At 67.4% G+C, this 461,373-nt stretch carries 398 protein-coding genes, 13 tRNA genes, 3 rRNA genes, 1 other RNA gene, 4 pseudogenes and 1 riboswitch (2 of these 420 cut by a window edge); of the genes and pseudogenes, 245 read left to right on the top strand and 174 right to left on the bottom strand.

Translation table 11 applies throughout. The annotated features are described in order from the left end of the window. Positions 1-664, top strand: partial view of an ABC-F family ATP-binding cassette domain-containing protein gene (locus tag JSQ98_RS05240; RefSeq protein ID WP_211648659.1) — the final stretch only. It extends 1,169 nt beyond the left edge of the window; 664 of the gene's 1,833 nt are visible here — the last part of the coding sequence; its start codon lies off the left edge, out of view; it ends in the stop codon at positions 662-664. A gap of 11 nt (positions 665-675) precedes the next feature. Then, positions 676-1,716 carry a phosphotransferase gene (locus tag JSQ98_RS05235; protein ID WP_211648658.1) on the top strand — a complete coding sequence of 347 codons (1,041 nt, stop codon included), beginning with the start codon at positions 676-678 and terminating at the stop codon, positions 1,714-1,716. Between the two features lie 15 nt (positions 1,717-1,731). Here JSQ98_RS05235 and JSQ98_RS05230 read toward each other — a convergent pair whose 3' ends face one another. After that, positions 1,732-3,054: an aspartate aminotransferase family protein gene (locus JSQ98_RS05230; RefSeq protein WP_211648657.1), complete on the bottom strand. Its 1,323-nt coding sequence runs from the start codon at positions 3,052-3,054 to the stop codon at positions 1,732-1,734. A 108-nt stretch (positions 3,055-3,162) separates the two neighbouring features. On the opposite strand from JSQ98_RS05230, the gene JSQ98_RS05225 reads away from it, so the two are divergent. The 6 genes from JSQ98_RS05225 (at position 3,163) to JSQ98_RS05200 (ending at position 9,604) form a co-directional block, all read left to right on the top strand. Continuing rightward, the gene (locus JSQ98_RS05225) at positions 3,163-4,260 is read left to right on the top strand and encodes an RsbRD N-terminal domain-containing protein (protein WP_090150297.1); all 1,098 of its coding nucleotides are present in this window, start codon (positions 3,163-3,165) and stop codon (positions 4,258-4,260) included. 159 nt (positions 4,261-4,419) lie between these two features. Beyond that, positions 4,420-5,703, top strand: coding sequence for an ArgE/DapE family deacylase (locus JSQ98_RS05220; RefSeq protein WP_211648655.1), 1,284 nt, complete (start codon positions 4,420-4,422; stop codon positions 5,701-5,703). A gap of 106 nt (positions 5,704-5,809) precedes the next feature. Then, complete coding sequence (locus JSQ98_RS05215; RefSeq protein WP_211648654.1) at positions 5,810-6,895, top strand: S-(hydroxymethyl)mycothiol dehydrogenase; 1,086 nt, start codon at positions 5,810-5,812, stop codon at positions 6,893-6,895. Continuing rightward, a complete protein-coding gene (locus tag JSQ98_RS05210; protein ID WP_211648653.1) occupies positions 6,895-7,521 on the top strand; it encodes an MBL fold metallo-hydrolase in 627 nt (208 codons plus the stop codon). Before JSQ98_RS05215 ends, JSQ98_RS05210 begins: the two co-directional genes overlap by 1 nt. A 99-nt stretch (positions 7,522-7,620) precedes the next feature. After that, entirely contained in the window at positions 7,621-8,268 is a 648-nt protein-coding gene (locus JSQ98_RS05205) for a VOC family protein (RefSeq protein WP_211648652.1), read from the top strand. A 1-nt stretch (position 8,269) separates the two neighbouring features. Continuing rightward, on the top strand, positions 8,270-9,604 hold the full coding sequence (locus JSQ98_RS05200; protein WP_211648651.1) for an amidohydrolase: 1,335 nt from the start codon (positions 8,270-8,272) through the stop codon (positions 9,602-9,604). 61 nt (positions 9,605-9,665) lie between these two features. Here JSQ98_RS05200 and JSQ98_RS05195 read toward each other — a convergent pair whose 3' ends face one another. Further along, positions 9,666-10,340, bottom strand: coding sequence for a TetR/AcrR family transcriptional regulator (locus JSQ98_RS05195; RefSeq protein ID WP_211648650.1), 675 nt, complete (start codon positions 10,338-10,340; stop codon positions 9,666-9,668). 171 nt (positions 10,341-10,511) lie between these two features. On the opposite strand from JSQ98_RS05195, the gene JSQ98_RS05190 reads away from it, so the two are divergent. Next, positions 10,512-11,735, top strand: coding sequence for an acyl-CoA dehydrogenase family protein (locus JSQ98_RS05190; RefSeq protein ID WP_211648649.1), 1,224 nt, complete (start codon positions 10,512-10,514; stop codon positions 11,733-11,735). A 2-nt stretch (positions 11,736-11,737) separates the two neighbouring features. Here the strand turns inward: JSQ98_RS05190 and JSQ98_RS05185 are convergent, their stop codons facing one another. Next, on the bottom strand, positions 11,738-13,360 hold the full coding sequence (locus tag JSQ98_RS05185) for a PucR family transcriptional regulator (RefSeq protein ID WP_211648647.1): 1,623 nt from the start codon (positions 13,358-13,360) through the stop codon (positions 11,738-11,740). Between the two features lie 140 nt (positions 13,361-13,500). Between JSQ98_RS05185 and JSQ98_RS05180 the strand changes: the two genes are divergently transcribed. Together JSQ98_RS05180 and JSQ98_RS05175 are read left to right on the top strand one after the other, a co-directional pair. Continuing rightward, positions 13,501-14,388, top strand: coding sequence for an arginase family protein (locus tag JSQ98_RS05180; RefSeq protein ID WP_211648645.1), 888 nt, complete (start codon positions 13,501-13,503; stop codon positions 14,386-14,388). 62 nt (positions 14,389-14,450) lie between these two features. After that, positions 14,451-15,887: an MFS transporter gene (locus JSQ98_RS05175; protein WP_211648644.1), complete on the top strand. Its 1,437-nt coding sequence runs from the start codon at positions 14,451-14,453 to the stop codon at positions 15,885-15,887. A gap of 20 nt (positions 15,888-15,907) precedes the next feature. Here the strand turns inward: JSQ98_RS05175 and JSQ98_RS05170 are convergent, their stop codons facing one another. The 4 genes from JSQ98_RS05170 to JSQ98_RS05155 form a co-directional block, all read right to left on the bottom strand. Continuing rightward, positions 15,908-16,459 (bottom strand): MarR family winged helix-turn-helix transcriptional regulator, encoded by a 552-nt coding sequence (locus JSQ98_RS05170; protein WP_249290966.1) that lies wholly within the window; start codon positions 16,457-16,459, stop codon positions 15,908-15,910. Further along, positions 16,459-17,106 carry a GTP cyclohydrolase II gene (locus tag JSQ98_RS05165; RefSeq protein ID WP_346728719.1) on the bottom strand — a complete coding sequence of 216 codons (648 nt, stop codon included), beginning with the start codon at positions 17,104-17,106 and terminating at the stop codon, positions 16,459-16,461. Before JSQ98_RS05165 ends, JSQ98_RS05170 begins: the two co-directional genes overlap by 1 nt. Positions 17,107-17,236: 130 nt before the next feature. After that, on the bottom strand, positions 17,237-18,709 hold the full coding sequence (locus JSQ98_RS05160) for an amino acid permease (RefSeq protein WP_211648641.1): 1,473 nt from the start codon (positions 18,707-18,709) through the stop codon (positions 17,237-17,239). Between the two features lie 67 nt (positions 18,710-18,776). Then, on the bottom strand, positions 18,777-20,291 hold the full coding sequence (locus tag JSQ98_RS05155) for an aminotransferase class I/II-fold pyridoxal phosphate-dependent enzyme (protein ID WP_200331671.1): 1,515 nt from the start codon (positions 20,289-20,291) through the stop codon (positions 18,777-18,779). Between the two features lie 74 nt (positions 20,292-20,365). On the opposite strand from JSQ98_RS05155, the gene JSQ98_RS05150 reads away from it, so the two are divergent. Then, positions 20,366-21,265, top strand: coding sequence for a LysR family transcriptional regulator (locus JSQ98_RS05150; RefSeq protein WP_176698347.1), 900 nt, complete (start codon positions 20,366-20,368; stop codon positions 21,263-21,265). Between the two features lie 33 nt (positions 21,266-21,298). Here JSQ98_RS05150 and JSQ98_RS05145 read toward each other — a convergent pair whose 3' ends face one another. After that, on the bottom strand, positions 21,299-21,862 hold the full coding sequence (locus tag JSQ98_RS05145; RefSeq protein ID WP_211648640.1) for a TetR/AcrR family transcriptional regulator: 564 nt from the start codon (positions 21,860-21,862) through the stop codon (positions 21,299-21,301). A gap of 129 nt (positions 21,863-21,991) precedes the next feature. Between JSQ98_RS05145 and JSQ98_RS05140 the strand changes: the two genes are divergently transcribed. Continuing rightward, positions 21,992-23,689: an amidase gene (locus JSQ98_RS05140; protein ID WP_211648639.1), complete on the top strand. Its 1,698-nt coding sequence runs from the start codon at positions 21,992-21,994 to the stop codon at positions 23,687-23,689. A 23-nt stretch (positions 23,690-23,712) separates the two neighbouring features. Here the strand turns inward: JSQ98_RS05140 and JSQ98_RS05135 are convergent, their stop codons facing one another. Beyond that, complete coding sequence (locus JSQ98_RS05135) at positions 23,713-24,255, bottom strand: MarR family winged helix-turn-helix transcriptional regulator (protein ID WP_200331675.1); 543 nt, start codon at positions 24,253-24,255, stop codon at positions 23,713-23,715. A 100-nt stretch (positions 24,256-24,355) separates the two neighbouring features. On the opposite strand from JSQ98_RS05135, the gene JSQ98_RS05130 reads away from it, so the two are divergent. The 4 genes from JSQ98_RS05130 to JSQ98_RS05115 all read left to right on the top strand — a co-directional run bounded on the left by JSQ98_RS05130 (position 24,356) and on the right by JSQ98_RS05115 (position 27,676). Next, positions 24,356-24,427: transfer RNA gene (locus JSQ98_RS05130), tRNA-Gln, on the top strand. A 237-nt stretch (positions 24,428-24,664) separates the two neighbouring features. Beyond that, the gene (glmU, locus tag JSQ98_RS05125) at positions 24,665-26,095 is read left to right on the top strand and encodes a bifunctional UDP-N-acetylglucosamine diphosphorylase/glucosamine-1-phosphate N-acetyltransferase GlmU (RefSeq protein WP_211648638.1); all 1,431 of its coding nucleotides are present in this window, start codon (positions 24,665-24,667) and stop codon (positions 26,093-26,095) included. 45 nt (positions 26,096-26,140) lie between these two features. Continuing rightward, entirely contained in the window at positions 26,141-27,118 is a 978-nt protein-coding gene (locus JSQ98_RS05120) for a ribose-phosphate diphosphokinase (protein ID WP_200331679.1), read from the top strand. Between the two features lie 228 nt (positions 27,119-27,346). Continuing rightward, on the top strand, positions 27,347-27,676 hold the full coding sequence (locus tag JSQ98_RS05115; RefSeq protein WP_211648637.1) for a YciI family protein: 330 nt from the start codon (positions 27,347-27,349) through the stop codon (positions 27,674-27,676). A gap of 72 nt (positions 27,677-27,748) precedes the next feature. Here JSQ98_RS05115 and JSQ98_RS05110 read toward each other — a convergent pair whose 3' ends face one another. The 7 genes from JSQ98_RS05110 to JSQ98_RS05080 form a co-directional block, all read right to left on the bottom strand. Beyond that, on the bottom strand, positions 27,749-29,296 hold the full coding sequence (locus JSQ98_RS05110) for an APC family permease (protein ID WP_211648636.1): 1,548 nt from the start codon (positions 29,294-29,296) through the stop codon (positions 27,749-27,751). A gap of 230 nt (positions 29,297-29,526) precedes the next feature. Continuing rightward, positions 29,527-30,669, bottom strand: coding sequence for a 3,4-dihydroxyphenylacetate 2,3-dioxygenase (gene hpaD, locus JSQ98_RS05105; protein ID WP_090150243.1), 1,143 nt, complete (start codon positions 30,667-30,669; stop codon positions 29,527-29,529). A 36-nt stretch (positions 30,670-30,705) separates the two neighbouring features. After that, a complete protein-coding gene (hpaE, locus tag JSQ98_RS05100; protein WP_211648635.1) occupies positions 30,706-32,205 on the bottom strand; it encodes a 5-carboxymethyl-2-hydroxymuconate semialdehyde dehydrogenase in 1,500 nt (499 codons plus the stop codon). A gap of 25 nt (positions 32,206-32,230) precedes the next feature. Beyond that, the gene (locus JSQ98_RS05095) at positions 32,231-32,908 is read right to left on the bottom strand and encodes a GntR family transcriptional regulator (protein ID WP_090150238.1); all 678 of its coding nucleotides are present in this window, start codon (positions 32,906-32,908) and stop codon (positions 32,231-32,233) included. A 3-nt stretch (positions 32,909-32,911) separates the two neighbouring features. Next, positions 32,912-34,447 (bottom strand): fumarylacetoacetate hydrolase family protein, encoded by a 1,536-nt coding sequence (locus tag JSQ98_RS05090; protein WP_211648633.1) that lies wholly within the window; start codon positions 34,445-34,447, stop codon positions 32,912-32,914. 100 nt (positions 34,448-34,547) lie between these two features. Continuing rightward, positions 34,548-35,354, bottom strand: coding sequence for an HpcH/HpaI aldolase family protein (locus tag JSQ98_RS05085; protein ID WP_211648631.1), 807 nt, complete (start codon positions 35,352-35,354; stop codon positions 34,548-34,550). Continuing rightward, positions 35,339-36,124 (bottom strand): fumarylacetoacetate hydrolase family protein, encoded by a 786-nt coding sequence (locus JSQ98_RS05080; RefSeq protein WP_090150230.1) that lies wholly within the window; start codon positions 36,122-36,124, stop codon positions 35,339-35,341. Before JSQ98_RS05080 ends, JSQ98_RS05085 begins: the two co-directional genes overlap by 16 nt. 206 nt (positions 36,125-36,330) lie before the next feature. Between JSQ98_RS05080 and JSQ98_RS05075 the strand changes: the two genes are divergently transcribed. After that, complete coding sequence (locus JSQ98_RS05075) at positions 36,331-38,223, top strand: DEAD/DEAH box helicase (protein WP_211648629.1); 1,893 nt, start codon at positions 36,331-36,333, stop codon at positions 38,221-38,223. A 105-nt stretch (positions 38,224-38,328) separates the two neighbouring features. Here the strand turns inward: JSQ98_RS05075 and JSQ98_RS05070 are convergent, their stop codons facing one another. Next, positions 38,329-39,741, bottom strand: a complete 1,413-nt coding sequence (locus JSQ98_RS05070) for an aldehyde dehydrogenase family protein (RefSeq protein WP_211648627.1) — start codon at positions 39,739-39,741, stop codon at positions 38,329-38,331. A 189-nt stretch (positions 39,742-39,930) separates the two neighbouring features. On the opposite strand from JSQ98_RS05070, the gene JSQ98_RS05065 reads away from it, so the two are divergent. After that, a complete protein-coding gene (locus JSQ98_RS05065; RefSeq protein ID WP_211648626.1) occupies positions 39,931-41,517 on the top strand; it encodes a GMC family oxidoreductase in 1,587 nt (528 codons plus the stop codon). A 57-nt stretch (positions 41,518-41,574) separates the two neighbouring features. Here the strand turns inward: JSQ98_RS05065 and JSQ98_RS05060 are convergent, their stop codons facing one another. Together JSQ98_RS05060 and JSQ98_RS05055 are read right to left on the bottom strand one after the other, a co-directional pair. After that, on the bottom strand, positions 41,575-41,880 hold the full coding sequence (locus JSQ98_RS05060) for an EthD family reductase (protein WP_090150200.1): 306 nt from the start codon (positions 41,878-41,880) through the stop codon (positions 41,575-41,577). A 19-nt stretch (positions 41,881-41,899) separates the two neighbouring features. After that, positions 41,900-43,558, bottom strand: coding sequence for an amidohydrolase (locus tag JSQ98_RS05055; RefSeq protein ID WP_211648625.1), 1,659 nt, complete (start codon positions 43,556-43,558; stop codon positions 41,900-41,902). A 223-nt stretch (positions 43,559-43,781) separates the two neighbouring features. Between JSQ98_RS05055 and JSQ98_RS05050 the strand changes: the two genes are divergently transcribed. Continuing rightward, the gene (locus JSQ98_RS05050; RefSeq protein ID WP_211648624.1) at positions 43,782-44,609 is read left to right on the top strand and encodes an SDR family NAD(P)-dependent oxidoreductase; all 828 of its coding nucleotides are present in this window, start codon (positions 43,782-43,784) and stop codon (positions 44,607-44,609) included. A gap of 63 nt (positions 44,610-44,672) precedes the next feature. Here JSQ98_RS05050 and JSQ98_RS05045 read toward each other — a convergent pair whose 3' ends face one another. From JSQ98_RS05045 to JSQ98_RS05010, 8 genes are all read right to left on the bottom strand, one after another. After that, positions 44,673-45,368 carry an ABC transporter ATP-binding protein gene (locus JSQ98_RS05045; protein ID WP_211648623.1) on the bottom strand — a complete coding sequence of 232 codons (696 nt, stop codon included), beginning with the start codon at positions 45,366-45,368 and terminating at the stop codon, positions 44,673-44,675. Then, positions 45,365-47,134, bottom strand: coding sequence for a branched-chain amino acid ABC transporter ATP-binding protein/permease (locus tag JSQ98_RS05040; RefSeq protein ID WP_211648622.1), 1,770 nt, complete (start codon positions 47,132-47,134; stop codon positions 45,365-45,367). The genes JSQ98_RS05045 and JSQ98_RS05040 overlap by 4 nt, the downstream gene beginning before the upstream one ends. Then, the gene (locus JSQ98_RS05035) at positions 47,121-47,996 is read right to left on the bottom strand and encodes a branched-chain amino acid ABC transporter permease (protein ID WP_200331702.1); all 876 of its coding nucleotides are present in this window, start codon (positions 47,994-47,996) and stop codon (positions 47,121-47,123) included. The genes JSQ98_RS05040 and JSQ98_RS05035 overlap by 14 nt, the downstream gene beginning before the upstream one ends. A gap of 164 nt (positions 47,997-48,160) precedes the next feature. Next, positions 48,161-49,342, bottom strand: coding sequence for an ABC transporter substrate-binding protein (locus JSQ98_RS05030; protein ID WP_211648621.1), 1,182 nt, complete (start codon positions 49,340-49,342; stop codon positions 48,161-48,163). Between the two features lie 68 nt (positions 49,343-49,410). Beyond that, a complete protein-coding gene (locus JSQ98_RS05025) occupies positions 49,411-50,217 on the bottom strand; it encodes a MoaF C-terminal domain-containing protein (protein ID WP_090150195.1) in 807 nt (268 codons plus the stop codon). A 221-nt stretch (positions 50,218-50,438) separates the two neighbouring features. Further along, positions 50,439-51,401 (bottom strand): AraC-like ligand-binding domain-containing protein, encoded by a 963-nt coding sequence (locus JSQ98_RS05020; protein WP_211648620.1) that lies wholly within the window; start codon positions 51,399-51,401, stop codon positions 50,439-50,441. Positions 51,402-51,513: 112 nt separating this feature from the next. Further along, complete coding sequence (locus JSQ98_RS05015) at positions 51,514-52,788, bottom strand: aspartate aminotransferase family protein (RefSeq protein ID WP_211648619.1); 1,275 nt, start codon at positions 52,786-52,788, stop codon at positions 51,514-51,516. A gap of 47 nt (positions 52,789-52,835) precedes the next feature. Next, on the bottom strand, positions 52,836-53,837 hold the full coding sequence (locus JSQ98_RS05010; protein ID WP_211648617.1) for a phosphotransferase enzyme family protein: 1,002 nt from the start codon (positions 53,835-53,837) through the stop codon (positions 52,836-52,838). A 117-nt stretch (positions 53,838-53,954) separates the two neighbouring features. Here JSQ98_RS05010 and JSQ98_RS05005 point away from each other — a divergent pair, with 117 nt between their 5' ends. After that, a complete protein-coding gene (locus JSQ98_RS05005) occupies positions 53,955-54,590 on the top strand; it encodes a TetR family transcriptional regulator (protein ID WP_090150117.1) in 636 nt (211 codons plus the stop codon). 144 nt (positions 54,591-54,734) lie between these two features. On the opposite strand, the gene JSQ98_RS05000 is transcribed toward JSQ98_RS05005, so the two are convergent. Further along, positions 54,735-56,576, bottom strand: coding sequence for a thiamine pyrophosphate-binding protein (locus JSQ98_RS05000; RefSeq protein ID WP_211648615.1), 1,842 nt, complete (start codon positions 56,574-56,576; stop codon positions 54,735-54,737). Between the two features lie 160 nt (positions 56,577-56,736). Next, entirely contained in the window at positions 56,737-57,453 is a 717-nt protein-coding gene (locus JSQ98_RS04995; RefSeq protein ID WP_090150084.1) for an IclR family transcriptional regulator, read from the bottom strand. 143 nt (positions 57,454-57,596) lie between these two features. On the opposite strand from JSQ98_RS04995, the gene JSQ98_RS04990 reads away from it, so the two are divergent. Continuing rightward, positions 57,597-59,504: an FAD-dependent monooxygenase gene (locus JSQ98_RS04990; RefSeq protein ID WP_211648614.1), complete on the top strand. Its 1,908-nt coding sequence runs from the start codon at positions 57,597-57,599 to the stop codon at positions 59,502-59,504. Here the strand turns inward: JSQ98_RS04990 and JSQ98_RS04985 are convergent. Continuing rightward, positions 59,495-60,949: an APC family permease gene (locus JSQ98_RS04985; protein ID WP_211648613.1), complete on the bottom strand. Its 1,455-nt coding sequence runs from the start codon at positions 60,947-60,949 to the stop codon at positions 59,495-59,497. The two genes, JSQ98_RS04990 and JSQ98_RS04985, sit on opposite strands and share 10 nt — an antisense overlap. Before the next feature lie 194 nt (positions 60,950-61,143). Further along, entirely contained in the window at positions 61,144-62,502 is a 1,359-nt protein-coding gene (locus JSQ98_RS04980) for an NAD-dependent succinate-semialdehyde dehydrogenase (RefSeq protein ID WP_090150074.1), read from the bottom strand. A gap of 255 nt (positions 62,503-62,757) precedes the next feature. On the opposite strand from JSQ98_RS04980, the gene JSQ98_RS04975 reads away from it, so the two are divergent. The 3 genes from JSQ98_RS04975 to JSQ98_RS04965 all read left to right on the top strand — a co-directional run bounded on the left by JSQ98_RS04975 (position 62,758) and on the right by JSQ98_RS04965 (position 66,110). Then, positions 62,758-64,278, top strand: coding sequence for an APC family permease (locus tag JSQ98_RS04975; RefSeq protein WP_090150070.1), 1,521 nt, complete (start codon positions 62,758-62,760; stop codon positions 64,276-64,278). An 81-nt stretch (positions 64,279-64,359) separates the two neighbouring features. Then, complete coding sequence (locus JSQ98_RS04970) at positions 64,360-64,794, top strand: putative antibiotic biosynthesis monooxygenase (RefSeq protein WP_090150067.1); 435 nt, start codon at positions 64,360-64,362, stop codon at positions 64,792-64,794. Further along, a complete protein-coding gene (locus JSQ98_RS04965) occupies positions 64,746-66,110 on the top strand; it encodes a flavin monoamine oxidase family protein (RefSeq protein ID WP_211648612.1) in 1,365 nt (454 codons plus the stop codon). Before JSQ98_RS04970 ends, JSQ98_RS04965 begins: the two co-directional genes overlap by 49 nt. Before the next feature lie 14 nt (positions 66,111-66,124). Here the strand turns inward: JSQ98_RS04965 and JSQ98_RS15225 are convergent, their stop codons facing one another. The 4 genes from JSQ98_RS15225 to JSQ98_RS04945 all read right to left on the bottom strand — a co-directional run bounded on the left by JSQ98_RS15225 (position 66,125) and on the right by JSQ98_RS04945 (position 71,570). Next, positions 66,125-66,475 carry a DUF4349 domain-containing protein gene (locus JSQ98_RS15225; RefSeq protein WP_211648611.1) on the bottom strand — a complete coding sequence of 117 codons (351 nt, stop codon included), beginning with the start codon at positions 66,473-66,475 and terminating at the stop codon, positions 66,125-66,127. Positions 66,476-66,552: 77 nt separating this feature from the next. Beyond that, positions 66,553-67,776 (bottom strand): MFS transporter, encoded by a 1,224-nt coding sequence (locus JSQ98_RS04955; RefSeq protein ID WP_090150058.1) that lies wholly within the window; start codon positions 67,774-67,776, stop codon positions 66,553-66,555. 214 nt (positions 67,777-67,990) lie between these two features. After that, a complete protein-coding gene (locus JSQ98_RS04950) occupies positions 67,991-69,607 on the bottom strand; it encodes a DEAD/DEAH box helicase (RefSeq protein WP_211648610.1) in 1,617 nt (538 codons plus the stop codon). Between the two features lie 223 nt (positions 69,608-69,830). Next, entirely contained in the window at positions 69,831-71,570 is a 1,740-nt protein-coding gene (locus JSQ98_RS04945) for a PucR family transcriptional regulator (protein ID WP_211648609.1), read from the bottom strand. Between the two features lie 113 nt (positions 71,571-71,683). Here JSQ98_RS04945 and JSQ98_RS04940 point away from each other — a divergent pair, with 113 nt between their 5' ends. From JSQ98_RS04940 to JSQ98_RS04910, 7 genes are all read left to right on the top strand, one after another. After that, positions 71,684-72,592: a transporter substrate-binding domain-containing protein gene (locus JSQ98_RS04940; RefSeq protein ID WP_211648606.1), complete on the top strand. Its 909-nt coding sequence runs from the start codon at positions 71,684-71,686 to the stop codon at positions 72,590-72,592. A 14-nt stretch (positions 72,593-72,606) separates the two neighbouring features. Beyond that, complete coding sequence (locus tag JSQ98_RS04935) at positions 72,607-73,548, top strand: amino acid ABC transporter permease (RefSeq protein ID WP_200331736.1); 942 nt, start codon at positions 72,607-72,609, stop codon at positions 73,546-73,548. After that, positions 73,545-74,312 carry an amino acid ABC transporter ATP-binding protein gene (locus tag JSQ98_RS04930; protein ID WP_283242015.1) on the top strand — a complete coding sequence of 256 codons (768 nt, stop codon included), beginning with the start codon at positions 73,545-73,547 and terminating at the stop codon, positions 74,310-74,312. The genes JSQ98_RS04935 and JSQ98_RS04930 overlap by 4 nt, the downstream gene beginning before the upstream one ends. 37 nt (positions 74,313-74,349) lie before the next feature. Continuing rightward, positions 74,350-75,528, top strand: a complete 1,179-nt coding sequence (locus JSQ98_RS04925) for an alpha-hydroxy acid oxidase (RefSeq protein ID WP_211648605.1) — start codon at positions 74,350-74,352, stop codon at positions 75,526-75,528. Positions 75,529-75,617: 89 nt separating this feature from the next. Continuing rightward, the gene (locus JSQ98_RS04920; RefSeq protein ID WP_211648604.1) at positions 75,618-76,919 is read left to right on the top strand and encodes an ATP-binding protein; all 1,302 of its coding nucleotides are present in this window, start codon (positions 75,618-75,620) and stop codon (positions 76,917-76,919) included. A gap of 125 nt (positions 76,920-77,044) precedes the next feature. Next, the gene (locus JSQ98_RS04915) at positions 77,045-80,728 is read left to right on the top strand and encodes a TM0106 family RecB-like putative nuclease (protein ID WP_211648603.1); all 3,684 of its coding nucleotides are present in this window, start codon (positions 77,045-77,047) and stop codon (positions 80,726-80,728) included. After that, positions 80,722-81,984 carry a pyridoxal phosphate-dependent aminotransferase gene (locus JSQ98_RS04910; RefSeq protein WP_200331741.1) on the top strand — a complete coding sequence of 421 codons (1,263 nt, stop codon included), beginning with the start codon at positions 80,722-80,724 and terminating at the stop codon, positions 81,982-81,984. The genes JSQ98_RS04915 and JSQ98_RS04910 overlap by 7 nt, the downstream gene beginning before the upstream one ends. A gap of 24 nt (positions 81,985-82,008) precedes the next feature. Here the strand turns inward: JSQ98_RS04910 and JSQ98_RS04905 are convergent, their stop codons facing one another. After that, positions 82,009-82,467: a hypothetical protein gene (locus JSQ98_RS04905; protein WP_211648602.1), complete on the bottom strand. Its 459-nt coding sequence runs from the start codon at positions 82,465-82,467 to the stop codon at positions 82,009-82,011. A 59-nt stretch (positions 82,468-82,526) separates the two neighbouring features. Then, positions 82,527-83,651: an alanine dehydrogenase gene (gene ald, locus JSQ98_RS04900; protein ID WP_211648601.1), complete on the bottom strand. Its 1,125-nt coding sequence runs from the start codon at positions 83,649-83,651 to the stop codon at positions 82,527-82,529. Positions 83,652-83,838: 187 nt separating this feature from the next. Here ald and JSQ98_RS04895 point away from each other — a divergent pair, with 187 nt between their 5' ends. Further along, positions 83,839-84,330 (top strand): Lrp/AsnC family transcriptional regulator, encoded by a 492-nt coding sequence (locus JSQ98_RS04895; protein ID WP_090150038.1) that lies wholly within the window; start codon positions 83,839-83,841, stop codon positions 84,328-84,330. A 50-nt stretch (positions 84,331-84,380) separates the two neighbouring features. Here JSQ98_RS04895 and JSQ98_RS04890 read toward each other — a convergent pair whose 3' ends face one another. From JSQ98_RS04890 to JSQ98_RS04880, 3 genes are read right to left on the bottom strand one after another with little or no spacing between them, the layout of a single operon-like run. After that, a complete protein-coding gene (locus JSQ98_RS04890; RefSeq protein ID WP_211648600.1) occupies positions 84,381-86,111 on the bottom strand; it encodes a cation:proton antiporter in 1,731 nt (576 codons plus the stop codon). Positions 86,112-86,139: 28 nt separating this feature from the next. After that, positions 86,140-87,333, bottom strand: a complete 1,194-nt coding sequence (locus JSQ98_RS04885; protein WP_211648599.1) for a winged helix DNA-binding domain-containing protein — start codon at positions 87,331-87,333, stop codon at positions 86,140-86,142. Beyond that, complete coding sequence (locus JSQ98_RS04880; protein ID WP_211648598.1) at positions 87,330-88,184, bottom strand: hypothetical protein; 855 nt, start codon at positions 88,182-88,184, stop codon at positions 87,330-87,332. The genes JSQ98_RS04885 and JSQ98_RS04880 overlap by 4 nt, the downstream gene beginning before the upstream one ends. Positions 88,185-88,291: 107 nt before the next feature. On the opposite strand from JSQ98_RS04880, the gene JSQ98_RS04875 reads away from it, so the two are divergent. Then, on the top strand, positions 88,292-89,110 hold the full coding sequence (locus JSQ98_RS04875) for an SDR family NAD(P)-dependent oxidoreductase (protein ID WP_211648597.1): 819 nt from the start codon (positions 88,292-88,294) through the stop codon (positions 89,108-89,110). Between the two features lie 99 nt (positions 89,111-89,209). Here the strand turns inward: JSQ98_RS04875 and JSQ98_RS04870 are convergent, their stop codons facing one another. Then, positions 89,210-90,295 carry an NADH:flavin oxidoreductase/NADH oxidase gene (locus JSQ98_RS04870; RefSeq protein WP_211648596.1) on the bottom strand — a complete coding sequence of 362 codons (1,086 nt, stop codon included), beginning with the start codon at positions 90,293-90,295 and terminating at the stop codon, positions 89,210-89,212. Between the two features lie 104 nt (positions 90,296-90,399). Here JSQ98_RS04870 and JSQ98_RS04865 point away from each other — a divergent pair, with 104 nt between their 5' ends. From JSQ98_RS04865 to JSQ98_RS04855, 3 genes are all read left to right on the top strand, one after another. Continuing rightward, a complete protein-coding gene (locus tag JSQ98_RS04865; protein WP_211648595.1) occupies positions 90,400-92,265 on the top strand; it encodes an ABC transporter ATP-binding protein in 1,866 nt (621 codons plus the stop codon). A 106-nt stretch (positions 92,266-92,371) separates the two neighbouring features. Further along, complete coding sequence (locus JSQ98_RS04860; protein WP_211648594.1) at positions 92,372-93,805, top strand: DUF2130 domain-containing protein; 1,434 nt, start codon at positions 92,372-92,374, stop codon at positions 93,803-93,805. Beyond that, on the top strand, positions 93,802-96,393 hold the full coding sequence (locus tag JSQ98_RS04855; RefSeq protein WP_211648593.1) for a DEAD/DEAH box helicase: 2,592 nt from the start codon (positions 93,802-93,804) through the stop codon (positions 96,391-96,393). Before JSQ98_RS04860 ends, JSQ98_RS04855 begins: the two co-directional genes overlap by 4 nt. A gap of 60 nt (positions 96,394-96,453) precedes the next feature. Here JSQ98_RS04855 and JSQ98_RS04850 read toward each other — a convergent pair whose 3' ends face one another. Next, positions 96,454-98,082, bottom strand: a complete 1,629-nt coding sequence (locus JSQ98_RS04850; protein ID WP_090150016.1) for a chitinase — start codon at positions 98,080-98,082, stop codon at positions 96,454-96,456. A gap of 289 nt (positions 98,083-98,371) precedes the next feature. On the opposite strand from JSQ98_RS04850, the gene JSQ98_RS04845 reads away from it, so the two are divergent. Then, entirely contained in the window at positions 98,372-100,741 is a 2,370-nt protein-coding gene (locus JSQ98_RS04845) for a glycosyltransferase family 2 protein (protein WP_211648592.1), read from the top strand. A 39-nt stretch (positions 100,742-100,780) separates the two neighbouring features. Here the strand turns inward: JSQ98_RS04845 and JSQ98_RS04840 are convergent, their stop codons facing one another. Next, positions 100,781-101,170 carry a GntR family transcriptional regulator gene (locus tag JSQ98_RS04840; protein ID WP_211648591.1) on the bottom strand — a complete coding sequence of 130 codons (390 nt, stop codon included), beginning with the start codon at positions 101,168-101,170 and terminating at the stop codon, positions 100,781-100,783. Between the two features lie 133 nt (positions 101,171-101,303). Here JSQ98_RS04840 and JSQ98_RS04835 point away from each other — a divergent pair, with 133 nt between their 5' ends. The 5 genes from JSQ98_RS04835 (at position 101,304) to JSQ98_RS04815 (ending at position 106,321) form a co-directional block, all read left to right on the top strand. Next, a complete protein-coding gene (locus JSQ98_RS04835) occupies positions 101,304-102,752 on the top strand; it encodes a glycosyltransferase family 2 protein (protein ID WP_346728718.1) in 1,449 nt (482 codons plus the stop codon). Further along, positions 102,749-102,958: a hypothetical protein gene (locus JSQ98_RS04830; protein WP_211648589.1), complete on the top strand. Its 210-nt coding sequence runs from the start codon at positions 102,749-102,751 to the stop codon at positions 102,956-102,958. The genes JSQ98_RS04835 and JSQ98_RS04830 overlap by 4 nt, the downstream gene beginning before the upstream one ends. Positions 102,959-102,980: 22 nt before the next feature. Beyond that, positions 102,981-103,940: a Ppx/GppA phosphatase family protein gene (locus JSQ98_RS04825; protein ID WP_211648587.1), complete on the top strand. Its 960-nt coding sequence runs from the start codon at positions 102,981-102,983 to the stop codon at positions 103,938-103,940. Positions 103,941-104,114: 174 nt separating this feature from the next. Continuing rightward, positions 104,115-104,744, top strand: a complete 630-nt coding sequence (locus JSQ98_RS04820; protein ID WP_211648586.1) for an ABC transporter ATP-binding protein — start codon at positions 104,115-104,117, stop codon at positions 104,742-104,744. Continuing rightward, on the top strand, positions 104,741-106,321 hold the full coding sequence (locus JSQ98_RS04815; protein ID WP_211648585.1) for a hypothetical protein: 1,581 nt from the start codon (positions 104,741-104,743) through the stop codon (positions 106,319-106,321). The genes JSQ98_RS04820 and JSQ98_RS04815 overlap by 4 nt, the downstream gene beginning before the upstream one ends. Positions 106,322-106,381: 60 nt before the next feature. Here the strand turns inward: JSQ98_RS04815 and JSQ98_RS04810 are convergent, their stop codons facing one another. Continuing rightward, a complete protein-coding gene (locus JSQ98_RS04810; RefSeq protein ID WP_211648584.1) occupies positions 106,382-107,092 on the bottom strand; it encodes a hypothetical protein in 711 nt (236 codons plus the stop codon). After that, positions 107,089-107,577, bottom strand: coding sequence for a MarR family winged helix-turn-helix transcriptional regulator (locus tag JSQ98_RS04805; RefSeq protein ID WP_249290741.1), 489 nt, complete (start codon positions 107,575-107,577; stop codon positions 107,089-107,091). Before JSQ98_RS04805 ends, JSQ98_RS04810 begins: the two co-directional genes overlap by 4 nt. A 262-nt stretch (positions 107,578-107,839) precedes the next feature. Here JSQ98_RS04805 and JSQ98_RS04800 point away from each other — a divergent pair, with 262 nt between their 5' ends. Further along, entirely contained in the window at positions 107,840-108,907 is a 1,068-nt protein-coding gene (locus JSQ98_RS04800; RefSeq protein ID WP_211648583.1) for a TerC family protein, read from the top strand. A 251-nt stretch (positions 108,908-109,158) separates the two neighbouring features. On the opposite strand, the gene JSQ98_RS04795 is transcribed toward JSQ98_RS04800, so the two are convergent. After that, positions 109,159-110,094 (bottom strand): LysR family transcriptional regulator, encoded by a 936-nt coding sequence (locus tag JSQ98_RS04795; protein ID WP_090149987.1) that lies wholly within the window; start codon positions 110,092-110,094, stop codon positions 109,159-109,161. Positions 110,095-110,228: 134 nt separating this feature from the next. Between JSQ98_RS04795 and JSQ98_RS04790 the strand changes: the two genes are divergently transcribed. The 4 genes from JSQ98_RS04790 to JSQ98_RS04775 all read left to right on the top strand — a co-directional run bounded on the left by JSQ98_RS04790 (position 110,229) and on the right by JSQ98_RS04775 (position 115,378). Beyond that, a complete protein-coding gene (locus JSQ98_RS04790; protein ID WP_430413596.1) occupies positions 110,229-111,854 on the top strand; it encodes an aminotransferase class I/II-fold pyridoxal phosphate-dependent enzyme in 1,626 nt (541 codons plus the stop codon). Positions 111,855-112,022: 168 nt separating this feature from the next. Beyond that, positions 112,023-113,543 carry an APC family permease gene (locus JSQ98_RS04785; RefSeq protein ID WP_211648582.1) on the top strand — a complete coding sequence of 507 codons (1,521 nt, stop codon included), beginning with the start codon at positions 112,023-112,025 and terminating at the stop codon, positions 113,541-113,543. A 286-nt stretch (positions 113,544-113,829) separates the two neighbouring features. Continuing rightward, on the top strand, positions 113,830-115,164 hold the full coding sequence (gene lysA, locus JSQ98_RS04780) for a diaminopimelate decarboxylase (protein WP_211648581.1): 1,335 nt from the start codon (positions 113,830-113,832) through the stop codon (positions 115,162-115,164). 139 nt (positions 115,165-115,303) lie between these two features. Further along, positions 115,304-115,378, top strand: a tRNA-Gln gene (locus JSQ98_RS04775). 121 nt (positions 115,379-115,499) lie between these two features. Here JSQ98_RS04775 and JSQ98_RS04770 read toward each other — a convergent pair. Continuing rightward, positions 115,500-116,459: a DUF4031 domain-containing protein gene (locus tag JSQ98_RS04770; protein ID WP_211648579.1), complete on the bottom strand. Its 960-nt coding sequence runs from the start codon at positions 116,457-116,459 to the stop codon at positions 115,500-115,502. A 134-nt stretch (positions 116,460-116,593) separates the two neighbouring features. Between JSQ98_RS04770 and JSQ98_RS04765 the strand changes: the two genes are divergently transcribed. The 9 genes from JSQ98_RS04765 (at position 116,594) to JSQ98_RS04725 (ending at position 124,835) form a co-directional block, all read left to right on the top strand. Further along, positions 116,594-117,952: a cytochrome P450 gene (locus JSQ98_RS04765; RefSeq protein ID WP_211648578.1), complete on the top strand. Its 1,359-nt coding sequence runs from the start codon at positions 116,594-116,596 to the stop codon at positions 117,950-117,952. A 37-nt stretch (positions 117,953-117,989) separates the two neighbouring features. After that, positions 117,990-118,790, top strand: a complete 801-nt coding sequence (locus JSQ98_RS04760) for a glycerophosphodiester phosphodiesterase family protein (protein ID WP_211648577.1) — start codon at positions 117,990-117,992, stop codon at positions 118,788-118,790. A 111-nt stretch (positions 118,791-118,901) separates the two neighbouring features. Beyond that, positions 118,902-119,558, top strand: a complete 657-nt coding sequence (locus tag JSQ98_RS04755) for an amino acid deaminase (protein WP_211648576.1) — start codon at positions 118,902-118,904, stop codon at positions 119,556-119,558. An 83-nt stretch (positions 119,559-119,641) separates the two neighbouring features. Continuing rightward, entirely contained in the window at positions 119,642-120,349 is a 708-nt protein-coding gene (locus JSQ98_RS04750) for an HAD family hydrolase (protein WP_211648575.1), read from the top strand. An 8-nt stretch (positions 120,350-120,357) separates the two neighbouring features. Further along, the gene (phnD, locus tag JSQ98_RS04745; protein ID WP_211648574.1) at positions 120,358-121,371 is read left to right on the top strand and encodes a phosphate/phosphite/phosphonate ABC transporter substrate-binding protein; all 1,014 of its coding nucleotides are present in this window, start codon (positions 120,358-120,360) and stop codon (positions 121,369-121,371) included. Between the two features lie 14 nt (positions 121,372-121,385). Continuing rightward, entirely contained in the window at positions 121,386-122,222 is an 837-nt protein-coding gene (gene phnC, locus JSQ98_RS04740) for a phosphonate ABC transporter ATP-binding protein (RefSeq protein ID WP_211648572.1), read from the top strand. Then, the gene (gene phnE, locus JSQ98_RS04735; RefSeq protein WP_211648571.1) at positions 122,219-123,028 is read left to right on the top strand and encodes a phosphonate ABC transporter, permease protein PhnE; all 810 of its coding nucleotides are present in this window, start codon (positions 122,219-122,221) and stop codon (positions 123,026-123,028) included. The genes phnC and phnE (JSQ98_RS04735) overlap by 4 nt, the downstream gene beginning before the upstream one ends. Further along, positions 123,025-123,870 (top strand): phosphonate ABC transporter, permease protein PhnE, encoded by an 846-nt coding sequence (phnE, locus tag JSQ98_RS04730; protein WP_211648570.1) that lies wholly within the window; start codon positions 123,025-123,027, stop codon positions 123,868-123,870. Before phnE (JSQ98_RS04735) ends, phnE (JSQ98_RS04730) begins: the two co-directional genes overlap by 4 nt. Continuing rightward, positions 123,867-124,835, top strand: coding sequence for a MurR/RpiR family transcriptional regulator (locus tag JSQ98_RS04725; protein ID WP_211648569.1), 969 nt, complete (start codon positions 123,867-123,869; stop codon positions 124,833-124,835). Before phnE (JSQ98_RS04730) ends, JSQ98_RS04725 begins: the two co-directional genes overlap by 4 nt. A 41-nt stretch (positions 124,836-124,876) precedes the next feature. Here JSQ98_RS04725 and JSQ98_RS04720 read toward each other — a convergent pair whose 3' ends face one another. Beyond that, a complete protein-coding gene (locus JSQ98_RS04720; protein ID WP_249290739.1) occupies positions 124,877-126,184 on the bottom strand; it encodes an NtaA/DmoA family FMN-dependent monooxygenase in 1,308 nt (435 codons plus the stop codon). Continuing rightward, positions 126,181-126,882, bottom strand: coding sequence for a YkoF family thiamine/hydroxymethylpyrimidine-binding protein (locus JSQ98_RS15360; RefSeq protein WP_211648568.1), 702 nt, complete (start codon positions 126,880-126,882; stop codon positions 126,181-126,183). Before JSQ98_RS15360 ends, JSQ98_RS04720 begins: the two co-directional genes overlap by 4 nt. A 60-nt stretch (positions 126,883-126,942) precedes the next feature. Continuing rightward, positions 126,943-127,052, top strand: a riboswitch (TPP riboswitch). Positions 127,053-127,082: 30 nt separating this feature from the next. Between JSQ98_RS15360 and JSQ98_RS04710 the strand changes: the two genes are divergently transcribed. The 3 genes from JSQ98_RS04710 to JSQ98_RS04700 are packed head-to-tail and all read left to right on the top strand — an operon-like array spanning position 127,083 to position 129,735. Continuing rightward, positions 127,083-128,147 (top strand): ABC transporter substrate-binding protein, encoded by a 1,065-nt coding sequence (locus JSQ98_RS04710; protein ID WP_211648567.1) that lies wholly within the window; start codon positions 127,083-127,085, stop codon positions 128,145-128,147. Between the two features lie 8 nt (positions 128,148-128,155). Beyond that, entirely contained in the window at positions 128,156-128,992 is an 837-nt protein-coding gene (locus JSQ98_RS04705; protein WP_211648566.1) for an ABC transporter permease, read from the top strand. Further along, positions 128,989-129,735, top strand: a complete 747-nt coding sequence (locus JSQ98_RS04700) for an ATP-binding cassette domain-containing protein (RefSeq protein WP_200331821.1) — start codon at positions 128,989-128,991, stop codon at positions 129,733-129,735. Before JSQ98_RS04705 ends, JSQ98_RS04700 begins: the two co-directional genes overlap by 4 nt. Here JSQ98_RS04700 and JSQ98_RS04695 read toward each other — a convergent pair. The 3 genes from JSQ98_RS04695 to JSQ98_RS04685 are packed head-to-tail and all read right to left on the bottom strand — an operon-like array spanning position 129,732 to position 132,989. Continuing rightward, complete coding sequence (locus JSQ98_RS04695; RefSeq protein ID WP_211648565.1) at positions 129,732-130,970, bottom strand: FAD-dependent oxidoreductase; 1,239 nt, start codon at positions 130,968-130,970, stop codon at positions 129,732-129,734. The two genes, JSQ98_RS04700 and JSQ98_RS04695, sit on opposite strands and share 4 nt — an antisense overlap. Beyond that, positions 130,967-131,740 carry a methyltransferase domain-containing protein gene (locus JSQ98_RS04690; protein ID WP_346728717.1) on the bottom strand — a complete coding sequence of 258 codons (774 nt, stop codon included), beginning with the start codon at positions 131,738-131,740 and terminating at the stop codon, positions 130,967-130,969. Before JSQ98_RS04690 ends, JSQ98_RS04695 begins: the two co-directional genes overlap by 4 nt. 7 nt (positions 131,741-131,747) lie before the next feature. Continuing rightward, positions 131,748-132,989, bottom strand: coding sequence for a type III polyketide synthase (locus JSQ98_RS04685; protein WP_211648563.1), 1,242 nt, complete (start codon positions 132,987-132,989; stop codon positions 131,748-131,750). A gap of 231 nt (positions 132,990-133,220) precedes the next feature. On the opposite strand from JSQ98_RS04685, the gene JSQ98_RS04680 reads away from it, so the two are divergent. The 4 genes from JSQ98_RS04680 (at position 133,221) to JSQ98_RS04665 (ending at position 135,034) form a co-directional block, all read left to right on the top strand. After that, positions 133,221-133,637, top strand: coding sequence for a DUF4383 domain-containing protein (locus JSQ98_RS04680; RefSeq protein ID WP_090149936.1), 417 nt, complete (start codon positions 133,221-133,223; stop codon positions 133,635-133,637). A 15-nt stretch (positions 133,638-133,652) separates the two neighbouring features. Next, positions 133,653-134,156, top strand: a complete 504-nt coding sequence (locus JSQ98_RS04675) for a hypothetical protein (protein ID WP_211648561.1) — start codon at positions 133,653-133,655, stop codon at positions 134,154-134,156. Between the two features lie 93 nt (positions 134,157-134,249). After that, complete coding sequence (locus tag JSQ98_RS04670) at positions 134,250-134,447, top strand: hypothetical protein (RefSeq protein ID WP_211648559.1); 198 nt, start codon at positions 134,250-134,252, stop codon at positions 134,445-134,447. Positions 134,448-134,521: 74 nt separating this feature from the next. Further along, positions 134,522-135,034: a mycothiol transferase gene (locus JSQ98_RS04665; RefSeq protein ID WP_211648557.1), complete on the top strand. Its 513-nt coding sequence runs from the start codon at positions 134,522-134,524 to the stop codon at positions 135,032-135,034. Here the strand turns inward: JSQ98_RS04665 and JSQ98_RS04660 are convergent. Next, positions 134,998-136,137: a DNA alkylation repair protein gene (locus JSQ98_RS04660; RefSeq protein ID WP_211648555.1), complete on the bottom strand. Its 1,140-nt coding sequence runs from the start codon at positions 136,135-136,137 to the stop codon at positions 134,998-135,000. The genes JSQ98_RS04665 and JSQ98_RS04660 overlap by 37 nt on opposite strands. Before the next feature lie 162 nt (positions 136,138-136,299). Between JSQ98_RS04660 and JSQ98_RS04655 the strand changes: the two genes are divergently transcribed. Then, complete coding sequence (locus tag JSQ98_RS04655) at positions 136,300-137,409, top strand: YihY/virulence factor BrkB family protein (RefSeq protein WP_211648554.1); 1,110 nt, start codon at positions 136,300-136,302, stop codon at positions 137,407-137,409. 92 nt (positions 137,410-137,501) lie between these two features. Then, on the top strand, positions 137,502-138,908 hold the full coding sequence (locus tag JSQ98_RS04650) for a dipeptidase (protein ID WP_346728716.1): 1,407 nt from the start codon (positions 137,502-137,504) through the stop codon (positions 138,906-138,908). A 46-nt stretch (positions 138,909-138,954) separates the two neighbouring features. Here JSQ98_RS04650 and mscL read toward each other — a convergent pair whose 3' ends face one another. Next, positions 138,955-139,440: a large conductance mechanosensitive channel protein MscL gene (mscL, locus tag JSQ98_RS04645; protein WP_249290738.1), complete on the bottom strand. Its 486-nt coding sequence runs from the start codon at positions 139,438-139,440 to the stop codon at positions 138,955-138,957. Between the two features lie 108 nt (positions 139,441-139,548). Next, positions 139,549-140,526: a DUF4190 domain-containing protein gene (locus JSQ98_RS04640; RefSeq protein ID WP_211648552.1), complete on the bottom strand. Its 978-nt coding sequence runs from the start codon at positions 140,524-140,526 to the stop codon at positions 139,549-139,551. A gap of 198 nt (positions 140,527-140,724) precedes the next feature. Between JSQ98_RS04640 and guaB1 the strand changes: the two genes are divergently transcribed. The 12 genes from guaB1 (at position 140,725) to rlmN (ending at position 154,495) form a co-directional block, all read left to right on the top strand. Then, positions 140,725-142,245 (top strand): GMP reductase, encoded by a 1,521-nt coding sequence (guaB1, locus tag JSQ98_RS04635; RefSeq protein WP_211648551.1) that lies wholly within the window; start codon positions 140,725-140,727, stop codon positions 142,243-142,245. 109 nt (positions 142,246-142,354) lie between these two features. Beyond that, positions 142,355-143,785, top strand: a complete 1,431-nt coding sequence (gene thrC / locus JSQ98_RS04630) for a threonine synthase (protein WP_211648550.1) — start codon at positions 142,355-142,357, stop codon at positions 143,783-143,785. A gap of 64 nt (positions 143,786-143,849) precedes the next feature. Continuing rightward, positions 143,850-145,016, top strand: a complete 1,167-nt coding sequence (locus tag JSQ98_RS04625) for an AI-2E family transporter (RefSeq protein WP_211650414.1) — start codon at positions 143,850-143,852, stop codon at positions 145,014-145,016. A gap of 165 nt (positions 145,017-145,181) precedes the next feature. After that, positions 145,182-145,254: transfer RNA gene (locus JSQ98_RS04620), tRNA-Glu, on the top strand. Positions 145,255-145,380: 126 nt separating this feature from the next. After that, positions 145,381-146,445: a 3-isopropylmalate dehydrogenase gene (locus JSQ98_RS04615; RefSeq protein ID WP_211648548.1), complete on the top strand. Its 1,065-nt coding sequence runs from the start codon at positions 145,381-145,383 to the stop codon at positions 146,443-146,445. A gap of 32 nt (positions 146,446-146,477) precedes the next feature. Further along, entirely contained in the window at positions 146,478-147,587 is a 1,110-nt protein-coding gene (locus tag JSQ98_RS04610) for a branched-chain amino acid aminotransferase (RefSeq protein ID WP_211648546.1), read from the top strand. After that, positions 147,584-148,378, top strand: coding sequence for a fumarylacetoacetate hydrolase family protein (locus JSQ98_RS04605; RefSeq protein ID WP_090149904.1), 795 nt, complete (start codon positions 147,584-147,586; stop codon positions 148,376-148,378). Before JSQ98_RS04610 ends, JSQ98_RS04605 begins: the two co-directional genes overlap by 4 nt. Before the next feature lie 57 nt (positions 148,379-148,435). Beyond that, positions 148,436-149,536 carry a carboxylate-amine ligase gene (locus JSQ98_RS04600; RefSeq protein ID WP_211648545.1) on the top strand — a complete coding sequence of 367 codons (1,101 nt, stop codon included), beginning with the start codon at positions 148,436-148,438 and terminating at the stop codon, positions 149,534-149,536. Between the two features lie 85 nt (positions 149,537-149,621). After that, entirely contained in the window at positions 149,622-151,016 is a 1,395-nt protein-coding gene (locus tag JSQ98_RS04595; RefSeq protein ID WP_211648544.1) for a sigma-54-dependent transcriptional regulator family protein, read from the top strand. Between the two features lie 135 nt (positions 151,017-151,151). Next, positions 151,152-152,675 carry an acetaldehyde dehydrogenase ExaC gene (gene exaC / locus JSQ98_RS04590; protein WP_211648543.1) on the top strand — a complete coding sequence of 508 codons (1,524 nt, stop codon included), beginning with the start codon at positions 151,152-151,154 and terminating at the stop codon, positions 152,673-152,675. Between the two features lie 26 nt (positions 152,676-152,701). Continuing rightward, a complete protein-coding gene (locus tag JSQ98_RS04585) occupies positions 152,702-153,139 on the top strand; it encodes a DUF779 domain-containing protein (RefSeq protein ID WP_211648542.1) in 438 nt (145 codons plus the stop codon). A gap of 48 nt (positions 153,140-153,187) precedes the next feature. Next, entirely contained in the window at positions 153,188-154,495 is a 1,308-nt protein-coding gene (gene rlmN / locus JSQ98_RS04580) for a dual-specificity RNA methyltransferase RlmN (protein WP_211648541.1), read from the top strand. Positions 154,496-154,528: 33 nt separating this feature from the next. Here rlmN and JSQ98_RS04575 read toward each other — a convergent pair whose 3' ends face one another. Next, a complete protein-coding gene (locus tag JSQ98_RS04575; protein ID WP_211648540.1) occupies positions 154,529-155,581 on the bottom strand; it encodes an aminotransferase class V-fold PLP-dependent enzyme in 1,053 nt (350 codons plus the stop codon). Between the two features lie 93 nt (positions 155,582-155,674). On the opposite strand from JSQ98_RS04575, the gene JSQ98_RS04570 reads away from it, so the two are divergent. Genes JSQ98_RS04570 through JSQ98_RS04555 form a run of 4 tightly spaced genes read left to right on the top strand, consistent with a single transcriptional unit; the run spans position 155,675 to position 160,482 of the window. Further along, on the top strand, positions 155,675-156,634 hold the full coding sequence (locus JSQ98_RS04570) for a LysR family transcriptional regulator (RefSeq protein ID WP_090150148.1): 960 nt from the start codon (positions 155,675-155,677) through the stop codon (positions 156,632-156,634). A gap of 8 nt (positions 156,635-156,642) precedes the next feature. Beyond that, positions 156,643-157,944, top strand: a complete 1,302-nt coding sequence (locus tag JSQ98_RS04565) for an MFS transporter (RefSeq protein WP_211648538.1) — start codon at positions 156,643-156,645, stop codon at positions 157,942-157,944. 10 nt (positions 157,945-157,954) lie between these two features. Next, complete coding sequence (gltX, locus tag JSQ98_RS04560; RefSeq protein WP_200331854.1) at positions 157,955-159,475, top strand: glutamate--tRNA ligase; 1,521 nt, start codon at positions 157,955-157,957, stop codon at positions 159,473-159,475. A gap of 20 nt (positions 159,476-159,495) precedes the next feature. Further along, positions 159,496-160,482 (top strand): NAD(P)/FAD-dependent oxidoreductase, encoded by a 987-nt coding sequence (locus tag JSQ98_RS04555; RefSeq protein WP_211648536.1) that lies wholly within the window; start codon positions 159,496-159,498, stop codon positions 160,480-160,482. Positions 160,483-160,521: 39 nt separating this feature from the next. On the opposite strand, the gene tgt is transcribed toward JSQ98_RS04555, so the two are convergent. Beyond that, positions 160,522-161,856, bottom strand: a complete 1,335-nt coding sequence (tgt, locus tag JSQ98_RS04550) for a tRNA guanosine(34) transglycosylase Tgt (RefSeq protein WP_200331858.1) — start codon at positions 161,854-161,856, stop codon at positions 160,522-160,524. 534 nt (positions 161,857-162,390) lie between these two features. Here tgt and JSQ98_RS04545 point away from each other — a divergent pair. The 9 genes from JSQ98_RS04545 to mnhG all read left to right on the top strand — a co-directional run bounded on the left by JSQ98_RS04545 (position 162,391) and on the right by mnhG (position 174,337). Continuing rightward, positions 162,391-163,918: ribosomal RNA gene (locus JSQ98_RS04545) — 16S ribosomal RNA — on the top strand. Between the two features lie 490 nt (positions 163,919-164,408). Further along, positions 164,409-167,517: ribosomal RNA gene (locus tag JSQ98_RS04540) — 23S ribosomal RNA — on the top strand. Between the two features lie 131 nt (positions 167,518-167,648). Further along, a 5S ribosomal RNA gene (gene rrf, locus JSQ98_RS04535) occupies positions 167,649-167,765 on the top strand. Together the 16S, 23S and 5S rRNA genes form the textbook arrangement of a ribosomal RNA operon. 219 nt (positions 167,766-167,984) lie before the next feature. Further along, complete coding sequence (locus JSQ98_RS04530) at positions 167,985-170,876, top strand: Na+/H+ antiporter subunit A (protein ID WP_249290736.1); 2,892 nt, start codon at positions 167,985-167,987, stop codon at positions 170,874-170,876. Then, a complete protein-coding gene (locus tag JSQ98_RS04525; protein ID WP_090149479.1) occupies positions 170,873-171,382 on the top strand; it encodes a Na(+)/H(+) antiporter subunit C in 510 nt (169 codons plus the stop codon). Before JSQ98_RS04530 ends, JSQ98_RS04525 begins: the two co-directional genes overlap by 4 nt. Continuing rightward, positions 171,379-173,055 carry a Na+/H+ antiporter subunit D gene (locus JSQ98_RS04520; protein WP_090149475.1) on the top strand — a complete coding sequence of 559 codons (1,677 nt, stop codon included), beginning with the start codon at positions 171,379-171,381 and terminating at the stop codon, positions 173,053-173,055. Before JSQ98_RS04525 ends, JSQ98_RS04520 begins: the two co-directional genes overlap by 4 nt. Beyond that, entirely contained in the window at positions 173,048-173,626 is a 579-nt protein-coding gene (locus JSQ98_RS04515; protein ID WP_249290735.1) for a Na+/H+ antiporter subunit E, read from the top strand. Before JSQ98_RS04520 ends, JSQ98_RS04515 begins: the two co-directional genes overlap by 8 nt. Further along, positions 173,623-173,934 (top strand): MrpF/PhaF family protein, encoded by a 312-nt coding sequence (locus JSQ98_RS04510; protein WP_211648533.1) that lies wholly within the window; start codon positions 173,623-173,625, stop codon positions 173,932-173,934. The genes JSQ98_RS04515 and JSQ98_RS04510 overlap by 4 nt, the downstream gene beginning before the upstream one ends. After that, positions 173,927-174,337, top strand: a complete 411-nt coding sequence (gene mnhG, locus JSQ98_RS04505; RefSeq protein WP_090149461.1) for a monovalent cation/H(+) antiporter subunit G — start codon at positions 173,927-173,929, stop codon at positions 174,335-174,337. The genes JSQ98_RS04510 and mnhG overlap by 8 nt, the downstream gene beginning before the upstream one ends. A 79-nt stretch (positions 174,338-174,416) precedes the next feature. On the opposite strand, the gene aceB is transcribed toward mnhG, so the two are convergent. Both aceB and aceA read right to left on the bottom strand, forming a co-directional pair. Further along, positions 174,417-176,093, bottom strand: a complete 1,677-nt coding sequence (gene aceB / locus JSQ98_RS04500) for a malate synthase A (RefSeq protein WP_211648531.1) — start codon at positions 176,091-176,093, stop codon at positions 174,417-174,419. A 52-nt stretch (positions 176,094-176,145) separates the two neighbouring features. After that, a complete protein-coding gene (aceA, locus tag JSQ98_RS04495) occupies positions 176,146-177,450 on the bottom strand; it encodes an isocitrate lyase (RefSeq protein WP_090149453.1) in 1,305 nt (434 codons plus the stop codon). A 138-nt stretch (positions 177,451-177,588) separates the two neighbouring features. On the opposite strand from aceA, the gene JSQ98_RS04490 reads away from it, so the two are divergent. The 4 genes from JSQ98_RS04490 to JSQ98_RS04475 all read left to right on the top strand — a co-directional run bounded on the left by JSQ98_RS04490 (position 177,589) and on the right by JSQ98_RS04475 (position 181,151). Next, a complete protein-coding gene (locus JSQ98_RS04490; RefSeq protein WP_211648530.1) occupies positions 177,589-179,067 on the top strand; it encodes a helix-turn-helix transcriptional regulator in 1,479 nt (492 codons plus the stop codon). A 139-nt stretch (positions 179,068-179,206) separates the two neighbouring features. Beyond that, the gene (locus JSQ98_RS04485; protein ID WP_090149863.1) at positions 179,207-179,671 is read left to right on the top strand and encodes an FHA domain-containing protein; all 465 of its coding nucleotides are present in this window, start codon (positions 179,207-179,209) and stop codon (positions 179,669-179,671) included. A 1-nt stretch (position 179,672) separates the two neighbouring features. After that, the gene (gene ftsR, locus JSQ98_RS04480; protein ID WP_211648529.1) at positions 179,673-180,350 is read left to right on the top strand and encodes a transcriptional regulator FtsR; all 678 of its coding nucleotides are present in this window, start codon (positions 179,673-179,675) and stop codon (positions 180,348-180,350) included. A gap of 234 nt (positions 180,351-180,584) precedes the next feature. After that, the gene (locus JSQ98_RS04475) at positions 180,585-181,151 is read left to right on the top strand and encodes a MerR family transcriptional regulator (RefSeq protein ID WP_249290954.1); all 567 of its coding nucleotides are present in this window, start codon (positions 180,585-180,587) and stop codon (positions 181,149-181,151) included. Between the two features lie 155 nt (positions 181,152-181,306). On the opposite strand, the gene JSQ98_RS04470 is transcribed toward JSQ98_RS04475, so the two are convergent. Beyond that, positions 181,307-182,134: an AAA family ATPase gene (locus JSQ98_RS04470; protein ID WP_090149443.1), complete on the bottom strand. Its 828-nt coding sequence runs from the start codon at positions 182,132-182,134 to the stop codon at positions 181,307-181,309. A gap of 209 nt (positions 182,135-182,343) precedes the next feature. On the opposite strand from JSQ98_RS04470, the gene JSQ98_RS04465 reads away from it, so the two are divergent. Beyond that, a complete protein-coding gene (locus tag JSQ98_RS04465) occupies positions 182,344-185,751 on the top strand; it encodes a pyruvate carboxylase (protein ID WP_211648527.1) in 3,408 nt (1,135 codons plus the stop codon). A gap of 57 nt (positions 185,752-185,808) precedes the next feature. Continuing rightward, entirely contained in the window at positions 185,809-186,300 is a 492-nt protein-coding gene (gene def, locus JSQ98_RS04460) for a peptide deformylase (RefSeq protein WP_211648526.1), read from the top strand. A 48-nt stretch (positions 186,301-186,348) separates the two neighbouring features. Here the strand turns inward: def and JSQ98_RS04455 are convergent, their stop codons facing one another. Beyond that, positions 186,349-188,199, bottom strand: a complete 1,851-nt coding sequence (locus JSQ98_RS04455; RefSeq protein ID WP_249290731.1) for an AMP-dependent synthetase/ligase — start codon at positions 188,197-188,199, stop codon at positions 186,349-186,351. 119 nt (positions 188,200-188,318) lie between these two features. Between JSQ98_RS04455 and JSQ98_RS04450 the strand changes: the two genes are divergently transcribed. Both JSQ98_RS04450 and JSQ98_RS04445 read left to right on the top strand, forming a co-directional pair. Next, positions 188,319-188,990 carry a 1-acyl-sn-glycerol-3-phosphate acyltransferase gene (locus JSQ98_RS04450; protein WP_200328648.1) on the top strand — a complete coding sequence of 224 codons (672 nt, stop codon included), beginning with the start codon at positions 188,319-188,321 and terminating at the stop codon, positions 188,988-188,990. Positions 188,991-189,107: 117 nt separating this feature from the next. Continuing rightward, positions 189,108-190,475 (top strand): class II 3-deoxy-7-phosphoheptulonate synthase, encoded by a 1,368-nt coding sequence (locus JSQ98_RS04445; protein ID WP_090149426.1) that lies wholly within the window; start codon positions 189,108-189,110, stop codon positions 190,473-190,475. Between the two features lie 58 nt (positions 190,476-190,533). Here JSQ98_RS04445 and pknB read toward each other — a convergent pair whose 3' ends face one another. Further along, positions 190,534-192,489: a Stk1 family PASTA domain-containing Ser/Thr kinase gene (pknB, locus tag JSQ98_RS04440; RefSeq protein ID WP_200328650.1), complete on the bottom strand. Its 1,956-nt coding sequence runs from the start codon at positions 192,487-192,489 to the stop codon at positions 190,534-190,536. Between the two features lie 94 nt (positions 192,490-192,583). Between pknB and JSQ98_RS04435 the strand changes: the two genes are divergently transcribed. After that, entirely contained in the window at positions 192,584-192,949 is a 366-nt protein-coding gene (locus JSQ98_RS04435) for an Rv2175c family DNA-binding protein (protein ID WP_370567870.1), read from the top strand. A 51-nt stretch (positions 192,950-193,000) separates the two neighbouring features. Here the strand turns inward: JSQ98_RS04435 and JSQ98_RS04430 are convergent, their stop codons facing one another. Beyond that, positions 193,001-194,101, bottom strand: a complete 1,101-nt coding sequence (locus JSQ98_RS04430; protein WP_211648522.1) for a polyprenyl synthetase family protein — start codon at positions 194,099-194,101, stop codon at positions 193,001-193,003. A gap of 74 nt (positions 194,102-194,175) precedes the next feature. Here JSQ98_RS04430 and JSQ98_RS04425 point away from each other — a divergent pair, with 74 nt between their 5' ends. The 20 genes from JSQ98_RS04425 (at position 194,176) to JSQ98_RS04330 (ending at position 214,630) form a co-directional block, all read left to right on the top strand. Then, positions 194,176-194,559 (top strand): DUF3040 domain-containing protein, encoded by a 384-nt coding sequence (locus JSQ98_RS04425; RefSeq protein ID WP_200328656.1) that lies wholly within the window; start codon positions 194,176-194,178, stop codon positions 194,557-194,559. 475 nt (positions 194,560-195,034) lie between these two features. Further along, on the top strand, positions 195,035-195,466 hold the full coding sequence (mraZ, locus tag JSQ98_RS04420; protein WP_090149408.1) for a division/cell wall cluster transcriptional repressor MraZ: 432 nt from the start codon (positions 195,035-195,037) through the stop codon (positions 195,464-195,466). A gap of 12 nt (positions 195,467-195,478) precedes the next feature. Continuing rightward, positions 195,479-196,462, top strand: a complete 984-nt coding sequence (gene rsmH / locus JSQ98_RS04415) for a 16S rRNA (cytosine(1402)-N(4))-methyltransferase RsmH (protein ID WP_200328658.1) — start codon at positions 195,479-195,481, stop codon at positions 196,460-196,462. Further along, positions 196,459-197,067: a cell division protein FtsL gene (gene ftsL / locus JSQ98_RS04410; RefSeq protein ID WP_211648520.1), complete on the top strand. Its 609-nt coding sequence runs from the start codon at positions 196,459-196,461 to the stop codon at positions 197,065-197,067. The genes rsmH and ftsL overlap by 4 nt, the downstream gene beginning before the upstream one ends. A 28-nt stretch (positions 197,068-197,095) precedes the next feature. Next, the gene (locus JSQ98_RS04405) at positions 197,096-198,892 is read left to right on the top strand and encodes a peptidoglycan D,D-transpeptidase FtsI family protein (RefSeq protein WP_211648519.1); all 1,797 of its coding nucleotides are present in this window, start codon (positions 197,096-197,098) and stop codon (positions 198,890-198,892) included. A gap of 41 nt (positions 198,893-198,933) precedes the next feature. Further along, positions 198,934-200,472 carry a Mur ligase family protein gene (locus JSQ98_RS04400; protein WP_211648518.1) on the top strand — a complete coding sequence of 513 codons (1,539 nt, stop codon included), beginning with the start codon at positions 198,934-198,936 and terminating at the stop codon, positions 200,470-200,472. Next, complete coding sequence (locus JSQ98_RS04395; RefSeq protein ID WP_211648517.1) at positions 200,469-201,878, top strand: UDP-N-acetylmuramoyl-tripeptide--D-alanyl-D-alanine ligase; 1,410 nt, start codon at positions 200,469-200,471, stop codon at positions 201,876-201,878. The genes JSQ98_RS04400 and JSQ98_RS04395 overlap by 4 nt, the downstream gene beginning before the upstream one ends. Continuing rightward, on the top strand, positions 201,875-202,963 hold the full coding sequence (mraY, locus tag JSQ98_RS04390) for a phospho-N-acetylmuramoyl-pentapeptide-transferase (RefSeq protein WP_090149390.1): 1,089 nt from the start codon (positions 201,875-201,877) through the stop codon (positions 202,961-202,963). Before JSQ98_RS04395 ends, mraY begins: the two co-directional genes overlap by 4 nt. 11 nt (positions 202,964-202,974) lie before the next feature. After that, positions 202,975-204,483 (top strand): UDP-N-acetylmuramoyl-L-alanine--D-glutamate ligase, encoded by a 1,509-nt coding sequence (gene murD, locus JSQ98_RS04385; RefSeq protein ID WP_249290729.1) that lies wholly within the window; start codon positions 202,975-202,977, stop codon positions 204,481-204,483. Continuing rightward, complete coding sequence (ftsW, locus tag JSQ98_RS04380; RefSeq protein ID WP_211648516.1) at positions 204,483-205,679, top strand: putative lipid II flippase FtsW; 1,197 nt, start codon at positions 204,483-204,485, stop codon at positions 205,677-205,679. The genes murD and ftsW overlap by 1 nt, the downstream gene beginning before the upstream one ends. Next, the gene (locus tag JSQ98_RS04375; RefSeq protein WP_211648515.1) at positions 205,676-206,758 is read left to right on the top strand and encodes a UDP-N-acetylglucosamine--N-acetylmuramyl-(pentapeptide) pyrophosphoryl-undecaprenol N-acetylglucosamine transferase; all 1,083 of its coding nucleotides are present in this window, start codon (positions 205,676-205,678) and stop codon (positions 206,756-206,758) included. Before ftsW ends, JSQ98_RS04375 begins: the two co-directional genes overlap by 4 nt. Before the next feature lie 86 nt (positions 206,759-206,844). Beyond that, positions 206,845-208,266 carry a UDP-N-acetylmuramate--L-alanine ligase gene (gene murC, locus JSQ98_RS04370; RefSeq protein ID WP_090149377.1) on the top strand — a complete coding sequence of 474 codons (1,422 nt, stop codon included), beginning with the start codon at positions 206,845-206,847 and terminating at the stop codon, positions 208,264-208,266. A gap of 122 nt (positions 208,267-208,388) precedes the next feature. Then, on the top strand, positions 208,389-209,426 hold the full coding sequence (locus tag JSQ98_RS15355; RefSeq protein ID WP_211648514.1) for a cell division protein FtsQ/DivIB: 1,038 nt from the start codon (positions 208,389-208,391) through the stop codon (positions 209,424-209,426). A gap of 145 nt (positions 209,427-209,571) precedes the next feature. Then, a complete protein-coding gene (gene ftsZ / locus JSQ98_RS04360; RefSeq protein ID WP_211648512.1) occupies positions 209,572-210,804 on the top strand; it encodes a cell division protein FtsZ in 1,233 nt (410 codons plus the stop codon). 5 nt (positions 210,805-210,809) lie between these two features. After that, positions 210,810-211,505: a YggS family pyridoxal phosphate-dependent enzyme gene (locus tag JSQ98_RS04355; RefSeq protein ID WP_211648510.1), complete on the top strand. Its 696-nt coding sequence runs from the start codon at positions 210,810-210,812 to the stop codon at positions 211,503-211,505. A 30-nt stretch (positions 211,506-211,535) separates the two neighbouring features. Further along, a complete protein-coding gene (locus tag JSQ98_RS04350; RefSeq protein WP_211648508.1) occupies positions 211,536-212,033 on the top strand; it encodes a cell division protein SepF in 498 nt (165 codons plus the stop codon). A gap of 2 nt (positions 212,034-212,035) precedes the next feature. Then, complete coding sequence (locus JSQ98_RS04345) at positions 212,036-212,329, top strand: YggT family protein (RefSeq protein WP_200328679.1); 294 nt, start codon at positions 212,036-212,038, stop codon at positions 212,327-212,329. A 90-nt stretch (positions 212,330-212,419) separates the two neighbouring features. Then, complete coding sequence (locus JSQ98_RS04340) at positions 212,420-213,115, top strand: DivIVA domain-containing protein (RefSeq protein WP_211648506.1); 696 nt, start codon at positions 212,420-212,422, stop codon at positions 213,113-213,115. Positions 213,116-213,123: 8 nt separating this feature from the next. After that, the gene (gene lspA / locus JSQ98_RS04335) at positions 213,124-213,726 is read left to right on the top strand and encodes a signal peptidase II (protein ID WP_346728715.1); all 603 of its coding nucleotides are present in this window, start codon (positions 213,124-213,126) and stop codon (positions 213,724-213,726) included. Next, positions 213,713-214,630 (top strand): RluA family pseudouridine synthase, encoded by a 918-nt coding sequence (locus JSQ98_RS04330; protein WP_090149345.1) that lies wholly within the window; start codon positions 213,713-213,715, stop codon positions 214,628-214,630. Before lspA ends, JSQ98_RS04330 begins: the two co-directional genes overlap by 14 nt. An 11-nt stretch (positions 214,631-214,641) precedes the next feature. Here the strand turns inward: JSQ98_RS04330 and JSQ98_RS04325 are convergent, their stop codons facing one another. Beyond that, complete coding sequence (locus JSQ98_RS04325) at positions 214,642-216,168, bottom strand: glycosyltransferase family 2 protein (RefSeq protein ID WP_211648505.1); 1,527 nt, start codon at positions 216,166-216,168, stop codon at positions 214,642-214,644. Positions 216,169-216,357: 189 nt separating this feature from the next. On the opposite strand from JSQ98_RS04325, the gene JSQ98_RS04320 reads away from it, so the two are divergent. The 4 genes from JSQ98_RS04320 to msrA all read left to right on the top strand — a co-directional run bounded on the left by JSQ98_RS04320 (position 216,358) and on the right by msrA (position 222,529). Further along, positions 216,358-217,437 carry an acyltransferase gene (locus JSQ98_RS04320; RefSeq protein WP_211648504.1) on the top strand — a complete coding sequence of 360 codons (1,080 nt, stop codon included), beginning with the start codon at positions 216,358-216,360 and terminating at the stop codon, positions 217,435-217,437. Positions 217,438-217,607: 170 nt separating this feature from the next. Then, on the top strand, positions 217,608-221,114 hold the full coding sequence (dnaE, locus tag JSQ98_RS04315; protein ID WP_234037145.1) for a DNA polymerase III subunit alpha: 3,507 nt from the start codon (positions 217,608-217,610) through the stop codon (positions 221,112-221,114). 54 nt (positions 221,115-221,168) lie between these two features. Further along, positions 221,169-222,008 carry an NAD(+) synthase gene (gene nadE, locus JSQ98_RS04310; RefSeq protein ID WP_211648503.1) on the top strand — a complete coding sequence of 280 codons (840 nt, stop codon included), beginning with the start codon at positions 221,169-221,171 and terminating at the stop codon, positions 222,006-222,008. Continuing rightward, positions 222,005-222,529 (top strand): peptide-methionine (S)-S-oxide reductase MsrA, encoded by a 525-nt coding sequence (msrA, locus tag JSQ98_RS04305; RefSeq protein ID WP_200328685.1) that lies wholly within the window; start codon positions 222,005-222,007, stop codon positions 222,527-222,529. The genes nadE and msrA overlap by 4 nt, the downstream gene beginning before the upstream one ends. On the opposite strand, the gene ssb is transcribed toward msrA, so the two are convergent. Further along, on the bottom strand, positions 222,526-223,059 hold the full coding sequence (ssb, locus tag JSQ98_RS04300; protein ID WP_211648502.1) for a single-stranded DNA-binding protein: 534 nt from the start codon (positions 223,057-223,059) through the stop codon (positions 222,526-222,528). The genes msrA and ssb overlap by 4 nt on opposite strands. Before the next feature lie 270 nt (positions 223,060-223,329). Here ssb and JSQ98_RS04295 point away from each other — a divergent pair, with 270 nt between their 5' ends. The 3 genes from JSQ98_RS04295 to JSQ98_RS04285 all read left to right on the top strand — a co-directional run bounded on the left by JSQ98_RS04295 (position 223,330) and on the right by JSQ98_RS04285 (position 226,135). Continuing rightward, positions 223,330-223,818 carry a DUF6993 domain-containing protein gene (locus tag JSQ98_RS04295; RefSeq protein WP_346728714.1) on the top strand — a complete coding sequence of 163 codons (489 nt, stop codon included), beginning with the start codon at positions 223,330-223,332 and terminating at the stop codon, positions 223,816-223,818. 88 nt (positions 223,819-223,906) lie between these two features. Next, a complete protein-coding gene (gene ettA, locus JSQ98_RS04290; protein WP_090149327.1) occupies positions 223,907-225,589 on the top strand; it encodes an energy-dependent translational throttle protein EttA in 1,683 nt (560 codons plus the stop codon). 78 nt (positions 225,590-225,667) lie between these two features. Further along, positions 225,668-226,135 carry an acyl-CoA thioesterase gene (locus tag JSQ98_RS04285; RefSeq protein WP_090149322.1) on the top strand — a complete coding sequence of 156 codons (468 nt, stop codon included), beginning with the start codon at positions 225,668-225,670 and terminating at the stop codon, positions 226,133-226,135. Between the two features lie 22 nt (positions 226,136-226,157). On the opposite strand, the gene JSQ98_RS04280 is transcribed toward JSQ98_RS04285, so the two are convergent. Then, complete coding sequence (locus tag JSQ98_RS04280) at positions 226,158-227,027, bottom strand: acyl-CoA thioesterase (protein ID WP_211648501.1); 870 nt, start codon at positions 227,025-227,027, stop codon at positions 226,158-226,160. A gap of 103 nt (positions 227,028-227,130) precedes the next feature. On the opposite strand from JSQ98_RS04280, the gene JSQ98_RS04275 reads away from it, so the two are divergent. From JSQ98_RS04275 to JSQ98_RS04175, 21 genes are all read left to right on the top strand, one after another. Then, positions 227,131-227,778, top strand: coding sequence for a DUF8185 domain-containing protein (locus tag JSQ98_RS04275; protein ID WP_211648500.1), 648 nt, complete (start codon positions 227,131-227,133; stop codon positions 227,776-227,778). Between the two features lie 92 nt (positions 227,779-227,870). Further along, positions 227,871-228,158 carry a DNA-directed RNA polymerase subunit omega gene (gene rpoZ, locus JSQ98_RS04270; RefSeq protein WP_090149311.1) on the top strand — a complete coding sequence of 96 codons (288 nt, stop codon included), beginning with the start codon at positions 227,871-227,873 and terminating at the stop codon, positions 228,156-228,158. Positions 228,159-228,277: 119 nt separating this feature from the next. Continuing rightward, positions 228,278-229,474: a methionine adenosyltransferase gene (gene metK / locus JSQ98_RS04265; protein ID WP_200328691.1), complete on the top strand. Its 1,197-nt coding sequence runs from the start codon at positions 228,278-228,280 to the stop codon at positions 229,472-229,474. 9 nt (positions 229,475-229,483) lie between these two features. Beyond that, a complete protein-coding gene (locus tag JSQ98_RS04260; RefSeq protein WP_211648499.1) occupies positions 229,484-231,535 on the top strand; it encodes a primosomal protein N' family DNA-binding protein in 2,052 nt (683 codons plus the stop codon). 54 nt (positions 231,536-231,589) lie between these two features. Continuing rightward, complete coding sequence (locus JSQ98_RS04255) at positions 231,590-232,522, top strand: methionyl-tRNA formyltransferase (RefSeq protein WP_211648497.1); 933 nt, start codon at positions 231,590-231,592, stop codon at positions 232,520-232,522. Further along, positions 232,519-234,018 carry an RsmB/NOP family class I SAM-dependent RNA methyltransferase gene (locus tag JSQ98_RS04250; protein ID WP_211648496.1) on the top strand — a complete coding sequence of 500 codons (1,500 nt, stop codon included), beginning with the start codon at positions 232,519-232,521 and terminating at the stop codon, positions 234,016-234,018. Before JSQ98_RS04255 ends, JSQ98_RS04250 begins: the two co-directional genes overlap by 4 nt. Before the next feature lie 103 nt (positions 234,019-234,121). After that, positions 234,122-235,525: an MFS transporter gene (locus JSQ98_RS04245; RefSeq protein WP_211650406.1), complete on the top strand. Its 1,404-nt coding sequence runs from the start codon at positions 234,122-234,124 to the stop codon at positions 235,523-235,525. A 9-nt stretch (positions 235,526-235,534) separates the two neighbouring features. After that, positions 235,535-236,197 carry a ribulose-phosphate 3-epimerase gene (gene rpe / locus JSQ98_RS04240; RefSeq protein ID WP_090149299.1) on the top strand — a complete coding sequence of 221 codons (663 nt, stop codon included), beginning with the start codon at positions 235,535-235,537 and terminating at the stop codon, positions 236,195-236,197. Positions 236,198-236,252: 55 nt separating this feature from the next. Continuing rightward, a complete protein-coding gene (locus JSQ98_RS04235) occupies positions 236,253-236,516 on the top strand; it encodes a phosphoribosyl-ATP diphosphatase (protein ID WP_090149295.1) in 264 nt (87 codons plus the stop codon). A 93-nt stretch (positions 236,517-236,609) separates the two neighbouring features. Next, on the top strand, positions 236,610-237,452 hold the full coding sequence (gene hisG / locus JSQ98_RS04230; protein WP_090149288.1) for an ATP phosphoribosyltransferase: 843 nt from the start codon (positions 236,610-236,612) through the stop codon (positions 237,450-237,452). 11 nt (positions 237,453-237,463) lie between these two features. Continuing rightward, on the top strand, positions 237,464-238,246 hold the full coding sequence (hisF, locus tag JSQ98_RS04225) for an imidazole glycerol phosphate synthase subunit HisF (RefSeq protein WP_211648495.1): 783 nt from the start codon (positions 237,464-237,466) through the stop codon (positions 238,244-238,246). Then, positions 238,243-238,611, top strand: a complete 369-nt coding sequence (hisI, locus tag JSQ98_RS04220; RefSeq protein ID WP_370567871.1) for a phosphoribosyl-AMP cyclohydrolase — start codon at positions 238,243-238,245, stop codon at positions 238,609-238,611. Before hisF ends, hisI begins: the two co-directional genes overlap by 4 nt. 38 nt (positions 238,612-238,649) lie before the next feature. Beyond that, entirely contained in the window at positions 238,650-240,233 is a 1,584-nt protein-coding gene (locus JSQ98_RS04215) for an anthranilate synthase component I (RefSeq protein WP_211648494.1), read from the top strand. After that, the gene (locus JSQ98_RS04210) at positions 240,220-240,825 is read left to right on the top strand and encodes a Trp biosynthesis-associated membrane protein (protein WP_249290727.1); all 606 of its coding nucleotides are present in this window, start codon (positions 240,220-240,222) and stop codon (positions 240,823-240,825) included. The genes JSQ98_RS04215 and JSQ98_RS04210 overlap by 14 nt, the downstream gene beginning before the upstream one ends. A gap of 100 nt (positions 240,826-240,925) precedes the next feature. Then, entirely contained in the window at positions 240,926-241,159 is a 234-nt protein-coding gene (locus JSQ98_RS04205) for an HGxxPAAW family protein (protein WP_090149265.1), read from the top strand. Between the two features lies 1 nt (position 241,160). Next, entirely contained in the window at positions 241,161-241,931 is a 771-nt protein-coding gene (gene trpC, locus JSQ98_RS04200) for an indole-3-glycerol phosphate synthase TrpC (RefSeq protein ID WP_090149260.1), read from the top strand. A 104-nt stretch (positions 241,932-242,035) separates the two neighbouring features. After that, complete coding sequence (trpB, locus tag JSQ98_RS04195; protein WP_249290945.1) at positions 242,036-243,199, top strand: tryptophan synthase subunit beta; 1,164 nt, start codon at positions 242,036-242,038, stop codon at positions 243,197-243,199. Next, the gene (gene trpA, locus JSQ98_RS04190) at positions 243,196-243,990 is read left to right on the top strand and encodes a tryptophan synthase subunit alpha (protein WP_211648492.1); all 795 of its coding nucleotides are present in this window, start codon (positions 243,196-243,198) and stop codon (positions 243,988-243,990) included. Before trpB ends, trpA begins: the two co-directional genes overlap by 4 nt. A gap of 83 nt (positions 243,991-244,073) precedes the next feature. Continuing rightward, positions 244,074-245,075 (top strand): prolipoprotein diacylglyceryl transferase, encoded by a 1,002-nt coding sequence (gene lgt, locus JSQ98_RS04185; RefSeq protein ID WP_090149245.1) that lies wholly within the window; start codon positions 244,074-244,076, stop codon positions 245,073-245,075. 16 nt (positions 245,076-245,091) lie between these two features. Continuing rightward, positions 245,092-246,567 carry a pyruvate kinase gene (gene pyk, locus JSQ98_RS04180; RefSeq protein WP_211648491.1) on the top strand — a complete coding sequence of 492 codons (1,476 nt, stop codon included), beginning with the start codon at positions 245,092-245,094 and terminating at the stop codon, positions 246,565-246,567. An 83-nt stretch (positions 246,568-246,650) separates the two neighbouring features. Next, positions 246,651-246,732, top strand: a tRNA-Leu gene (locus tag JSQ98_RS04175). A gap of 144 nt (positions 246,733-246,876) precedes the next feature. Here the strand turns inward: JSQ98_RS04175 and JSQ98_RS04170 are convergent. Beyond that, complete coding sequence (locus JSQ98_RS04170) at positions 246,877-247,230, bottom strand: DUF7882 family protein (RefSeq protein WP_211648490.1); 354 nt, start codon at positions 247,228-247,230, stop codon at positions 246,877-246,879. A gap of 240 nt (positions 247,231-247,470) precedes the next feature. On the opposite strand from JSQ98_RS04170, the gene JSQ98_RS04165 reads away from it, so the two are divergent. Further along, entirely contained in the window at positions 247,471-247,638 is a 168-nt protein-coding gene (locus tag JSQ98_RS04165; protein WP_176698328.1) for a hypothetical protein, read from the top strand. A gap of 39 nt (positions 247,639-247,677) precedes the next feature. Beyond that, positions 247,678-248,286 carry an ANTAR domain-containing response regulator gene (locus tag JSQ98_RS04160; RefSeq protein ID WP_029608346.1) on the top strand — a complete coding sequence of 203 codons (609 nt, stop codon included), beginning with the start codon at positions 247,678-247,680 and terminating at the stop codon, positions 248,284-248,286. Positions 248,287-248,346: 60 nt separating this feature from the next. Here JSQ98_RS04160 and JSQ98_RS04155 read toward each other — a convergent pair whose 3' ends face one another. After that, a complete protein-coding gene (locus JSQ98_RS04155; protein WP_211648488.1) occupies positions 248,347-248,799 on the bottom strand; it encodes a hotdog fold thioesterase in 453 nt (150 codons plus the stop codon). Between the two features lie 115 nt (positions 248,800-248,914). Between JSQ98_RS04155 and polA the strand changes: the two genes are divergently transcribed. Beyond that, the gene (gene polA / locus JSQ98_RS04150) at positions 248,915-251,542 is read left to right on the top strand and encodes a DNA polymerase I (RefSeq protein ID WP_211650402.1); all 2,628 of its coding nucleotides are present in this window, start codon (positions 248,915-248,917) and stop codon (positions 251,540-251,542) included. Between the two features lie 239 nt (positions 251,543-251,781). Next, complete coding sequence (gene rpsA / locus JSQ98_RS04145; protein WP_090149227.1) at positions 251,782-253,227, top strand: 30S ribosomal protein S1; 1,446 nt, start codon at positions 251,782-251,784, stop codon at positions 253,225-253,227. A 131-nt stretch (positions 253,228-253,358) separates the two neighbouring features. Here rpsA and JSQ98_RS04140 read toward each other — a convergent pair whose 3' ends face one another. Then, complete coding sequence (locus JSQ98_RS04140; RefSeq protein WP_090149223.1) at positions 253,359-253,949, bottom strand: DUF4126 domain-containing protein; 591 nt, start codon at positions 253,947-253,949, stop codon at positions 253,359-253,361. 49 nt (positions 253,950-253,998) lie between these two features. On the opposite strand from JSQ98_RS04140, the gene coaE reads away from it, so the two are divergent. Then, complete coding sequence (gene coaE, locus JSQ98_RS04135) at positions 253,999-254,604, top strand: dephospho-CoA kinase (protein ID WP_211648487.1); 606 nt, start codon at positions 253,999-254,001, stop codon at positions 254,602-254,604. On the opposite strand, the gene JSQ98_RS04130 is transcribed toward coaE, so the two are convergent. Then, on the bottom strand, positions 254,591-255,202 hold the full coding sequence (locus JSQ98_RS04130; RefSeq protein WP_211648486.1) for a vitamin K epoxide reductase family protein: 612 nt from the start codon (positions 255,200-255,202) through the stop codon (positions 254,591-254,593). The genes coaE and JSQ98_RS04130 overlap by 14 nt on opposite strands. 258 nt (positions 255,203-255,460) lie before the next feature. Here JSQ98_RS04130 and JSQ98_RS15490 point away from each other — a divergent pair, with 258 nt between their 5' ends. The 13 genes from JSQ98_RS15490 to JSQ98_RS04070 all read left to right on the top strand — a co-directional run bounded on the left by JSQ98_RS15490 (position 255,461) and on the right by JSQ98_RS04070 (position 267,036). Further along, positions 255,461-256,048, top strand: coding sequence for a hypothetical protein (locus JSQ98_RS15490; protein WP_430413595.1), 588 nt, complete (start codon positions 255,461-255,463; stop codon positions 256,046-256,048). Then, entirely contained in the window at positions 255,991-257,919 is a 1,929-nt protein-coding gene (locus tag JSQ98_RS04125; RefSeq protein WP_430413594.1) for an Rne/Rng family ribonuclease, read from the top strand. The genes JSQ98_RS15490 and JSQ98_RS04125 overlap by 58 nt, the downstream gene beginning before the upstream one ends. A gap of 146 nt (positions 257,920-258,065) precedes the next feature. Beyond that, positions 258,066-258,374: a 50S ribosomal protein L21 gene (gene rplU / locus JSQ98_RS04120; RefSeq protein ID WP_090149206.1), complete on the top strand. Its 309-nt coding sequence runs from the start codon at positions 258,066-258,068 to the stop codon at positions 258,372-258,374. A gap of 33 nt (positions 258,375-258,407) precedes the next feature. Beyond that, on the top strand, positions 258,408-258,662 hold the full coding sequence (rpmA, locus tag JSQ98_RS04115; RefSeq protein ID WP_010157307.1) for a 50S ribosomal protein L27: 255 nt from the start codon (positions 258,408-258,410) through the stop codon (positions 258,660-258,662). Between the two features lie 69 nt (positions 258,663-258,731). Beyond that, positions 258,732-260,237, top strand: coding sequence for a GTPase ObgE (obgE, locus tag JSQ98_RS04110; protein ID WP_200328721.1), 1,506 nt, complete (start codon positions 258,732-258,734; stop codon positions 260,235-260,237). Further along, a complete protein-coding gene (proB, locus tag JSQ98_RS04105; RefSeq protein ID WP_090149197.1) occupies positions 260,234-261,007 on the top strand; it encodes a glutamate 5-kinase in 774 nt (257 codons plus the stop codon). Before obgE ends, proB begins: the two co-directional genes overlap by 4 nt. An 81-nt stretch (positions 261,008-261,088) precedes the next feature. Next, on the top strand, positions 261,089-262,342 hold the full coding sequence (locus JSQ98_RS04100) for a glutamate-5-semialdehyde dehydrogenase (RefSeq protein WP_249290725.1): 1,254 nt from the start codon (positions 261,089-261,091) through the stop codon (positions 262,340-262,342). Between the two features lie 57 nt (positions 262,343-262,399). After that, a complete protein-coding gene (locus JSQ98_RS04095) occupies positions 262,400-262,612 on the top strand; it encodes a hypothetical protein (protein WP_211648485.1) in 213 nt (70 codons plus the stop codon). 15 nt (positions 262,613-262,627) lie between these two features. Next, positions 262,628-263,224: a nicotinate-nucleotide adenylyltransferase gene (gene nadD / locus JSQ98_RS04090; protein ID WP_336662089.1), complete on the top strand. Its 597-nt coding sequence runs from the start codon at positions 262,628-262,630 to the stop codon at positions 263,222-263,224. Next, positions 263,224-265,062, top strand: a complete 1,839-nt coding sequence (locus tag JSQ98_RS04085) for a hypothetical protein (RefSeq protein WP_211648484.1) — start codon at positions 263,224-263,226, stop codon at positions 265,060-265,062. The genes nadD and JSQ98_RS04085 overlap by 1 nt, the downstream gene beginning before the upstream one ends. Positions 265,063-265,127: 65 nt before the next feature. Further along, the gene (gene rsfS / locus JSQ98_RS04080; RefSeq protein WP_430413593.1) at positions 265,128-265,502 is read left to right on the top strand and encodes a ribosome silencing factor; all 375 of its coding nucleotides are present in this window, start codon (positions 265,128-265,130) and stop codon (positions 265,500-265,502) included. A 94-nt stretch (positions 265,503-265,596) separates the two neighbouring features. Then, positions 265,597-265,672 (top strand) — tRNA-Ala (locus JSQ98_RS04075). A gap of 101 nt (positions 265,673-265,773) precedes the next feature. Beyond that, positions 265,774-267,036 carry a glutaminase gene (locus JSQ98_RS04070; protein WP_211648483.1) on the top strand — a complete coding sequence of 421 codons (1,263 nt, stop codon included), beginning with the start codon at positions 265,774-265,776 and terminating at the stop codon, positions 267,034-267,036. On the opposite strand, the gene JSQ98_RS04065 is transcribed toward JSQ98_RS04070, so the two are convergent. The 3 genes from JSQ98_RS04065 to JSQ98_RS04055 are packed head-to-tail and all read right to left on the bottom strand — an operon-like array spanning position 267,031 to position 269,674. After that, positions 267,031-267,891, bottom strand: a complete 861-nt coding sequence (locus JSQ98_RS04065) for a metal ABC transporter permease (protein WP_211650398.1) — start codon at positions 267,889-267,891, stop codon at positions 267,031-267,033. The genes JSQ98_RS04070 and JSQ98_RS04065 overlap by 6 nt on opposite strands. Positions 267,892-267,932: 41 nt before the next feature. Then, positions 267,933-268,682, bottom strand: coding sequence for a metal ABC transporter ATP-binding protein (locus tag JSQ98_RS04060; protein WP_090149158.1), 750 nt, complete (start codon positions 268,680-268,682; stop codon positions 267,933-267,935). After that, positions 268,679-269,674, bottom strand: a complete 996-nt coding sequence (locus JSQ98_RS04055) for a metal ABC transporter substrate-binding protein (protein ID WP_211648481.1) — start codon at positions 269,672-269,674, stop codon at positions 268,679-268,681. The genes JSQ98_RS04060 and JSQ98_RS04055 overlap by 4 nt, the downstream gene beginning before the upstream one ends. Before the next feature lie 147 nt (positions 269,675-269,821). On the opposite strand from JSQ98_RS04055, the gene JSQ98_RS04050 reads away from it, so the two are divergent. Both JSQ98_RS04050 and crcB read left to right on the top strand, forming a co-directional pair. Continuing rightward, entirely contained in the window at positions 269,822-270,262 is a 441-nt protein-coding gene (locus JSQ98_RS04050; RefSeq protein ID WP_346728711.1) for a fluoride efflux transporter FluC, read from the top strand. Beyond that, positions 270,259-270,630, top strand: a complete 372-nt coding sequence (crcB, locus tag JSQ98_RS04045) for a fluoride efflux transporter CrcB (RefSeq protein ID WP_211648477.1) — start codon at positions 270,259-270,261, stop codon at positions 270,628-270,630. Before JSQ98_RS04050 ends, crcB begins: the two co-directional genes overlap by 4 nt. 60 nt (positions 270,631-270,690) lie before the next feature. On the opposite strand, the gene pdxY is transcribed toward crcB, so the two are convergent. From pdxY to JSQ98_RS04030, 3 genes are all read right to left on the bottom strand, one after another. Continuing rightward, the gene (gene pdxY, locus JSQ98_RS04040) at positions 270,691-271,542 is read right to left on the bottom strand and encodes a pyridoxal kinase PdxY (protein WP_211648475.1); all 852 of its coding nucleotides are present in this window, start codon (positions 271,540-271,542) and stop codon (positions 270,691-270,693) included. 107 nt (positions 271,543-271,649) lie between these two features. Then, entirely contained in the window at positions 271,650-272,135 is a 486-nt protein-coding gene (locus tag JSQ98_RS04035) for a pyridoxamine 5'-phosphate oxidase family protein (RefSeq protein ID WP_090149146.1), read from the bottom strand. 93 nt (positions 272,136-272,228) lie between these two features. Then, positions 272,229-273,599: an FAD-binding oxidoreductase gene (locus JSQ98_RS04030; RefSeq protein WP_211648473.1), complete on the bottom strand. Its 1,371-nt coding sequence runs from the start codon at positions 273,597-273,599 to the stop codon at positions 272,229-272,231. Between the two features lie 94 nt (positions 273,600-273,693). On the opposite strand from JSQ98_RS04030, the gene gluQRS reads away from it, so the two are divergent. Further along, the gene (gene gluQRS, locus JSQ98_RS04025; RefSeq protein ID WP_211648471.1) at positions 273,694-274,641 is read left to right on the top strand and encodes a tRNA glutamyl-Q(34) synthetase GluQRS; all 948 of its coding nucleotides are present in this window, start codon (positions 273,694-273,696) and stop codon (positions 274,639-274,641) included. Here gluQRS and JSQ98_RS04020 read toward each other — a convergent pair. Both JSQ98_RS04020 and JSQ98_RS04015 read right to left on the bottom strand, forming a co-directional pair. Continuing rightward, positions 274,631-274,975, bottom strand: coding sequence for a spore germination protein GerW family protein (locus tag JSQ98_RS04020; protein ID WP_090149140.1), 345 nt, complete (start codon positions 274,973-274,975; stop codon positions 274,631-274,633). The genes gluQRS and JSQ98_RS04020 overlap by 11 nt on opposite strands. Positions 274,976-274,998: 23 nt before the next feature. Beyond that, positions 274,999-275,826 (bottom strand): SGNH/GDSL hydrolase family protein, encoded by an 828-nt coding sequence (locus JSQ98_RS04015; RefSeq protein WP_090149137.1) that lies wholly within the window; start codon positions 275,824-275,826, stop codon positions 274,999-275,001. Between the two features lie 93 nt (positions 275,827-275,919). Between JSQ98_RS04015 and JSQ98_RS04010 the strand changes: the two genes are divergently transcribed. The 6 genes from JSQ98_RS04010 to mshC all read left to right on the top strand — a co-directional run bounded on the left by JSQ98_RS04010 (position 275,920) and on the right by mshC (position 281,964). Continuing rightward, a complete protein-coding gene (locus JSQ98_RS04010) occupies positions 275,920-277,731 on the top strand; it encodes a DEAD/DEAH box helicase family protein (protein WP_090149134.1) in 1,812 nt (603 codons plus the stop codon). A 129-nt stretch (positions 277,732-277,860) separates the two neighbouring features. Further along, positions 277,861-277,945, top strand: a tRNA-Leu gene (locus tag JSQ98_RS04005). Positions 277,946-278,011: 66 nt separating this feature from the next. Further along, positions 278,012-278,374 carry a hypothetical protein gene (locus JSQ98_RS04000; protein WP_211648469.1) on the top strand — a complete coding sequence of 121 codons (363 nt, stop codon included), beginning with the start codon at positions 278,012-278,014 and terminating at the stop codon, positions 278,372-278,374. A gap of 25 nt (positions 278,375-278,399) precedes the next feature. Continuing rightward, a complete protein-coding gene (locus JSQ98_RS03995; RefSeq protein WP_090149128.1) occupies positions 278,400-279,713 on the top strand; it encodes a M20/M25/M40 family metallo-hydrolase in 1,314 nt (437 codons plus the stop codon). Positions 279,714-279,829: 116 nt separating this feature from the next. Further along, positions 279,830-280,723: an undecaprenyl-diphosphate phosphatase gene (locus JSQ98_RS03990; protein WP_211648468.1), complete on the top strand. Its 894-nt coding sequence runs from the start codon at positions 279,830-279,832 to the stop codon at positions 280,721-280,723. Next, complete coding sequence (mshC, locus tag JSQ98_RS03985) at positions 280,720-281,964, top strand: cysteine--1-D-myo-inosityl 2-amino-2-deoxy-alpha-D-glucopyranoside ligase (protein ID WP_211648465.1); 1,245 nt, start codon at positions 280,720-280,722, stop codon at positions 281,962-281,964. Before JSQ98_RS03990 ends, mshC begins: the two co-directional genes overlap by 4 nt. 26 nt (positions 281,965-281,990) lie before the next feature. On the opposite strand, the gene JSQ98_RS03980 is transcribed toward mshC, so the two are convergent. Further along, positions 281,991-283,061 carry a PAC2 family protein gene (locus tag JSQ98_RS03980; protein WP_211648463.1) on the bottom strand — a complete coding sequence of 357 codons (1,071 nt, stop codon included), beginning with the start codon at positions 283,059-283,061 and terminating at the stop codon, positions 281,991-281,993. Between the two features lie 41 nt (positions 283,062-283,102). Between JSQ98_RS03980 and JSQ98_RS14985 the strand changes: the two are divergent. The 8 genes and pseudogenes from JSQ98_RS14985 to lnt all read left to right on the top strand — a co-directional run. Further along, positions 283,103-283,672: pseudogene (locus JSQ98_RS14985) on the top strand (HAD family hydrolase); the annotation flags it as partial. Positions 283,673-283,807: 135 nt separating this feature from the next. Further along, positions 283,808-284,863 carry a tRNA (adenine-N1)-methyltransferase gene (locus JSQ98_RS14980; RefSeq protein WP_346728810.1) on the top strand — a complete coding sequence of 352 codons (1,056 nt, stop codon included), beginning with the start codon at positions 283,808-283,810 and terminating at the stop codon, positions 284,861-284,863. Positions 284,864-284,998: 135 nt separating this feature from the next. Further along, a complete protein-coding gene (locus JSQ98_RS03970; protein WP_211648459.1) occupies positions 284,999-285,925 on the top strand; it encodes a peptidylprolyl isomerase in 927 nt (308 codons plus the stop codon). Positions 285,926-285,931: 6 nt separating this feature from the next. After that, positions 285,932-287,050, top strand: a complete 1,119-nt coding sequence (locus tag JSQ98_RS03965) for a helix-turn-helix transcriptional regulator (protein ID WP_200328763.1) — start codon at positions 285,932-285,934, stop codon at positions 287,048-287,050. Beyond that, positions 287,043-288,071, top strand: a complete 1,029-nt coding sequence (locus JSQ98_RS03960) for a helix-turn-helix transcriptional regulator (RefSeq protein WP_211648457.1) — start codon at positions 287,043-287,045, stop codon at positions 288,069-288,071. Before JSQ98_RS03965 ends, JSQ98_RS03960 begins: the two co-directional genes overlap by 8 nt. A 44-nt stretch (positions 288,072-288,115) precedes the next feature. Continuing rightward, positions 288,116-288,967, top strand: coding sequence for a twin-arginine translocase subunit TatC (tatC, locus tag JSQ98_RS03955; RefSeq protein WP_211648456.1), 852 nt, complete (start codon positions 288,116-288,118; stop codon positions 288,965-288,967). Next, positions 288,964-291,254 (top strand): annotated as a pseudogene (locus tag JSQ98_RS03950) (DEAD/DEAH box helicase). The gene tatC and the pseudogene JSQ98_RS03950 overlap by 4 nt, the downstream one beginning before the upstream one ends. Beyond that, positions 291,251-292,897 (top strand): apolipoprotein N-acyltransferase, encoded by a 1,647-nt coding sequence (lnt, locus tag JSQ98_RS03945; RefSeq protein ID WP_346728710.1) that lies wholly within the window; start codon positions 291,251-291,253, stop codon positions 292,895-292,897. Before JSQ98_RS03950 ends, lnt begins: the two are co-directional and overlap by 4 nt. A gap of 39 nt (positions 292,898-292,936) precedes the next feature. Here the strand turns inward: lnt and JSQ98_RS03940 are convergent, their stop codons facing one another. Then, positions 292,937-293,296 (bottom strand): RNA polymerase-binding protein RbpA, encoded by a 360-nt coding sequence (locus JSQ98_RS03940; protein WP_090149102.1) that lies wholly within the window; start codon positions 293,294-293,296, stop codon positions 292,937-292,939. 158 nt (positions 293,297-293,454) lie between these two features. Between JSQ98_RS03940 and JSQ98_RS03935 the strand changes: the two genes are divergently transcribed. The 7 genes from JSQ98_RS03935 to JSQ98_RS03905 all read left to right on the top strand — a co-directional run bounded on the left by JSQ98_RS03935 (position 293,455) and on the right by JSQ98_RS03905 (position 305,227). Beyond that, positions 293,455-294,222 carry an SDR family oxidoreductase gene (locus JSQ98_RS03935; protein WP_211648455.1) on the top strand — a complete coding sequence of 256 codons (768 nt, stop codon included), beginning with the start codon at positions 293,455-293,457 and terminating at the stop codon, positions 294,220-294,222. 356 nt (positions 294,223-294,578) lie between these two features. After that, entirely contained in the window at positions 294,579-299,231 is a 4,653-nt protein-coding gene (gene gltB, locus JSQ98_RS03930; RefSeq protein ID WP_211648454.1) for a glutamate synthase large subunit, read from the top strand. Next, the gene (locus JSQ98_RS03925) at positions 299,224-300,675 is read left to right on the top strand and encodes a glutamate synthase subunit beta (RefSeq protein WP_211648453.1); all 1,452 of its coding nucleotides are present in this window, start codon (positions 299,224-299,226) and stop codon (positions 300,673-300,675) included. Before gltB ends, JSQ98_RS03925 begins: the two co-directional genes overlap by 8 nt. 73 nt (positions 300,676-300,748) lie before the next feature. Next, positions 300,749-302,293, top strand: a complete 1,545-nt coding sequence (locus tag JSQ98_RS03920) for a class I SAM-dependent methyltransferase (protein WP_211648452.1) — start codon at positions 300,749-300,751, stop codon at positions 302,291-302,293. A 53-nt stretch (positions 302,294-302,346) separates the two neighbouring features. Next, the gene (hisD, locus tag JSQ98_RS03915) at positions 302,347-303,666 is read left to right on the top strand and encodes a histidinol dehydrogenase (protein ID WP_211650395.1); all 1,320 of its coding nucleotides are present in this window, start codon (positions 302,347-302,349) and stop codon (positions 303,664-303,666) included. Further along, complete coding sequence (nrdR, locus tag JSQ98_RS03910; protein ID WP_090149082.1) at positions 303,666-304,160, top strand: transcriptional regulator NrdR; 495 nt, start codon at positions 303,666-303,668, stop codon at positions 304,158-304,160. The genes hisD and nrdR overlap by 1 nt, the downstream gene beginning before the upstream one ends. Before the next feature lie 5 nt (positions 304,161-304,165). After that, complete coding sequence (locus JSQ98_RS03905) at positions 304,166-305,227, top strand: quinone-dependent dihydroorotate dehydrogenase (protein ID WP_211650394.1); 1,062 nt, start codon at positions 304,166-304,168, stop codon at positions 305,225-305,227. Here JSQ98_RS03905 and JSQ98_RS03900 read toward each other — a convergent pair. Then, on the bottom strand, positions 305,224-305,793 hold the full coding sequence (locus JSQ98_RS03900) for a DUF3043 domain-containing protein (protein ID WP_090149080.1): 570 nt from the start codon (positions 305,791-305,793) through the stop codon (positions 305,224-305,226). The genes JSQ98_RS03905 and JSQ98_RS03900 overlap by 4 nt on opposite strands. Positions 305,794-305,938: 145 nt before the next feature. Between JSQ98_RS03900 and JSQ98_RS03895 the strand changes: the two genes are divergently transcribed. From JSQ98_RS03895 to JSQ98_RS03865, 7 genes are all read left to right on the top strand, one after another. Further along, complete coding sequence (locus JSQ98_RS03895; RefSeq protein ID WP_090149077.1) at positions 305,939-306,316, top strand: HesB/IscA family protein; 378 nt, start codon at positions 305,939-305,941, stop codon at positions 306,314-306,316. Positions 306,317-306,477: 161 nt separating this feature from the next. Further along, on the top strand, positions 306,478-307,326 hold the full coding sequence (gene ctaC / locus JSQ98_RS03890) for an aa3-type cytochrome oxidase subunit II (RefSeq protein WP_090149074.1): 849 nt from the start codon (positions 306,478-306,480) through the stop codon (positions 307,324-307,326). A 17-nt stretch (positions 307,327-307,343) separates the two neighbouring features. After that, positions 307,344-308,987 carry an aa3-type cytochrome oxidase subunit I gene (gene ctaD, locus JSQ98_RS03885; RefSeq protein ID WP_090149070.1) on the top strand — a complete coding sequence of 548 codons (1,644 nt, stop codon included), beginning with the start codon at positions 307,344-307,346 and terminating at the stop codon, positions 308,985-308,987. Between the two features lie 18 nt (positions 308,988-309,005). Next, positions 309,006-309,428 (top strand): aa3-type cytochrome oxidase subunit IV, encoded by a 423-nt coding sequence (gene ctaF / locus JSQ98_RS03880; protein ID WP_090149067.1) that lies wholly within the window; start codon positions 309,006-309,008, stop codon positions 309,426-309,428. A gap of 12 nt (positions 309,429-309,440) precedes the next feature. Beyond that, on the top strand, positions 309,441-309,884 hold the full coding sequence (locus tag JSQ98_RS03875; protein ID WP_090149064.1) for a GNAT family N-acetyltransferase: 444 nt from the start codon (positions 309,441-309,443) through the stop codon (positions 309,882-309,884). A 2-nt stretch (positions 309,885-309,886) separates the two neighbouring features. Next, entirely contained in the window at positions 309,887-310,357 is a 471-nt protein-coding gene (locus tag JSQ98_RS03870) for a TetR family transcriptional regulator (protein WP_211648451.1), read from the top strand. A 17-nt stretch (positions 310,358-310,374) separates the two neighbouring features. Further along, complete coding sequence (locus tag JSQ98_RS03865) at positions 310,375-310,539, top strand: hypothetical protein (RefSeq protein ID WP_211648449.1); 165 nt, start codon at positions 310,375-310,377, stop codon at positions 310,537-310,539. Positions 310,540-310,986: 447 nt separating this feature from the next. On the opposite strand, the gene qcrB is transcribed toward JSQ98_RS03865, so the two are convergent. From qcrB to ctaE, 4 genes are read right to left on the bottom strand one after another with little or no spacing between them, the layout of a single operon-like run. Beyond that, a complete protein-coding gene (gene qcrB, locus JSQ98_RS03860; protein ID WP_211648447.1) occupies positions 310,987-312,615 on the bottom strand; it encodes a cytochrome bc1 complex cytochrome b subunit in 1,629 nt (542 codons plus the stop codon). Next, entirely contained in the window at positions 312,612-313,727 is a 1,116-nt protein-coding gene (qcrA, locus tag JSQ98_RS03855) for a cytochrome bc1 complex Rieske iron-sulfur subunit (protein ID WP_090149056.1), read from the bottom strand. The genes qcrB and qcrA overlap by 4 nt, the downstream gene beginning before the upstream one ends. Positions 313,728-313,773: 46 nt before the next feature. Further along, entirely contained in the window at positions 313,774-314,583 is an 810-nt protein-coding gene (gene qcrC, locus JSQ98_RS03850) for a cytochrome bc1 complex diheme cytochrome c subunit (RefSeq protein ID WP_090149053.1), read from the bottom strand. 20 nt (positions 314,584-314,603) lie between these two features. Continuing rightward, positions 314,604-315,218, bottom strand: a complete 615-nt coding sequence (gene ctaE / locus JSQ98_RS03845) for an aa3-type cytochrome oxidase subunit III (protein ID WP_090149051.1) — start codon at positions 315,216-315,218, stop codon at positions 314,604-314,606. Between the two features lie 195 nt (positions 315,219-315,413). Here ctaE and trpD point away from each other — a divergent pair, with 195 nt between their 5' ends. Further along, positions 315,414-316,478, top strand: a complete 1,065-nt coding sequence (trpD, locus tag JSQ98_RS03840; protein WP_090149049.1) for an anthranilate phosphoribosyltransferase — start codon at positions 315,414-315,416, stop codon at positions 316,476-316,478. Positions 316,479-316,518: 40 nt separating this feature from the next. Here the strand turns inward: trpD and JSQ98_RS03835 are convergent, their stop codons facing one another. The 5 genes from JSQ98_RS03835 to JSQ98_RS03815 form a co-directional block, all read right to left on the bottom strand. Continuing rightward, positions 316,519-317,358, bottom strand: a complete 840-nt coding sequence (locus tag JSQ98_RS03835; protein WP_249290721.1) for a M23 family metallopeptidase — start codon at positions 317,356-317,358, stop codon at positions 316,519-316,521. 119 nt (positions 317,359-317,477) lie between these two features. After that, the gene (locus JSQ98_RS03830; protein WP_211648445.1) at positions 317,478-318,776 is read right to left on the bottom strand and encodes a carboxypeptidase-like regulatory domain-containing protein; all 1,299 of its coding nucleotides are present in this window, start codon (positions 318,774-318,776) and stop codon (positions 317,478-317,480) included. A 38-nt stretch (positions 318,777-318,814) separates the two neighbouring features. Then, positions 318,815-321,820: a glycosyl hydrolase gene (locus tag JSQ98_RS03825; protein ID WP_211648444.1), complete on the bottom strand. Its 3,006-nt coding sequence runs from the start codon at positions 321,818-321,820 to the stop codon at positions 318,815-318,817. 231 nt (positions 321,821-322,051) lie between these two features. Next, positions 322,052-323,965, bottom strand: coding sequence for a BCCT family transporter (locus JSQ98_RS03820; protein ID WP_249290720.1), 1,914 nt, complete (start codon positions 323,963-323,965; stop codon positions 322,052-322,054). Further along, the gene (locus tag JSQ98_RS03815) at positions 323,958-324,620 is read right to left on the bottom strand and encodes a phosphoribosylanthranilate isomerase (protein WP_211648443.1); all 663 of its coding nucleotides are present in this window, start codon (positions 324,618-324,620) and stop codon (positions 323,958-323,960) included. The genes JSQ98_RS03820 and JSQ98_RS03815 overlap by 8 nt, the downstream gene beginning before the upstream one ends. A gap of 141 nt (positions 324,621-324,761) precedes the next feature. On the opposite strand from JSQ98_RS03815, the gene chrA reads away from it, so the two are divergent. Then, on the top strand, positions 324,762-325,988 hold the full coding sequence (gene chrA / locus JSQ98_RS03810; RefSeq protein ID WP_211648442.1) for a chromate efflux transporter: 1,227 nt from the start codon (positions 324,762-324,764) through the stop codon (positions 325,986-325,988). 482 nt (positions 325,989-326,470) lie between these two features. On the opposite strand, the gene JSQ98_RS15350 is transcribed toward chrA, so the two are convergent. From JSQ98_RS15350 to JSQ98_RS03795, 3 genes are read right to left on the bottom strand one after another with little or no spacing between them, the layout of a single operon-like run. Then, a complete protein-coding gene (locus JSQ98_RS15350; RefSeq protein WP_211648441.1) occupies positions 326,471-327,265 on the bottom strand; it encodes a phosphatase PAP2 family protein in 795 nt (264 codons plus the stop codon). After that, the gene (locus JSQ98_RS03800; RefSeq protein ID WP_090149028.1) at positions 327,262-328,116 is read right to left on the bottom strand and encodes a TrmH family RNA methyltransferase; all 855 of its coding nucleotides are present in this window, start codon (positions 328,114-328,116) and stop codon (positions 327,262-327,264) included. Before JSQ98_RS03800 ends, JSQ98_RS15350 begins: the two co-directional genes overlap by 4 nt. Then, complete coding sequence (locus tag JSQ98_RS03795) at positions 328,113-329,036, bottom strand: alpha/beta fold hydrolase (protein ID WP_211648439.1); 924 nt, start codon at positions 329,034-329,036, stop codon at positions 328,113-328,115. The genes JSQ98_RS03800 and JSQ98_RS03795 overlap by 4 nt, the downstream gene beginning before the upstream one ends. 125 nt (positions 329,037-329,161) lie before the next feature. Between JSQ98_RS03795 and JSQ98_RS03790 the strand changes: the two genes are divergently transcribed. Continuing rightward, positions 329,162-329,860, top strand: coding sequence for an exonuclease domain-containing protein (locus tag JSQ98_RS03790; RefSeq protein WP_090149022.1), 699 nt, complete (start codon positions 329,162-329,164; stop codon positions 329,858-329,860). A 75-nt stretch (positions 329,861-329,935) separates the two neighbouring features. On the opposite strand, the gene JSQ98_RS03785 is transcribed toward JSQ98_RS03790, so the two are convergent. Beyond that, positions 329,936-330,184 (bottom strand): type B 50S ribosomal protein L31, encoded by a 249-nt coding sequence (locus JSQ98_RS03785; RefSeq protein WP_090149019.1) that lies wholly within the window; start codon positions 330,182-330,184, stop codon positions 329,936-329,938. Between the two features lie 121 nt (positions 330,185-330,305). Next, on the bottom strand, positions 330,306-331,097 hold the full coding sequence (locus tag JSQ98_RS03780) for an ABC transporter ATP-binding protein (protein ID WP_090149017.1): 792 nt from the start codon (positions 331,095-331,097) through the stop codon (positions 330,306-330,308). 24 nt (positions 331,098-331,121) lie between these two features. Between JSQ98_RS03780 and serB the strand changes: the two genes are divergently transcribed. Further along, complete coding sequence (gene serB, locus JSQ98_RS03775; RefSeq protein ID WP_211648437.1) at positions 331,122-331,772, top strand: phosphoserine phosphatase SerB; 651 nt, start codon at positions 331,122-331,124, stop codon at positions 331,770-331,772. An 18-nt stretch (positions 331,773-331,790) separates the two neighbouring features. Here the strand turns inward: serB and JSQ98_RS03770 are convergent, their stop codons facing one another. Both JSQ98_RS03770 and fabG read right to left on the bottom strand, forming a co-directional pair. Further along, complete coding sequence (locus JSQ98_RS03770; protein ID WP_090149013.1) at positions 331,791-332,600, bottom strand: isocitrate lyase/PEP mutase family protein; 810 nt, start codon at positions 332,598-332,600, stop codon at positions 331,791-331,793. A gap of 64 nt (positions 332,601-332,664) precedes the next feature. Then, entirely contained in the window at positions 332,665-333,375 is a 711-nt protein-coding gene (gene fabG, locus JSQ98_RS03765; RefSeq protein WP_090149010.1) for a 3-oxoacyl-ACP reductase FabG, read from the bottom strand. Between the two features lie 131 nt (positions 333,376-333,506). Here fabG and JSQ98_RS03760 point away from each other — a divergent pair, with 131 nt between their 5' ends. From JSQ98_RS03760 to JSQ98_RS03745, 4 genes are read left to right on the top strand one after another with little or no spacing between them, the layout of a single operon-like run. Next, positions 333,507-333,881, top strand: coding sequence for a DUF3099 domain-containing protein (locus tag JSQ98_RS03760; protein ID WP_211648435.1), 375 nt, complete (start codon positions 333,507-333,509; stop codon positions 333,879-333,881). Further along, positions 333,878-334,123 carry a hypothetical protein gene (locus JSQ98_RS03755; protein WP_211648434.1) on the top strand — a complete coding sequence of 82 codons (246 nt, stop codon included), beginning with the start codon at positions 333,878-333,880 and terminating at the stop codon, positions 334,121-334,123. The genes JSQ98_RS03760 and JSQ98_RS03755 overlap by 4 nt, the downstream gene beginning before the upstream one ends. Then, positions 334,116-335,039 (top strand): SURF1 family cytochrome oxidase biogenesis protein, encoded by a 924-nt coding sequence (locus JSQ98_RS03750; protein WP_211648433.1) that lies wholly within the window; start codon positions 334,116-334,118, stop codon positions 335,037-335,039. Before JSQ98_RS03755 ends, JSQ98_RS03750 begins: the two co-directional genes overlap by 8 nt. Continuing rightward, entirely contained in the window at positions 335,032-335,937 is a 906-nt protein-coding gene (locus JSQ98_RS03745; protein ID WP_211648432.1) for a cutinase family protein, read from the top strand. Before JSQ98_RS03750 ends, JSQ98_RS03745 begins: the two co-directional genes overlap by 8 nt. On the opposite strand, the gene JSQ98_RS03740 is transcribed toward JSQ98_RS03745, so the two are convergent. The 10 genes from JSQ98_RS03740 to sufB form a co-directional block, all read right to left on the bottom strand. Then, entirely contained in the window at positions 335,934-337,532 is a 1,599-nt protein-coding gene (locus tag JSQ98_RS03740; protein ID WP_090148997.1) for an ABC-F family ATP-binding cassette domain-containing protein, read from the bottom strand. The genes JSQ98_RS03745 and JSQ98_RS03740 overlap by 4 nt on opposite strands. 88 nt (positions 337,533-337,620) lie before the next feature. Continuing rightward, positions 337,621-338,358, bottom strand: a complete 738-nt coding sequence (gene pgl / locus JSQ98_RS03735; RefSeq protein ID WP_249290718.1) for a 6-phosphogluconolactonase — start codon at positions 338,356-338,358, stop codon at positions 337,621-337,623. A 16-nt stretch (positions 338,359-338,374) separates the two neighbouring features. Then, on the bottom strand, positions 338,375-339,829 hold the full coding sequence (gndA, locus tag JSQ98_RS03730) for an NADP-dependent phosphogluconate dehydrogenase (protein WP_211648431.1): 1,455 nt from the start codon (positions 339,827-339,829) through the stop codon (positions 338,375-338,377). Next, on the bottom strand, positions 339,826-340,764 hold the full coding sequence (locus tag JSQ98_RS03725) for a glucose-6-phosphate dehydrogenase assembly protein OpcA (protein ID WP_211648430.1): 939 nt from the start codon (positions 340,762-340,764) through the stop codon (positions 339,826-339,828). Before JSQ98_RS03725 ends, gndA begins: the two co-directional genes overlap by 4 nt. Then, the gene (zwf, locus tag JSQ98_RS03720; RefSeq protein WP_090148990.1) at positions 340,761-342,296 is read right to left on the bottom strand and encodes a glucose-6-phosphate dehydrogenase; all 1,536 of its coding nucleotides are present in this window, start codon (positions 342,294-342,296) and stop codon (positions 340,761-340,763) included. Before zwf ends, JSQ98_RS03725 begins: the two co-directional genes overlap by 4 nt. A 218-nt stretch (positions 342,297-342,514) precedes the next feature. Further along, positions 342,515-342,865 carry a metal-sulfur cluster assembly factor gene (locus tag JSQ98_RS03715; protein WP_211648429.1) on the bottom strand — a complete coding sequence of 117 codons (351 nt, stop codon included), beginning with the start codon at positions 342,863-342,865 and terminating at the stop codon, positions 342,515-342,517. A 17-nt stretch (positions 342,866-342,882) separates the two neighbouring features. Beyond that, positions 342,883-343,641 (bottom strand): Fe-S cluster assembly ATPase SufC, encoded by a 759-nt coding sequence (gene sufC, locus JSQ98_RS03710; RefSeq protein WP_090148986.1) that lies wholly within the window; start codon positions 343,639-343,641, stop codon positions 342,883-342,885. 3 nt (positions 343,642-343,644) lie between these two features. Next, positions 343,645-343,971, bottom strand: a complete 327-nt coding sequence (locus JSQ98_RS03705) for a non-heme iron oxygenase ferredoxin subunit (RefSeq protein WP_090148983.1) — start codon at positions 343,969-343,971, stop codon at positions 343,645-343,647. After that, a complete protein-coding gene (sufD, locus tag JSQ98_RS03700; RefSeq protein WP_200328821.1) occupies positions 343,971-345,158 on the bottom strand; it encodes a Fe-S cluster assembly protein SufD in 1,188 nt (395 codons plus the stop codon). The genes JSQ98_RS03705 and sufD overlap by 1 nt, the downstream gene beginning before the upstream one ends. After that, positions 345,158-346,576 (bottom strand): Fe-S cluster assembly protein SufB, encoded by a 1,419-nt coding sequence (gene sufB, locus JSQ98_RS03695; RefSeq protein ID WP_090149813.1) that lies wholly within the window; start codon positions 346,574-346,576, stop codon positions 345,158-345,160. Before sufB ends, sufD begins: the two co-directional genes overlap by 1 nt. Before the next feature lie 284 nt (positions 346,577-346,860). Here sufB and JSQ98_RS03690 point away from each other — a divergent pair, with 284 nt between their 5' ends. After that, the gene (locus tag JSQ98_RS03690) at positions 346,861-347,811 is read left to right on the top strand and encodes a COX15/CtaA family protein (protein ID WP_249290716.1); all 951 of its coding nucleotides are present in this window, start codon (positions 346,861-346,863) and stop codon (positions 347,809-347,811) included. Positions 347,812-348,040: 229 nt separating this feature from the next. Here JSQ98_RS03690 and JSQ98_RS03685 read toward each other — a convergent pair whose 3' ends face one another. Together JSQ98_RS03685 and JSQ98_RS03680 are read right to left on the bottom strand one after the other, a co-directional pair. Next, positions 348,041-349,069 (bottom strand): hypothetical protein, encoded by a 1,029-nt coding sequence (locus tag JSQ98_RS03685; protein WP_211648428.1) that lies wholly within the window; start codon positions 349,067-349,069, stop codon positions 348,041-348,043. 489 nt (positions 349,070-349,558) lie between these two features. Beyond that, entirely contained in the window at positions 349,559-350,491 is a 933-nt protein-coding gene (locus JSQ98_RS03680; protein ID WP_211648426.1) for a heme o synthase, read from the bottom strand. A gap of 88 nt (positions 350,492-350,579) precedes the next feature. Between JSQ98_RS03680 and tkt the strand changes: the two genes are divergently transcribed. From tkt to JSQ98_RS03665, 3 genes are read left to right on the top strand one after another with little or no spacing between them, the layout of a single operon-like run. Further along, positions 350,580-352,667, top strand: coding sequence for a transketolase (gene tkt / locus JSQ98_RS03675; RefSeq protein WP_211648424.1), 2,088 nt, complete (start codon positions 350,580-350,582; stop codon positions 352,665-352,667). A gap of 29 nt (positions 352,668-352,696) precedes the next feature. Next, positions 352,697-353,806: a transaldolase gene (tal, locus tag JSQ98_RS03670; protein WP_211648421.1), complete on the top strand. Its 1,110-nt coding sequence runs from the start codon at positions 352,697-352,699 to the stop codon at positions 353,804-353,806. Between the two features lie 2 nt (positions 353,807-353,808). Continuing rightward, positions 353,809-355,437, top strand: coding sequence for a glucose-6-phosphate isomerase (locus JSQ98_RS03665; RefSeq protein WP_211648419.1), 1,629 nt, complete (start codon positions 353,809-353,811; stop codon positions 355,435-355,437). 68 nt (positions 355,438-355,505) lie between these two features. Here the strand turns inward: JSQ98_RS03665 and JSQ98_RS03660 are convergent, their stop codons facing one another. The 9 genes and pseudogenes from JSQ98_RS03660 to uvrA all read right to left on the bottom strand — a co-directional run bounded on the left by JSQ98_RS03660 (position 355,506) and on the right by uvrA (position 365,763). Next, complete coding sequence (locus JSQ98_RS03660; protein WP_090148964.1) at positions 355,506-355,871, bottom strand: RNA polymerase-binding protein RbpA; 366 nt, start codon at positions 355,869-355,871, stop codon at positions 355,506-355,508. A 39-nt stretch (positions 355,872-355,910) separates the two neighbouring features. Then, positions 355,911-356,159, bottom strand: coding sequence for a preprotein translocase subunit SecG (secG, locus tag JSQ98_RS03655; protein WP_090149806.1), 249 nt, complete (start codon positions 356,157-356,159; stop codon positions 355,911-355,913). Between the two features lie 62 nt (positions 356,160-356,221). Continuing rightward, positions 356,222-357,058, bottom strand: coding sequence for a triose-phosphate isomerase (tpiA, locus tag JSQ98_RS03650; RefSeq protein WP_211648417.1), 837 nt, complete (start codon positions 357,056-357,058; stop codon positions 356,222-356,224). Next, a complete protein-coding gene (locus tag JSQ98_RS03645; protein WP_430413592.1) occupies positions 357,055-358,257 on the bottom strand; it encodes a phosphoglycerate kinase in 1,203 nt (400 codons plus the stop codon). The genes tpiA and JSQ98_RS03645 overlap by 4 nt, the downstream gene beginning before the upstream one ends. 29 nt (positions 358,258-358,286) lie before the next feature. Then, positions 358,287-358,904: a superoxide dismutase gene (locus tag JSQ98_RS03640; protein WP_211648415.1), complete on the bottom strand. Its 618-nt coding sequence runs from the start codon at positions 358,902-358,904 to the stop codon at positions 358,287-358,289. Between the two features lie 115 nt (positions 358,905-359,019). Further along, a complete protein-coding gene (gene whiA, locus JSQ98_RS03635) occupies positions 359,020-360,000 on the bottom strand; it encodes a DNA-binding protein WhiA (RefSeq protein WP_090148955.1) in 981 nt (326 codons plus the stop codon). A gap of 57 nt (positions 360,001-360,057) precedes the next feature. After that, positions 360,058-360,936, bottom strand: a complete 879-nt coding sequence (gene rapZ, locus JSQ98_RS03630) for an RNase adapter RapZ (RefSeq protein ID WP_090148950.1) — start codon at positions 360,934-360,936, stop codon at positions 360,058-360,060. After that, positions 360,933-362,861 (bottom strand): excinuclease ABC subunit UvrC, encoded by a 1,929-nt coding sequence (uvrC, locus tag JSQ98_RS03625; protein ID WP_090148947.1) that lies wholly within the window; start codon positions 362,859-362,861, stop codon positions 360,933-360,935. The genes rapZ and uvrC overlap by 4 nt, the downstream gene beginning before the upstream one ends. Beyond that, positions 362,858-365,763: pseudogene (gene uvrA / locus JSQ98_RS03620) on the bottom strand (excinuclease ABC subunit UvrA). Before uvrA ends, uvrC begins: the two are co-directional and overlap by 4 nt. Before the next feature lie 120 nt (positions 365,764-365,883). On the opposite strand from uvrA, the gene JSQ98_RS03615 reads away from it, so the two are divergent. From JSQ98_RS03615 to JSQ98_RS03605, 3 genes are all read left to right on the top strand, one after another. Continuing rightward, positions 365,884-366,519, top strand: coding sequence for a hypothetical protein (locus JSQ98_RS03615; RefSeq protein ID WP_211648413.1), 636 nt, complete (start codon positions 365,884-365,886; stop codon positions 366,517-366,519). Next, positions 366,516-367,187 carry an RES domain-containing protein gene (locus tag JSQ98_RS03610; protein ID WP_211648411.1) on the top strand — a complete coding sequence of 224 codons (672 nt, stop codon included), beginning with the start codon at positions 366,516-366,518 and terminating at the stop codon, positions 367,185-367,187. The genes JSQ98_RS03615 and JSQ98_RS03610 overlap by 4 nt, the downstream gene beginning before the upstream one ends. Before the next feature lie 100 nt (positions 367,188-367,287). Continuing rightward, the gene (locus JSQ98_RS03605; RefSeq protein WP_211648409.1) at positions 367,288-367,713 is read left to right on the top strand and encodes a VOC family protein; all 426 of its coding nucleotides are present in this window, start codon (positions 367,288-367,290) and stop codon (positions 367,711-367,713) included. On the opposite strand, the gene JSQ98_RS03600 is transcribed toward JSQ98_RS03605, so the two are convergent. Together JSQ98_RS03600 and uvrB are read right to left on the bottom strand one after the other, a co-directional pair. Beyond that, entirely contained in the window at positions 367,665-368,456 is a 792-nt protein-coding gene (locus tag JSQ98_RS03600) for a helix-turn-helix domain-containing protein (protein WP_211648407.1), read from the bottom strand. The genes JSQ98_RS03605 and JSQ98_RS03600 overlap by 49 nt on opposite strands. A gap of 5 nt (positions 368,457-368,461) precedes the next feature. Next, positions 368,462-370,552, bottom strand: coding sequence for an excinuclease ABC subunit UvrB (gene uvrB / locus JSQ98_RS03595; protein WP_090148934.1), 2,091 nt, complete (start codon positions 370,550-370,552; stop codon positions 368,462-368,464). A gap of 101 nt (positions 370,553-370,653) precedes the next feature. On the opposite strand from uvrB, the gene JSQ98_RS03590 reads away from it, so the two are divergent. Continuing rightward, positions 370,654-371,790 (top strand): serine hydrolase domain-containing protein, encoded by a 1,137-nt coding sequence (locus tag JSQ98_RS03590; protein ID WP_211648404.1) that lies wholly within the window; start codon positions 370,654-370,656, stop codon positions 371,788-371,790. Here JSQ98_RS03590 and JSQ98_RS03585 read toward each other — a convergent pair whose 3' ends face one another. The 5 genes from JSQ98_RS03585 to ileS form a co-directional block, all read right to left on the bottom strand. Beyond that, entirely contained in the window at positions 371,791-372,984 is a 1,194-nt protein-coding gene (locus JSQ98_RS03585; RefSeq protein ID WP_211648402.1) for a winged helix-turn-helix domain-containing protein, read from the bottom strand. It lies immediately after the preceding gene. Positions 372,985-373,130: 146 nt separating this feature from the next. Then, on the bottom strand, positions 373,131-373,547 hold the full coding sequence (ndk, locus tag JSQ98_RS03580) for a nucleoside-diphosphate kinase (RefSeq protein WP_090148929.1): 417 nt from the start codon (positions 373,545-373,547) through the stop codon (positions 373,131-373,133). A 78-nt stretch (positions 373,548-373,625) separates the two neighbouring features. After that, positions 373,626-374,108 carry a DUF4233 domain-containing protein gene (locus JSQ98_RS03575; RefSeq protein ID WP_346728709.1) on the bottom strand — a complete coding sequence of 161 codons (483 nt, stop codon included), beginning with the start codon at positions 374,106-374,108 and terminating at the stop codon, positions 373,626-373,628. Then, positions 374,105-375,445: a bifunctional folylpolyglutamate synthase/dihydrofolate synthase gene (locus tag JSQ98_RS03570; protein ID WP_211648397.1), complete on the bottom strand. Its 1,341-nt coding sequence runs from the start codon at positions 375,443-375,445 to the stop codon at positions 374,105-374,107. The genes JSQ98_RS03575 and JSQ98_RS03570 overlap by 4 nt, the downstream gene beginning before the upstream one ends. Beyond that, the gene (gene ileS, locus JSQ98_RS03565) at positions 375,442-378,837 is read right to left on the bottom strand and encodes an isoleucine--tRNA ligase (RefSeq protein ID WP_211648395.1); all 3,396 of its coding nucleotides are present in this window, start codon (positions 378,835-378,837) and stop codon (positions 375,442-375,444) included. Before ileS ends, JSQ98_RS03570 begins: the two co-directional genes overlap by 4 nt. A gap of 681 nt (positions 378,838-379,518) precedes the next feature. Between ileS and JSQ98_RS03560 the strand changes: the two genes are divergently transcribed. The 9 genes from JSQ98_RS03560 to JSQ98_RS03520 all read left to right on the top strand — a co-directional run bounded on the left by JSQ98_RS03560 (position 379,519) and on the right by JSQ98_RS03520 (position 388,712). Next, complete coding sequence (locus JSQ98_RS03560; protein WP_430413591.1) at positions 379,519-380,895, top strand: quaternary amine ABC transporter ATP-binding protein; 1,377 nt, start codon at positions 379,519-379,521, stop codon at positions 380,893-380,895. Beyond that, complete coding sequence (locus tag JSQ98_RS03555; RefSeq protein ID WP_211648393.1) at positions 380,895-381,800, top strand: ABC transporter permease; 906 nt, start codon at positions 380,895-380,897, stop codon at positions 381,798-381,800. The genes JSQ98_RS03560 and JSQ98_RS03555 overlap by 1 nt, the downstream gene beginning before the upstream one ends. Before the next feature lie 74 nt (positions 381,801-381,874). Next, positions 381,875-382,786 (top strand): glycine betaine ABC transporter substrate-binding protein, encoded by a 912-nt coding sequence (locus tag JSQ98_RS03550; RefSeq protein ID WP_200328860.1) that lies wholly within the window; start codon positions 381,875-381,877, stop codon positions 382,784-382,786. Between the two features lie 125 nt (positions 382,787-382,911). Next, positions 382,912-383,802, top strand: coding sequence for a glycine betaine ABC transporter substrate-binding protein (locus tag JSQ98_RS03545; protein WP_090148912.1), 891 nt, complete (start codon positions 382,912-382,914; stop codon positions 383,800-383,802). 85 nt (positions 383,803-383,887) lie between these two features. Next, a complete protein-coding gene (locus JSQ98_RS03540) occupies positions 383,888-384,370 on the top strand; it encodes a GyrI-like domain-containing protein (protein ID WP_200328864.1) in 483 nt (160 codons plus the stop codon). Positions 384,371-384,500: 130 nt separating this feature from the next. Beyond that, a complete protein-coding gene (gene valS / locus JSQ98_RS03535; RefSeq protein WP_211648392.1) occupies positions 384,501-387,095 on the top strand; it encodes a valine--tRNA ligase in 2,595 nt (864 codons plus the stop codon). Between the two features lie 2 nt (positions 387,096-387,097). Beyond that, positions 387,098-387,394: a Fe-S oxidoreductase gene (locus tag JSQ98_RS03530; RefSeq protein ID WP_090148905.1), complete on the top strand. Its 297-nt coding sequence runs from the start codon at positions 387,098-387,100 to the stop codon at positions 387,392-387,394. An 8-nt stretch (positions 387,395-387,402) separates the two neighbouring features. Next, positions 387,403-388,050 carry a hypothetical protein gene (locus JSQ98_RS03525; protein WP_211648391.1) on the top strand — a complete coding sequence of 216 codons (648 nt, stop codon included), beginning with the start codon at positions 387,403-387,405 and terminating at the stop codon, positions 388,048-388,050. A gap of 2 nt (positions 388,051-388,052) precedes the next feature. Then, positions 388,053-388,712, top strand: a complete 660-nt coding sequence (locus JSQ98_RS03520; protein ID WP_346728708.1) for a histidine phosphatase family protein — start codon at positions 388,053-388,055, stop codon at positions 388,710-388,712. Here JSQ98_RS03520 and JSQ98_RS03515 read toward each other — a convergent pair. From JSQ98_RS03515 to JSQ98_RS03495, 5 genes are all read right to left on the bottom strand, one after another. Next, a complete protein-coding gene (locus tag JSQ98_RS03515) occupies positions 388,697-389,383 on the bottom strand; it encodes a nucleoside/nucleotide kinase family protein (protein ID WP_211648389.1) in 687 nt (228 codons plus the stop codon). The two genes, JSQ98_RS03520 and JSQ98_RS03515, sit on opposite strands and share 16 nt — an antisense overlap. Beyond that, on the bottom strand, positions 389,380-390,297 hold the full coding sequence (locus tag JSQ98_RS03510) for a PfkB family carbohydrate kinase (protein WP_211648388.1): 918 nt from the start codon (positions 390,295-390,297) through the stop codon (positions 389,380-389,382). The genes JSQ98_RS03515 and JSQ98_RS03510 overlap by 4 nt, the downstream gene beginning before the upstream one ends. Further along, positions 390,287-391,114 (bottom strand): ATP-binding cassette domain-containing protein, encoded by an 828-nt coding sequence (locus tag JSQ98_RS03505; RefSeq protein WP_211648387.1) that lies wholly within the window; start codon positions 391,112-391,114, stop codon positions 390,287-390,289. Before JSQ98_RS03505 ends, JSQ98_RS03510 begins: the two co-directional genes overlap by 11 nt. Before the next feature lie 12 nt (positions 391,115-391,126). Beyond that, entirely contained in the window at positions 391,127-392,131 is a 1,005-nt protein-coding gene (locus tag JSQ98_RS03500) for an ABC transporter permease (protein ID WP_211648386.1), read from the bottom strand. A gap of 84 nt (positions 392,132-392,215) precedes the next feature. Next, positions 392,216-393,247 carry a substrate-binding domain-containing protein gene (locus tag JSQ98_RS03495; RefSeq protein WP_211648384.1) on the bottom strand — a complete coding sequence of 344 codons (1,032 nt, stop codon included), beginning with the start codon at positions 393,245-393,247 and terminating at the stop codon, positions 392,216-392,218. Between the two features lie 158 nt (positions 393,248-393,405). Here JSQ98_RS03495 and JSQ98_RS03490 point away from each other — a divergent pair, with 158 nt between their 5' ends. Together JSQ98_RS03490 and fbaA are read left to right on the top strand one after the other, a co-directional pair. Beyond that, entirely contained in the window at positions 393,406-394,407 is a 1,002-nt protein-coding gene (locus JSQ98_RS03490; RefSeq protein WP_249290929.1) for a LacI family DNA-binding transcriptional regulator, read from the top strand. Positions 394,408-394,417: 10 nt separating this feature from the next. Next, on the top strand, positions 394,418-395,440 hold the full coding sequence (gene fbaA / locus JSQ98_RS03485; RefSeq protein WP_211648381.1) for a class II fructose-bisphosphate aldolase: 1,023 nt from the start codon (positions 394,418-394,420) through the stop codon (positions 395,438-395,440). 85 nt (positions 395,441-395,525) lie between these two features. On the opposite strand, the gene clpX is transcribed toward fbaA, so the two are convergent. From clpX to recO, 14 genes are all read right to left on the bottom strand, one after another. Then, the gene (gene clpX, locus JSQ98_RS03480; RefSeq protein WP_090148894.1) at positions 395,526-396,797 is read right to left on the bottom strand and encodes an ATP-dependent Clp protease ATP-binding subunit ClpX; all 1,272 of its coding nucleotides are present in this window, start codon (positions 396,795-396,797) and stop codon (positions 395,526-395,528) included. Between the two features lie 115 nt (positions 396,798-396,912). Further along, positions 396,913-397,584 (bottom strand): ATP-dependent Clp protease proteolytic subunit, encoded by a 672-nt coding sequence (locus JSQ98_RS03475; RefSeq protein ID WP_090148892.1) that lies wholly within the window; start codon positions 397,582-397,584, stop codon positions 396,913-396,915. A gap of 27 nt (positions 397,585-397,611) precedes the next feature. Then, positions 397,612-398,292 carry an ATP-dependent Clp protease proteolytic subunit gene (locus JSQ98_RS03470; protein WP_255536937.1) on the bottom strand — a complete coding sequence of 227 codons (681 nt, stop codon included), beginning with the start codon at positions 398,290-398,292 and terminating at the stop codon, positions 397,612-397,614. A 55-nt stretch (positions 398,293-398,347) separates the two neighbouring features. Continuing rightward, a complete protein-coding gene (gene tig / locus JSQ98_RS03465) occupies positions 398,348-399,877 on the bottom strand; it encodes a trigger factor (protein ID WP_211648380.1) in 1,530 nt (509 codons plus the stop codon). A gap of 56 nt (positions 399,878-399,933) precedes the next feature. Continuing rightward, positions 399,934-400,011: transfer RNA gene (locus tag JSQ98_RS03460), tRNA-Pro, on the bottom strand. Between the two features lie 177 nt (positions 400,012-400,188). Beyond that, positions 400,189-400,259, bottom strand: a tRNA-Gly gene (locus tag JSQ98_RS03455). Positions 400,260-400,331: 72 nt separating this feature from the next. Then, positions 400,332-400,889, bottom strand: coding sequence for a gamma carbonic anhydrase family protein (locus tag JSQ98_RS03450; RefSeq protein WP_211648379.1), 558 nt, complete (start codon positions 400,887-400,889; stop codon positions 400,332-400,334). A gap of 64 nt (positions 400,890-400,953) precedes the next feature. Continuing rightward, positions 400,954-401,026, bottom strand: a tRNA-Asn gene (locus JSQ98_RS03445). 90 nt (positions 401,027-401,116) lie between these two features. Beyond that, positions 401,117-401,965, bottom strand: a complete 849-nt coding sequence (locus JSQ98_RS03440) for an ABC transporter ATP-binding protein (protein WP_090148883.1) — start codon at positions 401,963-401,965, stop codon at positions 401,117-401,119. A gap of 94 nt (positions 401,966-402,059) precedes the next feature. Then, the gene (gene dnaG, locus JSQ98_RS03435) at positions 402,060-404,111 is read right to left on the bottom strand and encodes a DNA primase (RefSeq protein WP_211648378.1); all 2,052 of its coding nucleotides are present in this window, start codon (positions 404,109-404,111) and stop codon (positions 402,060-402,062) included. A gap of 84 nt (positions 404,112-404,195) precedes the next feature. After that, entirely contained in the window at positions 404,196-405,476 is a 1,281-nt protein-coding gene (locus tag JSQ98_RS03430) for a deoxyguanosinetriphosphate triphosphohydrolase (RefSeq protein WP_249290715.1), read from the bottom strand. Then, the gene (gene dusB, locus JSQ98_RS03425) at positions 405,448-406,635 is read right to left on the bottom strand and encodes a tRNA dihydrouridine synthase DusB (protein ID WP_211648377.1); all 1,188 of its coding nucleotides are present in this window, start codon (positions 406,633-406,635) and stop codon (positions 405,448-405,450) included. Before dusB ends, JSQ98_RS03430 begins: the two co-directional genes overlap by 29 nt. 20 nt (positions 406,636-406,655) lie before the next feature. After that, positions 406,656-407,441, bottom strand: a complete 786-nt coding sequence (locus JSQ98_RS03420; RefSeq protein WP_211648376.1) for an isoprenyl transferase — start codon at positions 407,439-407,441, stop codon at positions 406,656-406,658. A gap of 36 nt (positions 407,442-407,477) precedes the next feature. Further along, positions 407,478-408,200 carry a DNA repair protein RecO gene (gene recO, locus JSQ98_RS03415; RefSeq protein ID WP_211648374.1) on the bottom strand — a complete coding sequence of 241 codons (723 nt, stop codon included), beginning with the start codon at positions 408,198-408,200 and terminating at the stop codon, positions 407,478-407,480. A 107-nt stretch (positions 408,201-408,307) separates the two neighbouring features. Between recO and JSQ98_RS03410 the strand changes: the two genes are divergently transcribed. Then, positions 408,308-409,111 carry a trimeric intracellular cation channel family protein gene (locus tag JSQ98_RS03410; protein ID WP_346057893.1) on the top strand — a complete coding sequence of 268 codons (804 nt, stop codon included), beginning with the start codon at positions 408,308-408,310 and terminating at the stop codon, positions 409,109-409,111. 40 nt (positions 409,112-409,151) lie between these two features. Here the strand turns inward: JSQ98_RS03410 and ruvC are convergent. From ruvC to JSQ98_RS03375, 7 genes and pseudogenes are all read right to left on the bottom strand, one after another. Continuing rightward, positions 409,152-409,746: pseudogene (gene ruvC / locus JSQ98_RS03405) on the bottom strand (crossover junction endodeoxyribonuclease RuvC). A 28-nt stretch (positions 409,747-409,774) separates the two neighbouring features. After that, positions 409,775-410,539 carry a YebC/PmpR family DNA-binding transcriptional regulator gene (locus JSQ98_RS03400; protein ID WP_090148870.1) on the bottom strand — a complete coding sequence of 255 codons (765 nt, stop codon included), beginning with the start codon at positions 410,537-410,539 and terminating at the stop codon, positions 409,775-409,777. A gap of 96 nt (positions 410,540-410,635) precedes the next feature. Next, positions 410,636-411,199, bottom strand: a complete 564-nt coding sequence (locus JSQ98_RS03395) for an HIT family protein (RefSeq protein ID WP_249290713.1) — start codon at positions 411,197-411,199, stop codon at positions 410,636-410,638. Positions 411,200-411,234: 35 nt separating this feature from the next. Next, positions 411,235-413,202 (bottom strand): threonine--tRNA ligase, encoded by a 1,968-nt coding sequence (gene thrS / locus JSQ98_RS03390; protein ID WP_211648370.1) that lies wholly within the window; start codon positions 413,200-413,202, stop codon positions 411,235-411,237. A gap of 90 nt (positions 413,203-413,292) precedes the next feature. Continuing rightward, entirely contained in the window at positions 413,293-413,562 is a 270-nt protein-coding gene (locus JSQ98_RS03385; protein WP_211648369.1) for a hypothetical protein, read from the bottom strand. A 121-nt stretch (positions 413,563-413,683) separates the two neighbouring features. Beyond that, positions 413,684-413,756, bottom strand: a tRNA-Val gene (locus JSQ98_RS03380). Positions 413,757-413,872: 116 nt separating this feature from the next. Beyond that, positions 413,873-414,892 carry a hypothetical protein gene (locus JSQ98_RS03375; protein WP_211648368.1) on the bottom strand — a complete coding sequence of 340 codons (1,020 nt, stop codon included), beginning with the start codon at positions 414,890-414,892 and terminating at the stop codon, positions 413,873-413,875. 161 nt (positions 414,893-415,053) lie between these two features. Here JSQ98_RS03375 and JSQ98_RS03370 point away from each other — a divergent pair. From JSQ98_RS03370 to JSQ98_RS03350, 5 genes are all read left to right on the top strand, one after another. Then, positions 415,054-415,126 (top strand) — tRNA-Gly (locus JSQ98_RS03370). A gap of 43 nt (positions 415,127-415,169) precedes the next feature. After that, positions 415,170-415,240: transfer RNA gene (locus JSQ98_RS03365), tRNA-Cys, on the top strand. Between the two features lie 27 nt (positions 415,241-415,267). Further along, positions 415,268-415,339 (top strand) — tRNA-Val (locus JSQ98_RS03360). 190 nt (positions 415,340-415,529) lie between these two features. After that, entirely contained in the window at positions 415,530-416,135 is a 606-nt protein-coding gene (locus JSQ98_RS03355; protein ID WP_211648367.1) for a class I SAM-dependent DNA methyltransferase, read from the top strand. A 68-nt stretch (positions 416,136-416,203) separates the two neighbouring features. Beyond that, entirely contained in the window at positions 416,204-416,560 is a 357-nt protein-coding gene (locus JSQ98_RS03350; RefSeq protein ID WP_090149783.1) for a VOC family protein, read from the top strand. A gap of 61 nt (positions 416,561-416,621) precedes the next feature. On the opposite strand, the gene JSQ98_RS03345 is transcribed toward JSQ98_RS03350, so the two are convergent. Genes JSQ98_RS03345 through JSQ98_RS03335 form a run of 3 tightly spaced genes read right to left on the bottom strand, consistent with a single transcriptional unit; the run spans position 416,622 to position 419,435 of the window. After that, on the bottom strand, positions 416,622-417,146 hold the full coding sequence (locus tag JSQ98_RS03345; RefSeq protein ID WP_211648366.1) for a type II toxin-antitoxin system PemK/MazF family toxin: 525 nt from the start codon (positions 417,144-417,146) through the stop codon (positions 416,622-416,624). Positions 417,147-417,151: 5 nt separating this feature from the next. Beyond that, entirely contained in the window at positions 417,152-418,210 is a 1,059-nt protein-coding gene (zapE, locus tag JSQ98_RS03340; RefSeq protein WP_090148851.1) for a cell division protein ZapE, read from the bottom strand. A gap of 28 nt (positions 418,211-418,238) precedes the next feature. After that, positions 418,239-419,435: an alpha/beta hydrolase family protein gene (locus JSQ98_RS03335; protein ID WP_211648365.1), complete on the bottom strand. Its 1,197-nt coding sequence runs from the start codon at positions 419,433-419,435 to the stop codon at positions 418,239-418,241. Between the two features lie 80 nt (positions 419,436-419,515). On the opposite strand from JSQ98_RS03335, the gene JSQ98_RS03330 reads away from it, so the two are divergent. From JSQ98_RS03330 to JSQ98_RS03315, 4 genes are all read left to right on the top strand, one after another. Continuing rightward, complete coding sequence (locus JSQ98_RS03330; RefSeq protein ID WP_200328893.1) at positions 419,516-420,133, top strand: DUF3000 domain-containing protein; 618 nt, start codon at positions 419,516-419,518, stop codon at positions 420,131-420,133. A gap of 5 nt (positions 420,134-420,138) precedes the next feature. Continuing rightward, positions 420,139-421,329 carry a ribonuclease D gene (locus tag JSQ98_RS03325; RefSeq protein WP_211650387.1) on the top strand — a complete coding sequence of 397 codons (1,191 nt, stop codon included), beginning with the start codon at positions 420,139-420,141 and terminating at the stop codon, positions 421,327-421,329. 123 nt (positions 421,330-421,452) lie between these two features. Then, positions 421,453-422,646, top strand: a complete 1,194-nt coding sequence (locus JSQ98_RS03320) for a thiolase family protein (protein ID WP_249290926.1) — start codon at positions 421,453-421,455, stop codon at positions 422,644-422,646. Between the two features lie 3 nt (positions 422,647-422,649). Beyond that, positions 422,650-424,785, top strand: a complete 2,136-nt coding sequence (locus tag JSQ98_RS03315; RefSeq protein WP_211648364.1) for a 3-hydroxyacyl-CoA dehydrogenase NAD-binding domain-containing protein — start codon at positions 422,650-422,652, stop codon at positions 424,783-424,785. 108 nt (positions 424,786-424,893) lie between these two features. Here the strand turns inward: JSQ98_RS03315 and dxs are convergent, their stop codons facing one another. From dxs to dut, 5 genes are all read right to left on the bottom strand, one after another. Then, positions 424,894-426,846: a 1-deoxy-D-xylulose-5-phosphate synthase gene (dxs, locus tag JSQ98_RS03310; protein WP_211648362.1), complete on the bottom strand. Its 1,953-nt coding sequence runs from the start codon at positions 426,844-426,846 to the stop codon at positions 424,894-424,896. A 139-nt stretch (positions 426,847-426,985) separates the two neighbouring features. Then, positions 426,986-429,673 carry an aconitate hydratase AcnA gene (acnA, locus tag JSQ98_RS03305; RefSeq protein WP_211648360.1) on the bottom strand — a complete coding sequence of 896 codons (2,688 nt, stop codon included), beginning with the start codon at positions 429,671-429,673 and terminating at the stop codon, positions 426,986-426,988. A 63-nt stretch (positions 429,674-429,736) separates the two neighbouring features. Next, entirely contained in the window at positions 429,737-430,585 is an 849-nt protein-coding gene (locus tag JSQ98_RS03300; RefSeq protein WP_211648357.1) for a DUF3159 domain-containing protein, read from the bottom strand. Beyond that, on the bottom strand, positions 430,582-431,256 hold the full coding sequence (locus JSQ98_RS03295; RefSeq protein ID WP_090148829.1) for a DUF3710 domain-containing protein: 675 nt from the start codon (positions 431,254-431,256) through the stop codon (positions 430,582-430,584). The genes JSQ98_RS03300 and JSQ98_RS03295 overlap by 4 nt, the downstream gene beginning before the upstream one ends. Before the next feature lie 17 nt (positions 431,257-431,273). Beyond that, positions 431,274-431,765 (bottom strand): dUTP diphosphatase, encoded by a 492-nt coding sequence (dut, locus tag JSQ98_RS03290; RefSeq protein ID WP_211648355.1) that lies wholly within the window; start codon positions 431,763-431,765, stop codon positions 431,274-431,276. An 89-nt stretch (positions 431,766-431,854) separates the two neighbouring features. On the opposite strand from dut, the gene JSQ98_RS03285 reads away from it, so the two are divergent. After that, positions 431,855-432,328, top strand: coding sequence for a DUF3093 domain-containing protein (locus JSQ98_RS03285; RefSeq protein WP_234037040.1), 474 nt, complete (start codon positions 431,855-431,857; stop codon positions 432,326-432,328). A 145-nt stretch (positions 432,329-432,473) separates the two neighbouring features. On the opposite strand, the gene JSQ98_RS03280 is transcribed toward JSQ98_RS03285, so the two are convergent. Next, entirely contained in the window at positions 432,474-432,764 is a 291-nt protein-coding gene (locus tag JSQ98_RS03280; protein WP_090148821.1) for a DUF4193 domain-containing protein, read from the bottom strand. Between the two features lie 212 nt (positions 432,765-432,976). Here JSQ98_RS03280 and sepH point away from each other — a divergent pair, with 212 nt between their 5' ends. Further along, a complete protein-coding gene (gene sepH, locus JSQ98_RS03275; RefSeq protein ID WP_211648353.1) occupies positions 432,977-434,206 on the top strand; it encodes a septation protein SepH in 1,230 nt (409 codons plus the stop codon). Between the two features lie 44 nt (positions 434,207-434,250). Here the strand turns inward: sepH and JSQ98_RS03270 are convergent, their stop codons facing one another. Further along, complete coding sequence (locus JSQ98_RS03270) at positions 434,251-435,441, bottom strand: alkaline phosphatase family protein (protein WP_211648352.1); 1,191 nt, start codon at positions 435,439-435,441, stop codon at positions 434,251-434,253. Between the two features lie 10 nt (positions 435,442-435,451). Between JSQ98_RS03270 and JSQ98_RS03265 the strand changes: the two genes are divergently transcribed. After that, positions 435,452-437,923: a DNA gyrase/topoisomerase IV subunit A gene (locus JSQ98_RS03265; RefSeq protein WP_211648351.1), complete on the top strand. Its 2,472-nt coding sequence runs from the start codon at positions 435,452-435,454 to the stop codon at positions 437,921-437,923. Positions 437,924-438,077: 154 nt separating this feature from the next. Here the strand turns inward: JSQ98_RS03265 and JSQ98_RS03260 are convergent, their stop codons facing one another. Further along, entirely contained in the window at positions 438,078-440,171 is a 2,094-nt protein-coding gene (locus JSQ98_RS03260) for a DNA gyrase/topoisomerase IV subunit B (protein WP_211648350.1), read from the bottom strand. Positions 440,172-440,366: 195 nt separating this feature from the next. On the opposite strand from JSQ98_RS03260, the gene JSQ98_RS03255 reads away from it, so the two are divergent. Then, positions 440,367-440,588, top strand: coding sequence for a DUF7455 domain-containing protein (locus JSQ98_RS03255; RefSeq protein WP_090148810.1), 222 nt, complete (start codon positions 440,367-440,369; stop codon positions 440,586-440,588). Positions 440,589-440,655: 67 nt separating this feature from the next. Here JSQ98_RS03255 and JSQ98_RS03250 read toward each other — a convergent pair whose 3' ends face one another. Both JSQ98_RS03250 and JSQ98_RS03245 read right to left on the bottom strand, forming a co-directional pair. Continuing rightward, the gene (locus tag JSQ98_RS03250; protein ID WP_090148806.1) at positions 440,656-441,939 is read right to left on the bottom strand and encodes an RNA polymerase sigma factor; all 1,284 of its coding nucleotides are present in this window, start codon (positions 441,937-441,939) and stop codon (positions 440,656-440,658) included. A 220-nt stretch (positions 441,940-442,159) separates the two neighbouring features. After that, a complete protein-coding gene (locus JSQ98_RS03245) occupies positions 442,160-443,092 on the bottom strand; it encodes a PAC2 family protein (protein ID WP_090148803.1) in 933 nt (310 codons plus the stop codon). Between the two features lie 163 nt (positions 443,093-443,255). Between JSQ98_RS03245 and lpdA the strand changes: the two genes are divergently transcribed. Next, positions 443,256-444,629 carry a dihydrolipoyl dehydrogenase gene (gene lpdA, locus JSQ98_RS03240; RefSeq protein ID WP_211648349.1) on the top strand — a complete coding sequence of 458 codons (1,374 nt, stop codon included), beginning with the start codon at positions 443,256-443,258 and terminating at the stop codon, positions 444,627-444,629. A 40-nt stretch (positions 444,630-444,669) separates the two neighbouring features. Further along, positions 444,670-446,538, top strand: coding sequence for a 2-oxoglutarate dehydrogenase, E2 component, dihydrolipoamide succinyltransferase (gene sucB, locus JSQ98_RS03235; protein WP_211648348.1), 1,869 nt, complete (start codon positions 444,670-444,672; stop codon positions 446,536-446,538). Here the strand turns inward: sucB and JSQ98_RS03230 are convergent. Next, on the bottom strand, positions 446,535-447,122 hold the full coding sequence (locus JSQ98_RS03230; RefSeq protein WP_211648347.1) for a hypothetical protein: 588 nt from the start codon (positions 447,120-447,122) through the stop codon (positions 446,535-446,537). The two genes, sucB and JSQ98_RS03230, sit on opposite strands and share 4 nt — an antisense overlap. A 155-nt stretch (positions 447,123-447,277) precedes the next feature. Here JSQ98_RS03230 and JSQ98_RS03225 point away from each other — a divergent pair, with 155 nt between their 5' ends. The 3 genes from JSQ98_RS03225 to glnA (JSQ98_RS03215) all read left to right on the top strand — a co-directional run bounded on the left by JSQ98_RS03225 (position 447,278) and on the right by glnA (JSQ98_RS03215) (position 449,979). Continuing rightward, positions 447,278-447,967 carry a DUF4191 domain-containing protein gene (locus JSQ98_RS03225; RefSeq protein ID WP_090148789.1) on the top strand — a complete coding sequence of 230 codons (690 nt, stop codon included), beginning with the start codon at positions 447,278-447,280 and terminating at the stop codon, positions 447,965-447,967. A gap of 3 nt (positions 447,968-447,970) precedes the next feature. Beyond that, a complete protein-coding gene (locus tag JSQ98_RS03220) occupies positions 447,971-448,399 on the top strand; it encodes an RDD family protein (RefSeq protein ID WP_211648345.1) in 429 nt (142 codons plus the stop codon). Positions 448,400-448,554: 155 nt separating this feature from the next. Beyond that, a complete protein-coding gene (glnA, locus tag JSQ98_RS03215; protein WP_090148784.1) occupies positions 448,555-449,979 on the top strand; it encodes a type I glutamate--ammonia ligase in 1,425 nt (474 codons plus the stop codon). A gap of 347 nt (positions 449,980-450,326) precedes the next feature. Here the strand turns inward: glnA (JSQ98_RS03215) and JSQ98_RS03210 are convergent, their stop codons facing one another. The 3 genes from JSQ98_RS03210 to JSQ98_RS03200 all read right to left on the bottom strand — a co-directional run bounded on the left by JSQ98_RS03210 (position 450,327) and on the right by JSQ98_RS03200 (position 455,066). After that, positions 450,327-453,392 (bottom strand): bifunctional [glutamine synthetase] adenylyltransferase/[glutamine synthetase]-adenylyl-L-tyrosine phosphorylase, encoded by a 3,066-nt coding sequence (locus JSQ98_RS03210; protein WP_211648343.1) that lies wholly within the window; start codon positions 453,390-453,392, stop codon positions 450,327-450,329. A gap of 18 nt (positions 453,393-453,410) precedes the next feature. Further along, the gene (gene glnA, locus JSQ98_RS03205) at positions 453,411-454,748 is read right to left on the bottom strand and encodes a type I glutamate--ammonia ligase (RefSeq protein ID WP_090148778.1); all 1,338 of its coding nucleotides are present in this window, start codon (positions 454,746-454,748) and stop codon (positions 453,411-453,413) included. A 114-nt stretch (positions 454,749-454,862) separates the two neighbouring features. Next, positions 454,863-455,066: a methionine aminopeptidase gene (locus tag JSQ98_RS03200; protein ID WP_200328931.1), complete on the bottom strand. Its 204-nt coding sequence runs from the start codon at positions 455,064-455,066 to the stop codon at positions 454,863-454,865. Positions 455,067-455,146: 80 nt separating this feature from the next. Here JSQ98_RS03200 and map point away from each other — a divergent pair, with 80 nt between their 5' ends. Continuing rightward, on the top strand, positions 455,147-456,016 hold the full coding sequence (gene map, locus JSQ98_RS03195) for a type I methionyl aminopeptidase (RefSeq protein ID WP_211648341.1): 870 nt from the start codon (positions 455,147-455,149) through the stop codon (positions 456,014-456,016). A gap of 48 nt (positions 456,017-456,064) precedes the next feature. On the opposite strand, the gene rnpB is transcribed toward map, so the two are convergent. The 6 genes from rnpB to JSQ98_RS03165 form a co-directional block, all read right to left on the bottom strand. Beyond that, an RNA gene (gene rnpB / locus JSQ98_RS03190) (RNase P RNA component class A) lies at positions 456,065-456,448 on the bottom strand. A 28-nt stretch (positions 456,449-456,476) separates the two neighbouring features. After that, positions 456,477-457,205, bottom strand: a complete 729-nt coding sequence (locus JSQ98_RS03185; protein ID WP_200328935.1) for a zinc ribbon domain-containing protein — start codon at positions 457,203-457,205, stop codon at positions 456,477-456,479. A gap of 36 nt (positions 457,206-457,241) precedes the next feature. Beyond that, the gene (locus tag JSQ98_RS03180; protein ID WP_211648340.1) at positions 457,242-458,087 is read right to left on the bottom strand and encodes a Nif3-like dinuclear metal center hexameric protein; all 846 of its coding nucleotides are present in this window, start codon (positions 458,085-458,087) and stop codon (positions 457,242-457,244) included. Positions 458,088-458,091: 4 nt separating this feature from the next. Further along, positions 458,092-458,757 carry a methionine ABC transporter permease gene (locus JSQ98_RS03175; protein WP_090148763.1) on the bottom strand — a complete coding sequence of 222 codons (666 nt, stop codon included), beginning with the start codon at positions 458,755-458,757 and terminating at the stop codon, positions 458,092-458,094. Beyond that, positions 458,757-459,785, bottom strand: a complete 1,029-nt coding sequence (locus JSQ98_RS03170; protein WP_283242013.1) for a methionine ABC transporter ATP-binding protein — start codon at positions 459,783-459,785, stop codon at positions 458,757-458,759. Before JSQ98_RS03170 ends, JSQ98_RS03175 begins: the two co-directional genes overlap by 1 nt. Positions 459,786-459,866: 81 nt before the next feature. Next, positions 459,867-460,784, bottom strand: coding sequence for a MetQ/NlpA family ABC transporter substrate-binding protein (locus JSQ98_RS03165; RefSeq protein ID WP_090148757.1), 918 nt, complete (start codon positions 460,782-460,784; stop codon positions 459,867-459,869). Positions 460,785-461,010: 226 nt separating this feature from the next. Between JSQ98_RS03165 and JSQ98_RS03160 the strand changes: the two genes are divergently transcribed. Continuing rightward, positions 461,011-461,373 carry the beginning of a glyceraldehyde-3-phosphate dehydrogenase gene (locus tag JSQ98_RS03160; RefSeq protein ID WP_090148754.1) on the top strand. Its footprint extends 1,077 nt past the window's final position, so 363 of the gene's 1,440 nt are visible here — the first part of the coding sequence; the start codon lies at positions 461,011-461,013; its stop codon lies off the right edge, out of view.

Raw genomic sequence — 461,373 nt, 5'->3', positions numbered from 1 at the left:
TCTCACGCCGGGTCAGCTGCTCGAGCGCATGGGCTTCACGAGCGCGCAGCTGTCGACGCCCGTGAAGGATCTCTCCGGTGGGCAGAAGCGCCGACTGCAGCTCCTGCTGATCCTGCTCAACCAGCCCAACGTGCTGATCCTCGACGAGCCGACGAACGACCTCGACACCGACATGCTGGCCGCCATGGAGGATCTGCTCGACTCCTGGCCGGGCACCCTCATCGTGGTGTCGCACGACCGGTACTTCCTGGAGCGCGTCACCGATCAGCAGTACGCCATTCTCGACCGGCACCTTCGGCACCTGCCGGGCGGTGTCGACCAGTACCTCGAACTGCGCAGTCAGGAGCAGTCGGGGTCGACGGCGTCGTCGTCCGGATCGGCATCGCAATCGACGGGAAGCACCGCGTCGCAGGCAGCCGGAGCCGCACGCAAGCCGGCGCTCGGGGGCGCGGAGCGGCGTGCCGCAGAGAAGGAGTTGTCGGCCGTCGAGCGTAAGATGGAGCGGTTGCAGCGAGACGCCACGAAGGCGCGCACGGGCCTCGCGGCGATGGATCAGGGCGACTACACGAAGCTCAACGCCGAGATGACGAAGATCACCGCGATCGAAGACGAGGTCGCGGCCCTCGAGGAACGGTGGCTGGAGCTGTCGGGCGCGCTGGAGTAGGCGGCTCCTCGATGCACGTTCTCGATCCGCTCACCGCCGCTGACGAGCGCGCGCTCGCCGCAGTGCTCGATGAGCACTTCGACGTCGAGGCGGTGCACTGGCAGCGGCTCGGCGGCGAACTCGACATCAATTATCGAGCGACCCTTGCGGACGGGGGCGCCCGGTTCGTGCGCCTCTCACCCACGCCTCTCGACGAGGCGACCTTCGCGTGGCAGAACGCCGTGCTCGAACAGCTCGAGGAGCGCCCCCTCCCGGTCGCGACCCCGGTCTTGCAGCGCGCTGCAGACGGGTCGGTCGCGAAGCCGTTCGTCGCAAGGGACGGCCGCGCGCTTCGTGCGCGGGTGACGAGCTGGGTCGCCGGCACCAGCGTCGCCGAACTCGGCGGCACCGACGCGGCATACCGCCGGAGTCTCGGAGCGCTCGCCGCCGAGGTTCCGCGCAGTCTTCATCCGCTCGCCGAACGACACGACGGCCAGAATCTGCACCACTGGATGGCTGACCGCGCGGGCGATTCGATCAGAAGCACCTGGGATGCGGTCGTCGACCCGGCACGTCGGGCGCTGCTGGAGGAAGTCCTCCGCCGATTCGACGTCATCGAGCCGAAGCTCTCGACACTCCCGCGAGCCGTCGTGCACCAGGACCTCCACGACTTCAATCTGCTCGCGGAGCGGCGTCAGGACGGCGCCGTCAGCATCATGGGCATCGTCGACTTCAACGATGCCGTCGCGACCGTGCGGATCGCCGAGCTCGCCGTTGCAGCGGCCTATGCGGCGCTGCGCCAAGGCGACGCGTTCGCGGCCTTCGCCGATGTCGTGTCGGGCTACGTCGCGCACTGCTCGCTCACGGCTGATGAGATCGAGGTGCTGTACCCGCTCGCCGTCGCCCGACTCGCGGTGAACGCGAGCACGTGGACGCACCGGGGCCGTGAGGGCAACCGCGCCTACGCCGAGGCGCGCATGGCCGCCACCTGGCCGGCGCTCGAGCAGCTGCTCCGAGTCTCACCCGCGGAGGCCGCAGCGCGCTTCGCCGCAGAGCCCCTCCCGGAGCGCTGAGACGAGCGGGGCGGACTAGCGCGAGAGCGCGCCCGCGAGCGACTCCAGCAGCCGAGGGGCGTGCTCGTCGCCGAAGACGAGCGGAGGCCGAATCTTGAGCACGTTGGCCTGCGGCCCCGATGCGCTGATGAGCACGCGATCAGCGCGCATGCGATTGACCACGGCGGCTGCGAGAGTCGGATCCGCCACGCCCTCGTCGTCCACCACCTCGAGCGCGAAGAACAAGCCGGATCCGCGCACGGCGCCGATGCTGTCATTGGCCAGAGCGATCCCGCGCAGCTCTGAGAGCATGCGTGCGCCGAGCGTCGCCGCACGCGCGATCAGGTCTCGCTCGGTGATCTCGTCGAGCACGGCCTGGCCAGCGGCGACGCTCACGTGATTGCCGCCGAACGTGTTGAAGAACCGCATGTCGGCGCCGAAGCGGTCGAGGAGCTCGGGGCGGGAGAAGAGTGCGGCGATGGGCAGGCCGTTGCCCATGGGCTTGCCGGCGACGACGAGGTCGGGTGCGACCTCGTGCTGCGGAAAGCCCCACCAGGCGCCGGTGCGCCCGAACCCGGTCTGCACCTCGTCCGCGATGTAGAGGCCGCCCTGCGCGCGGATCTCCGTCGCCGCGCCGCGCAGCAATCCGGGCGCCGTTCCCTGCAGTCCGTCGCTCGAGAGAATCGAGTCGACGATGAGCCCGGCAGGCTCGTGGCCGCGCGATCGCAGCGCATCCGCCGCCTCGCGCACGCGCACGGCGAACGCGGCCGCAGCCCGGTCGGGGGACTCCCGGGCGAGATCGGGCGCTGCGATGAGTTCGACATCGTCGGGTATCGGATTGTTCGGGCCGAGGCTCGGTGAGATGGCCGCCGCCGCCGCGGTCGTGCCGTGATAGGCGTGCGCCGTCGCGATGATGCCCCGGCGGCCCGTGACGTGCCGGGCGACGCGCAGCGCGAGGTCGACGGCCTCGCTGCCGGTGCAGACGAAGACGGCCTGCTCGAGACCGTGCCCCAGGAGCCCGGTGAGGCGTTCGGCATAGGCGACGACCTCGTCGCCCAGATAGCGGGTGTGCGTGTTGAGTCTGCCGAGCTGCGCAGCCACGCGCTGCTGCACGATCGGGTTCGCGTGACCGACCACCGGCACGTTGTTGTACGCGTCGAGGAACGCGTTGCCCTCGGCGTCGTAGAGCCACACGCCCTCGCCACGCACGAAGTGCACCGGCCGGTCGTAGAAGAGCCGGTAGGCGGCGCCCATCGCGCGGGTTCGCCGCGCGATGAGCTGCGCGTCCGCTGGCGAGAGATCGGCCGCGCGTCCCGGGTCGAAGCTGTTGGCCATGTGCATTTCGCGTGCGACGCTCATCGTGTCCCTCCTCGCCGGCCGTCCGGCAGCGGCCCCCGCCCCACTGTATCCCGCGCCCGTGAACGATCCAGTACTCCGCAGCGCACCACTCTGCCGCACAATGGAGTCATGCACGATCCGCGTTGGCTCCAGCTCATCGATCGCGTGCGCGCGGACACGCCGAGGCTGCTCGACGACTTCTTGACGGAGCTGAGCACGCACGAGGGGTACGTCGGCGACGCGGTCGCGGCAGAGGATATCGAGCGCACCGCGCGGAACGCGTTCGCGCTGTTCGCCTCGCGCCTCGCCGCTGAGGCCGGGGCGGAGGCGCCGTCGGAGTTCGCCGAGGCGCTCGGGCGACGCCGCGCGCGGCAGGGGGTGCGCGTCGAGCGCTTCATGGAAGCGGTGCGCATCAACTTCCGAGTGCTCTGGCGAGGGCTCGAACGGGCGGCCCAGCCCGACCTCACCGACGCGCTGCTGGCCCACGGCGAGCTCGTGCTCGACGTCGTCGAACGCTACGCGACGGAGGTGCAGCGCTCGTTCCTCGAGGAATCGGACTCGATGACGCAGCAGCGGCGAACGGCGAAGGAACGGGCGCGATCGAGACTGTTCTCCGGGCAGGCCGACGGCGACGAACTGGTGGCGATCGCGCACCTGCTGCGACTCTCATCGTCGGTCGAATACGAGATGCTCGCCACGACGCGCGATGGGGACCGGTTGGCGAGGGAGGTGCTCGAGAGCGGCGGCCAGTACGTCGACGACGGGGGCACGACCGTACTGCTGCGTCCACGACGCGGGCCCATCGACTGGGTCGACGCCGATCCTGCCCTCTGCGGAGGCTACCTCTCGCGCGTGGGCGGTCTCGACCGCGTCGGGCGAGCGGCGACCATCGCGATCGACCTCGCCGAGCGCGCTGACGACGGAGCGGTCTTCCGACTGCGCGACGGCTTCGCCTCGATCGCTCGCGAGACGATGCTCGAGCGGGTCGACGGATTCATGCACGAACTGACCGGAGCCTTCGACTCGCTTCCCGATGCAGAGCGGGAGCGCCTCGCGGTGACGCTGCGCGCGTTCATCCGCACGGGTTCGATGCAGCGCACGGCTGAGGAGCTCTTCTTCCACCGCAACACCGTGCTCAAGCGGTTGCGCGTCTTCCAGGACCTCAGCGGCCTCGACGTCACCGTGCCGCGCGATGCCGCGATCGCGATGGTGATCCTCGACCTCTGAGGGGGTGAGGCGGGTGTCCGAATGCACACGAAGCGACGGCAAGCGGAGGCGATCCGACACGGATCGGCGGCGCTTCTGGCCATAGCCTCGGAGCATGCGGAATGACCCGCGGCCGGTGACCTGCGCGCCGCCGGCGAGCACACCGGACCCGGAGGCCCCATGATCTCGACCACGCAGACCCAGCGCATCCTCGACGCCGTCGACGCCGCATTCGATGAGCAGGTGCGCGCGACCGCCGACCTGGTCTCCGCGCCCTCGTTGCGCGCGGACGAGGAAGCCGCGCAAGACCTCATCGAGGGGCGCATGGCCGCGCTCGGCCTCGACATCGACCGCTGGACGATCGGTTCGCCCGAACTCGAATCGCATCCCGGGTATGGGCCGTCCACCGTCGACTACTCGGGGATGACGAACGTGGTCGGAACCTACACGCCGGCGCGAGAGGCTGGCCGATCGCTGATTCTGAACGGTCACATCGACGTCGTGCCGGAGGGGCCGGAAGCGCAGTGGTCGCGCTCGCCGTGGGACGCCGAGGTGCGCGACGGATGGATGTACGGTCGCGGCGCCGGTGACATGAAGGCCGGGCTCATCGCGAACCTGTTCGCGTTCGATGCGCTGCGCCGCGCCGGCCTTGCGCCGACTGCCCGTGTGCACCTGCAATCGGTCGTCGAGGAGGAGTGCACCGGCAACGGTTCGCTCGCCGCACTGCTGCGCGGCTACGAAGCCGACGCCGTCATCATCTCGGAACCCGAGGAGGACGCGCTCGTCCGCGCGAACGTCGGCGTCCTGTGGTGCACCATTCGGGTGAGCGGCGAGCCGACCCATCCGCGTGAGATGGCGAACGGCTTCAACGCCATCGACGCGGCCTACGAGGTGATCGAGGCGCTTCGCGGGCTGGAGCAGGAATGGAATGCCGAGCAGTCACAGCACCGGTACTTCGAGGATCTCGATCACCCGATCAACTTCAACATCGGCGGCATCCGAGGCGGAGACTGGCCGTCGAGCGTTCCGGCGTGGTGCGAACTGAGGCTTCGCGTGGCGCTGTACCCCGGCATGGCCGCCGCGGATGCGCACGCCGCGGTCGAGCAGTGCGTGCGCGCGGCCGCGTCGGGCGCCGAGGATCGCCGCCCGTTCGACGTCGAGGTGACGCCCGACGGGTTCTACGCTGAGGGCTACGTGCTCGAACCGGGCAGCGAGGCCGAGGCGGTGCTCGAGCGGACGCACCGGGCTGCGTTCGGGCGCGAGCTCACCAGTTTCACCACGCCGGGCTACCTCGATGGTCGCGTGTTCGTGAACTACGGCAACACGCCGACGCTCGTGTACGGGCCGGTATCCGAGAACATCCACGGGTTCGACGAGCGCGTCAGCATCGAGTCGATTCGCCGTTGCACGCAGTCGATGGCGCTCTTCATCGCCGAATGGTGCGGGGTCGAAGAAATCGATTGAGCCGGGAGGGGCGCGTGTCGACGGTACTCGATAGCCTGGATGCAGAGCCCGCACGTGCACCGAGCGCGCGGGCGCGCAAGCTGCAGAGATCCGTGAAAGGAACCCCATGGCGTATCGAGTGCAAGGCGTTGTCGTCCGAGAGAAGAACGCCCCGGTCACCATCGAAACGGTGATCGTGCCGGACCCGGGCCCGGGTGAGGCGGTCGTCGACATTCTCACGAGCGGCGTCTGCCACACCGACCTGCACTACAAGCTCGGCGGCATCAACGACGAGTTCCCGTTCCTCCTCGGCCACGAGGCGACGGGTCGCGTCGCGGCTGTCGGCGAGGGCGTGACCGAGGTCGCAGTGGGGGATCGCGTGATCCTCAACTGGCGCGCGGTCTGCGGGCAGTGCCGCGCCTGCGCGAAGGGGCAGCCGCAGTACTGCTTCGACACGCACAACGCGAAGCAGAAGATGACGCTCGAGGACGGCACGGAGCTCTCACCAGCACTCGGCATCGGAGCGTTCATCGAGAAGACCCTCGTCGCCGCCGGCCAGTGCACGAAGATCGACGAGGAATCGGATGCCGCCGCAGTCGGACTGCTCGGTTGCGGCGTCATGGCGGGCATCGGTGCGGCGATCAACACCGGCGGCGTGCAGCGCGGCGAGTCGGTCGCGGTCATCGGCTGCGGCGGCGTGGGCACTGCGGCGATCGCCGGCGCGCAGCTGGCGGGAGCGACCACGATCATCGCCGTCGACATCGACGACGCGAAGCTCGAGCAGGCGAGGCGCTTCGGGGCGACGCACACCGTGAATTCGCGCTCCGAGGATCCGGTCGAAGCGATTCGCGCGCTGACGGAGGGGTTCGGCGCCGACGTGGTGATCGATGCTGTGGGCCGCCCTGAGACGTACACGCAGGCGTTCTACGCTCGCGATCTCGCTGGCCGCGTCGTACTCGTCGGCGTACCGACGCCCGAGATGCAGCTGGAACTGCCGCTGCTCGACGTCTTCGGGCGGGGCGGATCGCTGAAGTCGTCGTGGTATGGCGACTGCCTGCCGAGCCGAGATTTCTCGATGCTCATCGATCAGTACAAGCTCGGGCGTCTCGATCTCGAAGGGTTCGTGACCGAGCGCATCGGCCTGGGCGACGTCGAGGCCGCATTCGACCGGATGCACGAGGGCACCGTGCTGCGCTCGGTGGTGGTGCTCTGATGGCCGCGCGTATCGAACGACTGGTCACGAGCGGCACGTTCTCGCTGGACGGCGGCACGTGGGACGTCGACAACAACGTCTGGATCGTCGGCGACGACTCCGAAGTGATCGTCATCGATCCCGCTCACAGCGCCGAAGCCGTGGCGGAGGCCGTCGGGGAGCGCCGCACCGTCGCGATCCTGCTCACCCACGGGCACGACGACCACATCCGTGCGGCACGCGAGACGGCCGATCGACTCCAGGCGCCGTTGCATCTGCATCCAGCCGACGCAATGCTGTGGGAGACCGTGTACGACTCGGCCCCCGATGCGAAGATCGCGGACGGCGATGTGTTCTCGGTGGCGGGCGTCGAGCTGACGGCGCTGCACACGCCCGGGCACTCGCCCGGCTCGACCTCGTTCACCGCGCCGCAGCTCGACGCGGTGTTCACCGGGGACACCTTGTTCCAGGGCGGACCCGGTGCGACCGGTCGCTCCTTCAGCGATTTCCCGTTGATCATCGAGTCGATCCGCGGAAAGCTGCTCACCCTTCCGGCTGAGACCGTGGTGCACACCGGACACGGAGACACGACGACGATCGGCGATGAGGCCCCGCACCTCGACGAGTGGATCGCGCGCGGGCACTAACAGCACGGCGAGCAGATCCGCGGACTCGCGATGCCGCGCGCGTGACGTCGTATGACGGCGGACGTCACGCGCGCGGCCGCGGTGTGATGAACTCTCGACATGAGCATCCCGCGTCTTCTCGACCACATCGTCATCGCCGGCCCCGATCTCGACGCACTCATCGAGTGGTTCGCTGACCGGACGGGGGTCACCGCCGAACGCGGAGGGGCGCACCCCACCGGCACCGCGAATGCCCTCGTTGCGCTCACGGTGGGAGAGCAACGAGGCCCGCAGTACATCGAACTCATCGGCCCTGATCCGGATCGCGAGACCGCTGCGCTCCCGACGACGTTCGCGATCGACACTCTCGACGAGCCTCGCGTGCAGGCCTACGCCGTGCACCCGCGCGACATCGACGCGACGGTCGCCGCTGCCCGGGCGAGCGGGTTCGATCCCGGTGACGTCTGGGAGCTCTCCCGGCGCACCCCCGCGGGAGAGCTGCTCGAATGGCGCCTCACCGGAGCGGCGATGCACCGCCTCGACGTGCCATTCCTGATCGATTGGGGAACGACGGCGCAGCCCGGAACGGGAGAGCTGCCGACGATCGAACTCGTCTCCTTCGTCCGTGAGGAGCCGGACCCTCTGGCGGTCGACACTGCGCTCGCGGCGCTCGGCCTGGGCGACGGTGCCGCCGAGACCATCACCGGACCTCGCCCGGGGTATCGACTCGAGCTGCAGCGCGCCGACGGCGCGCCCGTGACCTGCTGACATGCCCGCCCCCCGCAGCGGTGGCGCGAACCATGCGCAAGACGTGTACCTCGAGTACCAGCGACGTTCGAGAACCCCGCAGACGCCCCCGGGCGACGAGCCGTCGCGGTTCGCCGGAGCCGGAGCAGACGCTCACACGAAGCTGGGGCGATCCGTCGACGATCTGAGGCCTGCGCTCGAGACGCTCGCAACCCGCCTCTACGAAGCCCCCGAGATCGGCTTCGCAGAGCACGACTCGGTGCGGGAGCTCGCCGCTGTGCTCATCCAGCACGGCGTCGAGCCCGAAGTGGGGGCGTACGGCCTCGAAACGGCCCTCCGGGCGCAAGTGGGCACCGGGGACGGGCCGCACTTCGCGATACTCGCCGAGTACGACGCGCTCCCCGGGATCGGTCACGCCTGCGGGCACAACCTGATCGCGGGCATCGCCGTCGGCGCGTTTCTCGGCGCCGCTCCGATCGTGCGTGAACTCGGCGCGACCCTCTCGCTCATCGGGACTCCGGCGGAGGAGAACGGCGGCGGCAAAGAGCACATTCTGCGAGCCGGCGGGTTCGATGAGATTCATGCCGCGGCGATGGTGCATCCGGCGGCGGGTGCGAAAGCCTCCCCGATCTGGGGTGAGCGCACCACGGGCGTGCGCCGTATCGCGGTGACGTACCGGGGCCGCGCTGCCCATGCCGCTGGGGAGCCATGGCTCGGAATCAACGCGCTCGACGCCGTCGTATCCGCATACCAGTCGGTGGCCCAGCTGCGGCAGCACATCCTCCCCATCGACCGCGTGCACGGCATCATCACCGACGGCGGTGCCGCACCGAACGTCGTGCCGGAGCAGGCCTCAGCGCTCTTCTACGTGAGATCCGGCGAGATCGATACGTTGCGGGTGCTCACGGACCGCGTGGTTGATGCGCTGCGCGGGGCAGCGCTCGCCACCGGCACGACCGCGGAGATCGAAGTCGACCCCGTACCGCCGTATCTGCCGCTGGAGCCGAGCGTCGAGCTGATGCGCCGCTGGGCCGGAGCGCTCGGTGAGCGAGGACGAGAGACGCCGCCGTCACCCGCGGTCGCCGCGCAGGCCGGGCCGTCGACCGACATGGGAAACGTGACGCAGTTCATCCCCGCCATCCATCCGTCGATCGGGATCGGCGGTCCGGAGACGGTGCACCCCCACCACGCCGCGTTCGCCGATCAGACCGTGCAGCCATCCGCGTTCGCCGCGATGACCGATGCGGCCGCAGGACTCGGTGCAGTGGCGATCGACTACCTCGCCGATGGGGCGCTGCGGGCCGCCGTCGATGCTGAGTTCGCGGCGCGCGGCGGGCGGTATCGCTGGGAGTCGTGACTCCGGGAGTCGTGGCGCTGCTGCCGCGCGCGCGGCTGAGCGGCATCGAAAGCGCGGGTGGCTAGCGGCGAAGCTGCTCGGAGACTGCTGTCAGTACGGAATCGGGGGAACCGGTGGCGTCGTAGACCGCCACCAGTACGCGGCGCTCGCTGCTGTCGTGATCGGCCGTGAGCCAGCGCAGGTAGAGCGATGTGAGCTCGCGCAGATCCTCGGTCAGCGCGGCCGCGGCGTCCGTGGTGCGGCCGCGCAACCATGCGCGCAGTGCGGCGTTGTGGGCCGCAACGAGCGAGGCGCCGAGGGTCGACGCCACCCAGGCAGGCGCACCCGGCTGCTGCACCTCGCGGATGTAGCGGGTGAACACGCGTTCGTAGCGGTGGGTGATGACGAGCTCTCGGTCGCGGAGAGCGGGCGTGAGGCGCATGAGTTCGAACCGCAGCCGTGCGGCCTCTGGATCGCGGAGCAGGAGTCGCAGCACATCGGCTGTCGCAGAGACGAGAGCGTCCGCGGGGGCGAGGGCCGTGTCTTCGAGGGCGGCCTCGAGACGGGCGAGCGCGTGATCGTGGTCGGCGAAGATGACGTCGTCTTTGCTGCCGAAGCGTCGGAAGAAGGTGCTCCGGCTCATCCCGACCGCTGCGGCGAGAGCTTCAGCCGTCGTCGCTTCGTAGCCGCGTTCCGCGAGGTGGCGGATCGCCGCGGTCGAGCTCTCCGGCGTCATTCCGGCTCCGTGCGGTGGCATGTCAAGAAACTAGCACACCAGAGAGCATGTGAAACCGAGTTCCACTCGTGAAGGCGTTACGAGCGCGGGCCGGTCGGGGCTTCGCTGTGGGGAATGGACTTGACTTGACACCGAGTGTCAGGCATGCTCGACGGCGAACGCGTCGGCGCGCGCCGTCGCAGGGAGGAACCCATGCCGAACTCGAAGCCGGTCGTCAGCCAGGGTACCGCGGAGCCCGAATATGCGCTCTGGGAACCACTCGATCCCGATGTCGCCGGAGTCTTCCGCGGCGTCTCGAGCGAGGATCTGGCATACCGGGATCGGGCTCGCGCGTTCGTGCAGGATGAGGTGCGGCCCGTCATCGCAGGCATCTGGGATCGGGCCGAGTATCCGCTCGATCTCGCGCTTCGCCTCGGCGAACTCGACCTCATGCGCGACGGCATCGACGTTCCGGGTTATCCGGAGCAGAGCCTGCTGGCCGCGAGCCTCACCATGATGGAGCTCGCGCGCGGAGACGGGTCGATCGCGACGATCGTCGGCGTGCAGGGCGGTCTCGCGCTGCGCTCGATCGCGTACTGCGGCTCCGAAGCGCAGCGCGATCGTTGGTTCGAACCGCTCGCGAGGGGCACCGAGCTCGGAGCGTTCGCACTCACCGAGCCGACGCACGGTTCGGACTCCGTCAGCTTGGAGACGAGCGCCGAAGCGGACGGAGACGAGTACGTCATCACGGGGCACAAGAAGTGGATCGGGTCGGGCAGCGTCGGTCAGGTGTCGGTGGTCTGGGCCCGAGGCGATGACGGTCAGGTGCAGGGCTTCCTGGTGCCGCAAGACGCGGAAGGATATCGGGCGACGACGATCGAGGGGAAAGTCTCGTTGCGCGCCATCTGGCAGGCGCACATCGAGCTCGACGGTGTGCGGGTGCCGGCGAGCGCGAGGATGCCGGGCGCGAACAGCTTCAAGGACACGGCCCGCGTGCTGCAGGCGACGCGCCTCGGCGTCGCCTGGTCCGCGCTCGGGCACGCCGTCGCCGTCTACGAGTCGGCCGTGCACTACGCGAAGCAGCGCGTGCAGTTCGGAAGGCCGCTCGCCGCCTCGCAGATCGTCCAGTCCCGGCTCACCGAGATGCTGAGCGGCGTGACCTCGTTGCAGTCCCTCCTCATGCAGCTCACGCGCGCGGAGGAGCGGGGTGAGCTGTCGGGGCCCGGCGCCTCGCTCGGCAAGTACACCGCCACGCGCACGGCGCGGGATCTGGCGCGGAACGCTCGCGATCTGCTCGGCGGCAACGGCATTCTGCTCGAGAATCGGGTCGCTCGCCACTTCGCCGACATCGAAGCCCTGCACACGTACGAGGGCACGGAGACGGTGCAGGCGCTCATCATCGGTCGCGACATCACGGGAATCTCCGCATTCGCCTGAGTTCAGTCCTCGAGCGGCGCTGCAACCCCGCCTGATCCCCGGGGCCTCGCGGAACCGGTGGCCGGTGCGAGCGCTCCGGAGTCGAGTGCGAGCCAGAGGAGTGCGCGCTCGGTGGGGGCGTCGAGCCGCACGTCGAGATCGCGCTCGGCAGCGTGCAGGTGACTGCGCAGCGTCTGCCGGTGCACCGCGAGCTGAGCGGCCGCGCGTTCGATGGCTCCGTTGGCCGCGAGGTACGCGTGCAGTGCGACGCGCGTGCGCTCGGCGAGGGCGGGATCGAGCATCTCGAGGCGCCGTCGCCATTCCGCGAACACCGGGACGGTTCTGGAGGCGTCGATCGAGGCGCTCCAGGCCTCCCGACGGCTCAGCTCGGCGTACGACACCGCGACGACGTCGCGCTCCCGGGTGCCGAGGTGCGCCCGTGCCGCTTCGGCTCGCAAGTCGAGCAGCCCGCTCGCGGGCGCGGTGCGGCTGATACCGGCTCGCCAGCTCGCGAGGTTGCCGGTCTCGTTCGCGAGGAACTCAGTGACGAGCGGCTGCACCTCCTGATGATCGGCTCCCGGGATCACGATGATGAACTCCGATCCGACGGCGCACAGCAGCGGAACCACGGTGAACTCCGCCTGATTCCACGCATTCGCGAGATGAGCCTTGAGGAGCAGGCCGGCAGCCGGCTCCTTCATGCTGGGGAGCCCCGGGTCGGGCGAGGGGCCGAGGTGCACGACCGTGCAGCGCGTGCTCGATCCGAGCAGCAGCTCGAACAACCGCGCATCGCCTTCGAGTCGCCCGGTGAGAGCCTCGGTGAGCACGCGTTCGCGGAACGAGATCGCGGTGACGTCGCCCCGACTGCTCGTGCGCGCGTCATCGATGAAGAAGGCGATCGAGCCGATCATGCCCTGCTCCAGCGGAGAGTATCGGCGCATTCGAGTGACGGCGATCGGTGCGCCGGCGGTACTCGCGATGTGCACGAAGCGTGCGCCGAGGGAAACGCTCGTCGAGCGCCGTCCGGATGCCGCGTGCCGGGAGAGCTCGCCGGAGATGGCCCGCATTTCGCCGTCCCCCAGTACCCGTCCTGCGGAGGCGGGGTCCCCGGCGGCGTCCCGCCAGACGACCGTCGCCTCGAGCTCGGCCGCAAGGGTCTCGAGTGCTTCAGGGCGCAGTCCGGGGCCCGGCGCGGCGGCAAGGCGCTGCTGCAGGTCGAGGAGACGCTGCACCTGGCTCATCTGAGCTTCCGCGATACGAGCGGAAACGTGCTCGGCGATGGCGATGTAGGGGGTGGTGAGCGGGACGCGCAGAAGCGGAAGCTGATGCTTCACGGCTGCGCTGTGCCATTCCTGCGGGATCTCCTCCACGGTGAGCCCCACTCCGAACCCGACGCCGGCGACGCCGTGCTCGCGGAGACGCCGAAACAACTCGTCCAGCGACTCCGGCGTGCGCTCGATGAGGCCGGTGGTCAGCAGCAGCACCCCTCGCGTCAGCCACGGGCTGGGATCGGTGACTTCCGCGACGTGCACCCAGGTGACCGACCGGCTCAACCAGTCGTGGCCGACGACGCAGGTGAGTTCCAACTCTTTCGCGCGGGTGAGATCGGCGAGGGTGGGGTAGGGAGCCGGTCGCGGTGCTGGCATGTGTTCCTCCTGGTCCATGCGCAAGCGCGTTCACTGTATGAGGGAGTGTATCTGCTCATATTCACCCTCAGCGCGATTGCGGACGATGCAGTGGCCGACGATGCTGGAATCTCAGCGCATCACGACAACCAGGAGGGGTCATGCCAGCGACCGCACGTCAGTTCGAGATCATCGGAGCGCCCTTCGACGGAGCGGCCACGCTCGGGTATCCCGGGTCCCGCTACGCACCGGATCGTATTCGTCAGCAACTCGGCTGGATCACGCAGCGCGTGGAGTCTGGATCGGTGTTCTCGCTCGAGACTGGCGAGCTGCACGATGCTCCGCTGATCATCGACGGCGGCGACGCCGACATCGTGGCCCACGACGTGCTGACGACGCTCGAGCGCACGAGCGCGCGAATCGCGCGGAGCGTGCGGTCCGGGAACGTGCCCATTCTGCTCGGGGGCGACGACTGCTTCCTGTATGCGGGCACCAAGGGGCTTCATGATGCCACCGATGGAACGGTCGGCGTCATACACTTCGATGCGCACCTCGACGTGATGGACCGAAACGAGCAGCAGGGCACCCACAGCCAGTCCAGTGGGATGCGGAGATCGCTCGAACTCGATCGGGCGCGGACGGAGCACAGCATCCAGGTGGGGCTCCGGCACTTCAACTTCCCGTCTTCGCGTGCCTACCTGGAGAGCGCCGGCCTGGCGCGCATCACCGCGGCGGAATTCGATAGGAGCGGCACCGCAGCCGTCGTCGAACGAATTCTCGAACGCACCGCAGGCGCCGACCATGTGCATCTGAGCTTCGACATCGACGCGATCGATCCGGCGCACGCGCCGGGCGCGGGAGCCCTCGAGCCGGGTGGGATCACGTCACGGCAGGCGATCGACACGATCATGGCGCTTGCACCGCACTGCGATTCGTTCGCAGTGACCGAGGTCAACCCGATGACGGACCACCAGGACATGACCGCGACCCTCGCGGCCTATCTCTGCTATTACTTCGCCGTGTTCGGGCAACGACACAGCGACGACTGACCCGATCGAACGCGTCGATGGAGCGCGTTCGGTTTCGCATGATGAAGTGAGGGAGTGGGACGATGGCGGAACACCAAGAGCAGGTGAGCCCGGTGCTCGACACCGGGGCGGTGAACATCGTGCGCAAGCGCGAGCTGGGCCGCGCGGTGCGCGGAACGTTCGTCGGCAATGTCATGGAGTGGTACGACGTCGGAGTCTTCGGCTACCTCGTCGTCACCCTCGGCCCCGTATTCCTCCCCGAGGCGAACCCTGCGACGCAGGTCATCTTCATGCTCGGCACCTTCGCGAGCACGTACCTGTTCCGACCGCTCGGCGGTCTCTTCTTCGGCTGGCTCGGGGACAAGATCGGACGCAAGCGCGTGCTGTTCATCACCCTGACCACCGTGGCGCTGGCGACGTTCCTCATCGGTCTGCTTCCCGGCTATGCCTCCATCGGCATCGCAGCGGCTGTGCTGCTGATCGTGCTGAAGATCGTGCAGGGGTTCTCCGCCGGCGGAGAGTTCACGAGCGCCGTGACCTTCATCAGCGAGTCGGCGCCCGACAAGAAGCGGGGGTTCTACGCCGCCTTCCTCGACGCGGGCAGCTATCTCGGCTTCGTGTTGGGCGCAGCGATCGTCACGGTGCTGCAGATCGCGTTCGGTCAGGAGGCGATGGTCGATGGGCTCTGGCGCGTCCCGTTCCTCATCGCTGGCCCGCTCGGCTTCGTCGCGATCTACCTCCGCATGCGCGTCGAAGAATCGCCGCACTTCACGGCGCTGCTCGCCGAGGCGGCGCCGCTCGCACGTACGCGGGCGGATGGGCGCCCGACCCTGCGAGTGAATCCGGCGCGCGTGTTCATCGCCAACTGGAAGCCGATGCTGGTGGTCGTGCTGCTCGTCGCGGCTGCGAACTCGGCCGGTTACGCGTTCACCTCGTACATGCCGACGTATCTCTCGACGGTTCTCGAGCACGATGCTGTTCAGGGCAATCTCTTCTCCCTTCCGCTCATGCTGCTCATGGCGATCTGCATGCCGTTCGTTGGAATGCTTTCCGATCGCGTGGGCCGCAAGCCGGTGCTGTTCGCAGCGTCCCTGTGGGTGATCGTTCTCAGCGTGCCGGCGTTCCACCTCATCGGCGGTGCGCAGCCGGTGGGCATCGTCTGCGGCCTCGCGCTGATCGGGCTGCCGGTCGCGCTCTACATGGGAACCCTCGCCTCGACCTATCCGGCGCTCTTCACCACGCGCTCGCGCAACACGAGCCTGGGAGTCTCGTACAACGTGTCGATCGCGCTCTTCGGAGGCACGGCCCCACTCGTGATCGACTCGTTGATCCGCGTGACCAACGACCCTCTCGCCGCGGCCTACTATCTCATCGGCATGTCCGTCGTCGGTTTCATCACCGTCTGCTTCCTGCGTGAGAGCGCCGGGCAGCCGCTCGAAGGATCGGAGCCCAACGTCGAGACGGCGCTCGAGGCTCACCGCATCCATACGGCCCGAATCGCGCTGCTCGAGCGGCGCTGACGTTCAGCGGGGGCCGCGAGCTAGACGGAGGCCTCGATGCCCGGGAGCAGCTTGCCGAGGATCACGGCGAGCTGCTCCCGCTCCGCGGTGTCGAGCGGGGCGAGTACGAGCTCGCGAATCTGCGCGACATGGGCGGGAGCGGAGGCGCGAAGCGCGGCAAGACCGTCGTCGGTGAGCCGCGCCGTGCGCGTGCGGCCGTCGCCGCCGCATGCGGAGCGCGCGACCCAGCCGCGCGCGACGAGCGCGTCGATGGCGTGACTCAGACGCGATCGGCTCAGCCCTGCGAGGCGGGCGATCTCGGACATCGGCGGTTGCTCGTCTCCCGGGCGGGCGAGCATGACGAGAATCGCGTAATGGGCGTGGTTGATCCCCGCGCCGTCGCGCAACGTTCGGTCGAGCGCTTGGGGGAGGAGCTGGGCGAATCTGATGGCGGGGAGCCAGGTGCGCATCTCGTCGTCGCCGAGGCGGCGGTCGGGAGCGGGTCGAGCATCGTCGCGCCCGGCTCCCCGGCCCGTCGCATCCTCCGCAGTCGCCACCGCGCTCGCCGCCGGTTCTTCCGGCTCCGGCTCCATCACGCTGCCGAGAGATCGATCGTATGCGCCGTGTGGTCGCGCTTGGATTCGAGGTACTTCCGGTTGAAGCCGGAGAGGTGCACCGACGTCGCCACACGATCGACGACCTCGATGCCGAGGGCGCCGAGTTGCTCGGCCTTATCGGGATTGTTGCTCAACAGCCGGATTCGCTCAGCGGCGACTGCGCTCAGCATCTGGGCAGCGGCCGTGTAGTCGCGCTCATCCTCCCCGCGGCCCAGCGCGACGTTCGCAGCGTAGGTGTCGAGGCCGGCGTCTTGCAGCGCGTACGCGTCGAGCTTCGCGTAGAGCCCGATCCCTCGCCCTTCCTGCCGCAGGTAGAGCAGGAAGCCGCCTTCGGCCGCGATGCGTTCGACGGCTTCGCGGAGCTGCGGGCCGCAGTCGCAGCGCTCCGAGCCGAAGACGTCACCGGTGAGGCACTCGCTGTGCAATCGCACGAGCGGTGTCGACGGCGCGCTCGCCGCTCCGCTGACGGGCCCGGCGTCACCCGTCGGGAAGGCGCCCTGCCACTCTCCGAGGGCGAGGAGGAGGTGCTCCTTCCCGTCGACGAGCCCGTCGAAGGTGAACACGTCAGCTGCTGCGGTGTAGCCGTCGGGAAACCGGAGGGGGATGCGCACCTGTGTTCGCACCGTCGCAGCGGATGAGGCTCGATCGCCCTCGCGAGTGCGTGAAATTTCAACCATGTGGGATGCAACGCGAATGCCCGGGTCCTATTCCCGGGCATTCGCAGGCGCGCGGCGCAGGAGCCGCGCCGGCGACCTACTCGGCGTCGAGCGGGTGCGGCACCGTCGGAATGGCGCCCGTGAGCGGGCGGCCATCGCGAATCAAGCGGCGCTTCCGCAGCTGCCACAGCACTGCGAGGATCGCGAACCACACGGGCGCCGCCAGGATCGAGGGCCGGGTGTCGTCGCCGTACAGGAGCGTGCCCGCGATGAAGACGAAGAACGCGAGCACGAGCCACGGCGCGATGCGCGAGAACGGCATCTTGAAGCCGGAGGAGGCGTGCCGCTCCGGGTACCGCTTCCGGTACACGATGTAGCTCACGACGATGGAGCCCCATGTGAACAGAATGAGGGTCGCGCACATCGATGAGACGAAGGTGAAGGCCGCGATGACGCCGTCGCCCGCGAACAGCAGCGGGATCGCCGCGAAGAGGAAGACGCAGGTGAAGAAAACCGAGCGCTTCGGCACCCCTCGACTGTCGGTCATCGCAAATTTGGACGGTGCGTGCCCGTCCTTCGCGAGGCCGAACAGCATTCGCGTGCCGGAGTAGAGCCCTGAGTTGGCACTCGACGCGGCCGAGGTGAGCACGACCAGCTGGATCACCACCGCTGCGAGGCCGAATCCGGCGGTGGCGAGGGTCGCGACGAAGGGGCTCTTGTCAGGCGCGATCTCGTCCCACGGCGTGACCGCCATGATCACGGCAAGCGCACCGATGTAGAAGATCAGAATGCGAATGACGATCGAGTTGATCGCCTTCGGGAGCGTCTTCCGCGGATTCTGGGTCTCCGCAGCGGCCGTGCCCACCAGCTCGACGCCGATGAACGAGAAGATGCCCATCTGGAACCCGAGCACGAAGCCGCTGATGCCCATGGGGAACATTCCGCCGTGCGTCCAGAGATTCGTGATCGAAGCCGTCGTGCCGTCGGGGGACTGGAATTGCGTCGCCATGAGAATGATGCCGACGACGATGAGCCCGAGAATCGCGACGATCTTGATGATCGCGAACCAGAACTCGGTCTCGCCGAAGAACTTCACCGGTTGCAGATTCAGCAGCGTCAGCACCGCGGCGGTGATCAACGCCGGCACCCACGCGGGGACGTTCGGATTGAACCACTGCACGTACGCCGTGATCGCGACGATGTCGGCGACGCACGCGATCACCCAGGAGAACCAGTAATTCCAGGAGACGAAGAATCCGGCCCACGGGCCGAGCATGTCCTTCGCGATGTCGCCGAAGGTCTTGTAATGCAGGTTCGAGAGCAGCAGCTCGCCGAGAGCGCGCATGATGAAGAAGACGAAGAACCCGATCACCAGGTAGACGAAGATGATCGCGGGGCCTGAGACGCTGATGAGTTTGCCCGAACCGAGGAAGAGCCCGGTGCCGATCGAGCCGCCGATGGCGATGAGCTGCAGGTGACGGTTCTTCAGGCCGCGCTGCATGCCGCCGTCGGGCGCTTCAGGGGGGACCTCGTCTGGATGCTGCGAAGATGCGGTTTCGGTGCTGGTCATGACACTCCTGTGTGCAGTCCGCATTGAGATCCTCGATGCGGTGGGGTGGAAGCGGTCTGGATCGCCGTCAGGCTACGACGCGGAACGTGTCGAGCGCGGGATCGGCCGCGCCGCGCACGTACCCGGCCGGGCTGGCCGAGGTGGCGCGCAAGAAGGAAACGACCTCAGCAGAGAGTACCTCCCCTGGGAGCACGTTCGGCACACCGGGCGGATACGCCGCGAGCGCATCTGCGGAGACGCGGCCGACGGCATCCGTCGCCGAGACGACCTCGACGCCGCTGAAGAAGGCTTCGCCCAGACCCATGGCGCGCTCGCACTGCGACGGGAGGGCGATGGGCCGCTCCGGCTCAGCATCGGCCTCGGGAAGCGCTTGCAGCGCGGTGAGGAAGCGGTCGACGTCGATGGCAGACGTCGCTCCGACGAGTGCGAGCAGCGCTGAGGGGGTGGAGAGCTCGCAGTAGACGCGGTGGTCGCGCAACAGCAGATGCTGCGCATCCCCGCCCGTGATCCCGGCGCCGCGGGTGTCGATGGCGATCTTGAGCGGATCGTTCGCGATGGCGTCCGGTCGTGCAAGCACGTCCGGCGTCGCATCGCGGTAGCGGCGATCGGCGCGCACGGCCGCGCGGATCGCTTGCGCGGAGTCGATCGCGCGTCCGACGAGATCGGGGCGCGTGGCGATGTGCATGCGCGCCTCGTCGAGCGAGGCGAGCAGGAGCGCGCTGCTCGACGTCGACTGGAAGGAGCGGACGACGCGATCGACGAGCGATTCGAGCGCCTGCGCGTGCGGACCGTGGCCGAGGTGGAGCATCGCGGATTGCGTGAGCGATCCCGCCGCTTTGTGCGTGCTGGAGATCACGAGGTCGGCACCGAGGCGCGCGGCATTGGCCGGCAGATCGGGGTGCATGCCGAAGTGGGACCCCCACGCCTCGTCGACGATGAGCGGGACGCCGTGGTCGTGCGCGACGCGAGCGATGGCGGAGATGTCGGCGACGGCGCCGAAATAGCTCGGCGACACGATGTACACCGATGCGCTCTCCGGGTGCTCCGCGAGCGCCTCGGCGACCTGGTCCGCGGTGACGCCGTGCGAGGCGCCGAGCCCGGCGTCGACGGAACCCTGCACGAAGTGCGGGTCGAGCCCGACGTGCGTCGCGCCGTCGATGACGCTCGAGTGCACGCTCCGCTGCATGACGACCTCGACGCCCAAGCCGCGCGCCACCGTCGTCGCCACATGGTTGCCCCCGGATGCGCCGTTCGTGACGAACCACGTGCGGCTGGCTCCCCATGCCTCGGCGGCGAGCTGCTGAGCGCGCATCAGGGGGGTGACGCGGCCAGGGGTCGTGAGGTGCCAGGTCTCCTGATCGACACCGCTGAAGAGCACCGGGAAATCGATGCGCATGGCATCGGCGCCGACGAGCGCTGCGACACCGGGGGCGTTCTCCACGACCCCGTGGTGCGCCGGCACGTGCAGACGCTGCCAGTCCTGCTGGGCGAGGGAGCGGAGCGCGTCGACGTACGGCGTCTCCTGCTGGCGGGCGGCAGCGGCGGTGGGGGCCGCGTCAACGCGGCGGAGAGAATCGAGCACGCCCCTCACCATAGGCAACGCGGCACCCCTGCGGAATATCAAGTATTCGCACTGCGTGACATAGTCTGTATCAGATGATCACCCTGCAGCAGTTCCGAGTGCTCCTCGCCGTGCGCCAGCACGGGAGCCTGACGCGCGCCGCTGATGCACTGCGGTACGGCGTGCCGACGGTGACGCACCACCTGCGCGCGCTCGAGGCGCATCTCGGAGCGGATCTCGTCGTGCGCGACCGGAACGGTGCGCGGCTGACCGAGCTCGGCGAACTCTTCGCGGGCGAGGTCGCCCCGGTGCTCACCCGCATCGAGCGCGCCGAGCGCGCCGTGCACGAATTGCGTGACGCGGGCGCGGTGACCATCAGGGTCGGCACGTTCTCGTCGACCGGGTCGCGCCTCATCCCCGCGGCGATCGCCGAACTGCGACAGCGCAGCTCGGTGCGGGTCGAGGTGATCGAAGCGGAGCCCACGGAGGTCGTCGGCCTCGTGCGTGCGGGTGAGGTGCATGCCGGGCTCATCTACCACGTATCGACCGAGCCGGGATTCGTCGGCACCGACCTGGTGCAGCGCTCGCTGTTCTCCGAGCCGTACCGCGTGCTCGTCGCGAAGCGCAGCCCGCTCGCGGAACTCGACGCGCTCGACTTCGCTGATCTCGCCGAGGTCGCCTGGGTGTGCAGCCGCAGCGACGATGAAGCCTCCGACCGGGTGCTGCGACGCGTCTACCAATCGCTCGGCGTGCCCATGCGCGAGCTGATGCGCACGGACGACCTGTACATGATCCACGGACTCGTCGCCGAGGGGCTGGGCTGCGCCCTCACGACCCGGGCGGCCGTCGACGCCGACTTCGACGTCGTGCTGCGACCCGCGAAGCAGGACCTGGGGGAGCGACGTGTCTCCTTCGTCACGCGGCGCGGGCCGATGCCGGCGGCAGTCGGGTGGTTGGGGGAGATCCTCGAGCGGCTCACCGCCGCACGGCGCTAGCCGCACGAATCGCGCTCTCGGCTTCCCGGGGAGTCAGAGCCCCAGCCCCCGGATCGCCTCGCGCACGGAGACCTGAGCCTCCTCCGCCGTGACCTGACCGGTGAGCCACCGGCCGGAGAGCCCCTCGACGAGGGCGGTGAGGATCAGCGCTGCTGCGGCCGGGTCGAGGTCGCCTCCGCGATCCAGCACCGCTTCGGCGATGAGCTCGTGCACCGTGCGCTGCCAGGCCGCCGTCGAACGGGCCACGGCGGCTGCCTGGGCCGGTTCGAACACCGCGAGCGCCCGCAACTCGTTCCAGGCGATGGAGCCGGCGCGGATCTCGGGATCCCGGCCGAACTCCGAGCAGAGCAGGGCCGCGAGATGCGTCGCAGCGGTCGTCGCATCGGCGGAGTGGGTGGCGCGATCCGCTGCGCGTTCCGTGACGTGGTCGAGGGCCGCCTGCAGCAATCCGTCTCGGTCGCCGAAATGATAGGCCAGCAGGCCGATCGAGACCCCCGCGGTGCTCGCAACGTCCTGCATGCGGAAGCCGCGAATCCCTGCGCGGGCGATCGTCTGCTCGCACGCGGTGAGGATGCGCTCGCGCGCGTCGTTCGTCACGTCGACTCCCTCGGATCGCGCGTCCACTTGACAGGGGCGCTGCGGCAACTGAAACTGTTTTCAGGATAGGCGCTGCATGCGGCGCCGACAAGCGCGAGCTCCGCATTGCGGACGGAAACGAGGATGTTCATGGACGAAGCGACGACCCCCTTCGAGCTCATCGAGGCATCGATCTCGGACGTGCTCGACGCGCTCTCGCGCGGCGAGATCACGAGCACCTGGCTCACCGAGCGGTACCTGGCCCGGATCGAGGCCTATGATCGCGGGTCAGAGGGACTGAACTCGATCGTCGTGGCCAATCCGCATGCGTTGCGCGACGCCGCGGAGTCGGACCGTCGCTGGCGCGAGGGGCTCGCACGCCCGCTCGAGGGGGTGCCGTTCACGGTCAAGGACTCGTACATGGTCGAGGGGCTCAGCGTCGCAGCCGGGTCGCCGGCGTTCGAGCACCTCATCGCCCAGTGGGACGCCTTCACCGTGGCCCAGCTGCGGGAAGCCGGAGCGGTGCTGGTCGGCAAGACCAACATGCCTCCGATGGCGGACGGCGGAATGCAGCGCGGCGTCTACGGGAGGGCCGAGAGCCCCTACAACCCGGAGTACCTCGCAGCGGCGTACGCCTCAGGATCCTCGAACGGCTCCGGAGTGTCGACCGCAGCGAACCTCGCCGTGTTCGGCATGGGGGAGGAGACCGTCTCATCGGGCCGCAGCCCAGCATCGAACAACGGTCTCTGCGCGTACACCCCCTCATGGGGCGTGCTCAGCATTCGGGGCAACTGGCCGCTCTTCCCGGCGAGAGACGTCGTCGTGCCGCACACGCGCTCCATGCCCGACATGCTGCGCGTGCTCGACGTGCTCGTGCGCGACGATGCCAATACTCGCGGCGACTTCTGGCGCAACCAGCAGGTCGTCGACCTGCCGAGCGCGAGTGAGCACCGGCCGGCGAGCTACCTCGACTTGAACGACCGCGAAGCGCTGCGCGGCAAGCGTTTCGCGGTGCCGGCGATGTATCTCGGCGAGGATCCCCGCTTTCCGATCGAGGTGCGCCCGTCCGTGCTCGCGCGTTTCGCAGAGGCCCGCGAGCGGCTCGAAGCGCTCGGCGCCGAGATCGTGGTCACCGATTTCCCTCTCATCGAGCAGTACGAGGGCGACCGGCCGGGCCAGGAGAACGTCGGAGCGCTCGGCGTGCTGCCCGAGGGCTGGATGGACACGGAGTTCAACCACTTCCTCGCATTCGGGTGGGACGACTTCCTGAGAGCCAATGGCGATCCGAACATCCCGAACCTCGGCGCCGTGGACCCCGACACGATCTTCCCCCAGCCACCCGGCGCGCTTCCCGATCGATACGAAGAGGTCGAAGACTACGAGAACCGGTACCGCGCCACGGTGACGATGGCGCAGACGGGAATCTCCGATCCTCGAGACCGGGCCGATTTCGCCGACGGATTGCGCGCTCTCGTTCGCCTCCGCGAGCAGCTCTTCGAGTCGTGGCTCCGCGACCAACACTTCGACGGCGTGGTCTTCCCGGCGAACGCCGACGTGGGCGCGTGGAACGCCGATGTCGATCAGACGGCGGCGGATCGCGCATGGGCGAACGGCGTCTTCTTCTCGAACGGCAACTACGCGCTGCGGCACCTCGGCATTCCGACGGTGACGACGGCGATGGGCATGATGGACGACATCGGGATGCCGGTCGGCATCACCTTCGCCGGGCGTGCGTATTCGGATCCAGAACTGCTCAGGTACGCGGCGGCGTTCGAAGCGGGCGGCAGCGGCTCACTCCGGGTCGCGCCCGCGTCGACGCCGGCGCTTCCCGAGGACCGCCTCGGGTAGCGCCGGTCGCGCGGGGCGTCAGCTCAGACGACGTCGCTCTCGGCCTCGCCGAGGGGCTCGGAGAGCGGGACGTACCGGTCCACGCTCAGGGCGAGCCGTCGCAGCAGTACGCCGAGACGGTCTCGCTCGGATTTCGGGATCCCGCTCAGCAGGCGCTCCTCGGAGTCGGTGAGGCGTGTGATCGCGGCGTCGACGAGCGTGAGGCCCCTGGGCATCATCTCGACGAGCACTCCGCGGCCGTCGTTCGGGTCGGTGAGGCGACGCACGAGATCGCGCTCCGCCATGCGATCGATGCGGTTCGTCATGGTGCCGCTCGACACCATCGTCTGCTGCCCGAGCAGTTTGGGGCTCTGACGGAACGGTTCGCCGCTGCGCCGCAGCGCGGCGAGTACGTCGAACTCCCACGACATGAGGCCTGAACGCTCGAATGCCTGCGCGCGGGCGCGGTCGATGTGCTTCGTCACGCGCCACATGCGGGAGAAGATCGCGAGCGGAGCGAAATCGAGATCCGGGCGCGCTGATTCCCAGTCCGCAATGATCCGGTCGACCTCGTCTTCGTGCTTCATCCCTCCATTATCGAGCCAGGGAGGCGTTGTTCGCGACCTGGCGTGGTGCGATGGGGAGCGGAGCCGTGGCAGACTAGTACGCGTGCCGAAATCGGCGCGGTCCGCCTTGGTGTAATGGCAGCACGACAGCCTTTGGAGCTGTTAGGTCCAGGTTCGAGTCCTGGGGGCGGAGCGATGGAACGAAGCATCGCTTCGGGTCGTCGCTCCGCGCGGCGCTTACGAGCGCCGTCAATGTCGGGGTAGCGCAGCTACTCTGTGTGTGGGGAGCGATGGAACGAAGCATCGCTTCGGGTCGTCGCTCCGCGCGGCGCTTACGAGCGCCGTCAATGTCGGGGTAGCGCAGCTACTCTGTGTGTGGGGATTGATGGAACGAAGCATCGCTTCGGGTCGTCGCCGAAGAAAGGACACCATGGCAGAGCACCTCGCAGTCGTCATTCTCGCAGCGGGTCAGGGAACCCGCATGAAGTCGGCGTTGCCGAAGGTGCTGCACCGCATCGGGGGGCGCTCGCTGATCGCGCACGTTCTCGACGCCGCAGCTGGACTCAATCCCACGCAGGTGGTGGCCGTGGTGCGCCACGAGCGGGATCGCGTCTCGGCAGCCATCCTCGAGCACGCGCCTGACACGGTGATCGTCGATCAGGATGAGGTGCCGGGCACGGGCCGCGCCGTGGAGCAGGCGCTCGCCGCACTCCCCGATGACTTCGACGGCTCGGTCGTCGTGCTCTCGGGCGACGCCCCACTCATCGACACCCCGACGCTCGAGGGGCTCGTCAAGGGTCACCTCGGCGGCGGTCGCGCGATGACGCTCCTCTCCGCCGTGTTCGACAACCCGACCGGCTTGGGGCGGATCCTGCGCGACGACAACGGCGCGGTGCTGGGCATCGTCGAGGAGAAGGACGCCGACGACGATCAGCGTCGGATCACCGAGATCAACGGCGGCATCTACGTCTTCTCGCGTCGGTCGCTGCAGACCGCGCTTGCGAGCATCGATACGAACAACGCGCAGGGTGAGAAGTACCTCACCGATGCGGCGGCCCGCATCCTCGTCACGGGCGGAGACGTCGAGGCCGTGGCGACCGATGATCCCTGGACGATCGCCGGCGTGAACGATCGAGCGCAACTCGCTGAGGCGGGTCGCGAGCTCAACGCGCGTATCGTGCGCGCGCATCAGCGGGCGGGCGTGACGATTCAGGATCCGACGACGACCTGGATCGACGCCGACGTCTCCATCGAACCGGACGTCGAGATCCTCCCCGGGACCTTTCTGCAGGGTGCGACATCGATCGCCACGGGCGCCGTCATCGGGCCGGACTCGACGCTCGTCGACTGCGAAGTGGGCCCGGACGCCCGCATTCGCCGCAGTGAGGCAACGCTCGCGGTCTTCTCGGCCGGCGTGACCGTGGGGCCTTTCTCGTACATCCGCCCCGGCACGGAACTCGGTGCAGGCGGAAAGATCGGAGCGTTCGTCGAGACTAAGAACGCGAAGATCGGCGATGGCAGCAAGGTGCCTCACCTCAGTTACGTCGGCGATGCGACGATCGGCACCGACAGCAACATCGGCGCCGGCAGCATCTTCGCGAACTACGACGGCGTGCAGAAGCACCAGACCGTGGTGGGCGATGGTGCGCGGGTCGGCTCGAAGAATGTGCTGATCGCACCCGTTACGATTGAGGACGGCACGTACACGGCGGCCGGCACGGTCGTGCGCAAGAACGTTCCGGCCGGTTCGTTGGCGATGAACGTCTCCCCTCAGCGCAACATCGAGGGATGGGTCGCGCAGAATCGTCCCGGCACGAGCACCGCTGATGCGGCGCAGCGTGCTGCGGAGCAGGAGAAGTAACCGAGGTTTGTTGGGTATGTCAGCACCGATGAGGAGCACGCAGGGATGAGCACAATCGAGATGGCCGGGCAGAAGAAGCTCGTCCTGATCACGGGCCGGGCGTACCCCGAGCTCGCCGAGCAGGTCGCCGCGGAGCTCGGGGCCGAACTCGTGCCGACTGATTCGCGCACCTTCGCGAACGGGGAGCTCTACGCGCGCTTCGATGAGAGCGTGCGCGGGTCGGACGCATTCGTGCTGCAGTCGCACACGTTCCCCATCAACGAGTGGCTCATGGAGCAGCTCATCATGGTCGACGCGCTGAAGCGAGCCTCGGCGAAGCGCATCACCGTTGTGGCGCCCTTCTACCCGTATTCGCGTCAAGACAAGAAGGGGCGCGGTCGTGAGCCGATCTCCGCCCGCCTCGTCGCCGATCTCTTCAAGGCAGCCGGAGCCGACCGCATCATGTCGGTCGACCTCCACGCACCGCAGATTCAGGGTTTCTTCGACGGCCCCGTCGACCACCTCTTCGCGATGCCCGTGCTGCTCGAGCACTTCCGCAAGACGATCGCCCGCGACGATCTGACGGTCGTCTCTCCCGACATGGGGCGCGTGCGTGTCGCCGACGTGTGGAGCGACAAGCTCGATGCGCCCCTCGCGATCATTCACAAGCGGCGCGATCCGCTGGTGCCGAACCAGGTATCGGTGCACGAGATCGTCGGTACCGTGAAGGATCGCTGGTGCGTGGTCGTCGACGACATGATCGACACGGGTGGCACGATCGCGAAGGCAGCCGAGGCGCTGAAGGCGAATGGTGCTCGCGGTGTGACGATCGCCTGCACCCACGCCATCTTCTCCGGACGTGCGATCGAGCACCTGTCGCAGGAGTTCATCGACCAGGTCGTCGTGACCGACACGCTTCCGGTGCCTGCCGAGAAGCGCTTCGACAAGCTGACGGTGCTGTCGATCGCGCCGCTCCTCGCCAAGGCGATTCACGAGGTCTTCGAGGACGGCTCCGTCACCTCCATGTTTGAGGGCGCGGCCTAGCGAAAACGCATCGCGTTTTCGGTCGGCCGCGGCGACGCTACAGCGCCGGCCCACGGAGCGGAGCGCGGGGTGGCGGCCTAGCGAAAACGCATCGCGTTTTCGGTCGGCCGCGGTGGCGCTACAGCGCCGGCCCACGGAGCGGAGCGCGGGGCGCGGCTTGGCACAACGCATCGCGTTTTCGTGCGCGGAGTGGTGGAATGGGCGCATCACTGCACGGAGGAGGCCGCCATGTCCAAGTACCTGATCTCGTTTCCGAGCGACGCGATGGTGGTGTCAGACGCTGAGTTCCCGCAGGTCGTCGCCGACTCTCACGCGGTCGTGCGTGAGGCCAAATCGGCCGGTGTGTGGGTGTTCGGCGGAGGCATCGATGAAGCGGTCGCGCCTGTGAGCGTCGACGCAGACGGAACCGTGCTGCCGGGGGCCTCCCCCCTCACCGGAGGGTTCACCGTGATTGAGGCTCCGTCTCGCGAGGTCGCGCTCGAATGGGCGGCGCGTTTCGCTCGGGCGTGCCGATGCCAGCAGGAGGTCCGCCAGTTCGGCGACGACGCGGAGAGCTGAGACGGCGCCCACCGGCGCACCGACCCCCTACCGGAGCGCCGGTAGGGGGTCGGTGACGAGTAGCGGGTTGGCCTATTCCGGTACGACGTCCACGAGCTTCGTGCCGTACGCGCCCGGCTCGGTGCCGTGGCCGATCTGCGCGTACTGCTGCGGCGAACGCGAGCGCATGACGAGCGCCCAGACGATCCCGATGATGGCGGCGGCGAAGACGATGCCGGGCAGGAGGAACGTCGTCGCATCGGGCTCGGTCTGACCGAGCATCAGCGGGAAGTTCTGCAGGATCATGATGAAGACCCACAGCAGCGCTGCGCCTGACACCGCTGGCGCGATGACGGTGACCCAGATGCTGAGCCCGCGCCGATCACGGGCGAAGTAGCCGATCACCGCGATGGCGGTGATCGCCATGAGGAGCACTAGGCCCATGGCTCCCGTGTTCGTGAGCCAGGTGAACATGGTAAGCACGGGGAAGAGGAACGCGGAGTCTCCGAGTCCTGCGGCTCCTCCGAAGACCTCGCCGCCGAGGACGAACGCGATGACGACGATGACTGCGATGACGGTCTGCGCGACGGAGCCGGCCCAGGGTGCGCCGGCTCGCGAGGTGCGTGCGAACCAGACAGGCAGCACCCCTTCGCGGCCGAGCGAGAAGAAGTAGCGGGCGACCGCATTGTGGAAGGCCTGCAGTGAGGCGAAGAGGCTGGTCAGGAAGAGGAGCGTCATGATGTCGGAGACGATCACTCCGGTCTGATCCGTCATGAACACGAACATGAGGTCGGGGCCGAACTCCTGGGAAGAGCCGACGATCGCCGAGGGGCCGATCCCCACCGAGAAGGCCCACGCGCTGAACGCGTAGAAGATGCCGATGATGGCGATCGCCGCGTAGGTCGCGCGGGGCACGGTGCGCTTCGGATCCTTCGCCTCTTCACCGTAGATCGCCGCGCCCTCGAAGCCCATGAAGGCGGCGACGCCGAAGACCAGGATGATGCCGAGCGCCGGACCGAAGAGCGCGGTGGGGTCGAGCGCGGCTGCGGAGGCGCCCTCCGGGGCGGCCCCGAACGAGACGATGTCGAAGAGGATGACGACGAGGAACTCGAGCCCGACGAGCACGCCGAGCACCTTCGCGGAGAGATCGACGCGGTTCACGCCGAGCACGCCGACGACCACGATGCAGAGCAGGATCCACAGCCACCAGGGCGACGCGAAGCCGAACTTCGCCTCGAGGAACATGGAGAGCTGGAACCCGAAGAGGCCGTAGATGCCGACCTGCATGGCGTTGTACGAGACGAGCGCGATGAGGGAGGCGCCGACACCGAGCGGGCGCGCGAGACCCTGAGAGATGTACGCGTAGAAGGCGCCGGCGTTGGTGATGTGGCGTCCCATGGCGGTGTACCCCACGGCGAAGACGGTGAGAATCACGGCGATCAGCAGGAACCCGAGCGGCACTCCGAGCGACTCGGTAACCGCGAACGAGGTTGTGACGCCGCCGGCGATGACGGTGAGCGGCGCGGAGGCGGCGATGATCATGAGGGTGATCGCGGGGACGCCGAGTGTGCGGCGGCTCAGGCCTGGGTCGTGCTCGGCGGCGGTGGTCTCGGACCGGGGCGCGGTGCTCGGTGCGCTCATCGGGGTACTTCCTCTCACAAATGGCGGCGTTGCCGGTGCGGGGCGAGGTACGACAGCCCGCTGCGCTGACGAGTCTAAGAAGCGCGGGGCGAGAGGGGCTATGCGTGGAGCGCAGGGGACCTGGACATGCGCGCAAGGCTGTCCAGATGGATAGTCGATGAGATGTGCGGGAGCGGGAACGGCGACGGGCCGGGGCGCACTGCGCCCCGGCCCGGATCCTGCATCAGTACTCAGAGGGTGTTGCCGAGCTTGAAGCCCTTCTCGCCCTCACTGTCGCGGGTGTACGAGAACCCGTCGGCGCCAATGGTCACGGCCATCTCGGAGCTATCGGTACGCGCGACGACCGGCTGCGGATTGCCGTCGAGATCGAGCACGAGCGACCCGTCGGTGTACCACGACGGCACGACCGGGTTCCCCCACCAATCGCGGCGCTGATTGTCGTGCACATCCCAGGTGACGACGGGGTTGTCGGGATCCCCGGTGTAGTAGTCCTGGGTGTACACCTCGACCCGATGGCCGTCGGGGTCGCGCAGGTAGAGGTAGAACGCGTTCGAGACGCCGTGGCGGCCCGGGCCGCGCTCGATGCTGTCCGACTTGCGCAGCGCGCCGAGCTTGTCGCAGATCGCCAGGATGTTGTGCTTCTCGTGGGTCGCGAAGCAGACGTGGTGCATGCGCGGCCCGTCACCGCCCGTCATCGCCGTGTCGTGCACCGTCGGCTTGCGGCGCATCCATGCCGCGTAAACGGTGCCCTCGTTGTCCTGGATGTCCTCGGTGACGCGGAAGCCGAGATTCTGCATGAATCCCACCGCGCGCGGCACATCGGGCGTGATCTGGTTGAAGTGGTCGAGCCTCACGAGCTCGCCCGGCACGTGCAGGTCGTAGCGCCAGGACATGCGCTCCGTGTGCTCGGTCTGATGGAAGAACTCGTAGGGGAACCCGAGCGGATCCACCACGCGCACCGAGTCGCCGATGCCTCGTACGAAGCCGTTCGGGTTGCGACGCACCTCGCAGCCGAGCTCCTCGTAGAAGGCGACGGCCAGGTCCAGATCCTCAGGAGTGCGCACGCGGTAGGAGAACGCGGCGACCGCGGCGACCGGTCCCTTGCGCAGCACGAGGTTGTGGTGGATGAACTCCTCGGTGGAACGGAGGTAGATCGCCTCGTCGTCCTCGGTCGTCACGTAGAGCCCGAGAACATCGACGTAGAATTCGCGCGATGCGGCGAGGTCGGTGACGATGAGCTCCATGTACGCGCAGCGCAGGATGTCGGGTGCGGGTGACGTCGGGGCGGCGATCGGATCGTCCGAGATGATCGGGGCCTCCTTCGTCACCCAGAATCCCGCGGACTGCTTGTCTTCTTCATTCAGTTTTGCCATGGTGTGCCTCCTTGCGATTCCCTGACGACCGGCCGGTTACGGAGCGACGACGCCGAATTTGGGCGAGTGCGCTTCGTTGAGCGTGATGTGCACGGCCTGCTGATCGGTGTAGAAATCGATGGAGCGGTAGCCGCCCTCGTGCCCGAGACCCGAGGCCTTCACGCCGCCGAACGGGGTGCGCAGGTCGCGGACGTTGTTCGAGTTGAGCCACACCATTCCCGCGTCCACCGACTGCGAGAAGTTGTGCGCGCGCTTCAGGTTCGAGGTCCAGATGTACGCGGCGAGACCGTACTTCGTGTTGTTCGCGAGCTCGAGCGCCTCCTCGTCGGTGTCGAACGGCGTGATCGCGACGACGGGCCCGAAGATCTCCTCCTGGAAGATCCGCGCGTCGGGGGAGACGTCGGCGAACACCGTCGGCGCGACGTAATTGCCGGTGGGGAATCCCTCGGGGCGCCCGCCTCCGGCGACGAGCCGGGCCTCGCCCTTGCCGATCTCGACGTAGCTCATCACCTTGTCGTAGTGCTCGGGGTGGACGAGCGCTCCGACCTCGGTCGCGGGGTCGGACGGCAGGCCGACGACCACGTTCTTGGCGCGCTCGGCGTAGCGCTCCACGAACTCGTCGTAGATCTCCCGCTGCACGAGGATCCGGCTGCCAGCGGTGCAGCGCTCGCCGTTCAGGCTGAAGACGCCGAACACGGTGGCGTCGAGCGCGGCTTCGAGATCGGCGTCGGCGAAGACGACCGCTGGACTCTTCCCGCCGAGCTCCATGGAGAGGCCCTTGAGGAAGGGGGCTGCGTTGCCGAAGATCAGCGATCCCGTGCTGCTCTCTCCGGTGAAGGAGATGAGCGGGACATCGGGGTGCTTGACCAGCGCATCGCCGGCCTCCTCGCCGAGGCCGTTGACGAGGTTGAAGACGCCGTCGGGCACTCCGGCTTCGCGGAAGATCTCCGCCCAGAGCGATGCCGAGAGAGGCGTGAACTCGGCGGGCTTGAGGACCACGGTGTTCCCCGTCGCGAGCGCGGGGCCCAGCTTCCAGGATTCGAGCATGAACGGGGTGTTCCACGGCGTGATGAGTCCGGCGACGCCGATCGGCTTGCGGTTCACGTAGTTGATCTGGCGGCCGGGCACCTTGAAGGTGTCGTCGTGCTGAGCGACGATGAGGTCGGCGAAGAAGCGGAAGTTCTCGGCAGCGCGGCGCGCCTGGCCTTTCGCCTGCGTGATCGGCAGACCGGAGTCGAAGCTCTCGAGCTCGGCGAGCTGCGCGTCGCGGGATTCCACGATGTCGGCGATCTTGTGCAGAACGCGCGAGCGCTCCCGGGGCAGGAGCTTCGGCCAGGGGCCCTCCTGGAACGCGCGCTTCGCCGCGGCGACGGCACGGTCGACATCGGCCTGCTGGCCGGCGGCGGCCTGAATGTAGTTCTCGTTGGTGACGGGATCGAGCACGTCGAACGTCTCGCCTCCCACCGAGTCGACGAATTCGCCGTCGATGAAATGGCGGATGCGGTCTGGGAGCCCTGCGGGCTTCTGGTGCGTCATGCGATTTCCTCCAAGTGGGCCGCGGTCAGGCCGCGGGGTGCTGCTGGTGGTGATGTTCTTCGGTGTACGCGAGCACGGCGTCCAGCGTCGCCGTGCGGTGAGCGCGCGCTGCGAGTTCGATCTCGAGTGGTTCCGCTCGTCGCTCGATGAGGCGCAGGAGCTGCTCGTGCTCGTCGACGGATTCCGTTGCGCGGGCGGGAACGAAGCTGAACGACGAGTTGCGCAGTACGTTCATGCGGTTCCAGCCGCGGTGGACGAGGTCGAGGATGTGGGGGTTGGGGCACGCCTCGAAGAGCACGCTGTGGAACTCGAGATTGAGCGCGGTGAATCGCTGGGGATCGAACGCACCCGACAGCGACTCGCGCATGCGGTCGTTGATGGCGCGAGCGCGCGCGATCTGGTCGGCGGTGATGTCGGGAGCGGCGAGACCGGTCGCCGATCCTTCGACGAGCGCGAGTGTCTGCATGGTGTGCAGGTACTCCGTCTCCTTGATGAGCGCGACTTGCGCCCCCACGTTGCGCTCGAAGGTGACGAGCTGCTCGGCTTCCAGGCGCCGGATCGCCTCACGGACGGGCACCACTGACATCTCCAGCTCGGCGGCGATCGGTGCGAGCACCAGTCGGTACCCGGGCACGTACTGACCGCTGTCGATGCGCGAGCGGATCAGCCGGTACGCCTGCTCCGACTTCGATTCGACTCCCATGGGTCAGCGCTCCGCCTTCTGGGCGCGCGCGGCTTCGTACTTCGCGCGCCACTCGGCGTTCATGGGGAACAGCCCATCGACCGGGGCGCCGGCGGCGACCTGCTCGGCCACCCAGGCGTCGGCCTCCTCCTGGGCAGCGGCCTCGGCCGCGACCTCGGCGATCAGGGCCGGCGGGATCACGATGACACCGTCTCGGTCGCCCATGATGATGTCTCCCGGCTGCACCGCGGCGCCGCCGCAGCCGATGGTCACATCGACCTCCCAGGGCACATGCCTCCGGCCGAGCACGCTCGGGTGAGCGCCCTGCGAGAAGACGGGGATGTCGAACTGCTGCACCGCCGCGAAGTCGCGCACCCCGCCGTCGGTGACGATTCCGGCCGCCCCGCGCACCTGCGCGCGCAGTGCGAGCACATCTCCGACGGTGCCGGTCTCGGGCACGCCGCGAGCCTCGACGACCAGCACCTCACCCGGATTGACCGTGTCGAACGCGCGCTTCTGGGCATTGAACCCGCCCCCGTGCGCTGCGAAGAGGTCGGGGCGGAACGGGATGAAGCGGAGGGTCTTCGCGGTGCCGAGGATCGTGTCGCCCTCGTGGTTCGGGTGCACTCCGTCGATGAAGACGTCGACGTACCCGCGCTTGCGCAGGGCGGCCGAAACGGTGGCCACGGCGACGCCGTCGAGCTGGGCGCGAATGTCGTCGGTGAGAGGCGACTCCGGCCCGGACGCGTCGCCTTCGCTCTCGAGCGGAGCGGAGAGCGGTGTCGCTCGTCCGGCCTCGACGGCTGCAGCGTGCTCCTCCTCGCTGCCCCAGGCTTCGATGCGCTGCAAGTCGTCGACCTGAGGCTGCGAGCCGAAGTCTCCGAACGGGGTCGTGCCCTGGGTCACCGTGGTGACGAGTCGGCCGGTGCTCGGAGCGCCGGGAGCATTCGGGGCATCGACTTCGACCTCGACGACGTCGCCGGGCACGACGACCGAGGAGCCAGCGGGTGTGCCGGTCAGGATCACATCACCGGTTTCGAGCGTCAGGTGCTGGGAGAGATCGGCGACGAGCTGCCCGAACGGGAACGCCAGGGTTGCGCTCGAGTCGTCCTGCACGAGCTCGCCGTTGACCCAGGTGCGTACGCGCCAGGCGTCCGCACTGATTCCTTCAGTCGGAATGGCGCGCGGGCCGATCGGGGTGTAGCCGTCGCCGCCCTTGTTGCGCAGGTTCGAGCCCTTGTCGGCCGAGCGCAGATCGTAGAGACCGAGGTCGTTCGCAGCGGTGACGGCGGCGACGTGCTTCCAGCCGTCTTCGGGAGAGACGCGGCGTGCCGGCGCACCGATGACGAGCGCGATCTCGCCCTCGAACGCGAGCAGCTCGGTGCCGGCCGGGCGTTCGACGGTGCCGCCGGTCGGTGCCAGTGACGACGCCGGCTTCAGGAAGTACGACGGGTGCTTCGGCGTGCGGCCGCGCTGTGCGATCCGCGAGGGGTAGTTGAGGTGCACGGCGATGATTTTCCCGGGCGTCTGGATGCCCAGTTCTGCGATTCCGAATGTCATCGTGACCTCACTTCTCGGTTGTATCTGAAATCGTATACGATTCGTGCTGGCTTGCCAAGGGGCAGAGCCCTCGCCGGGGCCTGCGAGCTGCGCTTTCCATTCAGTAGGAGGCGCGCTTCGACTCGTCATCGCCTCTGAAGCGCGCGACGAGTGCCTCCGTCTGTCGCGCGAGGATGGCGACGTCGGCTCCGACGGCGACGAACGATGCGCCGGCCTCGACGTACCGCTCGGCGTCTTCGGGCACGAAGGCGTTGACGCCGGCCGGCTTGCCTGCCGCGATCGCCCGTCGGATCGTGCCGAGCACCGCCTCGACCACATCGGGATGATTCTGCTGTCCGAGCAGGCCCATGGACGCTGCGAGGTCCGACGGGCCGATGAAGATCGCATCCACGCCGTCGACCGCGAGAATCCGGTCTGCGTCGGCGACCGCCGCGGCGGATTCGATCTGTACGGTGAGGCTGATCGTCTCGTCTGCGCGCTGCAGATAGTCATCCACGCGGTTCCACCTCGCGGAGCGGGCGAGAGCCGACCCGACGCCGCGCACCCCGCGCGGCGGGTAGCGCACGGCGCGAACGATCTCCTCGGCCTGTGCCGCCGAGTCCACCATCGGAACGAGCAGGTTCTGCACGCCGAGGTCGAGGAACTGCTTGATCGTCACCGTGTCGCCGTACGGGACGCGCACGAGCGGTGCGACCGGATACGCCGCCATCGCGTGCAGCTGCGCGAGCACCGACTCGAGCCCGTTGGGGGAGTGCTCGGCGTCGAGGAGCACCCAGTCGCAACCGCTGCCGGCGACGATCTCGGCCGTCACCGGGCTGCTCGCCGACGCCCAGAGGCCGATCAGGGCGCGGTCCGATGCGGCGAGTCGGTCGCGGAGCGTCTCAGGGAGACTCAGATGAAGCGGCATGTCACCGACCCCAGCTCGTGGTAGTCGGCGTGCACGGTGTCCCCGCGCTCGACCCACATGGGCTTGGTGAACGACCCAGCGAGAATGATCTCGCCCGCGTCGAGCGTCTGGCCGTGCTGCGCGAGTTTGTTCGCAAGCCAGGCCACCCCGAGTGCCGGGTGCCCGAGTACGGCACCCGCGACCCCGGAATCCTCGATCGTCTCGTTGCGGTAGAGCAGTGCTTTCGCCCAGGTGAGGTCGACCTCGTCGACCTTCACCGGACGACCGCCGAGCACCATGGCTCCCATGGCGGCGTTGTCGCTGATCGTATCGACGATGGTGCGGCCCTCGAGTTCGAGATGGGAGTTGAGGATCTCAAGCGCCGGCACCACGTAGGCCGTCGCGTCGAGCACATCGAACAGGTTGACGTTCGGCCCAGTGAGGGGTTTCGCGAGTACGAATGCGAGTTCCACTTCGATGCGCACGTTCGAGAACCTGTCGAACTCGATGGCGGCCCCTGACTCGTGCACCATGTCGTCGTGGATGACTCCGTAGTCGGGCTCGCTGATGCCGGTGGCGACCTGCATCACCTTCGAGGTGAGGCCGATCTTGCGGCCGACGAGGCGGGCCCCGGCGGCGATGCGCCGATCCGACCACTCCTTCTGAATGGCGTACGAGTCCTCGATCACCATGTCGGGGTACCGGGTGGTCAGTCGGGGGAGGATCGCGCGATCCTTGTCCGCCTGCACCAGTTCGTCTGCAATGGCTGCAATCTGCGTCTGCTCGAGCACGTGACCTCCGTTGTCTGGCGTGTGGTGTAAATCGTATACGATCTTCCGGTGCGCGCGCCAGGGTTCGCGGCGGGGCCGTGCCGCGGTGGGGCGCAGCGGTGAGCGCCGGTGCGAATCGGGTGAATCGACGGTGGCGGTTCGGCGCCGGTTGCGTGTCGATCTGACGGCGTCACTCCAGCGACGAGGAAACGCGGTAGAATAGTATGATGACCTCTTCCGAAAACGCCGCCCCCACCGAATCCGAGGGCGAGCGCACGACCTTCGCCGACCTGGGCCTTGCGCCCGAGGTTCTCCGCGCAGTGACGGATGTGGGATACGAAACGCCCTCTGCAATCCAAGCCGCCACGATCCCCACGCTCCTCGAGGGAGCAGACGTGGTCGGCCTCGCGCAGACCGGCACCGGCAAGACCGCTGCCTTCGCACTTCCGATCCTCTCCCGTATCACCCCCGGCCAGGGCGTTCCCCAGGCCCTCGTACTCGCACCTACTCGTGAACTCGCGCTCCAGGTCTGCGAGGCGTTCGAAAGCTACGCCACGCACCTGCCCGAAGTCCACCTCCTCCCCGTCTACGGCGGCCAGGCCTACGGCCAGCAGCTCTCCGCGCTGCGTCGCGGCGTGGACATCGTCGTCGGCACCCCCGGCCGCATCATGGATCACCTCAAGCGCGGTTCGCTCGACCTGACGCAGATCAAGTACCTCGTGCTCGACGAGGCCGACGAGATGCTCAAGATGGGCTTCGCAGAGGACGTCGAGACGATTCTCGCCGACACCCCGAAGGAGAAGCAGGTCGCCCTCTTCTCGGCGACCATGCCCGCCGCCATCCGTCGCATCTCGCAGCAGTACCTGAACGACCCCCGCGAGATCAAGATCCAGGGCAAGACGCAGACGAGCTCCAGCATCACGCAGCGCTACAACGTCGTCTCGTACACGCAGAAGCTCGACGCGCTGACCCGCATTCTCGAGGTCGAGGACTTCGACGGCATGATCGTATTCACCCGCACGCGCGGTGACTCCGAGCAGGTCGCCGAGAAGCTGCGCGCTCGCGGCTACTCCGCCGCCGCCATCAACGGCGACATCCAGCAGGCGCAGCGCGAACGCACGGTGCAGGCGTTGAAGGACGGCAAGCTCGACATCCTCGTCGCCACCGACGTCGCCGCCCGCGGCCTCGACGTCGAGCGCATCAGCCACGTCATCAATTACGATCTGCCGATCGACACCGAGTCGTACGTGCACCGCATCGGCCGCACCGGCCGCGCCGGTCGCACCGGCGATGCGATCAGCTTCGTCACCCCTCGTGAACAGCGCCTGCTGAAGGCGATCGAGAAGGCGACCAAGCAGCCGCTCACGCAGATGCCGTTGCCGCAGATCGACGAGGTGAACGCAACGCGACTGTCTCGCTTCGACGACGCGATCACGTCGGCTCTCGGCGAAACCCGCCGAATCGATGCCTTCCGCGACATCATCTCCCACTACGTGCGCCACCACGACGTACCCGAGACCGACGTCGCAGCTGCGCTCGCGGTCGTCGCTCAGGGGAAGACCCCGCTGCTGCTGACCGAAGACGATGACCGCAAGTTCGAGCGCGACCGCAAGCAGGCCGCGAAGTTCCTCGAGGATTCGGGGAGCGGTCGAGGCGACCGTCCAGGCCGTGAGGATCGCGGACCGCGCGAGCGCCGCGACGACCTGCGCATGTACCGCATCGAGGTCGGGCGCCGCCAGAACGTGCAGCCCGGCCAGATCATCGGCGCGATCGCGAACGAGGGCGGGCTGACCCGCGATGACTTCGGACGCATCCAGGTGCGCGACGACTTCTCGCTCGTCGAGCTCCCGGCCAAGCTCTCCGCAGAAACGGTCGCGCGACTCGAAGACACGCAGATCGGCGGCAAGTCGATCCAGCTCCGCGAAGACAACGGCCCGGGCCCGCGCGGCAAGGGATTCGACGACCGCGGCGGTCGTGGAGGTCGCGATGATCGCGGCGGACGCTCGGGCGGCGGCTACGGTGGCAGCCGTGACGATCGCGGCGGACGCGATGGCGGGTACGGCGGAAGCCGTGACGGCGGCGCAGGCCGCGCCGACGGCAAGCGCAAGCCCCGCTGGTAACTGAGAAACCTGACGACAGCACCCCTGCCGCTCCATTGCACACGCGTTCTGCGCGTGCGCCGGAGCGGCAGGGGTGCTGTGCTATGACCGGGCGCGCAGCCGGCCTCAGCCGCTGATGACGTGCGGCTCGGCGACGGCTTTCAGGCCGGCGACGCCGAACTCGCGCCCGTACCCCGACTGCTTCGCACCACCGAACGGGATCATGGGATGCAGCCCGCCGTGCGAGTTGATCCACGTGGTGCCGGCCTGCATGCGTGCGGCGACCTCGAGCGCCCGTGCGCGATCCGACGACCACACCGATGAACCCAGACCGAACTCGAGCTCATTCGCCAGCTTCACGACCTCGTCGAGATCTGAGTATCGGATGATGGGAAGGGCCGGGCCGAACTGCTCCTCCACGACCAGGTCGTTGTGCGGATCGATGTCCGCGACGAGCGTGGTCGGATAGAAGTTGCCGACCGCGTCGCGATCCGGCTCCCCGCCGAGCACGACCCGAGCCCCCGACGCCTTCGCCGACTCGACCAGGCGGTCGACTTCGTCGAACTGCGCACGGTTCTGCAGCGGGCCGAGCACGTTCTGCTCGTCGAGCCCGACGCCCATGGGCACGTTCGCCGCGAACTTCGCGAGCTCGTCCACCACCGCGTCGTAAACGGAGTCGTGCACGTAGAGCCGCTTCAGTGCGGCGCACGTCTGGCCCGTGTTGATGAAGGCCCCCCAGAAGAGATCTTCTGCGATGGCAGCGGGATCCACGTCGGGCAGCACGATGCCCGCGTCGTTGCCGCCGAGCTCGAGCGTGAGGCGCGCGACATTCGCAGCGGAGGCTTCGATGATCCGCTTGCCCACCGGGGTCGAGCCGGTGAACATGATCTTGCTGATCTTCGGGCTCCGCGTGAGCGCGTCGCCCACGGTGCGCCCGGGGCCGGCCACAATATTCAGCACGCCCTCCGGCAGGACCTGATTCATGACCGCGACCAGTGCGAGCACCGAGAGCGACGTCGTCTCGGCAGGCTTGATGACCACCGTGTTGCCCATGCGCAGCGACGGGGCGATCTGCCAGATCGAGATCATCATCGGCCAGTTCCAGGGGGAGATGGCGCCGACGACACCGAGCGGCCGGTAGTGCATCTCGGCATAGCCGGACTCGTCGTCGATGATGACCTCGACGGGGAGCGGCGTATCCGCAGCGGCGCGCGTCCACGCAACGCAGCCGCCGACCTCGAACCGGGCATTCGGGCCGTTGAGCGGCTTGCCCTGTTCCCGCGAGAGCAGCTCGGCGAGCGCCTCGGAAGAGGCTTCGATGGCGTCGGCGGCACGGTGCAGGGTCGCCTGGCGCTCCGCATCGGGGAGCGCGGCCCAAGCGGGTTGCGCCGCTTCCGCGCGATCGATCGCCGCATGCAGGTCGTCGAGCCCCTCAACGGGAGCGGTGCCGATGCGTTCTCCCGTCGCCGGGTCGAAGACCTCGCGCGTCTCGCCGCCAGCAGGTGTGATGGCAGCAAGCAGGCTGTCGTAGGTGTTCATGGATCCTCCACTTCGAGTCCGGTCAGTGGCTCCAGGGTATGCGGGGGCGGGGGCCGCTGCTTGTCTGGCGAAGCAGTGCCGTTGACGATCGCGGCACACCGTCGCGCTCAAGCTCGACGCCGCGCCCCAGGGCTGGAACGCTCGAATCGTCGGTGCGGCAACGCCGCCGCGCCGTGAGAGGAGTGAACGATGTCGGCTCGGTCTACTGGAGGCGCACCGCCTCGCAGCGTCATCGTGGTGGGAGCCGGCTCCGCCGGGTCCGTAGTGGCGCGCCGTCTCGCAGACGCCGGTGTCTCGGTCACCGTGCTCGAAGCGGGCGGGGAAGACGGGAATCCAGCGATCCACGACCCCATGCGGATGGGCGAGCTCTGGCACAGCGCCGACGATTGGAACTACTACACGGTGCCGCAGCCCGGGGCGAACGGTCATCGCCTGCATCTGCCGCGCGGCAAGGTGCTCGGCGGGTCGCACTCGCTCAACGCGATGATCTGGGTGCGCTGCTCACCGCTCGACTTCGATCACTGGGCATCGCTCGGGAACGACGGATGGGCTTGGGAGGACGTGCTGCCGGTCTATCGCGCGATCGAGAACTTCCACGGCGCAGGTGACGGCTCCGACGGGCTGCGCGGCACCGACGGGCTGCTCGACGTGACCGACGCCTATGCGCTCGCGCCGATCCAGCAGGCCATCATCGACGCGTCGGTGCAGGAAGGGCTCCCGCACAATCCCGACTACAACGGGGCCTCGCTCGACGGGGTGTCGCAGCAGCAGATCACCGTGCGCGACGGAAGACGGTTCAACACGTACATGGCGTATCTCAAGCCGGTGCGGGATCGCGTGAACGTCGAAGTGGGATGCCACGTCCACGAGTTGCTCTTCGCGGACGACGACGCCGATGCGACCGGGGATCGGGCGGCGAGGCCCCGTGTCACCGGGGTCCGCTTCTCGCAGGGCGGCGAGCTGCGCGAGTTGCACGCAGACGAAGTGGTGCTCGCGGCGGGCGCGCTGGACTCGCCGCGCGTGCTGCTGCGCTCCGGAATCGGGCCCGCCGACGAGTTGGCCGAGGTCGGCATCGAGGCGCGCGTAGACCTCCCCGGAGTCGGGAAGAACCTGCACGATCATTACCTCGCACCCGTGATCTTCGAAACCGAGCAGCCCGTCGGACCCCCGGAGGCCGGCCGATCGGTCACGCAGACCCATATCTTCTGGAAGAGCCGTGCCGAGCTCGACCGACCCGACACGCAGCCGATCAATTTCTCAGTACCCATGTACGGAGACTTCCTCGAACCGCGCTCCGCCGACGGGTTCACGTTCATGGCAGGGCTCGTCACCCCGAAGTCCCGCGGTTCGCTCGCGCTGTCGGGGCCCGACCCCGAAGACCCGGTGATCATCGACCTGGGCGCGCTCTCCCACGACGATGACGTCGCCTCGCTCGTCGCCTCGGTGCAGCAGTGCCGACGCATCGGCCGGCAGCAGGCTCTGGCGGGGGAGTGGGGCGCCACGGAGGTCTATCCCGGGCCGGAGATCGGAGATGGGGACGACCTCGTCGACTACGTGCGCGACACGGTCGCGATGTATCACCACCAGGTCGGCACCTGCAAGATGGGGGTGGACGAGCTCGCCGTCGTCTCCCCCCGACTCGCAGTGCACGGCGTCGACGGGCTGCGCGTGATCGACGCATCGATCATGCCGCGGGTGACGACCGGCAACACGAATGCGCCGGCCGTGCTGATCGGCGAACTCGGTGCGCGGTTCCTGCTGAGCGGAGAGCGCTGAGTCAGCTAGTTGCGGTACCGATTGCAGTAGGAGGGGTGGCACAGGCCCGTGATCAGCTCACTCCAACGGGAACGGCTCTGCTGCGAAGGTGATCACGGTCGCGCCGCCGGTCGCGTACCGGGGCACGTCGGCGGCGACGGTCTGCCCCTCGGGCGATTCGAGCGCGGCCCGCAGGGCGTCGGCGTCGGCGAAGGTCGCTTCGAAGACCGCGAAATACGGCGATTCGGGGATCGCCAGCGAGAAGTCGATGCTGAGCACGCCGGGCAGCTGCGCACAGAGCGGCAGGTGGACGTCGCGGTAGTAGCGTTCGAATTCGGCTCGATCGGCCGGTTCGGGGTACAGCACGAGTAGTCGGTGCGTCATCATCTGCTCCAGTCCGCGGTCACGCTGCTGCGGGCCGGTGCTCGTAGACCCGACGGCCGGCGAACCATGTCTCGGTCACGGTGGTCTGGACGAGCGAGCGCGCGTCATGCGCGAACGGGTCGCGATCCAGCAGGACGAAGTCAGCTGACTTGCCCGGGGTCAGCGAGCCGGTCTCGTGCGCGAGCCCCATCGCCTCCGCCCCGTTGATCGTGAAGGCGGCGATCGCCTCCGCGAGCGAGATCGCCTGCTCGGGCCAGAGGGCACCGGGGTACGCGCCGCTCGGATCCTCGCGGGTGACGAGGCCGTGGATCCCCTCCCACGCGTTCGGAGACGGGGAGACCGGCCAGTCCGATCCGCCGGCGACGACCGCTCCCGCATCGATGAGCGCACGATTCGGTTGGATGCGATCGGCGCGGTCGCGGGGGAGCACCTCGCGAATCGCCTCCACGATGGGGCCGGGAACCCAGATGAACGGTGAGATGTCGGCGGACACACCGAGTGCCGCGAACCGCGGGATGTCGTCGGGATGCACGAACTGGCCGTGCGCGATCTGATACCGCGGCTCGGTGGTTCCCTCGCCGCGCAGCACTTCGACGGCATTGAGCACCTCGTGCACCGAGGCGTCGCCGGTGCAGTGGATCTTCGCGGAGAGCCCCGCTCGAGCGACCCGGCGCAGCCAGCCGGTGAGTTCGGCAGGGTCGAGGAGGGTTTCGCCGTGGAAGTGATCGCCGTGAGCATCGTCGGGCAAGTACGGCTCGAGGAACGCGCCCGTGCGGGTCGGCGGTACGCCGTCGAGGAAGATCTTGACGAAGTCCGGGCGATGGTGCTCGGTGCGGAAGCGCTCGCCGCCGAAGACGAGGTCGTCTCCCACTTCGGCGAAGCCGAAGATCTCATCGTTGATGAGCAGGGAGCTCACGACCCAGGCGTCGAGGTCGCCGGATGCGTCGAGCGAGCGGAGCGCCTCGAGGATATGGGTGGAGACGCCAGCGTCCTGAAATGCGGTGACGCCGTACGAGTTGAGGATCTCCACTCCGCGCTGAGCCGCAGCTCGCTCCTGCTCGGCGGTGAGAGCGCCCGCAGCGGCATGCGCTCGGGCCACGGGGAGCCCGGCAGCCTCGAGCAGCACGCCGGTCGCCCGATCGTCCGCGTTCGGGTCGGTGAGCACGCCTGCTGAGCCGGGCTCCACCCCCGCGAGTTCGAGCGCGCGAGACGATGCCCATCGGTTGTGATGCGAGTCGTCGGAGAGCATGACGGGGCGGCCGCCGGCCGCTGCATCGAGACGCTCCAGCGCCGCCGCCGTGTTCACGTCGCCGAGACGATCGCTCGCCCACGGTCCACCGACGATCCAGGCTCCGTCGGGCAGCGTTGCCGCGTGCGCGGCAACGGCTTCCAGAATGCCGTCGAGACTCGCGCCGATGGGAACGCGCAATTCGAAGAGCTCCTCTTTCCCCGCGAGGAAGTGGTGATTGTGCACATCGACCAGCCCGGGCATCACGAACGCCCCGGCGAGATCGCGGATCTCGGTGTCAGGGCCCGCCAGCGGAAGCAGATCGTCCGAGTCGCCGACCGCGACCAAGCGACCGCCCGCGACCGCGATGGCCTCGGCCCACGCCTGCTCGGGATCCACGGTGTAGACGCGGCCTCCGGTGAGAATGAGATCAGGGGGCGACAGGGTCATCGGCGACTCCGTTTCGTGAGCGTGCTGGGCCCGCAAGCCGGGGGCATCGGGCGGTCTGCCGTCAGTATCGCAGCCGTCGCCCTCACGCCGTTGACCCAGCGCGCGGCGCTCTTGACGGTGCGGGATCGATCGCCCCGGCGGTCACGATGCCGCAGCAGGATGGTCGGAAACGGGCAGCGGATCTTCCGCCGCCCAGCACTCATCGGCGACAGGGAGACCCCACATGAGCGACCAGGCACCAGCATCGCAGCGCGTCATCGTGATCACGGGCGGAGGCACCGGCATCGGAGCTGCGATCGCGAAGCGCTACGCGGACGAGGGAGCGGCGGTGGCGGTGGTCGGGCGACGCGCCGAACCGCTCGCAGAGGTCGCCACTGCCACCGGAGCGCTCCCAGTCGTGGCCGACGCCGCCGACCGAGTCTCGGCCAGAGCAGCGATCGCGCGGATCCTCGAGCGTTTCGGCCGTATCGATGTGCTCGTCGCCAATGCGGGGGGCCACGGCTTCGCCTCCGTGGGCGAGACGAGTGACGCGGACTGGAACGCTGCGCTCACGGCGAATCTCACCACAGCGTTCGTGATGGCGCGCGAGGCGCTGCCGGCACTGACCGAGAGCGCGGCGCGGCGCGGCGGGAGCGAGATCGTCGTCGTCTCGTCGCTCGCGGGCCTCTTCGCCGGCCCGTCGGTCGCCGGCTACACCGTCGGCAAGCACGCGCTGATCGGATTGACGCGCAGCCTGGCGCGCGATTACGGGCGGGTCGGCATTCGGGTGAACGCCGTCTGCCCTGGCTGGGTGCGCACACCCATGGCCGATGCCGAGATGGACGAGTTCGCCGCCCATGCCGCGCAGATCGCGGATCGTGACGCAGGCTACGCGGCGGTCACGCGCGACGTGCCGCTCGGACGGGCCGCCGAACCGTCCGAGATCGCGTCGATCGTGCGATTCCTGGGTTCTGAAGAGTCGTCGTACATGACCGGATCCGTGCTGGTCGCCGACGGGGGCGCGCACATCGTCGATCTGCCGACTGTCGCGTTCGAGCACGCCGGAATGTAGTAGCCACGCTGGAGCCGCGGGTCGGGCCGGGAACGCATAGCGCGCGACCGGCCCGTCCGTCGGTCAGCCCCCCAGGTACGCGGCGCGCAGGAGCCGCGGATCCTGCTCGAGCGTTGCCGCTGGCCCCTGTGCGTGGCTGACGCGACCACTGGCGATGACCATCGCCTCATCCGCGACGCCCAGTGCGAGGTGGGTGAACTGCTCGACGAGCAGCACACCGACACCCGATTCGGCGATCTGCTGGATCACGGGGAGCAGCCGCATGAAGACGACCGGCGCCAAACCGAGCGACATCTCGTCGATGAGCAGGAATCGCGGTTTCGCGGCGAAGGCGCGAGCCAGCACCACCATCTGCTGCTCGCCGCCGGAGAGCAGCACGGACTGCGCGTCGATGCGCTTCTCGAGCTCGGGGAACGACTGCAGCACCTCTGCGAGCGCTGTTTCCGTCTTCGCCGTGAGGAGGATGTTCTCGCGCACCGTCAGTGAGGGGAAGATCGCCCGCCCCTGCTCGATGTGCGCGATGCCCGCCCGGGCTCGCTGCACCCTGCTGCGCTTCGCGATCGAGCTCCCGTCGAGTGCGACGTCTCCGGCCGAGTGCGGAATCACGCCGGAGACGGATTCGAGGAGGCTCGACTTGCCGGCACCGTTCGGGCCGACGAGCGCGAGGATTTCTCCCGAGCGCACCACGAGGTCGACATCGGAGACGACCGGGCCGGCGCCGCGGCTCACGGTCACTCCGGAAAGTCGCAGTTCGGTCATGAGCTGATCTCCGCATCTCCCATATAGGCGGCTATGACGACGGGGGTGTCGAGCACCTCGGCAGTCGGGCCCTGCGCGATCACGCGCCCGAAGTCGAGCACGGTGAGTTCCGTGCAGACGGAGCGCACCAGATCGAGGTCGTGCTCGATCAACACGATCGCGGTGTCGAACCGCGAGGGGATCCGTGTGAGTCGGTGCCCGAACTGCACATGCTCGTCGTGCGACAGTCCCGCCGCGGGTTCATCGAGGATCAGCACGCGCGGCCCCGCCAGCACCGCGGCGGCGACCTCGACGAGGCGCCGCGTGCCGATGTCCACGGTGGTGAGGGGCGTTTCGGGGGAGGGGCATCCGAGAAAGGCGAGCGCATCGGCAAGCTCGTCGTGATCCAGTCGGCGGCGTCCCACGAAACGCACGTACGCCTCGACCGTCAGCTGCGGGGGAACGCGATCCTGCTGGAACGTGCGGCGGAGACCGCGCCGGGCGCGCTGCGTGGGCGACAACCGGCTGATGTCGGCCCCGTCGAGCAGGGTGAGCCCCGCGTGCTGGGGAAGGAAGCCGCTGACCGCGTCGACGAACGTCGACTTCCCCGCACCGTTCGGACCGATGAGGCCCATGATGGATCGCTGGCGCACGGTGACGGCGACGTCGTCGAGCGCTTTCAGTGCGCCGAACTGCACGCCGAGGCCCGAGACCTCGAGCACCGGAGGAGCATCCGCGGGGATCGGCTGGGCGGCTTCGGGGACGGCGAACACGTCGAGCACGCTCGTTCCGACCTCCGTGACGCTTGCATGCTCGGAGTCGCGTGCTGCTCCTCGTGCGGCCGAACGACGGCGGAGCAGCCCGCGAATCCCCTCGCCGAGATTCGAGCCGCTCGTGAGGGCCTGGATGCCGAGGAGTCCGAATACGACGAACCCCCAGTCCTGCGGCACGCCCCATCTCTTCAGCAACTCGGGGACCACGACCCAGAGGATGCCGCCGAAGATGGCCATATCGATGAGGTAGGCACCGCTCATCACCGCGAGGATGTAGAGCGCTAACGACTGGAGTGGGGCGAAGCTCGAGGCGAACGGCAGCTGGACCTGCCCTGCGAGCAACCCGCCGGAGATACCGGCCAGTGCGGCACTCACGGCGAATGCTGAGAGTTTCGCTGCAGACACGCTCTGGCCGACCGCAGCGGTGCCTCGCTCTGAGAACGCCACCGCCTTCCAGCCGCTCCCCATGCGGCTGCGCTGCAGCGCGGACACGATGAGCGCGCAGATCACCATGACGACGGCGGCGAAGAAGAAGTAGTCGCGATCGCTCGTGAACCCGTTCGGGCGGGCGACGGCGATGCCGTCAGATGCGCCGGGAAACTGGATCTGCACCAGCATCACATCGAACGCGGCCGCGAAGCCGAGGGTGACCACGGCGAGGTTGACGCCGCGCAGCCGCAGCGCCGGGAGGCCGATCACGATGCCGGCGACGGCGCCGGCGGCTCCGCCCGCGATGAGCCACACGATGAATCCGCCCGGGGCGTCGAGGGTGTTCAGCCAGGCGACGACCCACGCGCCGATCGCGGCGAATGTGAGCTGCGACAGTGCGATGATTCCGGCAGATCCGGTGACGACGCCGAGGCCGAGCACGGCGATGATCGCGGTGAGTGCACTGATGCCGAGGAACACGTAGTAGCCGGAGAGACCGACGCTGAGCGCCCAGGCGACGCCGACGCCGGCGACCGCGACGACGATGGGCAGGATCACGCGGAAGCGGTGGTTAGCGAGCCACATCCCACACCTCCTTCCGCTGCGACCACAGGAGCAGCACGACGATGAACAGGAACGGGATGAAATTGCGGACGAACGACACGGCTGGGACCTGCGCGACGATGCCGGAGATGATGCCGAGGAGCAACCCGCCCGCGACTGCGAAGTCGAGGCGTCGGAAGCCTCCGAGCAGGGCGGCGGCGGAGGCGGGGATGATCAGCATCGACAGGCTGATGGCATCGTTCGACTGGGAGGGTGCGATCACGAGGATGGTGACGGCGGAGATCGCCCCCGTCACCGCCCACACGCCGATCGAAAGCGGTTTCGCCGCGATGCCGATGAGCTCGGCCGTCGTCGGTCGCTCAGAGAGTGCTCGGAGTTGCGTGCCGATCGTGGTGCGGGTGAGGAGCAGCGCGCAGCCGGCAGCGACGACCACGGCGATGACGACCATCACGATCGTGACCCAGCTGACGACGACGCCCGCGACGGTGAACGCCGGACCGGAGAGGATCGGCTCGAACGGCTGCGGCTTGTTGCCGAAGATGATGAACGACAGTGAGATCAGCATGAGGAGCGGAGCGACGGTCATCGCAGAGCGGAGGGTGACGGTCGCCTCCGAGAGCCAGGTCGCGGCGATCCAGCCGATCGCGCCGTTCAATGCAGCGCCGACCAGGATGCCGACGAGCGTCGCCGCCCAGACCGGGAGGCCGAGCTCGGTGGCGAACCACACCGCCGAGAACGCGGCGAACATGCCGGTCGCGGCCTGTGCGAAGTTGACGACGCGGACCAGGCGGCTCATGAGCGTGAGGGTGACTGCGAGCACGGCGTAGAGTCCACCGGACGCGAGTCCGGCCAGGGCGCCCTGCACGAGCGCGCCGCTGTTCATGCGCCGACCCCGGCGCATGAAGTGTCGAGAGTGGGGTGACGCATGTGGCTCCTTCGCCGAAGTGCATTCGGAATGGTGGATCGGGAGCCCGGCGCACGAGCGGGTTCGCGCCGGACTCCCGTGGTGTGCGCCGGCCGGTCCGCCGTTCGGGGACCGGCCGGTCGTCAGTTCGCCGGGAGCAGCCAATCGTCGGCCGACTTCTCCCAGGCGCGGGTTCCCGATTCGAGTACGACCGGCCACCCGCCGGGCGTGTACTCCTGCTCCGCGATCTGATCGAACTGGTACGGGAAGGCGACCATCGGGTTCTCGATGGGCTCCATGTCGTGGAGCGCCGCGGAAACGGACTCGCGCGTGAACTCGCCGTCCATGTTCGAGAGCACCTCGACGAAGTTCATCGCCGCGAGATACCCGCCCTGGCTGAACGAGGTGAGTGCGATGTCGTTCTCCTCCATCAGCGACTTCCAGTCGGCGTTGATCTCGCTGTCCTCCGTGAACGGGTAGAACTCGGCTGGCACGTGCACGCCCTTGCCCGTCCAATCGAGCGCCGACGCGAAGTTCTCGCTGTACACGCTGGTCAGGAACAGGAAGGTGACGTCGTCCCAGCCCTGGGCCTGCGCGGCCTTGACCTGGCCGATCGCATCGGGCTCGATGCCGTTCACCGCGATCGCCGAGCAACCGGCATTCTTCGCCTTCACGATGTAGGGCGTGTAGTCCGAGCCGCCGTACGGCAGGCTGTCGTCGACGAGCAGGGGCTCCTTGCCGGTGATCTCGGTCCACTTCTCCACCCCGGCGAGATACGAGGGCTTCGTCGAACCCGCGATCTCGAGGAGCACGCAGATGTCGTCGAGACCGAGGTTCTCCGAGCCGTTGAGCAACGTGAGCGTCATGTCGTTGAACGGACCGAGATTCGCAGGCGCGATATTCGGGGAGTTGAAGCAGCCGGTGTCTACGCCGATGCCGGGCATGGACAAGACGCTCTCCTGCGCGTAGTAGTCCTGGTTCACCTCGCACTCGATGAGCGACGCGCCGCCGACGAGCGCCACGACCTCGTCACTGCCGACGAGTTCGCGTGCGGCGGCGGTCGCAGACGCCGGATCTCCCTTGTCGTCGACGGTGTTGTACTCGATCATGCGCCCGTCGATGCCGCCATCGGCGTTGACGCGATCGAAGACCGCCTGCGCCGCGGCGCTCGCCTCGGGGAAGGTCGCGGCGCCGCTGAGCGTGTTGACGGATCCGAGCCTGATCGGGGCGCCTTCGCCCCCGTCTCCTCCGCCTCCGGCGCAGCCGGAGAGCGCGAGAGCGGATGCCGCCGCGATGGCGGCGACACCGGTGATGCGTCTCTTCATGTCATGTCCTCTCGAATGGATCGTGATGCGGGAAGTGCGTGGGGGCTGGCGTCTGCTCTGCAGAGCGCTCAGACCGGTTGGACATCGGGATACGCGACGGACCCGATGGGGTAGATGTGGCCGCCGGCTCGGGAGTGCTCGGCGTCGCCGGTGCCCGTGAGCCCGAGGAAGACGCCCGTCGTGCGCAACTGATATCCGAGATCGTGCAGCCACACGCTGGCGACCGCGATCCGGAACTCGCGGAAGCAGAAGAGGTAGAGGCCGTCGGAGAACTTCCACACGGTCGAGAGATCCATGTCTCCGTGCCCGCGCTGCACCCCTTCGACGCACTGCCACGCGTACCGCTCGCTGGAGATGTAGACGTGCTCGTACAGGTGGTGCGGGCTGTAGCGGTACAGGTTGCGCTTTCCGATCAGATCGCGTGAGGGCCCGGGTGCTTCGCCCGACGGCTCGCCGCCGTCCGTGACCGCCGCCCAGAAGGTCTGGCCCACGCGCGGCTCTCCGGCGTGATCCTCCGAACCGATGGTGGAGCGCACCACGAGCGCCCGATGCGTCGATTCGGAGAAGATCACCGTGAGTGATTCCCGCTCGAGTGATTCGAGGGGGAGGTTCACGAACACGGTGTCGGAGCGCACCCGCACCGCGTCGTACGGGTCGCGGTGCTCGTCGCCGCCGGGGAGCGAACCGTCGGCCCACCACGTCACCTGCTCGGTGCCGAAGGACAGGCGAAGCGAGGATCCGTCATCGAGTGTCAGGGCGAGCGCCGTGCCCGCGAGGCTGGCATTCGGAAGCCGGAAGGCGTCGATGCCGGCGGCGAACTCGTCGTAGCTGCGCCACTCGTTCGGGTCTGCTGCGGTGATGTCGTGCGTGGTCATGGTGCCGTCACTCCTTCGTGCGCGGAGAGCGTCGAAGAGGCGGTCAGCAACGCCGAGGGCGGATGCCACCGGGCTTCGTCGCCCGTCAGGTGGCATTCACTGTACGCAGCGTCAGGGGCGTGCGGAGGCGGCTGCAGGCGGCTCGTCTGTCTCAGTCAACCGTCGTTCGCTGCGCGACAACAACGGTCACGAAACGGCCTCGAACCAGCCGGGAGTCCGGGCTAGGCGCGTCGCAGCTCGCTGGGCGAGGCGTTGAACGCCGCCTTGAACACGCGGCTGAAATGCGCGGCGTCGGTGAAGCCCCAGCGCGCGGCGATGGTCGAGACGGTCCGATCCTGCAGCACCGGATCCAGCAGATCGGCACGGCACCGTTCGAGTCGACGCTCGCGTATCCAGGTCGACACCGTGGTGTCGGCTTCGCGGAAGAGGGAATGGAGGTGTCGCGTCGAGATGTAGTGCGCGGCGGCGATCGTGCTGGGGGAGAGAGCGGTGTCGCCGAGATGCGACTCGATGTACGCCGTGATCTTCTGCAGGAGGAGCTGATGCGGATCGCGCTGCGCTGGGTCGGCGTCGAGAATGCTCGAGAACAGGGTTCCCATGAGATCGAGACTCGTGTGCGCGAGCTTGGCGCGCACGCGCCCGTCGAGGTTCGCGAGCTGCGCGGGGAACTGCGAGAGGAACGCTGTGACGACAGGCGCGAGACCGCTGTGCTCGCGTCCCAGCGACACCGCTGTGAGCTGCTCCGTGAACGGGATGGGGAGGTCGACGCGATCCTTCGGGAACATCATGATGAGGTTCCGGAACTCCTCGCCGAAGAGCAGCGAGTACGGGCGCGACGTGTCGTAGACGGAGAGGTCTCCGGGGCTCATGACGACCTCGCGCCCGTCCTGCACGAGAATGCTGCTCCCAGACAGCAGGAGGCTCACCTTGTAGTAGCCGCTTCCGCCATCAGCGATGGTCTCCGGCGTGCGCTCGACGAGGTGCGGGCGTGCGACGACTTCCGTGAAGACCACGTCATCGGCGTCGGCCGACACCATCCGTGCGGAGAAGCGCCCGGCGTACTCCGTGGACACGCGCAGTGGCACGAAGGACGACGCGACCATCTGCCGGAACGCTCCGAGGTCGTCGGCACGGGTGCGCTGGGCGTTCGCAAGGGCTTCGCTCTGCGTCATTGCAGTGTTCATTCCAGGATCCCTTCGGCATCGCTGACGTTCGTGCTCGGGTCGGCGCACCCGCACCGGAGGGGTCACTGCGATGCGCACCGCTCACGGCGTGTCACTTCGAGAGGATACACCTTCAGGCTCGAACGCTCGCGAGCGATGCGTCCAAGGCGTCGAGGAGGATCGGGAGCTCCGCTTCACCGAACGCGAGCGGTGGGCGCACCTTCAGAACGCTCTGGTCCCGGCCGATCCGCGAGATCAGCACCTTGCGCGCCTTCATCTCCTCGACGACCCGCGCCGCCAGTTCGGGTGCCGGCGCTCCGTCGACCGCGAAGTCGAGACCGAGGAACATGCCCGTGCCCTTCGCGGCTCGCACGAAGTCGTAGCTGTCAGCCACACCGTCCAAGTGGGCGCGTGCGGTGCGACCGAGGGATCGGGCCCTCGCCATCATCCCGTGCTCCTCCATTTCGAGCAGCACGGCCTCGCCCACCGCGGCCGAGACCGGGTTGCCGGCGAAGGTGTTGAAGAACTCGTTGCGCGAGCCGAAGGCGTCGAGCACCGGCTCGCTCGTGACCACGGCCGACATGGGGTGGCCGTTGCCCATCGGCTTCCCCATCGTGACGAGATCGGGGGAGAGGGCCGTGAGCTCGTGGCCCCACATGTGGGATCCGGTGCGGCCGAATCCGCTCTGCACCTCGTCCGCGATGACGAGTCCGCCGGCGACGCGCACGCGCGATGCGATCTCGGGCAGGAGACCCTCGGGCACGCGGGGCATGCCCTCCGTCGAGAAGAGCGGATCGAAGAGGCACGCCGCGACTCCGAACCCCGCCTCCTGCAGCGATGCGATCGCTGCGTCCACTTCGCTCAGGGTCGCGGCGAGCACATCGGCCTCCGGCCGGGAATCCCGATCGAGGTCGGGAATGCGGATCGCGCGCACGTGGGCTCCGAGCGGCTCGCGAGTCTCCAGGCCCGTCGTCATCTCGGCGAGTGCGATGGTCGTGCCGTGGTAGCTGTAATCGGAGACGATGACTCCGGTTGCGCCGGTGAGCTGGCGCGAGATGCGCAGCGCGAGTTCGTTCGCCTCCGAACCCGAGTTGCCGAAGAAGACGCGGTCCAGGTCGTCGGCGAAGGTTGCGAGCAGACGCTCGGAGTAGTCGATCACGCGGTCGTTGAGGTACCGGGTGTGCACGTTGAGCGTCGCGGCTTGATCCGCGAGCGCGCGGACCACCCGCTCGTTCGCGTGGCCGACGTGCGGCACGTTGTTGTAGCCGTCGAGGTACCGGTCGCCCGAGGCCTCGGTGAACCAGACGCCCTTGGCGGCGACGAATTGGAGCGGTTCGCGGTAGAAGAGCGGGGAGTAGGGGCCGATGGTGCGATTGCGGCGGGCGAGCAGGTCTGCGGTGGAGGACATGGGTTCCTGTCTGTGTGTGAGCGGCGGAGGCGATGCGGGTGCGGCCGTCAATCGGCGATGAGGTCCTCGGCGAGCCGCACCACGTGCGGCAGCACAGTGCGCGCGTGCCATTCGGCAGTCGGTTCGCCGCGACGATCCGCCGACCAGCCGAGGTAGGTGAGTCCGCGAGCGAGGAGGATCGCCGGGAACACCTCGTGGTCGGCCTCGTCGAGTGGACGCACGGCCTCGTAGCCGGCGAACAGCGCGGAACGGTAGTCGGCGGCGCGCGGGTGCGGCGTGTAGAAGTAGAGCGCGGTGGCGAGGTCGAACAGGTGCCAGCCGGCCGCGAAGTCGTCGAAGTCGATGACCACCAGACCAGTCTCCGTCCGCAGCACGTTCTCGGGGGTGAGGTCGGCGTGGATCGGGCCGAATCGATGCGGAGGGGTGCCGTAGGCGGTGATCTGCCCGCGTACGCGTTCGATCGCGCGAGAGACGGTCGCGCGCTCGTCTCCCACCAGCTCGGTGAGCCCGAGAGGATCGCCCCAGGCCGGTTCGCTGCCGATCAGGCCCTCGAGGTCCCAGTCGTCGCGAGACACGGCCATCGCGTAGCCGGAGCGCTCGGTGGCGGCGTGGAGCTCCCCGATCAGGCGTCCCAGTGCGGTGAAATCGGAGGGCTCGAGATCTGCGGTGCCGGCGACCGCGGTGCGCTCGTCGCCGAACATGCCCCGGTTCGGGATCAGGCGCTGCACGTCGACCTGATGCGGCCCCACTGCGCTCTCGGCGCCGACCACGACGAAGCCGCTCCCGTCTGGCGCGGCGATGAACTCGGGCACCGCGACGCCTTCAGCGTGCAATGCGCGGACGAAGTCGAGTTCGCACCCGAGCTCCGCGTCGGAGTGGTAGCCCTGCCGGTGCACGCGCACCACGTACGGCCGATGATCGGAGTCGAATCGGTAGACGAAGTTCTCACGGTTCTTCAAGAGCTCCAGGTGCGTGGCGGCGTCGAAACCCCAGACGGTGATGGCTTCGCGGGCGAGGCCCTCGGCGATCTCGAGCGTCACGGTGGTCATCGGGGTCCTCTCGTCCGGGCGGGCCGGAATCGACGGACCACCGCAATCTGTACTCCGAGTATAGAAACTGAACGCTGCGTCCACAAGACTCGCCGGCGCCTTTGTAGACTGGTCTCCGTGAGCACAGCACCATCCGCCTCGAACGCCCCTGAGCAGTCGCCTGATCGCCGCAGCCTTCGCGAGCGGAGACAGGAGCGCACCCGCCACGAGCTCGTCGATGCGGTACTCGAGATCATCGCCGAGGGCGGCCTCCCCGACGCTACGATCGAGCGGGTGTCAGAGGTGTCGGGCATCTCCAGGGGAACCGTGTACGCGCATTATCCCGGCGGGAGGGACGCGCTGCTCCGCGATGCCTACGCCAGGCTGGGGCGCGAGCTCGTGGAGCGGACGCGCGCCGCCGCCGCCGCTGCGAACGACTGGCGGGAGAGCCTCTTGGCGCACGCGAGCGCCATGTTCGATCTCGCCGCCGATGCGCGGCTCGGGCACTTCTACAACGTGTCCGGACCGACGCTCGTCGTCGATGGGGCCGAGCGCGGCATCGGCTCGGGTGCGAGCGCGGCGATGATCGGCGACACCCTCCTCGCGGCGCAGCGCGGCGGAGCCGTCAGCGCGGAGGTCGACGCGCGGGCGACGGCGGTACTGCTCGTCGGCGCCCTCCGGGAATCGGCGATCGGCATCGCGTCGACACCGTCGGGGTCGACGACGTACTTCGCCGCGTTCACGCGCCTCATCGACGGCCTGGCCGCCGGCTGACCCTCGCCCCTCGCTCCCGGTACCCACGTCGCGAGCACCGGCGTCGAACAGTGGATCCCCGTTCTGCAAGCGATCCGGGATCCGCAAGTTCATTCCCGTCTGGGTCGACTTGCAGAACGCGGATCGCTCGCACAATGCGCCTGACTATTCGGTCTCAGCCGGAACGTCGATGCCGTTCACGCGCTGAATCTCCCGCTGATACTCGGCGACGACGCTGCGCGAGACGCGGCAGTCGAGCAGGAGCGTTCCATAGGCGCCCGCTTCGGTCCACGTGCGCAGAGTGTCGAGGTCCGCCAGCGTGCGCACGCGCACCCCTGTCGCGCCGAGCGCGGAGGCGACACCCGCGAAGTCCACGTCGGAGATCAGCATCGGTTCCTGATCGAGGCCCAGCTCGCCGTAGAGATGCACCTCCGCTCCGTACGCGCCGTCGTTCCACACCACGATGATGCAGCTGGACGCCGTGCGGATCGCGGTTTCGAGATCGGCGAGGGCCATGAGCCCGCCGCCGTCGCCGGTGCTGAGCACGGTCGTCGTGCCGGGGACCGCCGCAGCGACGCCCGCGACCGTCGAGAAGCCGAGGCCGATGGTCTGATAGGCGGTGCCGACCATGATCATGCGCTCCGGAGCGGCGACCGGCCAGTACATGTTCGCCCAGCCGAGGAAGTGACCGCCGTCGGTGGTCACGTGACGCTCCGCCGGCAGCAGTGCGCCGATGCGCGCGGCGACGGCGCGAGGATCGAGCCTGCCGTCTGCGCACACACCGTCGACGACACCGGTGCTGCGCTCGCGCAGTGCGCCTCCCGGTTCGAGCCCCGCGACCGTCGTGCGCCAGCCGCCCGCCGAGCTCCCCGAAACGTCGCGCACCGCCGCGATTCCCGCGAGCAACCGGTCCAGGATGTCACGGGCATCGCCCTGCAGCAGCTGGTGCGAGATGGGACGATTCGTCCTCGGAGGGGCGACCTGCTCGGCATCGACGCGAATCACGGTGGTGCCGGCGCCGAACAGATCGCCGAACCGCATGGTGAACTGGTTCAGGCTCGCTCCGACGACGAGCACGACGTCTGCCGTCTCGACGACGCTCATGGCCCGCTGCTGGCCGAAACCGCCAGTGACGCCGAGGTCGAACGCCGTTTCGGGGAAGATGCCTCGGCCGAGCGCCGTCGTGGAGGTCAGTGCGCCGAGCGCCGACGCGATGCTCCCGAGCTCGGCTGAGGCTCCCGACACGTGCGCGCCGTGGCCCGCGATGACGAGGGGGCGCTCGGCTTCGAGGAGGGCGACCACCGCGAGTTCGATCTGATGGTCTGCGGGACGGGAGACGGGAGCCGGGGCGGGCGAGGGAGTGGCGGGCGCCGAAGCCAGGGAGCCGGTGCTCTGCGCAGACGGCTCCGCCCCGGACACGGAAGCGGATAGGGCGGCGAGCACCGCGGGATCGGCGAGGTCGATGCCCTGCGCTTCCGCTCCAGGCGCGGATGCCGCACTGGAATCGACCGCGCCGGCGACCTCCACACCGACGAGATCGTAGGGGATGGCGAGCACGACCGGGCGCCGAACGCGCAGCGCGTAGGTCACTGCGCGTTCCACCGTCCGCGCGATGTTGGTCACCGAGAGCGTGTGCGTGCGGATGCCGAGGGCCGCCGCCAGCATCTCCTGATCCACATCCCACGGGCGCGGCCCGGTGCTCGGTGCATCTCCGACGACGACGAGCATCGGCGTGCGAGCCTGAGCCGCCTCGGCGAGCGCGGTGAGCGCATTCGTGAAACCGGCGCCGTACGTGGTGGTGGCGATGGCCAGCTCCCCGCTGACGCGCGTGTACGCGTCAGCGGCGGCGACCGTGCCGGCTTCGTGGCGCACGGCGACGTACTTGAGGCCGAGTTCGCCGAGCTGTTCGATGAGGTGGGCGTTGCCGTTGCCCATCAAGCCGAACATCAGGCGGGAGTGGGGGGCGAGTGCGGTCGCGAGTGCGCGCACCAGGGTGGTGTGAGACATGACAGGTCCTTCGGGAGGGTACTCGAAATACAGGGAACCGTGTATGTCTCGCCGGGCGGCATCGCTCCGGCAGCAGCGCCCCTTTTTCGAGCGCCTTCCCCGGCAGGGCCGGCGGAAACCCGACCGAGCTGGACCTCTTCATCTTAGTGAGCGCTCCCGCTCACCGGTAGCTCTGCGCGATCCGCTCTGCCGCTTCCTGCAGGGCGTCGACGACCTCGCCGATCGTCTCGGGGACCTTGAAATGCACGACGGCGATCGCTGCAGGGGGCTCGCCGGCGATGCGCAGCGGCACGGCGATGCCGGTGACGTCGTCGATGACCTCTGCGCGGCTGAGCGCGTAGCCCTTGCGTCGCGCCTCGCTGCCGGCCCGGCTCATCTCGGGGTCGCCGAGGTACGCTTTCCGCTCAGCGCGGGTGAGCGACGATTCGATGGCGTGGCCGGGGGCGCCGCGATGCAGCGGGTGCCGCACACCCGGGTTTCGGGCGATGGTGGCGGCGACGTTCGACGGTTCGGCGGTCACGAGGGTCACCACCTCGTCCGCGTCGAGCACCGTGACGAACGTGGTCATGCCGAGCTCGTAGGCGAGCTCGGTGATCACCGGCATGGCGGCGGTGTGCAGCGCCGGGGCCACGCCGCGGGCGAGCACGGTGAGTTTCGGGCCGAGGCGGATCAGGCCGGCCTCGTCGCGCGCCACGAAGCGGTGCTGCTCGAGGGTGCGCAGGATCCGGTAGGCATTCGAGCGGTGCACCTCGAGACCTGCGGCGAGGTCGGCGATCGACATCGGGGATTCCGCCTCGGCGAGCAGTTCGAGCGCGCGCAGGCCGCGCGACAGTGTCTGGGAGCCGGCGGTCGTTCCGGCTTCGCTCGCGGAGGTCATGACTCCTATTCTGTCGGATTCTCCGGCGGGCACGTATTGCGCATGAGCGGAGACGCACATATTCTAAGTGTGCAGTATTCAGACTGAGTGTTCACTTAGTGAACACGTACCGCGGCGCTGGCTGCGGCGAGTGAGGAGAAACAGTGCAGTTCCATCACCACGGGTACGTCTCGACCGATCCGCGCATCCTTCCGGCCGCTGGCGTCGGCGTCGACCGTCCCGTCGACCTGCCCGAGCAGATCGATGTGCTGATCGTCGGCTCCGGCCCCGCCGGCATCGTCACGGCGGCCCAGCTGGCCCAGTTCCCGAACGTCGTGACGCGCGTCGTCGAGCGCCGCGACGGACGGCTCGTGCTCGGTCAGGCCGATGGCATCCAAGCGCGCAGCGTCGAGACGTTCCAGGCATTCGGCTTCGCCCAGCAGATCATCCAGGAGGCGTATCGCATCACTGAGACCGACTTCTGGAGTCCGGATCCCGAGAATCCCGAGAACATCGTGCGCAGCTCCATCACGCCCGACGATCCGAAGGGCATCAGCGAGTTCCCGCACCTCATCGTCAACCAGGCCCGGGTGATCGATTACTTCGCGGAGTACGCGCGGCGCGCGCCCGCCCGAGGCGACATCGACTACGGGTACGAGTTCGTCGACCTCGAGGTGACGGGAGACGGCGACTATCCCGTCACCGTGACGCTCCGGAAGATCTCCGGGTTCACCGGCGCGGGAATCAACGCCGCGAAGGAGGGCGACGACGAGGGGGAGACCCTGGTGGTCCACGCGAAGTACGTCGTCGGCGCGGACGGCGCCCGCTCCTCGGTGCGGCGCTCGATCGGCGGGTCACTCGCCGGATCCTCGTCGCTGCGCGCCTGGGGCGTCATGGACGTGCTCGCCGTGACCGACTTCCCCGACTTCCGCAAGAAGTGCATCATCCATTCGGCAGCCGGCAGCATTCTCCACATCCCGCGCGAGGGCAACCACCTGGCGCGCATCTATGTCGACCTCGGAGAGACCGATGAGCACGACGCCGGCAAGGTGCGCGGCACGTCGCTCGACGAGATCATCGCCAGGGCGAACGCGATCCTCCATCCGTACACGCTCGACGTGCGCGACGTGCCGTGGCACAGCGTGTACGAAGTGGCGCACCGCCTCACCGACCGGTTCGACGACGCTGCGACTTCGCCCGACGGCAAGGGACGCGTCTTCCTGATGGGCGATGCGTGCCACACGCACAGCGCGAAGGCCGGGCAGGGCATGAACGTCTCGATGCAGGACGGCTGGAATCTCGGGTGGAAGCTCGGGTACGTGCTCGAGGGGCGCAGCCCGGAGTCGCTGCTCAAGACCTACTCGGACGAGCGCTGGGTGACGTCGAAGAATCTCATCGACTTCGATCACCAGTGGTCGACCCTGATGGCGAAGAAGCCGGAGGAGTTCGCGTCCCCCGACGAAGTGGCCGAGTTTTACGTGCAGACCGCCGAGTTCCCTGCAGGCTTCATGACCCAGTACACCGACTCGATCCTCGTCGGGACCGATGCGCATCAGGAGCTCGCGAGCGGGTTCGCGATCGGCAAGCGTTTCAAGTCGGTGCTCACCACGCGGGTGGCCGACGCGGTCGACGTGCACCTCGGTCATCATCACCGGGCGGATGGGCGCTTCCGCATTTACGCATTCGCCGACGTCGACGGCACCAAGCTCGACGAGTGGGCGAAGTGGATGCTCGAAGCAGCCGAGTCGCCGCTCGCGCGCTTCACCCCGGAGGGTGCGGACCTCGACTCCGTGTTCGATGTGAAAGCGGTCTTCCAACAGCATCACCACGAGGTCGATATCGCGCGGGTCTCACGACTGTTCCTGCCCGCATCCGGTCCGTTCGGGCTGACGGACTACGAGAAGATCTACGCCGCCCATCCCGATGACGACATCTTCGAGGCACGGGGCGTCAGCCGTGACGGGGCCATCGTCGTCGTGCGACCCGATCAATACGTCTCGACGGTGCTGCCGCTCACCGCGACGGACGAGCTCGCGGAGTTCTTGAGCGGGACGTTCCTGCCTCAGCTCTGACGAGCCAGCTTCCGCCTCCGGCTGATGGTGGTACCCGCCCAGGTCAGCACCCAGAGCCCCACGCCGATCGCGAGGAGCAGACCGGCGATCTCGTACTGGATCCAGTCCTCGACACTCCTCGCCCAGGGGCCGACCAGGAAGAGCGACAGCGCGGCGCCGAGGATCGGGATCACCGTCGGCGCGCGGAAGCCGCCCTCGACCCTCGGTTCTCGACGCAGCACGAGGAGCGCGATGTTGACGACGGCGAAGACGCAGAGCAGCAGGAGACCGGTGGTGCCGCCGAGTGCGCCGACGATGCCGTCATCCGAGTTCAGGTTCACGTAGACGACCAGGCCCACGGCGAGCAGGGTGCTGAAGAGGATCGCGACCCAGGGCGAGCGACGCTTCGGCAGCACCTTGCTGAGCACCTTCGGCAGTACGTCCTGCTTCGCCATGCCGTAGAGCAGGCGACTCGCCATGAGCATGTTGATGAGTGCGGTGTTGACCACTGCGAACACGGTGAGGAACGGGAAGATGGCGTCGACGGGAATGCCCGGCGCCCCGATGCGGACCACGTCGAGGAGGATGCCGGCGTCGGGGTTCTTCGGGTTGAGCAGGTCTCCTGGCGGGATGACCATGATGACGGTCACCGCCACGAGCATGTAGACGATCGCGCAGATGCCGAGGCCCGTCAGCATGATCCTGGGGAAGTCGCGCTGGGGATCCTTGCACTCCTCGACGAGGTTCACCGAATCCTCGAATCCCACCATTGCGAAGAACGCGATCGCGGTCGCCATCGTCACAGCTGCGAACGCGCCGCGGTCCCCGGGGGTCTCGAAGACGACGAGACGCGAGACGTCGCCGTTGCCCTGCACGATCGCGATGATCCCGATGAGGATGATCACCGCCATGATCGCGATGGTCACCAGCGTGAGCACGAGATTGAACTTCACGCTCTCGCCGACGCCCCGCAGGTTGATGAGCGCGAGCACGAGGATGATGGCGATCGCCGCGAACATCGTCGCCGTGGCGTCTTGCGGTACGCCATCGAAGAACTGCCCCATGCCGATGAGGAGGTTCTTGCCCACCAGGGTGGCCGATGTCGCCGCGCTCGTGATTCCTGAGGACGCCACCGCGAAGGCGATGATGAAGGTGACGAAGTGCACTCGGAACGCCTTGTGCGCGTAGAGGGCAGCGCCCGCGGCCTGCGGGTACTTCGTGACGAGTTCGAGGTACGAGAACGCTGTGAGCGTCGCGATCACGAAGGCGAGGAGGAACGGGAGCCAGGCGACGCCCCCCACCTGACCGGCGACTCGGCCGGTGATGGCGAAGATGCCGGCGCCGATGATATCGCCGATGATGAGGAGCAGGAGCAGCTTCGGTCCGATGACCCGTTTGAGGCCGGTGCCGTGCTCTCTTGGATCGTCGCCGATCGAAGCGACGGCTTCAGTGTTCAACTGCGCCATGATGATTCCCGTCGTGCGTCGTGGTCGTGATGACGTGCAGTCGTTCGCCGGCGCCCGCGCCCCGGGAACGATGTGCGCCTACTGTACCGCGCAGGATCGATCGCGCGGGTGCTGGGCGCGATCGAGTGGCGCGGGCACGAACTGAGGCCCCGGAATCCAGCTGGATTCCGGGGCCTCAGTACGTCGAACGCGAGTTACTTCGCGGCGAAGCGGAAGAGCTTCTTGTTCGCGAATTCGAGCATGCCCACCTTGCCGAGCTCGCGGCCGTAGCCCGACTTCTTCACGCCGCCGAAGGGCACATCCGCGCCCTCGAGGCCGGCGCCGCCGATGAAGACCATGCCGACGTCGAGCTGGTTGCCCACCTGCTCGGCGCGCTCGAGGTCGTCGCAGATGATGACGGAACCCAGGCCGTACGGCGAGGAGTTCGCGAGATCGATCGCCTCCTGGTCGCTCGAGACCTTGTAGAGCTGCGCAACCGGGCCGAACAGCTCCTGGCTGTACACGTCCATCGACGGGGTGATGTTGGTGAGGATCGACGGGGTGTAGAGGTTGCCATCGGGCGTGTTGTCGCCGACGAGCACCTCAGCGCCCTGCTCGATCGCGCCCTGCACCTGCGAGGTGAGCGTCTTCGTCGCGCCCGCCGAGGAGAGCGGGCCGAAGTCGCCGGCCTCGTAGGACTGGCCGGCGATGGCCGCCTTGTACTTCTCGGCGAACTCGTCGAACAGCGAATCGATGACGACGATGCGCTTCGAGCCGTTGCACGCCTGACCCGTGTTCTCCATGCGCCCGCCGACCGCGTGCTCGACCGCGTGATCGAGATCATCCGTGTCGAGCACCAGGAACACATCGGAGCCGCCCAGCTCGAGCACGCACTTCTTCAGCGCGCGCCCGGCCTGCTCGGCCACGATCGCGCCTGCGCGCTCCGAGCCGGTCAGCGAGACGCCCTGAATGCGATCGTCGGCGATGATGTCCTCGATCTGCTCGTGCGTCGCGAAGACGTTGACGTAGGCGCCCTTGGGGAACCCGGCGTCGAGGAAGAGCTGCTCGAGCGCGAGTGCCGACTCGGGGCACTGCGCAGCGTGCTTCAGAATGACGGTGTTGCCGAGAATGAGGTTCGGCACCGCGAAGCGCGCGACCTGGTAGTAGGGGTAGTTCCACGGCATGATGCCGAGGATCACGCCCGTGCCCTGGAAGCGGAAGAAGCTCTTCAGCCCGTCCTCGACCTCGAGCTGCTCATCGGCGAGCCACTTCTCGGCGTTGGCGGCGAACGCTGCGCTGATGGCGCCCGAGAACTCGGCCTCGCCGATCGACTGATCGAGGGGCTTGCCCATCTCGCGGTTGATGATCGCGCCGAGCTCCTCCTTGCGCTCCTCGAACAGCTCCGCTGCGCGATGGGCGAGCGCTGCGCGCTCGGCGACGGTGGTCTTGCGCGACCAGTTCTGGTACGTCTCCTGCGCCGACGCGAGCGAGGCTTCGATCTCCTCGGTGGTCGCGTCGGGGTACTCGGCGACTGTCTCGCCCGTAGCCGGATTGATGACGGCGAACGTGCTCATAGGTGACTCACTCCTTAGTGATCGTCGGTGTTGTGCACGCCCAGTCTCCCACATCGGCGGTCGTGAGCACTACCGCCCGAGAGGATCGAATCATGCGAATTCACCGGGTACTCGCCGACGATTTCGGAAGTGGATCGGCGGCGGAGCTGCGGATTCCGTTGCGCTCGCGACCCGAGGCGCGATCCGTCTCAACGGGCCGCCGCACCTATAGGATGATCGCTGTCGCACCCCCGACCTCATAGAGGAGGATTCGCTTTGGCGAAACACACGCTCAGCAACGCCACCGACACCGGGCACATCCACGTCGGCAAAGGCCTGAACCAGAACGCGCTCGGAGTCGTCGGTTCGACGATCATCGGACTCGCCTCGACCGCGCCGCTCTACTCGCTGGCGGCGACGCTCGGATACGTGATTCTCGCCGTCGGCGCGCAAGCCCCGCTCGTGTTCGTCGTGGCCTGCATCCCGATGGTCTTCGCCGCGTTCGCCTATCAAGAGCTCAATCGCGAGATGCCGGACTGCGGCACGACCTTCGTCTGGGGCGCCAAGGCGTTCGGGCCGGTCACCGGATGGATCGGCGGCTGGGCCGTGGCGGTCTCCGCCGTCATGGTGCTCGCCAACGTCGGCGAGATCACCGGCAAGTACTTCTGGTTGCTGCTCGGGAACGAGGAATTCGCCGACAACCGGGTCATCGTGGTGGCGACTTCGGTGGTCTTCATGGCGCTCATGACCTTCATCAGCACGATCGGCGTGCAGATCGGCGAGAAGCTGCAGATGGTGCTCATGACCATCCAGATCGTCGCCATGCTGCTCTTCGGCGTGCTCGCCCTCGTGCACTCGCTCGACGGCAGCAACGCCGGATCCGTCGCGTTCGACTGGCAGTGGTTCAACCCGGCCGAACTCACCTCCTGGTCGGGGTTCATGGAAGCCGTGCTGCTCGCACTCTTCATCTACTGGGGCTGGGACACGTGCCTCGCGCTGAACGAGGAGACCAAGAACCCCCGTAAGACGCCGGGCCGCGCGGCGATCTCGACGATCGTCGTGCTCATCGTGCTCTACGTCGGCATCTCCGTCGCCGTCATGATGTTCGCCGGGTTCGGCGACACCGGCTTCGGTCTCACGAACGAGGCGAACCTCGACGATGTCTTCACCGTGCTCGGCGGCGCCCTCTTCGGGCCGTGGGGCTGGTTCCTGCTGCTCGGCGTCATGCTCTCGGCGGCGTCGTCGACCCAGACCACGATCCTTCCCACGGCTCGAGGCACCCTCTCGATGGCCGTCTACCGGGCGCTGCCGGCGAAGTTCGCGGATCTCCATCCGAAGTTCAAGACGCCGTGGTTCTCGACCACCGTCATGGGCGCTGCAGCCATCGTGTACTACGTCGGCATGTCCATCCTCTCGGAAGACATGCTCGCCGATTCGCTCACGTCGATGGGTCTCGCGGTCGCGCTCTACTACGCCATCACGTCGTTCGCGTGCGCCTGGTACTTCCGCGACACCCTCCGAGACAGCGCGCGCAACCTCTGGATGCGCGGCATCCTGCCCGTCCTCGGCGGGCTGATGCTCGCGTACGCCTTCGTGCAGTCGTGCATCGACATGATCAGCGTCGACTACAGCTACACCGTCATCTTCGGTATCGGCGGCGCCTTCGTCATCGGCGTCGGGGCCCTCTTGCTCGGATTCGTGCTGATGGGCATCTGGTCGCTGCGACCCGCGGCGAAGCCGTTCTTCCGCGGCGAGAGCCTGAATCGGGAGACGCCGATCCTCGTTCCGGACGAATAGCACCGGATCCGTTACGACGTCGTCACGAAGCTGCGCGACGCTCGTGACGACGTCGTAACGCGGATGGCGTGGAATACAGCCATGGGTGAGCGTCTGCAGTGGAAGAAGGTCCTGTCGATCTGGATCGGCATGTACCCGGTCAACGTCGCGACCTCGTGGGTGATCACGATGCTGCCGTGGTGGGGCGGCGTATCGCTGCCCGCACGCTCCGCGATCGTCGTCACCGTCGTCGCGCCGGTCATGTGCCTCATCATGATGCCGGCAGTGACGCGTCTGCTCGCGCCGTGGCTCCGTCGTCGTGCGGTGCACGTGCAGCGCGAGCGAGCGCTGTGCGCGCAGCTCGACGCCCTCTCCGCGGCACTCGGCGCCGACGATCCCGAGCGCTCGACGACGGCTCTCCGCTACGCTGAGAACGGCGCGCAGGGGTGGGGCGACCGGAGCCTCCGGGCGGGCCGCGGGAGGTCACCATGGAGCGTTTCGACACGATCGTCGTCGGAGCTGGAGTATCGGGTCTGACGGCAGCGCGATTCCTCGCGAGGCACGGCCAGCGAGTGGTCGTGCTCGAAGCGCGCGATCGGGTGGGCGGACGCACCTGGAGCGAGCACGCGGACGGCGTGATCACGGATATCGGAGCCTCTTGGATCCATGGGATCGATGACAATGCGCTCTACACACTGACCCGCGCCTGGAACATGCACGCGATCGAGTTCACCGTCGGCAGCTATCAGCCCGACGGTCGCCCGATCGCCACCTACGGACCGGAGGGGTCGCGGCTCGACGCCGAGACTGCTGCGAGGTTCGCCGACGATCTGCGCGCCGCAGACACGATGCTGGCCGCGATGATCGACGCAGCCCCGGATGGGTCAGCATACGCCGACGCCATCGATCGCGCTCTCGCTGAGCTCGACTGGGATGCGGAACGAGCGGCCCGCGTGCGCGAGTTCCTGCGTCACCGCTCGGAGGAGCAGTACGGCGTCGCCGCCGAGCGCCTGGACGCGCACGGCCTCGACGACGACCAGGTCGAGGGTGATGAGGTGGTGTTCCCGGGCGGATACGACGCGCTCGCACGCGGGCTCTCCGAGGATCTCGACGTGCGCCTGGAGCATGTGGTGCGGCGCGTCGAATGGTCGGACGCGGGTGCGTCCGTGGTGACCGGGCACGGTGAGTTCGCTGCGGATCACGTCGTGGTGACGGTACCCGTCGGCGTGCTCGCATCGGAGGACTTCGTCATCGATCCCGCGCTGCCAGAGCCGGTGGCGAAGGCCCTCGCCGGATTCGAGATGAATGACTTCGAGAAGATCTTCCTGCGGTTCTCCGAGCGCTTCTGGGATGAGGACGTCTACGCCATCCGCAGGCAGGGACCTGCCGCGCTGTGGTGGCACTCCTGGTACGACCTCACCGAGCTGCACGGGGTGCCGACCCTGCTCACCTTCGCCGCGGGCCCCAGCGCTCAGGCGACTCGTGAGTGGAACGACGACGAGATCGCGTCCTCGGTGCTCGCCTCGCTCCGCGAGATCTACGGCGTCGCCGTGACCGACCCCGAAACCGTCCGCGTCTCGCGGTGGCGGGACGACCCCTACTCGCGCGGTTCCTACGCTTATATGACGCCGGGTTCCCGCACCGAGCACCACGATGTGCTCGCCACGCCGATCGGCGGAGCAGAAGGATCCGGCGGCGTGCTGCACCTGGCCGGCGAAGCGACGTGGACGGAGGATCCCGCGACCGTCACCGCCGCGCTCTACTCCGGGCACCGGGCCGCTGAGCGCATCCTCGGCCGGGCGCTCGACTTCACGGCGCTGGCTCCGGAGGCCCCGACGACGACGGCCTCCTAGTTTCGGAGGCCGGTTCAGCGGTGAGCCGCGTGCGCCGCCGTCGAGTTCGCCTCACTGCGACGCTGCACCGACCGTTCGAGTGCCTCGACGCGCGCCTGCAGGTCGACGCGCTCGGCGGTGACGTCGACGGCCGAACGGCTCTGCGAGACGACCGACCCGACCCCCGCGAGTTCGGAGAACGCGTCATCGAGTCGCTGGGAGGGAACGCGCACCGTCATGCTCGCCTCGGCGTTCGCCCCGTCGCCTGAACGTTGCACATGCTCCGACTCGATCGTGCCGTCGAGGTCGGTCACGATGGCACGCACGCGATCCATCGCCCCGGAGGGGTCGGAGACCTCGATCAGCAGCTCGCCCGTGCGGATCACGGAGCGTTCGGTCGAGACATCCTGCCCGGATGCCTCATCGCTGGCTGCCCCTGGTTCCGACGATGCAGAACGCGGTGCTACGGAAGCGGAATGGAGAGCGTTCCGGTCTCTGCCGGGGGCTCGATCGAGCGGCCCTTGAGATCGGGCATCCAACGCAGGGTCGAGACGGCGATGATCGCGCAGATGACGAGCAGCCCAGCTGAGACCGCGATGGCACCGTGTGCGCCCGCGATGTCGATCGCGATGCCGGCGAAGGCCGATCCGGTTGCCACACCGACGAGGGTGCCGGTGCCGATCCATCCGTAGGCTTCGGCGGTTTCGGAGAAGCGGACGGTGGAGCTGACGATGTTCGAGATCGCGGCGAAGGTAGGCGCAGTTCCGAGACCGCCGATGAACAGGACGGCGCTCAGCCACCAGATGTTCAGGCTGAGCAGGCACGCAGAGGTTCCCGCGAGCACGAGGAGGATGCGGAGCGCCGGCGACCAGGGCCGCATCTCGCGGTGCCCGATGAGCAGACCGCCCACGAGCGAGCCTCCGGCGAAGATCGCGAGCACGATGCCCGATTCGATGCTGCCGTGCCCGCCGTTCGGCCCGACGAATGCGGCGACGATGCCCGCCTCGATCGCTGCGAACGAAGCGACGAAGAAGAAGCTGACAACAGTGCCGATGACCACCGTCGGGTACCGCAGCACGGCGCCCAGCCCGCGCTTCGAGGGCGGAAGCTTGACTTGCCCGAGCGCCGGGCTCGAGATGAACCAGGCGCCGCCGAGCAGCATGAAGCCCGCTGCAACGCAGAGGCCGGCAGCGGTGCTGAACTGCGAGGTGACGAAGACGGCGACGACCGGGCCGATCACCCAGATGATCTCCTGCGCGGCAGCGTCGAGCGAGAACAGCGCCTGCAACTGCTTGCCCGGCACGAGTTTCGGGTACATCGTGCGCACGGCGGGCGTGATGGGCGGCGTCGTCAGTCCGACCAGCAGGGCGATTCCCGTGACGATGGGCAGGGGGAGATGCACGACGGCGATGACCACGAGCAGCACCGAGCACGCGATCGATGTCACGGTGAGCACGGGGCGCATGCCCCACTTGCCCATGAGCCGGCTGCTCAGCGGACCGGAGACGGCCTGGCCGACGCTCTGCGACGCGAGCACGATGCCCGCGGAGGTGTAGTCGCCGTAGGCGAGCTGAATGTGGAGCAGCACGATGATCGACAGCATCCCGAAGGGGAAGCGCGCCATGAGCTGCGACCCGAGCACGCGGAAAACGCCGGGATTGCTCCCCAGATCACGATACAAGCCCATCAGACGAGTATACGCGTGGTATCGGCGATATTCGAGTGCTCAGGCCACTGATTCGCGCGTCGTTTCGATGAAGAGCGAGCGAATCCGAGGTGTCCGCGGCGCTCGACGAGACACGACCCCTTTCCGGCGCTGCATGTTCGGCAGACGAGACAGCACTGCCGGGCGGAGCGTCTCGATGATCGCTCCGCCCGGCAGTGCTGGAAGTCCGCTTCGGTCAGCGGCTGGTGCTGCTCGTCGAGTAGACCGTGCCACCCGAGCTCTGGGCGCGACGACCCGAGCGACGACGCCCGCCGTCGGATCCGGCGCCAGCGCCCTGGCCGCGCGACTGCCCGCGCTCGCCCTGCTGGCTCTGCCCGCCCTGACCGCCGCCCTGTCCGCCGCGGCGCTGTCCGCCGCCGCCCTGAGCGCCGGAGCCCTGGCCCGAAGACCGTCGCTGCTGGCCGTCGCCCGACTGACCCTGACCGGCGCTCGCCGATCCGGCACTGCGACCGCGACCGCCGCGCGAGCGCTTGCGCTTCGCGTTCGCTCCCGTGCTCGATCCTTCGCCCGCCGGGCTGTGGCCGGCGGCGCGCTGCTGTGCCGTCTGCGCCGCCGCGCGCTTGCGCTCGGTCTCGCGGGGGTCGACGCGGGGCGCGATCTCGCCGATGAGCGAGAGCACCTCAGGATCGATGTTCGCCGCGCTCGGGTTCACGGTACGGGGCGTGACGTGAATCTTGGCTGCACGCATGATCTGACGCATCTCGCCGCGCTGCTCCGGCAGCACCAGCGTGACGACATCGCCCTCGTTGCCTGCGCGGGCCGTACGACCCGAGCGGTGCAGGTACGCCTTGTGCTCGACGGGCGGGTCGATGTGCACGACGAGATCGACGCCGTCGACGTGCACGCCGCGCGCTGCGACGTCGGTCGCCACGAGAACCCGGGCTTCGCCGCTCACGAACTCGGCGAGGTTGCGGTCGCGCGCGTTCTGGGACAGGTTTCCCTGCAGTTCGACCGCGGGGATGCCGGCGGTGGTGAGCTGCTTCGCGAGCTTCTTGGCCTGATGCTTCATCCGGGTGAAGAAGATGCGGCGAGCGGTGCCCGACGCCAGCGCTTCGATGAGCGCATCCTTCTGATCCTTGCCCGCGACCTCGAAGACGTGGTGCGTGAGCTGCGGAACCGGTGACTCGGCAGAATCGACGGAGTGCCGGATCGGGTCGTGGAGGTACTTCTTCACCACGTTGTCCACGCCGTTGTCGAGGGTCGCGCTGAAGAGGAGACGCTGTCCCTGCTTCGGCGTCGCGTTCAGAATGCGCGTGACGACGGGCAGGAAGCCCATGTCGGCCATGTGGTCGGCCTCGTCGAGCACCGTGATCTCAACCGAGCTGAGATCGACGAGACGCTGCTTCATGAGGTCGTCGAGGCGACCCGGTGCGGCGACGACGATATCGATGCCGCCTTCGAGGGCGACTTCCTGGCGGCGCTGCGGCACGCCGCCGAAGATGGTCGTGACCTTGACGCCCATCGGGTCGGCGAGCATCTTCAGCGTCTCGGCGATCTGGGTGACGAGCTCGCGGGTCGGGGCGAGCACGATCGCGCGCGGGCGACTCGGGCGGCGCTTCTTGGCCGCATCCTCGGCGAGGTTCGCCACCAGGGGGATGCCGAATGCGATCGTCTTGCCCGAGCCGGTGCGGCCGCGGCCGAGCACGTCGCGCCCGGCGAGCGTGTCGGGAAGCGTGTCGCGCTGGATCGGGAAGGGTGCGTCCTTGCCGTTCTTGGCGAGGGCGTCTGCAATGGGTGCGGGAACCCCGAGATCCAGGAAGGAAGGCGTTGGGGTAGTGGTCTGTTCGGTCACGGGGACCTTTCATGCTGAGACAGCGCTGCGAGCAGAACACTCGGAGATCATCTCGAGTGCCGCGTTCACCGCGGTGCTGCGTGCGTCGCTGCCGTTTGTCAGAGTGCGCGGGATCGCGCATCCGTTCGCCGCGGATCGGGCCGAACGGCGCCCAGGCTCAGGAGTCGAGCGGGCGGTGCGGTGAATTGCGACGCGTAACGCTCGAAGCGCTACACAGAGCATTCTACCCCATGGGGCTGATCGCTCGGATGTTGGTGCGGCGCGAGTCGTTCGATGGCGCTGCTCCGGATGCGGGCGACCGGGGCTCGGGTGCGAACATCAAGCCTCCTGACGCCACCTCCGTCGTGAGGCGCAACCAGATCCAGAGGCGCGCGGACGGGCGGTCCATATCGATTCCGAGTTCCGCCCTGATCGAGTTGAGCCGATAGCGCACCGTGTTCTGGTGCACGTGCAGATCGAGCGCGGCCCGACGCACGCTGCCTTGATGATCGAGCACCGAAAGCAGTGTCTCGGCGAGTCTCGTTTCATGCTCGCGGTCGTGGGCCAGGATCCTCTCGACGAGATCACCCTCGAGTAACTCGGAGTCATGCAGGATCTCGCCGACGTGCGCGAGCCCGAGATCGGAGTGCATCTCGGAGAACTCGGCGACGTCGGATGCGTCGTCGTCCCGGGTGACCTGCCCGGCCGCGGCGGTGGATCGCGTGGCCTGAGTTCCCCGCGCAGTCGCATTGCGAGTGACGATGATGCGGCTGATGCTCGCCGCATCGCGGTACGACCGGGGGATCAGCGACTGATTCTGTGCGATCCGGCCGATTCCGGCGACTGCGCCGCCTTCCGCGATCCGGGTGATGCGGTCTGCGAAAAGCCGGGTGTGCGCCGTGTCTGAGCTGCGGAGCAGGGCCACGGCGACGCCGTCCAGAAGTGCGCAGTGCGCCCAGGCGAACTGCCCTTTCGCGGTCGTCGAGACCTGGTGGAGGAGTTGCTGGGCCCTGAGTACCGGATTCGCGTCACCGAGTTCACGCAAGCGGAAGCAGATGACCGTGTGCGCGGAACCGGGGTCGAGATCGAGCTGCGCTGCAGCCGCCCGGCGATTCGTCGCGTCCTCGAGCAACGCACGGATGAGGTCGGTGCTCCGTCGTTCATCCGCCTGAGCGGTTTCACGCGCGCGCAGCATGTGATGCGCGACGAGCGGCTCGACGGAGTCGAGGAACTGCCTGGTTTCGTCGGCGCCGCTCGGGTCCACCTGGATCGCCCAGACGGTTCCCAAGAGTTCACCGGCCGCGCGAACTGGAAGTGCGACGCGACCGTAGCGAGATTGCTTGCCGGGGAAGTGGAGCGCCGCCGCGGACGCGGCGAGTTGTTGGAACTGCGCGTCGACACGCGGGTGATGTCCCTCATGCAGCGCGAGCGTCGTCGACCGGCGCAGCGCATCGATGGGTTGGCCGACATGCGTGGAATACCCGATGATGCGACCCGCGATGTCGACGAGACTGACGGCGCCGTTCGACAACGAGGCCAGCGTGTTCGCGAGTGCGAAGAGGTCCCCCTGTCTGATGCCTCCCGTAACGAGCCGCGCGTCCGCCGAACCGAGGGCGCGCAGTGACTGCGCGACATCGGCCCAGTCCGCCTCCCGTTCGAGCAGCAGCAGTGCGGATGCGAGGTCGGAAGGCAGTCGCGGAAGACCCGATTCGGGGCGTTTGACGATGACACCGGCGGCACCGTGATCGAGGAGGGCACGCACGCGGACGTCGAGATCCGGGCCTGCAGCATCGAGACCAGGCGCGAGCACCAGGTGATCTGCGTACCGGCGTTCGTGCGGTTCGTTCTCGAAGAAGACGCACCCCAGAAAACGACGATCTCCCGCCTCTGCCGACGGATCCAGTCCCGCGAGCATGCCATCCAATGCATCGAGGGCGGCGCGGAAGCGCGGCGCCTCTCGGTCGGGGGTAGCGTTCGCGTTCATACAATTCTCCAATGAATGGAACGTCTCTTCAGAGAGAACTCTATATCGTTCTCGCTCGCTGTCCTCCACACTGTGGGAAGTTCCATAGATATCGAGGGAGAGCAATGATGCACTTGACGACTCGAACCCGCGCCTGCGCGGGGATTGCAACGGCGTTGGTCGTCGCCGCACTGATGTCCGCCTGTAGCCAGAGCGAAGCGCCGGGCTCGGAGACCGGGGCCGGGGAAGCCGCTGAGCCCGTCAGCATCGATGCCGTGCCGGAGGCCGTCGCGCTCTTGCCCGAATCGATCTCGGACGCGGGCGTGCTCCGAGTCGCCATCCCCACCAATGAGCCACCGACCCAGTTCTATCGTGAGGGCACCCAGGAGATGACGGGCCTCAACCCCGACATCGCTGCGCTCGTCGCCGATGCCCTCGGCCTCGAACTCGAGGTGGTCGTGAGCAACTTCGATTCCATCATTCCGGGGCTCGCTGCGAATCGTTTCGATATGACGGTCTCATCGATGACGCCGACAGTCGAACGGATGGAAGCGCTCGACTTCGTCGAATACGTCAACATGGGCAGCGCGCTCGTCGTGCCGACGGGCAATCCAGACAGGATCGCCTTCGATGCGCTGTGCGGAAAACGCGTGGCCGTACTGACGGGCTCGTACCAGCTCACGGTTCAGATTCCCGACCTCGACGCCGCCTGCACGGCCGCGGGGCAAGATCCGCTCGAGATTCAGCAATTCCAGGACACCAGGCAGGCCATCAGCTCACTCGCGAGCGATCGAAGCGACGTGGTGTACGCGGACGGTCCGATCCTGAGCTATGCGACCCTGCAGAACCCCGACTTCGAGGTCGCCGAGGAGAACAATGTCGCGCCGGTCGGCATCGGCATCACCAAGGGCACTGGGATGACCGAACCCGTCGAGGCCGCGATGACCGCGATCATCGAATCTCCCGAGTACGGTTCCGTGCTGAGCGCATACGGACTCGAATCGATGGCCGTCACCGAGGCCCGCGTCAACGTGGCGCAGTAGGCAGGCGGGGCGCAATGATGCACACGGTCGGAACCCCGACGCAGGTCCAGTCGACGCTCACCTCGCTCGAAGTTCAGCCGCGCAAGCGGTGGCTCCCGCTGCTCGGTGCTGCAGTCGTCGTTTTCATCGTCGTGGCCGGGCTCTGGGATGTCGCCACGAACGAGCGCTTCCGCTGGCCCGTCGTGTTCGAGTACCTCTTCAATCCGCAGATCCTCTCGGGGGTCGGTCTGACGCTGACGCTGACCGTCGTATCGATGACGTTCGGCATTCTGCTGGGGATCGTGCTGGCGATCATGCGACTCGCGAAGAACCCGACGATCTCGATGGCGGCGGGGGCCTACATCTGGTTCTTCCGCGGCACGCCGCTCCTCGTGCAGCTGATCTTCTGGTACAACATCGCGGCTCTGTACCCGGTGATCGCCCTCGGGCTGCCGTTCGGCGGTCCGAGCGTCGCCATCGGCGAGGCGAACGTGCTGATCACGCCGCTCACCGCAGCACTGCTCGGGCTCGCGCTCAATGAGGCCGCCTACATGGCGGAGATCATCCGCAGCGGAATTCAAGCCGTCGACGAAGGGCAGCGCGACGCCGGTCGCGCGATCGGGATGACCGACGCGAAGCTCATGTGGCGTGTGGTGCTTCCCCAGGCGATGCGCATCGTGATCCCGCCGACGGGGAATCAGGTCATCTCGATGCTCAAGGGCACCTCCTTGGTGAGCGTGCTGGCGATCTCGGATCTGCTGTACTCAGCGCAGATCATCTACGCGTTGAACTACCAGACGATTCCGTTGCTGCTCGTCGCATGCGCCTGGTACCTCCTCCTCACCTCGATCCTGACCGCCGTGCAGGGGCGTCTCGAAGTGCGGTACGGCCGAGGATTTCAACCCCGCCCCCAACGGAGATTCCGCCGCAGCGCGCGTGCTGCGGTGCGCACCGGCGAGCAGGAGGACCGGAGATGAACGGCAAGATGATCGAAATTCGCGGACTGCGCAAGTCTTTCAGAGACAATGTGGTGCTCGCCGATGTCTCGCTCTCGGTCGAGGCTGGGTCGGTCACCTGTCTGATCGGACCGTCGGGGTCGGGGAAGACGACGCTCCTGCGCTGCGTGAACCGCCTCGAGACGATCGACGCGGGGATTCTGCTCGTCGACGGGCAGCTCGTCGGCGCCGAGCGCCGACGAGGAAGGCTCGTGGAAGCCCGCCCCGGGGCCATCGCCCGGTCGCGCACGCAGACCGGAATGGTCTTCCAGCGATTCAACCTGTTCCCGCATCGCACAGCACTCGAGAACGTCATGGAGGGGCCCGTGCACGTGCTCCGGCGGCCCCGGGGCGAGGTGCAGGCCGAAGCTGAACGACTGCTCGAGCGCGTTGGCCTCGCCCACAAGACCGATGCCTACCCGCAGGAGCTCTCGGGGGGTCAGCAGCAACGCATCGCGATCGCTCGTGCGCTCGCGATGCAGCCCAAGCTCCTCCTGTTCGATGAGCCGACGTCGGCGCTCGACCCCGAGCTGGTCGGCGAGGTGCTCGCTGTGATGAAAGATCTCGCCGCCGAAGGCATGACGATGCTCGTCGTGACGCACGAACTCGGTTTCGCGCGAGAGGCGGCCGACCAGGTGGTCTTCATGGACGGCGGCGTCGTCGTCGAGAGCGGAACGCCTGAGTCGGTGATCGGTGATCCGCAGCAGGATCGTACGCGCGCGTTCCTCTCCCGCGTGCTGGCGTAGACGTACCACCCCATTCGAGATGCCCTGAGGGAGTGCAGTGAACCTAGACAAGATGATGAGCGTCGAGCAGATGCAGCGCGGTGCCGTGCGCAGGCTGCCGAAGATGGTGTCCGACTTCCTCGATGGCGGCGCGCTCGACGAGACCACCCTGCGCCGCAATCGCGAGGCGTACGAAGCCGTGTCCCTGCGTCAGCGAGTGCTCGTGAACCTCGAACGCATCGATCCGATGACGACCGTGCTCGGGCACGGCTACGACGTGCCGATGATCGTGTCGCCGATGGGGCTGCTCACGGTGTGTCATCCCGACGCCGATGTCGCGATCGCCGCGGCTGCGCGCGCCGCAGGGAGTCTGATGGTGCACAGCCCCTGGTCCGGCGTGTCGATCGAGGAGACGTTCGAAGCAGCGGGCGGGCGCATGTGGGAGCAGATCGCATTCTGGCGACAGCCTGGAGAGACGGACCAGCACCTGTCGCGTGCACGAAACCTTGGCGTCGACACCATTGTCGTCGCCGGTGATGTCGCCGTTTCGAGTAAGCGCGAGCGCGATCTCAGGCACGGAACGTCAATGCCTCCGAAACCACCGGTTCGGGATGTGCTCGACGTCGCGCTGCACCCGCGCTGGGTGACGCGTTGGTTGACCGGGCGCAAAATGACGTGGGGCACCTACGCCATATCCGGCAGGCCGATCAAGATGTCCGAGATGGAGCGCTGGATGGAGAGCAACGGAGGAAATACCCGTGCCACGTGGGATGATGTCGCCGAGCTTCGGCGCCGGTGGGATGGCCGCTTGCTCGTCAAGGGGATCATGACTCCGGAGGATGCAGAGCTCGCATTGCATCACGGAGCAGATGGTGTCTTCGTCTCCAACCACGGCGGGCGACAGTTCGACGGTCAACCGGGAACCCTCGACGTCTTGCCGGCGATCGCCGAGGCGGTCAACGGGCGCGGGGCCGTCATCGTCGACGGCGGGGTGCGCCGCGGATCGGATATCGTCACTGCGATCGCAGCGGGCGCCGACCTCGTGGCGGGCGGGAGGCCGTTCGCGTATGGGCTCGCTGCGGGCGGGCGGGCTGGCGTCGAACGGGTCTTTGAGATCCTCTTGGATGAGTTGAGAACCGCGATGGGCTCAGTGGGCAGCACGCAGATCTCCGACCTGGGCGCGCATGTGATGAACGGGGGATCGCACCCGCCCGGTCGGCCGGCTGTGCATCAGTGATTTCGCATTCTCGAAAAATCTGGTGTTCTTCGACGGAAAGTTCTGACATTCACGAGCGCTAGCGGCCGGCACTCTGCCAGCATGTGGCCATGGGACGGATCACGATACGCGAATTCCACGACGACGACCTCGATGCGGTCGTCCGCTTGTGGTGGGAGGCGCACTCCACATCGGAGCAGCCGGTGTACTCGCTCGCCGAGGTCACCGCCTCGTGTCGCGAAGACCATGCGGTGGTCGCGGTCCGCGATGATCACGTGGTGGCCGCCGCGGTCGGTCGGGCGGCCCACGCGCAGGGGTGGATCGTGTTCTTCGGGGTCGATGAGGATGCGCGCACCGACAATACCTCTGGCGCGCTGCTCGACGCGCTCGAACGGAAGATGGCGCCGCTCGGGCTCGGCACGCTCTCGGTGCTGACGCCGGAGAGCAGTCGCATCGACCTGCTCACCTCGAACGGATTCCAGTTGCAGCACAACCTGCGCTACTTGGAGCGGCAGATGCCCGTGCAACGACGCGAGCTCGAGTTGTTGAAGGATCTGGGCGGTCGGATCCTGCCCCGCCACCTGTGGGAGCAGGTCGCCGGGATGCGGCACGAGAAGCAGCTGCTCGAGGAGCGCCTCGTGGCGCCGCTCGCGCAGCCCGATCTCGCCGACCGGTACGGTGTGGTGCCGCCGCATGCGGTGATGCTGTTCGGGCCGCCCGGCACGGGGAAGACGACCTTCGCGAAGGCCGTGGCATCGCGGCTCGACTGGCCGTTCATCGAGGTCTTCCCGTCGCGTCTCGGGGACGGCGTCACGAGTATGGCCTCCTCGCTCCGGGCCGTCTTCGAGCAGATCGCGGAGTTGGAGCACGGCGTGGTGTTCATCGACGAGGTCGAGGAGATCGCGTCGCAGCGCAGCGACCCGCCGACGCCGACGCAGGGTGTCACCAATGAGTTGCTCAAGGTCGTCGCGGACTTCCGCGACCGGGAGGGCATGCTGCTGGTGTGCGCGACGAACTTCGTGCGCGCGCTCGACGCGGCCTTTCTCAGGCACGGCCGGTTCGACTACGTGCTGCCCATCGGACTGCCGGACGCCGAGGCGCGAGAGGCGATCTGGCGCCGGTACGTGCCGACCAGCGTGTCGCCCGCGATCGACTTCGCTCAGCTCGTTCGGGTGAGCGAAGGGCTCACACCCGCCGATATCGAGTACGCCGCGCGTCGCGCCTCCCAGGATGCGCTGGCGCGAGTGCTCAGGGGCGGGGAGGACGCGGCTCGCTCCGCCGCGTCCGCGACATCGCCCACGCATCTCTCGACCGACGATTACACCGCGGCGCTCTCCGTGACGCGCGCCACCGTCTCGACGGAGCAGCAGGAGGCCTTTCTCGAGGACATCGAGGCGCTGGCCCGCCTGTAGCCGTCGATTCCCGCTGGCGCAGCGCTGCCAGCACTCGATGTCGGACGCACGCGGTAGCGTCGGAGGCAGCCGCCGCGCAGGCCATCGAGCCGGCACCCATCGCGGCGTCGATGAAGGGAGCGCGCATGTTCGTGCAGGATCGGCCGGCCGGTGCCGGGCACCGCGTCGTCACCAGCGCGAGCGACCTCACTGCGGCGAGCCGCTGCGAGTTCGCCTTTCTGCGCCGATTCGACGCGAAACTCGGTCGCGATGTGGCGGTGCCGCCCGACGACGACCCGATGCTGCAGCGCGCTGCACGTCTCGGCGACGCGCACGAGGAGCGCGTGCTGGCGGGCTACATCGACCGGCTCGGTGCGGGCACCAGCGGCTCTGCCGGGGGAGTGGTCTCAGTGCCGCGACCCGAATCGATGTCGGCGAGCGACCTCGGGGCGGTCGCCTTCGAGACCGTGCGAGCACTCGCGGGCGGCGCCGAGGTCGTCTTTCAGGCGACATTCTTCGACCCCGAGCAGCGCCCGGCGCGAGGTGGCGAGCCCGAAATCGGGTTCGTCGGATTCGCCGACTTCTTGCGCCGCCTTCCCGACGGCCGGTACGAGGTGCAAGACACGAAGCTCGCGCGCCGAGCGAAGGTGACGGCGCTCATGCAGCTCGCAGCCTACGCCGAGCAGCTCGAGCGCGTCGGTGTGGCCGTTGCCGAGACGGCGGTGCTCATCTTGGGAGACGGCGCCGAATCGAGACACCGCATCTCCGACATCGCTCCCGTGTTCCGCGCGCGTCGGGCTCGCATGCACGCCCTGCTCACCGCACGGTTCAGCGCAGCCGGCCCCGATGGCGATCGCTCGCACGCCGAGCCCATCGCCTGGGGCGCCTCGGGCATCGTCGCCTGCGGGCGATGCGAAGTCTGCACCCCCGAAGTGGAGCGCACCCGCGACCCGCTGCTCATCGCCGGCATCCGCGCCACGCAACGAGATGCGCTCGTCGCCGCGGGGCTCGACACCGTCGACCGCGTCGCGGAGGCTCTCGATCCGGTGCGCTCCGAGACCGTGCAGGTGCCGGGCGTCGCTGGTCCCGTGCTGCTCCGGCTCGCGGAGCAGGCGCAGCTGCAGGTGCGGGCACTGGCTGCCGGCGACGGATCCGCGCCGCCGTTTCTCGTCACGCAGCCGGGCGCGCTCGCGGCGATCCCCGAGCCGAACCCCGGCGACCTCTTCTTCGATTTCGAGGGCGACCCGCTGTTTCGAGCTCCTGGACCCGACGACACCGCGCACTGGGGCATCGACTATCTCTTCGGAATGGTCGACGCTGACGAGGGTTTCACCGCCATCTGGGCGCACGATCTCATGGCAGAGCGACGCGCCCTCGAAGTGTTTCTCGCGCGCGTAGCGGAGCGCAGGCAGCGGTACCCGGGCATGAAGATCTACCATTACGCCGCATACGAGCGCACGCACCTCGCCTCCATCGCCGCCCGCCACGGCGTCGGAGAAGCGGAGGTCGACGCGCTGCTCCGCGAGCACGTGCTCGTCGACCTGTATCCGATCGTGCGCGCGGCACTTCGCGTCGGCACGCAATCGTATTCGATCAAAAAGCTCGAACCGCTCTACATGGGCGACGAACTGCGCGACGAAGCGGGCGTGACGAGCGGCGCGCAGTCGGTGACCGAGTACGCCGAGGCGAGCGCTCAGCTCAGCTCCGAAGACCCGGCGATCCGCCTCGAGGGCCAGCGGCGCATGGATGCGATCGGCGACTACAACCGTTACGACTGCGTCTCGACGCTGCGGCTGCGCGACTGGCTGCTGCGGCTCGCCGAGGAGCACGGCGTCGCACCGTATGTTCCCGAGCCCGCGTTGTCCGAGAGCGGGCCGCATCTCGAACTGAGCCGCATCGGCGCCGAACTCGCAGAGCACGCCACTGCGTTCGCCGAGCACGATCGGCCAGCCGACCGAGCCGCAGCCGCCCTCGCAGCGAGTGCCATCGACTATCACGAGCGCGAGCAGAAATCGTTCTGGTGGGCCCACTTCGCCCGAATGGTCGATCCCATCGAAGACTGGGCGGATACGCGCGACGTGCTCGTCGTGGATCCGAGTTCGAGCCGCGTCGAGGCGGACTGGCATGTGCCGCCGCGAGCGCGCGCCGAGCGGCGGCACATGCGCCTCGCCGGTGAAGTCGCCCCTGGATCGCGGTTTCGGGAGAACGGCGACGCGTTCGCCCTGTACGCGCACCCATCGCCCTTCCCGCAGTACGGCGCAGCGCCGGGCTCCCGCGGCGCGAGGCAGGTGAGCATCCTCGAAGCCCGCGACGACGGCGCGACGGTGCAGGAGAACCTGCCGGCGAAGGTCGAGCACTACGCAGTCCTCCCGGTGGCGCTGACGCCCGGGCCGCCGCCGCGTGCTGGCGCCCAGAAGAGCGCGATCGAAGAGTGGGGTGCCGCGCTCGCCCGGTCGCTGGATCGCGGATCATTTCCCGCCGATCCGGCGGTCGACCTGCTCCGCAGAGTACCGCCGCGTCTCAGCGGAGGATCGGCGCTCGTCTCGCCCGGGTCCGGGCGGGCGCTCGAGGCAGCGGGTGGCGATGTCGACGCGCGCCGAATCGGAGCCGTCATCGCCTCCCTGCTGCAGCTCGATCGGTCAGCGCTCGCCGTGCAGGGTCCGCCGGGAACGGGAAAGACCTATCTCGCCGCCCGCGTCATCCGGCAGCTGGTCGAGCGCCATCAGTGGACCATCGGCGTCGTCGCCCAATCGCATCGGGTCGTCGAGAACGTACTCACGGGCGTCGTGCGAGCCGGGCTGGCCCCGGCCCTGGTCGGGAAGGCGGCCCAGCGAGGGGCGGACCCCGCAGATGTCGCCGCAGCGCCGTACACAGTGCTCCGCAGCGGTGGGCAGGCTTCATTTCTCGCGGGGCATCGACGCGCCGAGCGCGGCGCTGTCATCGGAGGCACCGCATGGGACTTCAGCAACGCTGAACGAGTGGCGCGGCATGAGCTCGACCTGCTCGTCGTCGACGAGGCCGGCCAGTTCTCGCTGGCCCCGACGATCGCCGCCTCGGTCGCCGCTCACCGCGTGCTGCTGCTCGGAGACCCGCAGCAGCTGCCCCAGGTCTCGCAAGGATCGCACCCCGAGCCGGTCGACACCTCGGCGCTGGGGTGGCTGCTCGGCGAGCACGAGACGATCCCCGAGCACCTCGGCTACTTCCTCGCAGAGACCAGGCGCATGAGACCCGAGCTCGCGACGGTGGTCTCCGAGCTGGCATACGAGGGCCGCCTGCACGCGCATGCGAGCGCTTCAGAACGCGAGGTGATCGGCGTCGGCGCGGCGGGCGTGCACTGGCACGCGGTGCAGCACAGCGGCAATTCGACGCACTCCGAAGCGGAGGCGCAACGGGTCGTCGAAGTCGTTCGTCGCTCGCTGCAGGGAACGCTGCGCACCGTCGGCGACGTCGATCGAGCGCTCACTCCGGCCGACCTGATCGTAGTCGCGCCCTACAATGCGCAGGTCGAATGCGTCTCGCGCGAGCTGCACCGTGCGGGCCTCGGCGAGGTCAGGGTCGGCACCGTCGACAAGTTCCAGGGCCAGGAGGCGGTGATCGCCATCGTGACGCTCGCCGCGTCCAGCGCCGCCGACGTTCCTCGTGGTCTCGAATTCCTCCTCATGAGAAACCGGCTGAACGTAGCGATCAGCCGTGCGCAGTGGGCCGCCCACATCATCTCCTCCGACCGGCTCGGAGACGGCCTGCCGACGAGCGCCGAGGGAGTCGCTGCGCTCTCCGGCTATCTGCGCCTTGTGGAACGAGCCCACCCCGCTAACGTGGAGTCATGGTGAATCCTGGAGGACCCCTCAAGACGCCGCCATCCACGCCGCTGCCGCCGCGGTCAGGATCCGCAGCCGGCGAGCAGACAGCACCGCGGTCCGTCGCGGTGCGGCCCGGTGTCTCGCGAAGGTCGAGCATTCCGGCGTTCGAAGTCATGCGGATCACCGACGAAATCGCGCGGCGCCGAGCCGGCGGCCACGACGTCGTCTCGCTCTGCGCTGGAGAGCCGAGCGCGCGAGCCATTCCGGGCACGCTGAAGCCGGCGGGCTACACTGGGCCCCTCGGCACTGCCCCACTCCGCGAAGCCGTCGCAGGGCACTACCGGGAGTGGTACGACGTCGAGATCGATCCAGCCACCGTTGCGATCACCACCGGCTCATCCGGAGCCTTCCAGCTCGCATTCCTCGCAGCGTTCGATCCCGGTGACCGGGTCGCCCTCGCGAGCCCCGGGTACCCGGCGTACCGCAACATCCTCACCGCGCTCGGCGTGCACGTCGTCGAGATCCCCACCGGGCCGGAGAATCGCTACCAGCCGACACCCGCGCTGCTCGACGCGGCAGTCGCGGAGCACGGCGACCTCGCGGGGCTCGTGATCGCGTCCCCGGCCAATCCGACGGGCACCATGCTCGACCGCGCGGCGCTCACGGCACTGGTCGCCTGGTGCTCACTGCGCGGCGTGCGGCTCGTGAGCGACGAGATCTATCACGGCATCACATTCGCGGGCGACGGAGCGGACCATCGCGGCGTGACCGCTCGCGAGCTCGATGCCGAGGCGATCGTCGTCAACTCCTTCTCGAAGTACTGGGGCATGACGGGGTGGCGTCTCGGCTGGGCGATCCTTCCGGACGCGCTCGTCGGTCCATTCGAAGCACTCGCCTCGAACTTCGCCCTCTCACCGCCGGCCCCGGCGCAGGAACTCGCGCTCTCCGCCTTCTCACCCGAGACGTATGCCGAGCGCGACGCCATCGTGGCGGGGTTCGCCCGGGCACGCCAGCTGATTCTCGACGCTGAAAGCTCGCTCGGCTGGGGCGTGGCCGCCCCCTCGGACGGCGCGTTCTACTACTACTCCGAGCTCGGGCCGCAGCTCGAGCGCTTCACTGATTCGGTCGAGTACGCACGGCGCCTGCTCGCGGACGCTGACGTCGCGGTCGTACCTGGCGTCGACTTCGACCCCGTAGACGGGTCGCGAGCTGTGCGCCTCTCCTACGCGGCCGGAGAACCAGCCGTGGCGGAGGCGCTCGACCGCATCATCCGATTCCAGGGCTGACGCGGCAGCGAGGAAACCGTCGCCCTACCCGTCGATGCGGATCGGAGTGCCTGCGGCGATTCCGATGCGGCGCTGCAGGGCCTCGTCGACGGCGGGCGCGTCGAGATCCGCGATCCCGAGCCACTGAACGGCACTGCGGGAGTCGGCGCCCAGCGAGAATACGACTGTGCGCACCGACTCGGCGAGCGGGCCTTCGAGTGTTGCGACCGCGCGGGCAAGCGCAGAGCGCGCCGCTTTGCCGAGGACGGCGGGGTCCTGCTGCTCGCCGTGCAGGGGCACCTCGGCGCGTGCATATGTGACCCCGTCGCCGGTCACGACCTCGCCCACCACGAGCGCCCCATCGCGGCGCACCGCCGCTTCGAGATCAGCGCTGGTCGAACCCGGCGTCACGGTCGTGAAGGGGAGCGGAATGCCCGAAGGGGCGCCCCCGTCATCGTGATGATGATCGGGAGACGCCCCTCCGAATGAGAACTTCAAATCCATGAGTTCCAGGGTACGCGCTTCGCAGCAGCTCGGTGCACCACGAAGCGCGCGGGTACGAGTTACGCGTTCGCCGAGAGCACCTCGTCGATGCTCGAGTACGCGAGCTCGGGGAACGCGTCAGCGACACCCTTGAAGGTCAGCACACCGTCGTGGGCGTTCAGGCCCTTGGCGAGGGACTCGTCCGACTGCAGCGCGGAGACCCAGCCCTTGTCGGCGAGTGCGACGACGTAGGGGAGCGTGGCGTTGGTGAGCGCAGCGGTCGAGGTCTCGGGCACGGCACCCGGCATGTTCGCCACGCAGTAGTAGATCGAGTTGTGCACCTGGAAGGTGGGATCGTCGTGCGTCGTGGGACGCGAGTTCTCGAAGCAGCCGCCCTGATCGATCGCGATGTCGACGAGCACGGAGCCCGGCTTCATCTGCGCGACCATCTCGTCGGTGACGAGCTTCGGCGCCTTCTCGCCCGGGATCAGCACGGAGCCGATGACGAGATCGGCGTCCTTGAGCGACTCGGTGATGTTGTGCGCGTTCGAGGTGCGGGTCTGGATGCGACCGCCGAACTCGTCTTCGAGCTGCTTGAGGCGGGGGATCGAGATGTCGATCACGGTGACCTCAGCGCCCATGCCGAACGCGATGCGAGCGGCCTGCTCGCCAGCAGCGCCGCCGCCGATGACGACGACCTTGCCGCGACGCGTGGCGGTCACGCCGCCGAGCAGGACTCCGCGCCCGCCGTTGGCCTTCATGAGCGAGTAGGCGCCGACCTGAGCCGAGAGGCGACCGGCGACCTCGGACATGGGGGCCAGCAGGGGCAGGGCGCGGCCGGCCTGAACGGTCTCGTACGCGATGGCAGTGGTGCCAGACTCGAGAACCTTCTCGGTCAGCGTCTTGTCAGCGGCGAGGTGCAGGTAGGTGAAGAGTACCTGGCCCTTGCGCAGCTTGTCGTACTCGGCAGCGATGGGCTCCTTGACCTTGAGGATCATGTCGGACTTCGCCCACACGTCCTCGGCGCTTTCGACGATCTGCGCGCCGGCGGCGGCGTACTCGTCGTCGGTGATGGCCGAGCCGATGCCTGCACCGGCCTGTACGAGCACCTCGTGCCCGCGGCGGGTGAGCTCGACGACGCCGGCCTGCGTGATAGCGACGCGGTTCTCGTTGTTCTTGATTTCGGTGGGAATACCGACGCGCATGAGAAGCTCCAATGGGATCTGCGATGTACTGATGCGATGCCGACTCGCTGACCGGCCTCGTGCGGCGCGATCCGTTGCGGTCGAACCACTACAGTGTGCAGTATATTCGTCAGAGATGCAGTTGCTCTGAATACTCTTCGGCTCACGTCGGAGAAGTGGTCGGGAAATGAGTGAAAGGCGGCGTGAGATGGTCGAGAGTTCGAAGATTCTGCGCGAAAGTGCAGATCTCGACGATGTGGATCGCAAGATCGTCGAGGAACTGCAGGCCAACGGGCGAATCACGAACGCCGAGCTGGCGGATCGCGTGGGCGTCGCCGCTTCGACCTGCATCGCTCGCGTGCGCAGCCTGGTGGCCCGAAAGATCATCACCGGTTTCACCGCCTCGGTCGATCCGCGCGCGATCGGCCTCGACCTCGAGGTGCTCGTGAGTGTCACGGTGCGTTCTGGGGCGCGCCAACGCATCACCGAGCTCAGCGAGGAACTGCGCGGGTTGCCCGAGGTGATGCAGCTGTTCTTCCTCGGCGGTGTCGAAGACTTCATCATCCATCTCGCCGTGCGGGATTCCGATCACGTGCGCGACTTCGTGGTCGAGCATCTCTCGGCGCATCCGGCGATCTCCTCGACGCGTACGAGCATCGTCTTCAGCCATCATCAGAACCCGGTGCGCATGCAGGGATAACGCGGGCGCCGGGCCATCCTGGGCCGTAAAGCACGTCAGCGGGGCGCTCGTCAGTGGGCTGGAGGTGGACTGGTTCTCGTCTCCTGCGCGTCGAGCGCGAGTTCCGCCGCCCGAAGCGCCTGCGAACTGTAGCGGCCGATCGCGCGCTCCTCGAGCAGCGCGTCGCGCTGCGCATCGAGCACGGTGCGTGCGAGCCGACGGTAGCAGGCGGCCTGCGACTCCTGGGCCTGTGCCGGCGTCGACCCGGTGGCGGCGAGGGGAAACGCGAGGGGAGCGATCGTGCTCTTCGCGGTCGCGCGCACACGCCTCACGAGGTCGTCGTCGGGCACGATCCTTCCATCATCGGCTTCCGCATCGATCTCGATCTCATCCGCGAGCGCCGCGTTGGCGGCGTCGAGCAGATCGCGGCCGAGCGACTGCAGCTCGGCGGTGCGCGAGCCGTTCGCTCCGTCCGGCCAGAGCTTCGAGATGAAGAGCGGCAGCGTGAGCCCGTGCAGGAGGAGCGTCACGACGGCGACGGCGAACGCGATCAGAATGAGCTGCGGGCGATACGGCACATCGGTCGAGATCGACTGGGCGGCTGCGAGGGTGACGACGCCGCGCATACCGCTCCACGACAGGAGTACGCCGTCCCGCCAGCCAAGCTGCTGCTCTTGCTCGTGAGCGAGGTCGGCCCGCGATCGTTGTTCGAGCAATTCGAGTTTGCGGAGGCGCCGCTCCGTCGTGTCGGCGCGACGAGCCCGCGTGAGAATGCGCGAGAACCCGTCGCTTCGCTGCTGATACCGCCCCTTGTCGCCGCGCATCGTCCAGATGAGCGGCACCATGAACAACCCGCGAAGCAGGATGAGGATCGCGACGAGGCCGAGTGCGACGAGCGCGATGTGCTCGAGTTGCAGCTCCGTCTCATTGACCTCGTCGAGCAGGGTGTGCAGTTGCAGACCCATGATGAGGAAGACGCCGTTCTCCAAGCCGAATTGCACCGTGCGCCAGTTGAGGCGCTCGTTCATCCGGGCGGTCGCGGAGAACCGTTTCGCCGCGTGATGCCCGGTGTACAGGCCGGTGACGACCACGGCCAGCACACCGGAGGCTCCGAGCGCCTCCGCGGGCATGAACGCGACGAAGGGAACGACGAATGAGATGATCGTGTCGTAGACGGGGTTCCGCAGCCGTGCGCGGATCCACACCGTGACCATGCCGATCACGATGCCGATCACGATGGCCGCGACGACCGAGAACCCGAAGGAGCCGGCCGCGTCCCAGAAGACGAAACTGCCCGCCACGGCCGCGAGCGCCGTCTTCAGGAGTACGAGTGAAGTGGCGTCGTTCACGAGGCTCTCGCCTTCGAGAATCGACACCAGACGCTCCGGCATGCCGAGGCGCTTGCCGATCGACGTCGCCGCAACCGCATCCGTCGGGCTGATCACCGCTCCGAGAGCCACCGCAGCCGGCAGGGGGATGGCGGGAACGAACCAGTGGAGCGCGAATCCGATCGTCACCGCGGAGATGATGACGAGGAGCACCGAGAGTCCGATGACGGGGCGGAGGTTTCTTCTGAAATCGATGAGGGGAACATTCACGGCCGCCGAGTAGAGCAGCGGGGGGAGCACCCCGATGAGAATGATCTCCGGGTCGATCTCGATTCTCGGAATGAACGGGAGGTACCCCGCTCCGATGCCGACGATGACGAGGAGGAGCGGCGCCGCGACGCCGATCTTGCTGCCGAGGATCGACGTCCCGACGAGCACGACCACTGCGGCGACTGCGATCAGGCCGATTTCCATGGACCGATTCTACCGAGGGCGCTCTGCATCACCCTGCGTCGGCGGGCTGCACGACAGAGATGCCGCCGGTCTCGACGCCGTGGAAGTCGGCCCAGTCTCGACTGAGCGGCGCGAGCGCGAGCGCATCGATGCCCGTATCGGGAAACGATGCGATCTCGAGCCCCCCGGTTTTCGTCCGAAGGCGCTTCCAGGTGGCCACCACCCGGCCCTTTCGCAGCACGGTAGGGAGGAACATGCCGTTGCGCCCCGGAACGATGCGGTCGAAGTGCTGCTGATCGAGCTGAGCGGTGCGATCCGTGTACCCGAGCAGATGCTCGTCGAACGCCGCGAGCAGCGTCCACTCGGGCAGCCGCGCCTCCGAGACGGCAGAGCCGAGCGATTCAGGATCGACCCAGAGTCTGCCGGCGGCACCCGACACCGGGTCTCCCGACGCATCACGTGCGCGAGCCTCTGCCAGCTCCCCGGCATCTCGTGCTGCGGCCAGGCCCACGCGGGCCTCCGCGACGGTGAGCCCCGTCCACCAGGCGAAGTCGTTGACGCGGAACGGGCCCCGGCACCTGGCGTAGCGCACCGCGAGCTCGCGCAGCGCATCATCGCCCGAGTACTGTCGCGGCGCGGTGATCCAGTGCTCTGCTCTCACGAGAAGCGGTTCGCCAGACGGGCCGATCGGGCCGAACGTCGCCATTCCGTTCTGGCAGATCCACCAGATCACGTGATAGCGCCAATTGCTCTGCCAGTCGATGCCCGCTTCGGTCCACGCTTCTGCGAGTGCGTCGCGCTCAAGACCGGCGGTGCCAGCGGCGTCGAGGGCGACGAAGGAGACCTCGACGAGCCGGTCGAGCACGGCGTCGCTCATGCCGAGGAAGGCGCGGCGTTTCGGGGCGCCGGCGAGCACTCGGTGGTTGGTGGCTCCCTGCATCCACCCGATGTCTTCGGCCGCGACGACGTGCACGGTGCCGCGCATCGGCCACGACCGCACGATACGTCGTTCGGCGAAGGCCGCCTCGACATCGGCGATCGCCGAGCCGGGCGCCCGCACCCCGAGCGCCCACCGAGCGGACCGCCAGTCCTGCCCCTGCACGGCGAGCAGGCGCCGCGCCACACCGGCGATGCGCTCCGCACCCGGCGCTTCTGGTTCGCCGCGGGTCCAGCTCGTCGCTGTCAGACCGAGCGCATGCACGCGCACGCGAAGCACATCGGTCGGGGAGAGGGTCTCGGTCATGGCCTCAGTGTAGGTCGCACCGCCGACATGAGCGCGAGGACGAGCAACACGAAGGTACTGACTGCGAAGACACGCACCGAAAGCAGCCCGATCAGTGCGCCACCGATACCGACCGCATCCGCATAGACGAGCTGCGCCGCGGTGAAGACGGAGATGTGCAATGCCGATGCGCAAACAACCGCGGCGCACAGCCGCATCGCGACTGTGAGGAAGTAAGGCTGCCGACCTCCGAGGAGACGGGATAGGAGTACGAGTGCAGCGACACACCCCACCGCGGCGCTCGCGAGCAGCCGTTTGTCGTCATCGGGCTGGGCAGCGGAGCCCAGGATCTTCGTAATTCCGGCGAATACAGCAGCGACGCACAGCACGCCAGCGGCAACCGCTGTCATGATCCGTCGCGCGGTACTCGACCCCGTTTCGTCGGGCCCGATCAAGAACGCGGCCATTGCAGCGAACACGGCGGGGAACACCAGGACGGCGACGTAGGCCGCTGGCATGACGAGCAACCATATCGAGTCGAGCGGAGAGATGGAGAAGAGGGGACCGAGCTCCGAAAACCCGGTCAGTCCGAAGAGGCTGACGGTCACGACCAGCAGTCCGTCACGGGCGGGCGGCGACGAGCGATGAGCAAGAACTGCTGCTGACCATCCCGCTCCAGCGACGAGAACGACGCGAATTCCAGCGAACAGCAGGTCGGGGTGCGTCCCCCAGCTTTCGGCTGCCGTCTTCAGCGCAAAGAACCCCGTGAGGCAGATCAGATGCGCGAGGCAGAGGAGCGCGACGAGGCGAGGAGCGACGAGATGGGCCGGTGCATCTCGGTGCACGCGGGCCGCCGGAAGGTTCGGATGCACGTCCATATGCTCCCAGTTCCAGTCGGGAGCGAAGGCATATCTTCGCTCGCTAGCCTGGAGGCACCCGTGCGACGGCCCGCCGCCCGGTGCGACTGAGCGGAGCATCCATGGCCAAGACCATCATCATCACCGGTGCGAGCGATGGCATCGGGGCGGCTGCGGCGCGTCAGCTGCACCGTGACGGGCACACGGTCGTGCTCGTCGGGCGCTCGGCCGAGAAGACCCGTGCGATTGCCGCAGAACTCGCTGCACGGTATTTTGTAGCCGACTTCGCCGATCTCTCGCAGGTGCGCGCGCTCGCGGCGGACCTGCTCGCGGAGTACCGCAGCATCGACGTCCTGGCGAACAACGCGGGAGGCATCATGGGGGAGCGCGCGCTCACGGTCGACGGGTACGAGCAGACGTTTCAGGTCAATCACCTCGCGCCGTTCCTGCTGACGAATCTGCTGATGCCCGCCCTGGTCGCGGGGGGCGCGACGGTGATTCAGACGGCAAGCCTCGCCGCCCGCGCCTTCAGTCGTTTCGACATCACCGATCTGCAGAACGCGAAGCAGTATGCGCCGCAGCGCGCCTACGGCAATGGCAAGCTCGCCAACATCCTGTTCACCATCGAATTGCAGCGCAGGTACGGCGGTCAGGGAATCTCTGCCGTCGCATTTCATCCCGGCGTGGTCGCGAGCAGCTTCGCGAGCGACACGACGCACATCATGCGGCTCATCTATCACAGCCCCTTGAAGCGGCTGTTCACGATCAGCGCGGAGAAGGGCGCCGATCAGCTCGTGTGGCTCTCTGAAGGCGAGCCGCGTTCAACGTTCGAGCCAGGGGCCTATTACGAGTCTCGCGCGATCGCCGCGAAGGTGAGCCCGGAGGTGCACGATCCCGAGCTCGCGCGCGAGTTGTGGGAGCAGTCCGCAGCGCTCGTGTAGGGCGACCAGTTCTCCGGCCGCACGCAACGCACGTGCCGACGCCGCAGCGGGGGTCAGGCAACCGATCGCGATTCTGACCCGCGCGCCGCGCCGCAACGCTTAGAAGCGAGCCCGAGCGTACTGCGGTGGTACGAGCTCCTCCGCAACGGGGGCGCGCAGTTCGTGCGCCCAGCTGATCGGCAGATGCGGGTTGGCGAGCAGCGGACGACCGAGGGAGATGATGTCGGCCTGACCGGTGGCGAGGATGCCCTCCGCCTGCTCGGCGCTCGTGATGAGCCCGACCGCGCTGATGGGGAGCGCTCCGGTCTCCCGCAGCTGCGCTGCGAGCGGCACCTGGTAGGACGGGCCGACCGGAATCGGGGCGCCTGGTGTATTGCCGGCCGTCGAGGTGTCGACCAGATCGGCACCGTCTTCCGCGAGCCACGCCGTCACGCGGGCCGCCTCTGCGCCGTCGAACCCGCCGTCGAGCCATTCGGTGGCCGAGACGCGCACCACCATCGGCAGCTCGGGGTGCGCTGCGCGAACCGCGCGCACGATCTCACGGAGCAACCGCGCACGCCCTGCAAGATCACCGCCGTACTCATCGGCGCGTTCGTTGGAGAAGGGCGAGAGGAACTCGTGGATGAGATAGCCGTGAGCGGCATGGATCTCGACCACGTCGAAGCCGGCCTGGACTGCGCGGCGCGCTGCATCGACGAACGACTGCACCAGATCTGCGATGTCGGCCGTGTCGAGTGCGCGAGGCTCAGCGAAGTCACCGAACGCGAGCGCCGAAGGCGCGACGGTCTCCCAGCCGCCCTCCGCGATCGGAACCGAGCCATCGGCGAAGCCGGGGAGCGATGGATACGTCGATCCCTTGCGGCCAGCATGCGCGAGCTGGATGCCGATCTTCGCCCCATGGGCGTGCACTGCGTCGACGATGCGGGAGAGGGGCGGGAGCTGCGCGTCGTCCCAGATGCCCGGGCAGCGCGGACTGATGCGTCCCTCAGGCGTCACCGCGGTCGCCTCCATGAACACGAGACCGGCTCCGCCGCGAGCGAAACTGCCGAGATGCTGCAGGTGCCAATCGCCGACGATCCCGTCTTCGGACTCGACCGAGTACTGGCACATCGGCGCCACCCAGAGTCGATTGCGGATCTCAAGATTGCGGAGGGTGAACGAGCGGAAGAGGAGGGGATCTGCCATAGCCAGTGAGCCTACTCCCGGCCTCCGACAATCGCGATGCGGGGAAGAAGAACGGCGGATGGTACGTTGCACCTTCCGACACCATTGAAGGAGGCGCTCACGACGTGACCGTGCTGATCCGCATACTGAAATTCACGCGATCACTCGCGCCGTACTACGCCGGCATCATGATCGCCGCCGCGATCGTGACCGCGGCGGGCCTGGCGGTCCCGTTCATCACGGGCCGGGCGACGGACGTCATCTCGCAGGCGCTCAGCGCGGGGGCGAGCGATGGCGGTGCGGCCCCCGGCGCGACGCGGTCGACGATCATCACGGTGATCCTTCTCGCGGTGGCCTTGCTCGCGGTCAGCCTGATCGAAGCGGGAGTGGGCAACGTCGGCGGCTACTGGGGCGACGTGATGAGCGCGAAGATGCGAACGATTCTGTCGACGCGGTATTTCGAGCAGTTGCTCTCGCTGCCGCAGCGCTACTACGACAATGAGCTGACCGGCACGATCGTGGCGCGCCTGAACCGGTCGATCTCCGAGATCACGAACTTCATGAAGTCGTTCTCGAACATGTTCGTGACGCTCATCCTCACCACCATCGCGGTGCTCGCAATCAGTGCGTGGTACTACTGGCCGCTGGCCGTGCTGCTGGCGATCGCCTACCCGGTCTACCTGTGGCTCACCGCGCTCACAAGCCGCCGCTGGCAGCGTCTCGAGGGCGACAAGAACGATCATGTCGATGTCGCTTCCGGTCGTTTCGCCGAGGTCGTCGGCCAGATGCGCGTGGTCAAGTCGTTCGTGAGCGAGCGCCGCGAGCTCAACGCGTTCAGCAGCCGCTTCCGGTCGACCGAGTCGCTCACCGCCGAGCAGTCGAAGCACTGGCATCGCATGGACGCACTCCGTCAAGGCGTGCTGCACGCGATCTTCTTCGGGTTGTACACGATCATCTTCGTGCGCACGGTGCTCGGCTTCTTCACGCTCGGCGAGATGGTGATGCTGGTGCAGCTCATGTCGATGGCGCGGCAGCCCGTCACGAGTCTCAGCTGGGTCGTCGACACCGCGCAGCGGGCGATCGCGGGATCGAAGTCGTACTTCGAGGTCATGGATCTCGACCCTCGCGACGTCGACGGCGGGGGGACCCGGCCCGTGAACGCCGATCGCGACGCCAGCGGCTCGCGCTCGGCGGTAGCGCCGGGCGCCGAGCCGGAGCAGGCACCGGCAGCTGCGATCTCGTTCCGCGGTGTGCACTTCGGCTACGACGACGATGCGAACGTGCTCTCGGATGTGACGTTCGATGTGGCCCCGGGGGAGCGGGTGGCGTTCGTCGGGGAATCGGGCGGCGGGAAGACCACACTGACGAACCTGCTCATGGGACTCTACGGCGTGCGCTCCGGGTCGATCTCGGTCGAGGGATCCGGAGCAGATCTCGAGTCGTTGCGACGGAACATCGGAGTCGTGTTCCAGGAGCCGGCGCTGTTCTCTGGCACCATCGCGGAGAACATCGCGTACGGTCGACCGGAGGCGACGCGGGAGGAGATCGACGAAGCGGCGCGCCGTGCGGCCGTCGACGTGTTCGTGCGCAAGTTCCCGCAGGGCTACGACACGGTGATCGGCGAGCGGGGCGTGAAGCTGTCCGGCGGGCAGAAACAGCGCATCGCGGTCGCGCGCGCCATGCTGAAGGACGCCCCGATCCTCGTGCTCGATGAGGCGACTTCGGCCCTCGATACGAAATCGGAGCGGATGGTGCAGGCGGGGCTCGAAGACCTCATGGTGGGTCGCACCACCCTCATCATCGCCCACCGACTGTCGACGATCGCGGAGGTCGATCGGATCTTCACGCTGCGCGACGGACGCATCGATGAGATCGGCACGCCGGCGGAACTCGCAGCCTCCGGAGGCATCTATTCGGAGCTGCTCGCCCTGCAGGCGTCACCCTCGTCTTCCGATCGCAAGCGGCTCCGCGAACTCGACGTGGTGGGGTGAGGCCCGAGCGAGAGCGCGTCGCCGCCGATGTCCGGGGTCTATGACAGTCTTGTCGTGTGTCACCGACCGCCCGGCGACCGCTCGTGAGTTCGTGAAGGAGGCTCCCGTGCACGAGATCATGTGCCCGCACTGCCGCAAGGCGTTCACCGTCGACGAAGCCGGGTACGCCGACATCGTGAAGCAGGTGCGAGACAGCGACTTCGAGGCGCAGCTGCACGAACGTCTGGCACTGGCGGAGCACGACAAGCAGCAGGCGGTGCAGCTGGCCGAGGCCGCGGCTGCGGGTCGGTTGCAGCAGGCCGAGGCGGCGAAAGCAGCGGAGATCCAGCAGCTGCAGGCGCGGATCGAGGCGAGCGCCACGGCGCAGAAGCTCGCGGTGGCCGAGGCCCTCAGCGCGGTCGAGAAGGATCGCGACGCGCTTGCCGGCGAGCTCGACCAGGCGAAGCGCGAGCAGCGGACCGCGATCGAGCTCGCCGAAGCGAAGCTCGCGGCTGAGGCGGAGCAGCGGATCGCCGCACAGGAGCGGGAACTGCAGAGTGCGCGGGCGAAGCTCGCTTCGATGGAGCTCAGTCAGAAGCTGGAGCTCTCCGAGGCGGTGAGTGTCGTCGCTCGAGAACGCGATGAGCTGAAGAACAACCTGGAACGCGCTGCCCTCGAGAAGCAGCTCGCGGAGCGTTCCCTGAAGGAGTATCACGAGTTGCAGCTCAGGGACCGCGACGGCGAGATCGAACGGCTGAAGGACTTCAAGGCGCGGCTCTCGACGAAGATGGTGGGGGAGACCCTCGAGCAGCACTGCGAGGTGACCTTCAACCAGATCAGAGCCACGGCGTTCCCCAACGCGTACTTCGAGAAGGACAACGACGCGCGCACCGGGAGCAAGGGCGACTACATCTTCAGAGATCTCGATCTCAGTGACATCGAGATCGTCTCGATCATGTTCGAGATGAAGAACGAATCCGATGGCACCGCAACCAAGCACCGCAATGAGGATTTCTTGAAGGAGCTCGACAAGGACCGGCGCGAGAAGGGATGCGAGTACGCGGTGCTCGTGTCGCTGCTCGAGCCCGAGAGCGAACTGTACAACGGCGGCATCGTCGACGTCTCCCATCGCTACCCCAAGATGTACGTGATTCGGCCGCAGTTCTTCATCCCGCTGATCACACTGCTTCGGAACGCGGCGCTCAACTCACTGAAGTACAAGGCCGAGCTCGAGCAGGTGAAGTCGCAGAACATCGACATCACGCATTTCGAGAGCGAACTCGACAGCTTCAAAGACGCCTTCGGCCGCAACTACGACCTGGCATCGCGCCAGTTCCAGGAAGCGATCAAACGGATCGATACGTCGATCGCCGAGATGCAGAAGGTGAAAGACAATCTGCTGAAATCCGAGAACAACCTGCGCCTCGCCAACGACAAGGCCCAGGGGGTCACCATCAAGAAGCTGACGCGCGGCAACCCGACGATGCAGACCAAGTTCTCCGAGCTGGAGCGCGGAGACGCGACAGCGGGGGCAGACGCCGACAGGAGCGCACGCACATGAATCTGGGAACGATTCTCGACTCCACGCACTTCGACGAATCGGACGAGGCATTCGCCGCGTTCGAGGAGTGGGCGTGGGAGGAGCGCGCACTCCGTCTCTACCCGGCGCAGGAGGAAGCGGTGCTCGGCATCGCCCTCGGCAGCAACGTCATTCTCGCGACACCGACGGGCACCGGAAAATCGCTGGTCGCGATCGGAGCGCACTTCATCGCGCTCGCAGAAGGGCGCCGCACGGTGTACACGGCGCCGATCAAAGCGCTCGTCAGTGAGAAGTTCTTCGATCTGGTCGACGTGTTCGGCGCGGATCGCGTCGGCATGGTGACGGGTGACACGTCCATCAACCCGGATGCACCGATCCTCTGCTGCACAGCAGAGATCCTCGCCAACCTCGCCATCCGCGATCGCAGTGCGGGCGGCATCACGCAGGTGGTGATGGACGAGTTCCACTTCTATGCAGAACCGGAACGAGGCTGGGCATGGCAGGTGCCGTTGTTGCTGATGAACGACGCCCAGTTCCTCCTGATGTCGGCCACGCTCGGCGATGTCTCCGAACTCGCTGACGACCTCTCGCGACGTACCCAGCGCGACACTGCGCTGGTCACGGGCGTCGAGCGGCCGGTTCCGCTCACGTTCTCCTACGAGGTCGCGCCCGCCCACGAGGTCGTCGAGCAGTTGATCGAGGATCGCGAGACGCCCGCATACCTCGTGCACTTCAACCAGTCCCACGCCGTCGAACAGGCGCAAGCACTGTCGAGCATCCGCATCGTCGATCGTGCCGGTCGCGACGAGATCGCGGCCGCCATCGGAGATTTCCGTTTCTCCACGGGGTTCGGCTCGACCCTGTCACGCCTCGTGCGCTCGGGTATCGGCGTGCACCACGCTGGCATGCTGCCCCGCTACCGAAGGCTCGTCGAGCAACTCGCTCAGCGCGGTCTGCTCCGTGTGATCTGCGGCACCGACACGCTCGGGGTCGGCATCAACGTGCCGATTCGCACCGTCGTCATCACCGCGCTCACCAAATTCGACGGTGAGAAGATGCGACGACTCTCCGCTCGAGAGTTCCATCAGATCGCCGGACGGGCCGGGCGCGCTGGATTCGACACCGAGGGCGACGTGGTCGCGCTCGCCCCGGAGCACGAGGTCGAGAACGCGAAATCAGCCGCGAAAGCGGCAGCGAAGGCGACGGGCGGGAAGAAGGCCAAGCCGGCGAAGAAGAAATCACCGCCGCAGGGGTTCATCGCCTGGAGCGAAAGCACCCTCGAGAAGCTCGTCGGCTCCCAGCCGGAGCCACTGGTGAGCCGCATGCGGGTGACGCACTCGATGGTGCTCGGCGTCATCGGGCGCGGAGAAGCCCGCGAGGGAGACGCGCTCCAGACGATGCGCACGCTCGTCTTCGACAGCCACGAACCCCGCCCCGCGCAGTACGCCCATGCGCGCACCGCGATTGCGATCTTCCGTACGCTGCGACAAGGCGGCATCGTCGAAGTCCACGTCGATGAACGGGGTCAGCGCCTGCTGCGACTCACGGTCGATCTGCAGTCGAACTTCGCGTTGAACCAGCCGCTCTCGCCGTTCGCGCTCGCAGCGATCGAACTCCTCGATCCCGAGTCCGAGACCTACGCCCTCGATGTGATCTCGATCATCGAGGCGACTCTTGAAGACCCTCGGGCCATCATCCGCGCGCAGGAGCACAAGGCTCGCGGAGAGGCCGTCGCGGCGATGAAGGCGGAGGGCATCGAGTACGACGAGCGGATGGAACTGCTCGAGGCGGTCACGCACCCTCAACCGCTCAAAGAACTGCTCGACGAAGCCTTCACCGAGTACCTGAAGGAGGTGCCGTGGGCGCGCGACTTCGCGCTCCGCCCCAAGTCCGTCGTCCGAGACATGATCGAGCGCGCCTTCGGGTTCCGCGATCTCGTCTCGTTCTATCAGCTCGGCCGGGCGGAGGGCGGAGTGCTGCGATACCTGAGCGACGCCTTCCGCGCCATCGAACGCACCGTGCCAGAGCAGGCGAAGAGCCCCGAGCTCGAGGAACTCATCGACTGGCTCGGCGAACTCGTGAGACAGGTCGACTCCAGCCTCATCGACGAGTGGGAAGCGCTCTCGAACCCCGACCCGGACGCGCACCGCAGGGCGCGGGCCCTGCTCGGCCTCGATGTCGACGGAGCGGAAGCAGCCGTCGCGCTCGCTCCGCCGACACGATCGGTGCTCACTAACCAGCGCGCATTCCTCGTCATGTTGCGCAACGCACTCTTCAGGCGCGTCCAGGCGGCCGCCTTCGAGCGCTACGACGACCTGGCCGAACTCGACGCGGCTCGCGGCTTCGGCGAGCAGAAATGGCGCGACGCCCTCGCCGGCTATTACGACGAGTACGACGACATCCGCGTCGACGCCGATGCGCGCGCGGCGTCCCTGCTCGAACTCGACCGGAGCAGCGCACCCGAAGGGTTCTGGCGCTTCAGGCAAGTGCTGCTCGACCCGAACGGCGACCACGACTGGGCCATCGAAGGCTCTGTCGATCTCGCCGAATCCGAAGCAGAGGGCGAACCCGTCGTGCGCGTCGAGCGCGTCGGCCCGTTCGCCGGATGAAGATCGAGGCGGGGTCGGAGCGCCATGCCCGCCCCCGCCTCGCGATCCTGTTCTACTGCTCTACGGGCCGTCGTCGCCGGCTCCGTCGCCCGCCGCATCGCTCGAAGCATCGGCCTGCACGGCGGCGCCGGAACCGTTCGCCCCGGTCGATGCCTCGTTCGATGAGCCGGTGACCTCCGCGATCTCAGCATCCGTCAGCGCGCGCCACGGCGAATCCTGCGGTTGGACGAGCGCCGCATCGGGGCTGTCGCCCCGGGAATACCACTTCGCCTCGAATCCGTCACCCTCGAAGACGACGCGTTCGCCTCGTCGATACTCCTTCGCAGCATCCCAACTCGGGTACGCACCAGCAGGCAGCTTCGGACGCTCGATCGGCTTCTCACCCGGAAGCACGGGGCCGAGCAAACGCCACGGCTGCGAACCGTTCTCCGCCGCCAGGTCGGGCTGATCGCCCTCCGTCCACCACTTCGCCTCGTAGACGTTGCGGTGCCACACGACTTTCGTCTCTGCCGGGTACGCGGTGGTCTCGCTCCAGATCGGGTACGGGCTCGTATCCGGATCGTCCTCGACGGGCTCCACCGGTCCGTCGCTCTCAACGGCTTCGGCGACCTGCGAGATCGCGCCGGCGCGCTGCTCACGCAGAATCTTCGAGAAGTCGCCCTTCTCCTGCACGATGCCGCTGCACGAATCGGAGACCTGCTTCGGGTCCGGCCAGTTCGCGGAGCACTCCTGATCGCGGTTCAGCGACCACATCGACATGCGCGCCATCCCGCGTTCGTCGGCGAACGCCGAGAGCTTCTCCGCGTCAGCGATCGTGAAGATGTCCTTCCGGGTGTCGTTCTGCCCGATCATCGGCGTCGCCGCGACCCGGCTCCACGCGGTCGCCGCACCGATCGGGGCGTTGATCTCTTGGTAGAGCGAGCGCAATTGCGAGTGCGTCGCCTCGAGACTGCTCTCGACGGCGGGGTAGAACGCCTTCTCGGTCTCCGAGTTGTAGTTCATGGTCATCACATTGACGCCCGCGAGATCCACGCCTGCCTTGAGATACGTTCGAATCGCCTGCAATCCCTCGAAGGTGAGCCCATCGGGTGCGACCGGAAGGGTCAGCCACACGTCGAGGCCCTTCTCCCGGTCATCCTGAACCGCACGGATCGCCTCGGCCTGCCGTGCGACCCCGGCTTCGTCAGCCAGGAATGCGCCCTCGATGTCCATGTCGATACTCGCGAGATCGTAACGGTCGACGACGCTCGTGTACCCATCCACGAGTTTGTCCTGATCTTCGCAGGCGTAGGCGATGTCGTGGTTCGCCTGACCGCCGAAGGAGACCATGGCCGACCCACCCAGATTGCGGAGGCGCTGCAGTTTGCGGTCGAGGTCGAGGGAGCTCTCAGCTTCATCCATGTCGTAGTAGCCGCCCCACGACGGGCTGCACTCGTCGTCGGGCGCTGCGACGATGAAGGAGAGCACGACATTTTTCTGCCCGTCTTCACCCGGCGACTCGAACGGGAACATCGGCGTCGCGGTGACGTCGACATATGCGTCGAACCACGGCGTGCGTTCCGACGCGACCTGCACGTCTTGCACCCGAGACCAGGCGTACACGCCGCCGCCCACGAGTCCGGCGATCACCACCAGCACAATACTGAGACGCGCCAGAGACAGTTTTCTGCCCGGATACCACTTCGCCATGACAGCCCCTCGCCCGTGCCCTCGCCCGGTGGGTCTGGGATACCGCCTGAATCGAATCTTGCCATCAGCTATGCTATACGAGCGCTAACACGCTGTCCCGTGGAGAACCGCGTATTTCGGGTTCCCTGGGAGGATTCACCCGCGAAGCGACCCCCGAGTGCAGCACGCATCCGCGGGTGGATCGAGATGCGGGCACAGGCAAACGGGGGTTTGGGTGGCTGAGGAAACAACGGCGTCGTCACGGCGCCGGCAATGGGGCGCGGAGTGCCGCTCCGAACCGTTGGCGATCATGCATTCGCGCCCGAGCGGCGGGGCTGTCATCTGGGCGCGAGCGGCCATCGTCATCACGGTGCTCGCATGGTTCATCTACATGATCACGACGATCGTGCGGATGGTCATCGAAGGCCCGACCGAATCGTTCATCTTCCACGTGCAGACCTGGATCTACGGCCTCACGGTCACCGCGCTCACCTTCTCGGCACTCATGTACCTCACCGCCCGCTACGGCGCACTCGTGCGCTTCCGCGAGCACCGCCGCGTCGAACGCGCTCTGATCGACGAGCACTTCGCCGAGTCGGACGCCGACGTCACGGTCCTGATCCCGAGCTACGACGAGGAGCCGGAGGTGGTGCGGTACACGCTCTGGTCAGCGGCCCTGCAGGAGTTCCCCTCGGTGCGCGTCGTCCTGCTCATCGACGATAAGGACACCGGCTTGGAAGGGGAGGCGCTCGACCGCCTCAATCACACCCGCGCGTTGCTCGGCGAGATCGCCGAAGCGCTCGAGACCCCGCTCCGGCAGTCGCGGGAAGCGATGCGGGTGTTCCAGGAGCTGACGCCCGAGACTCCCGGCCCCGAGGACGCGAAGCGCGCAGCCGACGCGTACGCGGCCGCGGCGACGTGGCTCGACGAATTCGCAGCAGCCGAGAAAATCGAAGACCACATGGCCGAGTTCTTCGCGGAGCAGGTGCTGCTCGGCCTCTCCAACGATCTGCGTCTCACGCGACTCGCGCTGAATGCCGCCTACGAGCAGGGGGGATCGCCGGACCGAGGGCGCCTCGAGCAGCTGTACCGGCGGCTCGTCTGGATCTTCAGCGCAGACATGAGCTCCTTCGAGCGCAAGAAGTACGCGTCGTTGTCTCAGGAGCCGAACAAGGCGATGAACCTGAACTCGTACATCTCGCTGATGGGCGGGCGCTACCGCGTCTCCGATGAGACGGGTGTGCGGTTGCTCGAACCGCTGAGGGACCGCGACGAGTCGACGCCCGATCTGGTGGTGCCCGACAGTCGTTACCTGCTCACGCTCGATGCCGACTCGCAACTGCTCCGCGACTACTGCGTGCGCCTCGTGTACTTGCTGGAGCAGCCCGAGAACGAGCGGGTCGCCGTGACGCAGACGCCGTACTCCTCCTTCCGGGGCGCCCCGACGCGCATCGAGCGCATCGCCGGTGCGACTACGGACCTGCAGCACATCCAGCACCAGGGGCTGACGTACTTCAATGCGACCTTCTGGGTGGGCGCCAACGCGGTGATCCGCAAGGAGGCCCTCGCCGACATCGCGGTCACAGAGACCGTTGGCGGCTTCGAGATCACCACGTACGTGCAAGACCGCACCGTCATCGAGGATACTGAGTCGAGCATCGACCTCGGCGCCCACGGGTGGTCACTCGAGAACTACCCGGAGCGACTCAGCTACAGTGCGACCCCGCCCGACTTCGGCTCACTCATCGTGCAGCGCCGTCGCTGGGCGAACGGCGGTCTGCTGATCATGCCGAAGCTGGTCGAGATGATCCGTATCCGCAAGGGCACCCCGGCACGAGTGCGTCTCACGGAGAAGCTGCTGCGCACGAACTATATGTCATCGCTCGCGTGGGCGAGCTTCGGCCTCATCTTCCTGCTCTTCTTCCCGTTCGATTCGCGACTCCTCAGCCCCCTGGTGGTCGCCGCGGCGCTGCCGTACTTCATCTCGCAGGCGCTCGATCTGCGTGCGAGCGGGCATCGCCTCAGCGACATCTTCCGCATCTACGGCTTCAACCTCGTGCTGTTGCCCGTGAATCTCGCGGGTGTGCTGAAATCGATGCAGCAGGGGGTCACCGGGGAGAAGATTCCCTTCGCGCGCACCCCGAAGGTCACCGGCCGCACGGCATCGCCCGCAATCTACGTGATCCTGCCATTCGTCATCATCGCGTTCTCGGTGCTCACGGCCTACCGCGACTTCAACCTCGGCAATTGGGGCAACTTCATCTTCGCTGGCTTCAACGCCGTCATGGCGACCTGGGCCGCCGTCTCCTACATCGGCGTGCGAGCGGCGATCGTGGACGCGGTGCTCGGCGTGGTCGGCTGGCTGTATGTCGCGCCGAAACCACCGAAGACGAAGCGGAAGAGCCTCGTCGATCCTGATGCCGAAGTCAACTGGCAGGCGATTCTGTACCACGGCGATCGGCGCCTGCGCCGCGACCTGGTGCGCACGAGCGACCGCCGCCGTCGCCTCGGGGGCGTGCGCAAGGAGGTGACGGCCGTGTCCGAGCTCAGCACGGGCAGCGGATCGCGGGGCACGGTGAACGAGGTCACCCTCGCCGCGCCGAGCACCCAGACCGATGTCACCGCGGTGATCGCTCCGGCTGCGGAGCAGAACTCCGCGGCGAAACGGGCGGGTCAGTAGCGGCCCGCGCCCAGCGGTCGCCGGGATGGAAGGGCTGCGTCACTCGGCGACGGCGTCGCCTCGCGCAGCATCGGTGAGCAGCCGCACTGCGCGGTCGCCGGTGATGCCGAGACCGCGCAGTCGATCGACGGCGTCGAGCGCGACCCCGCGCGCCGCCGCATCGACGGGGTCATCGCCCAGCGAAACGAAGGTGCCCGCCCGCCCGCGTCCCTCGATGACACCCGTCGACTCGAGGGCGCGGTACGCGGAGGCGACGGTGTTCGCTGCGAGCCCGAGATGCGCCGCCAGCCCGCGAACGGTCGGGAGCTTCGCGCCGGGCGTCAGGCGTCCGTCGGAGATCGCTCGGAGGACCCCGTCATGCAGCTGGCGGTACGGCGGTTCGGGTGATCCGGCGTTGATGGCGAAGAGGTCGAATGCGGGATCACTCATACGGACAGCGTATCCGCGCCCGGCATATCCGCGCCGCACGAAACCTCTCTCGGGCACCCTAGACTGGCCGTACAACTGGACGCGATGCGGCGGCCGCGGGGTCTGGCCGTCGCGCGAGGCGAAGGGGGCCGTAGTGCGGGGGTTTTTCCAGCGGTGTGTCGGACTGCTCGTGATCGTGATGGTGCTGGCCGGGGTGGCGGTGCTCGTGTGGGGCGTCGATCTTTCGCACCCCGAATCGATCTGGCAGCCCGAGCGGTTGACGCTCGCCGGCGCGTGGACGGTGATGTACAACGCTGAGCTGCCCCCGCCGAGAGTCCTGGCAATCGCCCTCGCGACCGCGGTGGCCTTCGTGCTCATCGTGGTCTTCACCGAGCGAGCGGTGTCGCGACGTTATCGCCGCACGCCACTCGAAGTGGCGAAGCGCTCGCTCGCCCCCAAAGCCATCATGGCGCGGTCGAGAGGCGTCTTCGCCGGCGAGATCACGGTGACGGTCGTGATCCCGGCCCATAACGAGGAGGCCTCGCTGCCGGCGACCCTCGCCTCCCTCCAGCAGCAGCACCGTCTGCCGGACCGCGTGATCGTCGTGGCCGACAACTGCACGGACGGGACCGCGGCGGTCGCCCGTCGTCTCGGCGCAGAAGTGTTCGAGACGACGGCGAACGTCCATAAGAAAGGCGGGGCGCTCAACCAGGTGCTCGCCCGGGAGCTCCCGCAGATGGGGGACAACGACACGGTGCTCGTCATGGACGCCGATACGCAGCTGAGCACGCAGTTCATCGCGACTGCGGTGCAGCGCTTCACCGCAGACCGGGCCCTCATGGCCGTCGGCGGACTCTTCCAAGGCGAAGCCGGGCACGGAGTACTGGGGCAGTTCCAGCGCAACGAGTACTTCAGATATCAGCGTGAGATCGAACGCCGCGAGGGGCGCGTGTTCGTGCTCACCGGAACGGGAACCGCGTTCCGCTCGATCGCGCTGCGGGAGGTCGCGAACGCGCGCGGGTCGTCCATCCCTGGAAATCTCGGCGAGGTGTACGACACGTTCGCGCTGACCGAGGACAACGAGCTCACCATCGCCATCAAGTCGCTCGGCGGCCTCATGGTCTCTCCCGCCGAATGCCAGGTGACGACGGAGCTCATGCCGACCTGGCGCATGCTGTGGGCGCAGCGGCTGCGGTGGCAGCGCGGGGCGCTCGAAAACCTGGGCGCGTACGGGGTGACGCCGCAGACGGTCAGGTACTGGGCGCAGCAGATCGCAATCGGGTACGGCGTGTTCGCGCTTTTCGCCTACTTCGGATTGATGTTCCTGATGCTCACCGCGATGGACTCCTGGGTGTGGTTCCCGTTCTGGCTCGGCATCGGCCTCGTGTTCGCCGTCGAACGCGTGGTCACCGTCTGGCGGGGCGGATGGCGCGCGCGTGCGCTCGCGGTACTCATCTTCCCCGAGCTCGTCTACGACTGCTTCTTGAACCTCGCCTTCCTGAAGGGAGTGTTCGAGATCTCCCTCGGGCGGGTACCGACCTGGAAGCACGTCGAGCACGGCACCGGGCGAACGGCGAACATGATCGAACAGGAGTCGCATTGATGCACCGCACAGGCCTATTGTTCCCCGAGGAGATTCTCTACTCCGACTGGTTCGGAGTGTTCGCCACCGTCGTCGCGATCAACACGCTCATCTATGTGGTGCTCGGCGTCTCGAAACTCGTTCCGATCATCAGGTTCGGTGGCAAGAGCAGCGGCCGCAATCGCAGGGCCGAGACGCGCAGCATCTATCCGGAGGCGGCCGACTGACCGATCCCACTAGAATCGCCCCATGCGTCTTGGAGTGATCGACGTCGGATCAAACACCGTCCACCTGCTCGTCGTCGACGCCCATCCGGGCGCGAGCCCTGTGCCGTTCCACTCGCAGCGCTCGGTGCTGCGGCTCATGCGCTACCTCGACGCCGACGGCGCCATCGCCGAGGAAGGCGTGGTGCGGATCGTCGAAGCGATTCGTGAATGCGCCGAGATCGCGCGGGAGATCGGCGTCGACGACCTGATCTCGACGGCGACGAGCGCGATCCGCGAAGCGGCGAACGGCGAGGACGTGCTGGCGCGCGTCACCCGCGAGACGGGCATCGTGCTGCACGTGCTGTCGGGGGAGGACGAGGCGCGTATCACCATGCTGGCGGTGCGTCGGTGGCTGGGCTGGTCAGCTGGAGAAGTGCTGCTGTTCGACATCGGCGGCGGTTCCTTCGAGATCGCTCAGGGCGCCGATGAGTACCCCGATGTGCAGGTGTCGCTGCCGCTCGGCGCCGGGCGATCCACCATCAACTTCCTCGCCGAGGATCCGCCCTCGCGCGAAGCGGTCTCCCGCTTGCGCGCCCACGCTCGAGCCGAGTTCGCGAGGGTGCGCGACGAGCTCTTCGCCGACCGTCCTCGCCCCAAGCGCGTGGTCGGCACGTCGAAGACGATCCGCTCACTCGCCCGGCTCGTCGGGGGTCCCTCCGATCCGGTGACGGGAGACCTCGCGCAGTTGCACTATGTCGGCCTGCGCGAATGGGAGCCCTCCCTGCGCGAGATGCCCGGCGCGGTGCGCGAGTACCTGCCTGGAATCACTCCGGAGCGCGGCTACCAGATCATGGCCGGTGCCGTGGTGCTGCGCACCGCGATGAAGGTGTTCGAAGTCGAGACGCTCACGATCTCGCCGTGGGCGCTGCGCGAGGGGATCGTGCTGCGATACATCGACGCGCTCGACGGCCGCGGCGCCGAGCCGGTGCGCTCCGAGGCCTGAACCAGTGAGTCGCCGGACGAGGTGTCTCGCCGGAGTCTCGGCCCGTCGTGCGTCGAGAGCGCAGTCGAGGTCCATCGCGCGCCGACCCGCGTGCCGAACTGCGCGTTCGTCCGACGTGCCGCGCAGAACCGGTCGAGAGATCCGACTCGGGCCCGCGTTTGCGAAGATGGACGCATGATCGTCGTTCAGGATGCCGAGGTTCGGGAGCGCGAGGTGACGCTGCTGAGTCCCACCTCGTTCGCAGCGGCGGGCGGTGACGCCGTGGTCGTGCGTGGAGCGAACGGATCGGGGAAGTCGACGCTGCTCCGACTGGTCGCAGGCCTGAGGTCGCCGTCGAGCGGCACAGTGAGCATCGACGGGCGCGACGCCGCGTCCCGCGACCCGCGCACTCGGCGCAGCGTCGCGGCCATGATCGGGATGCCGCCGCTCGCGCCCGACCTCACGGTGCGCGATCATGTGCTGCTCGTCGCGACGACGTGGTGCGCGTCGGGCCGGGACGCCGAGCGGCTGACCTGCCGCGTGCTCGATGAGCTCGACTTGAGCCCCCTCGCCACACGGTTCCCGCACGAACTCTCGTCGGGGCAGACGCAGCTCTTCGGGCTCGCCCTCGTGCTCGCCCGCCCGTCTGACGCACTCGTGCTCGACGAACCCGAGCAGCGGCTGGATGTCGATCGCATCGGACTGGTTGTCGGCGCCGTCAACCGGCGCCGCGAGTCTGGTGCTGCGGTCGTGGTGGCGACGCACAGCGACGTGCTCGAAGCCGGCATCGGGGGCCGTACCCTCTGGCTGCAGGGCGCCGCATGAGATACCGCCCGGCTCGCGCCGCCCTCGCCATCTGGAACGCCTCGCACGCTCGTTCGCCCAGCGACCGGCGCTACGCCGGTTACCTCGGCGTGATGGTCGCGATCGCGTTCGTCGCCCCCGCGGTGCGTGCGCTCTGGGGTGCTGTCTCGCAGCCGCACGTGCTGCACGCGCTCGTGGCGCCGGAGGCTCCGCTGGTCGGCGGGCTCTGCGTCGCCGGCCTGTGGGTCTTCGCGCTGCTCTTCGGCGGTCTCCGCGGCCCGGCACTGCGTCCACCTCTGCTCACGTACACCTTTGCGCGCAGCGAGCTGTCGCGCCTATCGGCATTCGGCGGCAGCGTCGTGCGGGCGGGTGCCGCGCTCACTGCGACGACCGCGATGGTCGGCGCAGCGCTCGGAACGCTGCTCGGCGTGGCGCGCGGGGTGACGCTCCTCGACCTGTTCGCGGTCGCCTCCCTGGGTGCGTGCATCGGCGCATGCGTCGGCGTCATCGCTACGCTGGCCTGGCTCACCGGGCAAGCGGTACCGCGTGTGGCGAGTGCTTCGTCCGCAGCTCTGGCGATCCTCACGGGCATCGCGATCGCGTTTCCCTCGCTGACTCCTTTCACGCCGTGGGGATGGGTCGCCGCGCTCTGGCGCGAGGCGGCGCTTTCCGCGGGGGAGCTCTCCGTCGGCGCGTCGTGGCTCGTGCCGCTCACCCTGCTCTGCGCGCTCGCCCTCGTGCTCATGTCGATCGCTCCGACGCTCTTCGCGCGACTGGACACTCAGGTGCTCGAGTCGCAGGCCGCGAGATGGGCGGCCTCCGCCGTGCACGCGTACGGCATGGATTTCAATGCCGCGCTGTCGACCTACCGGGGCAGCCCCTGGGCCGGAAGGCGTGTTCGTGCGGTGCGCACAGGCCCACGCGGGAGACGCGGAGTCGCACTCGCACGGACATTCCTGATCCGCGACGTACTCGGTGCCGCGCGGACGCCGGGACGACTGACCGGGGGCGCGGTCGGCGTCGCCGCTGCCAGCGTCGCAGTGACGCTTGCGAGCAGCGCGACGGAGCCCGGGTTCGGGTTCGGGGTACTCAGCGCCTTCGCCGCAGTGCTCGCCTTCGGCGCGCTCGGTCCGTTCACCGACGGCGTTCGTCACGCCGCGGCTGTCGCCGCCGATCTGCCCATCTACGGTGTCGGCGACGCCCACCTGCTCGCACTGCACACCGTTTTCCCGGTGCTCGCCGTGCTGATGATCGCCGTGATCGCGGCCTCCATCTCAGCATTCCTGCTCGGAGCGCCGCCGCTCGCCGCGGTGCTCGGCTCCGCCATCGTCGGAATGTGCGCCGTGCTCGCGCGGGTGAGCAACGCGCTGAAGGGTCCGCTGCCGCTGCGGCTGCTCGCTCCGATTCCCACCCCGGAGGGCGACCTGAGCGGTGCGGTGCGCTTCGTCTGGTCGATCGACGGCGTGGTGCTCGTCGCACTGGTCGGTGCGACGGCGCCGCTCGCGATGATCGCGCCGGCGTGGTGCATCGCCGCGTGCTCCCTGCTGTCCGCCGTCTGCGCTGCGCGCTGGAGAGGCCGGCGAACGGTCGCGGGCTGAGGTCTTGGGGTCGGGAACGAGCATGAGCGCTCGGCTGGAGCGCCCGCGCTGGCGCACCGGCTAGGACTGCGCTGCATGTGATGCGGATGTGCCTTCGAGGTGGGGCCGTGCCGCTTCGAGCATGGCGCGCGGTTCGTCGGCCCAGAAGCGCACGATCCGTGCCGTTTCGGTCGCATCCGGGAGTCGCACCTCGACTGGGTGCTTGAGCACGATCTCGAGGTTCGACTCGTTCTGCACGCGCAGATGGAGGATCCGGCCGCGGTCGCAGTTCGTGAATCTGGGCGGCTTCGGCGGAGGGTGCGCGACATCGGCGACGATGGCCACGGAGTGAATATCGCTCCAACTCAGATCGAGACCGAGCTGCGGCCCCTCCTGCACGCGGATCCCGCCGGGGGCGACGGTGTGCGGGCGCGTGATGAACCCGAGGAGCAGGCCGATCATCCACATGAGTCCCCAGATGCCCGCTGCGAGCAGCGTGATGCGAATCACCGGCCAGGGGCGGGCGATGAGATCGAGGATCGGGATCTCCACTGCCGAGAGCACGATGAAGATGACGAGGATCGAGCGAATCGGAGCGTGATACGTGAACGCGACCCCGCCCTTCGGGGCGCGCGGCCGTCGCGCCGCGAAGCGCCACAGGCTGCTCCAGACACCGACCTCCCAGCGCCAGGCCTGCCGGGCGAGCCGTGCGAGACGTGTGCGCAGGCGATTGGACGATCGTGCGTCGGATCGTGGGGGCGTCGCCGGTGTCGAGTCTTCTGGCTGTGTCATGTCGCCTCCGTCACCTCGGGGTGGGCGTCGGCGATGAGACGCGCGAGGACGCCTTCCACGTGCTCGAGCCCTCGCAGGAGCGCATCCGCATGATCGGGTGCGAGACCTGCGACGAGTGCGCGTGAGAGATCCGCATGCTGATCCGCCATTCGCTCCATCGCTCCTCTGCCGATGCCGGTGAGCGTCACCAGGGTCGCTCGGCGATCGGAGGGATGCGGTTCTCGGGAGACGTACCCGGTCGATTCGAGTGCGTCGACGAGGCCCGTCACGTTCCTCGGGCTCACCTCCAGCGCCGCGGCGAGGTCGCGCTGCGTCGACGGGCCGGCGTGGTGCAGCACCCAGAGGAGGTGCGTCCGTGAGGTGGTGAGACCGGTGCCGGCGAAACTCCGCTCCATGTCGAGTTGCAGGAGCTGGCCGATGGCGAGCACGCGATCGAGCACAGTGGGGGGCGGAGTCGCCATCGGTGAACTGGCGGGCTGAGACATATCGGTACTCTACATCATTGTTACCTCCCTTCACTATGAGGCTGTTTCAGTGTTGACTCCTGCGCAACGTTCGCGATGTGTGCGATTTCCAATGCGGGTTCGGTAAGGTGGGTGATGCAGGGGGAGTATTCCCATCCGCAGTAGTCCCGTCAATACGAGTGCATCGATGTACTTCGGGCTATTGGCCTCGAACTCACGGAATCCGTGACACGATCGGGGTGGAAGAGACCTTGGTGTCCTCCACCGACCCCTAGGAGCCCCCATGCAGGTCACCCCCATGATCTGGATCATCACGATCCTCGTCACGATCGCGTTCTTCGTCTACGAGTTCTTCGCGCACGTGCGCAAGCCGCACGAGCCGACCATCGGCGAGTCGGCACGCTGGTCGGCGTTCTACATCGGCCTCGCGCTCCTCTTCGGCGTCGGCATCGGTTTCACGTCGGGCTGGAACTTCGGAGGGGAGTACTTCGCGGGCTACCTCACGGAGAAGGCGCTGTCGATCGACAACCTGTTCGTCTTCCTGCTCGTGATGAGCGCGTTCGCGGTGCCGAAGAAGTACCAGCAGAAGGTGCTGATGGTCGGCATCATCATCGCGCTGATCCTGCGCGGCGCCTTCATCGCGGTGGGTGCGACGCTCATCGAGAACCTCAGCTGGATCTTCTACGTCTTCGGCGCGCTCCTGCTCTTCCTCGCCTACCGCCAGGCGTTCGCGAACCACGACGCCGACCCGGCGAACGGGCGGTTCATCAAGTTCGTCCGCCGCGTGCTCCCGGTCACCGACGAGTATCACGAGGACAAGCTCACCGCCAAGATCGACGGCAAGCGCTTCTTCACTCCGATGTTCCTCACGATCGTCGCGATCGGGTTCATCGACCTCATCTTCGCGGTCGACTCGATCCCCGCGATCTACGGCCTCACGAATGAGGCGTACATCGTGTTCACCGCGAACGCGTTCGCGCTCATGGGGCTGCGCCAGCTGTTCTTCTTGATCGGCGGCTTGCTCGAACGTCTCGTCTACCTCTCGCAGGGACTCGCAGTCATTCTCGCCTTCATCGGCGTGAAGCTCGTCTTCCACGCGCTGCACGTCAACGAGCTCCCGTTCATCAACGGCGGCGAGCCCTTGCTCTGGGTGCCCGAGATTCCGATCTGGTTCTCACTGCTCTTCATCGCGGCGACCATCGCCGTCGCCACCATCCTGAGTCTTCGCAAGACGCGAGGCGACCGCAAGGCCGCCGAGCGCATCGAGCAACGACGGGACCGGGCAGCCGACCCGGAAGCCGACATCGCCGATGCGCGCACAGCGCGCCAGCGATCAGCTGACGAGCAGTAGCTCCGCTCGTGCTTGAGTGCCGGCGTGAACGCGCGCGCTGACCACGCAAGCTGAGCCTGAAGCGCGCAGTGCCCTCGAGGTTTCGGCCGAGGGGGCACTGCTGTTCTTCCGCGTAGCCGGAATTCGAGCCGCGAAAGCGCGGTTTCGGCTCGCTTCCAGGGTGCGCGGGTGCCGAAGTGCGCTTTCGCGCAGACGGGGGGCGGTGGGGGCGTGCGCGAGCGCGCGGGGCGGGCCGCGGCAGTCCGCAGGCCCTACCCGGCGGCTGGGTGCTCGCTCAGCGCCACCGCGTGCCGGATCGCGACGGCGAGCTGGCGCACGGCCGTCGTCGGCTGCTCGCCGGTTCCCTCAGGCGGGGCCGCCAGGAGCACGGATCTCGCGAATGCCGGGTCGTCGATCGGGCGGAGCACGACGCCCGGGTGGGTGGGGCCGGCTGCGAGTTTCGCGACGAGCCCGATCACCATGCCGGCGGCGATCATCCCGAGCATCACCTGGAAGTCATCGGTTCGAATTGCGACTTCGAGGGCGCGCCCCTCAGCGGCGAACGCGTCGACGAGCACCGAGTCCATCGGGTCGTGCAGACTCGTGCCGAGCAGCCAGCGCTCACCGTGCAGCGACATGAGCGCTTCGCGGTCGATCGAGGCGCGGTCGGCGAGCGGATGATCCTCCGGGAGCGCGAGGAGCAGCGGATCGCGCAGCACCTCGGTGGTCACGATGTCGGGTCGCAGCGGCACCTCGTATCCCGGCACCGAGTACAGCAGCGCGGCGTCGAGAGTGCGATCGTTGACGTGCGCGACGAGCGGACCCACCTCTTCGAGTACCGCGTCGATCTCGATGCCGAGGTCGGCGACTTGGGACACGACTGATGGCAGTAGCTTCGCCGCAGCGGTGGGAAACGTGCCGAACTTCAGGCGCGCCCGTCCCATCTGGGCGAGATCGCGCGCATCGCGCAGCGCGCGATCGGTGAGGGTGAGGATCTCCTGGCCGCGATCGAGTATCAGCACTCCGACGGGTGTCGGCGTCGAACCGCGCTTGGAGCGCTCGAGCACGGGGGAGCCGACGAGCCGCTCCAGGTTGCGCAGGTGGTAGTCGACCGTCGGCTGGCTCCAGCCGAGCGCGCGCCCGGCGCGGGTGACGGACCCCTCGCGCTGCACCGCGCGGAGCGCCTGTAACTGTCGGAGATCGATCATCGCTGCACTGCTCCAGTCACTTATCTCATGTGGTGCTCTCGGGCACACGAGTGATCCTCTCACATACGACGTATGTGGCATCACAGGGGAGACGGGGGTTCCGCACACGTCCGGTCCCGGTCATGATGGCAACCATGCTGCACACCGATGTTCCCGCACAGACGATCGCGTCCTCCGAGCTCTCGGGAGCCGGGGCCTCGATCATGCCGTCGGAGCAGCGCGCAGCGGCTGAGCAGCAGCCGACGCCGCGCTTCCGGCTGGACCACAGCGCTGCGCCCTACGCCGATGCGCTCGAAGCGTACGCAGATCGAGGCTCGGTGCAGCTCATGGTGCCCGGGCACGGAGGAACGAAAGACGATCTCAGCGGACGACTGGCCGGCTTCCTCGGCGAGCGCGCGCTCCGACTCGACATCCCCATGCTCATGGACGGCGTTGACCTGCTCGCGCGCGGCCAGGAGCAGACACCCCTGGACCGAGCCCTGGAGCTCGCCGCCGACGCCTGGGGCGCGAAGCGCACCTGGTTCCTGACGAACGGCGCGTCGCAGGCGAATCGCACGATCGCACTCGCGGCCCGCGGTCTGGGCGACCGCATCCTCGCGCAGCGCAGCGCGCACTCCAGCTTCAGCGACGGCATCCTGCTCGCCGGCATCACGCCGAGCTACGTGATGCCCAACGTCGATGCGGAGCACGGCATGGCGCACGGCGTCTCGCCCGCGGCGCTCGAAGCGGCGCTGGTCGAAGCCGAACAGGCTGGGAACCCCGCCCACGCGGTCTACGTCATCTCGCCGAGCTACTTCGGGTCCGTCTCAGACGTGCAGGGTCTGGCGCGGGTCGCGCACGCCCACAACGCTCCGCTCATCGTCGACGGCGCCTGGGGCCCGCACTTCGGATTCCACCCAGAGCTTCCCGAATCGCCCGCACGCCTCGGCGCCGACGTCGTCATCTCGAGCACGCACAAACTCGCGGGCTCATTGACGCAGTCGGCGATGCTGCACCTGGGCGACGGTCCGTTCGCGGATCGCCTGGAGCCGCTCATCGAACGAGCCTTCAGCATGACCGCTTCGACGTCGACCAGCGCGCTGCTGCGCGGATCGCTCGACATCGCCCGGCACGCACTCGCGACGGGCGAGGAGTCGATCGGGCGCTCGGTCGCGGGAGCGCGCCGCTTCCGCGAGATCCTTCGCGAAGACCCCCGGTTCGCCGTGGTGAGCGACACCTTCGACCGGTTCGACGACATCGTGGATACCGACCTGCTGCGCGTGCCGATCGACGTGAGCGGAGCGGGCGTCGGCGGGCACTGGTTGCGGCAGCACCTCGTCGAGCACCACGACATGTACTTCGAGATGTCGACGGCAACGTCGATCGTGGCCGTGATCGGCGCGGGCAAGTCGCATGACTTCGATGCCGTGTACGCCGCGATCGTAGCGAGCGTCGAGTCGCCCGAAGCCGACCGCGAGCGGGCCGCTGCCGGCGACGCCCACGACTTCCCGAGCCTGCCGGCACCGGGCGCGTACCGCGTCAGCCCGCGCGACGGATTCTTCGGCGCGACCGAAGTGGTGAGCGCGACCGAGGCTGTGGGCCGTGTCTCCGCTGACACGCTCGCCGCGTACCCGCCCGGGATCCCCAACGTGATGCCCGGCGAAGAGATCACCGAGGAAGCGGTAGCCTTTCTGCAGGCGGTCGCGGCTTCTCCGACCGGCTACGTGCGCGGCGCGATCGACCCGGCGGTCGATCGGTTCCGAGTACTGGCCGGCGGCTGACCCCGCGGCGCCTGCGACGGCGCCGCTCTGACTTCGCGGCCCACCGCCGCGGATTGCTCGAGATCCGAGCATCTCCTGGAAGACCAGGAACCCTCACTGCGCGAGCACCGAGGGACGAATGACCGGGCCCTCGGGGCCCAGTGACAACGAAGTCTGGAGAAGACACGTATGGCAAGCTCTCTGCGGCAGCAGCTCTTCCGAGTCAAGCCCGTTCCGCGCGACGGGGGTGAGAGCGGGAGTCAGTTGAAGCGCAGCATCGGGCTCGTTCCGCTCACCATGATCGGCGTCGGCGGCACCATCGGCACTGGCATCTTCTTCATTCTCTCCGAGGCCGTGCCGATCGCGGGGCCGGCGGTCATCTGGTCGTTCATCATCGCCGGGCTCGTCGCGGGCCTCTCGGTACTGTGCTACGCGGAACTGGCGAGCTCCGTGCCGGTCTCCGGATCCTCCTACTCCTATGCCTACAGCACGCTCGGCGAGCTGCCGGCGATGGGCGTCGCCGCCTGCCTGCTTCTCGAATACGGCGTCTCGACCGCCGCTGTCGCGGTCGGCTGGTCGCAGTACGTGAACCAGCTGGTGAACAATCTCTTCGGATTCCAGTTCCCGCCCGAGCTGCTGTACGCGCCTGAAGAGGGCGGCATCATCAATCTGCCTGCGGTGATCCTCATCGCGCTCTGCTGCCTGCTGCTCATTCGCGGCACCACCCATTCCGTCGTCACCAACACGGTGATGGTCGTCATCAAGATCGCAGTGCTGCTCTTCTTCGTCGCGGTCGGCATCACGGGCTGGAACATCGACCACTTCGCCAACTTCGCGCCGTTCGGGCTCGGCGGCATCATGACCGGCGCCGGCATCATCTTCTTCTCGTTCGTGGGCCTCGACGCCGTCGCCACCGCCGGCGATGAGGCGAAGAACCCGCGCCGCAACCTGCCGATCGCGTTGATCACGGCACTGATCCTGGTGACGACCGTCTACGTGCTCGTCGCCGTGACCGCGCTCGGTGCGCAGGCGACCGAGGATTTCGACGGCCAGAGTGCCGGACTCTCGGCGATCCTCGAGAACATCGTCGGAGCCTCGTGGCCGGGCACCGTGGTCGCCGCGGGCGCCGTCATCTCGATCTTCAGCGTGACGCTGGTCGTGCTCTACGGCCAGACGCGCATCCTCTTCACCATGTCGCGCGACGGCATGGCGCCGAAGATCTTCAGCAGGGTCAACCCGCGCACCGGTACCCCGATCGCCAACACCATCATCGTGTCGGTCATCGTCGCGATCCTCGCCGGTGTGCTGCCGATCAACTTCCTGGCCGAGATGACATCGATCGGAACACTGGCCGCCTTCACCGTCGTATCGATCGCGGTCATGGTGCTGCGCCATCGCGAACCGGATCTGGAGCGCAAGTTCAAGGTGCCGCTGTATCCCGTCATCCCGATTCTGTCGATCATCGGCTGCCTCTGGATCATCAAGGATCTGCGCTCGATCACGATCATCGTGTTCGCCATCTGGACCGCGCTCGTGCTCGTCTGGTATTACTTCACCGGCCGCAAGAACTCGGTGCTCGGGCGTCGCATCGATACGGGCATGATCGTGCTCGTCGGGCCCGGGCGCTACCGGCTCGGTTCCTCTGAAGGGGAGCTGTACGACGGCGGCGAGCTCGAGGAGTCCGAGGATCGCGTGGCGCCGCACAAGTAGCCGCTCACCGGCCGGCCCGCGGCTTCGCTGCCTCGTGCCGGTGGGGCGACGTTCGGCACGAGTTGACCGGGCACGGGGCGCCAGACAAGATGGAGCGTATGCAGGAGGAGCGGATGCGAGTCGCGAAGCGCGGCCGATCGGCCTCGCCGCCGGTCGGCCGTTTGCGGGCGTGGACGGGGTACGTGTAGCGCGATCAGCGCCGTGCCCAATCCCAGTGTTTCGAGGCGACTCAGCGCGCCTCAGCGCCCCACCGGTCGAATCCCGACCTGATCTTTGGAGTACCCAGATGACCGCAGTACCTCGCGTTTCCACGTCGACCCCCGTCCTCTCGCAGCCCACCCCGGAGGGGAACCGGCTCGGTGAGCTCTGGTCGATCCTGCCAGAGGAATCCGCCGTCGACGAAGCTGGCGTGCTGCACCTCGGCGGAGTGCCCGTGACCGAGCTCGCCGAGCAGTACGGCACGCCGCTGTACGTCTACGACGAGGCCGGATTGCGCCGACAGATCCGGCGCTTCATCGACGGCCTCAGCGCGCGGTGGCCCGAGTCGGAGGTGCTGTTCGCGTCGAAGTCGTTCCCGGCCGTCGGCATGTACCGGGTCGCTGCTGAAGAGGGACTGTCCGTCGACATCGCCGGCGGGGGAGAGCTGCGCCTCGCACTCGCAGCCGGAGTGTCTCCGTCGAAGCTGCACTTCCACGGCAATGCGAAGACGGACGCCGAGCTGCGCATGGCCATCGACGCCGGAGTCGACACGATCATCGTCGACAACACCGACGAGCTCGATCGCCTCGAGCGCCTGCTCACGAAGCCCCAGAAGCTCCTCCTGCGCGTGATTCCGGGCGTCGACGCGAAGACCCACGCCTCCCAGGCGACGGGCGGGGCCGACTCCAAGTTCGGACTCCCGATGGACCAGGCGCTCGCGGCCATCGAACGCATGCGCGCGCACCCCCTCCTCGAATTCGAGGGCGTGCACCTGCACATCGGCTCGCAGATCCTCGACGTCGAGCAGTTCGGCGAGGCCGTTGCGAAGATCTCGACGGCCGGCGAGTTCGACGTCTACGATGTGGGCGGCGGGCTCGGCGTCAAATACACCTACGACGAGGTCGCGCCGTCGGTCGACGCATACCTCGACACGATCGTGGCGGCGGCTCGCGCGCACCTGCCGTCCGGTGCCCGCATCATGATCGAACCCGGACGCGCCATCGTGGCGCGCGCCGGTGTCACGCTGTACCGCGTCACCACGGTGAAGCGCACCGGTCGCACGTTCGTCGCCGTCGACGGAGGCCTCGCCGACCAGATGGATGCCGCCCTCACCGGCCAGCGCTTCGAAGCGCTGCTCGGCAACCGAGCGCTCGATCCCTGGACGGAGACGTCGCAGCTCGTCGGTCGCCAGTGCGAATCGGGCGACCTGCTCGTCGATCGTGCACCCTTGCCCGAGGCTCGCATCGGCGACCTCGCCGTCGTTGCGACGACCGGTGCGTACGGGTACACCCTCGCGAACAACTACAACGGTGCGCTCAAGCCCGCGATCGTGTTCGTGCGCGACGGCGCCGCCCGCCTGGTGGCTCGGCGCGAGACGTACGAAGAACTGCTGGCGCTGCACGCGCCCGCGCTCGAGGGGTAGCCCGCGGCGAACCGCTGTCGAATCGAGGCGGCGACGCGCGCGGGCCGCGCACGTCACCGCCTCGTTTTGAGTTCGCGGGCGTTCCGGGGTAGAGTTAACTCTCGGTGCCGCGCTCCTCCAGGGCCGCGGATTTCCGCTTTGGGATATGGTGTAATTGGCAACACTACGGTTTCTGGTACCGTCATTCTAGGTTCGAGTCCTGGTATCCCAGCCAGTGCAACCCCCGGTCTCTGTCGGGGGTTTTTGCGTGTCGCCCGGAGTCGAATTGCCCGCCCGCCGATACAGCCGATACAGCCGATACAGCCGATACAGCCGATACAGTCGCGGCATCCGCTCTATCTCCGGAGGCGCGCGACCTCTGCAGCGACGTTGGCACGCGCACGCGATTCCCACAGATGGCGCGCGGCGGCGGTGAAGTACACCGACGGCCGATCGAGGTACGCCTCGAGAATGCGGGCGCGTCCTGCCGCGAAGTCCGCGTCGGGAACGTGCGCGTACTCCGAGCGCACGGCCGCTGCGTACTCCGCATAGCGAGACGGAGACGATGCGAAGATCGAGAGATCCGCATCGAGCAGGTGCGCGAGCGTGGTGCCCGGCCGTGCCCTCGGGCCGGATCGCGGCTCGCTCACGCCCGCGTCCGTATCGGGAATCGTCGCGACGATGCTCGTGCGAACCTCGTCGACGAGGTCACTCTGGAGTCCCAATGCGGTGAGTGCCGACGATGCCAGCGCCGCAGACGCACGTTCATCATCACCGGTGGCTCCCGTGTACACCGCGTCGTGGAACCAGGCCGCCAGCAGCGTGGCGGGGGAGACGCGTTCCCCGCGAGTCTCCAGATGGTCGAGAGCGAGCAGCACATCTTCGAGGTGGCGCTCGTCGTGGTACCTGCGGTGCGGCTCGTTCCACCGCACGAGCAGATCGTCGCCGAGTTTCCGCCACGCATCGACGGCGGTGCTCGCGACCCCGAGCTGCACGCCCAGCACGCCCCACTGCTCGTGGAGGTACTGCCGGCGGCGCAGGGGAGTGACCGCATCGCGATCCACCTGGCGCACTCGCAACCCGCTCTCGCGCAGTCGAAGCACCACCTCGCGGCCCGTCACGGGCAGTGCTCCGAGCGCAACGGCACGATCGAAATTCGCGGCGGCGACGTCGTAATGGTCGAGATCGAAGCTTCGACGCGGAAACCCGAGCAACCGCGCGAACGCGTGCAGTTCATCGGTGCTCGTATCCGAGACGAGGTGGCTCCAGAGGGTGCCGTGCGCGGGCCAAGCCGGCGGGTCGATGAGGATCGCCATTCGTTCAGCGTACTGCTCCCATACCGGTGCACGGAGGAGCCGCGTCGGCAGAAGCGACGCTCACCGCCTACCACAACGGGTTTCCGCACGCCGCCCCCTGGCCGCTCAGCCCGGGCGCTGCGACCATGGGTTCCATGGCGACTTCACCTTCCGTACTCACCGACCCCCTCTCTCGCTCGGCGCGAAAGGCGCGCGTCGGGATTGCGAAACTGGTGCGGGACGACGCACCGAAGCTCATGACCCGCGGCTACGGCTTCGGCGCGGCGATCTGGGACCGCACCCGAGCGGGAGCGCGAGCGGTACCCATGCGGCTGCTGGGGCGGCAGGCGCTGCTCGTACGCGGAGCCGAAGGCGTTGCGACGTTCTACGACAACGACCGCATTGCTCGCCACGGGGCGATGCCGGCATTCGTGCAGGAGACGTTGTTCGGCCACGGATCAGTGCACAGCCTCGACGGCACGGAGCACCGTCACCGGAAAGCGACCTTCGTCGACGTCGCGTACGAAGACGCGGCGGTCGAGGCGCTGAAGCCGCTGCTCGAACGCGAGTGGCGCGCCGAGCGAGACGAGTGGATCGCGGGCGGCGATCGGTCGGCGTACGACGCGGCAGCCGGGGCTCTCGGACGCGCCATCATGCACTGGGCCGGGCTGCCGGGCACCGATGAGGCGCTCACCCGCTGGTCGGCGCGGATGGCGCAGATCGTGGACGGCTTCGGGGCGCCGTACTCGCCGAGCTTTCCGCTCGCAGCCGCGAATCGCGCGTGGTCCGACCGTCATGCGCGCAAGCTCATCGAGGCGGTGCGCGGGGGTGAGCTCGACGCTCCGGAAGGATCGGCGCTGCGCGCCTGGGCGTGGCACCGGGACGAGAACGACCTGCTGCTCCCCGCGAATCTCGCCGGCATCGAGCTGCAGAACTGCATCCGTCCAATGGTCGCCGTCGCCCGCTTCGTCGCGTTCGCCGCGAAAGAACTTCACGGCCGGCCCGAGTGGCGCGATCGCATCGCCGCGTCGGTGGAGGAGCGCGGCGGCGCCCTCGTCGATGACCCGGTCGCGGTCGCCTTCGCGCAGGAGGTGCGCCGCACTGCTCCCTTCGTGCCGGTGCTGCCTGGCTGGGCGACGACGGACATCGAGGTCGACGGAGAAGTGGTGCCGAAGGGCGGGCGCGTCGTCCTCGACATCCTCGGCACGAACACCGACGACCGCTCGTGGGAGCGGGCCGGTGCCTTCGATCCCTCGCGATTCCTGGGGGTCGACGACTACGAGGCGATCGACACCTTCATCCCGCACGGCGGTGCGGGTGTCGCGACGGGCCACCGCTGCCCCGGGGAGAAGCTCGCCATTGCAGGGCTCGCTGCTGCGGCCGCGGCACTGAGCGACCCGCGTGTGCGCATACTCGACGAGGGCCTCGAGGTGAACCGACGCCGTCTGCCGACGAAGCCGGCCTCGGGAGGCAAGGTGCGCGCGGCGGCCGTTGCGAAGTGCCCGTTCCACTGAGCGCAGGCGAGCGCGGGAAAGCCGCTACTGTGATCGCATGTCGACTGATGAGTCAACGCAGCACCCGTACCTCGCCGGCCGGGCGCGGCCGCGGATCATCGCGCACCGAGGGTTCGTCTCCTCGGAGCTCGCGGCCATCGGCGTCGCGGAGAACACGCGTGCCGCCTTCACGGCTGCGCTCGCCGCAGGGGCCGACTGCTTGGAGACGGACTGCCGCCTGACGCGCGACGGCGTGGTGGTGCTCGCTCACGATGCTGACCTCACGCGAGTCGCGAACGATTCACGGGCCATCGCCCAGGTCGATCTCGCCGAGCTCGACGAGATCTTCGCCGCGCGCGGCGGGCTGCTGACGCTCGAGCGGGCACTCACCGAGTTTCCGCGGGCGCACTGGAACGTCGACGTCAAATCGAGGGCGGTCGCCGCACCGCTCGGCAGAGCTGTCGCCCCGCATGGAGCGCGGGTGCTGGTGACGAGCTTCTCCGACGCCTATCGCCGGGCAGCGCTCGCCGCCGCAGCGGCTGAACCTCGGGCGACACTGCCAGCGACCTCACCGGGGAAGCGTGCGCTGGTGCGTGTGCTGCTCGCCGTCGCCAGCGGAGCCCCGCGTGTGATCGAGCGAGCGTTCGCGGGACTCGACGCTCTGCAGATTCCGGAGCGTCACGGCCGGTTCCGAGTGCTCACCCCGCGCCTCATCGCCGCAGCCCGCGCGCACGGCGTCGAAGTGCATGTGTGGACCGTCAACGACGGTCAGCGGATGCGAGAACTGCTCGCGATGGGGGTCGACGGCGTCGTCACGGACCGCACGGACGTCGCGGTGGCCGCACTCCGGTCGCGGTGATCGCCTGTGCGGAGCAGGAGCGCCGCTGCGGAGCTGGATCGCCTGTGCGGAGCTGGATCGCCATTGCGGAGCGGGATCGCCGCCGTCGTGGGAGCATGCGATAGTCGTGGGGTGAACGCTCCGCACCCTGCCCCTGACCTCGCCTTCGTGCTCGACTGCGTCCGCGACGATGCGGCTGCCGGGCGTCTCGCCGAGTGGGGATCGTCGAGCGTGATCGACGAGCACACGAACACGGCCTCGTTCGGTCGTGCGCTCTTCGACGCCCTGCACGCGGCGGCGGGCCTGCACGCCGAGTTCCCGGTGGGGCATGCTGGCTTGATCCACGTCTACGGCTACTGGTTCTCCGAAGTGGCGACCCCGTTCGGGTTCAAGCGAGCGCGGTGGCAGGACGGCGAGCTGGCCCGGGCTCTCGGTCGCTCCGACGATGCGTTCCACCTGAGGCGCGGATCACCGCTCGGCGACCCCGAGTCGACGCCGCTCCAACGCGTCACTGAGGCCGCGCTCCCTCCGCTGCGGCATCCGATCGCGGGGTCTCCTGTCGGCGAGGCGCTGATCGGCGAGCGGCTGAGCCGCGTCGTGCTCGTGGAGCGTGCGGGGGCGGACGGTCCGGCGGCGCTCGTCTACGGGATCGCCGCGGCGTCGGTCGCCCACGTCGACGAGCCTCTTCGGCTCATCACCGCGTTCCCCTACGAAGGCGACCGGCAGGAGCTCATCGCGGAATTCGAGGCGTATCCCGCACCGCGTTGGAATGCGGTCGCCGACTCGTAACCCGGTGTTCATCCCGCGATAGACATTTCGTCCATTTCGCACTCTAGCTTTGGATGCATCGTCCAAATCGTAAGGGAGTGCGCATGGCACCGAGCATCGTCTTCGACTTCGATGGCACCCTGGCCATCGGCCACGGGCCCGTCCGCGCGTACGCGGCGTGCGTGGCCGATGGCGCCGCAGTCGAGCCGCGCTTCATCGAGCGCGTCGACGCCGAGCTCGCGCGTTATGACGCGGGCGCGAGCTCGTATCGGGATGGATACGACATCGTCGGGTCTCTCGCCGAGGCAGCGGGCGTGAGCGACGGCGACCGCGCTGCGGCCTACGAGCGCAGCCGCACACGTCTCGGCAGCGACCTCGCCGTCGTCGATACGATCGCCGACCTCGACTCGGCGCTCGAGCGGCTGGGCCGATCCGCCCGTCTCGTGCTCGCGACGAACGCGCCGGAGACCGGCGTCGCCGCCGTGCTCGACGCGTGGGGGGTGCGGGATCGCTTCGACGAACTGCACTACACCGTCGGCAAGCCTGTCGGCCTCGCGCGGCTCATCGAGCGGCTGATCGCCGAGGGCCCGGTGCTCGCGATCGGCGACATCTTCGAGTTCGACCTGGCGCCGGCGGCCGCTCTCGGCGCCGACACGGCTCTCGTCGGTGCGACTGCGGCGACCGCTCCAGTCTCGGTGACGATGCGCGGGCGCTCGCTCGCCGACCTCGTCCCCGACCTTCACACCTGGGCCGCGTCTGCGGCATCCAGCACGTCCGCGCCGCTCGGCGCGGGATCCGGTATCGAAAGGTAACCCCACTCATGCGTTCATCCGTTCTCGCAGTAGGCGCTCTCACCGTCGCCGCGCTCGGTCTCGCCGGTTGCAGCGCCACCGACTCGGCGGCGTCGTCAGCCGACGAAGCGCAGGCCTGGCCCGACTCCATCACGTTCTCGTTGGTGCCGTCGGTCGAGGGCGAAGACCTCGCCGAGGCACTCGATCCACTGACGACATATCTCTCCGACGGGCTGGGCATCGAGGTCGAGGGCGTCGTCGCGAGCGATTACGCCGCGACCGTCGAAGCGCTCGGCGCCGACCAGGCGCAGGTCGTCATCACCGATGCGGGATCCCTGTACAACGCCATCGAGCAGTACGACGCCGAGCTGGTGCTGCGCGACGTGCGCTTCGGCGCGACCTCGTACGCCGCGGTCGCGTACACGAACAATCCCGACAAGTACTGCGACGCCGAGCCGGTGATGGCGACCTACGCCGCGAGCGACATCGAGCTGTCGTATTGCAACGGCACCGAAGCGGCCGGCGCAGACGCGATGGGTGCCGGCCCGGCCGGCATCGACGCGCTCGAGAAGATCGACGAGGGCACCCGGGTCGCACTGCAGGCGGCGACCTCGCCCGCCGGCTACCAGTACCCGGTCGTCGCCATGCGCGACGCCGGCATCGACACCGACACCGACATCGAGCAGGTGCCGGTGGAGGGCAACAACAACGCCGTGCTCGCGGTCGCGAACGGCGACGCCGAGGTGAGCTTCGGCTACTGGGATGCCCGCACGACCGTGACGGCCGAGGCCCCCGATGTGGCGGAGAAGGTCACGGCGTTCGCCTACACCGAGATGATTCCGAACGGCGGCGTCGCGGTCGCCCCGTCGCTGCCCGCCGATCTCGTCGAGCAGCTCACCGAATTGATGGCCGAGTACGCCGACTCCTCTGAGGAAGCCGAGGCCGTGATGTTCGACCTCGTCGGACTCTCGGGATGGACCACCGAGACCGCCGAAGACGAGATCGCGCGCTACGGCGAGATCCTGGGCGAGTTCTCCAACTGACCAGAACCAGGTACATGTCACACTCACTCGATGAGCGCCGCGGGGCGAGCGGCCGGTGCACGCCGGACGCCGCCTCGTGGCGCATCGCCCTCGACCGCGTCTCGGTCACCTATCCCACCGGCACACGCGCTCTGCGCGATGTCTCGCTGAGCATCGAGCCCGGCGAGATGGTGTCGATCGTCGGGCTCTCCGGATCCGGCAAGTCCACCCTCATCCGCACCATCAACGGTCTCGTCGGCGCCACCGAGGGAAGCGTCACGGTCGGCCCGCACCGCATCTCAGAGCTGCGGGGTCGCGGGCTCCGGGAGGCACGCGGGCACATCGGAATGATCTTCCAGGCGTTCAACCTCGCGGAGCGGGCGAGCGTCTACCGCAACACCCTGGTCGGCCGCTTCGCGCACTCCCCGGCGTACCGCACGCTGCTCGGCATTCCAAGCGCTGAGGATCGCGAGCTCGCGCTGCGCGCGCTCGACTCCGTCGGCATCCTCGACAAGGTGTGGTACCGCGCCGGTGCGCTCTCCGGCGGCCAGAAACAACGCGTCGCGATCGCCCGCGCACTGTCGCAGGAGCCGAGCGTGATGCTCGCCGACGAGCCGGTCGCGAGCCTTGACCCGCCCACGGCGCACGCGGTGATGGCCGACCTGGAGCGCATCAACGCGGAGCGCGGTCTCACCGTGCTCGTGAACATCCACCTCATGGACCTCGCGCGGCAGTACACGAACCGCATGATCGGTTTGCGCGACGGCCGCGTCGTGTACGACGGATCAGCCGCCGCTGCGACCGACGCCGACTTCGAGCAGATCTACGGGCGTCCGATCCAGCCGCGCGATCGCCTCGGAGAACGGGCGTGACCGCGATTCTGCGCGAACTCGAGGTGCCGCCGAAACCGCGGCACACCCTGCGCACGGTGCTGATCGTCTCCGCCATCGCGGCGTTCACGATCGCCACCTGCCTGCCGGCGATCGGCGGCATCGAGCTCGATCTCGCGGCGATCGCGAAGCACTGGCGCAACGGCGTGACGAAGCTCGTGCAGCTCGCGCAACCGAACTTCGCCTTCGTGCCGCGCACCCTGGCGCCGCTGCTCGAGACGCTGCAGATGGCGCTCGTCGGCGCGGCCGCCGCGGCGCTGTGCTCGATCCCGCTCACGCTGTGGGCAGCGGCTCCGACGAACCCGAACCGCGTCACTCGCGGCGTCGTGCGCACGCTCAACAATGTGAACCGCGCCGTGCCCGACCTGGTGTTCGCCACCGTGCTCGTGGCCATGGTGGGCGTCGGCGCACTGCCGGGCGTCATCACGCTCTTCCTCTTCAACATCGGCATCGTGGTGAAGCTGGTCTCCGAGGCGATCGATGCCGCCGATCACCCCTACATGGAGGCGGGGCGTGCGGCTGGAGGCACCCAATTCCAGATCAACCGGGCGACGGCGCTGCCGCAGGCCTGGCCGCTGTTCGCGAATCAATGGCTCTACGCGCTCGAACTCAACGTGCGCGTCTCGGCGATTCTCGGCATCGTTGGCGCGGGCGGCATCGGGCGTCTGCTCGACGAGCGGCGGGGGTTCTACGCCTACTCCGATGTCTCCGTCATCATCCTCGAGATCCTCGTCGTCGTCATCGCCATCGAGGTCCTCTCCAATCTGCTGCGCCGGAGGCTCGTATGACCGTGATGCTGAACGCCCCGGTGCCAGACGCACCCACTGCGCCCCTGCCGGGCTCGCGCGACCTTCCGCCGCGGCCTTCGCGCGTCGCGGCGACGGCGTGGGCGATCGCGGCGGCGCTCGTCGTGCTCGCGGCGGCAGGCACGCTGCAGATCTCGTGGAGCGACCTTCCGTCGGTTCCCGGCCAGGTCGCCCACTATCTCCGGCTGATGTTCGAGGCTCCGAACTGGGAGAAGCTGCCGCGCGCGCTGTTCGAGACGTGGCGGTCGATCTCGATGGCGTGGATCGGCGCCATGCTCTGCGTCGCCGTGTCGATTCCGCTCGGGATGCTCGCCGCGAACGGCGTCGGGCCCCTCTGGGTGCGAGCGCTGCTGCGCGGCATCTTCGCGGTGCTGCGCGCCGTTCCCGAGGTGATCATCGCGCTCGTGCTGCTCACCGTCACCGGGTTGACGCCGCTGACGGGAGCGCTCGCACTCGCGATCGCCGGGATCGGCACCCAGGGCAAATGGGTGTACGAGACCGTCGAGTCAGCGCAGGAGGGTGCGGTCGAGGCCGTGCGCGCAGCGGGCGGCACCACCGCGGACGTGACCAGGTGGGCGATCTGGCCGGCCGTCGCCCCCGCGCTCCTCTCGTTCGCGCTGTATCGATTCGAGATCAACATCCGCACCTCCGCGGTACTCGGACTCGTGGGCGCCGGCGGTATCGGAAGTATGCTGTCGAACTACACGAACTACCGGCAGTGGGACACCGTCGGCATGCTGCTCATCGTCGTCATCGCGGCGACGATGCTCATGGACGCCGTCTCGGGAGCCATTCGTCGCCGCATCATGAACGGAAGCAGATGACCACCACGTGGCAGGGTTCACCCGACGCCCGGCCGAGTGCGCGCATCGCCTCGCTCGCTCCCGCGCTGCAGCGCACCGAGCGCCGCGTCGTCGAAGCCATCGCGGCCGACCGGGAACGCGCGGTCGAGTGCACGGCGCAGGCGCTCGCCGAGCGAGTCGGGGTGGGGCGCACCACGGTGATTCGCGCGGCCCAGTCCCTCGGCTACGACGGGTACCCGCAGCTGCGCGTCGCCCTCGTGCAGGAGCTCGCCCTCGAGGGCGCTGCGGTCGCCGGCACTGCGGCGGGCCGGGGCACGACGGGGGCGGCAGGCGCGGCAGGCTCGGCAGGCGCGGGTGGCGCCGCGGGAAGAGCGGGTAGCGGCGCTCGTGGCGATGCGATCGACCCCACGATCCTCGGCGCACTGCGGGTGAGGATCGCGCAGCTCGCCGCCCGTCTCGACGACTCGATGGCGGCGCTCACGCCGGAAGCGGTGGACGCGTTCGTGCAGGCGCTCGACTCGGCCGACCGGCTGCTCGTCGTCGCCAACGGCCTGTCGAGCCCGATCGGCCTCGACTTCGCCATGCGGCTCAACTCGGCCGGGCGCTCTGTGGAGCAGTTCGCAGATCCGATGGCGCAGCAGATCGCCGCTCGGCAGCTCGGGGCCGGGTCGGTGTGCGCGGTGTTCTCCGGCTCGGGAGCGAACCGGGCGACCCTTGACGTGATGGGGGCTGCGCGCTTGAGCGGCGCGCGAGTCATCGCGATCACATCATTCGCGCGATCAGCTGTCGAGAAGCTGTCGGATGTCACGCTGGTGGTGCCGCCCGTGGGAGGGAGCTTCCACGACGAGCTCATCCACACCTCGCGTGCGGCGCTGATGCTGCTGACCGAGCATCTCGTCGACGCATTCGTCGAGATGCGCGGCGACCGCGGCCGCGACGCGCGCTCCGCAGTGCTCACCGTGCTCGCCGACGCGCTGGAGGAGTAGGCGAAGCGCCCGACCGGCGGGCGAGGGCGGCCGCGCAGCTCTCAGCCGACGAGATGCTCGCGCAGCGTCGAGCCCGTGTAGGCGCTGCGGAAGACGCCGCGTCGCTGCAGCTCGGGCACGACGCCGTTCACGAAATCCTCGAACGACGAATGGTAGAGGGCGGGCATGATGATGAAGCCGTCGGCGGCCTCGCTCTCGAAGAGGTGCTGCAGCTCGTCGGCGATCGTCGCGGGCGACCCCACCAGCTGCGGGTGCAGCTGGTTGAGGGCCTGCTCGATCGCGAGCTCGGCGACCGTCAAGCGACGCCGCTCGCTCACCGCTGCCAGCATGTCTTCGAACCCGGCGCTGCCGGTGGCGCCGCGGTGCGCGGCGAGTATCTCGGTCGCGGGAGCCGCGGGGTCGAGGGACTCGGCGTGCAGCAGCCGCTCGAGCTTCGCGAGCGCGCTCGGCAGGTCGATCTGCGCGACCAGCGCGGCGAGCTTCGCGTCAGCCTCCGCGTCGGTCCACCCCACGATCGGTTGCACGCCCTGCAGCACGCGAATGGCATCGGGATCACGACCGTGATCGACGCGGGCCCGGTCGCGGATCTCGGTGCGCAGCTCCCGCATGGCCTCGGGGGAGTCGCCGATCGCGAAGACGACCTCGGCCCAGCGCGCCGCGAAGGCCCTGCCGCGGGTCGAGGAGCCGGCCTGCATCAGCACCGGGTGGCCCTGCTGGCTCTGCGGCAGGGTGAGCGGACCCCGCGAGAGCTCTCCGCCGACCCGATGCACGCGCGACGGGTCGGCGAAGAGGCCTGCCGTCTGGTCTTGCACGAGCGCATCGGGCTCCCACGAGTGCCACAGCTCGACGACGGTCTGCACGACGTCGTCGGCGTGGTCGTAGCGCTGGCCGGGCGCCGCGATGCCAGCATGACCGAGATTGCGCGCCTCGGCATCGGTCGTCGACGTCACGATATTCCATGCGGCTCGTCCGCCCGACAGATGGTCGACGGAGAGCAGCTGACGGGCGATGGCGTACGCGGGCACGAAGCTCGTCGACACGGTCGCGCCGATGCCGATGCGCGACGTCACCCCGGCGACGAGCGCCGCCTTGGCGATCGGGTCGAGGTAGATCGCCCCCTTCCCGGCGGTGCGGAGGGTCGTGGCGTAGTCGCCGGCGCCGTCCTCGGGCACCGCGAGCGCGTCCGCGAAGAAGATCATGTCGAAGCAGCCGCGCTCGAGTGTGCGTCCGAGATCCGCCGTGAACGACCCGCTCAACCAGTCGGCACGGCTGAGCGGATTGCGCCAGTTCTCGGCGTACTGGCTCGTGGGCGGATTCACCATGCCGACGAGGTGCATGCCCCGCTTCATGAGGCGCTCGACTCGGGCTCGGTCACCGGAGGCGCGGCGGTGCCGACCACCGACGGGCTGTTGATGGAGACGGTGAGGTGCGTCACCACGTGCTGCACCTGCGCGCCGACTCCGATCCAGGCGTTCGCGGCCGTCTCGAGCACCGCGGAGAGGTCTCCGTCGAGCCGGGTCGCGTAGTGATCGGAGCCCGAGTAGACCCCCGACGCTTTCGCCTGATCGATCGCGGCGTAGATCGGCGTCATGTGGTCGGCTGGGGCGGCGGGCGCTGCGGCACTCGCGACCGCCGCAGGCGATGCGGATCCTGCGTCGAGCAGCGGATACAGCGACCAGTGCGCCCGAGCGCGAACGCCGCTCTCGGGGAGCGCGATCGGAGCGGCGGCGAGCGCGTGCACGCCGGGCGGAAGCGCGCACTGCAGTTCTCCCGGGCAGCCGCGGGAGAGCAGGATCGCGGCGGATAGATGCGCGCCGCTTCGCGCGGCCGCGGCGACGACGCTCTGCACGTAGGCGAGCACGCGCTGCTCGCCGCCGGTCACGAACGTGGAGATGTCATTCGTCTCGATGGTGAGGCCGGCGGCGTCGGCCGAGCCGAGTGCCCCCAGGATGATGCGCACGTAGTCCGAGTCGTAGACCGAGAGCGTGAAGCGCGCTCCAACGCCGTACTGCTCGGGAGTGGGCGTCGGATGCGTCGCTGAAGTCACGCCCCAACCCTAGGCGACGATCGCGTGCGTCGTGGAGCGGTTGGCGGGATGTTGCTAGGGTGAACCTCACACGGGAGTCCGGTAGGCCGGGCTGAGAGGAAAGTCCACAGCTTTCGACCGTCGAACCTGATCTGGATCATGCCAGCGCAGGGAGACACTCTACGAACCCGTGCCCGAACGAAACGGAAGGGCACGCATTCATGCGCCATCACACCCATACCCACACCCACACCCTGACCCGCGCGGCCGCGCTGCTGTCGACGGCTGCGATCGCACTCGTCGGCTGCGCGAGCACCTCGGCGGCTCCGAACGGCGCGAGCGCCGGGGAGAACGCCGGCAGCACCCGCGTCACCTTCGCCCTCGACTGGGCGCCGAACACGAACCACATCGGCGTGTACGTCGCCGACGAGCTCGGGTACTTCGACGAGGCGGGACTCGACGTCGAGATACTGCCGTACGGCTCGACCCCGGCGACCCAGCTGGTCTCCGCCGGCGAAGCCGATTTCGGGATCGGCGGCCAGTCGACCGTTCAGGTGGCGCGCACCGCCGGGCTCGACCTCGTGTCGGTGTATCGCGTCACGCAGCGGGACTCGGGGCGTCTGGTCACTCTGGCGGATCGTGCTGACGCCGAGCGCCCTGCCGATCTCGACGGCATGACGTTCGGCGGCTTCGGCTCACCGCTCTACAGCGCCCTCGCCCGCGCCACGATCGAGGGCGACGGCGGCGAGGGGTCGTTCGAGGAGGTGGTGCTCGACACGGGCGCCTACGAGGCGCTCTCGCAGGGCCGCATCGACTTCACGCTGTCGGTCGCGACGTGGGAGAACCTGCAGGCAGAGCTCGACGGCCACCCGTACCGCGAATTCAGGTATCAGGACTTCGGCGTGCCGGAGCAGCAGTCCACCGGCATCGTGTCGAGCGAGGCATATCTCGAAGCGCACCCAAAGGAGTCCCGCGCGTTCGTGCAGGCGGTCGCCCGCGGGTACGCGTACGCGGCCGAACAGCCCGACGCTGCGGCCGAACTGCTCATCGCGGCGAACCCCGACACCCTCGGCGCGGCCGACGAGCTCGTCCATGCCAGCGCCCGGCTGCTCGCCGAGGACTACCTCACCTCTCCCGAACGCGAGATAGGCGCGATCGACCCCGAGGCGTGGGACGCGTTCGGCGCGTTTCTCTTCGACGGCGGATTCCTGACCGACGCGGAGGGGCGGCCGCTCACGGAGCAACCCGACTGGAGCGAGTACGCCACCGACGCGTACCTGGGGTGAACACCCGTATGATGCGCAGTGTCCGACGGGGGCTCTTCGCGACCGGCGGTTCGTGGTCAGAACGACTCGCCCTCATCGCGGCGCCGACGATCGCGTTCCTGCTGCTGCTCGCCGCGTGGCAGGGGGTGGCCGTTGCGGGCCTCGTGCCCGCCGAGATGCTGCCAGCTCCGACGCGCGTGGTGAGCGCCGGTGCCGCCGAGCACACCGCGCTCCTGCGGCACGCGATCCCGACGCTGATCGCGACCGTAGCGGGATTCGCCCTGTCGGTATCGGTCGCATGGGTGACGGCGACCGTGCTCGACTTCTCGCGGATCCTGCGCAGCGCTCTGCTCCCACTGCTCATCGTGAGCCAGACACTGCCGCTCATCGCGCTCGCACCGCTCGTGGTGCTCTGGTTCGGCTTCGGCCTGCTCCCGAAGATCCTGCTCGTCGCTTTCGTCACATTCTTCCCGATGGTGGTCGGGCTGCTGCGCGGGTTCGCGGAGGCGGACCCGGAGGCCGAACGCCTGCTCGCATCGATGGGTGCGTCGCGGGCGACGGTGTTCCGCCTGGTCAGGCTCCCGGCATCGACGGCTTCGTTCTTCTCGGCGTTGCGCGTCTCGATCACCTATGCGGTGGTCGGCGCGATCTTCGCCGAGTACGCGGGAGCCGTCGCCGGCCTCGGCGTCTACATGCAGTCGGCGAAGAACGTCTTCCGCACCGACCTGGTGCTCGCCGCAGTCGGCGTCAGCACGCTGCTCACCCTGTGCCTGTTCGGCATCGTCGTACTCGCCGAGCGCGTGGCGGCGCCGTGGCTGCGCATCGAACAGGGACGGGATCGCACGCACCGGGGGACGCGATCGTGACGCTGCTCGAGGTCCGCGGCGTCGGCAAGCGCTTCGCCGATCAGGTCGTGCTCGAAGACGTCTCCTTCGACGTCGACGACGGCGAGATCGTCGCGATCATCGGCGCGAGCGGGAGCGGGAAGTCGACGCTGCTGTCGCTCCTCACCGGCGCGTTGCATCCCGACTCCGGGGAGATCCGCTTCGCGGGTGCGCCGCTGCCGCAGCGGCGTCGGCCATTCGCCTACATGCCGCAGCGCGATGCGCTGCTGCCGTGGCGGAGAGTCGTCGAGAACGCGGCCATCGGGCTCGAAGTGCAGGGCGTGAGCAGACGGGAAGCGCGGCGTCGCGCACGTGAGCTCCTCGAGCCGTTCGGTCTCGCGGGTACCGAGTTCCGATACCCGCGGCAGCTCTCCGGCGGGATGCGCCAGCGCGTTTCGTTCCTCCGAGCCGTCGTGCAGGAGCAACCGATCCTGCTGCTCGACGAGCCGTTCGGCGCACTCGACGCCATCACCCGCGACGATCTGCAACGCTGGCTGCTCGAGATGTGGCGAGATTCCGGGTGGACGATCGTGTGCATCACGCACGATATTCGCGAAGCCGTGCGCCTGGCCGATCGCGTGCTCGTGCTTCCCAGAACCCCCGGTGCCCTGGCCGGGGAGGTGGCGGTCTCCCGAGAGATTCCGCGAGGCACCGGAATGCTGACCGATCCGAGAGTGCCGCCGCTCGAAGCGGAGCTGCACGCACTGCTGCGGTCGGCGGGCTAGGGCAGCCGGTCAGCCGCGCCGCGGGCCGCACGATCGAACCCCATCGCGTACGCTCGCTCGGGCAGTCCGGCGAGCGGAGTGCGCAGCGCTGCATCGAGTGCGGCGGCGGAGACCGATGCGAGTCGCCTCGGCCACGGTCGGCCCAATGACGTGTTGAACGCGGCGAGCCGGGCCGCGGTTCGCGCGGAGGCGAGTCTGCCGCGCTCCCACCGCGCGAGCGCGGCGCGGTGGGAACCGTCACCATCCGGCGCCGAGCGCCGTTGCCGGTCGCGGTGAGGGCCGCGGCGAGCCTGTGCGAGCACCGGAGCGAGCGTCGCGGCGTCGAGGAGCCCCAGGTTCATGCCCTGGCCGCCGATCGGGCTCACCTCATGCGCGGCATCACCGATCGCGATGACGGAACCGGCGAACACCATGCGATCGAGCAGGACGCGGCGAATGCTGAAACGACTCGCCTCGGCCACGTGCGCTGCGAGAGCGGGGGCCAGCATGCGCGTCGCGATCGCCTCGGCGAGTCGTTCGCCGTCGCCGGCCGCGCGCTCGGCGTTCGGATGCTCCGGATCCGACGCGATCCTCGCCACCAGGCGGCGTCGGCCGCCGGGCAGAGGAAACGACTCCGCGACGCCGCACGCGCCGAGGGTGATCACCGCCGTGCCCTCCGGCTGCCCGGGCGCAGCGCTCAGATCGGTCATGAGATACCTGTCGGGATAGGACCGCGAACGCCCGGTGAACAACCCGCTCAGCAGACGCCGCCCTGACGCACCAGCAGCCACGATCAGGGTGCGTGCGAACCAGGTGCGCGATGCGCCGTCGGCGTCCAAGGCGTGCACGTGCACCCCCTCCGGCGTGGGGTGCACGCCCACGACGCGCACGCCGCGCACCGGAAGCGGCCCGTACGCGGCCACCGCAGCCTCGGTGACCGCCTGGGGGACGGAGGCGACGAAGGGGAAACGCGATGGGCGGCGGTCGAAGCGCACCTCGCCGACCGTGCGACCGGCGGCGACGGCGATACCGCGGGGAATCCGCACAGCCTCTGCGAGAATGCGCTCCGTCGCACCGCCCGCCTCCAGCGCGGCGAGCACCGGAGGATGCACGCCGATCGCGCGAGAACCGGGCGACGCATCGGCGCGCTGCTCGAGCACGACGACCTCGACCCCCAGACGATGCAGTTCGGAGGCGACGAGCGAACCACTCGGCCCGGCACCGACCACCAGGACATCGCAGGCGGTGATGCTCACCGCTCGCCCCGCAGCTCGACGCCCTCCTGATCGGGGCGGTGCACCGCGAGGAGCCGGAACCGGTTGACCTGCTCCGCCCGCCACCGCGGCGGCAGCACGTGCGACAGCTCGCTCCTGGTGTAGCTGCGACGGATACTCCGAAGCCCGTCGACGCGCAGGAGGGTGCCGGCGCTCACCGGCACCGCGCCCACGGCGAATGCAGCGTAGGCGAGTCGACCGCGAGCGATATCGGAATGCACGGCGAGCCTTGAAGCGAGAGCCTCGGAATCGGCGAGCAGCCCGCAGAACTCGGGTTCGGACAGGTGATGGAGGAGATGGTTCGAGACCACGACGTCGAATCGCTCACCCGCGGCCACCAGTTCCGAAGAGAAGCACTCGCGGTATTCGACCCCGGGAATGCGCCGCGCGTTTCTCGCCACCGCGATGGCGCGCGGATCGGGGTCGATCCCGACTCCCTGCACTGCGTGCCCGTCGCGGGCGGCCATCCGAACGATCCGCCGCAGCACATCTCCGCCGCCGCATCCCACGTCCAGTATCCGCAGATGAGGCGCGGATCCGCTCGTCGAGCGCGACGCAGCCTCGAGCGCGGGACGGATGTGGGTGCGGTAGACCCGGCCCCATGATGAGACAGCGCGATTGACCGCGTCGAACCCCTGCAGCGTGCGGCGCAGCCGGCCCGCGTCGCACGAGGGATCGTCCATGATCTCCGTCAGCCGGGTGTCTCGCTCGGCGAGCGAAACGAACGTCCTGCGCTCCATCGTGACAGCCACGGCCGGATCAGACCGCGTTGCGCGATGCCGTATTGGTCGCCGGGGCGCTCGCCGCAGCGCCGACCGGGATTCCCGTGGCACCGGTCACATCGGCTTCGGGGATCGCCTGGGCCTGCTCAGTGCGCGCGGCGACGCGGGTGAACCGCGCCGTTTCCACGGTCAAGCCCGGGCCGAAGCACAGCCCCGCCAAGGTCGCGCCGTCGGCGAGCGAATCGTCGGCGAGGATGCGCTGCAGAATGAACAGGATCGTGGCGCTCGACATATTGCCGTACTTCCGGAGCACCTCGCGGGACGGGAGCATCGCGTCGTCCGGGAGATCGAGGCCGCTCTGCACCCGGTCGAGCACGCTCCGCCCTCCGGGATGCACGGCCCACGCGTCGATGCCGGCGATGGCTCCCGTGGCGTCGCTACCGAGCATCGGTCCCACCACAGACGCAATCTCCCGCCCGATGATGCGCGGGACGTTGGCGGTCAATCGCATTTCGAATCCGTGGTCGCCGATCGTCCAGTCCATGTCCTCCTCGCCCTCAGAGGTGAGCGCGGTCGAGAATGCCCCGACGTCGAGCACGGGCGTCGAGCGTCGTGCCGCCATCGGATCGGAGGCCACGATCGCCGCCCCCGATCCATCGCCGAACACCGCGGAGGCGACGATCTGCTCGGGATCGTTGGAGGAGCGGATGTGGAGCGAGCAGAGTTCGGTGCAGACGACGAGGACCACGGATCCCGGCTGCGCGTCGGCGATCCGCGTGGCGGCGCGCAGCGCGGGGAACGCTGCGGCGCATCCCATGAATCCGATATTGGTGCGCTCGGCGCTCGTCGGGATGCCGAGCTCGCGCACGAGAAGGTAATCGGGACCAGGCGCGAAGAATCCGGTGCACGACGCGGTGACGACGTGCGTCACGTCGGCCGCCGAGAGACCGGCTCGTTCGAGGGCGTCGCGGGCCGCGGCTGCGGAGAGGGGCGGCGCTTCTCGCCGGTACACCAGATTCCGTTCGCCGGTCGAGGGGGAGCGGAGAAGCTCGTGGTCCGCCATGAACACGTCCGAGTTCGCAGACGGGCCGTTGTCGGAGTCGAGACTGCCGATGACGGAATATCGGGTGTCGATCGCCGATTGATCGAACGCCGCTCCGATGAGCCTGGCGGTCAGCCGGTCGACTCCGGGCTGGGCGGCGAAGAAATCTCGGGTGCGCGCCTGTGCCAAACGCGCGGACGGGACTGCGGTACCGATGGCGAGGATCTGCGTGACCATGAGGCAAACCTAGTGGTGCTGCCGGCGCGCCACTCGGGGCTTGACAGGGATCGCGGCATTCCGAGACCGCGCGGTCGCACGCCCCGACCCAGAAAGCTGGGAACTTACTGCATATCGTCTCCCGGGCGCAACCACCTAGTGGGAGGGCTCCGAAGCACTCACACTAAGACAACCCGGTGACATGCGCTGTGCCGACATCGTCACCTCCAATGAATATAGAAGGAGAACGTCGTGAAGAACTCACCTAATCGCATTCTCGGAGTGATCTTCGGCGCGGTCTACGTCCTGGTCGGCCTGCTCGGCTTCGCCGTCACCGGTGGAGTGGGCTTTGTCGCGACCGAGGGCGGTCTGCTCCTCGGTATCTTCGAGGTGAACCCGCTGCACAACATCGCCCACCTCTTGATCGGTGCGGCCCTGCTGCTCGCCGGCCTCGCGAACGTTCGCGCTGCGAAGGGCGTCAACGGCACCGTCGGTGCCGTGTACCTCCTGCTCGGCATCGTCGGCTTCTTCATCGCCGATACCGCTGCGAACATCCTGGCGCTGAACACCGCCGACCACATCCTCCACCTCGGCAGCGCGCTCGTGCTGCTCGTCGTCGCCATCGCGGCCGACAAGCACGTCGAGCCCGCGACGCGTCCGGCGATCTAACATGCGCGCGTTCTGATGATGATCAGAGCAATGTGGCCGGCCCTGGCTTCGCTCGGGGCCGGCCTCGTGCTGTTCGCGACGGCCGCGGGGGCGTCTCCGGGCGTCGCCGTTCCCGTCGGTATCGTCGGGGCCCTTGAACTCGCATGGTCGTTCGCCGTCCTGCGAGCGGGGCGGCTCGTGCTGCCTCGCACCGCGGTGGCGGGCGGCGCGATCGGCATCGTGGGGTCAGGATTCCTGCTGCTGACGGGACCGCTCGCGTTGATTCCGTTTCTCGCGCTGTTCGTGTTCCACTGGTCGATCGCCATTGCCGCCGTGATCGAGTTGCGCGGCCAGCGCGCTCGGCGCGGAGCTGCTGCGGGGGAGCCGGCGCCGGAGTCCCGGCAGCGTCGGGCGGGAGTCTTCGCACTCGTGCTGGTGGTCGAGGCGATGCTCGTCGCTGCGATCGCGACGCCGGCGCTCGCTGCGAGCGAGGCCGGCGAATTCGCCGTCCCGCACGGCACATCCCACGCCGGCCACTGAACGTGCGTCGCTCGGATCGCCCCGAGCGATCCCTGCACGTCGTAGGCTGGAAGCGGAGAGCCTCGTGCTCCACGAGGTCGAAAGGAGAGTCTGATGCTGCTCAACCTGGATGCACTCGCGAACACCGGCGGACAGAGCGTGCTCCCGTGGGTGATCGGAGCCGCGATCATCATCGTCATCGCGGCCGCGCTCATGATCTTCGCGGCGGTGCGCAAGCGCCGCGCCGCCGCGAACCCGAACCCGAGTGCCGTGCCCGAGCTGGGCGACCCCGGCGACCCGACACGCCTCTGACTGGCTGACCCGACGCCTCAGAGGCCGCGACCACCCCTGCCGGACTGCGGAAGAACGATCACGGAGGATTCACCATGCGCGCAACGGAAGCTCTCGTCGACCTGGCTCGGCGCCCGCTGGACGCCGCCGAGGCGCTGCGTCCACAGCTCGTACCAGAACTGCTGAACGCGCACCCGCACCACGACAACTCCGTTGCGTGGTTGCTATGGCACGCGGCGCGCGAGATCGACGAGCAAGTCGCGAGCCTCTCCGGCGAGGAGCCGATCTGGACGGCTCAGGGGTTCGACCGGCGATTCGACCTCGGTGCAGCTGCGTCGAGCATCGGATACGGCCACACCGCGGAGGAGGCGAGGAGCATCGTCTCCGGAGACGCGGCGCTGCTGCTCGAGCACCTGCGCGCCGCGGTGGAGGCGCAGGTGGCCTATCTGATGTCGCTCGATGACCCCGCGCTCGACGACGTCATCGATGAAGCATGGGATCCGCCCGTGACCCGTGCTTCACGACTCGTGAGCATCTCGGCAGACGCCCTGGAACACGTGGGGCAGGCGTCCTACGTCGTCGGCCTCGGGAGCGGCGCGTTCGAGTGACGCGCCGGCTCGCCCAGCGCGAACTCGGTGCGACGGTGCACGACGCCGTTGATCTGCAGGGCGAGGGAGGCGGGTCCCGGGTAGTATCTGCGCGTCGAGATCGGGCGGAAGGACTGCGCGGCTGACACGCGCGCCGCCTCGCCGGGCGCCAGTTCACGGCGGGCGAGCTTGAACACCTTCGTGCGCTCGCGTCCGCGGGCATCGGGAAACGCGAGCACATAGTCGATCATGATGCGCGCGGCGTCGGAGCCGCGGTTGGTGATCGTCGCCGAGAACTGCACCTCGTCGCCGATCATCACGCGCGGGCGGGAGAGCGCGAGCGGGGTGACGTCGAGCCGCGCGAGCCCGTATCCGAGCAGTGCGAGCGCATCCGCGTCACCTCGCTTCACGAGCGTGCGGAGCGCGTGTCGCGAGGTGCGGTCGACATGTGCACCGCCGGCGGCCCGCCACCCGGCGACGCACTCCACGACGAATCCGGGATGGTGCCGACTGTGGTCATTCACGTGGTTCGCCACCGATCGGCGCACCGCTTCCTCCGGGTCGTCGGAGAGCGCATCGAGGATGCCTCGTGTGGGAAGGGGATCGGCGATGAGCGCCGGGATGCGCTCTGCCCAGGGCAGGAGCGGTCGGCTGCCCTCGGAGGCGAGACGGCGGACGTGCCAGTCGGGGTCGCCGGTCCATCCCTGCATCTGCGCGAGCGCCCGGGGGAGATCGTGCCGGAGCAGCGGGCGGATCGCGAACTCCGACGTCATGCGGGGTGTCAGCTCACGCAGCAGGGCGAGGGCGTCGTCGAACGACTCAGGCGCCCCCGCCTCGAGTGCGCTCCAGGCGACGGCGAGGCCGACTGGCCAGAGCATCCAGCCTGAGAACTCGGGGTCCTGCTGCGCCGCGCGGACGATCGCGTTCAGTCGAGCCGGAGCGGTGCCGTGGTCCTCGCGCATGGCGCCGGCGAGCAGACGCGCTCGCTCGCTGAGGCCGCGGCCGGCGAGCGAGGCTGCTGCGCCCCGCAGTGCGTCGCCGTCGGCAGCCGGGTTCGCAGTGAGCAGCAATCTGGCGAGCGCTTCCGCGCGGTCCCGACCGAGCAGCTCATCGGTCATCGACATCGAGGCGCTCCGCTCGTCCAGGCTGCAGGGGCGCGCAGAAGGAATCGCGCTCCGCATGGAGTGTACGGCACCCCGCAGGACCGGAGTAAGCCAGTTGCCGTGGCGCCCGTCAGCCCATTAGCGTCGAGATGTTGCCTCGAGCGGGGCGCCGAGAGGAGCACCATGAGCGCGCACGACCGAGACCCGTCCCAGAGCGCCGCGGTCGCAGCGCCGGCGGCCGACCGAGGGTTGGTGCCTCGATTGATCGCCGGGGCCCTGCGCATGAGACTGGTTCGCGCATTCCTGAGGTACGGCGAGCATCGCGGCTCCATGCTCGCCGACAGCCTCACATACCGGGCGCTGTTCAGCGTCTTCGCCGGCATTTCGCTCGGGTTCTCCGTGGCAGCGCTCTGGTTGAGCTCCAACCCGGAGGCGATGGCGACGCTCACCGAGACACTCGATCGAGTGATCCCCGGCATCGGCGACATCGTCGATCCGAGCACGTTCGCCGCTCCCGGATTCTCCATCGTCGGAGTGATCTCCCTGCTCGGCCTGCTCGGCGCGGCGATCAGCGCGATCGGGAGTCTTCGCATCGCGTTGCGGACGCTCGCAGACGAAGTGCACGACGACGTGTTCGTGCTGTGGGTGATCCTGCGCAACCTGCTGGTCGCCGTGCTGTTCGGAGGGCTGCTCGCGGCGGCAGCCGTCGTGAGCGTGGTGGGCTCCTTCGGCATCTCGTCACTGCTCACGTGGCTGGGAATGGGAAACGGGTCGTTCACGGAGTGGGCGACCCGCGTCTTTGGCATCCTCGTCGTCTTCGTGATCGATACCGTCGCCATCGCACTGGTGTTCCGCGTGCTCTCCGGCGTGCGAGCGCCGGCGAAGGCGCTGTGGGGCGGAGCCGTCGTCGGCGGCGTCGGGCTCGTCGTGCTGCAGGAGCTCTCGGGCCTCTTCGTGCGGGGAGCCACCGCGAACCCGTTGCTCGCGTCGTTCGCGACGCTGATCGCGCTGCTGCTCTGGATCAACCTCTCGTCCCAGGTGATTCTCATCGCCTGCAGCGTCATCATCACTGCAACAGCGGAATCCAAAGACCGACTGCGCGAGAAGTTCGGCGCCGAAACGCTGGTGCAGCGCCGGCGACTTCGGGCCGAGGAACTCGTCCACGCTGCGACGCGCGAGTTGCGCGCCGCGCAGGAGGCTGAGCGGAGCGAACGCGCGAAAGCGGTTGTCGATGCGACGGGGGAGTCGAACGCAGGAGCAACGGCGGAGCGAGCGTCGCGGCCGGGGCAGTAGCAGGTCGCCGACCGCGGCTCGAGAGATAGGGTGAAGTGATCGCCCGCACCGACGGGCGCATGAGGCTTCGCGACGACGGAAGGCAGGCGCACGTGACCGACCAGCAGCACCACTTCGAGGAGGCCGTTCGCGCCTCGGCACGGACGGGGCACGAGCGCACGCTCGACGACCTGCAACGACTCGTGCGCATTCCGTCGGTGTCGTGGCCCGCCTTCGACCCGGCGCACGTCGCCGCGAGCGCCGAGGAGATCGCGGAACTGCTCCGCGAGACCGGCGTCTTCGATGTCGTCGATGTGCGTCGCGCCCCCGTCGAGGGCGGGACCGATCTGGGGCAGCCCGCCGTGGTGGCTCGTCGTGCGGCACGCAACGGGCGACCGACGGTGCTGCTGTACGCCCACCACGACGTGCAGCCTCCCGGGAAGGACGAAGACTGGCTGTCGCCGCCCTTCGAGCCGACGTTGCGCGACGGGCGGCTGTACGGACGCGGGGCCGCCGACGACAAGGCGGGCGTCATGGCGCACATCGGAGCCATTCGTGCGCTGGCCGCGGCGGCCGAATCGGAGAAGCGCGATCTCGACCTGGGCATCGCGCTCTTCATCGAGGGTGAGGAGGAGTGGGCGTCGCAGTCCTTCGGAAACTTCCTCCGGGAGAACCGCGACATGCTCGCGGCGGACGCCATCATCGTCGCCGATTCGAGCAATTGGGATGAGGAGACGCCGGCGTTGACGGTGGCGCTGCGCGGCGCTGTGGCGTTCAACGTGCGCATCCAGACGCTCGACCGCGCCTCCCACTCCGGCATGTTCGGAGGGGCGGTACCCGACGCCATGCTCGCGGCCGTGCGCCTGCTGGACACACTGTGGGACGCGGACGGCGCCGTCGCCGTCGACGGGCTCGGGGCGGCGGACCTCGACGTGCCCGACTACGATGAGGCGCGGCTGCGGTCCGAGACGGGACTGCTCGACGGGGTGAGTCCGGTGGGTCGCGGCGCGATCCTCTCGCGGCTCTGGGCTCAGCCGTCGATCTCGATCACGGGCCTCGATGCTCCCGACGTCGCGAACGCTTCGAACACGCTCATACCCAGCGTTCGTGTGCGCATCAGCGCGCGCATCGCTCCGGGGCAGGACCCGAATGCCGCGTATGCGGCCCTCGTGCAGCACTTGCAGGATCGTGCGCCGTTCGGCGCGCATCTGACCTTCGAAGACCCTGGCCTGGGGCAGGCGTTCCAGGTCGACACGAGCGGCTGGGCGGTTTCCGAGGTGCGTCGGGCGATGGCCGACGCCTGGGAGCGCGACCCGGTGGATATCGGCGTCGGCGGATCGATCCCGTTCATCGCGGAGCTCGTGGACGAGTTTCCGGAAGCGCAGATCCTGGTCACGGGCGTCGAGGACCCCGACGGGCGCGCGCACAGTCCGAACGAGTCGCTGCACCTCGAATCGTTCCGCAAATCGCTGCTGACGGAGGCGCTGTTCCTCGCTCGTCTCGATCAGCGCATCGCCTGACCCATCGGCGTCGCGCGATGGGCGTCAGCCGTCGCGCGACGCTGCGTCAATGCTTGTGCGCGGGGCCGTTCGCACCGTCGGCAGTGATATCCGCCGCGCGAGAGACCGGCTGAGCCGCTGGTCCCTCCGGAGCGGTCTGCGATGAGCCGGGCTCCTGCGCTGCTTGAGCTTTGAGGAGATCGCGGATCTCGCCGAGCAGGTCGACGTCGCTCGGTCCGGTCGGGGCCTCGGCGACCTTGGGGCGGAGCTTGTTCATGGGCAGGACGAACACGAAGTAGACGACCGCGGCGACGATCACGAAGTTGATGATCGCTCCGATGACGGCGCCGAACGCGATCTCTCCGCCCCGCGGCAACCCGACGATCAACGCACCGTCGAGCGAGTCGGCGTCGAACGCCTGCCCGATGATCGGGTTGATCAGCGAATCGACGACTCGCTGCACGACGGTGTTGAACGCGGCGCCGATGACGACGGCGACCGCGAGCTCGATCACGTTTCCTCGCAGAATGAACGCTTTGAATCCACTCAACATGTGTTCTCCTCCCTAGTCACGACTGCGGTTCCACGTTAGCGGTTCCCGCACACGAAGTCGGGGCCCGGCGCGAAACAATCCGCACCGGGCCCCGAAAGTCGAGACGTGTCAGACGCAGGCCATCGCGTCGTCGGTGACGGCGTCGAAGTAGTCGCTGATCAGGGTGCTGCTGTCGTCCACGCTCGTCGGGTCCTTGGCGTACTCGTAGAAGCGCTCGTAGACCGACTGATTCGGGCTCGAGATGTCGGCGAGCGGCTTCAGGGAGTCGAGGACCTCCGGCGTCAGCTCTCCGGAGGCGCCGAGCGTCGAGAACGCGGTCAGCGCATCGCAGAACTCTGCGGAGCGTTCACCGACATCCTCACCGGTGCCGCTCGAGCTATCAGCCGCTGCATCGGCGGCGCCCTCGGCGGCACCTTCCGCTGCGCCGTCGAGCTCGCTCTCGCTCGGAGCGGGCGAAGCGGTCTCGAGCTCTTCCGTCATCTGCTCGTAGTCGTCGACTGCCGCACCGGTGGCGTTCATCACGGAACCGAGAATGAACAGGGAGAAGATCAGTGCCCCGATGCCCGCGAGGACGGCGACGCCGCCGGTGATGACGCCCGTGAGCGACATACCCTTCGACTGGCGCTTCCTCAGCGCGAGAATACCGAGGATCACGGCTGCGATGCCGCCGAGGATCCCGATGAACCACGCCCAGAAGAAGACGAGGCTGGCGATACCGATGATGAGCGACGCAATGGCGAGGCCCTTCGGCGTCGCCGGAGGGTAGCCGCCGGAGCCGTACCCGCCCTGGGGCGACTGCGGGCCCTGCGGTGGGACGCCACCATAGGGCGCCTGGCCGGGCTGCGAAGCGCCGGGCTGCTGCGGAGCTGGCGGCGTCACGCCGGGAGGCGGAGGCGTCGCACCCGGCGGGGGAGGCACCGATGCGCCCGCGGGCAGCGGCGTCGTCGCAGGCGGAGGCACCGCGGGCCCTGGCTGGAAATCGGAGGGGAGCTGAGAGGTGAGCTCCGGCTCGGACACGGACGGCGGCTGCAGCGGCGTGGTGGGCTGCTTCGGCTGCTCGCCGTTCGGAAGATTCGGGTCGGACATGAGCGGTCTGGCTCCTTCAGCTGGATCGGCGTCCCCGGGCCGATTCGCGTCGCCCGACGACGAGCGCGACCCCGGTGGTGCGACACGGGTCCCCGTCGCACCATGCCATCCTATGCGCGAACCGCGTACGCCGTCCGATTTCGCTCGGTGTCCGCAATCACCAGCGTCCAGGAGGCTGGATGGCTTAGCGTTGGACGCATGGAGTTCCTCGGCGCGACCCCCACAGTCGATCTCACGTATTCAGATGTCTTCCTGGTGCCGCGGCATTCGGAGGTGCGCAGCCGGCTCGACGTGGCTCTTGCGCCCGACGATGGCACGCCGGCGACGATCCCGCTCGTCGCGGCGAACATGAACTCGGTGACCGGCCCGAGGTTGGCGGCAGTGCTCGCGCGCCGCGGGGGATTGGCGGTGCTCCCGCAGGACCTGTCGCCGGAGGCGACCTCAGAGGCCATTCGGCGCGTGAAGCACGAACCCGTCGCGGTCGACGGCGCGATCGTGCTTCCACCCGATGCCACGGCCGCCGACGCGCTCCGCTGGATTCCGAACGCCGACGGTCAACTCGTGGTGGTGGCCGATGATGACCGGTCGAGTTCGCGCGCGACGGCGACGAACTCCGATGCGCCCGCTTCGCTGGTGCCGATCACCGCGGTGCGCGGAACGCTCGGGGCGCATCGGCTCTCATCGGTCCCGTCAGATGCGCGGCTCGGCGATCTCCTCCACGCGCAGACCGTCGTGATCGAGGAATCCGATCTCGGAGATGCTCGCGCCGCGTTCGACGCGGTCGACGCCGCGCTGCGAGCGAACCCCGGCGGCTCGGCCGACGCCGTGTGCGTGGTCCGCGACGGCATGCTGCTCGGAACGCTCTCGCGGCGCTCCGCGCTTCGCGCGTCGATCTACCGGCCGGCGCTCGACGCGCAGGGACGGCTCGCCGTGGCTGCGGCCGTCGGCATCAACGGGGACGTCGCCGCGAAGGCGCGCGCCCTCGCCGAGTCGGGTGCCGATGTGCTCGTGGTCGATACCGCGCACGGCCATCAGGGCGGGATGCTCCGCGCGCTCGAGTCGGTGGCCCGGCTCGATCTCGGAGTGCCGATCGTCGCGGGAAACGTCGTGACTGCGGAGGGGGTGCAGGATCTCGTCTCGGCGGGCGCCTCGATCCTGAAGGTGGGAGTCGGGCCCGGGGCGATGTGCACGACCCGCATGATGACCGCAGTGGGGCGCCCGCAGTTCTCGGCGGTGCTCGAGACCGCGCATGCGGCGCGCGAACTCGGCGCACATGTCTGGGCAGACGGCGGCGTGCGGTATCCGCGGGACGTCGCCCTCGCGCTCGCGGCGGGAGCGTCGTCGGTGATGATCGGCTCCTGGTTCGCGGGCACCGCGGAGTCGCCGGGAGAACTCCTGGCGGATGCCGATGGGCGGCAGTACAAGGAGTCGTGGGGCATGGCCTCCGCGAAAGCCGTGCAGGGTCGGTTCGGAGGGCTCGACGCGTTCGAGCTCGCTCGCAAGCAGCTCTTCGCCGAGGGCATCTCGTCGTCGAAGATCTATCTCGATCCGCAGCGGCCGGGTGTCGAGGATCTGATCGACATGATCACGTCGGGGGCGCGGTCGTCGTTCACCTACGCGGGAGCGGAGAGCGTTGCCGCCTTCCACGACCGGGCGCGCGTCGGACTGCAGTCGGCCGCGGGATACGAGGAGGGCAAGGCGCTGCCCGTCTCCTGGTAGCCGAGCGCGTTCGAGCGGCAGTCGATTTCATCCTCGATTCCGTCCATCGGCCGCTTCGCGAGAGGGTGCTCCCCATAGACTGGTGCATCTACGACCGTAAGGAGCATCGGTGAAGTACATCTCGACCCGTGGCGGCATGGAGCCGGCCCCCTACAGCGCGATCCTGCTCGAAGGGCTCGCGACCGACGGCGGACTCGTGGTGCCGGAGACGCTGCCCCGGGTGACGGCCGATGAGATCGAGTCGTGGCGGTCGTTCAGCTACCCCGAGCTCGCCGCGGAGGTGCTGAGCCGGTTCGCCACGGATATTCCCCGTGACGACCTGGATCGCATGTGCCGGGACGCGTACAGTTCGGAACTCTTCGTCACGGAGGAGATCGTTCCGCTCACCCCGATCGACGATGAGATTACGCTCGTCGGGCTGTCGGAGGGGCCGACCCTCGCCTTCAAAGACATGGCCATGCAGTTCCTCGGGCAGGCGCTCGAGTACGTGCTCGCCCGCAGCGATCGCGCGCTCAACATTCTCGGAGCGACCTCGGGAGACACGGGTTCTGCGGCCGAGTACGCGTTGCGCGGCAAAGACGGCATCGCGGTGTTCATGCTCTCCCCGCAGGGTCGGATGAGCGCCTTCCAGCGCGCGCAGATGTACTCACTCGAAGACGAGAACATCCACAACATCGCGGTCGCAGGCGTCTTCGACGACTGCCAGAACCTCGTGAAGTCCCTCTCGAGCGATCTCGAGTTCAAACGCGCCCATCACCTCGGCACCGTGAACTCGATCAACCTGGGCCGCATCAGCGCTCAGATCGTCTACTATTTCTGGGCGTGGCTCCGCGCGAGCGACGGCGTGCCAGCGGACGAGCGCGCCGGCTACGAGGTGTCGGTGACCGTTCCGTCGGGCAACTTCGGCAACATTCTCTCCGGACATCTCGCGAAGACGATGGGGCTGCCGCTGCGCAAACTGGTGCTGGCCGCGAACGAGAACAATGTGCTCGATCATTTCTTCCGCACCGGCGTCTACGCGCCGCGCACTGCGGCCGAGACGCATGCGACCTCCAGCCCGTCCATGGACATCTCGAAGGCGTCGAACCTCGAGCGGTTCGTCTACGACCTCGTCGGATGCGACTCCGAGCGGCTCGGCGAGGCCTGGCGCGAGCTCGATGAGACCGGTCGCATCGATCTCACCGCCGAACTGGTGCGCTTCGAGGCGGAGTACGGTCTGCGCAGCGGCTCGAGCACGCACGCGGATCGCGTGGCGACCATCCGTTCCGTGCACGCGCGCAGCGGCATCCTGATCGACCCGCACACCGCGGATGGCGTGAAGGTCGCCCGCGAGTACGTGGAGCCCGGAGTGCCGATGCTCGTGCTGGAGACCGCGAAGCCCGAGAAGTTCCCTGACATCGTGTTCGAAGCGACGGGCGTGCAGCTCGGGATTCCCGAGCAGCTCGCCGGCCTTCTGGAGCGCGCGCAGCGCGTCACCGAGATGGCAGACGACGCCGATGAGCTGCGAGCGTTCATCTCGGCTCACGCTGTGCATCGGTAGGCAGCAGAAGCAGCAGCCGCCGCGGCGGCCCGAAGAGTGGTGATCGAACGATAGGGGAGTGCGAATGTTCGGATGGGGCGCCAAGCGCGAGATCGATGAGCGACTCACGCGGATCGAGCTCGGCATCGATGGAAGATCGGAGCGGCCGAGAAGCATGCGCTCAGCGTGGAGCGACGGCTTCGGGCTGACCGCCACGCGGTCGCTCCAGGTGATCATCGTGCTGATCCTGACCGCCGCGATCATCTGGGGCATGCGCTCTCTCACCACCGTCGTGATCCCGATCCTGCTGGCGCTGATCTTCGCGAGCACGTTCTCTCCCGTCACAAATTGGCTGCGTCGCCGCAATGTGCCGGCCGCGCTCTCTGCAGTCATTGTGCTCCTCGGCATCGTCGTGATCCTCTCCGGAATCGGTTGGTTGATCGTCTGGGCCGTGCGGGACCAGTGGGATGATCTCTCGTCCCAGGCGCAGGACGGGTTCGAGCAGGTGGTCGAGTGGTCTCGCACCCTGCCGTTCCTGGCCGATGACTCGCAGCTGCACGAGTGGGGCGATCAGATCCTCGACTTCATCACGAGCGCGCAGTTCGGGTCGGGGGCGCTCGCCGGTGTCGGTGCGCTGACGAGCTTCATCACGGGGCTCGTGCTCATGGTCGTCGTGCTCTTCTTCTTCCTCAAAGACGGCCCGACCATCTGGCGCTTCCTGCTGCGTCCGTTCCAGGGCGAGTCGCTCCGCCGGGCGGAGCGCGCCGGAGCGAAGACCGTGGCGACGCTCGGCTCGTACGTCCGCGGCACCGCTGGCGTCGCAGCGGTGGACGCCATCGGCATCGGTCTCGGCCTCGTGATCCTGCAGGTGCCGCTCGCCCTGCCCCTCGCCGTGCTCGTGTTCGTGCTCGCGTTCATCCCGATCGTCGGCGCAACGGTAGCCGGCATTCTCGCCGCGCTCGTCGCGCTCGTGTCCAACGGCCTCGTCAACGCGCTCATCGTCGTCGGCGTGGTGATCCTCGTCAACCAACTCGAGGGCAACTTCTTGCAGCCGGTGCTCATGGGGCGCGCGCTCAAGCTGCACTCGCTCGTGATCCTGCTCGCATTGACGATCGGTACCGTTCTGAGCGGCATCCTCGGCGCGGTGCTCGCGGTGCCGATCGCCGCTGTGGCCTGGGGAGTCATCCAGGTATGGGACGGCGCGAACACTCCTGCGAAGTGGGCGCGGCCCCACCGAACCGCGGACTTCTGAGTCGCCCGCCCGGGAGGGTCCCGCGCGATGGCTGCCCAGGAGCGCAGAATCACGCGGGACACACCCGGGCTGCGCGGCCCGATTTGGCTTGCGGTGCGCTGATGTGTTTATATATATGAGTTGCCAGCGCAGCCGGGGAAGCCCGGGAAGCGGGTAACGCCATTCGGCCCCATCGTATAGCGGCCTAGTACGCTGCCCTCTCACGGCGGTAACGCGGGTTCGAATCCCGCTGGGGTCACCGAATGCAGAAGCCTCACCTTCGGGTGGGGCTTCTGGCGTTTTCGGGCCCGCTCCCGACGCGCGACGAGGCGAGTATCGGCCGCAGTATGCTGGAAGGGTTGTCCAGCATACGAAGGAGCGTCACGTGACCCGTATCATCAAGCTCGCCGTCATTCCGGGCGACGGGATCGGACCCGAGGTCATCGAGCAGGCGAATCGTGTGCTCGACGCCGTGCTGGAAGGCGGGGATGTGGTGCTCGACCGCACCGAGTTCGCCCTCGGCGCGCAGCGCTTCCTCGAGACGGGGGAGACGTTTCCCGAGTCCGAGCAGGCGGCGATCGCCGGGCAAGACGCGATTCTCTTCGGCGCCGTAGGCGGAGTGCCCGGCGACCCGCGACTGCAGCACGCGAACATCGAGCGAGGTCTCCTGCTGAAGCTCCGCTTCGACTTCGAGCACTACGCCAACGTGCGCCCGTGCACCCTGTTTCCCGGGGTCGTCTCCTCGCTCGCCGAGCCGGGCGACGTCGACTTCGTCGTGGTGCGCGAGGGCACCGAGGGGCCGTACGCGGGCAACGGCGGGCGCCTCCGGCCCGGCACGCACGCCGAGGTCGCCACCGAGGTGTCGGTGAACACGGCGTTCGGCATCGAACGCGTGGTCCGCTACGCCTTCGAGACCGCACTCACCCGTCAACGCAAGAAGCTCACCTGGGTGCATAAGACGAATGTGCTCGTGCACGCGGGCGCGACCTGGCAGCGCATCGTGCAGACGGTCGCCGCGGAGTACCCGGAGATCGCCGTCGACTACATGCACGTCGACGCCGCCACCATCTTCATGGTGCAGGATCCGTCGCGCTTCGATGTGATCGTCACCGACAATCTGTTCGGAGACATCCTCACCGACCTGGCCGGCGCGATCGGAGGCGGCATCGGGCTCGCGGCCTCCGGCAACATCAATCCCGACGGCACGTTCCCGAGCATGTTCGAACCCGTGCACGGCTCCGCTCCCGACATCGCAGGGAAGCAGCTGGCCGATCCGACCGCGGCGATCCTCTCCGCCGGTCTCATGCTCGATCACCTGGGACTCGTCTCCGACGGCGAACGCCTGCGTTCCGCTGTCCGAGCCGACCTCGCCTCGCGCGGCGCCGCGACGAGGAGCACGGGGGCGATCGGCGACGCCGTGATCGCCCAGCTGATGCCGCGCGGAGCCTGACCGCGCACTCCACCACGCGAGAGAGAATGTTGATGACCGACTTGCAGTTCACCCACACCGAGGCAGAGCGCCTCTCCGACACCGAGCGCGACGCGATCCTCCGCGATCCCGGCTTCGGCAACCACTTCACCGATCACATGATCTCCATCGTGTGGACGAAGGAAGCCGGCTGGCACGACGCGGAGGTCGTGCCGTACGGGCCGATCCCGATGGACCCGGCGTCTTCGGTACTCCACTACGGGCAGGAGATCTTCGAGGGCCTGAAGGCGTACCGCCGCCCCGACGGCTCGATCGTCACGTTCCGTCCGGACGCGAACGCGCGCCGGCTCAATGAATCCGCACGCCGCCTCGCGCTGCCCGAGATCCCCGAGGACCTGTTCGTCGCCGCGATTCAGGAGCTCGTCGCCGCCGACGCCGACTGGGTGCCGAGTGGCGATGATCAGAGCCTGTACTTGCGACCGTTCCTGATCGCCGACGAGAGCTTCCTGGGGGTGCGCGCCGCCGAGCGCGCGCGCTTCCTGATCATCGCGAGCCCCGCTGGCCCCTATTTCACCGGAGGCGTCAAGCCCGTGTCCATCTGGCTCTCCGAGGAGCACTCGCGAGCCGGTCGGGGCGGCACGGGTGCTGCGAAGTGCGGCGGCAATTACGCGGCTTCGCTCCTGCCGCAGCAGGTGGCGGCCGAGAACGGCTGCCAGCAGGTGCTCTTCACCGATTCTTCGACGGACGACACGATCGACGAGCTCGGCGGGATGAACCTCTTCCTGGTGCGCTCCGATGGCACGCTCGTGACGCCGCAGCTGAACGGCAACATTCTCGACGGCATCACCCGGCGGAGCCTGATCCAGCTGGCGAGGGATCGGGGGCACGCGGTCGAGGAGCGCGAGGTGACCGTGTCCGAGTGGCGCGAAGGCGTCTCGCAGGGCACGATCACGGAGGCGTTCGCGTGCGGCACCGCCGCTGTCATCACGCCGATCCAGCGCCTCAAGGGAACCGATCTCGAGATCGACTTCGGCAGCAGCGCGCCCGGCCCGCTGACCATGTCGTTGCGGGAGGAGCTCACCGGCATCCAGTTCGGCGCGGGCGAGGATCGGCACGGCTGGTTGCACGTGATGGTTCCGGTGGGTTCGGAGGTGGCTCGATGAAGGTCGCGCGTTTCCAGGTCGACGGCGAGATCGCCTTCGGCGTGCTCGATCAGGCGGAGGCGGGGGCGGATATCGAGCTCGTCGAGCTCACCGGCGACCCGATGGTGGCGGGCTACGCGACGACTGGGCGACGCTTCGCGTTCGCAGACGTGCAGCTGCTCGCCCCCGTCATTCCGCGTTCGAAGATCGTCTGCGTCGGCAAGAACTACGCCGATCACGTCGCAGAGATGCAGGGCGTGACGGGCATCGACGGCGGCGCGCCAGCGGAGCCCCTGCTGTTCTTGAAGCCCAACACCTCGATCATCGGCCCCGGCGATGCGATCGTGCGGCCCGCGGTCTCCGACCGCGTCGAGCACGAGGGAGAGCTCGCAGTCGTGATCGGTGCGATGGCGAAGAACGTGCCGGAGGACGAGGCGTTGCAGTACGTCTTCGGATTCACCTGCGCGAACGATGTCACGGCGCGCGATATCCAGATCAAGGACGGGCAATGGGCGCGAGGGAAGGGCTTCGACACCTTCTGCCCGCTGGGACCGGTGATCGAGACCGATCCTGATCTCGCCGACGCGCGCGTCATGACCCGGGTGAACGGCGAGGTGCGGCAGGACGGCAGTACGGCTCAGCTCATCCATTCGCTCGCCCGCATCGTCTCCTACGCATCGGAGGCGTTCACGCTGCTGCCCGGAGACGTGATCCTCACCGGCACGCCCGCCGGGGTGGGGCGACTCGAAGCCGGCGATGTCGTCGAGGTCGAGATCGAGGGCATCGGGATCCTGCGCAACCGGGTCGTGTGAGTCCCGGCTGAGGGCTGTGACACACTGGTGTTTCCCGACGAAGGAGCAGGTGCTGATATGCCCGATTCCCTCCCCGCCTCGCCGCGCTTCGGCATCGAGGAAGAGTACCTGCTGCTCGACTCGGCGACCGGCCTGCCCTCCGACCGCGTGGACGAGATCATCGCGGCGATCCCGGGGCACCTGGCGGAGCACGAGTACTTCCACAGTCAGCTGGAGACGGCGACTCCCATCTGCGTGCGCGCCGACGAGGCGTATGAGGCTCTCAGCGCATTCCGGTCCGCCGCGGCCGGAGCAGGGGACCAACTGGGAGTGGTGCTCGCCGGGACCGGATTGCCGCCGCTCGGCGGCGATCGACTGGGCAGCCGGGTTGCGAAGCAGCGCTACGCCGACATCGAGGAGGCCATGCGAGGCATGGTCACGCGCTACTACTCCACGGGAACCCACGTGCACGTCGAGGTGCCGTCGCGAGAGGCGGGCGTCGCAGCCATCGCCAGCATCGCGCCGTGGTCCCCGCTGCTCGTCGCTCTGACGGCGAACTCCCCGCTGTGGGTGGGTGAGGAAACAGGATCCGCCGACTGGCGGTACATGTCGATGCAGCAGTGGGCGACAGCCGGGTACCCGCCGCGGTTCGAGAATGCCGCAGAGTACGACAGCGTCGTGGCCGACCTGGTGCGTTCGGGCGCCCTGCTCGACGGCGGACTCGTGAACTGGTCGATCCGACTCTCCGAGAAGTACCCGACCATCGAAGCGCGTCTCGCCGACGCGCAGCTCGACCCCCGCGATGCGGTCGCCTACGGCGTGCTCTTCCGCGCACTCGTCGCTCGGGCGCTGCGCGACTCCGCCATGGGGATCGAGTCGCCGCGGTGGCAGCGGGACGTCGTGCGGGGCGCGCATTGGCTCGCGGCCCGGAACGGCCTGAGGAGCGAACTCGTGGATCCCGTGACGGGGAATCCGACGCCTGCCTTCGACGCCATCGATCGGCTCCTGGAATACGTGTCGGATGAGCTGACCCACGCGGGAGACCTCGACACTGTGCGAGCGTTCCTCGACCGCCGGAGAGCCGATGGCGGGCCGGCCCAGGTGCAGGTGGATCGCTGGCGGGCTGCTGGCATGCCCGGTCTGCTCGAGCTCTACCGGGCCGGACACCGGGAACGGTAGCGCACCGGGGCAGCGCACGGCCGTGCCGCCTCCGACGTCGGTCGGGTACGCTCAAGGCATCCGAGACCGCGAGGAAGGGGTCGGGATGACGAACGGATGGCATGCGCTCCGACGGGGCGAATCCGTGCTCGAGCGACGAAAGCTGCTTGAGCGGGCGCACGAGCGGTTCGTGGACGACCGCTCGCCGCAGCTCGCCGGTGATCCGGAGCTCCGTGATCGCTTCGCCCAAGCGTCTGCCGTGCGCACGGTCGTGCTCGAATCCTGGCTGCGATCCCGCCGGTTGACCATCGACCCCGACGGTATCCCGCAACGTCCGTCCCTGTCTGAGGCACAGCTGACGGAGATGCGTGCGACGCATCCGATCGGGAGTGTGCTCCCCGTGGTGAGCCGGTTGCTGCTCGATGAGGCGAGCGAATCGGGCTTCATCGTCGCCGTGGGGGATGCGTCCGGGCGCCTGCTGTGGGTCGACGGTGATCGGACCTTGCGCAGCCAGGCGGAGGAGATGGGGTTCCGTGCTGGAATGGACTGGTCGGAGCAGGCCGTGGGCACGAGCGCTCCCGGCAGCGCGCTCGCGCTGGACCACGCGATACAGGTGCTCGGCGCCGAGCACTACTCTCGAGCAGTGCATCCGTGGAGCTGCACGGCAGCGCCGGTGCACGACCCGGGAAGCGGCGCCATCATCGGTGTGATCGACGTCACCGGCGGCGATGGCGCCGCGTCGCCGCATCTCATGCCACTCATGGAAGCGACACTCGCCGCGGTCGAAGCAGAATTGCAGCTCGTGGCGCTCCGCCGGCGAATCGAGCTGGATCGCGGTGCTCGGAATCGCTCGTCAGCGGCGCCTTCCCGCTCACGTGCGGCAACGGGCGCGACGCACGGCGCACCGCAGTCCCTGCCACGTCTCGTCGTGCTCGGTCGTGAGCCCGCGTTGCTCGAGCATCTCGGAGGCGCGGAGCCCGTGAGCGGGAGGCACGCCGAGATCCTCCTCGCCCTCGCCGCGGCCCCGCAGGGGCTCTCGGCGCGGGCGCTGGCGGAGGCGGTCTACGGAGCTCAGGGGTCTGAGCGGACGCTGCGCCCCGAGATGGTGCGGCTGCGCAGGTGGTTGGAACGGCACTGCGTGGAGCTCGACCTCAGCTCGAAGCCGTATCGGCTCGTACCCGGGATCCGGATCGACGCGCACGAGACGCTCGAGGCAATTGGGCGGGGCGCCCACCGCCTCGCGCTCGCGGCGTACGAGGGGCCGGTGCTGCCGACCTCCAGAGCACCGATCGCCGAGCAGCTCCGGGCGTCCGTCGACGCGACGCTGCGCGAGGCGATGCTCCAGTGGGCGGGCCCGGACCCGCTGTTCGCCTACGCGCAGAGCTGGGCGAGCGACGACGTGCAGGTCTGGGAGACGCTGCTGCAAGTGCTGCCGGCGCTGTCTCCGAAGCGGGCACGCGTGGTGGCGAGACTGGAGCATCTCGCCCGCGACACGAGTTGACCGGGGCACCAGCATCCGCGGCGCGCACCCGCGACGCGGGAGGTGCAACCTCCGTGCAACCTCGACCGTTCTACCGTCGAGCATCCGCACTGCACCAGCGGATCGACCCGGACAACGATGTCAGAGGAGATGCACATGACCGTCTATGCAGCACCCGGCCACCCCGAGGCACTGGTGACCTTCGCACCGCGATACGAGCACTACATCGGCGGAGAATGGGTCGCCCCGGTGCGGGGGCAGTACTTCGAGAACGTCACACCGATCACGGGCCGAGCATTCTGCGAAGTCGCGCGCGGCACCTCGGAAGACATCGAGGCAGCGCTCGACGCCGCCCATGCCGCCGCACCCGCGTGGGGTCTGACCAGTCCGGCGGAACGCGCAGTGATCCTGAACAAGATCGCCGATCGAATCGAGGAGAATCTCGAGGCCATCGCCGTCGCCGAGACGTGGGACAACGGCAAAGCCGTGCGCGAGACGCTGAACGCCGATATTCCTCTGGCGATCGATCACTTCCGGTACTTCGCCGGCGCGATCCGAGCCCAGGAAGGCGGACTCTCCCAGATCGATGCAGACCTCGTCGCCTACCATTTCCACGAGCCGCTCGGCGTCGTCGGACAGATCATCCCCTGGAACTTCCCGATCCTGATGGCGACCTGGAAGCTCGCACCGGCGCTCGCAGCCGGCAACGCGGTCGTGCTGAAACCCGCGGAGCAGACGCCGGCCTCCATTCTGTTCCTCTTCGACCTCATCGGAGACCTGCTCCCGCCCGGCGTCGTCAACATCGTCAACGGGTTCGGCGCGGAAGCGGGCAAGCCTCTCGCCTCCAATCCCCGGATCCGGAAGATCGCATTCACGGGCGAGACGACGACGGGCCGACTGATCATGCAGTACGCCTCCGAGAACATCATTCCCGTGACGCTGGAGCTCGGGGGGAAGAGCCCCAACATCTTCTTCGACGACGTCATGCGCGCGGACGACGGCTACTGGGACAAGGCGCAGGAGGGGTTCGCGATGTTCGCGCTCAACCAGGGAGAGGTATGCACCTGCCCGTCGCGCGCACTGATCCAGGAGTCCATCGCGGGGGACTTCCTCGACGCAGTCGTGGAGCGCACCGAGCGCATCACCCGCGGGAACCCGCTCGACACCGACACCATGGTCGGCGCGCAGGCGTCGAACGACCAGTTCGAGAAGATCAAGTCGTATCTCGACATCGGGCGGCAGGAAGGCGCGCAGGTGCTCACCGGCGGTGGCGTCGAAGACCTCGGGGGCGAGTTCGCGGACGGGTTCTACATTCAGCCCACCATCTTCCGGGGCGACAACTCCATGCGCATCTTCCAGGAGGAGATCTTCGGCCCGGTCGTCTCGGCCACGACCTTCACCGACTTCGACGACGCGATTCGCATCGCGAACGACACCCTCTACGGGTTGGGCGCGGGGGTGTGGAGTCGCGACGGCGCAACCGCGTACCGGGCTGGGCGGGCGATCGAAGCGGGCCGGGTATGGGTGAACAACTATCACGCGTACCCCGCGCACGCGGCGTTCGGCGGGTACAAGTCGAGCGGCATCGGGCGGGAGAATCACCTGATGATGCTCGACCACTACCAGCAGACGAAGAACCTGCTCGTGAGCTACCGCGAGAGCGCCGACGGATTCTTCTAACCCGACGAAGGCAAGGAGACAGGATCATGAGCGGGTCGGACGCAGTCGCGCCTCTGGCGGCGAGACCAGAGGTGGCCGGAGAGACCGAGAGCCGTCTGGCATTCACGCCGGCGGCGATCGAGCTCATCGAGCGGTTGTGGGAGATGCACGGCCCGCTCATGTTCCATCAATCGGGTGGCTGCTGCGACGGCAGCGCGCCGATGTGCTATCCGCTGGGCGAGTTCCGCACCGGCGGACAAGACGTCCTGCTCGGCACCCTCGAGCTGCCGTCGCTCGGTGAGAGCGGCTCGGCGCCCGGCCGCGCGGGGGCGCTCAGGGAGATCGGCTTCTGGATGTCGCGGGAGCAGTTCGGGGTGTGGGCGCACACCCATCTCACGGTCGACGCGGTCGCCGGTCGCGGCAGCGGCTTCTCGCTCGAAGCTCCGGAGGGTCTGCGCTTTCTCATCCGGTCGCGGTTGCTCTGATCGGCGCTCTCGGAGGGGGTCGCGCCTGCGACCTGCGACAATAGACGTGTGGATCCCAACAAGCTCAACCATGACCGCGCTCCCGAGAGCACGCCGCTGCGCAAAACCCGGCCTCGCTCGGCCGACGCTGCGGCTCGCCCGCAGGTGCGCCCGAAGGCCGAGGGCTGGAAGCAGATCGCGGATCCCGACGGTCGCCCGACACTGCAGTTCGCGTCGCCGCGCGTGAAGCAGCCGGCCACCCACCTGGCTGACCTCACGCTCGAGGAGCGGGAGGCGAAGGTCGTCGAGCTGGGCGTGCCGAAGTTCCGCGCGAAGCAGCTCTCCAAGCACTATTTCGAGCATCGGACGACCGATCCGGAGCAGATGACGGATCTTCCGAAGGGCCGCCGCGAGGAACTCGCCGCGGCGTTCTTCCCGCCGTTGCTCACCGAGGTGAAGCGCCTGGTGACCGACGACGGCGACACGATCAAGTTCTTGTGGCGGTTGTTCGACGGCGCGCTCGTCGAGTCCGTGCTCATGCGATACCCCGGCCGAATCACGCTCTGCGTCTCGAGCCAATGCGGGTGCGGCATGAACTGCCCCTTCTGCGCCACGGGGCAGGCGGGGCTGACCCGGAACATGTCGACCGCCGAGATCCTCGACCAGATCGTGCAGGCCAATCGCGTCATCGCCGAAGGCGGCCTGGGAGGCGCCCGTCGCGTCGCTCAGGGCGCGGAGCCGGAGCGCGTGAACAACATCGTCTTCATGGGCATGGGCGAGCCCCTCGCGAACTACAAACGCGTGATGAACGCGGTGCATCGCATGATCGCACCGTCGCCGGAGGGCCTCGGCATGTCGGCGCGAGGTATCACCGTCTCGACCGTGGGGCTCGCCCCGGCGATCCGCAAGCTGGCCGCCGAGAACATTCCGATCACCTTCGCGCTGTCGCTGCACGCGCCCGACGATCAGCTGCGCGACGAGCTCATCCCGGTCAACAGCCGGTGGAAGGTCGAAGAGGTGCTCGACGCGGCCTACCACTACTACGAGACGACGGGTCGCCGCGTCTCCATCGAGTACGCCCTCATCAAGGACATGAACGATCACGGCTGGCGCGCCGACCTGCTCGCCGACAAGCTCAACGAGCGCGGTCGCGGGTGGGTGCACGTGAACCCGATTCCGCTGAACCCGACACCGGGCTCGATCTGGACCTCATCGACGCGGGAGGTGACCCGCGAATTCGTCGACCGCCTGAACGCAGCCGGCATCCCCACGACGCTCCGCGATACCCGTGGCAAAGAGATCGACGGCGCATGCGGGCAGCTGGTGGCCACCGAGCAAGACGTGGCCGAGGCCGAGGCCTTCGCCGCAGCGGGCTGACCCGCAGCTCGAGCGACGGTCCACCGCTCCGGTTCAGCGCCTGAGCGCCTCGATGAGGCCGGCCACGTCGTCAGGGGTGTTCCACACGTGGAACGCGACGCGCGCGTTGCCAGCGCGTCCCGAGGCGACGATTCCGGCGCGCGTCAGCGACGCCAGGTCGACGCCCTCGATGTCGCTCCAGGTGACGATGGCCGAATCTCCCGGTTCGAGCCCGAGACCCGATCGGGCGGCGTTCGCAAGACCGAGCGCGTGCTCGTGCAGGGCACCCGTGTCGATGCTCGCGATGGTCTCGAGCGCGGCGACGGTACCGGGAATGACGGGCCAGGCGGGGGAGAGGTCGAAGCGCCCGGCACCCGCTGCGAGCGGAGTGTGCCCGGCGTAGCAGGAACTCCAAGGGTCATCGGCCGAATACCACCCGGCAGCGATCGGCACGAGGGCATCGTCGAGACCCGCGCGAACGGTCATGAACGCTGAGCCCCTGGGCGCGCTGAGCCACTTGTAGGCGTGGCAGATGGTGATGTCGAAGTCGCCCGCATCCACCGGGAGCCAGCCGACGGCCTGCGTCAGGTCGACGCAGGTGAGCGCCCCGGCAGCCTCCGCCGCGGCGAGGATCGCTCGATGATCCGATACTGCGCCCGATGCCGACTGCACGTGCGACCAGGCGACGAGGGACGTGCCAGGGCGAACCGCATCGGCGAGGTGCTCGAGCTCGACGTACCTCACGCGCACGTTGCGGCCGGCCTGTTCGAACGGGTGGGTCAGCGAGGAGAAATCGCCGGCCACGCAGAGCACCTCGCCCCCGTCAGGAACCGCGGTCGCCACGACCGACGCGAACTGGGAGATCTGCGTGCCGACGGCGACGCGCTCGGGCGCGACGCCGACGAGCCCCGCGTAGAGGCTTCGGCACTGCTCGACCTGAGCGCTGATGCGATGCGCGTCCATGCGACCAGTCGACCACTCGTCGATGAAGGTCTGCAGCGCGGCGGTGGTGGTGGTCGCAGGCAGCCCCGCCGTGCAGGCCGAGAGATAGCCGGGCACCGAGGGGTACTGCCGCTGCAGCTCGAGAAGCGTGGTCTGTGCGTTCATGCTGCCAGCGTAGGAGCCCGTGAGTCATAATGAAACAGAATCATTCTTATGCTTTGCCTCGCGTCTGGTTATGTGTGGGTGTACACTGCCACCATGACTTCGATGCGCACCGCCGATCCGCTCGCCTCGATTGATTCAACCGAGCTCCGCATCCTGCACGCGCTCGCCACGACCGGTTCGCTCACTGCTGCTGCCGCGTCACTGGGGCTGAGCCAACCGGCCGTGAGTCAGCGCATCAAGCGAGTCGAGACCCGGCTCGCCGTTCCGCTCATCGAGCGCAGCGGGCGAGGTATCCGGCTGACGACGGCCGGGCAGATCCTCGCCGATCACGGGCGCACCGTCGTCAGCGAGATCGATGCCGCGCTGGCCGCGATCGATGACCTGCGCGGTGAGCGCGCCGGGACCCTGCGGCTCGTCGGCTTCCCGAGCGCCAGCGCCACGCTGGTCCCGATGCTGATGCGGCGGCTCGCGATGGAAGCGCCGGACGTCGCACTCCAGTACCGCGAGGCCGAGCCGCCCGCCGCAACGGCGATGCTGCGCGACGGGGAGGTCGACTGCGCGCTCATCTTCGATTACGAGGGCGCGGCCGAGCTGCCCGCCGGAAGCGCGTTCCTGCCGCTGTGGCGAGAAGAGGTGCACCTCGTCGTCTCGGACGAGCGGGCCGCAGGGGAGCGCACGGCGAAACTCGGCGACTTCTCGACCGAGCACTGGATCGCGGGATGCGAGAAATGCCGCGGACATCTGCTCGCGGCGGCTGGCGACGCCGGCTTCGAACCCGACATCATCCAGGAGACCGACAACGTGCCAGCCATGCTGGCGATGGCGGCGGCCGGCGGAGCCGTCGCACTTGTACCGGGACTCGCGCTCGCAGCTGCGCGGAGCCTCCCCGACGACGCCTGCGCACTGCCTCTCGACCCGCCCCGCTATCGCACCATCGGACTGGTATCGATGGCGACGGCGAACGAGAGCCCCCAGGTGCGACTCGCGAAGCGCCTCCTCGCCTCGGTCGACGGCAGTGCGTGGCACCTCGAGACCGTCCCGCACGCGGCGTAGGGATCGAGATGCCTCACGCACAGCCGGTGACTCCGGATTCGCGGACCGGAGACGGCGTGCGCGCTCTGCAGCGCCGTTCGGTCGCGGTGCTCGCGCTCGCGACGGTGCTCGGGGGCCTCGGCATCGGAGCGTCGTTGTCGGCCGGCGCCCTGCTCATCGCCGATGTCACCGGAAACCCCGCGCTGTCGGGATTCGGTTCGACGATGAACGCGGTGGGGGCCGCGGTCGCAGGGATTCCGCTCGCACGGCTCGCCGCTCGTCGGGGACGACGAGTCGCTCTGACGACCGGCAATCTGCTCGCCGTCGGGGGAGCCCTCCTCGTCATCGGAGCAGCACTCGTCGAGATTCCTGTCCTGCTCTTCGTCGGTCTCGCCGCACTCGGCATCGCCGCCGCCGTGCAGCTGCAGGCCCGCTTCGCGGCGACCGACCTCGCGACTCCCGCGCATCGCGCGCGCGATCTCTCGCTCGTCGTGTGGTCGATCACCATCGGGGCGGTGATCGGACCGAATCTCATCGGACCGGGAGAGACCCTCGGCGACGCGCTCGGTCTGCACGCGCTCTCCGGCATCTTCGTGTTCACGATCGCGGCTCAGCTGTGCGCCGGCCTGGTCGTCTGGTTCGGCCTGCGGCCGGATCCGCTGCTGGAGGCGCGCGGGATCGCGAAGACCGCAGGCGACCACGCCAATGCGGCGCTCGGCGGCGAACCGGACGAGCCAGCCTCGGCATCGCCGGCCCCGACGACGGCGATGCGTGTCGGTCGCGCTCCGCAGTTCCTCGCGATCGCGCTCGTCGCCCTCGGCCACGCGGTCATGGTCGGCATCATGGCGATGACCCCGCTGCACCTCACGCACCACGGCGGCAGCATCGAGCTCGTCGGCATCACGATCAGCATCCACATCGCCGGCATGTACGCGCTCTCCCCGCTCGCGGGAATCGCGGCGGGCCGCTTCGGCCCGATCCCGGTGGTGCTCACGGGCTACGCGGTGCTCGCAGCGGCCGCCGCAGGGACGGCGTTCGGAGGCGGTTCGGTCGTGGTCGTGCAGACCTCGCTGGTGCTGCTCGGGCTCGGCTGGTGCATGGTCACGGTCGCCGGCGCGACACTGGTCACCGCGCTGACTCCCGAAGTGGAGCGCCCGGCGCGGCAGGGGCAGTCGGATACCGCGATGAACGCGGCGGGAGCCGTCTTCGGTGCGGCATCAGGGGTGCTCTTCGCGGTCGGCGGATTTCCGGTGCTGTCGAGCGTTGCCGGAGTGCTCATCGTGCTCGGGATCGCCGTGAGCCTTCGACTTCGGGTGCTCGCTCGACGCTAGAATGACGGTGATGTCACACACCGAGAGCCCCCAGTTTTCCACCGCGACCGGAGCCGACGTTCGCGTTCGGTTCTGCCCGTCGCCCACCGGCACCCCCCACGTCGGAATGGTGCGCACCGCACTGTTCAACTGGGCGTACGCCCGGCACACCGGGGGCACGTTCGTCTTCCGCATCGAGGACACGGACGCGGCCCGCGACAGCGAGGAGAGCTACAGCCAGATCATCGATTCGCTGCGGTGGCTCGGGCTCGACTGGGACGAAGGCATCGATGTCGGCGGCCCGCACGGTCCGTACCGCCAGTCCGAGCGCGGCGAGATCTATCAGCGCGTCATCGCGCAGCTGATCGAGGGCGGGTACCTCTACGAGAGCTTCTCGACCGCTGAAGAGATCGATGCGCGCAACATCGCGGCCGGGCGGCCGAAGCAGCTGGGCTATGACAATTTCGATCGCGACCTCAGCGATGAGCAGCGCGCCGCGTTCCGGGCGGAGGGTCGCGAGCCGGCGCTGCGATTCCGAGTGCCCGACACCGACCTGTCGTTCACGGACCTCGTGCGCGGCGATATCACGTTCCCCGCCGGATCGACGATCGACTTCGTGGTGGTTCGGCCGAACGGCGCGCCGCTGTACACGCTCGTGAACCCCGTCGACGACGCGCTGATGGGGATCACGCACGTACTGCGAGGAGAAGACCTCCTGTCGTCCACGCCTCGCCAGATCGCGCTGTACCACGCGCTCGTCGAGCTCGGTATCGCGCAGGCGATCCCGCAGTTCGGTCATCTGCCGTACGTGCTGGGCGAGGGGAACAAGAAGCTGTCGAAGCGCGACCCCGAATCCAACCTGCTGCACCACCGGTCGCGCGGGTTCATTCCGGAGGGCCTGCTCAACTATCTGTCGCTCCTCGGATGGTCGCTTGCTCCGGATCGCGACGTGTTCTCGAGCGACGAGATGGTCGCGGCGTTCGACGTCGCGAACGTGAACCCGAACCCGGCCCGCTTCGATCAGAAGAAGGCCGACGCGATCAACGCCGATCACATCCGGCTGCTGTCGGAAGAGGATTTCGGGAAGCGGATTCTGCCGTACCTCATCGCGGGGGGAGCCCTGCAGATCGAACCAACGGAGGAGCAGCTCGCGGTGATCGCCCGCGCGGTGCCGCTGGTGCAGAGCCGCGTCACCGTGCTCTCCGAGGTCGTCGGCATGCTCGGCTTCCTCTTCACCACGTCTGAGCAGCTGCACTACGAAGACGACGCGCTCGCCTCGTTGAAGGACGACGCACCGCAGGTGCTCGCCGCGGGCATTGCGGCGCTCGATGCGCTCCCCGCCGACGCGTGGGAGACGGCAGGCATTCAGGAGGCGCTGCAATCCGCGCTCGTCGACGGGCTCGGGATCAAGCCCCGCCTCGCCTTCGGACCGCTCCGCGTGGCTGCCTCCGGCCGACGCGTGTCGCCTCCTCTCTTCGAGTCCTTCGAGCTGCTCGGCCGCGAGGAGTCGCTCGCGCGTCTGCGGCGCCTGGAACAGCACCTCGCGGGCTGACGTCGAGGGGGTGGCAGCGCATGAGGAGCAGCGAGGCGCCGATCGGCGTTGCGATCATCGGCGGCGGACCGGCCGGGTTGTCCGCCGGACTGCAGCTCGTGCGTGCGAACCGACGCATCGCGATCCTCGATAGCAACCGTCCGCGCCACTCCGCGACCCTGCAATCCCACGGGTTCCTGACGCGCGACGGAGTGTCTCCACTCGAGCTCCGGCGCCTCGGCCGCGAGGAGTTCGAACGCTACCCGTCAGCGATGTACGCCCAGGCGATCACTCGCGAGGTGACCCCGCTCGCTCCCGACGAGGCGCGCTCGGCGGGGTTTCCCGACGGCATCGGCTTCTCGGTGCGGGGGACCGGCATTCGCGGCGCGGCGGATGTCCAGTACACGGCTCGTCGCGTCCTCATCGCCGCCGGGTTGACCGAAGAGCTGCCGGCACTGCCGATGATCCGCGCGTACTACGGCACCGCGTTGCACAGCTGCGTCGAGTGCGACGGGTTCGAGAAGACCGATAAGCCGCTGGTGCTGATCGGCGAGACCAGCGACGTCTTTTCGCGGGCCCTGCTCATCAGCCGCTTCAGCTCGGATCTCATCGTCTTCACGAACGGCGCCGACACCGTGCGTCCCGAGCAGGAAGCGCAGCTCGAGCGCATCGGCATCCGTGTGGAACGGCGTCCGATCGACGACATCGTCGGCGAGCGTGCTGAGATGACCGGGGTGCGCCTCGCGGATGGAGAGGTGATCGCGCGAGTCGGCGGCTTCGTGCGGCCGCGCTGGCACGCGCCGGTGGAGTTCCTCGGCGATCTGCCCATCGCTCGTGATCACTGGGGTCTCGTGGAGGTCGATGAACGCGGTGAGACCTCGATCCGCGGCGTGTACGGCGTCGGCGACATCGTGCCGCCCGGGCCGCAGCAACTCGTCATCGCGGCGGGCAATGGCGCACGCGTCGCCGCAAAGCTGAATCTCGATATGATTCGCGGTGCTCTCGGAGTGGGGCTCGTCGACGACTAGCCCAGGCGGCGGTCTCAGGCTTGGGTGCAGCGGGTGATATCACCCCGCCGCAGCGACGCGGGCTGCGGCGTCGCGAGCGAACTCCATGCCGTACTGGCGGCCGAGCACTTCTTCGCGCAATTCCGCGAACGTGCCGTCGACGATGCTCCCACGAATGCGATCGACCAGGCGCACGATGTAACGCTCGTTGTGGATCGTCGCGAGCGTCGAACCGAGCATCTCCTTCGCCTTGAAGAGATGATGCAGGTACGCCGCCGTGTAGTTCTGGCAGGTGTAGCAGTCGCATTCCGCGTCGAGCGGCTCGAACCTGCGTCGCTGGCCTGCGGACTTGGCGTTGATGCGTCCCGTCGGCGAGTACATGGAACCGCCTCGCGCCTGCCGGGAAGGGGCGACGCAGTCGAAGGTGTCAGCGCCCGCAGCGATGGCGGCGAACAGGTCATCGGGTTCTGAGATGCCGAGCAGATGCCGCGGCTTGGAATCGGGGAGTTCATCGGAGACCCAGCCGACGATGGTGCCGAGATCCCGCTTCTCCAGAGCTCCGCCGATGCCGAATCCGTCGAACTCCTGCTCGGTGGCCTCCGACCCGCGAAGATGAGCCAACCCGTTCGCCGCGCGCCGTCGCAAGTCCTCGTACTGCGCCCCCTGCACGACTCCGAAGAGAGCCTGGTAGGGGCGGTGCGTTCGCGATGCGGTCTGGCGCGCGTGCTCGTCGAGGCACCGCACGGCCCACCGCTCCGTGCGCTCCACCGAGTCCTCCTGGTACTCGCGGGTGTTCAGCAGTGTGGTGCACTCGTCGAACGCGAACATGATGTCGGCGCCGAGTTCGTGTTGGATGCGCATCGAGACCTCCGGCGTGAAGCGATGCTTGTCGCCGTTCAAGAACGACTTGAAGGTGACACCGTCCTCGTCGACGTGCGCGAGACGCTCCTTGTTCTTCGCAATCACTTCGGCGCCGGAGTGGGCGGACTCCGCCATCGATATCACCTTCTTGAATCCGACGCCGAGCGACATCACCTGGAATCCTCCGGAGTCGGTGAAGGTCGGCCCGTCCCAGTTCATGAATCGGCCGAGGCCGCCCGCTTCGTCGACGAGGTCGCTTCCCGGCTGCAAGAAGAGGTGATACGCGTTCGCAAGAACGGCCTGGCCGCCGAGTTCGCTCACGGTCGCTGGCAGCAGAGACTTCACTGTGGCCTTGGTGCCGACGGGGATGAATGCGGGGGTCTGGATCTCCCCGTGCGGGGTGCGGATCGTCCCGCTCCGTCCGAGCGGTTCGCCTCCGGAACCGACCGCCCCGCCGGATTCGAGCTGCTGATCGACGGTGAAGCCGAAGTCTGCGGGAGAGGGGGGACTCGCTGGTGCGGTGGGTGCGTTCACCCATCCATCTAAGCACCTCCCGCGACGCGCCCGGGATCGTGGGATGCGAGGCGAAAACGGGCGCGTTTCGGCCATCTCCGCCGTGGATCGACCCGGTGTCGGTTGGGGTGTCGGTGGGGTGTCGTGTGGGTGAATTGGCGGATTCATGCGGGGACACGCCCGGGATGCTGCGTGGTGTTGCTGGTCGGGGGTCGGGGGCCGTAATGTATTCCCTTGTCAGCGCGACGCAGCCGGACTGAAACGGTCCGGCTCATTTACATGCGTTTCTCACCACGTTCTTGTGGTAAGTTAGACAGGTTGCTGTTCGGAGCTTCCCTTGGTTGGGTGTGACGGGTGGTGTCTGGTCTTTGAGAACTCAATAGTGTGCACTTAAATTGTCATATGCCAATTTAATTTATAATCCCCGACATCCAGGTTTCTGGGTGTGGGAGATTCCTTTTTTGGATAACAAGAATCGTCAGTATTGATGGTTCTGTTGCCAGATTGAACTCGTTGCATGTTCCGGTTTTTCCCCGGGGCGTGTGGCAATCGTTTTTTACGGAGAGTTTGATCCTGGCTCAGGACGAACGCTGGCGGCGTGCTTAACACATGCAAGTCGAACGCTGAAGCTCCCAGCTTGCTGGGGGTGGATGAGTGGCGAACGGGTGAGTAACACGTGAGTAACCTGCCCCGAACTCTGGGATAAGCGCTGGAAACGGCGTCTAATACTGGATATGTCCTATCACCGCATGGTGTGTAGGTGGAAAGAATTTTGGTTCGGGATGGACTCGCGGCCTATCAGCTAGATGGTGAGGTAATGGCTCACCATGGCGACGACGGGTAGCCGGCCTGAGAGGGTGACCGGCCACACTGGGACTGAGACACGGCCCAGACTCCTACGGGAGGCAGCAGTGGGGAATATTGCACAATGGGCGCAAGCCTGATGCAGCAACGCCGCGTGAGGGATGACGGCCTTCGGGTTGTAAACCTCTTTTAGTAGGGAAGAAGCGAAAGTGACGGTACCTGCAGAAAAAGCACCGGCTAACTACGTGCCAGCAGCCGCGGTAATACGTAGGGTGCAAGCGTTGTCCGGAATTATTGGGCGTAAAGAGCTCGTAGGCGGCTTGTCGCGTCTGCTGTGAAAACCAGAGGCTCAACCTCTGGCCTGCAGTGGGTACGGGCAAGCTAGAGTGCGGTAGGGGAGATTGGAATTCCTGGTGTAGCGGTGGAATGCGCAGATATCAGGAGGAACACCGATGGCGAAGGCAGATCTCTGGGCCGTAACTGACGCTGAGGAGCGAAAGCATGGGGAGCGAACAGGATTAGATACCCTGGTAGTCCATGCCGTAAACGTTGGGAACTAGATGTAGGGCCTGTTCCACGGGTTCTGTGTCGTAGCTAACGCATTAAGTTCCCCGCCTGGGGAGTACGGCCGCAAGGCTAAAACTCAAAGGAATTGACGGGGGCCCGCACAAGCGGCGGAGCATGCGGATTAATTCGATGCAACGCGAAGAACCTTACCAAGGCTTGACATATACGAGAACACTGTAGAGATACAGGACTCTTTGGACACTCGTAAACAGGTGGTGCATGGTTGTCGTCAGCTCGTGTCGTGAGATGTTCGGTTAAGTCCGGCAACGAGCGCAACCCTCGTCCTATGTTGCCAGCACGTAATGGTGGGAACTCATGGGATACTGCCGTGGTCAACACGGAGGAAGGTGGGGATGACGTCAAATCATCATGCCCCTTATGTCTTGGGCTTCACGCATGCTACAATGGCCGATACAAAGGGCTGCGATACCGCGAGGTGGAGCGAATCCCAAAAAGTCGGTCTCAGTTCGGATTGGGGTCTGCAACTCGACCCCATGAAGTCGGAGTCGCTAGTAATCGCAGATCAGCAACGCTGCGGTGAATACGTTCCCGGGCCTTGTACACACCGCCCGTCAAGTCATGAAAGTCGGTAACACCCGAAGCCGGTGGCCTAACCCCTTGTGGGAGGGAGCTGTCGAAGGTGGGACTGGTGATTAGGACTAAGTCGTAACAAGGTAGCCGTACCGGAAGGTGCGGCTGGATCACCTCCTTTCTAAGGAGCACTCGACACCTTTCGGGGTGTCGCAGAATGGCTCGATCAGTGGCATACGTTCACTGCGAGCCGCTCATGGGTGGAACATATGACAAGCAAGCTTGCTGGCTCGCCTGTGTGAGTACGTCATGTCCGTTTCGGCGGGGGTGATTGGAAATCCTGGGTGGGTGTGGTGAGTGGGCAGAAAGTGCATACTATTGGGTCCTGGGAGACCAGCCGGTCGCATCCTTTTAGGGGTGTGGGTGACTGATTCCTTGACCTGCTGTCACGAGACGTGTTGCTCGTGGGGGTGGGATCGACCGTACGTTGAGAACTACACAGTGGACGCGAGCATCTTGCAGTGTCATATCTTTCCGTGTCTGGATCGCCTTTGGGTGTGATGGGTGTGGGCGGGTGTGGTGCTGCTGATACTAATTAATTTCATTGGTCACACACCTGGCGGATCCCTTTGGGGGTTTGGGTGGGTGTGTGTTTCTGAATACTTATGTGATTTCAAGTTTCTAAGAGCAAACGGTGGATGCCTTGGCATCTGGAGCCGAAGAAGGACGTAGTAATCTGCGATAAGCCTCGGGGAGCCGATAAACGGGCTATGATTCGAGGATTTCCGAATGGGGAAACCCCGCCAGGGCGCGTGCGTACCTGGTGACTCCCGCCTGAATATATAGGGCGGGTAGAGGGAACGTGGGGAAGTGAAACATCTCAGTACCCACAGGAAGAGAAAACAACAGTGATTCCGGGAGTAGTGGCGAGCGAAACCGGATGAGGCTAAACCGGTCATGTGTGATACCTAGCAGGGGTTGCATGGTCGGGGTTGCGGGACGTGCCGTGAAGGGCTGCTGACCTTCGAACGTGAGAGTGAAGCTATAGGAGAACGCCTTGGAATGGGCGACCGGAGTGGGTGAGAGTCCCGTATCCGAAATGGTTTTACCGCGTGGTGTGTATCCCAAGTAGCACGGGGCCCGAGAAATCCCGTGTGAATCTGTCAGGACCACCTGATAAGCCTAAATACTTCCAGATGACCGATAGCGGACTAGTACCGTGAGGGAAAGGTGAAAAGTACCCCGGGAGGGGAGTGAAATAGTACCTGAAACCGTTTGCTTACAATCCGTCGGAGCAGGCTTTGTATCTGTGACGGCGTGCCTTTTGAAGAATGAGCCTGCGAGTTAGCGATATGTGGCGAGGTTAACCCGTGAGGGGCAGCCGTAGCGAAAGCGAGTCTGAATAGGGCGATTCAGTCGCATGTCCTAGACCCGAAGCGAAGTGATCTATCCATGGCCAGGTTGAAGCGACGGTAAGACGTCGTGGAGGACCGAACCCACTTAGGTTGAAAACTGAGGGGATGAGCTGTGGATAGGGGTGAAAGGCCAATCAAACTTCGTGATAGCTGGTTCTCTCCGAAATGCATTTAGGTGCAGCGTTGCGTGTTTCTTGCCGGAGGTAGAGCTACTGGATGGCCGATGGGCCCTACAAGGTTACTGACGTCAGCTAAACTCCGAATGCCGGTAAGTGAGAGCGCAGCAGTGAGACTGTGGGGGATAAGCTTCATAGTCGAGAGGGAAACAACCCAGATCACCAACTAAGGTCCCAAAGCGCGTGCTAAGTGGAAAAGGATGTGGAGTTGCTGTGACAACCAGGAGGTTGGCTTAGAAGCAGCCACCCTTGAAAGAGTGCGTAATAGCTCACTGGTCAAGTGATTCCGCGCCGACAATGTAACGGGGCTCAAGCACGCCACCGAAGTTGTGGCATTCATATTTATAGGTAGGCCTTCGTGGTCCAGCCGTATGGATGGGTAGGAGAGCGTCGTGTGGCGAGTGAAGCGGCGGTGTGAACCAGTCGTGGATGCCACACGAGTGAGAATGCAGGCATGAGTAGCGAAAGACGGGTGAGAAACCCGTCCTCCGGAAGACCAAGGGTTCCAGGGTCAAGCTAATCTTCCCTGGGTAAGTCGGGACCTAAGGCGAGGCCGACAGGCGTAGTCGATGGACAACGGGTTGATATTCCCGTACCGGCGGTAAACCGTCAAAGACCTAACCAGTAGTGCTCAGCTATCCAAAGCCTGTTACGGATCCTTCGGGTGATGTGCGGGTGGAGGTTGCGAACCCGATACTGGGGTGGTGAGCGTGAGGTGTGACGCAGGAAGGTAGCCTGTGCCGGGCGATGGTTGTCCCGGTGTAAATGTGTAGCCCGTCGATTATGAAGAGTTTTCGGCTTTGGGTGAGACATGATGCGGACCCGTATGGGGAAGCAGGTGATCCTATGCTGCCAAGAAAAGCATCGACGTGAGGTTTGCTGTTGCCCGTACCCCAAACCGACTCAGGTGGTCAGGTAGAGAATACTCAGGAGATCGAGATAATCATGGTGAAGGAACTCGGCAAAATGCCCCCGTAACTTCGGGAGAAGGGGGGCCATCCACTTATACCAACTTGCTTGGGAAAGGGTGTGGTGGCCGCAGAGACCAGTGGGAAGCGACTGTTTACTAAAAACACAGGTCCGTGCTAACACGCAAGTGGATGTATACGGACTGACGCCTGCCCGGTGCTGGAAGGTTAAGAGGAGAGGTTAGACCTTTGGGTCGAAGCTTTGAATTTAAGCCCCAGTAAACGGCGGTGGTAACTATAACCATCCTAAGGTAGCGAAATTCCTTGTCGGGTAAGTTCCGACCTGCACGAATGGCGTAACGACTTCCCAGCTGTCTCCACCGTGAACTCGGCGAAATTGCAGTACGAGTAAAGATGCTCGTTACGCGCAGAAGGACGGAAAGACCCCGTGACCTTTACTACAGCTTGGTATTGGTGTTCGGTGTGGCTTGTGTAGGATAGGTGGGAGACTGTGAAGCTCAGACGCTAGTTTGGGTGGAGTCGTTGTTGAAATACCACTCTGGTCATATTGGATATCTAACTACGGACCCTGATCGGGTTCTGGGACAGTGCCTGGTGGGTAGTTTAACTGGGGCGGTTGCCTCCCAAAAAGTAACGGAGGCGCCCAAAGGTTCCCTCAACCTGGTTGGCAATCAGGTGGCGAGTGTAAGTGCACAAGGGAGCTTGACTGTGAGACTGACAGGTCGAGCAGGGACGAAAGTCGGGACTAGTGATCCGGCAGTGGCTTGTGGAAGCGCTGTCGCTCAACGGATAAAAGGTACCTCGGGGATAACAGGCTGATCTTGCCCAAGAGTCCATATCGACGGCATGGTTTGGCACCTCGATGTCGGCTCGTCGCATCCTGGGGCTGGAGTTGGTCCCAAGGGTTGGGCTGTTCGCCCATTAAAGCGGTACGCGAGCTGGGTTTAGAACGTCGTGAGACAGTTCGGTCCCTATCCTCTGCGCGCGTTGGAGATTTGAGAGGATCTGACCCTAGTACGAGAGGACCGGGTTGGACGGACCTCTGGTGTGCCAGTTGTTCTGCCAAGGGCATGGCTGGTTGGCTACGTTCGGGATGGATAACCGCTGAAAGCATCTAAGCGGGAAGCCGGCCTCGAGATGAGATCTCCGTCACCCTTGTGGTGGTGAGGCTCCCAGTAGATTACTGGGTTGATAGGCCAGATGTGGAAGCACTGTAAGGTGTGGAGCTGACTGGTACTAATAAGCCGATGACTTGATTTCTTCCTCCCCTTGAGTGTGGGAGGGCATGAGTATCTTCAGTAACGATTGTTTCGCGTCCACTTTGTGGTTCTAGACGTACGGCCACACACGTCCACCCCTGGGGGTGGGGTGTGGTCATATGTGAATAGAGTTACGGCGGCCATAGCGTCAGGGAAACGCCCGGTCACATTCCGAACCCGGAAGCTAAGACTGATTGCGCCGATGGTACTGCAAGGGGGACCTTGTGGGAGAGTAGGACACCGCCGGACACCTTTTACAGAAAGGGTCGTACAGTGTAAGCCAGAGACGGCACACACTGTACGACCCTTTCGCCATTTCAGGGCCCTCGTCGTCGACGATGAACAGGTTTCCCGGTCGTGATCGGGGCTTCGAGCGTTCGTTCTCAGGGGAATGGGTGTTTCCCTTCCAGTAGACTGGTTCCAGAACTGAACGCCGACGGAACCGGAAGTGGGCCGCCTATGGGAGCGATGATGAGTGTCCTGCTCATCCTCGCTGTCGTATCCATCGCGACTCACCCGCTGGCTCGAGTACTCGGTCGCAACGTCTTCTTCGTAGGGGCGGCGCTCCTCGCAGCCGTTACCGGCCTCTTCGCCGTGCTCGCGGTCCAGGTGTACAGCGGTACGCCGGTCGTGGAGTCCTTCGCCTGGGTGCCGCAGCTCGACCTCACGCTGACGTTCCGGCTCGACACGATCTCCGTGCTCTTCGCATTGCTCGTCTCGGGGGCCGGCGCGCTGGTCCTGCTCTACTGCAGTCGCTATTTCGACGCGCACGAGCCGGGGCTCGAGCGCTTCGCCGCGGTGTTCATGGGGTTCGCGACGTCGATGCTCGGCCTCGTGCTCGCGGACGATGTCTATCTGCTCTTCATCTTCTGGGAAGGGACGACGATCTTCTCGTTCCTGCTCATCGGACACCTCACCCGTCTGCGCACGTCCACGGCCGCCGCTCTCCAAGCGCTCATGGTGACGACGCTCGGCGGACTCGCCATGCTCGTGGGCCTGGTGCTTCTCGCGAATCAGGTCGGCAGCTCGCTGCTCTCGGATATCGTCGCCACGCCTCCCCAGGGTGGCGTCGGCATCACGGCGGTGTTCTTGATCCTCGCCGGAGCACTCTCGAAATCGGCGATCTTCCCGTTCCACTTCTGGCTGCCGGGCGCCATGGCGGCGCCGACGCCGGTCAGCGCGTACCTGCACGCGGCGGCCATGGTCAAAGCAGGCATCTACCTGATCGCCCGCGTCACCCCGGCGTTCGGCGACGTGCCAGGCTATCGTGAGACGCTGGTCGTTCTCGGCGCCATCACCATGATCAACGGCGGCATTCGTGCGCTTCGCCAGTTCGACCTCAAGCTCATCGTGGCTCACGGTACTGTCAGCCAGTTGGGGCTGCTGGTCATGGTGTTCGGGGTGGGCGACCCGCGGGCGACCTTCGCCGGCTTCGCGCTGCTCTTCGCGCACGCACTCGCGAAAGCGCCACTCTTCCTCTCCGTCGGCGTCATCGACCATTCGACCGGCACCCGCGATCTGCGAAAGCTCAGCGGGCTCGGGAAGAAGATGCCGGTGCTCTTCGCGATCACGGTGCTGGCGTCGGCGTCCATGGCGGGGTTCCCGCCGTTCTTCGGTTTCATCGCGAAAGAGTCTGCGTTCACGGAGCTGCTCGAGGTCGGCCAGGAGCGGCCTCTGGCGATGGCGGCATTCGTGGTCGCAGTCGTCGGCAGCGTGCTCACAGTGGCATACATGGGTCGGTTCGTCTGGGGCGCTTTCGCATCGAAGCCGCACGTCGAGACCTGCCGAGTCGCTCACGCGCCCGAGCGTTCGATCCTGATCGCTCCCGGCGTGTTCGCTGGTGCGACACTCCTGATCGGGCTGGTCGCGCCTGCAGCCGACGCGGTGCTGCTTCCACTGGTCAACGCGGAAGCCGCAGGTGTGAAGATCGAGCATCTCGCACTGTGGCACGGTGTGACGCCGGCCCTGTTCGCCTCGGCGGGGGTGCTCATCGGCGGGTCGTTGCTGGCCTGGGTGCTCAGTCGTACGACCCGGCGCATGCAGCCTCCCGTCGAGCGGTTCTCGGCATCGCACGCCTACTGGATCGTGACGCACTTCGTCGATTCGATCGCGGTGAAGCTCACGTCCATCACGCAGCGCGGCTCGCTTCCGTTCTATCTCGCGGTGATCCTGATCGTGCTCGTCGGAACGCTGGGCGGCACCGCACTCGCGACCGCCGAATGGCCCGGTGAATTCGTGCTGATCAGTTCTCCGGTGCAGATCCCGATCGCACTGGTGATGATCATCGCCGCCCTGTTCTCCCTGCGCGCACGCACGCGATTCCAATCGGTGGTGCTCGTCGGCCTGACCGGATACGGCATGGCCGCGATCTTCGCAATGCACGGGGCCCCAGATCTCGCGTTGACCCAGGCGCTCGTCGAGACCGTCACGCTCATCGCATTCGTGCTCGTCATCCGGCGCCTGCCCCAGCGGATCGGTCATCGCGCGAGCCGCCCCAAGCGGTGGCTCCGTGCGGGCATCGGCATCGGCGTCGGGCTCGTCTTCGGCATGCTGGCGGTCATCGCACTCGGATCGCGCATCGCGGAGCCGATCTCCCTGCAGCTGCCCGAGCTCGCGTACGCCGGCGGCCACGGGAGCAACGTCGTCAATGTGATGCTCGTCGACATCCGCGGTTGGGACACGATGGGCGAGCTCTCCGTGATTCTGGCTGCCGCGACCGGTGTGGCGTCGCTCGTCTTCCTCAGCACCCGTGTCGACAACCGACCGAAGCTGAGCCGGCGGGACGCGCGACGGGCCGCGCAGGAACACCTGCTCCGCGTCGCAGACCCCAACGATCCCGCGCGTCGCATGACCTGGCTTCTGGCGGGACGGCACCTCGATCCGGCGCGCCGCTCGATCCTGCTCGAAGTCGTGGTGCGTCTCATCTTCCACGCGCTGATCATTCTGTCGATCTACCTGCTCCTGACCGGGCACAACTCGCCGGGAGGCGGATTCGCGGGTGGGCTCGTCGCCGGGCTCGCGCTCGTCGCGCGGTACCTCGCAGGCGGCCGCCACGAATTGGGGGCTACGGTTCCGCTCGATGCCGGCCGCATTCTCGGCGCCGGGCTCGCCATCGCGGTGTCGATGGCGTTCATCCCCATGCTCTTCGGGCAATCGGCACTGGCGTCGGCGTGGGTCGATATCGATCTCGGCATCTTCGGCTCCATTCCGCTGGTGACCTCGACGCTCTTCGACATCGGCGTGTACCTGGTCGTCTTCGGATTGATTCTCGACGTGCTCCGGAGTCTCGGCGCCGAAATCGATGAGCACGAAGAGGCGGATATCGCCTCGTTCGAGGAAGAGGAGGTGAGCTCGCGATGACGATGCCACTCGTTCTGGTCGCCGTGATGGTGGTGATGTACGCCTGCGGTGTCTACCTCATGCTCGATCGGTCGTTGACGCGCCTGCTGCTCGGCTTCCTCCTCGTGGGCAATGCGACGAACCTGCTCATATTCTTGATGTCGGGAAGCTTCGGAGCTGCGCCGATCTACGGAGAGGCGTCGGCCGAGGAGATGAGCGATCCGCTCCCGCAGGCGTTCATTCTCACGGCGATCGTCATCACATTCGGCGTCAGCGCCTTCCTGCTCGCGCTCATCTACCGGTCGTGGCGCCTCGCGCACGACCATGACGACCGCGTGCAGGACGACGATTCCGATCTGGAGCTCGCCACGACGCGCGCACTGGCAGCGACCGAGGTCACCGACGAAGACCTCGCGGAGACGCAGGAGTACGACGACGAGGACTACGCCGAATCCGGCGCAGACATCGCACCGAGCGGCAAGCCAGCCTCCGATGCATCCGAGACCGCGGGGGAGCCGAAGACATGATTCAGCTCGTTCCGCTCGCCGTGCTCATTCCCCTCGCGGGCGCCGCCTTCGCACTTGCCGTGCCCGGGCACCGCCGCCTGCAGCAGGGGATCACGCTGTTCGCCCTGAGCGCCGTCGTGCTGCTCAGCGGCGCGTTGATGTTCCTGGTGGATGCGCACGGCACGCTCGTCATGGAGGTCGGCGGCTGGGCGGCTCCGTTCGGCATCGCACTGGTCGTGGACCGGGTGTCGGCGCTCATGCTCACGGTGTCATCGATCGTGCTCCTCGGCGTCTTCCTCTTCTCGCTCGGTCAGGGCCTCGCCGACGGAGACGAAGACACGCCGGTGTCGATCTACTACCCGACGTACCTCGTGCTCGGCGCCGGCGTGTTCAACGCGTTCATCGCGGGCGACCTCTTCAACCTCTACGTCGGCTTCGAGATCCTGCTCGTGGCGAGCTACGTGCTCATCACGCTCGGAGGGACTGCGCAGCGCATTCGCGCCGGCGTGACGTACGTCATCGTGTCCCTCGTGTCGTCCGTGCTCTTCCTTGCAGCGATCGGGTTGATCTACGGCGCCACGGGCACGGTGAACATGGCGCAGCTCACGGTGCGGATCGCGGAGCTGCCGAGCGAGGTGCAACTCCTGCTCAATCTGGCACTGCTCATCGCGTTCGGCATCAAGGCCGCCGTCTTCCCGCTCGCCTTCTGGCTGCCGGACTCGTACCCGACGGCCCCGGCTCCGGTCACGGCGGTGTTCGCCGGATTGCTGACGAAGGTGGGCGTGTACGCCATCATTCGGACGCAGACGAAACTGTTCCCGGATTCGAGCGTCGACCGATTGCTCCTCATCATCGCGGGACTGACGCTCCTGGTCGGCATTCTCGGCGCCGTCTCGCAACTCGACATCAAACGGCTGCTGTCGTTCACGCTCATCAGCCACATCGGGTACATGATCTTCGGAATCGGCATGGCCAATGCAGCCGGCTTCGCCGCGACGATCTACTACATCGCGCATCACATCATCGTGCAGACGACCCTCTTCCTCGCCGTCGGTCTGGTCGAACGACAAGGCGGGACCACCTCGATCTCCGGTCTCGGCGGCTTGATGCGCACTGCGCCGTTCATCGCCATCCTCTTCTTCATCCCGATGCTGAACCTCGGCGGCATCCCCCCGTTCTCAGGGTTCATCGGGAAGCTCGGGCTCTTCACGGTCGCCGCCGATGTCGCGAGCCCAGAAGCGTACTGGCTCATCGGCATCGGGGCGCTCGTCTCCCTCCTCACCCTCTATGCGTTGGCGCGCGCGTGGGTGCTCGCGTTCTGGCGAGCACCGGCGCAGCAGGGAAGCGATCCGAAATCCGCGAAGCCCACCACCACGGAAGCCGTCATGCTGCGCGAGCGCGAGCAGGCGCTCTTCGAGCGCTTGCAGGACGCGCCAGATGCGCAGCCGCAGGCCGAGCAGAAGGAGATCCCGAAGCTGATGTTCGTGGCGACCACCGGCATGGTCGCCATCAGCGTCACGCTGACCATCTTCGCGGGTCCGCTCTACGCGTACGCGACCCGGGCAGGAGAAACCCTCGCCGAGCCGGGTATCGTCGTGGAACAGGTGCTGGGTGACGGCTCTGGAGCCGGTTCGGGCGGACCCGGCGGTGGGAGCGGCCAGACCACGCTCGAAGAGGGGGAATCGCATGAGTGATGCACCCATGGAGCTCGCGGGTGAATCGCCCCGCGAGGCCCGTCGACGCGAATTCGGCGTGCGGCTGCACGAACTGCCCCTCGTGATCGGTCTCGTCGTCCTCTGGATGATGCTCTGGCACGAGGTGTCACTGCTTTCGGTGCTCAGCGGTCTGGTCATCGCCGTGTTCGTCATGCGACTCTTCTACCTCCCGCCCGTGGAGCTCGCCGGTCGATTCAATGTCTGGCACGCACTGCGGTATCTGGGGTACTTCGTCTGGCACCTGGCGCGCGCCTCATGGGGAGTCGCGTGGCTGGCCGTGCGCCCCGGACCGGTGCCGACGACGTCGATCATCGCGGTGAAGCTCACCACGCGGTCCGACTTCATCATGACGATGGTCGCGCTCACGAACTCCTTGATCCCAGGATCTCTCGTGACCGAGATCGATCGATTCAACTCGACGCTGTACCTGCACGTGCTGAATACGCCGACGCAGCGCGAGCTGACGCAGATGCGACGCAGCGTGTACACCATCGAGCGCCTGTTGGTGATGGCAGCCGGGTCCAAGCAGGAAGTGCAGGCCCTGACATGAGCGATATCACGCAGCTCCTGCTCATCGCGGCTGGCATCGGTCTCACCGTGACCGCCCTCGCCGCCATCGTGCGCATCGTGCGCGGGCCGACGATTCTGGATCGCATGATCGCCTCCGATGTGCTCCTCACGACGCTGATGCTCGCCGTCGGCGCCGACATGGTGGCCCGCGGTCACACCGACACCATCCCGCTGATGACGGTGATCGCCGCCACTGCGACGCTCGCGACGATCGTCGTCGCCCGCTTCGTGAAGCGGCGCGCGGAGCAGCCTCCCCACCAGCAGCCGAAGGAGACGGGACATGTTTGATGCCGTACTCGATCTGATCGCGGCCGTCTGCATCTTCCTCGCCGCCGTGCTCTCGGTCGCGGCGGGAGTCGGTATCATCAGGTTCCCCGACGCGCTCAGCCGTCTGCACGCGGCGACGAAGCCCCAGATCTTCGGGCTTCTGCTGACGATCACGGCGATCGCGCTCGAGGAACGGTCCGTCGCGACGCTGCTCGCCCTGGTGCCGGTCTTCGTGTTTCAATCCCTCACCGCTCCCGTGGCCGCGCACATGGTGGGTCGCGCTGCGTATCGCACGGGGCAACTCGATACGACCACGCTCGTGGTCGACGAGTTGGCGCCGGCCATCGAGCGCAGCGAGGAGTCATTCGCGCGTCGCCCTGAACGGGAGAACGACGCTGGATCGGAGCCTTCGAAATCCGGCTGACGTGCAGCGAGCCGGGCCCGACGGGACCCGGCTCGCTGTCGACGATTCCTCGTGCGCGTCGTGGAGAGGAACTGCCTCGCTACGCGTCGACCAGGTATCGGCTGTAGGCCGGAACGGTCAGGAACGTCGGGAAGTCGTCGCCGAGCGCCACGTCGGTGAAGAGCTCCGCAGCGTCGTCGTAGCGATCGCCGTCCGCGCGTTCGAAACCGGCGACGGCCTCAGCGACGAGCTCGGCGACCCATTCCCGAGTGATCCGCGTGCCCTCGGTAGTCGACTGATCCTGATGGATCCACTGCCAGATCTGGGAACGGCTGATCTCGGCGGTCGCCGCGTCCTCCATCAGATTGTCGATGGCGACCGCGCCCAGTCCGCGGAGCCAGGCCTCGATGTACCGGATGCCGATCGAGACGTTCTCGCGCACGCCGGCCTCAGTGATATCCCGACCGATCCGCACGTCGAGCAGCTGAGCCGCGGTCACATGCACGTCATCGCGCTGCCGATCGACCTGGTTCGGGCGCTCACCGAGCACCGCATCGAACTCGGCTTGTGCGACGGGGATGAGGTCTGGGTGCGCCACCCACGTGCCGTCGAACCCGTCGCCGGCCTCACGGTGCTTGTCCGCGCGGACCTTCTCCTCCGCACGCGCTGTCACCTGCGGGTCCCGACGGTTGGGAATGAAGGCACTCATCCCGCCGATCGCGTGGGCGCCGCGCTTGTGGCAGGTCTGCACGAGCAGCTCGGTGTAGGCGCGCATGAACGGCACGGTCATGGTCACTTCACTGCGGTCCGGGAGCACGAAGCGAGCTCCGCGACCGCGGTAGTTCTTGATGATCGAGAAGATGTAGTCCCATCGCCCGGCGTTCAGTCCGGCGATGTGGTCCCGCATCACGTACAGGATCTCTTCCATCTCGAAAGCCGCTGGAAGCGTCTCGATGAGCACGGTCGCGCGAATGGTGCCGTGGGGGAGACCGAGCGCCTCCTCGGTGAAGGTGAAGACGTCGTCCCACAGTTTCGCCTCTTCGCTCGACTCGAGCTTGGCGATGTAGAAGTACGGTCCTCGTCCTCGTGATACGAGCTCGCGCGCGTTGTGGAACGCGTACAGTCCGAAGTCGACGAGGCTGCCCGACGCTGCACCGGCACGTCCATGCGTGTCCGTGAAGCGGAGGTGCTTCTCGACGAGGTGCCACCCGCGGGGCCTCATGACGATCGTCGGGGTGCGCTCGGCGGTGACCCGGTACTCCTTGCCGGCCTCGCTGGTGAAGGCGAGCTGCTCGCGAATCGCGTCGAAGAGCGAGATCTGGCCGCCGATGACGTTGCGCCACGTCGGGCTCGTCGCGTCTTCCTGATCTGCGAGCCAGACGCGAGCGCCGGAGTTCATCGCGTTGATCGTCATCTTCGGGTCGGTGGGGCCGGTGATCTCCACGCGCCGATCCTCGAGACCCGGGCCCGCGCCGGCGACGCGCCAGTTCGGATCCTCTCTGATCGCCCGAGTCTCCTCGCGAAACTTCGGATCGCGTCCGTTGCCGATCTCGTAGCGGCGTCGCTGTCGGTCGGCGAGACGCTCGTGCCGAGTGCTGGCGAAGCGGTCGTGCAGACGAGTCAGGAACTCGAGGGCATCGGGCGTGAGGATCTCTTCGCTGCGGGGGAATGGACGTCCGAGCACCTCGAACCGCGACGGCGATGTCGTGCTCTCGGATGTGCTGGTGCGTTCGGTGGTGGCGGTCTGCAGCTGCAGTCCCGCCTGGGTCGTCGTCATGATCTGCTCCTCGATATGAGTGGTGTCGGGTGAATTCGGTGGGGACCGTCGCTCAGTGGAACTGGCCCTCTTCGGTGGAGCCGACGAGTGCGAGGGTCGAGGCGTCCGGGTTGAGTGCGGTGGAGATCGCGTCGAAGTATCCGGTGCCGACCTCGCGCTGGTGCTTCGTCGCCGTGTAGCCGCGCGCCTCGTCTGCGAACTCGCGCTCCTGCAGTTCGACGTACGCCGACATCCCGTCGCGGGCGTAGCCGTGCGCCAGGTCGAACATCGACGAGTTCAGTGCGTGGAATCCCGCGAGGGTGATGAACTGGAAGGAGAAGCCCATCGCTCCGAGCTCGCGCTGGAACTTCGCGATCGTCTCGTCGTCCAGGTGCTTCTTCCAGTTGAACGAGGGAGAGCAGTTGTAGGCGAGCATCTGATCCGGGAATTCGGCCTTGACACTTTCGGCGAACTGGCGCGCCAGCTCCAGGTCGGGGGTGCCGGTCTCCATCCAGATGAGATCGGAGTACGGTGCGTAGGCCTTCGCCCTCGCGATGCACGGCGCGAGGCCGTTCGTGACCTTGTAGAAGCCCTCCGCCGTGCGCTCTCCGGTGACGAACGGACGATCGCGCTCGTCGACGTCCGAGGTGATGAGCGTCGCGGCCTCGGCGTCGGTACGGGCGATGATGACGCTGGGCACGCCGGCGACGTCGGCCGCGAGGCGCGCGGAGTTCAGCGTGCGCACGTGCTGCTGCGTGGGGATCAGCACCTTGCCGCCGAGGTGACCGCACTTCTTCTCGCTCGCGAGCTGATCCTCCCAGTGCACGCCGGCGGCACCGGACGCGATCATCGACTTCATCAGCTCGTACGCGTTGAGGGGTCCGCCGAAGCCGGCCTCGGCATCGGCGACGATCGGAACCAGCCAGTCCTCGACGGTGCTGATGCCTTCGGAGTGCTCGATCTGGTCGGCGCGGAGGAGTGCGTTGTTGATGCGGCGCACGACCTGCGGCACCGAGTTCGCGGGGTAGAGCGACTGATCGGGGTAGGTGTGACCCGAGATGTTGGCGTCGGCGGCCACCTGCCAGCCCGAGAGGTAGATCGCGCGCAGGCCGGCCTTCACCTGCTGCACGGCCTGGTTGCCCGTGAGTGCTCCGAGGGCGTTCGTGTAGCCGCCGGTCGGGGTCTCGCTGGTGAGCTGGCTCCACAGCTTCTCGGCGCCGCGGCGCGCCAGCGTGTGCTCCTCCTGCACGGTTCCCCTGAGCTTGACGACGTCGGCGGCGGTGTAATCGCGGGTGATTCCGTCCCAGCGCGGGTCGTTCTCCCAGTCCCAGGCGAGCTGCTCGGCGGATGAGGGGGTCTGCGATGCGTCGTTGGTCACGATGACTCCTGTGTTCGGCCCGAAGGCGTGTTTTCCGTGTAGTTCCATCCTGAGGGGTGCTCACCAGTCGGATTGGGCACTTCGGGGGGTGAAGAATTGGAGTATTTTCACTTGCCGGAAGAAAGTGCGTCTGCGAGGATGAGCCGCATGACTCTTCTCGATATCGATCCGGCGCAGGCGACGAGCGGCGAAGCCGCGGGCGATGCGCTGCTCCTCGGGCGCCGCGTCCGCGCGCTGCGCACCTCGCGGGGCCTGACTCTGGAGCAATTGGCGCGTGCCGTCGACCGCGCACCGTCCCAGCTCTCCGCGATCGAGAATGGGAAACGGGAACCCCGGCTCCCGATGCTCAGGTCGTTGGCGGTGGCGCTCGGCGTGACGGTGGACACGCTGCTCGACACGGAGGCACCCTCGGAGCGCGCCGCCCTCGAGATCGCGGTGGAGCGCGCGCAGCGAGGAACCGTGTTCCAGTCACTCGGTCTGCAGCCGATCCGCGTCTCCAAGGCGACGAGCGACGAGACGCTCCAGGCGATCCTCGGGCTGCATCAGGAAGTCGAACGGCTCCATCGGGAGCGCGCTGCGACGCCGGAGGAGGCTCGGCGTGCGAACACCGAACTCCGGGCGCAGATGCGCAGCGTCGGCAACTACTTCGCCGAACTCGAGGGCGCGGCCACCGGTCTCCTCGACAGCGTCGGGTACGCGGGCGGCCCGGTGTCGCAGCAGACGATCGCGAACATCTCGGAGCGTCTGGGGTTCAGTCTGCATTACGTCTCCGACATGCCGCACTCGACGCGCTCCGTGATCGATCGCCGCAACGGCAGGGTGTACCTGAGCGGCGCGGTCCCATCGCGAGATGCGCGCGCCCCGATTCTGCGCGCGCTCGCGAGTGTGGTCTGCGGGCACGAGGAGCCGAGCAGCTATGGCGAGTTCTTGCGGCAGCGCGTTGAGGCCAACTATCTCGCGGGCGCCGTGCTGCTCCCGGAGGCGGCGGCCGTTCCGCTGCTGGCCGAAGCGAAGCAGCAGCGACAGATCTCGATGGAGGATCTGCGCGATGCCTTCGGCGTCTCCTACGAGATGGCGGCCCACCGGTTCACCAATCTGGCGAGTGAGCGACTCGGGCTCGAGGTGCACTTCATGAAGGCGCACGAATCGGGGTCGCTGATCAAGGCGTATGAGAACGACGGAGTGCGATTCCCGTCGGACGCGCTCGGGAACTTCGAGGGAGCAACCGTGTGCCGGAACTGGACCGCGCGGACGGTCTTCGGGCAGCCCGACCGTTTCAATCCGTGGTACCAGTACACCGACATGGCCGCGGGGGGCACCTACTGGTGCACCTCCCGGGTCGAGAAAGCGAAAGAAGGGCAGTACTCCGTGAGCGTCGGGGTGCGCTTCTCCGACGTGAAGTGGTTCCGCGGGCGGGAGACGGCCCATCGTTCTCAGTCCTTCTGCCCGGACGATCAGTGCTGCCGGCAGGCCTCGGCCGAATTGACCCGGAAGTGGGAGGCGGCGGCGTGGCCCGAGGCGGCGACGCCGACGAGCCTGCTCGCGGCGCTGCCGACGGGAACGTTTCCCGGCGTCGACGCCCACGAGGTCTACGCGTTTCTCGAATCTCACGAATAGCGGGGAAGTTGCTGGACGCCACGCCGTGAGCGTCGACAAAAGTCGCCGCCGACGTGCGCCGGGAGCCTCGCCTGCGATAGCGTAGAAGTGTCGAGCCGAATGGCTTGCTGAGGCCCCGAGTGAAGAAGTGGGTGAGGACATGAGCAGCGACAATCATGCCCGTCGCGCAGAGAGCACGGAAGTGCGATCGACCCAGCAGTTCCGAGAAGATCTGGGCGCACTCATTCGCACGCGGGCGACCGATCTGACGATCGACGAGCGGGAAGCGGTGGAAGCCCTGCCCTCCGGTGCGGCGCTACTCGTCGTGAGGCGCGGCCCCGATCAGGGCGCGCGCTTCCTCCTCGACCAGGACGTCACGGTCGCCGGTCGTCATCCGGCGGTGGACATCTTCCTCGACGACGTGACCGTATCCCGACGACATGCGGAGTTCCGCCGCAGCGGTACGACGTTCTCGGTCGCCGACCTCGGTTCGCTCAACGGCACCTTCTGTGACGGGACCCGGATCGACGGCTCGGTCGTGCTGCAGGACGGCGCAGAGGTGCAGGTCGGCAAGTTCCGCTTCACCTTCTTCGCCTCCCGATTCGATCTCGCCGAGGAGAACTAGCGTGGCGGCCTCCCAGGCCCGCCAAAACCCTTCAGGTCTCCTCAGCATCGGTCACGTGCTGGCCCGGCTGCAGGACGACTTCGCCGACCTGACCCCCTCGAAGCTGCGCTTCCTCGAGGAGCAGGGGCTCGTTACGCCTGAGCGAACGAAGTCGGGCTATCGAAAATTCTCGCAGGCGCACATCGAACGCCTGCGGTTGATTCTCACGCTGCAGCGCGATCACTACCTGCCGTTGAAAGTCATCGCGGAGGTGCTCGAGGAACTCGACGCCGGCCGTGACCCGATCATCCCCGGAGCTGCGCCGCGCAGCGCCTCGAGCATTCTGGCGCCGAAGCGCGTCCTGAGCAGTGAAGAGCTGCGGCGATTGACCGGGGCGAGCCCGCGGTTCATCGGCGAGGCGATCGCGGCTGGCCTGCTGCCAGCAGCCGAGGTGTTTCCGCACGACGCGGTCGCGCAGGTGACCGCGCTGTTGAAGCTCTCCGAGCAGGGCATCACTCCGCGTCACCTCCGGCCGCTGCGCGTCGCGGCCGAGCGCGAGGCCGAACTCATCGGCCATGCCGTCTCGACACGGGGCGTGAAGGCGGCGTCGCCTGCTGCGGTGGAAGGGGCGCTCGAGATCGCGGATCACCTCGACACGGTGCGCGCCGGCGTGTTGCGACGGAGGATCGGCAACGCCTGACGACGCGAACTTCGGCGCGTTTTCAACCCTCAAGTTCCACTTGAGGTCGACACGCGATAATTAACCCTCAACGGTCGTTGCACCAGGGCGAAGTGCTCGATAGCGTTGGTGAAGTTCGGCGCCCATCCTTGCGCGCGCCGATGTGAAAGGAACACGATGGAGCACACTCAGCGGCCCGGCGGCGACGCGGCGAATCCGCCCGCGCACGTCGGCACGGAGTCGGATGTGGCGGCAATGGCCGAGCCGTTCACCTCGTTCTCCATCGACGCTGATGTGCTGTTCGACGACGGCCTTCCGCGCCCGAATCAGGACGGCGGATTCAAGGGCGCCACGGCAGCCCGCGCAGCCGGCATCACCTACCGCCAGCTCGACTACTGGGCTCGCACCGGCCTCGTCGAACCGACCGTGCGCAGCGCCAAGGGATCCGGCTCGCAGCGCCTCTACGGCTTCCGAGACATCCTCGTACTCAAGCTCGTGAAGCGTCTGCTCGACACCGGAATCTCACTGCAGCAGATCCGCACCGCCGTGGCTCAGCTGCACGAAGCCGGCGTCCACGACCTGTCGCAGACGACGCTCATGAGCGACGGAGCGAGCGTCTATCTCTGCACCTCGAACGACGAGGTCATCGACCTCGTGAGCCGCGGGCAAGGGGTCTTCGGCATCGCCGTCGGCAAGGTGCTCCGCGAAGTGGAGACGTCTCTGGTCGACATGGACGAGCACCGTGAGGAGACCGCGTCGGAGACGACGGGGACCGCGGTCGACGAGCTGGCAGCTCGGCGGGAGACCCGCAAGATCTCCTGACTCCAAGGAGTGGCGCGCGTCGGAGTGGCGCGCGTCCTGCGAACTCGAACGGGGGTCAGCTCCGCGACGACTCAGATTCGCGAGAGCTCAGCTCCGGGATGCCCGGTATCGAGCGCGTCGAGGCAGAGCGCTCCACGCGATGCGAGAGCTCGCGCTCAGTTCTCCACGACGGTAGCAGTGGGAGCGTTCGAAGCTCCGGCGCGCCCGGCGTCCATACCGGCAGATCGAAGAATCCGATCGAGCACCAGGTCGAAGTTCGCGGCCATCTCCTGAGAAGCTTCGCCCGGCCACATGTGCACCGGCTTCGCGGCGCCCTGCGCCTGCTGCAGCGAAAGGCGCTCAGGGAGCTGCGGGTTGAGCACCAAGGGGCCGAACATCTCGCGGAGCTCCCGAATGCGGAACTGGTGCTCCAGCGACTGGGGCTGCGTGCGATTGATGAGGATTCCGAGCGGCTGCAGACGAGGGCTGACGCCGCGCCGAATCTCTTCGATCGCGCGAAGCGCGCGGTCGGTGGCCGCGACGGCGAACAGGCTCGGTTCAGCGACGACGAGCACGCGATCGCTCGCCGCCCATGCGGTTCGGGTCAGGGCGTTCAACGAAGGTGCGCAGTCCACGAGGACGAGGTCGTACTCGGACTCGACGACCGCGAGGGCCTCTTCGAGCTTCCAGATGTCGCGTGTGGAGGGGTGGGGGCCGTCGAAGTTGATCGCCGAGGGGCTGCCGACGAGGAGGTCGATCTTGCCGCCCTCGTGGTAGTCGTTCCAGCCGCTGTGCGCGATGGCGCTCCGAACCGTCTTCTCCTTCGGGCTCTCGAGCACGTTCGCGACGTTGGCGAACCCCTCGGGGTTCACGGCCAGACCCGTCGACACGTCGGACTGCGGATCGAAGTCGACGACCAGTGTCCGCAGGCCGCGGGAAAACGCGGCTGAAGCGAGGCCGAGCGTCACGGTCGTCTTGCCGACGCCGCCCTTGAGGGAACTCACACTCAATACATGCACGTGGCAAGTTTAGTGGATTCGCCCCGTGCGTCGCCTGACTTCGTCGTGGGCGAACGGAATCGTCGACCCCGGGCCGGCGGCTCCCGCCGCAGTTCGCCATATGACCACTCGCGCGCGACCGACCATGTATCTTGATATCGAACCAGTTCGACGGTGCGAGCACCCGGCGGCGAGAACAGTAGCAAGGAGGCGGAGTGTTCCAGAAGATCTTGGTGGCGAATCGTGGTGAGATCGCGATTCGGGCGTTTCGAGCGGCGCACGAGTTGGGGGCGCAGACGGTCGCAGTGTTCCCGTACGAGGACCGCAATTCCCTGCATCGGCTGAAGGCCGACGAGGCGTACCTGATCGGCTCGGTGGGGCATCCGGTCCGCGCATACCTCGATGTCGCCGAGATCGTGCGGGTCGCCGTCGAGTCGGGCGCGGATGCGATCTACCCGGGGTACGGCTTCCTGTCGGAGAATCCGGATCTCGCGGCGGCCGCCGATGCCGCCGGCATCCGGTTCATCGGACCGGGCAAGACCGCGCTCGAGATGGCGGGCAACAAGGTCGCCGCGAAGGAGCATGCGATCGCGGCGGGGGTTCCCGTCCTGCGATCCACCCCGCCGTCGACCGACATCGAAGCGCTGGTCGCCGGCGCCGAGGAGATCGGGTTCCCCGTGTTCGCGAAGGCGGTCGCCGGCGGCGGCGGACGAGGGATGCGGCGAGTGGAGCGGGTCGAGGATCTGCGTGACGCGCTGGCTGCGGCCATGCGCGAGGCGGAGTCCGCGTTCGGCGACGCGACGATGTTCATCGAGCAGGCCGTGCTGCGCCCGCGGCACATCGAAGTGCAGGTGCTCGCGGACTCGACCGGGGCGACGGTGCACCTGTTCGAGCGGGACTGCTCCGTGCAGCGCCGCCATCAGAAGGTCGTCGAGATCGCGCCGGCTCCGAACCTGACGGAGGAGAAGCGGGCAGAACTCACACGTGACGCGATCGCGTTCGCGGAATCGATCGGGTACGAGAACGCCGGGACCGTGGAGTTCCTCCTCGACACCGCGGGCGAGCGCGCCGGGGAGCACGTCTTCATCGAGATGAATCCGCGCATCCAGGTCGAGCACACGGTGACCGAAGAGGTCACCGATGTCGATCTGGTGCGTGCGCAGATGCGGATCGCGGCGGGGGCGACCCTGGCTGAACTCGAATTGACCCAGGATCGCATTCAGCTGCGAGGCGCAGCGCTGCAGTGCAGGATCACCACGGAGGATCCGGTCAACGGGTTCCGGCCCGACCTGGGCCGCATCACCGCGTACCGTTCGCCGGGCGGCGGCGGGGTGCGCCTCGACGGCGGCACGATCGAGGTCGGTGCGCAGATCAGCCCGCACTTCGACTCGATGCTGGCGAAGCTCACGTGCCGCGGGCGGTCGTTCGAGGACGCGGTGCGCCGCGCGCAGCGGGCGCTCGCCGAGTTCCGCATTCGCGGCGTCGCGACGAACATCCCGTTCCTCCAGGCCGTTCTCGCCGACGCCGATTTCCAGTCCGGCGACATCTCGACCCAGTTCATCGGCGAACGCCCGGAACTGCTCAAGATGAACGCGTCCAAGGATCGCGCGACACGGTTGCTGCAGCACGTGGCGAACGTCACCGTGAACCAGCCGCACGGCCCCCGTCCCGAGGTCATCGATCCCGAGGCCAAGCTGCCCCGTCTCGATCTGTCCCGGCCAGCGCCTGCGGGGAAGCGGCAGCTCCTGCTGGAGATCGGGCCGGAAGCCTACGCGCGTCAGCTGCGCGAGCAGACCGCGCTCGCGGTGACCGAGACCACGTTCCGCGACGCCCATCAGTCGCTGCTCGCGACGCGCGTGCGTACGAAGGATCTCGCGCGCGTGGCTCCGTATGTGGCGCGCATGACGCCCGAGCTGTGGTCGGTCGAGGCCTGGGGCGGTGCCACGTACGACGTCGCCCTGCGGTTCCTGGGGGAGGACCCGTGGGAGCGACTTGCGAAGCTGCGCGAGGCGCTCCCGAACGTACCGATTCAGATGCTGCTGCGCGGCCAGAACACGGTGGGGTACACCCCGTACCCCGAGCAGGTCGCACAGGCCTTCGTGCGGGAAGCGGCGTCGACCGGAGTGGACGTCTTCCGCATCTTCGACGCGCTCAACGACGTGAACCAGATGCGTGTCGCGATCGACGCGGTGCGAGAGACCGGCACAGCGGTCGCCGAGGTCGCGATGTCGTTCACCGGCAACCTGCTGAGTCCGGCGGAGGACAAGTACACCCTGGACTACTATCTGCGTCTCGCCGAGCAGATCGTCGATGCCGGCGCGCATGTGCTCGCGATCAAGGACATGGCGGGGCTGCTGCGCCCGGCTGCCGCGGCGAAGCTCGTCACCGCGCTCCGCGAGCGGTTCGATCTCCCGGTGCATCTGCATACGCATGACACTCCGGGCGGGCAGCTCGCAACGCTGCTCGCGGCGAGTGCTGCCGGGGTGGATGCGGTCGACGCCGCATCGGCGCCGATGTCGGGCACGACCAGTCAGCCGTCGTTGTCCGCACTGGTGGCGTCGCTCGCCGACACGGATCGCGATACGGGCCTCTCGCAAGACGCCGTCTTCGCGCTCGAGCCGTACTGGGACGCCGTGCGCTCCGTGTACCGCCCGTTTGAATCCGGGCTCCCGAGCCCGACCGGGCGCGTGTACACGCACGAGATCCCTGGCGGGCAGCTCTCCAACCTGCGGCAGCAGGCGATCGCGCTGGGACTGGCCGACAATTTCGAGAAGATCGAGGATATGTACGCCGCCGCCGACCGCATCCTCGGCCGCATTCCGAAGGTGACACCGTCGTCGAAGGTCGTCGGCGATCTCGCCCTGCACCTCTCGGCGGTGGACGCCGATCCGGCGGACTTCGAGTCCCACCCGGAGAAGTACGACATCCCCGACTCAGTGGTCGGGTTCCTCGCCGGAGAGCTGGGCGAGATCCCGGGCGGGTGGCCGGAACCCTTCCGCAGCAAGGTGCTCAAGGGTCGCACCGTGAACATCGATGTCGCGCCCGTTTCCGATGCGGACGCTGCGCTGCTGAACGGGTCGAGCGCTGAGCGGCGCGAGACGCTCAATCGCCTCCTCTTCCCGCAGCCGACCCAGCAGTACTCGGACGTCCGCGAGCAGTACGGCGACGTCTCGGTGCTCGATACAGCGGACTACCTCTACGGCCTGCAATCGGGCGAGGAGCGCGCGATCGATCTCGCGAAGGGCGTGCGGCTGTACGTGGGGCTGGAGGCCATCGGCGAAGCCGACGATAAGGGCCTGCGAACCGTGATGGTGCGCGTGAACGGCCAATTGCGTCAAGTCTTCGTCAAGGATGAATCCGTGAAGGTCGAGGCGGTGCTCGCGGAGAAAGCCGATCGTTCGGCGCCGGGGCACGTCGCTGCACCGTTCTCGGGCACGGTGACCGTGAAGGTCGCGGAGGGCGACGTCGTCGAGGCCGGTCAGCCGGTCGCCTCCATCGAGGCGATGAAGATGGAGGCCGCCATCACGGCGCCGATCTCCGGCCGCATCGAGCGGATCGTGTTCACGGGTACGCGCGGACTCGAATCCGGCGACCTCATCGCGGTCGTCTCCGGGGCGGAGTAGCAGCACGAGCGCCTCGTTGCAGACTCGTGCTGCAACGAGGCGCTAGGCTCGGGTGCCATGGCAATTCGTGAAATCAGGGTCTTCGGAGATCCCGTGCTCCGCACCGTGTGCGATCCGGTCGTCGAGATCGACGAGGGTGTCAGAGCCCTTGTGCAGGACCTGCTCGACACCGTCGATATGGAGGGCCGAGCCGGGCTCGCGTCCACGCAGATCGGACACACGCTCCGGGTGTTCAGCCTGCACATCGACGGCGAACTCAGCTACGTGATCAATCCGGAGATCGTCGCGCTCGAGGGGGAGCCGGTGCTGACCGGCGAAGGATGCCTCTCGGCGCCGGACCTCTGGTTCGACGTGGCGAGGTACCCTCGGGCGACCGTGCGCGGCATCGATCTCGACGGGCACGCGGTCGAGATCGCGGGTGATGGCCTGCTCGCGCAGGCGCTGCAGCACGAATGCGATCACCTCGACGGCAAGCTCTACCTCTCGCGTCTCGATCGCGATACGCGCGGCGAGGCCATGCGCCAGATCCGCACCTCGAGCTGGTTCTGATCGTTCCGGGCACGGCCCAATGGACCTCCGCCCGGGATGCGGCGCCGACTACCTGACGACGGAGACGTTCTCCGTCTGCGGATGCTCTCCGTAAATGTCGGAGATCTCTCCCGCGAAGTCGCGGAGGATGTTGTCGCGTCGGATGCTCATCTTCGGAGTGAGATGACCGTTGGCCTCGATGAACTCTGTCGGCAGGATCACGAACTTCCGGATGGACTCGGCGCGGGAGACGTACGCATTGCCCTGGTCGACGGCCTGCTGCACCTCCGCGAGCACCTTCGGGTGCACTGCGGCCTCCTCGAGAGTCATCGTTGCGTCCTCGCCGTGATTGTTCAGCCACGGTGCGAGCATCTCGGGATCGAGGGTGATGAGCGCTGAGATGAACGGACGCTGATCTCCGACGACGACGACCTGACCGATGATCGTGTGCGAGCGGATGGGATCTTCGAGTGCGGCTGGGGCGACGTTCTTGCCGCCTGCCGTGACGATGATCTCTTTCTTGCGTCCGGTGATGGAGAGGTACCCGTCGTCGTCGAGCGAGCCGATGTCCCCGGTGCGGAAGAACCCGTCGTCGGTGAACGCCTCGCGGGTGGCCTCCGGGTTGTTCCAGTACTCCTTGAAGACATCGATGCCCTTGACTTCGATCTCACCGTCCTCCGCGATTCGGACCGTGTGCCCGGGAAGCGGCGGGCCGACCGTGCCGATCTTGAACTTGTTCGGGAGGTTGACGGTGGCGGGCGCCGTGGTCTCCGTCAAACCGTAGCCCTCGAGGATCTTGACGCCGAGGCTGCGGTAGAAGTGGCCGAGGTAGTGGCTGAGGGGAGCGGAGCCCGATACGGCGAAGCGAACCTTGCCGCCGAGCTTCTCGCGAAGCTTGCCGTAGACCAGCTTGTCGAAGACGCGGAACTTCACGCCGAGCATGAACGGCACCTTGCCGGCATCGAGCGCCTCGGAGTGGGCGACGGCCACCTTGGCCGCGGCTCGGAAGATCTTGCCCTTGCCCTCGGCCTCGGTCTTCTGCTCCGCCGAGTTGTAGACCTTCTCGAACACCCGCGGCACGGCGAGCAAGAACGTCGGCTGGAACGAGCTGAGTGCCGGGAGCAACTGACTGGTGTCTGCCTGGTGCCCGACACGCACGCCGGCGTGCACCGACAAGACGGAGATGAAACGGGCGAACACGTGAGCCAGGGTGACGAACAGCAGCGTCGCGGCACCGGGCTGCTGCACGACGTCGGAGAGCGCCGCGGCCGCGTTCCGCGAGAGATCGACGAAGTTCGCGTGCGTCAGCACGCACCCCTTCGGCCGCCCCGTCGATCCCGACGTGTAGATCACGGTCGCGATGTCCGCGCCCTGGGCGAGCGCACGACGGCGATCGATCTCCGCGTCGTCGACGCCGGCGCCGGCCGCGCGAAGCTCGGCGAGCGCGCCCTGGTCGAGCCGCCACGTCAGCCCGACCGCAGGGAGATCGTCACGGATCTCCTCGAATCGCGCAGCGTGATCGTCCGTCTCGGTGATGACGGCACGGGCACCGGAATCCTCGAGCACCCAGTGCACCTGCAGCGGCGAAGAGGTCTCGTAGATCGGCACCATGACCGCGCCGGCATAGTGGATCGCGAAATCGACGAGCGTCCACTCGTAGCTCGTCTTGCACATGAACGCCATGCGATCGCCGGGCTCGATGCCGGCAGCGACGAATCCCTTCGCGAGGGCCACCACGTCCGCGCGGAAAGCGGTCGCGCTGATGTCGCGCCAGCCATCGCCTGCCGGAACGGCGAACAGGGCCCGATCGGGGGTCGCCTGCACCCGCTGCTCCAGGAGGTCCGTTATGTTGTCCTCTGGCACCGGTGGGACGAGGATCGGGGTCTCGGACTGATTCACGGCAGCTCCTTCGATACTCATGTATCCGTCATACGCGACGCGGCGTCTCGCGTCGCACCTTGCTCTGCCACCCTATATGCATACCTCCGTCGCACCCCCGGCTCCGGTAGGGTGTTCTCAGTCGAGAGGAATCGTGGGCTGTGCTCTACTGGATTTTTAAACACCTGATCATCGGGCCGATCTTGAAAACGATCTTCCGCCCGTGGCTGGAGGGTGCCGAGAACATTCCGGCGACCGGACCGGTGATCATTGTAGGAAACCACCTCTCGGTGATCGATTCCTTCTTCATGCCGACGATGATCGACCGACGCGTGTACTTCCTCGCGAAGAGCGACTACTTCACCGGGAAAGGGCTGAAGGGCTGGCTGGTGAAGTCCTTCATGACCGCAGTCGGCCAGCTTCCGATCGACCGGTCGGGGGGCAAGGCGTCGGAGGCGTCGCTGAACACCGGGCTCAGCGTGCTGGATCGCGGGGACGTGCTCGGCATCTACCCCGAGGGCACCCGCAGCCCCGACGCGCGGCTCTACCGCGGTCGGACCGGCGTCGCTCGTCTCGTGCTCGAGTCGGGGGCGGTGGTCGTCCCGGTGGTGATGATCGACACGGAGAAGGCCATGCCGATCGGCGCGAAGGTCCCGAAGATCCGTCGCATCGGCACCGTCGTCGGCAAGCCCCTCGACTTCAGTCGCTTCTCGGGGATGAGCGCTGATCGGTTCGTGCTGCGCAGTGTCACGGACGAGATCATGCTCGAGATCCAGAAGCTCAGCGGGCAGACCTACGTCGACGTCTACGCGTCGAGCGTCCGCAACCGCTAGCGCCGTTCGCTGCGGGCATCGGTCGCACTTCGTGCCTGCGCCCCGTGAGGCAGTAGGCTGATACGGTCGCGGCCGATCGCCGCGATATTTCTGTACCCACTCACGTAAGGGATCGACATGACGAGCCAGATTCACGAGACTGCTGCCGAACGAGCGTTCGCGGAGCTCGACGCCTATCAGGCGCTCGAGGCCAAGCAGCAGCCCGTCTGGCCCGATCCTGACGCCGTGGCCTATTCGGCACGCGAGCTCTCGTCGCAGCCGCCGCTCGTGTTCGCAGGAGAAGCGGACCAGCTGCGCGACCGCCTCGCGGCCGCGGCGCGCGGCGAGGCGTTCCTGCTGCAGGGCGGCGATTGCGCTGAGACGTTCTCCGCGGCGACGGCCGACCGCATCCGCGATCGCGTGAAGACGCTGCTGCAGATGGCGGTCGTCCTCACGTACGGCGCTTCGATGCCCGTGATCAAAGTCGGGCGCATGGCGGGGCAGTTCGCGAAACCGCGGTCGAGCAACGACGAGACTCGCGAGGGCGTCACCCTGCCGGCCTACCGCGGCGATCTGGTGAACGGCTACGATTTCACCACCGAATCCCGTACTGCCGACCCCGCACGCCTGGTGCAGGGCTACCACGTCTCCGCTTCGACGCTCAACCTGATCCGCGCGTTCACGCAGGGCGGCTTCGCTGACCTGCGGCAGGTGCACGCCTGGAACCAGGGCTTCATCTCGAATCCGGCGAACCAGCGGTACGAATCGCTCGCCGGCGAGATCGACCGCGCACTCCGGTTCATGGCGGCATGCGGCGTCGACAACACGGCGCTCACTCAGACCGAGTTCTACGTCAGCCACGAGGCCCTGCTCCTCGACTACGAGCGCCCGCTGACGCGTGTCGATTCGCGCACGGGAGATCTGTACGACACCTCCGGGCACATGCTCTGGATCGGAGAGCGCACCCGCGATCTGGACGGCGCCCATGTCGAGTTCCTCTCGCACGTGCGCAATCCGATCGGCGTGAAGCTGGGACCGACGGCCACCGTCGACGACGCTCTCCGCCTCATCGACAAGCTCGATCCCGAGCGCGAGCCGGGCCGCTTGACCTTCATCACCCGAATGGGCGCCGGAAAGATCCGCGACGTCCTTCCTGGCCTGCTCGCCGGAGTGCGCGACGCGGGAGCGACACCGCTCTGGGTGACCGATCCGATGCACGGCAACGGCATGACGACGGCGACCGGGTACAAGACCCGCCGCTTCGACGACGTCATGGACGAGCTGCGAGGCTTCTTCGAGGCGCACCGTGAAGTCGGCACCTACCCCGGTGGAATCCACATCGAGCTCACGGGCGACGACGTGACGGAATGCCTGGGTGGGTCGGAGAACATCGACGAGGCGACATTGGCCACGCGGTACGAGTCGGTCTGCGATCCCCGTCTGAATCACATGCAGTCGCTGGAGCTGGCGTTCCAGGTGGCAGAAGAGCTGAAGAAGATCTCTTAGCCCGCTCGCGTTCAGGTGCCCGCGTTTCGGATCGTTTCCGGAGCGCGGGCACCTCGCGTTAGAGCGAGATCGTGCTTCTGATGCGGATCTCGGTGCCCGCTGGTACCTTCTCGCCGGAGGCCGGGTCGGTTCCCGTGGCCTTCGCGAAACTGCGCAGCGCGTCGGGTACGAGCGTGGTCGGGGTGAAGCCGGCCGCGCTCAAGGTGTCCATGGCCTCCTGCAGGTCGAGACCGGACACGTCGGGCACGGGGAAGAGTTCGGGGCCCAGCGAGATCTCGAGGCCCACGGCATCGCCGGGGCGCATCGGGTCGGTCTGGGGGAGCAGGGCGATGACGGAGCCCTGCTCCACGTCGCTGCTGTAGGACTCGCTCCCAGCTGCGGGATCAACGGTCAGCGAGCTCTCGGCGAGGCGGGCCGTCGCGGCATCCGCCGTGAGTCCCGCCACATCGGGAACGCTGCCCGCCGAGGTGATCAGGTCGATGGTTGCGCGCTCGGGATACGTGTCGCCGAGGGCGTCGCCGTTCGACCCGAGCGCCGCGAGCACGGTACCGGGCTCATCGTCGGAGAAGCGTTGTTCCAAGACCTGGCCGACGGTGAACCGCTGCTCTTCGATCAGGGATTCGGCCTCCTCGAGCGACAAGCCGACCAGGGTGGGAACGGGAAGCAGCTGCGGGCCCGTCGACTGGCAGAGCTGGATCGGCGTGCCGCGGTCGACGCGCGCACCGGACGCTGGCTCCGTCGACGAGGCGTGTCCTTCTGGCACCTCCAGACTCGAGCACTCGGCGAGCGTCACGACGAGGTCGCGCTCCTCGAGCGTCGCCTGCGCGGCCGCGATCTCCGCGCCGGAGACGTCGGGGATGGTCACCTGGGATCCCGGTCCTTGACCGAACCACCAGCCCAAGCCGCCGGCTGCGGCGATCAGGAGCACGGCGAGCAGAGCCGAGAGCCGGCCGCGTCGCTGACGGACTCGGCCGGCTTCCGCCGCGCGATCGATGGGAGCGGCCGTCGACGATGCAGCAGCACTGGCGTTGAGCTCGGGGGCGACTGCGGTCTCTGAAGCGTCGGGGGCGCTGCCGACCGCCCACCGCTCGGACGGATCGAGCACGGACGTCGAGGGCGTCGGGGTTCCCTCATCGGAGATGCGGGGGAGGACGCGCGTCGAACCGGCGGGGGCTTCCCCCCGGGTGATCGCCCGCAGCGACTCGAGCGCCTCGCTCGCATCGCGCGGTCGCTCGTCGGGCTCGCGCCGGGTCATCCAGAGCACGAGCGCGTCGAGCGCCGGGCTCGCCTCAGCGCTCTGGAGCGATGGCGCGGGCACGTCCGAGTGGGCGTGCTGGTAGGCGATCTGCATCGGCTGCTCGCCGACGAACGGCTGCACGCCGGTGAGCATCTCGTAGAGCATGATGCCGAATGCGTAGAGGTCGCTCCGCGCATCGGCGATTCCCCGCGTGACGAGCTCGGGCGAGAGGTACGCGATGGTGCCGAGCAGCGCCTGACCCGTGGTCGTGTTCGCGCTGACTGCGCGGGCAAGCCCGAAGTCGCCAAGCTTGATCCGCCCGTCGTCTGCGAGCATCACGTTCTCGGGTTTGAGGTCGCGGTGGACGATCCCCGCCCCGTGGGCTGCGGCCAGGCCCGAGAGCACCGCATCCCCGATCTCGAACGACTGCTCGGCGGTCAGATGCCGTTGCTGCTTCAGGAGCTCCCGCAGCGTGATGCTCGGCAGATACTCCATGACCAGGTAGGTGCGCCCGAGATCGTGCCCCTGGTCGAACACGTTGACCAGATTGGGATGGGAGAGGCGGGCCGCACTTCTGGCCTCCTGCTCGAAGCGGCGCGTGAAGTTCGCATCCTCCGCCAGGTGCTCGTGCATCACCTTGACGGCGACGCGGCGCTCAAGCCTCAGATCCGTTGCGAGGTACACCATCGCCATGCCGCCGCGCGCGATGCGCGACCTGATCGCGTAACGGCCGTCGAGCGTCTGCCCGATCAGCGGGTCGGAGGGCACGGTGGTCACCCGGAGAGTCTACGGAAGTTTCGATGGCCGTTTCATGATGCGCGCCGGGCTCGCGCGGATTGCGTTCACCCGTTGCCGCTGGCAGAGTGGACCCGTGGCAGAGAACACCGCTTCAGACCGTAGCCCGTTGACGACCGCTCCCATGCTCGGCGTCCCCGAACTCGTGGACCGCCTCGGCATCACTCCCGGCCGGCTCCATCGCCTCATCGAGGATCGCGTACTCGCGTCGGTGCGCATCGACGGCGTCCTGCGGGTTCCTGCAGAGTTCTTGCAGGGCGACGAGCCGCTGCCATCGCTTCGCGGCACCCTGCTCGTGCTCGACGACGCCGGCTTCTCCGAGGAGGAAGCGGTGCTCTGGATGCTCTCGGTGAACGACGAACTGGGGGAGCGGCCGATCGATTCGCTTCAGGCCGGCCGGAAGAGCGCGGTGCGTCGCGCGACGCAGTCGCTCGCCTTTTGACCTCTCGCGCGCGTGGTTCGTTGAGAACTCCGGGTCGCGCCTCGGGCGATCTCAGAACTCGCGTCGCGCCGCCCGGTCGGCGAGCCGCGTCAGCGCCTCGCTCGCGTCACGGCGGGTCGGGGAATGCTCGAGCGAGTTGATCGCTCGTTCGACATTGCGCGCGATCATCTGCTCGACTCGATCGACTGCCCCGCTCTCGCGGATGGTGCGCTGGAGGATCGCGACCTGTTCCGGCTCGAGATCGTTGCCGAGCAGGTCGTCGAAGATGCGCCGCTGGGTTCCGGGCAGGTTCTCGCGCGCGAGCGTGACCAGGACTGTTCGCTTGCCCTCGACCAGGTCGTCGCCCGCGGGCTTGCCCGTGATCGATGCGTCGCCGAATACGCCGAGGAGGTCGTCGCGGAGCTGGAACGCGACGCCGATGGGGAGGCCGTAGTCCCGCAGGGCCTGCTCCTGCTCCTCATCGGCGCCGGCGAGCGCCGCGCCGATCAGGAGCGGCGCCTCGACGCTGTACTTCGCCGATTTGTAGACGAGCACCCGGGTCGAGCGTTCCAACTGCTCGTCGTGCGCGGCGAACTCGCTCTGCTGCTCCTCGAGCACGTCGAGGTACTGACCGACGGCGACCTCGCTCCGCATGCGGTTGAAGTGCGCTCGCGCGGCCTGCGCCGCGCCCGGGCTGATCGCGGCGGCGCACGCACGCTGCATGAGTTCGTCGGCCCACGACTGCAGGAGATCTCCGAGCAGAATCGCGCCGGCGATTCCGAAGTGCTCGGGGTTGCCGGCCCAGCGATGGCCGCCGTGCAGCTCGGCGAACACGCGGTGCACGGAAGGGCGGCCGCGACGGGTGTCCGATCGGTCGATGATGTCGTCGTGGATGAGTGCTGCGGCGTGGAAGAACTCCAGCGCACACGCGGCATCGAGCACCGGGGCGGCCGGGCCGTGGACGTCGTCGATGATGTCGAGCTCGCGCACGGACCGGTAGCCCAGGATCGCGAACTGCGCACGGAACCGCTTCCCGCCCGTCAGGAAGCGCTTCGCCTCATCCAGCAGCGGCGCGGCGTCCGCCCCGAGCGCCGCGAGCTCGTTGCGATGCTGTTCGAGGATGTCGCCGATGCGCTCCTGAATGAGGCCTGCGAGTCGCGTCGTTTCTTGCACGCGCCTAGCCTACTCACGGCTGCGGGTCGTAGACTGATCGGTACCAAGTTTTCCCGAAGCGCAGGAGGGCCGTCATGGCGCTGTCAGAGCACGAACAGCGGTTGCTCGACGAGATGGAGCGCGGCTTCTATCAGAGCGAAGCCGACGTTCTCCAGGCTGGCTCGTCGGAACCCCGTCGACTGAACTATCGGTCGCTCGTGCTCGGCATCATCGTCGTGATCCTCGGAATCGGAGTCCTCGTCGCCGGAGTGGCGGTGCAGCTGCTGTGGCTCGGGCTCATCGGGTTCGCCGTGATGCTCGGCGGCGTGATTCTCATGCTGTCGCGTCGCTCTTCCGGGCCGCTCACCGTCGAAGACATCACTTCCGCCGGTTCGGGTCCGAAGGCCCCCCGCTCGCGAGAGTCGCTGAGCGAGCGCATGGAGCGCCGGTGGGATCAGCGCATGGAGGGTGAGCGGTAGCTCGACGAATGCTGCGAGCACCGCTGCTGCGCGCGCATCGCGTGCGCTACGGCACCAGTTGAGTGCGAGCCCGCTCCCGATGTGAAGCCCCCGCTGCGGGGGCAAACCGGATCGATCGCGTCAGGTCAACGACCTGGCGCTTTTTTTGCGCCCGCTCGGCGATACTCGCGATCTGACGCGGCGCTCGACTGCGGGTCCTGCCGGTATTCGGCGCGCGCGCCCCGCGATGCACTCCACTTTGCTCCATTCGAACCTTCCGTCGGGGTCCGAACCGCGTGAAGACGCGCTTTCTCGGGAGCTTGAAGGCTCGAATCGGTCGGCGTGCTGCCCCTCACCGTGCGGGCCTCCCCGTGTCGTCGCCGCGTATTCTCGCGAATTCTCTCGATTCCGCCAGCAAAGTGGAGTGTGTTTAGGAACAAGTGGAGGAAAGTGGAGTAAACTGGCGCTCGAGGACGAGTCGGCGAAAGGAGGTCCCATGTTCCTGGGAACCTTCACGCCGCGCCTGGACGAAAAGGGCCGACTGATTCTTCCCTCGAAGTTTCGGAACGAACTCGCCGACGGCCTCGTGATCACCCGCGGGCAGGAGCGCTGCCTCTACGTGTTCAGCGAAACCGAGTTCGCCGAGATGCATCAGCGACTGCGGAGCGCACCGCTCGCCTCGAAGCAGGCGCGCGACTACCTCCGCGTGTTCCTCTCAGGGGCGCACCCCGAAACACCCGACAAGCAGAGCCGCATCACCATTCCGCAGAACCTCCGCGAGTACGCCGGGCTCGATCGCGAGCTCGCCGTCATCGGCGCCGGTTCGCGCGCGGAGATCTGGGATGCGGAGGCTTGGCAGACCTACCTGGCGGCGCAGGAAGCAGCGTTCTCCGAGATCGAGGAGGAGGTGATCCCGGGCATGTTCTAGCCCGGAATCCCTATGGCACACGACAACACACGCGATCCGAGCGGTCTGCACACCCCCGTGCTCCTCGAGCGCTGCCTCGAACTGCTCGCTCCGGTAGCGCAGGGCATCGCCGAGGGCGACACGCCCGTGATCGTCGACGCGACACTCGGCATGGGCGGACACAGTGAGGCGCTCCTCGATCGCTTCCCCCGGCTCACCGTGATCGGTCTCGACCGCGACACCGAGGCACTCGAACTCGCGGGCGCTCGTCTCCGGCGATTCGGGGATCGCGCGATCCGCGTGCACGCGGTGTACGACGAAATCGCCGAGGCCGTATCCGACAGCGGCTTCTCGCGGATCGACGGCGTGCTCTTCGATCTCGGCGTCTCATCGCTGCAGCTCGACGAGGCGGACCGCGGCTTCGCCTACGCCCAGGACGCTCCGCTCGACATGCGCATGGACCAGAGCAGCGGGGAGACCGCGGCCGACGTGCTGGCTGCGGCGCCCGAGGGCCGCCTGCGCGCGATCTTCGAACGATACGGCGAAGAACCCCTCGCAGGCCGGTACGCTCGCGCGATCATCGCGGCCAGGGCGGACGCTCCGATTCTGCGAAGCGGTCAGCTCGTCGAGGTGCTGCAGGCGGCGACCCCGGCCGCGGTGCGAGACCAGCGCCACCCCGCGAAGCGCGTATTCCAGGCGCTGCGCATCGAGGTCAATTCCGAACTCTCAGTACTCGAGCGCGCGATCCCCGCTGCGCTCGATCTCCTGAAGGTCGACGGCCGCGCGGTCGTCATGTCGTACCAGTCGCTCGAAGATCGTTTCGTGAAGCGCGAATTCGCGCGTCGCACGGCGTCGACCGCGCCCGCCGGCCTGCCCGTCGAGCTCCCGGAGCATCGTCCCGAGTTCCGCCTCCTCACACGCGGAGCCGAGCTCGCCGACGACGCCGAGCGCGCGCGCAACCCGCGCGCCATCCCCGTGCGCCTGCGCGCAGCCGAACGAATGAGGGACGCACGATGAGCACGACGCTTCCGATGGAGTTCGACGCGGCGGCGCTCCGCCTCGGCTCACCCTCTGGCACGCCGGCGCCCGCCCAGCCCGAGCGGCACCTGCGCCCGGTGCCGCACCCCGCGGCCCGGCCGGCGAAGCGCTCGCAGCGCAGCCCGCTCGCGGGAGCGCTCATCGCGGTCGGCGTCGTCCTGGCCATCTTCGCAACGCAGCTCGGTCTGAGCATCGCGATCTCTCAGGGCGCATACGAGTCGCGCGCACTCGAGGTGGAGCAGCGCGACCTCGGGCGCGTGGAACGAGTGCTGTCGCAGAACGTCGACAAGCTCGCGTCCCCGCAGAACCTCGCGGAGAATGCGGCCGCGCTCGGCATGGTGCAGAACTCGCGACCCGCGACGCTCCGCCTGAGCGACGGCGCAGTGCTCGGGGCGCTCGACTCGGAGACGACGGCGGCCTCTGGCAACCTCATCCCGAATGCGACCCTCGAGAGCATGCCGGTGGTGGACGCCGCAGGCCTCCTCGTGCCGCGGAACTCCGGACAGGCCGCGGGTGCTCAGGCCGAAGACATCGATCCGCCGGTACGGTGGACGGGCAAGCTGCCTGCTCCCGATACGCACTAGGCAGTAGCAGAACTCCGGGAGGAATCGGATGCTGAGACTGCGCGGATCTTCGCTTCGCCGGGCCATCGCGCTCGCCATCATCGTCGTCGCTGCGATCGTGTTTCTCGTGCGACTCGTGGACGTGCAGGTGGTTTCCGCCGCCGCCCTGAACGAGGATGCGAAAGACAAGCGCGCGGTGCCCGTCGCGATTCCGAGCGTGCGCGGCGACATCGTCGATCGCGACGGGGAAGTGCTCGCGACGACGGACGAGCGCTACGACGTGCAGCTCTCGCCGAAGAACACGCGTCTGAACGACGGCGTGTTCTACCGCTTCGACACCGAGCGCGGCGTGGGCACGGTCAAGGTCACCGCAGCGCAGGCCTTCGAGGAGATCGGAGCGGTGACCGGGCAGAGCGGCGACGAGATCCAGAAGATCGTGGATGACGCGCTGAGCGACAACCCGAAGTCGGACTTCGCCTACGTGCAGCGATCCATCGATCTGACCCAGTTGAACGCGCTCAAGGCGCTCGAGATCCCGTGGCTCACCTTCGAGAGCCAGCACACGCGCACTTACCCCAACGGCGCGGTCGGCGGCAACATCGTGGGATTCTCCGGAGCCGACGACGTGCCGCAGGCCGGCGTCGAGCTGTCGCAGGACGCCTGCCTCACCGGGGTGGACGGCACTGAGACCTACGAGCGGAGCGAGGACGGAGTGGCGCTCCCCGGGAGCGTCGTCGTCACCAGGAAGGTGCAGGACGGCGGCACGGTGCAGCTCACGATCGACCGCGACCTGCAGTGGGAGGCCCAGCAGGCGATCAACCAGCAGGTGCAGTCCGTCGGCGCGGCGTACGGACTGCTCACGGTGATGGACGTCCAGACCGGCGAGCTCGTCGCCGTTGCGGAGGACGGCTCGGTCGACCCGAACGACGTCGATGCCTCAGACCCGGCGAAGCGCGAAGCGCGTTCCTTCACCTCGCCGTACGAGCCGGGCTCGACGTTCAAGGCGATCACCGCGGCGGCGCTCATCGACCAGGGCGTCGCGACGCCCGCGTCGCAGAACCTCACGCCCGACTACCTCGAGCCGGAGCCAGGCGTGCGCTTCGGCGACGCGTTCAACCATCCCGAGATGCCGTGGACGTTGACCGGCATCCTCACGCAGTCGTCCAACGTCGGCACCTCGATGCTCGGCGCGCAGCTCGACGCCGAGACGCGATACGACTACCTCAAGCGATTCGGCGTCGGCACCGCCACCCAGGCGGGAATGCCAGTCGAGGATTCCGGTCTGCTGTACGAGCCGGCGGACTGGGACCGCCAGACCTCGTACAACACCATGTTCGGTCAGGGCCTCTCCTCGACCGTCGTGCAGACTGCCGGCGTCTACCAGGCGATCGCGAACAAGGGCGTGCGTGTGCCGCCCAGCGTGGTGCAGGAGTGCGTGGAGGCCGACGGCACGACGACCGCGCCCGAGCACGGCGAGCCGGTCACGGCGATCTCGGAGAGCACCGCAGCCGAAATGATGGGCATGCTCGAGACCGTCACCACCGAGGGCTGGTTCAAGGACCTCATCGCGATCCCGGGGTACCGGATCGCCGGCAAGACCGGCACCGCGGAGCAGGTCGACCCGGCCACTGGGCTCTATCGCACGGACTACGTGCACTCGTTCGCGGGGATCTTCCCGGCCGACGACCCGCAGTACGTCGCGGTAGCATCGATTGCGTTCCCGACGGCGGGAGATGGTGGCGTCGCCGCACTCACCGCCTTCCGGCAGGCCGCAGAGGCGACGATCCGCACGTTCCACATCCCGCCATCCACGGGGGAGTTCCAACCGCTCCCCACCGAGTATTGATCACGCCCAGGAGGCCAGCACCCGTGAGTACCGGAGATGCTTTGAGCATTCGCCCGCAGCAGCCCGTCCCCGTCCCGCTCGACGAGATCGTCGAGCGATTCGACGTGCGCGCCGCGGGCCGGTCGACGGGGCTGTTCGTCACCGGCGTCTCGCTCGACTCGCGCGATGTGCGACCCGGCGACCTCTACGTCGGCATGCCAGGCGCCCAGCGGCACGGTGCGGAGTTCGCCGCTCAGGCCGCCGCGTCCGGTGCGAGTGCGATGCTGACCGACGCGGCCGGCGCCGAGCTCGCCGCGGCAGCGGGGACGTCGCTGCCCGTGCTCGTCTCCGACGCGCACCCGCGCCTGATTCTCGGCGATGTCGCCGCGGTCGTCTACCGCACCGACGGCTTCTCCGCGCGCACCTTCGGCGTCACCGGGACGAACGGCAAGACGAGCGTCGTGTACCTCATCGCCGAGCTGCTGCGCGCGGCGGGCATCACCGCGGGGCTCAGCTCCACGGCGGAGCGCCGGATCGGCGACGAGGTGGTGGTGAGCAACCTCACCAGCCCCGAGGCCTCCGAGCTGCACGGACTCCTGGCCCGCATGGTCGAGGTCGGCGTCGGGGGCGTGGCCATCGAGGTGTCGGCCCAGGCGGTCGTTCGCCACCGTCTCGACGGCCTGCGCTTCGATGTCGTCGCGTTCAACAACTTCTCCCAGGACCACCTCGACGAATTCGGCGATCTGGAGACCTACTTCGCAGCCAAGCTCGCGCTGTTCGCGCCGGAGCACGCGGAACGCGGCGTCGTCGTCGTCGATTCGGCCTGGGGGCAGCGCATCGCGCGCGAATCGCAGATCCCGGTGACGCGCCTCGCCACCGAGTACGGGCGGGACGCCGACTGGCACCTCGCGGTCACACGCCAGACGCTCGACGGCGTGTCGTTCGTGCTGCAGGGGCCGGAGGGCGCCCACTTCCGCGGAAGCGTTCCGGTGTTCGGTCGCTTCATGGCGGAGAACGCCGCGCTCGCGCTGATCATGCTGCACGAGGCGGGGATTCCGATCGCGCAGGTCGAGGCGGGACTCGAGCAGGGTCGCATCCCGGTGTACATCCCCGGTCGTCTCGAGCAGATCACGGAGAGCGGCAGCACGGGCCCGCGCTTCTACGTCGACTACGGGCACACGCCCGGGGCATTCGAGGCGATGCTCGACGCCCTCGGAGAGGTCGCGCCGGGGAAGATCATCTTCCTGTTCGGAGCCGATGGCGACCGCGACACGACGAAGCGGGAGGAGATGGGAAGGATCGCGGCTGCGGGCGCCGACACCGTCATCATCTGCGACTACCACCCGCGCTCCGAGCCGCCGGAGGCGATCCGCGCTCAGCTCCTCGCCGGAGCCCGCTCGGCCCAGCACGCCGAGGTCATCGAGGAGGGCGATCCTCGGGCCGCCGTGCGCCTCGCCATTTCACTGGCCGAACCCGGTGACGTTATCCTGTATGCCGGTCCCGGACACGAGGACCATCAAGAAGTCGCCGGGCGGTTCATCCCGTACTCGGCGCGTGACGAAGTTCGCGGTGCGCTCCGCGAGGCAGGACTGCTCCCGTGATTGCACTGACACTGGCCGAGATCGCGACCGCCGTGAACGGCCGCCTGGTCCCCGGAGACGGCGGAGCGGGGCCGGAGACGCTCATCGACGGCGAGTCGCAGACCGACTCCCGCGAGGTCGGACCGGGGCACATCTTCTTCGCCCGACGCGGTGAGGAGACCGACGGACACCGATACGCCGCTCGAGCGGTCGACGCCGGTGCCGCTCTGCTCGTGGTGGAGCACGAGGTGGACAGCCGCGTTCCGCAGATCGTCGTCGCCGACAGCACCGATGCGCTCGGCGCCCTCGCGACCGAGGTCGTGCGACGCGTTCGCGAAGCGGGCGAACTCACGATCGTCGGAATCACCGGATCGAACGGCAAGACGACCACGAAGAACCTGGTCGCCGCAATGGCGGAACGCACCGGCCCGACCGTCGCTTCCGCGAAATCGTTCAACAACGAGGTCGGCGGGCCCGTGACGATGCTGCGCGTCGCACCGGATACGCGCACGCTCATCGCCGAGATGGGAGCGAGCGCAGAAGGCGAGATCGCACGTCTCACCGCGATGGCGCCGCCGCACATCGGGGTCGTGCTGACGGTCGGACTCGCCCATGCGGGCGAATTCGGCGGGATCGAGACCACCTTCCGCACGAAGAGCGAGATGGTGCGTGACCTGCCCGCGTCTGCGATCGCCGTGCTGAACCGCGACGATCCCCGCGTCGCGCAGATGGCCGAACTCACGCGCGCCCAGGTCCACTGGTTCGGTCTCGGCTCGGAGACCGACGTCCGTGCGACCGATGTGGATGCATCGGCGGACGGCACACGATTCGTGATCCACGCCGACGGAGCGTCCCTCCCCGTGCACTTCCGGGTACTCGGGGAGCACCACGTCATGAACGCGCTTGCGGCCGCGGCGGTGGGGCGGGCGCTCGGGATCCCGCTCGCCGAGATCGTCGAGACGCTCGAATCGGCGACCCTCGCCGCCCCGGGGCGCATGGAGGTGCTCGGCGGACGCGACGGGGTGACGATCATCAACGATGCCTACAACGCGAGCCCGGACTCCATGAGCGCCGCGCTGCGCACGCTTGCACAGATCCGCAGACCAGCCGGGCGCTCGGTCGCCGTCCTCGGAGCGATGAGCGAGCTCGGCGAGTACTCCATCGAGGAGCACCGACGCGTCGGGCTCCAGGCGGTGCGGTTGCGGATCTCCGAACTGGTGGTCGTGGGCGCCGAGGCGCGCCAGCTGCACATCAGCGCGATCAATGAGGGCGCCTGGGACGGGGAGAGCACCTTCTTCCCCACCCAGGACGAAGCCTTCGCCTACCTCACCGAGACACTGCGCGCCGATGATACGGTGCTCGTGAAGTCCTCGAACGCCGCGGGCCTCCAGCGACTCGGAGATCGTCTCGGGGAGGCGTACGCATGATCGCGCTGCTCATCGCCGGCGGGTTCTCCCTCCTCTACTCGCTGCTCCTGACGCCGTTGTTCGTGCGCGGCTTCAACCGGCTGCGCTGGGGCCAGCCGATTCGCGTCGACGGGCCGAAAGAGCACGAGATCAAGCGCGGCACGCCCACGATGGGCGGAATCATCTTCCTCTCCGGGTCGGTGATCGCCTACTTCGTCGGCAAGCTCGTCATGGGCGAGCAGCCCTCTCCATCTGCGCTGCTCGTCATCCTGATGGCTGTCGGAGCGGGGCTCGTCGGCTTCATCGACGACTTCATGAAGACGCGGCAGCAGGCATCTGCGGGGCTCGGCGGCTGGGCGAAGATCGCAGGCCAGGTCATCATCGCAGTATCGTTCGCGGTGCTCGGCATCCAGTTCGCGAACGGCGCGGGCATCACCCCGGTGTCGACCCATGTCTCGGTCTTCCGCGACCTGCCCTTCGACTTCATGACGTTCGGCCCCATCATCGGCATCGGGCTCGTGATCATCTGGGTCATGGTCATCGTCACGGCGACGACGAACGCCGTGAACGTGACAGACGGTCTCGACGGTCTCGCAGCGGGATCCGCCATCTTCGCGTTCGGCGCCTACCTCGTGATCGGGTTCTGGCAGTCCGCGCAGAGCTGCGTGAGCAACGCTGCGGAGCCCGGGTGCTACGAGGTGCGCGATCCGATGGATCTCGCGGTCATCGCGGCGGCATTCCTCGGCGGCGTCGGCGGGTTCCTCTGGTGGAACACGAACCCGGCGCACGTGTTCATGGGTGATACGGGATCGATGGGCATCGGCGGCGCCATCGCGGCGCTCGCGATCCTGAGCCGCACCGAGGTCCTGCTGATCCTGATCGGCGGACTGTTCATCATCGAGACCGGTTCGGTGATCCTGCAGCGCCTGTACTTCAAGGTCACGCGCGGCAGGCGCATCTTCCTGATGAGTCCGATCCATCATCACTTCGAGCTCAAAGGGTGGGCCGAGGTGACCGTGGTCGTGCGATTCTGGATCATCGCCGCCCTCTTCGTCATCGCCGGGGTGGGCGCGTTCTACGGCGAATGGCTGCTGCAGCAGTCGTGATGGGAGCAGACATGAACAGCACTGGCGGAGACGCAGCGATCTACGCGAAGCTGGTCGCTGACCGTGTCGATGCGCTGACGAGTTGGCACCACGACTGGACCGGACTCCGCGTCGCGGTCCTCGGCCTCGGCGTGACCGGGTTCTCGGTCGCCGACACGCTCGTCGAACTGGGAGCGCGCGTGCGGGTGATCGCGGGTGCGCCGGATTCGGAGCGCGAACGACTGCTCGAGGTCATCGGGGCGGAGTACTTCCAGTCTGCTGAGGACGAGGCCCAGCTCGCCGACCTCGCCGCCTTCGACCCCGAGCTCGTGATCGTGTCTCCCGGGTACCGGCCGGACCATCCGCTCACGACCTGGGCGGTCGCCCGCGATGTGACGGTGTGGGGAGACATCGAACTCGGCTGGCGCCTCCGCGATAAGACGGGCAGGATCGCCGACTGGATCTGCATCACGGGCACGAACGGCAAGACGACGACGACCCAGTTGACGGCTCACATGCTCTCGGCCGGCGGGCTGCGGGTCACGCCGGCTGGGAACATCGGCACTCCCATCCTCGATGCACTGCGCGACCCCCAGGGATACGACGCGATCGTCGTCGAGCTGTCGAGCTTCCAGCTCGAGCGCCTGGGTGAGATCTCGCCCTACGCGAGCGCATGCCTGAACTTCGCGGACGATCATCTCGACTGGCACGGCAGCCATGACGCCTATTGGGCGGCGAAGGCGAAGGTGTATCAGCACACGCAGGTCGCCTGCGTGTACAACCGTGCAGACGCGGCGACGGAGCGCATGGTGGAGGCCGCGGATGTGGTGGAGGGCGCCCGGGCCGTGAGCTTCGGGCTCGACACCCCTCCGACGAGCGGCTTCGGCGTGGTCGAGGGGATCCTCGTCGATCGCGGCTATCACGCGGAGCGCCGCAGCGAGGCGTTCGAGCTCGTCACGATCGAGGAACTCGCAGAGCGAGGCCTCGCGGCCCCGCACATGGTGCAGAACGTGCTCGCCGCGAGCGCCCTCGCCCGGTCCCGCGGCGTGGAACCGGGCGAGATCGCGCGAGCCGTGCTCACCTTCGTGCCCGATCCGCACCGTGCGCAACAGCTCGGCGAGATGCAGGGGCTGCGCTGGATCGATGATTCGAAGGCGACGAACGCCCACGCTGCCGATGCGTCGCTGCGTGCGCTGCACGATGTCGTGTGGGTGCTGGGCGGTCTCCTGAAAGGCGTCGACATCGACGAGCTCGTGCGCACGCACGCGATCCGGTTGCGCGGCGCCGTGGTGATCGGAGTCGATCGTGAGCCGGTGCTCGCCGCACTGAGACGGCACCTGGGGGAGCGGCCCGTCGTCGAGATCGACGACGCCGGGCTCGACCCCGACGGCATCATGCGGTCCGCGGTGGCGCAGGCCCGTGCGATCGGGCACCCGGGCGACACGGTGCTGCTCTCACCCGCTGCGGCGTCCATGGATCAGTTCGCCGGCTACGCCGACCGCGGCCGACGCTTCCAAGCCGCGGTCCGAGAGCTGGAATGATGTCTGCGCGCACGAGCGAGCGCGAACCGGGCCGGGCTCCCGCCCAAGCCCTGATCCGGCTGGGCGGCATGCTGCGCATCGGTTCCGATCGCACGGTCATCGCGCTCTACACCATCACGCTGCTGCTGGTGGGCTTCGGCCTCATCATGGTGCTCTCGTCATCATCCATCACCTCGTATCTCGCCGATCAGGGCTTCTTCGGAGGGTTCTGGCGTCAGGTGATCTTCGCCGTCATCGGCATCCCGCTGATGCTCGTCGCCGCCGCAATGCCCGTGAGCTTCTGGAAGCGCTACGCCTGGGCGCTCTTCGGGCTCGGCATCCTGCTGCAGCTGCTGGTGTTCACACCGCTCGGATTCGAAGTGGCCGGGAACCGGAACTGGATTCAGCTCGGCGGCGTGACTGCGCAGCCGTCCGAGGCGCTGAAGCTCGCGCTGGTGGTCTGGGTCGGGGCCGTGATGCAGCGGAAGGAGCCGCTGTTCGGCCAGATGCGGCACGAGCTCATCCCGGTCGTCATCCCCGGGGCTCTGATCGCCCTGGGAGTCGTGCTGCTCGGCAAGGACCTGGGTACGGTGATGATCATGGCCGCCCTCGTGTTCGGCGCGATGTTCTTCGGGGGCATGAGCTGGAAGACGCTCGGGGTGACGGCCATCGGCGCGGCGCTCGCGGTCGCCTTCTTCGTGCTGTCGAGCCCGAACCGCATGGCGCGGCTGCTCAGCCACGCCGGAGGGACCGACGACTACAGCGGCATCGACTGGCAGGCGACGCACGGGCTGTGGGCCCTCGCCGGCGGCGGGCTCTTCGGCGTCGGGCTCGGCAATTCGAAGGCGAAATGGTCGTGGCTTCCCGCGGCCGACAACGACTACATCTTCGCGATCATCGGCGAGGAGCTGGGGCTCATCGGCGCACTGCTCGTCGTCGTGCTGTTCATCGCGCTGACCGTGGTGATGCTCCGCCTCATCGTGCGGGCGCGCGACCGGTTCGGCCGAGCCGTGGTCGGCGGCGTACTGGTCTGGATCGTCGGCCAGGCGTTCGTGAACATCGCGGTCGTCGTCGGCGTGCTGCCGGTGCTCGGCGTGCCGCTCCCGCTCATCAGCTCGGGCGGTACCGCCCTCATCGCGTGCCTCATCGCCATCGGCGTCGTCATCTCGATCGCCCGCGATGCCGCACGACATCAGGAAGAGATTGGACAGGCATGACCACGTATCTGCTGGCGGGCGGCGGAACCGCCGGGCACGTGAACCCGCTTCTGGCGCTCGCCGACCTCATTCGACGGGAAGAACCGGGGGCCGGCATCATCGTGCTCGGCACCCGCGAAGGTCTCGAGGCGCGGCTCGTGCCGGAGCGGGGTTACGAACTGGTGCATATCGAGCGCCTCCCGTTCCCACGTCGCCCGAACGCCGCGGCGCTGCGGTTTCCGGTGCGCTTCGCGCGTGCGGTCTCGCAGGTGCGCGAGTTGATCCGCAGCCGCGGCGTCGACGTGGTGGTGGGATTCGGCGGGTATGCGTCGGCGCCGGCGTATCGTGCTGCGGCTCGCGAAGGCGTTCCCACCGTCATCCACGAGGCGAACGCGAAACCGGGCCTGGCGAACCGCTGGGGCGCCAGGAGCACGCCGCACGTGGCGGTGACGTTCGCGGGCACGCCGATCGCAGGGGCGCGGGTCACCGGAATGCCGTTGCGGCCAGAGATCACGGGACTCGACCGTGCAGCGCTCCGCGACGAGGCGCGCGCGCACTTCGGACTCGATCCGGCTCGCAGCACCCTGCTCGTCACGGGAGGTTCGCTCGGTGCGCGTGCGCTCAACAGAGGGATCGCGGGCTCGGCGCAGATGCTCGTCGACGCCGGCATCCAGGTGCTCCACGTCTGGGGCGGTCTCACCGAGCTCGAAGACCCCGGCGTGCCCGGGTACGTCGTGATTCCCTATTGCGACCGCATGGACCTCGCATTCGCGGCCTGCGACCTCGCGGTATCGCGAGCGGGCTCGACGACGGTCAGCGAACTCGCGGGCCTCGGGATTCCCGCGGTACTCGTGCCCTACGCCGTCGGCAACGGTGAGCAACGATTCAACGCTGCCGACATGGTCGAGGCCGGGGGAGCGCTGCTCGTGGAAGACGGGGAACTCACGCCGCAGTGGGTGCACGACGTGCTCGTGCCGCTCCTGCTCGACGACGCCCGACTCGAAGCGATGTCGCGGCGCGCTCGCTCAGCCGGCGCGCTGGACGGCACTGAGCGCTTGCTCGAACTCGTGCGGGAGGCCGTGGGCGCCGCTGGAACCTGAGCGACTTCGATCGCTCAGCGGGTCCTCGGCGACGGGCGCCTCGCATCGCGGTACGCTTGACTGTCGATTCGTGCTGAGGAGGCGCCATGATCTATCCCGATCTCGAACTGGAGATCCCCGAAGACCTCGGGCAGGTCCATTTCGTCGGTATCGGCGGTTCGGGCATGAGCGGTATCGCTCGCATGATGCACCAAGCCGGTGTCACGGTCACCGGCTCTGATCGAAGCGCCAACTACTCGACGGAGGCTCTGGTCGAGCTCGGCATCCCGGTCTCCATCGGTCATGATGCGGACAACGTCGGCGATGCCGACACGCTCGTGGTCACCGGGGCGCTCTGGACGGACAATCCGGAGTACCAGCGCGCCCTCGCCCAGGGGCTCCCGGTGCTGCACCGGTCCCAGGCGCTGGCCTGGCTCGCGAGGAGCGCACGCGTCGTCGCGGTCGCCGGTGCGCACGGCAAGACGACGTCGACCGGCATGATCGTGACCGGCCTGCTCGGCGCGGGTGCGGATCCGTCGTTCGTGAACGGCGGCGTGATCGAAGCGCTCGGCGTGAGTTCCGGCACTGGCGGCGATGATCTCTTCGTGATCGAGGCGGATGAATCCGATAAGTCCTTCCTGCTCTACGACACCGCCGTCGCGCTCGTCACCAACGTCGATCCGGAGCATCTCGACTTCTACGGATCGCGGGAGGCCTTCATGCAGGCCTTCGTCGATTTCATGCGCGGCGCGCGCGAGCAGATCGTCATCTCCGCCGACGACCCGGGGGCGCGCGAAGTGCTCGCCACGCTGCAGCACCAGGGCGGGCACGCGCCGGTCCGCACGTTCGGCGAGACCCCCGGCGCCGACGTTCGCATCGTCGAGATCGATGATTCTGGCCCCGTTCGGTTCGCGGTGGAAATCGATGCGCACCGCTACGAGGCGCAGCTCGCCGTATACGGCAAGCACAACGCCGTCAACGCGGTTGGCGCGCTCGCCGTGCTCACCGGCCTGGGGTTCGAGCCGGGCGCCGCGCTCGAGGCGATCGCCGCGTTCGGCGGCACGAAGCGCCGCTTCGAGTTCCATGCCGAGGTGCAGGGCGTGCGCGTGTACGACGACTACGCCCACCACCCCACGGAGGTCGCGGCGCTGCTCGACTCCGCCCGCGCGGTCGTCGGCGAGGGTCGCCTCATCGCGATCCACCAGCCCCACCTCTTCAGTCGCACGCGCATGTTCCATCGGGAGTTCGCCGAGGTGCTCGAGCGCGGGGCCGACCACACGGTGGTGCTCGCCGTCGACGGAGCGCGCGAGGACCCGGTCCCGGAGGTCACGGGCGCACTCGTCTCCGATGACTTCGCGGACGCGGATCGCGTGGCGTACCTGCCGGAGTGGCAGGATGCCGCGGACTACCTCGCGCGCATCGCCCGTCCGGGCGACGTCATGGTGACGATGAGCTGCGGCACGGTGTACCGCATCATTCCTCAAGTGGTTGAGGCGCTGCGCGACCGGTTCGAGCTCGAGGCCCGGTGAAGCGCCCCGGCGGTTTCGATCGGACGCCCGATCAACCGCGTCCGGAGCCGGAGCCGCCCGCCGGGCGGCCTCCGGCCGAGGTCTCAGAAGCTGCGGGGCGACTCGGGCCACGGCTGAGCCGGGTGCCGGCGCGCGCTCACGTCCCTGAAACCGGAGTCTCGCCGACCATCGATCTGAGCGATGTGCGCGCTTCGAGACACGCGCCTCCTGAGCAGGAGGGTCCGGACTCCGCCACCCGGGCGGAGGAAGATCTCCAGGTGCGTGCTTCCGGGGCGATCGACGGTGCGCGAGCCGTTCGTCTCTCTGACGAGCACCCGACGGTCGATCTCGGATCACTGGACACCCGTGCTCGCTCCGGTCTCGATCGGTTTCGCGGAAGCGAACCGGATCCGGTGCGCGAGGCGGAGCGCCGGGTGGCAGCGGCGGCGCGCCTGCGGAAGCGGCAGGCTCGACGCGAGCGGCGACGCTTCTCGGCGGAGGCCCGCGGTCGGAGGCGCCACTGGATCATCGCGTTCGCAGCCGTCGGCGCGCTCGCCCTGTTCGTCGGTGCCGGAGTCTTCACGCCTCTGATGGCGGTGAAGACCGTCGAGGTGACCGGCGCTGAGAGCGTGAACGCCGCGGATGTGCACAGCGCACTCGAGCGGTTCGAGGGGCGGCCTCTCGCGCTGATCGACGATGCCGAGGTGCATCGCGCCCTCGAACCCTTCCCCCTGATCCAGCGCTACGCAGTGGAGCGGGTGCCGCCGCACACGCTGGTCGTGCGGATCGAAGAGCGCGTGCCCGTGATCTCGGTCGCAGGGGCCGATGGCGTCGAGCTCTACGACGCCGCCGGGGTGCTGCTCGGCGCTGCGGATGCTGCACCCGCGGGCGTGCCGGTCGGCGCAGGAGCGCTCACGGACCGGGGCTCCGCGGCCTTCCGGTCGGCGTCGCGCGCGCTCCGCGACATGCCCGCGGATCTGCGTGCGCAGATCACGAGCGCCAGCGCCTCGAGCGCTCAGGATGTGACGTTCACGCTCGCGAGCGGCATCACGGTGCTCTGGGGGGATGCCGATGAGAGTCGACGCAAGGCGGTGGTGCTGCAGGCGATGCTCGCCTCCCTCGCCGGGCAGCCGGTGACGCGAATCGATGTCTCAGCGACCGAAGCGCCCGTCTTCGAGTAGCGCGAGCGGTTTCTTTCGACGGGCTCGCGGCGTGTCAGGCGTTGCCGCATGCTCCTGGCCCATACGGTGGTGCGCAGGAAATGTATACGGCAATACTAACTCTTAACCTCGAGTAAAGGTTGAAGGTTAGGGGCGGAGGAACCACGTGTCAGCGAACCAGAACTACCTTGCGGTGATCAAGGTCGTCGGCGTCGGCGGCGGCGGCGTGAACGCAGTCAACCGGATGATCGAGCTCGGACTGCGGGGCGTCGAGTTCATCGCCGTCAACACCGATGCGCAGGCGCTGCTCCTCAGCGATGCCGACGTCAAGCTCGACGTCGGCCGCGAGCTCACGCGCGGTCTCGGCGCCGGCGCCGATCCCGAGGTGGGGCGCCGTGCGGCCGAGGATCACGCCGAGGAGATCGAAGAGGCGCTCGCCGGTGCCGACATGGTATTCGTCACCGCAGGCGAGGGCGGCGGCACGGGTACGGGGGCCGCCCCGGTCGTGGCTCGCATCGCGAAGTCCATCGGCGCACTCACCATCGGCGTGGTCACGCGGCCGTTCAGCTTCGAGGGCAAGCGCCGAGCTGCTCAGGCCGACTCGGGCGTGCACACGCTGCGCGAGGCCGTCGACACGCTCATCGTGGTTCCCAACGATCGCCTGCTCGACATCAGCGAGCCCGGCATCAGCATGATCGAGGCGTTCGCCGCGGCCGACCAGGTGCTCCTCGCCGGCGTGTCGGGCATCACCGACCTCATCACGACTCCGGGTCTCATCAACCTCGACTTCGCCGATGTGAAATCGGTCATGCAGGGCGCCGGTGCCGCGCTCATGGGCATCGGCTCCGCCCGCGGAGCGGATCGCGCCATCAAAGCGGCGGAGCTCGCCGTGGCCTCGCCGCTGCTCGAAGCCTCCGTCGAAGGCGCGCACGGCGTGCTGCTGTCGATCCAAGGCTCGTCGAACCTCGCCCTGAGCGAGATCTACGAGGCCTCGACGCTGGTGCAGGATGTGGTGCACCCCGAGGCCAACATCATCTTCGGAACGGTGATCGACGACACCCTCGGAGACGAGGTGCGCGTGACCGTGATCGCTGCCGGCTTCGACGATGAGACGCCCGCTCCCATCGCCAACTCGGAGCGGGGTCGTCGCGGCAGTCACGTCGAGAGCCTCGATGAGGTCGCAGCGCCAGCAACCGCAGCAGCAGGCGGCGGCGCGGCTGCAGGCGTCGGCGCGGGGTACGCCGGATTCTCCGCGTCAGGGGATGCCGGGTCGAAGAACCCGCCGACGGGGCAGTTCGGAGAGGTGCTCTCGAATCCGCCCGTGGAGGCGCAGATCTCCGATCCCGCCTTCGACGGCGATGACGACGACGACCTCGACATTCCCGAGTTCCTGAGGTAACCCGCATGAGTGAAGCCAGCGACCGAGGCTTCCCCGGCCTGGGCGATCGTCTGCACCAGGTGCAATCGGGAATTGCGGACGCGTGTCGCGACGCCGGGCGCAGCTCGGACGAGATCGACCTCATCGTGGTGACCAAGTTCCATCCGGTCGAGCTGGTCGCGGCACTCGCCGACCTGGGCGTGCGGGACGTCGGCGAAAATCGACACCAGGAGGCTCAGGCGAAGGCCGAGCAGCTCGCGGAACTCGATCTGCGCTGGCACTTCGTCGGACAGCTCCAGACGAAGAAGGCCCGTCAAGCAGCGAGGTATGCGCATGCGATCCACTCGATCGACCGGGAGCGCCTCGTCGATGCGATCGCCGACATGGAGCGCGAGATCGAAGTCTTCATCCAGGTGAACCTCACGGAAGACCCCGCTCGCGGCGGCGCCGCTCCTGCCGAGCTCGAACGGCTCGCTGAGCACGTGCTCAGCGCACCCGCGCTGCACCTGCGCGGAGTGATGGCGGTGGCACCGCTCGAGGAGCCGGCACCGGCCGCGTTCGAACGACTGGCCGGCTATTCGGAGCGCGTGCGCGCGGTCGCGCCGGGCGCCACCGCCATCTCCGCAGGAATGACGCACGACTATCGCGAAGCCATTGCGGCGGGCGCGACACACCTCAGAATCGGAAGCGCAATCACCGGGAAACGCCCGGAGCCCCGATAGTCTCGAACCACCGCACCGTTGGGAGAAAACATGAGCAACCCGCTGAAGAAGACCATGGTGTTCCTGGGCCTCGCCGAGGAAGACCTCGACGCCCAGAACACCGAGTCGGCGCAGCCGGCGGCCCCGCGTGCTGCGCAGACCGCACCGGCACAGAAGCCGGAGGCAGCGCGGCCCCCCGCGCAGCGCGCTGCGGTCACACCGCTGCGCCGCGTCACACCGACCCGTCAGCCGTCGAGTCAGCCGATGAACGAGATCCTGACCGTGCACCCCACGGCCTACGCCGACGCCCAGGTGATCGCCGAGAGCTTCCGCGACGGCATCCCCGTCATCGTCAACGTGTCCCGCATGACCGACGGCGACGCGAAGCGGCTGATCGACTTCGCGAGCGGACTGACCATGGGGCTCAACGGACGCATCGAGCGCGTGACGAGCAAGGTGTTCCTGCTGTCGCCCGAGCATATCGAGACCGGCAGCGACCACTCGCAGAAGAACGACAGCGGATCGTTCTTCGTAGCTCCCTCGGCCTGAGCGTGGAGATCGTCGCAGCGATCGCCTTCATTCTCCGGCTGGCACTCAGGATCTTCACATTCGTGCTCTGGGCCCGCTTCATCCTCGACTGGGTCATGGTGCTCAACCGGCAATTCCGGCCGCGAGGGTTCTGGGCCGTGCTCGTGGAGCTGGTGTACACGGTGACAGACCCGCCGATCCGTATGTTCCGCAAGGTATTCCCTCCGATTCGGCTCGGCCGGGTCGCCCTCGATCTGGGATGGTTGCTCACGATGATCTCCTGCCTGATCCTGATCGCGATCCTCTCCGCCTGGTAGCCGCGACCGGTGCACCTGCGCGAACCCGACTTTATTTGCTAGCGTTGTTCTAGACCACGGCAGTGGTCCCGAAGCGAAAGAGACGTAACGATGGCCTTGACTCCCGAAGATGTCGTGAATCAGAAGTTCACGATCACCAAGTTCCGCGACGGATACGATCTCGATCAAGTCGATGATTTCCTGGACACGATCGTCGAGGAGCTCCGTCAGCACGAGCAGGAGAAGGCGGAGCTGCGCTCGCAGATCGAAGAGCTCACCGCCAAGCTCGCAGCCGCAGAGTCGGGCACCCGCGCCGCGGAGGACTCCGACTCCGACTCAGAGGGTGCAGCGTCAGAGCAGACGATCGTCGTGGAGGCTCCGGCCCCCGCGCCGCAGCAGGCCGCGCCAGCTGCGAGCCAGTCCGTCGCCGACAACACCGCCGTCCCGCAGCCGGATGCCGTGAAGTCGAGCGCGATGCTGCAGCTCGCACTCGAGCTCCACGACAAGCACGTGCACGAGGGCGAAGCCACTCGAGACAAGCTCATCTCCGAGGCTGAGGCCAAGCGCGACCAGATGATCCAGGACGCCGAGCGCACCGCGAAGCAGCTCGTCGACGAGGCGCAGAAGCAGCGCTCCGAGGAACTCCGCCAGCTTGGTGAAGAGCGCAGCGACCTCCAGTTCAAGATCAAGGATCTTCGTCAGTTCGAGAGCGAGTACCGCTCGACGCTGCGCTCGTACATCCAGTCGCAGCTGCGCGGCCTCGACGGCTCGCCCGAGCCCGCCGGCGCACCCGACGGTCTCCAGTAACCGGGAGCGTGAGCGACGCTACTGAGCCGATCGCGAGTATCGCGTCGCGGTCACGGCGTCGAGCGCTGGTGCCGCTGCTCCTCATCGGAGTGGCGGCAGCAGTGTTCGCGGCCGACCAGCTCGTCAAGAACTGGGTGGTTGCCCATCTCGTCGAAGGGCAGACCGTGCCCGTGCTCGGCGAGTTCCTGCGCTGGCACTTCGTGAGAAATCCCGGCGCGGCCTTCTCCTTCGCAACAGGCTCGACGTGGATCTTCACGATTCTCGCGGCAATCGTCGTCGTTGTGATTCTCTGGCAGATCCGACGACTCCGGTCGACCCCCTGGGGGCTCTTCCTCGGCCTGCTGCTCGGCGGCGTACTGGGAAACCTCACGGACCGGCTGACTCGTGAGCCCGGCTTCCCGCAGGGGCACGTCATCGATTTCATATCGACCCCCTGGATGTGGCTGGGGTTCAACGAGGCGATCTACAACATCGCCGATATCGCGATCGTGTCGGGAATGGTGCTCTTCGTGATCATCTCGCTCCTCGGAGTGAACATCGACGGAAGTCCGCGCCTTCGCGGGCGGGCCGCGGCCGATCAGACGTCGGAGGAGACCGATGGAGCAGCGTAGCCTGCCGGTTCCGGATGGTCTGGCGGGTGATCGCGTCGATGCGGCGCTCGCGAAACTCCTCGGCTTCTCCCGCAGTTTCGCCGCGGAGATCGCAAACGGGGGAGGCGTCCAGCTCGACGGGCGCGAACTCGGCAAATCCGATCGTCTGACGGCCGGCGGCTGGCTCGAGGTCAGCTGGGAGGAGAAGCGAGGGCCAGAAGTGGTTCCCGTCGTGCTTCCCGACCTCGGCATCGTGCACGATGACGACGACATCGTGGTGGTCGACAAACCAGCGGGAGTCGCGGCTCATCCCTCGCTCGGCTGGCAAGGGCCAACGGTGGTCGGCGCACTTGCGGGGGCCGGCTATCGCATCGCCACCTCCGGTCCGGCGGAGCGCCAGGGCGTCGTGCACCGCCTCGACGCCGGAACGAGTGGTTTGATGGTGGTGGCGAAGAGCGAGCGCGCCTACAGCGAGCTGAAACGCGCCTTCAAAGAGCGCGAAGTGGAGAAGATCTACCACGCCGTGGTGCAAGGGCACCCCGACCCGTTCGCGGGCACGATCGAGGGGCCCATCGGCCGGCATCCTGGCCACGAGTGGAAGTTCGCCGTGACGCGCGACGGGAAGCCGTCGGTCACGCACTACGAGACGATCGAAGCGTTCCCCTACGCGAGCCTGCTCGAGATTCGGCTCGAGACGGGACGCACCCATCAGATCCGAGTGCACATGTCGGCGCAGCGGCACCCATGCGTCGGCGACAGCATGTACGGTGCCGACCCGACGCTCTCAGCCCGTCTGCAGCTGAGCCGGCAGTGGCTCCACGCCAAGCGACTCGGTTTTAGGCATCCGGGAACCGGCGAGCCCGTGCAGTTCGAAAGCGCTTACCCCGCCGATCTCCAGCGCGCACTCGACGCGCTGGAGGGCTGAGCCAGGTCGGGTCACCCCCGACCTGGCACCTGCAGACTGAAGTTGCCTCGATTCGTCGCGTACGCGCGAATACCGTCGACCCGACGGTCCAGCGCCGGCGGCGCGGTCACTCGGCAGCGGTCGCCGCTCACTCGATGCGGGCCGGAGAGCACCGCCCACGCGTCGACCCGTTCTCCTCGGTATCGCCGCAGGAGGTCATGCGGAAGCACGAATCGGTACCGCGGCTCGCGCGCGCGGTACGTCCCCTCGGCGGTCCGCGGCTCGGGAGGCGCCAGTCTTCCGGGCACGGCCGTGGCGCGGCCACGCTTGCGCCCGGAGAGGAGCAGCATGGCGTGCGGCCGATTCCACAGCAGGAATCGCGCGGCAAGCCGGCTCGTTCCCCGCACGAGGCGGCGGGTGACGAGCGGGCGCACCAGGCGGTAGAGGCGATCCGCGACGCGCACGCGGAGGCCTGATCCTGCCGCTCCTGCAGGTGCCTCGTCATGGTCCAGCCGAACCGTGACCGTGACCTCGATCCCACCAGGCAAGGCACGGACGCCCGATACGAGCGCGGTGTGCTCGAGCATCGCGGCAGCCCGGATCAGCCGGTCGAGTCCTTCGACGTCACCGTCTCGGATCAACTCCACTTTGCGGCGATCCGTTGGGTGCGTCACCTGCGCATCCGTGGACGGCGGCAAGAGGTTGCGCAAGAACTCGCGATGCAGCGCCACCCAGTGAGCGCGCCGACCCTCGTCCATCGCGAGCCAGCGTTTCGGCGCGTAGAAGCGGAGACCTTTCCTGCCGAAGAACTGACGCACCAGCGCACGCGCATCATCGGGGTCGGCGACTCCTTCGATGAGGGTCTCCGCGATCCTGCGGCACGACGAGACGTAATTGTCAGGATCGATGCTCTGGCTCGAGATGTTCCGCCCGTCGTCGCGCAGGGCGATGAAGTACAGGGGCGAGTCCCCGCAGAACATGATGCGCCGAGCCTCGACATAGGCGCGAGTGACGAAGATCCCGTCTTCGAGGCGAACACGGCCCTCGGGGAAGCGCAATCCCAGCCGCTCGAGCATCTCGCGACGGAACAGCTTCTGGGGCGAGAGCGTCTCCATGGCTCTGGCGAGCTCGATCGGCCCTTCGGGATGCCGCTCGAACAGCGCCTGGACGTGGCGCCCGCCGGTGCCCTCGAATCGTGGAATGACGATGTCGGCGTCGTGCGCATCGGCCTGGGCGACCATTCGCGCGAGCGCATCGGGCGACACGGTGTCATCGGCGTCCATGAACAGGACGTACCTGCCGCGTGCTCGCTCGAGGCCGCGGTTGCGCGGCATTCCCGGCCACCCGCTGTTGGGCTGATGCACGACCGTGATGCGCGAGTCAGCCGCAGCGTACCGGTCGAGCTCGGTTTCAGAGCCGTCCGTCGACCCGTCATCAATGGCGATGATCTCGAACGGCTCGAGTTCCTGCGCGAGGAGGGAGTCGAGCGTTCCGGTGAGGTACGGCATCGAGTTGTACACGGGGATCACGACGCTCACGGTGGGCGCGGTCTCGGTCACATTCTCTCCTCGAATTCGGGTGCGCAGGACGGGCCGGGATACGCGGGACGATCGCGCCGCGTCTCTGGTTCACCCTACTCCCGCTCGCCGTCGAGGAACCTGGCGGCCGGGCGCTTCGTGCGCGGCGCAGCATTCCCCCGATCGATTCCTGCGACCCCGGCCGAGCCGGCTTTGTTATCGTGGGTGGGCATGAGACGGCAAACGGGGAACGGTGCGCCTTCGACGCGCTCGGCCTCGAACCGCATCGAGTACTTCGACCTGCTCCGCTGCGTCGCGATCATCGCGGTCGTCATGATCCACGCCGCGATCACGGAGTGGCACGCCATTCCGCCCGATTCGGCCCGCTGGGAGCAGTTGACCTGGATCAACAGCGCGCTGCGCTTCTCCGTGCCGATCTTCTTCATGATCTCGGGGGCGCTGTTCCTCGATCCGGAGAAGCGGGTATCGCGCCGTTCGCTCTTCAGGCGACGCATTCCCCGACTGCTCATCGCCTATGCGGTGTGGTCGACAGCGTACGCCGCGCTCGGCGTATACGGTCCCGGCGGCGACGGCGACGCGACCGACTTCCTGCGCGCCGCGGTCACCGGGCACTTCCATCTCTGGTTCCTGCTGGCCCTGCTCGGGTTGAACCTCGGAACGCCGATTCTGCGCACCGTCGTCGAGGACCGCCGTGTCGCCTGGTACTTCGTCGCGCTCGCCATCCCGTTCGCCGGCGTGCTACCGCTGCTCACGGGAATCCCGGTCGCCGGAGAGCTCCTCGCCGACGTGCTCGGCTCCATGCGATTCGATCTCGTGCTCGGCTACGCGGGGTACTTCGTCCTCGGGTACCTGCTGCACACGACGACGCTCCGCGGCCGAGCGCTCGCGGTGTGGGGGTGTCTCGCGGTCGCGGGGATCGCCGTCACCATCGTCGGTACGAGCGGCGTCTCCCGCGCCGCCGGCGAGACGGACGAGCGGTTCTTCGACTTCACGACGCTCAATGTCGCGGTCGTCTCGGTCGCCGTGTTCGCCGCTGCGAAGGCCTGGGGCGATTCGCATCGGATCTCCGCTCGCTGGGATCGGGTCGTCTCGCTCGTCGCCGGTGCGTCATTCGGCATCTACCTCGTGCATCCGTTCTTCCTGTGGCTGCTGCGCAGGTTCGGCGTCACCACCGAGATCGCGCCCCCGCTGGTCGGAGTCGTCGCGGTCACCGTGCTCGCCTTCGTGCTGAGTCTCGGGGCGTCGATGCTCCTGCGCACCGTTCCGCGTCTGCGCGGGGTGCTCGCCTAAAGCCGACGCCGCGCGTTCGACACGGGAAGGAGCTGGCGGAGGCCGGTGCCGCGCCCGGCGGCGGGGAATCATGGGCGTGCGAGGGGTACGCTTGATGAGCGGCGAAAGGGGCTCTATCCGTGTCTGATTCCGACGGTTTCGTTCATCTGCATGTGCACAGCGAGTATTCGATGCTCGACGGTGCAGCGCGCGTCGGTCCGCTCATGGAAGCGGCAGCCGCTCAGAACATGCCGGCGATCGCGGTCACCGACCACGGCAACACCTTCGGCGCCTTCGACTTCTGGAAGCAGGCGAAGGACCACGGCCTCAACCCGATCATCGGCATCGAGGCGTACCTGACCCCGGGCACGCATCGTTCGGACAAGACCCGCGTGCGCTGGGGCGACGGCGGTGGCGACGACGTCTCGGGGTCGGGTGCGTACACGCACATGACCATGCTCTCCGAGACGACGCAGGGCATGCACAATCTGTTCCGCCTGTCGAGCTACGCCTCGCTCGAGGGGTACTACTTCAAGCCCCGGATGGACCGCGAACTGCTGCAGACTTACGGCGCGGGGCTGATCACGACGACGGGCTGCCCGTCGGGGGAGATCCAGACGCGCCTGCGGCTCGGGCAGTACCAGGAGGCCCGGCAGGCAGCGGCGGAGTTCCAGGACATCTTCGGCAAGGAGAACTTCTTCTGCGAGCTGATGGATCATGGTCTCGAGATCGAGCGCCGGGTGCAGACCGACCTCGTGAAGATCGCTCGCGACCTGTCGATTCCGCTGGTCGCGACGAACGACCTGCACTACGTGCACGAAGCGGATGCGGAGGCGCATTCCGCGCTGCTGTGCGTGCAGTCCGGGTCCCGCTTGGACGACCCCAATCGCTTCCAGTTCAACGGGTCCGGCTACTACCTGAAGACCGCCGCAGAGATGCGCCACATCTTCCGGGATTTCCCCGAAGCGTGCGACAACACCCTGCTGATCGCTGAGCGGTGCAACGTCGAGTTCAACACGTCGGCCAACTACATGCCGCGGTACCCGGTGCCCGAGGGTGAAACCGAGGACAGCTGGTTCGTGAAAGAGGTGGAGGCCGGGCTCCAGTACCGGTACCCATCGGGCATCCCCGACGCGGTGCGCAAGCAGGCCGAGTACGAGATCGGCGTCATCACGCAGATGGGCTTCCCCGGCTACTTCCTCGTCGTCGCCGACTTCATCAACTGGTCCAAGGACAACGGCATTCGCGTCGGGCCGGGACGAGGCTCCGGCGCCGGATCGATGGTCGCCTACGCGATGCGCATCACCGACCTCGACCCGCTCCAGCACGGCCTCATCTTCGAGCGGTTCCTCAACCCCGATCGCGTCTCCATGCCCGACTTCGACGTCGACTTCGATGATCGCCGTCGCGGCGAGGTGATCAGGTACGTGACGGAGAAGTACGGCGATGAGCGCGTCGCGCAGATCGTCACCTACGGCACCATCAAGTCGAAGCAGGCGCTGAAAGACGCGTCGCGCGTTCTCGGTTTCCCGTTCGGCATGGGGGAGAAGCTCACGAAGGCGATGCCGCCTGCGGTGATGGCGAAGGACATTCCGCTGTCGGGCATCACCGATGACAAGCATCCCCGGTACAAGGAGGCCGCGGAATTCCGTGCCGTGCTGCAGGAGGATCCCGACGCGAAGACCGTGTACGACACGGCACTCGGTCTCGAGGGCTTGAAGCGCCAGTGGGGTGTGCACGCCGCGGGCGTCATCATGTCGAGCGATCCGCTCATCGATATCATCCCGCTGCAGAAGCGCGAGCAGGACGGTCAGATCGTCACGCAGTTCGACTATCCGACGTGCGAGGGCCTCGGCCTCATCAAGATGGACTTCCTGGGCCTGCGCAACCTGACGATCATCTCCGACGCGCTCGAGAACATTCGGTTGAACCGGGGCGAAGAGCTCGACCTCGAGCGGCTCGAACTCGACGACTCCGACTCTTACGAGTTGCTCGCGCGCGGCGACACGCTCGGCGTCTTCCAGCTCGACGGCGGCCCCATGCGCGGACTTCTACGGCTCATGAAGCCCGACAACTTCGAAGACATCTCGGCAGTGCTCGCGCTGTACCGCCCCGGCCCGATGGGCGCGGATTCGCACACCAACTACGCGCTGCGCAAGAACGGCTTGCAGCCGATCACCCCTATTCACCCGGAGCTGGAAGAGCCGCTCCAGGAGATCCTCTCCACCACCTACGGGCTCATCATCTACCAGGAGCAGGTGATGTCGATCGCCCAGCGCGTCGCGGGGTTCTCACTCGGCCAGGCCGACATTCTGCGCCGCGCGATGGGCAAGAAGAAGAAGTCCGAGCTCGACAAGCAGTACGCCGGCTTCTCCGGCGGGATGAAAGACCGCGGCTACTCCGATGCGGCGATCAAATCGCTCTGGGACATCCTGCTCCCGTTCTCGGACTACGCGTTCAACAAGGCGCACTCCGCCGCGTACGGGGTCGTGAGCTACTGGACGGCGTACCTGAAAGCGCACTACCCGGCTGAGTACATGGCGGCGCTGCTGACGAGCGTGGGGGATTCCAAGGACAAGCTCGCGATCTACCTGAACGAGTGCCGGCGCATGGGCATCAAGGTGCTGCCCCCGGCGGTCAACGAGTCGTTCGCGAACTTCTCCGCGGTGGGATCCGACATCAGGTTCGGTCTCGGGGCCATCCGCAATGTCGGCACGCACGTGGTCGACGCGGTGCGCGAGGCTCGGGAGTCGAAGGGGCGCTTCGAGTCCTTCCACGATTACCTCAAGAAGGTGTCGCTCACGGCGCTCAACAAGCGCACCACGGAGTCGCTGATCAAGGCGGGGGCGTTCGACGGGCTGGGAGGAACTCGGCGGGCTCTCGTCGAGATTCACGAGCCGGCGATCGAAAGCGCGGTGAAGGAGAAGCGCGACGCGGAGAACGGGAACGTCGGGTTCGACTTCGACAGTCTCTTCGCCGAAGCGGCGGAGGCGCAGGGTGATTCCTCCGAGACCGTGTCGCAGGTCCCCGACCGACCCGAGTGGACGAAGAAGGACAAGCTCTCGTTCGAGCGCGAGATGCTGGGACTCTACGTGTCCGATCATCCGCTGCGCGGACTCGATGCGGCGCTGGCGAAGGAGGCCAGCGCGACTGTGCAGCAGATCACCAACCCGGACGCCAGCCCCAGCTTCGACGGCGAGATCGTCACGGTCGCGGGTCTCCTCACGAGCGTGCAGCATCGCACGGCGAAATCGGGCAACCTCTACGGGATGGTCACGATCGAGGATTTCACCGGTGAAGTGCAGGCGCTCTTCATGGGCAAGTCGTACCAGGAGTTCGGCAGCATGCTGCAGCCCGACAGCGTCGTGGCGCTTCGAGGCAAGTTGAATGCGCGCGACGACGGGATGTCGATGCACGCGTACGGCGTGAAGCCCATCGACGTCTCAGCGCAGGAGGATGCCTCGACGCTGACGCTGACCTTCTCCGACGCTCGCGCGACGGAGAAACTCATGGACGAGCTGAAGGACACGCTGCTGCGTCATCGCGGGGAGAGCGAGGTGCGCATCAACCTGATGACCTCCACTGCGATCCGGGTGTTCGAGCTGCCGCAACAGGTGCGCATCACCGCTGATCTCTTCGGCGAACTGAAGGGATTGCTCGGGCCGCGGTGTCTGCTGCCGGTCGAGGATCTCGTCTGATTCGGAGGCGATTCTTGTAACCCTTCTGCAACGGTCGCGGAGTAGGGTGGGCGTATGAGTGAGACGCAGCAGCAGATCATCCGTGCCCTCGATGTCAGTGCCGATGTCATTCCTGCCGAGGAAGTCGAGCGTCGAATCGAATTTCTCGTGGCGTACGCGCGCTCGGTGCCGGGCGTTCGCGGGTATGTGCTCGGAATCTCCGGCGGGCAGGACTCCTCGCTCGCAGGCCGGCTGGCCCAGCTCGCGGTGGAGCGGCTCCGCGCTGAGGGGAGGGACGCGACCTTCGTGGCCGTCCGCCTGCCGCACGGGGTGCAGCACGACGAGGACGATGCGCAGCTCGCACTGTCGTTCATCGAGCCCGACGAATCGCTGACGGTGGACATCGCCCCGGCGACCACCGCGCTGGCCGATGCGGTCGCGGCGGCCGGGCTGTCGATCACCGACTTCAACCGAGGGAACGTGAAAGCGCGGATGCGCATGACGGCCCAGTACGCCATCGCGGGGGATCGGGGCTTGCTCGTCATCGGCACGGACCACGCTGCGGAGGCGGTGACCGGTTTCTACACGAAATTCGGAGACGGCGCGGCCGACGTGGTGCCTCTCGGGGGCCTCACGAAGAGCCAGGGCGCCGCGATGCTGCGCGAACTCGGCGCGCCCGAACGGCTGTGGAAGAAGACTCCGACAGCAGACCTTCTCGATGATGAGCCGGGCCAGTCAGACGAATCGAGTCTCGGGGTGACCTACCGGGAGATCGATGACTACCTGACCGGGAACAGTGTGGCTCCTGCGGCTGTTGAGAATCTCGAGCGCCGATACCGGTCGACCGAGCATAAGCGACGGCTTCCCGTCGCCCCCGGCGACGACTGGTGGGTATCGGCAGGAGGAGAATCATGACGACGACATACGTGCTCGCAGGGGGATGCTTCTGGTGCCTGGACGCGGCCTACCGCGCACTCAACGGAGTGACGGAGGTCGTCTCCTGCTACACCGGAGGCGATACGGCGCAGCCGAATTACGAGCAGGTCTGCACGGGGACCACAGGCCATGCTGAGGCGGTCGCGGTGACCTTCGATCCGGAGACGATTCCGTCGGAAGTCATCCTCGATGCGTTCTTCACGATGCACGACCCGACGCAGCTCAACCGGCAGGGCAACGACGTGGGAACACAGTATCGCTCGGCGATGTTCCCAGCCGATGACGAGCAGCGCGAGGCGTTCGAGGTCGCCCGAGCGCGCGCGGGCGACCTCTGGCCAGGAGACGTCGTGACGACGATCGAGCCGCTCGGCGAGGTCTTCCCCGCGGAGGAGTACCATCAGGACTTCTTCGCGAAGAACCCGACCCAGGGGTACTGCCTGGCCGTAGCGGTGCCCAAGGTGAACAAGGTGCGAGCCTCGTTCTCGCAGTACTTGCGTTAGGCGGCGGCGGGCAGCAGGCCGCCATCCGCTGAGGGAGTCTCGGCACCGTCGTGGGCGTCGAGGCTTTCTCTCGTCTGGGCATCTGCCGTCTCCTCGGGCCACCCTTGGGGCGGAGGCGCATCATCCGTCGACTCCGCGAACGAGTGCTGGCTCATCGCCGAGTCGGGTTCCGAAGCCGTCTGCCTGGTGAACGCCGTCACACCCCAGCGCAGGTCGTGTCCGATCGCTTCCGCTTCGATCTCCACCGACGTGCCGGACCTCTCGTCCGACTCCCAACTCCGGATGCGCAGCCGCCCGTGCACAATCACCCGTTCCCCTTTCGCGAACGACGCCCCGGCGTGCTCGGCGAGACTGCGGAACGCGTTGACGGAGAACCAGTTGGTCTCGCCGTCGACCCAGCTGTTCCGCTCGCGGTCGAATCTGCGGTCCGTGCTGGCGAGACGGAACGAGCAGAACGATGCTCGACCCGGCGAGGTGGTGGTGCGAGGGTCGGTGGCGATCGTCCCGACGACGGTGACAGTGGTGGACATGGTGCGCTCCTTCGGTGAGGCCTGAACGGCGATGCAAACGAGTGAACGGGCGGAACGTGCCGTGCGGAGTCCGATCCGCCCGTTCGCCTCCAGCCTGGGACCTGACAGCACACGGACCGGGAGGCCCATGAGCTTCTGTGGAACGCTTCTTCGTTTCGCGTCGAAGCGCGAATTGTGAGCGAAGGTCAGTGGCCACTGGGGCACCCGCGCTGCCCGACGCTTCCGGGGAATCGCCAGTATCGGCGCGATGTCGTTGCGTACACTGGGCGGGTGCCTGCTGCTCTGACGCCCCGTCGCCGTTCCGCTGTTCTCGCATCCATCGTGCTCGGTCTCAGCGCTGCATTGCTGTCCGGTTGCGCGCTGCTCGAAGGTCCGCAACCGGAAACGCCCGAGCGCACCGAAACGGCTGCTCCCGAGACGCCGCCCGAGTTCTTCCCGGAAGGCAGCGCGGAAGACAACCTGCCGTACTTCACGGAGGTGCTGCGTACCTTCAGCTCGGGGGAGGAGCCGGTGCAGGGCGCTCCGATCGTGCAGGCCGTCGCAGACGCCGGGTTCGATCGCACCGCGATGCAGGTGAGCTTCGATCAGAGCAAGACGAGCCTTCCGGCGGACAACATCTTCGTCTCGGTGCGCATCGGGTCGGATTGCCTCATCGGGCAGGTCATCGCTGCGGATCGCAGCTTCGTCGCGAAGAACGAACCGGCGGTCGGCCCTACCGGCGACATCTGTTTGATCGGGCAAACGGCGCCGATCGGCTAAGCGGCGCTCCTGGCGGTAGAGTGGTGGCGATCCGCAACCCATCATTCCAATAAGGGAGTTCGGGGCGCCTCTGCGCCCGAGTGTGTATATGGCTGAGTACATTTACCAAATGGTTCGCGCGCGCAAGGCGCACGGCGACAAGGTGATTCTCGACGACGTCACGATGGCGTTCCTTCCGGGCGCGAAGATCGGTGTGGTCGGGCCGAATGGCGCCGGCAAGTCGACGATCCTGAAGATCATGGCCGGTCTCGACACCCCGTCGAACGGCGAGGCGCTGCTGACCCCGGGGTATTCCGTTGGCATCCTGATGCAGGAGCCGGAGCTCGATGAGAACGCGACGGTGCTCGCCAACGTGCAGCAGGGCGTCTCCGAGATCAAGGGAAAGCTCGACCGCTTCAACGAGATCTCGCTCGAGATGGCCGATCCCGACGCGGACTACGACAAGCTGCTCCCCGAGATGGGCGAACTGCAGGAGGCCATCGACGCCGTCGACGGCTGGGACCTCGACAACCAGCTCGAACAGGCGATGGACGCCTTGCGCTGCCCGCCGCAGGACGCCATCGTCTCGCACCTCTCGGGCGGCGAGAAGCGCCGTGTCGCGCTCTGCAAGCTCCTGCTCGAGAAGCCCGATCTGCTGCTCCTCGACGAGCCGACGAACCACCTCGACGCGGAGAGCGTGCTCTGGCTCGAGCAGCACCTTGCGAAGTACCCCGGTGCGGTCATGGCCGTGACCCACGATCGCTACTTCCTCGATCATGTCGCGACGTGGATCTGCGAGGTCGACCGCGGCCGCCTCTACGCCTACGAGGGCAACTACTCGATGTACCTCGAGCAGAAGGCCACTCGCCTCGAGGTCCAGGGCAAGAAGGATCAGAAGCTTCAGAAGCGCCTCAAAGAGGAGCTCGAGTGGGTGCGCACGAACGCCAAGGGTCGGCAGGCGAAGTCGAAGGCGCGTCTGGCGCGCTACGAGGAGATGGCGACTGAGGCGGAGCGCACGCGCAAGCTCGATTTCGAGGAGATCCAGATCCCAGCGGGCCCGCGTCTCGGCAGCATCGTGCTGGAGGCCAAGGATCTGAACAAGGGTTTCGACGGCCGCACGCTGATCGATGGTCTCTCGTTCTCGCTTCCGCGCAACGGCATCGTCGGCATCATCGGCCCCAACGGCGTCGGCAAGACCACGCTTTTCAAGACCATCGTGGGCATCGAACCGCTCGACGGCGGGGAGCTGAAGATCGGCGACACGGTCAAGTTGAGCTACGTCGACCAGTCGCGCGGCGGCATCGACCCGAAGAAGACCGTCTGGGAGGTCGTCTCCGACGGGCTCGACTACATGAAGGTGGGCAACGTCGAGATCCCCTCGCGAGCCTACGTCTCGACCTTCGGCTTCAAAGGGCCGGATCAGCAGAAGCCGGCCGGCGTGCTGTCGGGCGGCGAGCGCAACCGTCTCAACCTCGCACTCACGCTGAAACAGGGCGGCAACCTGCTGCTGCTCGACGAGCCGACCAACGACTTGGACGTCGAGACGCTCTCGAGTCTCGAGAACGCTCTGCTCGAATTCCCCGGCTGCGCCGTGGTCATCACGCACGACCGCTGGTTCTTGGACCGCATCGCGACGCATATCCTCGCGTACGAGGGCACTGAGGATCAGCCGGCGAACTGGTACTGGTACGAGGGGAACTTCGAGGCGTACGAGGCCAACAAGGTCGAGCGCCTGGGAGCGGATGCTGCGAAGCCCTCTCGCGTCACCTACCGCAAACTCACGCGCGACTAGTCGGCACGGGGCGCGCCTCGCGCACTGAGGCGCGCCCCGTGCCGATCACGCGGTTCTGGCGAGACGAGAGGATTCGCAATGGCACGCGCCCACATCGACATGGAGCTGCGCTGGGGCGATCAGGATGCGTACGGGCACGTGAACAATGTGGCCTTCGCGCGCTTTCTCGAGGAAGCACGCGTGCGCACGTTCTGGCTCGGCTCCGGCCGCGAACGGACCGGCATGGAGCGGCACTTCCGCAGTGACGACCCGTCCGGACCGAAGATGCTGGTCGCGAGTCAGCAGATCGAGTATCTTCGCGTGCTCGAATACTCGGATCGGCCGATCCTCGTGGAGCTCTGGATCGGAAAGCTCGGCGGCTCGAGCCTCGAGGTGCACTACGAGATCGTCGACGGCGCCGCGAGCGGGCGTTCGGTCGTCGCCCGGGCGGTCTCTCACATTGTGATCGTCGACGGCGAGACGCTGCGGCCGATTCGGCTCTCGGACGCCGGGCGCGCTTCGGTGGCGGAGTGGATGGACGCGCCGCTGGAGCTGCGCCGCCCCTGAATGCGGCTCCGTTCCCCGCCGGTCAGCGCTGGCTGGGGAGGCGCATCATGCTCTCCTGCGCGACCGAGGCGACGTGCACGCCGTCGCGATCGAAGAAGCGTCCGTTGGCCAGGCCTCGGCCGCCCTGGGAGGTGGGGGCGTCGAGCTCGTAGAGCAACCATTCGTCGACCCGGAACGGCCGGTGGAACCACATCGCGTGATCGAGACTCGCGGCGCGCATCCCGGGAGTGGCCCAGGGGAGACCGTGCCGTCGCGCCACCGGTTCGAGCAGCAGGTAGTCGCTGCCGAATGCGAGTGCGGCGGCGTTGAGAAGTGGAGACGCCTCGAACGGCTCACGGCTGCGCATCCACACGCGTTGCCTGGAGGTGCGTTCAGCGACCTCGAGGATGATGTCGGACTCCACGTATCGGAAGTCGAAGGGGCGATCGAGCACCCAGGATGCGCGGCCGTTGCCGGAGAGGTGGCCGTACTTCTCCCACACGGTCGGGAGCGATTCCGGGTCGGGGAGCCCGCCGAGATCGATCTGCTCCTGGTGCTCCAGCCCGGGGTCTTCGGTTTGGAAGGACGCGATCATCGACATCCGAGCCTCACCGTGCTGGTACGCCTGCACCCGACGCGTCGAGAACGAGCGTCCGTCGTGGAGGCGATCCACCTCGAACGTCATGCGCGCGTCGGCGTCGCCTGGCCTGAGGAAGTACCCGTGCATGGAGTGGATCTCGCGGTCGTTCGGCACTGTTCGGCCCGCGGCCGCGATCGCCTGGCCGAGCACCTGGCCGCCGAACGAACGGCCGTGCGGCGTGGGGAGCGGAGGGCCCGTGAGGATGTCCTCTCGCGTGCGCGCTCCGGAGTCGAGCACGGTCAGCATGTCCATGAGCCCTTGCGTCGCGGTCATTGATCCTCCGTTGTCAGCACGCGGGAAACGTTGAAACCAGTCTATGCGCGGCGGGGCCCCGGCCCGCTCCGCGTCCCGTGGCAGCCCACTAGACTCTGGCCGTATGCCCGAGACGATGCAGCTTTCCGACGCCGCCACACGCGACGACCTGCGGATATTCCTGGAACGCCTGCTGCGCGCGGGGCAGCCCGATGTGCGCATGACCTCCCGCGGTGCGGCGCTGGCGGTCTACGGATGCACGCAAGCGCCGCGCGGCATCACCGATACCGTGCCCGTCGTGCTCGTCATGCGCGCGTTCGCGCTGAGCGACGCGCCGGGGACGCCGGTCGACGTCACCGTGCCCGGCCGGGCTCTGCTCGACCGGATCGCCCGGATGGGATTCGCGGGACGCGAGCTGGAGATCCCCGTGTCGAGTCCGATGGCGGCATGGGCCGGTGTGCTGCCGCCCGCCGCCGGGTGGACCGCCGCAGGCATGCTGGATGCTGCGTCGCTGAGTGCGGTCGCGGAGGAGGGGATCGGCCGCGTGGCGGCCTCGCTCCCGGCCGACCCGGGCGAGGCCGTCGTGCACCGTGTGCGCGCTTCGGTCTGGGGGCTGGAGGTCGCCCCCGGCATCCCGGCGGCCGCGGCCTTCGCTGCCGAGGCGATGGGTTTCTTGACGGGTGCTGACACCGCGGATGTCTCCCGATCACTGACGTGGATTCGCGTGTCCACGCCGCGCGGCCATGTCCTCGTCCGCTCGCTCATCGGGTAGTCGACCCGTGGAGTCGGGGGCGATCCAGTCTCCGACCAGCGGAGTCGGCATTCCTCAGGTAGGATAGGACGGTCAACTAGAGGAGTGTGTACATGGCCAATCCCAACGGCATCATCGACCCGCCCATCGACGATCTGCTCGAGAAGGTCGATTCGAAGTACGCCTTGGTGGTCTTCGCCTCGCAGCGTGCGCGGCAGATCAACGATTACTACACGGATCTGCACGACGGCAATCTGTTCGACAACGTCGGCCCGCTGGTCGACTCGTCGGTGGACGACAAGCCGCTTTCGATCGCGCTGCACGAGATCGTCGAGGGCAAGCTCACGATGACGCGTCGCGCCGAAGAGGCCGCTGCGTCCGACGAGCTCGAAGAAGCGTAATCTTCAGCTGCATTCGCAGCAGTGTCGGTGGCGTCGGATACCCTGAACAGGGTCCGGCGCCACTGGCGTTTCCGGCCGGGGTTTCCTCCCCGCATCCGCCCGTCATCTTGAGGAGTACCGTGTCGTTGCGCCAGTTCACGTCAGAATCAGTCACCGAGGGGCACCCCGACAAGATCTGCGATCGCATCTCCGACACGATTCTCGACGCGATGCTCGCGCAGGATCCCGGCGCTCGCGTAGCGGTGGAGACGCTCGTGACGACCGGGCTCGTGCACGTCGCTGGCGAGGTGTCGACGAGCGGATACGTCGAGATCCCGCAGCTGGTGCGCGACGCGGTTCGAGAGATCGGCTATACGAGCTCCGAGATGGGGTTCGACGCGTCGTCGTGCGGCGTCTCCGTTTCGATCGGTCAGCAGTCGCCCGACATCGCGGGTGGCGTCGACACCTCGCTCGAGGTGCGCAGCGGCTCCGATGATGCCGACGACGAGCTCAACCGGCAGGGAGCCGGCGACCAGGGAATCATGTTCGGGTTCGCGACCGATGAGACGCCGGAACTCCATCCGTTGCCGAGCTGGATCGCGCACCGGCTGGCCGAGCGCCTCACCGAAGTGCGAAAGAGCGGGGAGCTTCCCGAGCTGCGCCCGGACGGCAAGACGCAGGTGACGATCGGCTACGACGGCGATCGGGCAGCGAGTGTCGAGGCGATCGTCGTGTCGACCCAGCACCACGTCGACATGACGCAACCGGCGTTGAGAGATGCGGTCGAGCGTTTGGTGATCCGCCCGGTGCTCGAGCGCGTCGAACTCGCGAGCGCTCAGGCCGAGCTGTTCATCAACCCGGCCGGGCCCTTCGTCGTCGGCGGTCCGATGGGCGACGCCGGACTCACCGGACGCAAGATCATCATCGACACCTACGGCGGCGCCAGCCGTCACGGCGGCGGTGCCTTCAGCGGCAAGGATCCGTCCAAGGTCGACCGCTCCGCGGCCTACGCGATGCGCTGGGTCGCGAAGCACGTGGTGCGCGCCGGTCTTGCTGCGCGCGCGGAGCTGCAGGTCGCCTACGCGATCGGACGTGCGCATCCCGTCGGGTTGTACGTCGAGACGTTCGGCACGGAGACGGTGCCGCTCGACCGGATCGAACGAGCCGTTCGCGACGTCTTCGACCTGCGCCCACTCGCGATCATCCGCGACCTCGAGCTGCTGCGCCCGATCTATGCGCAGACGAGCGCGTACGGCCACTTCGGGCGCGAACTGCCCGAGTTCACCTGGGAGTCCACTCCTCGCGTCGCCGAGTTGCGGGCCGCCGCGGGCCTGTAGGCGAGCCGCATGCCGGCCGCGACAGCGTTCACGACGGCTGAATCAGCGCAGGGGCGACCCATCGCCCAGATCCTGCTCGATTCGGCGCTCCCGCAGCTCGACCATCTCTTCGACTACGCCGTACCGCCCGAGCTCGCCGACGACATCCGCGTCGGCCAGCGCGTGCGCGTGCCCTTTCGCTCGAAGGAGCGGAAGACCTTCGGGTACGTGATCGGCTTCGCCGACCGCAGCGACTTCGGCGGGGAGCTCTCGCCGATCGCCGACATCGTGACCCTCGTGCCCGTGCTCTCCGCCGAGGTGTGGAGGCTCGCCCGGGCGGTCGCCGATCGGGCCGGCGGGTCAGCGGGTGACATCCTGCGGCTCGCGATCCCTCCCCGCCAGGTGCGCGTCGAGAAGCAGCATCTGGCTGCGCGGGCGGCCGCGGAAGCTGACGCGGCCACTCCCGACGCCGCCGAGCCAGAGGTCGAAGAGCCGGAGGTCGAAGAGCCGGGAACGCCGGAGCAGGGCATCGCCGAGCAACTGGTCGGCGGCTCCCGCCTGGCACTCACCGCTTCGCACGGGCCCGATCGGCTGCACACCGGCGAATGGGTCGGCGGCTGGGCGGTGCAACTCGCCCGCACGGCGCTCGCCGTGCACGCGCTCGGACGCAGCGCGATCCTCATCGCGCCCGATTACCGCGACCTGGACCAATTGCGCGACGCCCTCGCAGCGCTCGGGCACGAGGACGTCGTTCGCGTCGATTCCCGGCAGTCGAACGCGGAGCGCTACGCCGGCTTCCTGCGCGCTCGCGACCCGGAGCCCCGCGTCATCCTCGGCAATCGGTCCGCCGTCTACGCCCCGGCCCACGCGCTCGGGGCCATCATCATGTGGGACGACGGCGACCCCGTGCTCGCCGAGCCGCTCGCTCCGTACGTGCATGCCCGCGACGCCGCGCTCGTCAGAGCCGAGCAGGAATCGGCCGGCCTGTTCTTCGCCGCGCACGCCCGCAGTGCCGAGGTGCAGCGGCTCGTCGACCTCGGGTACGTGCACGCGCAGCGCAACCCGCCGAAGCGCGCCCGCGTGGTGCACGCGGACGCATCGCTCGCGCCCGACGCGTTCGCGGGGCGCGTTCCCGAGTTCGCGGCGAGGACGATTCGCGAGGGACTGCGCACCGGCCCCGTACTCGTGCAGGTCGCGACGCCCGGCTACGCCCCGGTTGCGGTGTGCGAAGACTGCGGCGACCTCGCGCGCTGCGGTGTCTGCAACGGGCCGATCGGCTTCCGGGTGATCGGGCGCGCCTCATGCCGGTGGTGCGGCGAGTACGCGAGCGACTGGCACTGCCGCACCTGCGACGGCAGACAACTCGTGGAGCGGGGCATGGGGTCGGGGCGCACCGTCGAGCAGTTCGAGCGCCAGTTCGAGGGCGCCAGAGTCCTGCTCAGCGACGGCGAGCATCCCCGCGAGCGCGTGGACGCTCGCCCGGCTATCGTGGTCGCCACCCGCGGGGCCGAGCCGCTGGCGGCGGGGGGATACCGCGCCGTCGTGCTGCTCGACGCCGAGCGCCTGCTCAGCATCGAGACGCTGCGCGCGGGTGAGGACTGCCTGCGCTGGTGGGAGAACGCGGCCGCGCTCACCGCCCCAGACGGCGTCTGCCTGATGGCCTCGGGCGGCGGGCCGGTGGTGCGCGCATTTGTCACCGGACGCGCGGACGAATGGCTGCACGGGGAGCTGCGCGACCGGCATGCCCTCCGCTACCCCCCTGCCGTGCGCGTGGCGAGCGTGAGCGGCGGGCCCGAGGAGGTCCAACGCGCGCTGCAGCAGCTCGAGTCGTTGCCGGGCGTCGATCATCTCGGCCCGACTCCGCTTCCCCCCGGCGGCATCGCGAAGACCCCGCAGGGGCTCGTCCGCGCGATCGTCCGCTTCGATTACGGCCACGGTGCGGAGGTCGCGAGGCGATTGCGCGGTGCGCTGGTCTCAGACGCAGCCGGGTCAGCGTCCCGCACGCGGGGCCGCGCCCCCGGTCGAGCGCGGCCAGAGGCGCTCAGGCTCCGGTTCGACGATCGCGGAGTCTTCGACGGATGACGGGTGGATCTGGTGCGCGCGGCGGGAGCGGTGCGGGCGTGGGAGAATGGCCGGATGCGGATCGTCTTTGCCGGAACCCCTGAGTTCGCCGTACCCAGTCTCCACGCGCTTCGCGCCGCCGGGCACGAAGTCGTGGGAGTGGTCACCCGCGAGGATGCTCCGCTCGGGCGGAAGCGCGTGCTCACCCCGTCGCCCGTCGCGGTGGCGTCCGAAGCTCTGGGAATTCCGGTGCACCGGGCGAACCGTCTCGATGACGAGGCCACTGCCTGGGTGCGTCAGCTCGCTCCCGAGCTCGGGGTGATCGTCGCGTACGGCGGCCTCGTTCGAGAGCCGCTGCTCAGCACGCCGGAGCTCGGGTGGATCAACCTGCACTTCTCCGCGCTGCCGAAGTGGCGCGGTGCGGCTCCCGTGCAGCGCGCATTGGAGGCGGGGGAGCAGCGCCTCGGCGTGACCGTGTTCCGCCTGGTCGCAGCGCTCGACGCCGGCGACATTCTGACGACGGATTCGCGGCAGTATCCGGAAGGAACCTCTGCGGGCGCTGCGCTCTCAGATCTCGCTTCGTTCGGCACCGGCGCGCTCGTCGAAGCCGTGGAACTGCTCGGGGCGGACCCCGCGGCGGGCGCGCCTCAGGTCGGAGAGGCGAGCTACGCCGAGAAGCTCACACGCGAAGACGGTCGCCTCGATCTCGGGCGCGGGGCCCGTGCCGTTCTGGCCCAGTGGGCCGCGATGACGCCGGAGCCAGGGGCCTACGCGATGCATGACGGGGTGCCGTTGAAGGTCAGGGAACTGCGCCCCCCGTCGGGCTCCGACTCACCACCGGGCGTCGATGCGATACAGGCCGGCGCGGTCGGCCTGCTGGAGGGAAGGGCGATGCTCGCCCTCCACGACGGGATGCTCGAGCTGGTGCGGGTGCAGCCGGCGGGAAAACCGGCGATGGACGGCGCCGCGTGGTTGCGCGGACGCGATGGACGGGCGGAACTCGCATGAGCGGAACGCAGCACGGCGCGCGCGGCCGGGGCCGCAGCGGCGGTGCACGGGGCGGAAGGCCGGACCGGCGCGAGAGCGCCGAGCGGAGCGAAGCGGCCATCTCGCCCGCTCGGCTCGTCGCTTACGATGTGCTGCGCTATGTCGAGGATCGCGAGGCCTATGCGAATCTCGCCCTCCCGGGGCGCATCCGAGAGGCGGGGCTCGATACGCGCGACGCTGGCCTCGCAACGGAGCTCGCCTCCGGCGCATTGCGGTGGCGCGGCAGGTACGACCGGATCATCGAGCTCGCCGCCGATCGCGAGATCGAGCGCATCGATGCCAGAACGCGCAACGTCCTGCGGTTGGGCGTCCATCAGCTGCTCGGCATGCGCACCGCGCCGCACGCAGCGGTGAACGAGAGCGTCGAGCTGCAGCGGCGCGTGGGCAACCGCGCAGCGGCCGGCTTCGTGAACGGCGTGCTCAGGAGCATCGGGCGTGCATCGAATGAGGAATGGGATGCGCGGATCGCGGAGTCCGCCGCCGGGGTCGACGATGCCCGCGCCGCGCTCGCCTCGCACCCGGCGTGGGTGATTCGCGCCATGCAGGACGCGTTGCGGATCGAAGGGCGTGAAGACGAGCTCGACGCACTGCTGGTCGCCGACAACGCAGCTCCGCGCGTCAACGTCGCGATCCTGCCGGGCGCCGGGGTCACTCCGATCGAAGCTGCCGAGCGCGCTGCGGAGGCCGAGGTCGTCGTTTCGGGACCATCGCCGCTCGGCGTCGAGATCGGGGGCGGTGACCCCGCACGCGCCATCGCGGCCAGTGGAGCGCGGCGTGGATTCGCGCGTGTGCAGGATCAGGGTTCGCAACTCGCCGCGCTCGCGCTCACCCGCGCGCGGCCGGTGCAGCCCGGGGAGCGCTGGCTCGACCTGTGCGCAGGGCCCGGCGGAAAGACGGCCGTTCTGGGAGCGGAGGCGCTCATCGGGGGCGCGAGCGTGCGTGCGAACGAGGTTGCAGCGCATCGCGCGCAGCTCGTGCGGAACTCGGTCGCGGGAGTCGCGGGCGCGGTCGACGTGGTCTCGTTCGACGGCCGGGATGACGAGGCGTACGGCGGCGAACGGTTCGACCGCATCCTGGTCGATGCGCCATGCTCAGGGCTCGGCGCATTGCGGCGCCGGCCCGAAGCCCGCTGGCGGAAGCAGCCATCCGACCTCCCAGGGCTCACGCGGTTGCAGGCGGAGTTGCTGCAGGAGGCGTGCGCCCACCTCGCTCCAGGAGGAATCCTCGCCTACGTGACGTGCTCGCCTCACCTCGCGGAGACGCGGGTCACCGTGGATCGTCTGCTGCGCAGTCGATCGGATCTGGTGGAGGTCGATGCGCGCGCGGTGGTCGGGGAGGTGGCACGGGAGCCCCTCGATCTGCCGGGAGGCGGGTTGAGCGTCCAACTCTGGCCGCATCGACACGGTACGGACGCGATGTTCATCTCGCTCATCGAGCGCCGCGCGGTCGACTCCTGATCTGGTGGATGTCGGAGGTCGGGCTTACCCTGTGAGCATGACCCCGCATCCGGAGCCGGAGGCACCGCCGCCTTCGACCGCGCCGATGCCTCCCGAGGGAGGCATGCGCACGTTCCTGCACGTGCTCGTGAACACCGCGGTCGCCAATCTCACGACCAACTTCCTCTGGTTCGCCGTGGTCTTCTGGGTGTACCTCGAGACACGCAGCATTCTCGCGACCGGGGTGCTCGGGGCGGTCTACATGATTCTGATCGCGCTGTGCTCGATGTGGTTCGGCTCTCTCGTCGACCGGATGCGCAAGCAGCGGGTGATGCTCGTCTCTGCGATGTCGTCGCTCGTCGCGTTCGTCACGGGGTGCGTGATCTTCTTCGTCGTTCCCGAGACCGAGCTCCTGCGTCTCGACCGCCCCTGGTTCTGGCTGTTCACGCTCATCGTGCTCGCCGGCTGCGTCGTCGAGTTGCTGCGCAACCTCGCCCTGTCCACGACCGTGACGCTCCTGGTGCCGACGGAGCGGCACGCGAATGCGAACGGCCTGGTCGGCACGGTGCAGGGGCTCGCATTCATCGCGACGAGCGTCTTCAGCGGATTGTCGGTCGGGTTCCTCGGCATGGGCGGCACGATCCTCATCGCGACGGTGCTCGTCGGCGCGCCCATCGTCCATCTGCTCGCGCTCCGCATTCCCGAGCCTGAGATCGTGCAGGACCCGACGCGCAGCGCTGTCGACTTCCGCGGCGGCATGGCGGCGATGCTCGCCGTTCCCGGCCTGATCGCACTCGTGTTCTTCTCGACGCTCAACAATCTCTCCGGCGGCGTGTTTATGGCGCTGCTCGACCCGTACGGGCTCGAACTCTTCCCCGTCGAAGTGTGGGGCATCGTGTTCGGAGTCGCCTCGACGGGGTTCATCGTCGGTGGCGCCGTCGTCGCGAAATGGGGGCTGGGGAAGAACCCCATCCGCACGATTCTGATGCTCGCCGGGCTGCTGGGCGTGCTCGGCATGGTGTTCACGCTGCGCGACTGGCCCTGGCTCTTCATCTCGGGGATCTGGCTGTTCATGGCGCTGATGCCGGCGGTCGAAGCTGCAGAGCAGACGGTCATTCAACGCGTGGTCCCCTACGAGAAGCAGGGCCGCGTATTCGGTCTCGCCATGACCTTCGAAGCCGCGGCAGCACCGATCACGTCACTGCTCATCGCCCCGATCGCCGAGTTCTGGATCGTGCCGTACATGGAGGAGCCCGCGGGAGCAGCCAGCTGGGGCTGGCTGCTCGGATCGGGCGAGAGCCGGGGTATCGCGCTCATCTTCGTGTGGACCGGCGCCGCCATGGTGCTCGTCGCAGTCGGTGCGTGCTTCACTCGCGCCTATCGCGTGCTTTCGCAGAGCTACGCCGCCGCTCCCGCTGCTCCTGCTGCCGCTGCCCCCGCGCCATCCGCTGCTGCCGCGCCCCCACCCGCCCCGGCGGGGTCCACGGTTACGGGCGACGGGGACGAGCCCGTGCGCAAGACGCCCTAGGCTGGGGTCGTGACCGCGCAGCGCATCAACCCGAGTATTCTGTCCGCCGACTTCGTGAACCTGCAGAGCGAACTGGAGGCGATCAGCACCGCCGACCTCGTGCACGTCGACGTGATGGACAATCACTTCGTGCCGAATCTCACGATGGGACCGCCCATCGTCGAGCGCATTCAGGGAGTCTCTCCGGTGCCGCTCGACGTGCACCTGATGATCTCCGACGCGGATCGCTGGGCGCCCGGATACGCGGACCTCGGCGCCTACTCGGTGACGTTCCACGCGGAGGCCGCGGAGGATCCCGTGGCACTCGCGCGGGCGCTCCGGGCACGGGGAGCGCGCGCCGGCATCGCGCTGAAGCCGGGTACCGATCCCGAGCCCTACCTCGAACTGCTGCCCGAGTTCGATCAGGTGCTCGTGATGACCGTGGAGCCCGGCTTCGGCGGGCAGTCGTTCATGCACGACATGATGCCGAAGCTCCGTCGCGTCGCCGAGGCGAGGGCTCGCTTCGGTCTCGACCTCTGGTTGCAGGTCGACGGGGGGATCACGGTCGATACGATCGGGATCGCGGCCGAAGCGGGTGCCGACACCTTCGTGGCCGGTTCGGCCGTGTATTCGGGGGTGCCGGAGGAGCGGATCGCCGAACTGCGCACGGCAGCAGCGGCGCACGCGCACTGACCGGGCGACGGTCGGGGCGATCCGCCGTCGACGCGAAACCCGCTAGGCTGTTCACGTGAAATCGTTCGAGGCGCTCTTCGCCGAACTCAGCGAAAAGGCGGCCGCCCGCCCTGAGGGGAGCGACACTGTCGCCCGCCTGGACGCCGGGGTGCATGCGATCGGGAAGAAGATCGTCGAGGAAGCCGCTGAGGTCTGGATGGCCGCGGAGTACGAATCCGACGAGGCGTGCGCGGAGGAGATCAGTCAGCTGCTCTACCACCTGCAGGTGCTCATGCTCTCGAAGGGCATGCGGCTCGAAGACGTCTACGCGCATCTGTAGCATCGACGAGCGGGTCGCTCTGCACGTCGATGCTCGCCGCTGACCGCACTCACTGGCCGGGCCCTCGGCCGCACGGAAGGACTTTCACGCATCATGCTCCGCATCGCCGTCCCCAATAAGGGGTCCCTCTCTGAAACCGCAGCCGAGATGCTGGCCGAAGCCGGCTACTCGGGTCGCCGCGACAGCCGCAAGCTCGTGCACACCGATGCCCGCAACCAGGTGGAGTTCTTCTACTTGCGCCCGAAGGACATCGCGACCTACGTCGGCTCAGGAGCCTTGGATGTCGGCATCACCGGCCGCGACCTGCTGCTCGACTCCGGATCGGAATCGCGCGAGATCGCCGCACTCGAGTTCGGCGATTCGACCTTCCGCTTCGCTGCACCGGCGACGAGCGAGATCTCTGATCTCTCCGACCTCGCAGGCAAGCGCATCGCGACCAGCTACCCGAAGCTCGTCGATGACTTTCTGCGCGCGCGGGGCGTGGAGGCCGAGCACGTGAAGCTCGACGGAGCTGTCGAATCCGCCGTGCAGCTCGGCGTCGCCGACGCCGTCGCCGACGTCGTCTCGACGGGAGCGACCCTGCGCGCAGCTGGTCTGGAGATCTTCGGGCCGGTCATTCTCGAATCGACCGCGGTGCTCATCGGGGGGCCGAACGCCCATCCCGACATCGATCGACTCCTGCGTCGACTGCAGGGCGTGCTCGTGGCGCGCAAGTACGTGCTCATGGACTACGACCTGCCCGTCGAGCAGCTCGATGAAGCGTCTCGGGTTGCAGGCGGCATGGAGTCCCCGACCGTCTCGCCGCTGCAAGACGACCGCTGGGTCGCCGTCAGGGTGATGGTCCCCTCCGATGATGCCAACCAGATCATGGATCGGCTGTACGATCTCGGCGCCCGTGCCATTCTCGTGACCGCGATTCACGCGGCGCGCCTCTGAGAGGCTGCGATATGTCTCTCGCGACACGCGTCATTCCCTGCCTCGACGTCTCCGGCGGGCGCGTCGTCAAAGGCGTCAACTTCCTCAACCTGCGCGATGCGGGTGATCCCGTCGAGCTCGCCGGCAGGTACGCCGCGCAGGGCGCGGACGAACTCACGTTCCTCGATGTCACGGCAACAGTGGACGATCGGTCGACCACCTACGACGTCGTGCGTCGCACCGCGGAGCAAGTGTTCATCCCGTTGACCGTCGGCGGGGGAGTGCGGGGCCCCGAGGACGTCGCGAGGCTCCTGGGCGTCGGCGCCGACAAGATCGGGATCAACAGCGGCGCGATCGCCCGTCCCGACGTGATCGGCGAGATCGCAGACCGCTTCGGCGCTCAGGTGCTGGTGCTCTCGCTCGATGTGAAGCGCAGTCCGCGCACGCCGTCGGGCTTCGTCGTGACCACGCATGGCGGAAAGCGCGAGACCGACCTCGACGCGCTCGAGTGGTGCCGCGAAGCAGTGGATCGGGGCGCTGGCGAGCTGCTCGTGAACTCGATGGACGCCGACGGCACCCTCGCAGGCTTCGACCTCGAGCTCACGGCGCTCGTGCGCGAGATCTCCGAGGTGCCGATCGTCGCGTCGGGCGGCGCGGGGCGGCTCGAGCACTTCGCACCCGCGGTCGACGCGGGCGCCGACGCGGTGCTCGCCGCTTCGGTCTTCCACGACGGGACCTTCACCATCGGTCAGGTGAAGGCAGCGCTGGCGGCTGAGGGCCACGCCGTACGCACCGCGATCTCAGGGGCTGAATGATGAGCGACATCGATCCCGTACCCAACGATCTCGTCTTCGCCCATGACGGCCTGCTGCCTGCGATCATCCAGGACGACGAGTCGGGCGATGTGCTCATGCTGGCGTGGATGGATCACGAAGCGGTGCGTCGCACGCTGACGACCGGACGCGTGACGTTCTGGTCCCGTTCGCGTCGCGAGTACTGGAGGAAGGGCGACACCTCCGGGCATCGCCAGTACGTGCGCGGGGTGGCCATGGACTGCGACGGAGACACGCTGCTCGTACGTGTCGTTCAGATCGGCGCCGCGTGCCATACGGGGACGCGTACCTGCTTCACCGATCGCGATGTGACCGCGCTCGTCGGGGATCCCTCAGGAGATGCCTGACGCACGGGCGCCCCGGGCGTCCGCGGTAGGCTGAAGCGGTGAGCCTGACCACCACGCGCGCCGCGTTCGACGCCGCGCGCGACTCCCATGCCGTCATTCCCGTCTGCCGCGAGATCTTCGCCGATGCCGACACGCCGGTCGGCATCTATCGCAAGGTTGCTGCCTCCCGCCCCGGCACCTTCCTGTTGGAATCGGCGGAGCAGGGAGGGGTCTGGACGCGCTTCAGTTTCGTCGGAGCCGGAAGCTTCGGCGTGCTCGGGGAGCGCGACGGAAGAGCGCACTGGGCGCAGGACCGGGCGTTCGACGTCTCTGCCGAGCGGCTGCTTCCCGGGGGAGTCGACGCGCTGGCGCCGGTCGAAGCGCTCAGCGCGCTCTATGAGCGCTGGCGGTCGCCGCAGGTCGCTGGCCTTCCGCCACTCGCGAGCGGGTTCGTCGGATACCTCGGTTGGGAGACCGTGCGACAGTTCGAGAAGCTCGAGCACGGGCCCTCCACCGGTTCCGGCTTGCCGACGCAGGGCCTCAGCTTCGTCTCCGAACTCGTCGTCATCGACCACCGCGAGGGCAGCGTCGTGCTGCTCGCGAATGTGCTCAACGATGAGGCGCTCGGCGATCCAGCACCGCACGGCGCCGCCGGGTCGGCCGATGCCCAGTGGGCCGGCGCGCAGGCCCGACTCGACGCCCTGCAGGCGGCGCTCGCGGCCCCCGAGCGCTCACCGCTGAACACCGTGGATCGCGACGCGACCGCTGAGCCGACACGATTGACGAGCACGCCAGAGTACGTCGCTTCGGTCGAGGCTGCGAAGCGCTACATCGTCGACGGCGACATCTTCCAGGTGGTGCCGTCGCAGCGCTTCGACCAGAAATGCACTGCGGACCCTCTCGATGTGTACCGAGTGCTCCGCCATCTCAACCCGAGCCCCTACCTGTACCTGCTGCAGCTCGAAGACGCAGCTGGCGAGCCGTTCTCGGTCGTCGGGTCGAGCCCGGAGGCGCTGGTCACGGTCCAGGAGGGCGGCCATGTGCTGACTCATCCGATCGCGGGCTCGCGCCCGCGCGGCGTCAGCATTGAGGAAGACCAGCAGTACGAGCGCGACCTCCTCGCCGATGAGAAGGAGCGCGCCGAGCACCTCATGCTCGTGGACCTGGCGCGCAACGATCTGCTGCGGGTGTGCGAACCGGGGTCGGTCGAGGTCACCGAATTCATGCGGATCGAGCGCTTCAGCCACATCATGCACATCGTCTCCAGCGTCGAGGGGCAGAAGCGGCCAGAGGCGAATCCGGTGGACGTCTTCCGCGCGACCTTCCCCGCTGGCACGCTGTCGGGGGCCCCCAAACCGCGCGCGCTGCAGATCATCGACGAACTCGAGCCGGTGCAGCGCGGCGTCTACGGCGGCGTCGTCGGGTACTTCGGCCTCGGTGGGGCTGCCGATCTCGCCATCGCGATCCGCACGGCGACGATCAAGGACGGGATCGCGATGGTGCAGGCGGGTGCCGGCGTCGTCGCGGACTCGGTGCCGGAGACTGAGGACGCGGAGTGCCGCAGCAAGGCGGCTGCGCCGTTGCGCGCCGTCGCCATCGCGAACACGCTCCACGCACTCGGGGAGGCCGATGATGCGTCCTAAGCTCCTCACCATCTCCGCGATCGCTCTCGTGGGAGCGCTCGGACTGCTCGCCGGATCTCAGACCTGGGTCTCGTTCATGGTCGACGGGACGCACAGCGTCGAAACGGTCGCCGGCCACGAGGTCAACGCAGCGGTGTCCCCGATCTCGATCGCCATCGTCGCCGCGGCCCTCGCGCTGACGATCGCCGGCCCCGTCTTCCGCCGCGCCCTCGGCGTCCTGGTCGCGCTGCTCGGCGCCGGGCTGACGGCGCTCACGATCAGCGTGCTGGCTGCGCCGCTCACGGCGATCACGGGAACGATCACGTCGCTCACCGGAATCTCGGGTGAAGCGACCACGGATCTCGTCGTCTGGAGCCGCCTCTCGGCCTGGATCTGGGTGTGCGTCGTCGCTGGCGTGCTCGCCGTGATCCTCGGCCTGGTCGTCGCCGTCTTCAGCGGCACCTGGGCGGCAGGCGGACGGAAGTACGACGCCGCCCCGCGGCCGGCCGATGTCTCGACGAACACGCCGGACCGCATCTCGGACTGGGACGCGCTCTCGGGCGGAGACGATCCCAGCGACGGCGAGGCCGACGACGCGGGTCGGAAACGGTGACGTCGTGGGCGGCCGGCTCGCCGGGCGCTTGCGGCGGTGCCAGAACCCATCCCGGATTTCCGCTAGTCTGGGAACGTCGAAATCTGTTCAGAGGAGATTCATGAGTACCCAGCACGGAGACCCCGGCCACGGTGATTCGCCGGCCGCATGGACAGCGGTCGTGGTGATGCTGATCGGCATCGCCGCCGGAACCGTCTTCTTCTTCCTCCATATGCCCGTACTCGTATGGGCGTGCGTCGGGGTCGTCGTCGTCGGTGCGCTGCTCGGGTGGATCCTCTCGAAGGCCGGATACGGCGTGAACGGCCCGAAGTTCACCCCTCCAGCACACGACTGACGTGCTCGAAGATCTGCTCGCCGGCTCGCTCGAGGACGCGGCCTCGCGCCGCGAGCTCCGGTCGTACTCGGTAGTCGAATCCGATGCCCTCGCCGCTCGCCCGGCGCTCGACGCACTCGCTGCGCTCGCGCCCGCCGAGCACATGAAGGTGATCGCCGAGGTGAAGCGTGCCAGCCCATCGCGCGGCGATCTCGCCGAGATCCCGCTTCCACAGGACCTCGCGGCTCAGTACGAGGCCGGCGGGGCGAGCGCGGTGAGCGTGCTCACCGAGGAGCGGAAGTTCAAGGGATCCCTCGCCGACCTGGAAGCCGTGCGCAAAGCGATCAGCATTCCCGTGCTGCGCAAGGACTTCATCGGAGATGAGTACCAGGTGCTCGAGGCCCGTGCGGCCGGAGCCGATCTCGTGCTCCTCATCGTCGCCGCGCTCCCGCAGGACCGCCTCGTCCGCCTCCACGATGTGATCCGCGAGCTCGGAATGACGCCGCTCGTCGAGGCGCACAGCGCTGAGGAGGTCGCGCGAGCCGTGGACCTCGGCGCTCAGCTCGTCGGAGTCAACGCGCGCGATCTGCGCACCTTCGAACTCGATCGCGACCTGTTCGGACGAGTCGCGGACCAGATTCCGGCCGGCGTGATCCGCGTCGCGGAATCGGCCGTGCTCAACGTCGCGGATGTGGAGCACTACCGCGAAGCGGGAGCCGACGCGGTGCTCGTCGGCGAGGCGCTCGTGACGAACGACCCCATCGCGACGCTGCAGACCTACGTGAGCGTCTGAAGCGTCTCAAGCTGAAAAGGACACCAGTGACCGAATCGACGACCGGCGTCACCAGCCTGCGCGACCAGCATGGTCCGTTCTTCGGAGAGTTCGGCGGGAGGTTCATGCCGGAATCGCTGATCGCGGCGATCGACGAGCTGACCGACGCGTACGCAGAGGCGCAGGCCGACCCCGCCTTCCGCTCTGAACTGGCGGAGTTGCTGCTCTCGTACGCCGGGCGCCCATCACCCATCACCGAGGTGCCGCGCTTCGCCGAGCACGCAGGTGGGGCACGCGTGTTCCTGAAGCGCGAAGACTTGAACCACACCGGCTCGCACAAGATCAACAATGTGCTCGGGCAGGCGCTGCTCACTCGACGGTTGGGCAAGACTCGCGTGATCGCCGAGACCGGAGCCGGCCAGCACGGCGTGGCCACCGCGACGGCTGCAGCGCTCTTCGGCCTCGAATGCACCGTGTACATGGGCGAAGTCGATACCGAGCGTCAGGCATTGAACGTCGCGCGGATGCGTCTGCTCGGCGCTGAAGTCGTGCCCGTCAGGACCGGTTCTCGCACGCTCAAGGATGCGATCAACGAGGCGTATCGCGATTGGGTCGCGAGCGTCGATCGCACCAACTACATCTTCGGGACCGCCGCTGGGCCGCACCCGTTCCCGGCGATGGTGCGCGACTTCCAGAAGATCATCTCCGAAGAAGCCCGTGCTCAGCTGCTCGAGCGCATCGGCCGTCTTCCCGATGCCGTCGTCGCGTGCGTCGGGGGCGGTTCCAATGCGATCGGCATGTTCGACGCGTTCCTCGACGACGCCGATGTGCGCCTCTACGGCGTGGAAGCCGCAGGCGACGGCGTCGACACCGACCAGCACGCGGCGTCGATCGAGCGCGGGCGCCCCGGCGTGCTGCACGGAGCGAGGACGTACGTGCTGCAGGACGACGACGGGCAGACCATCGAATCTCATTCGATCTCCGCCGGCCTCGACTATCCGGGCGTCGGGCCGGAGCACGCGTGGCTCGCCGACATCGGGCGCGCGGAGTACATCCCCGCCACCGACGACGAGGCGATGCAGGCGCTTCGGCTGCTGAGCCGGACCGAGGGCATCATTCCCGCTATCGAATCGGCGCACGCCCTTGCGGGGGCGCAGCGGATCGGCACCGATCTGGGGCCGGAAGGCGTCGTGCTCGTGAGCCTGTCGGGCCGCGGCGACAAAGACATGGCGACCGCAGGCCGCTACTTCGGGCTGCTCCCGGAAGACGGATCGGAGATCGACGGATGACCGAGCACGGATCCAGCGTCGCGAAAGCGATCCTCGCTGCGAACCAGGAGCGCCGGGGAGCGCTCGTGGGGTACCTGCCAGTGGGCTTCCCCGACCTGGACACCAGTGTGGAAGCCGCGATCGCGATGGCACGAAGCGGAGCCGACGTGTTGGAGTTCGGCGTGCCGTACTCCGACCCCGTCATGGACGGCGCGGTGATCCAAGAGGCCACGCAGACGGCTCTCGCGGCGGGCTTCCGTCTCGCCGACGTCTTCGAAGCAGTGCGTCGCGTGCGGGATGCCGTAGACGTGCCGGTTCTCGTGATGACGTACTGGAACCCCGTGATGCAGTACGGGGTGGACGCGTTCGCTCGCGACCTCGCGGCTGCTGGCGGCGCCGGGCTGATCACACCAGACATCACGCCGGACTCCGCAGACGATTGGATCGCGGCGAGCGAGGCTCATGGACTCGATCGCGTGTTCCTCGCAGCTCCGAGTTCGACGGATGCGCGGCTCGCGCTCGTGAGTCGCGCGAGTACCGGGTTCGTCTACACGGTCTCGACGATGGGGATTACGGGCGAACGCGCCGAGCTCGACGCGGCAGCCCGGGGGCTCACGGCGCGGCTCCGCGAGCAGGGCGCAACGCTCGCCTGCGTCGGCATCGGAATCTCGACGGCGGAGCAGGTCGCCGGTGCGCTCGAATACGCGGACGGTGCCATCGTCGGCACCGCATTCGTGCGTGCGCTGCGCGACGGCGGCGTGCCGCAGCTCGCCGAAACCGTCGCGGGCATCGCCCGAGGCACCGCGCGCTAAGATTGACCCGTCCGCCGCGCGGCACGATCGCGCGGCATCCACCCGAGTCCTGCGGCGCGAGGCCGCCGGCGAAAGAGGAGTGAATGATTCTCCCGTTGAGCATTCCGAGCCCCGAGCTGCAGTACCTGCAGCTCGGTCCGTTCCGGATCTACTTCTACGCGCTCTGCATCATCGTCGGCATCATCATCGCCGGCATCTGGACGGCGCGACGGCTGGGGCAGCGCGGCGGCGAGCGGGGAGCGGTCTTCGACTTCCTCGTGTGGTCGCTCGTGCTCGGGATCCTGGGAGCCCGGCTCTACCACGTCGTCACGCACTGGGGAGACTACTTCGGCGAGGGCAAGAACCCGCTTGAGATCTTCGCATTCTGGAACGGCGGCATCGCGATCTTCGGCGCGCTCATCGGGGGAGCGATCGGCGTGCTCATCGCGTCGCGGATCACCGGCATCCGGTTCTGGTCATTCGCGGACGCGCTCGTGCCCGGACTGCTGATCGCGCAGGCGGTCGGTCGTCTCGGCAACTGGTTCAACCATGAGCTCTTCGGCGGCCCAACGACGCTCCCGTGGGGGCTCGAGATCGAGTCGACGAACGCGGCATTCCCCATCGGACTGCCCGAGGGCACCCTCTTCCACCCGACCTTCCTCTACGAGGCGCTGTGGAACATCCTCGGAATCGTCGTGCTGCTCGCCATCGAGCGGAAGTGGCGTCCGCGGTGGGGCACCTTCTTCGCCCTCTACCTCATCTGGTACGGCGTCGGCCGCGCGTTCACCGAGTCGCTGCGCGTCGATCCCAGCCTGCTCTTCCTCGGCGTGCGCACCAACGTGCTCGCTGCAATCCTGGCGATCGTGGTCGGCATCGCGCTGTTCATTCTGCGCCGTCATCGCCACGTCGGGCTCGAGAACACCGTGTACCTGCCCGGCCGACGCCATCCAGGAGACACCGTGCTCGCCGATACCGCCGACACGAACGAGTACTACCACGTGATCGATCGCGGCGACGGTACGTCAGTCTCGGCATCCGAGACGGAAGCGCTGCCCGATGCGTCGCTCGAGCCCGCGAGCGGCGTCGAGCCCAGCAAGACCCACTAACGAAGGAGCACGCTGCATGCGTCACGCCAAGATCGTCGCCACTTGGGGACCCGCTGTTTCCAGCTACGACCACACGCTCGCGCTGATCCAGGCCGGCGTGAACGTCGCGCGGCTCAACATGTCCCACGGCACCTACAACGTGCATGAGGGCATCTACAGGAATATTCGTCGCGCCGAGGCCGAGGTCGGTCGCCCGATCGCGGTGCTCGCGGATCTGCAGGGTCCGAAGATTCGACTTGGCGTGTTCGAGGACGGCCCGTATGCGCTCGCTGTCGGCGACGAATTCGCGATCACGACGCGCGATGTGGTCGGGAATCGCACCGTCGGCGGAACCACGCACAAGGGACTGCCGGGTGACGTCAGCGCCGGTGATCCGTTGCTGATCGATGACGGCAAGGTCACCCTTCGCGCCGTGCGCGTGACCGAGGACACGGTGCACACCGTGGTCGAGGTGCCCGGTTCGATCTCCAACAACAAGGGGATCAACCTCCCCGGCGTTGCCGTGAACGTTCCTGCGCTCTCCGACAAGGACGAGGAAGATCTGCGATGGGCGCTCGCGCTCGGCGTCGACTACATCGCACTCTCCTTCGTGCGCGACGCCGCCGACATCACCCGCGTGCACGAGATCATGGATGAGGTCGGAGTGCGACTGCCGGTGATCGCGAAGATCGAGAAGCCGCAGGCGGTCGAGCACCTCGAAGGCATCGTCGCTGCGTTCGACGGGATCATGGTCGCCCGCGGTGATCTCGGCGTCGAACTGCCGCTCGAGCGCGTGCCGTTGGTGCAGGCCGAGGCGGTGACGATCGCGCGTCGGAATGCGAAGCCGGTGATCGTGGCGACCCAGGTGCTGGAGTCGATGATCGAGAACCCGCGCCCCACGCGCGCGGAGGCCTCGGACTGCGCGAACGCCGTGCTGGATGGCGCCGACGCCGTTATGCTCTCCGGAGAGACGAGCGTGGGCGCCTACCCCATCGAAGCGGTGGCCACGATGGCGAAGATCATCGAGGCGACTGAGGATCACGCGCTCGACCGCATCGAGCCCCTCGGGGCGGCTCCCCGCACTCAGGGAGGCGTGCTGACGCTCGCAGCTTCTGACGTGGCCGACTTCGTCGGCGCGCGCTACATCTGCGTCTTCACGGAGTCGGGCGACACCGTGCGACGGATGTCGCGCCTGCGACGGCCGATGCCGATCATCGGGTTCACTCCGGATCCCGATACTCGTCGACGCATGGAACTGACGTGGGGCGCACGCAGCTACGAGGTGCCGCGCGTCGACAGCACGGACGAGATGTTCGTGCAGGTGGACAAAGTGCTGCTCGAGCACTCGCGCATCGAGGTCGGGGAGAAGGTCGTCATCATCGCCGGCTCGCCTCCCGGAGTCGTGGGCACGACGAATACGCTGCGGATCCATCGCATCGGTGAGGCCACCGGTCTGCTGCCCGAGGCCGGTCCGCGTAAGTTCACAAAGATCGCGGAGGACCCGCAGGCCTGATCCTCGGCCTGTGGCGGCGACGCGCCCGTGGGTCGCCGCCCGACGTGAGACACGGCTCCCCATGCGATAAGCTTGCGGAGTTCGCCGAATTGGTGGAATTGGCAGACACGGCGCACTCAAAATGCGTTGCCGAAAGGCGTGCGGGTTCAAGTCCCGCATTCGGCACGAACGACACACCCCCCGGCTTCGCGTGATACTTCGCGGAAGTCGGGGGGTGTCGTGGTTCAGGAGGCGCGGAGCGCTTCCGGCGTTCGGACATCGAGGGGCGACCAGGCGGAAGCCGCCAGCGTGATCGCGATAACGCCGCAGTCAGTTTCCCGGGCGAAGGTTGCCCGGATACTTGCTGCCGGTGGCCTCCGCCGCCGCGAGTTCCCCATCTTCTCCGGTGACGATGAGGCCGGTCGTGGAGCTTGCCGATTCTCCAAGGCGCAGGAGCCACTTCTTGTTGATCTCAGGCACTCGGCTTCCCACGAATTTGAAGGTGATTGTGGTCTGAGGTGACAGCCAGATGGCAGTGCGCCCGTCGCCGGTGCTCATGCTGTCTTTCCACGACATGAGAAACGACTCTTCTCGCATGAGTTTCTGGACGATGATGATCTGGAGGTGGGTGAGCAGTCGATCGTCGAAGTGCGTGGTCAGGCCGTCGTACCGGATGGATCCCATGATGTGGTCCTTTCGTTCGCAACCTTCGTTGGCTGCTGGAGCTTCTCTCAAGCATCGCAGCTCATCGGACGCAGAGCGACCTATTCAGGCGATTGCTCCTGGGGGAGGGCTCGCCGCCCGTGCGCGGAGCGGGCGTGCGTTGCGCCGTAGGGTACGGGTGCGCCGGGGATGAGGGCTAGCCCCTGGTGGCAGAGCCCTGCTCCGCGCAGACTGGGTCCCCAACCACCTGAGGAGGACACCATGTCGATGAACAACACCAGCGCGCATCCCGACGGCGAAGAGGGGCGTGCACCGATCTCGCAGCCGAGCGGAGAGGATGATCTCCTGGTGCAGCACGGGCACCCTGAGGCGCCTGAGTTCGGGGAGGACGACACGGAAGAACCGGAGCCTGTCGCGAATCTCGAGTAGGGTCAGAAATCCACAGCGAGAATGACGTAAGCTGGTGGAGTGAATGACCAGAGCACTGCACCGAGCGCTCCGCGACGCGTTGTCGTCGCGGAAGACGAATCCCTGATCCGCCTCGATATCGTCGAGACCCTGCGCGATAACGGTTTCGAAGTGGTCGGTGAGGCGGGAGACGGCGAGACGGCGGTGAAGCTCGTCGAAGAACTGCGTCCTGACCTTGTGGTGATGGACGTGAAGATGCCGCAGCTCGACGGCATCTCGGCAGCCGAGCGGATCAACAAGACGCATCTCGCTCCCGTGGTGCTGCTCACTGCGTTCAGCCAGCGCGAGCTGGTCGAGCGCGCGAGCGAGGCCGGGGCGCTTGCCTACGTCGTGAAGCCCTTCACGCCGGCCGACCTGATCCCGGCCATCGAAATCGCGCTGTCGCGCTTCCAGCAGATCGTGGCGCTCGAGAGCGAGGTCGCCGATCTCGCAGAACGATTCGAGACGCGCAAGCTCGTCGATCGGGCCAAGGGAATCTTGAACGACAAGATGGGATTAAGCGAACCCGAGGCGTTCCGCTGGATTCAGAAGGCATCGATGGATCGCCGACTGACGATGCAGGACGTCGCGAAGACCATCATCGACCAGCTCGGGCCGAAGAAGGACTGACGCCCCCTGTCGAGACGAACGCCCCGGACCCGCTGATGCGGTCCGGGGCGTTCGTCGTTCTCAGGCTTCGGAGTCTTGCGTGATCCGCTTGTAGAAGTTGGTGATGCGAATGGTCGAGCACCGGATCCCGCGCGCATCGGAGACAACGATCTCATGCACCGCGACACTGCGTCCGAGCTTGATCGGAGTGCACACGCCGGTCACGACTCCCTCCGTGGCCGAGCCGGTGTGGGTGGCGTTGATGTCCAGCCCCACGGCGACGCAGCCATCTGGGGCGCGAAAGTTCGCGTGCATCGAGCCCAGGGTCTCGCCCAGCACCACATACGCACCGCCATGCAGCAACATCACCGGCTGCGTGTTGCCCTCCACGGGCATCGTCGCGACCGCCCGTTCGGGCGTGAACTCGATCATCTCGATACCCATGCGGTCGGCGAGTGCGCCGAGACCGCGGTGACGAATGTACTCGATCGCGTCTTCAGGGGAGGAAGCTGCTGCGCTGGGAAGAGCGGACATCGGTGCCTTTCGTCGTGTCGATGACACGCGCGAGCCGGGGGCGACGGCGTCCGTCCTGCGGAATGTCGGCGGCGGATTGTAGGCTGGGCACGTGTCGAACACTCAGCCTACCCTCATGGTCATCGATGGCCACTCGCTTGCCTTCCGCGCGTTCTACGCGCTTCCGGTCGATAGCTTCCAGACCCAGTCCGGGCAGCACACCAACGCGATCCACGGCTTCATCGCCATGTTGATCAACCTCCTGGGCAACGAGCGACCGGATGCGCTCGCGGTGGCGTTCGACATCTCTCGGCACTCCTTCCGCACCGACGAATATCCCGAGTACAAGGGGACCCGTGGCGAGACGCCGCCTGAGTTCAAGGGGCAGATCCCGCTGCTGCAGGATGCGCTGCACGCGATGGGTATTCGCACGATCGAGAAAGAGAACTACGAGGCCGACGACATTCTCGCGACGTTGGCGACGCGGGCGTCCGAGCACGGATATCGGGTGCTGGTGGTGAGCGGCGATCGCGACACGATTCAGCTGGTCGACGACCGTGTGACGCTCCTGTACCCGTCGAAGCAGGGTGTGAGCGAACTGACGCGCTACGACGCGGCGAAGGTCATGGAACGCTACGGGATCCGTCCCGAGCAGTACCCCGAGATCGCTGCGCTCGTCGGGGAGACGAGCGACAATCTGCCGGGCATCCCGCGAGTCGGTGAGAAGACGGCCGTGAAATGGATCAATCAGTTCGGCTCACTCGAAGAGATTCTGCGGCGCCAAGACGAGGTCGGCGGAAAAGTGGGGGAGAGCCTTCGCGAGCATGCGCATCTGGCTGAGCGCAATCGTCGCTTGAATCGTCTGGTGCGCGACGTCGAACTCAACGTCGAGCTCGATGAATTGAAGCGGGGCGAGATCGACATGGCCGCCGTGCAGGAGATCTTCGCGAAGCTCGAGTTCCGCACCCTGCTGCAACGCGTCGGCAAACTGGCCGGCGCCGCCGTGCCGGCTGGCGGCGCGACGTCCACGGTGTCGCCGTCGCTCGCTCCCGAACGGCCCGTACCGAAGAATCTCATCGACGAGGAACTCGCCGACTGGCTCGCGAAGCACGAGTCTCCCGCGGTCCTCATCCGAGAACTCGACGGCGGATTTGACGTCGGCATCGCTACCGCAGACTCATCGGTGCAGTTCGACTGGCAGCCGGCGGGGCGCGATTACGCGCTCTTCGAGCAATGGCTCGCGTCCGACGCCGCAAAGGTCTTCTACGATTCGAAGCAGCAGCTCGCCCTGGCGCGACGAGCGGGTGCGCGCATCGGCGGAATCGTCGGGGACGTGCTGCTTGCGACCTGGGTGCTTCGGCCGTCGGCTGCGGAGAAGAGCCTCGCCGACGCCGTGTTCCGGTATCTGGGGGAGCAGGTGCCGGAGGGCGACCCGAACCAGCTGGTGCCCGAGGAAGGCAGTGTCGCGGACACCGCGACACTCGCCTGGTACACGGTGCGCACGCACGCCGCAGCGGTGGAGCGTTTCGAGTCGCGCTCCGGGGAGATCTACCGCGAGATCGAGCTGCCGCTCGTCTCGGTGCTCGACGGCCTGGAGTACCGCGGCGTGCAGGTCGACGAGCCGCTGTTCGAGGCCCATCACGCAGAGCTCACGGAACGCGTCGCCCGTCTGCAGCAGGAGGCATTCGACGCCATCGGGCACGAAGTCAATCTGTCATCGCCGAAGCAGCTGCAAGAAGTGCTGTTCGACGAGCTCGACATGCCGAAGACGCGAAAGACGCAGCGCGGGTACACGACCGACGCGGCGGCTCTCGCTGAGTTGCAGGCCAAGCAGCCGCACCCCTTCCTGGACGCCCTGCTCGGGCATCGTGACGCGAACAAGCTGCGCCAGATGATCGAGACTCTCATCAAATCGGTGCAGTCGGACGGTCGTATTCACACCACCTTCGTGCAGACCGGATCGAGCACGGGTCGTCTCGCGTCGACGGACCCCAACCTGCAGAACATCCCGGTGCGCTCGGAAGAGGGGCGACGGATCCGCGAGGGGTTCATCCACAGCAGCGAGTTCGAGACCCTGATGACGGCCGATTACTCGCAGATCGAGATGCGCATCATGGCGCACCTCTCAGGCGACGCCGGTCTCATTCAGGCCTTCAACGCCGGCGAGGACCTCCATCGCTTCGTGGGCGCGCGCATCTTCGGCGTCGATCCTCAAGACGTGACCAGCGAGATGCGCTCGAAGGTCAAGGCGATGTCGTACGGATTGGCCTACGGACTCTCAGCGTTCGGACTCTCGAAGCAGCTGAACATCAGTTCGGCAGAGGCGAAACAGCTCATGACCGACTACTTCGAGCGCTTCGGCGGGGTGCGCGACTACCTCCGGTCGGTGGTCGATCAAGCGAAACGCGACATGTTCACCGAAACGATCTACGGCCGCCGTCGGCCGTTCCCCGATCTGGCGAGCCCCAACCGCGTCCTGCGCGAGAACGCCGAGCGCGCAGCCCTCAACGCACCCATCCAGGGCTCGGCCGCCGACATCATCAAGCGCGCGATGATCAGGGTCGAACTCCGGATGCGGGAGGCGCAACTCGCTTCGCGCATGCTCCTGCAGATCCATGACGAACTCATGTTCGAAGTGGCCGCGGGGGAGTGGGATACGCTCGAAGCGATCGTGCGCGAAGAGATGGCCGGAGCTGCAGAGCTCTCGGTGCCGCTCGAGGTGCAGGTCGGTCACGGCGCGAATTGGAACGCCGCCGCGCACTGAGCAGGTGCGCGCCGAACCGGCAACGGCAGTCGCGGTTCCCAGCGGAACGACCCCTGAACCGCTGGGACGCGCCGGTGAATCACGCGATTGATCCCGGGCGCGCCCCGGGGTAGTATGAATTGTCACATCTGTGGCGACTCAACCATGTCCACGCGTGGGGGCACTTGCGAATCTGCGAGATTCGGCCAAGACCGGCGTGCTTCCGCCTCGATACCCTGTCCATTCTGGAGACCAATTACATGACGAACGCAACGACCGAACGCAAGCAGGTCGCAGTTAACGACATCGGCTCAGCCGAAGACTTCCTTGCAGCGGTCGAATCGACCCTGAAGTTCTTCAACGACGGCGACCTCATCGAGGGCACCGTCGTGAAGATCGACCGCGACGAGGTGCTCCTCGACGTCGGGTACAAGACCGAGGGCGTCATCCCCTCGCGCGAGCTGTCCATCAAGCACGACGTCGACCCCGGTGAGGTCGTCGAGGTCGGCGATTCCGTCGAGGCACTCGTGCTCCAGAAGGAGGACAAGGAAGGTCGCCTCATCCTGTCGAAGAAGCGTGCTCAGTACGAGCGCGCTTGGGGCGACGTGGAGAAGATCAAGGAGAACGAGGGCGTCGTCACCGGCACCGTCATCGAGGTCGTCAAGGGCGGCCTCATCGTCGACATCGGGCTCCGCGGCTTCCTCCCGGCCTCGCTCATCGAGCTGCGCCGTGTACGCGACCTGACCCCCTACCTGGGCCAGGAGATCGAGGCGAAGATCCTCGAACTCGACAAGAACCGCAATAACGTCGTGCTCTCGCGTCGTGCGCTGCTCGAAGAGACCCAGTCGGCCACGCGCTCGTCGTTCCTCGCCGAGCTCAAGCCGGGCCAGGTCCGCAAGGGCGTCATCTCGTCGATCGTCAACTTCGGCGCGTTCGTCGATCTCGGCGGCGTGGACGGCCTCGTGCACGTCTCGGAGCTCTCCTGGAAGCACATCGAGCACGCCTCCGACGTCGTCGAGGTCGGACAGGAAGTCACCGTCGAGGTGCTCTCCGTCGAGCTCGACCGCGAACGCGTCTCGCTGTCGCTCAAGGCGACGCAGGAAGACCCGTGGCAGGTATTCGCACGCACCCACGCGATCGGTCAGATCGCCCCGGGCGTCGTCACGAAGCTCGTTCCCTTCGGCGCGTTCGTCCGCGTCGCCGATGGCATCGAGGGCCTCGTGCACATCTCCGAGCTCTCGGGTCAGCACGTCGAGCTCGCTGAGCAGGTCGTGCAGGCCGGCCAGGAGGTCTTCGTCAAGATCATCGACATCGATCTCGATCGTCGCCGCATCTCGCTCAGCCTCAAGCAGGCCAACGAGGGCGTCGACCCCGAGGGCACCGAGTTCGACCCCGCACTCTACGGCATGACCACGGAGTACGACGAGAACGGCGAGTACAAGTACCCCGAGGGCTTCGATCCTGAGACCCAGGAGTGGAAGGAAGGCTTCGAGTCGCAGCGCGAGAAGTGGGAGCAGGAGTACGCTGCCGCTCAGGAGCGTTGGGAAGCGCACAAGAAGCAGGTCGCTTCCATGCTCGCGGAGGCCGCTGCTGCGCCCGCTGCCGAGGCGCCTTCGTCGACGTTCTCGAGCGATGCGGCTTCGGCCGGCGCTCTCGCCGACGACGCTGCGCTGGCTGCACTGAAGGCTCAGCTCGAGGGCAACTAACCCTCATCGCACGCCAGAAGGCCCGGTCCCCGCTTCGGGGGCCGGGCCTTCTGGCGTCCGCGCCGCAGCTCGGGGAGGCGTGACCATCCGCTCACACGCGGGAGCATCCGCTCACACGCGCGAGCATCCGCTCACACGCGCGCGCGTCGCTCACGCAGCGCGCGCTGGAGCCTGCGCACGAGCGCGACGATGACGAACCCGAGTGCCACGAGAGCGACGACCGGGGCGACGACTGCGAGCACCGTGAGCACCACCGCACCGATGTCTTCGAACGTGCTGGCGACGGCCGCGCCTGCCCCAGCCGTCAGCACGTTCACGACCGGGCGCGCGATGGCTTTGAGCGCATGGGGGATCAGCGCAACGCAGGCCCCGACGACGACGGGCCAGACGTCGGCGGAGGCGATGAATGCCGCGGGATCCGACACCGCGACGGTATCGCTGCCGCTCCCGGCGGCGAAGACCATTCCTCCGGAAGCCGGGCGGATGATGGTGTGGAGCACGTCATTGATCGAATCGAGAGCCGGAACCTTGTCGACGAGCATCTCGATCACGAGCAGGACGCCGAGGATGCCCAAAGACCATTCGTTCTCGATCCAGCTCCAGCCGGTCGGAAGGCTCACCCACTCCGTGAACCTGGAGAGCAGGCCCAAGCCCAGCAGCGGAACGTACGCGTTGAGGCCCGCCGACGCCGCGAGCACGACCCCGGTGATGATTTCGAGCATGGTTCCCTCCCGTGAGCCAGCCTACGTCGCCGGCGGATAAGCTGACAGCATGCGATTGATCGGGTTGACGGGCGGGATCGCCGCAGGGAAATCAACGATCGGACGGCGGCTCGCCCAGCACGGCGCGATTCGCATCGATGCCGACGATCTCGCTCGTGACGCCGTTGCCCCCGGGTCGCCGGGTCTCGCGCGCGTCGTGCAACGATTCGGCTCGGGGGTGCTGAGTGCCGATGCAACGCTGGACCGCGCTGCGCTCGGAGCCCGCGTGTTCGGCGATGCGGCCGCCTTGGGTGAGCTCAATGCGATCGTCCATCCCGAAGTGCGGCGACTCTTCCGCGAGCGCGTCGAACGCGCGCGCGCGGAGGACCCCGACGCGATCGTCGTGTACGAGGTGCCGCTCCTCGTCGAGACGGCGGCGCGCGACGAACCGTGGGACCACATCGTCGTCGCTGAAGCCGATGCCGACACCCGCATCGCGCGCATGATGAGCTTGCGCGGCATGAGCGAGGATGCGGCGCGCCAGCGCATATCGCAGCAGGCGAGCGACGAGGAACGCCGGGCCGTGGCCGACGTGGTGATCGATACCTCTGGGACTGAGGCCGAAACGCTGGAGCAAGCAGACCGGCTGTGGCGCCAGCTGCTCAGCCTCGGCTGAACTCCGACACCCAGTCGAGCTGCAGCTGCGCGACGAACGCGATCGTCGCGAAGCAGATGAGGATGACCACCCAGCTCCACGCGTAGCAGCGCCCGAGCACGCGCTGCGCGTTCGGCGATACTGGAATGTCTCCGACCGCGTACGGGCGGAACAGCGTGATCCAGAACAGCGGGATGGTCGCGGTCCAGACGACCATGCACCAGGGGCACAGCGTTCCGAGCATGAACACGCTCTGCACGACGAGCCAGCTGACGAGCGCGAACCCGCCCAGCAAGCCGATCTGATACGTCACCCAGAACCAGGGCGCGAATCGAGCGCCCGCCAGGAGAGCCACGCCGACGGCGATCGGTGCGACGAAGGCTGCGACACCGATGATCGTGTTGCTGAAGCCGAGGAGCGCACCTTGCCAGGACGCCATGTTCGGCCCGCAGGTGACCAGGATGCTCACCGAGCAGTTCGGAACGTAATCCGGGTTCTGCAGCGTCTTGATGTACTCCGTGAGGAGTTCGAACGATGCGAACCATCCGATGGCTCCGGCGACGATCGTGAAGATTGCGAAGGCGACGGAGCGCGACGGGGCGCGGAGCTCTGAACTCATGGCGCGATCCTACTGCGCCCAGCTGCGAGTTCTTTCCTCAGGCCCCTTGCGGACACCGTCGTGACATAATGGTGTCGGTGAGAGGCGCCGCACGGCGAATCTCACGCACAGTCTTTTGAAGGTCGAAGGCCTTCACCGGTCGATGAACGACCGAGCGCGAGCGAACCCGCTCGCGGAGAACAGGATTCGCGGGTCATACCGCACGATGAGCAACCTCTGGGGAATGCGCATTCTCCCGGGGCAGAGGAGACACCAGGAATGGTGAAGAACACAGCAACCGAACAGCACGACAACCCGGGCGAAGAGCCCTCGCAGGAGCAGGAGCTTCCGGCGACCGTGGAGGCGCACGCAGGCTCCACCGAGGCAGCGGAGGCGGAGCGGCCGCTCGCCGAGTCGCCGCCCCTGATCCTGCCGTTCGCAGAAATGACGCCTGAGGAGCGGTTCAGGGCGACGACCAGGTTGCTCTTCCTCGCACCGGACGTGCCGCCGATCGCCCCCCGCCCCAGGCGCGTGGAGTTCCGGCCGACCGAACTGCGTCAGCTCGACGACCTGCTGGACGAGCGCTTCTCACGCGATGAGGCGGGGGACGAGCGGGAAGCAGGCTCGTCCCAGCGGCGCAATCGTCGGCGCACGTCGAGCGATGCCCGGCGGCGCCGGAAGAGGACGCGCCGCGCCGCCAGCCTCGGCAGGCGCCGGTCATCACCGAGCCGCAGAAGGTCAAGGGCTCGACCCGCCTCGAAGCGAAGAAGCAGCGGCGGCGCGACGGGCGCGACGCCGGTCGACGCCGCGTGGTCATCACCGAGTCCGAGTTCCTCGCGCGGCGTGAATCGGTCGATCGCGAGATGATCGTTCGCACGACCTCCGATCGCGTGCAGATCGGCGTGCTCGAAGACAAGGTGCTCGTTGAGCACTACGTCGCGCGATCCAGCGAGAACTCCCTCATCGGCAACGTGTATCTCGGCCGGGTGCAGAACGTGCTTCCGAGCATGGAAGCGGCCTTCGTCGACATCGGCCGTGGCCGCAACGCGGTGCTCTACTCGGGCGAGGTCGACTGGTCAGAGTTCGAGGGCGGAAACACGGCCCGGCGAATCGAGAACGCGTTGAAGCCCGGCGATCAGGTGCTCGTGCAGGTCACAAAGGATCCGGTGGGGCACAAGGGCGCGAGGCTCACGAGTCAGATCTCCCTTCCAGGCCGGTTCCTCGTGTACGTGCCCGGTGGAGCCATGAACGGAATCTCCCGGAAGCTTCCGGATACCGAGCGTGCTCGACTCAAGAAGATTCTCAAAGCGGTGCTGCCCGACGGGGCCGGCGTGATCGTGCGCACCGCCGCGGAGGGCGCGAGCGAGGACCAGCTCACGCATGACGTGCAGCGCCTCACCCGTCAGTGGGAGTCGATTCAGAAGCGCGTCGAGAAGGGCGGCGGCCCGGTGCTGCTGCACTCCGAGCCGGACATGCTCATCAAGATCGTGCGCGATGTCTTCAACGAAGACTTCCACCGGCTGACGATCTCGGGCGCCGAGACGTACGCGACGATCGAGAACTACCTCTCGCAGGTCGCCCCGGATTTGCTCGAGCGCGTCGAGCAGTACCAGGCAGAGCGCGACATCTTCGACGAGTACCGTGTCACGGAGCAGATCGCGAAGGCGCTCGACCGGAAGGTCTGGCTTCCGTCCGGCGGATCACTCGTGATCGACCGCACCGAGGCGATGACGGTCGTCGACGTGAACACCGGAAAGTTCGTCGGCTCCGGCGGCAACCTCGAAGAGACCGTGACCAAGAACAACCTCGAGGCCGCCGAGGAGATCGTGCGCCAGCTGCGACTGCGCGACATCGGCGGCATCATCGTCGTCGACTTCATCGACATGGTGCTCGAGTCGAATCGCGATCTCGTGCTCCGTCGCATGGTGGAGTGCCTCAGCCGTGATCGGACGAAGCATCAGGTCGCCGAGGTCACCTCGCTCGGGCTCGTGCAGATGACCCGCAAGAAACTCGGCCTCGGGCTGCTCGAGTCGTTCAGCGAGCCCTGCGACGTCTGCGCCGGCCGCGGAGTCATCGTGCATCACGAGCCGGTGAGCAAGCACCACCGGAGCGAGGCGCCTGCGCGCGGATCGAAGCGCGGCCGAGGGCAGCAGCAGCACCCGCAGCCACAGCAGCAGCATCAGCAGGCCGAGGCGAAGTCGCACACGCACGCCATCACCGATGGCGCGAAGAACATGCTGGCTCAGGTCGCCGCCTCGACGCTGCAGGCGGCGAAGGAGTCGGAGCACGAGGATCTCGCGCGAGCCCTGCAGGGTGCAGCGCAGACCGGCGCGCCCGCCCGCGATGATCGATCGCCAGAGGATCGACCGCAGGGGGCCCGGTCGCACGGTCCGGAGACGCCACGGGCCACGGGTCGGGCTCAGCTGGGCTCTGACCGGGCGCCGCGCTCGACGGAAGCGCGCAGGGATCGAGCGGAGCCGGTCGCCGACGCACTGCTCGACTCGGTGCTCGAAGCCCTTCCGGCGGCGCCGGCTGCCGGCAACGGACGCGCGCGCAATCGCCGAGTGTCAACGGCGCAGCTGCGCGGCGGCGTCGATGCTGGTCGCACCGAGGGAACCTCAGATGCCGGTGCGGAGACTCCGGAGGCGGCGCCAGTCGATCCGAAGCAGGCCGCCCAGATGGCCCTCGCCGAGGCGCTCGACGCGACGGCGAAGCGCAAGGATTCGGGTCGTTCATGACACGCGGGGGCGCCTATTTGACCAAAATCGGTGCTTCGAGATAATATTGATCGTTGGTGCCACTCCTCGGGGTGGCAAACACAAGCTTCGATCGCGGCGGCGCTGCGGTTCGACACGCAAGGCGATCCTCGAGAAAAGGGTATGAAGTGGTTTACGCAGTAGTGCGCACAAGCGGACGTCAGGAAAAGGTCGAGGTCGGCTCGATCATCACCGTCAACCGTGTTTCGGGCGACTCCACGGGCAAGCTTCAGCTTCCCGCGGTGCTCCTCGTCGACGGCGACCAGGTGACGACCGACGCGGCCGAGCTGGCCAAGGTCACGGTAACCGCAGAGGTGCTCAACGACCTCCGCGGCCCGAAGATCGTGATTCAGCGATACAAGAACAAGACCGGTTACAAGAGCCGCCAGGGGCACCGTCAGGATCTGACGCGCCTCAAGGTCACCGGCATCAAGTAATCGCTTCGACTACGATTCAAGGAGTAGAGACTCATGGCACATAAGAAGGGCGCCAGCTCCACCCGCAACGGCCGCGACTCGAACGCGCAGCGCCTCGGCGTCAAGCGCTTCGGCGGCCAGCAGGTGAACGCCGGCGAGATCATCGTCCGTCAGCGCGGAACCCACTTCCACCCCGGCGCCAACGTCGGCCGTGGCGGAGACGACACGCTGTTCGCCCTCGCGGCGGGCGCAGTCGAGTTCGGTGCGAAGGGCGGCCGCAAGGTCGTCAACATCGTGGCCGCAGCCTAACTTCAGGCATTCAACGGCGAGGCGGGCTTCGGCTCGCCTTTTGCCGTATCTAGGGGCAGGAAAACAGTAATGGTCACCTTTGTCGATCAGGTGCAAGTGCACGTCCAGTCAGGTCGCGGCGGAAACGGCTGCGTGTCGATCCGCCGCGAGAAGTTCAAGCCGCTCGCGGGTCCAGATGGTGGAGCCGGCGGGCATGGCGGAGACGTCGTGCTGGTCGCCGATCCTCAGGTGACCACCCTGCTCGACTACCATCGGCGACCGCACCGCACCGCCGAGAACGGCGGATACGGCGCGGGCGACTATCGAGCCGGCACCAATGGGGCCGACCTCGTGCTCCCGGTGCCGGTCGGCACGGTGGTGAAAGACGAGGCGGGGGAGACCCTCATCGACCTCACCGAGCCCGGCACGCGGTTCATCGCGGCGAAGGGCGGTGTCGGCGGTCTGGGCAACCTCGCGCTCTCCAGCACGAAGCGCAAGGCCCCCGGGTTCGCGCTGCTGGGGACCGAAGGCTGGTCGGGCACGCTCACCCTCGAGCTCAAGACGATCGCCGACGTCGCCCTGGTCGGCTATCCGTCGGCCGGCAAGTCGAGCCTGATCGCCGCTATGAGTGCTGCGAAGCCGAAGATCGCCGATTACCCGTTCACGACGCTGCACCCGAATCTCGGTGTCGTGCAGGTCGCCGATCACCGCTTCACGGTAGCCGACGTGCCGGGTCTCATCGAGGGAGCGAGCGAGGGGAAGGGCCTCGGGCTCGACTTCCTGCGTCACGTCGAGCGGTGCAGTGCGCTGCTGCACGTGCTCGATTGCGCGACGTTGGAGCCGGGGCGCGATCCGCTCTCCGATCTCGAGGTCATCAAGAACGAGCTCGCCGCATACCCCGTGCCCGAGGGTCAGACCCCGTTGCTCGATCGGCCGCAGCTCATCGCACTCAACAAGATCGACGTGCCAGAGGGGCGCGAGCTCGCCGAGTTCGTGCGACCGGAGCTCGAGGCGCAAGGCTACCGGGTCTTCCAGATCTCCACCGTGTCGCACGAAGGGCTTCGTGAGCTCGGCTTCGCGCTCGCCGAGCTCGTCGAGACCGAGCGGCAGCGGCGCATCGACGAAGCACCCGTGCAGGAACGCATCGTCCTGCAGCCGAAGGCCGTCGACGACGGCGGGTTCCGCGTCGTGCCGGAGGGTGGCAGCTACGGAACGATCTACCGCATTCTGGGCGCGAAGCCGGAGCGCTGGGTGGCCCAGACCGACTTCAAGAACGACGAGGCCGTGGGATATCTGGCTGACCGGTTGCAGAAGATCGGCATCGAAGACGCGCTGGTGAAGGCCGGGGCGGTCGCTGGGTCCACTGTGGTGATCGGCCCCGGATCGGGAGTCGTCTTCGACTGGGAGCCCACGATGACGAGCGCCGCAGAGGTGCAGATGGGCGCTCGCGGCACCGACCTCCGCGTCGACCAGAACGGACGGCGCACCAACCAGGAGCGTCGCGTCGACTACCACGGCCTCATGGATGCGAAGGCCGAAGCGCGCGCCGAGCTGGAGCGCGAGCGGAAAGCGGGGCTCTGGGAGGATCAGGCGTGACGCACGGCGACGAATTGCTCTCGGCCCGCAGAGTCGTCGTGAAAGTCGGCTCGTCCTCGGTGAGCGGGGCGAACGCCGCTCAGATCCCCGAACTCGTCGCCTCGCTGGCACGCCTGCACGCAGCGGGCGCGCAGGTGATCCTCGTATCCAGTGGCGCGATTGCGACGGGAGTGCCGTTTCTGCGCCTCGAGGAGCGCCCTGACGACCTCGCTACCCAGCAGGCGGCTGCGGCCGTCGGGCAGAACATTCTGGTCAACCGGTACCAGCGGGCCCTGACGACGCACGAGATCATCGCCGGGCAGGTGCTGCTCACGGCGCAGGACATCGAGAATCCCACGCACCGCGACAACGCTCGACGAGCCATCGAACGGTTGCTGCAGCTCGGCATTCTGCCGATCATCAACGAGAACGACACCGTCGCGACGCATGAGATCCGTTTCGGCGACAACGATCGTCTCGCCGCGCTCGTCGCACGCCTCGTGGACGCCGACCGGCTCGTGCTGCTCTCCGACGTCGATGCGCTCTACACGGCGCCCCCGATGATGGCCGGCGCTCAGCGCATCGCAGCGGTGGCCTATGGCGACCCGTTGGAGGGGATCGAGATCGGCGAGAGCCAGTCGGGTTGGGGCACCGGGGGAGCCGCGACGAAAGTGCAGGCGGCCCGTTTGGCGGCCGACGCCGGCGCCACCGTCCTCCTCACTGAGACACGGCTGTTGGCCGCGGTGCTCGACGGGGCGGATCACGGAACTCGCTTCGCCGCTCGACCCTGAGCCGTCTCGCCTGAGCTGGCTCGCCTGAGCTCGCTCGCCTCAGCGCGGCTCAGCCCCGAGCGACGCGATAAGCTGTGTGCCATGTCTGCTGCCGATGCTTTCGTCGAACGGCTCGAACGCGCCCGTAGCGGCGCTCGAACGCTCGCCGCTGCGACCACTGATTCGAAGAACGCTGCGCTCGAGGCGATCGCCGTCGGGCTCGAGAACGCAGTTCCCGAGATCGTCGCCGCGAATGCTCAGGATCTCGCCAGGGGCGAGGAGAACGGCATCGGCACCGGCCTGCTCGACCGTCTGCGGCTCGACGAGGAACGAGTGCGTGCGCTGGCCGCCGCGGTGCGAGAACTCATCTCACTGCCGGACCCCGTCGGGCAGGTGGTGCGCGGCAGCACGCTGGCGAACGGAATCGCGATCAACCAGGTGCGGGTGCCGTTCGGCGTGATCGGTGCGATCTACGAGGCCCGCCCCAACGTGACGATCGACATCGCCGCCCTGGCGGTGAAGAGCGGAAACGGCGTCGTGCTGCGCGGCGGCAGCGCCGCGGAGCACACGAATGCCGAGCTCGTGGCCTTGATCCAGAGCGCTGTGACGAGCGCGGGGCTGGACGGCCGAGCCGTGCAGACCATCGATCCGTTCGGCCGCGAGGGCGCCGGGAAGCTGATGCGCGCGCGAGGCTACGTCGACGTGCTCATTCCGCGCGGGAGCGCAGCACTCATTTCGACCGTGGTGAACGAGTCGACCGTCCCCGTGATCGAGACCGGATCCGGCGTCGTGCACGTCTTCGTGGACGAGACCGCCGACGACGACATGGCCGTCGAGATCGCGCTCAACGCGAAGACGCACCGGCCAAGCGTCTGCAACGCGGCGGAGACGCTCCTCGTGCACCGCGGCGCAGCCGACCGTCTGCTCGAGCGGCTCTCAGAGTCACTGCTCGCCGCGAATGTGACACTGTACGGCGATACGGCGGTCACGCAGCGCGTGCCGGGCGTCTCGCCGGCGAGCGACGAGACCTGGGGCACGGAGCACTTGGCGCTCGAGATGGGCATCAAGGTGGTCGATTCGCTGGACGAGGCGCTGCTGCACATCCAGCGCTACTCGACTCGTCATACGGAGGCGATCGTCACACGCGACTACGCGAATGCCGAGCGGTTCCTGTCAGAGGTCGATTCCGCCGTCGTCATGGTCAACGCTTCGACGCGTTTCACGGACGGTGGCGAGTTCGGCTTCGGTGCCGAGGTGGGCATCTCGACGCAGAAGCTGCACGCGCGCGGACCCATGGGCCTTCCGGAGCTCACCAGTACGAAATGGCTGGTGCGCGGCGCTGGCCAGATCCGCTGACGCCACCCGCTAGACTGGTTCGGTACCACCCACCGTAACGAATGCAGGGGACCACCAATGTCACTTCTTGCCACGATCGCAGCTGCCGCCGAAGAGGGGCACCACATCGTCAATGAGCTGCCGTTCCCGGCTGTCGTCTTCGGCGTCATCGTCTTCGCTGCGTTCGTCGCGATCGCGGCCGTCACCTTCTCGTTCCGCGATGTTGCCAACCGTCACGCGGCGAAGGCAGAGGCGTACGCTCGCGAGCACGGCTCGGCATCGCACCACTAGAAGAGCGCACCGACCGTGCCACACACACGTCGGATCGGGGTGATGGGCGGCACGTTCGATCCCATTCATCACGGTCACCTCGTGGCTGCCAGTGAGGTAGCTCAGAGCTTCGACCTCGACGAGGTGCTCTTCGTGCCGACGGGCCAGCCCTGGCAGAAGCAGAACGTCTCAGCGAGCGAACACCGGTACTTGATGACGGTGATCGCGACGGCGTCGAATCCGCGATTCACCGTCAGCCGGGTCGATGTGGATCGCGCGGGACCGACCTACACGGTCGATACCCTGAGAGATCTGCACGAGCAGCATCCCGATGCCGAACTGTTCTTCATCTCGGGCGCGGACGCCGTCGAGCAGATCCTCGGCTGGAAGGATGTCGAGCACCTCTGGGATTACGCTCATTTCATCGCCGTCTCGCGCCCCGGTCACGACCTCTCGCTTTCGGGATTATCGGAGGAACACGTAAGCTTGTTGGAAGTTCCCGCGCTGGCGATCTCGTCGACGGACTGCCGGGCACGAGTCGCCCGAGGTTATCCGGTGTGGTACCTCGTCCCTGACGGTGTGGTGCAGTACATTGCGAAGCACGGGCTATACACCGAGGAAGCGACAGAGTGATGAGCGAGCAGGACGAACAACGACCGCTGACCCGGCGTGAGCGGCGCATGCGCGACCTTGAGGAGACCGGCGCCATGGATCTCTCGGAGATCGGCGCCGGGAGCAGCGACGCTCCGAGCCCTCCGGTCAGTGCTGCGCGACCGGCCGCGGGAGCGGACATCGAGATCTCACCCTTCCATCCGGATGGGACCCCTCGGAGCCGACGCGAGATGCGTCAGTTGCGCGAGGAGGCGCTCGCGGCCCTCGGTCACCCCGTCGGCGAGGTTGCGTCTGGCGCCGAAGCGCCGACTGCTGGTGAGGACGATCCGTCTGCTGGTGGGGCTCCGGTTGCTGGAGAGGTTCCGACTGCAGAAGACGCAGCTGTTGCTGCACCCGTTGCGGATGACGCTCTCGTCGCGGATGATGCCCCCGTCGCCGATGAAGTCCCGGTCGCGGATGATGCCCCCGTTGTCGAGCAAGCCGTCGTCGTGGACGAGGCTCAGATCGTCGATGAAGCAGCGGAATCGGACGAGCCAGCTGTGGTCGCCTCCGTGGTGGAAGACGAGAGCGTGGTCGAGCCTGCCGACGCGAGCGGCGCTGCAAGCGAATCGGGCGACCCCGAGGTCGTCGTGGCGGAACCGGCAGCTGGAGAGCCCGACTTCGACACGCTGATGTCGCCGCCGACGGAGCCCTTCACTGTCGAAGAGCTGCGCGAGGCGGAGTCGGCAGAGAAGATCGACGCCGAGGAAGCGGCGACGGAGGGCCAGTCCTCCGATGCTGGCGCGCCCGTGGTCGACGCCCCGGCTGCTGAGGACTCGGCCGATGCGGTTCCCGCGAAGTCGAAGCGGCGGTTCCCGTGGCAGCGCTCGAAGCAGGCTAGTCAGCCCGCCGAGGACCCGGATCAGAGGGCCCCCGAGGCGGCAGAGGAGACGGAGTCCGACACCGCCGCTGCGCGCGAAGCAGAAGCAGCGGCTGACGAGAGCGCTGACCAGCCGACGAGTGAGCGCCCGGAGGACGCGCCGTCGGCTTCGGCCTCCGATGCCGAGCCCGTTGTGGCTGAGATCATCGCCGAAGAGGAGCCGGCGGCAGAGGCCGAGCCCGCGACGACGGTTCTCGATGCCGCGCGCCCGACGCCTCCCGCTGAAGTCCCAGAAGATCTTCCTTCGGCGTCGCCGCAGACGGTCGCGTTTCCGGCGCAGCAGAGCGATGAGGCGCCGCTCGCCGGCGCCGCAAGTGCGAGCGCTGCCGCGACGGACGGGTCCGACCGCAGCACCGGCGCGAATCCGCAGGAGCGTGAGAGCTATTCGTTCCCCGATATCGCCCCTCCGGAGGAGTGGCGCTCGGTGTTCGACGACCCGTCGGGGCGGGAGTTCCAGAACGAGTCGGAGCAGAATCCCGAGAGCGGAGACTTCGACGATCTGATCTCGCGTGCAGTCGCCCAGGAGGGGTCGACTGGCGGGACGGGGACGTCCGCGCTGATCCTGCCGACGATGCCGGAAGACACGGGTGGGTTGACTGGGCCGCTCGGTGCAACTGGCGATCTGTACGTCACCGGTTCTCTGAAGCTCCCGAAGTCACTGGGCGAAACGGGTGGGCATTCGGCGCTGCACGATTCGATCGAGATGGACCCGATCACCGGCGACCAGGTGCCGCCCCGCGACGAGGCGAACGAGGGGCCGGCCCCGGTGTCTGCGCGTCACGCTGTGAGCGCTCGGGTCGATTCCAGTATTCCGGTCGTGGCGAAGCCGACTCGGGAGAAGAGCAAACTGCCGCTCGTGCTTTCACTGACGGGCGGAGGGTTGCTCGTCGTGGTGGTCGGACTGGGCGCCTGGGGCGCGAGCAACGGATTCTTCGGTTGACCGACCGAAGCTCGAACATGTTGAACGAAGGACACGAACTGAACGCTGCAACTGAGACACGAGATGTGCGAACCGACCTGAAGCTCGCCGTAGTGGCGGCCGACGAGAAGGGAGCCACGGCGCAGGTCGCTCTCGAAGTGACGGAGCAGTTCGGCCTCGCCGACGTGTTCCTCATCGTGACCGGCTCCGTCGAGCGCAACGTGCAGGCCATCTCCGACGGGATCGAGGATGCGCTGAACGGAGCAGGGGTGCGCACGGTTCGCCGTGAGGGCCGTGAGAGCGGCAGGTGGATCCTGCTCGACTTCGGCGACCTGATCGTGCATGTCTTCCACCAGGAGGAGCGCGACTTCTACCAGCTCGAAAAGCTCTGGCAGGACTGCCCCACGATCGATACGACGGAGTTCATTCCCGCGGTTCCGCAGGGGCACGCCGACAGCTGAGAATGACGCGCCCGAGATCCCTCGATTTGGCTCTCACGTGTCCGGGTGATGTACAGTAGAAGAGTTGTCGGGCGAGCATTCGCTCGACTTCCCTGGGTCTATGGCGCAGCTGGTAGCGCACCTGCATGGCATGCAGGGGGTCAGGGGTTCGAGTCCCCTTAGATCCACCACACGAGAGAACGGCCCCGCTTCGGCGGGGCCGTTCTGCTGTCGGTGCGGGCAACTACAGTGGGTGCTGTGCGCTCGGCGAGCCGCGCACCGAGGAGACCGCATGCATACGCCCGTTCCCGAATACCTGCAGGAAGTACTCGACGGCCTGAGCGGGCATGTCGACGGGGCGGTGGCCGATTACATCCCCGAACTCGCAGCGGCTGATCCGGATCGCTTCGGCATTGCGCTGATGACGACGAGCGGTCGAATCCACGCCGCCGGGGACGCGGATGCGGAGTTCTCCATCCAGTCCGTATCGAAGCCATTCATCTACGCTGCAGCGATCATGGATCGCGGCCTGCCGCGGGTACTGCGCTCGGTGGGTGTCGAGCCCTCGGGAGAGGCGTTCGACGAACTCTCCCTCGAGCAGGGGTCGCATCGGCCCCGGAACCCCATGATCAACGCCGGTGCGATCACCGCCCACCAGCTTCTGGTCGGCGAGGGTGCCACGAGCGCGCAGCGCACGGACCGTGCGCGGGCGTTCCTCTCCGTCCTGGCCGATCGCGAATTGCGCATCGACGAGGCGGTCATGCAGTCCGAGCTCGAAACGGCCGACCGCAACCTGGCACTCGCGCACCTGCTCCGCAACTACGGCATCTTCTCGACGTCCGCCCATGAAGCCGTGGCGGGATACACGGCGCAGTGCTCCATCATGGTGACGGCGCGCGATCTCGCCGTGATGGGCGCTTGTCTCGCGAATGACGGCGTGCAGCCGCACACCGGCAACCGGGTGGTGCCCAGTGATGTCGCGCGCCAGACGCTCTCGGTGATGGCGGCGGCGGGAATGTACGACGCTGCTGGCACGTGGTTCTCGGAGGTCGGGATTCCGGCGAAGAGCGGGGTCTCGGGAGGCATGCTCGGCGTGTTGCCCGGACAGCTCGGCATCGGGCTCTTCTCTCCACGCCTGGACGAGCACGGGAACAGTGCGCGAGGAGTTGAGGCCTTTCGCCGGCTTTCCTCGGACATGAACCTGCATCTCATGACAGCCGGCCCGGTCGGGTCAGCCCCGATCCGCACGATCGAACGGTGCGATGACCGCATCACCGTGGTGCTGCAGGGAGCCATCCAATTCGCAGGGGCTGAGGCCGTGCTCGATCGCCTGCAGTCGATCGAACCAGGCTCGACACTCGTCCTGTTCGATGTCAGCCGGGTCGATCGGTTTCTCGACGTCGGCCGTAGGATGACGCTCGAAGGCATGCGTCGGCTACGTCTCGACGGACACCGTGTTGCGCTCCACGATCCCGACGGGCTCCTGCCCGAACCGGACATGGGCGATGGGCACGTCCCCGAGTCGTGGCCGGTTCCGACGCCCCATCGGTCATAGCCCGGCAGCCGACCCTGAGGCGGTCGCCGAGGCCGGGGAGCGCCGCGCGGGCCGGCGTCGTCGCCCCACACCGCGCACGAGCAGGCCGTGCGTCGGACTGAACAGGTAGGCGAGGGCGAACGCGCTGCCCTGGACGAGGATCACCAGGCCTCCGGAGGCGGCATCCATCCAGTAGCTCAGCAGGATGCCCGTCACGGAGCAGACGGCCGACAGCACCGGTGCGATGATCAGCATCCGGTGGAACCGGTTGGTCAGCAAATACGCGGTCGCTCCCGGAATGATGAGCATTGCGACGACGAGGATCACGCCGACCACCTGGAGCGCGACCACGGAGGTCAGCGCGAGCAGTCCGAGCAGGAGCGCTCCGAGGAAGCGCGGGCTGAGCCCGATGGCGTGGGCATGCGTCGGATCGAAGGCGTACAGGGTCAGGTCGCGGCGCTTCACCATGAGCACGGCGAATGCGATGGCGGCGAGGGCGGCGATCTGCAGGAGGTCGGCGTCGGACACGCCGAGGATGTTCCCGAAGACGATGTGAGTGAGATCGGTCTGACTCGGGGTCACGGAGATGAGCACGAGGCCGAGAGCGAACAGGGTGGTGAACACGATGCCGATCGCGGCGTCCTCTTTCACACGGCTCGTATCGCGAATCGCTCCGATGAGTGCGACGGCGAGGAATCCGAAGATGAGGGCTCCGAGAGCGAACGGCGCGCCGACCAGGTAGGCGAGGACGACGCCCGGCAGAACGGCGTGCGATACCGCGTCGCCCATGAGCGACCAGCCGGTGAGCACGAGCCAGCACGAGAGGAGCGCGCAGACGACCGCGGCGATCGTGGTCGTCATGATGGCGCGCACCATGAACTCGTACTGCAGCGGTTCGAGGATGAAATCGATCGGGGTCACAGTGTCTCTCCCGTCTCTCTCGCGTCACGAGCGTCCAGCCCGAAGGCGTGCGCCAAGCGCTCCGGCATCAGAGCCTCCTCGACGGAACCGTGGAACAGGACGCGTCGCAGCAGCAGGGCTGCCTCGTCGGCGAGGTCGGGCAGGGCGTGGAGGTCGTGCGTCGAGACGAGTACGGTGCGGCCGGCGGCTGCGAGTTCGCGGAGGAGGCGCACGATCATCGCCTCACTGCGCTGATCCACGCCGGCGAACGGTTCGTCGAGGAGGAGCAACTCGGAATCCTGCGCGATGCATCTCGCGACGAACGCTCGCTTCTTCTGGCCTCCGGAAAGCGCCCCGATCTGGCGATCGCCGAGTTCCGCGAGCTCCACGCGCGCGAGCGCCTGCTCGACGGCGGCGCGGTCCGCGGCGCGCGGGCGACGGGTCACCCCGAGCCTGCCGTAGCGTCCCATCATCACGACATCGCGAACGGAGATGGGGAATGCCCAGTCGACGTCTTCGCTCTGCGGCACGTATGCGACGCGACCGCTGGACCGTGCGGCGGCGGGAGCCATGCCGTCGATGAGGACGCTGCCGAGCTCTGGGCGGACCGCGCCCATGATGGACTTGAAGAGCGTGGATTTCCCCGACCCGTTCATCCCAATGAGCCCGGTCACGCGGCCCGCCGCGACTTCCAGCGAAGCGTCGTCGAGCGCCACGACATCGCCGTAGCGCACGGTCACATGCTCTACCGAGATGGACGTCTTCATGACGCTTCCTCCGATTTCCCGCTGAGTGCGGAGACGATCACATCGGTGTCGTGCGCGAGCAAGTCGAGGTAGGTCGGGACCGGTCCGTCGGGGTCGGAGAGCGAGTCGACGTAGAGCGTGCCCCCGAAGGCGGCCCCAGAGGACTCTGCGACCTGCCGCATCGGGCGATCCGATACCGTCGACTCGCAGAACACTGCGGGAACCTGGTGCTCGCGGACGAACTCGATCGTGTCGGCGATCTGTCGAGGCGTCGCCTGCTGCTCGGCATTCACCGGCCAGATGTACCGCTCGGTGAGTCCCGCATCGCGCGCCAGATACGAGAACGCCCCTTCGCATGTGACGAGCGCGCGATGCGACTCGGGAAGCGCGTCGACGGCCTCGGTGAGCCGGTCATCGACCGCCTGGAGCTCGGAGCGGTAGGCTGCGCCCTGCGCCGCGAAGTCTTCGGCGTGCTCGGGGTCGAGCTCGCTGAAGGCGGCCACCATGCGATCGACGTAGATCTGCGCATTGCGTGGACTCATCCACGCGTGGGGATTCGGTTTCCCTGCATACGCGTCGCCGGCGATGTCGATGGGATCGACGTCCTCGGATACGACGACGTGCGGTGCGTCGGCCTGCTCGACGAAGCGCTTGAACCAGGCCTCGAGACCGAGTCCGTTGTCGAGAATGAGGTCGGCCTCCGATGCCTTGGCGATGTCGAGCGGGGTGGGCTCATAGCCGTGGATCTCGGCGCCGACCTTGGTGATGGAGCGCACCTCCACGTGTTCGCCTCCCACGTTGCGGGCGATGTCGGCGAGCACGGTGAAGGTCGTGAGCACGACCGGTCGTTCTCCCGCGGCATCCGTGCTCGAGGGGTCGGCAGCCGCCGTCGCGCATCCCGTCGCGAGGAGCACGACTCCGACCAGTGAGCAGATTGCCCGAGCGCTTCGTCGTCTTGGTCTCGGATGCACGTACCGCCACCTCTCGTGTAGTCGAATCTGAAAGTTCGGCATGGCGAACTTGATGCGATGCTAGCGGAATTCGACGTGTTTCGCGAGGCTCCTCCCGCTCCGGCGGGGCGGCGGCGGGGCGGCGGCGGGGTCGCGGATGCCGGCTGCTCGCTCCCGCGTCAGCGCATCCGGGCGCGTACACTGATCCGGGTGACCCTTCGTTCCCGACTTCCCGATCTCGGCCTGGTCGCACTCGGCGGTGCTCTCGGCTCGATCGCGCGGGTCGGCGTCTCGACGGCCATCGGCCCGGTCGACGCCACGGGCGGTTTCCCGCTCGCGACGCTCGTCGTGAACGTCTTCGGATCGTTCGCGCTCGGCGCGCTGATCGCGGGCACGACGGCGCGGGACGAGGTGCGTTGGCGGCGGCTGCGCCTGCTGCTCGGCACGGGTCTGCTCGGCGGCTTCACGACGTACAGTCTGCTCGCCGCAGACCTCGCGGCCTCGCTCCTGGACGAGCGATTCGGAATGGCGATGGGATACGCCTTCGCCACGGTGACCGGCGGTGCGATCGCGAGCGGGCTGGGAATGCTGCTCGGGCAACGGATCGCGAGGGCGCATACACGCCCCGTCGCATCGGAGGCGACCCGGTGAGCGACCTGTGGGCGGCCCTGAGCGTCGCAGCCGGGGGCGGTGCCGGAGCCGTCATCCGCTATCTGGTGGACAGCGCTTTCCCTGCCGACCGCCGCGCGAGGTTGCCCTGGGGAATCCTGACGGTGAATCTCACTGGATCGTTCGCAATCGGGGTGGTGACCGGTCTCGGACTGGAGCATCCGGCGGCCATGGTTGTCTCGGTCGGATTCCTCGGGGGCTATACGACATTCAGTACCGCGAGCGTCGACGCCGTGCAGCTCCTCGCGCGTCGTCGCTACGGCGCCGCGATCGCGAACGGCATCGGCGCGCTCGGAGCGGCGACGGGGCTCGCGATCTGCGGTGTGCTGCTCGGGGCGGCGCTCGCGTGACGCACGGGGTTGGTCGGGGCAGGAGGATCGGAGCCCGCTCGGTGCCTCGCCCGGCGGTGGTCAGCGGACGCGCTGTGCGCTGAATCGCATGTCGGGATGCGCGTATGCCTCTTGGGCCTCGACGAGCTGCAGCTCGCGGGAACCAGCAGCGTACGTGCGCTCGAGCAGCGCGAAGACACTCGCCGTCGTGCGCTCGAGGGCGTCGGCGCCATCGCCCGAGCGGCCGAAGTGGGCGGTGAAGAGCGCTGCGGTGACGTCTCCCGAGCCGTTGACCTTGAACGGGATGCGCGGCGTCTCGATGAGCCACGCGCCGGCATCGGTCACCGCGAGCATCTCGATCGCATCATCGGGCCGATCGGGGCGGTCGACGCTCGTCACCAGCACGGTGCTCGGGCCGGCGGCCCGAACGAGATCCACGGCGGCGAGCGTCGAATCCAACGTATCGGGTGAGGTGCCTGCGAGGAACCCGAGCTCGAACTGGTTCGGCGTGATGAGGTCTGCGCGCGGAACGACGCGGTCGCGGATGAGGTTCTGCACCTCGGGCGAGACGTGGCATCCCGATCGCGCATTGCCGAGCACCGGATCGCAGGCGTAGATCGCGTCGGGATTCGCCTCCTTGACGCGAGCTACCGCGTCGAGGATCGCGTCGCCGATGCTGTCGCCGCCCTGATAGCCGGACAGTACGGCGTCGACGTCGGAGAGCCCGCCCCGCTCTCCGATGCCGACGACGATTTCGCGGACGTCGTCTCCGGACATCATCGGGCCGCGCCACGATCCGTATCCCGTGTGATTCGAGAACATGACCGTGTATATCGGCATGACATCGACGCCGATGCGCTGCAGCGGGAACACTGCTGCGGAGTTCCCCACATGGCCGTACGAAACCGAGGACTGGATCGAGAGGATGCGCATGGCTTCGATCTTGCCAGTGGTCCGAGCAATGGACCAGTCTGCAAGGCCCGGGGCGGACCAGTTCGCGACGCCCGATCAAGCCGGGCGCAGCGAAGGCTCGCGCCCGCTCAGAGCTCCGTCGTGCCCGACCGGCCCGGGCCTTCGCTTCCGGTGATCTTGGCAGCGGCGATCTTTACGGCTGCGGCGACTTTTCCGCCCGGTACACCCCAGTACTGGGCCGACTCGCCGGTCACCCGGAGCAGCCCGAGGTTCGGGTCGTCGAGCCCGCCGTCGAAGTACGCGTCCACCTCGCCGTCCCAGAGCTCCCGCGCCTTCGCCTCATCGGTCACGAATTCGGCGAGTCCTGAGACGGAGAGCCAGCTGCCCGTCTCAGCGAAGGCGAGATTCACCTGAGGGTTCGCGCGAATCGCATCGGCCTGGTCTCCCTGGAGGCCGATGAAGAACCACACGTCGCCCGCATCGGTCACCTCCTGGGGAGTCATCGGGTGCGAAACGATTTTCCCGTCCGGGGTCGCCGTCGACAGCATGACGAAGCGCTCCTCGCGCATCACGTCGATCACGGTCTCGGGGGTCAGTTCGCGCGGTGTGCTCATGTCGGCCTCCAGTCGGTGGTGCGGGTCGTCGAAAGACGATTGGCGCCAGTCTTCCGCTGCCGCTTACCGAGCGACAAGCCCGTTGACAGCGCGTCAGATGCCTCTCCCCGGGGTCAGCGTTCCGAGCGGATCCAGTGCCCGCTTGATCGCCACCTGCACGCCCAGCGCGACTGGATCGAGCTGCCATCCGAGCTCGTGCCGTTTGACCGAGCCGATGCCGTGCTCGCCGGATATGGTGCCGCCGAGCGCGAGTGCAAGCCGCGTGATGTCGTCGATGACCGCGTCGGCTTCGCGAATGCCGACGGGTGTGTCGGGAGACTCGACGGTGCTGTGGAGATTGCCGTCGCCGGCGTGCGCGACCGTCGACACCCGCTTGCCGTGCTTCGCGGATATCTCGGCGATGCCGTGGAACACCTCCGCCAGGGCGGCGACGGGAACGCCGACATCGCAGGAGATCTTGAGTCCGCGTGCATTCAGCGCTGGATTCGAGAGGCGACGGGCCTCGAGCAGCGCGTCGGTTTCTGAGATCTCGGTATCGTCGGCTCCGACGTCCCGGCAGATGGCGGTGATGGCCTCCGCCTGCTCCTGGGCGTCCCACCCGACGGTCTGCCCGACGAGCATGGCGCCCGCCGGCACCGTGAGGCCACTGGGGTGGAACGACTCGATGATCTCGACGCTGAGGGCGTCCATCAACTCGAGCACCTCGGGGCGCGCCGCGCTGTTCACGATCGCGGTCACCGCCCGCCCGGCGTCCTCGAGCGTCCCGAAACTCGCGCGGAAGGTGCGGGGAGAGCCGGGCGGAACGGGCTTCAGCCTGACGGTCGCCTCGGTGATGACGCCGAGCGTTCCCTCTGACCCGACGAACAGCCGCGTCAGGTCGTATCCCACGACGTTCTTGCGGGTGCGCGCGCCGGACCGCATGACCCGGCCGTCTGCGAGCACGACTTCGAGCGCCGCGACCGCATCGCTCGTGACGCCGTGCGACACGCAGCGCAGGCCGCCGGCGTTCGTAGCGATATTGCCGCCCACCGTACTGATCCGCGCGCTCGCGGGGTCGGGTGGGAAGAACAGCCCGTGGTCACGAGCTGCGGCGTCGAGGTCGGCCGTCACGACCCCCGGCTGCACGGTTGCGAGCCGATTCGGCACGTCGATGTCGATAATGGTGCGCATCCGCTCGAGCGAGACGACGAGGCCGTCGGCGTAGGCCATCGCGCCCCCCGCGAGGCCGGTCCCGGCGCCGCGCACGCTCACCTTCACGCCTGCACGGTTCGCCCAGCCGAGTGCCGCCGCCACGTCAGCTGTCGATTCGGCGAGCACTACGGCGAGCGGTGCGCCCTCGGCCACCGCGCGCGACGTATCGACGGCGTACGGAGCGATCAACTCCGGGTCGCGGACGAGACGCGGCCCCAGCAGGGTGTGCAGCTCGTCGAGGTCGAAGTGCGGTTCGGGGTGGGATTCTGACACGTGCGCCTCCTTGCGGTCGAACTCAAGCGTAGTCCCGCATGGCGCAGGCGCTCCACGCTCCTCGCTGCAACGGGCTCATGAGAGGATGAACGGCATGACGGGAGCGAACGGGGCCGGACGCTACGCTCCGAGTCCTTCGGGGGATCTGCACGTCGGGAACCTGCGCACCGCGCTGCTCGCCTGGTGCTTCGCCCGAGCGAGCGGGCGGAGATTTCTCATGCGCGTGGAGGATCTGGATCGCGCCAGAGACGCCGGCGCGGCCGCACGGCAGCTGGACGACCTGTCCCGGATCGGCCTCGACTGGGACGGGGAGGCGGTGCTCCAGTCGGAGTTGGGTCGCGGGCACGACGCCGCGATCGACCGGCTCGCCGAGGCGGGCCTCGTGTACGAGTGCACGTGCACTCGAGCCGACATTCTCGCGGCCCCGAGTGCGCCGCACGCCCCGCCCGGCGCGTATCCCGGCACCTGCCGGGACCGCAGCGAGGCTGAGCGGGCTCGAGAGCGCCAGCGCATCGCGCCGCGTCGGCCCGCCCTGAGGCTGCGCGTGCCGACCGGTATGGCGGCCCCGGAGTTCGACGATCGGATTCGTGGCCGCGTTGTCGGAGAGATCGATGACTTCGTGCTGCGTCGCGGCGACGGGACGGTCGCCTACAACCTCGCCGTGGTCGTGGACGATGCCGCGATGGGCATCGACCAGGTGGTGCGCGGAGACGATCTCGTGACATCGACGCCGAGGCACATCGTGCTGCAGCGTCTGCTCGGGCTCCCGTCACCGCCCGATGTCGAGTTCGCGCACGTGCCGCTCGTGCTCGGGTCGTTGGGTGCCAGATTGGCCAAGCGCGACGGCGCCGTCACGCTCGCCGACCTGCGGAGTGCCGGCGCGAGCGCCGAGAAGGTGCTCGCGGTGCTCGCGCAGTCGCTCGATCTCGCTGCGCCTGGCGAACGCGTGCATCCGCAGCTGCTCGTCGAGCGATTCGATCCCGGCGCCCTGCCGCGATCGGCCTGGGTGTGGCCCGGCCTGGAGAACGCCGCTACTTCTTGAGCGCTTTGATGATGCGAGCGAGCGCTCGGCCGGCGACCCAGAGGAACGGGGTGCCGACGGCGAGCAGAGCGATGATGTTCGGCTCGAATCGGGTGGTGCCTTCGCGCGTGATGTAGGAGCCGACGGGAATGGAGAACCCGCCGCCGCCACCGCCTGATCCTTCTCCCTGGGCGACGCCCTCACCGGCACCGGCGCCTTCCCCGGCTCCGAAGCCGTAGGCCGTGTACGCCACCGGGATCAGTGTCGAACCGTCGACCTCGACGGGATCGCCGTACGCGGAGTGCACGCCGACCTCGACCAGGGTATCTGCGATCTGCTTCGTCAGGTGAGTCATGCGCCCCACACTACTCGCTCGCGCTAGTCTTCGGCAGCCCCGTGTCTCGACGGGCGCAGTGCCGCTGCAATCGGCCGTTTCGCTTCGATGTGGTCGCCCGATGACACGTGCTTGATCCGCCTGATCACCCACGGGACGAAGTGCTCGCGAGCCCAGACGACGTCCTCGCGACGTGCGGCCCGCCAGCTCCGCTCGGGGAGATCCGGCACCTCGAGCGGAGCGAGATCGTGAGGCACGCTGAGCGCCGCGAGCGCCGCCCGGGCGATGGTGTGGTGCCCGAGCGCGTTCAGGTGCAGTCGATCGCCGGCCCAGTAGCGGCTGTCGTGCAGTTCGTCGAGCGCCCACTGGTCGACGACGATGCAATCATGGCGTTGCGCGACCTTCCGCACGTTCTCGTTGAAGATGGCCACCTTGCCCCGGATCGAGCGGAAGACGGGCTGGAACGCGGTATCCACTCCGGTGAAGAGCATGATGGTCGCGCCGCCGACGCTCAGCCGCTCGACGATGCGCTCCAGCTTCGCTGCGACCTCGTCTGGATCCGTCCCAGGACGGATCACATCGTTGCCACCGGCGCAGATGCTGATGAGGTCTGGGCGGAGATCGAGGGCGGCGTCCACCTGTGTGTCGGCGATCTGCTGGATCAGCTTGCCGCGCACGGCGAGGTTCGCGTACGCGAAGTCCTCATCGAAGAGGCTCAGCACCTCCGCGACGCGATCGGCCCACCCGCGGAGCCCGCCCGGGCTGTCAGGATCGGGATCTCCCACGCCCTCGGTGAACGAGTCACCGAGGGCCACGAAACGCGACCACGGAAGTTCGACTCGGGTCTGCGGAGCGCCGTCATCCTGTGCCATTGCTTACCTCTGAGTGTCTGGGGCGGTGGGGGAGCCGCTCGCGGGCGTCGGCGAGGACGCAGCGGTCGGCTTACAGCGATAGTCTAGAACGTCGTGACAGATTCGGATCCGGGCCTCCACCTTCCTGGGACGAGTGCAGCCGAGCACCTGCCTCCCGCCTATCCCGAGCGCGCAGCGCACGGGACGGCGGGTACGCTGCGCGCCTGGCAGGAGGAGGCGATCAAACGCTACCTCGACGCGGCCCCGCGCGACTTCCTCGCCTCTGCGACGCCGGGAGCCGGCAAGACGACGTTCGCGCTCAGACTCGCGGCGATCCTGCGCTCCAATCACACCGTTCGGCAGATCATCGTCGTCGCCCCCACCGAGCATCTCAAGACGCAATGGGCGGACGCGGCCGCACGCGCGGGTATTCGGCTGAACCCGAATTACTCGAACAGCGACGGGCTCGCCTACGGGCGCCACTTTCACGGCGTCGCAGTGACGTACGCGCAGGTGGCGATGAAGCCGGTGCAGCACCGGCTGCTGACCGAGCACGAGGACACGCTCGTGATCATGGACGAGGTGCATCACGGCGGCGACGCGCTGAGCTGGGGCGACGCGATCCGTGAAGCCTACGGAAACGCGCGACGGCGGCTGTCCCTCACAGGAACCCCCTTCCGGTCAGATGAAGCGCCGATTCCCTTCGTGCAGTACGCGCCGCAGGGGGACGGGTCGCGCCTCTCCCTGACCGACTACGACTACGGATACGGGCGCGCGCTCGCGGATGGCATCGTGCGCCCGGTCATCTTCATGGTGTACGCCGGCAAGATGCGGTGGCAGACATCGGCGGGCGAGGAGATGGAGGCCGCGCTCGGCGAGGGCAACACGAAGGACGTGACCTCGCAGGCGTGGCGGACTGCGCTCGACCCAGCGGGAGACTGGATCGGCAAGGTGCTGCGCGCGGCCGATCGCCGGCTCACCGAGGTGCGGCAGCACGTGCACGATGCCGGAGGGCTCGTGATCGCGACCGACCACGCCTCGGCGCGGTCGTACGCCGCGCAGCTCAAGGACATCACGGGGGAGGACGTGGCGCTGATCCTCTCCGACGACGCCGGAGCGTCGGAGAAGATCGATGCCTTCTCGAGCGGGGAGCAGCGCTGGATGGTCGCCGTGCGCATGGTCTCGGAGGGTGTCGACGTGCCGCGGCTCTCCGTGGGCGTCTACGCGACGAGCTCCTCGACGCCGCTCTTCTTCGCGCAGGCGATCGGACGCTTCGTGCGCTCGCGCCGCCGCGGGGAGGTCGCCTCGGTGTTCATCCCCAACGTGCCGGCCCTCATGCAGCTCGCGGCTGAGCTCGAGAAAGAGCGGAACCATGTGCTCGAGGGCCCGAAGAGCGCCGAGGAGATGTGGGACGCCGAGGCCGCACTGATGGCGGAGGCTGAGCGAGGCGATCAGGCATCATCGGAGCTGGTCGAGGGGGAGACGTTCGTCTATCAGGCCCTCGCCTCCGACGCCCACTTCGACCGCGCGGTCTTCGATGGTGCTGAATTCGGCGGGTACGCCGAGGTGGAGACCGAGGAGGAACTCGATTTCCTCGGGTTCCCCGGGCTGCTCGAGCCACAAGAGGTGAAGGCGCTGCTGCAGCAGCGGCAGGCCAGGCAAGCACGCCGGAGCGCGGGGAAGCAGGGCATTCTCGAACACGCCCCCGACCGAGCCGAATCGCCGGAGGCGTTGCATCGTACGCTCGGGGAGCAGCGGAAGCTGCTGAGCTCGCTCGTGGGCATGTACGCGAAGGTCTCTGGCGAAGCGCACAAAGACATCCACACCGAGCTCCGTCGGGTCTGCGGCGGGCCTGCGGTGGCGCAGGCATCGGTCACGCAGCTGCAGAAGCGGATCGAGTTGCTGCGCCGACGGCTCCGGCCGTGAGCGGCTCGTTCGCCCGCTGGTGCGGGGCGCTGGGAGCCGACGCGCGCGAGATCCCGGGTCGATTCGATCAGCCCTCGAGATCCGTGCTAAGTTATCTTCTGTTCGGCCGATGAAGGTTCCGAATCGTTCGCGCGGGTGGCGGAATGGCAGACGCGCTAGCTTGAGGTGCTAGTGCCCGTATTAGGGCGTGGGGGTTCAAGTCCCCCTCCGCGCACGTGAACGAAAGAGGCTCTCCGAGAGGAGGGCCTCTTTTGCGTTACCGTCAGGGGAGGAGTGGACGATGAACGATTCGCGCGGAGAACGCACCCGGAGAGGGGCTTCGAGCGCCGATCCGACGAAGGTGACGCAGCAACCCTCCCTCACCACGGCGTCCGGGACCATCTGGGTGGTCATGGGGAGCCTCCTGCTCGTCGCGGGTGCGGTTCCGGTCGTCGCGATCATCGCGCTCCGACCCGGACCGATGGTCCCGGTCGCGGTGGCGACGGGAGCGCTCATGCTCGCCTGCACCTGCGTCCTGTTCATCGCCCGCTTCGCCGTGCAGCGGGGACCCCTTCGGCTGCGGGTCATGGCCGCCTCGATGATCGCCTCCGCCGTCGTCGGAGTGCTCGGTTTGCTGCTCTGCATCGTGATCCAGGGCAGCTGAGCGTCCACCGGGCTACGCTGGAAGCATGAGCCTCGAGACCTCCGAGCACGCGCTGTCTGAAACGGCCCGCGTTGCGCGCGATCTGATCCGCATCGACACGTCCAACCGCGGGGGCGGGGATGCCGAGCCCGAGCGGCCGGCGGCCGATTACGTCGCGGCGTACCTACGCGAGCTCGGTCTCGAGCCGGAGATCTTCGAGAGCGACCCCGGTCGCGCGAGCGTCATCGCGCGGGTTGCGGGAGCCGACGCATCGCTGCCGGCACTGGTGCTCCACGGACACCTCGACGTCGTGCCGGCGGATCCCGCGAACTGGTCCGTCGACCCGTTCGCCGGCGTGATCAAGGACGGCATGCTGTGGGGGCGCGGCGCGGTCGACATGAAGGACATGGACGCCATGATCCTCACCGCCGTCGCCGAACTGCTGCGGGGCGGCGAGCGGCCGCGACGCGACGTGATTCTCGCCTTCTTCGCCGATGAGGAGAACGGCGGCGTGTACGGCGCCCAGCATCTCGTGCGGAACCACCCGGAGCTGTTCGCGGGAGCGGAGACGGCGATCAGCGAAGTCGGCGGGTATTCGATCGATATCGCGGGCACGCGGGCCTACCTCGTGCAGACGGGTGAGAAGTCGCTCGAGTGGATTCGGCTGCGGGCGCGCGGCACGGCCGCCCACGGCTCCCGCGTCTGGCACGACAACGCCGTGACCCGCCTCGCCGAAGCGATCGCCGCACTCGGACGGCACGAGTGGCCGGTGACGCTCACCGACACCACCAGAGACCTGGTCGACGCCATCGCCGAGATCCTGGGGGAGGACCCGCACGTCGTATCCCCGGAAGATCTCGTGCTCCGCTTGGGCAAGGGCGGCGGATTCATCCAGGCCAGCCTGCGCAGCACCAGCAACCCGACCGTGCTGCAGGCGGGATACAAGCACAACGTCATTCCCGACACGGCGGAGGCGCTCGTCGACGTGCGCGCGCTGCCGGCCGATCAGGAGTCGATCCTCGACCAGATCCGTGCGATCGTCGGCGACGACATCGAGCTGGAGCAGGTGCACTCCGATATCGGTCTCGAGGTGCCGTTCGCCGGGGAGCTGGTGGACGCCATGACGGCGTGTCTGAAGCGCGCCGACCCAGAAGCCCGCGTGCTGCCGTATCTGCTCTCCGGCGGCACCGACAACAAGTCGCTGGCACGGTTGGGCATCACGGGCTACGGGTTCGCTCCGCTGCGGCTTCCCGCGGATCTCGACTTTCCCGGCATGTTCCACGGCGTCGATGAACGTGTTCCGCTCGAAGCCCTCGACTTCGGCCACGGCGTGCTCGTGGACCTGCTCCGCACCTACTGAATCGTCGGCGCCCGGGCCCGCCCTCACGGGTTCTCAGTGCGCTGTGAGCTAGTCTGGACGGCGGTCCAAACCCGGCGCGGTCGGTTCGCGCGCGTGGTGCAGCCAGGAAAGGAATCATGGGAATCTTCGAGGCGATCCTCCTGGGAATCATTCAGGGACTCACCGAGTTTCTGCCCATCTCGTCGAGTGCGCATCTGCGCATCGCGAGCGAACTGCTCGGCATCGGCGACGCGGGTGCGGCGTTCACCGCGATCACTCAGATCGGAACGGAAGCCGCCGTCATCGTGTTCTTCTGGCGCGACATCGTGCGCATCATCGGACGCTGGGCGCAGTCGCTGGGCGGGAAGCGCGTGCCTCGGAACGATCCGGACGCGCTCATGGGGTGGTGGATCATCATCGGCACCGTTCCGATCGTCGTGCTGGGGCTGCTGTTCCAGGATCAGATCGAGACGACGCTCCGCTCCCTCTGGTTCGTCGCCATCAGCCTCATCGTCTTCGGCCTGCTGCTCGGCGTGGCCGACCGCGTCGGCCAGAAGGTGCGCCCCATCGAAGCGCTCACCTGGAAGCACGGTCTCGTCTACGGATTCGCTCAGGCCCTCGCCCTGATCCCGGGCGTCTCTCGCTCGGGCGGCACGATCACCGCTGGGCTCCTCATGGGGTACACGCGCGAAGCCGCGGCCCGCTACTCCTTCCTGCTCGCGATTCCAGCTGTGCTGGGGTCCGGCTTCTACCAGGTGTTCAAAGCGCTGCGCGCTCCCGCAGGCGAAACCCCCATGGGACTCACCGCGGTGGCCACGGTGGTCGCATTCGTCATCGCACTCTTCGTCATCGGTCTCTTCATGAAGTACATCTCGAAGCGCAGCTTCATGCCGTTCGTCGTCTACCGTGTGCTGATCGGCGGGATCATCATCGTGCTCCTCGCGACCGGCGTACTCTCAGCCGATGGCGGGGCATCCGTCGCCGAAGGCGCTGCAGCCGTGCACGCGGTGACGGCGGGGGGTGTTCGATGAGAACCTGGACCCCGCCCGAGCTCCCCGCGCTGCCGGGAACCGGCGTCGCGCCGAAACTCTTCAACACCGCCACCGAGCGCCTCGAGTACCCGGCCATTCCCGAGGGACGCGCGCACCTTTACGTCTGCGGCATCACGCCATACGACGCGACGCACCTCGGGCACGCGTTCACCTACCTCGCGTTCGACATCATGCAGCGCGCGTGGCGCGACGCCGGGATCGAAACGGTCTACGCGCAGAACATCACTGACGTCGACGACCCCCTGCTCGATCGCGCGAACGCCACCGGAGCCGATTGGCGCGCGCTCGCGGACGAGCAGATCGGACTCTTCCGCTCCGACATGCATCGCATGGGCATGCTGCCGCCCGAGCACTACATCGCGGTGACCGAGCAGATCGATGAGATCGCCGCCGCGGTGCGCGAGCTACTCGACCGCGGCTTCGCCTACACGGTGCCCACCGCAGACGCTGCCGGCGACGACATCTACTTCGATACGGCCGCCGCCGAGCGGGACTCGCAGTGGCGGCTCGGCGACGTCGCTCCGTACGACCGCGAGACGATGCTCCGGTTGAGCGCCGAGCGCGGGGGAGACCCCGAGCGTCCGGGCAAGCGGGGCCCGCTCGACCCGCTGCTCTGGAGGGCGGAGCGCGCCGGGGAGCCGAGTTGGGAGACCCCGGTGGGGTCGGGGCGCCCAGGGTGGCATATCGAGTGCTCCGTGATTGCACGCGGTGCGCTCGGTGGAGCGTTCACCGTGCAGGGCGGGGGCTCCGATCTGGTGTTCCCGCATCACGAATTCACCGCCGCGCACGCGACCGCCCTTTCGGGCACGCCCCTGGCTCACGCCTACTGTCACGCAGGGCTCGTCTCGTACCACGGGCACAAGATGTCGAAATCGAGGGGCAATCTCGTCTTCGTCTCGCGGCTGCTCGACGGAGGAGCCGACCCCTCGGCGATCCGGTTGGGGCTTCTCGCCCACCACTACCGCTCCGAGTGGGAATGGCACGACAGCGACCTCGCGGTGGCGCAGCGACGGCTGGAGGCCTGGCGGGCCGGGCTGCTGCGCGAGAGCGAGGATCCGACTCCCGCCGCCGCCGTGGTGCGCCAGCTGCGGTCGGCGATCGCCAACGACCTCGATACGCCCGTGATGCTGGCGACCCTCGACGCAGCGCTCGATCAAGGCGTCGACGCACCGGGGCTCGTGGCCGATGCGGTGCTCGCGCTGCTCGGAGTGCAGCTCTAGTACGACCGGGGTGACCCGGGCCCGTCTCAGGCCGAGCCGGGCTCGGAGTCGTCCTCCCGGCGGTCCGCAGGGCCGTCCGGAGTCTCCGGACTGCCGGGCGTCTCTCGATCCGTATCGTACTCAGGATCCGCGACGGAATCCGACGCACCCGAGCGCCGCGACCCCGCGTCGGGAACCTCGACATCGCGCGCGAACCGCGGCCCGCCCTTCAGGAACTTCTCGAATTCGAGGGCGATCGCGTCTCCGGTGGTCTCCGCGGCGAGTTCCTCGTCCCGCGATTCCTCGAGTCGGCGGATATACCTCGACATGTCCTCGTCGGCGTCGGCGATGCGATTGATGTTCGCCTCCCACTCGTTCGCCTGAACGAGCAGCTCTCCGCGCGGGATGACGATGTCGAGCAGTTCTTCGAGCTTGTCGAGCAGCGCGAGCGAGGCCTTGGGAGACGGCGTGCTGTGCACGTAATGCGGCACCTGCGCCCAGAGCGACAGCGTCTCGATGCCCGCCTCGGCGAGCGCCAGATCGATGACCGTGGAGATGCCGGCCGGCCCCTCGTACGTGCTTCGCACGGCTCCGACTGCGTCGCGGCGCGCCTCGTGCTCCGACGTCACGGTGGTGACGATCGGCCGCGTGTGGGGCGCATCGGAGAACATCGACCCGAGGATGATGACGAGATCGATCGCCCAGACATCGACCAGCTCGACGATCTCGTCGGCGAAGTTCTGCCAGTCCCTCGCCGGCTCGACGCCCGCGAGGAGGAAGAGATCCCGAACCGGGCTCCCGTCGATGCGTCGCACCGTTTCACCGTCAGCGGGTTCCGGAGAGACGACGGCATCCGACGACTCGCCCGGGCGCTGCACCGGACCGAACAACCGGGTGTCGGGCCATTCGAGCACCCGCTTGCCCGACTCGTCGAAGAGCACTTTCGGGCGGTGCACCTGGAAGTCGACGTACCCCTCGGCGCCGATCTCGTGGAGCACCTCGGCATCGATCAGACCGGCGAGGTGCTGCAGCACCTCCGTCGTCGCGTCGCCGGCGTCGCTCCAGCCCTGGAACGCGACGATCAGGACGCGGGAATGCGGGGCCGAGGGTGTGGACATAGGCTCAAGGGTATCGGCTGACGAACAGTACACTGGTTCGGATGAACGCATTCCTCTCTGAGCGGACACTCGACGCTCGTCCCGCCGCCGTCCTCTGGGATATGGACGGCACACTGATCGACTCCGAACCGCTCTGGCTCGCATCGGAGCTGGCGATGCTCGGTCGCTACGGGATCGAACTGACGTCCGAGATCCGCGACTCGCTCATCGGCTCGGGGCTTCGCGCCGCCGCGCGGCGATTCCAGGAACTCGGTGTTCCCATGACGGTCGACGACATCATCGCGGAGTGGACGGCCGGCGTGATCGCCGGGCTCAGCGCGGAGGAGCCCATGTGGCGGCCCGGCGCCGTCGAACTGCTGGAGTCGCTGCGCGACTCGGGTATCCCCTGCGTACTCGTGACCATGGCTGTGCGGGAGATCGCCGATGCGGTCGTGGCCCTGCTTCCCGACCGTCTCTTCACCCACATCATCGGCGGCGATGAGGTCCCGCACGAGAAGCCGCACCCCGAGCCGTACCGCATGGGCGCGGCTCTGCTCGGCGTCGATATCGAGGAGTGCGTCGCCCTCGAGGACTCCGTCACGGGCCTGCGCTCCGCTCACGCTTCCGGGGCCGTTGCCTTCGGCATTCCGAATCTGATCGATCTGTCCGACGCACCCGCTCACGAAGTCTGGCCGACCCTGGTCGGCGTCGATGCGGCGGTGCTCGGCGAACGGTACGCCGCGCATCGCGGTGCGCCTTCGGCAACCGTGTCGCCGGCAGTGCGCGGCCCCTTCCAGTACGGCGATCGCGTGCAGCTGACGGGGCCGAAGGGGCGTCTCAACACGATCACCCTCGTGCACGATGGCGAGTTCCACAGTCACCGCGGCGTCATCCCGCATGCCGATATCGTGGGCCGGCCCGACGCCTCGGTGGTCGCGAACAGCAGCGGTGAGGAGTACCTCGCGCTGCGTCCGTTGCTCTCCGATTTCGTGATGTCCATGCCGAGGGGTGCCGCGATCGTCTACCCGAAGGATGCGGCGCAGATCCTGTCGCTCGCCGACGTCTTCCCGGGAGCTCGTGTCGTCGAGGCCGGCGTGGGCTCCGGCGCGCTGTCGCTGCATCTGCTCAGAGGAGTCGGGCCGGAGGGTGCGCTCTTCTCGTTCGAGCGTCGCGACGAGTTCGCGGAGATCGCCACCGGAAACGTCGTCGCCTTCTCGGGCAGCGTTCCCGAGAACTGGACCGTGACCGTCGGAGACCTGCAGGAAACGCTGCCCGCCGTGTGCGCAGCTGGCAGCATCGATCGCGTGGTGCTCGACATGCTCGCACCGTGGGAATGCGTGGACGTCGCCGCCGATGCGCTCGCGCCCGGCGGCGTGCTCATCTGCTACGTCGCCACCGTGACTCAGCTCTCCCGCACGGTCGAGCAGATTCGCCGCAGCGGCGAGTTCGCTCATGCTCAGGCGTCGGAGACGCTCGTGCGCGGCTGGCACGTCGAGGGCCTGGCGGTGCGGCCCGATCACCGGATGGTCGCGCACACCGGCTTCCTGGTGACGGCGCGAAGGCTCGCGCCCGGCACCGTGCTGCCCGAACTGAAGCGACGCGCGTCGAAGAGCGATTTCAGCGAGACCGACCTCGGCAGCTGGCTGCCCGACCTCGGCCCAGAGGACGAGGCGCCGCCGAGCGCGGAGGTGTGGACACCGGAAGCGGTCGGCGAGCGGACGAAGAGCGACAAGGTGCTGCGCAAGAAGGTGCGTGAGACCCAGCAGTTCGCGCGGGAGCGCGGCGGCGAGCTCCCGGGCTCCGATTCCGCGGTGACCGACTGATCGCGCGGCGGCGAGGGTTCGGGCGCCCGTGATCGGACCGGTGGTCGCAGCGCCGGACGAGTACGAGGCGCGCATACGCTCAGTCGCGGTTCGATAGGATAGCGGGGTTCACGTCGGCTTCCTCGAGAGGTGCTCATGCTTCGTCGCATCATTCCCGCTACCGCTGCTGCTGCGCTGCTTCTCGCCGGGGTGACCGGCTGCAGCGCGCAGCAGTCGCAGGCGTCAGACTGCAAGACGACGCTGCAGCCGGGCGCTCTGAGCGATGGCACGACGGTTCTCGGGAGCTTCGGCGACGTCCCGGAGATCTCTGCGCCGGAGGATCTCGAGATCCTCTCCACACAGCGCACCGTCGTCGAACACGGCGACTCCGATGGCTACGTGGCCGAGGAGCAGTCGCTCGTCGGGGTCAATATGGCCTTCTTCGACGCGGCCACAGGCGACGCCCTCTTCCAGAGCGAGGGGTTCACGGATCCCTCGCAGCCGCCGCAGCCTCTGCTCGTCGCCGAGGAGACCGCGAACCCACTGAGTGAGGCGGTGCGATGCTCCGTCCCCGGCGATCGCATCGTGCTCGCGCTCTCGCCAGAGGAGAGCACGCAGCTCGGAGGTCAGCTCGGCGCGACCGGAGCGGACGCGGTCGTGGGCGTGGTGGACGTGGTGTCGACGGCTCCGACCGTAGCGGAGGGTTCGAAGCGCGGCCTTCCCAATGGCTTCCCAGCAGTGGTCACCGACGAAGAGGGTCGTGTCGGCGTCGTGCTGCCGCCCACCGAAGCACCCGCAGGCACGACCTCGGCAGTGCGCATCGCAGGCGAGGGAGCGGAGGTGACTGCCGACGACAACGTCATCGCGCAGGTGCTCGCCGTCGGCTGGGACGGAATGGAGCAGGAGAACACCTGGGATACGGGGCTCAAGCTGCTCTACACCGAAGCGGACATCGCGCAGTCGGGGGTCACGTATCGTGCGGAACTGACGGGCAAGCCGATCGGCTCGCAGGTGGTCGTCGTCGAGAACGAGGGCGGCGCGAATGCCCGTGTCGTGGTCGTCGACATCCTCGGGGTCAGCTGATCGGCCATGCCGAGCAGCTCGGCAGCCTCTGAGGCCCCGGAACGGCGTTCGCGTTCCTCGGTGCCGAGCGAGCAGCGTCTCTTCAGCCTGGTCCTCGCCCTCGTCGTGAGCCCGTTCGGCGCTACGAAGCGCGAGCTCCTCTCCTCGGTCTATGGGTACGCCGACAGATATCGCCACGGCCAGCCGAGTGCCGCTCTGGAAAAGCAGTTCGAGCGCGACAAGGAACAGTTGCGCTCCCTCGGCATCCGGATCGACGCGTTCGAGGATCCGCAGGACGTCGGCAACAACCAGCTCATCAGGTACCGCATTTCCAAGGAGCGGCTGCAGTTCCCAGCCGATCTTCGATTCTCCGAGCGCGAGCTCATGCTGCTGCGGCTCGCGGCTCTCGCCTGGAGCGAGGGGAGCCTCAGCGCGGAGTCGCGCCGTGCCGCGATGAAGCTCGAAGCCCTGGGCGCCGGGCTCGATGTGCAGCATCTGGGCATCGCACCGCGACTCGGAACGGCAGAGGCCGCTGCAGCGCCGTTGCAGCGCGCGATCGATGCCGGGCGGGTGGTGCGCTTCGCGTATCGCTTACCGGATCGGGAGGCGCCGCTGATGCGCAGGGTTGCTCCGCTGCGGCTGCACCGCGCCGAGGGGCGCTGGCACCTCGTGTCGTGGGACCTCGAACGCGACGCGGCTCGCACGTTCCTCCTCGCCCGCATCGAGGGGCGCGTGCAGCAGTCGACTGAGGCATTCGACCCCGAGCTGCGGGTGCGCGCCGATGCGGCGGTGGAAGACCTCGAGCGATTGCGCTCCGACCGGCGCGCCGTGCTCTGCGTCCGTCGCGGAAGCATCGCGGAGGCTCGACTGCTCTCGCGGTCAGGGGATCAGGGCGACCTGCGGCCCGGGCGCTGCGGTTCGGGCGATCACGTCGAGCTCGAAGTCGGGGTGCTCGATCTCCACGTGTTCGCGGTCGAACTCATCGGATACGGAGCGGATGTATCGGTGTGCGAGCCGGCTCAGCTGCGCGAACTCGTCGTCGCGGGCCTCCGGCGCATCGCCGAGGTCCATCACGCACCGGTTGCACCGTCGGGGAATGAGCTCCAGCTCGATGCCCGACGTGACGAAGGGACGGCAGATGCGTAAACAAGTCCTCGCTCCGGAACGCGTGACCTTTCTCCTCTCGCTCGTCGCGTACCTCAGGGATACCGGTTCGGCGACAGTCGGGGAACTGGCGGAGCGCTTCTCGGTGCCGCCGGAACTCGTGCGCACCCTCGTCCGGTTCCTCGGCACCGCCGGTGTGCCAGGAGAGACGATGAACTATCAGGACGAGGATCTCTTCGACATCGACTGGGACGCGCTCGAGCAGCAGGACCTCGTCAGTCTCACGCGGACTGTGGCCGTCGATGATGCACCGCGTTTCGCTCCCATGGAGACGGCTGCCCTCATCGCGGGACTCCAAGCACTCACGAGCATGCTCGGTCCGGAGGACGCAGCGCTCGCCAGAGCCACCGCCGAGAAACTCGGCACGGCGCTCGGAGCGACTCCGGAAGCGCCGATGTCGGTCACGGACGGGCCCGGCGATGCGCGGGTGCCGGAACTCGTAGCCGCCATCGAGGAGGGGCGAGCAGTCTCGTTCGTCTACCGCGACGCCTCCGGTTCGGACTCCCGTCGCACGGTGCGGCCGCAGTCGCTCACGCAGGGATCGGGCACCTGGTACCTGCGCGGGTACTGCTTCGAACGCCTGGCGGATCGCACCTTCCGGGTCGACCAGATGCGCGAGCTCGAACGTGCGGAAATCCCGGGCGCCGCAGGTGCAGCGCCCGATACCGCGGACCCGCCCGGATCGGACGCGCCGCTCGTACCGGCGCCCGACGCGGTGCCGCCCGCCACCGCGGCCGAGCGACCAATGGCGCACGAAGGCCCGGTGCACATCACCGCGCGAGTGACAGAGGCGGCACTCGCGCCGCTCGAAGGCTTCGCCCCAGAGGTGCTCGAACAGATCGAAGACGGGCGCTTCCGGGTGCGAGTCGAAGCCTGGCATCGAGGTACGGCAGTGCAGATCGTGCAGGTGCTCCCCGGCGGCGTGGAGATCGAGTCGCCCGACTGGGCGCGGGCGTCGGTGCGCGAGTGGACGGAACGCGCGCTCTCGGCGTACGGCGGCTGAGTGTTCCTGGCGCGGTGCGGCGACCGCTGAGATACACTGAACCAATGGCTAACCAGGCTCGCAAGCGGCGAAGTCCCGATGGGCGGATGAGCCTCGGCGAGCACCTCATCGAGTTCCGCAAACGACTCTTGATCTCGGCCGCCGCGATCGTGATCGCCCTCATCGCCGGCTGGTTCTTGTCGACGTGGGTGTGGGAGATGCTCCGCAAGCCGATCAACGATCTCGAGATGCAGGGCCGTGATGCGATCATCTCGTACGGCGACATCTCGAGCGGCTTCGACACCAAGGTTCAGATCGCGCTCTTCATCGCGGTGCTCATCGCGTCGCCGGTGTGGCTCTACCAGGTCTGGGCGTTTCTCGCCCCGGGTCTGACGCGACGCGAGAAGCTCACCGGGGTGGGATTCATCGGTGCCGCGGTACCGCTGTTCCTCGGCGGCGCGTATGCCGGCTGGCTGGTCCTCCCGAATATCGTCCGCCTCATGGCGAGCTTCCAGCCGGAGGAGGACGCGTTCTATCTCACGGCGCGCAACTATCTCGATTTCGCGATCAAGCTCCTGCTCGCGGTGGGCGTCGGCTTCGTGCTCCCGGTGCTCCTGGTGATGCTCAACTTCATCGGAGTGCTGCGCGGCGCGGCCATCATCCGGAGCTGGCGAGTCGCGATCCTCGTCATCATTCTCTTCGCGGCCATCGCGACACCCGCGGCCGACCTGATGAGCATGTTCTTGCTCGCGGCGCCCATCATCGTGCTGTACTTCGCGGCGGCCGGCGTCGCACTGCTGCACGACCGCAGGGTGGACAAACGCCGGTCCGCCGAGCTCGCCGAGTACGACCTCGACGACGACACCGGACGGGAAGCCGAGCGCGGCGACGCCGACCGCACGAAAGGACGCCGATGAGCATGCCTGACCCCGGCGCGAGTCGGGAGGAGAGCGCGCTCGACGCGTTCTCGGCCCGTCTCGAGTATCCGCTCGACGCGTTTCAGCGCACGGCGTGCGAACGCCTCGAGGAAGGCAGAAGCGTGCTCGTCGCGGCTCCCACCGGGTCGGGCAAGACGACGGTCGCCGAGTTCGCGGTGTACCTCGCCAGGCGGGAGCGCGACGCGCGGATCTTCTACACGGCGCCCATCAAGGCGCTCTCGAACCAGAAGTTCCGAGAGCTCTGCGACGAGTACGGCGAAGACGAAGTGGGTCTGCTCACCGGCGATGTGAATCTGCGCTCGAACGCTCCGATCATCGTGATGACCACCGAGGTGCTTCGGAACATGATCTACGCGGGGTCCGACGCCCTCGACGATCTGGAATTCGTCGTGCTCGACGAGGTGCACTACCTCGGCGATCGATTCCGAGGCGCGGTGTGGGAGGAGATCATCCTCCACCTGCCGCCCGCCGTGCGACTCGTGTCGCTGTCGGCGACGGTTTCGAACGCGGAGGAGTTCGGCGACTGGATGCACGCCGTGCGCGGCGACACCGACGTGATTCTCTCTGAGCACCGGCCGGTGCCGCTCTACCAGCACGTGCTCACCTCCCGTGCGCTCCTCCCGCTCTACGTCGATCGGGCGGGCGAGCTCGCGACTGGCGGGCGGGTGAATCCGGAGCTGTACGCGCTCGACCGCAGAGGCGGATGGCGTGACCGCGACGGCGACCGTGAGCGGGGCCGCGGGCGGGGAGCGCTCGCGGGCGGCCACCGGCGCGTCGAAGCCGTCGCATCTCGCGATCCGACATCGCTCGCGCACTCGACGAGACGGATCTCGTGCCGGCGATCGTCTTCATCTTCAGCCGGAACGGATGCGATCAGGCGGTTCGTCAGTGCCTCATGGAGGGCATCACGCTGACCAGCCGGGAGGAGCGCGACGAGATTCGTCGCATCGCGCGCGCAGAGGTCGCGGGGATGAGCGACGAGGAGCGTCGTGTGCTCGGCGTGCGCGAGTGGCTCGCTGGCTTGGAGCGCGGCGTCGCGGCGCACCACGCCGGCCTGCTTCCGGCGTTCAAAGCCGTCGTCGAGCGGCTCTTCCAGCGGCGACTCGTGAAGCTCGTCTTCGCCACCGAGACGCTCGCCCTCGGCATCAACATGCCCGCACGCGCCGTGGTCATCGAGCGCTTGGATAAATTCAACGGCGAGCAGCGGGTGCCGCTCACCTCCGGAGAGTTCACCCAGCTGACGGGTCGCGCCGGTCGGCGCGGGATCGACGACGAAGGTCACGCCGTTGTCGTGTGGAGCGACGACGTCGATCTCGAAGCACTCGCCCATCTCGCCGGAGCCAGGTCGTTCCCCGTGCGTTCGAGCTTCCGTCCCACGGCCAACATGACTGTGAATCTGCTGCAGCGCATGGACCGGGCTCACGTGAGGGAGATGCTCGAGCTCTCGTTCGCGCAGTTCCAGGCCGATCGCGCCGTCGTCGATCAGGCCAGGGAACTGCGCGCGGAGCAGGAATCACTGGCCGGCTACGATGCGGCGGCGAGCCGTGCGCAGGGCTCCGATCGGAAACGATGGGAGGATCGCGCTCGCAAACTCCGGCGTCGCGTGGAGCGCGGCCGGCGCCAGATCGCTTCCCGGACGGGCACGATCGCCCGTACCTTCGACCGGGTCGTCGACCAACTGCTCGAACTCGGCTATCTGGAAGCCGACCGCACACGCGAGCCGAACGTCACTCCGTGGGGCAACCTGCTCCGGCGGATCTACGGCGAACGCGATCTGCTCGTCGCCGAGTGCATTCGCGAGGACGCATGGCGCGGGCTGGACGCCGCGGGACTCGCCGCGATGTGCTGCGTGCTGAGTTACGAACCGCGGCGGGACGACGACGGGGAGGAGCGTCTGCCTGGCGGAGCTGCCTTCGGCGCCGCCTATGATCGGGTGCTCGACATCTGGGTGCGACTCGACGACCTGGCAGAGCGATCGCGGTTGCCGCGGAGCGAGATGCCGCACGCCGGCCTCGCGAAGACGATGCACGCCTGGGCGACCGGGCGACCGATCGAGCTGGTGCTCGAAGCCGCCGGGATCGGAGCTGGTGACTTCGTTCGCTGGGCGAAGCAGACCATCGATCTGCTCGACCAGGTCGCGCAGGCGTGCGAGGCGGCCGTGCTGGACGATGTGGACGCTGATCGACTCGGTGCGCTCGCTCATCTCGCCCGCGAGGCGAAGCGGGGTGTGAAGCGGGGCATCGTCGCAGCGTCGAGCACTTCGTGAGTGCGACGAATGCGGGGGCGCCGACCGAGCGCTCGATGCTGGTGCGCACCGACGCGAACGGAACGCGGGCTCTGCGCTGGTACGCCTCCGTGATCGCGGCGGTCGCCGGGGGCCTTCTGCTCGATGCCGCGACGCCGGGCTTGAGCTGGTGGCCGCTCGCGTTTCCCGCAGTCGCGCTCGTGTGCGCGGCGGTCTGGCAGCAGCGCGCGCGATGGGGGTTCCTGGTCGGCGCCCTTGCGGGCGCTGCGTTCTGGATGCCGCACATCGGCTGGCTGACCCTGTACCTCGGCCCGATTCCCTGGGCGGCGCTGTGCGCTCTGATGATCCTCTGGTTCGGGCTCTTCGGCGTCGCAGCGGCGGTCGCGACACGGGGGCTCCGCCGGATCGCGATCCTGCGCCGCAGCGCTGCGGCGCTGGCCGGAGCGCAGGCGGCGTCGGTCGCGGGCCTCTGGATGCTGCGGGAGCAATTGCAGGGCGCGATTCCCTACGGTGGTTTCGCGTGGGGTCGGCTCGCCACAACGCAAGCCGATGGGCCGCTCTTGCAATCCGTCTCCTGGCTCGGATTCGCTGGTCTGTCCGCCCTGCTAGCCTTCGCGAGCGTGGTTCCGGTGGCGGTAGCGCTCGTCGCCCGCGACCGCGGCGCTTCCGTGCGGCCGGTACTCGTCGGAGTCGCGGCGTCCCTCGCGGTGCTGGTCGCGCTCGCGGCATTGCCGGCGGCTCCGCTCGAGCAGTCGGGCACACTGCGCGTCGCTGCCGTGCAGGGCAACTCGAAATCGGGAATCTTCGACGATCGCGAAGCGGGCGGCGTGATCCGCGACCATTTCACCGCGACCGAAGAGCTGCTCGATCGCCTCGAAGCGGAGGGGCGAACGGTGGACGTCATCGTCTGGCCGGAGAACAGTGCGGAGTTCGCCGCACCGGACCAGCTCATTCGAAGTCAACGACTCGCGAAGCTCGCCGAGCGCGCAGGCGCGCCGATCGTCGTCGGCACCGTCCTCGCGAACGAAGACGGCACGTACAGCAACAGCTCGCTCGTCTGGAACTCCGAGGGGCCCACTGACGCCCGATACGACAAGCGGTACCCGGTCCCGTTCGCGGAGTACATGCCCAATCGGCCGTTCTTCCGCGCTATCGTGCCGGATCTCGTCGACCTGGTGCAACTCGAATACGCGCCCGGCACGCGCCCCTCGGCGCTGGAGGTCGACACGTCGGCGGGAGTCATCCGGGCTGGCATCGCGATCTGCTTCGACATCATCTTCGATCCGCAGGCGGTCGCGATGGCGAGCGACGGGGCGCAGGTGATCTTCGCGCAGACGAACAACGCCGATTTCGGGCGGACCGATGAGAGCGCTCAGCAGCTGGCCATCGCCCGCACCCGCGCGGTGGAGATGGGTCGTGCTGTCGTCAACGACTCGACGGTCGGCACGAGCGCCGTCGTCGCGCCCGACGGTCGGAGCCTCGACGAGCTGCAGCCGTTCACGCGCGACGCGATGGTCGCCGAGGTGCCGCTGGTCGAGGGCCTCACTCCGGCCCTCCGGTTCGGGGGCGCGACCGCCTCGGTCGGGGCGCTCGTCGGCGTCCTCGGCCTGGCGGGAGGGGTCTTCGGGCTCGTACGCGCTCGACGCGTGTCACGACACGGCTAGATCGAGGCGCGCGGCCACGTTCGATCGCCCGAGAAGCGGCTACTGAGCGGAGCCGCGTCGCGAGCGCAGCAATCGCAAGCGCTCCTCGAGCAGTTCTTCGAGTTCTTCGCGACTGCGTCGCTCGATGAGCATGTCCCAGGGTGTGCGCTGAGAGGACTCTTTCTCCTCGAACTCGGCCCTCGCGGCGCGGCCCGCCTCGTCGTCCAGGAATCCGACCTCGCCGCTCTTCTGGTCCACCCATTCGGCGGGCGGCTCGGCATCAGCGTCGAACATGATCGTGAATCGGACCCCGCGGTCCGTGAGGTACTCGACTGAACGGCGGGGGGAAAGCTCGACGCCTTCTTCACCCTGCAAACTGGTCGCGCCGATGCGCGTCCCGCGGAGTGTTCGATCGGCCATGTGGAACCCCCTCATGTCTGACGCCCACGTTGCCGGGGCGCCGTGCCTCCTCTTGCAGGGTACCCGCCTGCGGTGCCCCGGCGATAGCCCCGACCTGGGCAACTGCTGGCCGTCCAGTACCCTGGGACGACGGTTATCACCACGATTGAGGAGTACATGTGACCCAGATTCTCGAACCCGGCAGCCTCGCCGGCCGCCGCGCGCTCGTCACGGGATCATCTCGCGGCGTCGGTGCCGACACTGCGCGCTACTTCGCGCAGGCGGGTGCGGACGTGGTCGTCAACTTCCGGAACAAGGCGCCGCGCGCCGAGAAACTCGCTGCGGAGTTCCGCGAACTCGGCGTGCGTGCGCTCGTGCAGGGTGCAGATCTGACCGACCCGGATTCCGTGCAGGCCATGATGGCGGCCGTGCGGGAGGAGTTCGGCGGACTCGACATCCTGGTGCTCAACGCCTCCGGCGGCATGGAGAGCAATATGGGCGAGGACTACGCGCTGCGTCTCAACCGCGATGCGCAGCTGTCCGTGCTCGACGCCGCGCTGCCGTTGATGGGCGAGGGGGCGCGTGTGGTGTTCGTCACGAGTCACCAGGCTCACTTCATCCGGACGACTCCGACGATGCCGGAGTACGTGCCCGTGGCCGAATCGAAGCGAGCGGGCGAGGATGCACTGCGGGAACTCATTCCCGAGCTCGCTGCGCGAGGCATCGGGTTCACGGTCGTGTCGGGCGACATGATCGAGGGGACGGTGACGGCCACCCTGTTGAACCGTCTGAACCCCGGTGCCATCGAAGCGCGGCGCGAAGAGGCGGGCAAGCTGTACAACGTATCGGAGTTCGCGGCAGAAGTGGCGCGCGCGGCGGTGGATCCGGTTCCGGACGACTACACGCGCCTGGTGGGTGACACGAGCAGCTTCAACGCCGAGGCGTAAGCGCGGGGCACGAGCGCGGTGTTCGATATCTGAGCGGCCGAGAGGGTCGAATCCGATTATCGAACACCGCGTTCTGCGTGTCCCGGCTGCACGGCGGCCCCGCCGTGTTTCAAGAGTGTTTCGCGTCGGAGTCGCGTGCGGCAAAAGTCAATAACTTCCGTCATAAATTCGGCAACAGATGGCGCGCCTCCGAATACGGGGCACAAGATGCGAGCAGCCGCGTATTTCGTCGAAGAAACGAAGTGCTACATTCGGAGCTCAGCCACCGCCCTGCCGCCCGGACCGCCTCTGGACTCGCGCGAGCAGCGCGGCTTCGTACCGGGACCGACGACGTCCCGTCGACCGAGAGGACGTCGATGCCCGAGCGCTCGCCGAATTCCCATCCGGTGCACCCCTCCATGCCGGGATCGGCCCTCCCGAGCGCCGTCGGACTCTACGATCCTGCGGATGAGCGCGACGCATGCGGGCTCGCCTCCGTGGTCGCGCTGACCGGGGAGGCCAGCCACGACATCATCGAGATGGCGCTCGAAGCGCTCGAGCACCTCGAGCATCGAGGCGCGGTGGGGTCCGATGCTGGGACGGGAGACGGCGCCGGCATCCTCACCGACCTTCCGGACGCGCTGATCCGCGAGGAGCTCGCCCGCCTCGATCCGCACCTGCATCTGCCAGAGCCCGGCGCGTACGCCGCGGGGCTGGCGTTCCTCCCGCAAGCATCGACCGAGCGGCGTGCCACGCAGTACCGCATCGCCGCCATCGCGGCGGAGGAGGGACTGTCGGTCCTCGCATGGCGCCCGGTCGCAGTGCGACCCGATGTGCTCGGGGAGAGCGCACGCGTCGCGAGTCCGCTCATCGAACAGCTGGTGCTCGTGCCGGCTGCCGCAACGGCGCTCTCGGCCGACCAGCTCGAACGCCGAGCCTTCCGAGTGCGCAAGCGCGTGCAGCACGAGACGGGCAGCTACCTGCCTTCGCTGAGCTCCCGGACCATCGTGTACAAGGGAATGGTCACCACCCTGCAGTTGCCCGGCTTCTACGCCGAGCTCACCGATGCTCGTTTCACGAGCCGCTTCGCCATCGTGCACTCCCGGTACTCCACGAACACCTTCCCCTCATGGCATCTCGCGCAGCCGCTGCGGCTCGTCGCGCACAACGGCGAGATCAACACGGTGCGGGGCAATCGCAACTGGATGCGGGCGCGCGAAGCCCAACTGGCCTCCGAGCACATCGGAGACATCGAGCCGCTGCTCCCGATCTGCTCCGCCGGAGGCAGCGACTCCGCGAGTTTCGACGAGGTGCTCGAACTGCTCGTCATGGCGGGCCGCACGCTGCCGCACGCACTGGCGATGATGGTTCCAGAGGCGTGGGAATCCGAGCCCGGCATGTCGCCGGCTCTCGTCGACTTCCTCGAGTACCACTCGCTCGTCATGGAACCGTGGGACGGACCCGCCGCGATGATCGCGACCGACGGGCAGGAGCTCGTCGCACTGCTCGACCGCAACGGCCTGCGACCGGGACGCTACCTCGTCACCTCCGATGGCATGCTCGTGATCGCGAGCGAGACCGGCGTACTCGACATCGCCCCGGAGCGCGTCGTGCGGCGCGGCCGTCTGCAGCCCGGTCGCATGCTCGCCGTCGACCTCGCGAGCGGCGTCATTCGCGACGACGAGGCGGTGAAGTTGGAACTCGCGGCCGCCGCGCCGTGGGGCGAGTGGCTCGCAGAGGGGCGGATCCGGCTCTCAGAGCAGCCGGAACGCGAGCACCTCGTGCATCCGCCGGCATCGATCGAAAGACGCCAGCGCACGTTCGGCTACACCGAGGAGGAGCTTCGCGTGCTCCTCATGCCCATGGCGCGCGACGGCATCGAACCGCTCGCGGCCATGGGAACGGACACGCCGATCGCCGCGCTCTCCGACCGGCCGCGCCTCGTCTTCGACTACTTCGTGCAGCAGTTCGCCCAGGTGACGAACCCGCCGCTCGACGCGCTGCGCGAAGAACTCGTCACCAGTCTCCGCGCGGGCATGGGGCCGCAGGAGAACCTCCTGAGCCAGTCCGCGGAGCACGCGCGCCAGGTGATCCTCGACTTCCCGGTCATCGACAACGATTCACTCGCCCGCATCCAGCACTTCGGCGACGACCCGGAGCGAGAACGAGCCGTCACCCTTCGCGGCCTGTATCAAGTCGACTCCGGGGCCAGAGGACTGGCCGATCGCCTGGAGACGATGTGCCTTGAGGCGAGCGCCGCGATCGAGGCCGGAGCGGAGTTCCTGATCCTCTCCGACCGCGATTCGAACAAGGATCTCGCGCCCGTGCCGTCGCTGCTCGCCGTCTCGGCGGTGCATCACCATCTGATCCGAGAGGGCCTGCGCATGCGCGTCGCCCTCGTCGCAGAAGCGGGGGACGTGCGCGAGGTGCACCACGTGGCGGCGCTCATCGGATACGGCGCGGCAGCGGTGAACCCCTACCTGGCGATGGAGACGGTCGGGTTGCTCGTTCGCGATGGTTCGATTGCCGATCGCTCGGAGACCGATGCCATCGCCGGTCTCATCAAAGCGCTCGGCAAGGGCATGCTCAAGGTGATGAGCAAGATGGGCATCTCGACCGTCGCGTCCTATTGCGGAGCTCAGACCTTCGAGGCGATCGGACTCTCGCAGCAGCTCGTCGACCGCTACTTCACCGGCACGACCTCGCGCCTCGGCGGCGTCGGCCTCGACGTCATCGCGGCAGAGGTGGCCGTCCGCCATCGGGCGGCGTACCCCGACGACCCTGCGGCGAGCGCCCACCGCACACTCGAGACGGGCGGCGAGTACCGGTGGCGCCGCGGCGAGGAACCGCACCTGTTCGACCCGGAGACCATCTACCGGTTGCAGCACGCGACGCGCACCGGCCGACGGGACATCTTCTCGGCCTACACCGAGCGCGTCAACGCGCAGCAGCAGCGGCTGATGACCTTGCGCGGTCTGTTCCGGTTCTCGCCCCAACGGCCCCCGGTGCCGCTCGCCGAGGTCGAGCCGGTGAGCGACATCGTGAAGCGCTTCTCGACCGGGGCGATGAGCTACGGCTCGATCTCACCCGAGGCGCACGAGACGCTCGCCATCGCCATGAACCGGCTCGGGGCGCGATCGAACACGGGCGAGGGCGGGGAGGCCGAGGATCGTCTGCTCGATCCCGAACGGCGCAGCGCCATCAAGCAGGTCGCCTCGGGGCGATTCGGCGTCACCTCCATGTATCTGACCCACGCCGACGAGATCCAGATCAAGCTCGCGCAGGGGGCGAAGCCGGGTGAGGGCGGTCAGCTCCCTCCGACCAAGATGTACCCGTGGATCGCCCGCACGAGGCATGCGACTCCCGGCGTCGGGCTCATCTCGCCGCCGCCGCACCACGACATCTATTCGATCGAGGATCTGAAGCAGCTCATCTTCGACCTGAAGCGCGCGAATCCTTCTGCGCGCATCAGCACGAAGCTCGTCGCGCAGAGCGGCATCGGACCCGTGGCTGCGGGCGTGGCGAAGGCCCTCTCCGACGTCATCCTCGTCTCCGGGCACGATGGAGGCACGGGCGCGAGTCCGATGAACTCCCTGAAGCACGCCGGCTCACCGTGGGAGCTCGGGTTGGCCGAGGCTCAGCAGACGCTCATGCTGAACGGGCTGCGCGAACGCGTGGTGCTCCAGGCGGACGGTCAGTTGAAGACCGGGCGCGACGTCGTCATCGCGGCGTTGCTCGGTGCGGAGGAGTTCGGGTTCGCGACGGCACCTCTCGTCGTCTCCGGGTGCATCATGATGCGCGTCTGCCATCTCGACACCTGCCCGGTCGGCGTTGCGACGCAGAATCCGGAATTGCGATCGCGCTACACCGGACAGGCCGAGCACCTGATCAACTTCTTCCGCTTCATCGCCGAGGAGGTGCGCGAGATCCTCGCATCCCTCGGGTTCCGCTCGCTCGATGAGGCCGTGGGCGACACCTCCGCCCTCGACGTCGAAGAGGCGATCTCCCATTGGAAGGCCTCGGGTCTCGACCTCACACCCATCCTGCGGGGTCCGGTCTTCGCAGAGGGAGAGCCCCGGCGGCACGGGCGCGCGCAGGATCACGAGATCGATGCGCACTTCGACGGCTCGCTCATACGCATGGCAGCGGACGCGCTCGAGCGTCGGGAACCGGTCGTCATCGACCTGCCCATTCGCAACATCGATCGCGCTGTCGGCACCATGCTCGGCCATGCCGTCACGCGACGCTTCGGCGCGGAGGGGCTGACGCCGGAGACCATCGACATCACACTCACCGGTTCGGCGGGTCAGTCCCTCGGGGCATTCCTGCCGACCGGCATCACCCTCCGGCTCGTCGGCGACGCCAACGATTACGTCGGAAAGGGGCTCTCGGGCGGAGAAGTCGTCATCCGCCCGCATCCGGAGGCGGGCCACCCGGCCTCCGGCAACGTCATCGCGGGCAACGTCATCGGATACGGCGCGACCAGCGGATCCCTGTGGATCGCAGGCGTGGTGGGCGAGCGCTTCCTCGTGCGCGGCTCGGGGGCGACTGCGGTCGTCGAAGGTACGGGGGATCACGCGCTGGAGTACTTCACCGGAGGCTTCGCACTCATTCTCGGACCGACGGGCAGGAACATCGGCGCTGGGATGTCGGGCGGAGAGGCGGTGGTGCTCGATCTCGACCCCGCGCACGTCAACTCCGCAGAACTCACCTCCGGCTCGCTGATGCTCCAGAGCTTCGGCCGCGTCGGCGCGAGCGGGCCGGGCGTTCCGAGCGGCGAGGAAGCGGCGCTGCGCGCGAAGATCATCGACCTGGTGAAGCGTCACGCAGAACAGACGGGATCGAGCGTCGCGGCGGAACTGCTCGAGAGCATCGAACGCGACCCCGAGCGGACGTTCGCCCGGTTCACCCGTCTGATCCCGCGCGGCTACTCGCGCGTGCTCGAAATCCGAGTGCGCGCCGGCGAACAGGGGATTGACCCTGATGGAGACCGCGTCTGGTCTGAGATTCTGGAGGCGACTCATGGCTGATCCCCGCGGATTCCTGCAGGTTCGCGAGCGTGAGCTCGCTCCGAAGCGTCCCGTCGCATTGCGCCTGCAGGATTGGCGCGAAGTCGTCGATCCGGCCGATCCGAAGCTGGTCGCGAAGCAGGCCTCGCGCTGCATGGACTGCGGCGTCGCGTTCTGCCATCAGGGGTGCCCGCTCGGCAACCTGATCCCCGAATGGAACGACCTGATGTTCCGGGGGCGCGAGCGGGAGGCGATCGAGCGCTTGCACGCCACGAACAACTTCCCAGAATTCACGGGCCGGGCGTGCCCAGCACCCTGCGAATCAGCGTGCGTGCTCGGCATCAACCAGCCTGCGGTCACCATCAAGCAGATCGAGAACAACATCATCGATCAGGCATTCATGAACGGGTGGGTGGTCCCGCAACCGCCATCGCGCCTCAGCGGCAAGACCGTCGCAGTCGTCGGGTCTGGCCCGGCCGGACTCGCAGCCGCTCAGCAGCTCACCAGAGCGGGCCACACGGTGGCCGTCTACGAGCGCGATGAAGAGCCGGGCGGCCTGCTGCGCTTCGGAATCCCGGATTTCAAGCTCGAGAAGCACCTGGTCATGCGCCGCATCGAGCAGCTCAAGGCGGAGGGCACCCGTTTCCGCTGCGGCGTCGAGATCGGTCGCGACATGTCATGGAGCGAACTCCGCCGCAGGTACGACGCGGTGGTCGTCGCGACGGGCGCGACGGTCGCGCGCGAACTGCCCATCCCCGGTCGCGAGTACGCGGGCATTCTGCCGGCGATGCAATATCTCGCCGCGTCGAACCGTGTGCAATCGGGTGCGCTGGCCGCGACGCCCTTCGATGCCGCAGGCAAGCACGTCATCGTCATCGGGGGAGGCGATACCGGGGCCGACTGCATCGGCACCGCGAACCGGCAAGGGGCCGCCTCGGTGACGAACCTCGCCATCGGCAAGAAGCCCTCGGAGTTTCGCACCGCGGGCCAGCCCTGGCCCGTGCACCCGACGCTCTTCGAGGTCTCGAGCTCGCACGAGGAGGGCGGAGAGCGGCGATTCCTCGCCTCGACGGTGGAATTCGTCGGAAACGACCGAGGCGAGGTGAGCGGTCTGCGCGTCGCCGAGACCGGGTTCACGGAAACCGGGCGCGCGCCCCTGGAGGGCACGGAGCAGCTGCTCGCAGCCGACCTCGTGCTGATCGCGATGGGCTTCACCGGTCCGGAGGAGATCGAGGACCCGGCTCATCGGCTCGAACGCTCGCAACGAGGCGCCTTCGAACGGGGCCGCGACTATGCGACCGGCTTGCCCGGAGTCTTCGTCGCGGGTGACGCGGGACGTGGGCAGTCGCTGATCGTCTGGGCCATCGCGGAAGGTCGAGCGGTCGCAGCCTCGGTCGACGAGTACCTCACCGGTACAACGGTGCTGCCGAGCCCGGTGACCGCGCACGACCGCGCGTTCGCGTGATCGCACGTCGCGTCGGCCCGCGTCCGCGTGTCGGCGCGCGCGCACGCCTTCCGGCTGCGACTACGCTGGGCGGGTGCATGCAGAACTCGTCGATCGTCTCCGCGCCGACCTCCGGTCGGCGGCATTCTCCGCTGAGTCCGTGACGGCACTGCTCGGCGATTCCGCCGAGGGCGCGCGGCAGCGCGGAGTCTTCGCACCGGCTCGCCGAGCACTCATCGGACGGGAGGGCGAGCCCCTCGCGATCCTGGTGCGCTGCTTCCTGCTCGGCGCGGGTACGACACCGCGCGAACTCGACGTCGCGTTTCCCGAACTGCGGGCTGACGGCGCAGTGGCACTCGGCCTCGTGGGCGCCGCGCCCGATGAAGATGCGAGCGGACCTCGGTTCGACGCTGCGCTCTCGCTCAATCCTGTGCGCGTCTCCCCGGACGAGCACTGGGTCGTGCTCTCCGATCTCGACGACCAGTTGCGGCGTGCGCCCGCGCGCAGGGATCACGTGATGGGCGTGGGCGGAGCGACGCGCTCGTTGCTCGCGCAGGCGCCGTCGGCGCGAGTCGATACCGCGCTCGATCTCGGCACGGGGTGCGGCATCGTCGCCATGCATCTCGCCCAGCACGCAGACCGGGTCATCGCCACGGACATCTCGGAACGCGCGCTCTGGCTCGCGCGGATGAACGCCCGGTTGAACGAGGTCGACGGCCGCATCGAGTTCAGAATGGGGGATCTCTTCGCACCGGTGGAATCGGAGCGCTTCGACCTCATCCTGTCGAACCCGCCCTTCGTCATCACCCCTCGCACGGGCGACGCCCCGGTCTACGAGTATCGGGACGGCGGCCGCACCGGAGACGCCCTGGCGCAGTCCGTGATCGAGACGGCCCCAGCGTTCCTGCGACCAGGGGGGACCCTGCTCTGCCTCGCGAACTGGGAGTCGCCGTGGGGCGCGAACGGGCTCGCCCGCGTCGCGGAGTGGGTCGGAGCGGCCGCGGTCGCCGCGGGATCGCTGAACGCCTGGGTCATCGAGCGAGACCGGGTCGATCCGGCGAGCTATGCCGAGACCTGGGTGCGCGACGGGGGCGCACGGCCGGGCGAGCGCGCGTTCGAGCGGCTGCTCGCAACCTGGATCGATGACTTCGCTGAACGCCGCATCACCGCGGTGGGACTCGGCTCGGTGCGCGTGCAGCGCGTGTCGGGAGACGCATCCGCACCGCCGGTCGTCCACCTGGACACGGCGACCGGCGCGTTCTCAGATGCCGGAGGGCTCGGCGACGCACTGCAGCGAGCATTCGAGGTGAGCGCCGCCACGGCGCGCGCCTCCTCCGATGCTGTGCTGGAGACGAGATGGATGCTCGATGGGGCCGTGGCCGAGATCCGCGAGCACCAGCCGGGGGAGGAGTCGCCGCGTCGCATCACTCTGGAGACCGCGCGCCCGATCGCGCGCCGAGTCGCGGCGGATACCCTGCTCGCCGCAGCTCTCGGGGCCTGCGACGGCGAACTCTCGCTGCGACAGATCGCCGACGCTCTCGCGACCCTGCTCGACGTCGACGCCGCCGCCGCGCAGGAGGCTCTCGTGACCGGGGTGCGAGAGCTTGTCTGGTTCGGCATGCTCGCTCCGGGCGCGTGAGGCGGTGGCTGCCGCGCTTCGGGGCGCGACAGCCTCAGTAGACTGGTCGGGTGATGCGAACGATCGATCTCCGGGGCCGCGCGCTCTCCCGTGATGAACTGCTCAAGCTGGTGCCGCGCGCAGCGGTGAGCGCCGAGATCGCGGTCGAGCGAGTCCGCCCGCTCGTCGCCGACGTCGCCGCACGCGGCGAAGCGGCGCTGCGCGACCAGGCGCGCGAATTCGACCGTGTCGACGGACATCTGCTCCGCGTTCCGAGCGAGAGCATCGCCGACGCGCTGCGCAACTGCCCTCCGGCGGTCGAAGCGGCGCTGCGCGAACTGATCGAACGGCTGCGTCTCGGCTCCTCGGCCCAGGTGCCCGAGGAGCAGGTGACCCGGTTCGCAGATGGCGCTGTCATCCGTCAGCGGTGGCAACCGGTCAGCCGCGTCGGCCTCTACGCCCCGGGCGGCAAGGCGGCGTACCCGTCGTCCGTGGTGATGAACGCGATCGCCGCGCAGACCGCCGGGGTGCCGAGCCTTGCGCTCGCCTCGCCCGCTCAGGCGGACAACGCCGGCCTGCCGCATCCTGCGGTGCTGTGGGCTGCCGCCCTCTGCGGAATCGAGGAGGTCTACGCCATCGGCGGCGCCGGGGCCATCGCGGCCTTCGCGCACGGCGTCCCCGCCATCGGCCTCGACGCGGTCGACGTCGTCACCGGGCCGGGAAACGTCTTCGTCGCGGCCGCCAAGCGCGTGGTGACCGGTCTCGTCGGCATCGACGCGGAGGCCGGCACGACTGAGATTCTCGTCATCGCCGACGCCTCAGCCGAAGCCGGCTTCGTCGCAGCCGACCTCATCAGTCAGGCGGAGCACGACGAAGCCGCGGCGTCCGTGCTCGTGACCGACTCCGAGGAGCTCGCGCAACGGGTCGCCGCCGAGATCGCATCGCGCGCCGCGGCGACGCGACACGCAGGCCGGGTCGCCGAAGCGCTCTCCGGGCCGCAGTCAGGCATCGTGCTCGTCGACGATCTTCGCGAGGCCGCTCGCGTGAGCAACGCCTACGGTCCGGAGCATCTCGAGATCCAGACGCGCGACGACGCAGCGGTGCTCGCCGAGATCACCGATGCGGGAGCGATCTTCGTCGGCGGGTACACGCCTGTGAGCCTGGGTGATTACCTCGCGGGATCGAACCACGTGCTCCCCACCGGCGGTACCGCGCGCTTCGCGTCCGGCCTCGGCGCGCACACCTTCCTTCGACCCCAGCAGATCGTCAGCTACGACCGAGCTGCCCTCCGTGACCTGGAGGAGCCACTCCGTGCGCTCGCAGAAGCTGAGGGTCTTCCCGCACATGCCGACGCCGTCAGCGCGCGTTTCGAGACCGGAAAGAAGTCCAGCTGATGCACTGCCCATTCTGCCGCCACCCGGATTCCCGCGTGATCGATTCGCGTACCGCCGATGACGGCCTCTCCATTCGCCGACGTCGGCAGTGCCCCGAATGCGGTCGTCGATTCACGACCACCGAAACCGCCAGCCTGACCGTGATCAAGCGCTCCGGTGTTGTCGAGCCGTTCAGTCGCGAGAAGGTGATGAGCGGCGTGCGCAAGGCGTGCCAGGGGCGCCCCGTCACCGAGGCGGATCTCGCGGTGCTCGCCCAACAGGTCGAGGAGTCCGTGCGCTCGAGCGGTATCGCGCAGTTCGACGCGAACGAGATCGGCCTCGCGATCCTGCCCCACCTGCGCAAACTCGACGAGGTCGCGTATCTGCGCTTCGCCAGTGTCTATCAAGCGTTCGAATCGCTCGCCGACTTCGACGCCGCGATTGAAGAGCTCCGCACCCGCCCGAGCGGATCGGCCGTGCGCGGCCCGCGCTCCGAACCACACGAGGGGGAGTGACCGCGATGCGCTGGTACCCGATTCTCTTCAAGACCGTGCTGAGCCGAATGGACCCCGAGGTAGCCCACCACTGGGCGTTCCGCGTGATCCAGGCAGCGCCGATCGCCGGCGGTCTCATTCGCCGGCTCTGCGGTCCGGACCCCGTGCTGCGCGTGCGCGCACTCGGAACGACATTTCCGAGTCCTTTCGGGATCGCGGCCGGGTTCGATAAGAACGCGACGGCGATCGACGGCCTCGGACTGCTCGGATTCGGGCACGTCGAGGTCGGCACGCTGACGCGACATGCCCAGGACGGAAATCCGAAGCCGCGCATGTTCCGGCTGGTCGGCGATCGTGGCCTCGTGAACCGCATGGGATTCAACAACGGGGGTGCTGCTGCCGCGGTTCCCCGCGTCGAGCGTGCGCGCATGGGACGTCGACGCCCCATCATCGGTGTGAACATCGGAAAGAGCCGGGTCACCGAAGTCGAGGACGCGGTCGCCGACTACGTATGGAGCGCGCAGCGTCTCGCTCCCGTCGCCGACTATCTCGCGATCAACGTGAGTTCTCCGAACACGCCCGGGCTCCGCGGCCTGCAGGAGCTCGATCTGCTCGAACCGCTGCTGAGCGCGGTGCGCGACGCCGCAGGCAGCACCCCGTTGCTCGTGAAGATCGCTCCCGACATGGAGGACGAGCAGATCGACGGCATCGTCGCGCTCGCACGGCGGCTGGGTCTCGACGGCATCATCGCGACGAACACGACGGTGTCGCGAGACGGCCTGCAGGCGTCAGCGGCTGAGATCGATCGGATCGGTGCAGGCGGGCTCTCAGGCGAGCCGCTCCGAGACCGTTCGCTCGAGGTACTGCGCCGCATCCGGGCGGTCGAGCCCGATCCGGGCTTCTGCGTCATCGCCGTCGGAGGCGTCGAGAGCGCCTTCGACGTGCTCGAACGGCTGCGCGCCGGCGCAACCCTGGTGCAGGGGTACACCGCGTTCCTCTATACCGGCCCGATGTGGGCGCGCAGCATCAATCGCGGGTTGGAGCGCGCCGGATTCCGGGGGAGCGGCGCACCCGCCGACACCCGCTAGCTGGGGAACGCTCCGCGCTTCACCACGGCCTTCGGAGCGCGGAGCGGGCGGAACTGGAAGGCGCGCATCGCCGCGTACCACCGGAACCCGGGCTGCACGCGGTCCTCGCCGAACTTCTCCGACAGCTTGCGCTTGAGACGCATCCCCAGGAAGACCGCGTCGAGCACGGCGAGACCAACGAACGCCCAGATCACGAACAGGCTGATGACCTGCACGGTGCCGGGGATGAAGGTCATGACGAGCACGACGAGCATCATCGGGATCAGCATCTCGCCGACGTTCCAGCGGGCGTCGACGTAGTCGCGCACGAACCGGCGCTGCGGCCCACGATCGCGCGGTCCCAGGAAGCGCTCATCGCCCTGCATCATGCCTACGCGGGCGCGCTCGCGCAGCTCTGCCTGCTGACGGCGCTGCTCCTTCATCGCGGCTTTATCGCGCGATCCGACGATCGGACGGGCGTTCGCGGCCTCCGCCTGCTTGCGCGACGGCGTCGGGCGTCCTTTTCCGACGACGGCTTCACTGCCGTCCGTTGCACCCTGCTCGTTCGCAGCGCCCTTCTGAGCCACGCAGATCCTCCCGTTCCGGGCGCTGTGCGCGCCGCCTCTCCCGGCGTTCGCCGAAGACTTCTAGCGTACCGCGACTTGGTCGCCCCGCCGCGCCCGAGCGGTAGACTGGAAGCAGAACGATCACGACGTGAGCAAGGAGTTAGGCATGAGCACCGACACGATCGCACCAGAGGGCGCTTCCATCACCGCAGAGCCTGCGCACGGGGTGCAGCTGAGCGCTGATGCGCGCGACAAGGTTCGCAGCCTGCTCGCCCAGGAGGGGAGGGACGACCTCCGCCTCCGCATCGCGGTGCAGCCCGGCGGCTGCTCCGGATTGATCTACCAGCTCTTCTTCGACGAACGCGAGCTCGAGAATGACGCCGTGGTCGATTTCGACGGCGTCGGAGTCGTCGTCGACATGATGAGCATCCCCTACTTGAACGGGGCGACCATCGACTTCGAGGACACGATCCAGAAGCAGGGATTCACGATCGATAATCCGAACGCGCAGGGGAGCTGCGCCTGCGGCGACAGCTTCAGCTGACCGCGCAGCGGGATGCATCGGCGACCGAAGATGACGACACCCCTCGGTGGTTCGGGGAACCGTCTCGTTCGCGCTAAGCTGTCAGGGAGTCATCAGCTTCGTTCGCATGCGTGCGGCGAAACAACGTTTTCGAAAGGTATGCGGTGCGTTCCAATCGTCGAATGAAATGGGTCGCAGCCCCGGTGGCGCTCTCCGCAGCGCTGGTCCTGGCTGGCTGTACCCCCGAGCAGCAGCGAGGCTTCCTCCCCGCTGGCTCCGAAGGGGCAACGAACCTCACTGATGGAGTGACTGGCCTCTGGGTCACCTCCTGGATCGTCCTGCTCGCGGTTGGTGTGATCACGTGGGGATTGATCATCTGGGCGACCATCGCCTACCGTCGCCGCAAGGGCCAGACGGGGCTTCCCGTTCAGCTTCGGTACAACATGCCGATCGAGACGTTCTTCACCGTCGTGCCCGTGATCCTCGTCATCGGCTTCTTCGCGTTCACCGCGCAGGAGCAGAGCAAGATCGAGGCTCGCTACGACAACCCCGAGAACGTTGTCGAGGTGCTCGGCAAGCGCTGGTCGTGGGACTTCAACTACGTCGACGATGACGTCTTCTTCCAGGGCATCCAGGTGCAGACCGACGGTGACGGCGAGGCCGAGGCGGAAACGATGCCCGTGCTCTACCTCCCCGTCGACAAGACCACGGAAATCCGGCTCGAGACCCGCGACGTCATCCACTCCTTCTGGGTGGTCGAGTTCCTGTACAAGAAGGACATGATCCCCGGCCAGACGAACTACATGAGCTTCACCCCGACCAAGACGGGAACGTTCATGGGCAAGTGCGCCGAGCTGTGCGGCGAGTACCACTCCATGATGCTGTTCCAGGTCAAGGTCGTCGAGCAGGACGAGTACGACGCGTACATCGAAACGCTCCGCGAGGCCGGCAACACCGGCCAGGTGACCGAGGAGTACAACCCGAACCAGGATCACTTCGAAGGTGACCAGGCCAAGGCTCAGAACGAGTAACGAGGGATAGCAAGAAGATGAAGAAGGGCAATGTCATTGTCTCGTGGGTGACGTCCACGGATCACAAGGTGATCGGATACATGTATCTGATCAGCTCCTTCGTATGGTTCCTGGTCGGCGGCCTCATGGCCCTCGTGATCCGTGCGCAGCTGTTCGCGCCCGGGCTCGAGGTCGTGGCCACCAAGGAGCAGTACAACCAGCTGTTCACCATGCACGGCACGATCATGCTGCTCATGTTCGCGACGCCGCTGTTCGCAGGGTTCGCCAACGTGATCATGCCGCTGCAGATCGGTGCTCCCGATGTCGCGTTCCCGCGGCTCAACGCTTTCGCCTTCTGGCTGTACACCTTCGGGTCCCTCATCGCCGTCGGCGGATTCCTGACGCCCCAGGGCGCTGCGTCGTTCGGCTGGTTCGCGTACGCTCCGCTCTCCGATATGACGTACTCCCCGGGTGTCGGCGGAAACCTCTGGGTACTCGGACTCGGCGTCTCCGGCTTCGGCACGATCATGGGTGGCGTGAACTTCATCACGACGATCATCACGATGCGCGCTCCGGGCATGACGATGTGGCGCATGTCGGTGTTCACCTGGAACACGCTCATCACCTCGATCTTGGTGCTCCTCGTCTTCCCGGTGCTCGCAGCAGCGATGTTCGGCCTCGCCGCCGACCGCATCTTCGGCGCTCAGATCTACAACGGAGAGGGCGGCGCCATTCTCTGGCAGCACCTCTTCTGGTTCTTCGGGCACCCCGAGGTGTACATCATCGCGCTCCCGTTCTTCGGGATCGTGTCGGAGATCTTCCCGGTGTTCAGCCGGAAGCCCATCTTCGGGTACAAGACGCTGATCTACGCGACGATCGCGATCGCGGCTCTGTCGATGACCGTATGGGCGCACCACATGTATGTGACCGGCTCCGTTCTGCTGCCGTTCTTCGCACTGATGACGATGTTGATCGCGGTCCCGACCGGCGTGAAGATCTTCAACTGGCTCGGCACGATGTGGCGCGGTTCGATCACGTTCGAGACTCCGATGCTCTGGTCGCTCGGCTTCCTCGTGACCTTCATCTTCGGTGGCCTCACCGGCGTGATCCTGGCGTCGCCCGCACTCGACTTCCACCTCTCCGACACGTACTTCGTGGTGGCGCACTTCCACTACGTGGTCTTCGGCACGGTCGTGTTCGCAATGTTCGCCGGATTCTACTTCTGGTGGCCGAAGTGGACCGGCAAGATGCTCGACGAGCGTCTCGGCAAGATCCACTTCTGGGTGCTCTTCATCGGCTTCCACACCACGTTCCTGGTGCAGCACTGGCTCGGCGTCATGGCAATGCCCCGCCGCTACTACACGTACCTGCCGTCGGACGGCGTGACGTGGGGCAACCAGCTCTCCACGGTCGGCGCGATGATTCTCGGCGCATCGATGATCCCCTTCCTGTTGAACGTCTACCTCACGGCGCGGCGCGCGCCGAAGGTGACCGTCGACGATCCGTGGGGCTACGGTCGGTCGCTCGAGTGGGCGACGTCCTGCCCGCCGCCGCGACACAACTTCACGTCGATCCCGCGCATTCGTTCCGAGTCTCCTGCCTTCGATCTCAACCACCCCGAGATCAGCGGCGTGGAACAACCGGTACGGCAAACCGAGCGCGAGCTCGCTGAAAAGCAGTGAGCTGAGGAGTAACGAGCTATGAAATCCAATATCGTCATCTTCTGGATTTTGACGGTCTACCTGGTCGTTCTGGCCACGGTGTACACCGTGTGGAACATGCTGGCGCACGGCTACCCGGAGTGGGCAGGGTCGACCGCGATCCTCCTGTCGGGTGGACTGACGGGCTTCATCGCGTCCTATCTGATGCTCGTGCAGCGCAAGCAGGGCGGAGTGCTGGTCGAAGACCGCGACGATTCCGACATCGACGACGGGGATCCGGAGCTCGGCGAGTTCAGCCCCTGGAGCTGGTGGCCCATCGTGCTGGCCTTCGGTGCCTCGATGGTCGTTCTCGGCCTCTGCGTCGGCTTCAACTTCTGGCTCTCCTTCCTCTCGCTGCCGATCGTGCTTGTCGCGATCGTCGGCTGGGTGTACGAGTACTACCGCGGCAACTTCGCCCGCTAAGGACGGTTCGGTGTGAGCATCATCATTCGGCGGGGTCGAAGCGACGACGACACGGCAGTCTTCGGACTCGCGCGCCAGTTCACGACTGGCCGCGAACCGATCGGACGTGACGAGTTCTCGGTCGCCTACGACAACGTGCTGCGGCACCGCGATCAAGAGGCGAACGTGCTCTTCATCGCTGAACTCGACGACACGGTCGTCGGTTACTCGCTGATGACGGTCTCTCGCCTGCTGCACGCACCCGGACTGACCGCTCACCTCCAAGAGATCGTCGTCGACGAGGCCGCTCGAGGCCACGGCGTCGGAGATCGCCTGATGCAGGCGAACGAGCACTACTGCATGGGTCGTGGTGTCCGACAGCTGTCCGCCTCCACCGCCCGTTTCGGCTCGTTCTACAATCATCGTGGTTTTGAAGCGGTGGGCGAGCACTACCGCAAGATTCTCGAACTCGGGTAATCGTGAACCAACGTCGTGCTCGGAGAAAGCCCGGCGAGAACCGCGAACGCCTGATTGAGGCCGGACTCACCGAGTTCGGCCTCTTCGGCTTTCACGGGGCCTCGACCGCTGCCATCGCAGCACGAGCGGGAGTCCCGCAGCCACACGTCTACGCGAACTTTCCCAACAAACATGCGCTCTTCGTCGAGACCTGCGCCGCCGCCGCACACATCGTGCGTACGCACCCAGATGACTCTGCGGCGACCGACCAACTGCAACTGCACGGCAGCGAGCCTCTCACCTCCGGAGACTCTCGCACGAGCGCACAGCGCGCCGTGCTGCAGGCAATCTCTGCTGTAGCCATCCCCGAACTCCGGGACGATCTGCTGTCGCTTCTCGTGCCGCTACGCAATGGGCTCGGCATGGAACGATTCGTGCGCGACTACGGCCTCGCAAGCACGTCCCTCATCGATCATGCGCTGACCCTGCGCTGACCTCCCGGCGCGACCCCATGCATCGGCACGGTCTGCGTCTTGCTCAGATCGGTCGGCGCCCCGTCGTCGGCTCCGTGGTCGGCGCCCCGTCGTCGGCTCCATGGTCGGCGGCTGACGCCGGGGGTACTCCCGGGATGCCGATGCACGACGACTCGGGTACGCACCGCCCCGACGTGCGCTGAGCGCGACAAGCGCCGACGGAGTCCGCTGAGCGCGGCAAGCGCCGACGGAGTCTACTGAGCGCCGCTATCGCGGCTTCGCGCCGTCGGTGAGCGGCAGCCAGCTAAAACAGGCCGGGTGGGCGGCGGGCCGCGCCTGTCTCCCCGGGTGTGCAAGGGCTCTGGGAGGGGTGGAACTGCCCGGTGTCGGTCCGGTGTCGGTGACGCGCGTGCACTGGTCCGAGTGCCAAGCGGCGCACCACAACGCACTCCGCAACCCACTCCCGGTGCTGCCAGGAACTCGGGATCTTTGGAAGGTTCGTTGATGACGTCACACTTCGCCGGGGGGGGGTCTCGCGCCTGAGCGTGCGACGGCCGGTACGACGAACACACCCCAGGTGTCGGACCAGAACTGCGGTCCAACACCCGGGGTGTGTTCAGAGGGGAGCCCTCCGCTGGGTCGTGCGAGGGCTAGTGGCCCTCGTGGTGACCCTGCTCGATCTCACCCTTGCTCGGCGGAACGATGCGGTCCTCGAAGAACCAGCGGCTGAACCCTGCACGAAGTCGCTTCGAGAACGGGATGCGGCCGTCGTCATTCGGTCGGAGCATCATCGGTGCGTAGTCGTGGTAGCTCACGAGCTGCCACGACTCGTACGCGTCGAGCGGCTTGTGCACCTCGACGAACTCGCCGCCGGGCATGCGCACGATGCGACCGGACTCGTACCCGTGGAGTGCGATCGAGCGGTCCTTCTTCTGGAGCGCGATGCATGTGCGCTTCGTCACCTGGTAGGCGATGATCGGCCCGAGGATCAGCAGCGCCTGGAGGCCGTGGATCACGCCTTCCATCGACAGCTGGAAGTGGGTCGCCATGAGGTCGGAGCTGGCTCCTGCCCACATCACCGCGTAGAACGTCACGCCGGCAGCGCCGATGGCGGTGCGGGTCGGGGCGTTGCGGGGACGGTCGAGGATGTGGTGCTCGCGCTTGTCGCCCGTCACCCACGCCTCGATGAAGGGGTACACCATGACGAGAACGATGAAGATCCCGATGATGCCGAGGGGGAGGAGCATGTTCCAAGACCAGGTGTACCCGAACCACTCGGTCTCGAGCCCCGGCGGAATCAGACGGAGCATGCCGTCCGCGAATCCGATGTACCAGTCGGGCTGGGTGCCGGCCGACACCGGGGATGGGTCGTACGGACCGTAGTTCCAGATCGGGTTGATGCCTACCAAGGAGGCGATCAGCACGATCACACCGAACACGATGAAGAAGAAGCCGCCGGCCTTCGCCGCGTACACGGGGAGGACCGGGAAGCCGACGACGTTCTGCTGCGTCTTGCCCGGGCCAGGGTACTGCGTGTGCTTGTGGATGACCACGAACGCGAGGTGCAGAGCGATGAAGAGGATCACCAACGCCGGCAGCACCATGATGTGGAGCATGTACAGGCGTCCGACGATCGCAGTGCCCGGGAACTCTCCACCGAAGAAGAAGAAGGAGAGGTACGTTCCGATGACGGGGATCGCCTTGATGATGCCGTCGATGATGCGGAGGCCGTTGCCCGAGAGCACATCGTCGGGGAGCGAGTATCCGGTGAAGCCCTCAGCCATGGCGAGGATGAACAGCACGAAGCCGATCACCCAGTTGAGCTCGCGCGGCTTGCGGAATGCGCCCGTGAAGAAGATGCGGAGCATGTGCAGGCCGATGGAGGCCACGAAGAGCAGCGCCGCCCAGTGGTGCACGTGGCGCATGAGCAGCCCGCCGCGCACCGAGAAGGAGATGTCGAGGGTCGAGGCCATGGCCACCGACATCTCGACGCCCTTCATCGGAACGTAGGGGCCCGTGTAATGGGTCTCCACCATTGACGCCTGGAAGAAGAGCGTCAGGAAGGTTCCGGAGAGGAGGATGACGACGAAGCTGTAGAGCGCGACTTCACCGAGAAGGAAGGACCAGTGGTCGGGGAAGACCTTGCGGCCGAACTCCTTGACGGCGACGCCGATCTTGGTGCGCTCGTCGATGTAGTTCGCGGCGGCGGCCGTGAAGCGGCTCGATCCGTTCTGAGCCTGCTGGCTCGACGCGGGGGATTCGGTGACGGTGCTGCTCACTTGAGGCGCTCCCAAAAGCTCGGGCCGACGGGTTCATGGAAATCACTCTGAGCGACGAGGTAGCCCTCGTCGTCGACAGTGATCGGCAGCTGCGGCAACGGACGCTTCGCCGGTCCGAAGATCACCTTTGCGTGCTCCGAGACATCGAACTGCGACTGGTGGCAGGGGCACAGGAGATGGTGGGTGTGCTGCTCGTAGAGCGCGACGGGGCACCCGACGTGCGTGCAGACCTTCGAGTACGCGACGATGCCGTCGTACGACCAGTCCTTGCGCTCCGGAAGTTCGCGGAGATCTTCCTGGTTCAAGCGCATGAGCAGCACGATGGCCTTCGCCTTGGCGTCGAGCAGGTGGACGCTGCCACCGCGCTCATCGAGGGTCATCTTCTCGAAATCCTCGTGATTCAACGTCTCGGGGATCACGTGGAATGCCGAGCCGATGGTCACTTCGCTGGCCTTGATGGGGACGCCGGAAGGATCGCGTGCGAGTCGCACGCCCTCGGCCCACATCGTGTGGTGCGCGAGTTCGACGGGATCGCGATCCTGCGGTCCGAGACCGCGCAGGAGCGTGATTCCGGGCAGCGGGAATGCGATGAGCGCTCCGATGAGGCTGTTGCGCACGAGCGAGCGCCGGGAGAAGCCCGACTCCTCATCAGCGAGCTTGAAGACCTCGGCCGAGCCCTCGCGGGTCGGCGCGTCGCTCGGGGTCGGGTGGCGGTAATCGATGGACTCGTGGTCCGCCATGATCGCCTTGCCCCAGTGCACTGCGCCGATGCCCACGGCGAGCAGGGCGAGAGCCATGCCGAGGCCGACGAACATCGTGTGCAGGCGGATCGCCATCAGTTCGCCCGTTTCGATCGGGAAGAACATGTAGGCGAGCACGGCGCCGAGGCTGCCCGCGATCGACAGGTAAAAGAGGCTGTACACCGTGCGTTCAGCGCGCTTCTCCTTCTTCGGATCGAGATCCGTAACACGCTTGCGGTGCGGGGGAAGGCCCGGATTCTGCACGGCGTCGGACGGGATGACCGCGGTACCTGCGGCTGCCTCGGCCGAGCCGTGGCCGGCGGCAACGACAACGGCGTGCTCGCCGCCGTTGTTCTTCGCTTCCTCTGCCATGTTGCTCCTTGACTCCTGACTCATGAAAACTGTGACGCGTTGTCGACTAGTTCGACTTCGCGGTGACCCAGACCGTGAGGCCGATGACGGCTCCCAGGCCGATCACCCAGATGAACAGACCTTCGGCGACGGGGCCGATCGATCCGAGGGTGAGGCCGCCGACCGCCGGCTGATTCTCGATGTACTTCAAGTACGAGATGATGTCGGCCTTCTCCTGCGGGGTGATGTTCGCATCGTTGAACACCGGCATGTTCTGCGGTCCGGTGATCATGGCTTCGTAGATGTGCGTCGGAGCGACACCGGTCAGCTTCGGAGCGAATTTGCCCTCGGTGAGCGCGCCGCCGGCTGCCGCCACGTTGTGGCACATCGCGCAGTTGATGCGGAAGAGCTCAGCGCCATTGGCTACTCCCTCGTCGTCGCTGTCCGCCTGCAGGTAGCGCGTCTCGGGAAGCCCGGGTCCGGGAGCGAGCGAGGCGACGTACGCCGCCATCTGCAGCGTCTGCTCCTCGGTGAACTGCTGGGGCTTCACCATGCCCTGCGGCCCCTGGAAGGCAAGGGGCATGCGTCCCGTGCCCACCTGGAAGTTGACGGACGCTGCTCCCACACCGATGAGTGTGGGGCCATCGGGAGTGCCCTCTGCGGCTGCTCCGTGGCACGTGGCGCAGTTGGCGCCGAACAGCTTCTCGCCCGCTTCGATCGTCGCGGGGGAGGTGAGGTCGACCTCTGCCGTGGCGGAGGTCTGGCTGAAACCGGCGTACGCTGCGCCGGTCACGAGCAAGCCGACGGCGACGAGTGCGGCCGTCGCGAGCGGGTGCCTGCGGCCGGACTTGCGAAGATTCTTCTTGGCGCGAGCCATGATGTCGATTGCTCCTGACCCTATTTGAGGACGTAGATGACGATGAAGAGGATGATCCACACGATGTCGACGAAGTGCCAGTAGTAGGACACGACGACTGCGGTGGTCTCTTCTTTATGCGTGAAGTTCTTGACGGCGTAGATGCGGCCGATGACCAGCAGGAAGGCGACGAGGCCCAGGGACACGTGAATGCCATGGAAACCGGTGGTCATGTAGAACGCCGAGCCGTAGGGGTCGGAGGCCAGGGTGATGCCCTCTGACACGAACGTCGCGTACTCGTACGCCTGGCCGGCGACGAAGATGGCTCCCATGAAGAAGGTCAGGTAGAACCACTCGACGGTTCCCCACTTCTTCATGCTGGCGCCGGTGGCGCGCGGCTGCATGCGCTCGGCCGCGAAGACACCCGCCTGTGCGGTGAATGACGATGCGACCAGAATGAGCGTATTGATCAGCGCGAACGTGAAGTTGTGCTTTTCGGTCTGCTCGGCCCACAATTCGGGGTTCATCGCCCGCAGCGTGAAGTAAATCGCGAAGAGGCCCGCGAAGAACATGACCTCGCTGCCGAGCCACACGATCGTGCCGACGGCGACGAGATTCGGTCGCTTCACCGCAGGCACGGCTGACTTGGTATTCATAGTGGTCGTTGTCACCCTTCCATTATGGCTGAAAGTCAGGTGTGGATTTTCACCCGGGCACGGCGAGCCGAACTTTCTGCATCGTTCACCGGTAGCCTACCGTCTCCGGTGGCCGACGGATCGCACGCGAAGCCCTCATTCATCGGATGAAGTGGCGTGATCTCGCGGGTTTCCAGCCGTCGATAGAATCGACGCATGATCGACGAACGGACTTGGCCGACCGTACTCACCACCCTTCTCGAAGGCGATGATCTCAGCGTCTCGCAAGCCGAATGGGCGATGTCCCGGTTCATGACGGGAGATGCGAGCGGCGCGCAGATCGGTGCGTTCCTCGTGGCGCTGCGATCGAAGGGCGTCACCGTCGATGAGGTCATCGGGTTCCGCGACGCGATTCTCGCGGAAGCGCTCCCGCTGGATCTGCCCGCCATGTCACTGGACATCGTCGGCACAGGCGGAGATCGCTTCGGTACGGTGAACATCTCGACGATGGCATCGATCACCGCCGCCGCCGCCGGTGCGCCGGTGGTGAAGCACGGCAACAAGGCGGCGAGCAGCCTCTCCGGCTCCTCGGACGTGTTGAGCGCGCTCGGCATCGATCTGGCTCTCGACGGGCCGCAGCTCTCGCGCGCGTTCGATGCGTCAGGGATCGCGTTCGTGCACGCGGCGAGGTTCCTCCCGGGGTTCCGCCATGTCGGAGCAGCCCGTAAGGAGCTCGGGATCCCGACGGTCTTCAACTTCCTCGGCCCGCTCTGCAATCCGGTGAGGCCAGAAGCATCGGCGGTCGGCGTGGCCGACATCGACCGCATCCCGATCTTCGTCGGCGTCTTCCGACTGCGAGGTGCTTCAGCGCTCGTGTTCCGGGGCGATGACGGGCTCGACGAACTGACGACGACGGGCCACTCGCGACTCTGGGAGGTGAGCCGGGGCGGGCTGACCGAGCATGACATCGATCCACGTGATCTCGGGCTCCCGCGCGCTCAGATCAGCGACCTCGTCGGGGGCTCGCCCGATGAGAACGCCGAGGTGGTCCGCCGCGTCCTCGCCGGCGAGTCCGGGCCGATTCGAGACATCGTGCTGCTCAATGCGGCGGCGGGTCTCGTCGCGTTCGATCTCGCGCAGCGCCCCGAGACGGCGGAACGCGCGCTGCTCGAGCGCTTGGGCGAGAAGCTCGTCGTAGCCGCAGAGGCGATCGACTCGGGGAAAGCGGCTGCGAAACTCGACGACTGGGCTCGCGCCACGTCGTCAGCCTCTGGCGCCTGATACAGGCGAGCACGGGGGAGCGCTGCGCGGGAGTGCCCGTCTAACTCGAGGGTGGCTCTTCCCGATCCGGCGTTCGGGCGGGAATCGGTGACGCATCGCGGTCGGTGCGGTAGTACTTCGCGAGGAACGGCATCGGATCCACCGGCGCGTCCTCGACCCGCAGCGCGAGGTGGAGATGAGCTCCGAACGAGATACCCGTGGAACCGACCCGCCCTGCGGGCTCGCCCATCTCGATTCGATCGCCGACCTTCCAGGAGTGGGAGCCGGACTGCATGTGGCAGTAGCGGCTCGTCACGTCCTTTCCGTCAATCTCGTGATCGATCGTGAGCGCGAAACCGCATCCGTCCGTGGCGTCGCCGGCTTCCGAGACGACTCCATCGGCGATCGCGAGGATCTCCGTGCCCGCGCCGGCCGCGAAATCCTGTGCGTCGTGGAACTGCTCGACCGGCGCCGTGCGATATCCGAACGGGTCGGTGAGCGCCACGGGGGTCGCGAACGGATAGTTCACGACGGAGCGCGCCCGGAACGAGTAGCCGATCGAAGATGGCGCGTCGGTGTCGACGACATCGATCTCTGCGAGCGACGACGGCAGGTCGTCGACGGACACCTCTGAGAACAGTCGCTGCTGCACAGCCGCAGCGTCGGCAGTTCCCGACTCCTGCATCAGCGGCAGCGCGAACGTGGCGACCAGCCCGCAGACGCTGACCGCTGCCGCACCGCGGGAGAGACGGGTGCGTCGAGCTCGCGAAGCGGCTGGGGCGTTCGGCATCTCAGCGTCCGGCACATGCGCGCGCCGCGGACTGGTCACGTATTCCGGTTCGGCGGACTCTGCCGAAGCAGTGCCGTTCGAGCTGTCTAGCGGAGGTGCGGAGGTCGTCATGCAAACTTTCATCTGGGGGAGCGGGTGGATCCGCTCGGGCATAGGGGCCAGGGTACCGGCTCGCGTCCGTGGGCGCCACCGAGGGCCGCGGGCGGGATGACGCATGCCGCCCGCGATGCTCACTCGGTGCCGAGCTGCTGACGACGGCGCGCGACGAGGATGCCGCCCGCAGCGAGCAGCGCTGCCGCGAGTGCGACGAGCCCGGCGATTCCGGCCCCCGTGACGGGCAATGATCCGTCTCCCGGTTCACCGGCGCCGCCCGAAGCGGCGTCCGCATCGCTTGCCGCCTCCGCCTGCGTTCCCGCGGCGGCGCCCGACGCATCGCCCGCGGCGCCGGAGCTCGCGCCCCCAGCATCGGCGCCGTCGGCGGCGCTCGATCCGGCGGCATCGGATCCGGCTCCTGCTCCGCCAGCTGCGGCAGCGGCATCCGGATCCGCGTCCGCTGCGAGCACCGCATCCGAGGTCACCAACGAGACGAAGGGGGAGGTTCCCGTTCCGTGCGCGAATACCCATGCCGTCACCGATTCGCCCACGAGCTCGTCGGTCAGGTCAAGGCTGGTGCTGGTGCTCTCGAGCGTCCTTTCCCCAGCACTCCAACGATGGGAGACGGACTCGGGATCCGGAGCGAATGCGGGATCGACAACGGTCAGCGTTTCACCCGAGCGCGCTTCTCCTGCGATGGTCGGTTGGTCCGCAGCGAACTCCCCGTCCGGCGCGGTGCCCAGGGGGATCGAGCCGAAATCGACGGAGGCGCCTGCGAATACCAGCGCATCCTGCGGCGCCGGTGCGGCAGCCTCTCCTCGCGCGGCGACCCACGGCACATAGCCTCCGGCCGGGACCCGGGGAATCGTGATCTCGCCCTCCTCGTCGGCGTATTCGCGCTGCGACTCGCTCGGGGCGCCGTTCACATCGATGCCTCGCACGTGCGCGACGGCATCATCGAGATCGATGAGCGTCTCTCCGCCCTCGGTGATCGAAAGAGTGATCTCGCCGCCCCACCGCTCGAGGTCGTGCTCCGCGAACGGTGCCGCATCGCTCACCCCATCGGTGATCTCGAACGCGGGCCGATCGTCCGCGTACGAGGAGTTTCCGCCGAGTGATTCCCCGAGCGCGAAACGGGCGTTCGAGACGGACGTATCGTACTGCAGCGTGTAGGCGCCATCCGGCAGGAAATCGAGCGCCCAGGACCCGTCGGAGCCCGTCTCGGTCGCCTGCTCGAAGACGTAGGACTGCTGATCCCCATCCCATCGGTAGGCAGCGACCTCCACGCGGCCGACAGGGGCGTCGTCTTCGGTCACGCTTCCGGTGATGGTGGCATCGACGGCGGCCGCGCTCGTCGCGCTCAACGGTGCTGCGATCAGCACTGCAGCGAGGAGGGCGGCCGGCATTCCACGGCGAAGGGCGGGGCGAGAGGTCATGCTGTTCTTTCTGGTCGTGACGGTTGTCGTGCGCATGTTCAGGCCACCCGCGCCTTCCCGAATGCCGTGAGCGTTACCGGCCCCATGAGCCCGTAGGCCTGCGACGGGACGACGCCGTAGACAGCCGGATTGACGACCCTGAGACGGTTGATCAGCGGGGACGCGACCTCGACGCGCAGCGTGTTGCGACCGGTGCGCACGTAGTCGGAGATGTCGAGTTCCGTATCACTCAGATCCACATGGTCGACCGGCACGCTGTTCATCCACACGCGGAAGGTGTCGAGTACCTGCCCCAGGGAGAGGCGGACACCGCCCGAGCCGGGCCGCCACGACGCGTCGAGCGCGAAGGTGGTGCGATAGTCCCCGATTCCGGCGACGTCGGCGTACCCCAATTGCGTCCAAGCACCGAGCGCACCGCTCTCCACGCGGTGGGAGACATGGTCGGTGGCGACGCCGTCCGCAGCGGGCTGCCAGTCGTCGAGCGTGAGCGACCACTCGGCGAGCTCGATGGGGTCCGGGAGGGCGGGCACGAGCGTCTGCTTCTGCCGGCCGTCGGCGAAGCGCACCGAATGAGGGCCCGCCTGCGAGGTGTGGAGGTACACCGCTCCGTCAGCGCGCACGGACACATCGTCTCCACTCGTCTCGACGACGACCGCGCGGGGCGCCGTCGCTCCGGCCCAGCCCTGCGGCGCGAGCACGACGACGGTCGACTGCGCCGGTTGCAATCGCAGATGCACGGTGATGGCCGCACCGTCTCGCGTGTACTTCGCGAGCGGCCGGATCGCTCCCGTCCACGCGTCGAGTTCGTAGGGCACGTGCGAATCCGAGGTGGCGAGTACGGTGACATCCTGCTCGACGTACGCGAGTTTATCCTTGCCCGGATTGTGCTTGGCGTTGACGAAGTAGAAGTAGTCGACGCTGTCGGAAACCCGGTGCACGTGCTTCACGCTCGAGCTGGAGTGGCTGACGGTTCGGGTCACACCCAGCGCGGCCAGGGCCAGCGGAATGTCGTCGTTGCCCGCGGCATCTGCCACATTCGGGAGTGCGCGCATCTGGGCGATGATGTCGACGACTCGCTGATTCGTGGCGGCGTCGCGGAACCCGGTCGACGCCGGTGCGCTCCAATTGCCGAAGAAGACGATGGGGAAGCCCGACTGCGCCAGGGCGAGCAACGCCTCACCGGCGCGCACGGACATCGTGGCCTCGTTGCCGCGGAACCGGTCGATGTCGAGGATGAACGCGCGGTAGTTGCCGCCGTCCGGCGCGAAGCGTCCGCCCTGGAGCACCGAGAGTTCTTGGAAGAGTCCTGATTCGTTCAGGAATCCGTGCGACCACCCGATCGGGATGCCGGCAGCCGTCGCCCACGGCGCACCGATGCCCGTCTGCGCCCAGCCCTTCTGCCGGAAGAACGCGATGTCGTACACGGGGCGTCCCTGCTGGAGTACCCACTGCGTGCGCGAGATGGCTGCCGCGACCCGGTCGAGGTGCTTCCACACGGGCATGCGCGGACCCCATGCCTCGGAGTAGCCGACGCCGCCGTTGTAGGGGGAGAAGGCGGCGAACCCTGGCCATGCGGCGCCCGGTGCGGCCGCGTACGCGTATCCGTGCAGCACCGTCTGATTCACTCCGCCGCAGAAGGTCTCGGCGAGCGTGTAGAGCACCTCGTTGCGCCACGTCGTGAGATACGCCTTGTTGAGGTAGGCCGACGATTCACAACTGAGCAGCTTGCGTCCAGCGATGTCTCGCCCGCTTGCGAGCACGCGGTAGTCGTCGACGTTCTTCGCACCGAGGGACTCCGTCTCCGGGATGTCGACGATGCCGGCCTGCTCGATGGAGTCCTGCTCGAGGCCGTATGCCTGCACGCGGTATTCGAGTCCGTACGAGTGCGCCCAGTCCCGCAGCGGAATGAGGTGGTACTCGGAGTACAGCTCGCTCATGACCTGGTTGAAATCGTCTCGGACGCGAGTGGTGACGACGTCGTCGAAATCGTAGAGGTACTTCTCCTTCGTCTCGACGATTGCGGGCAGGAACGGGAAGACGTCGTAGCTCATGCGCTTCTGGAACTCTTCGCGAGCCTTCGGCGTCCAGATGGTGGCGTGCGTCTCGATCTCGAGCGAATCCTCGAAGAAGCTGCCGCCGACGGACCCGAGCAGGCCTTTGATGCGGTCGGTGAGGAGGTTCGCCTCCCAATAGTCGATGAGCGTCTGCGCGCCTGCCGCGCTGAAATGATCGACGACGTACGACGTGGGGTTCGTGTGGTCGCCGCCCTCCGGGCGCTGACCGCTCCCGCGTTCCCAGTACGCGAGGAGCACCCAGGAGCCGCCCGTGGCGGGCGCCGTCCACTCGAGGCGTTCGTTCGCGACGTCGCCCGTCAGATCGACGAGGCTGCTGCGCTTCAGCACGGTCGTCTTCCCGACGCTGACGATCTCGAGCGCGTGCACGCCGATGAGTGCGCGCTCGGTCACCCCTGGCTCCGGGGGAGTGATGGGCTCGGGGAGCTGCCCCGAGAACGCGCTGCCCGGGGCGAGCGTGGTCGATCCGTGCGCGATCTCCTTGATCGCGGCCTCGGACTGGGGCGTGATGTTCGGCGTCGCCGCGGGCCATGACGGCCCGAGGGTGATATCGATCTCGATGCCCTCTTCCTCCGCGGTGGCGAGGGCGGTCTCGACTGCGGCGATCCAGTGCTCACCGCCCCATCCGAAGTTGTCGATGTCGAGCCCGCCCTTGACGCTGTGGTGGACGTCGGAGATCTCGAGGCCGCCGAAGCCGGATCGCGCTGCGGTGCGCACCTCTGCCGCGATCTGCTCGAGGTCCACCTGACCGTTGGGCCACCACCAGCGGAACCGCGGAGCCGTGCCCATCGTCGGGTTCGTGAACCCGTCGAGCGTCGCGGCTGCGGTGCCGGTCTCAGCGCCGGCGACGGCGAGGGCGGCGGCGGGGTGTGACGCCGAGAGGGCGGCGACCCCCGCGGCGGTCACCGCCGAGTAGCGGATGAGTTGTCGGCGAGTCAGACCAGATGGCCGGCGGTCGACGTGGTGTGGCATGCGATTGCGCTCCCTTGCGACAACGGCGCCGCAGCTCTCGCACACTCGCCGTCGAGTTGAATCGTTTCAAAACCGTGCAGCAAAAGCCTACTGACCGTTCATCGGCAATGTCAACGTTGCCGAGACGCAACACAACATGCTATTCGCGGCCGATCCGTGCATCGAGAATGACGCTCGCGAGTCCGCGCGATGCCGACGCGGTTGCATGCCGCGCGTCGGCATCGTACGAACTCAGCGGTCGGTCTCTCGCTCGGCATCCTCGATCGCGGGCGAGACTCCGGGCGAGACTCCGGGGAAGGATCCGGGGGAGGAACCGGGGGCGGGTTCCGCTTCGGGTGCGGTGATGGTGTCGATCGGCCCCGTCGTCGCGTCGACGTACCAGTCGGTGAGCGCGGGATCCTCGCTGTCGAAGCCTGCGCCGGCGCCTTGGTGGGCGGGCACGCTGTTCGTGCCGAAGACGAAGTCATCGCCGAACTCGTCGATGCCGCGCCTCACGCCCTGCGCGATCGCAGCACGAGCATACGCGCGGCGGATGATGTACGGATCGGTCCGCAGGTCCTTCGTCCAGGCGATCATGATCCCGATCACGATGAAAGCGAACGGCAGCGCTGACACCACCATCAGCGACTGGAGGCCGGCGAGCGTATCTCGCCCACCCGCCAGGAGGAGAGCGACGGCGATGAGGCTGAGGAGGAGACCCCAGACGATCGTCACCCATTTCGCCGGCTCAGGCCGTCCCATCTGCGACATCGAGGCCATGACGATGGATGCGGAGTCGGCGGCCGTCACGAAGAAGACGAGCACAGCGATCATCGCGACCACGGAGGCGATCATGCCGAACGGCAGCTCGTTCAGCATGTCGAAGAGCACTGACTCGCCGGAGCCTCCGGTGTCGAGCTGAGCGCCCTCGAGCGTCTGGAAAATGGCCGTACCGCCATAGATCACGAACCAGGTGATGACGATCGCCGAGGGCACCAGGACCACGGTCGTCACGAACTCTCGCAGGGTGCGGCCGCGGGAGATCTTCGCGATGAACATGCCGACGAAGGGTGTCCATGAGACCCACCAGGCCCAGTAGTACGTCGTCCAGGTCGACAGGAACTGCGTCGCCTCCTCTCCCTGATTGGGGTTGCGCGCGAGCATGATCATCGCCTGCTGGAAGAACTCGATGATGGACGACGGCAAGAAGTTGAGCAGGTAGACCGTCGGTCCGACGATGAAGACGAAGAGGGCGAGCAGGCCGGTGAGGAACATATTGATGTTCGAGAGGCGCCGGATGCCCTTCTTCACTCCCGCGACCGCCGAAGCGATGAAGCAGGCCGTCAGGATCGCGATCGAACCCACGATGAAGGCGTTGCCCATGGGCCCGAGCCCGGTCACGATGCGGAAACCGCTCTCGATCTGCAGGGCGCCGATCCCGAGCGAAACCGCGGTGCCGAACAGGGTCACGATGATCGCGAAGATATCGATGATCCGGCCCAGAATGCGGTTGCTGCTTCCGGGGAACACCGGCTCGAAGAGGGCGGAGATGAGTGGCGCACGGCCGCGACGGTAGGCACTGTAGGCGATCGCGCCCCCGACCAGCGCGTAGAAGGACCACGCGATCGGACCCCAGTGGAGGATGGTCTGCGCGAGTGCCGGAAGAGCTGCGTCCCCGCTGCCGGGCTCGACTTCGAGACCCGGTGCCGGATCGAGGAAGTAGGTCAGGGGTTCGAGCGGGCCGTAGAAGAGCAGGCCGATCCCGAGCCCAGCTGCGAAGAGCATCGAGATCCACGACAGGGTCGAGAACTCCGGTTCCTCGTCATCCGAACCGAGGCGGATGCCGCCGGTGCGGCCGTAGCCAACGACGAGCATGAAGCAGACCACCGCGATGGCGAGGGAACCGAACAACCAGCTGAAGTTCTCGGTGACCCAGGTGAGCGAGTTCCCGCCGACGACGGCGATGGTGTCCGGCGCGATGAAGGCCCAGACGATCACCGCGAGCGTGCAGGCGACGGCGACACCGAGGACCACCCAGTTCGTGGCGAAGCGGACGCCGGTCTGCTCGACCCCGATGCCCGGGATGAGGCCGGGGTGGGGGACCGGAGGCGGGGTGACCAGCGTGATCTTGCGCGTGCGCTTGCCTGGCTCGTGCCGGTCACTCATATGAAATATCGCTTTCGTCGGTAGGCGCGAGTTGCGCGCGTGCCGCTTCGATGAAGCGGCGGATCAGTTCTGGGTGCTTCTGGCCAGGGGAGCGCTCGACGCCGCTGGAGACGTCGACGCCGCCGGGTCGAGCGGTGGAGATCGCTGCTGCGACATTCTCGGGGGAGAGGCCGCCGGCCAGCAGCCAGTCCGGGCCGATACGGCGCGTGAGTTCGCTGTCGCTCCCGAGCGGAGAGAGATCCCACGTGTCGCCCGAACCAGGGATCGCGCCGTCGAGGAGGAGTCGTTCCTCATTCAGCTCCCCGGCGTACAACAGGGGAGCTTCGGTGAGCGACGTCGCGCGCCACACTCGGGGGAGCAGCGCCTGCGCGCTCGCCACGTCATCCGCGGTATACGACCCGTGCAGCTGCAAGACATCGAATCCGAGATCGAGTGCCAGCCGTGCCGCTTCCGCAGCGGGGATCGTGTTCACGACGAGCACGGTGTCGACGTCCGGCCGAGCGCTCCGCGCAGCGCTGATCACGGCCCGCGCGTCATCCGCCGATGCGTGGCGGGGGCTGCGCGGGCTCATGACGACGCCGATGGCATCGGCGCCGAGCTCGACTGCAAGCGCTGCGTGCGCGGGCTCGCGAAGCCCGCAGATCTTGACGTACATACCCATCCCTCGTTTCGGCGACTCTCCAGGGTACCCAATTGGCCGCGATCGACATCCCGGGGCGCCGGTCGCGGGAGTCGAGCGGATGAACACCGGGCTCGCCGAGCCCATGCGTCACCGCATGTTCGATACGCTCAAGGGGTGTCTTGGCGTGCTCAGAGCTGGTCTCGAGTGCTTGAGGTGTTCGCCGTGTTCTTGCGACTCGGGTGCACCTCGTTCGGTGGCCCGATCGCCCACCTCGGGTATTTTCGCGAGGAGTTCGTCGTACGTCGGCGCTGGATGAGCGACGCGGAGTACGCGCAACTCGTCGCGCTGTGCCAGTTCCTCCCCGGCCCGGCGTCGAGCCAGGTCGGCTTCGGGCTCGGACTGCGTCGGGCGGGCCTCCCCGGTGCCATCGGGGCGTGGATCGCGTTCACTCTTCCGTCGGTGGCCGTCATGATCGCCCTCGCACTGGGCGCGGCTTCTCTGACGGGGCCAGTCGCCGACGGCGTGCTGCACGGTGTGCTCGCGGTCGCTGTCGCCGTCGTCGCGCACGCCGTGCACGGTATGGCACGATCCCTCGCGCCGGACCTGCCGCGCGCCGGGATCGCCGCGCTCGCAGGAATCGTGGCATTGCTCGTCGGTGGCGTCTGGGGGCAGCTCGCTGTACTGTGCGGTGGCGCCGCCGCCGGAGTCCTCCTGCTGGGGCGATCTGCGGAGGTCGAAACGGACGTGGGTGCGCAGGGGAGCGGGCGGGCCATGGGCGTCTCGCGACGGAGCGGAGCCGTCGCCTTGGCGATCGGTGGCGCACTCCTCGTGGCTCTCCCGATCATCGCGGGCGCGGTGCAGCACACCGCCCTGTCGGTCACCGACGCCGCGTACCGCGCCGGAGCGACCGTATTCGGGGGAGGCCACGTCGTGCTGGCGACCGTGCAAGCGGAGCCGGCGCTCGCCCGGGGAATCGATCAGGATCAGCTGCTCTTCGGATACGGCGCCGCGCAGGCTATGCCCGGACCTCTGTTCAGCATCGCCGCGTACGTCGGCGCGCTCGCTGACGGGGCGGGGAGTGTTTCAGAGCGTGTGGGCCTCGCAGTGCTTGCGATCGTGGCGATCTTCACCCCGGGGTTCTTGCTGCTCCTCGGCGTGCTGCCCTTCTGGGCGCGGCTCCAGCGAATCCCGAGAATCGCCGCGGCGGTGCGGGGGATCAACGCTGCCGTCGTCGGCGTGCTCGCTGCGGCCTTCATCGATCCCGTGCTGACTCACGGTGTGACGGACGTCGCTGCACTCGCGCTGGCGCTCGCCGCGCTCGTCGCCCTGTACCTGCGCGTGCCGCCGTGGATCGTCGTCGTGACGGGCGCGGTCTGCGGCGCCGCGTCGTCCCTGCTGTAGTGCGCTGGCAGTCTGCGCGGTCGCCAACGAACTCGCCACTCGTCGTCTCGATGATCCAGAGGCCGTGTCCGTGTGTGGCGTAGTTCTTCTGATCTCAGCCAATCCACTCGGCAGCCTCGGCACGCGTCTTCGGCGATGGATAGAAGTCTCTACGAAGCACCGCACTCACACTGAGCTGACATAATATAGATTATCATGCATGCTGGGCGGAGTGCGAGCGAGACCTGATCCACGCTGACGGCTGTGCGTTCGGCGCGAACATTACGCGCAACAATCGCATATGCGCCGTTGCGCGTTCAGTCCCTGGAAGCTGCCCGTCGAAAACCTGAGGCACGAAATCTCTGCGCTCGAATCGTCGCAGCATGTGTCGATTCTGGAGCTCATCGTCGTCGATGAGGTCGGGCATTCCATTGCTGACATAACTCCGATCGAAGCACGTGCGGAGCCACGCGCGCACGGTTCCCGATCCGCGCTTCACACGCCTACGCCCGGCGTGAGCCGAGCAGCAGCATGGTGCGCGCAGCGAGGGCCGCCGCTCCGACGCCGCCGAACTCCCCCGCGCTGAGCATCAGGGCGGAATTCTCCGTCGCGACAGCTACACCGACGAGCACGACGGCAGCGCCCACGGTCACCCACCCGGCGATTGCGAGACCGACCGATGCACTGCCGCCGAGTACGGTCTCACCGCGCGACGTCGGCGGTCGAATCAGCGACGCAGCGGCGAACGCGACGACAGCCAACGCGATTCCCCCGTACACGTCGCTCGGACGGTGCCATCCGTATGCGAGCAGCTGCCACCCGACAGCTGCGATCAGGGCAGCGCCTCCGAGCGCGACGAACGCGCGTACGCGGCTCGGCACCGCCCAGATGAGCGCCGCGGTGATAGCGGCGAAGACCGTCATATGGCCGCTCGGAAACGTGTTCGCCGCGTCGAGCTCGAAGAGCTCGGGGCGGGTCAAAAGCCGCAGCTTCAGCAGCTGAGCGGCGAGGATCGACAGCGCCGGGACGACGGTCGCGACGAGCGCTCGTCTGAAGCCGTGCGACACCCACGCGATCACGCCGACGACGACGAGTGCGATCGCGACCGTCGGAATCGACACGAGGTTGAGCGGCGGAGGCGGGGTGAACGTGAAATCTGCGGCGTCGAGCACGCTCTCCTCGGCGCGCTGCCCGACGACGTTGCGCACCCCGAGCACGTACGACGCGATGCCGACAGCAGCCCAGAATACGAGGAACCAGGTCGCGCGGAGCCGGCCGGCCGCGGCGGCGCCGCTCACGCGCGGGCTCCGAGCGCCGAGACTGAGCCGGCCCCCGAGCGGGCATCCGCCGTGCGCACCGCCCAGAGCGCAAGCGCTGCCGCAGTCGATACGTTGAGCGAATCGACGCCGTGCTCCATCGGAATGACCACGGCGCGCGTCGAGGCGGCAAGCGCACGATGCGTCAGGCCGGCGCCCTCAGTGCCGAACATCAGTGCGAGACGCTCCGGAAGCTCGTCGACGTAGTCGGCGAGATCCTCAGCGTCGTCGCGCAGCGCGAACGCGGTGAGTTCGTACCCGGCGTCGCGGATCATCGGGCCGGCCTCCCGCCAATCGGGCAGCCGCGCCCACGGAACCTGCAGCACGGCGCCCATACTCACGCGCACAGCGCGACGGTACAGCGGATCAGCGCATGCCGGTGTCAGCAGTACCGCGTCTGCTCCGAGCGCCGCGACGGAGCGGAAGATGGCTCCGACGTTGGTGTGGTCGGCGAGGTCTTCGAGTACGACGATGCGCCGAGAGTCCCTGAGCAGGGCTTCGGGGTCTCGGGGCTGAGGTCGGTGCATGGAGGCGAGAGCTCCGCGGTGCAGATGGAACCCCGTGAGCGCCGCGAGCTGATCCGACTCCCCCACGTACACCTCCACATCGGGGAACGCTTCGAGCAGCGGTTCGACGCGCGGCAGCCACTCTTCGAGCAGCAGAACGGAGCGCGGGCGGTGCCCCGCTCGCAGTGCACGCTCGATCACCTTCGGCGACTCGGCGAGGTAGAGGCCTTCTTCCGGCTCCCGCACCCGGCGCAGCGCGACATCCGTGAGCTGGGTGTAGTCGGCGAGCTGCGGGATGTCGAGATCAGTGATTCGCGTCACCCTCACGCGCGGCCCCCTGTGATGGCTTCTGCGGCGGTGCTGCGCGTCGAGGGAGACACGACCGTGAGCGGAGCGATGAAGTCTGCGACATACGCAGCCGCGTCGTGCACGGCCTCGTAGTGCACCAGATGGCCGGTGCCGGGAATGATGCGGAGTTGCGATCCGCGTACGCGTCGCTGCAGGTCGAGCTGCTTGGCGAGCGGGGTGATGTCATCCCGCTCCCCCGCGATCAGCAGCGTCGGCATCGTGAACGCGTCAGAGAACTTGACGACGGTGTGCGAGACCGAAGCGCGGAAGGCTTCGAGCAGCGTCGAGGCGTCGGCGAACGTGCTGAAATACTGCGCGTGCTGGCCGTGAATCCAAGCGCGAAGTTCAGGATCCCTCGTCTTCGCCATCACCTCGCTCATGATCCGAACGATGGCGGGATTGCCGAGGAGTGCTCGTGCGCCGCGTTCGGGCAGGAGCTCCGCGGCCCGATAGTAGCCGATCGCGAGCTGCGTGAGAGCGGCCTGCGGCCCCGCGAGTGCTGGAGCCGAGATCGGATTGATGAGGATCAGTCGGAGCGGGTCCAGGCCTTGTGCGATTGCCCTTGCCACCACGAGTGAGCCGAACGAGTGGCCGAGCACGTTGAATCCGCTGGGCGCGGCCGCGGCTGCGAACGAGCGGAGCCACTCCCCGTACAGCGCGAGATCGTGCGTACGGCCGCGAATCGCTGGGCTCTCACCGAAACCCGGGAGGTCGGGAACGAGGATCCGCAATTCTGGGCGGAGCTCCACAATCCGGGCGGCGATGCCTTCGAGGCCGTGGTGATCGCCGCGAAAGCCGTGGACGAGGATCAGCGTCTCCCCTGTCTCGTCACCGTACTCCCAGGCTCGGGTGTCGACACCGAGGGCGGGAACCTGCAGAGAACGAGGGGCGAAAGTCACGGGACAGATTCTACCGAGACGCCCTGACAGCCTCCTGCTGCTGGCGGGAGGCTGTCAGGGGGTCGGGCCGAAGGCGAACGACGCGCCCGGCAGTCGATACCATCGACGGAGACGAAAGGACTTCCGTGACCGAAACGCTCCCGCTGTGGGCCGCAGACCTGGCCGTGTTCGATACCGAGACGACGGGCATCGACACCGCGCACGCTCGCATCGTGAGCGCTTCGATCGCCCTCCTCGGTGCGGGCGGCGAAGTGTCGGAACGATACGACTGGCTGCTCGACCCAGGCATCGAGATTCCCGCCGCAGCGGTGCAGGTCCACGGCATCAGCAACGAGATCGCCCGTACCAGCGGCATCGAGGCCGCAGTGGGAGTGCGCCAGATCGTCGATCAGCTGCTCGAAATGATCGAGCGCGGGTTTCCCGTCGTCGCGTACAACGCGCCCTACGACCTCACGCTGCTCGCGGCTGAGGCGGCTCGGCATGGTGTGCCATGGCCGGCGGAGATCTCCCCGGTGATCGATCCGCTCATCCTCGACAAACAGCTCGATCGCTACCGCAAGGGCAAGCGCACGCTCGAAGCAGTGGCGGCGCATCACGGAGTCGACATCGGCAATGCGCACGATGCCGGTGATGATGCGATCGCTGCGGGGCGAGTGCTCCAGAAGATTGCGGCGAAGTATGCGGACGTGGTTCCGGCGGAGCTCGACGAGCTTCATCGGCTGCAGATCGAGTGGGCTGCTGCTCAGGCGGCGAGTTTTCAGGACTACATGCGGAGGGTGCGCGATGCATCATTCGTCGCCGACGGGCGCTGGCCGATCCGCTGACGCGCCGCGGAAGCGAGAAAGGGCCGGGCGATCCGCAGAGGATCGCCCGGCCCTTTCCAATGCCGCAGTCGCGGCTTAGGCGCCGAAGCCCTTGAAGCGCTGGTTGAACTTCTCGACGCGACCGGCCGAGTCCATGATGCGCTGCTTGCCCGTGTAGAACGGGTGCGATGCGCTCGAGATCTCGACATCGAGGACGGGGTAGGTCTCGCCGTCGAGCTCGATGGTCTTCTCGCTGGTGAGCGTCGAACGGGTGAGGAACGTCTCCCCCGACGCGAGGTCGCGGAAGACGATTGCGTTGTACTCGGGGTGGGTATCGGTCTTCATGAGAGTTCCTTCGTGTTTGCCTGGGAGAGAGCGTGTAACAGCACGCCCGGAGGTCTTGGGATCGGCGAATTTCGTCGCACCAAAGTGCTACTTTAGCAGACCGAGAGGCGTATGAGTGAGATCAGGGCTTCGGGCGTGCCACAGCGGAATACCGGCCATCCGTGGACGACAGTTCGAACGGCATGTCGAAGGTCGCTTCCAGGGACTCGGCGGTGAGCGTGTCCGCAATCGGGCCGGCGGCCTGGATCTTGCCGTCGCGCAGCATGAGGACGTGGGTGAAGCCGGGTGGGATCTCCTCGACATGGTGGGTCACCATGATCATGGCCGGCGACGAAGGGGACGCTGCGAAGCCGGAGAGCATCTGCAGCAACCGCTCGCGAGCTCCGAGATCGAGGTTGGCGCTCGGCTCGTCGAGCAGCAGCAACTCGGGATCGGTCATGACCGCGCGGGCGATGAGGGCGCGCTTTCGCTCACCGTCGCTCAGCGTGCCGAAGGTGTGGTCAGCGTACGCTCCGAGGTCCCACTCCGCGAGAATGCGCTCGGCTTGACGCACGTCGATGCTGTCGTAGTGCTCATTCCACCGGCCCTCGACCGAGTAGGCGGCGGTCAGCACGACGTCGCGCACGAGTTCGTTCGCCGGGATGCGCCTGGCCGACGCCGAAGACACGAATCCGATGCGGTTGCGGAGCTCGAAGATGTCGACCTTGCCCAGTCGCTCGTCGAGCACCTCGACGGTGCCGCGAGTCGCGTAGTCGTTGGCCGTCGCGAGCTTCATGAGCGTCGTCTTCCCTGCGCCGTTCGGCCCGAGGATCACCCACCGCTCCGAATCCTCGACCGACCAGGTGACCCCGTCGAGGATCGGCCGGCGGTCGCGCACATAGGAGACATCGGTGAGGCGGAGCACATTGACCATAGCGCTCAGCCTATCCTGGGAATCATGACTTCTCCCGGCACCACACGCCCCCTCGTCGTGCTCGATTGCGACTCCACCACCATCCAGGACGAGGTGATCGAGTTGCTCGCCGAGGCGGCGGGGAGCCTCGACGAGGTGGCAGCGGTCACCGAGCGCGCCATGCGAGGGGAGCTCGATTTCGCGGAGAGCCTGCGAGATCGCGTCGCGACACTCGCCGGGACCCCCGAGTCGGTCTTCGCCGAAGCCTACGAGCGTGTGCGGCCGACCTCGGGCATCCGCGAACTCATCGCCGCAGTGCATGCCCGAGGCGGCAAGGTCGGCGTCGTGTCGGGTGGATTCCACGAGGTGCTCGATCCGCTCGCGGCGGATCTCGGCATCGATCTCTGGCGCGCCAATCGGCTGGACCTGGTGAACGGAATCCTCTCGGGGCGCACCGTTGGGCCGATCATCGATGCATCGGCGAAGGCGGCGGCGCTGATCGAGTGGGCGGCGGCCGAAGAGATCCCGCTCTCCGCCACCATCGCTATCGGAGACGGCGCCAACGATCTTGAGATGATGGCGATCGCCGGCATCGGCGTGGCCTTCAACGGCAAGCCGATCGTGCGCGAGCGCGCCGACATCTCGATCGAAGACGATCTTGCGCTCGCCATCCCGCTGCTCGAACGGCTCGCCTGAGTCGTCTCGCCTGAGCACTCAGAAGTTGTTGAGCGCTTCCGTATCCGCTGGGATGACTCCGTCGGCCAGCAGCGACTCGCCGAGCCGCTTGAGCGCGGTCAGGGCGACGTTCTGCGGCATGGGTCCGTACGAGACACGAGCGACGCCGAGCGCTTCGTACTCGGCGGCGGTGAGGGCGCCGGGAAGGCCGATGACGCTGATCTTGCGCTCGCCGATGCCGTCGACGAGCGCCCGAGTGTCGTCGGCATCGAGCACGCCCGGCACGAACACGCAAGTGGCGCCGACGTCGAGATAGGCACGTCCCCGCTCGATCGCGTCGGCGATCGCGACCTCGCGCGGGCGGTCGCCGCCCTTGACGAGCGCGTCGGTGCGCGCGTTCAGCACGAAGGAGACCTCTTCGCGCTCCCCCGCCGCGATCGCCGCACGCATCACGGCGACCGACTCGTCGAGCGGTCGCATCTGATCCTCGATGTTCGCGCCCGAGGCCCCGGCCCCGATCGCCCGTCGCACCGTCTCGCCTGCATCGCCGAACCCTCCGTCGAGGTCGGCGGACACGGGCAGATCCGTGGCGGAAGCGATTCGCGCGATCGCCGCGATCATGGTGTCCAGCGGAATCTGCTCACCGTCGGCGTACCCGTGGCTCGCCGCGATGCCGTGACCCGCCGTGGCGATCGCATGAGTCCCCGGCAGCTGCGAGACGACGCGGGCGCTGACGGCGTCCCACACATTCACGACGCGGAGAGCGGTCGGCGCCGCATACAGGTCGGCGAGGGTCTGGGCGTCGACCGCGACGCGGGTCAGGGAGCGGGGCTGGTGTGATGAACTCATGGGCACAGGCTACTGGTCGTGGCGCGACGGGCGAAAGGGCGCTCTCGCACCCGATCGGACTCCGTCAGTGCCCCATGCCCAGGCCGCCGTCGACGGGGATCACCGCGCCCGAGATGTATGCGGCGTCGTCCCCGGCGAGGAACGATGCCGCTCCGGCGATTTCGGCGACCTGACCGAAGCGTCCGGCCGGAATCGAGCCGAGGTACTGCTGCTGCTGGGCCTCCGGGAGGGCAGCCGTCATATCGGTCTCGACGAAACCGGGCGCGATCACATTGGCGGTGATGCCGCGCGATCCGAGCTCTCGAGTGAGTGAGCGAGCGAATCCGACGAGTCCGGCTTTCGACGACGAGTAGTTGATCTGTCCCGGTCCCCCGTACAGCCCCACGACGCTCGAGATCAGAATCACGCGTCCGAATCGACCCTTCAGCAGGCCCTTCGCGGCGCGTTTCACCACGCGGAACGTGCCGGTGAGGTTCGTGTCGATGACGCTGGTGAACTCCTCTTCCGTCATCCTCAGGAGCAGGGTGTCCTTCGTGATGCCGGCGTTTGCGACGATCACCTCGACAGGCCCGAGTTGTGCTTCGACCTCGGTGAACGCGGCGTCGATCGAAGCCGCGTCGGTCATCTCCGCGCGTACCGTCAGCGATCCTTCCGGGCCCTCGCCCGACCGCGAGGTCACAGCGACGCGATGACCGTCCGCGAGCATGCGTTCTGCGATGGCGTAACCGATACCGCGGTTTCCGCCGGTGACGAGTACGGTGCGCGAGGTGGGCATGGGATTCCTTCCGTCTGAACAACTGCCGACCAGCCTACTCATCCGAGGGCGCTGGAAGCCGGGGACGACGGCGATCCCGGGCGCGGATTCAGGTGAACGGCGTAGGCTTGGCGGGTACGGAGAAGGGGCGCATGGCGAAGAGTTACGACGTGACGTCGGCTGGGGTGAACCCCGCCGAGGATCGCGCGCACCGCATGCGCATGTACTTCATCGCGATGACCCTGCGAGTCGCCTGCGTCGTATCGCTGTTCTGGGTGAGGGACTGGTGGGTGCTGCTGTCTGCAGCTGGGGCGATCTTCCTGCCCTGGTTCGCGGTGCTCGTCGGCAACGCGGTCGCGCACGGAGGCGAGCAGGTGCCGGACGCGCCCGAGCCATTGCAGATCGAGGCATCGGAAGCCGAACCCATCGAAGCGACGGACGTCGCCCACGAGGTCATCGTGGTCGATGTCGACCCGGAGCGCCGCGGTTCCCACCCCCGTCCGCAGACTCCTGGAGCAGAGCTGTGAACGGTGTGGTCACGCCGTCGTTGAATCTGGGCGGCGTTCCGGAGCGTCGCTTCGAATGCTCGCGAGCCGGTTGTCGAGGGGATGCCCCGTGGGCCATCCTCTGGCGCAACCCGAAGATCCACGGCCCCGAGCGCCGCAAGACCTGGCTGGCCTGCGATGAGCATCGCGCGACGCTGTACGATTTTCTCGAGGCCAGAAGCTTCCCGCTCGAGGTGCGCACGGTGGGAGAGCTCGATGACTGAACACGGAACGCTCGACCGCGACATGCCCGCGCCGTCCGCAGAGAGCGCTGGGCAGCACCAGCGCGACCGCGTCGGCTGGGGGTTTCTGCGATCCGGCCGCTGGGCGGGGTACGCCGCGATGCTGCTGATCTTCTCGATCGCCTGCGTCCTCCTCGGCAACTGGCAGTTCGAGCGCCGCGCAGAGGCCCGTGCTGAGATCGACCGCATCGACAACAACTACGACGCGCCGCCGGCAGTGCTCGCCGACGAACTGCCGGAGCTGTCGGAGTTCGACGAGGATCGCCAGAAGTGGCGCACGGTGCTGGTCGAGGGCGAGTACACCGGAGACCCGTTCCTCGCACGAAACCGGCCCGGGCCCGGCGGAGTCGGCTCGGACCTGATCCAGGCATTGCGCACCGCAGAAGGATCCACGTTCTTCGTCGATCGCGGATGGGTGCCCGTCGACGGTGCGTCGGCGGAGGACATCGATCCAGAAGCCTTGCCGTCGCCCCCGGAGGGGCCGGTGACGGTAGAGGCGCGATTGCGCGCCTCGGAGCCCGAGATTCCGGGCCGCACGACGTCTGGTCGAGCGGTCGCGAGCATTGAGTTGCCGGAGATCGCCGCGCTGGCGGGAGTCTCAGATTCTGCGTACACGGGCGCCTACGGGATGCTCGTTAGCGAGTCCCCGGATGCTGAGCACGGGGTGCTTCCCGCGAAGCCCGCACGCGACGAGGGGCCGCACCTCTCGTATGCCGTGCAGTGGTACATCTTCATCGCCATCGCGGCGATCGGCGTGACGTACGCAGCCAGGCGAGAGTACCGCACCCTCAATATCGGCAGCGACGAAGTGCTCGAGTACGACCGGAGGACGGCGGAGCGAAAGCGCCGACGTGGACCGAGCGACTCAGACATCGAGGATGCATTGCTCGATGGGTGAGTCACATGTGCGAGGGATGCTGCGTCGGCTGTCCCTGCCGGGCTCGATCGTGCTCCTGGGCGCAGCGCTGGCGATGAGCGGGTGCGCCGCGCCGGTCGATCCGGCGGCGACGCGAGAATCGCTCTCCGACGTGACGGAGGATCCGGCACCGCCTGAGGCGGCTGAGCTCTACGACGCGGAACTGCACCCGGAGCCGGTTGTGGATCCCGTCGATTGCGATCCCTATCTGGTGATCACCGCCCGCGGCACGGGTGAGCCGAGCCAGGGCCAGCTGCTCTCACCTGTGGCGCGAACCATTTCACAGGCACGACCCGGCGATGTGGGAGTGCTCGACCTCGACTACCCGGCCGACACGGATGTGAAAGAGGGCGGCACCCTGGGGGTGCGCACTCTCATCGACGTGCTGAACGTGCAAGCCGACGCCTGCCCCGCACAGAGATTCGTGCTGCTCGGCTACTCTCAGGGCGCTCTCGTCGTCGGCGACGGGCTCGCCGAGCCGGAGGCCCGGATGGTGGGAGCCACCGTCGGTACCGTCGCCGAGGAAGCGCTCGACCGTGTGCTCGCGGTCGTCTTCTACGGTGATCCGCGCTTCGTGGGCGCCGAGGAGTACAACGTCGGGAGCTTCGACCCGGAGACCGATGGGCTGCTCCCCCGACCTGAGGGCGCGCTCGACGCCGTCGAAGAACGCGTGCGCGATTACTGCGTGGCGGGAGATTTCATCTGCCAGAGCAGCCTCGACTTCGACGAGGAGCCGCACGTCGAGTACTACTCCAACGGGATGCAGGGCGATGGTGCCGCGTTCGTGATCACGCGACTCGACGACGCCGGTGCCGAGTTCCGCGAGGAGGACGGGGAGCGAACGCCGCCGTCGACGTCCACTCCCCGCCCGCGTTCCTAAGCGAGCTCGATGAGCTCGAGGTACTCCTTCGACCAGTGATCTTCGGTCGCGTCGGGCATGATGAGGACGCGCTCGGGGTTCAGCGCTTCGACGGCTCCCGGATCGTGCGAGACGAGCACGACGGCTCCCGAGAAGTGCGCGAGCGCGTCGAGCACCTCTTCGCGGCTCGCCGGGTCGAGGTTGTTCGTCGGCTCGTCGAGCAGCAGCACATTCGCACTCGACACCACGAGCATGGCGAGGGCGAGGCGGGTCTTCTCTCCGCCTGAGAGCACCCCGGCGGGTTTGTGCACGTCATCCCCGGTGAAGAGGAACGACCCGAGCACACGACGTGCTTCCGTCTCCGTGAGGTGCTGCGACACGGAGACCATGTTCTGCAGCACGCTCGCCTTGACGTCGAGGGTCTCGTGCTCCTGGGCGTAGTAGCCGACCTTGAGCCCGTGACCGGCGATGAGCTCACCGGTATCGGGCTCATCGACGCCCGCGAGCAGGCGCAGCAGTGTGGTCTTGCCCGCACCGTTGAGGCCCAGAATGACGACCTTCGATCCGCGATCGATCGCCAGGTCCACGCCCGCGAAGATCTCCAGAGAACCGTACGACTTCGAGAGCCCTTCGGCCATGAGCGGCGTCTTGCCGCACGGTGACGGATCGGGGAAGCGCAGTTTCGCGACCCGCTCGACTTGACGCTCGTCTTCGAGACCCGCGAGCATCTTGTCGGCGCGCGCGACCATCTGGTGCGCGGCAGCGGCCTTCGACGCCTTCGCCCCGAAGCGCGCGGCCTGATCTTTCAGCACCGAGGCCTTCTTCTCGATGTTGCTGCGCTCCTTGCGGCGACGCTCCTCGTCGGCGGCGCGCTGGCGCAGGTACAGCTTCCAGTTCATGTTGTAGATGTCGATGACCTGACGGTTGCCGTCGAGGTAGAAGACGCGGTTGACGGTCTCGCCCACGAGGTCGATGTCGTGGCTGATGACGATCACGCCGGCCTTCGAATGCTTCAAGAACTCGCGCAGCCACACGATCGAGTCGGCGTCGAGGTGGTTCGTCGGCTCATCGAGAATCATCGTGTCGGCGTCGGAGAACAGGATGCGGGCGAGTTCGATGCGACGGCGCTGACCGCCCGAGAGCGTTTTCAGCGGCTGATCGAGAATGCGGTCGGGCAGACCGAGGTTGTTCGAGATCGACGCCGCCTCCGACTCGGCGGCGTACCCGCCGAGCGCCTGGAAGCGGTCTGTGAGATTGCCGAATCGCTTCATGGCTTTCTCTGCGACCGCCGGGTCGCTCGAGCCCATGTCCTCGGTCGCTTTCGCGATGTTCTGCTGCAGCGTGCCGAGCCCGCGCGCGTCGAGGATGCGGTGACGCGCGATCTGCTCGGGATCGCCGGTGCGCGGATCCTGCGGAAGGAAACCGAGTTCGCCGGTGACCTTGATCGCGCCTTCCGCGGGAGGCAGCTCCCCCGACAACGTGCGGGTGAGCGTGGTCTTGCCGGCGCCGTTGCGACCAACGAGGCCGATCTTGTCGCCGGGGTTCACGCGGAACGTGACCCCCGACATGAGGCGACGGGCGCCGACGTCGATGGCGAGGTCTTCGACGGAAATCATGGTGTGAGGCTCCTAGATCGTGCCGGCTCAGCGCATCACGGGGAGACGTTCTCGCGCCAGGGCTGAGCGAATGGGCAACCTCACCATCCTAGCTGCTCGAAGCAGATGGCGCTCCCAGAGCCGCGGTGTCCGCCCAGAGCACGGTCTCCGCTGCTCCGAAGACCCGTGCCGCAGGGAGCAGCGGGGCGCTCCGAGCGATGGTCCGACCGACCGCCTCGGCTTTCGCGGTGCCCGCCGCGATGAGCCAGACGCGCTCAGCACGTCGCAGCGCCGGAAGGGTCAAAGTGACGCGCTCCGGCGGTGGTTTCGGCGAATTTCTGATCGGGAGCGCTTCCGGCGCTTCGTCTGAGACGATCTCGAGCTCGTCCCTGCCGGGAAACAGAGATGCGATGTGGCCATCGGGGCCCACACCGTTCAACGCGACATCGATACGGTCGATGCCATGGACGACGGCTGCGTAGGCGCCGGCGGCCTCGTCGAGCGTGAGCCCGGAATCCGGCCCCGCCACCCGGTGCACGAGCGAAGGATCGACGGCGACCGCGTCGAAGAGCGTGCGGTCGGCGAGAAGATCATTGCGATCCTCATGACCCGACGGGACCCACCGCTCGTCGCCCCAGATGAACCGGACCCGGGTCCACTCGACGGTGTCGCGATCCGGATGGGAGCTCAGGGCCTCGAGCACACGCTCGCCGCCGGAGCCACCGGTGAGCACCGCGCACGGCACTCCCCCATCGCCCTGGCGCTGCCGGCAGACCTCGATGAACGCTCCCGCGAGCGCGTGGGCCAGTTCATCGAGGGTCGGGTGCTGCGAGATGCGCATGGACATACGAATTCGCCTGCGCCTAGGCGGAGATCTCGCTGCGGTCGCCCGACCAGAGCGTGTGGAACGATCCCGGGCGGTCGGTGCGGCGGTACGTATGCGCTCCGAAGAAATCGCGCTGCCCCTGCACGAGCGCGGCGGGGAGGCGCTCGGCCCGCAGCCCGTCGTAGTAGGCGAGCGACGAGGAGAACGCCGGTGCCGGAATTCCAGCCCCGGTCGCGTGGACGACGACGCGTCGCCACGCCTCCTGGCTCTTCGCGAGAGCCTCGGCGAAGTACGGTGCGCTCATCAGCAGGGCGAGGTCGGATTCAGCCGCATAGGCATCGGCGATCCGGTTCAGGAACTGCGCCCGAATGATGCAGCCGGCGCGCCAGATGCGTGAAATCGCACCGAGATCGATGGTCCAGCCGTATTCTGCGGCGCCCGCGCGGATCTCATCGAAACCCTGCGAGTACGCGACGATCTTCGAGGCGTAGAGCGCCTGGCGCACGTCCTCGATGAATGCGGCTTCGTCGGCAACTGCAGGCTGCTCGCTCGGGCCTGGAAGCGACGAGGCTGCCGCACGCTGCTCAGGGTGAGATGACAGCGAGCGCGCGAACGTGGCCTCGGCGATGCCCGACACGGGAACGCCGAGCGCGAGCGCGGTCTGCACCGTCCAGGCGCCCGTGCCTTTCGCGCCGGCTTGATCGAGGATCACGTCGACGAGTGGCTTGCCGGTCGCGGCATCGTTCTGACGGAGCACCTCCGCCGTGATCTCGATGAGGTACGACTCGAGTTCACCGTCGTTCCACTCAGCGAAGATGTCGGCGATCTCCGCAGGCGACTTTCCGGTGCCCCGTCGGATGAGGTCGTAGGCCTCGGCGATGAGCTGCATATCGGCGTACTCGATGCCGTTGTGGACCATCTTGACGAAGTGGCCGGCGCCGTCGTGGCCCACGTGCGTCACGCACGGTTCGCCCTCTGCGACCGCGGCGATGGAGCGCAGGATCGGGCCGAGCGTCTGCCAGGCTTCGTCGGAACCGCCCGGCATGATGCTCGGACCGTTGAGCGCGCCTTCCTCGCCGCCCGAGATGCCGGCGCCCACGAAGTTGATGCCCGTCGCCCGCACGGCGCGCTCGCGCCGGATGGTGTCGGGGAAGTATGCGTTGCCGCCGTCGACGATGATGTCACCGGGTTCGAAGACGTCGACGAGGGCATCGATCGTCGCATCGGTGGCCGCGCCGGCCTGCACCATGATGACGGCCGTTCGCGGCTTCTGCAGCGACGCCGCGAACTCCTCGTACGTGAACGCCGGCACGAACTGCGCCTCCGGGTGAGCTGCGACCAACGCCTCGGTGCGCTGCGGGCTGCGGTTGAACACCGCCACGGTGTTCCCCTCCCGGCTGGCCAGGTTGCGCGACAGATTCGCGCCCATCACGGCGAGGCCTACGACCCCGATGTTCGCTGCGGCTTCAGACACGCCAGCTCCTTCATTCATGCGTCAGTGTGGGTGATGCGCGCAGCGCGGCTGCGCGCGAGTTGTTCGAGTACGCGGCCGTACATGACGTCCTCGCCCAGCCCGCGCAGTTCCTCCGCGAGGCATTCGCTCAACGTGCGGCGAGGCAGAACGATCTGGTGCGTCGGTTGCCCTGGCTGGCTGAGCGCCGCGTGCACGGGCGACAAGCGTTTGAGCACCGCGTCGCCGCTCTGGCGCGTCAGCGTCACCGAGTGCAGCCCCTCCGCGTGGAGAGCGCGATCGAGCAGCGTGCACTTCGTGGGGACTCCGAGCGCCAGCTCGAGCCAAGCCGCGAGCAGCTCCGTCGACGGCGACGCCTCAGAGCCGACGACCTCGACCGCTGTCACCGGCTCGAACGGCGGCTCGTCGAGCACCGCGGCGAGGTACTCGCGCCAGCGCGTGAGCCGCGTCCAGGCAAGATCGGTGTCACCGGCGGAGTACCCGGAGATACGCACGTCCCACGCCGAACCGTCGGGAGCTGCGGCATCCGTGATGCGCCGCTGCCCGATTCGGCCGAGCGGATCGGCGCCTGGGCGATCCGGCGCCTCCTCCGGCCACCACACCGCGACCGGGGCGTCGGGCAGCAGCAAACCGGTGACGAGCGCCTCGACTCCGCTGGCGACCTCACCGGAAGCGCGCAGCACGATCACGTCGCTCGCACCCGCGTCCGCGCCCACGCGGATCTCCGCGTCGAGCCGATTCTCCGCCTCGGGGCGGCTGAGCAGCACGATCACTCGCATCGGGTGCTCGCTGGACGCGTGATTCGCGGCCGCGATCGCCGACTCGTCGAGCTCGCCGGAGGCCGAGATGACGAGGGTGAGCACGTGACCCAGCGCCGAGACACCGCTCTCCTGGCGCATCGAGACGAGCCGGCGCGTCACCGCGCTGACCGTCGTGTCGGGCAGACTCTCGATCATGGCCGTCTCCAGGTGCGTCCGTCGCGGGCGAGCATCTCGTCGGCGGACGCCGGGCCCCAGGATCCCGGAACGTACTGCTCGACGGGCGCGTCGCTCTCCGCCCAGTGTCGTTCGATCGGGTCGAGGATCCGCCAGGAGAGCTCGACCTCTGCCTGACGGGGAAACAGGGGCGCGTCACCCAGGAGCACGTCGAGGATGAGGCGCTCGTACGCCTCCGGGCTGGCCTCGGTGAACGCGTGACCGTAGCCGAAGTCCATCGTCACGTCGCGCACGCGGGTGCCACTGCCGGGAACCTTCGCGCCGAAACGAATGGTGATGCCCTCATCGGGCTGGACGCGGATCACGAGCGCGTTCGATCCCTGCTCAGAACGCTGCGCCTGACCGAAGAGGTTTCCAGGCTCCTTGCGGAACACGACGGCGATCTCCGTGACGCGTCGGCCGAGCCGCTTTCCGGTTCGCAGGTAGAAGGGCACGCCCGTCCAGCGGCGCGTGTTGACGTGCAGCTTCATCGCCGCGAAGGTCTCCGTGCGCGACTGCGGATCCATGCCGTCCTCATCCAGGAAGCCATTCACGAGCTCGCCGCCCTGCCACCCGGACGCGTACTGCCCGCGAGCCGTCGATCGCTCGAGATCTTCCGGCAGCGACACCGCCTCGAGCACCTTCTCCTTCTCCGCACGCAGATGCTGAGCTCCCAGGCTGATGGGCTGCTCCATCGCGGTGAGTGCGAGGAGTTGCAGGAGATGGTTCTGGATCACGTCGCGCGCGGCGCCGACGCCGTCGTAATAGCCGGCGCGGCCGCCGACGCCGATGTCTTCGGCCATCGTGATCTGCACGTGATCGACGTAGTTCCGGTTCCAGATCGGCTCGTACATCGCATTCGCGAAGCGAAGTGCGAGGATGTTCTGCACCGTCTCCTTGCCGAGGTAGTGGTCGATGCGGAAGATCGAATCAGCGGGAAACGCGGATTCGAGCACATCGTTCAGCTCCCGAGCGGAAGCGAGGTCATGGCCGAACGGCTTCTCGATGACGACGCGCCGCCATCGCTGATCGTCTCCCGTGCGGTCCACGAGCCCCGAGCTCGACAGGTGCTTCGCAACCTCCGGGAACGCGGTCGGCGGAATCGAGAGGTAGAACGCGTGATTGCCCATCGTGCCGCGCTCTCGGTCGAGCGTCTCGACCGTGTCGCGGAGACGGTCGTACGCCTCGGGGTCGTCGAACTGCCCCTGCACGAAGCGAATGCCCTCCGCGAGCTGCTCCCACGTCTCTTCGCGGAAGGGCGTCCGCGCATACTTGCGCACAGCATCGTGCACGATCTCCGCGAAATCTCGATCCTTCCAGTCGCGGCGAGCGAACCCCACAAGTGCGAACCCGGGCGGCAGAAGGCCTCGGTTCGCGAGGTCGTACACCGCGGGCATCAACTTCTTGCGCGACAGGTCGCCCGTCACCCCGAAGATCACGAGCGAGCTGGGCCCCGCGATACGACTGAGCCTGGGGTCATCCGCAGAGCGGAGCGGGTTGGAAGGAAGCTTCATCCCATCCTTTCTCACAGATCAGGAATTCAAGACGCCCCGAGCTGCCTCCGGCAGGGCACTCGGTTCTGAGAAAGCCCACCGGGCGCTCTCAGATCGCAAACCCGAGCTGCCTCCGGCAGGGCACTCGGTTCTGAGAAAGCCCACCGGGCTCTCTCAGATCGCAAACCCGAGCTGCCTCCGGCAGGGCACTCGGTTCTGAGAAAGCCCACCGGGCTCTCTCAGATCGCAAACCCGAGTGCCCGCATCATGTCGCGGCCATCGTCCGTGATGCGCTCCGGCGTCCACGGCGGCATCCACACCCAGTTGATGCGGAACGCCGTCACGAGACCGTCGAGTGCCTCCGCGATGTCGTTCTCGATCACGTCCGTGAGCGGGCAACCGGCGCTCGTCAGCGTCATGCTGATCACGAGCGCGTCGTGCTCCTCGTCGAAGGCGAGATCGTAGATCAACCCGAGATCGACGATGTTCACGCCGAGCTCGGGGTCCGAGACATTCTTCAGCGCCTCGTACGCCTGTTCGCGGAACTCCGGATCGATCGACTGGGGTACCGTCGTGGTTTCCTCGCTCATAGCGACCAGCCTACGCCTTATGCGCTCTCGAGGAAGCGGTCGTAGCCCTCTTCCTCGAGTCGGTTCGCGAGCTCCGGCCCGCCTTCTTCGGCGACGCGGCCGTTGACGAAGACGTGCACGAAGTCGGGCTGGATGTACCGGAGGATGCGCGTGTAGTGCGTGATCAGCAGGACGCCGAGCCCGGTGTTCTGCTTCGCGCGGTTCACTCCCTCGGAGACGACCTTCAGCGCGTCGACGTCGAGGCCGGAATCGGTCTCGTCGAGCACCGCGAATTTCGGCTTCAGCAGTTCGAGCTGCAGAATCTCGTTGCGCTTCTTCTCACCGCCCGAGAAGCCCTCGTTGACGTTGCGCGCCGCGAAGGACTCGTCCATGCGCAGATTGCCCATGGCCTCCTTCACGTCCTTCATCCAGGTGCGGATCGCCGGCGCCTCGCCGTCGATCGCGGTCTTTGCGGTGCGGAGGAAGTTCGCGTTGGTCACGCCCGGAATCTCGACGGGGTACTGCATCGCGAGGAACATGCCGGCCTGCGCCCGCTCGTCCACGCCCATCTCGAGCACCTCTTCGCCGTCGAGCAGGATCGACCCGCCCGTGACCTCGTAGCGCGGGTGGCCGGCGATCGCGTAGGCGAGCGTCGACTTGCCCGAACCGTTCGGTCCCATGATGGCGTGGGTCTCACCCTGCTTGATGGTGAGGTCGACACCCTTGAGGATCGGCTTGGCGCCCTGCTCGGTCTCGACGCTGACGTGCAGGTCTTTGATTTCAAGAACGGAGCTCATGTGTTAAATCTCTTTCGTAACGTTGGGGTCGATGTACACGTCGCCGTCCTCGATCTCGACGACGAAGACGGGAACCGGTTCGTAAGCCGGGAAATTCTCGGGCACTCCGGTCACCAGCGAGAACGCTGAACCGTGCGCCCAGCACTCGAGGGTGTCGCCGTCCACGAAGCCTTCGGCAAGGCTGACCTGACCGTGGCTGCACGTATCGCCGATCGCGTGCACGGCGCCGGTCCCGTCGAGCACGACCGCGATCGGCACATCGTCGACGACGACGCGGACCGCTTGGTCCTGCACGAGGTCGCTGACTGCGAGCACCTTCTGCCGCGGCATCAGCGGACGGAGTCCGCGAGCTCGGATTCGACGGCGGCGTGGAGGCGTTCCTCCGTCGCAGCGTCGCCGATCCGGGCGATGACCTCGAACAGGAAGCCGCGCACCACGAGCTTGCGCGCCTCCTCCGCGGAGATGCCTCGGCTCTGCAGGTAGAAGATGTGCTCGTCGTCGAAGCGTCCGGTCGCGCTGGCGTGACCGGCTCCCTCGATGTCGCCGGTCTCGATCTCGAGATTCGGGATCGAATCCGCCCGCGTGCCCTCGGTCAGCACCAGGTTTCGGTTCTGCTCGTAGCTGTCGGTGCCGTTGGCGTTGTTGCGGATCAGCACGTCGCCGATCCAGACGGTGTGAGCGCCCTCGCCCTGCAGCGCGCCCTTGTAGGTGACGCGGCTGCGCGTGTGGGGAGCGTCGTGGTCCATGTACACCTGGTGCTCCAAGTGCTGACCGGCGTCGGCGAAGTACGCGCCGAGCGCCTCCCCGTTGGCGCCCTCGTGATCGAGATGGATCGAGGGGTTCAAGCGGACGATCTTCCCGCCGAGTGACACGACGATGTGCGTCACCGACGCGTCACGGCCGACCGTCGCGTAGTGGCTCGCGAGATGAATGGCCTCGTCGTTCCACTGCTGCACGCTCACGACCGTCAGCTTCGCGCCGTCGCCGACGACGATTTCGACGTTCTCGGAGAGATGAGCGGCGCCCGTGTTCTCGAGGATGACGAGGCCCTGGGAGTGCGGGGCCGCTTCGATGACGGTGTGGCCGGCGCGCGGCGTCGTATCGAGTGCGTCACGCGTGACCACAGCGGTCACCGGCTCTTCCGACGACACCGTCACGACGTGCGCCTCTCCGAACGCCGACCAGGCCGCAGCAGCGCCGCGCTCCTCGGGCGTTCCGGCGCGTCCGATGCGCGCGTCCGATCGCGCGACCCACTCCGACGTCACGCCGGCGACCGCCGAAACGGACACGGGTACCCGCGATCCGTCGAGCTGGCCGTTGAGCAGCGCGTCGAGTTTCGCGACGGGCGTGTACTTCCAGACCGCTTCGCGGCCCGTCACCTCGGCGAAGTCGGCGACGTCGGTCGATACGGGCCGCTCCGACCGGGTCTGGACGGGCACGCGGTTCGCCCAGTCCCCGTCGGAGTGCGCGGTCAGGCCGTGCTGAGCAGTTTCCTTCGGTGCAACAGCTTGCGTCATTATCCGACGGATCCTTCCATGCCCATCTCGATGAGCTTGTTCAGTTCGAGCGCGTACTCCATGGGCAACTCGCGAGCGATCGGCTCGATGAAGCCGCGGACGATCATCGCCATGCCCTCTTCCTCGGCGAGCCCGCGGCTCATGAGGTAGAACAGCTGCTCCTCGCTGACGCGGGAGACCGTGGCCTCGTGTCCGAGCTCCGCGTCATCCGTGCGGATGTCGATCGCCGGGTAGGTGTCGCTGCGCGAGATCGTGTCGACGAGCAGCGCGTCGCAGACCACCGAGTTGGCGGAGTGCCGGGCGTTGGCCTCGATGCGCACCTCACCGCGGTAGCCGGTGCGTCCGCCGCCCCGAGCGATGGACTTCGCGAGGATCGAGGACTTCGTGTTCGGCGCGAGGTGGATCATCTTCGCACCGGTGTCCTGGTGCTGGCCCGGTCCCGCGAAGGCGACCGACAGCGTTTCGCCCTTGGCGTGCTCACCCGTGAGGTAGATCGACGGGTACTTCATGGTGACCTTCGAGCCGATGTTGCCATCGACCCACTCCATGGTCGCGCCCTCCTCGGCGATCGCACGCTTGGTGACCAGGTTGTACACGTTGGTCGACCAGTTCTGGATCGTGGTGTAGCGCACTCGCGCGTTCTTCTTCACGATGATCTCGACGACGGCTGAGTGCAGCGAGTCCGACTTGTAGATCGGCGCCGTGCAACCCTCGATGTAGTGCACGTAGCTGCCCTCGTCGGCGATGATGAGCGTGCGCTCGAACTGGCCCATGTTCTCCGTGTTGATGCGGAAGTAGGCCTGGAGCGGGATCTCGACGTGGACGCCCTTGGGAACGTAGACGAAGGAGCCGCCCGACCAGACGGCCGTGTTCAACGCCGCGAACTTGTTGTCGCCGGAGGGGATGACGGTGCCGAAGTACTCTTCGAAGATCTCGGGGTGCTCGCGGAGCGCCGTGTCGGTGTCGAGGAAGAGCACGCCCTGCTCCTCCAGATCCTCGCGGATCTGGTGGTAGACGACCTCCGACTCGTACTGAGCTGCCACGCCGGCGACGAGGCGCTGGCGCTCTGCCTCGGGGATGCCGAGACGCTCGTAGGTCTCCTTGATCTCCTCGGGCAGCTCCTCCCACGTGGTGGCCTGCTTCTCCGTGGAGCGCACGAAGTACTTGATGTTGTCGAAGTCGATATCGGAGAGGTCGGCGCCCCACGCGGGCATCGGCTTCCGACCGAAGATCTGCAGCGCTTTCAGGCGACGCTGGAGCATCCATTCCGGCTCGTTCTTCAGTGCCGAAATCTCGCGCACGACCTGCTCGCTGAGTCCGCGCTTTGCAATCGCGCCGGCTTCGTCGCTGTCGTGCCAGCCGAATTCGTACTGGCCCAAGCCTTCGAGCTCGGGTCGGTCGATCAGTACCTCTGGCATGATCCCTCCCTCATTCTTCGTCTCGCCCGGGAAACCCTGGCCGAGCCGGAGGGATCCGGTCGGCGGAGTGCGCGCGTTCCGTGGATGGATGCGCACATCGGGTTCCCTGCAGCGGTGCAGTATTCTGGGCTTCGTACGTCACCGGGCAGATCCGATGCAGAGCACCGAAACACTCGGTTCGACGTTCGCAACCACAGCTTCCCATTCTACAGGTTTCCGATAGTTTCGGGGGATGTCCGCTCAGGGCGTCTCATGACTCTGGGAAGCAGCCGAGAGGAGACCCGTTGTCCAGCGCGCCCACCGCAAGCACCATCGCCCCGCGGCCGCCCGTCCCGCATCTCGGGGTCGCCTCGCGCTTCCTCCGGATCGTGGCCTGGGCGTCCTTCGTGCTGAACACGTTCATCATCGGCACCGGCGGTGCCGTGCGGCTCACCGGCTCCGGCCTCGGCTGCCCGAACTGGCCGCTCTGCGCCCCCGGCTCGCTCGTTCCCACAGAGGAGCTGACCTACCACTCGCTGATCGAGTTCGGAAACCGCACCATCTCCGGACCGTTGCTGATCAGCGCGATTCTCGTCTTCGTGCTCACGTGGCGGCTGCGCGCGAGCCGGCGCGACCTCTTCGCGATCGCGTCGGTGGTCCTGGGTCTCGTGGTGCTGCAGGCCCTCATCGGAGGCATCATCGTCTGGCTCCACCTGAACGCGAACCTCGTCGGCATTCACTACGTGATCTCGCTCGCCCTCGTCTGCATCACGGCGGCCTACCTCACCCGCATGTACGAGATGGGCGGGCCCCGCGAACGCGTGGTGCCGAAGGGGTTCGCGATCCTCACGCACGTGACCACGCTCGCGATGGCGGTCACGGTGATCTTCGGTGTGCTGACGACCGGGTCGGGCCCGCACTCGGGCGACTCGACCATCCAGCGCGATGGCATCGACGCAGTGCTCATGAGCCACATCCACGCGTGGCCCGGGTACATCGCCTTCGCGTTGACGCTGGCTCTCCTCGTGTGGGCCGCGGCTCGCCGCCTGCGTCCGCTCCGCTGGGTCATCGCGCTGTTCGCGGCACTCATCGTGCAGATCGCGATCGGGATCTACCAGGCGCGCAGCGGGCTCCCCCCGTTCGCGGTCGGGGTGCACATGGTGCTCGCGGCGCTCACCGCTGCGGCCATGACGGTCGTAGTGCTGCGTCTCAAGCGGCCGGCAGCTGCACCCGCGGCGGCGATCGAGGTCGAATAGGGCTGCTCGCTCTCCGGTCGCTCTTCGGCAATGCGCGCGCCGCTCGGCAGCGGCCCGTGGTGCAGACGCCTGCCGAGCTCTGCCGCCTGCGGGCCCGACGTCTACGGGGCTGGCGCCTGCCGTCTAGCGGATGCCGGAGCCCGATCCCTGCCCCACCTTCCCCGAAAGCGCATTTCGGCACCTGAGTTCGTCCCCGCTGAGCACCAACCGCGCTTTCGGCGACTATCTTCTATCTTCGGCGCGGTGCGGCTGGCTCGAGCGACGACGTGCGGCCCTCCGAGAGAAACTTCGCGACGTGACTCGAAATGCGCTTCCGTTCGCGTCCGAGCCGAACGAGCATGCGTGCCGCCGTGCGATCGGGCGTTTGGAGCACGTCCTCCGCATGGAAGCGCAGCCCGCGCCATCCGGCATCACGCGCACCGTCATAGCGGGCGATGTCCCGGAGGTACTGCGTGCGAGAGGTCCGGTGCTGCGCTCCGTCGTACGCGAAGAAGCTCCGCGTCGCCTCGTCGGTGAGGTCGAATCGGCCGATCTCCCCGTACACGGTTCGAATCGCGCCCTGAGTGATGAGATCTGAGATTCCGACGTTTTCGCCGATGAGCCGCAAGAGCGTCTCCATTCGCGACTCAGCGCCGTGCCTCGCGAGTCTCAGCGCGATACTGGGGCGCACGGCGCCCCGCGTGCGACGGGCTGCACGAAGATTCTCCATCAGGTGCTCTGAGAGAATCGCCACCGCGTTGTCGAAGTGAGCGGGGCCCCTGTGCAGGAGCGAGTCGAGCGCGACCACCAGCTCCGGCCCGGGAAGCATGATGGCGGCTTCCCTCACAGCGTCGGCCGGGAGCGAAACGGGGAGGCTCAGCGCACCTTCATTCGTCCACAATCCTGCGGGCACCTGTAGCTCGAGCGCGAGTCCGTTCGCCGCGCGGTGCCCGGCCACGCCAGCCCTGCGCATCGGCGTGGTACCCGGTGCGGAGGCCACATCCACTGGGGTTCCGGGCGTGACGTGAAGCGGGCAGCCCAGAAGCGCAAGGGCGGTCGCGTGGCTGAAGCGGTCGCCCGGGCGCAGCTTCGGCCGGAGGGCGATTGCCCGGCTCACGAGCGAGGGGTCGACCTCGCATGCCGTGCGCACGCCGCGGTGCGGGCGTGTGAGCGTGCGGTTGCGCAGCGCTCCCCTGCCGAAACCTGCGTCGAGTGCCGTTGTGACGGAGAACGGTTGCGTGCCGAATGTGTGAGTGATCCTCAGGAGCTGTCGTGACATGCGGAGAGCTTGTCACCGTGGGGACTCGTCGCGCAGGTGTTATCCACAGGCTCGCCAGCGCTTCGGCGCGCCGCGCGAGGTGCGATGCACGATGTGGAATGCGCGATGTGGAATGTGCGATGTGGAGGACTTCGATTGGTCTGTGGGTCCCGGCCGCCTGAGAGTCTGCGCGCGAGAGCGCCGTTCAGCACCGATCCGCTCTCGGACCGAGCATGAAGCGCGCTTTCGACGGAGGCGCGGACGCGAAGAGGTGCGGAGGGGCGGAGGCGCGGACGCGAAGAGGTGCGGTGGCGCCTGCGGCGTTGCACGGGAGCGGAGTGGCGCGGAGGGAACGACGGCGGCCTGGAGAAGGCGCTCGAGAGCGCAGTTCGGCATGTAGCCCACCCTGAATCGAGCACCAATTGCGCTCTTGAACGGCGCGCAGGCGCGGCCGCGGGTGCGACGCGAAGTACCGGGAGCGCGCGTGCTGAGCGAAGCGGCGCGCGCCGCTCAGAAGGGCAGCAGTGCGTCGACCGCGATCACGAGCGAGATGACCGAGAGGTAGATGTTCGCCGTGTGGAACACCTGCATCGGCTTCCCGGCCTCGCCCCGGATCGCGTGCGCGTACAGCCGGTGCGCCTGCACGATGAAGTATCCGCCGAACACGAGTGACGCGACGGTGTAGGTCCAGCCCATCTCGGCGACGGGGATCAGCAACAGGCTCGCCGCGACGGTCGCCCAGGTGTACAGGATGACCTGCAGCCCGACGGTGACGCGACCGCGTACGACTCCGAGCATCGGCACGCCGGCGGCCGCGTAGTCGTTGCGGTACTTCATCGAGAGCGGCCAGTAGTGCGCCGGCGTCCAGAGGAAGATGACGAGGAACAGCACCCACGCGGGCCAGTCCAGCGTGCCGGTGACCGCGGCCCAGCCGATGAGCACGGGGAAGCAGCCGGCGATCCCGCCCCAGACGATGTTCTGCTCGCTGTGACGCTTCAGCACGATCGTGTAGATGACGACGTAGAAGAAGATCGCACCCGCGGAGAGCGCGGCGGCGAGCAGGTTCGTCGTCAGCGCCAGCCATACGACGGAGAGGGAGCCCATCACCCAGGAGAAGATCAGGGCGTTGCGATCGGAGATCTCACCGGTGACGAGGGGGCGGTTCTCCGTGCGCTTCATCTTGCGATCCATGTCGCGGTCGATGTAGCAGTTGAACGCTCCCGCCGACCCGGCGCTCATGGCGCCGCCGATGAGGGTCGCGAGCACGAGCCACAGGTTGGGGAGGCCGGCCTGCGCAAGGATCATCGCGGGAACGGTGACCACCAGCAACAGCTCCATGACCCGGGGTTTCGTCAGGGCGACGTAGTTCTTGACCGTACGGCCGAACGAGGGTCGCCCTGCGGTAGCGCGGGCCTGAGTCTGGGCTGGGATCTGCGTGGACATCACCTTCTATGGTACCCCGCCGTTCGATAAGATTGTGCGGGGGTGCGCCAGGGCGGCGTTCACCCCGATTCAGCCGGAAAGGAACGTCTTGGCGAACGAACTGCAGTGGGATGAACTCGACGATCGCGCGGTCGACACCGCGCGGGTACTTGCGGCGGACGCCGTGGAACAGGTGGGCAACGGGCACCCGGGCACGGCGATCAGCCTCGCACCGGTCTCGTACCTGCTGCACCAGAAGGTGCTCCGTCACGATCCGTCGGATCCTCACTGGGTCGGGCGCGACCGGTTCATCCTCTCCGTTGGCCACTCGTCGCTCACGCAGTACGTGCAGCTGTACCTCGGCGGGTACGGTCTCGAGCTCGACGATCTGAAGTCGTTGCGCACCTGGGGTTCGAAGACGCCGGGCCACCCGGAGTACGGTCACACCGACGGCGTCGAGATCACCACCGGCCCCCTCGGGCAGGGCCTCGCTTCGGCAGTCGGGTTCGCGTACGCCGCGCGCTACGAGCGCGGCCTGTTCGACCCGGAGGCGGCACCCGGGACGAGCCCCTTCGATCACTTCATCTACGTCGTCGCCGGAGACGGCGATCTGCAGGAGGGCGTGACGAGCGAGGCGTCGTCGCTCGCCGGTCACCAGGAGCTCGGCAATCTCATCGCGATCTACGATTCCAACCAGATCTCGATCGAGGACGACACGAACATCTCGTTCTCCGAGGACGTGGCGAAGCGCTACGAGGCCTACGGGTGGCAGGTCATCGAGGTCGACTGGAAGAAGACGGGGTCGTACGTCGAGGACATCGCCGAGCTGCACGGAGCGTTCGAAGCCGCTCAGGCGGAGACCTCGAAGCCCTCGCTCATCATCGTCAACACGATCATCGGCTGGCCCTCCCCCGGGAAGCAGAACACCGGCGGCATTCACGGCGCGAAGCTCGGCTCCGAGGAGCTCGCAGGCCTGAAGACCGCGCTCGGGTTCGATCCGGAGCAGCATTTCGCCGTCGCGCCTGAGGTGATCGAGCACACCCGCGCGGCCGTGCAGCGCGGGGCGGAGAAGCGTGCTGAGTGGCAGGTGGGATTCGATGCGTGGGCGACTGCGAATCCGGATCGCAAGGCGCTCTTCGACCGGGTCGAAGCCCAGCAGCTTCCGGCCGAAGCGCTCGAGGTGCTGCCGACGTTCGAGCCCGGCGAGAGCATCGCGACCCGTTCCGCGAGCGGCAAGGTGCTCGCCGCGCTCGGCCCCGTGATGCCTGAGCTCTGGGGCGGATCCGCCGACCTCGCCGGATCGAACAACACGACCATCCCGAACGCGCCGTCCTTCGTCCCTGCGGAGCGCTCCACCAACGCGTGGCAGGGCGATCCCTACGGCCGTGTGCTGCACTTCGGCATTCGCGAGCACGCGATGGGCGCGATCCTCAACGGCATCCAGCTGCACGGGAAGACGCGCAGCTACGGCGGCACCTTCCTGATCTTCAGCGACTACATGCGGCCGGCTGTGCGCCTCGCCGCCCTGATGAACGTGCCCAGCGTGTTCGTCTGGACGCACGATTCGGTCGCCCTCGGAGAGGACGGACCGACGCACCAGCCGATCGAGCAGCTCGCCACGCTCCGCGCGATTCCGAATCTCGCAGTGGTGCGCCCTGCCGACGCCAACGAGACGGCCACCGCTTGGCACGAGATCCTCACGCGCAATGCGGGCCCGTCGGGCCTCGCGCTCACCCGGCAGAACGTGCCGGTGCTGCCGCGCGGCGGAGATTTCGCGAGCGTCGAGCAGGCCGCGGAGGGAGTGCGAAGGGGCGCCTACGTGCTCGCCGACTCCCCCACGGATTCGACGGACGTCCTGCTGATCGCCACCGGCTCCGAGGTGCAGCTCGCCGTCGAGGCGCGCGAGCGTCTCGCCTCCGAGGGCGTGGGAGCGCGCGTCGTGTCGGCGCCGAGCCTCGAGTGGTTCGCCGAGCAGACAGAGGAGTACCGCGAGAGCGTGCTCCCGAAGGCGGTGACCGCGCGCGTGAGCGTCGAGGCCGGTCTTTCCCTCGGCTGGGACCGGATCGTGGGCGACCGCGGCCGCTCCGTGTCCATCGAGCACTTCGGCGCCTCCGCCGACTACCAGACACTCTTCCGCGAGTTCGGCATCACGACCGACGCCGTCGTCGCAGCTGCGCACGCGTCGCTCGCCGCCTGAACCCGCATCTCTGAAAGGATCATCACAGGATGACGAACCCTCATACCTCCGCCCTCAGTGAGGCCGGAGTCAGCATCTGGCTCGACGATCTGTCGCGCCATCGCCTCGAGAGCGGCGAGCTCGCCTCGCTGGTGGAAACGGTGAACGTGGTCGGTGTGACCACGAATCCGACGATCTTCGCAAACGCCATCGGCGGCGGCGACGGCTACGGAGAACGGCTCAAGGACGCCGCTGCGCGCGGGCTCGACACGGATGCGGCGATCGTGGAGCTCACGACCGCGGATGTGGCCGACGCATGCGACCTGCTCGCCGACGTGTACGCGTCGACGGGCGGACGAGACGGCCGGGTGTCGATCGAGGTCGAGCCGGGCCTCGCCCGCGACACGGCCGGTACGGCGACCCAGGCTCAGGATCTCTGGGCTCGCGTCGACCGTCCGAACGCCATGATCAAGATTCCGGCGACCGTCGAGGGGCTCGATGCGATCACCGAGACCATCGCGGCGGGGATCAGCGTCAACGTCACGTTGATCTTCAGCCTCGAGCGCTACCGCCAGGTGATCAATGCGTACCTCGCTGGCCTCGAGCGCGCACGTGCTGCGGGCATCGATCTCTCGACGATTCATTCGGTCGCGTCCTTCTTCGTGTCTCGCGTCGACTCCGAGATCGACCGTCGACTTCGCGAGATCGGCACACCGGAGGCGCTCGCGCTCACCGGGCAGGCGGGCATCGCGAACGCCCGCCTCGCATACGAGGTGTTCGAGCAGTCGTTCGACACCGAACGTGCTCGGTTCCTCGTCGGGCTCGGCGCCAATCCGCAGCGTCCGCTGTGGGCGTCGACGGGCGTGAAGGATCCCGCGCTCGCGGATACGGCGTATGTGACGGGTCTCATCGCTCCGAACACCGTGAATACGATGCCAGAGGCGACGCTGCGGGCATTCGCCGACCACGGGCACGTCCCCGGCGACACGATCACGGGATCGTACCTGGAGTCGAACCAGGTGCTCAACGCGATCGACGCCCTCGGCGTCGACTACGCCGAGGTCACCGAGCTGCTGGAGCAGGAGGGCCTGCAGAAGTTCGAGGCTTCCTGGTCGGAGCTGCTCGGCACGGTCGAGCAGGCACTTCGAGAGGCTCGTTGAGCATGGCCCTGGAGGTCACCGTCGATGGCGGTCTGCGCGACGCGGAAGCAGCGCTCGCGACGCTCGTCGAGGATCGTGTCGCGGGACGTATCTTCGCCCACGACGCGACCCTCTGGGGTGAAGCGGCTGCGGCGGAAGCCGCGATTCGGCTCGGCTGGACCGATATCGCCGCCACCGCTGAGCGCCTGATCCCGGAGATCGAGCAGCTGCGCTCGGACTTGCGCGCGGATGGAGTCGATCGCATCGTGCTCTGCGGCATGGGCGGATCGAGCCTGGCTCCTGCAGTCATCACTCGCTGGGCCGGAGTCGATCTCACCATGATCGACTCCACCCATCCCGATGTGGTGCGACGCGCGCTCGCCGGGGATTTGGCCCGCACCGCGGTCGTCGTGAGCTCGAAGTCGGGTGGAACGATCGAGACCCGCAGCCACCTCGCCGCGTTCGAGGATGCGTTCCGGGTGGCCGGGATCGAGCCGTCTGAGCGCATCATCATCGTGACCGACCCGGGCTCCCCGCTCGACGAGGAGTCCCGTGCCGCCGGCCGTCGCGTGTTCACGGCCGACCCGAATGTGGGAGGCCGCTTCTCAGCACTGACCGCATTCGGCATGGTGCCCGCCGGGCTCGCCGGGGCCGACCTGGGGCGCCTCCTCCAGGATGCGGAGGATGTGCGCGCCCGCGTCTCCTCAGACCACGCGGAGAACCCCGCGTTGCGCCTCGCTTCGGCGATCTACGCCGGGCTGCCGCGTCGCTTCGTGCTGGCTCTCGTGGAAGACGGTTCGGCCGCTTGGGGGCTCGGCCACTGGATCGAGCAGCTCGTCGCCGAATCGACCGGCAAGGAGGGGCAGGGCGTCTTGCCGGTCGCACTCGATGCGGGTGCTCCGGAATTCGCGACCGTGCCCGCGAGCGTGACCGTGGTCGGGCTTGCCGACGACGGTGGCGAAGCAGCTGAGGTCTCCGGCCAGCGCGCGTCGATCGGCGTCGCAGGCACGCTGGGCGCTCAGATGCTCACCTGGGAAGTCGCAACTGCAGTGCTGGGCCGGCTCATGGGCATCGACCCGTTCAACCAGCCCGATGTCGAGTCGGCGAAGGTCGCTGCGCGGTCGGCGCTCGACAGTGACACAGCTGCACCGGGCGGTGACGACGGAGCCGAACTCGCCGGCTCCGGAGGCGCGCGGGTACTCTCGACGCCGTCCGGAGTGGACGTGTCCGACGTGACGGGATTCATCGGGCAGGTGCGCCAGGCGGCTCAGCACGCGGGGTATCTCTCGCTCCAGGCGTACCTCGACCCGCAGGGCGACGAGTCGGAACCGTTGCGCACGCTTCGCGACCGGCTCGCGGAGGCGACCGGCTGCCCGGTCGCCCTCGGGTGGGGCCCGAGCTATCTGCACTCCACCGGCCAGCTGCACAAGGGCGGCCCTGCAGCGGCAGTCTTCCTGCAGCTCACGGAGACGGGTCCGGAACCGCTGCCGATCCCAGGCTCGGATCGCGGCTTCGACGCTCTGATCACAGCGCAGGCCCGCGGCGATCGCTCAGTTCTCGCCGAGCGCGATCGGCCGGTGTTCGCGATCGAGTGCGCTGACCCTGCAGCCACGGTCCGCGCACTCACCGAGGCGTTGTCGTCGCTCGACTGAGAGCGAAAGCGTCGATCGACGAAAACGGCCCCAGAGCGTAGTGCTCTGGGGCCGTTTTCGTCTGCGGGCTACGCCGACTTGCGCGCGGTGCCTCGTCGAGTGCGCAGCTTCTGCAGCGCAGCCTCGAGAAGCTCTTCCGCCTCCTCGGGCGTGCGACGCTCCTTCACGTACGCGAGGTGCGTCTTGAACGGTTCGTTCTTCGGAAGCAGCGGAGGATTCTCCTTGTCGCGCCCGGCGGGGAGGCCGGTCGTCGGAGAATCGATCTGCTCGGGAATCTCCTCATCGGGAACGTCGGATGCGAAATAGCGCACCGTTTCGTTTCCGAGGGCATCCCAGTATGAGATCTGCGTGCGTTCGGCGCGTGAGCCGTGATCCTTCTCCCCCATGGGGCCGGAACCGACGCGGGCGCCACGGATGGCGTTACTGCCTGCCACGAATTGCCTTTCTACTGCTGGATCGGGTGAGCGCGCCGTCTAGACGACGGAGAAGCGCGCGATGAGCCCGAGCGCGATGATCGAAGCTCCCCAAATGAGGGACACGACGACGGTGATGCGATTGAGGTTGCGCTCCGCGACTCCCGATGAGCCGAGGCTCGACGTCACCCCGCCTCCGAACATGTCGGAGAGCCCTCCCCCGCGCCCCTTGTGGAGCAGGATGAACAGGGTGAGCAGCAGGCTCGTGATCACGAGGATGACGAGCAGGATGATCTTCAGAATGAGCACGAAGTGCACCTTTCGAGGTCGCGGGCGCGTAAGGCCAACGTCCAGTATAGCGTGGAGTCGTTTTAGCCGGCCGTCACATGCTTCTGGAACTGAATGATCCGAGTGAACTCGTCGACCTTCAAGCTCGCTCCGCCGACAAGAGCGCCGTCGACATTGGGTTGGCGCATGAATCCGGCGATGTTCTGGCTGGCGACTGATCCTCCGTAGAGAATGCGCGTGCGCGCGGCGCGGTCATCGCCTCGCAGATCGCGCAGGTGCTCGCGCAGCGCCCGAGCGACGTCTTCCGCCTGCTCCGGGGTGGCCGCCTGCCCGCTGCCGATCGCCCACACGGGCTCGTACGCAACGACGAACTCCGCATCCTCCGGGAGCTGCGCCAGAGCGGTCGTCAGCTGAGCGACGGGGATCGCCGCAGCGCCGTGCTCCTCCAAGTCCGCAGCCGTCTCACCGACGCAGATCATCGGCACCATTCCCGAAGCATGAGCGGCCCGGGCCTTCAGCCCGACGGTCTCATCGCTCTCGCCGTGTCCCTGGCGTCGCTCGGAGTGCCCGACGAGTACATACGATACGTCGAGCTTCGCGAGCATCGCCGCGGAGATGTCTCCGGTGTACGCGCCGGCTTCGTGCGGCGAGACATCCTGTGCTCCGAGGGTGAGCGAGAGCTTGTCGGCTGCGAGCAGGGTCTGCACCGAGCGGAGATCGGTGAACGGAGGGAAGACGGCCACTTCGGCGGCCGAGAAATCATGCCGCACATCTGACAGGCCCCAAGCGAGCTTCTGCACGAGTGCGATCGCCTGAAGATGGTCGAGGTTCATCTTCCAATTGCCCGCGATCAGCGGCGTGCGCTCCATGAACGGCAGCGGCTGCCTGGCATCCGCGCCCTCCTGGGTGTTTCCGGTCATGCCAGTACCTCCAAGCCGGGCAGTGACTTGCCCTCCAAGTATTCGAGACTCGCACCGCCGCCGGTGGAGATGTGGCCGAACTGGTCGTCCGAGAACCCCAGCGCGCGGACCGCTGCAGCGGAGTCACCACCCCCGACGACGGTGAAGCCATCGGTCTCCGTCAAAGCGCGTGCGACGGTCCGAGTGCCCGACGCGAACGCGTCGAGCTCGAACACGCCCATCGGGCCGTTCCAGAAGACGGTCGCCGATTCGGCGATGACGGCGGCAAAGGCGTCTGCTGACTTCGGCCCGATATCGAGACCGAGGCCCTTCGCTCCGAAGCTCGAGGACTCGATCGCATCGGCCGGCACCGTCTCATGCGCGGCGTCGGCGGCGAACTTCTCGGCCACGATGATGTCCGTGGGGAGCACGATGCGCACCCCGCGACGTTCAGCCTCCGAGAGGTACCCGCGCACGGTGTCGAGCTGGTCGGCTTCGAGGAGGCTCGCAGCGACCCTGTGACCTTGTGCGGCGAGGAATGTGAACAGCATCCCTCCGCCGATGAGCAGCGTGTCGACCCGCTCGAGCAGATGGGAGATCACACCGAGCTTGTCGGAGACTTTCGAGCCGCCGAGCACCACGGTGTACGGCCGAGCCGCGTTCACGGTCAGGCGCTGCAGCACGTCCAACTCAGCGGCGACGAGACGACCGGCAGCGCTCGGCAGCAACTGCGCGAGTTCGTAGACGCTCGCCTGCTGCCGGTGCACGACGCCGAAGCCGTCCGAGACGAAGGCGTCCCCGAAGGCTGCCAAACGCTCAGCGAAGGCACGTCGCTCGGCAGCATCGGCGCTTGTCTCCGCGGCCGAGAACCGCAGATTCTCGAGGAGCACCACCTCGCCATCGGAGAGACCGGAGACCGCAGCCGAGGCGGCGTCTCCGATGGTCTCTTCGACGAAGCGCACCGGTGCCCCGAGCAGTTCGCTCATGCGCTCAGCGACCGGACGCAACGAGTACCGAGCGTCCGGTTCGCCCTTCGGGCGACCGAGATGGCTGATGAGCACGAGTTTCGCCCCGGCATCGCGCAATTCGCGGATGGTCGAGAGCGAAGCACGGATACGGCCGTCATCCGAGATGACGCCGTCGCTCAGAGGAACGTTGAGATCGCATCGGACGACGACCGTCTTCGATCGCAGCGATCCGAGTGATTCTATGGTGCGCATGAACAGGTGGGCTCCTCGAGGTGCGGAATTCAGATCAGGCCGGAAGTCTGCGTGCGCGCCGCTTCGAAGCGACGTGCCACGTCCTGCCAGTTCGCGATGTTCCAGAACGCCTTGACGTAGTCGGCGCGCACGTTGAGGTAGTCGAGGTAGTAGGCGTGCTCCCAGACATCGAGCTGCAGCAGCGGAATCGTGCCTGCGGGGAGGTTGCCCTGCTGGTCGAAGAGCTGCACGATGTTCGGGCGCTGACCGAGCACGTCCCACGCGAGCACTGCCCATCCCGAGCCCTGAACGCCGAGAGCCGTCGCGGTGAAATGCGCCTGGAACTTCTCGAAACCGCCGAAGTACTCGTCGATCGCAGCGGCGAGCTCGCCTTCGGGGCGGTCTCCACCCTCCGGCGAGAGGTTGTTCCAGAAGATCGTGTGGTTGACGTGGCCGCCGAGGTTGAACGCGAGGTCCTTCTCCAGCTTGTTGACGGCCGAGAGGTTGTTCGACTCGCGCGCCTCTGCCAGCTGCTCGAGAGCGGTGTTCGCGCCGGTCACGTAGGCCTGGTGGTGCTTGTCGTGATGCAACTGCATGATCTTGCCACTGATGTGCGGCTCGAGAGCGGCGTAATCATAAGGAAGCTCGGGAAGTGAGTAGGCGGCCATGTGGCGATCCAATCTCTCGGTGAACAGTTGTCGGATTCAGTCTATGGCGGGAGCTCTCCCCGTGGTGGGAAACGCAGTCCGAGACAACCGCCTGATCGCCGCTGTTCGCCAGACGCTAAATTCTGTCGAGTTCGTCGGGCAGGCTCGCCTCCGTGCCCGGCACGCCGCGCACTTCCGCTTCCTTGTCGGCCATCGCGAGCAACCGCCTGATGCGGCCGGCCACAGCATCCTTCGTGAGCGGCGGATCAGCCCGTGCCCCGAGGTCGTCGAGGCTCGCCTCCCGATGTGTGAGTCGCAGTTCGCCGGCGTAGCGCAGATGCTCGGGAATGCTGTCTCCGAGCAGCTCCATGGCTCGCTCCACTCGGGCGCACGCAGCAACCGACGCCTGCGCGGAGCGGCGAAGGTTCGCATCGTCGAAGTTCACGAGGCGGTTCGCGGTTGCGCGAGTCTCCCGGGCGCGACGCAATTCGTCCCAGTTCTTCCGCGCCTCCTGGGCGCCGATCAAGCCCAGCATCTCGCTGATCGCTTCGCTGTCGCGAATGAGCACCTTGTGCTGCCCGCGGATCTCACGGCTCTTCGCGTCGACGCCGATGCGGCTCGCCGCTCCGACGAGCGCCATGGCGACCTCGTTGCTCGGGCACACGATCTCGAGGTTCGCGGAACGACCCGGTGCGGTCAGCCCGCCCCTGGCGAGGAACGCCCCTCGCCAGATCGCTGCGAGTTCGGCCTGCGCGCCTGTGGTCAGTCGATTCGGCAGGCCGCGAATCTGTCGGCGCCGCTGGTCGAGCAGTCCGAGCTGTCGGGCGAGTGTCTCGCCGTCGAGGACGCGGACGAGGAACTGCGGCGCGCCGGGTCGGGTGCTCGAGGGGGGCAGCTGCTTGGCGTCGGAGCGGATTCCGTACAATTCGGCGAGATCCTTGCGCACGCGCTGCACGATTTGGGGGGTGTGAAGCTCGGCCTCCAGAGCGATGCGGCCGGAAATGGTGTGCAGCCCGCCTGCAAGACGGAGGATCGTGGCGACCTCGGCAACGCGTTCGCCGGTGCTCTGCACCGGGAATCGCACGAGTTCGCTCTTGACCTCGGGGGTAGACAGCACGAATGAGTCCTTTCGGAGAGGGTGTTTCAATGAATCGGTCGACGTGCGGAACGTCGACTACTCGCGACCGAGGTCGCGGTGGCGCAGGCTCACGCTGACGCCGGGAAGCCCGGCAAGTCGGTCGGCGAGCTCTCGAGCGGTGGCGACCGAGCGGTGCTTGCCGCCGGTGCATCCTACCGCGAGCGATGCATGTCGTTTGTTCTCGCGCTGGAATCCGGCCAGGACCGGAGTGAGCGCAGCGACATAATTATCGAGGAACTCGGCGGCACCCTCGCGGCCGAGTACGTATTCTTTGACCTCGGGATCGACTCCGGTGAGGGCCCGGAGCTCCGGCTCCCAGAACGGATTCGGGAGAAAGCGCATGTCGACCATCAGGTCGACATCGGTCGGCGCGCCGTACTTGAACCCGAAACTCGACACCGAGAGCTGCAACCCGGGGGTGTTGTCATCGGAGAACAGCTCCCGCGTTGCGGTCGAGAGATCGTGAACGTTGTAGCGCGAGGTGTCGATGACCACATCGCACGATGCGCGGAGCTCCTGCAGACGTTCACGCTCGAGGCGGATGCCCTCGAGCAGACTGCGCTCTTCGCCCTGCAGCGGGTGCGGACGACGCACCGACTCGTACCGGCGCACGAGAATCTCGTCGGTCGCGTCGAGGAAGACGACGCGCACCGTCGCGTTGTCGCGCAGCTCGTCGACTGTCGCCTGAATGTCGGCGAACAGGTCGCGGCCGCGAACGTCGACGACCGCCACGATGCGCGGCAGAGCGCCGCCCGAACGGTCGGCCATGTCGGCGAGCGTCTTCAACATCGGGAGCGGGAGATTGTCGACGACGTACCAACCGAGGTCTTCCAGCGTGTTGGCGACCGTGCTACGGCCGGCTCCGGACATGCCGGTGACGATGAGGATCTCCTGCTGGGATGCCGCGTCGTTCATGCGCCGAGTTCCTCTCCCTGCTTCGCGTCCACGTGAGCTTCTAGCTTAGCGCCCGCCCCTGCGTCCGATTGCAGATGGGCCAGGATCTGCTCTCCCAGTTTCGGTCCGACGCCTGGCGCGGCGGCGAGCTCGGCGAGTGACGCCGCACGGAGCCGTGTCACCGAGCCGAAATACTTGAGCAGGGCCTGAACGCGTTTGGGGCCGAGCCCGGGGATTTCTGAGAGTCGGCTCGAGATCGAAGTACTGCGACGCTGACGCTGGAATGTGATCGCGAAACGGTGCGCTTCGTCACGGACGCGCTGCACCAGGAAGAGCGCCTCGCTGGTGCGCGGCAGGATGACCGGGAATGGGTCGCCTGGCAGCCAGATCTCCTCAAGTCGCTTCGCGATCCCGCACAGGGCGATATCGGTGATTCCCGCCTCTGCGAGCGCCCGAGCTGCGGCCTTCACCTGCGGCTCACCGCCGTCGACGATCAGCAGCTGCGGTCGATCGCGGTAGATGCCGCTCGGCTGCTCCCCCGCTTCCCGAGCGGCGTTCAGCTGTGCGGCACGGCGCGAAACGACCTGGTAGATGGAATCCGTGTCGTCCGTCGTCTGCTCGATGCGGTACTTGCGATAGGCGCCCTTCGCCGGCAGCCCGTCCTCGAAAACGACCAGTGACGCGACGACGCCCGTGCCCTGAAGATGCGACACGTCGATGCACTCGATGCGCAGCGGCGCTTCGTCCATGTCGAGGGCGCGCTGCAGCTCGGCGAGCGCGTCGGTGCGTGCGGTGAGGTCTGCAGCTCGTTTGAGTTTGTGCCGGATCAGGTGCTCACCGGCGTTGCGCATCGCTCGATCCATCAGTTGCACCTTGTCGCCGCGCTCCGGCACGCGCACGGTGACGCGCCCGCGACGAGGTCGGCGTGCGCCGAGCGCCTCCTCGAGCGCTGCCGAGTTCGCCGGGAGCTGGGGGACGAGGATCTGCGGCGGCGGCTCGCGATCGCCCTCGTACGCGGATTGCAGTACCTGCTCGAGCAGCGTCTCGGGCGAATCGTCGAGTTCGACGTCGACGATCCAGCTGCGTTCGCCGCGGATGCGCCCGCCGCGGATGATGAACTGATGCGCAGCGGCGGCGAGTTCGTCCGATCGGAGCCCGAACACGTCGAGATTCACGTCGAGCCCGAGCACGACGGCGTTCTTCTCCATGACGTGCTCCACCGCTTGCGCCTGGTCGCGGAGACGGGCGGCCTCCTCGTATCGCTGCTCGCTCGCGGCCTCGCGCATGGCGCGCTGCAGAGCCTTCAGATGGCTCGTGTCGCTGCCTCCGAGGAAGGCGACCAGTTCGCCCACCCGTGCGCGGTGCTCCTCCACGGTGAGCTTCTGCGAGCAGGGGCCGCTGCAGCGCCCGATCTGCCCGGCGAGGCAGGGCTTGCCGGAGCTCATCGCGCGCTGGTAATCGGCGTCATTGCAGGTGCGGATCGGAAACGCCTGCTGCAGCAACGCGGTGGTCTCGCGCAGCGCCCACACCTTCGGGTATGGGCCGAAGTAGCGCGCTCCGCGGATGCGTTCGTTCCGGGTGATGACGAGGCGCGGCGCCTCCTCGCGCAACGTCACCGCGAGGTACGGATAGGTCTTGTCGTCCTTGAACTGGACGTTGAACGGCGGTTTGTACTCGGTGATCCACGTGTGCTCGAGGATGAGCGACTCGGTGTCGGTTGCGACGACCGTCCAATCCACCTTGGCGGCGATGGAGAGCATCGTGCGCGTGCGCGGCATGAGCGAGTGCAGCGGCTGGAAGTAGTTCGCGAGGCGGGCTCGCAGGTTCTTCGCCTTGCCGATGTAGAGCACTCGCCCATGCCGGTCGCTGAACCGGTACACGCCGGGCGACGTCGGGATCTCCCCCTGGGCGGGTCGGAACGACGCGCGGTTATCGGTGCCGTTCAAGCGGAGGCTTTCGCCCGACCGTTCAGCACCTCGTTCAGGAACTGACCGGTGTGGCTCTCGGAGGCGTTCACCAGTTGCTCGGGTGTGCCCTCGGCGATGATCATGCCGCCGCCCGATCCGCCTTCCGGACCAAGATCGATGACCCAGTCGGCGCTTCTGATGACGTCGAGGTTGTGCTCGATCGTGATCACCGTATTGCCCTTGTCGACGAGACCGTTGAGCACGAGCAGGAGCTTGCGCACGTCTTCGAAGTGGAGGCCCGTCGTCGGCTCGTCGAGCACGTAGATGCTGCGGCCGTTCGATCGCTTCTGCAACTCGGTGGCGAGCTTCACGCGCTGGGCTTCACCGCCCGAGAGTGTTGTCGCGCTCTGACCGAGCCGCACGTAGCCCAGTCCGACATCGACAAGCGTCTTCATGTAGCGATGAATCGAGGAGATCGGCTCGAAGAACTGCTCAGCCTCGGCGATCGGCATTTCGAGCACCTCGGAGATGTTCTTGCCCTTGTAGCGCACCTGCAGGGTCTCGCGGTTGTAGCGCGACCCACCGCAGACCTCGCATGCCACGTACACGTCGGGGAGGAAGTTCATCTCGATCTTGAGCGTTCCGTCGCCGGAGCACGCCTCGCACCGGCCGCCCTTCACGTTGAAGCTGAACCTTCCGGGAAGGTAGCCTCGCGTCTTCGCCTCCTGGGTCTCGGCGAAGAGGTTGCGGATCTTGTCGAAGACCCCCGTGTACGTCGCGGGATTCGATCGCGGTGTGCGACCGATGGGCGCTTGATCGACATGGACGACCTTGTCGAGGTGCTCGAGCCCGGTGACGCGCGTGTGCTTCCCTGGGACGAGTCGCGCACCGTTCAGCTGGTTCGCGAGCACCCGGTAGAGGATGTCGTTGACGAGCGTCGATTTGCCCGATCCGGAGACCCCGGTCACGGCGGTCATGACGCCCAGGGGGAACGTGGCATCGACGTTCCGGAGGTTGTTCGAGCGAGCGCCCACGACCTTGAGCTCTCTCTTGCGGTCTCGCTTGCGACGACGCTTCGGGGTTTCGATGCTCCGCCGCCCGGCGAGGTAGTCCCCCGTCATGGAGTCGCGGTTGTTCAGCAGTTCATCGTAGTGCCCCGAGTGCACCACGGTCCCGCCTCGACGCCCGCCCCTGGGCCGATGTCGACGATCCAGTCGGCCGCTTCGATGGTCTCCTCGTCGTGCTCGACGACGATGAGCGTATTCCCGAGATCGCGCAACTTCATCAGCGTCTCGATCAGGCGCCGATTGTCGCGCTGGTGCAGTCCGATGCTCGGCTCGTCGAGCACGTAGAGCACGCCGGTGAGTCCTGACCCGATCTGCGTGGCCAGGCGGATGCGCTGCGCCTCGCCGCCGGACAGCGTCCCGGCCGCACGCGCCAGCGTGAGGTAGCCGAGGCCGACCTCGATCAGGAAGTCGAACCGGAGCCGGATCTCGCGGAGCACCTGCGCCGCGATCTTCGCCTCTCGCTCGGTGAGCACGACATCGTCGAAGAAGGTCTTCGCATTGAGCAGGCTGAGCTCGCCGACCGAAGCGATCGACCGATCATTGACCGTCACCGCGAGCACCTCGGGCTTGAGCCGCTGCCCCTGGCACGCATGACACGGAACCTCACGGAGGAACTCCGCCCAGCGATCGCGCTTGGCGTCGGATTCCGCTTCCGCGTACTGGCGCTCGATGAACGGGATGACACCTTCGAATCCCGAGGAGTACTTCACCTCCCGGCCGAAGCGATTGCGCCACCGCACGTTCACCTTGAAGTCGTTGCCGTACAGGACCGCCTGCTGCACGTCCTCGCTCAGGCCCGACCAGGGCGTCTGCAAGGAGAACTTCAGATCGTCTGAGAGCCCGATCAGGAGCTTCTCGTAGTACTGGTAGAGGCTCTTCCCCTGGCTGGTCCAGGGCACGATGACGCCCTCTGAGATGGAGAGTTGAGGATCGCCGAGCACGAGATCCTCGTCCACGGACATGCTCGTGCCCAGCCCCGAGCAGACCGGGCATGCACCGAACGGCGCGTTGAACGAGAACGTTCGCGGCTCGATCTCGGTGAGCTGCACCGGGTGCTGGTTCGGGCATGAGAGCTGCTCCGAGAACTGCTGCACGCGATCGTCAGCCTTCGCCTCACGGTCGACGAAGTCGACGGCGACGATGCCTCCGGCGAGGCGCAGGGCGGTCTCGAGCGAGTCGGTGAGACGGCCGAGAATATCGGGACCTGCCACGAGGCGATCGACCACGACCGAGATGTCGTGCTTGACCTGCTTCTTGAGCTTCGGCGGGTCGGAGAGCTGGATCACGTCGCCGTCAACGATCGCGCGGGAGTATCCGCTCGCGGCGAGGTCCTGGAAGAGATCGACGAACTCTCCCTTCTTCTTGCTGACGACCGGCGCGAGCACCTGGTACCGCGTCCGCTCCTCGAGTCCCATGAGGCGATCTGCGATCTGCTGGACCGTCTGCGCCTCGATCCGCTCACCGCAGACGGCGCAGTGCGGGACGCCGATGCGCGCCCAGAGGAGACGCATGTAGTCGTAGATCTCGGTGATCGTGCCGACCGTGGATCGCGGATTGCGGTTCGTCGACTTCTGATCGATGGAGACCGCCGGGCTCAGTCCTTCGATGAAATCGACGTCGGGTCGGTCGACCTGCCCGAGGAACTGCCGAGCGTAAGCGCTCAGCGATTCCACGTATCTCCGCTGGCCCTCCGCGAAGATCGTGTCGAAGGCGAGACTCGACTTCCCGCTCCCCGACAACCCCGTGAAGACCACCATCGAGTCCCGCGGGATGGCAAGATCGACGTTCTGCAGGTTATGCACACGGGCGCCCTGCACGCTGATCTGCGCGTGGGCTGCGGAGGATCGGATCGGAGTTGAGTGCTTCGAAGTCACCGACCCATTCTATCCGCTCCTGCGTCCGAATTCGAACATACCTACGATGCTTTCGCCAGGAGCGCACCGATCGACGGCATTTTCGGTTACTATTGTCGTAAGCACATGCAAGGAGTTCCCATGTCGATCGCGCATCTCAGCCCGTCCCCGATCAGCGCGGCGTCGCGCGCGGGCGACCCCACTCGGAAGCGTCTGATCGATCTCGTGGCTCACCTCGATTCGTCGCGGATGGATTCAGCGGAAGCGCTTCTCTCGGGGCTGCTCGCGCATCAGCAGGCGGGAACTCGGGCGCTCACGGAGACGGAGGTCTCGGCGCTCGCTCGTTTCGGGGTGTCTGAAGATGCGTTGCGTCGACCGGACGCACTGGAGGCGACGACACAGGGGCTCATGGCAGACCAGTCGTTGGCCGCTCGGAGCGCGACCGTGGCGGAGTCCGCAGACATGCTCGGCGTCACTCCGGCCCGGGTGCGTCAACGCTGCGCTGCTGGCACCCTCCTCGCGCAGCGACGCAGCGACGGGTGGCATCTCCCCCGCTTCCAGTTCCCCGAGGATCGTGAGCTGCCGGGGTGGGCGTCGGTCGCGCTGGTGATCCCGCGCGGCACCCCTCTGCTGTTCGCCGAACGTGTATTGACTTCGCCCGCCCCCGCGCTGCTGAGTGATGGTGAAGAACTCGCACCCTTCGAATGGCTGGCGCAGGGCGGAGATCCTCAGGTCGCGGCGACGGCGGTGGACGACGCACTGCATCGGCTCCCGTGAGCGAGTACCTGCCGCCGTCCCGAGCGGACGCACTCCCCGACCTCGCGCGGGATCCCGGATGGGTGCGAGAGGTTCCCAGCGGCACAGCGCTCGCGCGCATTTTCACAGCGGGCGGACGCTATCCGGTCGCGTGGCACGAGTTTCGCACGTACGGACCGGTCGATGCACGCTTCGATCCGCATCCCGAGCCGCCTGCTGAGTATGCGGATTCCGGCGTGCTCTACGCCGCGCTCGAACTGCCCGGCGCTGCACGAGAATCTGCTTCACCACTCGCTGCGTGCCTCCTGGAGGTGTTCCAGTCCACCCGAATCGTGCGCCGCTCCGACGGAACACCGACACTCGCCATCTTCGAGACGTCGAGGACGTTGCGCCTCCTCGACCTGAGCGATAGCGACTGGGTCGCGGTGGCGGGCGGCAACGCGGCGATCTCGTCGGGAGACCGCATGGCGTCCCGCGCCTGGGCGCGGGCGATTCGCACCCGGTATCCCAGCCTCGACGGCGTGGTCTCCGCGTCGTCCGTCGTTCCCAGTGCGCGCGTCGTCGCCCTCTGGTCGCCGGCGGAGGACGCGCTGCCGCGCCATCCGATCGCCCAGCTGCGTCTGGATCGAGACGAACTCACCGGCGTGATCGACCGGATCGCAGCGCGGTACGGCTATGTGGTCGTGTGAAGCCCGGTCGTGGCGCGGCGCCTCCCCCGGCGTCACGACGGCTTGCCGCGTGTCCGATTCATACAAGACGGGAATCGCGCCCTCCGCGTAACCTGAGCCCATGACACTGAATTTTGATTTCATCGGCATCGTCACCGCGGATCTGGGACGTTCTCTCGACTTCTATCGTTCGCTGGGGGTCCCGATTCCAGAAGGGCTGGATGACGCGCCTCATGTGGAGGTTCAGCTGCCCGGCGGCATGAAACTGGCGTGGGATCCGGTGGCGACGATCGAGAGCTTCTCCCCCGGGTTCGAGCTGCCGGAGGGCGAGAACCGCATCGCCTTTGCGTGCAGTGCGGCGTCACCGGCCGAGGTGGACTTCGCCTATGCCGAGATCGTCGAGCGGCACCCCGCTGCGGCGGACACAGAGCCGTGGGATGCACCGTGGGGGCAGCGGTACGCCACCGTGCGGGATCCCGACGGCAACTCCGTCGACATCTACGCACCGCTCCCGACGGCCCCGGCAGACGGCTCCGCGACAGCCTGAATCGAGCGCGCGTATCGGGAGGGCGACTCGCCGGTCAGTCGTGAGAACTCCCTCGTGAAGTGGGCTTGATCGCTGTAGCCCGCCTCGACCGCGACTTCGGCGAGCGTATCGCCGGCCTGCAACCGGGCGCGGGCGCGTTCTCCTCGACGTACGCGGCGCAGCGCCGCGTACCCGTATCCGAACTCGCTGATCATGCTCCGGTGCAGCTGTCGTTCCGAACGTCCGAGCCGACGGGCGAGCGGGCCGAACGCCTCCTCCCGATCGGCTGCGCGAATCACGGTGCGCGTCCAAACGGGCGGCGAGCCGCCGGCGTCGCCCTCGGTGTCGATCGAGGTCATCAGGGTCTCGATGTAGGTGCGGTCGTGCATCAGGTGCCGAGCGGCCGACACTGTGCCAGTTGCGAGTGCGCGCAGCACTCCGGCAGTGCGATGGGCTGCCGCACGTTCGACGGCGTCCTCCGCGAGCACCAGCTCGTCGCGGAGTGCTCGGAGCGGGCGTTGAAACGCCGTCGCTGCGGCCCCGGGGGCGAAGCGCATGCCCACAGTCGGACCCGCCAGTTCGACGGGGCTCCGCAGCCAGGCCGTCGAAGGGCCGGCGATGAGGAGTGCATCTCCCCGCAGCACGAAGTCGGCGCAGCCGTCGGCGGGAACGATGGTGGACGCCGGCTCCGAGAGCTCGTGCAGGGTCGGCGGCTCGACGCGCCATACGACGCCGAGCCCCTGAACCGCCCATTCCGAGTACATCGACGTTACAGGTGTCCCGCTTGGTCCATGCTGCGGAGTTCGCGCTTGATCTCCGAGAGCTCGTCGCGCAGTCGCGCGGCGAGCTCGAACTTCAGCTCCTCGGCCGCGGCCAGCATCTGGTCGGTGAGGTCGCTGATGAGCTCTTCGAGCTTCGCAGCGCCCTCGCCCGCGATCGCTCCGGCGCGCGCTGCCGACTTGCCCTTGCCGCGCTGCGGCGATGGACTCTTTCGCTGCGCGTGTGCACCGGAACGCGAGAGGATGTCTTCGGTGTCGGCCGCTTCGCGATTGAGCATCGCTGTGATGTCGCCGATCTTCTTGCGCAGCGGTTGCGGGTCGAGGCCGCGTTCGGTGTTGTAGGCGACCTGAATCTCGCGACGACGGTTCGTCTCATCGATGGCCTCGCGCATCGAGCGCGTAATCGTGTCTGCGTACATGTGCACCTGGCCCGAGACGTTGCGCGCGGCGCGGCCGATCGTCTGAATGAGCGAGGTACTCGATCGCAGGAACCCCTCTTTGTCGGCGTCGAGGATCGATACGAGCGACACCTCGGGCAAGTCGAGCCCCTCTCGAAGAAGGTTGATGCCGATGAGCACGTCGTACACGCCCGCGCGCAGCTCCGTCAGGAGCTCGACGCGTCGCAGCGTATCGACATCCGAGTGCAGGTAGCGAACCCTGACACCGGCCTCTTCCATGAAGGTCGTCAGCTGCTCGGCCATCTTCTTCGTGAGCGTCGTGACGAGCACTCGCTCATCGCGCTCGGCGCGCACGCGCACCTCTTCGAGCAGATCATCGATCTGACCTTCGCTCGGTTTGATCACGATCTCGGGATCGATGAGTCCGGTCGGGCGGATGATCTGCTCGACGACGCCGTCTGCGCGCTCAAGCTCGTACTTTCCCGGGGTCGCTGAGAGGTAGACGGTCTGACCGACCCGTTCCTTGAACTCGCTGAACTTCAGCGGCCGGTTGTCGAGTGCGCTGGGCAACCGGAACCCATGGTCGACGAGGGTGCGCTTTCGTGACGCGTCTCCCTCGAACATCGCTCCGATCTGCGGCACGGTCACGTGGGACTCGTCGATGACGACGAGGAAGTCGTCGGGAAAGTAGTCGAGCAGGCAGTGCGGCGCCTCGCCCGGTCGCCGTCCGTCCATGTGCATCGAGTAATTCTCGATGCCGGAGCAGAAACCGATCTGCTCCATCATCTCGAGGTCGAAGGTCGTGCGCATGCGCAGACGCTGCTCCTCCACGAGCTTGTTCTGCTGTTTGAGTTCGCGCGTACGACTCTCGAGTTCGTTCGTGATCTGGCCCATCGCCCGGTTCATCACGTCGCGACTGGCAACGTAGTGCGACCCAGGGAACACGGAGATCGTCTCCACCTGCTTGATCACCTCGCCTGTCAGCGGATGCAGGTAGTACAGTGCCTCGATCTCATCGCCGAAGAACTCGATGCGCACCGCGAGCTCTTCGTACATCGGGATGATCTCGACGGTGTCGCCCCGGACACGGAAGTTGCCGCGCACGAACTCGATGTCGTTGCGCTGGTACTGCATGTCGACGAATCGGCGCAGGAGCACGTCGCGGTCGAGCCGATCGCCCACCGCGAGCGGCACCATCGCCTCGTAGTATTCCTCAGGCTTGCCCAAGCCGTAGATGCATGAGACGGTCGACACGACGATGGTGTCGCGCCTGCTGAGCAGGGCATTCGTCGTCGAGTGACGGAGCCGCTCGACCTCTGCGTTCACCGAGGAGTCTTTTTCGATGAACGTATCGGTCTGCGGCACGTAGGCCTCAGGCTGGTAATAGTCGTAATAGCTGACGAAGTACTCGACGGCGTTGTGCGGAAAGAGCTCTCGAAGCTCGCTGGCCAACTGGGCGGCGAGGGTCTTGTTGTGCGCGAGCACGAGCGTCGGGCGCTGCACCGCTTCGATCAACCAGGCCGTCGTCGCGGACTTACCGGTGCCCGTCGCGCCGAGCAGGACCACATCGGTCTCGCCGGCGTTGATGCGACGCGTCAGATCTTCGATTGCGCCGGGCTGATCGCCGCTCGGCTCATAGTCGCTGACCACTTCGAATGGGCGGACGCTACGCGTGGGTTCCATGTCTTCGAGAGTACTCGGGACCACCGACATTCATGATTCCGCGTCGAGAGGGTTGCGCGTCCGCTCTGGTGCGACCATCTCTCGTGTGTTTCACTTGCCGCATGAGTACGCGCGCGAGGTGGGGCCTTAGCGCTGTTCTGCTGAGCGGATTCCTGGTGGCGGGCTGCGCGCCGCTCGCTGCTGACGCGAAGCACGGCGAGGATGCCCCGCATGCCTCCGGTGATGCCGAGACGTTCGCGTCAGCCGTCGATGCGGCACTCGCCGGGAGTGGTGTTCCTGGGGGTGCGATCGTCGTAACGGGCTCCGACGGCGGCAATGCGTTCGAGTACGCCTTCGGCAGAGCAGCGGAGGGTCGCGACGTCACACTGCAGACACCGTTCGCGTATCGCAGCATGACGAAGTCGTTCGTGGGGACGGTCGTCCTCCAGCTCGCCGACGAGGGCGTCCTCTCGCTCTCCGACCCGGTGAGTCTGTACGTGGACGGCGTGCCGAACGGCGATGAGATCACGATCGAGCAGCTCGGAACGATGCGCAGCGGGGTCGCGAACTACTCGGGCTCCCCTCGACTCACCGACCTTCTCGTCGTCGATCCGGCGCGAGAGCCTGCTGTGACCGAGCTCCTGGATCTCGCGTTCCCGGATTCTCCCGAATTCGCCCCAGGCGATGCGTACGAGTACTCGAACACGAATACGCTGCTGCTCGGCGAGGTCATCACGTCTGCGACGGGACGACCATGGTACGACGAGGTCGACGACCGCCTGCTCGCCGCCCTCGATCTCGATTCCGTCACCGACGGTCTCAGCGACAGCGATCGCGATGCGGCCGGGTACCAACTCGCCGACGGCGCCGTCGTGGAGGAACTCCCGTGGGTCGCTCCCGGCTGGTTCGGGGCCGCTGGCGCACTTGCCGGAGACGTCGGGGATCTGGCCGTGTGGGGCCGTGCGCTGGGCACGGGCGCCGAGCTCGCTGCCGACACGCAGCAGTGGAGGCTCGACTCCTTCGGCGCGACGGACGATGACGCGCGCAGTCCGGAGTACGATGCGTACGGCTTCGCCATCGGCGAGATCGACGGCTGGGTCGGGCACACGGGCAACGGTCTCGGATTCCAGGGTCTCGTGATGCACGATCCCGATTCGGGGAGAACGGTCGCCCTGCTGATCAACGGCACCGGAGAGGACCCGGATCTCCCGGCCCACGTCTTCACAGAGATCCTGCCGGTCATCGATGACGCGCCCTGATCACTCGGCCGCTTCGAACCGCAGAGGCAGCTCCAGATTGCCAGCGCCCGACCAGCGCACCTCGGCGAGGCCCTGCCATGCCGCCGCCCGGGCGAGCAGCGCGCGTGCCGCGCTGCCCGTTCGCACTGGCGCGCGCGATTCCCGCCACGCGGCCTGCACGAGCAGCGCGCCGCCCGCGCGGTCCGCCTTCAGATCGAGGCGCCCGGCCATGCGCCCGCCCACCATGAGCGGAAGGCAGTAGTACCCGAACTGCCGCTGCTCTTTGGGGGTGTAGATCTCGATGCGGTAGTGGAAACCGAACATCCGCTCCGCGCGGGGCCGGTACCAGACCATGGGATCGAACGGCGTGAGCAGCGCATCGGGGGCGAGCCGCGAGGGCACCCTGGCGTCGCGGTGCACCCACGCCTCGGAGAACTGGCCGGCAGCGGAGGTCCACCCCTCGACCTGGACCGGGAGCAGTTCGCCCGACTCGACGAGGTCTGCGACGGCCGCTCTCGCCGGCCCCAGCCGGAGCCGGTGATAGTCCGCGAAGTCGGCCAGCGTGCCGATGCCGAGGGAGCGGGCAGCGCGAGAGATGAGCTCGCGTTGAGCGTCTCCAACTGGAGCGCTGCCGAGATGCTGCTCCGGGAGCACGTGATCGGCGAGCGCATACCGGCGCTGGAAGCCCTCACGGCCCGCAGAAGCCACCTCGCCCCAGGCGAAGAGCGTTTCGACGGCGCGTTTCGTTTCGCTCCAGTCCCACCACGGCCCGCGATTCGCCCGCGGGCCGTCCTCGAGGTCGCGTACGAACGATGGGCCATCGCTCTTCAGCCGGGCCCGCACCCGGTCGAGCGCGGGCGCGAGCTGTGCCGCTCTGCCCGTCCGCTCGTCGCGAGCTCTGCGCTCGGCCATGCGCCAGCCGAAGAGCGGCCGATCCTGCACGGGAATGAACGCCGCCTCGTGGGCCCAGTACTCGGTGAACCGGCCGCTCCGCCACAGATGCCGATCGAGCGCCGTGGCGTCGTAGCTCCCATGACGGGAGAACACCGGAAGATAGTGGCTCCGTGCGAAGACATTGACCGAATCGATCTGCAGCACGTGCAAGCGCTCGAGGGCGGCGTCGAACGGGCGGCGTTTGCCGATGCGCGCGGTATTCGCGAAGCCTTGCGCGGCGAGCGCTATGCGCCGCGCCTCTCCGGCTGAGATTGAAAGCATGAGCGTACGCTACCGCGAGCCACGGACACGCTGGGTCGCGTCGTGCGCGGCCGGGACGCGTCCCGCGCAGGGGATCCGCGCACACGGCGGCGCGGCCGCGGAGTGAACTCACCCGCGACCGCGCACCGGCAACTTCATGCCTGACCTCAGGCGAACCAGAGCGCGAGCTCGCGCGCGGCCGACTCCGGCGAATCGGAGCCGTGCACGAGGTTCTGCTGCACCTTCAGGCCCCAGTCGCGGCCGAGGTCGCCGCGGATCGTTCCCGGAGCCGCGGTCGTCGGATCGGTCGTGCCGGCGAGCGACCGGAAGCCCTCGATGACTCGCTCGCCCTGCGCGCGAATCGCGACGGCCGGGCCCGAGGCCATGAATTCGAGCAACGGCTCGTAGAACGGCTTGCCCTCGTGCTCCGCGTAGTGCGCGGCGAGCAGTTCGCGATCGGGGGCGACGAGACGGAGATCCGCGAGCCGATAGCCCTTCGCCTCGATGCGCCGGATGATCTCGCCGGTGAGGCCGCGAGCGACACCGTCGGGCTTCACCAGGATCAGTGTTTCTTCAACCGACATACGTACTCCTCATGGGTCGGGGGCGGGAAAACTCGCAAGCGGCCGCGCAGATGCGCTCCGATCTGAGAGTGTATCGAATCAGGCGGCGCCGCCCTGTGCCGCTACCCAGGCCGCGCGGTCGCGGTCGATGCGCGCGCCGCGCACCATGCAGTAGACCCAGAGGGCGGTGAACAGCACGCTCACGATGAGCGACATCGGCAGGATGATCGCGGTGAGCAGCATCAAGACGTGCACGACCCATCCGACCAGGATGCCGAAACGGCCGCGCCGCATACTGACGAGGGCGATCAGGATCGCGACTCCGAGTCCACCGCCGAGGACGAGTCCCAGCTCCCGCGGTTCGAGCGCACTCAGCCCGAAGATCGTCAGGCCGAAGAGCGCCACGATGAAGAGTTCGAAGCCCAGAACGATCGAGGCGAGCGCCTTCTGCGTCGATGTGGGTCCGCGCCGTGCCCCGGCGATGCGCATCGCGGAGTTGTGCGCGACAGTCTCAGAAGGAGAGAGGACGAGTTCCGGCTCGCCGTCGTCGTCCGGCCGGCGTGGTGCCTCAGCGCCGTTCACGCTGCGCCCCAGCCCTCGGAGCGGGCGAACGCGATGGCCTCGCCCGCGAGGAGCACTGAACCGACGACGAGTACTGCCCGTCCCTCGGCGCGCATCGCCCATCCTCGTGCTTCTTCGAGCGCCTCGGGGAGCGACTCGGCGATCTCGATCGGGGTGCCGGGGATCTCGTCCTCGGCGATCTGCTGGAGATCATCGGCCGGGATGCTCCGCGGCGAGTCGACGGGTGCGACGGTCACGCGATGCGCGATGGGCGCGAGCGTCGCCATCAGGCCGGAGACGTCCTTCTCCTCGAGGACGCCGACGACCAGGGCGAGCTCTGCGAAGGTGAAGGACTCAGCCACCGCCGAGACGAGCGCCGCAGCACCGTGGGGGTTGTGCGCCGCATCCACATAGACGACGGGCTCGGTGCCGATGAGCTGCAGACGTCCGGGCGAGGTCAGCGAACCGAAACCGTCGTCGAGCACTGCTTCCGGCAGCGGGCGACTCGCACCGAAGAACGCCTCGGCCGCTGCGATCGCAAGTGCTGCGTTCTCCGCCTGGTGGTGACCGAACAACGGTACGAAGATCGGATCGTACGACTGGCCGCTGAGACCGACGACATCGATCTGCCGGCCGCCGACCGCGAGACGATCGTCGACGAGCGCGAAGTCGCGCCCCAGCAGCGCGAGCGCCGCATCGTGCCGCTCCGCCGCTTCTTCGAGCTCGGCGAGCGCGTCGGGTTCCTGCGCCGCTGACACGACCACGGATCCGTTCTTAATGATGCCCGCCTTGGTGCGTGCGATCGTCGCGACGTCGGATCCCAGGATGCTCGTGTGGTCGAGGTCGATCGGGGTGAACACGGCGACGCGAGCATCCACGATGTTCGTCGCGTCCCACTCGCCGCCCATGCCGACCTCGACGACCGCCACGTCGACCGGCGCGTCGGCGAAGACGGCGAAGGCGAGCACAGCGAGGGCCTCGAAGAACGTGATCCGACCGTGGCCGGCCTCGGCGAGTTCTGCATCGACGACTTCGAGCGGCACCTGCAATTCATCCCATGCCGCGGCGAGCACATCGCCGTCGACGGACTCGCCGTCGAGCTGGAACCGCTCGGTGAAATCGACGAGATGCGGACTGGTGAAGAGCCCCGTCCGCAGACCGTGCGCCCGCATCAACGACGCGATGGCGCGGCTGGTCGAGGTCTTCCCGTTCGTTCCCGCGACCTGGATGACGGGGAACGAGAGCTGCGGCGACCCCGCGAGTTCGGCGAGCCGCCGCACCGGGTCGATGCGCGGTCGCGGCTGCGCCTCTCCGACGCGCTCGAGCAGAGCGGCGTAGACGCGTTCCGCGCCGGTCATGCCACGACTCCCGCCTGCTGCGATGCCGCTTCCGTGGCATCGATGGTGATGACGATCGCCGCCTTCTCGGCGCCGATCGCCCGCGCTGCCGACACGTGAACGCCGTTGCCGGGCGAGGAGATATCGTCGGCGATCGCATCGATGCCGATGGCCTCCTGCACGGCGAACCCTTCAGCCAGCGTTTCGGCGGCGATGAGCGAGGAGTGCATCTGCAGTGCGGCGGCGTGCTCGGGCTCTGCGTTCAACGCCAGCACGATCCGATCGCTGACCTCGAGCCCGGCGTTCTTCCGCGCCTCCTGCACCGCACGGATCGCGTCACGAGCGATGCCCTCAGCCTCGAGTTCGGGGGTCAGCGTCGTGTCGAGCAGCGCAAAACCGCCCCCTGGCAGCAGGGTGAGCGCCGGGCCGCCCTCGGCGTCGTCTCCCGCTCGAAGCGTGAGCTCGTACTCGTGCGGTTCGAGGGCGATGCCGCCCGCGATGACGACTCCGCCGTCCTCGCTCCAATCGCCCGACTTGGCCGCCTTGATCGCCTGCTGCACCTGCTTGCCGAGACGGGGCCCAGCGGCGCGTGCGTTGACGGCGAGCGTCTGCACGATGCCGTGCTCCTGCGCGCTCGTCTCCGTCTGCTCGACGAGCGTGACCGATTTGACGTTCAGCTCTTCCCGGAGAATGTCCGCAAACGGGGCAACGGCGTCCGGGTGCTCGACCACGACCGTCAGCTCGGCGAGCGGGAGGCGGACGCGAAGGCCGCGGCTCTTGCGCAGGGCGAGCGTCTGGGAGGTGATCTGACGCACCTCGTCCATCGCCTGCACCAGGGTGTCGTCCGCGGGGAACTCGGCCGCCTCGGGCCAGTCCGCGAGGTGCACCGATCGGCCGCCGGTGAGCCCGCGCCACAGTTCTTCGGTGACGAGGGGCGCGAGGGGAGCCGCGACGCGCGCGACGGTTTCGAGCACGGTGAACAGCGTGTCGAAGGCCTGGCGGTTCTCGCCCGCGCCTTGATCCCCGCCGGTCCCCGCCCAGAAGCGATCGCGCGAGCGGCGCACGTACCAGTTCGTGAGCACCTCTGCGAACCCTCGCAGGGCGTCGGCGGCGGAGGTGGTGTCGAGCGCGTCGAGATGGGCCTCGACATCTCGTACGAGCCGTCCGGTCTTGGCGAGGATGTAGCGGTCGAGCGGATCGACGGAGTCGGTGCGGCGCTCGGCCGTGACGCCGTCGGCGTTCGCGTAGAGCGAGAAGAAGTACCACGTGTTCCAGAGGGGCAGGATGAACTGTCGAACGCCCTCCCGGATTCCCTCCTCAGTCACGACGAGGTTGCCGCCGCGCACGACGGGCGAAGCCATGAGGAACCAGCGCATCGCGTCCGACCCGTCGCGATCGAAGACTTCGTTCACGTCGGGATAGTTGCGGAGCGACTTCGACATCTTGTTGCCGTCGGAGCCGAGCACGATGCCGTGGCTGATCACGTTCGTGAACGCCGGGCGGTCGAACAGCGCGGTCGCGAGCACATGCTGGACGTAGAACCATCCCCGCGTCTGGCCGATGTACTCGACGATGAAGTCCGCGGGCTGATGGGTCTCGAACCACTCCTGGTTCTCGAACGGGTAGTGGGCTTGGGCGAACGGCATCGATCCGGAGTCGAACCACACGTCGAGCACGTCCTCGATCCGGCGCATGGTGGAGCGCCCGGTCGGATCGTCGGGATTGGGGCGCGTGAGTCCGTCGATGTAGGGGCGGTGCAGGTCGATGTCGCCGGATTCGTTGCGGGGCAATGCTCCGAAGTCGGCTTCGAGTTCTGCGACGGAGCCGTACACGTCGACCCTCGGGTACTCCGGGTCATCGCTCTTCCACACCGGAATGGGGCTGCCCCAGTAGCGGTTGCGACTGATCGACCAGTCGCGCGCCCCCTCGAGCCATTTCCCGAACTGACCGTGCTTGACGTTCTCGGGCACCCAGGTGATCTGCTCGTTCGTCTCGAGCATGCGTTCCTTGATGTCGGTGACGCGCACGAACCAGCTGGACACCGCCTTGTAGATGAGCGGGTTGCGGCAGCGCCAGCAGTGCGGGTACGAGTGCTCGTAGCTCTGCTCGCGGAGCAGCCGCCCGCGCTCGCGCACCAGGCGGATCAATGGGCGGTTCGCGTCCATCCAGAGCTCACCGGCGACGTCGGTCACCGCGCTGATGAAGCGGCCCCCGGCATCGACGCTGACGATCGTCGGCATTCCCGCCGCCGTCGTGATCCGGTAGTCGTCCTCGCCGTACGCTGGCGACTGGTGCACGATGCCGGTGCCGTCGGTGGTCGAGACGTAGTCATCGACGAGGATCTGCCAGCAGTTCTCCGTGCCCCAGGTCTCGGCATCTGCGAAGTAGTCGAAGAGCGGGGCGTACGTCACACCCGAAAGGTCGGAGCCGCGCACCGTGCGGGACACCGCGGAGACGGCATCCTCGATCGAGGCGTATCCCAGGTCCTTGGCATGCGCTCCGACCAGATCCTGCGCGAGCAGGTACTGCGCCGTTCCGGCCGCACCGCCGTCGCCGGCGCCGCCGGGTCCGGCGGGCACCACGGCGTAGTCGATGTCAGGCCCCACCGCGAGAGCGGCATTCGTCGGCAGCGTCCATGGAGTCGTCGTCCAGGCGAGGGCGCGAACGCCGGTCAGATCGAGCTGTGCCGCGCGGTCCCCCGAGAGCGGGAACGCGACGGTGACCGAGGGATCCTGGCGCATCTGATAGACATCGTCGTCCATGCGCAGCTCGTGGTTCGACAGCGGGGTCTCATCGCGCCAGCAGTACGGCAGAATGCGCGATCCCTCGTACGCGAGCCCGTCGTCGTAGAGCTTCTTGAACGCCCAGATGACACTTTCCATGTAGCTGAGATCGAGAGTCTTGTAGCCGTTCTCGAAGTCCACCCACCGGGCCTGACGTGTGACGTACTCCTCCCACTCGCGCGTGTACTGCAGCACAGAGGCGCGCGCCTTCCCGTTGAACGCCGCGACGCCCATCTCCTCGATCTCCGACTTCTCGGTGATGCCGAGCTGCTTCATCGCCTCGAGTTCAGCGGGGAGGCCGTGCGTGTCCCAACCGAAGCGTCGCTCCACCTTCTTGCCGCGCATCGTCTGGAATCGCGGGAAGACGTCCTTCGCGTACCCGGTCAGCAGGTGACCGTAGTGAGGCAGGCCGTTCGCGAACGGCGGTCCGTCGTTGAAGACCCATTCCGGTGCGCTCTCTCGCTGACGAATCGAGGCGCGGAACGTGTCGTCCGCCGCCCAGAAGTCGAGCACGCGTCGTTCGATCTCGGGAAGCCGCGGCGAAGCGGCGACGCCGAAGGCGGCACCCGCGTGCGGGTCTGCGGCTGATGCGGTGGACGGGGTTCCCGTGGGCTGCTGAGGGTACGGCATGGGTTCCTTCTCGGTTCCGGCGTGAGTGTTGTTGCCTGCGCCGGGACGAGGTCCGGATCGCTCTCCGTCACCCGCGGTACCACCCCGCTTGCCGCTCGCGGCTCCCGTCGGGAGACACATCGACCACTTCATTGGGCGATGACGGGCCCGACCCGTTCGGTTCTACTGGGCGGCCCGCACCCTGTTACATCCGAGAGCGTCGAACCGCTGTTCTTCCGAAGACTCCCCGATGATGGTCGGTTCGCAGTCGTTGAAGCCAGTCTAGCGCAGCGTTGGGCGGTCTTCACCATGCGACGAGGGGCTTCGGCGGCGGGCCGGAAGTGCGCCGTTGGTAACGAACGAGTAACGATGCGGTTAGCGAAAAATACCAGATCATCGCGGAGAATCACCCCGCCTGAGCGCCGCATCCGCCCGGGCGCGCCTTGCACTCCATTGCACGACGTTGTTAGCGTCGTCTCAGCGTTGAGGGCGGCCGCGTGCCATTCTTCCTGATCCGCTCCGGGACATCCAGCGCCGAAATTCGGTGCCCCGGAGTGCGGGAAGTCGAGTGCGGCCCGATCCTCCGCAATACGAACTGGCCAATTGAGAGGCTGCCGAGCGACGCTTGCGCCGCGATCGCCGCGATCCCGCGAGTCGCCGGCGTGCCTCCGATTTCGTCGTGCCAAGAACGAGGAGTTTACAGTGACCAGTACAACGGAACAGCCCGGGGTTGCGGGCGAAGTGCGGCCGGGTGAAACCCCAGATACGGTGTCGCCCGCGATCGCGGTCTCCCACGCCTACAAGGTGTTCGGGCGACGCCCCAGAGAGGTCGTCAAGCGCCTCCGGAAGGGCGCAACGCGGGAAGAAGTCCGCGGGCAGGGCACCGCGGCTGTGATCGACACGAGCTTCAGCGTCAATCAAGGCGAGATCTTCGTGGTGATGGGCCTGTCGGGTTCCGGCAAGTCGACCCTGATCCGCATGCTCAACGGCCTGAACGACACGACTGACGGGTCGATCACAGTCTTCGGCACCGAGGTCGTCGGCCTGAGCGGACAAGAACTGCGCGAGCTGCGTCGCGACCGGATGTCGATGGTGTTCCAGCACTTCGCACTGCTCCCCCACCGCAGTGTCCTCGACAACGTCGCCTACGGACTCGAGTTGCAGGGCGTTGCGCCAGCGGAGCGTCGAGAGCGAGCGCAGCACTGGCTCACGCGCGTCGGTCTGGGCGGCTGGGAGGAGCACTTGCCCGGTGAGCTCTCGGGCGGCATGCAGCAGCGCGTCGGCATCGCCCGCGCGTTCGCCGCTGACACCGACATCCTGCTCATGGATGAAGCGTTCTCAGCGCTGGACCCGCTGATTCGGCGAGAGATGCAGGAGCAGCTCGTCGAACTGCAGCAGGAGCTCAACAAGACGATCGTCTTCATCACGCACGACCTGAATGAGGCGATGTTCCTGGGCGACCGCATCGCCGTCATGCGCGACGGGAGGATCGTGCAGGTCGGAACGCCGAACGACATCCTCACCGACCCGGCCAACGATTACGTCGCCCAGTTCGTGCAGGACGTCGATCGCGCCCGAGTGCTCACCGCGGGAGACGTGATGGAGCCGCCCCGCGCCGTGGTCCCGGCGACCGCCGGCCCGCGCACCGCGCTGCGCACCATGCGCGATCTGCAGACGTCGGCCTGCTTCGTCACGTCCGCGTCACGCAAGCTGCTCGGCGTCGTCCGCGATAAGGATGTGCTGCGCCAGGTCCGCGAAGGCGGTACCGACATCACGGAGCGCCTCCGGCCCACGCCCTCGATCGTGAAGCGCGATCAGTACATCTCCGAGCTCTTCGAGCTCGCAGTGGAGAGTCCGCTGCCCGTGGCTGTGACCGACGACCAGGATCGGCTCATCGGCGTCGTTCCGCGCGTCACGCTCCTCGCAGCACTGACCGACCTCCCGACCATGACGACGGAGATTCCGATCATCGAACCGACACCGACCGTGTCGGCGGCGATGATCTCAGAGACACTGGGCGATGCTCCGGAGAGCGCCGCCGGAGCCGGGTTCGCACCCGAGAATGAGGAGGTGCGCTGATGGACGACTTCCGCATTCCCCTCGGCGACTGGGTAGCCGATGGACTCAACTGGTTCAAGGCGACGTTCGACGGCTTCCTCGACGTTGTCACCCTGGTGATCAAGTTCCTCGTCGAGGGGCTGGCCGACGGACTGACGTCCGTTCCCTTCCCCGTCCTCATCATCGTGTTCGGGCTGATCGGCTGGCTGCTGCGCTCCTGGCAGCTCGCGGTCGGCACCGTCATCACGATGCTCCTCGTCGTCGGCATGGGCCAGTGGGAGAATGCGATGCTGACGCTCGCGCTCGTGCTCATCGCAGCCCTCATCGCCATCGTCGTCGCGATCCCGCTCGGCATCGCGGCAGCGCGGAGCGATACGTTCAGCGCGATCCTGAAGCCCGTGCTCGACTTCATGCAGACGATGCCGGCCTTCGTCTACCTGATCCCCGCCGTGATCTTCTTCAGCATCGGGTTCGTGCCGGGCGTCTTCGCAACGGTCCTGTTCTCGGTCGCTCCCGGCGTGAGGTTCACCGAACTCGGCATCCGCGGAGTCGACTCCGAGACGGTCGAGGCCGGCTACGCATTCGGAGCCGCACCGGGGAAGATCCTCCGAGGCATCCAGTTGCCGCTCGCGATGCCGACCATCATGGCAGGCATCAACCAGGTGATCATGCTCGCCCTCTCGATGGCCGTCGTCGCCGGTATGGCCGGCGCGAACGGACTCGGCAAGGAGGTCGTCGCGGCCATCTCGACCCTGAACATCGCGCAGGGCGTCGAGGCCGGCCTGAGCGTCGTGATCCTCGCCGTCTTCCTCGACCGCGTGACCGCAGCCCTCGGCAATCCCGGCGATTACAAGCACTCGCTGCTGGGCGGCATCCGCCGCCGCCGTGACGCGCGCCGCACGGGCGCGCTCGCCAGGGCCGCATGACGCACCGCACGAACCCCTCGAAACACACGTACCCCCACACCGTGCGCCCCGCGCACGAAACGAAAGGACGAAGTATGCAGAAGCGCACTCTCACCGGAATGCTGGCTCTGGGAGCCGCCGCAACCCTCGCCCTTGCAGGCTGCTCCGGCAATGGGTCCGGCAGCGGCTCCGACGGCGACGGCGGCGGCGAGAACGGCACCGTCACACTGGGCTACCTGCCGGGTTGGACGGACGGGCTCAGCACCGCCTACCTGCTCGAGGATCAGCTCGGCAAGATGGGCTACGACGTCGAGATGGAAGAGCTGACCGATGCGGGCGTGCTCTACGCAGGACTCGCCGGTGGAGACTTCGACATCTACCCCTCAGCATGGCCGGAGGTGACGCACGCCTCGTACATGGAGGAATTCGGCGACCAGATCGAGGATCTCGGCGGCTACTACGACGGCGCCGTTCTGACGCTTGCAGTGCCCGAGTACGTCGACATCGACTCCATCGAAGACCTCGCCGGTGAAGCGGATCGATTCGGCGGCGAGATCATCGGCATCGAGCCGGGCGCAGGACTGACCGCGCAGACGCAGGACGTCGCGATGCCGGAGTACGGCCTGGACGGCGACTTCGAGCTCGTGACCTCCTCCACCGCGACCATGCTCGCGACGCTGCAGGACAAGATCGACAACGAAGAAGACGTCGTCGTGACGCTCTGGCGCCCGTTCTGGGCGAACGATGCCTTCCCGCTGAAGGATCTCGAGGACCCGAAGGGTGCGATGGGCGAGCCCGAGACCCTGCACTTCCTGGGGAAGAAGGGTCTCTCGGAGGAGTACCCCGAGGTCGCCGACTACATCGCCGACATCAAGCTCGACGACGTCGCCTACGGCGCGCTCGAGAGCATGGTCACCGGTGACGAGTACAAGGACGACCCCGAGGCCGCCGTCGATGCATGGCTCGAGGAGTACGGCGATGCGTACCCGGGTCTGATCACCAGCTGACCGATCCGTCGTTTCCCTTCGGGGAATCACGCAGTACGAAAGGAGCCCTTCCCGAAACACCGTTCCGGGAAGGGCTCCTTTTTTCATGCCGCACAGCGGCACCACGCTTTACGAAAGGACACCATTTGCAGTTCCGCACCCTCACTTCTGCTCTCGCACTCACCGCAGCAGCCGCTCTGGCGCTCGCCGGATGTTCTGCCGAAGACGCCGCCGATGCCAGCGCAGACAGCATCACCATCGGCTACGTCCCCTCCTGGAGCGATGGCAAGACCAGCGGCTTCCTCCTCAAGGACCAGTTCGAAAAGCTCGGCTACGACGTTGAGATGCAGGAGCTCACTGAGGCAGCCGTGCTGTACACGAGTCTCGCGGAGGGCAGCATCGACGTCTTCTCGGGTGCTTGGACCGAGCGCACGCAGGCCGAGTACGTCGCGGGGCGGGAAGATGACTTCGAGGATCTCGGCACCTGGTACGACAACGGCACGATCACCCTCTCGGTGCCCGACTATGTCGATATCACGTCACTCGAAGAACTCGCGCCGAGTGCCGATCGATTCGACGGGAAGATCATCGGCATCGAGCCGAGCGCGGGTCAGATGAAGCACACGGAGGAAGTCGGCATGCCTGCCTACGGACTCGACAGTGAGTTCTCCCTCGTGTCCTCGTCGACGGCGGCGATGCTCGCCTCGGTGAGCGACGCGGTCGAGACCGGCGACGACATCGTCGTGACGAGCTGGCGCCCGTTCTGGGCGAACGAGGTGTACGGCCTGCGCGACCTCGAAGACCCGAAGGGTGTCATGGGCACCCCCGAGGGCATTCATGTGCTCGCGACCCAGGGATTCACCGAGCGCTTTTCCGACGCGGCAGACTACGCCGCAGATTTCAAGCTGAACGACGAGGCCTTCAGCACGCTCGAGAACGCGATGACGAACGAATACGAGGTGGGTGAAGAGGCCGAGGCCGTCGACGCCTGGATCGACGAGCACCCCGACGCATTCCCCGGCCTGCTCGCCGAATAGAGAAATCAGGAGCGCCCGGCGCCGTTGCCGCGTAGGATCGGCGACGTCGGGCGCTTCCGGCTCGGCCTGTCATCGAGGAGAGACCATGAGCGATTCAGCCCTCGCACCCGAGATCGAATCCCGACCCGAAGTGCACCTGGCCGTCGTGCGGGAGACCGTTCCGTTCGACCGCATTCCCGAGCTCTACGACCGCGCGTACCCGGCGATCTTCCAGGCGTTGGCAGAGACAGGCGTGTCTCCGGCCGCCGCCCCGATGGGCGTGATGCACGGCTCCCCGGCGGCGGAGGGCCTCGACCTGTCGGTGGCCGTGCCGATCCCTCAGCCATACACCGGAACCGGCGGCGGGATCACGGCCGAGACGATTCCGGCCGCCCGCACCGCCACGATGCTGCTGCGCGGTGACTTCAGCGGGCTGTCGGCCGCTTACGAGCGTCTCTACGCCTGGATCAGCGAGCGGGGAGAGCAGCCGACCGGCATCGCCTGGGAGCAGTACCTCACCGAACCCGAGCCCGGCGGCGACCCTGCCCTCAACGAGACGCTGATCGGGGTGCAGCTCGCCGGTGACTGAGGGCCGGTAAGCTGGATCCACACCATCAGGCACCAGCGCGGCGATGAGCTGCCGCGCGACCACGCGGTGCCGTCCACATCGAACCCCGATGCCGCAGCTGAGCGCGGTATCGAGAAGCGGAGCCCCACGCATGAGCGCGATTCCCGACAAGCCCGTACTCGAAGGCCTCGAAGCGAAATGGGGCCCGGTGTGGGAGGAAGCCGGCACGTACGCCTTCCCGCGAGCGCGCGCTTCCCGGGAGAACGTCTACAGCATCGACACGCCCCCGCCGACGGCGTCGGGATCGCTGCACGTGGGACACGTCTTCTCGTACACGCACACCGATACCATCGCGCGGTACCAGCGCATGCAGGGCAAGGCCGTCTTCTACCCGATGGGGTGGGACGACAACGGGCTGCCGACGGAGCGACGCGTGCAGAACTACTACGGCGTGCGCTGCGATCCGTCGCTGCCGTACGTCGAGGGATTCGTCCCTCCGCACGAAGGGGGCGACGGCAAGAGCATCAAAGCGGCGGATCAGCAGCCGATCTCCCGCCGCAACTTCATCGAGCTGTGCGAGCGCCTCACCGAGGAGGACGAGCAGCAGTTCGAGGCGCTCTGGCGCACGCTCGGGCTCTCCGTCGACTGGAAGCAGAGCTACCGAACGATCGGAGCCGAGTCGCTGCGCGCGTCCCAGCTCGCCTTCCTCCGCAACGTCCAGCGCGGCGAGGCCTACCAGGCCCAGGCGCCGACCCTGTGGGACGTGACGTTCCGCACAGCGGTCGCCCAGGCGGAGCTCGAGGATCGCGATCAGCCGAGCGCCTATCACACGCTCGCCTTCCACAAGTCGGACGGATCGGGTGACATCCTCATCGACACCACGCGTCCCGAACTGCTCGCAGCGTGCGTCGCGCTCGTCGCGCACCCCGACGATGAGCGCTTCCAGCCGCTCTTCGGCTCGACAGTGCGCACTCCCCTGTTCGACGTCGAGGTGCCGATCCTGGCCCACCATCTCGCGCAGAAGGACAAGGGCACCGGAATCGCGATGATCTGCACGTTCGGCGATGTGACCGATGTGGTCTGGTGGCGCGAACTCGACCTGCCGAACCGTGCCATCCTCGGATTCGACGGCCGCGTGATCTCCGAGGCGCCCGACGTCATCACGAGCGAGACCGGGCGGGCAGCCTACGCGGAGATCGCGGGCAAGACTGTGTTCAGTGCGAAGCAGATCGTCGTCGACTCGCTGCGCGCCTCCGGCGAACTCGTCGGCGACATCCGCAAGATCACGCATCCCGTCAAGTTCTTCGAGAAGGGCGACAAGCCGCTCGAAATCGTTTCGACCCGCCAGTGGTACGTCGTGAACGGTGCTCGCGATGAGGCGCTCCGCGATCGCCTGCTCGCGCACGGGCGAGAGCTCGAGTGGCATCCCGACTTCATGCGCGTGCGCTACGAGAACTGGGTCGAGGGCCTCTCCGGTGATTGGCTGATCTCGCGTCAGCGCTTCTTCGGTGTCGCGATCCCGGTGTGGTACCCGCTCGACGCCGACGGCAATCCGGTCTTCGACGAGCCGATCCTGCCGAGTGAGGATCAGCTGCCCGTCGACCCGTCGAGTGACGTCCCCGCCGGGTACACGGCCGATCAGCGCGGAGTCGCAGGCGGGTTCCAGGGCGAGGTCGACGTGATGGACACGTGGGCGACCTCTTCGCTCACCCCGCAGCTCGCGGGCGGCTGGGAGCGCGACCCGGAGCTGTTCGATCTCGTATACCCGTTCAGTCTCCGGCCGCAGGGTCAGGACATCATCCGGACGTGGTTGTTCTCGACGCTGCTGCGTTCGGAGCTCGAGTGCGGCCAGCTGCCGTGGCAGCACGCGGGCATCTCCGGGTGGATCCTGGATCCCGATCGGAAGAAGATGTCGAAGTCGAAGGGCAACGTGGTGACGCCCGCCGGCATGCTCGAGCAGCACGGGTCGGACGCTGTGCGCTACTGGGCGGCCTCGGCGAAGCTCGGCACGGATGCGGCGTTCGACCCGCAGAATCCGACGCAGATCAAGATCGGCCGTCGTCTGGCGATCAAGCTGCTGAACGCGGCGAAATTCACCCTCAGTTTCAACGACTCGGGCGCCGGGACCGTCACGGAAGCGCTCGACCGCGCCGTGCTCGCCGGACTCGCGGGAGTGATCGAGCAGGCGACGCGCGCATTCGAGAACTACGACCATGCTCGTGCACTCGAGCTGACCGAATCGTATTTCTGGACCTTCTGCGACGACTATCTCGAGCTCGTGAAGGAGCGCGCGCACAACGGTGAGGGCCAGTCGCGGGCGTCTGCAGTGACCGCCCTGCGCACCTCGCTCTCCGTGTTCGTGCGCCTGCTCGCGCCGTTCCTGCCGTATGCCACGGAGGAAGTGTGGTCGTGGTTCGGCGAAGGGTCTGTGCACCAGGCCGACTGGCCCGTGCCGGAGGAGGCCGCCTCACTCGCCGGGGACAGCGCCGACGCCGCATTGCTCGGCCTCGTCGGCGAGGCGCTCGTGGGCATCCGCGGAGCGAAGACGGCCGCGAAGGCCTCGCAGAAGACCCCGGTGTCGATCGCGGTCGTGCAGGCCCGGCAGCCCGATCTCGCCCGCCTCGAGTCGGCCTCGGCTGATCTCGCCGCAGTCGGAAAGATCGCCGAGCTTCGGATCGAGGCCGGCCCGGACGATCTGAGCGGAGTCACCGTCGCCGACATCCAGCTCGCACCAGTGGAGGCGTGACGATGCAGCTCGGGGCGCGCTGGCAGAGGGGCACTCCCCCGCACCGCAGCGTGCCCGAGGCGCTGCATGCCGCGATCGCCGAGCAGGAGAACGGGCATCCGGAGGCTGATTCGTGGACGCTGACCTGGCTCGAAGGCCGGCCGCGCTGCGAGCTCGATGACCTCGTGTTCGTCGCGCTCGACGTGGTCGGTCGCGTGCGCACCGGGCCCGTGAGCGGGAGCGGCGAGCCGGGGCTCGCGGAGGAACGTCTGGCCCACAGCGCAGACGACGACGCCGACGATGATGACTGGCTGAGTTGAGGAGTTCGATGTTTCGCGGAGACGACCTGGTCGGGCGCCGATTCGGCGCGAGTATGGCGGTGGCGGCCATCGCCCTCATGGGGCTGAGCGCCTGTGCTCCCGAGCCTGCGGCGGACGGCGGTGCGCGCGGCGACGGATCGTCGTCGGCGTCCGCCTCGGCCTCCGCGGAGGCGGACGCCGACTCCTCCGGGCCTGACGAGAGTGCGACTGCCGGTGAGGACGATGAAGCGGGCAGCGATGCATCGAGCGTCGGGGAGGGCGACCGCAAAGCGAACGGCGCCGCCTCCGGGAGCAGCGAGGGCGGATGGCCGCAGCAGGGCGATCCGCAGGACACGTCGAAATCGACGACGCTCCCCGCGTCATTCCCGGTGGCCGATTTCGTCGTGCCCGACGGCGCCCGCATCGACGATGCCGGTGAGCGATCGACGAGCGAATGGTATCTCGTGCTCACCGCTGAGGACCGGGCTGCCGCTGATGCGCTGTGGCAGTCGATCGTCAGCGCGAGCGGGTTCGCCGAATCGGAGCGATCCGAGACCGGTGATGGCGGCGTCGCCGCCACGCTCGCACACGGCACGCTGAGCGTCACCGCTCTGCAGATCCCCCAGAAGAACGGGTCCGTACTGTTGAGCTTCGATATCACCGCAGTGGGCGGTTGAGCGTGCGCATCGCGCTCATCCGGCACGGGCAGACCGACTGGAATCTCTCCGGTCGCATGCAGGGTCGCACCGACATTCCGCTGAACGCCACCGGCCGAGAGCAGGCCAGCGACCTCGCCGAGCGACTCTCACGAGCAGGCGGGTGGGACGCGGTCGTGACGAGTCCGCTGCTCCGAGCTCGGCAGACGGCTGAGATCCTCGCCGAGCGGCTCGGTCTCGAGGCGGTGACGTGCGAGGGGCTCGTCGAGCGCTCCTTCGGCGATGCGGAAGGCTTGTCGCACAGTGTCGCCCTCGAGCACTGGCCGTCTCGCCAGTACCCGAGCATGGAGGGTCATGACGAGGTCGCTGAGCGGGGGGTATCGGCGCTCGACCGCATCGCCGATCAGTTTCGGAACGGCCGCGTCATCGCTGTGACGCACGGTTCGTTCATCCGGCATCTGCTCGCGGACATCTCCGGGCTGCCGGCAGATGAGGTGCCCCGGGCCGAGAATCTCGCCATCTCCGAGGTCGAGCGCGACGAGTCACGCACGTGGCACGTGCGTTCCATCGCAGGCCGCGCCTGGGAAACTGAGAGCGATGCCGCCAGCAGGTCTCCCGCGAGCCCGTCGATTCAATCAAGGCAGTGCGACGGCACAGCAGTGAGACATCACGCAGAACGTTGACGCTGGTCGGTAACGCTGAAGATGTGCTCCGCCCGATTCGCTGACGCGATGATCCGCTCAGCGTTTCGCTGATCGCTTCCCCATGACCGCTCCCGCGCTTCGTTCGCGCTGCGCCCAAATCTCATGTGGCGCGCGATCAACCGCTCCATTCGCTCCTCTTCCGAGGGCGCAATGAACCAGACTTCATCGATCATGTCGCGAGCAAGCGGCCACGGGTGATCCTCAAGCAGCAGGTAGTTGCCCTCGGTGACGACGAGTGGCGTCGAACGTCGTACGGGAATCGCCGACCCGATGGGCTCCTCGAGGTCGCGGCGAAACTCAGGCGCGTACACGACGTCTTCGTCCACGCCGTTCCCTTCCGAGCCCTGCGCGTGGATCCTGCGGAGCAGCGAGACGTACCCCCACGCATCAAACGTGTCATAGGCTCCTTTGGTCTCGGTTCGGTGCAACGCGGCGAGCACCGAGTTGGCGAAGTGGAATCCGTCCATCGGCACGAGCACCGCGAGTTCGGGCCCGAGTTTGGAAACGAGCAGCTCAGCCACCGTCGATTTACCGGCGCCCGGCGCCCCGGTGATGCCGAGTATCCGACGCTCCCCCGGCACGATGAGGTCTCGTGCGCGGCACTCGAGTTCGGCGATGGTCGTCGGGGTGATTGTGTCAGCAGGGGTCATGACGCTCCTTGATCCGACGGTGCAGCTCGGTCGGCACGGACAGCGTCCAACCAGCTCCTTGGCCCAATATGAGCACATCGTATCGCCGCGATGCGACTCGCGAATGCGATTCGCGCTGGCAAGAGCTCCCCATGCGCGGTGGCGAAGGCGTACGCGCCATGGAAGACGTCTCCCGCTCCGAGTGTGTCGCGCGCCTCAGTGACCGGCACCGTTACCGCGCCGGAGTCTTCGCCGCTCCACCATTGCACCGGATCAGGGCCGGATGTCGTGACCACGTTCGGCACGCCCGCGGCGACGAGTGCCAGAGCTGTTTCTCGTGCGGAACTGGTCTCGGGGAGTCGAAAGTCGGCTGAAGCGACAACGTCCGTCGCTCCGCCCATGATGTCGTGCATGACGGGTTTCCACCGCCCGGCGTCGACGACTACCGGAACTCGGGAACGCGTGGCCGCGACCGTCGCGGCGCGCGCGAGGTCGGGATGATGCCCATCGATGAGTGCGATTTCCACCTGCAGCGCCCGATCCCACCACTCCCCATCGGGCGATGCGGCGCGTACTGCGGCCGCGTCGCCCCCGATGACAGATCGCTCGCCCGACCCTTGCAGCACCGCCACCGACGAGACGGGCGCATCCGCATCGAGGTCTGGCGCAACGTCGACCACGCGCACGTCGCACGCCTCGAGCTCGTCCCGAATCAGTCGCGCGATCGGCCCGTCTCCGAGCGCCGTCACCAGCACCGCAGAGCCTCCCAGCGCTGCGAAAGTGACTGCGGCATTGGCGGCAGGTCCACCCGCTGCCATGAATTGCTGGGCGGCCGTGATCTTCTCGTTCGCGGCCGGTGCCCGGTCGACACGATGAATGACATCAAGGGTTGCGAGGCCGACGAAGATCCCCCGAGGGGACGCATCAGTGGCCACCGGCGGCCTCCTGGTCGGTGGGGCGCTCAGCACCGGTCATGAGCGCCACGACCTCCGACATCGACCGGCGGGTGGGGTCGACGACGGCAGCACGACGCCCGAGTCGATGCACGTGGATGCGGTCGGCGACTTCGAATACGTGCGGCATGTCGTGGCTGATGAGTACGACGGGAATGCCGCGATCGCGAATCGACCGGATGAGTTCGATAACCTGGCCGGATTCTCGGACTCCGAGCGCTGCGGTCGGCTCGTCCATAATGATGACGCCTTTCCCGAACGCCGCCGCGCGCGACACGGCAACGCCCTGACGCTGGCCACCCGAGAGCGTCTCCACTGCCTGCGACACCGACTTGATGCCGATCTGCAGGTCGCTGAGATGCTGCCCGGCGTACTCGCGCATGCGGGGCATGTCGAGACGGCGCAGTACTGTTCCCATGAACCCCTTCCGCCGAATCTCTCGGCCGAGGAAAATGTTGGAAGCGATGTCGAGCGCCGGAATCACGGCGAGATCCTGATAGACGGTCTCGATCCCTGCGGCTCGTGCGTCCCCGGTGCTTCTGAACTGCACCGGCTCCCCGTTCATGAATATCGTGCCTTCGTCGGGGATGATGGCGCCCGCGAGTGCTTTGATGAGGCTCGATTTTCCGGCGCCGTTGTCTCCGATCACGGCGAGCACCTCCCCGTGCCGAAGGTCGAAGTCAGCGCCGTTGATGGCCGTGACACTGCCGTATCGCTTGACAAGGCCGCGTGCGTGGAGGGCAAGGCCGCTCGAGTCGCCGGAGGCTGGAGATACTGAGGTGTCGGTCTCGGTGTGCATGTGATTCCTCCGTCACCGCGCCGTACGTCGGCGCATGAATTGGTCGATCGTGACCGCAACGATGACGAGCACACCGGTCGCGATGTTCTGGTAGAGATTATCGACGCCGGCGAGCGTGAGTCCGTTGCGCAGCACGCCGACGATCAAGGTGCCGATCAACGTGCCGAGCACACCCCCGCGCCCGCCGAACAGACTCGTTCCGCCGATAACGACCGCGGTAATGGTCTCAAGATTCGCGTTCTGAAAGGCGTTCGGATCGGCATTCGGGATTCGGCCGAGAGCGGCCCACGCAGCAATCATCGCGATCACGCCGGCGACGACGTACACAGAGAAGATCGTACGATTCGTCTTCACCCCCGAAAGTCTCGCGGCGACGGCGTTTCCACCGACCGCGTAGACGTGCTTTCCCCACGCCGTCTGCGTCAATGCGTATCCGACGACGAGATACACGAGCAGCATGGTCACGACGCCGTAGGTCGTCACGAATGCACCGATGCGGAACGTCGTTCCGAGGAACACGAGGATCGGGTCGGTGACCGTGAACGTCTGGGATCCCGCGACGAGGCGAGTCGCCGCGACGATCGCGGTGAACGAACCGAGGGTGACGATGAATGGCGGGAGTCTCAGGAGCGTAACGAGCGCGCCGTTGAGCGACCCGAGCGCTACGCAGACGATGAGCGCCAGGAGCAGCCCGATGACGGCGCCCGATGATCCGGACCCGATCGCCAGAACGACGGTGCCGAGCACCGCGATCGATCCGATCGAGAGATCGATGCCAGCGGTGAGAATGATCAGTGTCTGCGCGACGGCAAGGATGCCGATCACGACGGACTGTTGCAGGATCAGCGAGAAGTTTCCGAGCGTGAGGAAGCGCGGTGAGAGCAGGCTGAACACGATGAGGGCGACAACGAGGGCGATGGAGGAGCCGAACAATGGAGCCTGGAGCATGCGCGACCAGGAGAAGCCCGACGCGCCCGCGCCCGAGACCGGCGTCGCTTGAGTGGGGGTGGATGACATGGGGTGCGATTCCTTACTCCGGCGTGGACCGCACGAGAGATGCGGCCCACGCGTGGTGCGTCGATATGGATCAGGAGCGGGGCCTCACCCCCAGCAGTTGTCGGCGCCCCATTCAGTGTCTTCCGAGTCGAGGCCCTCAACGGGCTGGTCGGTGATGAGTACCGACCCGGTGTCGTTGAACCCCTCCTTCGGCTTGGTGCCGTCATTCGCGTAGGTGACGATGGCGTCAACGCCCTGCTCCGCCATCTTCGTCGGAAACTGCATGACCGTTGCGCCGATGATGCCCGCCTTCACGTTCTCGACTCCGGTACACGAACCATCGATCGATCCGATGAGCACTTGATCTTCTTTGCCCGCCGCCTTGATCGCTGCGAATCCGCCGGCAGCAGCAGGCTCGTTGATCGTGTACAGGGCGTTCGCCTCCGGAGCGCGCTGCAACAGGTTTTCCATCGCGGTCTGCGCTTTGGTCTGGTCACCGTTCGTGTTCTCCATGCCGAGGATCTCGGGAGAGTCCTCCGACAGGCCCATGCCCTTGAGAAAGCCATCGTGGCGGAAGGTGTCGACCGTGCCGCCCGGTGTTCCGTCGAGCATGACGACCTGGGGCTCATCGTCGCCGAGACTCGCCTTCACCCAGCCGCCCTGCGCCTCGCCTGCGGCGAAGTTGTCCGTGGCGAAGGTCGCGTCGACCGCGTCTTCGGGATCCGTGGCGGTATCGAGTGCGACGACGAGCACACCTTGATCTCGAGCCTGCTTGATGGCGGCGAGAATTCCCGATGAGGAGTTCGGTGTGATCATGATGCCCTGCACACCTTGACTCACGAGATTCTCGATCGCAGCCACCTGGCCTTCGTTGTCACCGTCGAAGGCGCCCGCGAGCGCGATCAGCTCTGCGCCGTTCTCGTCTGCCGCGGCCTGCGCCGATTCGCGCATGTTTACGAAGAAGGGATTCGAGTCGGTCTTCGTGACGAGACCGATCTTGAGATCGCCCTCGGGGGCGCCGCCTTCGTCTCCGCCGCCCTCAGTGCCAGTCGAGCACGCAGTGGTGCCAAGCAGCAGCGCTGCCGCGGCTACCGCCGCCAACCGGATTCCGAAACGATGTGGTGTCGTGATGTTCATGTGAGAGCTCCTTCGATCCCGAGATGGACGTCTCTGTCCACGCACACCATATGCAGACGGAAAGCGCTTGCGCAAGCGCTTTCGCGTTTTGCGGCGATCCTGTTATCGTGTGAAGAACGGTAACAACGACGTGCGAAGGAAGTCACACAGTGGTGACGATGGCAGAGGTGGCGGAGCACTCGGGAGTGTCGTCGAGCACGGTATCGCATGTGCTCAACGGCACCAGGTACGTCAGCGATCCTGTGCGCGAGCGTGTGGAGCAGGCCGTCGCCGAGCTCGGGTACCGCAGAAATTCTGCTGCGAGAACTTTGGCAGGCGGCAGATCGCACACCATCGGTCTCGCGATCTCAGGGCTCACAAACCCCTATTTCGGTCCACTCCTCCACGCCATCGAACAGCATGTCTCGGCCGCGGGGTACGTGCTCGTGCTCGGAGACACGCACGACGAGCCCGGGATGGAGCGCCGAGTGATCGAGTCTCTGCTCGATCGCGCCGTCGATGGCATCATCATCGCCCCGTCGCACGGGTTCATCTCACACGGGGCAGGGCTCATCAATGCTGCTGGAACGCCCACGGTGGTGATCGACCGGAGCGTCGATGCGAGGCACGACGAGCTGACTCCCGAAAACTCCGTATCGACCGAGGAGCTCACGGCTCACCTCATCGCACACGGGCATCGACGGATTGCGGCCGTCGCCGGCCTCCCGGGCCTCGCATCGTCCACCGAGCGATTGAGCGGCTACCGTCGCGCGCTCGAGCACGCTGGAATCGCGCCCGACGAGGCATTGATCGTGCCCGGAGATTCGAATGCTGAAGCCGGCGAGCGCGTCGTGCTCGATCTGCTCGCCGGCGCTCGGCCGCCCACGGCTCTCGTGAGTCTCAACAATGCCATGACGATCGGAGCGCTTCGGGCCGTGCGCCGTGCGGGCCTCCGAGTGCCCGATGACCTCGCCCTCGTCGCATACGACGACTTCGAGTGGAGCGACCTGTTCGAACCAGGCCTCACCGCGGTTGCACAGAATGTGTCACGGCTCGGTACTGAGGCCGTCGACGTGCTCTTCGACCGCATCGCAGGCGATGACCGGCCTGTCGAACGACGCATCATTCCCACTGAACTGCGCATCCGCAATTCCTGCGGCTGCGCCGACGCCCCGCTGTGAAAGGACGCGCATGCCCATCGCCACTCCGGAGACCTACGCCGCCATGATCGACCATGCGAAGCAGAGCGGCTTCGCATTGCCCGCGATCAACGTCACCAGTTCGCAATCGTTGAACGCGGCGCTCCAGGGTTTCGCAGACGCCGATAGTGATGGAATTATTCAAGTGTCGCTCGGAACAGCGCTCTATCTCTCGGGCAACCGGGTGCAGGATCGGGCCAAGGGCTCGCGCGCGTTGGCACTCTACGCGCACGAGGTCGCTGCCGATTACGGCGTCACCGTCGCCCTGCACACCGATCATTGCCCTCAGGAACACCTCGCGAACTGGGTGCGGCCGTTGCTCGCAGACGCGATTGAACGGCGATCGAGAGGGCTTGAACCGCTGTACCAGTCGCATATGTGGGACGGCTCTGCGGTGCCGTTGGAGAGAAACCTTGCCATAGCGTCTGAGCTGTTAGAGCTGAGCGAACGCGCACGCACGATCCTCGAGATCGAGGTCGGGGTGGTGGGGGGTGAGGAAGACGGCATCTCCCACGACATCAACGATGAGCTCTACTCGACGGTAGACGATGCGCGCGCTACCATCGCCGCGCTCGGATCAGGTGAACGCGGGAGATATCTCACGGCGCTGACGTTCGGCAACGTCCACGGAGTCTACAACCCGGCTGCAGTGCATCTGCGCCCCGAGCTCCTCGGAGACATCCAACATGAAATCGGGCAGAGCCTCGGGCGTGACCGTCCGTTCGATCTCGTGTTCCACGGCGGGTCGGGATCGTCGCCGGCAGACATCGCTGCCGCGGTTTCCTTCGGCGTGGTGAAGATGAACGTCGACACGGATACCCAATACGCGTTCACGCGTTCAATCGCCGGGCACATGCTCTCGAACTGGGAGCGCGTGCTCAAAATCGATGGTGGGTATGGCGACAAGAAATACTACGACCCGCGCGCGTGGGGAAAGCCGGCTGAGCACGCGATGGCGGCGCGAGTCGTTCAGGCGGCCGAAGAGCTCGGGTCTGCGGGCAACACGTTGCGCTAGTGCCGTTCACGCATGCTTCCGCACGGTGACCTTTGCCGATACGCCGGCGAGCATAACGCGCCGGCAGTCAGGCATGCACCTCGGCTCAGGCGCTCTCGCGGCCTCCACGGGCCTGCAGCACGCGCGGCGCAGCTTCCCCGTTCACCGATTCCCGGGTCACGATGACCTTCGTGATGTCACCATCGGAAGGCACCTCGAACATGACGGGGCCGAGGATCCCTTCGAGGATTGCACGGAGCCCACGAGCGCCGGTCTTGCGTTCGACGGCAAGTTCAGCGATGGCTTCGAGCGCGGCATCCTCGAACTCGAGACTCACGCCGTCGAGTTCGAACATGCGCTGGTACTGCTTCACGAGTGCATTCTTCGGCTCGGTGAGAATGCGCGTCAGCGCCTCGACGTCGAGCGGATCGACCGTCGCCACGATCGGCAGGCGCCCGATGAACTCGGGAATCAGGCCGAACTTGTGCAGATCTTCAGGTTGCACCTGAGCGAAGAGCTGATCGTCGTTGCGCTTGCTCGATACCGGCGCACCGAACCCGATGCCGCCCTTGCCGAGGCGAGACCCGACGATCTCCTCGAGACCGGCGAATGCGCCGGCGACGATGAAGAGCACGTTCGTGGTGTCGAGTTGGATGAACTCCTGATTCGGGTGCTTGCGCCCGCCCTGCGGAGGAATCGATGCGACCGTTCCCTCCAGGATCTTGAGGAGCGCCTGCTGCACGCCTTCGCCCGAGACATCGCGCGTGATCGAGGGGTTCTCGGCTTTACGAGAGATCTTGTCGATCTCATCGATGTAGATGATCCCCATCTCTGCGCGGGCGACATCGAAATCGGCTGCCTGCAGAAGTTTCAGGAGGATGTTCTCGACGTCTTCGCCGACGTACCCCGCCTCGGTGAGCGCCGTGGCGTCGGCAACCGCGAACGGCACGCCGAGCTGTCGTGCCAGCGACTGCGCGAGATACGTCTTGCCGCACCCGGTCGGGCCGATAAGCAGAATATTCGACTTCGCGATCTCCACCTGCTCCGAGGCGACCTCAGCGCTCGCGAGCGACGAGAGCGCGCGCACGCGCTTGTAGTGGTTGTACACCGCAACGGCGAGTGACTGCTTGGCCCGGTCCTGCCCGATGACGTACTGGTCGAGGAAGTCTGCGATCTCACGAGGCTTGTGCAGAGTGAAGTCGGAGGTCTCCCCCGTCTGGTGCTCCGCGAGGCGCTCCTCGATGATCTCATTGCAGAGCGCCACGCACTCATCGCAGATGTAGATCTGCGGGCCGGCGATGAGCTGCTGCACTTGCTTCTGCGACTTGCCGCAGAAGGAGCACTTGAGCAGCTCGCTGCTTTCGCCGATCTTCGCCATGCGGAGCTCCTTCACCTAACTCGGTCTGATCCGATGCCTTCGAGACTAGCGGGAGCCTCAGACATTGATGGGCGGCGCGCCGGAGCCCCGGGGTCGCCCCCGAGGCTCCGTGTGACTACTTCGCGATGACCGGCTGCGGGTTCTTCCGACTCGTCAGCACCTGGTCGACGAGCCCGTATTCGAACGCCTCCTGTGCGCTGAGAATCTTATCGCGATCGATGTCGCGATTCACCTCTTCGATGCTGCGCTTGGAGTGCTTCGACAGCGTCTCCTCGAGCCATTCGCGCATCCGCAGGATCTCGCGGGCCTGGATCTCGATGTCCGAGGCCTGGCCGTGGCCGCCCTGACCGCTGGACGGCTGGTGGATCAGCACGCGCGCGTTGGGCAGCGCGAGCCGCTTCCCCGGGGTTCCACCGGCGAGCAGCACCGCCGCAGCCGACGCCGCCTGACCGAGGCACACCGTCTGCACGTGCGGGCGAATGTACTGCATCGTGTCGTAGATCGCCGTCATGGCGGTGAAGGAGCCGCCCGGCGAGTTGATGTACATGGTGATGTCCCGCTCAGGGTCCTGGCTCTCGAGCACCAGGAGCTGGGCCATGACGTCGTCGGCTGACGCATCGTCGACCTGCACGCCGAGGAAGATGATGCGATCCTCGAAGAGCTTGGCGTACGGATCCTGACGCTTGTAGCCGTAGGCCGTGCGCTCTTCGAAGGTCGGGAGCACGTAGCGCGCATCGGGCATCTGCAGGCTCGATCCGCCGGACTGGGGCATGTATGGAGTATTCATCGAGTGAGTTGCTTCCTGTCCGTCACGTTAGTTACTGGTGCCGCCGCCGCCGATGACATCGGTGGCTGAATCGCGGATGAAGTCGATGAAGCCGTACTCGAGCGCCTCATCTGCGGTGAACCAGCGATCGCGGTCGCCGTCCTCATTGATCTGCTCCAGCGTCTTCCCGGTCTGCGCCGCGGTGATCTCGGCGAGGCGGTTCTTCATCGAGGTGATGAGCTGCGCCTGGGTCTGGATGTCGCTCGCCGTGCCGCCGAATCCGCCGTGCGGCTGGTGCAGCAGCACGCGGGCGTTCGGGGTGATGTAGCGCTTGCCCCTGGTGCCGGCGGTGAGCAGGAACTGGCCCATCGACGCGGCCATGCCGATGCCGACGGTGACGATGTCATTCGGAACGAACGACATCGTGTCGTAGATCGCCATGCCCGCGGTGATCGAGCCGCCGGGAGAGTTGATGTAGAGGTAGATGTCGGCCTTGGGATCCTCTGCAGCCAGCAGCAGGATCTTGGCGCAGATCTCATTCGCGTTGTCGTCACGGACTTCGGAACCGAGCCAGATGATACGGTCCTTCAGCAGTCGTTCGAACACGCTGTTCGGTGGCGTCTGTTCAGCCATGCGGCGCTCCATTCGTTGTTGCTTGGTTCGAGCGTACCGAGTCGTTCGCGCCTCGTGAGCCGTGTTCGCCGTGGGCGCATGGCCGCCGATACGCAACGATCCCCCACCTCGAAGTTCGAGGCAGGGGATCGCGGATGCGGCGGGATGCGACCTACTTGCCGGCCTCTTCAGCCTCGGCGGCGGCCTTCTTGGCGGCGCGCGTGGCGGCAGCCTTCTTGGCGGCAGCCGAACGAGCGGCCTTCTTCGCGGCCTCGTCGTCAGCGGGAGCGCTCTCGGTCGACGCGGCGGCCGGCTTCTTCGCGGCGGCCTTCTTCGCAGCCGGAGCCGGAGCCTCTGACTCCGGAGCGGCTTCGGTCTCGACCGCCTCAGCGGCGTCGTCCGATGCGTCGGCTTCCTCATCGGAATCGACGGCCGTGAACTCGCTCAGATCGACGGCGTTGCCGTCCTGATCCACGACCTCCGCCTTTGCGAGCGCGACCGCGAGAGCCTTGTTGCGCGTGACCTCTCCGAGGATCACGCCCATCTGGTTGCCCTGGCTGATGGCCTGGAGGAACTGCGTCGGCTCCATGCCGTACTGCTGCGCCGACTGGAAGATGTACTGCGAGAGCTCGTTCTGCGTCGGCGTCACGCCTTCAGCTTCGACGATCGCGTCCAGCAGCAGCTGGAGCTGGATCTGCTCCTCCGACGACTTCCGCACCTCGGCGCGGTGCTCGTCGTCCTCGAGGCGGCCTTCGCCCTCGAGGTGACGGTGCACCTCTTCCTCCACCAGCTCTTCGGAGACGGGGATGCCGGCCTGCTCGATGAGCGTTGCGGTGAAGAGATCGCGTGCCTGCTGACCCTGCGCGAAGACTGAGGCCTTCGAAACCTGATCCTTCAGGCTCTCGCGGAGATCGTCGATCGTGTCGAACTCGCTCGCGAGCTGCGCGAACTCGTCGTCGGCCTCGGGAAGCTCGCGCTCCTTGACCGCGGTGACCGTGAGCTCAACCTCGGCGTCCTGGCCCTCGTACTCCCCGCCCAGCAGCTGCGAGGTGAAATTCGTCGTCTCGCCGGCGGTGAGGGTCTCGACTGCCTCATCCGTACCTGCGAGCAGGTTGCCAGCGCCGACCTCGTAGGAGACGCCGCTCGCCTGATCGACCTCGTTGCCGTCGATGGTCGCGGTGAGGTCCAGCTCGACGAAGTCGCCGGTCTTCGCGGGGCGATCCACGGTCACGAGGGTGCCGAAGCGCTCGCGCAGCTTGGTCAGCTCGGCCTCGACCGCATCCTCGTCCGCCTCGACGTTGTCGACGGTCAGCTTCAGGCCGTCGTACTTGGGCAGCGTGAAGTCGGGGCGCACCTCGACCTCGAACGCGAGCACGAGGGTGCTCTCCGGATCCTTGGCTTCCGGCCACTGCTCGACATCCGCGGTGGGGCGGCCCATGGGGCGCTCGTCCGCCTCGGCGAGAGCAGCCTGGTAGAAGTCGTCCAGCGAGCTGTTGACAGCCTCCTGGATGACTGCCTCACGGCCGACGCGCTGATCGATGATCGGCGCGGGGACCTTGCCCTTGCGGAATCCGGGCACCGAAACCTGCTCGGAGATGGTCTTGTACGCCTGCTTGAGGTAGGGCTCCAGCTCGTCGAGCGTAACTTCCACGCTCAGCTTGGCGCGGGTCGCAGTGAGCTTCTCAGCTGTCGTCTTCGGCAATTTGGCCTCTCATCATCAGAATGTCGTTCGGATGCCGGTTTCGGGCCGGCGGACCCTGGTCGGGGCGACAGGATTCGAACCTGCGACCTCCCGCTCCCAAAGCGGGCGCTCTAGCCAAGCTGAGCTACGCCCCGGTGTACCCGGGAGTTCCATCATGCTGGCGCGCGGTCGCGCGCAACCCGAGCAAGTCTAGCCGATGCGCGAACCGCTGCGCTGCAGGTGCCCGGAGGAGCGCCGGAATCCGCGTGCACGGAGGCGCGGCGACGGGAGAAACGGAGAAGGCCCCGCGTGAGCGGGGCCTTCTCCGGCGGAGGGGATGACGGGAATCGAACCCGCGTAATCAGTTTGGAAGACTGAGGCTCTACCATTGAGCTACATCCCCGTGTTGCGTGCAGCGCGTGCCGAAGCACCTCACCGATCATACTGCATCATCGAGCCCGACACGAACGCGCCGTCACTCGTCGCGTGTCGCGGCCCGATGATTCTCGGTGGTCTCCAGGTAGCGCGCCGAGTTGAGGCGCACCGCCTCGCGGTCCTCGTCCCGTAGTTCGCGCACCACTCGACCGGGCACGCCGACGACGAGCGAGTGAGGCGGGACGATCATGCCCTGCGGCACGACCGCTCCCGCGGCCACGAGACTGCCCGACCCCACGACGGCGCCGGTGAGCACGGTGGCGTGCATGCCGATGAGGCAGCCGTTCTCGATGGTGGCACCGTGGATCATCGCCAGGTGGCCGACCGAGACATCGTCGCCGATGATCGCCGCATCCCCGCGTTGCGTGTGCAGGACCGCACCGTCCTGAATGTTGCTCCGCTCCCCCACCCGCACGGAGTCGGAGTCGCCGCGCAGCACTGCGTTGTACCAGACGCTCGACTGCGCGCCGATGCGAACGTCTCCGACGACCACGGCTCCAGGCGCGATCCAGGCGCGCTCGTCCACGACGGGTGCTCCGTACGGAGGCACACTGATCACGCGTGCACCCGCCTGAGCAGAGGAATCGTTCGAAGTCATAGCGCCTCCCTGCGCGTCGGATGAAACGAAAAAGCCCTTACCGCAAGGGTAAGGGCTTCGCTCGCTCCCCCGGCTGGGCTCGAACCAGCGACATCCTGATTAACAGTCAAGCGCTCTGCCAACTGAGCTACAGGGGATCATTGCGACTGCAACCAGACTAGGTTAGCAAGCCCCGAAGCGGGTGTGCAAATCGTCCCGGTTCGGGCGATTCGCCCGCCGAGTGGACGCTATTCTTCCGCGATCTCGTCGTACGCCGTCGCGCGCAGCGCCTGCGCGAGACGCTGCACGTACCCGTGGTCGGCGTTGCGGAAGATCTCATTGATCTCCCCGCGCCCCACGAGCCGGCCCTGCTGCATGACGAGCACCTCCTGCACCAGGGCCTCGAGCATGCCGATGTCGTGGCTGATCAGCAGCATCGTGGCACCGCTGCGCTCTCGGTACCACCGCAGCAGCTCGACGATCTTCGGCCGGTTGTTCGCGTCGACGCCGAGTGTGGGCTCATCCGCGATCAGCAGCCGCGGGTCGAGCATGAGCGAGCGCATCACCGCGACGCGCTGCCGCTGGCCTTTCGACAGCTCGTACGGATACTCCTGCAGTTTCGCGAGCGGAAGGGCGACGATGTCCATCATCTCCGCGATGCGCTCGCCGAGCTCATCGCGGTCGAAGTGCTTGCTTCGCTCGACGATCGGCTCGAAGAGGATGTCGCCGACGTTGAGCTCGGGCGTGAGCGTGGCGCCGGCGTCCTGGGCGAGGTGGCCGACGTACGCCGTCAAACGCGCGCGGGTGCGGCGCCACAGGCGGTTCATGGGCACGTCCATCACGGTGGCTTCACCGCCGGTGAGCCGAATGCGGCTCGACTTCTCGCTGGCATCGGGCCCGCGGCCCGCCAAGAACTTCGCAAGCGTCGACTTGCCCGAACCGCTCTCGCCGAGGAGGGCGAACACATCGCCGCGCGCGACATCGAAGGAAAGCCCCTCGACGGCCTCGAACTCCCGGCCCCCCGCGTGCGCCGGGTACGAGAGCGAGAGGTCCGAGACCCGAATCATCGGATCGGCGTCGACTACGGGGTGGGGCATCCTGAATTCTCCTCGGTGGCTCGTGGTGCGCTCCGGCTGACCAGCAGCCTAGGGCATCGGGATGCGCACGGCGGGAGCGGTTTCGGCACGCCGCTCAATCTGCGCGCAGACTGCGGCGAGCTGATTCGAGCGCGACGAGCTGCTCCTGAATCTGACGAGCGCGCGGGTCTGCGGAGTCGCCGATGCGCTGATGGCGTGCGAGCAGTTCGCGTTTGAGCTCCACGAGATCCCGGTCGAGCAGCGAGACCACCACGTCGCGGGCGTACGCCGCCAGCTGATCGAGATTTCGCTGCGGCATGGGGGCCATGGCGAGCTCGCGGATGAGTCCGTGATGCGACTCGGGTGCAGCCGCCATGACGGCGTCCCACCACGCCCGCGTGCCGAGTACCGGCAATGCGGCGCCGAGTGCGTCGCGCACGACACGCAGGTCGGGTTCGAGCACCTGCGCCGTCACCGCTTGCTGCAGCAGGTCAGGGCCCACCGATTCGCCCTGCTGCAGCATCGCCATCAGGGCGTCGCGTTCGAGCCAGGTCGTAGGGGCGTTGCGAAGTGAAGAGAGTCCGATACGGCGCGGCGCTGCGGGTGTCGGATCACGCTGCGGATCGGAGGGTCCACCGTACCGGTCCGAAGCGTCGTCGTACTGGGCACTCGGGCCGGAGGCGTACGGATCCTCCTGCTGCCCCGACGACCCTGGCCGGCGCGCGGCCCCGCGCTGCCCGTACCCGCCGCGCTGCTGCTGTCGTTGGTTCTGCACGTGCTGGCCCTGCCGTTGCGGCCCGTTCTGGCCCTGACCCGACCGGTCCTGGCCGCCGCGATCGCTGCCCCGAGGGCTGCGCTCGGCGCTGCGCACAGCATGCTGCACCTCATTCAGCTCGGCGCCCAGCAGGCGCGCGAGCTCTCGCGTGTATCCCGGGCGGAGCGACGGGTCCCTGATCTCCGCGATGATCGGCGCGGCCTCGCGCAGCGCGGCAACCCGCCCTTCCACGCTGTTCAGGTCGAAACGCGCGATCGCCTGCCTCAGCGCGAACTCGAAGAGCGGAATCTTGCGCGTGAACAGCTCGCGAACCGCCTCGTCCCCGCGATGCTGACGCAGATCGGAGGGATCGAGCCCTTCCGGCGCGACAGCGACGTAGGTCTGCGCAGTGAAGCGCTTCTCCTCGCTGAAGGCGCGGAGCGCGGCCTTCTGCCCGGCCTCATCCGGGTCGAAGGTGAACACGACCTCGGCGGCGGAATCATCGCCCATGATGCGTCGGAGCACGGCGATGTGATCCTTGCCGAACGCCGTTCCGCAGGTCGCCACCGCGGTCTCCACGCCCGCGAGATGACAGGCCATGACATCGGTGTATCCCTCGACGACCACGGCGCGTTTGCCGCGCGAGATCGCCCGCTTCGCGAGATCGAGACCGTACAGCACCTGCGACTTGTGGTAGACCGGGGATTCAGGCGTATTGAGATACTTGGGGCCGTTGTCGTCCTCGTAGAGCTTGCGCGCTCCGAAGCCGAGCGTCTGGCCGCTCGTGTCGCGGATGGGCCAGACGATTCGCCCGCGGAAGCGATCGTAGGCACCGCGCTGCCCTTCGGAGGCGAGACCGGACTGCACCAGCTCCTGCGGCGTGTATCCCAGTCCGCGCAAATGGCCGCTCATACCGTCCCAGCCTCGCGGGGCGTACCCGACGCCGAACCGTTCGCAGGCGGCCTCGTCGAAACCGCGCTGCGTGAGGAAGTCGCGCGCCATCGCGGCTTCTTCACCGGCGAGCTGCGCCGAGAAGTACTCGGCCGCTGCGGTGTTCGCCGCGAGCAGCCGGGCGCGATTCGGGCCGTCTTCGCGCGCGAAACTCCCCTCCTCGTACGTCAGACCGTAGTGAATCCGCGCTGCAAGACGTTCCACCGATTCGGCGAAGGTGAGATGGTCCATGCGCTGGAGGAAGGTGAACGCGTCACCGGATTCCCCGCACCCGAAGCAGTGGTAGTAGCCGAGCGCCGGGCGCACGTGGAAACTGGGGCTGCGCTCATCGTGGAATGGGCACAAGCCCTTCATCGAATCGATTCCGGCGTTCTTCAAGGTGACGTAGTCACCGACGAGGTCGGCAAGGTTCGTGCGACGCTTCACTTCCTCGATATCGCTCGCACGGATCCGACCTGCCATAGCTGAACAGTCTACCGCCGGAGCCCGTTGACCAGGCGACGCTGTGGCGCCGCTGCCGCTGGTGCGAAACGCTACGCGTTTCGCCTACACCAGCGGCACATCACACAGCCGCTTGTGCCAGGCGATCGCGGACTGATCCGTCAGCGACGCCACCTGGTCCACGATGGCGCGCCGCCGCCCCGCATCATCCGCAGCCTGGCGGAAGTCGGCCGCGAAAGCGGGCTCCAGCTCGTGCTCCCCCGATTCCCACAGCACCTCGAGCAGTTCGCCCAGCAACTCGCGCTGCCGGCGATACGTCGGTTGACGCCGCCCGCTCGCCATGACGAACGCCGCGACGATCCCCTTGAGCACGGCGATCTCTGCACGGATCTCGCGGGGAACGATGACGGAAGCGTTGTAGCGCGCCAGCGGCGAGCCGTCCGCAGCCTCAAGCGTCGCCCCGATCGATGCTCGCGCGAACCGGCCGATCATCTCGCTCGTGAAGTTCTTGAGCTGCGCCTGGTGGGCGCGGCTCTCGTCCCAGCGGGTCAGCCAGGTCTCGGATTCAGAGATGCGGTCGTACGCCGCCCCGAGCTCGTCGCTCGAGTAGGATCCGCCGGCCCACTCCGACACGGCACGGATCAGCGAGTCATGGCCTGAGCGGGCGGTAAGGATCTCGGGGTCGATGAACCCGCTGACGACGGCGTCCTCGAAATCGTGCACCGAGTAGGCGATGTCATCCGCGAGATCCATCACCTGGGCCTCGGCGCACTTCCTCCGCTCCGGCGCTCCCGCGCGCAGCCACGCGAAGACTGGAGCATCATCCGCGAAGTAGCCGAACTTCGCGCTGCCGGGCTCGGCCTCGGCAAGGCTCCAGGGGTACTTGCAGCTGGCGTCGAGCGTCGCGCGGGTCAGATTCAACCCCACGCTCGCACCGTCGGAGGTGAACCGTTTGGGTTCGAGTCGCGCGAGCACTCGGAGCGTCTGCGCGTTGCCCTCGAACCCGCCCGCGTCGACGGCCCACTCGTTGAGCGCCTTCTCCCCGTTGTGGCCGAAGGGCGGATGACCGAGGTCGTGCGCGAGGCACGCAGTGTCCACCACGTCCTGCGCAAGGTTCAGCGAGACGGCGAGCTCCCGGCCGATCTGCGCGACCTCAAGGGAATGCGTCAGACGGTTCCGCGCGAAATCGATGCCGGCCGTGGGGCTGAGCACCTGCGTCTTCGCCGCGAGGCGTCGCCAGCCGCTCGAGTGGAGCACGCGCGCACGGTCGCGGGCGAAATCGCTGCGCGATCCCGAATGCGACTCAGGCACGTAGCGTTCGGCGTCGACCGCATCGTATCCGGCGGGCAGGCCCGACTCACCCACCCGAGTCGTCTCGCTCGGCATCCGCCAAATCGGCGTAGTCGATGTTCTCGCTCGTGCGGCTCTCGAGCCAGCGGTCCGGCAGCACGACCCGCTTCGGGCTGCCGGCGCGACCGCGCTGCCCTTCGGCGCCTTCGCCGGGGTACGGCAGTGAGGCATCCATCGTGGCGAAGATCTCGTCCATCTGCTCGAGCGATTCGACGGCCGCCAGCGCGCGACGCGTGTCGCCGCCGACCCCATAGCCCTTGAAGTACCAGGCGACGTGCTTGCGGATGTCGCGGCATGCATGCGGCTCATCGTCGTCGTAGAACTCGACGAGCAGCTCGGTGTGGCGACGCATCGCATCCATGACAAACCCGAGCGGCGGCTGAGCGATCGACGCCGCCGCTTCCTCTGCCGAGATCTCCCCGGTCTCAGCGCGGAACGCCGCTGCGAGGTCCCCGAAGAGCCACGGGCGTCCGAGGCACCCGCGGCCGACGACGACGCCGTCGCAGCCGGTTTCGCGGACCATGCGGATGGCGTCATCAGCCGACCAGATATCGCCGTTGCCGAGCACGGGCACGCTCGTGATGGTCTGCTTGAGCGTCGCGATCGAACTCCAGTCGGCCTGGCCGGAGTAGAACTGATTCGCTGTGCGCCCGTGCAGCGCGATGGCGGCCACGCCTGCGCCCTCGGCAGCACGCGCGGCATCGAGGTACGTCAGGTGATCCTCATCGATGCCTTTGCGCATCTTCACCGTCAGCGGAATGTCGCCAGCGGACCGCACCGCCCCCTCGACGATCGCTCGGAACAGATCGCTCTTCCACGGCAGCGCAGAGCCCCCGCCCTTGCGAGTGACCTTCGGAACCGGGCACCCGAAGTTGAGATCGATGTGATCGGCGAGATCCTGATCGACCAGGAAGCGCACGGCCTCCGACACGGTCTTCGGATCGACGCCGTAGAGCTGGATCGAACGCGGCGTCTCGCTCTCATGATGCTTGATGAGACGCAACGACGCTGGCGTGCGTTCGACGAGCGCCCGGCTCGTGATCATCTCGCTCACGTAGAGCCCTGCGCCGTATTCGCGGCAGAGCCGCCGGAATGCCGTATTGGTGATACCGGCCATGGGGGCGAGCACGACGGGCACATCGAGTGCGAGCGGCCCGATGCGCAGGCGGGCGTCACCGAGAGTCTGGGAAGTCATATCCGTACCATTCTCGCAGATCAGGATCCGCTGGGCGTGTCGACGGCACCGCCGAAGCGACGATCCCGGTCGTGATAGATGCCGATCGCCTCCCAGAGCTGCCGCCTGCCGAAATCGGGCCAGAGCGTGTCGAGGAACACCATCTCCGCGTACGCAGACTGCCAGAGCATGAAATTGCTCGTGCGCTGTTCGCCGGAGCTGCGGAGGAACAGATCGACATTCGGCAGTTCGGGAACGTACAGGTGACGCTCGATGGTGCGTTCTGTGATGCCGTTCGGAGAGAGCCGACCGGCGCGCACCTCGGAGGCGATTGCGCGCACTGCGTCCGTGATCTCGTTGCGCCCGCCGTAGTTCACGCACATCGTCAACGTGAGGCCGGTGTTCGACGCAGTGGCGCGCTCCGACGCCTGCAGCTCGTTGATCACCGATCCCCAGAGCTTCGGGCGGCGCCCGGCCCAGCGCATCCGCACGTTCCAGGCATCGAGCTGCGCTCGACGGCGGCGCAGCACGTCGCGGTTGAATCCCATGAGAAACCGGACCTCATCGGGCGAGCGCCGCCAGTTCTCGGTCGAGAACGCGTACACGCTGAGATGGGCGACCCCGGCCTGAATCGCCCCGGCGACCACGTCGAGCAGTGCCTGCTCCCCCATCCGGTGCCCTTCGACCCGCGGGAGGCCCCGCCGGTTCGCCCAACGCCCGTTGCCGTCCATGACGATGGCGACGTGCTGCGGGGGCGGGCCGGCGAAGATCGGAGGCTGCTCCCCGGTCCAGTCGACCGGCACGAGCGAGGACGGAGCGCGGTGCATGACTGCCAGTGTAGATGCGGTCCGCGGCCCCGCAGCTCAGCGCCGCGGCGCGCGGAACGAGCGCAACCCGCGCTCGAGGTGCCACTGCGTGTACGCAGCGGCGATGCCGGCGGCCTGACCGCGCTCCCGCTCCGAGGCCTGCAGCGCGTCGTCCCAGTTCCCCGAGAGCAGGGCCCCGAGCAACAGAATGCTGCCCGGATCCAGCCTGGGTGAGCCGGGGGTGCGGCAGTCCTCGCACACGACGCCACCGAGCTGCACGACGACGGCGGTGTGGGGCCCCGCGGCTCCGCACCGGACGCAGTCGACGAAGCCGGGCGTCCAGCCGGCGATGGAGAGCGCGCGCAGCAGATACCCGTCCCGCACGAGCTCCGGCGAAATCCTGGCGGCCGCGAGGGTGCGGAGCGCGCCCACGAGCAGTTCGTACAGCGGCCGGGAGGGGTCGCCCTCGGCGAGGCGCTCCGCGGTTTCCACGATGACGCTGCCCGCCCGGTACCGGTCGTAGTCGGCGCTGATCGCCGGACCGTATGCGCCGAGCGTCTCCGCCTGCGTGATGGTGTCGAGCGAGCGACCCTCGAAGCACTGCACATCCGCGACCATGAACGGTTCGAGACGGGCGCCGAACTTCGACGAAGTGCGGCGCACGCCCTTCGCGACTCCCCTGAGCAGCCCGCGGTCACGCGACAGCATGGTGACGATGCGATCGGCCTCACCCAGCTTGTGGGTGCGGAGCACAACACCTTGTTCGCGGTAGAGGGGCACGAGTCCAGTATCCTCCACCCTTGCGACGGCGTGTGCGCCATTGCGCCCGCGGCGCAACGATGCATGCGGCCCGTCGCATTCGCCCGATCGTACGCGAGAATGGAGTCGTGTTCGACGAGACGTTCCGCATTCCGCTCTACGCCGATCTCGCCGCGGTCGGAGTCGGCAGCCTCCAAGGCGCGCTCTTCGCCGCGGGCTTCAAACGGCTCGATCTGCTGGGCGTCGCGATCATCGGAATCTTCTCAGGGGTGGGCGGCGGCTTCCTCCGCGACGTCTTCCTTGGCACGACGCCGGCGGCATTCGCCGACAACTGGTACCTCATCGTGGCAACAGGCGCCGCGCTCATCGGAATGCTGCTGCAGCGGCTGCTCGAGAAAGCAGACCCGGTGATCACCGTGCTCGACGCGATCAGCATCGGAATGTTCGGGGCAATCGGCGCGACGAAAGCGCTCGCACTCGGCATGCCTGTCGTACCGGCGCTCTTCATCGGCACCGTCTCGGCGGTGGGCGGCGGCGTGCTACGCGACCTGATGCTCAACATTCCGATCGCACTCATGCATGTCGGCTCGCTCTACGCCGTGGCGAGCCTGGTCGGAGTGTCGGTGCTCGTCGGCCTGCTGGCGCTCGGCGTCGCGGTCATCCCCGCGAGCATCGTCTGCGTCGTGGTGACTGCACTCGTTCGTCTGCTCGCCGTGCGGTTCGGGTGGAGCCTGCCCGAGCAGCGCGCCCTGAGCCGCATCCGACTTCGGCGTCAGCGCCAGGTCGAACAGGTCATCGAAGAGGCGCTGCACACCGGCACCATCACACTGCCGATCACGCTGCCAGAACCGGGAGACATCGGTGAGCGCGAACCGCGCGCCGGCGCTGAGGATCGCGATGTCGACCAGGACCCTCCCGCAGAGCGGCCCTGACGCGTCGGCGGAGTTGCGACTCCCGTGAGGGTTCTGGCGCTTACGCCCGAGGGCCGCTGCGGCGTCGGCCGACCTTGGCCTCGGCCTCGCGCCACGCCCGTTGAGCAGGCGTCTCCCCCGCCGGCGCCATAGCCCGGGTGGAACGATCGGCCGTCCCGCCGCGCGAGAGGTGCCAGGCGTGAGTGATCGCCAACGCGAGCGCATCAGCGGCGTCCGCCGGCTTCGGGGCGCGGCGAGCCTGAGGGCCGCGTCACCATCGTCGTGACCTGCAACTTGTCGGCGCTGCCGTAGCCCGTGACCTGCGCCTTGACCTCGTTCGGGGTGTAGAGCGCCACCGGAATGCCGCGCCGCTCGGCGAGGAACATCACAACGCCGCTGATCTGAGCGACGCCCATCACCGACGGGAGGTTCTGCTGAGCGAAGACGCGCTCGAGAGCGATCGCCGCTGGTTTCTCGCCGTCGAGCAGCCGTTCGATCGCGGACCCCAGCTGATGGAGCCGAGCCGGCAGTTCGGCCGTCGCCGGCGAACCGAGCACCTCCACGTGCTCGAACGTCACGCGCCGCCCGGCCCCGGCCGTCACCACGCCGATGCCGCAGCGCGTGAGGCCGGGGTCGATGCCGATGATGCGCGTCATCGTCGAGGATCCGGTCTCGACCGGTGCGTCACTCGTCTTCAGCGAGTTCGGCCTGCACCTCTGCGGTCAGGTCGACATTCGTGAAGACGTTCTGCACGTCGTCGCTGTCCTCGAGTGCATCGATCAGGCGGAACACCTTGCGCGCCGTGTCGGCATCGACTTCGACCTTGAGGCTCGGCACGAACTCCGCGTCCGCCGAGTCGTAGTCGATCCCGGCGTCGACGAGCGCGGTGCGAGCAGCGACGAGATCAGAAGCATCCGTGATGACGTCGAACGTCTCGCCGTTCGGAGCGGCGTTGACCTCTTCTGCACCGGCTTCGAGCACCGCAGCGAGCACGTCGTCCTCCGTGGTGCCCTCGGCGGGAACGACGATGACGCCCTTCCGCCCGAAGTTGTACGCGACGCTGCCCGGATCAGCGAGGGTGCCGCCATTGCGATTCAACGCGGTGCGCACCTCCGCCGCTGCACGATTCTTGTTGTCCGTCAGGCACTCGATCATGAGGGCGACGCCGTTCGGGCCGTACGCCTCGTACACGATCGTCATGTACTCGACTGCGTCTCCGTCGAGCCCGGCACCGCGCTTGATGGCGCGATCGATGTTGTCGCCCGGAACGGAGTTCTTCTTCGCCTTCTGCACGGCGTCGACGAGGGTCGGGTTGCCTGAGAGATCAGCGCCGCCGATGCGCGCCGCGACCTCGATGTTCTTGATGTACTTGGCGAACGCCTTTGCACGGCGCGAGTCGATGATCGCCTTCTTGTGCTTCGTCGTCGCCCACTTGGAGTGTCCGGACACGGGAGCTCCTCTTTGATTGTTTCGGAATGAGGGTGGTCTGAGTTCAGTCTATGGGGCCGGAGCGCGGCGCCCCGCCGCAGTCGGCTCCTGCGCCGATCAGGGACGGGGCCAGGCTTCGGCGAACAGCTCACGCACCTCGCCGAGCAGTTGGGGCATCGCTTTCGTCTTCGCGATGATCGGGAAGAAGTTCGCATCGGACGCCCACCGCGGCACGACATGCTGATGCAGGTGCGATGCGACTCCGGCGCCGGCGATGGCTCCCTGATTCATACCCAGATTGAACCCGTCGCACTGCAGCGTCGATCGTGCGACGCGCATGGCCGTCTGCGTGAGCGCGGCGATCTCGGAGGTCTCCGCTTCGGTGGCCTCGTCGTAGTTCGAGATGTGGCGGTAGGGGCAGACGAGCATGTGGCCGCTGTTGTAGGGGAAGAGGTTCAGCAGGACGTATGCGTGCTCGCCCCGCGCGACGATCAGCGCTTCGGAATCGGCGCGCTCCGGAGCCGCGCAGAACGGGCAGTCGTGCTCACCGGGCTGATGATGGTCCGACACGTACACCATGCGGTGCGGCACCCAGAGTCGACGCAGGTCATCGGCGACGCCGACGGCGCCGCTCTCCTCGAGCGACTCCGGCCGCACCCCACCGGGTGCGGCGCTCGGCATCGACGCCTCGTCAGCTCCCGAACCCGCGCTTCCGACTACTCCGACCATGCCGTCGAGACCTGCTCGTGCGAGCGGATCGCAGCGGTGATGCGATCGATCGCCTCGTCGACCGGCACGCCGTTCAACTGCGTGCCGTCGCGGAAGCGGAAGCTGACGGCGCCCGCCGCCCGATCCTCCTCGCCCGCGATGAGCTGGAACGGGACCTTCGCCTTCGTGTGCGTGCGGATCTTCTTCGGCATGCGGTCGTCGCTGTGATCGACTTCGGCACGCACGCCCTGCTCGCGCAGGCGCGCGACGACCTCGTCGAGGTACTCGCCGTACTGCTCGGCCACCGGAATGCCGACGACCTGCGTCGGCGACAGCCAGACCGGGAACGCGCCGGCGTAGTGCTCGAGAAGGATCGCGAAGAAGCGCTCGACCGAGCCGAGCAGCGCCCGGTGGATCATGATGGGCTGCTTCCGTGTCCCATCCGCCGCCGCATACTCCAGCTCGAACAGCTCTGGTTGGTTGAAGTCGAGCTGGACGGTTGAGAGCTGCCAGGTGCGGCCGATCGCGTCACGGGCTTGCACCGAGATCTTCGGCCCGTAGAACGCGGCCCCACCGGGGTCGGCGACGAGCTCCAGCCCCGACTCCTCGCCGACCTCGCGAAGAGTGTCGGTCGCGAGTTCCCACTGCTCGTCCGAGCCGACGGACTTCTCGGGATCGCGGGTCGACAGCTCGAGATAGAAGTCGTTGAGCCCGTAGGCGCGCAGAGTGGAGAACACGAACTCGAGCTGTCGCTTGATCTCGTCCTTCACCTGATCGTCGGTGACGTAGATGTGCGCGTCGTCCTGAGTCAAGCCGCGCACGCGCGTGAGGCCGGAGAGGGTGCCGCTCTTCTCGTACCGGTACACGGTGCCGAACTCGGCCAGCCGCAGCGGCAGCTCGCGATAGCTTCGAGCGCGCGCGCGGAAGATCAGGTTGTGGAACGGGCAGTTCATGGGCTTCAGGTAGTAATCCTGCCCCTGTTTGACGACGTTGCCGTCGCCATCCGTCTGCTCGTCCAGGTGCATCGCCGGGAACATCCCGTCCTTGTACCAGTTGAGATGCTGACTGGTCTCGAACAGCGTGCCCTTCGTGATGTGGGGGCTGTTGACGACCTCGTACCCGTTCTTCAGCAGCTCGGAGCGCATGAAGTTCTCGATCTCGTGACGGATGATCCCGCCCTTGGGGTGGAACACCGCGAGGCCGGATCCGATCTCGTCCGGGAAGCTGAAGAGGTCGAGCTCGACCCCGAGCTTGCGGTGATCGCGCTTCGCGGCCTCCTCGAGACGCGTCTGGTAGGCACGCAGTTCGTCCTTCGACGGCCACGCGGTGCCGTAGACGCGCTGCAGCATCGGATTCTTCTCGCTGCCGCGCCAGTAAGCGCCGGCCGATCGCATCAGCGCCCAGCCGTTGCCGAGCATGCGCGTGCTCGGCACGTGCGGCCCACGGCAGAGATCCTTCCAGCAGAGCTCGCCTGTCTTCGGGTCGATGTTGTCGTAGATGGTGAGTTCGGCACCGCCGACCTCGACGCTCTCACCGTTCTCGTCTCCGGCTGCTCCACCTTTCAAGCCGATGAGTTCGAGCTTGTACGGCTCGTCCGCGAGCTCGGCGCGAGCCTCGTCCTCGGTCACCACGCGTCGCACGAAGCGCTGCCCCTGCTTGACGATCTTCTGCATCTCAGAGGAGATCGCCTTGAGGTCTTCCGGCGTGAACGGCTCCGCGGGGTCGAAGTCGTAGTAGAAGCCATCGGCGATGGGCGGGCCGATGCCGAGCTTCGTCTCAGGGTTGATGCGCTGCACGGCCTGCGCGAGCACGTGAGCCGCCGAATGCCGCAAGATATTGAGGCCGTCCTCCGAGTCGATCGTGACGGGCTCCACCGTGTCCGTATCCGTGATCTCCGCCGCGAGATCTCGCAGCTCTCCATCGACGCGCATCGCGACGATCGAACGATCGGTGAAACGGGAGAAGCCATCGGCCACGGGTGAACTCCTTCACTGTGGAGGTCGGAAACGACGGGATCGCGAACGCGAACGCGCCGGGTCGGCGCAGATGCCGGCCACCGTACGATCCTACTGGGTTCCCGAGGTGTCGACCTCCGGAGCGTCGACGCGCTCATCAGGGGCGCTCGGAGTGAACCGTCGGCGCCCCGCCGTGAACCAGACCGTCGCTCCCACGAGCGGAATGGCGGCGATGAAGAAGATCCAGGCGATCATCTTGGGCCAGCTGAGCTGAGCCCCGAACTTCGCGAGCGAGAGGATCGCCCAGAGGCCGAGGACCGCATGGGTCAGGGCGAAGATCCCCGGCAGAAAGTCGAGCGCGGTGATGGCCGGAGCGTGCATGGGCGCCAGACTACCGGAGCGCCGCGCGCCGTCTGTGCAGGGCCTCCGGCACGAGCATTCGCGTGCACGCGGGCGCTCAAACAAGAACACCCCCGCGGTGTGAACCACGGGGGTGCTGCGGTGGGCGATACCAGACTCGAACTGATGACCTCTTCCGTGTGAAGGAAGCGCGCTACCAACTGCGCCAATCGCCCGTGTGCACTCCCGGAATGCGATGATTCCCGTCCGTGCCAACCTCAAAGATCATACACGGAACCAGAGTGCGGATCGCACCGTCGCCGACAAGCGGCAGCTTTCCGCGGATCCCCCCTCACTCGTTCGGGCGTGTCGTGATGGGGGCGAGGTCGCTGTCGAGGTGCTCATCGAGTTCCGCGCTGACCTTGCCGAGCGTCTCGAGCTCGTCGCGAAGCGCGTTGTATCGATCGATGTCGGCCTGGAGCTGGGCGAGCTCGGAGTCGATCTCAGCTCGCCGCTGCTGCAGCGCGGCCGCATCGCGCTGCTGCTGCTCAGGATCATCGCGGTATCCATCGCGTTCGAGTCGGGAAGCGTAGTCCGTCGCATCCTCGTTGAAAGCTTCGACGGTCTCGCCGTATGCCGAGCTGCGCCGCTCCACATCTGCGCGCAGATCGGCCATCTCGGCCTGCAGTGCGTCGACCCTGGCCTGCAGATCGTTGAACACCGTCACGTAGGTTTCGAAATCATCGATCAGTGCGGACCGATTCGTGAACCACTGCGCGTAATGATCCTCCAACCACTGCGGCAGCTCGCGCACCTCGGTGCCCAATACCGAATGCAGCTCGTTCGCGAAGGCAGCGTCCGGCAGATGCTCGTATACACTCATGCGTTCTGCGAGCGCCGCATCCGTTGGCGCGAGTTCGTCGTACACCTCCCGCAGGCGCGAGGCGAGCAGCGACCGGTCCCCCTCGCCGAGCCGATGGAACGCCGCGTGGAGCAGTTCATGGGCCGCAGTGATCTCCACGACCTCGCTCACACGGTCATCCGTGACGTCGAAGAGGTGGATGCGGTCGGCGGTGTAGCAGCCGAGCACGTGCCCCTGCTCCGAGTGGTCGACGTCGGCGCACTGCTCGTTGAAGTGCTGGCTGCCGTCCACGGTGGGATGCGTCGCGATGAAGATGCGACGTCCGGTCTCCGTGAGCTCGAGATCGTCTGCCAGATCGCTCACCCGAGGGCTCATCTCGTAGTTCATTCCCGCGAGGTGATCGCTGATCTCCTGGCGCAGCAGCATCGCGCCGACCGCGAGGGCGACGAGAGCGAGGAACACGGAGAAGCCGATCCATCGCTTCAGAACCGCTGCCGCCCCTTCAGCCATGGAATAACAGTATCCGCGCGGCTGCCCGGCGGTGGGAAAAACTTGCCGGATCCGCGCGAAGACGGCGCGAATCGAGGCGGCGCGCCCGGGATGGCCGCACCGATTTGCACCCCCGGCGCCGCTTCCCTATAGTTATTCAGGTCGCGGTAACGCGGTGAAATGCGGATGTAGCGCAGTTGGTAGCGCATCACCTTGCCAAGGTGAGGGTCGCGAGTTCGAGTCTCGTCATCCGCTCTAGTGCCCGAGCTTGCTCGGAAACTTATGGTAACAAAACTACGGTGGCGTGGCCGAGAGGCGAGGCAGCGGCCTGCAAAGCCGTATACACGGGTTCGAATCCCGTCGCCACCTCGTCTCACAACTGAATAGCCTGAACAGGCGCGATTGGCGCAGCGGTAGCGCGCTTCCCTGACACGGAAGAGGTCACTGGTTCGATCCCAGTATCGCGCACAGATAGACCCGGCCCCGGCCGGGTCTTTTTCTTTCCCCAGTGACCTCGCGAGCATCGCGAACGCGATGCGTTCGCACGAGATGCTCGCGCTGGTTCGATCCCAGTATCGCGCACAGATAGACCCGGCCCCGGCCGGGTCTTTTTCTTTCCCCAGTGACCTCGCATCACGCGGCGCACTAGGGTGGAGCGATGTCAGCCACCGCGATCCGACGCTCGTACGACGCACGGGCGGCCGAATATGCCGACCTCTTCGCCTCCGTCGACGCAGCCCCCGCTGACGATGTCGCAGAGATTCGCGAATGGGCGGCACGGTGCAGCGGCCCCCTCGTCGATGCCGGCTGCGGCCCGGGCCACTGGACCGACGATCTGCGCCGTCAGGGCGCTGAGATATCGGGCTTCGACCTCTCCCCCGCGTTCATCGAGATCGCGCGCCAGCGCTTTCCGCACAGCGAGTACCGCGTCGCGGATCTCGCGCGGAGCGGCGTCGCCACGGCTTCCGCGGGTGGAATCCTCTCGTGGTTCTCGCTGATCCACACTCCGCCGGCTGAGGTCGACGCAGTTCTCGCCGAGTTCGCCCGCATCTTGGCTCCCGGCGGCCGTCTGCTTCTCGGGGCCTTCGCCTGGCCGGAGCTGGAGCCGTTTGCGCACGCCGTGGTCACCGCCTACCGGTGGCCACGCGGAGAACTCGCCGGACGGCTCGTCTCTGCAGGGTTCGAGCTGCATCGAGTGAGTGAGCGCACACCCGAGGGGGCACGACCGCAGTGCTCGCTCGAAGCCCGACGTTCCGAAGAGTGATTGCCGGGCGAGGAACCGCACCGCACAATGGAGGTGACCAGAACATCGGCTTCGAGATGGGAACACTCATGGCACACCTCGGTACCCTTCACAGCTTCGTTCTCGACTGCCCGGACCCGCGGGCGCTCGCGGAGTTCTATCGCGGCCTCGTCGGGGGGACGATTCAGGCTGACGGGGACGACTGGGTCGATCTTCGGATCGATGGCATCGGGGCGAAGCTCTCCTTCCAGCAGTCCCCAGGCTATGCCGCACCCGTGTGGCCGAGCGATGACGGCGATCAGCAGGCGCACCTCGATATCGCGGTGCCTGACTTGGCCGGTGCCCACGACGACGTGCTCGCGCTCGGCGCTCGCCACATCGAGTCCCATGACACGTTCCGGGTTTACCTCGATCCAGTCGGCCACCCGTTCTGCACTGTCGTGTAGCGCGGCAGGATCACTGAGCGTGCGGACGGCTGGGCGTCGACCGCTGCGAGCTGCGCCCGATTCAGCCTTCGGGCGCGTGGACTCCGTGCGCGCGCATCACGGCGCCGGCGGCGTCGACGAAGCGACCGCGCTCGAGCACGTGTCCTTCTCGGCGCACCCGCGCGTCCGGTAAGCGCAGCACTCGGTCGGTCGCGAGGAAGCTCTCACGCCCCTGACCATCCCAACGACCGGTTCCGACCGAAACGAACCCGCGGTGCTGCTTCGTGCTCAGGTAGCATCCGGCGGTCGTTGCCGCATCGATTCGCGCGATGATGAGCACGGGGCGATCCTTGCCCCTGCCGTCATGCTCGGCATACGGCACCCAGGCCCAGACGATCTCGCCCGGATCCGGGGCGCCGTCGGGGTCTGGCGCGTAGGCGAGGCGCAACGCGCGAATCTCGGCGAGCGTGAGGTCCCGATCCTCTGCGACGTCGTTTCGCCCGATACCCCGCCGGACGGAAGGAGTGGGCCGTGTGGGCTTCCGGAGCGCCGAGGCCAGCGAACGCAGGAGTCTTGAGACCGTGCGCGATACGTTCCCCCGCCCCATCTCCGTTACGCGATCTCGCTCGCCGAGAGAGCGTTGAGGCGCGACATGCAGCGCAGGTACTTCTTGCGATATCCGCCGTCGAGCATGCCTCCGCCGAAGACGGTGGTGATCGGCGCACCCGTGGCACGGATCGGGATCTGAGCGTCGTACACGCGGTCGATAAATGCCACGAATCGCAAGGCGGACGACTGGTCCGTCAGCACGTGAACGTCGCGCAGGCCGATGCACTGCACGCCCGTCAGGAGGCCGCTGTAGCTCGACGGGTGCACGGTCGCGAGATGCTCGATCAGCGCGGAGAAGTCGTCGTCCGTCATGCGCTCGTGCGCTGCAGCGACATCGGCGAGGGCGAAGCGGTACTCCTCGTCGGAGAGCGGAACCGCGTCTCCTTCGAGGTCGCGCTGCCGGTAGTCGACGCCATCGATGCGAATCGTCGTGAAGCGATCGGACATCGCCTGGATCTCGCGCATGAAGTCGGCGGCCGCGAAGCGCCCTTCTCCGAGCGCGTTGGGCGGCGTATTCGAGGTTGCGACGAACTTGGTGCCGGTGGACGTGAGATCGCCGATCAGGCGTGTCATCAGCATCGTGTCGCCCGGATCATCGAGCTCGAACTCGTCGATGCAGATCAGGCGAGCCCCCTGAAGCACGCTGACGGCACCGTTGTACCCGAGAGCACCGACGAGCGCGGTGTACTCGATGAACGTTCCGAAGTACTTGCGTCCGGTCGTGGCGTGCCAGGTCGCCGCGAGGAGGTGGGTCTTACCCACCCCGAACCCGCCGTCGAGATAGATGCCGGGCTTGGTGGGCGCGGCTGAAACAGACTCCGCCTTCTTCCGCCCGAAACCGAAGAATCCCCCGCGAGACACGGCTGGAGCTGGAGCCGCGAACGCGCGCAGCAGCTCCCGAGCCTCCTCCTGCGACGGATAATCGGGGTCCGGCCGGTACGAATCGAACGACGCGCGATCGAACTGCGGCGGTGGAACCAGCGTCGCTACGAGTTCGGTGCCACTGATCGTGGGGCGCCGATCGACGAGACTGGCGGTGCTGTGCTGGGAGTCTGAGACCATCACCGATAGTGTACCGTCGTCGCGTTGCTCAGCCGCGCCAGGGCTGGTGCGGCAGGGCACGGACGAACACGCGGGTCACCGCTTCCCAACCGCTGCGGTCCACGTTCCACAGCTTCACGTGCTCGGCCCCGGGTTGCATTCGAAGCTGTACGAGGTCGGGGCGCAACTCGGCGAGCCGCTCCGCTCCCGCCGACGGCACGAACGTGTCAGCTGTGCTGGCATGGATGAGGACCGGCACAGTGAGTTCGGGCGCGAATGTCTCGGGGTGCAGCGTCGCGATCGGAAGCCCGCCGCTCTCGCCACCCGTGACGAGGCCCCTGGAGAGCATCTCGACCCCGAGACCTGCGATCGGTGCAGGCACTGACTGCGCCGTGGCGTGGTAGCGGAGCAACGCGCTCCAGTCCACTGCGGGCGAGTCGAGGATCAGGCCGTCGATGAGTGCGCGGTGGACGCCTCGGGTGGCAGCAACGAGGCACGCGGTACCGCCCATGGACCAGCCGAAGAGGGTCACCCGCTCGGCTCCTCGTCGCCGGGCTTCGGCGATCGCCGCATCCACGTCTCGGCTCTCCGAGAACCCCACGCCGTAACGACCGCCAAGGCCGGGAGGCGCGCCCGGATCGTTGCGGTAGGAGATGACGAGGTTCGTGATCCCGCTGCGCGCGAGCGGGATCACGCCGCGCAGCGTCTCCTCCGGCAGCGCCCGGCGTCCGTGCACGTGGACGGCCCACCGACGCTTGCGCGCGAAGCGCGGATGCACGATCCAGGCGTCCGCCTCGCCGAGCTCGGTGCGGTACGTGATCCGATCAACGCGGTACCCGAGCTCTTCCGGGGCGGTGAACCACCACCCCGTGATTCTTCCGCGGGTCTCCGCCTGAAGCGCGCCGCGGTCGACGGCGACGAGCTCGCGCACCACCGTCTCGCCTTCGATCGCGATCACCTCCCCCAGTCGCGCATGGCCAGCGCCTCCGTCGAAGATGAACGAGTACCGGCCGGGGAGATCCGCATCGGCACCCCGCAGATGCACCTGCCTCCGCTCCGGTGAGCCTCCGGCCTCGGATATCCGGATCACGGTGACCGGAGATTCGGGAACGACAGCCGGGGTCACCGCTCGTCGCGCGAGCGCGGCTCCGCCGAGTATCGAGCCGACGGACGCCGCGATCGCACCGCCGCCGAGTACGCCGACAATCCCGAGTGCGAGCGCTCGCCCCCAGCGCAGTCCTTGCATGGGCTTGCCCTCCCCTGTTCCCCGCATCACGGCGTGGCACCGGCGTGATGTTCACAGCAAACTCTAGTGTCGCCTGTGTGATGGCACGCATCAATGGCACCCACGTCGACTTCGACACGGCGTCCGAGCAACTCCGGAACGCGCGCCTGCGTGAAGAACTCGTCTCCCAGGAGATCCCGGCGCCGGAGCGCATCGCTCCGAAGTCGATTGCGTTCGCAGCGGGCGTCGCCCGTGGAGCGCGCGGTGGAGCCACGGCGGAGACCGCTCTCGAGTCACCCTATGGCGCCGGCCGGATCGTGCTCATGCACGACGAATCGGCCGTCGACGAGTGGGGTGGTCCCTTCCGGATCGTGTGCTTCGCCCAGGCGCCCCTCGAGCTCGAGATCGGCGTCGATCCGTTCATCTCCGATGTGGCCTGGTCGTGGTTGGTCGACGCGCTGGACTCGCGCGGCGCTCGATACGTCTACTTGTCCGGCACCGCGACGAAGACCCTGTCGAGCAGCTTCGGCGCACTCGAGGCGCGCGGTGACTCCGCGCAGATCGAACTTCGAGCCTCATGGACTCCGACGGGTTCGGATTTCGGCGTCCATGCGGAGGCGTGGTCGGAGCTCGTCTGCCTGCTGGCGGGACTGCCCCACGCTGAGGGAATAGACTCCATCGCGGCACGGCGATCCCGCCAAGCCGCGGAAGGGGTATGAACAGCATGACGATCTCCCAGTCGGAGCTCGACATCGAGTGGACGATGGTCACCGACGCGGAGGGTCTCCTGGCCGCTTCGACGGCGCTCGCGGCGGGGCACGGCCCGGTGGGCGTGGATGCCGAGCGCGCCTCGGGATTCCGCTACGGCGGCGAGGCGTACCTCGTGCAGGTGCACCGCGCTGGCGCCGGCACGTATCTCTTCGATCCGATCGGGATCGAGGATTTCGCCCCGCTGCAGCGAGCGATCGGCGATGCCGAGTGGATCCTGCACGCGGCGTCGCAGGATCTCGCCTGTCTTGCCGCCCTGGGACTGGTGCCGACGCAGCTCTTCGATACCGAACTGGCCGCGCGGCTGCTCGGATTCGAGCGTGTGGGTCTCGGAGCGATCGTCGAACTCCTGCTCGGGATCACACTCGAGAAGGCCCACTCGGCCGCGGACTGGTCGCAGCGTCCGCTTCCTGCCGACTGGCTGGAGTATGCAGCGCTCGACGTCGTCCTGCTGCCGGATCTGCGGAACGCCGTCGCGGCCCAGCTCGAGGCGCAGCAGAAGACGGAGTTCGCCCGCCAAGAATTCGAAGCGACGCGCACCAAGCCGGAGAAGCCGCGCTTGGAAGAACCGTGGCGCAAACTCTCCGGCGGGAATTCGCTGAAGACTCCGCGAGCACTCGCTTTGGCGCGAGAGCTCTGGGAGGGCCGTGACGCTCTCGCTCGTGAGCGCGACGTCGCACCTGGGCGCCTGATACCGGACTCCTCCGTGGTCGCAGCAGCGAGCGCGAATCCTCGGTCCAAAGGCGACCTTGCGCGGTTGCGCGACTTCAAGGGCCGGGCGAGCCGCAGCGAGCTCGACCGGTGGTGGGCGGCGATCCTCCGGGGGAAGACCACCGAGAATCTTCCCGGCCAGAAACGTCGGGATCCCGATTCGATTCCGCACCATCGCTTCTGGGCCCAGCGGGATCCCGATGCCGCGGCGCGCTTGGACGCGGTGCGAGCGCGGATCGAGCAGGAATCGGCTGCGAGAAACATCCCGCTCGAGAATCTGCTCACCCCGGATACCCTTCGGCGCCTCGTCTGGCGCCCGCCCGTGGATCGTTCGGAGACCGGCGTCGCACTCCGTCTCAAGGAGCTCGGCGCGAGGGACTGGCAGATTGGCATCACTGCACCAATCATTGCCGAAGCTTTTGTAGATCTTCCATAATCGAATCGCAACTCCCCCGCGAAATCACAGTGCCCTCGGTACGTCCGGTTCCGCGTGACACTCCGTCTCTCTAGTATGGAAACGACGCAGATCACCAATGCTGATGGAGGCGAAGTGGCCGCAATGAGAGAAGTCGTGTTCGTAGACGGTGTCCGCACCCCGTTCGGGCGAGCAGGCGACAAAGGCATATATGCAGGAACCCGTGCAGACGACCTGGCGGTCAAAGCACTCCAGGGGCTCATCGAGCGCAATCCCGAGCTTCCGCTCGATCGCATCGATGACGTGGGCATCGCGGCGACGACGCAGCAGGGCGACCAGGGGCTGACACTCGGTCGCACGGTGTCGATGCTCGCGGGCATCCCCGTGACGGTGCCCGGCTTCGCGCTGGACCGCATGTGCGCCGGCGCACTGACCGTGGCTTCGTTCATGGGCGCAGCGATCGGAGCGGGGCAGTACGACCTCGCGGTCGCCGGAGGCGTCGAGCACATGGGGCGCCACCCGATCGGGCTCGACGCCGACCCGAATCCGCGATTCGTCGCTGAGAAGCTCGTGAGCCCCGATGCGCTGAACATGGGCATCACGGCTGAGCGCTTGCACGATCGCTTCCCGGCCCTCACCAAGGAGCGCTCCGACCGGTTCGGCATGCTGAGCCAGCAGAAGGTGCAGGCCGCCTACGACCGCGGAGACATCCAGGCGGACCTCATTCCGGTCGCCACGCGCTCCGAGTCGGGCTGGGGCCTCGCGACGGAGGATCAGGGGCGCCGCCCTGAGACGACGATGGAGGGTCTGGCCACGCTGAAGACCCCCTTCCGCCCGCATGGCCGCGTGACCGCGGGTAACGCCTCGCCGCTCACCGACGGTGCGACGGTTTCCCTGCTCGCCGGAGGAGACACGGCCAAGCAGCTCGGTCTCTCCGTCAAGATGCGCCTGGTCGGATTCGCGTTCGCCGGTGTGGAGCCAGAGGTCATGGGACTCGGACCGGTGCCTTCCACAGAGAAGGCGCTCGCGCGCGCCGGCCTGACCATCGATGACATCGGTCTCTTCGAACTGAACGAGGCGTTCGCGGTGCAGGTGCTGTCGTTCACCGACCACTTCGGCATCGCCGACGACGACCCTCGCGTGAACCCCTGGGGCGGGGCGATCGCGTTCGGGCACCCGCTCGCGGCGTCGGGGGTCAGGCTGATGACGCAGCTCGCCCGCCAGTTCGCGCAGCGACCTGACGTGCGCTACGGCGTCACCGCCATGTGCGTCGGCCTCGGTCAGGGCGGTACCGCCATCTGGGAGAACCCGCATTTCGACGGAAAGAAGGGCAAGTAAGCCATGACCGACTACCGCAGCATCGACTTCTCTCCGCTCATCGCAGCTTCCGACGACGAGGTCGTCACCGAATCCCTCGTGCAAGATGTGCGGCTCCCGTCCGGCGGCACGCTCGCGCTCATCACTCTCGACAACGGGCGCGACCACACCCGCCCGAATACACTCGGGCCACGGACCCTCCAGGGGCTCGGGAACGTGCTCGACGAGCTCCGTCGTCGCGCCGCCGCAGGTGAGATCGCAGCCGTCGCCGTGACGGGAAAGCCGTTCATCTTCGCCGCCGGAGCCGACCTCTCGAAGGTGTCGACCCTCGCGACGGAGGAGAACGCGCGACTCATGGCTCAGTTCGGCCACTTCGTTCTGGGCAAGTTCGGTGAGCTCGGCGTTCCCTCATTCGCATTCGTGAATGGCCTCGCGCTCGGCGGAGCGATGGAGATCGCTCTGCACTGCGATTACCGCACGCTCGACGCTTCGACCGCTGCCCTCGCCTTCCCGGAGGTGTTCCTCGGCATCATTCCCGGCTGGGGTGGCGCGACGATCGTTCCGAACCTCATCGGGATCGAGCAGGCGCTCGAGATCATCGTCTCGAATCCGTTGAAGAACAATCGTATGCTGAAGCCGAAGCAGGCGTTCGAGATGGGACTCTTCGACGCGATGTTCGGCGCCGCGAGCTTCCTGGAGCGTTCTATCGCTTGGGCCGACGGCGTCATCTCGGGGTCCGTGAAGGTGGACCGCAAGCATGTGCCGGGCAAGCTGGAACGGCTCACGAAGTGGCCGGCTGCCATCAAGATCGCTCGCGACACGCTGAAGGCGCGTATCGGCACCACCGCGAAAGCGCCCTACGCAGCCCTCGATCTGCTCAGCGCTGCCAAGGACAATGATCTGGCGCGCGGGTTCGAGCGCGAGGATGAAGCACTCGCCCAGCTCATCTCGGGAGATCAATTCGCAGCTTCGGTCTACGCCTTCGACCTCGTGCAGAAGCGTGCGAAGCGACCGGCGGGAGCCCCGGATACGCAGCTCGCGAAGCCGGTGCGGAAGGTGGGCGTCATCGGCGCGGGACTGATGGCGAGCCAGTTCGCCCTGCTGTTCGCCCGCAAACTGCGTGTGCCGGTGCTGATCACGGATCTCGATCAGTCGCGCGTGGACAAGGGGCTCGAGTACATTCGCGGTGAAGTCGACAAGATGCTCGACAAGGGTCGGCTCACGGCTGATGACGCGAACCAGATCAAGGACCTCGTGCGCGGCACGACCGACAAGTCGCAGTACGCAGACTGCGACTGGGTCATCGAAGCCGTCTTCGAAGAGCTCGGCGTCAAGCAGCAGGTCTTCTCGGAGATCGAGTCGATCATCTCGGAAACCGCCATCCTCGCGACGAACACCTCCTCGCTCTCGGTGCACGAGATCGGCGAGCGGCTCTCCCACCCCGAACGGCTCGTCGGATTCCACTTCTTCAACCCGGTCGCGGTCATGCCGCTCATCGAGGTGGTGCGCACACCGACAACGAACGACGAGTCTCTCGCGACGGCGATGGTCATCGCGAAGAAACTCGGCAAGAGTGCGGTCATCACCGCCGATCGCCCCGGCTTCGTCGTGAATCGTCTCCTTGCGAAAGTCATGGGCGAAGCAGCGCGCGCCCTCGACGCTGGCACCCCACTTCCGGTCGTCGAACGTGCGTTCGCTCCCATCGGGCTGCCAATGGGGCCGTTCGAGCTCATCGACCTCGTCGGTTGGAAGGTCGCCGCCCACGTGCAAGACACCATGGTGGCCGCGTTCCCCGACCGCTTCTACGCCTCCGAGAACCTGCACCGGCTCGCTGAGGTGGAAGAGCCCCTCGTCAAGTCGAAGCTGGGGAAGGTCGAAGATCTCTCCAAGTCCGGCAAGAAAGTCGTGACGCTCGGCAAGACAGCAGTGAGCGAGGAGGAGATCCTCCGTCGGGTCGAAGACGAGCTCGCGGGCGAGATCAAGATCATGCTCGATGAAGGCGTCGTCGCTGCGGCGGAGGACATCGATCTGTGCCTGATCCTCGGCGCCGGTTGGCCCTTCCAGGCCGGCGGCGCGACACCATATCTCGACCGCTCGGGCGCGAGTGAGCGCGCCTTCGGCGGGACATTCCACGATCCTCGGATCGCGGGAGCTCGCTGAGGCCGACGGGACGATGAAGCGGGGCGGGTGGGAGTCGATCCCCCCGCCCCGCTTCATCGTTCAGCGCCCGTCGGGCATCGGTATCGGCGCCGACCTCCGCCGACCCTCTCAGCTCACAGGTCGATCGCTGGCTGCAGGGCGAGCGATCGGCACGCGATCGCCGCGCACCTGCTCGGCCACAGCAGCGGCGATCTGGTCTGCCGTGAGGCCAGCGTCGGCCAGCAACTCCGCACGTGAGGCGTGACCTGGGAACGCGTCGGGTGTGCCGAGTTCGCTCACCGCGGTGTCGACGCCCGCATCGCGGAGCGCTTGGCGAATGCGAGTACCGACGCCTCCGACGCGAATGCCGTCTTCGATCGTGATCACCAGGCGGTGCTGCTCCGCGAGCTCGACGAGTGACCCGGAGACGGGCACGACCCAGCGTGGATCGATCACGGAGGAAGAAATGCCGTCGCGCTCCAATTGTTCAGCCGCCGCAAGCGCAATGGAAGCCATGGGCCCCACCGCGACGAAGAGCACATCCCGGTACTCCCGTCGCGCGATCTCCGTCTCGCGGAGTACCTCGACGCCGTCATTCAGACGACGCAGCGCGGGGATGTCGTCGCCGATCGCACCCTTGGGGTAACGCAGCACCGTCGGGCCGTCGTCGATCGCGACCGCTTCGCCCAGTTCCTCCCACAGCGATTGCGCGTCGCGCGGTGCGGCGATCCTGATGCCGGGGACCACCTGCAAAGTGGCGAGGTCCCAGACGCCGTTGTGGCTCGCGCCGTCCGGGCCCGTGATTCCGGCTCGGTCGAGCACGAAGGTCACGCCGGCCCGGTGCAGTGCCACATCCATGAGGAGCTGGTCGAACGCACGGTTCATGAACGTCGCGTAGACGGCCACCACCGGGTGCAGACCACCGTATGCGAGGCCAGCAGCGCTCGCCACTGCGTGCTGCTCTGCGATACCGACATCGATCACACGGCCGGGTAGCCGTGATGCGAGCAGGTCGAGTCCGGTCGGCACGAGCATCGCCGCGGTGATACCGATGATGCGATCATCTGCCTCCGCGAGATCGACGATGCGCTCCCTGAACACCGATGTCCAGCTCCGGCCACCCACCACTTCCACGGGTTCGCCGCTTCCGGGATCGATCTGGCCGATCGCGTGGAACTGGTCAGCGATGTCGTTCTCGGCTGGTGCGTAACCGCGACCCTTCTCGGTGATGACGTGCACGAGGGTCGGGCGTCCGTAGCCCTTCGCCTGGCGCAGCACCTCCTCCACGGCGTGGAGATCGTGGCCGTCGACCGGTCCGAGATATTTGATGTCGAGATTCGAGTAGAGGTCTTGGTTATCGGAAGCGCGGCTGACGAATCCGCGCATCGCTCCCCGGGCCGCACGATAGACGGTGCGGCCCGGCGTCCCGAGACGGGAGAACAGCTTCTCGCTGCCCTCCTGCAGATCGCGATAGGCGTCCTTCGAACGCACGGAGTTCAAGAACCGGGCCATGCCGCCGATCGTCGGGGCGTACGACCGTCCGTTGTCGTTCACGACGAGCACGAGGTTGCGGTCATTGTCGTCGGTGATGTTGTTCAGCGCTTCCCAGGTCATCCCGCCCGTGAGCGCACCGTCGCCGACGACGGCGACGACGTGGCGATGCTGTTGCGAGGGGTCGGTCTCGGCGCGACGCGCGAACGCTCGGGAGATACCATCGGCCCAGCTCAGTGAACTCGAGGCGTGCGAGCTCTCCACGATGTCGTGCTCCGACTCTGCACGCTGCGGGTAGCCGGCGAGCCCGCCGCGACTGCGCAGACCTGAGAAGTCCCGTCGACCCGTGAGCAGCTTGTGCACGTAGCTCTGATGGCCAGTATCGAAGACGATCGGGTCTCTCGGCGAGCGGAAGACGCGATGGAGCGCGATCGTGAGTTCGACGACCCCCAGGTTGGGTCCGAGGTGCCCTCCAGTGCGCGACACCGCGGCGATCAGGAACTCACGGATCTCCGCGGCGAGCAACTCGCACTCCTCGAGCGTCAGCGCGTCGAGATCACGCGGTTCTCGGATTCGATCCAGGATCGCCACCCGCCGACCTCCGTTCCGCCCGACCGGGAGGGTCAGAGCATCCCCTCAGTCTACTCGGGGGCCGCCATCCGAACTGCCGCCGCACACGCCTCTGCGTCCGGGCGCTGGTCGCGCACGGACGCAGAGGCGTGATCCCGAACTAGACGAGCGAACGAAGCACGTACTGCAGGATGCCTCCGTTGCGGTAGTAATCCGCTTCACCCGGAGTGTCGATGCGAACGACCGCGTCGAAACGCACCGAGGTGCCGTCTTCGCGCGTCGCCGTGACGGAGACCGTTCGCGGAGTCACGCCCTCGTTGAGCGCCGTGATGCCCGAGATGTCGAAGGTCTCGGTGCCGTCGAGTGCGAGGCTCTCCGCGTTCTCCCCCTCCGGGAACTGCAGCGGCAGCACGCCCATTCCGATGAGATTGGAGCGGTGAATGCGCTCGAAGCTCTCGGTGATGACGGCCTTCACGCCCAGGAGGCTGGTGCCCTTCGCTGCCCAGTCGCGAGACGAGCCCGATCCGTACTCCTTGCCGCCCAGCACCACCAGCGGAATGCCAGCTGCCTGGTAGTTCTGCGATGCATCGTAGATGTACGACTTCGGGGCGCCTTCCAGCGTGAAGTCGCGCGTGAAGCCGCCTTCGACGCCGGCGCCGTTGTTCTCGCTGGCGAGCAGCTGGTTGCGCAGGCGGATGTTCGCAAAGGTTCCACGAATCATCACCTCATGGTTGCCGCGCCTCGACCCGTAGGTGTTGAAGTCCTTCGGAGAGATGCCGTTCTCGACGAGGTATCGGCCCGCAGGGGTTTCGGCCCGGAAGCTGCCGGCAGGGCTGATGTGGTCGGTGGTGACCGAGTCGCCGAGTTTGGCGAGGACCCGAGCCCCCGAGATATCCGTGACCGGCGTCGGCTCGAGCTGCATACCGTCGAAGTACGGTGCCTTCCGCACGTACGTCGACTTCTCGTCCCAGGCGAAGGTGTTGCCGTCAGGGGTCGGCAGCGACGTCCAGTGCTCATCACCGTCGAACACCGTCGCGTACTTCTCGAGGAACATGCCCGAGTCGATCGACTCGTCGGCGATCTTCTGCACCTCGACCGGGTCGGGCCAGATGTCGCGCAGGAACACATCGTTTCCGGCCTCGTCCTGGCCGAGCGCGTCGGTGTCGAAGTCGAAATCCATCGTGCCGGCGAGTGAATACGCGATGACGAGCGGCGGGCTGGCGAGGTAGTTCATCTTGATGTCGGGGTTGATGCGACCCTCGAAGTTGCGGTTGCCCGAGAGCACTGCCGTCACGGCGAGATCGTGCTCGTTGACCGCGTCGGAGATCTCCTGGTTCAGCGGACCGGAGTTGCCGATGCAGGTGACGCAGCCGTATCCGACCGTGTAGAAGCCGAGCTTCTCGAGATCGTGGTTGAGGCCGGACTTCTCGTAGTAGTCGGTGACGACCTTGGATCCCGGCGCCAGCGTGGTCTTCACCCACGGCTTCGCGCGAAGCCCGCGCGCGGCGGCATTTCGTGCGAGGACGCCGGCCGCGAGCATCACGGACGGGTTGGAGGTGTTCGTGCACGACGTGATCGACGCGAGCGTCACCGCGCCGTGATCGATCTCGAACTCGCGCCCCTGCTCGTCCTTCACCTTCGCCGGGTTCGCTGCCTGTGCGTAGTTCTTCAGGTCGGTTTCGAACTGCGACTTCGAGTTCGTCAGCTCGATGCGATCCTGCGGTCGCTTCGGGCCCGCGATGGACGAAACGACGGTGCTGAGATCGAGCTCGAGGTACTCGCTGAACTCAGGCTCGCGAGACGGATCGTGCCACATGCCCTGCGCCTGCGTGTACGCCTTGACGAGCTCGATCTGATCCTCGGGCCGCCCCGTGAGTCGCATGTAGTCGAGCGTGACATCGTCGACGGGGAACATCGCGGCCGTCGAGCCGAACTCCGGGCTCATGTTGCCGATGGTCGCGCGATTGGCGAGCGGCACGGACCCGACCCCTTCGCCGTAGAACTCCACGAACTTGCCGACGACGCCGTGCTTGCGCAGCATCTGAGTGATGGTAAGCACCACGTCAGTCGCGGTGACGCCTGCAGGGATCTGGCCGGAGAGCTTGAACCCGACGACGCGCGGGATGAGCATCGAGATCGGCTGGCCGAGCATCGCGGCCTCGGCCTCGATGCCGCCGACGCCCCAGCCGAGCACGCCGAGGCCGTTCTCCATCGTGGTGTGCGAGTCGGTGCCGACGCAGGTGTCGGGGTAGGCGAACAGCTCGCCATCGATCTCGCGAGTGAAGGTCACTCGCGCGAGGTACTCGATGTTGACCTGGTGCACGATGCCGGTGCCCGGCGGAACGACCTTGAACTCATCGAAGGCGCCCTGACCCCAGCGGAGGAACTGGTAGCGCTCGCCGTTGCGCTGGTACTCGATCTCGACGTTGCGCGCCGCGGCGTCAGCCGTGCCGTACACGTCGGAGATCACGGAGTGATCGATCACCATCTCGGCGGGAGCCAGCGGGTTGATCTGGTCGGGCCTGCCACCCAGATCGACGACCGCCTCGCGCATCGTGGCGAGGTCGACGACGCAGGGCACACCTGTGAAGTCCTGCATGATGACGCGAGCCGGGGAGAACTGGATCTCGGTGTCGGGCTGCGCTGCAGGATCCCAGTTGCCGAGCGCCTCGATGTGCGCGCGCGTGACGTTGGCGCCGTCTTCCGTGCGGAGGAGGTTCTCCAGCAGTACTTTCAGGCTGTACGGCAGCCGCTCATGACCGGGGACCTGGTCGATTCGGTAGATCCCGTATTCCTTCTCGCCGACGGCGAGGGTGCTCTTCGCTTCGAAGCTGTTGACGGCTCCCATTGAGCTCCTCCAATGTGTCTCGATGTCAAGATAATTCTACACCCGAGTCGGCCGTGGAGGATGTCAGGTGAGCGGGGTGTTTTGCCCAGTGCTCGCGCCAGTTTCGCCAGTGGGTTCATCTGATGATCGCGTCAGCTTGCTGAGCACCATCCAGGTGAAGACGACCACGAGTGCGAACAGCGGCACCCCCATCACGAGCCGAGCGATTCCGAGGGCGTCGGTCGCGGCGATGCCGTCCGGCTCGCGCGCTGCGAAGTAGAGAGGCACCTGGACGGCGAGGCGCGCGATGAAGAGCCCGCTCCACAGCAGGGTGAGCCACATCGCCACCCGCTTCAGGGTGCGGTCGCGCCGCCATCCGGTGAGGTCGCCCCGAAGCGCTCCGAGGGCGACGCCGACGAGCGGCCATCCGATCGCCATCGAGATGAGCAGGCCCGCCGACCACGCGATGTTCGTGATGAACCCCGGAACGTAGTAGTCGGCGCCCCGTCCCGTGAGAAGCGTCGCCACGACAGCGATCGCAACGCCGGCGGCGCCGGAGAAGACGGAGACGAGAGGCTCGCGCCGGATGAGACGCACGACGACAGCGACGAGCGCGAGAGCGGCTGGGGCGATCGCTGAGACTCGCGCATCCCGGGTGAAGGTGAAGATGACGAGGAAGAGCAGACCGGGTACGAGCGTCTCCGCGACTCCACGCCAGCCGCCGATCGCGTCGAGCACACCTCGACCCGAGAGCGACTCCCCTGACATACCGGCACGCACGGTGCGCCCGAGTGCACCTCCGAATGCCGAGGATTCGGCCGCACCAGCGCCTCCGGCATCGGGCTCCGATGCCGGAGGCGTCAGCGGTGTTCGATGATCGGCCCCGGCGCCGTCGAACCGCTCCTCCGCAGAGCCGCGCCCGGTGTCGTTCACACCGGGAGCGTTCCGGCGGGAGGCGCCTGTCGCTGGCCCTGGACGCCCGCGGGAACCTTCAGCTGCAGCAGTTCGCTCGGCGGCATCGGCTGTTCACCTCGCACGACGACGAGTTCGCGGAACAGCTCGATCACGCGTTCGCGCGCCTCGGCATCGAGTGCCGCCTTGCCCATGATCACTCCGCGAAGCATCCACCTCGGCCCATCGACCGCGACGAAACGGGCGACGCGCGTTCCCCCTTGATCTCCAGGGGCGGGGGTCTTGACGAGGAGCTCCGGACCGAGCACCCCGTGCTCCTCGGAGACAGTGCCGCCCTGCGACGTCATCTGCTGAGTCAGTTCCGCTCGCACCGGGCCCCAGAGCCCCGTCTTCTTCGGAGCGGCGAATGCCTGCACCTGCAGCAATGATTCCGCGTACTCGAGCGACACCGCGATCACGCGATTCGCACGTTCGTCCACCTCGAGCCGCAGCTGCAGACCTTCGCGCGGAGCGACCTTGATGCCGCCCAGGTCGACGTAGGGACGCATCGCCGGAACCTCTGCTGCGTCGAACGGGCCCGCGGTATCGCGGTCGGAGGGCGCTGACTTCGCATCGTCGACGACGTCCGCCGTCCGTTCGCTCAATTCGACTTCGTCAGCCGAGCCCTGCTCCGGCGTCTGCGATTCGCTCATAGTTGCTACTCCTTGATCTAGACCGCGGGGGTCGAACTCGTTCGGCGGCCATCCGCCTCGGGTGCGCGGGGTGCATCGCTCACGCCGGTGGACCCGAAGCCTGCAACGCCGCGCTCGCTCGACGGCAGTTCAGCGACCGGCACGAATACCGCGCGGGTCACGGGCATCACGATCAGCTGGGCGATTCGATCGCCCTCGGCGACGGCGAAGCGCTCCGACCGATCGGTGTTCAGCAGTGTCACTTTGATCTCGCCCCGGTACCCGGCATCGACCGTCCCGGGCGAGTTCACGACGGTGATGCCGTGCTTCGCCGCCAAACCGCTCCGTGGGACCACGAACGCGGCGTATCCTTCGGGGAGAGCGATCGACACGCCCGTGCCGATGAGGGCGCGCTCCCCCGGTCCGAGTTCGACGGCCTCAGCCGCGCGCAAGTCAGCGCCCGCATCGTTGGCGTGGGCGTAGTGCGGCGGAAGATCCGCCACGATCGGTACTTCAACCACATCAGTCACCAGCTCAGGCTAGCGGATTCCTCCGTGCATGCGTACAGGCGAGCAGTCGCGGAGCACTCTCCGAAGTGGGCCGCGGGATAATGGAGGGTATGACCCGAGACCCCAGCACCGTCACACCCACCACGACGTATCGGGAGCGGCTTCTTCCTGGCGTGAGCCTCTTCATCGCGCTGGTGCTGGTGATACCCGCGGTGGCGCTGGTGCTCACCCCGATCAACGCGCAGTGGGCGATCCCGACTGGCGTCGCCGTGTACGTGATCCTGGCAGTGACATTCCTGCTCCTGAGCCCGTCGATCACCGTGGAGAATGGCCGATTGGTCGCAGGACGCGCCGAGATCCCGGTCGCGCTCCTCGGCGACATCGAGTTGCTGGGCGCCGAACGGTTGAAGGCCGCCATCGGCCCGGGCAGCGACGCGCGAAACTACCTGCTGCTGCGCGGATGGATCCATCGGGGCGTGCGGATCGCCAACGTCGACCCGGCCGATCCCGCTCCGCACTGGATCCTCACGAGCCGCCACCCGCAAAAACTCGCAGACGCGATCACTGCCGCCCGCGCGGAGTGAGTCGCCGCGGCCTCCGCCCGCTGCAATACGAACGGCCGCCCCTCCTCGACGGAAGGGCGGCCGTTCTCGCGCCGCGGATCCGCGGCTCAGTTGGAGCATTCTGACGCGGTGGCGTCAGCCGCGAATGCCTGAATCGCGATGCGATTCAGTTGGAGCATTCACGGCACACCGGGCCGAGGTCGGTCTCGTGGTCGATCTGCGAGCGGTGGCGCACCAGGAAGCAGCTCACGCACGTGAACTCGTCGTCCTGCTGCGGAAGCACGATGACGTCGAGTTCGACGTCGGAGAGGTCATTCCCACCGAGGTCGAAGCTCGGGTTGTCGGCGTCATCGGAGTCGAGGCCCGACGCGCCCTTTGCCGGCCCGCGCTCCTTCAACGCCTCGATCGACTCGGCGTCTTCTTCAGTCTTGCGCGGGGCGTCGTAATCCGTGGCCATTCTCTCCTGCGTTCCCGGGCCGGTATGTCGGCACCTTATCCTTCGAGCGGCCATAGTCTGCCGCACGATGCACTTCTCGCGCAAACCCTTGCTCCGAAAGTTCTCTGAGCGCGAAGTTTCGACCTCTCCCGTTTCGCCACGCGCCGCATCAATCCCCGCAAGAGGCCGTTCCGTGTGACACTCTGGGTCGCGACTCACGAAGGGATGCGCCGATGGACGAACTGCGCTTTGTGCGCCGAGATGACCGGTCGCTGATCGTCGCCAACGACGCTGGCGACGAGTTCCGCTTCGTCGTGGACGAGGCCGCGTTGAGCGAACTCCGCCACCTCGCGCGTCGGGAGCGCCAGCCGGGCAAAGTCGGGCCGCGCGAGATCCAATCGTTGATCCGCGCCGGGAAGACCCGCGCGCAGGTCGCCTCGGAGACCGGGCTCGACGATGCGGACATCGAGCGCTACGAGGAGCCGGTGCTCGCCGAGCGCCGATACATCCTGGAACGCGCTCACGCGGTTCCCGTTCGTACTGAGGCCAACGACGACGGAGATCAGCGGTTCGGGGCAGTCATAGCGGAGCGCCTCGCCGCTCTCGGTTCGGAGACCAGCGAGTGGTCGTCCTGGCGAGATGAGGAGCGCGGCTGGATGGTCAGCCTCGAATTCGCCTCCCATGATGTCGGGCACCGCGCGGTGTGGACGTTCGATCATCGCAAGAGCGTGCTGTCTCCGATCAACCCGGATGCGGTGAATCTCTCGAAGCAGGGCGGCGTCGGCGAGCGACTGATTCCCAAGCTCCGCGCCGTGGACACGGCGGAGCGCTCCGGTCGATTCGACTCGGGCGCTTTCGACGCCGAAGGCCTGCCGAGCGATGGCGACGATGAGGGCCGGCCCGAGGACGAAGGAGCTCGGGAGACGAGTGACGAGGCGACGTCGTCGCCCGCCGACCCGAACGTCGAATTCGCGCGGCGGCGGGAGATCGACCAGCGCGCGATCTCGTCGGATGCCGAGGCTCCCGCCGATCTCAGTCAGACCGCCGACCTGCTCGATGCACTGCGAAAGCGGCGCGGCGAGCGTGATCAGGGAAAACGCCAGGAAGCCGATCCCGGCCCCGAGCTGCAACCGCAGGAGCTCGATCTCGCGGCGCTCGGCAACTCGGAAGCCGACGGTGGGTCGGGATCTGGCGCCGCACCCGATCCCGCTCGCGGCGAGCGTGCGCATCCGACCCGCACCCCGGAGCCCGCGTCGGATGCGCCCCCGGCTCCCCGAAGCATCTGGAGCACCGCTGGCGTCTCCGGAACGCCGTCTCGAACGGTCACTCCGGCTCCCACTCCGCCCGAATCATCGGCGGAGGCGCCGGAGGCCGAGCGCACCACGAAAAAGGGTCGCGCCTCGATCCCGAGCTGGGATGACATCCTGTTCGGAACGCGCAGCGACGAAGACCCCGCGAACTGAGCGGCGGTCGCGCGGCCCTGCCGGTCGACCGCCGCCGCGCCCGGTTATGCTCGGCGCGCCGTAGCCTGTACGCTCGCTCCGAATGAGGAACCCGCGAGAGCTCCGCCGAGGGCCAGCGGCACTCCGCGCTCTTCGTCAGTGAACGAGCCGTGCTGGCCGACCATGGAGAGTACGCGGGCATCCTCGGTACTCGTGAAGTAGGCGACCTGCTTGCGGGCTGCGATCAGCACGTCACCGAGACGCGGGGCCACATCAGACCGCACGGGCCCGAAACTGCCGGCGGCGATCGCCTCTGCGCGTGTGCCGACCCACGCCCGGTTGCCCTCGGCTCGTTGCCACGCCGCTGCGACGGCGTCGGCGTCTCCGCCCTCGTGCAGGTAGAGGGATCGGAAGCGCGGCTCGCCCCCGATACCCGCAACGCCTTCGAGCAGATCGGGATCCGCCTCGAGCATCACCTGCTGGTGCGGTGCGATGTCCACCATTCCATGGTCGGCGGTCAGAGCTACCCCGACCTGGCCAGGAATGCTGCGCAAGAATCCCTCGAGCGAGGCGTCGAACTGCTCGAGGCGCCGCCCCCACTGCTCGCTCTGCCAGCCGTGCTCGTGGCCGGCCTTGTCGAGTTCGTCGATGTACAGGTAGACGATCGCGGGGGCGTCTTCGCGAAGCACCCGCGACGCGATGGCGAACCTGTCCTCGATTCGCTGACCGCCGAGGTATTCGGCGCCCGTGAGAATGGCCTCCGTCAATCCTCCCGATGCATGAGCGGGTCGGCCGATCGCGACGGCACGCGCACCGATCGATGCGGCGTGCGTCAACAGCGGTGTGGCGTGCTGCCAGGAGGATCGCTCCTCGATGCCGTCCCAATCGCGGAGCGTCGTGACGAGACCGAGTTCCGGGTGCCGAATGCGGTACCCGATCAAGCCGTGGTCACCGGGAAGGCGCCCGGTGAGCAGCGTGGTGAGCGCCGCCCCCGTTGTCGACGGAGCCACCGTCTCGATCCGTTTGCGCGGGAGTCTGGCGAGGGCGGGAGCGTGGCCGGCGCGAGCCGAGAGGTTCGCACTGCCGAGACCGTCCACCACGATCATCACGAACGATCGGAGTGCGGGAAGCTGCTCGGAATCCGCATAGTGCAGCTGCGGCGGGAGTGGGGCCGCAAGGCCTCGCGCGACCGCGGCGAGGCCGCTTGGCAGAATCGCGGCAAGCCTCGCGCCGTTGTCGGCGGTCGTCGGTAGCATGAAATCCATTATGACCGACCCCCGCAGTACGTCCGCCGGCACACCGGACGCGTCCCACGAACTCGCCGGTGAGCGCATCGAAGATATCGACATCCTGCAAGAGATGGAGGGGTCGTTCCTCGAGTACGCCTATTCCGTCATCTACTCGCGGGCACTTCCCGATGCGCGCGATGGCTTGAAACCCGTGCAGCGACGCATTCTGTACATGATGCAAGACATGGGTCTGAGGCCGGAGAAGGGGCACGTCAAGTCCGCGCGCGTCGTCGGCGAGGTGATGGGAAAGCTGCACCCGCACGGCGACTCCTCGATCTACGACGCGCTCGTGAGGCTCGCCCAGGGGTTCGCCATGCGACTCCCGCTCGTCGACGGTCACGGCAACTTCGGTTCGCTCGACGACGGGCCTGCGGCCTCGCGGTACACCGAGGCGCGCCTTGCGGGAGCAGCGCTCGCGATGACGGAGTCGCTCGACGAGAACGTCGTCGACTTCGTACCGAACTACGACAGCCAGTTGCTGCAGCCCGAGGTGCTGCCCTCTGCGGTTCCCAACCTGCTCGTGAACGGCGCGAGTGGGATCGCGGTCGGAATGGCCACGAACCTCGCCCCGCACAACCTCATCGAGGTCGTCGATGGGGCCAAGCACCTGCTGCGACACCCCGATGCGACCGTCGATGAACTCATGGAGTACATCCCAGGCCCCGACCTGCCCGGCGGCGGCACCATCGTGGGGCTCGACGGCGTGAAAGACGCGTATCGCACGGGCCGCGGCGCTTTCCGCACTCGAGCGAAGGTGGCCGTCGAGCAGCTCGCTCCTCGACGCACCGGACTCGTGGTGACCGAACTCCCGTATCTCGTCGGTCCTGAGCGCGTCATCGAGAAGATCAAGCAGGGCGTTGAGGGCAAGAAGCTCTCGGGTATCTCAGACGTCGCTGACCTCACCGATCGCAAGAACGGGCTCCGGCTCGTCGTCACGCTGAAGACCGGCTTCTCTCCCGAAGCAGTGCTCGAACAGCTGTTCCGGTACACCCCGCTGGAAGATTCTTTCAGCATCAACTCCGTCGCACTCGTTGAGGGGCAGCCGCAGACGCTCGGGCTTCGAGAGATGCTCCGAGTGTTCCTCGACCACCGCATCTCCGTCGTGACGCGTCGCTCCGAGTACCGGCTGATGAAGCGGCGCGAGCGCCTGCACCTGGTCGAAGGCATGCTCATCGCGATCCTCGACATCGATGAGGTCATTCAGCTCATCCGCACCAGCGATGACGCGGAATCTGCGCGCTCGAGGCTGATGCAGGTCTTCGAGCTGTCCGAAGCGCAAGCCGAGTACATTCTCGAACTGCGGCTGCGCCGATTGACCAAATTCTCGCGTGTCGAGCTCGAGGCCGAACGCGATGAGTTGCAGGCTGAGATCGATCGCCTGCTCGCCATTCTGGGTGATCAGGATCGCCTGCGCGACGTCGTCGCCCAGGAGATGGACGAGGCAGCGGAAGCCTTCGGCACCCCGCGTCGCACAGTGCTCACGGGCGCGGTCCTTCGCCCGACCCGCACGGCGTCGACGGCGGCCTCGCTCGAGGTCGCCGATACCCCGTGCACGGTTCTCCTTTCCGTGACCGGTCGCGCGCTCCGGATCGACCGAGATCCCGATGCGCCCAGCGCCATTCGCCCCGCGCCCCGGGCGACGAAGCACGGCGCCGTGCTCACCGCTCTCGAAGGCACCGTCCGCGGTGAGATGGGAGCCATTCTCTCCGACGGGACACTGCACCGCTTCACCCCGGTGGATCTGCCGCTGGTTCCCGCGGCGAGCATCGCGTTCTCGGCCGGAGCGAAGCTCCTGGACTACATCGGCGTCACCGACAAGCACCTCACGGTGGTCGGGGTACTCCCCCTCGAATCGGATACGCCGGTCGGAATCTTCACCCGACAGGGCATCGTGAAGCGCGTGCTGCTGACGGACCTCCCGGCGAAACCGTCCTTCGAGGTCATCGGCGTGAAGTCGGGCGACGCCGTGGTCGCAGCGTTCGCCGCACCCGACGACACGGAGATCGCGGCCGTGTCGAGCGATGCGCAGTTGCTGCGCTTCCCGGCGACGGCCGTGCGTCCGCAGGGGCGCCCCGCCGCGGGCATGGCAGGGATGCGGCTCTCGCCTGAAGCGCGTGTCGTCTTCGCCGGGGCTGTGCCTGAGGGCGCTGAGGCGCGCGTCGTGACCGTCGCGGATAGCTCGATCACGCTTCCCGGCACCGACGTCGCCACGGCGAAGGTCTCGGATTGGGCTGAGTTCCCGGCCAAGGGCCGTGCGACGGGCGGAGTCAGGGCCCAGCGCTTCCTCAAATGGGAAGACCAGATCGCCTGCGCCTGGGTCGGTACGGGCGAGCCGCGCGCGCTCGCCTCGGATGGCACGGCCCGGAAGCTTCCGACGGAGCTGGGCAAGCGCGATGGATCTGGCCAGCCCATCGACGGGTCCGCGGCGTACGTCGGAGTCGCTCCGTAGGGTGCGTAGGCGCCTCAGCGCTCGAAGGCGCAGTTCGTGCTCGTCCGCACACGCAGCGGAGCGCGAACTGCGCTTTCCGTGCTCTCAAGGGTCTGAGCAGAGCGCGAAAAGAGGTCTCGGCGCGATAGAACGCAAGGGATAGAGCGATAGAGCCCTAGGCGTCGATGCGTTCCCGATCGAGATCGTCGGCGTTCTCGATGATGAACTCCTTGCGGGGAGCGACCTCGTTGCCCATCAGCAACTCGAAGATCTGAGATGCTGCATGCGCGTCTTCGACGCGCACTCGCCGGAGTGCCCGGTGCTCCCGATCCATGGTCGTCTCAGCGAGCTGATCCGCATCCATCTCACCGAGGCCCTTGTACCGCTGAATCGGCTCCAGATACTTCTTGCCCCGCTTCTTGAGATCGGCGAGAAGCGTCGTCAGCTCTCGCTCGCTGTAGGTGTAGATCACATCATTCGGCTTGCGTCCGGCGTTCTGCACGATGACGCGGTGCAGAGGCGGCACGGCTGCGTACACGCGCCCCGCCTCGAGCATGGGGCGCATGTAGCGGAAGAACAAGGTCAGGAGGAGCGTTCGGATGTGCGCGCCGTCGACATCCGCGTCGCTCATGAGAATGACCTTGCCGTACCGAGCGGATTCCAGTTCGAAGTCTCGGCCCGACCCCGCGCCGATGACTTTGATGATGGCGCCGCACTCGGCGTTGCTCAGCATCTCCGCGACCGAGGCTTTCTGAACGTTGAGGATCTTGCCGCGAATCGGGAGGAGGGCCTGGAACTCGCTGTCACGGGCCGGGCGCGCCGTGCCCAGAGCGCTGTCGCCCTCCACGATGAAGAGTTCGGTCTCAGCGACGGTCTTCGACCGGCAGTCGATGAGTTTCGCCGGCAGCGAGGAGCTCTCGAGCGAACTCTTGCGACGCGCGGTGTCGCGCTGCGCCCGCAACGCAATCCTCGCCTTCATCTCAGAGACCATCTTCTCGAGCAATGCGCTCGTCTGGGTCTTATCGGGCTTCTTCGTCGATTCGTAGCGCGCGGTGAGTCCCTGCACGATCGCCTTCGAGACGATGGCGCGCACGGCCGCGGTGCCGAGCACCTCTTTCGTCTGCCCCTCGAACTGCGGCTCCGGAACGCGCACCGTCACGACCGCCGTGAGACCGGTGAGGATGTCGTCTTTGTCGGGCTTATCGCTGCCCGCCTTCAGCTTGCGCGCGTTGACCTCGATCTGCTTGCGGAAGAACCTGGTGAGTCCCTGCTCGAAGCCGGCCAGATGGGTGCCGCCCTTCGGCGTCGCGATGATGTTGACGAAACTCTGGATCTCCGTGTCGTACCCGGTTCCCCAGCGCAGCGCCACGTCGACTTCGCATTCCCGTTCGACCTCGCGCGAGACGAGGTGCCCGCTCTTCTCGTCCATCACCGGCACGGTCTCCGTGAACTTGCCGGTATCGGTGATGCGCCAGGTGTCGGTCAGCGGCGTATCGACGGCGAGGAAGTCCACGAACTCGGACAGACCGCCCTCGTACGCGAAGCGGTGCACGGGAGCATGCCCGTCCTTGTCCAGCGATTCCGCTCGCTCGTCCGTGATCTCGATGGCGAGGCCGGGCACCAGGAAGGCGGTCTGGCGCGCGCGGGCGACCAGTGACTCCGGCTCGAATCGCGCTGAGGACAGAAAGATCTGGGGATCGGCCCAATACCGGACGCGGGTTCCGGTGATGCCGCGCTTGACCTTGCCAGCGACCCGCAACTCCGACGACTCTTCGAACGGAGTGAACGGGCTGTCGGGCCCGTCGCCCGCGAATACGCCCGGTTCACCGTGGCGGAAGGACATCGCCCAGGTCTTGCCGTCGCGGTCGACTTCCACATCGAGCCGCGACGAGAGCGCGTTCACGACCGACGCGCCGACGCCGTGCAGGCCGCCGGAGGAGGCGTACCCTCCGCCACCGAACTTGCCGCCCGCGTGCAACTTCGTGAACACGAGCTCGACTCCGCTCAACCCGCTCTTCGGCTCGATGTCGACCGGGACGCCACGGCCGTTGTCGGTGACGGTCACGCTGCCGTCGTCGTGGAGCGTGATCCCGATCTCATCGCCGTGCCCCGCGAGAGCCTCATCGACCGAGTTGTCGATGATCTCCCAGAGGCAATGCATGAGCCCGCGCGAATCGGTCGTGCCGATGTACATGCCGGGTCGCTTGCGGACCGCTTCGAGCCCTTCGAGTACCGTCAGGTGCCGCGCGGAATAGTTGGAATCTGCCACTGCTCAGATCTCCTCAGGTTGATGACGGCTCAACACTAGGGCACGCCGCCGACACTCAGTCGGAGGTGCCCCGGCGAGTGAGCGGGTGGACGAGTCGGATACGCGGTCAGCGAACCCGCGAGCACGAATGGGGGGATTCCGAGCAGAGCGTGCTTGGATGGTCACGAAGTGAATGAAGATGAAGAGGAGGTTGCCATGACGACACTCGAGCAGGAGCGCACCGATGAGGTCGAATCCGCGGATCGTCCCCTGAGCGCGCTGGATCGCTGTGACAGCTGCGGCGCGCAGGCATACGTCCGAGTGCTGCTGGGCGGGAGCGAGTTGCTGTTCTGCGCGCACCACGCCAACAAGCACGAGCCGAAGCTCCGCCCGATGGCGGAGGCCTGGCACGACGAGACCCACAAGCTCAACGCATAAGCTGCGTGATCGAGAAGGCCCCCGGTGATGTTCTCCATCACCGGGGGCCTTTTCCGTGCTCGCTCGCTCAGTCGAGGTAATCGCGCAGCTGCTGGCTCCGCGACGGGTGGCGCAGTTTCGCCATCGTCTTCGACTCGATCTGACGAATTCGCTCGCGAGTGACGCCGAAGGTGTCGCCGATCTGATCCAGCGTCTTCGGCATGCCGTCTCCCAGGCCGAAGCGCATGCGGATCACGCCCGCCTCGCGCTCCGACAACGAATCCAACAGCTGCTCGAGCTGCTGCTGCAGCATGGTGAAGCCCACCGCGTCAGCCGGCACGACGGCCTCGGTGTCTTCGATCAGGTCGCCGAACTCGCTGTCGCCGTCCTCGCCCAGCGGAGTGTGCAGGGAGATCGGCTCGCGCCCGTACTTCTGCACCTCGACGACCTTCTCAGGCGTCATGTCCAGCTCGCGGCTCAGCTCTTCCGGCGTGGGTTCGCGTCCCAGGTCCTGGAGCATCTGCCGCTGCACGCGGGCGAGTTTGTTGATGACTTCGACCATGTGGACCGGGATGCGGATGGTGCGCGCCTGATCCGCCATCGCGCGGGTGATCGCCTGGCGGATCCACCACGTCGCGTACGTCGAGAACTTGAAGCCCTTGGTGTAGTCGAACTTCTCGACTGCACGGATAAGTCCGAGGTTGCCTTCCTGAATGAGGTCCAGGAACTGCATACCGCGACCGGTGTACCGCTTCGCGAGGGAGACCACGAGACGCAGGTTCGCGCCGAGCAGGTGACTCTTCGCGCGCTGCCCGTCGCGGGCGACCCACTTGAGCTCGCGTTCGAGCTTCTTCGGGAGGCCCTTCTCCGTCGAGAGCTTCTCCTCCGCGAACAGCCCTGCCTCGATGCGCATGGCCAGCTCGACTTCTTCGGCTGCGTTGAGCAACGCGACCTTGCCGATCTGCTTGAGGTAGTCCTTGACGGGGTCGGCGGTCGCGCCGGGAATCGCCGTCGTGATCGTGGGAACGTCTTCTTCGTCCCGAGCCTTGAGCACGATGGCGCCCGTCGGCAGCGGTTCGGTTACGGCCGGAGCGGGCTTTTCCTCTTCGGCGGACTCGGCCTCTTCGTCGACGTCGGGAGCGTCGAGGTCGATCTCATCGGCCTCGCTCTTCTTGGTCGCGCGCTTCGTCTTCGTCGCGGCCGGCTTCTTCGCCGCAGCTGGCTTCTTCGCCGCCGTGGTCTTCTTCGCCGCCGCCTTCTTGCGCGGAGCCGCCGCGGTTTCGGTCACTTCACCGACCTCCTCGGTCTCGACAGCCTTCTTCTTCGCATCCGCAGTGGACGCTCGAGTTGTGGTCGTGGTTGCAGTTGCCACGCAGCCGCCTCTCTCATCTCAGATTTCGGCCTGTGCCGCCGACGAAAACCGTCAGCGAGTGCTCACAGCATGAAAACCCATGTCAAGCCCGGCGTATTCCCGCGGAACGGAAACTGCGACCGGATTGCATGGGCAGCACCTCAATTATTGCACGTCCACCACGAAGTTCTTGTCACGCGCGTCGCAAAGTGATATTCACCCGCATTCACATCACTTCACGTCACTTCACGGGCGCGTCGTCGTCCCCGCCACGGCGCCGATGCTCGGCGAGATAGCGTTCGAGCTCACTCGCCAGCTGATCGGCAGTCGGGATCGAGCCGTCCTCCGAGACCAGAGGCGAGCGCGGGCTCTGATCCTCCATGTACGCGTCGTAGCGCTGCTCGAGCGTGCGCACCATCTCCGTCGACTCGTCGTTCTCAGCGATCTGGGTGTCCACCTGCGCGTTGAACTGACGGGCGAGGCGCCGCACGTCATCCGTGGGAAGTATCAGACCGGTCGCCGCCATGATGCCGTCGAGCGCGGCGAAGAGCGCATCGGGGTACTCAGTATTGGCGAGGTAATGCGGGATGAGGAGGGCGAAGCCCGCCACCTCCTCCCCCAGGCTGTGCAGCCGGTACTCGAGCACGTGGGACGCGGAAGCGGAGAGCTTCGTCGTGGGCTTCCACACGGAGCGCGCCTCGATGAGGTCGTCTCGCGACCCGCTCACCGTCGTCGAGATCGGCCGGGTGTGCGGCACCGGCATCGGGATCGCGTGCGACCACACCGTGATGGACACCTCGAACTCGTGCACGAGCAGCAGCACGGTGTCGATGAACTGCTCCCACCTGAAGTCGGGCTCGTACCCGCTGAGCAGCAGGAAGGGTGCCCCGAGTTCGTCGTGCAGCAGGGAGAGCGTCAGCTCTTCGGGAGCGTAATCGACGAAGTGATCCTCGTCGAAGGTGATGACCGGCCGCCGAGCGCGGTAGTCGAGCAGCAGGTCGGCGTTGAATCGCACCAGTTCCTCAGGCCCGCAGTGCTCCCAGAGGTACTCCTCGAGTTGCGCGATGGCACCGCCGGCGTCCGTGAGGCCCTGCATCGCAACGACGAGCGGAAGCCCGCGAGGAACCCGAGCGCGGCGCTCGGCGTAGTCAGCGGAAAAGATCGATTCGGTCACTGTTCCATCCTACGAACGCCGCGCGCTCTGCCGGTGGTTTCGGTCACGCCCACAGCGAAACGACCCGCATGGCACCACGCACTCACAGGTGTAGTCTGGACAAGGCGCGCCCGGCATCTCATGGGCGCCTTTCACATTGCGAGCTTTCCGAGGGAGACCCCACTTGGCCGATCAGCAGTTTGACATCGTAGTACTCGGCGGCGGCAGCGCCGGCTATGCGGCGGCGATCCGCGCGACGCAGCTGGGATACAGCGCCGCGGTCATCGAGAAAGACAAACTCGGCGGCACCTGCCTGCACCGCGGTTGCGTGCCGACGAAGGCGCTCCTGCACTCGGCAGAGATCGCGGATGCGGCCCGCGATGGCGAGGCGTACGGAGTCAAATCGAGCGTCGCCGGAATCGACATCGAGGGCGTCACGCGCTTCCGCGAGAAGCTCGTCGCCAGCAAGTACAAGGGCCTGCAGGGCCTGCTCAAGGCCAACAAGATCACCGTCATCGAGGGCGAAGGCAAGCTCGTCGCCGCCGATGCGGTCCAGGTCGGCTCGGATCGCATCGTCGGGAAGCACATCGTGCTGGCGACCGGCTCCTTCTCGCGATCGCTCCCCGGTCTCGACATCGAAGGCCGCGTCATCACCAGCGAGCAGGCGCTCGAGCTGCACGAGATTCCGAAGCGCGTAGCGATCCTCGGCGGTGGCGTGATCGGCGTCGAGTTCGCGAGCGTCTGGAAGTCGTTCGGCGCCGAGGTGACCATCATCGAGGGTCTGCCCCACCTCGTCCCGAACGAGGAAGAGTCGATCTCGAAGCAGCTGGAGCGCGCCTTCCGCAAACGCGGCATCGACTTCAAGCTCGGCGTGCGGTTCAAGTCGGTCTCGCAGAACGCCGACAGCGTCACGATCACGCTCGAAGACGGTGCGACGATCGATGCCGACTACCTTCTCGTCGCCGTGGGTCGAGGCCCGGTCACGCAGGGCCTCGGTTTCGAGGAGGTCGGAGTCGAGATGGATCGCGGTTTCGTGCTCGCCAACGAGCGACTGGAGACCAACGTTCCCGGCGTGTACGCGATCGGCGACATCGTGCCGGGCCTGCAGCTCGCGCATCGCAGCTACCAGCAGGGCATCTTCGTCGCCGAGCAGATCGCGGGGCTCAACCCCGTGACTGTGCTGGATGCGAACGTCCCGAAGATCACCTACTGCGATCCCGAGGTTGCGTCGGTCGGGCTCACCGAGGCCAAGGCCAAAGAGCAGTACGGGGAGGATCAGGTCACGACGTACGAGTACAACCTCGCCGGCAACGCGAAGAGCTCGATCCTCGGCACCGCCGGAAGCGTCAAGGCCGTGCGGGTCAACGACGGGCCAGTCGTGGGCGTCCACATGATCGGCGCTCGCGTCGGTGAACTCGTCGGAGAAGCGCAGCTCATCGTGAACTGGGAGGCCTACCCGGAAGACGTGGCGCCGTTCGTCCACGCACACCCGACGCAGAACGAGACCATCGGCGAGACGATGCTGAAGCTCGCCGGCAAGCCGCTGCACGCAATCTGAGCGCGGCGAGAAGATTGATCAACGAACGGAGAAATGCACGATGAGTGAATCGGTGGTCCTCCCCGCACTGGGCGAGAGTGTGACCGAAGGGACGGTGACGCGCTGGCTCAAGAACGTCGGCGACTCCGTCGAGGTCGATGAGCCCTTGCTCGAGGTCTCGACCGACAAGGTCGACACCGAGATCCCCTCGCCTGTCGCCGGCGTCGTCGAAGAGATCCTGGTGCAGGAGGACGAGACCGCTGAGGTCGGTGCCGTGCTTGCGAAGATCGGCGACGGCAACGGCTCGGCGGAGGCTGCACCCGCAGAAGAGCCCGCAGCGCCACAGGAAGCGGAGCAGGCTCCTGAGCCCGCTGCTGAATCGGCTCCCGCGTCGGAGTCCGCTTCTGAGTCGGCTTCGGAGCCGGTGTCTGCGCCCGCATCCGATGCAGCGGGATCCGAATCGCCGTCCGGCGACTCGCAGAGCATCGTGCTTCCGTCACTCGGTGAGAGCATCACCGAGGGCACCGTCACGCGCTGGTTGAAGAGCGTGGGCGACTCCGTCGAGGTCGATGAGCCCTTGCTCGAAGTGTCGACCGACAAGGTGGACACCGAGGTTCCTTCTCCCATCGCCGGCGTGCTGCAGGAGATTCTCGTGCAGGAGGACGAAACGGTCGAGGTCGGCGGAGAACTCGCTCGTGTGGGAAGCGGCGCAGCCGCTTCTGCCGCGGAGACCGCCCCCGCAGATGAGCAGCCTGCGGACGATTCCGCTGCGGAACCGACTGAAGAACCGAAGCCGGCTGCCGAATCGGCATCCAGCGCTGAGGCTCAGACCAGCGCACCGTCGGAGTCGGCACCTTCCGAAGCGTCGCCTGCGCAGGCGGCTTCCGCGCCGACTGAGACGCAGGGCACCGCCGGCTACGAGAAGCCGGCTCCGGCTGATGAGCAGGCCGGTGAGGCCACCGAGGCCCCGGCAGCACCGGCACCAGCAGCGGGCACCGCGTCAGGTTCGGCCGATTCGAACGCGGGGTACGTCACCCCGATCGTCCGCAAGCTCGCTCACGAGCGCGGCGTGGATCTGTCTTCGCTCAGCGGTTCGGGCGTCGGAGGCCGCATCCGCAAGGAGGACGTGCTGGCTGCCGCTGACCGCGCGTCGTCCGCTCAGCCTGCGCCTGCAGCTGAGCCCACGAGTGCGGCGCCTGCTCCCCAGGTCTCGGAGCTTCGCGGCACCTCGCAGAAGATGAGTCGCCTGCGCAAGGTGATCGCCGAACGCGCCGTCGCGTCGCTGCAGGGCACCGCCCAGTTGACGACGGTCGTCGAGGTGGATGTCACCCGCATCGCGAAGCTTCGCCAGGCGAAGAAGGACGAGTTCCTGGAGAAGACGGGCTCGAAGCTGTCCTTCCTGCCGTTCTTCGCCCTCGCGGCGGCGGAAGCACTGCAGACGTACCCGATCATCAACGCGACCGTCGATGGTGATTCCATCACCTACCCGTCGACGGAGAACATCAGCATCGCCGTCGACACCGAGCGCGGGCTGCTCACCCCGGTGCTGCGCGATGCCGGCTCGAAGAATCTCAGTGAGATCTCGGGCGAGATCGCTGACCTCGCGGCGCGCACCCGAGACAACAAGCTGACCCCGGATGAACTCAGCGGTGGCACCTTCACGCTGACGAACACGGGATCGCGCGGCGCGCTCTTCGACACGCCGCTCGTCTTCCTCCCGCAGGTGGCCATCATGGGTACCGGTGCGGTCGTCAAGAAGCCCGTGGTCGTCTCCGGACCGGAGGGCGACTCGATCGCGATCCGCTCGACCGTGTACCTGGCCCTCTCGTACGATCACCGCATCGTCGACGGCGCAGACGCGGCGCGTTTCCTCACGCAGGTGCGCGAGCGCCTGGAGGGCGGCCAGTTCGAGGCGAACCTCGGCATCTAACCGTGCCGCCCCTGAGGGGTCGCGTCCGTCATTCCTGATGGTCGCGGCCCCTCCTTGGTGTTGCGGGGGCGCTCCTCGGTCGCCACGGGCTCGGTCACGCGGGTGTCAGCGGGCATCGCTCCCGCGGACCCTGGACCTTCCACGGCCGGTCGTTTCACGGCTGGCGTGATGCGGCGCTCCACCGCTTCGCCGAGTAACTCGCGCGCGGTGTCGAGTCGCCAGCCCGCCCCGCGGGAGGCGAGGTCGATGATGGCTTCGTTCACCGCGTCGAGCAGCAGCTTCGCCGCGCCGACGGTGTCAGCTCGTTCGATCATGCGCGCGAGCTCGTGACGCGGAACGCCGATTGCAGCGCACCCCGCGTCGTGGCCTCGCGCGCGGTGTCGGGCTTCGGCGCCGTCGGGCACCCCGCACCGGCCGACCGCCCGCCGACTGAGCCCCGCCTCGCTCCACTCGAGCAGCTCCCCCGCGAGTCGAGCGGCGGCGCCCGCTCGGCGATACGCCTCCCCCGGTTTCGTGCGCACTGATGCAGCCTCCTCTCCGCCCCGCCGAGCGAGGTCCGGCTCGTCGCGCGAGGTCTTCGCCATCAGTGTTCCGGCCCTGAGTGTGCCCGTTCGGCTGTGCGCTCCATTCTGTGAATAGACGCGCCGCCGGCCGCTTCGGGGTCCACTGTGAGCGAACGCGCGCCCTCAATGTCCGAGCCGGGTCATTCCTCACCTCCGCGACGCGATATCCTGGATGCATGGCAGCAGAAAAGGCGAAGCGCAGCGGACGTATTCGGCAGATGTTCGAGATCTACCGCACCACCAAGGTGCACGATACGAACCTGCCGTGGATCCTGCTCCTGTGCTTCGTGGCGCCGATTCTGGTGTCCGTACTGCTCGCCTGGCTGCTGCCCGGCAGCTGGTTCGCGTGGATCCTGTGGCCGGTCACCGGCATCCTCGTCGGCATCCTCCTCGTGATGATCGTGCTCGGCCGTCGCGCGGAACGCACTGCGTACGACCAGATCGAGGGGCGACCCGGCGCGGTCGGCGCAGTCGTGCAGAGCGCCCTGCGCCGTTCATGGCGCGGGTCCGAGACCCCGATTGCGATCAACCGGAATCAGGACGCCGTGTACCGCGTGGTCGGCCGCGGAGGGGTCGTCCTGATCTCCGAGGGCTCGCGCCAGCGCACGCAGCGCATGGCAGCCGATGAGGAGCGGAAGGTGAAGCGGGCGCTCCGCAATGTGGAGGTCGTCCACCTGTATGTGGGTCCCGACGGCGACGGCATCCCGCTCTCGAAGCTCTCCCGCACGCTCGTCAAGCTGAAGCCGGTCATGAGCCGCAACGAGGTCGGGGCGGTCTACACGCGTCTGTCGTCACTGCAGAGCTCGCCGGTCGGCATTCCCAAGGGCATGGACCCGAACCGCGTTCGCTCGCAGCGCCCGCGCTGATACATGCCGTCCTCAGCTCCCCAGCGTTTCGGCGAACTCGAGCCGAGCCAGTGGCCCGGCGAACGGCTCGGGCTCCCAGACGAGGGACCAAGATCGGTGGCGCGGGTGGGTCGGCGCGTCGTGGCGATCCTCATCGACTGGGGCCTCGCAGCGCTTCCCGCCTACCTGCTCATCGGCGGCGCCCACCCGGAACTGTGGAATGTGCTCGTGTTCGCCATCCTGCAGATCGTCTTCATCCCGACGATCGGCGGGTCGCTCGGCCATCGCATCGTGGGGCTTCGCGTTGTACCGCTCACCGGCGGGTGGGTCGGGCCGTGGAGGCCGATCGTCCGAACGGTGCTCCTGTGCCTCGTCGTCCCGGTGCTCGTCTGGGACTCGGATCAGCGCGCGTTCCACGACAAGATCGCCGGAACCGTGCTGATCCGGTCCTGACACACCCGTATCGCGAGGCGTCGTGCATCGGGTCCGCGTAACCTCCGTGAAACACACGACTCATGGTTTTGAAATCAAGGTCCCCTAAGGTGGAGACACACGATCGGCGCGGTGAAGATCCGATATCCGCGGCCGGAACGAACCCGAGGAGCAGAATGTTCACCACCCCGCAGGAAGTCATCGACTTCATCAAGGACACCGATGTGAAGTTCGTCGACATCCGTTTCACCGACCTGCCCGGGGTGCAGCAGCACTTCAACATCCCGGCTGCGACGGTCGACGAGGACTTCTTCGAAATCGGCCAGATGTTCGACGGCTCCTCGATCCGCGGGTTCGCGGGCATCGCTGAATCCGACATGCAGCTCATCCCCGACGTCTCGACCGCGTACCTCGACCAGTTCCGCGCAGAGCGCACGCTGATCGTCATCTGCGACATCTTCAACCCGCGTACCGGCGAGATCTATTCGAAGGATCCCCGTCAGGTCGCGAAGAAGGCGGAGCAGTACCTGGCGTCCACCGGCGTCGCGGACACGGCGTTCTTCGCCCCTGAAGCCGAGTTCTACATCCTCGATTCGGTCCGGTACGAGACGACTCCTCGCCGCACGATGTACGAGATCGACTCGGAAGAGGCGAGCTGGAACTCCGCGCGCGAGATCGAGGGCGGCAACCTCGGCAACACGACGCACGAGAAGGGCGGCTACTTCCCCGTCTCCCCCGTCGACAAGCAGGCGGATCTGCGCGACGACATCTCGCTGCGACTCATCGAGGCAGGCCTGAAGCTCGAGCGTTCCCACCACGAGGTCGGCGCTCCCGGCCAGGCCGAGATCAACTACCGCTTCGACACGCTCGTCAAGGCTGCGGATGACGTGCTCAAGTTCAAGTACGTGGTGAAGAACACCGCTGAGCTGTGGGGCAAGACCGCGACCTTCATGCCGAAGCCGGTCTTCGGCGACAACGGCTCGGGCATGCACACGCACATGTCGCTGTGGAAGGGCGGCGAGCCCCTCTTCTACGACGAGAACGGCTACGCTCAGCTCTCCGATATCGCCCGCTGGTACATCGGCGGGATCCTCCATCACGCCCCTGCGCTGCTCGCGTTCACGAACCCGACGATCAACAGCTACCGTCGCCTGGTCAAGGGCTACGAAGCCCCTGTGAACCTCGCCTACTCTGCCGGCAACCGTTCAGCAGCGGTGCGCATCCCGCTCACCGGGTCGAACCCGAAGGCCAAGCGCATCGAGTTCCGGGCGCCCGATGCCTCGGGCAACCCGTACCTCGCCTTCGCCGCGCAGATGATGGCCGGGCTCGACGGGATTCGCAACCGCATCGAGCCGATGGACCCCATCGACAAGGATCTCTACGAGCTGCCCCCGGAGGAGGCCAAGAACATTCCTCAGGTGCCGGGCTCGCTGGAAGAGGCGCTCGCCGCACTCGAGGCGGACCACCAGTTCCTGCTCGAAGGTGACGTGTTCACCGAGGAGCTCGTCGAGACCTGGATCTCGTTCAAGCGCGATGCTGAGATCGCCCCGATGGCGCTGCGGCCGCACCCCTTCGAGTTCGAGCTCTACTACGGCGTGTAACGCTCGCGAGGCGGCCGTACGGCGGCCCCGCTCCTGATCATAGGAGCGGGGCCGCCGTGTGCGTTGCGGAGGTGTCGTGGGCGCAGAAGCGCCCCGGCTCGCGTGCGGCGATTCGGGGCGCGATGGAGCGGCGCGACGGCTGTGTGGCACCGGTTCGAAGGGACTAGGACTCGAGTTCGTCCTCGAACTCGGCACCGTCTTCAGCGAGCAGCGCCTCGAGGAACCTCTGCAAATACTGCATAACGATCAGGTTACGCTTCCGGTGGGGTTTGCGCGAGCGTTTTCGGTGAACGGTGTCCGAATTCCGTCTGGCTTGTCGTCGTTCGGCGCTGTCGAGCGACGTCCGATCATGTCACGGTGAACCGAGGAGCATCCTCGTATCCGAAGAACTCCCGTTCGAAGACGGCGCGCGCCCGGCGAGACACTGCGAACCACCGTTCCTCGAGTTCAGACGTGTGCGTCCGGGACATGCCGAGTACGCCCGCGATCCCCGCCAGGTCGTTCCAACCCGTGGGCAGTGAATTCGAAGAGCGGCCGGTCCACAGCTTCAGTGCCGTGCGCACCCGGCTCGCGAAGCGCCAAGAATCGAGCAGGTGTTCGATGTCGTCTTCCCGCAGGAGGCCGACCTCGCCCGCCGCCTGGAGGGCCGCGACCGTCGACACCGTGCGCAGCGCAGGGTGCTCTGCGCCCGAACGCAATTGGAGAAGCTGCACCAGCCACTCGACATCGCTGATGCCGCCCGGACCGAGCTTCAGATGCCGCTTGGGATCGGCGCCGCGCGGGAGACGCTCCGCCTCGACGCGCGCTTTGATGCGGCGCACCTCGCGCACCTGTTCTTCGGCGAAGTGCTGAGGGTATCTGATCTCATCGGCGAGCGACACGAAGTCGGCGCCCAGGCGCGCGTCGCCTGCTACCGGTCGTGCGCGCAGGAGCGCCTGCGCCTCCCAGATGACCGACCAGCGAGCGTAGTAGGCGCGATACGCGTCGAGGCTCCTGACCAGGGGTCCGTTCTTGCCCTCGGGTCGAAGATCGAAATCGAGATCCACCGGGAAGCGAGGATCGGCGACCGCTCGCCGCAGCTCGGAGATCAGCCTCGTCGCTTCCCGGGAGGCGCGGTCGCTCGCAACGTCCGGTGGTGCACGGAACACGGCGATGAGGTCGATGTCAGACGCGAAGCCCAGCTCCCGCCCTCCGTACCGGCCCATGCCGATCAGCGCCAGCTCGATCGCGGGCGGCGCCTCACCGCCCGATTCCGAGTTCGCCGGAGCTTTGCCGTACGGGGCTGTGCCGCCGCGCACCGAGAGCAGCAGGGCGTCGAGGAGGGCCGTGTGCGCCGCATCGAGACCGGCGGCGACCGCGACATCGTCGATCACCCCGACGATGCGCCCCATGGCGAGACGCAGCACCTCTCGGCGATGCACCGCTCGAAGCGCGACCGCAGCGGAATCGATGCCAGCTCGGCGCGAGGCGATGGCCCGCATCTCGTCGAAGAGCGTCTGCAACTGCATGGGTTGCAAAGATTCGTCACGCTCGAGCCACGCAACGGCCTCGGGGATGGATTCGAGGAGCTCGGCGGCGTACCTGGAGTTCGAGAGCACTCGGGTGAGGCGCTCAGCGGCCTCGGTGCCGTCGCGAAGCAGTCGCAGATACCAGGGGGTCTCACGATTCGCCTCGCTCACCCGGCGGAACGCGAGCAGTCCGAAATCAGGGTCGGTTCCGTCGGAGAGCCACTGGAGCAGCACCGGCATCAGGTTTCGTTGGATCATCGCTCGCCGGGACGTGCCCCGCGTGAGCGCCGCCATGTGGCGCATCGCGCCATCGGGATCCCGGAAGCCCACGCTCGCGAGGCGCGCCCGCGCGGCGTCGCTGCCGAGCACGAGCTCCTCCTCCGGGAGGGACGCTACGGCGCTGAGCAGCGGCGCGTAGAAGATCTTGAGGTGCAGTTGGCGCACCTCTCGCTTTCGCGCCGACCATCGGGAATGGAGCTCAGCGGCCGACGGCGCCAGGCCGGTCGCGCGAGCCAGCACTCGGAGTTCGTGCTCCTCGGTCGGCATCAGCGCCGTGCGGCGCAGGTCGCGCAACTGCAGACGGTGTTCGAGCACGCGAAGGAAACAGTAGTCGGACGCGAGGCAGTCGCCGTCGCTGCGCGCGATGTACCCGCCGTCCACGAGTGCTCGCAGTGCCGGCAGCGTTCCGGCGACGTGCAGGCTCTCGTCGTACTGGCCATGGACGAGCTGCAGGAGCTGCACGCTGAACTCGATGTCGCGGAGGCCGCCGGGTCCGAGTTTGAGCTGCACGTCGAGCTCTTCATCGGCGATGTGCTCGGTGACGCGTTCGCGCATGCGCTGCACGGACCCGACGAAGTCCTCCCGCGACGACGACGTCCACACCAGCGGGCGCGTGTCTGCGACGAAGGCTGCGGCGATCTCCAGGTCGCCCGCCAGGGGGCGCGCCTTGAGCAGCGCCTGAAACTCCCACGCCTTCGCCCACCGATCGTAGTAGCTGCGCATCGAGCCGAGAGTTCGCACGAGCGGCCCGTGCCGGCCCTCGGGCCGCAGGTTCGCGTCGAGCTGCCACAACGGCGGTTCGATCGCCGGATCATGGATGCCTCGCATCACCTCGCTCGCAAGACGGGTACCGAGACGGATGAGCGCGTCGCCGTCGAGGGCATCGGCATTGCTGCTCTCGACGACGAAGATGACGTCGACATCGGAGACGACATTCAGCTCACCGGCGCCGCACTTTCCCATCGCGATGATACCGAGCTGCAGGGCATCCATTCGTTCCGGCGAAACGACCGGGCCAGATGCACCCGCTGCGAGCGTCGCTCTCGCGACGTGGAGCGAGGCATCGATCGCGGCAGCTGCAAGGCCGGAGAGGGACTCGGCTACCGCCTCGAAGACCTGCTCCGCCCGCCCGTCACGCCCGGCGTAGAGATCGAAGAGCATGAGCTGCGCGAGCAGCTCGCGGTAGCGCGTGCGCAGCGCGATCCACCCCGCCTCTGCGACGAGCGGCTCTGCGGTGTCGCCATCCGACACCGCCCGCAGCAGTTCCTCACGCGCGTCATCCGCCGAGATGACCGCACCGCCCTCGTGCAAGATCTCAGGAAGCCGGGCCGGGTGCCGCGTGAAGAAATCCCCCAGTGCGGGCGACGCGCCCACCAGTACGCAGAGCCGTGCGAAGTCGTCGAAGTCGATGGCCGCGAGCACGTCGCGGTGCTGTTCCGAGAGCTGCCGCACGCGATGGAGCGCCGCGTCGGGATCCGCCGCAGATGCGAGTCCGGAGAGCAGCGGGGCGATCGGTTGCGCCAATCGCTCTGCCAGTTCCGTCAGTGCGTCCCGTGCGTCAGCCAGATCCTGGAATCCGGCGCGGGCGATCTCCGACAGAGTGACGGTGAAATGCTCGCGTGCCATTCGTCCAGCGTAGACCGATCAGATGGTGTCGAGCATCGATGAGAGCTCGTACGGCGTGACCTGGCTGTGGTACTCGGTCACCTCGCGGCGCTTGTCGCGGATGAAGTAGGCGAACACCTGCTCCCCCAGCGTCTCCGCGACCAGCTCCGAGCGCTCCATCACTGCGAGGGCGTGGTCCAGGCTAGCCGGCAAGGGATCAAAGCCCATGGCGCGGCGTTCCCCGTCGCTCAGGGCCCAGACGTTGTTCTCGGCCTCCGGCGGAAGTTCGTACTCTTCACGAATACCCTTCAGGCCGGCGGCGAGCAGCATCGAGAACCCGAGGTACGGGTTCACAGCGCTGTCCATCCCGCGGTACTCGACGCGCGCCGCGTCGCCCTTGCCCGGCTTGTACATCGGCACGCGCACGAGCGCCGACCGGTTGTTGTGGCCCCAGCTGACGAACGACGGCGCCTCGTCTCCGCCCCAGAGCCGCTTGTACGAGTTGATGTACTGATTCGTCACGGCGGTGATCTCGGGCGCGTGCCGCAGGAGGCCGGCGATGAAGCGGCGCCCCGTCTGCGAGATCTGGTATCTGGCGCCTGGATCGTAGAAGGCATTCGTGTCGCCCTCGAGCAGCGAGAGGTGCGTGTGCATGCCCGACCCGGGTTGCCCGGCGAGCGGCTTCGGCATGAACGTCGCATGCACTCCCTGCGCGATCGCGACCTCTTTGACGACCGTGCGGAAGGTCATGATGTTGTCGGCCGTGGTGAGCGCGTCGGCGTACCGCAGGTCGATCTCGTTCTGCCCCGGGCCGGCCTCGTGGTGGCTGAACTCGACGGAGATCCCGAGTTCCTCCAGCATGTTCACGCTCTCGCGGCGGAAGTCGTGCGCCGTGCCGCCGGGAACGTTGTCGAAATAGCCGGCACGGTCAACCGGTACCGGACCGCGGGCGTCGAACTCCTTCGACTTCAGCAGGTAGAACTCGATCTCGGGATGCGTGTAGAAGCTGAACCCCTGCTCCGCGGCGGTCGCGAGCGTGCGTTTGAGCACGTTCCGCGGATCCGCGACGGCCGGTTCGCCGTTCGGGGTGCTGATGTCGCAGAACATGCGGGCAGTCGGAGACGTCTGGCTGCGCCACGGCAGCAGCTGGAAGGTCGACGGATCGGGCACCGCGAGCAGGTCCGACTCGTACGCGCGCGTCAGCCCCTCGATCGCAGAGCCGTCGAAGCCGATCCCTTCACTGAACGCTCCCTCGACCTCGGCGGGCGCGAGCGCGACCGACTTGAGCGTTCCCGAAACATCGCTGAACCAGAGTCGAACGAACCTGACACCGCGCTCCTCGATGGTGCGCAGAACAAAATCGCGCTGCTTGCTCACGCCTACTCCGTTCGTCGTTGCTGTCTGCGGGCACGTCGCACGCGAAATACGCGCTCCGCCTCCGCCGATGGCCACAGACTATCCCCTGACCGTGACAATCGTGTTACGGCGTGATCAGTCCTCGGCGGCTTCCTCTTCGCGCCATTTGCGAGCTCGCTCGGCGACGATTTCCTCAGCACGTGCGGCTTCTTCGCGCGTCGCGAACGGGCCGATGCGATCGACCGAGAGCGACTGCGGCCCGTCCTCGACCTGACCCGTGCGCGTATTGAACCAGAACGTATCGGCGGGATCGTCGATCCCCCACTCCTGCTTGCTCATGTCGGCCTCCACTCAGCGCTTGCGCGCACTCGATGACGTCTGCGTTCGGCTCCGCCTCCCGCACTTCCTAGACTAGAGGCATGCCCTTCGACGCACACGGACACCTGATCCCCGGTTCCCGACCGGCGCCCCGCGCTGTTCCGAGTGCGATCCCCCGACCGCCGTACGTCGGCCTCGCTGCTCCGCCCTCGTATGAGGGCGACAACACCTACACGGACGACGAGGTGGACCGCATCCGAGCCGCGGGTCGCATCGCGGCAGGAGCGCTCGATGCCGTTGCGGAGGCGGTCGCGCCCGGTGCGACCACCGCAGCGCTCGATCGCGTCGCGCACGAGTACGTGACGGCTCACGGCGCTTACCCGTCGACTCTCGGGTACCGCGGGTATCCCGCGTCGTCCTGCACGTCGGTCAACGAGGTGATCTGCCACGGCATCCCGGATGACACGGTCCTGCGAGACGGCGATCTCGTGAACGTCGACGTCACCGCGTTCCTCGACGGCTTCCACGGCGACACCAATCGGACCTTCCGCGTCGGCCGAGTGTCGGAGGAGGTCGACCTGCTCGTCGAGCGCACGCACGAGGCGATGATGCGCGGCATTCGCGCCGCGAAGCCCGGACGCGCGGTGAACGTCATCGGCCGCGTGATCGAGACGTACGCCAAGCGCTTCGGTTACGGAGTCGTCCGTGATTTCACCGGGCACGGTGTCGGCTCGGCCTTTCACACCGGACTCATCGTCCCGCACTACGACTCGGCGCCCGCCTACGGCGACATCATCAAGCCGGGCATGGTGTTCACAGTGGAACCCATGCTCACGCTGGGAACTCACGAGTGGGAGCAGTGGGACGACGGCTGGACGGTGGTGACACGGGATCGGAGTGTGACCGCGCAGTTCGAGCACACGGTGCTCATCCGAGAGGACGGTTTCGAACTGCTCACCGTGTCCGACTGAAGCCGGAGAGACGGGAGCCTCGGACGACGCACCCGTGCGCTGTGCAGTGGAATGGGCCGGATCATACGCCGGGTTCTGTTCCGGCCGGCGAACCGGCCGGTGACGATCATCTCTCTCGGAGTACCGTTGCCGGCACTCTCTAGCGGCCTACCCGAGGACTCGGCGGGGCGCGTCATCATCCTCTGTCTGGCCTTGCTCCGAACGAGGTTTACCTGGCCGCCCGTGTCACCACGAACGCCGGTGGTCTCTTACACCACCCTTTCACCCTTACCGAGCGCGGCGAACCACGCCAGGCGGTCTACTCTCTGTTGCACTTTCTCGCGGGTTGCCCCGGGTGGGCGTTACCCACCGTTCTCCCCTGAGGAGCCCGGACGTTCCTCGGCGGTCCCGCTGCCGAGGCGGCGGAACCGACGCGATCGTCTCACCGACCCATTCCAGAGATCAGCTTACTCGACGCGCCCTACTCCTCGTCGACGCGCACGAGAATCGCACCCGTGCCGGGGCAGAAGACGATCTCGTCGGGAGCTGCGGCACGGATTCCGCTCAGCTCGGCGGGGGCGAGCGCCATATTGCTGGCCTCTGAGACATTTCCGCGAAGACGAGCCGCGCCGATCCCGACGCGCTTGCGCAGTTCCTCGTACAGGCCGAGCACGTCGCGCTGCAGTTCAGCCGCGACGCCGGCGCGCTCCTCAGCGTTCGACGCCAACTCGCGATCGATCCGCTGCTCCGCCTCCGAGATACGGGCTTCGATATCGGCGCGTCGCGCGTCGACTCCTGCGAAGAGCTCCTCGGCCAGCGAGAACGCCTGCAGTGCGCGTTCCTGCGCCTCCATGAGTTCGAGTTCGCGATCCTCGAGCTCCGACTGCCGGCGGGTCAGCGTCTCCAGTTCGGCTTGGAGCGCCTGCGCCTCCTTGCTCGAGGTGCTCGCCGCGAGCAGCTGCTCGTCACGGTCTCGTCGCTGCTGCACGAGTGCGACGTCGGCCTCGATGCGCTCCAGGTCAGCATTCTGCGTATCGAGCTCGCGCTGCGCCGCCATGTACTTCGCTCTCGCGTCGGAGGCGTCGCCGCTCAACCCGATGAGTTCAGCCCGCTCGGGCAGCGTCGCGCGCTTCCGCCGCAGACGGGCGAGCGTGTTGTCGAGGTCTTGGAGATCGAGCAGGAGTCGCTGCTGCCGCGGGCTGGCCTTCATGGGTGCCAGCCTACCGGCCCCGCCGGGTTCCGGCTCTCACGCCTGGCGGGCGCCGACGGAGAACGTCCACGGGTCGGTGCAGATGCCGCTCACGTGGAACTCGACACCTGGCAGTCGCTCGGCGAGGCGGTCGGCTGCTCCGTCCAACCACAGCGATTCGCTCGCCCAATGCGCGACGTCGACGAGAGCCGGCCCGCCGGAGACAGCACCCGTTTCGACGGCTTCCTGCGCCGGGTGGTGCCGGAGATCGGAGGTGAGGTAGACATCCGCTCCGCGGACAGCTGCGTGATCGAGCAGGCTGTCCCCCGCTCCGCCGAGGAGCGCGACGCGCTGCACGGAGCGATCAGGATCTCCCGAGACCCGCACCCCCGAGACCGTGGCCGGCAGCGCAGCTGCGACACGATTCGCGAACGCCCGCAACGATTCAGGCGACTCGAGCTCGCCGATCCGCCCGATGCCGATCGACGGGTCCGACGCGTGCGGCACGATCGGCGAGCTTCCCATGAGACCGAGCCGCTCGGCGATGACGTCGGAGACGCCGCCGGCCGGCTGATCGGCGTTCGTGTGCGCGGCCAGCAGTGCGCAGCCTCCGCGGATCAGCCGCGCGATCAGCGCCCCCTTCGCCGTGTCCTCGGCCAGGGAGTGCACCCCGCGGAGCAGCAGCGGGTGGTGCGTGAGCAGGGCGTCGGCACCCCATTCGATCGCTTCCGTCACGGTGGCGTCGACCGCATCCACCGCGAGGAGCACTCGGCGCAGCGGTGCGGCGTCTGCGCCGGAGACGAGACCGACGCGGTCCCACCCCTCAGCGATCTCCCCCGGCCACAGCTCCTCCGCGACCGCTCGCAGATCGGCGAGCTCGAACGATCGTTGCGTCTGGGACATGCGGTTACCTCCTCAGCAGCTTCCGCGCGATGACATTGCCGAGCAGCTGCACGATCTGCACGATGATGATGATGAGCAGCACGGCGGCCCAGGTCACCCACGGGTTGAACTGCCGGTACCCGTACTGCAGCGCGAGGTTTCCGAGCCCGCCGCCCCCGATCACGCCGGCCATCGCGGTCATATCGACGACGGCGATGAAGGCGAAGGTGTACCCGAGCACGACGGGGCCGAGGCCCTCGGGAATCAGCACCGTCAGTATCGTTCGCCACGGGCCGGCTCCCATGGCGCGCGATGCTTCGATGACGCCCGGAGGCACGGTCAGCAGATTCTGCTCGACGAGTCGGGCGATGCCGAAGGTCGCGGCGAAGGTCAGCACGAAGATGAGCGCGCGATCACCGATGCCGGTTCCGACGACGACGCGGGCGAGCGGCTGGATCGCGGCGATCAAGATGACGAATGGAATCGGTCGGAAGAAGTTGACGAGGAAGTTCAGCACCACGTAGACGCCGCGGCTCTGCAGCACCCCGCCCTGACGCGTCACCGTCAGCAGCACGCCCAGCACGAGCCCGAGCACGCCGCCCAGGCCCATGGCGATGACCACATACGTCAGCGTCTGAATCGTCGCTTCGAGGAACTTGCCGTTGGAGAGCAGTTCGATGAGATTGTCCATTACGCCAGCACCTCCAGAGCCGTCTCCTGCGCGAGCGCCGCGATCGCGTGCTCGACCTTCAGATCGTCGCCGATGAGTTCGAGGGTGAGCTTGCCGAAGCTCCGCCCGCCCACATCGGTGATGCCGCCGTGCACGATGCTCACGCCGACGCCGCGTTCGGCGAGAGTGCGGAACACGACGGGCTGATCGACATCGCCATCTCGGAACGTGAGCGCGATGAGCCTGCCGCGATGCCGTTCTCGCAGCTCGTCGAGCCGTTCGGCCCGCGGCTCGGTCGGCAGCGCCGTCGCGACGAACCGCTTCGTGGTCTGCGACTGCGGGTCGGAGAACACGTCGAAGACGTCTCCCTGCTCCACCGCGCTGCCGCTGTCCATGACGGTGACGCGGTCGGCGATCTCCCGCACGACCTCCATCTCGTGCGTGATCAGAATGATGGTGATGCCGAACTCGGCGTTCACCCGTTTGAGCAGCGCGAGCACCTCCCGCGATGTCTGGGGGTCGAGGGCGCTCGTGGCCTCGTCGGCGAGCAGCACGCCGGGGTTGGTCGCGAGGGCGCGGGCGATGCCGACGCGCTGCTTCTGGCCGCCGGAGAGCTGGTCGGTGAACGCGCCGCTCTTCTCTGACAGGCCGACGAACTCGAGCAGTTCCGCGACTCTGCGCTTCCGCTCCGCAGCCGGCACGCCGGCCACGACCAGCGGATACTCGACGTTCTTCGCGACGCGCTTCGAATGGAACAGGTTGAACTGCTGGAAGATCATGCCGATGCGGCCGCGCACTTCGCGCAGTTTCGACTCGCGAAGCGAGGTGATCTCGTCGTCGCCGACGAGGATCCGCCCGTCGCTCGCGTGCTCCAGCCCGTTCACCAGGCGCAGCAGCGTGCTCTTACCCGCACCGGAGTACCCGATGATGGCGTGGATCTCGCCGGAGGCGACGTCGATCGTCACATCGTCGACGGCGACGACGGGCGCGGCGTTCGCGCCCCGCCCCGGGTAGCGCTTGGACACGCCGATCATCTGGACGCGGGTCATCGCGTCTCCTTTCGGGTCTCATAGCAACGGGGCGCTCGGAAAACCGAACGCCCCGATCCTATGCGGAAACAGCGAGCCGATTCAGCCCTTGCTTTCGGCGATCTGCGCCTCTGCGTCGTCCTGGATCTCCTGCAGCTCAGCAGCCGGGGTGTCGAGCAGGATCGCGGAGTCGCCCGAGTTCTCAGCGACGCCGGCCTGCACCTCTTCGTTGGTCTGGTAGATCTCGATCAGCTTTTTGAAGGTCTCGTTGTCGGCGTCGTCGGCGCGCGCAGCGAAGATGTTGATGAAGTACTTCGCTCCCTCGTCGCTCGGATCGTCCTGGTAGAGGGCCTCGGAGAACTCGAGGCCGGCGTCGGTGACGAAGTCGTTGTTCACGACCGCGGCATCGACATCAGCGAGCGACGTCGCCGTGAAGGATGCATCCATCTCCGTGACCTCGACCTTGGACTTCGCCGCGTCCACGTCGTCGGGCGTCGAGAAGAGTGTTCCGCCATCGGAGAGCTCGATGAGCTCGGCCGACTGCAGCACGTTCAACGCACGGGCGCGGTTGCTCGGATCCGACGGGACTGCGACGGTGCCGCCTTCCGGAATGTCCTCGAGCGCATCGTGCTTCGTCGAGAACACCGCGAGGGGGTAGATCGCGGTCGCGCCGACGGAAACGAGGTCGTCGTCGTTCGACACGTTGTAGTCGGCGAGGTACTGGATGTGCTGGAACTGATTCAGATCGAGTTCGCCTTCGGCCAGCGCCGGGTTGGGCTGGTTGTAGTCGGTGAAGTCGATCAGCTCGACGGTGATGCCCTCGTCGGCGGCGGCATCCGTGAAGGTCTGCCAGTACGGATCGCTTGCTCCGACGACGCCGATCTTGACCGTCTCGGAGCCTTCGCCGGAGTCGGCAGCATCGTCGGACGCGCCGGTCGAGCACCCGGCGAGAACGGTGGCGGCGGCGAGAGCGCACGCCGTGAGCGAGGCGGCGAGAGTGCCGCGCTTCGTGAACGTCATAGTGTTCCTCAATGTAGGGATTGGGGATGCGAGCCGTCAGCCCGCGGGGTCGCATCCCAGGATGTGCGACGGACGCCGGGCTCCGAAATCCGCCTGTCACACAGCGTCATGCGCGCGCCGGGCGCGTTCGCCGCACGCCCGTGGGATACTGGAGGCGAGACGTCGAACGTCTCCGGCGGGCAGGCCGATCCCTCGTGTACTCCTCAGGAAGGAACCCTCCGTTCACATGAACCAGCGTGCTGACGATCACCTCGAAGCGTGGAAGGCGAAGCAGGAGCTCGCAGAGCGCATGATCCCGCTCATCGGCCAGCTGTACCGGGACCACGACGTCGTCATGTCCGTGCACGGTCGCAGCCTCGTCGGCCGATCGCCCATCGACATCATCCGGGCCCACAGCTTCGCCCGGAAGATCGATGACGTCGAACTGCCGCTCGTCGAGACTTCGGCCATCGTGACGGCTCTGGCGCGCATTCAGCCCGGTCCCGCCTCCGTCGACCTCGCGCTCCTCGCCAAGGCGTTCCGGGATTCGGGCAGCGACGATCTCGACGCGTATCTGCGCGAGACCCTGCCCGCCGCGGATGCCGCTGCA

Origin of the sequence: Leucobacter manosquensis (assembly GCF_018304845.1) — a bacterium.
In the GTDB taxonomy this organism is placed as follows: Bacteria; Actinomycetota; Actinomycetes; order Actinomycetales; family Microbacteriaceae; genus Leucobacter; species Leucobacter alluvii.
Note: the sequence above shows the minus strand (reverse complement) of the source record. Positions and strands in the feature narration are given on the sequence as shown.

Bases quoted from the DNA above. Each gene is read 5' to 3' on its own strand.
- uvrB (WP_090148934.1), bottom strand. From the start codon at position 370,552: ATGGAACCCACGCGTAGCGTCCGCCCATTCGAAGTGGTCAGCGACTAT.
- tal (WP_211648421.1), top strand. From the start codon at position 352,697: ATGACGAACCCTCATACCTCCGCCCTCAGTGAGGCCGGAGTCAGCATC.
- JSQ98_RS03585 (WP_211648402.1), bottom strand. From the start codon at position 372,984: ATGCTTTCAATCTCAGCCGGAGAGGCGCGGCGCATAGCGCTCGCCGCG.
- ctaF (WP_090149067.1), top strand. From the start codon at position 309,006: ATGAAATCCAATATCGTCATCTTCTGGATTTTGACGGTCTACCTGGTC.
- JSQ98_RS05045 (WP_211648623.1), bottom strand. From the start codon at position 45,368: ATGACCGAACTGCGACTTTCCGGAGTGACCGTGAGCCGCGGCGCCGGC.
- JSQ98_RS03820 (WP_249290720.1), bottom strand. From the start codon at position 323,965: ATGAGTGACCGGCACGAGCCAGGCAAGCGCACGCGCAAGATCACGCTG.
- JSQ98_RS04060 (WP_090149158.1), bottom strand. From the start codon at position 268,682: ATGAAGACGTCCATCTCGGTAGAGCATGTGACCGTGCGCTACGGCGAT.
- JSQ98_RS03750 (WP_211648433.1), top strand. From the start codon at position 334,116: ATGACTGAACACGGAACGCTCGACCGCGACATGCCCGCGCCGTCCGCA.
- def (WP_211648526.1), top strand. From the start codon at position 185,809: ATGGCAATTCGTGAAATCAGGGTCTTCGGAGATCCCGTGCTCCGCACC.
- hpaE (WP_211648635.1), bottom strand. From the start codon at position 32,205: ATGACGCACCAGAAGCCCGCAGGGCTCCCAGACCGCATCCGCCATTTC.
- trpB (WP_249290945.1), top strand. From the start codon at position 242,036: ATGCCGGAATCGCTGATCGCGGCGATCGACGAGCTGACCGACGCGTAC.
- JSQ98_RS03570 (WP_211648397.1), bottom strand. From the start codon at position 375,445: ATGACCGGCGCGGAACGCGTCTACGCCGCTCTGCTCGAGCGCGTCGGA.
- JSQ98_RS04445 (WP_090149426.1), top strand. From the start codon at position 189,108: ATGACGAGCCAGATTCACGAGACTGCTGCCGAACGAGCGTTCGCGGAG.
- JSQ98_RS04485 (WP_090149863.1), top strand. From the start codon at position 179,207: ATGAGCAGCGACAATCATGCCCGTCGCGCAGAGAGCACGGAAGTGCGA.
- JSQ98_RS15490 (WP_430413595.1), top strand. From the start codon at position 255,461: ATGGTGAAGAACACAGCAACCGAACAGCACGACAACCCGGGCGAAGAG.
- JSQ98_RS03740 (WP_090148997.1), bottom strand. From the start codon at position 337,532: ATGATTTCCGTCGAAGACCTCGCCATCGACGTCGGCGCCCGTCGCCTC.
- JSQ98_RS05030 (WP_211648621.1), bottom strand. From the start codon at position 49,342: ATGAAGAGACGCATCACCGGTGTCGCCGCCATCGCGGCGGCATCCGCT.
- JSQ98_RS03895 (WP_090149077.1), top strand. From the start codon at position 305,939: ATGAGCACCGACACGATCGCACCAGAGGGCGCTTCCATCACCGCAGAG.
- JSQ98_RS05200 (WP_211648651.1), top strand. From the start codon at position 8,270: ATGCCCGCCCCCCGCAGCGGTGGCGCGAACCATGCGCAAGACGTGTAC.
- JSQ98_RS03780 (WP_090149017.1), bottom strand. From the start codon at position 331,097: ATGGTCAATGTGCTCCGCCTCACCGATGTCTCCTATGTGCGCGACCGC.
- JSQ98_RS03530 (WP_090148905.1), top strand. From the start codon at position 387,098: ATGCAGCTCGGGGCGCGCTGGCAGAGGGGCACTCCCCCGCACCGCAGC.
- clpX (WP_090148894.1), bottom strand. From the start codon at position 396,797: ATGGCGAAGATCGGCGAAAGCAGCGAGCTGCTCAAGTGCTCCTTCTGC.
- ctaE (WP_090149051.1), bottom strand. From the start codon at position 315,218: ATGAATACCAAGTCAGCCGTGCCTGCGGTGAAGCGACCGAATCTCGTC.
- JSQ98_RS05175 (WP_211648644.1), top strand. From the start codon at position 14,451: ATGGCGGAACACCAAGAGCAGGTGAGCCCGGTGCTCGACACCGGGGCG.
- JSQ98_RS03540 (WP_200328864.1), top strand. From the start codon at position 383,888: ATGAGCGATTCAGCCCTCGCACCCGAGATCGAATCCCGACCCGAAGTG.
- JSQ98_RS03230 (WP_211648347.1), bottom strand. From the start codon at position 447,122: ATGGCGAAGACCTCGCGCGACGAGCCGGACCTCGCTCGGCGGGGCGGA.
- JSQ98_RS03665 (WP_211648419.1), top strand. From the start codon at position 353,809: ATGGCCCTGGAGGTCACCGTCGATGGCGGTCTGCGCGACGCGGAAGCA.
- JSQ98_RS03685 (WP_211648428.1), bottom strand. From the start codon at position 349,069: ATGTCACGACAGCTCCTGAGGATCACTCACACATTCGGCACGCAACCG.
- JSQ98_RS03600 (WP_211648407.1), bottom strand. From the start codon at position 368,456: ATGTACTCGGAATGGGCGGTTCAGGGGCTCGGCGTCGTATGGCGCGTC.
- JSQ98_RS04905 (WP_211648602.1), bottom strand. From the start codon at position 82,467: ATGGATTTGAAGTTCTCATTCGGAGGGGCGTCTCCCGATCATCATCAC.
- JSQ98_RS04995 (WP_090150084.1), bottom strand. From the start codon at position 57,453: ATGACCTCCGCGAGCGAAGCCGGAACGACCGCCGGCTCCCAGACACTG.
- qcrC (WP_090149053.1), bottom strand. From the start codon at position 314,583: ATGGCTCGCGCCAAGAAGAATCTTCGCAAGTCCGGCCGCAGGCACCCG.
- JSQ98_RS04605 (WP_090149904.1), top strand. From the start codon at position 147,584: ATGAAGGTCGCGCGTTTCCAGGTCGACGGCGAGATCGCCTTCGGCGTG.
- JSQ98_RS04595 (WP_211648544.1), top strand. From the start codon at position 149,622: ATGACGAACGGATGGCATGCGCTCCGACGGGGCGAATCCGTGCTCGAG.
- JSQ98_RS04170 (WP_211648490.1), bottom strand. From the start codon at position 247,230: ATGGGATCCATCCGGTACGACGGCCTGACCACGCACTTCGACGATCGA.
- JSQ98_RS04490 (WP_211648530.1), top strand. From the start codon at position 177,589: ATGAGCCGCATGACTCTTCTCGATATCGATCCGGCGCAGGCGACGAGC.
- JSQ98_RS05190 (WP_211648649.1), top strand. From the start codon at position 10,512: ATGCCGAACTCGAAGCCGGTCGTCAGCCAGGGTACCGCGGAGCCCGAA.
- JSQ98_RS04985 (WP_211648613.1), bottom strand. From the start codon at position 60,949: ATGGCGCAGTTGAACACTGAAGCCGTCGCTTCGATCGGCGACGATCCA.
- mscL (WP_249290738.1), bottom strand. From the start codon at position 139,440: ATGTTGAGTGGATTCAAAGCGTTCATTCTGCGAGGAAACGTGATCGAG.
- JSQ98_RS04610 (WP_211648546.1), top strand. From the start codon at position 146,478: ATGACCGACTTGCAGTTCACCCACACCGAGGCAGAGCGCCTCTCCGAC.
- JSQ98_RS03590 (WP_211648404.1), top strand. From the start codon at position 370,654: ATGAGTACGCGCGCGAGGTGGGGCCTTAGCGCTGTTCTGCTGAGCGGA.
- JSQ98_RS05225 (WP_090150297.1), top strand. From the start codon at position 3,163: ATGCACGATCCGCGTTGGCTCCAGCTCATCGATCGCGTGCGCGCGGAC.
- JSQ98_RS03170 (WP_283242013.1), bottom strand. From the start codon at position 459,785: ATGACCCGCGTCCAGATGATCGGCGTGTCCAAGCGCTACCCGGGGCGG.
- ssb (WP_211648502.1), bottom strand. From the start codon at position 223,059: ATGTCCACCACTGTCACCGTCGTCGGGACGATCGCCACCGACCCTCGC.
- JSQ98_RS04405 (WP_211648519.1), top strand. From the start codon at position 197,096: ATGCTGAGACTGCGCGGATCTTCGCTTCGCCGGGCCATCGCGCTCGCC.
- JSQ98_RS03345 (WP_211648366.1), bottom strand. From the start codon at position 417,146: ATGGGGCGGGGGAACGTATCGCGCACGGTCTCAAGACTCCTGCGTTCG.
- JSQ98_RS04805 (WP_249290741.1), bottom strand. From the start codon at position 107,577: ATGTCTCAGCCCGCCAGTTCACCGATGGCGACTCCGCCCCCCACTGTG.
- JSQ98_RS04165 (WP_176698328.1), top strand. From the start codon at position 247,471: ATGTCGATGAACAACACCAGCGCGCATCCCGACGGCGAAGAGGGGCGT.
- JSQ98_RS04705 (WP_211648566.1), top strand. From the start codon at position 128,156: ATGATGCGCAGTGTCCGACGGGGGCTCTTCGCGACCGGCGGTTCGTGG.
- JSQ98_RS03555 (WP_211648393.1), top strand. From the start codon at position 380,895: ATGGACGACTTCCGCATTCCCCTCGGCGACTGGGTAGCCGATGGACTC.
- dusB (WP_211648377.1), bottom strand. From the start codon at position 406,635: ATGACTTCCCAGACTCTCGGTGACGCCCGCCTGCGCATCGGGCCGCTC.
- mshC (WP_211648465.1), top strand. From the start codon at position 280,720: ATGAGAACCTGGACCCCGCCCGAGCTCCCCGCGCTGCCGGGAACCGGC.
- acnA (WP_211648360.1), bottom strand. From the start codon at position 429,673: ATGGGAGCCGTCAACAGCTTCGAAGCGAAGAGCACCCTCGCCGTCGGC.
- JSQ98_RS04020 (WP_090149140.1), bottom strand. From the start codon at position 274,975: ATGACTCACCTGACGAAGCAGATCGCAGATACCCTGGTCGAGGTCGGC.
- pyk (WP_211648491.1), top strand. From the start codon at position 245,092: ATGCGTCACGCCAAGATCGTCGCCACTTGGGGACCCGCTGTTTCCAGC.
- JSQ98_RS03645 (WP_430413592.1), bottom strand. From the start codon at position 358,257: ATGCGCACCATAGAATCACTCGGATCGCTGCGATCGAAGACGGTCGTC.
- JSQ98_RS04015 (WP_090149137.1), bottom strand. From the start codon at position 275,826: ATGGCACAGGATGACGGCGCTCCGCAGACCCGAGTCGAACTTCCGTGG.
- JSQ98_RS04810 (WP_211648584.1), bottom strand. From the start codon at position 107,092: ATGACACAGCCAGAAGACTCGACACCGGCGACGCCCCCACGATCCGAC.
- JSQ98_RS03615 (WP_211648413.1), top strand. From the start codon at position 365,884: ATGTCGATCGCGCATCTCAGCCCGTCCCCGATCAGCGCGGCGTCGCGC.
- JSQ98_RS03350 (WP_090149783.1), top strand. From the start codon at position 416,204: ATGGCACACCTCGGTACCCTTCACAGCTTCGTTCTCGACTGCCCGGAC.
- JSQ98_RS04660 (WP_211648555.1), bottom strand. From the start codon at position 136,137: ATGTCGATGACCGATGAGCTGCTCGGTCGGGACCGCGCGGAAGCGCTC.
- JSQ98_RS04340 (WP_211648506.1), top strand. From the start codon at position 212,420: ATGGCCTTGACTCCCGAAGATGTCGTGAATCAGAAGTTCACGATCACC.
- fbaA (WP_211648381.1), top strand. From the start codon at position 394,418: ATGCCCATCGCCACTCCGGAGACCTACGCCGCCATGATCGACCATGCG.
- JSQ98_RS04850 (WP_090150016.1), bottom strand. From the start codon at position 98,082: ATGGCGAAGTGGTATCCGGGCAGAAAACTGTCTCTGGCGCGTCTCAGT.
- gluQRS (WP_211648471.1), top strand. From the start codon at position 273,694: ATGACGGGAGCGAACGGGGCCGGACGCTACGCTCCGAGTCCTTCGGGG.
- map (WP_211648341.1), top strand. From the start codon at position 455,147: ATGCCCTTCGACGCACACGGACACCTGATCCCCGGTTCCCGACCGGCG.
- JSQ98_RS04475 (WP_249290954.1), top strand. From the start codon at position 180,585: ATGGCCGAGCCGTTCACCTCGTTCTCCATCGACGCTGATGTGCTGTTC.
- JSQ98_RS03385 (WP_211648369.1), bottom strand. From the start codon at position 413,562: ATGCACGCTCCGGCCATCACCGCGCTCGACTTTCTGCCGGGGATCTTC.
- JSQ98_RS03440 (WP_090148883.1), bottom strand. From the start codon at position 401,965: ATGCCCCACCCCGTAGTCGACGCCGATCCGATGATTCGGGTCTCGGAC.
- JSQ98_RS04350 (WP_211648508.1), top strand. From the start codon at position 211,536: ATGAGCAACCCGCTGAAGAAGACCATGGTGTTCCTGGGCCTCGCCGAG.
- JSQ98_RS04855 (WP_211648593.1), top strand. From the start codon at position 93,802: ATGAATCTGGGAACGATTCTCGACTCCACGCACTTCGACGAATCGGAC.
- JSQ98_RS04250 (WP_211648496.1), top strand. From the start codon at position 232,519: ATGAGCGGAACGCAGCACGGCGCGCGCGGCCGGGGCCGCAGCGGCGGT.
- JSQ98_RS05120 (WP_200331679.1), top strand. From the start codon at position 26,141: ATGAGCACAATCGAGATGGCCGGGCAGAAGAAGCTCGTCCTGATCACG.
- JSQ98_RS04935 (WP_200331736.1), top strand. From the start codon at position 72,607: ATGATGCACACGGTCGGAACCCCGACGCAGGTCCAGTCGACGCTCACC.
- obgE (WP_200328721.1), top strand. From the start codon at position 258,732: ATGGTCACCTTTGTCGATCAGGTGCAAGTGCACGTCCAGTCAGGTCGC.
- serB (WP_211648437.1), top strand. From the start codon at position 331,122: ATGACTTCTCCCGGCACCACACGCCCCCTCGTCGTGCTCGATTGCGAC.
- JSQ98_RS04665 (WP_211648557.1), top strand. From the start codon at position 134,522: ATGCGCGCAACGGAAGCTCTCGTCGACCTGGCTCGGCGCCCGCTGGAC.
- phnD (WP_211648574.1), top strand. From the start codon at position 120,358: ATGCGTTCATCCGTTCTCGCAGTAGGCGCTCTCACCGTCGCCGCGCTC.
- sufB (WP_090149813.1), bottom strand. From the start codon at position 346,576: ATGCCAGAGGTACTGATCGACCGACCCGAGCTCGAAGGCTTGGGCCAG.
- gndA (WP_211648431.1), bottom strand. From the start codon at position 339,829: ATGAATGAAGGAGCTGGCGTGTCTGAAGCCGCAGCGAACATCGGGGTC.
- gltX (WP_200331854.1), top strand. From the start codon at position 157,955: ATGTCACACACCGAGAGCCCCCAGTTTTCCACCGCGACCGGAGCCGAC.
- ndk (WP_090148929.1), bottom strand. From the start codon at position 373,547: ATGTCGGTTGAAGAAACACTGATCCTGGTGAAGCCCGACGGTGTCGCT.
- JSQ98_RS05170 (WP_249290966.1), bottom strand. From the start codon at position 16,459: ATGGAGCCGGAGCCGGAAGAACCGGCGGCGAGCGCGGTGGCGACTGCG.
- hpaD (WP_090150243.1), bottom strand. From the start codon at position 30,669: ATGGCAAAACTGAATGAAGAAGACAAGCAGTCCGCGGGATTCTGGGTG.
- JSQ98_RS04785 (WP_211648582.1), top strand. From the start codon at position 112,023: ATGGCAAGCTCTCTGCGGCAGCAGCTCTTCCGAGTCAAGCCCGTTCCG.
- JSQ98_RS03270 (WP_211648352.1), bottom strand. From the start codon at position 435,441: ATGCTACCGACGACCGCCGACAACGGCGCGAGGCTTGCCGCGATTCTG.
- JSQ98_RS04085 (WP_211648484.1), top strand. From the start codon at position 263,224: ATGAGCGAGCAGGACGAACAACGACCGCTGACCCGGCGTGAGCGGCGC.
- JSQ98_RS04675 (WP_211648561.1), top strand. From the start codon at position 133,653: ATGATGATCAGAGCAATGTGGCCGGCCCTGGCTTCGCTCGGGGCCGGC.
- JSQ98_RS03990 (WP_211648468.1), top strand. From the start codon at position 279,830: ATGGGAATCTTCGAGGCGATCCTCCTGGGAATCATTCAGGGACTCACC.
- JSQ98_RS04670 (WP_211648559.1), top strand. From the start codon at position 134,250: ATGCTGCTCAACCTGGATGCACTCGCGAACACCGGCGGACAGAGCGTG.
- murC (WP_090149377.1), top strand. From the start codon at position 206,845: ATGATCTATCCCGATCTCGAACTGGAGATCCCCGAAGACCTCGGGCAG.
- JSQ98_RS04510 (WP_211648533.1), top strand. From the start codon at position 173,623: ATGAGCGATATCACGCAGCTCCTGCTCATCGCGGCTGGCATCGGTCTC.
- JSQ98_RS03605 (WP_211648409.1), top strand. From the start codon at position 367,288: ATGACACTGAATTTTGATTTCATCGGCATCGTCACCGCGGATCTGGGA.
- ileS (WP_211648395.1), bottom strand. From the start codon at position 378,837: ATGCCGTACCCTCAGCAGCCCACGGGAACCCCGTCCACCGCATCAGCC.
- pgl (WP_249290718.1), bottom strand. From the start codon at position 338,358: ATGTCCATGCGCATCTCGCAGCACCCGACCCTCGATGAACTGGCCCAC.
- JSQ98_RS05220 (WP_211648655.1), top strand. From the start codon at position 4,420: ATGATCTCGACCACGCAGACCCAGCGCATCCTCGACGCCGTCGACGCC.
- phnE (WP_211648570.1), top strand. From the start codon at position 123,025: ATGACCGTGATGCTGAACGCCCCGGTGCCAGACGCACCCACTGCGCCC.
- JSQ98_RS03175 (WP_090148763.1), bottom strand. From the start codon at position 458,757: ATGGACAATCTCATCGAACTGCTCTCCAACGGCAAGTTCCTCGAAGCG.
- ettA (WP_090149327.1), top strand. From the start codon at position 223,907: ATGGCTGAGTACATTTACCAAATGGTTCGCGCGCGCAAGGCGCACGGC.
- JSQ98_RS04885 (WP_211648599.1), bottom strand. From the start codon at position 87,333: ATGACCGAGACCCTCTCCCCGACCGATGTGCTTCGCGTGCGCGTGCAT.
- JSQ98_RS03525 (WP_211648391.1), top strand. From the start codon at position 387,403: ATGTTTCGCGGAGACGACCTGGTCGGGCGCCGATTCGGCGCGAGTATG.
- JSQ98_RS04770 (WP_211648579.1), bottom strand. From the start codon at position 116,459: ATGGCGATCCTCATCGACCCGCCGGCTTGGCCCGCGCACGGCACCCTC.
- pdxY (WP_211648475.1), bottom strand. From the start codon at position 271,542: ATGCGCATCCTCTCGATCCAGTCCTCGGTTTCGTACGGCCATGTGGGG.
- gltB (WP_211648454.1), top strand. From the start codon at position 294,579: ATGCCCGAGCGCTCGCCGAATTCCCATCCGGTGCACCCCTCCATGCCG.
- trpA (WP_211648492.1), top strand. From the start codon at position 243,196: ATGACCGAGCACGGATCCAGCGTCGCGAAAGCGATCCTCGCTGCGAAC.
- JSQ98_RS04685 (WP_211648563.1), bottom strand. From the start codon at position 132,989: ATGGTCACGCAGATCCTCGCCATCGGTACCGCAGTCCCGTCCGCGCGT.
- murD (WP_249290729.1), top strand. From the start codon at position 202,975: ATGAACAGCACTGGCGGAGACGCAGCGATCTACGCGAAGCTGGTCGCT.
- JSQ98_RS05210 (WP_211648653.1), top strand. From the start codon at position 6,895: ATGGCCGCGCGTATCGAACGACTGGTCACGAGCGGCACGTTCTCGCTG.
- JSQ98_RS05075 (WP_211648629.1), top strand. From the start codon at position 36,331: ATGACCTCTTCCGAAAACGCCGCCCCCACCGAATCCGAGGGCGAGCGC.
- JSQ98_RS05115 (WP_211648637.1), top strand. From the start codon at position 27,347: ATGTCCAAGTACCTGATCTCGTTTCCGAGCGACGCGATGGTGGTGTCA.
- JSQ98_RS03210 (WP_211648343.1), bottom strand. From the start codon at position 453,392: ATGGCACGCGAGCATTTCACCGTCACTCTGTCGGAGATCGCCCGCGCC.
- JSQ98_RS03420 (WP_211648376.1), bottom strand. From the start codon at position 407,441: ATGCACCGCGCTCCGTCCTCGCTCGTGCCGGTCGACTGGACCGGGGAG.
- JSQ98_RS03320 (WP_249290926.1), top strand. From the start codon at position 421,453: ATGAGAGAAGTCGTGTTCGTAGACGGTGTCCGCACCCCGTTCGGGCGA.
- JSQ98_RS03375 (WP_211648368.1), bottom strand. From the start codon at position 414,892: ATGGCTGAAGGGGCGGCAGCGGTTCTGAAGCGATGGATCGGCTTCTCC.
- JSQ98_RS04565 (WP_211648538.1), top strand. From the start codon at position 156,643: ATGCCTCACGCACAGCCGGTGACTCCGGATTCGCGGACCGGAGACGGC.
- JSQ98_RS04875 (WP_211648597.1), top strand. From the start codon at position 88,292: ATGGCCAAGACCATCATCATCACCGGTGCGAGCGATGGCATCGGGGCG.
- JSQ98_RS03865 (WP_211648449.1), top strand. From the start codon at position 310,375: ATGCATCGGCACGGTCTGCGTCTTGCTCAGATCGGTCGGCGCCCCGTC.
- JSQ98_RS03995 (WP_090149128.1), top strand. From the start codon at position 278,400: ATGAGCCTCGAGACCTCCGAGCACGCGCTGTCTGAAACGGCCCGCGTT.
- JSQ98_RS03295 (WP_090148829.1), bottom strand. From the start codon at position 431,256: ATGAGCGAATCGCAGACGCCGGAGCAGGGCTCGGCTGACGAAGTCGAA.
- JSQ98_RS03165 (WP_090148757.1), bottom strand. From the start codon at position 460,784: ATGACGTTCACGAAGCGCGGCACTCTCGCCGCCTCGCTCACGGCGTGC.
- JSQ98_RS03475 (WP_090148892.1), bottom strand. From the start codon at position 397,584: ATGAATACTCCATACATGCCCCAGTCCGGCGGATCGAGCCTGCAGATG.
- JSQ98_RS04570 (WP_090150148.1), top strand. From the start codon at position 155,675: ATGACTTCGATGCGCACCGCCGATCCGCTCGCCTCGATTGATTCAACC.
- JSQ98_RS04000 (WP_211648469.1), top strand. From the start codon at position 278,012: ATGAACGATTCGCGCGGAGAACGCACCCGGAGAGGGGCTTCGAGCGCC.
- JSQ98_RS04820 (WP_211648586.1), top strand. From the start codon at position 104,115: ATGATCGTCGTTCAGGATGCCGAGGTTCGGGAGCGCGAGGTGACGCTG.
- JSQ98_RS03285 (WP_234037040.1), top strand. From the start codon at position 431,855: ATGACCCGAGACCCCAGCACCGTCACACCCACCACGACGTATCGGGAG.
- JSQ98_RS03940 (WP_090149102.1), bottom strand. From the start codon at position 293,296: ATGGCCGATCGAACACTCCGCGGGACGCGCATCGGCGCGACCAGTTTG.
- JSQ98_RS03355 (WP_211648367.1), top strand. From the start codon at position 415,530: ATGTCAGCCACCGCGATCCGACGCTCGTACGACGCACGGGCGGCCGAA.
- rsmH (WP_200328658.1), top strand. From the start codon at position 195,479: ATGGCACACGACAACACACGCGATCCGAGCGGTCTGCACACCCCCGTG.
- JSQ98_RS03515 (WP_211648389.1), bottom strand. From the start codon at position 389,383: ATGACCCCTGCTGACACAATCACCCCGACGACCATCGCCGAACTCGAG.
- JSQ98_RS03200 (WP_200328931.1), bottom strand. From the start codon at position 455,066: ATGAGCAAGCAGGAGTGGGGGATCGACGATCCCGCCGATACGTTCTGG.
- JSQ98_RS05095 (WP_090150238.1), bottom strand. From the start codon at position 32,908: ATGGGAGTCGAATCGAAGTCGGAGCAGGCGTACCGGCTGATCCGCTCG.
- JSQ98_RS03430 (WP_249290715.1), bottom strand. From the start codon at position 405,476: ATGCCGAGCGAGACGACTCGGGTGGGTGAGTCGGGCCTGCCCGCCGGA.
- JSQ98_RS04800 (WP_211648583.1), top strand. From the start codon at position 107,840: ATGCAGGTCACCCCCATGATCTGGATCATCACGATCCTCGTCACGATC.
- JSQ98_RS03315 (WP_211648364.1), top strand. From the start codon at position 422,650: ATGACCGACTACCGCAGCATCGACTTCTCTCCGCTCATCGCAGCTTCC.
- JSQ98_RS05185 (WP_211648647.1), bottom strand. From the start codon at position 13,360: ATGCCAGCACCGCGACCGGCTCCCTACCCCACCCTCGCCGATCTCACC.
- JSQ98_RS04260 (WP_211648499.1), top strand. From the start codon at position 229,484: ATGCCGGCCGCGACAGCGTTCACGACGGCTGAATCAGCGCAGGGGCGA.
- JSQ98_RS04065 (WP_211650398.1), bottom strand. From the start codon at position 267,891: ATGGTGCGCGCCATCATGACGACCACGATCGCCGCGGTCGTCTGCGCG.
- sufD (WP_200328821.1), bottom strand. From the start codon at position 345,158: ATGACGCAAGCTGTTGCACCGAAGGAAACTGCTCAGCACGGCCTGACC.
- phnC (WP_211648572.1), top strand. From the start codon at position 121,386: ATGTCACACTCACTCGATGAGCGCCGCGGGGCGAGCGGCCGGTGCACG.
- JSQ98_RS03500 (WP_211648386.1), bottom strand. From the start codon at position 392,131: ATGTCATCCACCCCCACTCAAGCGACGCCGGTCTCGGGCGCGGGCGCG.
- zapE (WP_090148851.1), bottom strand. From the start codon at position 418,210: ATGGTCTCAGACTCCCAGCACAGCACCGCCAGTCTCGTCGATCGGCGC.
- JSQ98_RS04155 (WP_211648488.1), bottom strand. From the start codon at position 248,799: ATGTCCGCTCTTCCCAGCGCAGCAGCTTCCTCCCCTGAAGACGCGATC.
- JSQ98_RS04870 (WP_211648596.1), bottom strand. From the start codon at position 90,295: ATGGCAGATCCCCTCCTCTTCCGCTCGTTCACCCTCCGCAATCTTGAG.
- rpoZ (WP_090149311.1), top strand. From the start codon at position 227,871: ATGGCCAATCCCAACGGCATCATCGACCCGCCCATCGACGATCTGCTC.
- JSQ98_RS04890 (WP_211648600.1), bottom strand. From the start codon at position 86,111: ATGGAAATCGGCCTGATCGCAGTCGCCGCAGTGGTCGTGCTCGTCGGG.
- lysA (WP_211648581.1), top strand. From the start codon at position 113,830: ATGACCGCAGTACCTCGCGTTTCCACGTCGACCCCCGTCCTCTCGCAG.
- JSQ98_RS03220 (WP_211648345.1), top strand. From the start codon at position 447,971: ATGCCGTCCTCAGCTCCCCAGCGTTTCGGCGAACTCGAGCCGAGCCAG.
- ctaC (WP_090149074.1), top strand. From the start codon at position 306,478: ATGAAATGGGTCGCAGCCCCGGTGGCGCTCTCCGCAGCGCTGGTCCTG.
- ctaD (WP_090149070.1), top strand. From the start codon at position 307,344: ATGAAGAAGGGCAATGTCATTGTCTCGTGGGTGACGTCCACGGATCAC.
- JSQ98_RS03185 (WP_200328935.1), bottom strand. From the start codon at position 457,205: ATGAAGGCCAGCCCGCGGCAGCAGCGACTCCTGCTCGATCTCCAAGAC.
- guaB1 (WP_211648551.1), top strand. From the start codon at position 140,725: ATGGAGTTCCTCGGCGCGACCCCCACAGTCGATCTCACGTATTCAGAT.
- tpiA (WP_211648417.1), bottom strand. From the start codon at position 357,058: ATGACCGGAAACACCCAGGAGGGCGCGGATGCCAGGCAGCCGCTGCCG.
- sepH (WP_211648353.1), top strand. From the start codon at position 432,977: ATGGACGAACTGCGCTTTGTGCGCCGAGATGACCGGTCGCTGATCGTC.
- JSQ98_RS04970 (WP_090150067.1), top strand. From the start codon at position 64,360: ATGGGTGAGCGTCTGCAGTGGAAGAAGGTCCTGTCGATCTGGATCGGC.
- JSQ98_RS04910 (WP_200331741.1), top strand. From the start codon at position 80,722: ATGGTGAATCCTGGAGGACCCCTCAAGACGCCGCCATCCACGCCGCTG.
- JSQ98_RS05025 (WP_090150195.1), bottom strand. From the start codon at position 50,217: ATGACCACGCACGACATCACCGCAGCAGACCCGAACGAGTGGCGCAGC.
- JSQ98_RS03550 (WP_200328860.1), top strand. From the start codon at position 381,875: ATGCAGAAGCGCACTCTCACCGGAATGCTGGCTCTGGGAGCCGCCGCA.
- JSQ98_RS03330 (WP_200328893.1), top strand. From the start codon at position 419,516: ATGGCACGCATCAATGGCACCCACGTCGACTTCGACACGGCGTCCGAG.
- JSQ98_RS04895 (WP_090150038.1), top strand. From the start codon at position 83,839: ATGGTCGAGAGTTCGAAGATTCTGCGCGAAAGTGCAGATCTCGACGAT.
- JSQ98_RS03760 (WP_211648435.1), top strand. From the start codon at position 333,507: ATGGCGAAGAGTTACGACGTGACGTCGGCTGGGGTGAACCCCGCCGAG.
- JSQ98_RS04205 (WP_090149265.1), top strand. From the start codon at position 240,926: ATGAGTACCCAGCACGGAGACCCCGGCCACGGTGATTCGCCGGCCGCA.
- JSQ98_RS03960 (WP_211648457.1), top strand. From the start codon at position 287,043: ATGCGTAAACAAGTCCTCGCTCCGGAACGCGTGACCTTTCTCCTCTCG.
- JSQ98_RS05015 (WP_211648619.1), bottom strand. From the start codon at position 52,788: ATGTCCTCCACCGCAGACCTGCTCGCCCGCCGCAATCGCACCATCGGC.
- JSQ98_RS04275 (WP_211648500.1), top strand. From the start codon at position 227,131: ATGCCCGAGACGATGCAGCTTTCCGACGCCGCCACACGCGACGACCTG.
- JSQ98_RS04840 (WP_211648591.1), bottom strand. From the start codon at position 101,170: ATGAGTGATCCCGCATTCGACCTCTTCGCCATCAACGCCGGATCACCC.
- JSQ98_RS03255 (WP_090148810.1), top strand. From the start codon at position 440,367: ATGACGACACTCGAGCAGGAGCGCACCGATGAGGTCGAATCCGCGGAT.
- JSQ98_RS04625 (WP_211650414.1), top strand. From the start codon at position 143,850: ATGTTCGGATGGGGCGCCAAGCGCGAGATCGATGAGCGACTCACGCGG.
- rpsA (WP_090149227.1), top strand. From the start codon at position 251,782: ATGACGAACGCAACGACCGAACGCAAGCAGGTCGCAGTTAACGACATC.
- JSQ98_RS04720 (WP_249290739.1), bottom strand. From the start codon at position 126,184: ATGAAGCGGGGCATGCACCTCGTCGGCATGGTGAATCCGCCCACGAGC.
- JSQ98_RS04035 (WP_090149146.1), bottom strand. From the start codon at position 272,135: ATGAGCACACCGCGCGAACTGACCCCCGAGACCGTGATCGACGTGATG.
- JSQ98_RS04945 (WP_211648609.1), bottom strand. From the start codon at position 71,570: ATGAACGCGAACGCTACCCCCGACCGAGAGGCGCCGCGCTTCCGCGCC.
- hisG (WP_090149288.1), top strand. From the start codon at position 236,610: ATGCTCCGCATCGCCGTCCCCAATAAGGGGTCCCTCTCTGAAACCGCA.
- JSQ98_RS04210 (WP_249290727.1), top strand. From the start codon at position 240,220: ATGATGCGTCCTAAGCTCCTCACCATCTCCGCGATCGCTCTCGTGGGA.
- JSQ98_RS04965 (WP_211648612.1), top strand. From the start codon at position 64,746: ATGGAGCGTTTCGACACGATCGTCGTCGGAGCTGGAGTATCGGGTCTG.
- JSQ98_RS04765 (WP_211648578.1), top strand. From the start codon at position 116,594: ATGGCGACTTCACCTTCCGTACTCACCGACCCCCTCTCTCGCTCGGCG.
- aceB (WP_211648531.1), bottom strand. From the start codon at position 176,093: ATGACGACGACCCAGGCGGGACTGCAGCTGCAGACCGCCACCACCGAA.
- JSQ98_RS03505 (WP_211648387.1), bottom strand. From the start codon at position 391,114: ATGCACACCGAGACCGACACCTCAGTATCTCCAGCCTCCGGCGACTCG.
- zwf (WP_090148990.1), bottom strand. From the start codon at position 342,296: ATGAAGCTTCCTTCCAACCCGCTCCGCTCTGCGGATGACCCCAGGCTC.
- JSQ98_RS04845 (WP_211648592.1), top strand. From the start codon at position 98,372: ATGCATTCGCGCCCGAGCGGCGGGGCTGTCATCTGGGCGCGAGCGGCC.
- JSQ98_RS04320 (WP_211648504.1), top strand. From the start codon at position 216,358: ATGAGACGGCAAACGGGGAACGGTGCGCCTTCGACGCGCTCGGCCTCG.
- JSQ98_RS03970 (WP_211648459.1), top strand. From the start codon at position 284,999: ATGCTTCGTCGCATCATTCCCGCTACCGCTGCTGCTGCGCTGCTTCTC.
- dnaE (WP_234037145.1), top strand. From the start codon at position 217,608: ATGCTCGACGGTGCAGCGCGCGTCGGTCCGCTCATGGAAGCGGCAGCC.
- nrdR (WP_090149082.1), top strand. From the start codon at position 303,666: ATGCACTGCCCATTCTGCCGCCACCCGGATTCCCGCGTGATCGATTCG.
- JSQ98_RS04710 (WP_211648567.1), top strand. From the start codon at position 127,083: ATGCGCCATCACACCCATACCCACACCCACACCCTGACCCGCGCGGCC.
- JSQ98_RS04355 (WP_211648510.1), top strand. From the start codon at position 210,810: ATGAGTGAAGCCAGCGACCGAGGCTTCCCCGGCCTGGGCGATCGTCTG.
- sufC (WP_090148986.1), bottom strand. From the start codon at position 343,641: ATGAGCTCCGTTCTTGAAATCAAAGACCTGCACGTCAGCGTCGAGACC.
- fabG (WP_090149010.1), bottom strand. From the start codon at position 333,375: ATGCCCACCTCGCGCACCGTACTCGTCACCGGCGGAAACCGCGGTATC.
- ftsW (WP_211648516.1), top strand. From the start codon at position 204,483: ATGTCTGCGCGCACGAGCGAGCGCGAACCGGGCCGGGCTCCCGCCCAA.
- nadE (WP_211648503.1), top strand. From the start codon at position 221,169: ATGAGTGAGACGCAGCAGCAGATCATCCGTGCCCTCGATGTCAGTGCC.
- JSQ98_RS04520 (WP_090149475.1), top strand. From the start codon at position 171,379: ATGATTCAGCTCGTTCCGCTCGCCGTGCTCATTCCCCTCGCGGGCGCC.
- JSQ98_RS04980 (WP_090150074.1), bottom strand. From the start codon at position 62,502: ATGAGCACGTTCGCCGTCATCAATCCGGCTACGGGCGAGACAGTCGCC.
- valS (WP_211648392.1), top strand. From the start codon at position 384,501: ATGAGCGCGATTCCCGACAAGCCCGTACTCGAAGGCCTCGAAGCGAAA.
- qcrA (WP_090149056.1), bottom strand. From the start codon at position 313,727: ATGGCAGAGGAAGCGAAGAACAACGGCGGCGAGCACGCCGTTGTCGTT.
- JSQ98_RS03705 (WP_090148983.1), bottom strand. From the start codon at position 343,971: ATGCCGCGGCAGAAGGTGCTCGCAGTCAGCGACCTCGTGCAGGACCAA.
- JSQ98_RS03225 (WP_090148789.1), top strand. From the start codon at position 447,278: ATGGCAGCAGAAAAGGCGAAGCGCAGCGGACGTATTCGGCAGATGTTC.
- JSQ98_RS04930 (WP_283242015.1), top strand. From the start codon at position 73,545: ATGAACGGCAAGATGATCGAAATTCGCGGACTGCGCAAGTCTTTCAGA.
- rapZ (WP_090148950.1), bottom strand. From the start codon at position 360,936: ATGAACGACGCGGCATCCCAGCAGGAGATCCTCATCGTCACCGGCATG.
- JSQ98_RS03450 (WP_211648379.1), bottom strand. From the start codon at position 400,889: ATGACTTCGAACGATTCCTCTGCTCAGGCGGGTGCACGCGTGATCAGT.
- JSQ98_RS05070 (WP_211648627.1), bottom strand. From the start codon at position 39,741: ATGAACACCTACGACAGCCTGCTTGCTGCCATCACACCTGCTGGCGGC.
- JSQ98_RS05060 (WP_090150200.1), bottom strand. From the start codon at position 41,880: ATGACGCACCGACTACTCGTGCTGTACCCCGAACCGGCCGATCGAGCC.
- JSQ98_RS03830 (WP_211648445.1), bottom strand. From the start codon at position 318,776: ATGACCTCTCGCCCCGCCCTTCGCCGTGGAATGCCGGCCGCCCTCCTC.
- JSQ98_RS05215 (WP_211648654.1), top strand. From the start codon at position 5,810: ATGGCGTATCGAGTGCAAGGCGTTGTCGTCCGAGAGAAGAACGCCCCG.
- sucB (WP_211648348.1), top strand. From the start codon at position 444,670: ATGAGTGAATCGGTGGTCCTCCCCGCACTGGGCGAGAGTGTGACCGAA.
- JSQ98_RS03395 (WP_249290713.1), bottom strand. From the start codon at position 411,199: ATGCCGAGCGCCGCACCCGGTGGGGTGCGGCCGGAGTCGCTCGAGGAG.
- JSQ98_RS03965 (WP_200328763.1), top strand. From the start codon at position 285,932: ATGCCGAGCAGCTCGGCAGCCTCTGAGGCCCCGGAACGGCGTTCGCGT.
- JSQ98_RS04655 (WP_211648554.1), top strand. From the start codon at position 136,300: ATGAGCGCGCACGACCGAGACCCGTCCCAGAGCGCCGCGGTCGCAGCG.
- JSQ98_RS05230 (WP_211648657.1), bottom strand. From the start codon at position 3,054: ATGAGCGTCGCACGCGAAATGCACATGGCCAACAGCTTCGACCCGGGA.
- JSQ98_RS05205 (WP_211648652.1), top strand. From the start codon at position 7,621: ATGAGCATCCCGCGTCTTCTCGACCACATCGTCATCGCCGGCCCCGAT.
- JSQ98_RS05020 (WP_211648620.1), bottom strand. From the start codon at position 51,401: ATGAACACTGCAATGACGCAGAGCGAAGCCCTTGCGAACGCCCAGCGC.
- JSQ98_RS03180 (WP_211648340.1), bottom strand. From the start codon at position 458,087: ATGTCCCAGACGCAACGATCGTTCGAGCTCGCCGATCTGCGAGCGGTC.
- JSQ98_RS04815 (WP_211648585.1), top strand. From the start codon at position 104,741: ATGAGATACCGCCCGGCTCGCGCCGCCCTCGCCATCTGGAACGCCTCG.
- dnaG (WP_211648378.1), bottom strand. From the start codon at position 404,111: ATGGCAGGTCGGATCCGTGCGAGCGATATCGAGGAAGTGAAGCGTCGC.
- JSQ98_RS03905 (WP_211650394.1), top strand. From the start codon at position 304,166: ATGCGCTGGTACCCGATTCTCTTCAAGACCGTGCTGAGCCGAATGGAC.
- JSQ98_RS03835 (WP_249290721.1), bottom strand. From the start codon at position 317,358: ATGACGACCTCCGCACCTCCGCTAGACAGCTCGAACGGCACTGCTTCG.
- JSQ98_RS03325 (WP_211650387.1), top strand. From the start codon at position 420,139: ATGACGATCTCCCAGTCGGAGCTCGACATCGAGTGGACGATGGTCACC.
- glnA (WP_090148784.1), top strand. From the start codon at position 448,555: ATGTTCACCACCCCGCAGGAAGTCATCGACTTCATCAAGGACACCGAT.
- JSQ98_RS03335 (WP_211648365.1), bottom strand. From the start codon at position 419,435: ATGCAAGGACTGCGCTGGGGGCGAGCGCTCGCACTCGGGATTGTCGGC.
- JSQ98_RS04640 (WP_211648552.1), bottom strand. From the start codon at position 140,526: ATGTCCGACCCGAATCTTCCGAACGGCGAGCAGCCGAAGCAGCCCACC.
- JSQ98_RS04750 (WP_211648575.1), top strand. From the start codon at position 119,642: ATGGCACCGAGCATCGTCTTCGACTTCGATGGCACCCTGGCCATCGGC.
- JSQ98_RS03490 (WP_249290929.1), top strand. From the start codon at position 393,406: ATGGCAGAGGTGGCGGAGCACTCGGGAGTGTCGTCGAGCACGGTATCG.
- JSQ98_RS03815 (WP_211648443.1), bottom strand. From the start codon at position 324,620: ATGTACGTCAAGATCTGCGGGCTTCGCGAGCCCGCGCACGCAGCGCTT.
- JSQ98_RS03770 (WP_090149013.1), bottom strand. From the start codon at position 332,600: ATGAGTTCATCACACCAGCCCCGCTCCCTGACCCGCGTCGCGGTCGAC.
- JSQ98_RS05110 (WP_211648636.1), bottom strand. From the start codon at position 29,296: ATGAGCGCACCGAGCACCGCGCCCCGGTCCGAGACCACCGCCGCCGAG.
- JSQ98_RS05135 (WP_200331675.1), bottom strand. From the start codon at position 24,255: ATGAAGCACGAAGACGAGGTCGACCGGATCATTGCGGACTGGGAATCA.
- JSQ98_RS05090 (WP_211648633.1), bottom strand. From the start codon at position 34,447: ATGACATTCGGAATCGCAGAACTGGGCATCCAGACGCCCGGGAAAATC.
- JSQ98_RS04100 (WP_249290725.1), top strand. From the start codon at position 261,089: ATGTCTGCTGCCGATGCTTTCGTCGAACGGCTCGAACGCGCCCGTAGC.
- JSQ98_RS05160 (WP_211648641.1), bottom strand. From the start codon at position 18,709: ATGACCAGCACCGAAACCGCATCTTCGCAGCATCCAGACGAGGTCCCC.
- JSQ98_RS04130 (WP_211648486.1), bottom strand. From the start codon at position 255,202: ATGAGTTCAGAGCTCCGCGCCCCGTCGCGCTCCGTCGCCTTCGCAATC.
- mnhG (WP_090149461.1), top strand. From the start codon at position 173,927: ATGTTTGATGCCGTACTCGATCTGATCGCGGCCGTCTGCATCTTCCTC.
- JSQ98_RS04255 (WP_211648497.1), top strand. From the start codon at position 231,590: ATGCGGATCGTCTTTGCCGGAACCCCTGAGTTCGCCGTACCCAGTCTC.
- exaC (WP_211648543.1), top strand. From the start codon at position 151,152: ATGACCGTCTATGCAGCACCCGGCCACCCCGAGGCACTGGTGACCTTC.
- JSQ98_RS04425 (WP_200328656.1), top strand. From the start codon at position 194,176: ATGGCGCTGTCAGAGCACGAACAGCGGTTGCTCGACGAGATGGAGCGC.
- JSQ98_RS04055 (WP_211648481.1), bottom strand. From the start codon at position 269,674: ATGCCGAACTTTCAGATTCGACTACACGAGAGGTGGCGGTACGTGCAT.
- JSQ98_RS03715 (WP_211648429.1), bottom strand. From the start codon at position 342,865: ATGAGCGAGGAAACCACGACGGTACCCCAGTCGATCGATCCGGAGTTC.
- JSQ98_RS04795 (WP_090149987.1), bottom strand. From the start codon at position 110,094: ATGATCGATCTCCGACAGTTACAGGCGCTCCGCGCGGTGCAGCGCGAG.
- JSQ98_RS05050 (WP_211648624.1), top strand. From the start codon at position 43,782: ATGAGCGACCAGGCACCAGCATCGCAGCGCGTCATCGTGATCACGGGC.
- JSQ98_RS05235 (WP_211648658.1), top strand. From the start codon at position 676: ATGCACGTTCTCGATCCGCTCACCGCCGCTGACGAGCGCGCGCTCGCC.
- ftsL (WP_211648520.1), top strand. From the start codon at position 196,459: ATGAGCACGACGCTTCCGATGGAGTTCGACGCGGCGGCGCTCCGCCTC.
- coaE (WP_211648487.1), top strand. From the start codon at position 253,999: ATGCGATTGATCGGGTTGACGGGCGGGATCGCCGCAGGGAAATCAACG.
- JSQ98_RS03745 (WP_211648432.1), top strand. From the start codon at position 335,032: ATGGGTGAGTCACATGTGCGAGGGATGCTGCGTCGGCTGTCCCTGCCG.
- JSQ98_RS04825 (WP_211648587.1), top strand. From the start codon at position 102,981: ATGCGTCTTGGAGTGATCGACGTCGGATCAAACACCGTCCACCTGCTC.
- JSQ98_RS04525 (WP_090149479.1), top strand. From the start codon at position 170,873: ATGACGATGCCACTCGTTCTGGTCGCCGTGATGGTGGTGATGTACGCC.
- JSQ98_RS03495 (WP_211648384.1), bottom strand. From the start codon at position 393,247: ATGAACATCACGACACCACATCGTTTCGGAATCCGGTTGGCGGCGGTA.
- JSQ98_RS05065 (WP_211648626.1), top strand. From the start codon at position 39,931: ATGTCGGCTCGGTCTACTGGAGGCGCACCGCCTCGCAGCGTCATCGTG.
- JSQ98_RS04575 (WP_211648540.1), bottom strand. From the start codon at position 155,581: ATGAACGCACAGACCACGCTTCTCGAGCTGCAGCGGCAGTACCCCTCG.
- JSQ98_RS05010 (WP_211648617.1), bottom strand. From the start codon at position 53,837: ATGACCACCGTGACGCTCGAGATCGCCGAGGGCCTCGCCCGCGAAGCC.
- JSQ98_RS04760 (WP_211648577.1), top strand. From the start codon at position 117,990: ATGTCGACTGATGAGTCAACGCAGCACCCGTACCTCGCCGGCCGGGCG.
- JSQ98_RS03680 (WP_211648426.1), bottom strand. From the start codon at position 350,491: ATGTCCACGCAGATCCCAGCCCAGACTCAGGCCCGCGCTACCGCAGGG.
- mraY (WP_090149390.1), top strand. From the start codon at position 201,875: ATGATCGCGCTGCTCATCGCCGGCGGGTTCTCCCTCCTCTACTCGCTG.
- lgt (WP_090149245.1), top strand. From the start codon at position 244,074: ATGATTCTCCCGTTGAGCATTCCGAGCCCCGAGCTGCAGTACCTGCAG.
- JSQ98_RS04725 (WP_211648569.1), top strand. From the start codon at position 123,867: ATGACCACCACGTGGCAGGGTTCACCCGACGCCCGGCCGAGTGCGCGC.
- JSQ98_RS05195 (WP_211648650.1), bottom strand. From the start codon at position 10,340: ATGCCACCGCACGGAGCCGGAATGACGCCGGAGAGCTCGACCGCGGCG.
- JSQ98_RS04920 (WP_211648604.1), top strand. From the start codon at position 75,618: ATGGGACGGATCACGATACGCGAATTCCACGACGACGACCTCGATGCG.
- JSQ98_RS04955 (WP_090150058.1), bottom strand. From the start codon at position 67,776: ATGGGCTTGTATCGTGATCTGGGGAGCAATCCCGGCGTTTTCCGCGTG.
- JSQ98_RS03265 (WP_211648351.1), top strand. From the start codon at position 435,452: ATGACCGACCCCCGCAGTACGTCCGCCGGCACACCGGACGCGTCCCAC.
- JSQ98_RS04285 (WP_090149322.1), top strand. From the start codon at position 225,668: ATGGCACGCGCCCACATCGACATGGAGCTGCGCTGGGGCGATCAGGAT.
- trpD (WP_090149049.1), top strand. From the start codon at position 315,414: ATGATCGACGAACGGACTTGGCCGACCGTACTCACCACCCTTCTCGAA.
- hisF (WP_211648495.1), top strand. From the start codon at position 237,464: ATGTCTCTCGCGACACGCGTCATTCCCTGCCTCGACGTCTCCGGCGGG.
- JSQ98_RS05085 (WP_211648631.1), bottom strand. From the start codon at position 35,354: ATGCCGCTTCATCTGAGTCTCCCTGAGACGCTCCGCGACCGACTCGCC.
- JSQ98_RS03280 (WP_090148821.1), bottom strand. From the start codon at position 432,764: ATGGCCACGGATTACGACGCCCCGCGCAAGACTGAAGAAGACGCCGAG.
- JSQ98_RS04530 (WP_249290736.1), top strand. From the start codon at position 167,985: ATGATGAGTGTCCTGCTCATCCTCGCTGTCGTATCCATCGCGACTCAC.
- JSQ98_RS05055 (WP_211648625.1), bottom strand. From the start codon at position 43,558: ATGACCCTGTCGCCCCCTGATCTCATTCTCACCGGAGGCCGCGTCTAC.
- JSQ98_RS05035 (WP_200331702.1), bottom strand. From the start codon at position 47,996: ATGAACAGCGGCGCGCTCGTGCAGGGCGCCCTGGCCGGACTCGCGTCC.
- JSQ98_RS05140 (WP_211648639.1), top strand. From the start codon at position 21,992: ATGGACGAAGCGACGACCCCCTTCGAGCTCATCGAGGCATCGATCTCG.
- JSQ98_RS03825 (WP_211648444.1), bottom strand. From the start codon at position 321,820: ATGCCACACCACGTCGACCGCCGGCCATCTGGTCTGACTCGCCGACAA.
- ald (WP_211648601.1), bottom strand. From the start codon at position 83,651: ATGCGCGTCGGTATTCCCACCGAAATCAAGAACAACGAGAACCGCGTC.
- tatC (WP_211648456.1), top strand. From the start codon at position 288,116: ATGGCTAACCAGGCTCGCAAGCGGCGAAGTCCCGATGGGCGGATGAGC.
- JSQ98_RS04280 (WP_211648501.1), bottom strand. From the start codon at position 227,027: ATGACCGCGACGCAAGGGCTCATGGACATGCTGACCGTGCTCGACTCC.
- rpmA (WP_010157307.1), top strand. From the start codon at position 258,408: ATGGCACATAAGAAGGGCGCCAGCTCCACCCGCAACGGCCGCGACTCG.
- JSQ98_RS03925 (WP_211648453.1), top strand. From the start codon at position 299,224: ATGGCTGATCCCCGCGGATTCCTGCAGGTTCGCGAGCGTGAGCTCGCT.
- JSQ98_RS04245 (WP_211650406.1), top strand. From the start codon at position 234,122: ATGCGCACGTTCCTGCACGTGCTCGTGAACACCGCGGTCGCCAATCTC.
- JSQ98_RS03640 (WP_211648415.1), bottom strand. From the start codon at position 358,904: ATGGCCGCCTACTCACTTCCCGAGCTTCCTTATGATTACGCCGCTCTC.
- msrA (WP_200328685.1), top strand. From the start codon at position 222,005: ATGACGACGACATACGTGCTCGCAGGGGGATGCTTCTGGTGCCTGGAC.
- JSQ98_RS04515 (WP_249290735.1), top strand. From the start codon at position 173,048: ATGAGTGATGCACCCATGGAGCTCGCGGGTGAATCGCCCCGCGAGGCC.
- hisI (WP_370567871.1), top strand. From the start codon at position 238,243: ATGATGAGCGACATCGATCCCGTACCCAACGATCTCGTCTTCGCCCAT.
- glmU (WP_211648638.1), top strand. From the start codon at position 24,665: ATGGCAGAGCACCTCGCAGTCGTCATTCTCGCAGCGGGTCAGGGAACC.
- JSQ98_RS03725 (WP_211648430.1), bottom strand. From the start codon at position 340,764: ATGATCGAGAGTCTGCCCGACACGACGGTCAGCGCGGTGACGCGCCGG.
- JSQ98_RS04600 (WP_211648545.1), top strand. From the start codon at position 148,436: ATGCCCGATTCCCTCCCCGCCTCGCCGCGCTTCGGCATCGAGGAAGAG.
- JSQ98_RS04330 (WP_090149345.1), top strand. From the start codon at position 213,713: ATGGAGCAGCGTAGCCTGCCGGTTCCGGATGGTCTGGCGGGTGATCGC.
- JSQ98_RS05150 (WP_176698347.1), top strand. From the start codon at position 20,366: ATGATCACCCTGCAGCAGTTCCGAGTGCTCCTCGCCGTGCGCCAGCAC.
- hisD (WP_211650395.1), top strand. From the start codon at position 302,347: ATGCGAACGATCGATCTCCGGGGCCGCGCGCTCTCCCGTGATGAACTG.
- JSQ98_RS04555 (WP_211648536.1), top strand. From the start codon at position 159,496: ATGAGGAGCAGCGAGGCGCCGATCGGCGTTGCGATCATCGGCGGCGGA.
- JSQ98_RS04790 (WP_430413596.1), top strand. From the start codon at position 110,229: ATGCTGCACACCGATGTTCCCGCACAGACGATCGCGTCCTCCGAGCTC.
- mraZ (WP_090149408.1), top strand. From the start codon at position 195,035: ATGTTCCTGGGAACCTTCACGCCGCGCCTGGACGAAAAGGGCCGACTG.
- JSQ98_RS05180 (WP_211648645.1), top strand. From the start codon at position 13,501: ATGCCAGCGACCGCACGTCAGTTCGAGATCATCGGAGCGCCCTTCGAC.
- JSQ98_RS04915 (WP_211648603.1), top strand. From the start codon at position 77,045: ATGTTCGTGCAGGATCGGCCGGCCGGTGCCGGGCACCGCGTCGTCACC.
- JSQ98_RS04455 (WP_249290731.1), bottom strand. From the start codon at position 188,199: ATGAGTATCGAAGGAGCTGCCGTGAATCAGTCCGAGACCCCGATCCTC.
- polA (WP_211650402.1), top strand. From the start codon at position 248,915: ATGGTCATCGATGGCCACTCGCTTGCCTTCCGCGCGTTCTACGCGCTT.
- JSQ98_RS05040 (WP_211648622.1), bottom strand. From the start codon at position 47,134: ATGTGGCTCGCTAACCACCGCTTCCGCGTGATCCTGCCCATCGTCGTC.
- JSQ98_RS04375 (WP_211648515.1), top strand. From the start codon at position 205,676: ATGACCACGTATCTGCTGGCGGGCGGCGGAACCGCCGGGCACGTGAAC.
- JSQ98_RS04140 (WP_090149223.1), bottom strand. From the start codon at position 253,949: ATGCTCGAAATCATCACCGGGGTCGTGCTCGCGGCGTCGGCGGGCCTC.
- JSQ98_RS04585 (WP_211648542.1), top strand. From the start codon at position 152,702: ATGAGCGGGTCGGACGCAGTCGCGCCTCTGGCGGCGAGACCAGAGGTG.
- JSQ98_RS03785 (WP_090149019.1), bottom strand. From the start codon at position 330,184: ATGAAGACCGATACCCACCCCGAGTACAACGCAATCGTCTTCCGCGAC.
- JSQ98_RS03980 (WP_211648463.1), bottom strand. From the start codon at position 283,061: ATGTCCACACCCTCGGCCCCGCATTCCCGCGTCCTGATCGTCGCGTTC.
- JSQ98_RS05000 (WP_211648615.1), bottom strand. From the start codon at position 56,576: ATGTCTCACACCACCCTGGTGCGCGCACTCGCGACCGCACTCGCCCCC.
- JSQ98_RS04070 (WP_211648483.1), top strand. From the start codon at position 265,774: ATGCATACGCCCGTTCCCGAATACCTGCAGGAAGTACTCGACGGCCTG.
- JSQ98_RS04095 (WP_211648485.1), top strand. From the start codon at position 262,400: ATGTCACTTCTTGCCACGATCGCAGCTGCCGCCGAAGAGGGGCACCAC.